At 61.0% G+C, this 461,373-nt stretch carries 368 protein-coding genes, 7 tRNA genes and 8 pseudogenes (2 of these 383 running past the window's edge); 167 read left to right on the forward strand and 216 right to left on the reverse strand.

The features are described 5' to 3' along the window. The 17 genes from FLM52_10745 to FLM52_10825 form a co-directional block, all read right to left on the reverse strand. Positions 1–1,345, reverse strand: the 5' portion of a protein-coding gene (locus FLM52_10745) for a glycosyl transferase family 1 (protein NVN56263.1). It extends 491 nt beyond the left edge of the window; 1,345 of the gene's 1,836 nt are visible here — the first part of the coding sequence; the start codon lies at positions 1,343–1,345; its stop codon lies off the left edge, out of view. 102 nt (positions 1,346–1,447) lie between these two features. Then, the gene (locus tag FLM52_10750) at positions 1,448–2,491 is read right to left on the reverse strand and encodes an HAD family hydrolase (protein ID NVN56264.1); all 1,044 of its coding nucleotides are present in this window, start codon (positions 2,489–2,491) and stop codon (positions 1,448–1,450) included. 72 nt (positions 2,492–2,563) lie between these two features. Further along, the gene (gene rfbC, locus FLM52_10755; GenBank protein ID NVN56265.1) at positions 2,564–3,112 is read right to left on the reverse strand and encodes a dTDP-4-dehydrorhamnose 3,5-epimerase; all 549 of its coding nucleotides are present in this window, start codon (positions 3,110–3,112) and stop codon (positions 2,564–2,566) included. Between the two features lie 362 nt (positions 3,113–3,474). Next, positions 3,475–4,365 (reverse strand): glucose-1-phosphate thymidylyltransferase RfbA, encoded by an 891-nt coding sequence (rfbA, locus tag FLM52_10760; protein ID NVN56266.1) that lies wholly within the window; start codon positions 4,363–4,365, stop codon positions 3,475–3,477. 108 nt (positions 4,366–4,473) lie between these two features. Beyond that, on the reverse strand, positions 4,474–5,349 hold the full coding sequence (gene rfbD / locus FLM52_10765; GenBank protein NVN56267.1) for a dTDP-4-dehydrorhamnose reductase: 876 nt from the start codon (positions 5,347–5,349) through the stop codon (positions 4,474–4,476). 20 nt (positions 5,350–5,369) lie between these two features. Further along, positions 5,370–6,443 carry a dTDP-glucose 4,6-dehydratase gene (gene rfbB, locus FLM52_10770; GenBank protein ID NVN56268.1) on the reverse strand — a complete coding sequence of 358 codons (1,074 nt, stop codon included), beginning with the start codon at positions 6,441–6,443 and terminating at the stop codon, positions 5,370–5,372. A 128-nt stretch (positions 6,444–6,571) separates the two neighbouring features. After that, entirely contained in the window at positions 6,572–9,325 is a 2,754-nt protein-coding gene (locus FLM52_10775; protein ID NVN56269.1) for a glycosyltransferase, read from the reverse strand. Positions 9,326–9,346: 21 nt separating this feature from the next. Next, a complete protein-coding gene (locus FLM52_10780) occupies positions 9,347–10,147 on the reverse strand; it encodes a sulfotransferase (protein ID NVN56270.1) in 801 nt (266 codons plus the stop codon). Positions 10,148–10,159: 12 nt separating this feature from the next. Then, positions 10,160–11,245 (reverse strand): chain-length determining protein, encoded by a 1,086-nt coding sequence (locus tag FLM52_10785; protein NVN56271.1) that lies wholly within the window; start codon positions 11,243–11,245, stop codon positions 10,160–10,162. A gap of 126 nt (positions 11,246–11,371) precedes the next feature. Next, entirely contained in the window at positions 11,372–12,280 is a 909-nt protein-coding gene (locus FLM52_10790; protein NVN56272.1) for an ATP-binding cassette domain-containing protein, read from the reverse strand. Further along, complete coding sequence (locus tag FLM52_10795; protein ID NVN56273.1) at positions 12,277–13,107, reverse strand: ABC transporter permease; 831 nt, start codon at positions 13,105–13,107, stop codon at positions 12,277–12,279. The genes FLM52_10790 and FLM52_10795 overlap by 4 nt, the downstream gene beginning before the upstream one ends. A 38-nt stretch (positions 13,108–13,145) precedes the next feature. After that, positions 13,146–14,861 carry a polysaccharide export protein gene (locus FLM52_10800; protein NVN56274.1) on the reverse strand — a complete coding sequence of 572 codons (1,716 nt, stop codon included), beginning with the start codon at positions 14,859–14,861 and terminating at the stop codon, positions 13,146–13,148. A 140-nt stretch (positions 14,862–15,001) separates the two neighbouring features. Then, positions 15,002–15,430 carry a hypothetical protein gene (locus FLM52_10805; GenBank protein ID NVN56275.1) on the reverse strand — a complete coding sequence of 143 codons (429 nt, stop codon included), beginning with the start codon at positions 15,428–15,430 and terminating at the stop codon, positions 15,002–15,004. Positions 15,431–15,492: 62 nt separating this feature from the next. Further along, entirely contained in the window at positions 15,493–17,403 is a 1,911-nt protein-coding gene (cysN, locus tag FLM52_10810; GenBank protein ID NVN56276.1) for a sulfate adenylyltransferase subunit CysN, read from the reverse strand. Between the two features lie 171 nt (positions 17,404–17,574). Beyond that, positions 17,575–18,516, reverse strand: coding sequence for a sulfate adenylyltransferase subunit CysD (cysD, locus tag FLM52_10815; GenBank protein NVN56277.1), 942 nt, complete (start codon positions 18,514–18,516; stop codon positions 17,575–17,577). 160 nt (positions 18,517–18,676) lie between these two features. Beyond that, positions 18,677–19,525, reverse strand: coding sequence for a 3'(2'),5'-bisphosphate nucleotidase CysQ (gene cysQ, locus FLM52_10820; GenBank protein NVN56278.1), 849 nt, complete (start codon positions 19,523–19,525; stop codon positions 18,677–18,679). Between the two features lie 90 nt (positions 19,526–19,615). Continuing rightward, positions 19,616–21,376, reverse strand: a complete 1,761-nt coding sequence (locus FLM52_10825) for a TRAP transporter large permease subunit (GenBank protein NVN56279.1) — start codon at positions 21,374–21,376, stop codon at positions 19,616–19,618. 407 nt (positions 21,377–21,783) lie between these two features. On the opposite strand from FLM52_10825, the gene FLM52_10830 reads away from it, so the two are divergent. From FLM52_10830 to FLM52_10860, 7 genes are all read left to right on the forward strand, one after another. Beyond that, positions 21,784–24,159 (forward strand): capsular polysaccharide biosynthesis protein, encoded by a 2,376-nt coding sequence (locus tag FLM52_10830; protein NVN56280.1) that lies wholly within the window; start codon positions 21,784–21,786, stop codon positions 24,157–24,159. A 282-nt stretch (positions 24,160–24,441) separates the two neighbouring features. Then, positions 24,442–25,656, forward strand: a complete 1,215-nt coding sequence (locus FLM52_10835) for a capsular biosynthesis protein (GenBank protein NVN56281.1) — start codon at positions 24,442–24,444, stop codon at positions 25,654–25,656. Between the two features lie 141 nt (positions 25,657–25,797). Further along, complete coding sequence (locus tag FLM52_10840; protein NVN56282.1) at positions 25,798–26,688, forward strand: SDR family NAD(P)-dependent oxidoreductase; 891 nt, start codon at positions 25,798–25,800, stop codon at positions 26,686–26,688. Between the two features lie 368 nt (positions 26,689–27,056). Further along, entirely contained in the window at positions 27,057–28,808 is a 1,752-nt protein-coding gene (locus tag FLM52_10845; protein NVN56283.1) for an LTA synthase family protein, read from the forward strand. Further along, entirely contained in the window at positions 28,805–36,949 is an 8,145-nt protein-coding gene (locus FLM52_10850) for an SDR family NAD(P)-dependent oxidoreductase (GenBank protein ID NVN56284.1), read from the forward strand. The genes FLM52_10845 and FLM52_10850 overlap by 4 nt, the downstream gene beginning before the upstream one ends. A gap of 268 nt (positions 36,950–37,217) precedes the next feature. Further along, positions 37,218–37,556, forward strand: coding sequence for a hypothetical protein (locus FLM52_10855; GenBank protein ID NVN56285.1), 339 nt, complete (start codon positions 37,218–37,220; stop codon positions 37,554–37,556). Between the two features lie 322 nt (positions 37,557–37,878). Further along, positions 37,879–39,216 (forward strand): aminotransferase class I/II-fold pyridoxal phosphate-dependent enzyme, encoded by a 1,338-nt coding sequence (locus FLM52_10860; GenBank protein NVN56286.1) that lies wholly within the window; start codon positions 37,879–37,881, stop codon positions 39,214–39,216. Positions 39,217–39,408: 192 nt separating this feature from the next. Here the strand turns inward: FLM52_10860 and FLM52_10865 are convergent, their stop codons facing one another. The 6 genes from FLM52_10865 to FLM52_10890 form a co-directional block, all read right to left on the reverse strand. Beyond that, the gene (locus tag FLM52_10865; protein NVN56287.1) at positions 39,409–40,059 is read right to left on the reverse strand and encodes a DsbA family oxidoreductase; all 651 of its coding nucleotides are present in this window, start codon (positions 40,057–40,059) and stop codon (positions 39,409–39,411) included. A 209-nt stretch (positions 40,060–40,268) separates the two neighbouring features. After that, positions 40,269–41,144, reverse strand: coding sequence for an O-antigen ligase family protein (locus FLM52_10870; GenBank protein ID NVN56288.1), 876 nt, complete (start codon positions 41,142–41,144; stop codon positions 40,269–40,271). Positions 41,145–41,856: 712 nt separating this feature from the next. After that, a complete protein-coding gene (locus tag FLM52_10875) occupies positions 41,857–43,023 on the reverse strand; it encodes a nucleotide sugar dehydrogenase (protein ID NVN56289.1) in 1,167 nt (388 codons plus the stop codon). A 268-nt stretch (positions 43,024–43,291) separates the two neighbouring features. Next, the gene (locus FLM52_10880) at positions 43,292–44,299 is read right to left on the reverse strand and encodes an NAD-dependent epimerase (GenBank protein ID NVN56290.1); all 1,008 of its coding nucleotides are present in this window, start codon (positions 44,297–44,299) and stop codon (positions 43,292–43,294) included. A 2-nt stretch (positions 44,300–44,301) separates the two neighbouring features. After that, entirely contained in the window at positions 44,302–45,423 is a 1,122-nt protein-coding gene (locus tag FLM52_10885) for a glycosyltransferase family 4 protein (protein ID NVN56291.1), read from the reverse strand. Positions 45,424–45,428: 5 nt separating this feature from the next. Continuing rightward, on the reverse strand, positions 45,429–46,496 hold the full coding sequence (locus FLM52_10890; protein ID NVN56292.1) for a glycosyltransferase: 1,068 nt from the start codon (positions 46,494–46,496) through the stop codon (positions 45,429–45,431). Positions 46,497–46,737: 241 nt separating this feature from the next. Between FLM52_10890 and FLM52_10895 the strand changes: the two are divergent. Continuing rightward, positions 46,738–47,874, forward strand: a pseudogene (locus FLM52_10895) (IS3 family transposase). A 1,090-nt stretch (positions 47,875–48,964) separates the two neighbouring features. On the opposite strand, the gene FLM52_10900 reads toward FLM52_10895, so the two are convergent. The 4 genes from FLM52_10900 to FLM52_10915 all read right to left on the reverse strand — a co-directional run bounded on the left by FLM52_10900 (position 48,965) and on the right by FLM52_10915 (position 52,560). Continuing rightward, complete coding sequence (locus FLM52_10900; protein ID NVN56293.1) at positions 48,965–49,399, reverse strand: glycosyltransferase; 435 nt, start codon at positions 49,397–49,399, stop codon at positions 48,965–48,967. Further along, positions 49,381–49,728: a glycosyltransferase gene (locus tag FLM52_10905; protein NVN56294.1), complete on the reverse strand. Its 348-nt coding sequence runs from the start codon at positions 49,726–49,728 to the stop codon at positions 49,381–49,383. The genes FLM52_10900 and FLM52_10905 overlap by 19 nt, the downstream gene beginning before the upstream one ends. A 320-nt stretch (positions 49,729–50,048) precedes the next feature. Beyond that, the gene (locus FLM52_10910) at positions 50,049–51,113 is read right to left on the reverse strand and encodes a hypothetical protein (GenBank protein ID NVN56295.1); all 1,065 of its coding nucleotides are present in this window, start codon (positions 51,111–51,113) and stop codon (positions 50,049–50,051) included. A gap of 145 nt (positions 51,114–51,258) precedes the next feature. Further along, a complete protein-coding gene (locus FLM52_10915; GenBank protein NVN56296.1) occupies positions 51,259–52,560 on the reverse strand; it encodes an oligosaccharide flippase family protein in 1,302 nt (433 codons plus the stop codon). Between the two features lie 120 nt (positions 52,561–52,680). Here FLM52_10915 and FLM52_10920 point away from each other — a divergent pair, with 120 nt between their 5' ends. Next, complete coding sequence (locus tag FLM52_10920; GenBank protein NVN56297.1) at positions 52,681–53,685, forward strand: IS30 family transposase; 1,005 nt, start codon at positions 52,681–52,683, stop codon at positions 53,683–53,685. A 117-nt stretch (positions 53,686–53,802) separates the two neighbouring features. Then, entirely contained in the window at positions 53,803–54,795 is a 993-nt protein-coding gene (locus tag FLM52_10925) for an IS30 family transposase (GenBank protein NVN56298.1), read from the forward strand. 129 nt (positions 54,796–54,924) lie between these two features. Here the strand turns inward: FLM52_10925 and FLM52_10930 are convergent, their stop codons facing one another. After that, positions 54,925–56,199 carry a sugar transferase gene (locus FLM52_10930; GenBank protein ID NVN56299.1) on the reverse strand — a complete coding sequence of 425 codons (1,275 nt, stop codon included), beginning with the start codon at positions 56,197–56,199 and terminating at the stop codon, positions 54,925–54,927. A gap of 101 nt (positions 56,200–56,300) precedes the next feature. Between FLM52_10930 and FLM52_10935 the strand changes: the two are divergent. Beyond that, positions 56,301–56,990: pseudogene (locus FLM52_10935) on the forward strand (transposase). 25 nt (positions 56,991–57,015) lie between these two features. Here FLM52_10935 and FLM52_10940 read toward each other — a convergent pair. Further along, positions 57,016–59,253, reverse strand: coding sequence for a polysaccharide biosynthesis tyrosine autokinase (locus FLM52_10940; GenBank protein ID NVN56300.1), 2,238 nt, complete (start codon positions 59,251–59,253; stop codon positions 57,016–57,018). Between the two features lie 869 nt (positions 59,254–60,122). Here FLM52_10940 and FLM52_10945 point away from each other — a divergent pair. Together FLM52_10945 and FLM52_10950 are read left to right on the forward strand one after the other, a co-directional pair. Next, positions 60,123–61,267 (forward strand): annotated as a pseudogene (locus FLM52_10945) (IS3 family transposase). Positions 61,268–62,837: 1,570 nt separating this feature from the next. Then, positions 62,838–63,973 (forward strand): IS3 family transposase gene (locus FLM52_10950; GenBank protein NVN56301.1). Its coding sequence is split into 2 segments (ribosomal slippage): positions 62,838–63,111 and positions 63,111–63,973, totalling 1,137 coding nucleotides; the frame shifts between segments, so codons are not numbered across the junction. Positions 63,974–64,037: 64 nt separating this feature from the next. Here FLM52_10950 and FLM52_10955 read toward each other — a convergent pair. Next, entirely contained in the window at positions 64,038–64,433 is a 396-nt protein-coding gene (locus tag FLM52_10955) for a transposase (GenBank protein NVN56302.1), read from the reverse strand. 452 nt (positions 64,434–64,885) lie between these two features. Continuing rightward, positions 64,886–66,616 (reverse strand): ubiquinone-dependent pyruvate dehydrogenase, encoded by a 1,731-nt coding sequence (locus FLM52_10960; protein ID NVN56303.1) that lies wholly within the window; start codon positions 66,614–66,616, stop codon positions 64,886–64,888. A gap of 256 nt (positions 66,617–66,872) precedes the next feature. Between FLM52_10960 and FLM52_10965 the strand changes: the two genes are divergently transcribed. Continuing rightward, the gene (locus tag FLM52_10965; protein NVN56304.1) at positions 66,873–67,952 is read left to right on the forward strand and encodes a nitronate monooxygenase; all 1,080 of its coding nucleotides are present in this window, start codon (positions 66,873–66,875) and stop codon (positions 67,950–67,952) included. Between the two features lie 9 nt (positions 67,953–67,961). On the opposite strand, the gene FLM52_10970 is transcribed toward FLM52_10965, so the two are convergent. Genes FLM52_10970 through nhaC form a run of 3 tightly spaced genes read right to left on the reverse strand, consistent with a single transcriptional unit; the run spans position 67,962 to position 71,000 of the window. Then, positions 67,962–68,678 carry a GntR family transcriptional regulator gene (locus tag FLM52_10970; protein ID NVN56305.1) on the reverse strand — a complete coding sequence of 239 codons (717 nt, stop codon included), beginning with the start codon at positions 68,676–68,678 and terminating at the stop codon, positions 67,962–67,964. Further along, positions 68,641–69,564, reverse strand: coding sequence for an aminotransferase class IV (locus FLM52_10975; GenBank protein ID NVN56306.1), 924 nt, complete (start codon positions 69,562–69,564; stop codon positions 68,641–68,643). The genes FLM52_10970 and FLM52_10975 overlap by 38 nt, the downstream gene beginning before the upstream one ends. Then, complete coding sequence (nhaC, locus tag FLM52_10980) at positions 69,561–71,000, reverse strand: Na+/H+ antiporter NhaC (GenBank protein NVN56307.1); 1,440 nt, start codon at positions 70,998–71,000, stop codon at positions 69,561–69,563. The genes FLM52_10975 and nhaC overlap by 4 nt, the downstream gene beginning before the upstream one ends. Positions 71,001–71,756: 756 nt before the next feature. On the opposite strand from nhaC, the gene FLM52_10985 reads away from it, so the two are divergent. From FLM52_10985 to FLM52_11000, 4 genes and pseudogenes are all read left to right on the forward strand, one after another. Further along, a complete protein-coding gene (locus tag FLM52_10985; protein ID NVN56308.1) occupies positions 71,757–73,367 on the forward strand; it encodes a BCCT family transporter in 1,611 nt (536 codons plus the stop codon). A 172-nt stretch (positions 73,368–73,539) separates the two neighbouring features. Next, positions 73,540–74,896: pseudogene (locus FLM52_10990) on the forward strand (FAD-binding oxidoreductase). A gap of 108 nt (positions 74,897–75,004) precedes the next feature. Next, entirely contained in the window at positions 75,005–75,409 is a 405-nt protein-coding gene (locus FLM52_10995; protein ID NVN56309.1) for a nuclear transport factor 2 family protein, read from the forward strand. Positions 75,410–75,621: 212 nt separating this feature from the next. Next, entirely contained in the window at positions 75,622–76,245 is a 624-nt protein-coding gene (locus FLM52_11000) for a helix-turn-helix domain-containing protein (protein ID NVN56310.1), read from the forward strand. Between the two features lie 112 nt (positions 76,246–76,357). On the opposite strand, the gene FLM52_11005 is transcribed toward FLM52_11000, so the two are convergent. Further along, on the reverse strand, positions 76,358–77,086 hold the full coding sequence (locus FLM52_11005) for a FadR family transcriptional regulator (GenBank protein NVN56311.1): 729 nt from the start codon (positions 77,084–77,086) through the stop codon (positions 76,358–76,360). 224 nt (positions 77,087–77,310) lie between these two features. Here FLM52_11005 and FLM52_11010 point away from each other — a divergent pair, with 224 nt between their 5' ends. The 12 genes from FLM52_11010 to FLM52_11065 all read left to right on the forward strand — a co-directional run bounded on the left by FLM52_11010 (position 77,311) and on the right by FLM52_11065 (position 91,019). Beyond that, complete coding sequence (locus FLM52_11010; protein NVN56312.1) at positions 77,311–78,339, forward strand: 4-hydroxythreonine-4-phosphate dehydrogenase PdxA; 1,029 nt, start codon at positions 77,311–77,313, stop codon at positions 78,337–78,339. A gap of 60 nt (positions 78,340–78,399) precedes the next feature. Further along, positions 78,400–79,572, forward strand: a complete 1,173-nt coding sequence (locus FLM52_11015) for an L-rhamnonate dehydratase (GenBank protein ID NVN56313.1) — start codon at positions 78,400–78,402, stop codon at positions 79,570–79,572. A gap of 10 nt (positions 79,573–79,582) precedes the next feature. After that, positions 79,583–80,596, forward strand: a complete 1,014-nt coding sequence (locus tag FLM52_11020; protein NVN56314.1) for an FAH family protein — start codon at positions 79,583–79,585, stop codon at positions 80,594–80,596. A gap of 167 nt (positions 80,597–80,763) precedes the next feature. Next, a complete protein-coding gene (locus FLM52_11025; protein ID NVN56315.1) occupies positions 80,764–81,762 on the forward strand; it encodes a TRAP transporter substrate-binding protein in 999 nt (332 codons plus the stop codon). A gap of 38 nt (positions 81,763–81,800) precedes the next feature. Next, positions 81,801–82,826, forward strand: coding sequence for an amidohydrolase family protein (locus FLM52_11030; GenBank protein NVN56316.1), 1,026 nt, complete (start codon positions 81,801–81,803; stop codon positions 82,824–82,826). Positions 82,827–82,831: 5 nt separating this feature from the next. Then, the gene (locus tag FLM52_11035) at positions 82,832–83,917 is read left to right on the forward strand and encodes a TRAP transporter substrate-binding protein (GenBank protein NVN56317.1); all 1,086 of its coding nucleotides are present in this window, start codon (positions 82,832–82,834) and stop codon (positions 83,915–83,917) included. Between the two features lie 94 nt (positions 83,918–84,011). Further along, a complete protein-coding gene (locus FLM52_11040; protein NVN56318.1) occupies positions 84,012–84,767 on the forward strand; it encodes a TRAP transporter small permease in 756 nt (251 codons plus the stop codon). Then, complete coding sequence (locus FLM52_11045; GenBank protein NVN56319.1) at positions 84,764–86,044, forward strand: TRAP transporter large permease subunit; 1,281 nt, start codon at positions 84,764–84,766, stop codon at positions 86,042–86,044. Before FLM52_11040 ends, FLM52_11045 begins: the two co-directional genes overlap by 4 nt. A gap of 130 nt (positions 86,045–86,174) precedes the next feature. Then, on the forward strand, positions 86,175–87,233 hold the full coding sequence (locus tag FLM52_11050) for a TRAP transporter substrate-binding protein (protein ID NVN56320.1): 1,059 nt from the start codon (positions 86,175–86,177) through the stop codon (positions 87,231–87,233). A gap of 101 nt (positions 87,234–87,334) precedes the next feature. Beyond that, positions 87,335–88,270 carry a YncE family protein gene (locus FLM52_11055; GenBank protein ID NVN56321.1) on the forward strand — a complete coding sequence of 312 codons (936 nt, stop codon included), beginning with the start codon at positions 87,335–87,337 and terminating at the stop codon, positions 88,268–88,270. Positions 88,271–88,313: 43 nt separating this feature from the next. After that, complete coding sequence (locus FLM52_11060; protein ID NVN56322.1) at positions 88,314–89,384, forward strand: amidohydrolase family protein; 1,071 nt, start codon at positions 88,314–88,316, stop codon at positions 89,382–89,384. Between the two features lie 42 nt (positions 89,385–89,426). After that, positions 89,427–91,019: an aldehyde dehydrogenase (NADP(+)) gene (locus FLM52_11065; GenBank protein ID NVN56323.1), complete on the forward strand. Its 1,593-nt coding sequence runs from the start codon at positions 89,427–89,429 to the stop codon at positions 91,017–91,019. Positions 91,020–91,406: 387 nt separating this feature from the next. Here the strand turns inward: FLM52_11065 and FLM52_11070 are convergent, their stop codons facing one another. Then, entirely contained in the window at positions 91,407–92,672 is a 1,266-nt protein-coding gene (locus tag FLM52_11070; protein NVN56324.1) for an O-antigen ligase family protein, read from the reverse strand. A gap of 407 nt (positions 92,673–93,079) precedes the next feature. Beyond that, positions 93,080–94,000, reverse strand: coding sequence for a LysR family transcriptional regulator (locus tag FLM52_11075; GenBank protein ID NVN56325.1), 921 nt, complete (start codon positions 93,998–94,000; stop codon positions 93,080–93,082). Between the two features lie 177 nt (positions 94,001–94,177). Between FLM52_11075 and FLM52_11080 the strand changes: the two genes are divergently transcribed. After that, positions 94,178–95,146: a DMT family transporter gene (locus tag FLM52_11080; protein NVN56326.1), complete on the forward strand. Its 969-nt coding sequence runs from the start codon at positions 94,178–94,180 to the stop codon at positions 95,144–95,146. Positions 95,147–95,307: 161 nt separating this feature from the next. On the opposite strand, the gene FLM52_11085 is transcribed toward FLM52_11080, so the two are convergent. The 6 genes from FLM52_11085 to FLM52_11110 form a co-directional block, all read right to left on the reverse strand. Next, entirely contained in the window at positions 95,308–96,591 is a 1,284-nt protein-coding gene (locus FLM52_11085; GenBank protein ID NVN56327.1) for a TRAP transporter large permease, read from the reverse strand. After that, positions 96,588–97,217 (reverse strand): TRAP transporter small permease, encoded by a 630-nt coding sequence (locus tag FLM52_11090; GenBank protein NVN56328.1) that lies wholly within the window; start codon positions 97,215–97,217, stop codon positions 96,588–96,590. Before FLM52_11090 ends, FLM52_11085 begins: the two co-directional genes overlap by 4 nt. A 3-nt stretch (positions 97,218–97,220) precedes the next feature. Continuing rightward, entirely contained in the window at positions 97,221–98,195 is a 975-nt protein-coding gene (locus tag FLM52_11095) for a TRAP transporter substrate-binding protein (GenBank protein ID NVN56329.1), read from the reverse strand. A 498-nt stretch (positions 98,196–98,693) separates the two neighbouring features. Then, positions 98,694–99,593 (reverse strand): GTP cyclohydrolase I FolE2, encoded by a 900-nt coding sequence (locus FLM52_11100; GenBank protein NVN56330.1) that lies wholly within the window; start codon positions 99,591–99,593, stop codon positions 98,694–98,696. Between the two features lie 139 nt (positions 99,594–99,732). After that, positions 99,733–100,161 (reverse strand): DUF4440 domain-containing protein, encoded by a 429-nt coding sequence (locus tag FLM52_11105; protein ID NVN56331.1) that lies wholly within the window; start codon positions 100,159–100,161, stop codon positions 99,733–99,735. An 80-nt stretch (positions 100,162–100,241) separates the two neighbouring features. Next, a complete protein-coding gene (locus FLM52_11110) occupies positions 100,242–101,228 on the reverse strand; it encodes a zinc transporter (GenBank protein ID NVN56332.1) in 987 nt (328 codons plus the stop codon). 126 nt (positions 101,229–101,354) lie between these two features. On the opposite strand from FLM52_11110, the gene FLM52_11115 reads away from it, so the two are divergent. Continuing rightward, positions 101,355–102,221 carry a metal ABC transporter ATP-binding protein gene (locus tag FLM52_11115; GenBank protein NVN56333.1) on the forward strand — a complete coding sequence of 289 codons (867 nt, stop codon included), beginning with the start codon at positions 101,355–101,357 and terminating at the stop codon, positions 102,219–102,221. An 11-nt stretch (positions 102,222–102,232) separates the two neighbouring features. Continuing rightward, the gene (locus tag FLM52_11120; GenBank protein ID NVN56334.1) at positions 102,233–103,063 is read left to right on the forward strand and encodes a hypothetical protein; all 831 of its coding nucleotides are present in this window, start codon (positions 102,233–102,235) and stop codon (positions 103,061–103,063) included. 45 nt (positions 103,064–103,108) lie between these two features. Here FLM52_11120 and FLM52_11125 read toward each other — a convergent pair whose 3' ends face one another. After that, positions 103,109–103,594, reverse strand: coding sequence for a MarR family transcriptional regulator (locus tag FLM52_11125; protein ID NVN56335.1), 486 nt, complete (start codon positions 103,592–103,594; stop codon positions 103,109–103,111). Positions 103,595–103,697: 103 nt separating this feature from the next. On the opposite strand from FLM52_11125, the gene FLM52_11130 reads away from it, so the two are divergent. Next, positions 103,698–104,597, forward strand: coding sequence for an EamA family transporter (locus tag FLM52_11130; GenBank protein NVN56336.1), 900 nt, complete (start codon positions 103,698–103,700; stop codon positions 104,595–104,597). A 151-nt stretch (positions 104,598–104,748) separates the two neighbouring features. Here the strand turns inward: FLM52_11130 and FLM52_11135 are convergent, their stop codons facing one another. Further along, the gene (locus FLM52_11135; GenBank protein NVN56337.1) at positions 104,749–105,981 is read right to left on the reverse strand and encodes a GTP-binding protein; all 1,233 of its coding nucleotides are present in this window, start codon (positions 105,979–105,981) and stop codon (positions 104,749–104,751) included. A 646-nt stretch (positions 105,982–106,627) separates the two neighbouring features. On the opposite strand from FLM52_11135, the gene FLM52_11140 reads away from it, so the two are divergent. From FLM52_11140 to FLM52_11155, 4 genes are all read left to right on the forward strand, one after another. Continuing rightward, positions 106,628–107,491, forward strand: a complete 864-nt coding sequence (locus tag FLM52_11140; GenBank protein ID NVN56338.1) for a tyrosine-type recombinase/integrase — start codon at positions 106,628–106,630, stop codon at positions 107,489–107,491. 115 nt (positions 107,492–107,606) lie between these two features. Beyond that, positions 107,607–108,422, forward strand: a complete 816-nt coding sequence (locus FLM52_11145; protein NVN56339.1) for a hypothetical protein — start codon at positions 107,607–107,609, stop codon at positions 108,420–108,422. After that, on the forward strand, positions 108,412–110,862 hold the full coding sequence (locus tag FLM52_11150) for a hypothetical protein (GenBank protein ID NVN56340.1): 2,451 nt from the start codon (positions 108,412–108,414) through the stop codon (positions 110,860–110,862). Before FLM52_11145 ends, FLM52_11150 begins: the two co-directional genes overlap by 11 nt. Before the next feature lie 107 nt (positions 110,863–110,969). Further along, positions 110,970–113,573: a hypothetical protein gene (locus FLM52_11155; GenBank protein NVN56341.1), complete on the forward strand. Its 2,604-nt coding sequence runs from the start codon at positions 110,970–110,972 to the stop codon at positions 113,571–113,573. Between the two features lie 84 nt (positions 113,574–113,657). Here FLM52_11155 and FLM52_11160 read toward each other — a convergent pair whose 3' ends face one another. Beyond that, complete coding sequence (locus tag FLM52_11160) at positions 113,658–117,179, reverse strand: DEAD/DEAH box helicase (GenBank protein ID NVN56342.1); 3,522 nt, start codon at positions 117,177–117,179, stop codon at positions 113,658–113,660. A gap of 256 nt (positions 117,180–117,435) precedes the next feature. Between FLM52_11160 and FLM52_11165 the strand changes: the two are divergent. From FLM52_11165 to FLM52_11185, 5 genes and pseudogenes are all read left to right on the forward strand, one after another. Continuing rightward, positions 117,436–118,295 (forward strand): annotated as a pseudogene (locus FLM52_11165) (PLP-dependent aminotransferase family protein). Positions 118,296–118,337: 42 nt separating this feature from the next. After that, entirely contained in the window at positions 118,338–118,550 is a 213-nt protein-coding gene (locus tag FLM52_11170) for a DUF2474 domain-containing protein (GenBank protein NVN56343.1), read from the forward strand. A 243-nt stretch (positions 118,551–118,793) separates the two neighbouring features. Next, positions 118,794–119,258, forward strand: a complete 465-nt coding sequence (locus FLM52_11175; GenBank protein ID NVN56344.1) for a hypothetical protein — start codon at positions 118,794–118,796, stop codon at positions 119,256–119,258. Continuing rightward, positions 119,255–120,268, forward strand: a complete 1,014-nt coding sequence (locus FLM52_11180; GenBank protein ID NVN56345.1) for a methylenetetrahydrofolate reductase — start codon at positions 119,255–119,257, stop codon at positions 120,266–120,268. Before FLM52_11175 ends, FLM52_11180 begins: the two co-directional genes overlap by 4 nt. A gap of 11 nt (positions 120,269–120,279) precedes the next feature. Continuing rightward, a pseudogene (locus FLM52_11185) lies at positions 120,280–120,405 on the forward strand (GNAT family N-acetyltransferase). Positions 120,406–120,470: 65 nt separating this feature from the next. Here FLM52_11185 and FLM52_11190 read toward each other — a convergent pair. Continuing rightward, on the reverse strand, positions 120,471–121,385 hold the full coding sequence (locus tag FLM52_11190) for a LysR family transcriptional regulator (protein ID NVN56346.1): 915 nt from the start codon (positions 121,383–121,385) through the stop codon (positions 120,471–120,473). A 552-nt stretch (positions 121,386–121,937) separates the two neighbouring features. On the opposite strand from FLM52_11190, the gene FLM52_11195 reads away from it, so the two are divergent. Next, on the forward strand, positions 121,938–124,064 hold the full coding sequence (locus FLM52_11195; protein ID NVN56347.1) for a BCCT family transporter: 2,127 nt from the start codon (positions 121,938–121,940) through the stop codon (positions 124,062–124,064). Between the two features lie 237 nt (positions 124,065–124,301). Here FLM52_11195 and FLM52_11200 read toward each other — a convergent pair whose 3' ends face one another. Continuing rightward, positions 124,302–125,231: a LysR family transcriptional regulator gene (locus FLM52_11200; GenBank protein ID NVN56348.1), complete on the reverse strand. Its 930-nt coding sequence runs from the start codon at positions 125,229–125,231 to the stop codon at positions 124,302–124,304. Between the two features lie 112 nt (positions 125,232–125,343). Between FLM52_11200 and FLM52_11205 the strand changes: the two genes are divergently transcribed. The 3 genes from FLM52_11205 (at position 125,344) to FLM52_11215 (ending at position 129,220) form a co-directional block, all read left to right on the forward strand. Then, positions 125,344–126,225 carry a hypothetical protein gene (locus tag FLM52_11205; GenBank protein ID NVN56349.1) on the forward strand — a complete coding sequence of 294 codons (882 nt, stop codon included), beginning with the start codon at positions 125,344–125,346 and terminating at the stop codon, positions 126,223–126,225. A gap of 127 nt (positions 126,226–126,352) precedes the next feature. Next, positions 126,353–127,636, forward strand: a complete 1,284-nt coding sequence (locus FLM52_11210) for an aminopeptidase P family protein (GenBank protein ID NVN56350.1) — start codon at positions 126,353–126,355, stop codon at positions 127,634–127,636. A 96-nt stretch (positions 127,637–127,732) separates the two neighbouring features. Continuing rightward, entirely contained in the window at positions 127,733–129,220 is a 1,488-nt protein-coding gene (locus tag FLM52_11215; GenBank protein ID NVN56351.1) for a CoA-acylating methylmalonate-semialdehyde dehydrogenase, read from the forward strand. A 148-nt stretch (positions 129,221–129,368) separates the two neighbouring features. Here FLM52_11215 and FLM52_11220 read toward each other — a convergent pair whose 3' ends face one another. From FLM52_11220 to FLM52_11240, 5 genes are all read right to left on the reverse strand, one after another. Beyond that, a complete protein-coding gene (locus FLM52_11220; protein NVN56352.1) occupies positions 129,369–130,211 on the reverse strand; it encodes an NAD+ synthetase in 843 nt (280 codons plus the stop codon). A gap of 259 nt (positions 130,212–130,470) precedes the next feature. Beyond that, positions 130,471–131,352: a glycine betaine ABC transporter substrate-binding protein gene (locus FLM52_11225; protein ID NVN56353.1), complete on the reverse strand. Its 882-nt coding sequence runs from the start codon at positions 131,350–131,352 to the stop codon at positions 130,471–130,473. A 102-nt stretch (positions 131,353–131,454) separates the two neighbouring features. After that, the gene (locus tag FLM52_11230; protein ID NVN56354.1) at positions 131,455–132,186 is read right to left on the reverse strand and encodes an ABC transporter permease; all 732 of its coding nucleotides are present in this window, start codon (positions 132,184–132,186) and stop codon (positions 131,455–131,457) included. 4 nt (positions 132,187–132,190) lie between these two features. Further along, positions 132,191–133,372 (reverse strand): betaine/proline/choline family ABC transporter ATP-binding protein, encoded by a 1,182-nt coding sequence (locus FLM52_11235; protein NVN56355.1) that lies wholly within the window; start codon positions 133,370–133,372, stop codon positions 132,191–132,193. Between the two features lie 45 nt (positions 133,373–133,417). Next, positions 133,418–134,086, reverse strand: a complete 669-nt coding sequence (locus tag FLM52_11240; GenBank protein NVN56356.1) for an ABC transporter permease — start codon at positions 134,084–134,086, stop codon at positions 133,418–133,420. A gap of 440 nt (positions 134,087–134,526) precedes the next feature. Between FLM52_11240 and FLM52_11245 the strand changes: the two genes are divergently transcribed. The 14 genes from FLM52_11245 to FLM52_11310 all read left to right on the forward strand — a co-directional run bounded on the left by FLM52_11245 (position 134,527) and on the right by FLM52_11310 (position 147,361). After that, entirely contained in the window at positions 134,527–135,552 is a 1,026-nt protein-coding gene (locus FLM52_11245; protein NVN56357.1) for an ABC transporter substrate-binding protein, read from the forward strand. Next, complete coding sequence (locus tag FLM52_11250; GenBank protein NVN56358.1) at positions 135,549–136,601, forward strand: iron ABC transporter permease; 1,053 nt, start codon at positions 135,549–135,551, stop codon at positions 136,599–136,601. Before FLM52_11245 ends, FLM52_11250 begins: the two co-directional genes overlap by 4 nt. 1 nt (position 136,602) lies before the next feature. Continuing rightward, complete coding sequence (locus FLM52_11255; GenBank protein ID NVN56359.1) at positions 136,603–137,454, forward strand: heme ABC transporter ATP-binding protein; 852 nt, start codon at positions 136,603–136,605, stop codon at positions 137,452–137,454. Continuing rightward, the gene (locus FLM52_11260; protein NVN56360.1) at positions 137,451–138,134 is read left to right on the forward strand and encodes a methyltransferase; all 684 of its coding nucleotides are present in this window, start codon (positions 137,451–137,453) and stop codon (positions 138,132–138,134) included. The genes FLM52_11255 and FLM52_11260 overlap by 4 nt, the downstream gene beginning before the upstream one ends. 102 nt (positions 138,135–138,236) lie before the next feature. Then, positions 138,237–140,231, forward strand: coding sequence for a TonB-dependent receptor (locus FLM52_11265; GenBank protein ID NVN56361.1), 1,995 nt, complete (start codon positions 138,237–138,239; stop codon positions 140,229–140,231). An 86-nt stretch (positions 140,232–140,317) separates the two neighbouring features. Then, positions 140,318–140,950: a PadR family transcriptional regulator gene (locus FLM52_11270; GenBank protein NVN56362.1), complete on the forward strand. Its 633-nt coding sequence runs from the start codon at positions 140,318–140,320 to the stop codon at positions 140,948–140,950. Between the two features lie 294 nt (positions 140,951–141,244). Beyond that, positions 141,245–141,523, forward strand: coding sequence for a ribbon-helix-helix protein, CopG family (locus FLM52_11275; GenBank protein NVN56363.1), 279 nt, complete (start codon positions 141,245–141,247; stop codon positions 141,521–141,523). Then, on the forward strand, positions 141,511–141,801 hold the full coding sequence (locus FLM52_11280) for a type II toxin-antitoxin system RelE/ParE family toxin (protein ID NVN56364.1): 291 nt from the start codon (positions 141,511–141,513) through the stop codon (positions 141,799–141,801). Before FLM52_11275 ends, FLM52_11280 begins: the two co-directional genes overlap by 13 nt. 880 nt (positions 141,802–142,681) lie before the next feature. Then, positions 142,682–143,851, forward strand: coding sequence for a DUF971 domain-containing protein (locus FLM52_11285; GenBank protein NVN56365.1), 1,170 nt, complete (start codon positions 142,682–142,684; stop codon positions 143,849–143,851). Next, positions 143,851–144,450 carry an HD domain-containing protein gene (locus FLM52_11290; GenBank protein ID NVN56366.1) on the forward strand — a complete coding sequence of 200 codons (600 nt, stop codon included), beginning with the start codon at positions 143,851–143,853 and terminating at the stop codon, positions 144,448–144,450. The genes FLM52_11285 and FLM52_11290 overlap by 1 nt, the downstream gene beginning before the upstream one ends. Positions 144,451–144,710: 260 nt before the next feature. Then, complete coding sequence (locus tag FLM52_11295; GenBank protein NVN56367.1) at positions 144,711–145,037, forward strand: gamma-glutamylcyclotransferase; 327 nt, start codon at positions 144,711–144,713, stop codon at positions 145,035–145,037. A 162-nt stretch (positions 145,038–145,199) separates the two neighbouring features. Then, positions 145,200–145,676: a GFA family protein gene (locus FLM52_11300; protein NVN56368.1), complete on the forward strand. Its 477-nt coding sequence runs from the start codon at positions 145,200–145,202 to the stop codon at positions 145,674–145,676. 196 nt (positions 145,677–145,872) lie between these two features. Then, positions 145,873–146,955 (forward strand): LysR family transcriptional regulator, encoded by a 1,083-nt coding sequence (locus FLM52_11305; protein NVN56369.1) that lies wholly within the window; start codon positions 145,873–145,875, stop codon positions 146,953–146,955. 76 nt (positions 146,956–147,031) lie between these two features. Further along, entirely contained in the window at positions 147,032–147,361 is a 330-nt protein-coding gene (locus FLM52_11310) for a gamma-glutamylcyclotransferase (protein ID NVN56370.1), read from the forward strand. 107 nt (positions 147,362–147,468) lie between these two features. On the opposite strand, the gene FLM52_11315 is transcribed toward FLM52_11310, so the two are convergent. Next, positions 147,469–148,344 (reverse strand): LysR family transcriptional regulator, encoded by an 876-nt coding sequence (locus tag FLM52_11315; GenBank protein NVN56371.1) that lies wholly within the window; start codon positions 148,342–148,344, stop codon positions 147,469–147,471. A gap of 242 nt (positions 148,345–148,586) precedes the next feature. Here FLM52_11315 and FLM52_11320 point away from each other — a divergent pair, with 242 nt between their 5' ends. Together FLM52_11320 and FLM52_11325 are read left to right on the forward strand one after the other, a co-directional pair. Then, positions 148,587–149,102, forward strand: coding sequence for a lactoylglutathione lyase family protein (locus FLM52_11320; GenBank protein ID NVN56372.1), 516 nt, complete (start codon positions 148,587–148,589; stop codon positions 149,100–149,102). Between the two features lie 826 nt (positions 149,103–149,928). Then, entirely contained in the window at positions 149,929–150,624 is a 696-nt protein-coding gene (locus FLM52_11325) for a haloacid dehalogenase type II (protein NVN56373.1), read from the forward strand. Between the two features lie 223 nt (positions 150,625–150,847). Here the strand turns inward: FLM52_11325 and FLM52_11330 are convergent, their stop codons facing one another. Further along, complete coding sequence (locus FLM52_11330; GenBank protein NVN56374.1) at positions 150,848–151,603, reverse strand: IclR family transcriptional regulator; 756 nt, start codon at positions 151,601–151,603, stop codon at positions 150,848–150,850. Positions 151,604–151,665: 62 nt separating this feature from the next. On the opposite strand from FLM52_11330, the gene FLM52_11335 reads away from it, so the two are divergent. Further along, complete coding sequence (locus FLM52_11335; protein NVN56375.1) at positions 151,666–153,303, forward strand: MFS transporter; 1,638 nt, start codon at positions 151,666–151,668, stop codon at positions 153,301–153,303. 87 nt (positions 153,304–153,390) lie between these two features. Then, entirely contained in the window at positions 153,391–154,422 is a 1,032-nt protein-coding gene (locus FLM52_11340) for an HlyD family secretion protein (protein NVN56376.1), read from the forward strand. A gap of 221 nt (positions 154,423–154,643) precedes the next feature. Here FLM52_11340 and FLM52_11345 read toward each other — a convergent pair whose 3' ends face one another. From FLM52_11345 to FLM52_11365, 5 genes are all read right to left on the reverse strand, one after another. Next, the gene (locus FLM52_11345) at positions 154,644–155,012 is read right to left on the reverse strand and encodes a hypothetical protein (GenBank protein ID NVN56377.1); all 369 of its coding nucleotides are present in this window, start codon (positions 155,010–155,012) and stop codon (positions 154,644–154,646) included. Beyond that, a complete protein-coding gene (locus tag FLM52_11350; protein NVN56378.1) occupies positions 155,009–155,407 on the reverse strand; it encodes a hypothetical protein in 399 nt (132 codons plus the stop codon). The genes FLM52_11345 and FLM52_11350 overlap by 4 nt, the downstream gene beginning before the upstream one ends. A 293-nt stretch (positions 155,408–155,700) precedes the next feature. After that, positions 155,701–156,921 (reverse strand): ABC transporter substrate-binding protein, encoded by a 1,221-nt coding sequence (locus tag FLM52_11355; protein ID NVN56379.1) that lies wholly within the window; start codon positions 156,919–156,921, stop codon positions 155,701–155,703. Beyond that, the gene (locus tag FLM52_11360) at positions 156,921–157,772 is read right to left on the reverse strand and encodes an ABC transporter ATP-binding protein (protein NVN56380.1); all 852 of its coding nucleotides are present in this window, start codon (positions 157,770–157,772) and stop codon (positions 156,921–156,923) included. Before FLM52_11360 ends, FLM52_11355 begins: the two co-directional genes overlap by 1 nt. Next, positions 157,769–158,851 carry an iron ABC transporter permease gene (locus FLM52_11365; GenBank protein NVN56381.1) on the reverse strand — a complete coding sequence of 361 codons (1,083 nt, stop codon included), beginning with the start codon at positions 158,849–158,851 and terminating at the stop codon, positions 157,769–157,771. The genes FLM52_11360 and FLM52_11365 overlap by 4 nt, the downstream gene beginning before the upstream one ends. 435 nt (positions 158,852–159,286) lie before the next feature. On the opposite strand from FLM52_11365, the gene FLM52_11370 reads away from it, so the two are divergent. Next, the gene (locus FLM52_11370; GenBank protein ID NVN56382.1) at positions 159,287–160,084 is read left to right on the forward strand and encodes a dienelactone hydrolase family protein; all 798 of its coding nucleotides are present in this window, start codon (positions 159,287–159,289) and stop codon (positions 160,082–160,084) included. A 111-nt stretch (positions 160,085–160,195) separates the two neighbouring features. Here the strand turns inward: FLM52_11370 and FLM52_11375 are convergent, their stop codons facing one another. Then, positions 160,196–161,281, reverse strand: a complete 1,086-nt coding sequence (locus tag FLM52_11375; GenBank protein NVN56383.1) for an endonuclease — start codon at positions 161,279–161,281, stop codon at positions 160,196–160,198. Between the two features lie 402 nt (positions 161,282–161,683). Between FLM52_11375 and thiM the strand changes: the two genes are divergently transcribed. Together thiM and thiE are read left to right on the forward strand one after the other, a co-directional pair. Continuing rightward, a complete protein-coding gene (gene thiM / locus FLM52_11380) occupies positions 161,684–162,535 on the forward strand; it encodes a hydroxyethylthiazole kinase (GenBank protein ID NVN56384.1) in 852 nt (283 codons plus the stop codon). Next, entirely contained in the window at positions 162,525–163,148 is a 624-nt protein-coding gene (gene thiE / locus FLM52_11385) for a thiamine phosphate synthase (GenBank protein NVN56385.1), read from the forward strand. Before thiM ends, thiE begins: the two co-directional genes overlap by 11 nt. Positions 163,149–163,272: 124 nt before the next feature. Here thiE and eat read toward each other — a convergent pair whose 3' ends face one another. The 4 genes from eat to FLM52_11405 all read right to left on the reverse strand — a co-directional run bounded on the left by eat (position 163,273) and on the right by FLM52_11405 (position 168,138). Further along, positions 163,273–164,691, reverse strand: coding sequence for an ethanolamine permease (eat, locus tag FLM52_11390; protein NVN56386.1), 1,419 nt, complete (start codon positions 164,689–164,691; stop codon positions 163,273–163,275). Between the two features lie 72 nt (positions 164,692–164,763). Next, entirely contained in the window at positions 164,764–165,624 is an 861-nt protein-coding gene (locus tag FLM52_11395) for an ethanolamine ammonia-lyase subunit EutC (GenBank protein NVN56387.1), read from the reverse strand. Next, a complete protein-coding gene (locus FLM52_11400) occupies positions 165,621–167,027 on the reverse strand; it encodes an ethanolamine ammonia-lyase subunit EutB (GenBank protein NVN56388.1) in 1,407 nt (468 codons plus the stop codon). Before FLM52_11400 ends, FLM52_11395 begins: the two co-directional genes overlap by 4 nt. A 178-nt stretch (positions 167,028–167,205) precedes the next feature. After that, on the reverse strand, positions 167,206–168,138 hold the full coding sequence (locus tag FLM52_11405; GenBank protein NVN56389.1) for a MurR/RpiR family transcriptional regulator: 933 nt from the start codon (positions 168,136–168,138) through the stop codon (positions 167,206–167,208). 166 nt (positions 168,139–168,304) lie between these two features. On the opposite strand from FLM52_11405, the gene FLM52_11410 reads away from it, so the two are divergent. Together FLM52_11410 and FLM52_11415 are read left to right on the forward strand one after the other, a co-directional pair. Then, a complete protein-coding gene (locus FLM52_11410; protein NVN56390.1) occupies positions 168,305–169,633 on the forward strand; it encodes an aspartate aminotransferase family protein in 1,329 nt (442 codons plus the stop codon). 65 nt (positions 169,634–169,698) lie between these two features. Further along, entirely contained in the window at positions 169,699–170,271 is a 573-nt protein-coding gene (locus FLM52_11415) for a carboxymuconolactone decarboxylase family protein (protein ID NVN56391.1), read from the forward strand. A gap of 267 nt (positions 170,272–170,538) precedes the next feature. Here the strand turns inward: FLM52_11415 and FLM52_11420 are convergent, their stop codons facing one another. After that, on the reverse strand, positions 170,539–171,018 hold the full coding sequence (locus FLM52_11420) for a hypothetical protein (GenBank protein ID NVN56392.1): 480 nt from the start codon (positions 171,016–171,018) through the stop codon (positions 170,539–170,541). 62 nt (positions 171,019–171,080) lie between these two features. On the opposite strand from FLM52_11420, the gene FLM52_11425 reads away from it, so the two are divergent. Both FLM52_11425 and FLM52_11430 read left to right on the forward strand, forming a co-directional pair. Continuing rightward, a complete protein-coding gene (locus FLM52_11425; GenBank protein NVN56393.1) occupies positions 171,081–171,308 on the forward strand; it encodes a hypothetical protein in 228 nt (75 codons plus the stop codon). Between the two features lie 217 nt (positions 171,309–171,525). After that, positions 171,526–172,446, forward strand: a complete 921-nt coding sequence (locus FLM52_11430; GenBank protein NVN56394.1) for a TSUP family transporter — start codon at positions 171,526–171,528, stop codon at positions 172,444–172,446. A gap of 126 nt (positions 172,447–172,572) precedes the next feature. On the opposite strand, the gene glmS is transcribed toward FLM52_11430, so the two are convergent. The 12 genes and pseudogenes from glmS to FLM52_11490 form a co-directional block, all read right to left on the reverse strand. Beyond that, on the reverse strand, positions 172,573–174,519 hold the full coding sequence (glmS, locus tag FLM52_11435) for a glutamine--fructose-6-phosphate transaminase (isomerizing) (GenBank protein ID NVN56395.1): 1,947 nt from the start codon (positions 174,517–174,519) through the stop codon (positions 172,573–172,575). A 193-nt stretch (positions 174,520–174,712) separates the two neighbouring features. Further along, positions 174,713–176,059, reverse strand: a complete 1,347-nt coding sequence (locus FLM52_11440; GenBank protein ID NVN56396.1) for a UDP-glucose/GDP-mannose dehydrogenase family protein — start codon at positions 176,057–176,059, stop codon at positions 174,713–174,715. A gap of 243 nt (positions 176,060–176,302) precedes the next feature. After that, entirely contained in the window at positions 176,303–177,253 is a 951-nt protein-coding gene (locus FLM52_11445) for a glycosyltransferase family 2 protein (GenBank protein ID NVN56397.1), read from the reverse strand. Then, complete coding sequence (locus FLM52_11450; GenBank protein ID NVN56398.1) at positions 177,237–178,094, reverse strand: glycosyltransferase family 2 protein; 858 nt, start codon at positions 178,092–178,094, stop codon at positions 177,237–177,239. The genes FLM52_11445 and FLM52_11450 overlap by 17 nt, the downstream gene beginning before the upstream one ends. Then, positions 177,985–179,682 (reverse strand): glycosyltransferase family 4 protein, encoded by a 1,698-nt coding sequence (locus FLM52_11455; GenBank protein NVN56399.1) that lies wholly within the window; start codon positions 179,680–179,682, stop codon positions 177,985–177,987. The genes FLM52_11450 and FLM52_11455 overlap by 110 nt, the downstream gene beginning before the upstream one ends. Next, on the reverse strand, positions 179,261–180,790 hold the full coding sequence (locus FLM52_11460; protein ID NVN56400.1) for a hypothetical protein: 1,530 nt from the start codon (positions 180,788–180,790) through the stop codon (positions 179,261–179,263). Before FLM52_11460 ends, FLM52_11455 begins: the two co-directional genes overlap by 422 nt. Positions 180,791–180,936: 146 nt before the next feature. Then, the gene (locus FLM52_11465) at positions 180,937–182,328 is read right to left on the reverse strand and encodes a hypothetical protein (protein ID NVN56401.1); all 1,392 of its coding nucleotides are present in this window, start codon (positions 182,326–182,328) and stop codon (positions 180,937–180,939) included. Continuing rightward, positions 182,325–183,392 (reverse strand): EpsG family protein, encoded by a 1,068-nt coding sequence (locus FLM52_11470; GenBank protein ID NVN56402.1) that lies wholly within the window; start codon positions 183,390–183,392, stop codon positions 182,325–182,327. The genes FLM52_11465 and FLM52_11470 overlap by 4 nt, the downstream gene beginning before the upstream one ends. Before the next feature lie 2 nt (positions 183,393–183,394). Further along, positions 183,395–184,630, reverse strand: coding sequence for a sugar transferase (locus FLM52_11475; GenBank protein NVN56403.1), 1,236 nt, complete (start codon positions 184,628–184,630; stop codon positions 183,395–183,397). Positions 184,631–184,888: 258 nt separating this feature from the next. Then, positions 184,889–187,252, reverse strand: coding sequence for an AAA family ATPase (locus tag FLM52_11480; protein ID NVN56404.1), 2,364 nt, complete (start codon positions 187,250–187,252; stop codon positions 184,889–184,891). A 73-nt stretch (positions 187,253–187,325) separates the two neighbouring features. Continuing rightward, entirely contained in the window at positions 187,326–188,525 is a 1,200-nt protein-coding gene (locus FLM52_11485) for a polysaccharide export protein Wza (GenBank protein NVN56405.1), read from the reverse strand. A gap of 1,523 nt (positions 188,526–190,048) precedes the next feature. After that, positions 190,049–190,444 (reverse strand): annotated as a pseudogene (locus FLM52_11490) (hypothetical protein). Here FLM52_11490 and FLM52_11495 point away from each other — a divergent pair. From FLM52_11495 to FLM52_11510, 4 genes are all read left to right on the forward strand, one after another. After that, on the forward strand, positions 190,421–191,209 hold the full coding sequence (locus FLM52_11495) for a YjbF family lipoprotein (GenBank protein ID NVN56406.1): 789 nt from the start codon (positions 190,421–190,423) through the stop codon (positions 191,207–191,209). The pseudogene FLM52_11490 and the gene FLM52_11495 sit on opposite strands and share 24 nt — an antisense overlap. Then, a complete protein-coding gene (locus FLM52_11500) occupies positions 191,203–192,114 on the forward strand; it encodes a hypothetical protein (GenBank protein NVN56407.1) in 912 nt (303 codons plus the stop codon). Before FLM52_11495 ends, FLM52_11500 begins: the two co-directional genes overlap by 7 nt. A 99-nt stretch (positions 192,115–192,213) precedes the next feature. Continuing rightward, positions 192,214–194,649, forward strand: a complete 2,436-nt coding sequence (locus tag FLM52_11505) for a YjbH domain-containing protein (protein ID NVN56408.1) — start codon at positions 192,214–192,216, stop codon at positions 194,647–194,649. A 79-nt stretch (positions 194,650–194,728) separates the two neighbouring features. Beyond that, positions 194,729–195,058 (forward strand): YkgJ family cysteine cluster protein, encoded by a 330-nt coding sequence (locus tag FLM52_11510; GenBank protein ID NVN56409.1) that lies wholly within the window; start codon positions 194,729–194,731, stop codon positions 195,056–195,058. A 59-nt stretch (positions 195,059–195,117) separates the two neighbouring features. Here FLM52_11510 and FLM52_11515 read toward each other — a convergent pair whose 3' ends face one another. Further along, the gene (locus FLM52_11515) at positions 195,118–196,713 is read right to left on the reverse strand and encodes an acetyl-CoA hydrolase/transferase family protein (GenBank protein NVN56410.1); all 1,596 of its coding nucleotides are present in this window, start codon (positions 196,711–196,713) and stop codon (positions 195,118–195,120) included. Positions 196,714–197,148: 435 nt separating this feature from the next. Next, positions 197,149–198,090, reverse strand: a complete 942-nt coding sequence (locus FLM52_11520) for a LysR family transcriptional regulator (GenBank protein ID NVN56411.1) — start codon at positions 198,088–198,090, stop codon at positions 197,149–197,151. Positions 198,091–198,397: 307 nt separating this feature from the next. Between FLM52_11520 and FLM52_11525 the strand changes: the two genes are divergently transcribed. Next, positions 198,398–198,697, forward strand: a complete 300-nt coding sequence (locus tag FLM52_11525) for a hypothetical protein (protein ID NVN56412.1) — start codon at positions 198,398–198,400, stop codon at positions 198,695–198,697. Between the two features lie 67 nt (positions 198,698–198,764). Beyond that, positions 198,765–200,126: an LOG family protein gene (locus FLM52_11530; GenBank protein NVN56413.1), complete on the forward strand. Its 1,362-nt coding sequence runs from the start codon at positions 198,765–198,767 to the stop codon at positions 200,124–200,126. Positions 200,127–200,280: 154 nt separating this feature from the next. Here FLM52_11530 and FLM52_11535 read toward each other — a convergent pair whose 3' ends face one another. From FLM52_11535 to FLM52_11545, 3 genes are all read right to left on the reverse strand, one after another. Continuing rightward, on the reverse strand, positions 200,281–200,697 hold the full coding sequence (locus FLM52_11535) for a hypothetical protein (protein ID NVN56414.1): 417 nt from the start codon (positions 200,695–200,697) through the stop codon (positions 200,281–200,283). Between the two features lie 88 nt (positions 200,698–200,785). Beyond that, positions 200,786–201,247, reverse strand: a complete 462-nt coding sequence (locus FLM52_11540; GenBank protein NVN56415.1) for a nitric oxide synthase — start codon at positions 201,245–201,247, stop codon at positions 200,786–200,788. A 352-nt stretch (positions 201,248–201,599) separates the two neighbouring features. Further along, positions 201,600–203,621, reverse strand: coding sequence for a TonB-dependent receptor (locus tag FLM52_11545; GenBank protein NVN56416.1), 2,022 nt, complete (start codon positions 203,619–203,621; stop codon positions 201,600–201,602). Positions 203,622–204,337: 716 nt separating this feature from the next. On the opposite strand from FLM52_11545, the gene FLM52_11550 reads away from it, so the two are divergent. Continuing rightward, positions 204,338–205,246: a LysR family transcriptional regulator gene (locus FLM52_11550; protein NVN56417.1), complete on the forward strand. Its 909-nt coding sequence runs from the start codon at positions 204,338–204,340 to the stop codon at positions 205,244–205,246. A 148-nt stretch (positions 205,247–205,394) separates the two neighbouring features. Next, entirely contained in the window at positions 205,395–205,826 is a 432-nt protein-coding gene (locus FLM52_11555; GenBank protein NVN56418.1) for a YjbQ family protein, read from the forward strand. Between the two features lie 59 nt (positions 205,827–205,885). On the opposite strand, the gene FLM52_11560 is transcribed toward FLM52_11555, so the two are convergent. After that, positions 205,886–208,432: a TIR domain-containing protein gene (locus FLM52_11560; protein NVN56419.1), complete on the reverse strand. Its 2,547-nt coding sequence runs from the start codon at positions 208,430–208,432 to the stop codon at positions 205,886–205,888. Positions 208,433–208,651: 219 nt separating this feature from the next. Here FLM52_11560 and FLM52_11565 point away from each other — a divergent pair. Next, positions 208,652–208,747: pseudogene (locus tag FLM52_11565) on the forward strand (YjbQ family protein). 57 nt (positions 208,748–208,804) lie between these two features. On the opposite strand, the gene FLM52_11570 reads toward FLM52_11565, so the two are convergent. The 3 genes from FLM52_11570 to FLM52_11580 form a co-directional block, all read right to left on the reverse strand. Beyond that, positions 208,805–209,278, reverse strand: a complete 474-nt coding sequence (locus FLM52_11570; GenBank protein NVN56420.1) for a phosphate-starvation-inducible protein PsiE — start codon at positions 209,276–209,278, stop codon at positions 208,805–208,807. A gap of 103 nt (positions 209,279–209,381) precedes the next feature. Then, positions 209,382–210,080: a DnaA regulatory inactivator Hda gene (gene hda / locus FLM52_11575; protein NVN56421.1), complete on the reverse strand. Its 699-nt coding sequence runs from the start codon at positions 210,078–210,080 to the stop codon at positions 209,382–209,384. Positions 210,081–210,120: 40 nt separating this feature from the next. Beyond that, a complete protein-coding gene (locus FLM52_11580) occupies positions 210,121–211,230 on the reverse strand; it encodes an AI-2E family transporter (protein ID NVN56422.1) in 1,110 nt (369 codons plus the stop codon). Positions 211,231–211,542: 312 nt separating this feature from the next. Here FLM52_11580 and purM point away from each other — a divergent pair, with 312 nt between their 5' ends. Together purM and purN are read left to right on the forward strand one after the other, a co-directional pair. Beyond that, positions 211,543–212,625 carry a phosphoribosylformylglycinamidine cyclo-ligase gene (purM, locus tag FLM52_11585; GenBank protein ID NVN56423.1) on the forward strand — a complete coding sequence of 361 codons (1,083 nt, stop codon included), beginning with the start codon at positions 211,543–211,545 and terminating at the stop codon, positions 212,623–212,625. Then, complete coding sequence (gene purN / locus FLM52_11590; protein NVN56424.1) at positions 212,622–213,398, forward strand: phosphoribosylglycinamide formyltransferase; 777 nt, start codon at positions 212,622–212,624, stop codon at positions 213,396–213,398. The genes purM and purN overlap by 4 nt, the downstream gene beginning before the upstream one ends. Before the next feature lie 154 nt (positions 213,399–213,552). On the opposite strand, the gene FLM52_11595 is transcribed toward purN, so the two are convergent. From FLM52_11595 to FLM52_11610, 4 genes are all read right to left on the reverse strand, one after another. After that, positions 213,553–215,544, reverse strand: a complete 1,992-nt coding sequence (locus tag FLM52_11595) for an autotransporter domain-containing protein (protein ID NVN56425.1) — start codon at positions 215,542–215,544, stop codon at positions 213,553–213,555. A 348-nt stretch (positions 215,545–215,892) separates the two neighbouring features. Beyond that, entirely contained in the window at positions 215,893–216,459 is a 567-nt protein-coding gene (locus tag FLM52_11600) for a dCTP deaminase (GenBank protein NVN56426.1), read from the reverse strand. Positions 216,460–216,584: 125 nt separating this feature from the next. Next, entirely contained in the window at positions 216,585–217,385 is an 801-nt protein-coding gene (gene apbC, locus FLM52_11605) for an iron-sulfur cluster carrier protein ApbC (protein NVN56427.1), read from the reverse strand. 255 nt (positions 217,386–217,640) lie between these two features. Beyond that, complete coding sequence (locus tag FLM52_11610; protein NVN56428.1) at positions 217,641–218,717, reverse strand: hypothetical protein; 1,077 nt, start codon at positions 218,715–218,717, stop codon at positions 217,641–217,643. A gap of 184 nt (positions 218,718–218,901) precedes the next feature. On the opposite strand from FLM52_11610, the gene FLM52_11615 reads away from it, so the two are divergent. Further along, on the forward strand, positions 218,902–219,579 hold the full coding sequence (locus FLM52_11615) for a cell wall hydrolase (GenBank protein ID NVN56429.1): 678 nt from the start codon (positions 218,902–218,904) through the stop codon (positions 219,577–219,579). A 138-nt stretch (positions 219,580–219,717) separates the two neighbouring features. Here the strand turns inward: FLM52_11615 and FLM52_11620 are convergent, their stop codons facing one another. Beyond that, the gene (locus FLM52_11620; protein ID NVN56430.1) at positions 219,718–220,236 is read right to left on the reverse strand and encodes a TerB family tellurite resistance protein; all 519 of its coding nucleotides are present in this window, start codon (positions 220,234–220,236) and stop codon (positions 219,718–219,720) included. 204 nt (positions 220,237–220,440) lie between these two features. Between FLM52_11620 and metG the strand changes: the two genes are divergently transcribed. After that, a complete protein-coding gene (gene metG, locus FLM52_11625) occupies positions 220,441–222,498 on the forward strand; it encodes a methionine--tRNA ligase (GenBank protein NVN56431.1) in 2,058 nt (685 codons plus the stop codon). A gap of 124 nt (positions 222,499–222,622) precedes the next feature. Here metG and FLM52_11630 read toward each other — a convergent pair whose 3' ends face one another. Continuing rightward, complete coding sequence (locus FLM52_11630) at positions 222,623–223,069, reverse strand: DUF3465 domain-containing protein (protein ID NVN56432.1); 447 nt, start codon at positions 223,067–223,069, stop codon at positions 222,623–222,625. Positions 223,070–223,466: 397 nt separating this feature from the next. Between FLM52_11630 and rsxA the strand changes: the two genes are divergently transcribed. The 9 genes from rsxA (at position 223,467) to FLM52_11675 (ending at position 233,859) form a co-directional block, all read left to right on the forward strand. After that, positions 223,467–224,048, forward strand: a complete 582-nt coding sequence (rsxA, locus tag FLM52_11635) for an electron transport complex subunit RsxA (protein NVN56433.1) — start codon at positions 223,467–223,469, stop codon at positions 224,046–224,048. Between the two features lies 1 nt (position 224,049). Beyond that, entirely contained in the window at positions 224,050–224,688 is a 639-nt protein-coding gene (gene rsxB / locus FLM52_11640) for an electron transport complex subunit RsxB (protein ID NVN56434.1), read from the forward strand. Between the two features lie 23 nt (positions 224,689–224,711). Further along, positions 224,712–227,705, forward strand: coding sequence for an electron transport complex subunit RsxC (gene rsxC, locus FLM52_11645; GenBank protein NVN56435.1), 2,994 nt, complete (start codon positions 224,712–224,714; stop codon positions 227,703–227,705). Positions 227,706–227,796: 91 nt separating this feature from the next. Further along, entirely contained in the window at positions 227,797–228,837 is a 1,041-nt protein-coding gene (gene rsxD / locus FLM52_11650; protein NVN56436.1) for an electron transport complex subunit RsxD, read from the forward strand. After that, positions 228,834–229,613, forward strand: a complete 780-nt coding sequence (rsxG, locus tag FLM52_11655) for an electron transport complex subunit RsxG (GenBank protein ID NVN56437.1) — start codon at positions 228,834–228,836, stop codon at positions 229,611–229,613. Before rsxD ends, rsxG begins: the two co-directional genes overlap by 4 nt. Then, positions 229,606–230,316 (forward strand): electron transport complex subunit E, encoded by a 711-nt coding sequence (locus FLM52_11660; GenBank protein NVN56438.1) that lies wholly within the window; start codon positions 229,606–229,608, stop codon positions 230,314–230,316. The genes rsxG and FLM52_11660 overlap by 8 nt, the downstream gene beginning before the upstream one ends. Before the next feature lie 91 nt (positions 230,317–230,407). Further along, a complete protein-coding gene (locus FLM52_11665) occupies positions 230,408–231,043 on the forward strand; it encodes an endonuclease III (protein NVN56439.1) in 636 nt (211 codons plus the stop codon). Positions 231,044–231,224: 181 nt separating this feature from the next. After that, positions 231,225–233,510, forward strand: a complete 2,286-nt coding sequence (locus FLM52_11670) for an EAL domain-containing protein (GenBank protein ID NVN56440.1) — start codon at positions 231,225–231,227, stop codon at positions 233,508–233,510. Between the two features lie 61 nt (positions 233,511–233,571). Continuing rightward, the gene (locus tag FLM52_11675) at positions 233,572–233,859 is read left to right on the forward strand and encodes a hypothetical protein (GenBank protein ID NVN56441.1); all 288 of its coding nucleotides are present in this window, start codon (positions 233,572–233,574) and stop codon (positions 233,857–233,859) included. A gap of 186 nt (positions 233,860–234,045) precedes the next feature. Here the strand turns inward: FLM52_11675 and pepN are convergent, their stop codons facing one another. The 6 genes from pepN to FLM52_11705 form a co-directional block, all read right to left on the reverse strand. Next, positions 234,046–236,697 carry an aminopeptidase N gene (pepN, locus tag FLM52_11680; GenBank protein ID NVN56442.1) on the reverse strand — a complete coding sequence of 884 codons (2,652 nt, stop codon included), beginning with the start codon at positions 236,695–236,697 and terminating at the stop codon, positions 234,046–234,048. Positions 236,698–236,796: 99 nt separating this feature from the next. Continuing rightward, positions 236,797–237,219: a DUF454 domain-containing protein gene (locus tag FLM52_11685; protein NVN56443.1), complete on the reverse strand. Its 423-nt coding sequence runs from the start codon at positions 237,217–237,219 to the stop codon at positions 236,797–236,799. A 229-nt stretch (positions 237,220–237,448) separates the two neighbouring features. Continuing rightward, positions 237,449–238,660, reverse strand: a complete 1,212-nt coding sequence (locus tag FLM52_11690; GenBank protein ID NVN56444.1) for a glycerate kinase — start codon at positions 238,658–238,660, stop codon at positions 237,449–237,451. Between the two features lie 160 nt (positions 238,661–238,820). Beyond that, positions 238,821–239,663: a GntR family transcriptional regulator gene (locus FLM52_11695; GenBank protein ID NVN56445.1), complete on the reverse strand. Its 843-nt coding sequence runs from the start codon at positions 239,661–239,663 to the stop codon at positions 238,821–238,823. 301 nt (positions 239,664–239,964) lie between these two features. Then, entirely contained in the window at positions 239,965–240,453 is a 489-nt protein-coding gene (locus tag FLM52_11700; protein ID NVN56446.1) for a YajQ family cyclic di-GMP-binding protein, read from the reverse strand. A 78-nt stretch (positions 240,454–240,531) separates the two neighbouring features. Continuing rightward, a complete protein-coding gene (locus FLM52_11705; GenBank protein ID NVN56447.1) occupies positions 240,532–241,173 on the reverse strand; it encodes a GNAT family N-acetyltransferase in 642 nt (213 codons plus the stop codon). 219 nt (positions 241,174–241,392) lie between these two features. Here FLM52_11705 and FLM52_11710 point away from each other — a divergent pair, with 219 nt between their 5' ends. After that, entirely contained in the window at positions 241,393–242,937 is a 1,545-nt protein-coding gene (locus FLM52_11710) for a RimK family protein (GenBank protein NVN56448.1), read from the forward strand. A gap of 151 nt (positions 242,938–243,088) precedes the next feature. Here FLM52_11710 and FLM52_11715 read toward each other — a convergent pair whose 3' ends face one another. From FLM52_11715 to FLM52_11735, 5 genes are all read right to left on the reverse strand, one after another. Next, entirely contained in the window at positions 243,089–243,946 is an 858-nt protein-coding gene (locus FLM52_11715) for a DUF2797 domain-containing protein (protein ID NVN56449.1), read from the reverse strand. 101 nt (positions 243,947–244,047) lie between these two features. Next, positions 244,048–244,323 (reverse strand): DUF1315 family protein, encoded by a 276-nt coding sequence (locus tag FLM52_11720; protein ID NVN56450.1) that lies wholly within the window; start codon positions 244,321–244,323, stop codon positions 244,048–244,050. Positions 244,324–244,424: 101 nt separating this feature from the next. Continuing rightward, positions 244,425–245,339, reverse strand: coding sequence for a rhomboid family intramembrane serine protease (locus FLM52_11725; protein NVN56451.1), 915 nt, complete (start codon positions 245,337–245,339; stop codon positions 244,425–244,427). 300 nt (positions 245,340–245,639) lie between these two features. Then, positions 245,640–246,716 (reverse strand): serine/threonine protein phosphatase, encoded by a 1,077-nt coding sequence (locus FLM52_11730; GenBank protein ID NVN56452.1) that lies wholly within the window; start codon positions 246,714–246,716, stop codon positions 245,640–245,642. Positions 246,717–246,732: 16 nt separating this feature from the next. Beyond that, a complete protein-coding gene (locus FLM52_11735; GenBank protein ID NVN56453.1) occupies positions 246,733–247,617 on the reverse strand; it encodes an NAD(+) kinase in 885 nt (294 codons plus the stop codon). A gap of 324 nt (positions 247,618–247,941) precedes the next feature. Between FLM52_11735 and FLM52_11740 the strand changes: the two genes are divergently transcribed. Beyond that, positions 247,942–248,520 carry a sigma-70 family RNA polymerase sigma factor gene (locus FLM52_11740; protein ID NVN56454.1) on the forward strand — a complete coding sequence of 193 codons (579 nt, stop codon included), beginning with the start codon at positions 247,942–247,944 and terminating at the stop codon, positions 248,518–248,520. Beyond that, entirely contained in the window at positions 248,517–249,341 is an 825-nt protein-coding gene (locus FLM52_11745; GenBank protein NVN56455.1) for an anti-sigma factor, read from the forward strand. The genes FLM52_11740 and FLM52_11745 overlap by 4 nt, the downstream gene beginning before the upstream one ends. 241 nt (positions 249,342–249,582) lie before the next feature. Here the strand turns inward: FLM52_11745 and FLM52_11750 are convergent, their stop codons facing one another. After that, positions 249,583–249,966 (reverse strand): H-NS histone, encoded by a 384-nt coding sequence (locus FLM52_11750; protein ID NVN56456.1) that lies wholly within the window; start codon positions 249,964–249,966, stop codon positions 249,583–249,585. Positions 249,967–250,406: 440 nt separating this feature from the next. Here FLM52_11750 and FLM52_11755 point away from each other — a divergent pair, with 440 nt between their 5' ends. Together FLM52_11755 and bioA are read left to right on the forward strand one after the other, a co-directional pair. Continuing rightward, entirely contained in the window at positions 250,407–250,604 is a 198-nt protein-coding gene (locus tag FLM52_11755; protein ID NVN56457.1) for a hypothetical protein, read from the forward strand. 90 nt (positions 250,605–250,694) lie between these two features. Then, positions 250,695–251,990 carry an adenosylmethionine--8-amino-7-oxononanoate transaminase gene (gene bioA / locus FLM52_11760; GenBank protein ID NVN56458.1) on the forward strand — a complete coding sequence of 432 codons (1,296 nt, stop codon included), beginning with the start codon at positions 250,695–250,697 and terminating at the stop codon, positions 251,988–251,990. A gap of 138 nt (positions 251,991–252,128) precedes the next feature. Here bioA and FLM52_11765 read toward each other — a convergent pair whose 3' ends face one another. Then, positions 252,129–252,746, reverse strand: a complete 618-nt coding sequence (locus tag FLM52_11765; GenBank protein NVN56459.1) for a hypothetical protein — start codon at positions 252,744–252,746, stop codon at positions 252,129–252,131. A 330-nt stretch (positions 252,747–253,076) separates the two neighbouring features. Here FLM52_11765 and FLM52_11770 point away from each other — a divergent pair, with 330 nt between their 5' ends. After that, the gene (locus FLM52_11770; protein NVN56460.1) at positions 253,077–254,423 is read left to right on the forward strand and encodes a Na+/H+ antiporter family protein; all 1,347 of its coding nucleotides are present in this window, start codon (positions 253,077–253,079) and stop codon (positions 254,421–254,423) included. A gap of 164 nt (positions 254,424–254,587) precedes the next feature. Next, the gene (gene dinB / locus FLM52_11775) at positions 254,588–255,646 is read left to right on the forward strand and encodes a DNA polymerase IV (protein NVN56461.1); all 1,059 of its coding nucleotides are present in this window, start codon (positions 254,588–254,590) and stop codon (positions 255,644–255,646) included. An 18-nt stretch (positions 255,647–255,664) separates the two neighbouring features. Here dinB and FLM52_11780 read toward each other — a convergent pair whose 3' ends face one another. From FLM52_11780 to purU, 4 genes are all read right to left on the reverse strand, one after another. Next, on the reverse strand, positions 255,665–256,810 hold the full coding sequence (locus FLM52_11780) for a biotin/lipoyl-binding protein (protein NVN56462.1): 1,146 nt from the start codon (positions 256,808–256,810) through the stop codon (positions 255,665–255,667). Continuing rightward, positions 256,810–258,129, reverse strand: a complete 1,320-nt coding sequence (locus FLM52_11785) for a glycosyltransferase (GenBank protein ID NVN56463.1) — start codon at positions 258,127–258,129, stop codon at positions 256,810–256,812. The genes FLM52_11780 and FLM52_11785 overlap by 1 nt, the downstream gene beginning before the upstream one ends. Before the next feature lie 32 nt (positions 258,130–258,161). Continuing rightward, entirely contained in the window at positions 258,162–259,685 is a 1,524-nt protein-coding gene (locus tag FLM52_11790; protein NVN56464.1) for a hypothetical protein, read from the reverse strand. A 495-nt stretch (positions 259,686–260,180) separates the two neighbouring features. Continuing rightward, positions 260,181–261,035, reverse strand: coding sequence for a formyltetrahydrofolate deformylase (purU, locus tag FLM52_11795; protein ID NVN56465.1), 855 nt, complete (start codon positions 261,033–261,035; stop codon positions 260,181–260,183). Positions 261,036–261,449: 414 nt separating this feature from the next. Here purU and FLM52_11800 point away from each other — a divergent pair, with 414 nt between their 5' ends. Then, positions 261,450–263,030 (forward strand): ribonuclease J, encoded by a 1,581-nt coding sequence (locus FLM52_11800; GenBank protein NVN56466.1) that lies wholly within the window; start codon positions 261,450–261,452, stop codon positions 263,028–263,030. Positions 263,031–263,239: 209 nt separating this feature from the next. Here FLM52_11800 and FLM52_11805 read toward each other — a convergent pair whose 3' ends face one another. The 10 genes from FLM52_11805 to FLM52_11850 all read right to left on the reverse strand — a co-directional run bounded on the left by FLM52_11805 (position 263,240) and on the right by FLM52_11850 (position 272,372). Continuing rightward, positions 263,240–263,524 carry a hypothetical protein gene (locus tag FLM52_11805; protein ID NVN56467.1) on the reverse strand — a complete coding sequence of 95 codons (285 nt, stop codon included), beginning with the start codon at positions 263,522–263,524 and terminating at the stop codon, positions 263,240–263,242. A gap of 240 nt (positions 263,525–263,764) precedes the next feature. Further along, positions 263,765–264,754: a GTP 3',8-cyclase MoaA gene (moaA, locus tag FLM52_11810; GenBank protein ID NVN56468.1), complete on the reverse strand. Its 990-nt coding sequence runs from the start codon at positions 264,752–264,754 to the stop codon at positions 263,765–263,767. Beyond that, on the reverse strand, positions 264,751–265,371 hold the full coding sequence (locus FLM52_11815; protein NVN56469.1) for a molybdenum cofactor biosynthesis protein MoaE: 621 nt from the start codon (positions 265,369–265,371) through the stop codon (positions 264,751–264,753). Before FLM52_11815 ends, moaA begins: the two co-directional genes overlap by 4 nt. Before the next feature lies 1 nt (position 265,372). Further along, a complete protein-coding gene (moaC, locus tag FLM52_11820) occupies positions 265,373–266,242 on the reverse strand; it encodes a cyclic pyranopterin monophosphate synthase MoaC (protein NVN56470.1) in 870 nt (289 codons plus the stop codon). A gap of 163 nt (positions 266,243–266,405) precedes the next feature. Beyond that, positions 266,406–267,833 carry a molybdopterin molybdenumtransferase MoeA gene (locus FLM52_11825; GenBank protein NVN56471.1) on the reverse strand — a complete coding sequence of 476 codons (1,428 nt, stop codon included), beginning with the start codon at positions 267,831–267,833 and terminating at the stop codon, positions 266,406–266,408. Continuing rightward, a complete protein-coding gene (gene mobB, locus FLM52_11830) occupies positions 267,830–268,429 on the reverse strand; it encodes a molybdopterin-guanine dinucleotide biosynthesis protein B (protein NVN56472.1) in 600 nt (199 codons plus the stop codon). The genes FLM52_11825 and mobB overlap by 4 nt, the downstream gene beginning before the upstream one ends. Positions 268,430–268,945: 516 nt before the next feature. After that, on the reverse strand, positions 268,946–269,662 hold the full coding sequence (locus FLM52_11835; protein NVN56473.1) for a molybdenum cofactor guanylyltransferase: 717 nt from the start codon (positions 269,660–269,662) through the stop codon (positions 268,946–268,948). Between the two features lie 154 nt (positions 269,663–269,816). Then, complete coding sequence (locus FLM52_11840) at positions 269,817–270,632, reverse strand: ATP-binding cassette domain-containing protein (protein ID NVN56474.1); 816 nt, start codon at positions 270,630–270,632, stop codon at positions 269,817–269,819. 115 nt (positions 270,633–270,747) lie between these two features. Further along, positions 270,748–271,452: an ABC transporter permease subunit gene (locus tag FLM52_11845; GenBank protein ID NVN56475.1), complete on the reverse strand. Its 705-nt coding sequence runs from the start codon at positions 271,450–271,452 to the stop codon at positions 270,748–270,750. Beyond that, positions 271,449–272,372: a tungsten ABC transporter substrate-binding protein gene (locus FLM52_11850; GenBank protein NVN56476.1), complete on the reverse strand. Its 924-nt coding sequence runs from the start codon at positions 272,370–272,372 to the stop codon at positions 271,449–271,451. Before FLM52_11850 ends, FLM52_11845 begins: the two co-directional genes overlap by 4 nt. A gap of 626 nt (positions 272,373–272,998) precedes the next feature. Between FLM52_11850 and FLM52_11855 the strand changes: the two genes are divergently transcribed. From FLM52_11855 to FLM52_11865, 3 genes are all read left to right on the forward strand, one after another. Then, a complete protein-coding gene (locus tag FLM52_11855) occupies positions 272,999–274,552 on the forward strand; it encodes a sigma-54-dependent Fis family transcriptional regulator (GenBank protein ID NVN56477.1) in 1,554 nt (517 codons plus the stop codon). Next, a complete protein-coding gene (locus tag FLM52_11860; protein ID NVN56478.1) occupies positions 274,549–276,813 on the forward strand; it encodes a HAMP domain-containing protein in 2,265 nt (754 codons plus the stop codon). Before FLM52_11855 ends, FLM52_11860 begins: the two co-directional genes overlap by 4 nt. Positions 276,814–276,899: 86 nt before the next feature. Beyond that, positions 276,900–277,601, forward strand: coding sequence for a helix-turn-helix domain-containing protein (locus FLM52_11865; protein ID NVN56479.1), 702 nt, complete (start codon positions 276,900–276,902; stop codon positions 277,599–277,601). A 15-nt stretch (positions 277,602–277,616) separates the two neighbouring features. Here the strand turns inward: FLM52_11865 and FLM52_11870 are convergent, their stop codons facing one another. The 3 genes from FLM52_11870 to FLM52_11880 form a co-directional block, all read right to left on the reverse strand. Then, on the reverse strand, positions 277,617–278,807 hold the full coding sequence (locus FLM52_11870; GenBank protein ID NVN56480.1) for a glycosyltransferase: 1,191 nt from the start codon (positions 278,805–278,807) through the stop codon (positions 277,617–277,619). Between the two features lie 229 nt (positions 278,808–279,036). After that, complete coding sequence (locus FLM52_11875; protein NVN56481.1) at positions 279,037–280,323, reverse strand: uracil-xanthine permease; 1,287 nt, start codon at positions 280,321–280,323, stop codon at positions 279,037–279,039. Positions 280,324–280,444: 121 nt separating this feature from the next. Then, a complete protein-coding gene (locus FLM52_11880; protein ID NVN56482.1) occupies positions 280,445–281,074 on the reverse strand; it encodes a uracil phosphoribosyltransferase in 630 nt (209 codons plus the stop codon). A 329-nt stretch (positions 281,075–281,403) separates the two neighbouring features. Between FLM52_11880 and FLM52_11885 the strand changes: the two genes are divergently transcribed. Further along, positions 281,404–282,336, forward strand: coding sequence for a glycosyltransferase family 8 protein (locus FLM52_11885; protein ID NVN56483.1), 933 nt, complete (start codon positions 281,404–281,406; stop codon positions 282,334–282,336). A gap of 276 nt (positions 282,337–282,612) precedes the next feature. After that, positions 282,613–283,431 (forward strand): sulfotransferase, encoded by an 819-nt coding sequence (locus tag FLM52_11890; protein ID NVN56484.1) that lies wholly within the window; start codon positions 282,613–282,615, stop codon positions 283,429–283,431. Between the two features lie 88 nt (positions 283,432–283,519). Here FLM52_11890 and FLM52_11895 read toward each other — a convergent pair whose 3' ends face one another. The 6 genes from FLM52_11895 to FLM52_11920 form a co-directional block, all read right to left on the reverse strand. Beyond that, positions 283,520–284,191 carry a hypothetical protein gene (locus FLM52_11895; protein NVN56485.1) on the reverse strand — a complete coding sequence of 224 codons (672 nt, stop codon included), beginning with the start codon at positions 284,189–284,191 and terminating at the stop codon, positions 283,520–283,522. A 38-nt stretch (positions 284,192–284,229) separates the two neighbouring features. Further along, a complete protein-coding gene (locus FLM52_11900; protein NVN56486.1) occupies positions 284,230–284,940 on the reverse strand; it encodes a uracil-DNA glycosylase in 711 nt (236 codons plus the stop codon). A gap of 1 nt (position 284,941) precedes the next feature. Further along, the gene (locus FLM52_11905) at positions 284,942–285,439 is read right to left on the reverse strand and encodes a xanthine phosphoribosyltransferase (GenBank protein NVN56487.1); all 498 of its coding nucleotides are present in this window, start codon (positions 285,437–285,439) and stop codon (positions 284,942–284,944) included. Between the two features lie 171 nt (positions 285,440–285,610). Then, positions 285,611–286,156: an adenine phosphoribosyltransferase gene (locus tag FLM52_11910; GenBank protein ID NVN56488.1), complete on the reverse strand. Its 546-nt coding sequence runs from the start codon at positions 286,154–286,156 to the stop codon at positions 285,611–285,613. Further along, complete coding sequence (locus tag FLM52_11915) at positions 286,156–287,457, reverse strand: NCS2 family permease (protein NVN56489.1); 1,302 nt, start codon at positions 287,455–287,457, stop codon at positions 286,156–286,158. The genes FLM52_11910 and FLM52_11915 overlap by 1 nt, the downstream gene beginning before the upstream one ends. Positions 287,458–287,757: 300 nt before the next feature. Beyond that, complete coding sequence (locus FLM52_11920) at positions 287,758–288,369, reverse strand: riboflavin synthase (protein NVN56490.1); 612 nt, start codon at positions 288,367–288,369, stop codon at positions 287,758–287,760. Between the two features lie 672 nt (positions 288,370–289,041). Here FLM52_11920 and FLM52_11925 point away from each other — a divergent pair. The 5 genes from FLM52_11925 to FLM52_11945 all read left to right on the forward strand — a co-directional run bounded on the left by FLM52_11925 (position 289,042) and on the right by FLM52_11945 (position 293,581). Continuing rightward, entirely contained in the window at positions 289,042–290,085 is a 1,044-nt protein-coding gene (locus FLM52_11925; GenBank protein NVN56491.1) for a methionine ABC transporter ATP-binding protein, read from the forward strand. Further along, complete coding sequence (locus FLM52_11930) at positions 290,066–290,719, forward strand: ABC transporter permease (GenBank protein ID NVN56492.1); 654 nt, start codon at positions 290,066–290,068, stop codon at positions 290,717–290,719. The genes FLM52_11925 and FLM52_11930 overlap by 20 nt, the downstream gene beginning before the upstream one ends. Positions 290,720–290,879: 160 nt before the next feature. Further along, positions 290,880–291,698 carry a MetQ/NlpA family ABC transporter substrate-binding protein gene (locus FLM52_11935; GenBank protein ID NVN56493.1) on the forward strand — a complete coding sequence of 273 codons (819 nt, stop codon included), beginning with the start codon at positions 290,880–290,882 and terminating at the stop codon, positions 291,696–291,698. Between the two features lie 202 nt (positions 291,699–291,900). Then, positions 291,901–292,389: a GAF domain-containing protein gene (locus FLM52_11940; GenBank protein NVN56494.1), complete on the forward strand. Its 489-nt coding sequence runs from the start codon at positions 291,901–291,903 to the stop codon at positions 292,387–292,389. A gap of 217 nt (positions 292,390–292,606) precedes the next feature. Next, positions 292,607–293,581, forward strand: coding sequence for an alpha/beta hydrolase (locus FLM52_11945; protein ID NVN56495.1), 975 nt, complete (start codon positions 292,607–292,609; stop codon positions 293,579–293,581). A gap of 103 nt (positions 293,582–293,684) precedes the next feature. Here FLM52_11945 and FLM52_11950 read toward each other — a convergent pair. The 6 genes from FLM52_11950 to glpK all read right to left on the reverse strand — a co-directional run bounded on the left by FLM52_11950 (position 293,685) and on the right by glpK (position 297,437). Continuing rightward, positions 293,685–293,761 (reverse strand) — tRNA-Val (locus tag FLM52_11950). A 50-nt stretch (positions 293,762–293,811) separates the two neighbouring features. Beyond that, positions 293,812–293,888, reverse strand: a tRNA-Val gene (locus FLM52_11955). 36 nt (positions 293,889–293,924) lie between these two features. After that, positions 293,925–294,001: transfer RNA gene (locus FLM52_11960), tRNA-Val, on the reverse strand. Between the two features lie 221 nt (positions 294,002–294,222). Then, positions 294,223–294,945, reverse strand: a complete 723-nt coding sequence (locus tag FLM52_11965) for an aquaporin family protein (GenBank protein ID NVN56496.1) — start codon at positions 294,943–294,945, stop codon at positions 294,223–294,225. 231 nt (positions 294,946–295,176) lie between these two features. Further along, positions 295,177–295,902 (reverse strand): aquaporin family protein, encoded by a 726-nt coding sequence (locus FLM52_11970; GenBank protein ID NVN56497.1) that lies wholly within the window; start codon positions 295,900–295,902, stop codon positions 295,177–295,179. A gap of 2 nt (positions 295,903–295,904) precedes the next feature. Continuing rightward, positions 295,905–297,437, reverse strand: coding sequence for a glycerol kinase GlpK (glpK, locus tag FLM52_11975; protein NVN56498.1), 1,533 nt, complete (start codon positions 297,435–297,437; stop codon positions 295,905–295,907). Positions 297,438–297,908: 471 nt separating this feature from the next. On the opposite strand from glpK, the gene FLM52_11980 reads away from it, so the two are divergent. After that, entirely contained in the window at positions 297,909–298,700 is a 792-nt protein-coding gene (locus FLM52_11980; GenBank protein ID NVN56499.1) for a DeoR/GlpR family transcriptional regulator, read from the forward strand. Between the two features lie 573 nt (positions 298,701–299,273). Then, entirely contained in the window at positions 299,274–300,776 is a 1,503-nt protein-coding gene (locus FLM52_11985; GenBank protein ID NVN56500.1) for a glycerol-3-phosphate dehydrogenase, read from the forward strand. A gap of 104 nt (positions 300,777–300,880) precedes the next feature. Here FLM52_11985 and FLM52_11990 read toward each other — a convergent pair whose 3' ends face one another. Further along, entirely contained in the window at positions 300,881–302,272 is a 1,392-nt protein-coding gene (locus FLM52_11990; GenBank protein ID NVN56501.1) for a class II fumarate hydratase, read from the reverse strand. 451 nt (positions 302,273–302,723) lie between these two features. Between FLM52_11990 and FLM52_11995 the strand changes: the two genes are divergently transcribed. Together FLM52_11995 and nadB are read left to right on the forward strand one after the other, a co-directional pair. Beyond that, positions 302,724–304,076, forward strand: coding sequence for an FUSC family protein (locus tag FLM52_11995; protein NVN56502.1), 1,353 nt, complete (start codon positions 302,724–302,726; stop codon positions 304,074–304,076). Then, on the forward strand, positions 304,073–305,779 hold the full coding sequence (gene nadB, locus FLM52_12000) for an L-aspartate oxidase (GenBank protein NVN56503.1): 1,707 nt from the start codon (positions 304,073–304,075) through the stop codon (positions 305,777–305,779). The genes FLM52_11995 and nadB overlap by 4 nt, the downstream gene beginning before the upstream one ends. A gap of 41 nt (positions 305,780–305,820) precedes the next feature. Here nadB and FLM52_12005 read toward each other — a convergent pair whose 3' ends face one another. After that, positions 305,821–306,615: a hypothetical protein gene (locus tag FLM52_12005; protein NVN56504.1), complete on the reverse strand. Its 795-nt coding sequence runs from the start codon at positions 306,613–306,615 to the stop codon at positions 305,821–305,823. Between the two features lie 58 nt (positions 306,616–306,673). Beyond that, on the reverse strand, positions 306,674–306,949 hold the full coding sequence (locus FLM52_12010) for a succinate dehydrogenase assembly factor 2 (protein NVN56505.1): 276 nt from the start codon (positions 306,947–306,949) through the stop codon (positions 306,674–306,676). 269 nt (positions 306,950–307,218) lie between these two features. Between FLM52_12010 and FLM52_12015 the strand changes: the two genes are divergently transcribed. The 3 genes from FLM52_12015 (at position 307,219) to lapB (ending at position 309,224) form a co-directional block, all read left to right on the forward strand. Next, positions 307,219–307,515 carry an integration host factor subunit beta gene (locus FLM52_12015; GenBank protein NVN56506.1) on the forward strand — a complete coding sequence of 99 codons (297 nt, stop codon included), beginning with the start codon at positions 307,219–307,221 and terminating at the stop codon, positions 307,513–307,515. Between the two features lie 224 nt (positions 307,516–307,739). Then, positions 307,740–308,045, forward strand: coding sequence for a LapA family protein (locus FLM52_12020; protein NVN56507.1), 306 nt, complete (start codon positions 307,740–307,742; stop codon positions 308,043–308,045). After that, the gene (gene lapB / locus FLM52_12025; GenBank protein NVN56508.1) at positions 308,046–309,224 is read left to right on the forward strand and encodes a lipopolysaccharide assembly protein LapB; all 1,179 of its coding nucleotides are present in this window, start codon (positions 308,046–308,048) and stop codon (positions 309,222–309,224) included. It begins immediately after the preceding gene. A 149-nt stretch (positions 309,225–309,373) separates the two neighbouring features. Here lapB and FLM52_12030 read toward each other — a convergent pair whose 3' ends face one another. Then, positions 309,374–310,831 (reverse strand): sodium-dependent transporter, encoded by a 1,458-nt coding sequence (locus FLM52_12030; protein NVN56509.1) that lies wholly within the window; start codon positions 310,829–310,831, stop codon positions 309,374–309,376. Between the two features lie 419 nt (positions 310,832–311,250). Here FLM52_12030 and FLM52_12035 point away from each other — a divergent pair, with 419 nt between their 5' ends. Both FLM52_12035 and FLM52_12040 read left to right on the forward strand, forming a co-directional pair. Continuing rightward, entirely contained in the window at positions 311,251–311,904 is a 654-nt protein-coding gene (locus FLM52_12035) for a TrkA family potassium uptake protein (protein ID NVN56510.1), read from the forward strand. Continuing rightward, positions 311,901–313,295 carry a Ktr system potassium transporter B gene (locus FLM52_12040; protein ID NVN56511.1) on the forward strand — a complete coding sequence of 465 codons (1,395 nt, stop codon included), beginning with the start codon at positions 311,901–311,903 and terminating at the stop codon, positions 313,293–313,295. The genes FLM52_12035 and FLM52_12040 overlap by 4 nt, the downstream gene beginning before the upstream one ends. A 145-nt stretch (positions 313,296–313,440) precedes the next feature. Here FLM52_12040 and ihfA read toward each other — a convergent pair whose 3' ends face one another. The 15 genes from ihfA to galE all read right to left on the reverse strand — a co-directional run bounded on the left by ihfA (position 313,441) and on the right by galE (position 330,697). Continuing rightward, the gene (gene ihfA / locus FLM52_12045; protein NVN56512.1) at positions 313,441–313,797 is read right to left on the reverse strand and encodes an integration host factor subunit alpha; all 357 of its coding nucleotides are present in this window, start codon (positions 313,795–313,797) and stop codon (positions 313,441–313,443) included. Positions 313,798–313,823: 26 nt separating this feature from the next. Next, positions 313,824–316,208 (reverse strand): phenylalanine--tRNA ligase subunit beta, encoded by a 2,385-nt coding sequence (gene pheT / locus FLM52_12050; GenBank protein ID NVN56513.1) that lies wholly within the window; start codon positions 316,206–316,208, stop codon positions 313,824–313,826. 56 nt (positions 316,209–316,264) lie between these two features. Then, positions 316,265–317,284 carry a phenylalanine--tRNA ligase subunit alpha gene (pheS, locus tag FLM52_12055; protein NVN56514.1) on the reverse strand — a complete coding sequence of 340 codons (1,020 nt, stop codon included), beginning with the start codon at positions 317,282–317,284 and terminating at the stop codon, positions 316,265–316,267. Positions 317,285–317,642: 358 nt separating this feature from the next. After that, positions 317,643–317,996, reverse strand: coding sequence for a 50S ribosomal protein L20 (gene rplT / locus FLM52_12060; protein NVN56515.1), 354 nt, complete (start codon positions 317,994–317,996; stop codon positions 317,643–317,645). Between the two features lie 45 nt (positions 317,997–318,041). Beyond that, positions 318,042–318,236: a 50S ribosomal protein L35 gene (rpmI, locus tag FLM52_12065; GenBank protein ID NVN56516.1), complete on the reverse strand. Its 195-nt coding sequence runs from the start codon at positions 318,234–318,236 to the stop codon at positions 318,042–318,044. Between the two features lie 100 nt (positions 318,237–318,336). Then, the gene (gene infC, locus FLM52_12070; protein NVN56517.1) at positions 318,337–318,876 is read right to left on the reverse strand and encodes a translation initiation factor IF-3; all 540 of its coding nucleotides are present in this window, start codon (positions 318,874–318,876) and stop codon (positions 318,337–318,339) included. Between the two features lie 34 nt (positions 318,877–318,910). Continuing rightward, positions 318,911–320,809, reverse strand: a complete 1,899-nt coding sequence (gene thrS / locus FLM52_12075) for a threonine--tRNA ligase (GenBank protein NVN56518.1) — start codon at positions 320,807–320,809, stop codon at positions 318,911–318,913. 337 nt (positions 320,810–321,146) lie between these two features. Then, positions 321,147–322,022: an OmpA family protein gene (locus FLM52_12080; protein ID NVN56519.1), complete on the reverse strand. Its 876-nt coding sequence runs from the start codon at positions 322,020–322,022 to the stop codon at positions 321,147–321,149. A gap of 276 nt (positions 322,023–322,298) precedes the next feature. Continuing rightward, entirely contained in the window at positions 322,299–323,453 is a 1,155-nt protein-coding gene (locus FLM52_12085) for an amidohydrolase (protein ID NVN56520.1), read from the reverse strand. Between the two features lie 20 nt (positions 323,454–323,473). Then, positions 323,474–323,986, reverse strand: a complete 513-nt coding sequence (locus FLM52_12090) for a DUF2489 domain-containing protein (GenBank protein NVN56521.1) — start codon at positions 323,984–323,986, stop codon at positions 323,474–323,476. Between the two features lie 246 nt (positions 323,987–324,232). Beyond that, entirely contained in the window at positions 324,233–325,366 is a 1,134-nt protein-coding gene (locus FLM52_12095) for a glycosyltransferase family 4 protein (protein ID NVN56522.1), read from the reverse strand. Then, positions 325,363–326,715, reverse strand: coding sequence for a UDP-glucose/GDP-mannose dehydrogenase family protein (locus tag FLM52_12100; protein NVN56523.1), 1,353 nt, complete (start codon positions 326,713–326,715; stop codon positions 325,363–325,365). Before FLM52_12100 ends, FLM52_12095 begins: the two co-directional genes overlap by 4 nt. 1 nt (position 326,716) lies before the next feature. Then, the gene (locus tag FLM52_12105; protein ID NVN56524.1) at positions 326,717–328,567 is read right to left on the reverse strand and encodes a sulfatase-like hydrolase/transferase; all 1,851 of its coding nucleotides are present in this window, start codon (positions 328,565–328,567) and stop codon (positions 326,717–326,719) included. A 79-nt stretch (positions 328,568–328,646) separates the two neighbouring features. Continuing rightward, positions 328,647–329,474: a 3'(2'),5'-bisphosphate nucleotidase CysQ gene (gene cysQ, locus FLM52_12110; protein ID NVN56525.1), complete on the reverse strand. Its 828-nt coding sequence runs from the start codon at positions 329,472–329,474 to the stop codon at positions 328,647–328,649. Positions 329,475–329,674: 200 nt separating this feature from the next. Next, entirely contained in the window at positions 329,675–330,697 is a 1,023-nt protein-coding gene (galE, locus tag FLM52_12115) for a UDP-glucose 4-epimerase GalE (protein NVN56526.1), read from the reverse strand. A 523-nt stretch (positions 330,698–331,220) separates the two neighbouring features. Between galE and FLM52_12120 the strand changes: the two genes are divergently transcribed. After that, entirely contained in the window at positions 331,221–332,717 is a 1,497-nt protein-coding gene (locus FLM52_12120; GenBank protein NVN56527.1) for a DASS family sodium-coupled anion symporter, read from the forward strand. 303 nt (positions 332,718–333,020) lie between these two features. Here FLM52_12120 and gltS read toward each other — a convergent pair whose 3' ends face one another. Both gltS and FLM52_12130 read right to left on the reverse strand, forming a co-directional pair. After that, positions 333,021–334,211: a sodium/glutamate symporter gene (gene gltS / locus FLM52_12125; protein NVN56528.1), complete on the reverse strand. Its 1,191-nt coding sequence runs from the start codon at positions 334,209–334,211 to the stop codon at positions 333,021–333,023. A 457-nt stretch (positions 334,212–334,668) separates the two neighbouring features. Further along, positions 334,669–336,393, reverse strand: coding sequence for a 2-isopropylmalate synthase (locus tag FLM52_12130; protein NVN56529.1), 1,725 nt, complete (start codon positions 336,391–336,393; stop codon positions 334,669–334,671). Positions 336,394–336,951: 558 nt separating this feature from the next. Between FLM52_12130 and FLM52_12135 the strand changes: the two genes are divergently transcribed. Further along, positions 336,952–337,440 (forward strand): Lrp/AsnC family transcriptional regulator, encoded by a 489-nt coding sequence (locus FLM52_12135; GenBank protein NVN56530.1) that lies wholly within the window; start codon positions 336,952–336,954, stop codon positions 337,438–337,440. A gap of 150 nt (positions 337,441–337,590) precedes the next feature. On the opposite strand, the gene hppD is transcribed toward FLM52_12135, so the two are convergent. Both hppD and FLM52_12145 read right to left on the reverse strand, forming a co-directional pair. Continuing rightward, positions 337,591–338,670, reverse strand: a complete 1,080-nt coding sequence (hppD, locus tag FLM52_12140) for a 4-hydroxyphenylpyruvate dioxygenase (protein ID NVN56531.1) — start codon at positions 338,668–338,670, stop codon at positions 337,591–337,593. A gap of 358 nt (positions 338,671–339,028) precedes the next feature. Beyond that, complete coding sequence (locus tag FLM52_12145) at positions 339,029–339,634, reverse strand: amino acid transporter (protein NVN56532.1); 606 nt, start codon at positions 339,632–339,634, stop codon at positions 339,029–339,031. 135 nt (positions 339,635–339,769) lie between these two features. On the opposite strand from FLM52_12145, the gene FLM52_12150 reads away from it, so the two are divergent. Beyond that, a complete protein-coding gene (locus tag FLM52_12150; GenBank protein ID NVN56533.1) occupies positions 339,770–340,708 on the forward strand; it encodes a LysR family transcriptional regulator ArgP in 939 nt (312 codons plus the stop codon). A gap of 54 nt (positions 340,709–340,762) precedes the next feature. On the opposite strand, the gene argE is transcribed toward FLM52_12150, so the two are convergent. Together argE and fdhA are read right to left on the reverse strand one after the other, a co-directional pair. Next, a complete protein-coding gene (argE, locus tag FLM52_12155; protein NVN56534.1) occupies positions 340,763–341,959 on the reverse strand; it encodes an acetylornithine deacetylase in 1,197 nt (398 codons plus the stop codon). A gap of 273 nt (positions 341,960–342,232) precedes the next feature. Next, positions 342,233–343,441 (reverse strand): formaldehyde dehydrogenase, glutathione-independent, encoded by a 1,209-nt coding sequence (gene fdhA, locus FLM52_12160; protein NVN56535.1) that lies wholly within the window; start codon positions 343,439–343,441, stop codon positions 342,233–342,235. A 416-nt stretch (positions 343,442–343,857) separates the two neighbouring features. Between fdhA and FLM52_12165 the strand changes: the two genes are divergently transcribed. Further along, positions 343,858–344,235 carry a hypothetical protein gene (locus tag FLM52_12165; protein ID NVN56536.1) on the forward strand — a complete coding sequence of 126 codons (378 nt, stop codon included), beginning with the start codon at positions 343,858–343,860 and terminating at the stop codon, positions 344,233–344,235. A 361-nt stretch (positions 344,236–344,596) separates the two neighbouring features. Then, the gene (locus FLM52_12170; protein ID NVN56537.1) at positions 344,597–344,782 is read left to right on the forward strand and encodes a hypothetical protein; all 186 of its coding nucleotides are present in this window, start codon (positions 344,597–344,599) and stop codon (positions 344,780–344,782) included. A gap of 7 nt (positions 344,783–344,789) precedes the next feature. Here FLM52_12170 and FLM52_12175 read toward each other — a convergent pair whose 3' ends face one another. Next, complete coding sequence (locus FLM52_12175; GenBank protein ID NVN56538.1) at positions 344,790–345,311, reverse strand: MarR family transcriptional regulator; 522 nt, start codon at positions 345,309–345,311, stop codon at positions 344,790–344,792. Positions 345,312–345,643: 332 nt separating this feature from the next. Further along, positions 345,644–347,197 (reverse strand): sigma-54-dependent transcriptional regulator, encoded by a 1,554-nt coding sequence (locus FLM52_12180; GenBank protein NVN56539.1) that lies wholly within the window; start codon positions 347,195–347,197, stop codon positions 345,644–345,646. Positions 347,198–347,578: 381 nt separating this feature from the next. On the opposite strand from FLM52_12180, the gene FLM52_12185 reads away from it, so the two are divergent. The 3 genes from FLM52_12185 (at position 347,579) to FLM52_12195 (ending at position 350,061) form a co-directional block, all read left to right on the forward strand. Continuing rightward, positions 347,579–348,460, forward strand: a complete 882-nt coding sequence (locus FLM52_12185) for a phenylalanine 4-monooxygenase (protein ID NVN56540.1) — start codon at positions 347,579–347,581, stop codon at positions 348,458–348,460. Between the two features lie 67 nt (positions 348,461–348,527). Next, positions 348,528–348,866, forward strand: coding sequence for a 4a-hydroxytetrahydrobiopterin dehydratase (locus FLM52_12190; protein NVN56541.1), 339 nt, complete (start codon positions 348,528–348,530; stop codon positions 348,864–348,866). Between the two features lies 1 nt (position 348,867). Then, positions 348,868–350,061 (forward strand): aspartate/tyrosine/aromatic aminotransferase, encoded by a 1,194-nt coding sequence (locus FLM52_12195; GenBank protein ID NVN56542.1) that lies wholly within the window; start codon positions 348,868–348,870, stop codon positions 350,059–350,061. Between the two features lie 141 nt (positions 350,062–350,202). On the opposite strand, the gene FLM52_12200 is transcribed toward FLM52_12195, so the two are convergent. From FLM52_12200 to FLM52_12215, 4 genes are all read right to left on the reverse strand, one after another. Then, the gene (locus tag FLM52_12200; GenBank protein NVN56543.1) at positions 350,203–351,492 is read right to left on the reverse strand and encodes a LysR family transcriptional regulator; all 1,290 of its coding nucleotides are present in this window, start codon (positions 351,490–351,492) and stop codon (positions 350,203–350,205) included. Between the two features lie 204 nt (positions 351,493–351,696). After that, complete coding sequence (locus FLM52_12205; protein ID NVN56544.1) at positions 351,697–352,080, reverse strand: RidA family protein; 384 nt, start codon at positions 352,078–352,080, stop codon at positions 351,697–351,699. A gap of 106 nt (positions 352,081–352,186) precedes the next feature. Then, positions 352,187–353,446, reverse strand: coding sequence for a D-amino acid dehydrogenase (locus FLM52_12210; GenBank protein ID NVN56545.1), 1,260 nt, complete (start codon positions 353,444–353,446; stop codon positions 352,187–352,189). Between the two features lie 407 nt (positions 353,447–353,853). Then, positions 353,854–355,185 (reverse strand): MATE family efflux transporter, encoded by a 1,332-nt coding sequence (locus tag FLM52_12215; protein ID NVN56546.1) that lies wholly within the window; start codon positions 355,183–355,185, stop codon positions 353,854–353,856. 448 nt (positions 355,186–355,633) lie between these two features. Here FLM52_12215 and FLM52_12220 point away from each other — a divergent pair, with 448 nt between their 5' ends. Then, positions 355,634–356,596, forward strand: coding sequence for a LysR family transcriptional regulator (locus tag FLM52_12220; GenBank protein ID NVN56547.1), 963 nt, complete (start codon positions 355,634–355,636; stop codon positions 356,594–356,596). Between the two features lie 160 nt (positions 356,597–356,756). Here the strand turns inward: FLM52_12220 and FLM52_12225 are convergent, their stop codons facing one another. After that, the gene (locus FLM52_12225) at positions 356,757–358,493 is read right to left on the reverse strand and encodes an EAL domain-containing protein (protein ID NVN56548.1); all 1,737 of its coding nucleotides are present in this window, start codon (positions 358,491–358,493) and stop codon (positions 356,757–356,759) included. 613 nt (positions 358,494–359,106) lie between these two features. On the opposite strand from FLM52_12225, the gene queC reads away from it, so the two are divergent. The 4 genes from queC to FLM52_12245 are packed head-to-tail and all read left to right on the forward strand — an operon-like array spanning position 359,107 to position 361,734. Beyond that, the gene (gene queC, locus FLM52_12230) at positions 359,107–359,850 is read left to right on the forward strand and encodes a 7-cyano-7-deazaguanine synthase QueC (protein NVN56549.1); all 744 of its coding nucleotides are present in this window, start codon (positions 359,107–359,109) and stop codon (positions 359,848–359,850) included. Further along, positions 359,850–360,542 (forward strand): 7-carboxy-7-deazaguanine synthase, encoded by a 693-nt coding sequence (queE, locus tag FLM52_12235; protein NVN56550.1) that lies wholly within the window; start codon positions 359,850–359,852, stop codon positions 360,540–360,542. The genes queC and queE overlap by 1 nt, the downstream gene beginning before the upstream one ends. Before the next feature lie 8 nt (positions 360,543–360,550). Further along, positions 360,551–361,450, forward strand: coding sequence for a 6-pyruvoyl tetrahydropterin synthase-related protein (locus tag FLM52_12240; protein NVN56551.1), 900 nt, complete (start codon positions 360,551–360,553; stop codon positions 361,448–361,450). Continuing rightward, a complete protein-coding gene (locus tag FLM52_12245) occupies positions 361,447–361,734 on the forward strand; it encodes a YkgJ family cysteine cluster protein (protein ID NVN56552.1) in 288 nt (95 codons plus the stop codon). The genes FLM52_12240 and FLM52_12245 overlap by 4 nt, the downstream gene beginning before the upstream one ends. Before the next feature lie 54 nt (positions 361,735–361,788). On the opposite strand, the gene FLM52_12250 is transcribed toward FLM52_12245, so the two are convergent. The 3 genes from FLM52_12250 to FLM52_12260 form a co-directional block, all read right to left on the reverse strand. Then, the gene (locus FLM52_12250; GenBank protein NVN56553.1) at positions 361,789–363,024 is read right to left on the reverse strand and encodes a GTP-binding protein; all 1,236 of its coding nucleotides are present in this window, start codon (positions 363,022–363,024) and stop codon (positions 361,789–361,791) included. A gap of 228 nt (positions 363,025–363,252) precedes the next feature. Continuing rightward, positions 363,253–364,404 carry an iron-containing alcohol dehydrogenase gene (locus tag FLM52_12255; protein ID NVN56554.1) on the reverse strand — a complete coding sequence of 384 codons (1,152 nt, stop codon included), beginning with the start codon at positions 364,402–364,404 and terminating at the stop codon, positions 363,253–363,255. A gap of 418 nt (positions 364,405–364,822) precedes the next feature. After that, on the reverse strand, positions 364,823–365,821 hold the full coding sequence (locus FLM52_12260) for an NADP-dependent oxidoreductase (GenBank protein ID NVN56555.1): 999 nt from the start codon (positions 365,819–365,821) through the stop codon (positions 364,823–364,825). 198 nt (positions 365,822–366,019) lie between these two features. Between FLM52_12260 and FLM52_12265 the strand changes: the two genes are divergently transcribed. Next, positions 366,020–367,042, forward strand: coding sequence for a LysR family transcriptional regulator (locus FLM52_12265; protein ID NVN56556.1), 1,023 nt, complete (start codon positions 366,020–366,022; stop codon positions 367,040–367,042). A 247-nt stretch (positions 367,043–367,289) separates the two neighbouring features. On the opposite strand, the gene FLM52_12270 is transcribed toward FLM52_12265, so the two are convergent. The 10 genes from FLM52_12270 to FLM52_12315 form a co-directional block, all read right to left on the reverse strand. Continuing rightward, positions 367,290–369,104: a peptidylprolyl isomerase gene (locus tag FLM52_12270; protein NVN56557.1), complete on the reverse strand. Its 1,815-nt coding sequence runs from the start codon at positions 369,102–369,104 to the stop codon at positions 367,290–367,292. Between the two features lie 277 nt (positions 369,105–369,381). Continuing rightward, the gene (locus FLM52_12275; GenBank protein ID NVN56558.1) at positions 369,382–369,654 is read right to left on the reverse strand and encodes an HU family DNA-binding protein; all 273 of its coding nucleotides are present in this window, start codon (positions 369,652–369,654) and stop codon (positions 369,382–369,384) included. 177 nt (positions 369,655–369,831) lie between these two features. After that, positions 369,832–372,240, reverse strand: coding sequence for an endopeptidase La (locus tag FLM52_12280; protein ID NVN56559.1), 2,409 nt, complete (start codon positions 372,238–372,240; stop codon positions 369,832–369,834). A 232-nt stretch (positions 372,241–372,472) separates the two neighbouring features. Next, a complete protein-coding gene (gene clpX, locus FLM52_12285; GenBank protein ID NVN56560.1) occupies positions 372,473–373,762 on the reverse strand; it encodes an ATP-dependent Clp protease ATP-binding subunit ClpX in 1,290 nt (429 codons plus the stop codon). A gap of 84 nt (positions 373,763–373,846) precedes the next feature. Further along, positions 373,847–374,467 carry an ATP-dependent Clp endopeptidase proteolytic subunit ClpP gene (clpP, locus tag FLM52_12290; GenBank protein NVN56561.1) on the reverse strand — a complete coding sequence of 207 codons (621 nt, stop codon included), beginning with the start codon at positions 374,465–374,467 and terminating at the stop codon, positions 373,847–373,849. Positions 374,468–374,589: 122 nt separating this feature from the next. After that, complete coding sequence (locus FLM52_12295) at positions 374,590–375,942, reverse strand: trigger factor (GenBank protein NVN56562.1); 1,353 nt, start codon at positions 375,940–375,942, stop codon at positions 374,590–374,592. Positions 375,943–376,257: 315 nt separating this feature from the next. Next, positions 376,258–376,332 (reverse strand) — tRNA-His (locus tag FLM52_12300). A gap of 68 nt (positions 376,333–376,400) precedes the next feature. Further along, a tRNA-His gene (locus tag FLM52_12305) sits at positions 376,401–376,475 on the reverse strand. Positions 376,476–376,568: 93 nt separating this feature from the next. After that, positions 376,569–376,645, reverse strand: a tRNA-Arg gene (locus FLM52_12310). An 86-nt stretch (positions 376,646–376,731) separates the two neighbouring features. Beyond that, a tRNA-Pro gene (locus tag FLM52_12315) sits at positions 376,732–376,808 on the reverse strand. Between the two features lie 587 nt (positions 376,809–377,395). Between FLM52_12315 and folD the strand changes: the two genes are divergently transcribed. Both folD and mtnN read left to right on the forward strand, forming a co-directional pair. Then, complete coding sequence (gene folD, locus FLM52_12320; GenBank protein ID NVN56563.1) at positions 377,396–378,265, forward strand: bifunctional methylenetetrahydrofolate dehydrogenase/methenyltetrahydrofolate cyclohydrolase FolD; 870 nt, start codon at positions 377,396–377,398, stop codon at positions 378,263–378,265. An 85-nt stretch (positions 378,266–378,350) separates the two neighbouring features. Next, on the forward strand, positions 378,351–379,061 hold the full coding sequence (gene mtnN / locus FLM52_12325) for a 5'-methylthioadenosine/S-adenosylhomocysteine nucleosidase (protein ID NVN56564.1): 711 nt from the start codon (positions 378,351–378,353) through the stop codon (positions 379,059–379,061). Positions 379,062–379,180: 119 nt separating this feature from the next. Here mtnN and FLM52_12330 read toward each other — a convergent pair whose 3' ends face one another. Then, positions 379,181–380,563 carry a cysteine--tRNA ligase gene (locus FLM52_12330; protein NVN56565.1) on the reverse strand — a complete coding sequence of 461 codons (1,383 nt, stop codon included), beginning with the start codon at positions 380,561–380,563 and terminating at the stop codon, positions 379,181–379,183. Between the two features lie 201 nt (positions 380,564–380,764). Continuing rightward, entirely contained in the window at positions 380,765–382,444 is a 1,680-nt protein-coding gene (locus FLM52_12335; protein ID NVN56566.1) for a glutamine--tRNA ligase/YqeY domain fusion protein, read from the reverse strand. Between the two features lie 238 nt (positions 382,445–382,682). Between FLM52_12335 and FLM52_12340 the strand changes: the two genes are divergently transcribed. Together FLM52_12340 and FLM52_12345 are read left to right on the forward strand one after the other, a co-directional pair. Continuing rightward, entirely contained in the window at positions 382,683–383,177 is a 495-nt protein-coding gene (locus FLM52_12340; protein ID NVN56567.1) for a peptidyl-prolyl cis-trans isomerase, read from the forward strand. Positions 383,178–383,329: 152 nt separating this feature from the next. Continuing rightward, a complete protein-coding gene (locus FLM52_12345) occupies positions 383,330–384,103 on the forward strand; it encodes a UDP-2,3-diacylglucosamine diphosphatase (GenBank protein NVN56568.1) in 774 nt (257 codons plus the stop codon). Positions 384,104–384,187: 84 nt separating this feature from the next. Here FLM52_12345 and FLM52_12350 read toward each other — a convergent pair whose 3' ends face one another. The 3 genes from FLM52_12350 to FLM52_12360 form a co-directional block, all read right to left on the reverse strand. Continuing rightward, a complete protein-coding gene (locus FLM52_12350; GenBank protein NVN56569.1) occupies positions 384,188–388,102 on the reverse strand; it encodes an AAA family ATPase in 3,915 nt (1,304 codons plus the stop codon). Between the two features lie 78 nt (positions 388,103–388,180). Then, entirely contained in the window at positions 388,181–388,891 is a 711-nt protein-coding gene (locus FLM52_12355) for a tRNA-(ms[2]io[6]A)-hydroxylase (protein ID NVN56570.1), read from the reverse strand. A 118-nt stretch (positions 388,892–389,009) separates the two neighbouring features. Further along, entirely contained in the window at positions 389,010–389,504 is a 495-nt protein-coding gene (locus FLM52_12360) for a DUF1289 domain-containing protein (protein NVN56571.1), read from the reverse strand. Positions 389,505–389,923: 419 nt separating this feature from the next. Here FLM52_12360 and acnB point away from each other — a divergent pair, with 419 nt between their 5' ends. Continuing rightward, the gene (gene acnB, locus FLM52_12365) at positions 389,924–392,527 is read left to right on the forward strand and encodes a bifunctional aconitate hydratase 2/2-methylisocitrate dehydratase (GenBank protein ID NVN56572.1); all 2,604 of its coding nucleotides are present in this window, start codon (positions 389,924–389,926) and stop codon (positions 392,525–392,527) included. A gap of 181 nt (positions 392,528–392,708) precedes the next feature. On the opposite strand, the gene FLM52_12370 is transcribed toward acnB, so the two are convergent. Next, entirely contained in the window at positions 392,709–393,329 is a 621-nt protein-coding gene (locus FLM52_12370; GenBank protein NVN56573.1) for a porin family protein, read from the reverse strand. 334 nt (positions 393,330–393,663) lie between these two features. On the opposite strand from FLM52_12370, the gene FLM52_12375 reads away from it, so the two are divergent. Then, positions 393,664–394,164 (forward strand): RraA family protein, encoded by a 501-nt coding sequence (locus tag FLM52_12375; GenBank protein NVN56574.1) that lies wholly within the window; start codon positions 393,664–393,666, stop codon positions 394,162–394,164. 89 nt (positions 394,165–394,253) lie between these two features. On the opposite strand, the gene FLM52_12380 is transcribed toward FLM52_12375, so the two are convergent. Further along, a complete protein-coding gene (locus FLM52_12380) occupies positions 394,254–395,486 on the reverse strand; it encodes a dicarboxylate/amino acid:cation symporter (protein ID NVN56575.1) in 1,233 nt (410 codons plus the stop codon). Positions 395,487–395,969: 483 nt separating this feature from the next. Then, the gene (gene ppsA, locus FLM52_12385) at positions 395,970–398,306 is read right to left on the reverse strand and encodes a phosphoenolpyruvate synthase (protein ID NVN56576.1); all 2,337 of its coding nucleotides are present in this window, start codon (positions 398,304–398,306) and stop codon (positions 395,970–395,972) included. A 446-nt stretch (positions 398,307–398,752) separates the two neighbouring features. Here ppsA and FLM52_12390 point away from each other — a divergent pair, with 446 nt between their 5' ends. Next, complete coding sequence (locus FLM52_12390) at positions 398,753–399,586, forward strand: kinase/pyrophosphorylase (GenBank protein ID NVN56577.1); 834 nt, start codon at positions 398,753–398,755, stop codon at positions 399,584–399,586. 81 nt (positions 399,587–399,667) lie between these two features. Next, positions 399,668–399,955: a pyrimidine/purine nucleoside phosphorylase gene (locus tag FLM52_12395; GenBank protein ID NVN56578.1), complete on the forward strand. Its 288-nt coding sequence runs from the start codon at positions 399,668–399,670 to the stop codon at positions 399,953–399,955. Between the two features lie 134 nt (positions 399,956–400,089). Here the strand turns inward: FLM52_12395 and FLM52_12400 are convergent, their stop codons facing one another. From FLM52_12400 to FLM52_12430, 7 genes are all read right to left on the reverse strand, one after another. Next, entirely contained in the window at positions 400,090–401,469 is a 1,380-nt protein-coding gene (locus FLM52_12400) for an MATE family efflux transporter (GenBank protein ID NVN56579.1), read from the reverse strand. Positions 401,470–401,589: 120 nt separating this feature from the next. After that, complete coding sequence (locus tag FLM52_12405) at positions 401,590–402,003, reverse strand: rhodanese-like domain-containing protein (GenBank protein ID NVN56580.1); 414 nt, start codon at positions 402,001–402,003, stop codon at positions 401,590–401,592. A gap of 63 nt (positions 402,004–402,066) precedes the next feature. Further along, the gene (mmsB, locus tag FLM52_12410) at positions 402,067–402,981 is read right to left on the reverse strand and encodes a 3-hydroxyisobutyrate dehydrogenase (protein ID NVN56581.1); all 915 of its coding nucleotides are present in this window, start codon (positions 402,979–402,981) and stop codon (positions 402,067–402,069) included. Positions 402,982–403,066: 85 nt separating this feature from the next. Then, positions 403,067–404,251 carry an enoyl-CoA hydratase/isomerase family protein gene (locus tag FLM52_12415; protein NVN56582.1) on the reverse strand — a complete coding sequence of 395 codons (1,185 nt, stop codon included), beginning with the start codon at positions 404,249–404,251 and terminating at the stop codon, positions 403,067–403,069. Then, positions 404,248–405,066, reverse strand: coding sequence for an enoyl-CoA hydratase (locus FLM52_12420; GenBank protein ID NVN56583.1), 819 nt, complete (start codon positions 405,064–405,066; stop codon positions 404,248–404,250). The genes FLM52_12415 and FLM52_12420 overlap by 4 nt, the downstream gene beginning before the upstream one ends. Before the next feature lie 52 nt (positions 405,067–405,118). Continuing rightward, a complete protein-coding gene (locus FLM52_12425; protein NVN56584.1) occupies positions 405,119–406,285 on the reverse strand; it encodes an acyl-CoA dehydrogenase in 1,167 nt (388 codons plus the stop codon). 105 nt (positions 406,286–406,390) lie between these two features. Then, positions 406,391–407,971 carry a CoA-acylating methylmalonate-semialdehyde dehydrogenase gene (locus FLM52_12430; protein NVN56585.1) on the reverse strand — a complete coding sequence of 527 codons (1,581 nt, stop codon included), beginning with the start codon at positions 407,969–407,971 and terminating at the stop codon, positions 406,391–406,393. A gap of 329 nt (positions 407,972–408,300) precedes the next feature. On the opposite strand from FLM52_12430, the gene FLM52_12435 reads away from it, so the two are divergent. From FLM52_12435 to FLM52_12445, 3 genes are all read left to right on the forward strand, one after another. Continuing rightward, a complete protein-coding gene (locus FLM52_12435) occupies positions 408,301–408,807 on the forward strand; it encodes a MerR family DNA-binding transcriptional regulator (protein NVN56586.1) in 507 nt (168 codons plus the stop codon). A 363-nt stretch (positions 408,808–409,170) separates the two neighbouring features. Next, complete coding sequence (locus FLM52_12440; protein NVN56587.1) at positions 409,171–410,868, forward strand: AMP-binding protein; 1,698 nt, start codon at positions 409,171–409,173, stop codon at positions 410,866–410,868. Next, positions 410,865–411,860 carry a class I SAM-dependent methyltransferase gene (locus FLM52_12445; GenBank protein ID NVN56588.1) on the forward strand — a complete coding sequence of 332 codons (996 nt, stop codon included), beginning with the start codon at positions 410,865–410,867 and terminating at the stop codon, positions 411,858–411,860. The genes FLM52_12440 and FLM52_12445 overlap by 4 nt, the downstream gene beginning before the upstream one ends. 439 nt (positions 411,861–412,299) lie before the next feature. On the opposite strand, the gene FLM52_12450 is transcribed toward FLM52_12445, so the two are convergent. From FLM52_12450 to FLM52_12460, 3 genes are read right to left on the reverse strand one after another with little or no spacing between them, the layout of a single operon-like run. Further along, positions 412,300–413,262: a biotin-dependent carboxyltransferase family protein gene (locus FLM52_12450; GenBank protein NVN56589.1), complete on the reverse strand. Its 963-nt coding sequence runs from the start codon at positions 413,260–413,262 to the stop codon at positions 412,300–412,302. Next, positions 413,259–414,005, reverse strand: a complete 747-nt coding sequence (locus FLM52_12455) for an allophanate hydrolase subunit 1 (GenBank protein ID NVN56590.1) — start codon at positions 414,003–414,005, stop codon at positions 413,259–413,261. The genes FLM52_12450 and FLM52_12455 overlap by 4 nt, the downstream gene beginning before the upstream one ends. Continuing rightward, positions 414,005–414,772 (reverse strand): LamB/YcsF family protein, encoded by a 768-nt coding sequence (locus FLM52_12460; protein ID NVN56591.1) that lies wholly within the window; start codon positions 414,770–414,772, stop codon positions 414,005–414,007. The genes FLM52_12455 and FLM52_12460 overlap by 1 nt, the downstream gene beginning before the upstream one ends. A 282-nt stretch (positions 414,773–415,054) precedes the next feature. Here FLM52_12460 and FLM52_12465 point away from each other — a divergent pair, with 282 nt between their 5' ends. The 5 genes from FLM52_12465 to FLM52_12485 all read left to right on the forward strand — a co-directional run bounded on the left by FLM52_12465 (position 415,055) and on the right by FLM52_12485 (position 419,907). Beyond that, a complete protein-coding gene (locus FLM52_12465) occupies positions 415,055–415,495 on the forward strand; it encodes a glyoxalase (protein ID NVN56592.1) in 441 nt (146 codons plus the stop codon). A gap of 132 nt (positions 415,496–415,627) precedes the next feature. After that, positions 415,628–416,539, forward strand: coding sequence for a LysR family transcriptional regulator (locus FLM52_12470; protein NVN56593.1), 912 nt, complete (start codon positions 415,628–415,630; stop codon positions 416,537–416,539). Between the two features lie 224 nt (positions 416,540–416,763). After that, positions 416,764–417,783: a TRAP transporter substrate-binding protein gene (locus FLM52_12475; protein NVN56594.1), complete on the forward strand. Its 1,020-nt coding sequence runs from the start codon at positions 416,764–416,766 to the stop codon at positions 417,781–417,783. Between the two features lie 260 nt (positions 417,784–418,043). Next, complete coding sequence (locus tag FLM52_12480; GenBank protein NVN56595.1) at positions 418,044–418,601, forward strand: TRAP transporter small permease; 558 nt, start codon at positions 418,044–418,046, stop codon at positions 418,599–418,601. 1 nt (position 418,602) lies between these two features. Further along, the gene (locus FLM52_12485; protein ID NVN56596.1) at positions 418,603–419,907 is read left to right on the forward strand and encodes a TRAP transporter large permease subunit; all 1,305 of its coding nucleotides are present in this window, start codon (positions 418,603–418,605) and stop codon (positions 419,905–419,907) included. Between the two features lie 773 nt (positions 419,908–420,680). Here FLM52_12485 and FLM52_12490 read toward each other — a convergent pair. Then, a complete protein-coding gene (locus FLM52_12490) occupies positions 420,681–422,195 on the reverse strand; it encodes an ABC transporter permease subunit (protein ID NVN56597.1) in 1,515 nt (504 codons plus the stop codon). A gap of 59 nt (positions 422,196–422,254) precedes the next feature. Continuing rightward, positions 422,255–422,995, reverse strand: coding sequence for an ATP-binding cassette domain-containing protein (locus FLM52_12495; GenBank protein NVN56598.1), 741 nt, complete (start codon positions 422,993–422,995; stop codon positions 422,255–422,257). A gap of 501 nt (positions 422,996–423,496) precedes the next feature. Between FLM52_12495 and FLM52_12500 the strand changes: the two genes are divergently transcribed. The 6 genes from FLM52_12500 (at position 423,497) to FLM52_12525 (ending at position 431,217) form a co-directional block, all read left to right on the forward strand. Then, positions 423,497–424,666, forward strand: coding sequence for an isovaleryl-CoA dehydrogenase (locus tag FLM52_12500; protein NVN56599.1), 1,170 nt, complete (start codon positions 423,497–423,499; stop codon positions 424,664–424,666). Between the two features lie 55 nt (positions 424,667–424,721). Beyond that, positions 424,722–426,329, forward strand: a complete 1,608-nt coding sequence (locus FLM52_12505) for a methylcrotonoyl-CoA carboxylase (GenBank protein ID NVN56600.1) — start codon at positions 424,722–424,724, stop codon at positions 426,327–426,329. 83 nt (positions 426,330–426,412) lie between these two features. Further along, positions 426,413–427,252: an enoyl-CoA hydratase/isomerase family protein gene (locus FLM52_12510; GenBank protein NVN56601.1), complete on the forward strand. Its 840-nt coding sequence runs from the start codon at positions 426,413–426,415 to the stop codon at positions 427,250–427,252. Between the two features lie 166 nt (positions 427,253–427,418). Beyond that, a complete protein-coding gene (locus FLM52_12515; GenBank protein ID NVN56602.1) occupies positions 427,419–429,686 on the forward strand; it encodes an acetyl/propionyl/methylcrotonyl-CoA carboxylase subunit alpha in 2,268 nt (755 codons plus the stop codon). Between the two features lie 5 nt (positions 429,687–429,691). After that, positions 429,692–430,648 (forward strand): hydroxymethylglutaryl-CoA lyase, encoded by a 957-nt coding sequence (locus FLM52_12520; GenBank protein NVN56603.1) that lies wholly within the window; start codon positions 429,692–429,694, stop codon positions 430,646–430,648. Between the two features lie 233 nt (positions 430,649–430,881). Beyond that, the gene (locus tag FLM52_12525) at positions 430,882–431,217 is read left to right on the forward strand and encodes an alkylphosphonate utilization protein (protein NVN56604.1); all 336 of its coding nucleotides are present in this window, start codon (positions 430,882–430,884) and stop codon (positions 431,215–431,217) included. Positions 431,218–431,424: 207 nt separating this feature from the next. Here FLM52_12525 and FLM52_12530 read toward each other — a convergent pair whose 3' ends face one another. Then, on the reverse strand, positions 431,425–431,793 hold the full coding sequence (locus FLM52_12530) for a hypothetical protein (protein NVN56605.1): 369 nt from the start codon (positions 431,791–431,793) through the stop codon (positions 431,425–431,427). Positions 431,794–432,274: 481 nt separating this feature from the next. On the opposite strand from FLM52_12530, the gene FLM52_12535 reads away from it, so the two are divergent. Continuing rightward, on the forward strand, positions 432,275–433,096 hold the full coding sequence (locus FLM52_12535) for an SDR family oxidoreductase (protein ID NVN56606.1): 822 nt from the start codon (positions 432,275–432,277) through the stop codon (positions 433,094–433,096). Between the two features lie 123 nt (positions 433,097–433,219). On the opposite strand, the gene trxC is transcribed toward FLM52_12535, so the two are convergent. The 3 genes from trxC to FLM52_12550 form a co-directional block, all read right to left on the reverse strand. After that, complete coding sequence (trxC, locus tag FLM52_12540; GenBank protein NVN56607.1) at positions 433,220–433,657, reverse strand: thioredoxin TrxC; 438 nt, start codon at positions 433,655–433,657, stop codon at positions 433,220–433,222. A 264-nt stretch (positions 433,658–433,921) separates the two neighbouring features. Further along, positions 433,922–434,899: a putative sulfate exporter family transporter gene (locus tag FLM52_12545; GenBank protein ID NVN56608.1), complete on the reverse strand. Its 978-nt coding sequence runs from the start codon at positions 434,897–434,899 to the stop codon at positions 433,922–433,924. A gap of 169 nt (positions 434,900–435,068) precedes the next feature. Continuing rightward, entirely contained in the window at positions 435,069–436,712 is a 1,644-nt protein-coding gene (locus tag FLM52_12550) for a choline dehydrogenase (GenBank protein ID NVN56609.1), read from the reverse strand. 688 nt (positions 436,713–437,400) lie between these two features. On the opposite strand from FLM52_12550, the gene FLM52_12555 reads away from it, so the two are divergent. The 4 genes from FLM52_12555 (at position 437,401) to FLM52_12570 (ending at position 441,363) form a co-directional block, all read left to right on the forward strand. Then, positions 437,401–438,564: a TRAP transporter substrate-binding protein DctP gene (locus FLM52_12555; protein NVN56610.1), complete on the forward strand. Its 1,164-nt coding sequence runs from the start codon at positions 437,401–437,403 to the stop codon at positions 438,562–438,564. Continuing rightward, on the forward strand, positions 438,564–439,145 hold the full coding sequence (locus tag FLM52_12560; protein ID NVN56611.1) for a TRAP transporter small permease: 582 nt from the start codon (positions 438,564–438,566) through the stop codon (positions 439,143–439,145). Before FLM52_12555 ends, FLM52_12560 begins: the two co-directional genes overlap by 1 nt. 10 nt (positions 439,146–439,155) lie before the next feature. Next, positions 439,156–440,433, forward strand: a complete 1,278-nt coding sequence (locus FLM52_12565) for a TRAP transporter large permease (protein NVN56612.1) — start codon at positions 439,156–439,158, stop codon at positions 440,431–440,433. Positions 440,434–440,604: 171 nt separating this feature from the next. Then, the gene (locus FLM52_12570) at positions 440,605–441,363 is read left to right on the forward strand and encodes an IclR family transcriptional regulator (GenBank protein ID NVN56613.1); all 759 of its coding nucleotides are present in this window, start codon (positions 440,605–440,607) and stop codon (positions 441,361–441,363) included. 165 nt (positions 441,364–441,528) lie between these two features. Here FLM52_12570 and FLM52_12575 read toward each other — a convergent pair whose 3' ends face one another. From FLM52_12575 to FLM52_12590, 4 genes are all read right to left on the reverse strand, one after another. Further along, positions 441,529–442,008, reverse strand: coding sequence for a universal stress protein (locus FLM52_12575; GenBank protein ID NVN56614.1), 480 nt, complete (start codon positions 442,006–442,008; stop codon positions 441,529–441,531). Between the two features lie 42 nt (positions 442,009–442,050). Next, on the reverse strand, positions 442,051–443,391 hold the full coding sequence (locus FLM52_12580; GenBank protein NVN56615.1) for a TRAP transporter large permease: 1,341 nt from the start codon (positions 443,389–443,391) through the stop codon (positions 442,051–442,053). Then, positions 443,391–443,969 carry a TRAP transporter small permease gene (locus FLM52_12585; GenBank protein ID NVN56616.1) on the reverse strand — a complete coding sequence of 193 codons (579 nt, stop codon included), beginning with the start codon at positions 443,967–443,969 and terminating at the stop codon, positions 443,391–443,393. Before FLM52_12585 ends, FLM52_12580 begins: the two co-directional genes overlap by 1 nt. A 161-nt stretch (positions 443,970–444,130) precedes the next feature. Next, complete coding sequence (locus tag FLM52_12590; GenBank protein NVN56617.1) at positions 444,131–445,057, reverse strand: TRAP transporter substrate-binding protein; 927 nt, start codon at positions 445,055–445,057, stop codon at positions 444,131–444,133. 634 nt (positions 445,058–445,691) lie between these two features. Here FLM52_12590 and FLM52_12595 point away from each other — a divergent pair. After that, positions 445,692–447,194 (forward strand): PLP-dependent aminotransferase family protein, encoded by a 1,503-nt coding sequence (locus FLM52_12595; GenBank protein ID NVN56618.1) that lies wholly within the window; start codon positions 445,692–445,694, stop codon positions 447,192–447,194. A gap of 134 nt (positions 447,195–447,328) precedes the next feature. Here FLM52_12595 and FLM52_12600 read toward each other — a convergent pair whose 3' ends face one another. From FLM52_12600 to thiO, 3 genes are all read right to left on the reverse strand, one after another. After that, positions 447,329–448,792, reverse strand: coding sequence for an FAD-binding oxidoreductase (locus FLM52_12600; protein ID NVN56619.1), 1,464 nt, complete (start codon positions 448,790–448,792; stop codon positions 447,329–447,331). A 116-nt stretch (positions 448,793–448,908) separates the two neighbouring features. Then, positions 448,909–449,295 carry a nuclear transport factor 2 family protein gene (locus tag FLM52_12605; GenBank protein ID NVN56620.1) on the reverse strand — a complete coding sequence of 129 codons (387 nt, stop codon included), beginning with the start codon at positions 449,293–449,295 and terminating at the stop codon, positions 448,909–448,911. Between the two features lie 240 nt (positions 449,296–449,535). Next, positions 449,536–450,675, reverse strand: a complete 1,140-nt coding sequence (gene thiO, locus FLM52_12610; protein NVN56621.1) for a glycine oxidase ThiO — start codon at positions 450,673–450,675, stop codon at positions 449,536–449,538. A 246-nt stretch (positions 450,676–450,921) separates the two neighbouring features. Here thiO and FLM52_12615 point away from each other — a divergent pair, with 246 nt between their 5' ends. Both FLM52_12615 and FLM52_12620 read left to right on the forward strand, forming a co-directional pair. Further along, the gene (locus FLM52_12615) at positions 450,922–451,935 is read left to right on the forward strand and encodes a cobaltochelatase subunit CobS (protein ID NVN56622.1); all 1,014 of its coding nucleotides are present in this window, start codon (positions 450,922–450,924) and stop codon (positions 451,933–451,935) included. Further along, positions 451,932–453,680, forward strand: coding sequence for a cobalt chelatase (locus tag FLM52_12620; protein NVN56623.1), 1,749 nt, complete (start codon positions 451,932–451,934; stop codon positions 453,678–453,680). The genes FLM52_12615 and FLM52_12620 overlap by 4 nt, the downstream gene beginning before the upstream one ends. On the opposite strand, the gene FLM52_12625 is transcribed toward FLM52_12620, so the two are convergent. The 4 genes from FLM52_12625 to xsc all read right to left on the reverse strand — a co-directional run bounded on the left by FLM52_12625 (position 453,668) and on the right by xsc (position 458,184). Then, entirely contained in the window at positions 453,668–454,564 is an 897-nt protein-coding gene (locus FLM52_12625) for a DUF4231 domain-containing protein (protein NVN56624.1), read from the reverse strand. The genes FLM52_12620 and FLM52_12625 overlap by 13 nt on opposite strands. Positions 454,565–454,575: 11 nt before the next feature. Then, positions 454,576–454,968: a TIR domain-containing protein gene (locus FLM52_12630; GenBank protein ID NVN56625.1), complete on the reverse strand. Its 393-nt coding sequence runs from the start codon at positions 454,966–454,968 to the stop codon at positions 454,576–454,578. A 265-nt stretch (positions 454,969–455,233) separates the two neighbouring features. Continuing rightward, positions 455,234–456,253: a phosphate acetyltransferase gene (gene pta / locus FLM52_12635; protein ID NVN56626.1), complete on the reverse strand. Its 1,020-nt coding sequence runs from the start codon at positions 456,251–456,253 to the stop codon at positions 455,234–455,236. 164 nt (positions 456,254–456,417) lie between these two features. Continuing rightward, positions 456,418–458,184, reverse strand: coding sequence for a sulfoacetaldehyde acetyltransferase (xsc, locus tag FLM52_12640; protein ID NVN56627.1), 1,767 nt, complete (start codon positions 458,182–458,184; stop codon positions 456,418–456,420). 353 nt (positions 458,185–458,537) lie between these two features. On the opposite strand from xsc, the gene FLM52_12645 reads away from it, so the two are divergent. Then, complete coding sequence (locus FLM52_12645) at positions 458,538–459,383, forward strand: IclR family transcriptional regulator (protein ID NVN56628.1); 846 nt, start codon at positions 458,538–458,540, stop codon at positions 459,381–459,383. Positions 459,384–459,504: 121 nt separating this feature from the next. Further along, positions 459,505–460,389 carry a DMT family transporter gene (locus FLM52_12650; protein NVN56629.1) on the forward strand — a complete coding sequence of 295 codons (885 nt, stop codon included), beginning with the start codon at positions 459,505–459,507 and terminating at the stop codon, positions 460,387–460,389. Positions 460,390–460,562: 173 nt separating this feature from the next. Here FLM52_12650 and FLM52_12655 read toward each other — a convergent pair whose 3' ends face one another. Further along, positions 460,563–461,373, reverse strand: partial view of a DAK2 domain-containing protein gene (locus FLM52_12655; GenBank protein NVN56630.1) — the final stretch only. 1,043 nt of this gene lie beyond the right edge of the window; only the last 811 of its 1,854 coding nucleotides appear in the window; its start codon lies off the right edge, out of view — the gene reads right to left on this strand; it ends in the stop codon at positions 460,563–460,565.

Below are 461,373 nucleotides of genomic sequence, written 5' to 3' on the forward strand. Positions count from 1 at the left end.
GCGCGACATCCTTGCTGACCTTGTACACATCCGCCAATTCGTCATAGATGGCGTCGATCCGGATATCACCCTGGAAGTTGGCACGCTTGCGCAGCGTAAACTCCGCCTCATTGCGCGTCTTCACGAAATCATGAGCTGAGGTGGCGATACCCTGCGCCACCAGCCACTTGCCCAACTTCAGCTTGGCATAATCCGGTACGGTGAATTCGCGACGCACCAGCGTATCGAAGACATCGAAGCTGATGATCTGATGTGCCTGGATGGCCGGAATGTGCTGCTCGATGGAGCCGTGATAACTCGCGGTGATGTAACTCTGGTCTACCGTAAACTCCCCACCCGACGGGTAATAGAAGAACTGACGGTAGCCCAAGTTTTCCGCCTGAGCGCCGAGAATACGTTCCAGCGCGTGCAGCTTGGAGCCATCGTTGGGCAGGGGTTCATCGGGGAAGTCTTCGTATTTCCAGCCCTTGCCGATGATGCCCTCAAGCGCCTGTGGGCGCGCCCAGAACATGCCGCCTGCGGGATAGCTCAGGAAGTCGCTAACATGATCGATCTCCAGCGCCTGCTGCCACTCGCGCATGAAGCCCTTGTTCATGGTCTGGTGATTCACCCAGCTGGGCATCATCCAGAATGTCGTCGGGTAATAGACACCGAGAGTCACGTCAGCAGCGAAGGCATTGAGCGCGCGCTTGACGACGGACTTGTCACTCAGCAGAAATTCAGTGAGGTAATCGGCCCATTGGGTCTGTTCCCGTCCTGAGTACAGTGACTTCTTGGAGTGCAGGTGACAGAAGAGGTCATACTGCGCAAGCACATCGCCATACTCGACCAGCAGCGGACCGAAGTTGCGCCCACGATTGGGCACGTGACGAATCTCGACACGTCTGACGCAGGCATGCTTCTCGAACGTCTTGCGTGCCAGGGATTCATTCACACCCTTGGCAAGCGTCAGCAGGACATCCACCTTGATTGGCATGTCATCCAGCGCATGGGCGAAACGCTCCAGAAAATCCTCGTAGAAGACATGCAGACAGACCGCCATCTTCAATTTGCTGGCTGCCTCGGTGAGCGTGGTATCCAGTGGCATGCGTGTCTGAGGAACCCAGCGTGGCGTCAAGGGCACATGCTGACGCCCTTCGCGCTTACCATTCTTCAGATAATGGAACAGCGGGCTCTGCTGGTCGTAGAACACATCCATGTACATGCGATGGTAGCTTTCTCCATCGAAGGCGGGCGACGGATGAATCGGTGCAAAGCGTGACTTGTGGAGATAATCCTTGAAGGCATGCGCCGGAGAGAGGAATTTCTGTCCATAACGCTGCTGATACCAGCTGGCATCGAACAGCCCTAGGGTTTCGGCTTGCTCGAACTCCCGCCGCTGCGCCTTGGTAAGAGATGCGGAGTTTCGTTTGGTAAAGACATTGAACGGTTTCATGACAGCTCTCGATCAGATGTTGAAAAGGGCCAACGGGTTCAAGATGCCATTCCCCGAAAAGTCATCGTCCACGAAGAACAGGTGCCACGCGCATTGCGGTATGGCCCCCTGTCGCGTCGCGAAGTTTTCATACATCTGCTCCACCTCTTCCGGCGTGAAGCTGACACCTGCCTTCAACCATTCCGCCACCTGATTGATCGCGCCATCGAAGACTTCCTGCATGTCCTGGAAGTGACGCTGCGTCGCCGCCTGACGGCCATAGCAGAATTCAAAGCCGCCTTCGCTGTCCTGACGCACATCCACCACCTGTCCATGCGGCGCCGTCATCAGCGATTCGAACAGCAACGAGCGATCAAGCATCTGATAACCGTCGCCCCAGCTAACTCCCTCACGGAAGACACCGGCGAGATTGGCTGTCGCCCCGCCCTGTAAGGACTTGCCTGGCTTGGTCGCCACATAGTAGAGACCGAAGGTCTCGCGCTGCATCATGCGGGTCAGCAACTTCTGGATCGTGCCCGAATAGCCCAGGTCCAGCATGAGCGGCGCAGGCCCGTCCGTCAGGCCCAATGCCTTCAGGTAGGCCATCACGCCCTGCCTTGTCGGTGCGACCAGCGCCTTCAAACGCTCAAGATGCGGTGTCAGCCATGTGACGACATGCTCCTGCTGTTCGGGGAGCTTGACGTGTGTCTGCAGCAGTTCGGCTGGCAATACGCTGAAGGCTTCATGCATCTGCAGACCAAAACGCTTGCGCATCAGGTCCAGCATACCCCCCTCGAAGTCATTGCCCAGCGCCAGTGGCCAGAGGAACTCCTCTCCGAGATTGGCTCTGAACAGCAAGGTACGAGATACCTTGAGATACTGCGGTGAATTGTCGAATGTCACCAGACTCTGCGCTTGAAGACGCGTCAACAGACGCTCGAAGCACCAGCCCTCGCGAGCCAGACATATCGGTACTCGTCCCGCACCTTGAGCTTCCACTGCTTTTGCATACACCAAGAAGGCCGGCCCCATGAAACTGGCGCCGAACTCCCTGAGTGCCTGACGAGTATTCTTCATCTTCTCACCCATCCATAAGCGTTCGAGCTGGAAATTTTCCTGACTGGCATGATGCCATTCAGGTCATTCAGGTCATTCAAAGACAGCGGCCGACTCGAAAGATTCACCGGCTTCATCCTTGCCCGAGAGCAGCGGCGCCTCGCCATTCACCAGCGGCCATTCTACCCCGACGCTGGCGTCATTCCATTTCAGCGAGTACTCATCCCCCGGGGCATAATAATCCGTGCACTTGTACTGGAATTCCGCGGATTCGCTGATGACATAGAAGCCATGTGCGAATCCCGGCGGCACCCACAGCATCTGCTGATTGTCTTCACTCAGATGGGCACCGACCCACTGACCGAACGTCGGGCTGCTCTTGCGCATGTCCACGGCAACATCGAAGACTTCCCCTTGGGTGACACGCACCAGCTTGCCCTGCGGCTGGTTCAGCTGGTAGTGCAGGCCACGCAGAATGCCCTGACTGGATTTGCTGTGGTTGTCCTGCACGAAGGTGTAATCACCGCAGTGCTCGACGAATTCGCTCTGACGGAAGGTTTCCATGAAGAAACCGCGCTGATCACCGAATTTCTTCGGCGTCAGCAGCACGACATCCGGGATGGCGAGTTTTTCAAAATTCATGCGGGAATTGCTCTTTGTCGGGGACAGAAATAGCGTTGGCAGCGAGGTGGCTCATTGCCTTTCTCATCCAGCCAGCTCTTTGCCAAGCCACATTTCGTCAAGCGGTCCTGCGGCACTGACGGCGTTGACTGACACGATACACCACAAAGATTACATACCTTACCGTCACATCACTGCTCGCCAGGGAAGCCATGGCCGCCTGCCATAAAAATTCCCGCAGTCGTCATCATGGTCGGGACGACTGCGGGAGCTTGACTACATTAGCATTGCGTTTAAACAATTCGTATCAAAGGCATGACACAGCTCATCATGAACTTTCATTGCAGGACATGTCATTGCAGGCTATGTCATCAATCGCCGTATCACTGATTGCCGCGGCGCTTGTCATCCAGACGCTTGAGCAGGTACTGACCGTAACCGGTCTTCTTGAGTGCCGTGCCCTGCTCCTCAAGCTGCTCGTCGGTGATCCAGCCATTGGCCCAGGAAATCTCTTCCAGGCACGCCACCTTCAAGCCCTGGCGATGCTCGATGGTCTGGACGTACTGGCCAGCTTCCAGCAGACTGTCGTGAGTGCCGGTATCCAGCCAGGCGAAGCCACGCCCCAGTCGCTCGACACGCAGGTCACCACGTTCCAGGTAGGCATTGTTGACGCTGGTAATTTCCAGCTCACCACGCTCGGACGGCTCGACGGCCTTGGCGATCTCGACCACATCGTTGTCATAGAAATACAGGCCAGTCACTGCATACGGAGACTTGGGCTTCAGCGGCTTCTCCTCGATGGACATCGCCTTGCCGGACTCATCGAACTCCACGACACCGAAGCGCTCCGGGTCCTGCACCAGGTAACCGAAGACGGTCGCGCCGCTCGGGTGATTCGCGGCACGCTTCAGCTGATCCGAGAAGTGCTGACCGTGGAAGATGTTGTCACCCAGCACCAGGCAGACCGGGTCACCGCCGATGAACTCCTCACCGATGATGAAGGCCTGGGCCAGGCCATCCGGACTCGGCTGTACGGCATACTCGAAACGCACACCATACTGCTCGCCGTTGCCCAGCAGCTTTTCATATTGCGGCAGATCTTCCGGAGTGGAGATGATCAGGATTTCGCGGATGCCGGCCAGCATCAGAACAGAGACCGGATAGAAGATCATCGGCTTGTCATAGATCGGCAGCAGCTGCTTGGAAACACCGCGAGTGATCGGATGCAGTCGTGTACCGGAACCACCGGCGAGGATGATGCCCTTACGCGCCATATCAAAATCCTTGTCGTATCGACGTGTAGCGTTTCATTCGAAGAAGATCAGGTGCTGCGGGATGCCACACACTGAAGATGACCTGCCAATGTGACAGAGACCGCTGGCTCAGCGATCCAGATGTTCCTTAAGCGTCAGCGCCAGCTGAGACTGCCAGTCAGGCAGCTCGAGACCAAGTGCCGACTCGAGTTTCCCCAGCGCAAGACGGGAATTCAGTGGGCGTGTCGCCGGTGTCGGGTATTCCGCTGTCGGGATGCCACCCAGCGTCTGTGGATCGATCGCCAGCGTTTCGCCCTGTGCGATAGCCAGACGGAAAATGGACTGGGCGAAACCATGCCAGCTGGTGGTGCCCTGCGGCGCCAGGTGATAAAGCCCAGAGTCGATCCGTTGGCGCAGTGCTTCACAGGTAAGCTGAGCAATCAGGCGCGCAGGAGTCGGCGCACCGATCTGATCATTGACGATATTCAGCGCATCGCGATCACGCCCCAGCTTGAGCATCGTCTTCATGAAGTTGTTGCCGCGAGCGGCATAGACCCAACTGGTGCGGAACACTAGGTGACGACAGCCACTGGCCAATACCGCTTCATCGCCGGCCAGCTTGCTCTCGCCATAGACGGAGAGGGGCGCCGTCGGGCTATCTTCACGCCACGGCTGATCTCCATCTCCCGGATAGACGTAGTCCGACGAGTAATGCACCAGGGTGGCGTCGAGTTCAGTGGCTTTCTCGGCCAACAGGGCAGGCAGCTCCGCGTTGAGACGCATGGCGCCCTCGCACTCCTCTTCTGCCTTGTCGACGGCCGTCCAGGCGGCGGCGTTGAGAATCAGCTGTGGTCGATAAGCGTCGATGAATGTCGCGACAGCATCGAGATCACTGACATCCAGTTCACTGCGGCGCGGTGCACTCACCTCACTAAAGGGCGCAAAGCTGCGTTGCAACTCGAACCCGACCTGACCGTTGCCCCCCAGAATGAGGATACGGCCCATGCGATGGGAAGTCGTCATCATCAGCTCCCGGTTCCCAGGCGCTCACCACGGTAGCTGCCATCCTGCACGCGCTGCCACCAGCTCTCATTAGCCAGATACCACTCGACTGTCTTGCGCAGGCCTGTCTCGAAGGTTTCCTGCGGCACCCAGCCCAGCTCGCGTTCGATCTTGGTGGCATCGATGGCATAGCGCACATCGTGGCCAGGGCGATCCGTCACGTAGCTGATCAGGTCTTCGTACTTGGCAATGCCAGCGGGCTTCTCGGGGACCAGCTCTTCCAGCAGTGTACACAGTGTCTTGACGACTTCGATGTTCTGCTTCTCGTTATGACCGCCGATGTTGTAGGTCTCGGCGATCTCGCCTTCGGTGGCAACCTTGATCAGCGCCCTAGCGTGATCTTCCACATACAACCAATCACGCACCTGCTTGCCATCGCCATACACCGGCAACGCCTTGCCTGCCAGCGCATTGAGAATCATCAGCGGGATGAGCTTCTCAGGGAAATGGTACGGGCCATAATTGTTGGAGCAATTGGTGACCAAGGTCGGCAGGCCATAGGTACGCTGCCAGGCACGCACGAGGTGATCCGAACTCGCCTTGCTGGCAGAGTACGGGGAACTGGGGGCGTAGGCAGTCGTCTCGGTGAAGAGATCTTCTGGCCCTTCGAGATCACCATACACCTCATCAGTGGAGATGTGATGGAAACGGAAACCGGCAGCCTTCTCGGCATCCGACTCCTTCAAGCCCTTCCAATACTGGCGTGCCGCTTCCAACAGCTGATAGGTACCAACGATGTTCGTCTCGATGAAATCCGCCGGGCCATCAATGGAGCGATCCACATGGCTCTCGGCCGCCAGGTGCATCACGATATCCGGCTGGAATTCAGCAAAGACCGCCTTCATCTTTTCGCCATCGCAGATATCAGCCTGCACGAAGTGATAGCGCTCGGAATCCGCGACTTCCGCTAGGGATTCGAGGTTACCGGCGTAGGTCAGCGCATCTACGTTGATGACGGTATGTTGTGTAGAGCGGATCAACTCACGGACGACTGCGGAACCAATGAAGCCAGCCCCCCCTGTTATCAGTGCTTTCATAGTATTCTCATGGCTCAAAAGATAGTTAGAGGGCTAAGAAAAATCGATGATTATATTGTCTATAAAGCAGAATAAGATAACACTGCTAATAATCAGAACTTAGCCCTCAAGATAAGACCTATTATTTATTATAAGTAGTCTTTATAGAAGTCTTCTTCTTCTATTGCTGAATATTGTGGATTCTTCTTAAGCTCACTCATAAACAAATTGAACTTATTAAAACCACGTCTATTTTCCTGCCTACCTGATATTTTATAATAATGCTTAATGGCAGTTAAATCTGAAGAACTACTAGCCAACTGAATATCTTGATTTAACTCCAAATACTCACTCACTTCTATCTCTAATATTTTATTAGCTAATTTATCTAAATGAGCCCTTCCCTGGCCAGCCAAAAATGCTGTTATATCTTTGATAAACATATCTATTGGCAAATGAATCGGGATAGTGAATAACACATCAATTAACTCAAACAAAGTATCATCAGAATACTTAGTATTTAAGCTAGATAAATATGAAACGACCTCTTTATGCAAAGCTGTAAAACTATGCGAAAACACTATGCTATTAACCATACAAGAAAGTGCCGAATCAAACCGTTGCAATCCGACTAATATTTTTACGTCGAAAAGTAATCCTTGGCTATCACCGGAGTCATTGAAATTATGATTGACATAATTAACAAGCTGAGAATCTGGTGCTTTATCATTTGAATCTAAAACATTCTTCCCATATTCAAATGCAGCCCTAGCGCAGTGATTTCCAAGATTTTCCGAGTATTCTATAAGATTGATGTATTCCTGTGCCGGAGTCATGCCGCCAGTATGTAATGGTATTAAATATGTGCTATAAGGACTTTGGGAATAAGACCATTGCAGCATATTAACTTGATGTTCAGCTGCTACTTTCCCGATTTGCAAGCCAATAGATCGTTTAGCTTCTAATAGATTTACATCTATATCTATTGCATCATATATTCTCCTAAAGTTTTTAGTAACTGAAGTACTAGAGATCATACTTGGCATACCTACCTCATACAAATAAAGCGGCTCTGGCAATACATAGTAGGAGGCATTATTCTGGAGTGCATTTAGGAAAAGCTCATAATCCTCATGGCCTACACCTTTTAACTCAGTATATGCGCCCGAGGTGGTAAGATATTTTTTCTTGATAAGAGCAGTTGCTGATCCTATGCAATTACTATAATAAGCTACTGATAGTGGGCCACCAACCGGGACATAGCTGATCTTTTCTTTAAATTCATCCGGATTTGATACACCCTCAGCTCTCCTCGAAATGTCCATAAATTGATTTAAACAGTTGGTAATGTCAGCATCAGTATGAACTGCAGACTTAACCAAGGTTGAAACCAAATTAGATTTAGCAATATCATCATCATCTAAAAAGCAAAGATACTCGCCGTTAGCATTTGCAATAACGGTATTTCTTGCAGCGCCTAAATAACCGTTTTCCCGATAGATCAGTCTCCCACCAATACGAGTAAGAATGTTTTCTATGTCGAGTAACTTCGACTTTGTTGCTTTGCTTTTTGAACCATCATCTACAACAATTATCTCAATATTTTTATAATCTTGTTTTACTATAGAGAGTATAGCATCAATGACTTTGTCGGGTCTTTCGTAATGAGTAATACCCACCGTTACCAGAGGCGTATGAGTTGAAACTTCAAAACTTTTGACATGTTCATCATGAAACTTCAACCATAATTCATCAATTTCTGATGGAGTCTGGGCCATTTGAGGCGTGTTAATGGGGTAGGAAACAATATTTTCTATAACCGCTGCTAGATCACTGGGCTCATCGCTGTTCCATAATAGGCGCTGATGGCAGTCCTCTACTAAAAGCTCTTTACCACCACCAAAACCAGAGGTAATAACTACTTTGTTTAGTATCAAAGACTCTAGAACAGTATAAGGTGAATTTTCGACTGAAGGTGTCACTACAATAGAAGATGAATTAGACACCAAATATTTAGCAGCCTCCTCTCTATGATAGCTTGTTATCACCTTAAAAGGAAATGTCCATTTTTGACTTGTATTAGCTAAAAATATACCTGAATGCTGACCTGCAATCCTTCCAAATTTTCCTAAGAATGTAACCGTTATATTTTTTTGAGTGAGAAAATCATTAAGAGATGAAATTGCAGAGCAAAATTCTTTGAATCCCTTACGGTCTTCATGTCTAGCAAACAAAACAATTTCATTGACGCTAGTTAAATCTTCACTCATCTGAGCGAATCTTTTCAATTGCTGTTGAAGAGACGAAGAGACATTTTTAATAACTCTAGTATCTGCCGGGAATACAAAGCCTTGTTCATCTTTTAGGTAATCAATCAAATATTGACTTGGAGAAACGACTGAATCTGATAATTCTACAGATTTTCTCTCCATAAAATCAATTTTCAATTGATCTTCATGCGTATATAAAGTTTTGTTTACATCTACCGTCCATCCCGTAGGCCCATGCATTTGCACAACTATTCTAGTACTTGAAAAAGCTAATGCTTGTTTTTTTGCAGATGCACAAAAATAAGCTAAACCTTTATAGTCATGAAAATGTAGACAATCATAGTTAGATAACTTTAGATGCTTGTATACTGCATAAGCCTTTTTTTCATAAATATGATCCCCCCAATAATGATCAGAATAATCAACAAAATCTAGCTTAATTCCCTTAGCATAGAATTTTTGTTTATAGATTTTCTTATCATCTTCATTGATTTCCTGTATAGGGCAATATAATACATCAACTGCAAAGTTATTTTTAGCTAAAAGCTCAGCTAACTCTAGGAATGCTGCTCCAATACCGCCAGAGCCATAAATCCCTGCAATTTCTTCAGTTACCAAACATACTGTCTTCATAGTCTTAATCCGCTTGACACATTAGTTTTTAAAGAAAAAAGATTGCTTACCTTCTGGAGAAGGAAACTCTCTCCCCTTTTCATTCCAAATATTTATAATATTCTCATAATCCAAGTAGGAATAATTAGGGCCTTTTGCTAAACTATAAGCTTCCTTTAGCTTGGCAACATCTGTTGGTACATATTTCTTATTTATAATTTTATCTAGGTCTTCAGGTGGCTCGATAGAAAGCTCTTGCAATAATTTGAGTATCTCTTTCTTAGGGTTATTCTTAATATCTTCGTAAAAAACAAAATAGATATTTTTTTTGTTGTAATTTAAAATATCGTAAAGTATTTTAATATCTTCCCATCCTCCTTCTTCCTTCCATCCTGAAAATACAACTCTTGATATTACAATCTCCCAAGGATTTCTTAGAACACATATATACTTAGAATTCGGAAACACTTCATTCATTACATGCCAATACCACGTAACAGGGAATGCAGAATTGTCGCCTTCCACTTTATATTGGTTCCAGGGTATAAACTTGGGAATGCCGGCTGGCTTGTGAAACCAATGTTTATGGTCATTATCATTAATTGGAAACAACTTATCAAACAATGCCCTTACTACACTACTTTTATAAACTTCTCTACTTGAATAATCGAGTATCGGGCTATTAAAAAAGCTTGCCTCAGCACCAATATAAGTCCCAAAAATTAAACCACCGGTTTCACCCGTAGCATAAACATCATCACAAGCCTTAAATACATTCTCCAAGAGAGTAGTGCCAGAGCGTCCTATCCCAACTAAAGTAATTGGCGATGATAAATTGGCCATATAGCCTCCTATTTAATCACGGTGATCTTTTACGATCATGACTAACATACTGAAAATGAAGCCGAGGAAAATCATGACCAGTCCGAAGATGGTCACGTTATAAAGACGTTCGGGCTGTTCAGGGTATTCCGGCAAGATCGGGCTTTGCAGAATGCTCACCTGCTTAAGCTTGCGAGCAGCTTCAATACGGGTGTTTTCCAATGCCGCCAGTGCATTGGAATAGGTCTGCTTGGCAAAGTCGGCGCGCAGTTGCAGTGTCTCGTACTGGCTGGACACACTATTGAGCGCATTGCCGGACTGACGTGCCAGGCGTTCCTTCTCCAGATCGATCTGCTTCTTGATGGCGTTGATCTCGCTTTCCACACGTACCATCTCGCTGGAACGCTGGCTCTGATAGCTTGCCAGGGCGCTCTTGCGTGCCTTGTAGGTGGCCAGCTGGGCTTCAAGTGAAGAGACAACAGTGTTCAGACTTTCCACTGTCTGGGTCGGGGAGACCAGGCCGTTTCTGTTCTGGTAATCCAGCAGGTCCTGCCGGGATTGTTCGAAGTTGTCTTCCAGCAGCGAAACCTGCTTGTCGAGGAATTCCACCTGGTCTTCCGCAAGACGCTGTCCCATCTCATTCATGTGTCGCTCGCCTTCATCAAGCAGCAGCTGGGCGAATTTCTGCGCAAATTCCGGAGTCCAGGCCTGTACCTCGACATTCAATACACCGGAGTACTCATCCATTTCCACCGAGATGCGCTTCAGATAATAGTTATGAAGTTCCTCAATCGGCGCGTCGGCATCGCCCAAGCGAGCAAAGACATCACCGTGCTGGCTGTAGTGAGACCGAAAATCGAGCTTTTCCTGTACCTTCTTGAGCATGTCCACGCTCATCAGGTATTCACGCAGCAGCAGCAAGTCACTGTCGGTCTGGCTACCAGAAAGAAGCGAGCCGAAGCTGACTTCGCTGGACGCGCTGACCTGTGGACTTTCCAGCACCACTGTCGCCTTGGAGACATAGCGGTCGTCCGCCCATACCAGCCAGTAGAAACCGACGAGCACGATGGACAGCAAGACAACGGCCCATTGTGGATAGCGTTTGATAAATGAGGTCATGCGTATTCCCGTTGAAGGCGCTCACCGAGTTCAGCGGCGGCAATGAAGTGAAAACGATGAGAGTAAATTCGAGAGTGCGAACAGATTGGCGACTATCAGCATGATGCGAAGCTGTAGCCAATAGAATCACTCACCTGACAAGGTGCCAGGCTTGCCAGCGGCGCTAGCTTGGCGAGATTCAATTTCCTCTCGCACTTCCCGCAGTGCTTCCCGTGCGGCACGCAGGGCATCACCGTAAGGTTTCTTTTCACGTGGTGGTAGGGTTTCTGCGGCCTCTCGTGCCAACTTGGCATCCTCCATCACGGCGCGCCGTTCCTTGCGCAGCTTCTGCAGTGCCTGCAGCGTCATCTTGTCGAGCTGAGGGCCATCGCTGTCCGCGTGATAGGCCTTGATGGCATCATGGACACTGTCATACCAATAGGCCCGTCCCTCTTTCAGGTAGATACCTGCCTGACACAGCTCCTTCAAGATGCCTTCTCCATGCGACACCATGATCAGACTGGCTTGTCCCACCTTGTCCTTGAAGGCCTTGGAGGCCTTGGCCTTGAAGGAGCGATCCCCCACCGCCGTCGCTTCATCCGAGAGGTAGACATCGAAATCGAAGGCTAACGATAGCCCGAAGTTGAGACGCGAACGCATGCCTGAGGAGTAGGTGCGAATCGGCTCATCGAATGCCGGGCCAATTTCCGCGAACTCCTGGACTCGTTCGATGATGCTGTTGATGTCGTACTCGGTGCCATGCATGCGCGCGACGAACTTGACGTTCTGGCGCCCGGTCATGCTGCTCTGCAGGCCTGCCGCCAGTCCTATCGGCCACGACACCTTGGAGTGGCGTATCACCCGGCCCTTCTGGGGGGTATCCATGCCGGCAATCAAGCGCAACAGGGTAGATTTCCCTGCGCCGTTGGCCCCCACCAACCCGACACTGACGCCTGTCGGAATGGTGAGATTGATATCCTTCAGCACCCAGTGATCATCACTCTGACTGTAGTGCGAGTGGTAATAGCGCTTTGAGAGGTTCTGAATTTCAATCATTGGCTTTTCAGACGCTCCTTGAATCGCACATGCATCAACAGCCCCAGCGCGAGGGAAGACAAGGTCCATGCCCAGAAGTAGGTCAGGCTGGTGCCGTGTACCACCTGATAACCGTCAAAGAAGCCGTGACGGATGTATTCCAGCCCATGCACCACCGGGTTAAGCATCAGGTACTCAAGAAGATAATGCGGTAGCTGGTTGATCGGCATGATAACGCCAGAAAGGATCAATAACGGCAAGGTAATCATACGAACAACTTTGGCGATTTCAGGCACCAAGGTACCCAGCACAGAAGCTGTCAATCCCAAGCCTAGTCCGAATAACCAGAGTGAAAGCCAACCACCAATAGCCTGGAATCCATTGTCCGGGCGAAAGTCTGTCCCTATCATCACCCCCCCGGTAATGAACAGTATGAAAATAAGTGTCCGTATCAAGCCATCTAGCGCATTACGCACTAAGACACCATCAATAGGATGCACCTGTCGATAGGCAAACAACGCCTTGTTGGCATTGATGGCGCCCAGGCCTTGAGTCATGCCTTCTCGGATGAGAAAAAAGCCCATCATGCCGACAATCATCCAAGGGATGAAAGGCGCATTGACGATCAAGCTATCGCCACTAATGAAGCTTCTTATGCCAATCATGATAAGCAATAAGGCTGCAGGCTCGGCAATCATCCAGAACCAGCCCATGCGATCGGTCATGGTGCGGCCGATGGCTTCGCGCATGAACATGGCGAACCAGACACTACGCGTCACGGCCCAGGCGGAGCGGGCCCGGGGCCCGCTCTTCTTGTCGCCAGATGGGCGTTCAGTTGGCGTGTTCATCTCACCGTTCATGTCATCGTTCATGTCACTGGCCATGATCAGAGGTCAATCGCAACTTTGGTGGCGACGGCGACCTGATAGAGAATCTGCGTGATGCTGGTGGCCAGCTGCAGATTCTTGGTCGGCGGTCCCGGCAGTACCAGAATCTGGTCACCCGAGCGCAGCTCGACTTCCTCGGCACGGCGTACGGCGCCGTTCTGGCGCACGACCAGAATCTGGTCTTCATCCGCGTGCTGGGTGAAGCCACCGGCACTGTTGATATAGTCCATCACCGTCATGCCCTGGGTGTAGACCATGGCCTGAGGCACCACGACTTCGCCGCTGATCAGCAGGGAGTCGCTGATTTCCGGGATAGTAATGACATCGCCGTCCTGAAGACGCACATCGGCGATGTTGCCGTCGTCACGTGCGACGACCAGTCGCCCGGTCGGCTCTTCCTTCTTGGCCTGCTCGACGAATTTCTCGATCATCGCGGCTTCCTGGACACGAAGCTCGGATTCTTCGGTGGTCGAGGAAGACGCGCCAAGATAGGTGGCCTGAAGACGCTTGAGACTGTCCTGCAGTGCCTGCGCCTGTTGTTCCTTGACGCTTTCACGACGAATGGAAACGCTCTGGTAGTCGGTCAGCCCTTTCGGCACGCCGACGGCGTTGAGCAACTCGCCCAGATGAGCATCCCGCGGCAATGCATAGCGTGAGGGGCCATAGAAGCTACCTTCCAGCTGCACGACGATGGTCTCGTCCCGCTGGTCGGCACTGAACAGCACTTCATCTCCTGCACGCACATCAGCGCCACGGAATTCCGCCACCGGCAGATAGCGCGAGATGGGGCCGTCCGAGCGCGAGCCGCGCAGCAGCACATGAGAGACACCCGATTTCAGACGCGCCAGGTTCATGACGTCTTCGCCGCTCAGGCGCGAGTCGGTGAGCTCATAGCGGTAATCACGCTCGACATCCCCGACCACGCTGATCGCCGGGCCCCGCTCCTCGACGACGACGGTATCGCCATCGCGGAATTGCGGGCGGGCAATCTCACCATTGATCAGGAAGTCATAGAGATCGACCGTATTGATGACGCGGCCATTGCGCTTGATCTTGATCTTGCGGTAGCTGCCGAGTGCCTGGTCGATGCCGCCGGCCTGATCGAGAAAATAGAGCATGGAATCATTCGGGGTACCGGCGTAGCGCCCCGGGTTCTTGACGTAACCGGTGACGAAGACGCCCACCGGCTGCACGCCCTGCAAGTTGGTGTAGACGCTGACGTTCTCGGGATACACCTCTTGAATGGCGCTGCGCACCTTGCCATCCAGCTGGGCATTGGTGGTGCCCTGCACCTTCACCGGACCGATACCCGGCAGGAAGATGTTGCCCTGCGCATCAACGGGCAGCACGGACTCCATCTCGACCCCACCCCAGACACGTAGGGTGATCTGGTCACCCGGCTTGATGGTGTAGCTACTGTTGAGGCCATCGGCCATCATGCCGCGGAAACCACCGGTAAAGAGGTTTTCGCCGAACGGCGGCAGAGAGTCCGGGTCGGTCTGCTGTTGAGACGTCAGCGGGCCATAGGTGCCACTGCGCCAGTCGGCACGCGCCTTGTCTTCCACGCTGTCAGTCTTCTGCGGAATGCTGGAAGCCTGGTCGCCACTGGACAGGATGGAGCCGCTGTCCAGCCCGACCGCCATGGCAGGGCTGGCGTTCAGGCACGCTACCGCCACCAGGCACCCGGCCCGGAGCAAGAATCTGGAAATTGTCATCGGGCTAGGCCCCTCGTAGTGCAGAAATGGTGCAGTGTTGATCAGGAATTTCTGTGCCGGTCACGCCAGCCTGTCCCTGTTGTCGTCGATTCACGCTGAGCCCGAGGCGGGCCTGTCAACGAGAAGGTGCCGCAAGCGCATCAGCGCGCCTCTTCCAGCAGGCCGGTCACCAGTCGCTGGGTCACCCAGGTGCCCTCGCCGGCCTTGCCGTCATTGCTGGTCCGGCAGGCCAGCTCCTTGCTCGGCAGGTCACGGTTGTTGGAGACCGTCAGCTCACGACAGATGCGCCCACTGGCTGCGAAGTAGCGCTCATGGGCGACCACTTCGACGTTGCTGCCCCAAGGGCTGGTCGGCACGGCGATCACACCACCGGGTGAGGCGCTGTCGAGAAACGATGAGACATCGGCCGGAAGAACCGCAGCACCGGTCAGATTGGCCAGATTAGTGCTGCCGGCACCGGTCGAGACCGGATAATCCGTGGCACACCCCGAGATGACGATGGCCAGTCCCGCGGCTGTCGCGAGGCGCGTGATGTTCGGCAGGCGCTGTTTGAATCGGGAGAAAGTCATATGAAAGTCCTGAAACGGCAAACGCCCCCGCCTTGCGGCGAGGGCTGATCGGCGTGAGTATCTCAGCCGATGACGTTGTAATGCTTGAGCTGATTGACCAGCTTGAGTGCGGTCTGCTCGAGGCTCAGTTCACCCGTGTTGATCTCGATTTCCGGGTTCTCCGGCGCTTCATACGGCGAGCTGATGCCGGTGAAGTCGCTGATCTCACCGGCGCGCGCCTTGCGGTACAGACCCTTGGGATCACGCTCTTCGCAGACGCTGATCGGCGTGTTGACGAAGACCTCGATGAACTCGTCAGTGCCGACCATGTCACGCACGGTCTGGCGATCGGCCTGGAACGGCGAGATGAAGCTGACCAGGGTGATCATGCCGGCATCGACCATCAGCTTGGCGACTTCGCCGACACGACGGATGTTCTCGGCGCGGTCGTCTTCGCTGAAGCCGAGATCACCACACAGGCCGTGACGTACGTTGTCGCCGTCCAGCAGGTAGGTGTTGTAGCCCATGGCGAACAGCTGACGTTCCAGCGCATTGGCGGCGGTGGACTTGCCGGCACCGGAAAGACCGGTGAACCAGATGATGCACGGCTTCTGCTTGTTGCGATCGGCGCGGCGCTGCTTGGTGACCGCCATGTCGTGCCACACGATGTTGCTGGCACTCAGGGTCTCCTTGACCATGCCCGCACCGATGGTGATGTTGGACAGGCGGTCGATGAACACGAAGCTGCCGGTATGCGGCGAGCGCTGGTAGCTATCCATGGCCAGCGGCTGGGTCAGTTCGACCTGCACGCGGGCGATGCCGTTGAGCGGGATGTTCTCCGCTTCGTTGCGCGCCATGGTGTTGACGTCGGTCTGGTGGATGATGCGACCGACGCGACCGATGACACTGGAAGTGCCGAGCTTGAGCTCGTATTCCTTGCCGACGACCAGCGGGTTCTCGTGCATCCACACCACGTCCGCGGTGAAGGCGGTGCACGGCTCCAGATCGGAATCTTCGGCGACGATCATGTCGCCACGCGAGATGTCGATCTCGTCGGTCAGGGTCAGCGTGACGGCCTGACCCGGCCAGGCGATGTCGAGATCGCCATCGAAGGTGACGATACGCTCGATGGTGGATGTCTTGCCGGACGGTAGCACCTTGATCTGCTGGCCCGGCGAGACGGTACCGGCGGCCAGGGTGCCACAGTAGCCACGGAAGTTGAGGTTCGGGCGGTTGACGTACTGTACCGGGAATCGCAGGTCGGTCAGGTTGCTGTCCTCAGTGACATCGACGCTCTCGAGGATGTCCATCAGCGGACGCGCCTCGTAGGCGGCATCGTCGTACCACGGGGTGTGCTCACTGATGGAGACGACATTGTCGCCTTCCAGCGCGGACAGCGGCACGAAGCGGATATCCGGGACTTCCAGGTCCTTGGCGAACTCCTTGTAGTCCGCGACGATCTCGTCGAAACGTTCCTGGGAGTAGTCGACGATATCCATCTTGTTGACCGCGACCACCAGGTGCTGAATGCCCAGCAGCGAGCAGATGTAGCTGTGACGACGGGTCTGGGTCTGCACGCCGTAGCGGGCATCGATCAGGATGATCGCCAGGCTTGCAGTGGAAGCCCCGGTCGCCATGTTACGGGTGTACTGCTCGTGCCCCGGGGTATCGGCGATGATGAACTTGCGCTTGTCGGTGGAGAAGTAGCGGTAGGCGACATCGATGGTGATGCCCTGCTCACGCTCGGACTGCAGGCCATCGACCAGCAGCGCCAGATCGACCTTGCCGGTGGTACCGCTCTTCTTGGAATCGCGGGTGATGGCGGCCAGCTGATCTTCATAGATCATCTTGGAGTCGTGAAGCAGGCGACCGATCAGGGTCGACTTGCCGTCATCCACGCTGCCGCAGGTGATGAAGCGCAGCAGGTCTTTCTGCTCGTGCTCCTTGAGATAGGCTTCGATATTTTCCGCGATCATCGTCGACTGGTGTGACACTGTCATTCTCCCTGAACGAGGCCTGTCCGGCGCGAGCGTCTTGTAGCGTGCGAGGCGCGACGCTTCCAGCGCTGAGGACATCCCTCGTCCTGTCAATTTGTAGAGTCCTGCATGCCTTGAGGCGCGTCATGGCCCTTGCAGGCCCGTTGAAGCAATTTCTGGGAATGAATCCTAGAAATACCCTTCGCGCTTCTTCTTCTCCATCGAGCCTGCCTGGTCGTGATCGATGGCACGCCCGGAGCGCTCGCTGGTACGCGTCAGCAGCATTTCCTGGATGATTTCCGGCAGGGTCGCGGCGGTGGATTCCACGGCGCCGGTCAGCGGGTAGCAGCCCAGGGTACGGAAACGCACGGACTTCATTTCCGGCACTTCGCCTTCTGCCAGCGGCAGACGGTCGTCATCGACCATGATGTCGAGGCCGTCACGCTTCACCACCGGACGCACGGCGGAGTAGTAAAGCGGCACGATCTTGATGGACTCAAGATAGATGTACTGCCAGATGTCCAGCTCGGTCCAGTTGGAGAGCGGGAAGACGCGGATGGACTCGCCCTTGTTGATCTTGGAGTTGTAGATGTTCCACAGCTCCGGACGCTGGTTCTTGGGGTCCCAGCGATGGTACTGGTCACGGAAGGAGTAGACGCGCTCCTTGGCCCGCGAGGCTTCCTCGTCACGACGTGCGCCACCGAAGGCGGCATCGAAGCCGTGCTTGTCGAGTGCCTGCTTCAGCGACTGGGTCTTCATGATGTCGGTGTACTTGGCGCTGCCATGGTCGAACGGGTTGATGTTCGCCGCGACGCCTTCCTGATTGATGTGCTCGATCAGTTCCATGCCGACTTCCGCGGCCATCTCGTCGCGGAACTTGATCATTTCCTGGAATTTCCAGGTGGTGTTGACGTGCATCAGCGGGAACGGCGGGACACCCGGCGCGAAAGCCTTGCGCGCCAAGTGCAGCATGACGGCGGAATCCTTGCCGATGGAGTACAGCATGACCGGATTGGCAAATTCCGCTGCCACTTCACGGATGATGTGAATGGATTCGGCCTCAAGCTGCTTGAGGTGGGTCTGACGTTCCGGTGTGATGCCGAGCTTGTCGGCCGTAGATGATGCAGTCATTACAGGTTCCTTGAGATCACTCTGCTAGTTGTCCTTATCCTCTCCGCACACACTGACACACCAAACTCGCTGCGAAGAGGACATAGTATCTTTGACACGAGACTGACATCTTCTTGCGTCAGTCCCGTGACGCTTGCCTACCCCCTGCCTTGCGCCTGGTTCACGCCCAGGGAGCGGCCGGCTTGGCACACACGATGAAATAGGGGTTGAGCACGCTGTCATGCTGGTTGTAGCGCAGTGCCTGGCGGGTCTCGGCATTCAGCACCTGGCCACCCGCGGCTTCGACCACCGCATGCGCGGCACCGGTATCCCACTCACAGGTCGGGCCGAGGCGCGGGTAGAGATCTGCCGCCCCTTCCGCCACCAGGCACAGCTTCAGTGAACTGCCCATGGCGACGATATCGCAGGCAGCGAAGTCGGCGACGAACGCCTTGAACTCTTCGGTCTGGTGAGAGCGACTACCGACGATGCGCCAGCTATCGGTGCTGCTCGGCACGTCACTGACGGCGATGGCCTGACGCTCACCCTCGCCAACCTGCTTCTCGGCGATGGCGGCCTGGCCCTCCCCCTGCTGGGCACCAACGTAGAGCGTCTCGATGGCCGGCGCGTAGACGACGCCCATGGTCGGCACGCCCTGCTCGATCAGCGCGATGTTGACGGTGAATTCGCCGTTGCGCTTGATGAATTCCTTGGTGCCATCCAGCGGGTCAACCAGCCAGTAACGCGTCCAGTCACTGCGCACGTCCCAGCTGATGTCCGCGTCTTCCTCGGACAGGATCGGTGTGGCGCCGAATTCGGCGTCGATGGCCTTCAGCCCATCGACGATGACGGCGTGCGCTGCGCGGTCCGCCGTGGTCAGCGGGGAATCATCCGACTTCATGTCGACCGTGAAGTCACCGCTCTCGTAGATCCCCATGATGGCAGCGCCCGCCTTGCGAGCAATGGCCTCCAACGCATTCAACATGGCACGTGTCGTGCTGTCGGTCGTGCTCACTGTCGTATCCGTCATGTGTCTTCCTGTCAGTGTGAATTCGCCAGCCAGGCTGGCGATGTAAAGGGTAAGGCTCGCCAACGGCTGCCAGACAAAGCAGAGCCTGGATCAGCCCGCGAATGGCCAGATCAGCGGAATCAGAGCGACCGAGGTAACACCGACGATGAGACTCATCGGCAAACCGACCTTCATATAATCGGACACCTTGTAGCCCCCCGGACCCATCACCATCAGGTTGGTCTGATAGCCCAGCGGGGTGAGAAAACTGGCCGAGGCCGCGAACATGATGGCGATCGCATAGGGCATCAATGAGACCCCCAGCTGCTCGCTGACTGCCATGGCGATCGGAAACATCAAAACGGCGGCGGCGTTGTTGGTGATGATCTCGGTAAATAGTGTCGTGGTGAGATAGACGAGTGCCAGCATCAAAAGCGGCGAGCCGCCGCCCAGCTGCATGAGCTGGTCCGCCACCATCTGGGCCGCACCACTGTCGGTCATCGCCTGCCCCAGCCCCAACGCAGCGGCAATGACGACCAGCACGCTGCCATCGATGCTGGCTCGCGCCTGCGAGGCCGGGAGGCAACCGGTGAAGACCATCAGAATGGCGGCCGCCACCGCCGCCTCGACCAGCTCGGCCATGCCCGCCAGGTGCGTGATGATCATCAGACTCATGATGGCAAGTGCAATGGGCGCCTTGGTCAGATTGGGCATGCCATTGCCATCCAGCGTACTGACCAGCAGGAATTCGCGGTTATAGCGATGCAGGCGCGTGAAGTCGGCAGCGGCTTCCAGCAACAGGGTGTCACCGGGGCGCAGCACGATGTCACCGACCTTGCTGTTGATGCGCTCACCATCACGTGACACGGCGAGAATCACGGATTGGTAGCGGGTACGAAAGCGCGCTTCACGCACGTTCATGCCGACGACGGGGGAGCTAGGGGCGATGACGGCCTCGACCATACGGCGTTGGTGGTGATCCAGGTCCAGGCCTGCGGCGTCGCTTTCCAGCCCGCGGAAAACACGCACTTCATGCGCCGTGTCCGCGACACCGACGAAGATGAGGCGATCACCAGACTGCAGGATGGTGTCTGGGCCGACCATGGACAGCAGCTTGCCGGAACGTTCTATCTCGGCCAGATAGCCGAATTGAAGACTGCGCAGCCCCGCCTCTTCGATGCTCTTGTCGTGCAGCGGCCCCTTGTCGGCCACTCGCATGGCCACCGAATACTCGCGACCATTGCCGAGCTGTTCAACCAGCCCCTTGCGCTGGGGCAGGAAACGCCAGCCGATCAGTACCATCCACAGGGTGCCGATGATCAGCACAGGCACGCCCAGTGCAGAGATATCAAAGATGCCGAGCCCGGGCAGATTGGCCTGGGACTGCAGCAGGCCGTCGACGACCAGATTGGTACTGGTACCGATCAAGGTGCAGGTGCCGCCGAGGATGGCGGCATAGCTCATGGGCATCAGCAGACGCGAAGGCGAGATCTTCATGCGCGCGCACCAGCCCTGAACCAAGCCAATGAAGAGTGCGACGACGGGGGTGTTGTTCAAGAAGGCGCTGAGCAGCGAGGTGATCGGCATCAGGCGTGCCAATGCTGAAGAAGGAGAGCTGGGGCGCCCGAGCAGACGCTCGAGCATCCAGCGCAGCGCCCCGGTTTCCTGCACGCCGGCGGCGACCACGAAGAGTGCGCCGATGGTCATAATGCCCGGGTTGGCGAAACCGGCCAGGAAGGTCGCCGGAGAAATGACGCCCAGCAGAATCAACGACACGGCAGCAGCCATCATCAGCCACTCCGCCGGCCAACGATTCCAGACAAGCCCTGCCAACACTCCTACCGTCACCGCCAGGGTGACAAAAGCATCCATGTGCTGCGCGATTTCCATCTACTAGCGTTCCCTTGGCGTCCTGCCGCTTCTTCTGGTCAAGCCCTGCGCTTCACGTTCATATGAAGCTCAAGCATTAATGAAAATGCATCGCAGAGCGTGGCACTTTAGCAGCAAAGCTATTACCGCTGAAGCATGCAGTGAAAAAGCTGACAAACAAAATAAAGCACAGGTTAATCATTTGCCTGCTACCAATATCGCGAGCAAAGACTTGATTGAATTCGTTCGTCACTTTGCGTACTTTCCCTATTTGCGGACTCTGAGTCAACGGTCTCACACGACAGTCTCACCAGGCGTGCTGAGCATCACGAGTAAGCAGTCACTTTTCTTATCTGGAACGGACACCCTGCATGCTGAAGGCGGCAATGAACCAAGGATGGGAGCTTCTCATGCGTGCTCTGCCCTGCGCCTCTCACGCTCGGTACGGATCAGCAGATGTCACGAATGACGCGAACTCTGGCGCATCGCTATGTTTTTCTTCAGGTATTTATCGCCAACCACTTCTTGCTTGCTTCATTCCCGAGTTGCTGCCACTGACAAGAGGGCGTACACCCTTTTCGTGTCAGAACAATGACAACTTGATCATCTTCAAGAAATTATCTTTCACTCCCAGACGCCGTACCCAGCCAGGTACGCTGAACGGAAAAAATGTAGCAAAAGAACGACATTCTGCAGCGAGCGCGACTAATACTTTGTCAGAGCTCGGTGCATCGAAAAAGATAAATGTCGCGCCAGAATTCGCAGGCCAGAAACCCTCGACAAACATCATCCGTGTCGTCGGTTGGGGGCATAAACCGACGGCGAAACGTGCGCGTCAATATGCGCTTGAACAGGGATTGCCCTACGTCGCATTGGAGGATGGTTTCCTGCGTTCTCTGACCCTGGCAAGCGCCGGTTACCCTGGCATGGCGATGGTGGTCGATCATCAGGGCATCTATTACGATGCGCGCCAACCGAGTGATCTCGAGCAACTGATCAATGAGGCGCCGACGCGCCAGGAAGAGGCGTTGCTGGCGCACGCGCGCGCGGCTCTCGAAAGCCTGCGCATGCATCGCTTGAGCAAGTACAACCATGCACCAGAGCGCAAGCTCCCTGCCCGAAAGCCTGGCATGCAGCGACTTCTGATCGTGGATCAGACCGCCGAGGATGCGTCTGTCGTGGGCGGCATGGCCAGCCCGGAGACTTTCCTTGCCATGTTGAGGGAAGCCTGCGCCATTGAGGGAGCCGAAGTGTGGGTCAAGGTGCATCCGGATGTGATCGCAGGCAAGAAGCGTGGCTATCTACTGGAAGAGGCGGGCAAGCTTGGCTGCACGCTGCTAAGTGACGACATCAACCCATGGTGCCTGTTCGAACAGGTTGATGGCGTCCATGTCGTGACCAGCCAGCTTGGGTTCGAGGCCCTGATGGCAGGCCTGCCGGTGACCTGCCACGGCATGCCGTTCTATGCCGGCTGGGGCCTGACGGATGATCGCCAGCAATGTCTGCGTAGAGGCCAGTCACGCACGCTTGAACAGGTGTTTGCCGCGGCCTATCTCGAATACAGCCGTTATGCCAATCCCTATACCCAGCAGTCCGCGACGCTCGAAGAGATCATTCAACTACTTGCAGACCAGAAGCGAATGGCTGCCAGGCTGGCAGGACACTGGATAGCGCCGGGGTACTCGCGCTGGAAGCGTAATTTCCTGCCCGGCTTCCTGGGGCCCTTGGCGCACTGCGACTTCGTCAAAAGCGATGCCATCGCACTGCAAAAGCTGCAAAAGAAAGCGGGTGTCACCTTCGCACATGATCCGCAAGCGATGTCGCAGCGCGAACAACAGGCCCCGCACCCTACCCGCGTACTGAGCTGGGCGAGCCGAACCACAGCAGAGCTGGAAGACTCGGTCATTGCACACGGGTGCGCTCTGTGGCGGATCGAGGACGGTTTCTTGCGCTCAGTCGGCCTGGGGGTGGATCTCACGCGGCCACTTTCGCTGATCCTCGACCCGCTCGGCATGCATTTTGATGCAAGTCGCTCAAGCATACTGGAGCAGTGGTTGATGCATCATGATTTCACCGCTGCCGAGTTAGGCCGCGCACGCCAATTACGCGAGCGCCTGATCACGTTGGGACTGAGCAAGTACAATTCGGAAGGTGATGAATTGCCGGACCTTCGCGCAATGGCCAAGGGCCGCGACGTGATATTGGTCGTCGGTCAGGTGGAGTCAGATGCCTCGATACGCCATGCGTGCACCGGGATACGCACCAATCAAGCTTTGCTTGAGGCGGCGCGAAAATTGCACCCTGAAAGCTACGTGATCTATAAGCCGCATCCCGACGTTGTCACAGGGGGGCGTAGTGGCGAGGTGGCGACTGAAGGCGGAACGTACGATCTCGAATTGACCACCGGCAATATCAGTCGGTTATTTGAGCAAGTGGATCATGTACACACCCTCTGCTCGCTCGCGGGCTTCGAAGCCCTGATACGAGATGTGCCCGTCACGACCCATGGCCTGCCCTTCTATGCTGGCTGGGGGCTGACCCATGACCTTGTCGAGTGTCCAAGACGAACTCGGCACTTGAGTGTGGATGCCCTGGTGGCGGGCGCTCTGATCGAGTATCCCGTGTATGTGGCCCCTGAGCACGGTCACTTATGCAATGCCGAGACAGTCGTCACGATCCTGGAACAACAACGTGACAAGCTTCGCAGAGGTACCTTGAAGCCAGCATTGCCTTGGAAAACCCGTCTTTATCGAGGCTATCGCGCCTTATTCATCGGGAAGCATTGAATCATGTTACATGGACGTCTGGCATTGCCTCTCACCACTTCAGCTTCCGCCCTCATGCCCGCGGACGCTCGCGCGCAAGAGAGCCTTGGGGAACAAGGCATCTCACCGGCAACTTCCGTGGCTAGCGCGATCGAAAAGCTGCGCCAGCTCAAGATGTCGGATGATGCCGTCCTGACACGCCCGCCAGCTCAGCCCGACGTCTCGCGTGGTGCTGAATTGCACACTCCGGGGCAGCCACCCTCTGCTCACACCCGACCGGGAGGCGGCCGCCGGCGCGTCTTCATGTTGCTGCAGGGGGTGTGCTCGCCATTCTTCCTGCACCTAGCGAAAAAGCTCAAACAGGATGGCCATGAAGTCATCAAGGTCAACTTCAACAGCGGCGACAGCTTCTACTGGCGCCACGACAAGGCGTATGCCTATCGCGGCAAGCTCGAGGACCTGGGCGACTGGATCGCCGAACTCTGGCGCAAGCATCACGTCACGGATCAGGTACTGTTCGGCGACCGACGTCCGGTACATCGTGATGCCGTGCTCAAGGCGGAATATCTCGGCATTCGTACCCACGTGTTCGAGGAGGGCTACTTCCGCCCCTACTGGGTGACGCTGGAGCGCGAAGGCGTCAATGGCCACTCCCTGCTGCCACGTGACCCCGACTGGTTCCGTGAGGCAGGCAAGCATCTCGAAGATGCCCCCACGCCACAGCGCTTCAAGGCGCCTTTCAGCGAGCGCGCGCGGCATGACATCACCTATCACCTGGCGGGCGCGGCCAATCCGCTGCTGTTCCCGCGCTACCGCCCGCACAGTATTCACGCCGTGCAGGAATACGCAGGCTATGCGACACGGCTGCCCTTGATGCGCTGGTACAAGCGACGTGACGCCAAGCGTATCGATCAGCTGATGGACAGTGGCGCGCCCTACTACATGCTGCCGCTGCAGCTGAATACCGATGCCCAGATACGCCACCACTCGCGCTTCGCCAACATGCAGGAAGTCATCCAGCGGGTGATGAAGAGCTTCGCCGTGAATGCGCCACGTGGTGCACGCCTGGTGATCAAGAACCACCCTCTCGACATGGGGCTGGTGGATTACCCGGGGCTGATTCGCTCATTGGAGCGCCGCTACGACCTGATCGGGCGTATCGTCTATCTGGAGAGCGGCAATCTGGAGAAGCTGCTGCAGCAGGCCAAGGGCATGATCACGGTCAACAGCACGACCGGTAACGTGGCGTTGCAGTATCGCTGTCCGACCTTCTGCATGGGTGACCCGATCTTCAATCTGCCGGGTCTGACCTTCCAGGGCTCGCTGCATGATTTTTGGACCCAGGGCCAGCGCCCTGACACCACGCTCTTCCGACATTTCCGCAATACGGTGATTCATACCGTGCAGCTCAATGGCGGCTTCTACTGCAAGCCGGGCATGCAACTGGCCGTGGTGGGCGCCTCCAAGATACTGTGTGCCGAACGCTCGCCGCTGGAGAACATGTTGAGCCGCTGCTGAAAATGCAAAAACACTGCTGGACCACGCAACACTGGTGAGATACGCCAATGATGGCAGCCTCTCTCACCCGACCATAACGAGAAACGCAAGGGAACTGCCGACCTTCGGTGTCGGGATTCAAGGAGACCAAAGATGACGGCCATGCCCCCCCAGCAGCCAGCGCCTACCGACGCTGAGCGCGCCACCGGCACTCACCGAGCGGATCATCAACCAGCAGAGCATCGACCTGCAGAGAGCGACGCCAGTGCGCAAGCCGCGCAGGATGCCAGCCGTCTGCGGCGCGTCCTGATCACCGGTGCCACGGGCGAAATCGGCGGCGCCCTGGCGCGCGCCTACGCCGAGACGGGCACCACGCTGATTCTCACCGGCCGCAAGCAGCGCAAGCTCGATGCGATCGCCAGCGACTGCCGCAAGCTGGGCGCCGAAGTGGAATGCACGGTACTCAACCTGTGTGATGAAGAAACCCTGTTCACCTGGTTAGATGAAGTCTGCGCGCGCGGCGTGCCGGACATCGCCATCGCCAATGCCGGCATGAATACCGATATCGGCCCCCAGGGCAACGGAGAGCGTTGGGAGGATTCACGCCGCCTGCTGCAGACCAACGTGATCGGCACGCTGGGCATGGCCCACCAACTGGCCATGGCGATGAAGCAGCGGGGCAGTGGTCAGCTGGTACTGCTCAGCTCATTGGCGGCCTGGCATGGCCTGGCATTGACGCCCAGCTACAGCGGCAGCAAGGCGGCGGTCAAGGCGTATGGCGAAGGCCTGCGTAGCTGGCTCAAACCCCATGGTGTAGGGGTCACCGTCGTCATGCCCGGCTATGTCACCTCACCGATGTGTGAGGCCATGCCAGGGCCCAAGCCCTTCGAGATGCCACCCGAGAAGGCCGCACGCCGCATTCTCAAGGGTGCAGCGCGCAACCGGGCGCGTATCAGCTTCCCCTTCCCGCTCAACTTCGGGTGCTGGTGGTTGAGTGTCCTGCCCGCCGGTATCTCACAGCGCCTGCTCGGGTGGTTCAATTACACTCATTGATTGGGGCTTGCGTCTTCATGAGCCATGAACCTGAGCGGTGAGTCTGAGTCATGAGCCGGCCGGCCATGAACAGTCGGCAATGGCTCAGCGTTTTTCCATTGTCATGACAATGAGTTAGCGTAATACCCCATTACCTGCCACTTGAGTACATCGTGCAGAATTGATGGGAAAGACAGTGACGGCAACGCCATAGCGACAGTTGAACACGCTAGAACGATCAGGATCTGGACACCAGAGCGCCTGAAAATACTGCGGCGAGGGGCCGGGTTACCGCTCCCCTCGTCGCCATGGATCTTGATTAGGGTCGAGTACTCGACCAGACACTACACAGCCCCTGCGACGGCAGAGGCTAACGAGGTCGGCATTACATGGAGTTTGTCATTGCGTTTGTGTCTTTCATGGCCGGGCCACTGCTGGTCGGCCTCGGGTTGACGCTGGGGCTTGAGCATCTGCTGCTGAAACAGATGACGACACCGCCAGCCGCATTCTGGCGTCGCCCCGTCAGCGCCAGGCTGGCACATGCCGGATACTGGTGCGCCAGCTGGTCACTGTGCACCTTGATCACCCAGCGGCCCTGGTTCTCGCTGATCGTCGTCAATGCGCTGTGGCTGGTGGTGCTGCAGGTCAGCCACACCAAGTACGTGTCGCTGCGTGAACCCTTCCTCAGCCAGGACTTCGAGTACTTCACCGACGCCATCAAGCACCCGCGCCTGTATATCCCCTTCTTCGGCATCGGGCTGACCATCGCCGCGACCACGGCAGGGGCGCTGGCGATCGGCCTGGGGCTCTGGCTCGAACCCGCACTGGGCTTCTCAGCCGCCTACTCAGGCAACGCCGCTGTGTGGCTGGTGCCGTTGATCAGCGTTCTGATCGGCGCGAGCGTCTTGACCTACGCCTTGGGAAATCGTCTGGCCAGCAAGGTGATTCTGGTACCCGAATTCGATCTTAGTGAGCTGGGCATGGTGGCCTACCTGCTGGCCTATGCGCGGCTGGCGCGTCGCCCGCTGACGCCACTGCGCAATCCGTTGGAGGAGGCACAGCGCGAACTCGACGCCACCTTGCGCGAACTCGATGACGAGGACGCCACCAAGGCATTGCCCCATGTGGTCAGCGTGCAGAGCGAGTCCTTCTTCGATGCCCGCCGCGTCTATCCCCGGGTACGTGACGACCTGCTGCCGAACCTGGACCGCTGCCACTTCACCGCCCTGGCCCAGGGGCTGCCGTGTGGTCGTCTGGCCGTGCCGGCGTGGGGCGCCAATACCGTGCGCACCGAGACCGCCTTTCTGACGGGCCTGACCGCCGAGGAGCTCGGCGTGCACCAGTTCAACCCTTATCATCAGCTGGCGCGTCGCGCCGTGCCCAATCTGGCCGCCAGCTACAAGGCAATGGGCTATCGCACTCTGTGCATCCACCCCTATCCCGGCAGCTTCTATCTGCGCAATCAGGTGCTGAAACAGCTCGGTTTCGATGAATTCCTCGACATCGCCCACTTCAGCGATGCCGACAAGAGCGGCCAGTACATCAGCGATGCCGCCGTAGCCGCCAAGGTGGAAGACTGTCTGCTGGAAGCCGGTGACACGCCGTTGTTCATCCAGGTGATCACCATGGAGAATCACGGCCCGCTGCACCTGGAAACCTTCGACAGCGCACGTCTGCCTGAGTGGTATGACGGAGACCTGCCGGAGAACTGTCAGGAACTGGGCATCTATCTGCGCCACCTGGTGAATGCCGATGCGATGATCGAACATCTCACCACCGCGCTGGCGCGACTGCCGCGCGGCGGGCTGCTGTGTTTCTATGGAGACCATGTGCCGATCATGCCCGAGGTCTATGCGACCCTGGGCGAGCCCAATGGCGTGACCGACAGTTTCATCTGGTCCAGCGCCCTGCCGGAGTCCGACGACACCGCCCGCCAGACCATGGCGGCCGTGCGCGACAAGGACCCGCAGCTGATGGAGTGGGTCCTCGACTGCGAAGGGCCTTTCAAGACTGACGAGCAATGCCGCAAGGGCGACCCGCGCGTCATCAATATCGATACATTAGGAAGTGCGCTGCTGAAGGCGACCGCGAAACATGCTCGCCACAGTGCCGTGACTCAGAAGTTCAGGAGCTTGTCATGACCCGACGCGTTGCCATCATCGGCGCAGCCAGCCGTTTCCCCGGCACCACTCAGGCCACCCTGTGGGACGACCTCCTGGCCGGCAAGGACATGGTGACCGAAGTCGCCGACGACCGCTGGAGCAAGGAATCTCTCTCGCACCCGGACAAGAAAGCCCCGGGCATGAGCTACAGCTTCGCCGCAGGCTCACTGGGCGACATCACCGGCTTCGACCCGGCCTTCTTCGGCATCAGCCCGCGCGAAGCCGCCAGCATGGACCCTCAGCAACGCATACTGCTGGAGATGAGCTGGGAAGCCATCGAGCACGCCGGCATCCCGGCCGAGAAGATGCGCGGCTCACGCTGTGGCGTCTTCATGGGCATCGCGAGCCTGGATTACTCCTATCGCATGGCGGATGACCTGAGCGCCATCGGCCCGAATACCGCCACCGGTAATACCTCCAGCGTGGCCTCGAATCGCCTGTCGTATGCCTTCGACCTGCACGGCCCGAGCCTGTCGCTGGATACCGCCTGCTCTTCCTCTCTGGTCGCCTTCCATCAGGCTTGCCAGTCGATCAGAAGCGGCGAGACCGACATGGCGCTGACCGGCGGCATCAGCCTGCACCTGCATCCGTACGGCTTCCTGATCTTCTCCAAGGCCACGATGCTGTCGAAGACCGGCCGCTGTCAGGTATTCGATGAGGCCGGCGACGGCTACGCGCGCTCCGAAGGCGGCGGCGTCTTCCTGCTCAAGGATCTCGACCAGGCAATCGCCGATGGCGATCGTATCCTCGCCGTGGTGGCCTCTTCCGTAGTCAATACCGACGGCTACAAGTCCGGCCTGACCGTGCCCAACCCGGCGGCGCAGATCCAGCTGATGGAACAGGCCTGCGAGCAGGCCGGCATTCAACCGGACGAGATCGACTACCTCGAGGCCCACGGCACCGGTACCGCGGTCGGTGACCCGCTGGAAACCCGCGCCATCGGTGCTGCCATCGGCCAGAAGCGCACCAGTCCGCTGCCGATCGGCTCGATCAAGAGCAACATGGGGCACCTCGAAACCGCCTCTGGCGTGGCCGGCCTGGCCAAGGCACTCGGCGTGATCGCGCACCGTGAAGTGCCCGCGACAATCAAGATCCAGCGCCTGAACCCTAAGATCCGCACCGACGAGTGGAATCTGGATATCGTCACCCGGCCGCGCAAACTCAAGGCGGAGGGTCGTCTGGTCGTCGGCGTCAACTCCTTCGGCTTCGGTGGCGCCAATGCCCACGTGCTGCTGGAAAGTGCTCCCGAACAGTCGGTAGCGCAACCGCACACTGAAGGTGAGGAGACGCCGCCGCTGCGCTTGAGCGCCCGTTCCCCACAGGCGCTCAAGCAATCCGCACTGGAGCTGGAAGAGCACCTGCGTGAGCTCGCCGCCCACGACATGGCGCCCAGCCTCTACGATCTCGCCTGGCAGCTGGCCGCCCGCCGCGAGCACCATGTGCATGGCGCCCTGCTCAGTGCCGACACCTACGCCACCCTGCTTGAGGATCTTGACGCCCTCGCCAGTGAAGGCGATCTCGGCGACCATCCGCGCATTACCCTCGCGGACCGTCTGCCGGCATTACCGAGCGCCAGTGACAATGATGCATCACCGCGTGCCACGACGAATGCCCCGACTTCCGTGCAGGAGCGCGGCCCGGTGTTCGTGTATTCCGGCAATGGCTGCCAGTGGGCCGGCATGGGCCGTGCCCTGCTGGAAGAATCCGCCAGCGTGCGCGCCTGCCTCGAGCGCCTCGACGCCGCCTTCCGCGACTTCAATGGCTTCGAGCTGCTCAAGGAGCTGGACGGCAGCCTGAGCGAGAAGGGCGAGAACCGCCTGGACGCCACCGAGATCGCCCAGCCGGCGCTGTTCGCGCTGCAGGTCGCGGTCACCGAATGGCTGATCGAGCGTGGTATCCGCCCGGCCGCCGTCACCGGACACAGTGTCGGCGAAGTCGCTGCCGCCTGGGCGAGTGGCGCGCTGACGCTCGAACAGGCCACCCGCGTCATCTTCCAGCGCAGCTATCACCAGGGGCGCACCCGTGGCACCGGCGCGATGATGGCCGTCGGTCTCGGCGAGTGCGAGATGCACGAATGGCTGGAGCAGCCGCAATGGGCGTCGCTGTCACTGGCTGGCATCAATGGCCCGCGCGGCACCACCCTGGCCGGCGAGCGTGAGCTGCTGGAAGCGCTGAGCAAGGAGCTCTCCGCCCAGGGCACCTTCGCACGGGTGCTGGGACTGGATTACGCCTTCCACAGCCCGGCGATGGACCCGATCAAGTCCGGCCTGCTTGAATCCCTCGACGGCCTGACGCCCCGCGCCACCCATACCCCGTTCATTTCTACCGTCACCGGCAGCGTCATTGCCGGCGAGCAGCTGGACGCACGCTACTGGTGGGAGAACATTCGTCAGCCGGTCATGTTCGAGGCCGCCGTCACCTCACTGGTCAACTGGCATTCCGAGACGGAAGAGAACGCTACCCTCGGCCGTCATCGCCTGCTGATCGAGATCGGCGCGCACCCGATCCTGCGCAGCTACCTGAACGACATCCTCAAGGCGCGCAGTGACGAGGCGCCCACCGGCCAGGTGCTCGCCAGTCTCGATCGTCGCCATGCCGGGGTAGATGCCCTGGAGCATCTGCGCGGTCGCGTGCTGCTCTCCGGCGCTGTCGACATCACCGGCCTGTTCCCGGTCGCCGGTCAGTTCGTCGAGCTGCCAAGCTACCCTTGGCAACGCATCCCGTGCTGGATCCAGACCACCAGCGAAAGCCAGCGTCTGCTGGATCGTCATTACGTGCATCCGCTGCTCGGCTATCGTCTCGTCCAGCAACGCCTGACCTGGGAAGCCCAGCTCGACACCCAGAAGGTCGCGTGGCTGGCCGATCATCAGGTCGGCGAGAGTGCCGTCTTCCCAGGGGCCGGCTATCTGGAGCAATGCCTGGCCGCCGCCCACGAATGGCAGGCCGCCAGCGCCGATGCGGACAGCCTGCCCGATTTACTGGATCTGGAAGACTTCGAGATTCGCGCCCCGCTGCTGCTCGATGACAGCACACTGCGCCTGACCCGCCTGTCACTGGACAGCGCCAATGGCACCATGCGTCTGGAGAGTCGTGAGACACGCGCGGAAGATGCCGACAAGTGGAATCTGCACGCCGTGGCGCGTGCCTTCACCGCCACGCGTGGACGCCTGCTTGAGCGAGCCGCCCCGGTCATGCCGAGTCGCGCCGCCGATTTCGGCCGCGATGAGCACGTGGCGGCTGCCGCACAACTCGGCCTGCATTACGGCCCGCACTTCCGCGCCGCCGAGCAGATCTGGGTCGATGCGGGCGCCGACCATCACGCACCAGGCACTGCGCGTCCGCAGGTGCTGGCCCGTTTCTCGCTGACCGAGGAAATGGCCAGCCAGGACGCCGACTTCCACCTGCACCCCGGCGTGCTCGACAGCGCCTTCCAGCTGTTCATTCCGCTGCTGGGCGTACTCAAGGGCCAGATGGCGGCCAGCAATGGCATGGCCTTCGTGCCGGTGCGTGTCGGTCGCCTGCAGGTGCGTGAGCAGGTACGCGCCTCACAGATCGTCACCGCGCGCGTCGTGCTGCGCTCGCGTGGCCCGCACTCCCTGTGCGCCGACTTCGAGCTGTTCGACGCCGAAGGCCGCGCCGTGGCAGTTGCCGAAGAGGCCCGCTTCCGCGCCGTACGCCTGGGACGTGACGGCACGGCACATCTGGATTACCTGGATATCGAACTGACTGCCGCACCGCATCCGCTGAGTCCGCGCCCTGCCGCCGCCCTGGCACTGGAGTCGCTGGTCGCCGAGGCGATGGCGCCTGAGCTTGTCTGCAGTGACGACACCACTCATCCGCTGGCAGACAGCCAGTGCTTCCGCGATGAGCTGGAGCCGCTGCTCGACAGCCTGATGCTCGCCAGCGTCCACGAGACCCTGCTGCGTCACGCCGCGCCGGGCGACCCGGAACTGGCTCATCTCGATCACGAGGCGCTGTCGCGCTGGCAGCGCCGTTGTCCGCTGTTCAGCCGTGCTCTGCTCGACTGGGCCGAGTCACAAGGTCTGACGGAAGCACTCGACAGCGGCGACTGGCAGATCAACTCGCTGGATCTGCCCGCCGCCAATGACATCTGGCAGCTGCTGGTACGCGACTACCCGGGCCAGTTCCCGTTGACGCATGCCGCCGGTCGCCTGCACCTGCACCTGGATGAATGGCTCAATCGCGGCATGCCCATGGGCGGGCAGTTAGAAGGCGCTCAGTCAGAAGGGACTCAGCTGGACGGCACCGCTGATGATGTGGTGGCAGACCGCGAGGCGCTGCTCTCGACGGACGCCAGTGCCGCGCTCGAATATCTGCGCCAGCCGCTGATCCCGACGCTGCTCAAGACGGCGGTCGGCAATGCCGGCTGGCAGTGGTTGAGCGCACAGCTCGATCAACGCATCAGCAGCGCGCTTGCTACTCTGCCTGCCGGCCAGCGTCTCGATGTGCTGGAGCTGGGTGCCGGCGGCCCCTGGCTGGGCCAGCGTCTCGCGACACTGCGCGAGGCGGATGCACGCAACGGTCGCTACGCAGCGCTGGATTACCGCTTCGTGGCCGCCAGTACCGGCGCCCTCAGTGAAGCCAACCGCCTGCAGGATGACCTGCCGCTGATCGACGTGATCACGGGCGAGGCCTTCCAGGACACCGCCGCGACTGGCAAGACTCAGCTCGCCATCGTGCATCTGGACTTCGAGGCACCGTCACAGGCGCGCGAGCTGCTGACGGCGCTGATCGCGAATCTGGCCCCCGGCGCGCAGCTGCTGCTGTGTGGCTGTGAACCGGCGGCCTGGGCCGGACCGATTCTGGCCCTCGATGATGGTGAGCAGCTGCGCAGTCATCCGGGCATTGCGCAATGGCAGCGCCTCTTGACCCAACTGGGTCTCGACATCGAGTCACCAGCGCCTGCCAGCGATAGCCTAGCCAACGATAATCAGGGTACTGAAACATCAGGCGCCTGGTGGCTGTCCGCGACGCTTGCCGCTCAGACACCGCTCGCGGCTCTTGCGAAAACCGCTGAAGGCCAGACGGCGGCAGGTGAATCAATCGAGAGTGAATCAGTGGAAGGCGAAGCAGTGGCAAGCCAGGCCGCCACGCTCTCCATCGCGTTGCTGGATAGCCCGCAGGCACCGGCGAATCAGGCACTGCTGACAAGCTTGAGCGACTCGCTGGCCGCGCGCGGTCATCAGGTCAGCCATCAGCGCCTGTCAGCCAGTCTGCCGGTGGATGCCTCCGCATTGATCGAGCAGCTTGGCGACGTTGATCATCTGATCGCGCTGCCCAGTGCTGCAGCGACAGGTGAGCAGAATGGTACGGACAGCACCAACGCCCTCCAGTGCGCACGCCAACAGTTACTGACACAGGTTGCCCAGGCCTTTGACAGCGCTCAGGAGCAGGATGACAGCCGTCTCGCCCCGACCCTGTGGGTGCTGACACATGACGTGGCGACGCTGTGGCAGACAGATGGCGCCCCCGCCGCGATGCCACCGGCGGATGCGGCCGGCTGGGGCTTTGCGCGCAGCCTGGCCAACGAGAGCCAGTCGCTGGCCATTCGCCTGCTGGATACGCCGACGCTTGAGCACGACGCCGCCAGCATGTCGGCCTTGATGGGAGCACTGGTGCAGGAACTCGAAGCGCCGGATCACGAGCAGGAAGTGGTGCTGGATGCCACTGGCGCACGCTTTGCGACACGCCTGCGTCAGGTGGCGGCGCCTCAGCAGGCCGCTGGCGCAGAGAATGCCCGCTTGCAGGCATCTGGAACCCAGCGCCACGGCGTCAGCCTCGGCTTCAGCCAGCCCGGCCAATTGCGCAATCTGGAATGGCAGCCACGCATATTGCCCGCCGTGGCAGCCGGCGAAGTCGAAGTGCGTGTCGAGGCAACCGGCCTCAACTTCCGCGATGTCATGTACACTCTCGGCCTGCTGTCGGATGAAGCCATCGAACACGGCTTCTCCGGCCCGAGCCTGGGACTCGAGTTCTCCGGCATCGTCACTCAGGCCGGCGCCAATGCCGAATTCACGATCGGTGAGCGCGTGGTCGGCTTCGGCCCGGCCAGCTTCTCCGATCGTCTGGTGATCGCCGACACCGCGCTGGCCCGTGTGCCTCAGGGCGTCAGCCTGGAAGCCGCGGCGACCATTCCAACCACCTTCTTCACCGTCTACTACGCGCTCAAGCATCTGGCGCGCTTGGAAGAAGGCGAGAAGGTGCTGATTCACGGTGCCGCCGGCGGCGTGGGCATCGCGGCGCTGCAGATCGCCGAGTGGCTGGGCGCCGAGGTGTTCGCGACCGTCGGTTCGCCCGCCAAGCGTGACTTCCTGGCGCTGATGGGCATCGACAACGTCTATGACTCGCGCAGCCATGGCTTCGCCGAGGATATCCTGGCCGATCTTGCTGCACGCCAGCAGCGCGACCCATCCGTCGATGCACGTGGCGTCGATGTGGTGCTCAATTCGCTGGCCGGTGAAGCCATCGCCCAGAACCTGCGCGTACTCAAGCCGTTCGGGCGTTTCTGTGAGCTGGGCAAGCGCGACTTCTACGAGAACACCCCGATGGGGCTGCGTCCGTTCCGCAACAACTTGAGCTACTTCGGCATCGACTCCGATCAGCTGATGAAGGAATGCCCGGGCCTGACCACGCGCCTGTTCCGCGAGATGATGGCGCTGTTCGAGGATGGCACCCTGGCGCCGCTGCCCTACACCACCTTCGATGCCAGCCAGGTGGTAGAAGCCTTCCGTTACATGCAGCAGGCCCGCCAGATCGGCAAGGTCGTCGTCACTCAGCATACTGCCGAACACGCCGCTGAGAAGACAGCTAGTGCAGTGCCCCATCAGCCCGATACGGTCGCGGCCGATCAAAAGACACTGACGATCGACTCGGCGGGCAGCTATCTGGTCACCGGCGGTCTGGGCGGCTTTGGCCTGCGCAGCGCCGAGTGGCTGGCCGCACAGGGCGCGCGTGAGCTGGTCCTGCTCGGACGCTCCGGCGCGGCCAGTGAAGAAGCGCAACAAGGCGTCGCGCGTCTCAAGGCCCAAGGCGTGAACGTGCATGCGCTGGCCTGTGATGTCGCCGACGAAGCCGCGTTATCCAAGGTGTTCGCACGCTTCGGCAAGTCCGCTGAAGATGATGGCATCGCCCCGCTCAAGGGCATCATTCATGCCGCCGCGGTGATCGATGACGCGCTGATTCGCCACCTCGATGCCGAACGCATCCAGCGCGTGATGACGCCGAAGCTGGAAGGTGCGCGTCTGCTGGATCGTTTGAGTGGTGAACATGCACTGGACTTCTTCGTGCTCTACTCCTCGGCCACCACCCTGTTCGGCAACCCGGGACAGAGCGTCTACGTGGCGGCCAACCACTGGCTGGAGGGCCTCGCCGCCAACCGTCGTGCCCGTGGCCTGCCCGCTACCTGCGCCCGCTGGGGGGCGATCGAGGATGCCGGCTTCCTGGCACGCAACGAGAAGACCCGCGAAGCACTCAAGAATCGTCTCGGCGGTGATGCGCTGATGGCAGACCACGCGCTGGCCTGTCTCGGCGAGATGATCAGTGCAGATCAGAACGCCCAGGCTCTCGGCCTGCCTGGCCGCTCACTGGGCGTGCTGGAACTGGACTGGGGCGCGCTTGCGCGCTTCCTGCCGACCGCCGCCACGCCACGCTTCGAGGAAATTTCCCGCCGCGCCGGTGAGGATGACAACAGCCAGGCGCAGCAGGATGATATCGCCGCCGCACTGGCAGGTTTGAGCGGTGAAGCGCTGCAGACCGCCATCGTCGAGATTCTCAAGGGCGAGCTGAGCAAGATTCTGTTGATCGACGCCAGCGCCATCGACGTCAACAAGAGCGTCTACGACATGGGCTTCGACTCGCTGATGGGGGTCGAGCTGATGACGGCAGTCGAGGCACGCCTGGGAATCAGCATTCCGGTGATGATGATCAGCGAAGCCGCCACCCTGTGGCGCCTCGCGGAGCGCCTGATGCACAAGATGGGCAACGCCGACGGCGAGGAAGCCGAAAGCAACTCCGAAGACCAGGCCATGGCACAGCTGGTGAAGCAGCATGGTGGAGACGCCATCACTCAAGGAGAAGACTCGGCCGTCGTAAGCAAATAAGCGTAAACGCATCAAGTCACGGGCGAGAGCGGGTAACACTACCGCTCTCGCCTTTTTTCTATCAGGGATCTGGGATGCAGATCATGCGGGATGGAACTTGCCATCGAATGAAACTAGTGAAACCATACTTTCGGCTGAATTTTAGCATAAGCTAAACCAAGGTTCGTTCAGCTGTCATCGCAGTACATGGAGCACTCGGTTGTTCACCAGGTAACGCCCAAGCCATGGCCGACTTGATGGCTTCTCATTGTTGATGGAGAAAATCCTCATGGACGAAATGACCATCCTGTCCGTCAATGTACATCGTGATCTCAACGATCATGCTCCCCTGTCGATCATGACCAGCGCCGAGGGTTTCACCCTACTGCTCGCCAAGACCGACAGCACGACCTATCTCGTGATCGCCCAGCATATGGGCCGCACAGTGTCGACGGTAGAGCTCGCCTCAGTACGCTATGCCGACTTTATCATCCAGCTAATTGATGAGCACATTCGACAACATCCGGGGCTAGAGTGTGAGGAGCTGGATATGCACATTCGGCTAAAAGCCAGGGACCATATCCCCCGCACCCCCTTGCCTGACGATTTCATGGCACCTGATGCGTGATTCTTTCCATGATGTTTCGGGGGATAGGCGGGAAGACCGAGCGGCTAACGCATTGAAAAGGCATGCGAGTCTCGATAAGGGGCATTATTGTGTGCGCAACGCCCCGTGCCGTCCCCCTCTTCGACCAGCATGATCTCAGTGCACTCACGAACTCGCACGCTTGCCTACAAGACGCCTCCTGAAAGCCTGAGAGATTCGTCCCCACACCTGCAAAGACTTGCCCTCTTGCGCGTGCACACTCATCATCGGGGAAAAGACTGCTTCTACTTCAAGGACTTCCTCTTTGGCATCTCGTCACTCCTCCGGCCCCAACCCCCGCGACATGAAACAACAGTTGTTGGACAAAGCGCGTGCCCGTCGCACCCAAGCTACCGCCGCCATGGCGGGCGAGGCTGACAATGATGTGTTTGCCCCCAGGACACCGACACTGGAGATCAGCGACGACTTCGTGCGCTTCGATCGCCAACCGGGCTATCAGCAGCTCAGCATGATGCAGCAGGCCGGCGCCGCCTTTGGCGTGCCGGAACCCTTCTTTCGCGTGCATGAAGGCTGCGCCGGTGCCACGACGCGTATCGAGGGGCGTGAGCTGGTCAACTTCGCCAGCTACAACTACCTCGACTACTCGCGCCATCCGGAAGTGGTCAAGGCCGCGTCTGACGCTGCCGCGCACTATGGCACCTCGGTATCGGCCTCACGCGCCGTCTCCGGCGAGCGACCGATCCACCAGCAGCTGGAAGCCGCCGTCGCGCGCACCTACGACGTCGAGGATGCGGTGGTCTTCGTCAGTGGCCACGCCACCAATGTCTCCACGCTGGGCTATCTGCTCGGCCCGAAGGACCTGATCCTGCATGACGAGTGGATCCACAACAGCTCGCTGGTCGGCGCCCAGCTGTCCGGCGCCCGCCGCATGCCGTTCGCGCACAATGACCCGGACGCGCTGGAAGCGCTGTTGCGTGCCCAGCGGGGCAAGTTCGAGCGCGTGCTGATCGTCACCGAAGGCCTCTACAGCATGGACGGCGACGTGCCGGACCTGCCGCGCCTGATCGCCCTCAAGCAGAAGTACCGCTGCTGGCTGATGGTCGACGAAGCGCACTCCTTCGGCGTGCTCGGCGAGCGCGGTCTCGGCCTGAGGGAGCATTACGACATCGCTGCGCGTGACGTCGATATCTGGATGGGCACGATGAGCAAGACGCTATCCGGCTGCGGCGGCTATATCGCCGGCTGCAAGGAATTGGTCAGCATGCTGCGCTACTTCGCGCCGGGCTTCCTCTACTCGGTGGGCATGCCAGCACAGGTCGCCGCCCCATCGCTGAAGATTCTCGAACTGCTCCAGGGCGATGATGCCAGGCAGCGCATCGCCCGGCTGCACGCCGTCTCCGGCTACTTCCTCAAGCGCGCCCGCGCCTTGGGACTCGATGTCGGCGACAGCCTGGGCGTTGCCGTCGTGCCGGTGATTCTGGGCAGCTCGCTGGTGGCCGCTCGCCTCTCCAACCAGCTATTCGAGGCAGGCTTCAACGTCCAGCCCATCCTGCACCCCGCCGTGCCGGAGAAGAGCGCGCGGCTGCGCTTCTTCCTCTCCTGCGAGCACACCGAAGCGCAGGTCGACGCCGTCCTCGACACGCTCATGCAGCAACTGAGCAATATCAAGGCGGGTCTTTGACCAGACTCATGAGCCAGAGGTGTGAACCAGAGTGACAAGTCAGCGCAGGAAGTCAGAATCGTGAGCCAAGGCTGATCGGGATTTCGCAGCCTTCGCTGCTGACATCCCACAACGAAAAACGCGGCCCTGCTTTTCAGCGGGGCCGCGTTTTTATCACGACAAGAATCAGTGGCGGAGCCAGATGTCAGTGGCTCAAGACTGCTCTGCCATCAGTTCGCTCAGCACCTGCTCGAACACTTCCTTGGGCTGAGCACCGCTCAGGGCACTGCGGCGGTTGAAGACGAAGGTCGGCACGCTGGAGATCCCCATCTGCTTCCAGTAGTTCTCATGCTGGACGACCTGCTCACGTGCCTCGGCGTCATCGAGTTGCGCGAGACTTTCCGTGGCATCCAGCCCGACCGCAGCCAGCGAGTCCGCCATCACGGCGCGGTCCGACATATCCTTCTGCAGTGCGAAGAAGTCCGCGAAGAACTGCATCATCAGGTCATGCTGCATGCCTTGCTCGGCGGCATACTCGAGCAGCACGTGCAGCTCGAAGGTATTGACCATGCGCATGTCGTCGAAGTAGTTGAAGACCAACCCTTCCTCCGCCGCCAGGTTGGCGAGGTTCTGGCGCGCCTCGACACTGCCCTTGGGCGTGGTGCCGTACTTGCGTTCAGAGTGCGCGCGCAGGTTCTCGCCATGGGCCGGCATGCCCGGGTTCAGCTCGAAGGGCTGCCATTCGATCTCGACCTTGTCTTCCAGACCCAGTGACTGAATGGCGCTCTCGAGGCGCTTGTAGCCAATGATGCACCACGGGCACACCACATCGGAGACGATGTCGATCTTGAGCTTGTCTTGCATATCCATTCTCCTGAGCGGCGAGGCAAGGCGCCTTACCGCTCGTCAATATTCGTGAGCGACTGCTCAAATTTGCGCATACTGTAGACCCCGTGCGTGCTCAGGTCAAAGCCTCTCCAGAGTGCCGAAGCGGCAGAGTGTCGAATCGCCAGAGCGCCAAGCGCTGAACGCTGTCGCCTCTTCAGGTCTGACATTCCATGCAAACATCCCGATCAGCCATACTTGGCTTGGGCTTTATCACAAGCGGCGGGCGGCGCTGCCTCAAGGCGACGCTCATGGGCGCGCAACGTGCCCCAGACGATCGCCAACCAGTAGGCGTAGATCATCACGCCGCTGGCCTGGGAGAACATCACCCAGGTCATGCCGAAATCGAGGAAGGTCAGCGGCAGCAGTACCCCGGCGACAGCCAGTGAGCGCAATGTCAGGTCGTCACAGTCCAGACGGCGATAGAAGAGGCGTAGCGGCACCAGATAGAGGGCCAGCAACGCAAGCAGCCCCAAGATCCCACGCTTGACCCACGCATCGAGAAACTCGTTATGGGGATGCGAATACTCCTGCACATGGCGACTCAGCTCGCCCTGCTCGATCATCGCATCACGCGCCTCGGTGTAGCCTGTCTCGCCTCTGCCTAGCCACGGCTGCTCGGCAATCATCAGCACGGCGCCCCGCCACATCTCGAGGCGCGCCCCCGCCGAGGTGCAGGCATTGCGGTCTTCCACGTACTTCGTGACATCCGAGACACCGGCTTCGACACGTTGCTGAACGCCGGTCGCCTGTGTCATCACCATCAAGGCGATCACCCCGGCACACATGAAGACGCCCAACCACAGCACACGCCGCGAGATCATCTCACCATAACTGCGATACAGCACCCAGGCGGCAAACGGGAAGCCGATCCAAGCGCCGCGCGTCCCCGACATCAAGGAGCCGATGATGCCGAACGCACCGCCAATCAGCAGCGCCAGCAACCAATAGCGCCGCCGAGCTCCCGCCTGACTCATTGCCCAGCCAAGGCCTGCCAGACACATCAGCCCCATCAACATGCAGATATCGCCGAAGTTGATGGTATTGGTGAAGCCCCCCCGCACGATGCACGCCCCACACCAGCTTCTGCCACATCGCCCAGCTGCCGGTCAGCACACTACCGAGGATCAGCCCGCTCCACATGGCCCCGTGCGATGGCGGGCACGACAACACCAGCAACAGCACGGGCACAGCCAACAACAAACGAATCGGCACGCCTGTCGTCTGCCACGCATCCCCCTGCAGCAAGATGCTCACCAGCAACAGGGCAGCGAGTCCTGCCACCACGCCAATCACTGCCAGGTCTTCCTTGTGGGCGGCCCCCAACAGCGCGCGCGGCTCTCGCAGCAAGCAATAGCCACTGATCAACACCAGCAACGCCGGTCCCAAGCTATAGCCAGAAGGCATCACCAGGCTGAGCAAGCCGAACAGGAAGACACTGCAGGAAACGGCGCGCGAGATCATAGGTGAAAAATACTGAGAAACACCGGATGAATCCGAGCGCGCAGCAGAAGCGAATGACGGCATACCTGGCCTTCCTGATTCAAAGATGACGATGTGAACGGTGATACGGGCAACTCAATCGAATACGGGAAAGCGCCATCGTGAGCTTGATGAGCGGGATAGCCTGACACAACTGCTCTCCTCCTTGGCATCAGGCGCGCAGCATGAAAGTCACCACCTGCTCCCTCTATCCCGTTCCCTGTGAGCCCATATGAAAACGCCGCATCACGAGGATGCGGCGTTTGAGTTTTGATCAAGAAACAGAACTCTGGATCAATCGTTGCCGAACAGATCGCGGGTGTAGACCTTGTCGACCACATCAGCGAGCTCTTCCGCCATGCGATTGCTCAGGATGACATCTGCTTCCTGCTTGAATGCCTCAAGATCACGCATGACGCGTGAACCGAAGAAGGTGTCTTCTTCCAGCACCGGCTCGTATACCACCACTTCCACGCCCTTGGCCTTGATGCGCTTCATCACACCCTGCATGGCACTGGCGCGGAAGTTGTCAGAACCGGACTTCATCACCAGGCGATATACCCCCACCACCTGCGGGTCGCGCTTGAGCACGGATTCCGCGATGAAATCCTTGCGCGTGGTGTTGGCATCGACGATGGCCTGGATCATGTTGTTGGGCACTTCCTGATAATTGGCCAACAACTGCTTGGTATCCTTCGGCAGACAGTAGCCCCCATACCCGAATGACGGGTTGTGGTAGTGCTGCCCGATGCGCGGGTCCAGCCCCACACCTTCGATGATCTGCTTGGCATCCAGGCCATGTGACTCGGCGTAGGTATCCAGCTCATTGAAGTAGGCAACGCGCATCGCCAGGTAGGTATTGGCGAACAGCTTGATGGCTTCCGCCTCGGTGCTGTCGGTGAAGAGCACATCAACACCCTGCTTGATCGCGCCTTCCTTGAGCAAACCAGCGAACACCTCGGCACGCTCGGAGCGCTCACCGACGATGATGCGAGACGGATGCAGGTTGTCGTACAGCGCCTTGCCTTCGCGCAGGAATTCCGGCGAGAACATCAGATTCTGTGTCTGGAAACGCTCACGCGCCTCAGCCGTATAGCCCACAGGTACTGTGGATTTGATCACCATCACCGCGTCAGGATTGATGTCGCGCACATCCTGAATCACCGCTTCAACACTCCTGGTATTGAAATAGTTGGTGGTCGCATCGTAATCCGTCGGCGTGGCGATAATCACGAAATCGGCATCGCGGTAGGCCACTTCCTTGTCGAGGGTAGCGCGGAAATTCAGATCTCCACGTGCCAGAAACTCATGGATCTCGTTATCGACGATAGGCGAGATACCACGGTTCAGGCCTTCCACCTTCTCCGGCACGATATCCAACGCGACGACTTCATGATGCTGAGAAAGCAGCATGGCGTTGGAAAGACCGACATAGCCGGTGCCTGCGATGGCAATTTTCATTTCAAATATTTCCTGTGTTTACCGTAACGAAAAGCTAAAAATACTGAAGACATCAGACTGCTGGCAGGCGCTGAAGTTCCTTGAGGGAAAGCCAAGTTGAATCACCGCCATCCTGCTTGAGCAATCTGATATCAACATCAGCACAGTCATGTACTGCCAAGAGCTATCAGTGAATCTCAACTGATATAACGATAGCCACTGAACAATACAAATGAAAACCTGACTATAAAGATGACATCTGGATTAGGTAACGAGCAGCGCAACCCTACTAGTTGGAAAAGTACTTGCGGTACCACTCCACAAAACGGCGAGCCCCTTCTTCTACCCCGACTTGCGGACGATAGCCAGTCGCGGCAAAGAAATCTTCAGTATCCGCCCAGGTCTGAGACACATCCCCTGGCTGCATATCCATATAGTTTTTCTTGGCCTCAATACCCGTGGCTTTCTCAACGGCACTGATGAAGTCCATCAGCTGAACCGGGCTACCATTACCGATATTGTAGAGAGCATAGGGTGCAGGACTTTCATCCGGAGCAAGGCCCTCCGCTGCCGATTTCTGACCAGCCTGCGGGACGACATCCTTGATGCGAATGATCCCCTCAACGATATCGTCAATGTAAGTGAAATCACGCGATAGATCGCCGTGGTTATACACATCGATGGACTTGCCTTCGAAAATGGCCTTGGTGAACTTGTACATAGCCATATCTGGGCGACCCCATGGGCCATATACGGTAAAGAAGCGTAGGCCAGTAGTCGGGATATCGTATAGATGTGAGTAAGTATGTGCCATCAATTCATTGGATTTCTTGCTCGCCGCATACAAGCTGACCGGGTGATCAACACCGTCCTTGGTAGAGAACGGAACCTTGGCATTCAATCCGTAAACAGAGCTGGAAGAGGCATAGACCAGATGCTCAATCCTGTGATGACGGCAGCCTTCCAGGATGTTCAAGAAACCCAGCATATTGGCATCCGCATAGGCATGCGGGTTTTCCAGCGAATAGCGTACCCCTGCTTGAGCGGCCAAATGAATGACATGAGAAATCTCGTTGTCAGCAAAGACTTTCTCTACTGCATCACGATCTGCAAGATCAAGCTTCAGAAACGTAAATTCAGAAGACTGCTGAATGCGCTCGAGGCGAGCCTCTTTCAGCGAGACATCGTAGTAATCATTGAGAGAATCAATACCAATGACATTTTTTCCTGCTTCCAGCAGTCGCTTGCTGACTTCTGCACCAATGAAGCCTGCAGCTCCAGTAACCAATACTGACATTATTATTTACTCTTCTTGGCAAGTATTTCTTCAGCAACATCAAGATAACGCTGAATCACGTATTGTTCGTCAAATTTCTCTTCAGCCAACTTCCTGGAGTTGGCCTGCATCTCTGCCAGCTTTTCATCTGAAAGATTGATGACCTTTTCCATGGCTTCTTTCAGAGCTTCTGTATCACGGGGAGGCACGAGGAAACCATTGACACCTTCGATGACAACATCACGACAACCAGGGGTGTCAGTAGTAATAATAACTTTTCCGGCAGCGGCAGCCTCTAATAGGCTACGTGGAGTTCCTTCTGGATAGTATGAGGGAAGAACTACGCAATCAACACTTTTTAAAAGGTTTGGCATATTTTTTACATGACCAAGAAAAGCTGCTCTGTCGATTGCAGTAAATTCAGCGATAATTTTTTTACATATAGAACGTTGTGAATTATCCTCAACTCCGGCTAACCTAAAGTAGCTTGAAGAATGATGTGGAGCTAATAGCTTAGATGATTCAACAAACTCTGCAATTCCTTTAGGATATATTAGTCTTGCAGCCATTAAAAAAGTAATACCGCTAGCTTTATAAGTTGGACAGAATTTTTTCAAATCTACGCCCGAACCAGGTAAAACTTCAGAGCAACACGGATCTGAATATCCTGAGTCAATATAACATTGATAATCTTCTTTATTCTGAAAGAAAACATGATTAGCTCGCTTATAAAAAAAACCAATAAGCTTACTGTATATTTTCCCAAGGACACCACCAAGCTGTGAAGCTTGGCCAACTCCAGAGACATTCGGTATACAAGGTATGCGTAATACCCAGCAACTAATCAAAGAATAAAGATTGGTTTTAGGATTAAACGAATATACGACGGCGGGCCGCTTTATGATTAATATAAAAAAAATAGATACTAATGAGCAAATCTCTTTAATAGCGTTTTTACTAGTGGGGTTTAAATATACATTAATAACTTGCGCGGACTCTGAGTAACTAGGAATCCCATTATCATCCTTAGGTGCTAAACAACTTACAGAAAATTTATCTGAAAAAGTTTTGATAGTAGAACTTCTGAAATTCTCTAAATACCAAGCACTATTACCTATAAAAAACACACGAGTCAACTTTGACATTAACTTTAACCTTTCGAGATATTTATAATTATATTATTCCATAGACTGGTAATATGACTCGTGCTGCAGTTAAATTTTATATATTGCTGCGCCAAAGAACCCATAGACTTCCTGGCATTGTCGTCCAAAGAATAGAGTTTTAACATAGAGTCTGCTATATGTTTATAGCTAAACCCATTCGAAACATAACCATTAGCACCATCCTGAATCATCTCTGGCGTAGCCCCAGCAGGAGTAACTACAGAGGGTAGACCGAAGTACATTGCCTCCATTAACGCATTAGGCATACCTTCTCTTAAAGATGGTAAAATAAAAGCGTCAGATTTTTCGAAAGTAGTTCTAACATCATAAGAGTGTCCTAAGAACACCAACTTATCTTCTAAGTTTAATTTAGCTGACAATTTTTTTAATTTATCTTCTTCTGGACCACTACCCAAGATATACAATTTCGTATTAGCTGTACCAGAATTACAAAATTCCTTAAAGGCATATAACAATTGTTCGAGATTTTTTTGTGGCGCTAATCTACCCACATAGCACCAATCAAAACTAGATTTGTCCTGCTTATGAGTTAATGCACAACCCAAATTATCTGGAAAAAAATAATTAGGAATAACATCAACAGACTTATTCAAACATTTCAAGCACAAACGTTCTTCAGCTTTTTGGGAATTAGATAATGTTTTGGTGTCAAGTAATGAGGTCAACCGAATAATGACATCTCTCCAATAACCACCATAACTTGTATTTCTATAAGATGTTATTACAGGTATCCGTAGAACTGTCCCAAGTATTCTTCCGATCAAGGTAGCATGATATAAAAAGCAGACAATTAAATCCGACTTATTTTTACGAAAGTACGAATACGTCTTTATTATTCCGGACAATGAAGAAGTAGAAGAAAGATTAACGACTTGAACTTCGGATGACAATAAACTCTCATATGCTTGTCCATTTTTAAGAGTTACTATTTTGACGTTATGTCCTAATTCAGCTAAATTATTAGCCACATAAATGAGCTGCCTTTCGGCCCCACCAGTGTGCATTACACCAATAAAGAAACTAATCTTCATATATAACCCTTTCCAGTTAGATGCTAGAGGATTTGTCTTATGTTATCACAAGGATATGATTATAAATAAAAATTATAGACATCATAGAGCAAATTATCTGGTTTATAGTGCAATAAAAAGTTTTTATATTCTATCAACATCAATATAGCCATATTAAATAAACTTAGCTTTCTATTGAAGTGGTCCCCGTAATGCGGACCAGGCGCTAAGCTCTGATCAGACCGACCAGGAGAGCTTGATCATGAGCAGGAAACGTCGACAGTACAGCGGTGAGTTCAAAGCCAAGGTAGCCCTCGCCGCCCTCAAGGGAGAACAGTCCACGTCGGAGATCGCGGCCCACTTCGAGATCCACCCCACCATGGTGAGTCAGTGGAAACGCGAACTGCTGGACAACGCCACCGGCGTCTTCGAGAGCAAGAGTTCCGGAAAAACCGCCCAGAAGACCCAGGAGGAGATCGATACACTCTACCGCGAGATCGGCAAGCTGACGGTGGAACGGGATTTTTTGTCACGCGGGCTCGGTCGTTGAGCCGGGCCCAGCGCGTGGCACTTGGTCGAGCCGCAGGCGCCCGACATCAGCCTCCGGCGTCAGTGCCAGCTACTCGGTATCAGTCGCTTCTCGATGTACTATCAGCGCAAGGCGCTACGGGCCTATGGATTCTGAGCTAATGCGTTCGATCGACGCGGAACATCTGCGCACACCGGTCTATGGCTCACGACGGATGTCAGCCTACCTCAATCGCCTGGGACACGGCAGTGAGCCGCAAGCGCGTTCAGCGACTGATGCGCGGGATGGGGCTGACAGGCTATTTATCCGAAGCCATGCACCAGTCGGCCAGGCACGGACATCGGATCTATCCTTACTTGCTGCGAGGGCGAGTCATCGACCGTCCCAATCAGGTATGGGCGACTGATATCACCTATATTCCTTTGGCGCGGGTTCATGTACCTGGTGGCCATCATGGACTGGCACAGCCGTCGCGTGTTGGCCTGGCGGGTCTCCAACACCCTGGATACAGACTTCTGTATCGATGCTTTGGAGGAAGCCCTGGCGTGCTATGGAAAGCCCGAGATATTCAATACAGATCAAGGCTGTCAGTTCACCAGCCAGTCGTTCACCGAAGTTCTGGAAGCCCATGATGTCCGGATCAGCATGGACGGCAAGGGACGCTATCAGGACAACATATTCGTGGAACGACTCTGGCGCAGTGTGAAGTATGAGTGCGTTTACCTGAAGGCTTTCGAGAGCGGCGCCCACTTGCGAAGGGATCTGAAGCGTTACTTCGCTTGGTACAACACGGAGCGGCCCCACCAAGGGCTAGACGATGCTACACCTGATGAAGTGTACTTCTCTCAACCACTGACCCAGGCGGCCTGACGCCGATGATGACCTGATCCGAGCTTAGACGACCCGTCAGGTGGTCCAATGGATGGGGTCCACTTCAGTATTGCTCAATTTATAATAGCCTAGAGATTAAGACCAATAATCTATACCTCTACCCCACCCAAAGCCTGGCTCACCTAATCTGTCTGTCCACTGAATAAAGAAGAGAACAGCTATCATGCTTATAAAAATTAAAAACCTACTATTCCTTAGCTTTAATCCAGAGAGCAGGACTATCAGTATTGCACTTTCAAATATCCTAGCTGATACAGGAAATAGCAAATAGGTTGAAGTATAAAATACTAGTATATATGTGGCTAAACTATTATTTTTATATATTCACTCCCTTGGGATAAGAAAATCAATAGACACATAGACCAAAATACAAGTCCTAATCCACTGGCATGAGTCATTTGTAATTCATAACGCTCACCTTGTCTAGCTCCTAATTTGCTAGCTAGCCATAAGCTTAAGATAGATAGCGAGACTGATATTATGAAAAACAAAATAACTTTTATCCCGTACGAAGCTCTGAAGTAGCGAAATGCTTCAGTTATGTATATAAAGAATACTATGAAAAAAAAGGAGGAGGTACAAATGGTGTAATTAGAATTAGATAGATAGACTTGTCTTTGTTAAAGCAAAAATAGAAATCCAAGAAAAGTGCTATAGCTAAACCTTGTCTAAGGTGAACTATGTTATTTTTTACAACTTGAGGCATTAGCAAAATACAATTAACAAGATAAAGTATTTTTTTTTCTGTTATCAAAACCACATATGAACTTAAAAAAGCAGAGAAAAATATGATGACTCTAAGGGTGTACCCCTGGTTTAAAAAGATGATAAAGATACATTAACTAGCAACCATATTGGTTCGTTTGTTAATAAGCTTAAGAAACCATTTGAGCATATAACCAAGAAGAATATATTATAAGAATTCTCAGCATAAAAAGATAATTCACCCTATCGTAAACGCATCTATAGGTAGACAGAAAAAATAAAAGCATACAATAAAGCAAATAATAAACTGGCTAATTTCCAAATATAATGAGAACCAACATTCATTTAAGTTACTGCCTCAGATTTATAATTTGAAAAAATCAATATATTGCTTTGAGATGTACTCTACTTCATATTGCATAGATCTTGAAATTAATTTTTGCCTGTCAATAGGCAGCGTATATACTTCAATTATAGCCTGGCTAAGTTGTTGTGGATTTTGTATATCGACTAATGGGCCATAGTTACCGTTATCCAATATTTCCACCGGGCCGCCTGCACATTTAGTAGATACAACTGGACAACCTACAGCCATAGCTTCTACAAGAACATTACCAAAACCTTCATATATAGACGACAATACAAATATATCATGCTTGAATATTAGTGATAAAGGCTCTTTATTTTCCTCTACAAAAGTTACTTTTTCCTCAATTTTTAAATGTTTAGCATATTCTTTTAACTCTGATTCTTGTTGACCTTTTCCTAAAATTGTTAAATTTATATCATGGGTATCCAATCCACAATACTAATTGCCTTTAAAAGAGTCTTAAAATCTTTCTGCTCATGCAAACGACCAATAGCCACTACTTTTATTACACTATCGGATTTTTTTATTTTATTTTTTAAGTAATATTTATCAGCGTCTTCTTTGAAAAAGACAGGGTTAGAAATTATAGTGGAACTACTATTATTAATTCCAACCTTATGCAAAGACATCAAAGTGTCTTTTGAGTTAGCAATTAAGCCGGTACATCTTCCATATATAAATTTAGCTAAATTTAACAAAACCTTATCGAAAAAGTACGCTTTTCTTGGTACTAATACGTTAGCCTCTCTTACGAACAATTTAGTTCCGGTATGCTTACCACCTGCTAATAACCAAGCTAACTACTGCTATATTTATATGTATTAGAGTCGATATCATTACATCAGGCTTATTCTCTTTATATATATTTAGTATTTTGTAAACACTAAGCGAAGCCTTAGTGTTTAAAATTAATTACTTTAATCCCTTTTTTTATTAATTCATCTAAAAACATACCTTTTTTTGAAATAGAACTACTTCTACTTGATATTTATCTAATTTGGTAGCAGCTATAGCAAGATTTAGTATTACTCTTTGAGCTCCACCAGCTCTCATATTCGACACAATAAAAGTAATTTTCTTACTTTGACACATTTATTACACTCACTTTGATTGTTGTAGAAATACTACATATACTCAAATCAGTTTTCTGTGAAGCATTAGTTAAATTTTTACGTACTTTATTAATAACTTCTACTAAACATTCTTTAATATAGATAGGGAATAGTTTTTGGTAATACCTTAATTTTGGTTTAGCCAATATAGCTAATCTTGAAACACTAATATGGCTATTAACTTTTTTGATTTTCCAGAATATCGGATCATCAATATAAAGTGACTTAACAGCTTTTAGGAGAGTATTTCTATTATAAGTATTATGAGAATTCTTAGCTTTCTTAGACCCGTGGCGAGTATCTTCCTTGAGTAAACTTAATGGTGATCTAAGTGCGGCCAAATGAAAACCATGGTAAGGTCTAAAATTAGTTAGTTTCTCTCGTATATTCTCGTTAAATGATTCATCCAATATTTTATATAGAACCCTTTCATCCACACCTACTTTATCGAACTCATCAAATTCAGTTTCTAACTTAGCACTATCATAAAAATAACAGTGCGACTTTATTTTACTGAAGTATATATCTGTTTCAAAAAAATGGAGCCCAGTCAACCGATCCTCTTTTCTTACAGCATTACTAAAAGGTAAACCTGTTAACTTCATAGAATCGATATGCTGCTGCGATAAAGCGGGCTTTTCAGGTACTATAAAAAAGTCTATATCTCCTATATAGACGTAATCAAATCCCTGGAAGTAATTCTCATTTATAAACCATCTTAGTGCGGGCTTGGCATGAGGATATTTCGATTTTGAAAGCACTTCGGTTGATGTTGGAAGATCGTCTGAATTTAATTCGATAATTTTAAAATTATTAGATATTTCAGCTTCTATTATTTCTAATGCTTGAAGTACATTATGAGATAGAGGATCATCTACAAAAACATAACAACTATAGTTAGGATAAGACTTTAAAACAGAGTATATATAAAAAGGTATAAATACTTCATAGCTTCCAAACACATAGCATGCTACGCACACTGATCGTTTATCATTTGAAGATGCATACAGAGGGGTTGATTCTTGAAACATAGTAGATTCTCTATTTAGTTTATAACTTCTTAAGAAAAATAGCCTAAAAAAGACTAATATTCTTGAAAATTAAAATTTATTCACTAGCGTATTCTGTTGAAGTTAAGATCAGCAAGTGTATACAAATCACTATTGACAATGATATTTAATTAGCATTTTTTCCCCTTTCTATACCATACGTATAATAAAGGACATGCACCATAAGCAAAATATTCATTACACTACTTACTATGCAATATATCGCTATAGCAAGAACAGCATCCTCAAATAAGTATATCCCAATAAACAGAGCTACTAATGTAGAAGCTAGATAAAAAACACGATACATTAAATATACTTTTTGTAACTTTAATGGCGCTATCGCTCTTGTGCAAGCTGCTGCACTAAAAGCAGTGAATAACCAGAGGCTAATCCACTGTGCGTATAAGCCAGAATCAGCCCATTCAATACCAAAGACAAAAGTAAATATTTCAGGCCCAGCTATCATTACAATTGTATATGGTAACAAGGATAACAAGCTTAGAGCTATAGTGAACTTAACTAAAAAATCAAACGGATTATCTAGTTTTTTTACCTTATCGGTAAACTTAGGGAAAAATACATCTCCAACTGCTTTAGTTAGCAAAAACCCAGGCACCGCTAAGACCGTTTTAGCCATTACATAATAACCTGCTGCAGCACTACTCAAGAAGCTAGCAAGTATTATGACAGGTAGATTTCTAACCATAGCACTTAAGAAAGATTCGGGCATTCTATAAATCGGAAAATCAGAATATTTTTTAGCTAGATCTAAAATTATAGGCTTTATCTGAGATGTTGGTCTTAAAAAAAATATCAAATTATTTTCATTAACAGGCTTTACCTGCATAACTATCTTTGTTAATATTCCTAAAAATGTTGCTGATATTAAAACCCACACTGTTGGACTAAGTAACCCAAATCCTATTTTAGTACCATTAACGACTAAACTAGAAATAAAGTTAGAACCACTTATGTAACCAAAGAAGTTTTCTTTTATTAATATATTTTCAGAAATTTGATTAAGCGTAATAAAAAAAATAAATAATGGTACAAAATATAGCCATGTTTCAATTTGTATATTCCACGGTGTAAACTGATCGATTAATGTTACTAGGCCTAAGGCAATAATAATAATTAGAGAAATTATTGCTCCAGACATTACCGATATCCAAACCATACCAGCAGCTTCTCTTCTATTATTAGCTAGTACAATTGCTACCGGATATGAAAAACCTGCTATAGGTGTTAATATTGCCAATATTGATTGAAAACTACCTAACATACCAATATCAGAGGGAGTAAATAGTCTACTTATAATAGGAATAGCAAGCATTGAGATTAATTGCGCACCGGAAGCTCCTACTAACATAGCTAATATATTCTTCACTATTTTGCTTCTGAACAACCCATCCTTGATATATCCCATAAAGTCTGTTCCATAAGCAAATACAACGGAATAAAGGCACTAAACCGATTGATAAATCTCTATACGCCGGCGGTCTCAATGACCAAGTGCAACACGTGACCCATCAGGTACGGTGTTGCCATGAACCACTGCTATCGCCATCTTTCTGCTGAAGACCGAGCCGCCATCATGACGATGAGAGCGACTCACTCGATCCGAGCTATCGCCCATCATCTGGGCCGTGCACCGAGTACCGTGTCGCGAGAAATTGCTCGCCACTCCATCAATGGCTACGATGCCAGCCTCGCAGGCTACCGGGCCCGCCTGACACGCCATCGGCCCCGTCGGCGTCCCAAGCTGCACCCCGACAGGGAGTTGTTTGAAGTCGTGGTCCATCTGCTGCGCAAGTACTGGTCACCGCAACAGATAGCCCGCACACTGAAGCGCATGTCTCCCAACGATTCATGTCGACAGGTCTCGCATGAGGCCATCTACAACGCGCTCTATGTGATGCCCCGCGGCAGCCTCAAAAAGGAACTTATCGCCTGCCTGCGACAAGGCAACGGCAAACGCCGGCCACGAAATCGTGCCACGGATCGGCGCAACCAGATTCCCGGTCTGGTTAGCATCCACGCGCGACCGCCTGAGGTCGAAGATCGTTTGATGCCTGGCCACTGGGAAGGCGATCTCATCATCGGTGCCAACAATCGCTCTGCCGTCGGTACGCTGGTGGAACGCACCACGCGATTGGTGATTCTGGCGAAAGTGGATGGCACCACCGCAGCGGCCGTTGGCTTCAGCGACAAGCTAAACGAGGTGCCGCGATCGCTGCGCTTGTCCATGACCTACGATCAAGGCAGAGAGATGGTGAGACATGCCGAGATTACCCAGAAGACCGGCACGGCGATCTACTTCGCTGACCCGCATAGCCCTTGGCAGCGAGGTTCAAACGAGAACACCAACGGGCTGTTGCGGCAGTATTTGCCAAAGGGCACGGATCTCTCCGTCTACAGCCAAGAAGAGCTCGACGAGATCGCCGACTCACTGAACACACGGCCTCGCCAGACACTGGACTGGCGAACCCCACTGAAAGTCTACGCCGAGATGCTCAAGAAATCCGTCGGCGGTCCGAGCACCCTTCAATAGCGTTGCGCTTGGAACCCTGGATTCATAGAATAACCGCAGCACTTTGGACCGCACGGTAGAGGCAGGAGGGCCAGCGCCGGTACCCTTCTCGGCTCACCGACCAAAGTGAAGCAGAGTATGGAATACCGACAGCTGACCCAGACCCAACGATATCAGATCCACGCCCGTTATGACTTGGGCATGAGCCAGCGCCAGATCGGCAGGGAGCTGAACCTCCACAGCAGCACGATCAGCCGTGAAATTCGCCGTAACGCCACCGCTAATGGCTATGATCCCGAGCAGGCTCAGATACTCAGTGATCATCGGCGCCGCACTGCTAACAAGTGGACAAAGCGCCTTCCAGGCATGATGGCCGCCGTTGCCGATCGGCTACGTGAGGAGTGGAGCCCACAGCAAATCAGTGGCTTCATGGCGCCCTTGGCTGGCGTTAGTGTCAGTCATCAATGGATCTACTCCTTGATCTGGGACGACAAGGCACGGGGTGGTGACCTTTGGCGGCATCTCCGTCAGCCTAAACGCCGCAATAAGCACCGCACGCACGCCAAGAGCGCCGGGTTGGGCAAGATCCCCAATCGAGTCGGTATCGAGCACCGCCCAGATGAGATTGATGACCGGCGCTTCATCGGCCACTGGGAGGGCGATACCGTGATACAGGGGCACAAGCAATCAGGCCTTGTCACGCTGGTCGAGCGTCGCAGTGGCTATTTACTGGCGGCACGATTGCCCAAGATCTCGGCCGAGTTGACACAAGCAGCCATGATCCGCTTGTTGAAGCCGCGTCGGGGAGCGGTCCAGACGATCACACTGGACAATGGATCGGAATTCGCTGGCCACGAAGCGGTGGCCAAGGCCGTGACGGCGGCGATGTACTTCTGCGATCCCTACTGCTCTGGACAGCGTGGGACCAACGAGAATACGAATGGCCTGATACGGCAGTACTTCCCCAAAGGAACGGATTTTCGTCAGGTCAGCAATGCAGAGCTACGCAAGGTGGTCGAAAAGCTGAATGACCGTCCTCGAAAGCGACTCGGCTACCGGACACCGGCGCAGGTGTTTCTAGGGGAATACTCAGGAGGGCTGGATACTGCAGGTGCTGCGCTTATTGCTTGAATTCAGGAACTTGAGACCGCCGTCATTAATCTTAAAACAAATCTATCTATAAGACTTTAACATACGTAGGTATCGCAATCATCAACTATTTAAAATCAACACAGAGTGCAATAAAAAATATAACGACGATTAACGACTACCTTTGCCAGTAAGAACAATGCGAACTGTACGCATTATTACTAGTATATCTAACCATAAAGAAAAATTCTTAATGTAGTAAAAATCGTATTCTAACTTCTCTACCATACCATCAATTTCAGCTGCATATCCCTGTTCAACTTGTGCCCAACCAGTAATTCCGGGTCGTACAACATGCCGATAATGAAAGAATGGCACATCTTTCTCATACCATTTTGTCAAACTCATTGATTCTGGACGCGGGCCTATCATGCTCATGTCGCCCTTTAATACGTTGAATAATTGAGGAAGTTCATCCAAGCGACATTTACGAATGAAGTGCCCAACACGGGTGATACGAGGATCATGGCCTTCTTGGGTGAAACCAGTGCCCTTCATGTCAGTATACATACTACGAAATTTGTAAACTGTGAAGGGACGACAATGGAATCCCATACGCTGCTGACAGAATAGCGCTTTACCAGGGCTATCCAGACGAATGGCAAGTGCAGTCAATAGCATGACGGGAGCCAGCAACGGAATAAGGATCAGGGCAGCGAAAATGTCCATGCCGCGCTTGATGACTTCATAGTCTTCACGCGGGGTGAGTGAACCAAACTCATTGGCATAGAGATGATCCAACAGTACCTTACCGGTAATCATTTCATGTGCCTGGGTGGCGTGATACACCGGAATACGGTGTATCGTGCAATCGGCAAGAAAACGCTGCCACTCTTCAGGGAGGTCAGCATGCAAGTCCGCGACTACTGCATCGATTCGCTTCATGCCTGCGAGAGTTGGTGATTCCATTTGATACCAATACACTGATTTGCTCTGATCACTGCACAATACTGATGCCTTGCCAAATGGCACTACTGCCATACGTTTGGTATTCACCTTACTGTCGATATAGTAGAAAGTACCACCAAAGATGATAGCCAATGCAAAGGAAATTCCCACCTGAAGGCGTGATACCTCAATGTCTAGCATACCACAGATGACAACAAGTAATGTATAGGATGCTGCAACTGTTGGAATCACATACGTGAAAGATCGTGTCCCTGGCAATTGACAAAGGCGATTTATTAGCTTTATTGATAATGAAAAGGAAGCTGCTGTCCCCAATATAGCATTCCACTGCGCAGATGTGGAAGTATTCCAAAAATCAATACCCCAACGGTACATGGCCGGTAAAATAACAACCAACAATACACCAAAACATGTTTGTAGCCTTTTGCTAGCTAATAATCGTTCATAATGTCGTGAATAGCGACGTTGATGCTCCATTGCAGTGCTCACCTCTTTCATGACATGTCCCTACGGTATTAGGTTTTGTACGAAAAGCCTTTTTGCTAATGTGGTCCATACACATCCAGTATAGGTGCGGTATGACAGGACGCTACGAAGTCTCTGATAGCCAATAGCAATTGATCGAAGACATTGTGTCATTGGACCAAGCGATGGGCAGGCCCAAGAAAGATGACAGGCAGATGCTGAACGGCATCTTTTGGGCCCTCTGCTCTGGCGCCAAGTGGCGCACCTTTCCGTTAATCATGGCCATTGGTGTACTGTCTACGCCGGGTTTCGACAGGGCGTGATGAGGTCATTTTTGAGACGGTCTTGTCGCGTCTCCAACTACGGCTTCACGAAGATAGGCTGATGGATCTGAAAACCTGGATGATCGGCTCAACTACTGTTCGTGCAGCACATGCCTCCGAGGGTGGAAGCAAACAAAGGGGTCTGCTGGGGAATCTCATCCGGCCACTAAAACATTGCCGCGACATCGTGGCAGACAAGGGCTATGACAGTGATGAGTTGCGCCGTTACTGAGATTGCGTTCGAATCAAGCCGATCATCGCTCACCAAGAGATGAAACGAAAACCGTGTCCAGGTCTCTCACACGGTTTCGATAAACCCATGTATCGTCTGGGTACATCGTAGAGCGCTCTTTCAGTTGGCTGAAAGAGTTCCGTCGCATTGAGACGTGATATGAGAAGTTGGCTCGCAGCTTTTATGCGATGGTATGCATAGCTTGCATACTCCGATGTCTACGAGCCGACTTTTCGTATAGAACCTAGATTATATCTAAAATTATAGATGACCTTAGATATTATAACAACTACTACTCTGCGAATAGATGTTAGCAGCCTTGCGTTCTACAGCATTTAAAACCCCGCCATTCACTGTTATTCCACAAACTTCTAGCCGCTTCAGCGAGGCCTCTATTTCCTTGGACGAATTTACCTCAAACCGTGATACCAAAAGTGTAGTACCCACAAGCTTACCAATGACGGCTGCATCAGTTACTTCTAGAATGGGTGGAGAATTTATGATTACTAGATCATAATTCTTACTAACTGTATCCAAAAACTCCTTGAACTTGTCTCTCATTAACAATTCCGAGGGATTTTGAGGGATATTACCGCGTGCTACATAGTAGAGTGGTTCATGTTTAGATACTGGCCTTATAACCTCTTCCAGCGCTTTTTGTCCTACAAGCAGGTTACTCAGACCGCATTCAGAGCTTTCATCAAAAATAGAATGTATATGGCCCTTACGCATATCTGCGTCTACTATCAATACTTTCTTGCCAGCTTGAGCACAGACTGCAGCCAAATTAACCGTAATAAAGCTCTTTCCAATACCTGAGCTAGGGCCTGCAACCATTAACGTATTAGAACTAGATTCGCGCATTGCGAAATGAAGACTGGTACGTAGTACTCGTAACGACTCTATAGCAAGGTCCGTAGGGGTACTCATGTACAATAGTTTATTATCAAACTTCTGAGCACGCTTATTCCATAAGGTTTTTTTGTTTCGATTTGATTGACTTTCTACGCCCGAAAACGGGATAGTAGCGTATACTGATAAACCCAGCATTTCCAGTTGGTCTGGCGATTCCACACTACTTCGAAAGCCGACACGTAATAGTATAATCCCTATGGAGAGCATCCCTCCGATTAGTATCGCAATAGTCAACAACATAGTTTTGCTTAACTTAACGTTCTGCGGAGAGACATCTACAACATCCATGATACTGATATCACCTATCATGCTAGCCTTGAAGACTTTTATCTCTTGCACTTTATTTAACAAATGTACGTAGTTTGCTCGAAGTACTGCCACATTGACTGAAAGGCGTAATGCTTCCTGGTCCGTGTCGCTCAGCTTTTCAACTCTGTCATTCAACTTTTTTAATTCACGTTCTCGCTGTGCTATTCTATCCAACAATGCGGCATATGTTGATTGACTTGGAATATAATATTTAGCGAGCTCGGTCCCCATTAACTCTAGCTGATTAACTTGAACTTCAATATTAATGATGCGATCTAAAAGGACTTTAGCCTCCAAAGAGAGTTCCTTCTCATCACTATGCGAGGCTCTCAAAGCCTTCAGACGCGATTCCGCTTTACCCAGCTGGATCCGTAATCTCGGCAACTGCTTCTCAAAATAACTGAGAGAGCTGGGAATTTCTTCACTTTGAAACTGAACGTTCTGTAAATAATATAGATCCCTTATCGCATCCAAGGTACGCTGTAGCTTGGGAGGATGCTCACCATTCAACGTTAATGACAGTATTCCTGTGTTGTCGCCGACCACTGTTACGGAAAGTGAATTGCGCAAATTGTCGACCACCTGCGCACGACTTGCATGAGTTAACACAAATTCTGCGCCCGGAGCCGCATGCAAGGAAGTTATACGCAATTGAATCTGACCATCGACAAAACTATTCAGTTGATTAATACTCCCTTTACCTAGCAGCTCCCCCTCCTTGAGCAGCTCATAATGTCCAGCATCAACAACACGTAGAGTAAAATTATCACCGATCATGGCCTCATCAATAGGCATTTCACTTATGGTAATGCTCTCGTTTGCCCAAGTACTCGCCCACCCTTGAGCAAAACTAGGCCGCTCCACTCCATGCCGCATGAGCAAGTTACCCAATACCGGTAAACGCTTTGGAGTGACATTGATGTCCAGATTGAGCAGGTCTATCACGCGGCTCAAGAGCACCCGGGATCTAATGTTCTCGATCGCAATTTCGGACTGAGAAAGCGGCTTCTGGACCAATTTTTGATTGTTGTTTGTTAGTGAATTGCTTGAAGTTTCACCCACAACTTGTATCTTGGCCTCTGCCTTGAAGGCTGGTATAGGCGTGAATATTGCGCTATAGATCAGCGCTAGAATGGCAAACAGAGCTGTGGTCGCAAATATCCATACCTTGTGGTCGATCAGGATGCCAAACAAACGCCCCAGATCAATAACATCCTCATCTGTGTCACGTCTGGCAGAATCTTGCACCCCGCTCGTGGTTTTATAATAATTTTGATTTTTATTCATATTACACCCTTCAAGTATATCTGCTCTTATGAGAGCTAGTAATAGTTGGTAATTAAGAAAGAGGTAGGCTTGCTTGCCCGCAGATTCTGAGTGCAACACCTGAGTTTATCTGTAAAGCATTACGCTCATATTATACTCAGAACTAGGTGTATGGGTCCCAGAAAGTAGTAGATGAGATGTTGATAGTATCGCTCAGGATCATCTTGCCAACGCTCAAGAATGAAACCAATGGGTATTTCCCCCTTGAGCGCTCGCAGAGCGCCGAGCATTGTTATAATGCCCAAAGATAGTCCTTTAGGTGGACACTAAGCTCTTCTAAGGTTGCATAATGGATGCTGCGGGAGTGGCTTCCTTGATCGTATTTTTTTATCCGTTCAACCTACCCGTTTGTCCAAGGATGGAAAGGACATATCAGGCGATGTTCGATGCCATGTCGATGGTAGACCACGCCGAACCAGTGTGGCTTGTTGGTTTCTGTTCCGCGTCGCTTAGCGAATTGCGCACAGTTGTCTGGCAGCACGGTGTGGGCCCGATACGGTAGCTGTTACAGCGTATCTTCGAGAAACTCAGCGGCCTGTTCCCGCTTGGCCTGCCGTTAAAGCCGGGCATGTACGAATTTGGAGGTACGATCGACCGCCACGAACAAATACGCCTTACCTTCATCGATACGGACTTCACAGATGTCTATATGTAGGTAACCGATCGGGTAATGTTTGAAGGATGGTTTGTCCCTCGTTTCAGGGATTGACGAGGTATCTGATTGATACCGTGATGCGCATACAGGCGAGCCAGGTGGTGTAGTGGCACAGTGAATCTGGCCACCTGACTTTGAGTGTATGATGGCTCACAGAGACAATCAGGTGCAGATGATGACGAAGAAGAGAACGTTTAGCCCAGAATTTCGCTTGGAAGCGGCCCAGCTCGTGGTCGACCAGGGCTACACGCTGAAGGCGGCGTGTGAGGCCATGGGGGTTGGCAAATCCACCATGGAGTATTGGGTTCGCAGGCTTCGCGCTGAGCGGGCAGGCAAGGCGCCGCTGAAAGGTGAGGCTCTGACGCCGGAACAGCGTGAGATCCAGGAACTGAAGCGCAAGCTGCGGCGAGTGGAAGAAGAGAAGGCAATATTAAAAAAGGCTACCGCTCTCTTGATGTCGGACTCCCTGAGCAATTCTCGATAATCGAGCGACTTGAAGAGAGCTACGCGGTGCAGCACTTGTGTCAGGTGTTTGGGGTGCATCGCAGTAGCTACCGGGCTTGGCGTAGTCGGGATAGAAGACCTTGTGAGACTGAGCAGAAGCTGCTGGATCAGGTTGTCGAGGCGCATACCGTCAGTAACGGCTCTGCCGGCGCTCGCAGCATTGCAAAAATGGTCACGCAGGCAGGAATACAGTTGAGTCGTTATCGGGCCAGCAGGCGGATGAAGCAGCTGGGGCTGATGAGTTCGCAGCCGCCGAGGCACGCCTACAAGAAGGCTGATCAGCCACACCTTGATATACCGAATGTTCTTGATCGGGAGTTCGATGTAAAGGAGCCTAATCAGGTATGGACCGGCGACATTACCTATAATATTTGGACAGGGGCACGCTGGGCTTATCTGGCAGTCGTCATCGATTTGTATGCTCGTAAACCCGTGGGGTGGGCATTGTCCCTATCGCCGAACACGGAGTTGGTAAAAAAGGCGCTGACCATGGCCTACGAATCGCGTGGAGAGCCACAGAATATCCTATTTCATTCGGACCAGGGGTGCCAGTACACCAGCCGGGCATTTCGGCAGATGCTCTGGCGCTACCGAATGACGCTGAGTCTCAGTCGCCGTGGCAATTGCTGGGACAATGCCCCAACAGAGCGCTTCTTCAGAAGCCTGAAAACGGAATGGATACCAGAGATCGGCTATCCCGATGTTGCTGCGGCGAAGCGATCTGTCACTGATTATATGATCGGCTACTACAGCAGGCTCAGGCCGCACAAGCATAACGATCGGTTACCACCGAACTTGGCAGAAAAGAACTACTGGAATGCTCAAAGCTCGGTGGCCAAAAAACACTTGACCACTACATGGTGCGCCGAAGGTGATCGCAGCAGTCTCCTCAAGATCTGTCAAAGAGGTAGAGTTTGGTTGCTTGCGCCCATGCGTTCATCTTCCACGGAATGGCGATAGCGCCATTTACGCACCGTTTTAGGATTAAGGTTATAGCGACGGCTCAACTCCGCGATCGAAGCTGACGATCGCTGCATGTCTTTTCGGATGGCGTGCATGGTCTTGGCGCGTTTTTTAAATACTTGAGCCTTTGATCCTCCTTTGATAAAGGTTCACACCATGGACCATTATCCCCTGGGCTAACCACCTAGCCCACACAGAAAGTGCTGCGGAAGCCAGACACGCTACCGCCCTGAGATATATGACGGCTCTTATCCCAAGGCCCTATCACGCCCTATCAGCACTGGCGTGACTGAGCTGCTCTCTCACAGAAACAGCCCTAATATGTAATATAATCTCACTTACTTAAAGGCTTTCTGAAATCAAAGTAAAAATCAGCATCTATAAAACTCAAAATATTTTCGCTTTCAATGGAGGATGGTACCACATGATGAGCCTCATTATAAAGGGGGTGACACGAGCAGCGCTTTCCAAGATAATCGAGACATAAGTTAGCTATAGCTCATAAAAATCCTAGCTTATAAGGTGCCACCTGAGTTGACTACACAACTGCACTCTACGTATGGGGCAGAGCAGGCAACTGAGTGCATACATACTTATCAAAGCATTGTACATCCCAATGCACTCCTCCAAAGCGTAACCCTTGGGTATCAATACCGATATGTTGCGAAAACCCAACTTGAAACATACCCCATCAGCAAATGCCGAGCACATCTTAAACTAAATTTTATTATTACGATCTCTGAGAGTTGATGTACTGCCTGCAATCTCCTACTTCAACTTTCACCTTAACAAAACATACATTGTCTTTAGTAATCAAACATCAAAACTAAGTTGGCTGCTGCAAGCAGCTAGGCCCCTTGACAATATGAATAGGCGATCGTCCTCTACAGATCTTGCTCTGAACGCCACATCCGCCTTTCAAGGACAGACGGACCAAGCTCCTCTCTGTTATGGATAGCTGAGGAGGGTGCCATGGGCGCGCAATGTAAAGCAAAATGTGCCGCGCTCCTCTTCCCGCCCATCGTGCTTCTTTCCCAGTATGAGTTAAGGAGACTATCAGTCTCCTCTCACGCTCGCACCCTGTAAACGAGCAATAAGGCAACGATTATGCACAATCCCTTTTGATTTGTCACTTATGCACCTGGTGATCGCATGGTGGCTTCGTGCTCACCAGCTCCATCCGCCTACTGACTCGATAACGACTCAACGATGTTCCAGTCTGCGTGCCCATTTTGGCAATGCGCAAGCGTCGGCAAACCATGGCTGACAACACATGTCTAGACAACCTGAAATTGCAGGCTTTTCTCCATCTCGCAAGGGTTTTTTACCGCAATTACGTCAGGCCCTGTAGCTGCTGTGAAGTGGTCCCCGGAATGCGGACCAGGCGCTAAGCTCTGATCAGACCGACCAGGAGAGCTTGATCATGAGCAGGAAACGTCGACAGTACAGCGGTGAGTTCAAAGCCAAGGTAGCCCTCGCCGCCCTCAAGGGAGAACAGTCCACGTCGGAGATCGCGGCCCACTTCGAGATCCACCCCACCATGGTGAGTCAGTGGAAACGCGAACTGCTGGACAACGCCACCGGCGTCTTCGAGAGCAAGAGTTCCGGAAAAACCGCCCAGAAGACCCAGGAGGAGATCGATACACTCTACCGCGAGATCGGCAAGCTGACGGTGGAACGGGATTTTTTGTCACGCGGGCTCGGTCGTTGAGCCGGGCCCAGCGCGTGGCACTGGTCGAGCCGCAGGCGCCCGACATCAGCCTCCGGCGTCAGTGCCAGCTACTCGGTATCAGTCGCTTCTCGATGTACTATCAGCGCAAGGCGCTACGGGCCTATGATCTGGAGCTAATGCGTCTGATCGACGCGGAACATCTGCGCACACCGGTCTATGGCTCACGACGGATGTCAGCCTACCTCAATCGCCTGGGACACGCAGTGAGCCGCAAGCGCGTTCAGCGACTAATGCGCGGGATGGGGCTACAGGCTATTTATCCGAAGCCATGCACCAGTCGGCCAGGCACGGGACATCGGATCTATCCTTACTTGCTGCGAGGGCGAGTCATCGACCGTCCCAATCAGGTATGGGCGACTGATATCACCTATATTCCTTTGGCGCGCGGGTTCATGTACCTGGTGGCCATCATGGACTGGCACAGCCGTCGCGTGTTGGCCTGGCGGGTCTCCAACACCCTGGATACAGACTTCTGTATCGATGCTTTGGAGGAAGCCCTGGCGTGCTATGGAAAGCCCGAGATATTCAATACAGATCAAGGCTGTCAGTTCACCAGCCAGTCGTTCACCGAAGTTCTGGAAGCCCATGATGTCCGGATCAGCATGGACGGCAAGGGACGCTATCAGGACAACATATTCGTGGAACGACTCTGGCGCAGTGTGAAGTATGAGTGCGTTTACCTGAAGGCTTTCGAGAGCGGCGCCCACTTGCGAAGGGATCTGAAGCGTTACTTCGCTTGGTACAACACGGAGCGGCCCCACCAAGGGCTAGACGATGCTACACCTGATGAAGTGTACTTCTCTCAACCACTGACCCAGGCGGCCTGACGCCGATGATGACCTGATCCGAGCTTAGACGACCCGTCAGGTGGTCCAATGGATGGGGTCCACTTCACTGCGGCCTACCCCAAATACTTGATACAAGTGCTGTGTATGGTCCCGGAAAATAGGATGGGATGTTGATAGAATCGCTCAAGATCGTCTTGCCAACGTTCGAGAATGAAACCAAAGGACGTTTCCCCTTGAGCGCTCGCAGCGATCGAGCACTGTTATAGCCCCAAAGATAGTCCTTTAGATGGGCGCTAAGCTCTCCTAAGGTCGCATAATGGAAGCTACGGGCGAGGGCTTCCTTGATCGTATGGTTTATCCGTTCAACCTGCCCGTTGGTCCACGGATGGATAGGACGTATCAGGCGATATTCGATGCCATGTCGATGGCAGACCACGTCGAACCGGTGCGGTTGTGGGACTCGAGCCTTGAGTCCTCCTCCGATATCGGTTGATACCATAGACCGTTACACCTCGGGACTGAACACCTAATATTTCCATCTCGTCCTTCACTCGTAGAAGCTTGCGCTTCAGCTCTTGGATCTCACGCTGCTCCGCTGTGAGAGCTTCACCTGCTGGCGGAGCTTTTCTTGTGCGCTCACCCTGAGGTCTTCGATCTCAATATTTCATGGTAGATATGCCAACCCCCATAGCCTCAATCGTAAGTTCAGCCTGTATGACATGACCAGCTATCGCGACATGGATGACTACTGGCGCGGCTTCGCTTCCCTGGTCTGGAAGTGAACGACGCCATGAGATGGTCTTTGCCGCGCGGCGGTCTACGTAAAGAGCTGACATACGTAATAGTGCGATAGCTGCACTCACAAGAAGGCCCCGATCCACAGGATCGGGGCCTTCTTTCGCATCAGCTTCGTACAGATAACTGAGCAGTTTACCGGCTCATGTTATTTGCTCAGCGCTTGGTGAAGTTGTTGCGCACCAGGTCGACCACATCATCCATGCGGCCATTGAGCACTGCCTTGGCGGAGTAGAGTGCGGTGGAGGCGACCTGGCCGGCCTCGATATGCGGCGGCATCACCAGTTCCATACGGTTGACCTTGACCTCGAGAATGCCGGGGCCTTCCTGAGCCAGCAGGCTCTGCACCGCCTCATCCAACTCGTGCTTCTCCTCGACGCGACGCCCCCACAGCCCCATGGATTGCGCCAGCAGCGAGAAGTCGGGGTTCTCAAGTTCGGTATAGCTATCCAGAATGCCATCCACCTTCTGCTCGAGCTCCACGAAGCCAAGTGTGCTGTTGTTGAAGATGACGATCTTGAGCGGGATCTTCTCCTGCTTGAGGGTCAGCAGGTCCCCCATCAGCATGGCAAGGCCGCCATCGCCACACATGGCGATCACTTGACGCTGCGGGTAGGCCTTCTGGATGCCGATGGCCTGAGGATAGGCGTTTGCCATGGTGCCATGCATCAGACTCGGCAGCGTGCGGCGCTTGCCGTTGGCCCGAATGTGGCGCAGGCACCACACCATGGGGCTACCGCCATCGGCAGTGAACACGGCGTCCTGGCTTGCATAACGGTCCAGCGACAGAGTCAGTTCCTGCGGGTGAATCAGGTGGTCATCATCAGATGTGACGGCGGCTTCATCGCGAGCCTCGAGATACTTCTTGCGGCAGCTGTCGAGCCAGCCACGATCATCACGCGGGTCCACCCTTGTCAGTAGCGCCGCGCAGGTGTCCTTGGCGCTGCCAACCACACCGAAGTCCACCGGATGACGCAGCCCAATCTTGCCGGGGTCGATATCGACCTGAATCACCGTCGCCTTGTCCGGATAGAACTGGGTCCAGGCGAAGCTGCAACCGAGCAGCAGCAAGGTGTCACAATCCGCGACGGCCTCGTAGCCGCCCTGCAGCCCGAATACGCCGGTCATGCCGACTTCGAGCTCGTTATCGGGCTCGATGAAGTCCTTGGCACGCGACGTCCAGGCTATTGGCGCCTTGAGTCGTCGTGCCAGCGCCAGCACTTCCTCCTGCGCATGCTGACAGCCGATGCCGGCATAGATCGAGACCTTGCCCGGCGCATTCAGCGCCTCGGCCACGGCGGCCAGCTCCTGCTCGCCGGGACGAATCACCGGCGTAAAGCGATGGGCACGCCACGGCAGCGAGCCCTTGGGCTTCTGGGTGAACAGATCCCCCGGGACGATCAGCACCGCGACCCCGCCTTCCGCCAGCGCCTTCTGCGCCGCGATGGCGACCATGCGGCGGGCATTCTCGGGGTTGGTCAGGTACTCGCAGAACACGCAGTACTGGGAATAGAGCGCCTTTTGATCGACATCCTGCGGGAAGCCGACGCCCATCTCGCTGGTATCGATCTGCGAGGCAATGAACACCACCGGCGCGCCATTGCGATGTGATTCGATCAGGCCATTCAGAAAGTGCGTGCTGCCCGGCCCACAGGTACCGGCACAGCAGGAAAGCTCGCCACTGATAAAGGACTCGCCCCCTGCCGCGAAACCGGCCACCTCCTCGTGCCGCACATGCACCCACTCCATCTCGGAGCGCCGAATGGCGTCGGTGAAGTGGTTGATGGTGTCACCCACGATGCCGTAGCAACGCTTGGCGCCGGCCTCAAGCAGTGAGTCGACGATGATCTCGGAGACGGATGCTGACGAAGATGTAGTTAGTGCCATGTAGGTGCTTTCCTTTTCCGGTGAACTTTCGGGTCAGGATGAGCAATGCATTCACTCATTCGAATAAACAGTGAACATGACCTTGGGTCCAAGCCGCGGATAACAATGGCCAGCCTCGAAACTCACGTTGGCACACCGCGTTGCGCCAAGCGTACGATGAGGCCATACACCCTGGAGGCTTGAGGAGAACACCATGCAGCAAGCAGCGGGAAGCAGTGGCTCAATCAGCCTCAACCCCGACAGCAAACGCACGTCCATGGGCGAGCTGCTGGGTGTCGAGCTGCCGATCATCCAGGCCCCGATGGCCGGGGTCACGACTCCACAGTTGGCGGCCGCTGTCTGCAATGCCGGTGGACTGGGCTCGCTGGGAGCAGGAGCCACTGATGCAGCAGGCGCACGCCGCATGATCCAAGAGTTGCAGTCACTGACCGACAAGCCCTTCAACATCAATGTCTTCGTGCATCAGGCCCCCGTTCATGACACAGAACGTCAAACGGAATGGCTCAAATGGCTGACCCCTCACTTCCAGGCCTTCGACACAGAGCCTCCTACCCAGCTCGATGCGCTCTATACCAGCTTTGCCGATGATCCTGACATGTTGGCGATGTTACTCGAGACTCGTCCGCCGATTGTCAGCTTCCACTTCGGACTCCCCTCTTCGCAGGCCATTGCTGCCTTGAAGACAGCGGGCATCTCGCTCTTCGCAACGGCGACCTGCCTTGAGGAAGCCATCGCCATTGAACGAGCTGGTCTGGACGCCATCGTGGCGCAAGGGTTTGAAGCCGGGGGACATCGCGGCATGTTCGATCCACAAGCCGCAGATGCCGAGCTGAGTACTGCCGCATTGACACGGCTGCTGGTACATGAGACGCACCTGCCGATCATCGCCGCGGGCGGCATCATGGATGGTGCGGGCATTGCCGCTGCTCTCGCATGTGGCGCCGTGGCGGCACAGCTCGGCACCGTCTTCATCGCCTGCCCGGAATCCAGCGCCGATGACGCCTATCGAGACGCACTCACCGGGCCAGCAGCGCATCACACGCGAATGACCTCGATCGTCTCGGGCCGTCCCGCGCGCATTCTCGCCAACCGATTCGCCAGCCTGATGGAGGAGCCTTCACGCCTCACCCCACCGGACTATCCTCTGAGCTACGCGGCAGGCAAGGCGCTCAACGCCGCAGCCAGATCAAAAGGGGAAACCGGTTTCGGGGCGCAATGGGCGGGGCAAGGGGCCCCGCTGGCCAGGGCAATGCCAGCAGGCCAACTTACACAAACGCTGGGAGAGGAATACCACAGGGCATGCCAGGCGATGACATGTCCGGCGATACGCTGTTGAGTCACCCGTTCACTCGACCAATTCCAGCACCTTGCTCATGCCCTGGTGCATATGCTCATCGATATGCGCGAGCATGTCCGGCAGCGAGTCACCGGTGGCAAGCGCCACATAGCGGTCATGGGCTTCACGCGATGGGCCGGGCCGCTGATGGGCCCGCTGGTGAAGCACGAAATAACACTGCAGGTGCGGTCGTATACGCTCCCAATCCGCCAACAGGAATTCATTGCCCGAGACCTCGTGGCACCAACCATGCAGATGCAGCTCGGCGATGATGGCGCCTTCACTGTCACGCCGCCCGATGGCGTCGCTCAAGGCGTGCTGACGCCGAATCAGCTCGTCAGTCATCTGCACGGTCTTGATCGGCCAGAGAATATTGAAGGCCATTCTCTCCAGCCCCGCGCGATAGGCGTACAACTGGGCGAGATGGGCATGATCGAAATGACGGACTCGCACACCCTTGTAGGGCTCACTGACCAGCAACCCCGTACTCAGCAGATGGCGCAAGGCCTCTCGTACCGGCACCCGGCTGACGCCGAGTGCCTTGGAGAGATAGGCTTCAGTGAGCTTCATGCCCGGGACAAGAGTGCCCGACGCGATGAGGTCCTGGATCTGCTCAGCCACGCCCGACCACAGGGTGTCAGGGCGATGCAGCTTGCTGAAATCGTTCATGCCTTGCGAATCCCTCTGGTCACTTGCTCTCCTCAAGATAGGCTTCATAGAAGGCATTCAACTGCCGATAGGCCGGCCCCATTTCCCCTATTCCGATCGTGCGACCATCAATGCACACGACGGGGGTCAGACCGCCTAAGGTACCGGTCACGAAGGCCTCTTCGGCACTATACACTTCAGCCAAAGTGAAGTCCTTTTCCCGCACCACCAGGCCGTTGCTGGCCGCCAGGTCAATCACTGCCTTGCGGGTCAGGCCATTGAAGTTGCAAAGGCCGGTGGAGGTCCAGACTTCACCCTTGCGCACGATGAAGAAGTTGGTGGAGTTGCAGCTGGCCACGAAGCCACGGCTATCCAGCATCAAGGCTTCATCCGCCCCGGCGTGCAATGCCTGAATCAATGCCTGGATGAAGTTGAGACGACTGTGGGAATTCAGGCGCAGGTCGAAGACATCCGGTGTGCTGCAGCGGAAGGTCGAGGTGAACAGCTTGATACCCTTCTGCTTGCGCTCGACATCGATCTTCTTGTATTCCGCCACGACGACGACCGTCGGGCCCTCGAGCACGAAGCGCGGGTCCTGGTTGGGCGTGCTCTTCAAGCCACGCGACACCATCAGACGGATATGAACACCATCGTGCATGTCATTGACGCGCAGCGTCTCGCGGATGATGCCGATCATGTCGGCGCGGCTCATGCCAAGGTCCAGATCGATCGAATTGGCGCCCTCGAACAGACGATCCATATGCGCATCAATCGCCAACAGCTTGCCATTGATCAGACGCATCCCTTCCCAGATGCCATCCCCGAGCACGAAGCCACTGTCAAAGATCGAAACCGTCGCTTCGTTGCGCTTCTTGAACTCGCCATTGACGTAGATGAGGACGTCATCGTTGCGCGGATCGGAGACATACGCCTGAGAACTGATAGTGGACATGGCCATGATCAAGCTTCCTGAGAAAGAGGTGAAGTTGTGACGGAATGTGCGGAATTCAGGGCGCGGCGCCCCTTCCAGAACGCGAGCCCGGTCATGGCGCTGATGAGACAGCCAGCCATGAAGGCGAAGTGATAGAACAGGTACGGGAGGTAATCGAGGGTCGCCACGCCGGTGGTGGCCGCCATGAAGACAGCACCGCTGGTCCAGGGAATCATCGGGCAGGACAAGGTGCCACCGGCCTCGCAATTGCGCGAGAGCACCCGTCGCTCGATATCCTGCTGCTCATAGAGATTGCGAGTCATGGCCGAGGCCGTGAACAACGAGACATAGGCGGCGCCACCGAAGACTGAGCCGAAGAATCCGCAGGTCACGGTGATGAGGGTAAGGCTGACGTCCCCCTTCACCATCCGCGACAGACGATTGCCCACCGAACGGATGACGCCGAGGCTTTCCATCAGCCCGCCGAGTCCGAGCGCGAAGATGACGATGACGACCACCGGCAACATGGACTGGATGCCGCCGCGGCTGAGAATCCCGCCGATCGTGGAGCCTTCCAAGGTCTGGGAATAGCCCTGATACAGCGACATGGCAGCTTCGAGAGGCGTTGCGCCCTGCACCCACCAGGCACACAGCACACCGAGGAAGGCCCCTATCGCGATCACCGGAATGGCGGGCTTGCGTGCCATCAGAAGACCGAGGGTGATCAACAACGGCAACAGCAACATCGGGCTGATCACGAATAGGGCATCCAGGTCACTCAACATCACCTGAGCGGACTGCATGGCTTGGGTTGATGCCGCGGAATCCATGCCCAACAGGTAGAAGCCGCCCAGTACGAGCACACCGGCAGGCAAGCCAACCCAGGCCATGGAGCGCACGTGATCGATCAGGGAGACATCACACAGAGAGGACGACAGGATGGTGGTGTCGGACAGCGGGGAGATGGCGTCACCGACATAGGCGCCAGAGATCACGGCCCCTGCCACATAGGGCAGCGGAATCTCGAACCCCGCACCGACGCCCATCATCGCGACGCCGACAGTCCCCACCGAGGCAAAGGAGGTACCTGTGACCAGGCTGGTCAAGGCGCAGGCCAGAAACGCGATGGGCAGGAAGGTACCCGGGTGGACGAGACTCAGGCCGTAATAGATGACGGTCGGCACGATGCCACCCGCGATCCAGGAGCCGACCACCGCGCCCACACAGGTAATGATCAGCACGCCTTCCATGCCACGCATGATGCCTTTCATCAGGCCCGCCTGCAGGCTGGGGTACGGCACCTTCAACATCCAGCCACACAGCATCAGCAGGAACCAGGCAGCGAACAACGCCAGTGCCACCGGCACCTTGAGCAGCAGGACGCTGGACATCAATAGACAGAATGCCAGGAAGATTCCCGACAGGGATGCCCCGTTCAACTCCGGGACGGAGGGGTTTTCAGTTGTCATGACTGCACCTTCTTAGAATTGTATACAGTACACACTAACTCTATACCGACCTTCCCGAGAGGCGCAAGCAACTTGTGTGAGCCCATAGACTCGAGCCCCTCATCAGGGAGTGATGAGGGGCTCGAAGCATGCTGACCTTGTTGATTCATGCCATTGGCTTACTCCTTGGCTGCCTTTCGCTTTCTTGCTCCATTCTCTACTGCCCCCTCTCTGCTCCTACCTCTACTCCCCTCTCGACTCCGCTCTCTATCCCCCTCCTGCCTCTGTTCTCTGGCCTGCCACCATCGGGTCAGGCTGCGCATCGGCGTTATTTCTTCTGTATTTCAAGATGTTAATGACGGCAGCCAAACGCTTTACATGTGAATGAAAAATACTTAAAAAATTTCACTTGAACGATTTTACTCGCCGTCTATTTTCATTTGTGACGCGAGAAGATTCATCGAGTGCTGTATCAGCTGCAGCGCATTCACTGACGATGGATGGGGACCTAGCCGGTTCGATGAAGGGCGACGTCCCAGCCCCCGCTCCCATGACAACAATAAAATCTGCTCTCGATATTCCTGTCGGCTTGTCAGGTGTCTGACGAGATCTGGCGTGGAGCATCAGGGCCCCTTCCTGGAGGCACCCCAGTGACAGCAACACGCAACCCCGCAGCGGCTGAGCGCGCTGTTAGCAACGGCGTTCCGCGCTCATCCGGTCTGCTTGGCGACTACGACAAGGGGCTGTTCTGGCCCGTCCTCAGCATATATCCTGATCATGATCTACGCCCTGGCGGCGCCGGAGCAGACCGGCGCGGCGCTGTCCGGCATACGTGACTTCCTGATCTTCAATTTCGGCTGGAGCTTCGTGCTCGGGGTCGCCGCGACGCTGATCTTCAGCTTCTATCTGTTGCTCAGCCCCTTCGGCAGCATCCGCCTGGGGCCGGATGATTCACGTCCTGAGTTCAGCTATGTGGCGTGGATCTCGATGATCTTTAGCTGCGGGCTGGGCATTGGCTTCGTGTTCTTCAGCGTCGCCGAGCCATTGACGCACCTCTACACCTCCTCGCATGTGCAGGACCTCAATCAGGTCGGCCAGCAGGCCGGGGTATCAACCGCGATCCGCAACACCCTGATGGACTGGGGCATGAATGGCTGGGCACTGTTTGCCGTGGCCGCCTGGGCCATCGCCTTTCCGGCCTATCGCCTCGGGCAGCCGCTGACGGTCGCCACCGGTCTATATGGTCTTCTGGGGGAGCGCTGCAACAGCAGTCTGTGGGGAAAGCTTGCCAACGGGCTTGGCGTGATCGGTACCATCGGCGGCAATGCCACCATGATCGGGCTGGGCGTCACCTCCATCAGCTATGCCTTGAAGGTGCTGTTCGGACTCGAGTTCGGCGCCTTCGGTCAGGCCATGGTGATGCTGGTGATCATCATCGCCTACGTGGCATCGGCGGCGACCGGCATCGGGCGCGGCATCAAGTACCTCAGCCTGCTCAACATGATCATGGCCGGCGCCATATTGCTGGCGCTGCTGGCCTTCGGTCACGCCCCGGCGCAGTACCTGCTGAACATGATCACCCAGCAGTTCGGTGACTACTTCGGCTCGGTATTCGTCAACCAGTTCTGGACCGACGCGGGCAGCTTCGAACAGCGTGAGTGGGTGGGCTGGTGGATGATCTTCTACTGGCTCTGGTACATCTCCTATATCCCCCTCTGCGGCGGTTTCATCGCGCGCATCTCCCGCGGCCGCACCCTGCGCGAATTCGTGTTCGGCGTGGTGGTGGTGCCGATGCTGCTGTCGATCGTGTGGTTCAGCATCTGGGGCGGCTCGGCCGGCTATGCCGAGGTCAATCAGATCGTACCGCTGTGGGAAAGCGTGCAGGGCAATCCGGAATCCGGCATCTACCTGTTGCTGCAGAGCATGCCCGGCGGCTGGTGGCTGTGCCTCGCGGTGCTGTTCAACATCATCGTCTTCGCCGTCACCACCTCGGATTCGGCCTCGTTCTTCTCGGCCATGCAGGTCTCCAATGGCAACGAGAACCCGAAGATCCTGATGCGCCTGCTGTGGGGCGTGATCATCGGCGTCACCGGCATCGTCTTCCAGCTCGCCGGTGGCTTCACCGCCATCAAGTGCCTGGCGATCGTGGTCGGCGCGCCCTTCTTCCTCGTCAGCATCGCTTACATGTTCTCGGTCTATCGCATGCTCAAGGCGACCCATGAACAGCCCGCGACGGCCATGCAGCCGGCCCCTCAGGTAAAGCCTCTGCCTGCCGAAGCCGTTGAGCCGGAAGCCCCAAGTGCTGTCTCACCCACCACGCCAGCTAGTACGCCCGCGCCGCCCTCCCTCCCGGGGTCGGGAAGCCAACCCATCCCGGGCGCGACCTAAACGGCATGACGGGCTCACGTCGACTCGAGCAGGCAAGTCACCCGAGCGCAACGCGCACGAACCAACACCGCCATTGATCGCCAATGACAATGATCACCAATGACAATGATCACCAATGACAACGATCACCAATGACAACGATCGCCAACAACAAGACGGATGGTGACCCACGATGACTGTCAAGCAGCCTTACAACCCTCACTACGACCCTCTCAAGGACAGCTCCCCAGGCGAAGGAGTGGATTATGCGCCGAGCTACTGGCGCTACCACGCAGGGCCGCCGCCAGAGAATGATGGCCCGGTCACTGACGACATGGAGGCCGACGTGGTGCTGATCGGTGCCGGCTTCACCGGCCTTGCCACGGCGATGTTCCTGGCGCGCGAGCATGGCATCAAGGCGGTGGTGCTGGAGGCCAATCAGATCGGCTGGGGCTGCACCAGCCGCAATGGCGGCCAGGGCCATCTGGCCTGGGGGCGCCTGAGTCGCAGCCAGTGGGTCAGGAAATGGGGCGTCGACATGGCGCGCCAGTTGCACGCCAATAGCCTGGAGGGTTTCGAGGTCTTCAAGTCCCTGACCCAGGACCCGGAGGTGGACTGCGAGCCTCAGCCACTGGGCAATCTGCTGATCGCCCACAGTCCGCAGGCCATGCAGCATCTCGAGGCCGAATCACGCCTGTGCAACAACATCCTCGGCTACCGGACCCGAACGCTGGACCGCGCGTCAGTGCATCGTGACTTCATGGGCGATCAGGAGAGTCACGGTGCGATGCTCGAGCCTGAAGGCATCGCGGTACAGCCGCTCAAGCTGGCCTACAGCTACGCGCGTATCGCGCGCCACCATGGCGCCAGAATCCACACCAGCAGCCCGGTGCAGCACTGGACAACCGAGAACGGCATCCACTATCTGCAGACGCCGGGTGGCACGGTGAAGGCGCGCGCGGTGGGCTATACCAGCCCCAATCTTCACTCGCTGACCGCCTATCGCAACATGCCGATCATGGCCAATTCGGTGTGGACGCGCACCCTGACCGACGATGAGATCGAGGCTTGTGGCCTGCGTTCGACCATCCTGACCACGGACACACGCAAGCTGCGTTATTACTATCGCCTACTACCCGAGAAACGCCTGCAGATCGGCACGCGTAGCGCCATCAGTGGCGCGGATGCGCAGAATGCCCGGCATCTGGATGTGGTGCATGAGGCCATCGCGCGCAAGTTCCCGGCGCTGGCCGGCATCGAGACGCCGTGGTTCTCGCATGGATGGATATCTCCCACGACATGATGCCGCGCATCGTGCAGCCGGACCCAAGCAGCAGATCTTCTACTCCCAGGGCTACAGCGGCAACGGCGTGTCGTTCTCGGCCTATGCCTCCAAGCAGCTGGCCGCGCTGATCGCCGGGCAGTCGTTGCCGGAGGCCCATCTGCCGATCTTCAACTCGCCGCTGCCCGCCCATCCACTCAGACCTATCCGGCGCATGGGCCAACACCTGCTCTACAAGTATTTCCAGGTGCTGGACAAGGTGAGCTGAGTAACGCCCCGCGCGAGTTCCGCCACTGATCGCCTCTATCACTTCTCAATACGCCGCGGCGCACTCCAATGCCGTCGCGACACCTCCCACTGACATGCCTCTTGCGGCATGCAAGCACCAGAGAGACGCACCATAAATCGTGAACAGATGACCGCAATGTTCGACGCCTTCAATCGCCACGCCATCGATGAGGTCATGGAGTACTTCGCCGACGATGTGGTCTTCGACACCGTGTCCGGCGATGAGGCGCACGGCACGCGTATCGTCGGTAAAGCCGCCGTGCGCGACGCCTTCGTGAATACCTGGACGACAATGCCCGATGTGCAGTGGGCCAAGGGCGAGTTCTTCTTCGCCGATCAGCGCGTCGTCTCCGAATGCACCTTCATGGCGACCCAGCCCGATGGCCAGCGTGTCGAAGCCGACAGCGTGGATCTCTTCACCATCGAGAAGGGCAAGATCACCCGCAAACAGGCCTTCCGCAAGCAGCGACCGGCCTTTACTCCAGCTGCCTGAGGGTAACGCGCAGCGCATACGCAAAAGGCCAGTCATCATGACTGGCCTTTTGCGTATCAACATCTATCTCGACACGACGATTTGATAACGACACAGGCTTATCTCTTGACGCCGCATGCTGATAATCTTGCTGATGAAAACCGCTGTATGCTTTTCATCCACATGAAACGCCACTCATTGACCGCCAGTTCCCATTGCCAAGAGGAAACCGGATGACCACGGACACAGACTCCTCACAGGCATCAACCGACAGCACACTAAGCAATGCAGAACAGGAAGACCGCCGTATCGGCAGGCAGCTGCGCGACCTGCGCAAGTCCCGCCAGCTGACCTTGAACCAACTGGCAGGCCAAGTCGGCAAATCCGTCGGCTACCTGAGCCAGGTGGAGCGTGGCGTCTCCTCGCTGCCCATCGGAGTGTTGCAGACGCTGAGTGACGCCCTAGACGTGCGCGTCAGCTGGTTCTTCCAGCCGGGCGGCAGTGACTCGGCGGCCGAGCAGGAAACTATCGTGCGCGCGGATCAGCGCCGCGCCATGAACCTTGGCACCATCGGTGCACGGGAAGAATTGCTCTCCCCTCGCCTGAGCGGTCAGCTCATCCTGATCATGACCCGCCTGCAGCCCGGTGGCAGCGGCGGCGAGACACCGCGTGAGCGGCGCGGTGAGGAAGCGGGCTATGTGGAAAGTGGCCAGCTGGAGCTGACCCTCGGCGAACAGATTTTCCTGCTCAACCCGGGCGACAGCTTCTCGCTCACCGGGGAAGAACCCCACTGGATTCGCAATCCCGGCGAGACCGAGACCCGCATCGTCTGGGTGATGACGGGCGTGGAGTACTGAGGCAGCGCGCTCAGGGGCTGCTTGTTCGCGCCATTTTATTTTCCTTCACTTATATACACCCCGCTGATGCATGTCCCTTCTGTTTCATGGCCCTCTTGGTTCATCTCCTCTCTCAATGGGGCATCTTGTCGCGCGTGGTGTAATAGACGCTATCGATATGCGAGAGCATGGCGCGTTCAGCAGCATCCGGGTCACCGGCACGTAGCGCCTCGACAATACGCACATGCTCTTCATAGCTGCGCTTGATCGAGCCGTGTTCGGCCATGACCTGGCGGCGAATGTTGAGCGCGTAGGTATAAAGCTCATCGGCATAGCGGATCAGGATCTCGTTGCGCGAGTATTCGGCGATGACGTGATGGAAGTTCTGATCCGAGAGCTGGAAGTTCACCGGCGAGTCGAAGTGCTGTGACTGGGCTTCCAGCAAGGCGTCCAGCTTCTTGAGCCCTGCTTCATCGATGTGCCGCGCAGCGCGGCGGGCGATGGCCGATTCCACCACGATCCGGCTCTCGAAGACGCTCTCGATATCCAGGTTGTTGAGCTCATCACCCTGTTGACGTGCGGGATGATTGCGGAAGCTGTCGATCACGGCCTCACTGGCACAGACGCGTGACTTGCTGCCGTGCGAGACATTCAAGAGGCCATAGCCCGTCAACAGCGCCAGCCCCCCGCGCACGGTCTCACGACTCACTTCAAACAACTGTGCCAGCTCACGCTCGCTGGGCAGCTCATCTCCATCGCGCAGCAGCCCCGTCAGGATCATCTCGATGAGCTTGTCGGCGAGAATTTCCTTCTTGGTCTGATTCTTCAGCGCTTTCTCGAAGGCGAAAGGCGTCTGCTTCATGCAGCCTCCACTGGTATATATTTCATACCAGCATAACCGACAACCGCATATCACGCATCCACAAACCGACCATGGTCGCAATTTTCGAGAAAACCTTGACCGATCAGCGTGGGCTCGGCTAATTTTTATCTCAACTGGTCCGGTAAACCAACCAGCAGACCATAAAGTGCGAATTGATTGAAGAAACCAACAACAACGCCAACTCTCACAAGGCTGGAATTCACATGTCAGCAACACGCCCTGTCATTGCCCTTACCCTTGGTGACCCCGCCGGTATCGGCCCGGAGCTGATCGCGCGCCTGGTCGCCGAACCCGAGCAATTCGCCGAGACCCACAGCGTGCTGGTCGGCGATCAGTGGCTGTGGGAGCAGGGCCAACGCCAGGCCGGTCTCTTCACCCAGCTGCCGCGCGTCGCAAGCTTCGCCGAGGCCCGCGAGCATGAAGGCCTGTCATTGATGCTGGTGGAAAGCGTGGCCCAGCAGGACGTGACGCTGGCCGAGGAAAGCGCCGCCTGTGGCGCCTCGACCCTCGCGGTGCTGTCTCGCTGCCTGGAAGCAGCCCAGAACGAGGAAGTCGACGCCATCTGCTTCGCGCCGCTCAACAAGCTGTCGATGAAGAAAGGTGGCCTCGGCCATGAGGACGAGCTGCACTTCTTCGCCGAGAAGCTCGGAGTCGAAGGCTATTTCTGCGAGTTCAACACCCTGGGGACGCTGTGGACCTCGCGCATCTCATCGCACATTCCGCTCAAGGACGCCGCCGAGTACGTCACCCAGGAGCGCATCATCGCCGCCAGCCAGCTGATTCATGACTCGCTGAAACTGGCCGGCTTTGAGCGTCCGCGCATCGCCGTCGCCGCCTTCAATCCCCACGGCGGCGAAGGTGGCACCTGTGGCCGCGAGGAAATCGACGTCATCGCGCCGGCCGTCGCGCGCTGCAATGAACAGGGCTACCCGGTCGAAGGCCCCTTCCCGGCCGACACCATATTTATCAAGGCGCGAGATGGCGAGTACGACGCCATCGTGACCATGTACCACGACCAGGGGCAGATCGCGATCAAGCTGCTGGGCTTCAAATCCGGCGTCACCGTCCAGGGCGGCCTGCCCATCCCCATCACCACGCCGGCCCACGGCACCGCCTTCGATATCGCAGGCCTTGGCAAGGCGGACGTCAACCCGACCCGCAATGCCTTCGCGATCGCCAAGCGCATGGGCACCAACCTGCGTGCACTGCGTCTCGAGACCGCTTTTGCCTGATGCCCTTGCGCCTCTCGCTCATGAACCTGAATCAACGCCATCCACAACAAGGATAATTCGATGAAGATCACCAACGTCAGAACCCGCGTCTTCGAATGGAAAGGCCACACCGTCCCTCCGACCGCCCACTTCTGCTCCAACGCCATGGACGAGCTGTGGGACAAGGGCGACTCGATGGGCACCTTCCGCTTCCACGGCTGGACAGTGGTGGAGATCGAGACCGACAACGGCCTGGTCGGGCTGGGCAACGTGGCGCTGGCGCCGCGCATCGCCAAGGCGATCATCGATCAATACCTCACGCCGCTGATCATCGGTCAGGACCCCTTCGACTACGAATACCTGTGGCAGCGCATGTACCGCTCCACCCACGCCTGGGGCCGCAAGGGCATCGGCATGGCCGCCATCTCCGGCGTCGATATCGCCATCTGGGACATCATGGGCAAGGCGGTCGGCAAGCCGGTCTTCAAGCTGCTGGGCGGGCGCACCAAGGAGAAGATCCCCTGCTACGCCTCCAAGCTCTACCGCACCGACCTCAAGGGCATGCAGGAAGAGGCCCAGTCCTATCTGGACCAAGGCTTCACCGCCATGAAGATGCGCTTCGGCTACGGTCCGCGTGATGGGGTCGAGGGCGTGCGTGCCAACCTGGATAGCGTGGCCGCCGTGCGCGAAGTCATCGGCGAGGATGTCGACCTGATGCTCGAGTGCTACATGGGCTGGAACCTGGACTACGCCAAGCGCATGTTGCCGAAGCTGGAACGCTTCCAGCCGCGCTGGCTGGAAGAGCCGGTGATCGCCGATGACATCGATGGCTACGCCGAACTCAATCAGCTGACCAGCATTCCCATCTCCGGCGGCGAGCACGAATTCACCCATTACGGCTTCCGCCAGCTGCTGGAAAAGCGCGCCGTCTCCGTCATCCAGTACGACACCAACCGGGTCGGTGGTATCACCGCCGCGCGCAAGATCAACGCCCTCGCCGAGTCCTTCAGCGTGCCGGTCATCCCGCACGCCGGCCAGATGCACAACTACCACCTGACCATGGCCTCACTGGCCTCCCCGATGAGCGAGTACTTCCCGGTGCATGATGTCGAGATCGGCAACGAGCTCTTCTACTACATCTTCAAGGGTGACCCGGAGCCGGTGAACGGCTTCATCGACCTCGACGAAGAGACCCCGGGGCTGGGCCTCGAGCTGAACAGCGACTACTTCGATCAGTTCAACATCATCGAGTGAGGAAGCCATCATGAGACTCGTCCAACTTCGCACCGCCAATGGCCCGCGGGTCGCCGTGGTCGAAAGCCGCGACCAGCTGCGCCTGCTCGACTTCCCCGGTGGCACCTATGAGCTGGCCTCCCGCGCCATCGAGCTGGGCATCGGGCTCAGCGCGCTGATCGAACAGCACTACTCGCACACCCTGGTCGACTACAAGCAGGCGATCGATCGCCGCGAACTGCTGCCGCCGGTCACCCACCCCGATCGCGCGCGCTGCACCGTCACCGGCACCGGCCTGACCCACCTGGGCAGCGCTGACACCCGCGATGCCATGCATGCCGCCGCCCAGGCACAGAGCGAGAATGACGCCAACGTCACCGACTCGATGCGCATGTTCCGCATGGGCCTCGAGGGCGGAAAGCCCGCCGCGGGTCAGGTCGGCGCGCAGCCGGAATGGTTCTACAAGGGTGACGGCAGCATCGTGGTCGCGCCGGAAACCGCGATCAGCGTGCCGGCCTTCGCCGAGGATGCCGGCGAGGAGCCCGAACTGGTCGGCCTGTACCTCAACGATGCCAATGGCCAGCCGCACCGCATCGGCTACGCCGTGGGCAACGAATTCTCCGACCACATCACCGAGCGCGCCAATTATCTGTGGCTGGCCCACTCCAAACTGCGCGCCTGCAGCTATGGACCTGAGCTGCTGATCGGCGAACTGCCCCAGCACCTGGAAGGCACCAGCCGCATCACCCGCGAAGGCCAGACCCTGTGGGAGAAACCCTTCCTGACCGGTGAGGCCAACATGGCCCACAGCCTGGCCAACCTGGAACACCACCATTTCAAGTACGCCCAGTTCCGCGCGCCCGGTGACCTGCATGTGCACTTCTTCGGCACTGCCACGCTGAGTTTCGCCGATCAGATCAAGGTGCAGGAAGGAGACCGCTTCGAGATCGAACTGCCGGCCTTCGGGCGCGCACTGCGCAACCCGGTCGCGTTCGAGTCCCACGACAACCAAGCGGAACAGCCATCCGCCATGGCGGTGCTGTAAACACTGCCGATCAGCACAAGAAGTAGAGCAAGGATCAGGGTCTTGAGAACCCCGCCATCACACGGCCCTGATCCCGGCAGCACCAGCAGTACCAATAGCACCAACAGCAGCACCAGCGTCAACACGCCGCCTAAGCATCACGACAATAACGAGAAAAGGGTTTCGCCATGACAACCTCACGCCACCACACCACCGCCACCCTCCTGTCCGCCGCCCTACTCAGCCTGGCGATGACAGGCACCGCCACTGCCGCTACCTCGCTGACCTTCGCGCATGCCCACCCGGTCACCGATTCGCAGCATCTGGCCGCCGAGCGCTTCGCCGAACGTCTCGCCGAGCGCAGCGCGGGAGAATTGACGGTCAAGATCTTCCCCAACGGCCAGCTGGGCAATGACCAGGCGATGATTTCCGGTGTCCGCAGCGGCACCATCGACCTGGAGCTCTCCGGCAATCCCTACTTCAGTGGTCTGGTCAGCGAACTCAACGTGCTGGACCTGCCCTTCCTGTTCGATACCCGCGAGCAGGCCTATCAGGTACTGGACGGCGAGGTCGGTCAGAACCTGCTGACTGCCATGCAGCCTCAACAGATCGAAGGCCTCGCCTTCTGGGAAATCGGCTTCCGCAACCTGACCAACTCGCGCCGCGCGGTAGAGACCGCCGAGGACATCAGCGGCCTGACGCTGCGCACCACCCCGAACCCGGCGCATATCGCCGCCTTCCAGGCCCTCGGTGCCAACCCGACTCCGATGCCCTTCGCGGAGCTTTATACCGCGCTGGAAACCCGCACCGTGGATGGCCAGGAGAATCCGGTCAGCCTGATTCGCTCCGCCAACCTGTATTCGGTGCAGGACCATCTGTCACTGACCGCGCACGCCTATACCGCCGCGCCCTTGATCATGAACAAGCAGACGTTCGACAGCCTCGCCCCCGAACTTCAGACGCTGATCAAGGAAGAAGCCCGCGAAGCGGCCCGCTATCAGCGCCAGCTCAATCATGACAATGAACAGGGCGATCTGGCCTTCCTCGAGGAACAGGGCATGCAGGTCGTGCGCGAACCCGATACCGCCAGCATGAGGGCCAAGGTCGCCGAGCCGGTGCGCGCCGAGTTCACCGCCAAGCACGGCAGCGAGCTGCTGGAACGCATCGACGCCGCTCTCGCCCACTGATCAGGCTCGCCTGACTTGCCACTGGAAGGAAGCTCGCCATGCTCTCTGACTCACTCCAATCCCCGGTGATGACTGCGTCTCTTGCCGAACTGGGCGAGCAACGCGAGCGCTATCTGGCCACGCAGCAGGATGAAGATCTGCCGATCATCGATGCCCACATGCATGTCTGGGACCCGACGCGCAATTACCACCCCTGGCTGTGCGATGAGCCGATGATTCCCTTCCGCTACGGCGACTATGCCGCGATTCGTCGCCCCTACCTGCCCGCCGAGCACCTCATGGCAGCGGGAAAGGCGCATCGCGTGATGGGCTGCGTCTACATGGAAGCGGAATGGGCGCGGGGCGATGCGCTCAAGGAAGTGCGCTGGGTCGAGGAGACTGCCCGCGAGACCGGCTGGCCGAATGCCATGATCGCCCAGGCCTGGCTGGATCAGGACGACATCGCCGAGCAACTCGCAACGCTGTGTGAGCCACGTTCCCCCCGTGGCAGCCTGGTCATGGGCATTCGACACAAGCCGGCCGCGCTGGAACGTCATGATCCGAGGCTTGCCACCCACACCATGCCCGGCTCGCTGCGCTGCCCGCGTTATCAGTACGGCGTCAGTGAAGTCGCGCGTCGCGGGCTGATCTTCGAGCTGCAGGTGCCCTGGTGGCACCTCGAGGAACTGTTGCCACTGCTGGGCCGCCACCCCGAGATGCCGGTGGTGATCAATCACGCCGGCGTGCCCGGTGATCGTCATCCCGACACCCTGCGTCAGTGGTCACGGGCCCTCGCCAAGGTCGCCGCCTGGCCCCAGGTGATGATCAAGTTCTCGGGGCTCGGCATCGTGGGTCAGCCCTGGCGGCTGGAAGACAACCGTGAGGTCTTTGCCATCGTGCTGCGCCATTTCGGGGTCCACCGCGTGATGTTCGCCAGCAACTTCCCGGTCGATGGGCTGGTGACCTCACTCGATACGCTGCTGCAGGCATTCAAGGACCTCAGCCGCTCCTTGAGTCCCGAACACCGCCTCAAGCTGTTCTGCGACAACGCCGTGCGCCGCTACCGCTTGAACGCTACCGCCTGACCGGAATGACGACGACCGCCACGACAGCGATTGCCACAACGACAGCCTCTATAACAACAACTTGCAAGGAATTCGCCATGCTTACCCGCCACGCCCTGTCCCATAAAGCTCTGATCAAGACAGTCTCCGCGCTGGGACTGATGCTGACCTTCGCGACCACTGCCCACGCCGAGATCACCGCGCGCATGGGCACCAGTCTGCCGGATGCCCACCCCCAGACGCTGGGGGCCAAGAAGTTCGCACAACTCATCGAGGAAAGATCCGACGGCGAGATCACCGTCAAGGTGTTCTCCAACGGCATTCTGGGCAACGACGTCAACATGACCTCGATGCTGCAGTCCGGGACCCTGGATTTCACCGTACCGTCCACCGCGACCCTCAGCAGTCTCAATCCTGACTTCAACATCGTCAGCCTGCCCTTCCAGTTCGATGACAGTACACATGCGGACGCGGTGCTGGATGGCGAGGCTGGCCGAGCCCTGCTCGCAAGCCTCGATGACAAGCAGCTAGTGGCACTCGAGTACTGGGAAAACGGCTTCCGTCACATGACCAACAGCCGCCGACCCATCGAGACGCTCGAGGACATCGAAGGCCTCAAGATTCGCACCATGCAGAATGCGCTCTATATCGACCTCTTCAATGGGCTGGGTGCCAACGCCGTGCCCATGTCGGTCAATGAGCTGTTTACCGCCATGGAGACCCGCACGGTGGATGGCCAGGAAAACCCCTACACCGTGATCGACGCCAAGCGCTTCTTCGAGGTCCAGAAGTATCTTTCGCGCACCGCGCATGCCTATGACGCCCTGGTGCTGGTCGCCTCGGCAGGCTTCATGCAGTCACTCGATGAGGCGCAGCGCCAGCTGGTCCGCGAGGCCGCCCGTGAAGCCACGCTCTATCAGCGCGAACAGAGCCGCGCCCTGAACGAGGAATTGCTGAGTGCCCTTGAGAAGAAGATGGCCGTCAACGTGGTCGCGGACAGTGAGCGCCAGCGCATGCGTGAGGCCCTGGCACCGGTGATCGAGCAGCACACCCAGGCGCTTGACGCAGACGTGGTGACGCAGTTCCAGACCGCCCTGGCCGACGCGCGCTGAACACTTTCATCAGCGCCTGTGTCATCAGCCCCTGACATCAGTCCCAGCCACCGACACGCGGCAGCGCCCTTTTCGCTGCAACCAGAGGGGCGCAATGACAGCGCTGCCGCACCGTCATCGAGATGCCTCCCTCGGGGATGACACCATGAACAAACTGACCCAAGAGATGCCGTTATCCATGTCGATCAAACCGCCCTCTGCCACGCACGCCGAGTCCCGCAAGGCCGCTGGCGCCGAGCAGAACAAGGCAGCTCCGCAGGACAAGACAACTGTGCAGGAAAAGACAGCCCCGCAGGACACGGCCGCCCACTCGAACATTGCCGTCGGCATCACGGCGCTGTTCAAGGGACTCGAGAAGACCCTGACCCTGCTGATGGTGCTGGCGCTGGTGGCGATGATCGTACTGGTGTTCGTCAATGTGGTGCTGCGCTACGGCTTCAACAGCGGCATCTCGATCAGTGTCGAACTGTCCCGCTTCCTGTTCGTGTGGGTCACCTTCATGGGTGCGGTCACGGCGCTGATCCGCCAGGAGCACCTAAGCGTCAATACCTTCGTCGACAAGCTGCCTGCGGCCATGCGCGCAGGGCTTGATCGGCTGGTGACCCTGGCGATGCTCGGCTGCTGCCTGATGCTGCTCAAGGGCAGCTATGCCCAGACGGTGCTCAACTGGAACAACCTCTCTCCCATCAGCGGCATTCCGGTCGGCGTCTTCTATCTCGCCGGCCTGATGGCAGGCGTGCTGATGTCGCTGATTCTGCTCTGGCGTCTGCTGACGCCGCTGGCACTGCATGCTGTCACGCCGCGCGTCGCGCCGAGCCACGCCTCTGATTCGCAAGGAGATACGCCATGACCATCGGGCTCTTCCTCGGCTCCCTGCTGGCCGCCATCGGCCTGAGCCTCCCCATCGCCTTCGCCCTGCTGGTCAGTGCCATCGTATTGATGCTGCATTTGGATCTGTTCAACTCGCAGATCCTGGCCCAGAACCTGGTCAATGGCGCCGATAGCTACACCCTGCTGGCCATTCCCTTCTTCCTCACCGCCGGCGAAGTGATGTCGCGCGGCGGGCTTTCCCAACGCATCGTCACACTGGCGATGTCACTGGTGGGCCACCGCAAGGGCGGGCTCGGCTTCGTCGCCATCTTCGCCGCCATCGTCATGGCCAGCCTGTCCGGTTCCGCCGTCGCCGATACCGCGGCGCTGGCCAGCATGCTGCTGCCGATGATGCGCAAGGCCGGCTACCCGCTGGGCCGCTCCTCCGGCCTGATGGCCGCCGGTGGGATCATCGCGCCGATCATTCCGCCCTCCATTCCGCTGATCATCATCGGGGTCGCCGGTGGCATCTCCATCGGCAAGCTGTTCCTCGCCGGCATCGTGCCGGGCCTGATCATGGGCGTGACCCTGGTAGTGATGTGGCTGTTCATGACCCGCAAGGAAGATCTGGTGGTCACGAAGAAGGCCAGCGGGCGTGAACGCCTCAAGGCACTCAAGGACAGCTTCTGGGCCATCATGCTGCCGGTCATCATCATCGGCGGCATCAAGAGCGGCATCTTCACCCCGACGGAGGCCGGTGTGGTCGCGGCGGTCTACGCCATCTTCGTCGCCACCGTGGTCTACCGCGAACTCGACCTCAGCCAGCTCTACGCCGTGCTCGCCCAGGCTGCCCGCAGCACCGCCATCGTGATGTTCCTGGTCGCTGCGGCGATGGTCGCCTCCTGGCTGATCAGCATCGCCCAGCTGCCGCTGATGGTGGCCGGCCTGCTGCAGCCGCTCGCCGATGATCCGCGCATCCTGATGCTAGCCATCATGGGTATCGTGCTGGTGGTCGGCATGGTGATGGACCTGACGCCGACCATTCTGGTGCTCACGCCAATCCTGATGCCCATCGTCAAGCTGGCCGGCATCGACCCGGTCTACTTCGGGATCATGTTCGTCCTCAACTGCGCCATCGGCCTGATCACCCCGCCGGTCGGCAACGTGCTCAACGTGATCACCAGCGTCGGCAACCTCAAGTTCGAGAAGGCGGTCAGTGGCGTCGCGCCCTTCGCCCTCGCCTATGTGGTGATTCTGCTGCTGTTCATTGCCTTCCCGCAGATCATCACCGCGCCGCTTTACTGGATGACCGACTGACCCCGTGGCAACCACAACCACGAAGCCACAAAGGAAGACTGAAAGAAGGCAAGACGCCAACGACACGCCACTTGCTTAGACAGTCGCCCACTAAGACAGCCGCCCACAAAGACAACAAGAGAGCCATTCAATGACACCCATGATCAAGACGACCCTCGCCAGCCTGCTGTTGATCGCCCCTCTGAGTGCTGCCCATGCCCAGATGACGCTCAAGCTGGCCCACGCCGCCCCGACCACCGATACCCAGCAGCAGGCGGCGGAGCGCTTCGCCGAGCTGGTCAAGGAAGGTACGGATGGCGAGATCACCGTCAACATCTTCGGCAATGGTGTGCTCGGGGGCGACCAGCAGATGATCGCCGGCGTGCGCAGCGGCACCATCGATATCGAGATGTCCGGCAACCCCAACTTCGCAGGTCTGCAGCCGGCGCTGGGCGCCTTCGATCTGCCCTACATCTTCCCGGACCGCAAGACGGCCTATCAGGTGCTAGACGGCAAGGTCGGCGACGATGCCCTGGCTCTGCTCAAGGAAGACAACCTCAAGGGCCTGGCCTTCTGGGAGGTCGGCTTCCGCGCGATGACCAACTCCAAACACCCGATCAAGACGCCCGCCGATGTCGACGGCCTGGTGATGCGCACCAACTCCAACAAGTCGCTGATCGAGGCCTTCTCGTTGCTGGGTGCGAATCCGGTGCCGATGCCGCTGGGCGAGCTCTACACCGCGATGGAAACCGGCACGGTCGACGCGCAGGACCACCCGATCAGCATCGTCTGGTCGGCGGGCTTCTATGAGGTCCAGGATTACCTGTCATTGACCAATCAGGCCTACACCTCACTGCTGATGGTGATGAACGACGACAAGTTCGAAAGCCTGTCACCAGAATATCAGCAGGTACTGGTAAGCGCGGCGCGGGAGGCCGGCGATTATCAGCGTGAACTGAACGCGAAGAACGAGCAGAAGATTCTCGCTGAACTGGCCGACAAGGGCATGAAGATCGAGACCGATGTCGATACCGCCGCCTTCCAGAAGGTCGTGCTGCCGACCTGGGACAGCTATATCGCCGCCAATGGTCGCGACTGGATCGATGCCATCCAGGGCGCCAGCCAGGCCAGCGCCGATGTCGATGTCGATGTCGATGACAAAGCCGAACCGCAAGGCACGCAGAAGACCACGGCCGCCGTGACGCAGTAACGCCCATCCGTTCTATCGCCTTGCTTATCTGTCACCCCAGCGAGGGCACAAGTCCTTGATAACCAGGCCCTGACGGCACCCTCGCTGATTGGAGAAATGTCATGTCCCGAGATGTTCTGCTGCTCAACCAGAAATGCGCACACACCCTGAGCCTGTTCGACGCCACCAGCGGCGAGGAACTCCACCACCTGCGCCTGCCGGATTACCCGCATGAGTTCGTGGTGGATTCCACCGGCCGCTACGCCTTCGTGGGTCACTACGGCATCCTCGGTGCCGACTGTATCGGCGACCAGGGCGGCTGCTCGGTATTCGTGGTCGATCTCGAGACCTTCACGCTGATCAATACGCTCAGCACCTGGCCTTACTATCGTATCCACGGTCTGGGCATCGATGACCAGGACCGCCTCTACGCCATGAGCGAAGGCCACAACACCCTGCTGCTGTTCAACACGCCCCTGACCCAGACCACGCCGGATCTGGCCGTGTCCTCTGGTGGCTACAAGACGCACCTGTTCGCGCTCACCAAGGCCGGCGACTGGGCCTACGGCATCAATCTGCTCAGCAATACCATCACCAAGTTCAAACCTCACGATGCCACCTTCACGCCCATCGCGATGATTCCGGGCCGCAAGCCCGAGGGCAACAGTCTGTCCGCCGATGGCCGCACCCTGTTCATCAGTAACCGCGATGACGACAGCATCGTGGCGGTGGATACCGAATCGATGACCGTGCGCGCCTCGGCGACCACCGGTCGAGATCCCAACCGCATCTACCGTGACCCCAAGGGGCGCCTGATCACCACCAATTACGGGGAAAGCTCGCTGTCATTGTTCGATGAGGCGCTGGCGCCGCTGGGCACCATCCAGCTTGAGGCGATTCCCATCGCGATGAGCTTCCACCCCGATGGCGAGAAAGCCTTCGTCTCGCTCAAGGGCGATCGCATCGCGGTGCTGGATCTGGAGAGCGGCCAGGTACGCAGAAGCTTCGCGACACGCGCCGAGCCGGACGTGTCCTGCCTGCTGGTGCGTGACCACTGAGTCAATCGGCACTTGATGCTTCCAACCAGAATACGAGCCAGTCATGACGGATACCACACTCAGGCACGAGCCTTCACACAGTCAGCCGCTGATCGATGCGCACCATCACTTCTGGGCCCTGGATGGCCAGGTGGCGTACCCCTGGCTGGAAGAGTCGCCGGTGGAGAACTTCTTTCTCGGCGATTACGCCACGATCCGCCGGCCCTTTATGGCCACGGACTTGAAGCGCCTGGTGCCTGAGGGCTTCCGGCTGGTGGGCAGTGTGCACTGTGAAGCCGAGGCCGCACGCTCGCAGGCACTGGAAGAGACGCGCTGGATCACCCGACAGCAGGCCACTCATGCACTACCCAGCGCGCATGTCGGCTGGGCCGCCTTCGGCACTGACGAGTGCGCCACTCAGCTGGACGCTCAGCGTGAATCGCCGCTGTTTCGCGGCGTGCGCGCCAAACCAGTCACCGCCGCCACGCCCCAGACCCGCCAGTCGGTGGTGGGCGCCAGCGGCAGTCTGCAGGACCCGCGCTGGTGCGAGGGACTGGCGCTGCTCACGGAGCATGACCTGAGCTGGGACCTGCGCGTGCCCGCCTGGCATCTTGAAGAGGCAGCCGCGACGCTTGCGGACTTCCCCGGCTTGCGCGTCATCCTCAACCACAGCGGGCTGCCGTGGGATCGCACGCCGCAAGGACTCGCCCAATGGCGCGCAGGCATGCGGGAGCTTGCCGATAACCCGAATGTCGCCGTCAAGCTGTCGGAATTGGGCACGCCCTGGCATGCCTGGGATGCCGACGCCAATCGAGAGCTGCTGTGTGAAGTGCTGGATATCTTCGGTGTCCAGCGCTGCCTGTTCGCCAGCAACTTTCCGGTCTCCGGCCTCAAGGTCAGCTATGGCGACTGGCTAGCGCTGGTGACTAGCGCCATTGAACAAACGACGAGCGCCGATCTGCGCCAGAACACCCTCGACAAGGTGCTCCACGACAACGCCATCCACTGGTATCGGCTACCGATTACCGCTATCGCATCGCCTACGGACGCTGCTGCTGTAACCAGCTCCACCGCAACCTCTATTACGACCTCTACTACGACCTTTACTGCAACCCACAAGACACCCACGGCCTGACTCAACCTGCCTCAGGGCTTCACTTATCAAGGAGAAGACATGATGTCACTCAACGGTCATCAGCTTATCGGACAACGCAGCTTCGCCGCTCAGGGCGAGGCGATCCACGCCATCAATCCGGCCACGGGTGAGCGTCTGGAGCCTGCCTATCCGGGTGCCAACGCGAGCACGGTGGAAGAGGCCTGCCAGCTGGCCAGTCAGGCCTTCGATGCCTATCGCGCTACATCGACCGACGCGAGAGCCATCTTCCTCGAGACCATCGCCGAGGAAATCAATGCACTGGGCGATACCCTGACCCAGCGCGCCATGCAGGAGACCGGCCTGCCCGAGGCACGCCTGAACGGTGAACGCGGCCGCACCTGCGGACAGCTCAAGCTGTTTGCCAAGGTACTGCGCCGCGGTGAGTGGCAGGATGTGCGCGTCGACCCTGCGCTGCCGGAGCGTGCGCCCCTGCCGCGTGCCGACCTGCGCCAGCGTCAGATCCCGCTGGGCCCAGTGGCCGTCTTCGGGGCCAGCAACTTCCCGTTGGCCTTCTCGGTGGCCGGTGGCGATACCGCTTCCGCGCTGGCCGCAGGCTGCCCGGTGGTGGTCAAGGGGCACTCGGCTCACCCGGGCACCTCGGAACTGGTCGGCCAGGCCGTGGCGCGCGCCGCCAAGCGTTGCGACATGCCGGAAGGTGTCTTCTCACTACTATTTGGCCCGGGCAATGAGGTCGGCCAGGCGCTGGTCAAGCATCCCGAGATCCAGGCGGTCGGCTTTACCGGATCGCGCAGTGGCGGCACCGCCCTGCTGGCTCTCGCTCAGGCGCGCCCACAGCCGATTCCGGTCTATGCCGAAATGAGCAGCATCAACCCGGTCATCCTGATGCCGGCCGCACTGGAAGCCCGCGGCGAAGCGCTGGGCAGCGCATTCGTCGGCTCGCTCAACATGGGCGCCGGTCAGTTCTGCACCAACCCGGGGCTGGTGCTGGCCGTCAAGGGCGAAGCACTGGAGCGCTTCAAGCAAGCCGCCATTCCCGCCATCAAGGCAAGTCCGGTGCAGACCATGCTGACGCCGGGCATCCACAAGGCTTATGCCGAGGGCGTGGCAAGCCTGTCCTCACAGCCCGGCATCACCTGCCTGGCCAGTGGCGAAAGCGACTCTCCCATCGCTAGCCCCTGCCAGACCCAGCTGTTCAGCACTCAGGCGAGTGACTTCCTGGCTAATGAGGCCATGCAGGCCGAAGTCTTCGGCTCCAGCTCATTGATCATCGAATGCGATGATCTCGCTCAGCTCAAGCAGGTCTGCAGCGCGCTGGAGGGCCAGCTGACCGCAACTCTGCACCTGAATGACGCCGATCACGATGCCGTACGTCAGCTGCTGCCGGTGCTGGAACGTCGCGCTGGACGCATCCTCGTCAATGGCTGGCCGACAGGGGTCGAAGTCTGTGACGCCATGGTCCACGGTGGCCCCTGGCCCGCCACCTCCGACAGTCGCACCACCTCAGTCGGCACCGCCGCGATTCACCGCTTCCTGCGCCCGGTCTGCTATCAGGACCTGCCGGATGCCCTGCTGCCACCGGAGCTCAAGCACGACGCGACCTCCGGCATCAGCCGACTGGTGGATGGAGTGCGGGAGGGGCGAGAAGCTCAATGAAGCACATCGACTGAACTTGGAGTACTTGCAGCAGCTTTCCTACCCAATGACCATCGAATAGATAAATGGAATGTGAGCGGCTGGAGGTGATAAGCCAGCCGCTCTTTCCGAGTGGCAACGCATAAGGGTGACTGTCTTCTATCCGTTACATGAGCTCCAAGCCAACTCGTACCAGCCGTAGCTATGCCAGCCTGAGACTCTATCAGAGCCTATCGTATTTCCCGTTACGGCGAGACAATAGCATCTGGAGTAGTGATACTCTTTCGCTCCAGAGGCCTTCCATAAAGAAAAAACCCCACGCAGTGAAATCTGCATGGGGCTTGAGTATTCATTGCTGTAGCGGTGCGTAATATTTGCAATATTCTGATATTTCAGGAACGTAGCAGGTTAGTGTTCAATCTGCTTCTGCTGCTCATGGCGCCAACGCCAGTAATGAGTTACCAGGCCGCCAACAACAATGTTGTGGATATACAACCCAGTCCACATAGACTCATAGGATTCAAACTGGTTGATGATCATCCAGAAAACGAAGAATATCATTCCAAAGAAAGCCATATCACTTGGCATGACTCCTGCGCGCCAAGCCAACCAGGTCGCACGACCGATCCATATCATTAATGCAGCTATGGCCAGCACACCCAATAGGCCATAGGCTACCCACGTCTCCATGAAGAAATTATGTAGATGGCCATATTTCTTCGCCACTTTTTCAGGAATCCAGGCTGTCTCGCGCATCACAAGACTTTTGCCTTTTGCTCCCCAGCCTGTCAGCGGGCGCTCAGCGATCCATTCGCTTGCCGCGATCCAGCTATTGACCCTGATACCAACGCTGGTATACGGGATTTGGGTCAACTCGCCCTTCAATACTTGGGTTATCACATCACTTTCTTTATTGACACGCTTTTCAAGAGAATCCCCCAAGCCTAGTCCAAACACTACCATCAACAAGGCTAATGCAGCCAAAAACATTGATAGGTATTTCAAGAATTGGCGGACACCACGACGCATTACGACAAAGCCACCCCAGACCGACAACCCTAAGCCAAGTGATACTATAGTACCAATCCAAACTGCCCGCGTTTGACCAACGACAATACCTGCCAGCGCGATAATCAGTGCCATCCCCCATAAGGTAATGCGCACCCCTTGGCGACTCCCCTGCTGGCAGATACGTTTAGAAAATGCTACTAGTCCCAATAACAAGGTACCAAAGAACATTGCGGAATGTTGCGCGTTACGTATACCAAAATCAGCTCTCTCACCGGATAGTCCTGTTATCCAGTTTTCATCATTCGGTGGCGCCAGAAAAAAGGTAGTCAATAAAAAGCCAGTTGCTGCTACACCCCAGAGAAGTAGCGTATTTCGCGTACTACCGCGTAGCCACCAAGCTACGCTGATGAATATGAACAACTTGGCGAGAAGCGCCAGTCGAGGAGATGAATCCATCCACTGCGGGTGGTGTGACAATCCCGCCCACCATGAAATCAACTGCACCGTTACGACTGCCCCAAGCAATAGCAGTACAGGAAGACGGAAACCTTTTCCCCAGATACAAAATGCGATCAAACCAGAAAACGCCAACAAGGTTTCTGCTGGCTTGGCGATATCGCCAGCGGGAATATTGAAAAACGTATACACCATCAATGACGCCACTCCGATGAGCAGCAACCATCCAGGACTTTTCCAACCTGCCCCTTCGTCCCACTTATTTGTAACCATCATGCTCGCTTGCCATCTCCAGACAGGATGAAAAACGATATATTACAACAAAAATATTGTTTTATCGCCTATATTCCAGATTCCCGATGCAGTGAGTTGACGAAATCTTGTGTTCCTTACAGGAAGCCTATCTCGAGGAATGAACTACCAGGCATGGGCTAGACATCAACCTCGGACCAATGCTTCTACCCTTGAAACATATACTTTAGTAAAACCTGAATATCACTTTGATCAGCGCTTCAGTGGTCACTCTCGGCATATATCCCTCCCTGCGCTCGGCTTACTTGAAAGCCCGGTGAGGTCCCGGGACCCTCTGAACCCATCACGTTCAGCCCTTCTGCTCAGACATTCTGCCCTGTCACACCGCCCTCCCCAGCCTTGGCGATCAGCCAATCCCGGAACAGTCGCGCGGAGGCCAAGAGCGGTCGATCGAGATCAAACACGAGATGCTCCGCGAGGCCGGTGATCGCGCGATGATCCGTGACACGAATCAGCTCGCCCTTGGCGATGGCGTCCGCCGCCATGAAGTCCCACGCCAGTCCGATGCCGGCACCTCGCTGGATGGCGGCGAAGGTCAGCGTCAGCTGATTGAAGGTGATGTCTGACTTGGGCGGGCGGTAGCGAATACCGAAATGGGCGAACCAGTGAGACCAGTCCATGCAGTTCCACGAGGAGTCCAGCTGAATCAGCGGGCGCTGGGCCAGCTCTTCCAGCGAAAGTCCCTGCTCCTTGATCACATCCGGGCGCGCCACCGGATAGATATCTTCGTGAATCAGCGGCGTAGCACTCAGCGCTGGCCATTCGCCGTCGCCATAGAGGATCGCGAGATCATGGTCCGGCACCATGCTGGCATCCATCTCGTTGCTGGCATGGATGTGCACGGTAATCTCGGGGTGCTCGGCGCTGAAGCTCAAAAGGCAAGGGAACAGCCAGTACTGGGAGACGGCATGCGTTGCCAGCACGCTGACGGTGTCAGGGTGCTGCAGTGCGCGCAGGCGCTGTCCGGCCATCTCGAGCCCTTGCAGCGCCGGGAAAATGTCCTTTTGGTAGAGCATTCCCGCCTTGGAAAGCGTGACACCACGCGCCTTGCGCACGAACAGCGGCGTGCCAAGTGACGCTTCCAGCGCGCGAATCTGCTTGCTGATGGCGCTCTGGGTCAGGCACAGCTCATCGGCGGCACGGGTGAAGCTTCCCAAGCGACTCACGGACTCGAAGGCTGCAAGTCCCTCCAGTGAGGGAAGATGGCGGAAACGTCCTGCCATGGTGGCTCCCTGTATTTGGAATTGTGTCTGTGTTCGTCATTGCGCTCGCGCGGATGGCTCTAGGCAGCTCTCTCGCCGCACATTCCTTGACGGAATGGCTGGATGCGGCAAAGTCGCTGCTTGATCACAAAGTAACGCATTAGAGTGGCCCCTTGATCAAGACAAGGGCGACTCATCATGAAGAAAGCAATAGTCCATGCTGGCATGGCAGGCGCCCTCTGGGGAGGCGTCATCGTGTTGCCATCACTGCTTGGTGACATCCATCCAGTGGTCATCAGCTGCGCGCGTTTTGGACTCTACGGACTGTTTGCCGCGGCGATAGCGTTACCCCATGCTCGCCGCCTGTCTGCTCGCCTCACTACGCGCGATACCCGCTTGCTGCTGGAGTTGGCGCTGACAGGCAATGTGGCATATTTCATCTTGCTGACGGCGGCCGTCCAATATGCCGGCGTGGCCATCGCGGCATTGATCAACGGGCTGGTGCCGGTGGCGGTGATGTTGATCGGGAGACGCCATATTCAGGCGAGCCGCCTGTCCGTGAGCCTGTCCCTGACGCTGATCGGGGTGGGAATCATCTGCATGAACGTGCCTGTTCTGCTTCGCTTCCTTCAAGGCGCGGGAGAGTGGCGAGACCTGATCGGCGTGCTGTGTGGCTCGCTCGGCGTGATGTCCTGGGCATGGTTCGCGTTGCGCAATGCCCAGCAACTCAAGGCCGGTCGTTTTTCCGCGCGAGAGTGGTCCACCCTGCAAGGCATCGCGACCGGGGTCGTGGCAGTGATGATTCTTGTGCTGGTCGCCGTCTTGCAGCCGCGAATATTGCCGCTGGAGCTCTCGTCTGAGCGCTGGCTGGCCTTCGCTGCCGCAGCCCTGTTCATGTCGGTCGGGGGCTCCTGGATCGCCAATGCCCTGTGGAATTCGTCGGCCCAGCGCCTGCCGGTGTCGGTAGGCGGACAGATGATCGTCTTCGAGACCTGCTGTGCGTTGCTCTACGGATATCTGCTTGCCTGGCAATGGCCGCAGAGCAACGAAATGCTGGGCATGCTGTTGATTCTCGGCGGTGTAATGTGGACGCTGCGCGCCGAGCAGCGTGTGTCCGGCCCTCGAAAGGCTGTGGGTGGCGTACCTGTTACGGGATCAGAGCAGTGAAATACCCCACCTGATGAGGCCTGGCCTGGCCGATGGTCATTCCCCGCACATTTCACTCGCCTATTTCAGACACGCCAAGGCCGCCTCAAAGGGCGGCCTTGGCGTGTCTGGCGGGCAGTCTCCACCACTGCCCTCTCAACCTTATCTCTCAGACATAGCTATCAACCATAGAAGTGCTCGACAAGACTCATGGGAATCGCCGGCACGTAGGTGACCAGCATCAGCACCAGGAAGAGCACGAAGATCATCGGAAGATTGACCTTGGTGGTTTCCCACATGTCCGTCTTGGCGATGGAGCATGAGGTGGCCAGTACCGAGGCCACGGGCGGCGTCTGCTGACCGATGGCCAGATTGAGGGTCAGGATCAGACCGAAGTGGATGGGGTCGATGCCGATCTGCTGGATCAATGGCATCACGATCGGTACCACCAGAATGATGGCAGCGGCACCATGCAGGAACATGCCGAGCAGGAGCAGCAGGATGTTGAGCAACGCCAGCACCGCCACCGGGTCCGTGGTGATCGCGGTGATCTCCTGGGCCAGCTGTTGCGGCAACTGCATCTCGGTCAGGAACAGCCCCAGCACCGCAGATGTGGCGACCAGCAGCATCACGACGGAGGTCTGGATCACGCCATCGATCACCGCGCGGTACAGCACCTGCAGGTTCAGCTCACGATAGACCAGCCCCCCGATCACCAGCGCCGCCAGCACGGCGATGCCCGCGCCTTCGGTGGCGGTCACGAAGCCACCGAAGATACCGCCCAGAATGATGACCGGCAGCGTCAGGGCCCAGAAGGCCTCGCGAAACGCCTTGCCGAGTGTCGACAGCGAGAAGGCAGCCTCACGCGGCATGTTGTACTTGCGGGCGTAGTAGTAGCAGAGCATCGCCAGCCCCAGACCACCCAGAATCCCCGGAATGATGCCGGCGACGAACAGCTTGACGATGGACGTGTCCGCGATGGCCCCGTAGAGAATCATCGACAGCGACGGCGGAATGATGATGGCAAGCGACGCCGAAGACGACGTGATCGCCGCCGAGAACTGCGGCGTGTACTTGCGCTTCTTCATCTCGGGAATCAGCACCGAACCCGTCGCGGCCACATCGGCCACCGCGGAGCCGGAAATCTCGGCGAAGAACAGCGATACCCCGACATTGACCATCGCCAGGCCACCGCGCACGAATCCGACCATGGCCGTGACGAGGTTGATCAGTCGCATGGAGATGCCCGAGGTATTCATCAGCGCGCCGGCCAGAATGAACAGCGGAATTGCGATCAGCGGGAACTTGGTGGCGCCATTGAAGAGCGTCAGTGGCACGTTCACCAGCGCGTCCACGCCCATGAAGATCACCACTCCGACGACCCCGACGGTGCCGATGGCGACCGCAATGGGCACGTTGATCAACACCAGTGCGAACAGCGCCGCGATAATGATCAGTAACGTCATGAACGGTGCTCCTTGAGGTCTTGCTCGGCCAGACGGATGGCTTCCGCGATCTCTTCCTCTTCACTGTTGACGCCTGCACACATCTTGCGCCAGGCATGAGGCAGACTCAGCAGTTCACACAGTATGAAGAGCGCCGCACTGATCGGAATCACCGACTGGGTGACGTCCAGACCGATGGCCGGCAAGGCGATGAGGGAGTCCCAGGCCAGCACGTCAAGCACCTGATAGCCGAACCAGCCCACCACGGCGAAGAACCCGATCACGATTAGCTCAGAGGTAATGAACAGTGCACTGCGCAGTGCGATGGGCGCCTTGGTGATCAGACCAGGGAAGCCCATATGGGATCGCTTCAGAGCCGCCAGGCCAGCGCCATAGAAGCTGAGCCAGGCCAGATTGATCGAGGCGACCTCGTCATACCAGGGCAAGGAGCCCCCGAAGGTACGCAAGGCCACCGCCGCCAACACGATCACCGTCAGCGAGAGCAGCAACCCGACGGTGAACACTTCCAGGCAGCGTTCCACCACCTTGTTGACTCTGTCCAGCAGGGTCACACCAGCCGTGGCCGTCAGTCCTTCCCCACTCTCGGTGGGGAAGGTTGCCTTGGCCGCATGGGAATGCGAGCTCATGACTTACTCCTTGGCCAGTGCCATGGCCCGGTCGACCATCGCCTGACCACCGTCGACCTTGTCGGAGAACGCCTGATAGACCGGCGCACTCGCGGTGACGAAGGCATCCCGATCCACCTCATTGACGGCCATGCCGCCCGCCTTCAGGCTCGCCAGCAGCTTGTCATCCAGTTCTGCCCCCTTGGCGAAGGCCCAGCTCTGGGTCTCGGCGGACACCTCGGCAATCGCGGCCTTCACGTCCTCGGGCATCTTGCCCCAGCCGGCCTGACTGCTGGTCAGCCAGATGGGCGAATAGACATGATTGGAGAGTGACAGGTACTTCTGGACCTCCTGGAACTTGGCGCCATCGATGTTGGACAGCGGGTTCTCCTGGCCATCGACCACCCCGGTCTGGAGTGCCACGAAGACCTCCGAGAAGGCCATCGGTGTCGGATTGGCACCCCACGCCGTGAACATGCCGGTACGCCATTCGCTCTGCGGGGTGCGCAGCTTCAGCCCGTCCAGGTCTTTCGGATCCACCACGGGATGTTCATTGTTGGTGATCTGGCGGAAGCCGTTCTCCCAGGTGGAGACCAGCTTGAGGCCCTTGGCCTTGGCATCCTCGGCCAGGTCCGTCATCACGATCTCGTCATCGATGCGCTTGAGATGCTCGCGATCCTTGACCATGAACGGCATGTCAAATAGTGCAAAGCTTGGCGAGACGGACGACATCACCGAGGAAATCGCGGCCAGATCGACCGTGCCGAGGCGCAGCTTCTGGATCAGCTGGCGCTCATCGCCCAGCTGGCCACTGTGGTAGTACTCGACCTGATGCTCATCCCCGAGTCGTGCCTGCAGGCTATCGGCGAAATGTTGCGCAGTCTGGCCCTGCAGACTGTTGGGGCTACCGCCGATGGCAAACACGATCTTCTCGGCATGCGCAGTGGTGGTACCCAAGGCGGCGGCTAACAGCGTGGCGGCAAGCATGGCTCGCTTCATTGTCGAATCCCTTTGATTGTTCTGTTGTGGGGTATGGACGTATCGGGGCTGGCTTGCCGCTTGATCGCTCCGGACCTGAGTCTGTGTTGGCGAGACTGACTCACGTGCGTGACGTTCATATTCCACTCCCTAAAGTGGACTGCAAACCATACCAGATGAAGCAAAACTTAGTCGCCCACTGCCGCACCGGTCAATCACACCGCAGCAGAAATAGACCTTTGTCTAGCGAAATACGCAACAATCCCCCTTCCCCGGCCTCATCTGGACTGGATGGCAAACCACATACCGACATCATCCGTCTGCTATCGTCAGCAGCGGTGTCTGGCGTTTTTTCAGCTCTGCAAAACCAAAAGCCCCGCCGATTTCCTCGGCGGAGCATGCATGTAGATCAGAGACGCCAACCTCTCGAAAAAGGGCAGAACGGGCGAATGAGGCTGGAGAACCCGGCTTGAGCGCCAGGCAAGAGTGCGGCTGGGCGTCACTCAGCCACGGCGTCACTCAGTCGCGGCGACCCCAGGCCACGGCGTCATGCGGGTGAAGGCTTTCGATATGCCGTACATGCACATGCGCCTCGCCGTCTGAGATCGCCAGGCCATTGATCAACCTGCGTGCGGCGTCTTCAACGAACATCAGATTCTGGCCATTGAGCGCCGCGAAGGCTTGCTCGTCGGCGCGTTTCACGGCCGTCTGGACCGGCGTGGCCACGGCCTGTTCGATGACATCGATCAGCGCGATCAGCCCCAGATCCTGCGCCGTGGGCTTCAGCTCGATCTGGACCTGCGCTTCGCTACGCTGACTGTGGGGCGTGGCCAGAGTGGCGTTATGGGTGAGCCACTCGGCGACCTGCTCAGGCGTCAGTGTGGTGTCATTGCGATGAGCCGCCAGGAATGCCTGCTCGATCAGCTGGCGCGACAGGGCCGCCGAGCACGGACAGGTGGAGGAATACCCCACCGTGACACTGGCCTGCAGCGTGAAGCTGTCCTCGCGCAGACTGGCCTCCAGCGTGACGGGGTAGGACTTCCAGCCAGAGAGTTGCGGTGTGACTAGTGCCGGACGCTTCACCAGCAGCGCGAATTCCAGCCTGACGCGGGTATTGCGCGAGGCGCAGTCGTGATGGCTTGCCACCATCGCGGCGAGCACGTCCTGCAGATTGCCCGGGGTCAGTGGCTCGCCCTCCGCCAGCCCATCCAGCAGGCGGTAAAGGCGCGACATGTGAATGCCCTTGGTATGCGGCATCGGCAGGTCGACCTGCGCATCCACGTGGGCATGCAATTCACGGCGATAATCGCCCTCCTCGATGAGTACAGGCAGATCAATCCCCTGCATGCCCACCCATTCCAGGGGACTCAAGGAGCGCGAGCGCTCGGTCAGGGAAACGTCGGGGAGTATTGCGGTCATTCGTCAGATATCCAAAGCGGCCCTCGTCAGTGACCGCCTCCCTCAGGATGCAGGAAGGCGGCACTGAGCTCAGCCGAAGTGTGGGGTGTATCAGGAGAGGTGAAGAGCAGAGCGCGGACGGCTCGTCGTCAGCGCAGAATCATCCCGCCAGTCGCGAGGAATGATGACCGGTGATCTTCCACTCACCGAGGATCTCCTCGAAGGTGAACAGAAAACGGGCCGGAATCGTGACCGTCTCGTCAGCGGCGCGATATTCGAAGGTGTAGTGCCCTCCAATCACGACGGTACCCAGCTTGCGACTGACTCGGGGTGAGTACTCTCCCAACTCGCAGGCCAGCGCTTCATTGGCGAGAAAGCCATCGAAGTAGGCCTGTCGTTGCTGGCGATTCTCACGCACATCATCGGCGACCGTCGGCACCAGGATCGCGTCCTCTGCATACAGCGAGAGAAGCGTCTCCTTCTCCCCGCGAGTGACGGCAATCGCCCAGCGCTCCAGCGTGCGCGTCGCGGCATTGATGCAGAACTCTGCGTCACGCTCACTCAGCGGTGGCGATGTCGGGTGGGGCATGCGGTGGCTCTCCCTTGAGGATGAGGCTCTTGAGGAAAGACGGGGGCCGACAGCGCCCCCGTCGATTTGTCACGGAGCGATCAGGCGTCGGCACACCGCAGGATGCCCTGTCCCAGGCGCTCGATCAGCTGCGGATACAGCGTCTCGCCCAGCGGCAGCCCCACACCCAGCGGCTCGAAGACGATGGAGGTCTTGACGCCAGTTCCCTCGAAGACGCTCTCGATCAACGCCGGGTTGTACTGTGGCTCTCGGAAGACGCACTGGATGTCGTCCTGCTTGACGCGCGCCTGGATCTCCTTTACGCGGGCCGGGCTGGGGGTGGAGGCATCGCCCAGCGAGATGGCACCAGACGCCGGCACGTCGAAGCGGTGCTCGAAGTACTGATAGGCATCATGGAAGACGATGTAGCGAGTGCCCTGCACCTGAGCCAGACGCGCTGACAGTGACTCGGTCAGCGCCTCGAGCTCCTGCTGCCCCACCTGGGCATTGCTGCGATAGGTCGCCGCGTGCTCCGGGTCCTGTGCTGCCAGTGACTCCGCAATGGCGCCCAGCCAGGTGTGAGCATTCACCGGGTCCAGCCAGCCATGGGGATTCTCGCCGTCATGACCATGCTCGTCGTGATCCGCATGGGCTTCGTGGCCACCATGCTCGTCGTGCTCTTCGCCATGCGCGGAAGAGGCTTCATCAGCGTGATGATGCGCCTCGAAGGTGGGGCCCGAACGATAGGTCAGGTGCAGGGTGCCCGGCACCTCCATCAACTCGACGGCATCGGCCTCCGCGGCCAGCGACGCACGCGCCTTGGCAAGCCAGGGCGTCAGCTCATCACTGACGAAGAACACCACATCCGCATCGGACAGTGCCCTGGCCTCGGAGGGACGCATGGAATAGCCATGCGGTGAAGCGCCTGACTGGATGACCAGATCGGGGCTGCCCAGCTCCCCCATGACACGTGCCACCAGTGAGTGCACCGGGGGGATGTCCACCGGGACCGATGGCACCTCGGCCACTGCCACGGCAGGTGCCAGCATCAGGGGCAGAGAGAGGGAAGGCAGTAACCGATGGCGCATGGCGGTTCTCCAATAGAGGCGATATCGCGGAAGGAAGATCGAAGGCTGCAGTGACCAGACTCAATATGTTATAACATAACATTAATGGTTACTGACCCGTCAACTCTTCAGCGCCAAGAGGTCCCCATGTCGCTGTTATCGATCAAGAATCTGTGTGTCACGCTCGGCAGGCATCGTATCCTCGATGCGATCGATCTCGAGGTTGAGCGCGGCGAAATCGTTACCCTGGTAGGCCCCAATGGCTCAGGCAAGTCCACGTTGCTTCGCAGCATCATCGGGGCGGTGTCCCCGACGAGCGGGCGGATATATCGTCAACAAGGCTGCAGAATTGGCTACGTCCCCCAGCGCCTGAGCCTGGACCCGACACTGCCGATGACGGTGGTGCGTTTCCTGAATCTGCCCCATCGCCATTCGCGCGCGGCGGTGGCAAATGCCCTGGCGCAGGCCGGCATCCCCGGCGTCGAGCAACAGCAGATCGCCGACCTCTCGGGGGGGCAATTCCAGCGTATTCTGCTGGCCCGTGCCCTGATGGATTCGCCCGATATATTGCTGCTCGATGAGGCAACCCAAGGGCTGGATCACCGTGGCATCGCGGACTTCTACCGTCAGATCGATCGCGTCCGCCACACCCTCGGCTGCGGGGTACTGATGGTCAGTCACGAGCTGCATGTGGTGATGCGCGCCTCCGACCGTGTCGTCTGCCTGCATGGCCACGTCTGCTGTCAGGGCACGCCTGAGCGTGTCATGGCCTCACCGGCCTACCAGGATCTGTTCGGGCTCGATACCGCTGATGCCCTGGCCTTCTATCGCCATGAGCATTCACACGATCACTCTGACTCTCGCACCCACTCGCCTGCTTACGCTGCGCCCACCTGTCGGCCCTCATCCGGACCTGCACCCGCGCCTGCAGCCAAGCCTGTGCTCAAGCAAACAGCGCAGCGCCGGGAACCAGCGCTCCAGCTCATTGCACCGAACGCAGAGGGATGTCACTGATGTTGGAGGGACTGATACTGGATGACTTCATGCTCCGCGCCGCCCTGGCCGGGATATTAGTGGCGCTTGCGGCAGCGCCGCTGGGCTGTTTCGTCGTCTGGCGACGCATGGCCTATTTCGGCGACGCCACGGCCCATGCCGCGATCCTCGGCGTGGCGCTGTCGCTCTTGATGTCCACCTCGATTCTGGCCGGCGTGCTCGTCGTCTCGCTGATCATGGCGACACTGGTCACGCTGCTCAGCGGACGCGGCTACGCCATGGACACCCTGCTTGGCGTGATGGCGCACTCCGCACTCGCCTTCGGCCTGGTGGCCGTCTCCTTCCTGCCCGGCGTACGCATTGACCTGATGGCCTATCTGTTCGGCGATATCCTGGCGGTCAGCAAGACAGACCTCGCAATCATCGCCGCAGGTGGCGTGTTGGTCATCGGCCTCATCTACTGGCGCTGGTCGGCGTTGCTCACTGCCACCCTGAATGAGGACCTGGCGCGTGCCAGCGGCATCAACCCGCGACGCGAGCAGCTGGTGCTGACACTGTCGCTGGCCGTGGTGGTCGCGGTTGCATTGAAGGTGGTCGGTGCGCTGTTGATCACCGCACTGCTGATCATCCCGGCGGCCACGGCGCGCCGCTTCTGTCACACCCCGGAGCTGATGGCGATCGCCGCCGCCATCATCGGCGGAGTCTCCACCACCGGCGGACTGCAGGCGGCTTACTGGCTGGATACGCCCACCGGCCCCACCATCGTGTGCCTCGCCACCCTGCTGTTTGCCCTGAGCACTGCAGCGGCACGCATCTCACGCCTTGTCTCTCAGAGGGGCAGCGAAGCGTCTGCTCGAGGGTGACCTGGTGCATGCCCGCACAGAGGCCCGATGGGTGCTGCACGATAGCTAGCGTTGTTCATCAGTCATCAGCTTGCGCAGCAGACAGGCAAGCTGATGTTGCTCATCGCTGTCCAGCGCACTCGCCATCCGGTGCTGATTCTCGACATGCGCTTCCAGAGTGGAGTCGATCAGATGACGCCCTGCTTCCGTCAGCGCGACGCGATTGCTGCGCCGATCCTCATCACTGGCCTGGCGCTGCAACAACCCTCGCTTCACCAGCTGATCTATCCGCGTGCTCATGGCACCGGAAGAGAGCATCAACGTCTGATACAGCTGAGTCGGGGTCAATGGCGCCTGTGAACGTCGTAGCGTCGCCAGGATGTCGAACTCGACAGTCGACAGGCCCTCCTTCTCGAATACCTGCTCCATCCTCGAGCCAAACACGCGACTTGCCCGGCTGATACGCCCGAATATGCCCATCGGCCGGCAATCCAGATCGGGGCGAGCCTTCTCCCACTGCGCAAGAATGCGATCCACAGCATCTGTCATCATGAAACCTCCCAGTTATCTTTCCAAAAAGATACTTTAATGACGACGGCTTTGCGAGTACTCTCACACATATCTTTTTAGAAAGATACTTTAAGGAGAGACAAATATGCCATCTTCACACCTGAAGGTTCTCGCCATGACCGCCACGGCCCCGGTCATATGGGGAAGTACTTACCTGGTGACACAGACCCTTCTCCCTGCCGACACCCCACTCACCGCAGCCACCATTCGCGCCCTTCCCGCGGGACTGCTGATTCTGCTCTGGACTCGACAGACCTTGTCGGGAGGGGGGTGGGTGAAGGCCATGGTGCTGGGCACTCTCAATATCGGACTCTTCTTTACCTGCCTGTTTGCCGCTGCCTACCGCATCCCCGGCAGCATGGCCGCCTTACTGCTGGCAAGTCAGTCGGTGTGGGTTCTACTGCTGAGCCGCTGGTGGCTGGGGACAGGCTTCAGCATGACAGCCGCAATGCAGTGTGGACTGGGCATGGTCGGAGTGGTGCTGCTGCTCAATCCCGGTCAAGGTGGGCTGGACATGACAGGGGTCGGGATCGCGCTGCTCGGTGCTGTCTCGATGGCCGCCGGCATCGTACTCAGCAAGCGCTGGCAACGTCCGCCCGACGTCAGTCAATTGAGCCTGACGGGCTGGCAATTGATCTTCGGCGGACTGCTGTTGCTGCCCCTGGCCGCCTGGTCGGAAGGTATTCCGACCAATCTCGAGCCGCAACATCTGCTGGGCTATGGCTACCTGATCCTGCCGGGTGGAGTGCTCGGCTATGGCCTCTGGTTTGCCGGCATCCAGCGATTGCCCGCCTTCTCCGCATCACTGCTGGGTATCTTCAGCCCGCTGACGGCAACGGTGCTGGGTTTTGTGTGGATGGGCGAGTCGTTCGGGCCCCTTCAATGGCTTGGCACTTTCTGCATCGCTTCTGCCCTGACATTTCCCCTCTGGGTATCGCTCAAGCGACGTAGCGCTCAGCCAAGCCGTCATGAGTTGACTCGATGACCCATCGGGGGAAACCCGACGTGCATGGGCAGCCGGCCTTTAACGGGAAGGCCATCTCTGCAAGTAACGTAGAAACAGAACACCCCACTGATTGCGGATCAGTGGGGTGTCTTGGCGAATGTCAGCAGATCAGGAACTCAGGTGCCGCTGCTCATTCCCAGGCGGGGAACGGGTCCGGCAGGTCACGCCAAGCTTCCTTGCCCGCCAGCAGCGTGGCGTCATCGAGCAGGCACTCGTCCAGCGCCTGGCGGATACGGGCTTCATCCAGGTTCTGACCGATGAATACCAGCTCCTGGCGCATGTCGCCGAACGGCTCCTGCCATTTTTCCCGGATCGACTCCAGATACTCGGGGTCTTCTGGCCATTCGACCTCCGGCACTGCCTTCCAGAACATGCCGCCGAACCCGTAGTGCGCGATGCCACCGGCCTGGTTCCACTGTCCGGCAAACTGCGGCCGCGTGGCCAGCCAGAAGAAGCCCTTGGAGCGCAGCAGCTTGCCGCCGAACCAGTCTCCGTGGAGCAGCTGGTGGAATTTCTCGGGATGGAACGGCACGCGCGCATGATAGGAGAAGCTCGAGATGCCATATTCCTCGGTCTCCGGCACGTGCTCGCCGCGCATCTCCTTCAGCCAGCCCGGTGCCTGTTGCGCGCGATCGAAGCTGAAGCGGCCAGTGTCCAGCACCTTGTTAAGCGGCACGGCGCCCTTCGTCATGGGCAGAATCTCGGCCTCTGGGTTGAGCGAGCGCAGCACCGCGCTCAGCTCGGCAAGCTTTGGGGCATCGAGCAAATCCGTCTTGCTGATCAACAGCACATCACAGAATTCGATCTGATCGACCAGCAGATCCGCGACATTGCGCTCATCGTCCTCACCGAGGCTTTCCCCCGCTTCCGCCAGCGACTGCGCCTCGCGATACTGGATGAGAAAGTTGGCGCCATCCACGACGGTAACCATGGTGTCGAGACGCGCGACACTGGAGAGGCACTGGCCGTCCTCGTCCTCGAAGGTGAAGGTTTCCGCCACCGGCAGCGGCTCGGAAATGCCGGTGGATTCGATCACCAGGCAATCGAAGCGCCCTTCCTCGGCCAGTCGCCGTACCTCGATGAGCAGGTCCTCACGTAGCGTGCAGCAGATGCAGCCATTGCTCATCTCGACCAGCTGCTCCTCGGCACGATTGAGCGCCACCTCGTTGTCCGCACCGGGCGCGCCACGCACCATGGCGGCATCGATGTTGACCTCGCTCATGTCATTGACGATCACCGCCACCCGGCGCCCTTCGCGGTTGGCGAGGATGTGATTGAGCAGCGTCGTCTTGCCAGCACCCAGAAAGCCGGACAGCACGGTCACTGGCAGGGGTTGAGACAGGGGCACTTGTGGGTAATTCATCAGGCGGTACCTCGATAGGATAGGGTCTTGGCCACGTCTCTTGCGCGTGAAGGCATCCTTGCCGGCGCAGGGTCTGGATCAGGGCTTGGGGCAGGGTCAGGTAAGCGCCTGGACGTGGGGACCTCTGGATTCTCGATCATCAAACATACCAAATGATACGTTATAACATAATTATGGTCAGCCACTTTTTGTCGCTGACGCCGAACGACGCATGTTTGACATCGAAAACCTCAATAGCTTCCGACAAGCTCTTCTTATGACATACAGACTGCAGGAGTGCGGCCGTCAGGCCGTTGCAGATTGCCTTCCCAGAAGCACGAAGCCCGATAGCGTAGGAGGGACTTGCGAACAACAGCGCAAGTCACAGGCGCCACAGCGTCGACGCCCCACACTATTGATCAATCGAGGTGCTTCATGACCATCCCATTGGCATACCGGTATTCACCCAGGCGTGAAAACGCCCCGTGCTGGGGTACGCCCTCTGGCTTCGATGGATTGACATCATCAGGAGGTGAGCATGTCGCTTGAAAAGGAACCGGGTCGTTTACCGAGCGAAGTCACACCATGGCTCGGCAAGGAGCAGAGCCATGAGCTGACAGACAACATGCAATTGTCACGCGCCGCGAGACGATTACTGGCTGACAGCATGGCAAAGAACACCATCCTGGCATTTCGATCAGATATCCGGGGCTTCATGAAAGCCGGCTACTCACTCCCCGCTACTGCCCAGCAAGTCGCCAATTATCTGGCGGAGATGCATACCAAAGGCCGCAAGCCTGCCACGATTTCCCGTCACGCCAGCTCGCTGGGCACCTGGCATGTTTACATGCAGCTGCCCTCTCCCACCCTGAGCCTGGAAGTGAAAGGCGTATTGAAGGGGATTCATCGCAAGAGTGATGGACGGCAACGTCAAGCGCCCGCATTGCGACTCCATCATTTGCGACAGCTGTTGAAGGCTCTGGACCTTGATGCTCCACGAGATCTACGTGATGCCAGCATGTTCTGTCTGTGCTTCTACGGGGCGTTTCGCGCAAGCGAGGTCGTCGCGCTCTACAGAGAGGATATCGAATGGCGTGATGGCGGTATCGTGATCACGTTGCGCCACAGCAAAACCAATCAAAGCGGACGGATCGAACAGAAGATGCTTCCCCGTAATCCTGCGGGGGGGCGTTGCTGCCCAGTGACGTTACTGGAGGCTTGGCTTGCATGGAGCGGCATTCGTCGAGGCGCACTGTACCGATCCATCGATCAGGCAGATCGAGTGGGGGCCGGCAGAATGCACCCCGTCACGTTCGGCAATCTACTCAAGAAGGCGTTACAGCGCGCCAACCTCACTGCAGAGAAGTTTACCACCCACAGCTTTCGTGCCGGCTTCATCACCGAAGCGCATCTCCGTGGCAAGAGCGACCAACAGATAAAGCGCATCAGCGGGCATCGTGACCAAAAAACCTTCGAACGCTACATCCGCATGGCGGATGACATGCATGACCCGGGCAATGACATCTTTTGATAGCTCGTACCCTGAAAGGCGCTGCCAAGGACGGCAGCACTTCCAGTGGGGCCGATGAGATGATATTTATCCTACTATAAGGATGAGATAATTAATAAGACGCAAGGGAGAGCTCATGACCGATACCTACACGCCCCTGCCTGAGGCTGAGTTTTCCCTCTCAGGCAAGATACGGAATCTTTCACGACGCTCTCTTGGCGATCTCATCTCCCTTCCGCCTCCACGCAAAGGCAAGGCCCCTTCATACAAGGGCCTGCTGCTCAGTCACCTACCCATCGTGCTTGTCGGTGCCCAGGGCCACACCGAGCTGCTCACCCATGGCATGCTCCTGCGACAACTCAGGGGGTCATCTCTCGAGAACTTCCAATCCCTCAAGGTGTTTGAGGTGGACCGTGAAGGTCTCACCCACGAGGAGCTGGAGGTGTTGCGCTATCTGTCAGAGGTGCTACCTCAGGAGCTTTTCAACACCTCACACGTGATGGAAGCCCGTGCATTCATCAAGCAGCTCAATGAGAAGCCTGGGCTGGAAGAGAAGTTGGCCCGTATCGTGTTCGGGTTATCGAAACCCACCCTGGATATCAAGAGTCTCATGATCCTGACCCAGGGCCGCTGGGCGAAGAGCACACTGCAACGTGCCCACAGTCCCAAAGGCCAGCGGAGTCTCGACGATGATCGCGGAGCTTCAGAGCCACTCTCCCCCGAGACAAACAAGGACAACGAGGCACAAAAAGCGGCGCCAACATCAGTGCCCCTCACTCCCCAGGCACCCAAGCCGACTCCACCCACTCGGTGGCAAGCAGCATCAGGCCCCGCTAAAGACACCACGAGGCCAGCCACCTCACCCACTCGCAGGTCCCATGTAGCACAAAGGGTTGACGACCTGTTGGGCGATCTATTGGACGAGGAAGGGAGTCCTCCTCATGATGGATGATACTCCCGAAAGCAAGACATGGCTCCCCGAAACCATCCTTCATCAGTGGGAAGAACAACTCGATGACGTGGTATTGTCGGCTTCGGAGGAAACGCGCTTATGGCCGTTTCTTCACTGTAATCTTCCCCCATGTAGTCGGGCGGATCTCTGGATATCCGCTCATATTCAGGCAGCGGATGACAATGATCCTGAATTGCTCGACCTCATCAACAAACTCCTGAGGAGACTCCCTCTTGCGCCGGGACCATTACAGGCGATTCGTCAGAGCCACCCACTGCATAGCCAGCTGACCTTTCCCGATAAATTCGCTCCCTCCATGGTGCGAGCCAATATCGCCAAAGAGGCAATACAGCTCGCGCGCCATGACACGCCCTCAACACACGCTTTCGAACTCTTGCCAGGCAATGGCGAGCCATCCCCCATCGAGCACAATCGCCGATTGATTCGTCTTGCCTTGCGCGACATGGCCGGCTACCACTCGGGGCCTTCAGTCGATTGCAATCTCTATTACCAGCATCTATCGACCCTCCATATCGCATTGAAGTACATGCTGCCACTTTGGCAGCACCCGATCGCGTGGCATCGTTCTGCCAATCTCTCGTTACTCAGCGCCTGTAAACATATCCCGTGGCTGAAAAACGGCAACCCAAGGCTGTATGACCAATTGCACCTGGCCCAGGAACTGCTCTCTGGTTACCTGCCCATCGGGGCTCGTCGCGCGCCCTACGCGAAGCGGCTCCCGCAACGCTCCGTCTTGTTTCAAGACTCATTCAAGCGCGACTTTTCATCGATTGCCTCCAGTCCTGAACTACCTGAGACACTCGGTACCGCACGACACTCGGACGACAACGAGGACGTTGACACCAGCCTCGAACCAGACGAGATCTCGCAGCCACAAGACGAAGAGGAAGCGCCCTTCCATCACAAGGGAGACACCCTGTTGACACCGCAAGATTGCAGGGTGATCGCGCGCAAACGTCAGCAAACTTCTATCGCACAGAGCCTGGGAAGTCTGTCGAATTTCGCCACGACTCAGGGGCAGATCCGAAGAATACTGACATTATCTCTGCCGCCTGATGCCAGACTGCTGGTGCAGCTTGTCCTTGCAACAGGTATTGCCCCCGAACGTCTCAGTCAGCTCCGTGTGACGGACGTCGAGCAGGAGGCATTGCTCCGCAATACGCCGGTGTCGCGGAATCAATCACTGCAGTGGGTCCCCGAAAGCAACACACTCTACGTCCCTGTCATTCATGCACCGTCAAAAAGCTCAGCCCTGCCTCTGCGCCTACCGGACGTCCTCGCGATATCCCTCAACCAATTGAGCGAAGCGACAACTCAGCCTCTGACCAAGAGTCTGGCACTGCTCAACCGTCAGCTGAGGCAACACATGGCAACGAACACTGGCACGACTCCCACGGCTCAGCGCGTGGCCAGAGCCGCACGTCATCACCTTCTCGGCATGGCGAAGACCGATATCGAAGCAGAGTGGCTTCACGGGGAACTCAGCCTGAAGACATCTGCACCTGCCGCTTACCGCAAAAAGTCCCTACGTGAACTGCAGCGTCTCATGAACACGTCTCTGACCTGGTGGGGGATCGCGACACCGATGAACACGACACTGCCTCCCAGGAATGCACACGCCATCACGGCCTTGGGCTCGAGCGTGACACTTTCGCTCCACACGGCCAAGGAGGCACTGAAGGGCTTGCATGATCTGGTCCAAAAGGGGCTTTCCGACTTTCCCATTGCTGCCCGTGGGATATCCCCTTCACCTGAGGACTGCTCGGCCTTGATCGGGCTCAACAGTGCGCTGTGCTGCTACGTACTCATGGGAGTCCAGCTGACGGCAGGACTTCGTCCACCAGGTGCCACTACGCAAATGTCTCGGCGTGGACGCCTGCTGTGGGTCGCTGACAAGGATTCAGGTCTCTACAGAGAAAGCCGGGTCATCCCGTTGCCTCTTCCGGTTTGCCAGAATCTCGATACCCTGCAGGCATGGCAGGCCTCCTGGCGGCAGCACTGGCCACGAAATGGCGGGACCTGGCTGTCATGGCCTGAAGACGAGCAGGCACTGGCCATGTGGTGGTCAAGACGCCAGGCCAGCCTCAATCTGACCGCAAAGCCTTGCCAGCAGACCCACATCCGAGGCTGGATCAGCACACATCATCAAGCGCCGTCACTGACAGCCGCGTCACGCAGTGCACTCGCTACCCTGCTGGCACTTCCCGATAACGCGCCACGTCATTTCGTCGCCCAGACACTCGATGGGCGAATGCAAGCGAACACGCTGGATATGCTGCTGGGCCATGTCAAACGCGGCCAGCAGCGTCACGCCCCCTATGCCAGCAACATCTGCCTACCGCCGGAGATGCAACGCCTCTTGGGGGAGTTGTCCGATGAGTTGCGAATCAAGGTGATACCTCTCAAGGATTTGCCATGAGTAGAGATGGGAAGTTTTACCTTGCACCTGCAAGGGAGGCGTCAGGAATCCGATCACTGGCCAAGCTCGACCCTGACTTGCACCTAAAGCTCATGAGCACCCACCACATGCAAGAGCTCTGGTCGCGCTGGGAGGAACGCCGACTTGATCGAGTCAAAGGCACGCAACGCCAGCAAAGCCTGCACCTGCTGTACTGGATCGAGCGTCACGCCAAGCGCCAACCGGCCAACGATATGCCGGCAGAGGCCGGAAGCATGATGCTGTCCCTCAACCATACGCAAGCCAAGGCAATGGTCACGGAACTGATTCGATGGAGAAAGGCGCATCATCGCCGGCCGATAAGCCCCCGTGAAGCTTACCGCGTCATCGGCCGCTTTCTGGAGGAAGTCAACCAAAGCCCGGGAGTCGTGGCGATGCTGCCACAGTGGCCCACACAGGCCCGGCGCAAAAGCGTGCTACCAATGGAGGCCAAAGCTCTGGACCGCGCGACCAGGGTCTTGCCGATCATCCGCGCGCTACGTCAACCCGGGACTGGCTTTGCACTGTTGCGCGCTGCCGTAGAGCTCGGTGTGCGTGCAGGGTTAGGCCAACAGGTGATTCTGGTCACATTGGCCTGCCTGACGCGTCGTCACTTCGAGAGCGATCGCAACGCCCCCAATGAGTGGGTCTGGATCCCCGCTCACGCGACACCGTCGCCGGTCATGTCGCCTCACATGACGGCCTACCGTCTGCCATTGGAGTCGACACTGACGACTGCGCTCAAGACATTGAGAGCCAGAAAGCCCACCACCGCCAGGGACGAGTGGTTATTGGCCGAGAGGCCAGAAGACCAGTCCCTCTCGATTCCCGAACGGATTCGCATCGTCAAGGGTCGCATGAGACAGGAGCTAGCCTCCCTGATCACCACACTGCCCATGACAATCGAGGAACGCCGGAGGCTTAAGCTGACCACCTTGCTGAGCGCATTGCCTCATGCCGCAGTCCTGGGGGGATTGCCCGGCTACTGGGTCAGCCAGTTCAGTCGCTATCCGATTCCCTACAGCAGCGCGCATGGGCTTTATGAGCCCCACTCCTACTTCGCTCGGCTCGAGGCTCCACCGGTCAGCACGGTCATGGCGGCTGATTCCGGCAACCATCAGCAGGAATCCGTGGCGAATGACGACGCGATGAGCGCCATGGATCTTTTCGCGACCAAGGCATCAGAAACGAACGCTTCCCCCCACTCAACCGTACTGACACAACCTCCGGGGCAGCGCTTGTTGCCCCAGGATTCCTGGCCGATCGACTGGCTTCCGTCGGCGAGACGCATCCTAAAGCAATGGATCGGGGTCATTTCCTCTGATCATCTTCGCAAGACAAGTGACGAAAGAGTCAAGAAGCGTCTGGAGGCGCTGCTGCTCGAGACAAGCAGACGCCTCACAAGACTCATGGGCATCCGCCATAGCTACCCGGTCATGGTGCTCTATTGGCTGCATGATCTGCGCGTGACTCGCATGCTGCGCGTCAGTTCGCTGCACACCTATCTTTCTCGCAGCTTGCCGATGGCGATGGCGGACTACACCTTGTCGATCGACATTCAGGAGTGGGACAACGACAGTGCCCAGGAAATGTGCTGGTGCGTGCCACGCGATATGGGATGGTCTGCCAGCACGACACACAGCTTTCTTGGCAATATGGGGCAGCTCATCCGCTTCATGCACAGCATGGGGGTATTGCTGGACGTGGAGCCGCCGATATCAGGCAATCACAAGACCCCCAGCGCCAAACGCATTCATTTCGCCACCCTGAGACAGATGGAAAAGGTACGTACCCATCTTCTCGCAGTCCCCGATGCAATGCCTGATGCCACCATGCAGTGGCTCAGCATCGCACTGGGCTTCCACGGGGGGATGCGCGCCAGCGAGGTCTGCGCCCTGACCCTACGGGACATTCGCATCGAATGTCCTCAAGGCACCTTTTCGCTCGAGCAGTGGTTGGAGGAGCAGTGGTTGGAGGACCACTGCCCGGACGAGCCCGCAAAGGCGCTACCTGATACGGGGTTCTCACCTCCCGCACCGCATGAGAGAGAGATCCTGCACGTGAAGTTGCGTGAACTGCTGAAGTCATTGCCGGAGATTGAGTGCCGCGTTTATATTCACGCCGGAAAGACGCCTTCAGCGCGGCGCGTACTTCCCCTGCACCTTCTGACATTCTTCGGCGATATCGAACTGTTGGCAGCATGGTGGGTATATCGACGGCGATGCTTCCCTTCGACAGCCCTCTCTGATATCGCGCTGTTCGGCCCAAGCGAGAGTTGTCAGGCATTCAATCATGCCGGTCTGATCGCTCCGGCAATCGACACCATGAGAAGTGTGCTGGGGAGTGCCATCGATTTTCACTCGTTGCGCCATGCAGCTGTCAGTTGGTGGTTGATCCGTCTTGAGGCAGCACAGAGCCGTGACATACTCGACGACTTGCAGGAGCATGGCTCCTGGGGACTGCAAAAAGCGCCCCTGAAACGCTTTCTGAAGGGAGTTCGAGGCTATGCCGGACAGGACAGTCAGGATCGCGGCATGTTGTTGTATCAACTTGCCGTCTGGATCGGCCACCGCACCCCGGAACAGACATTGACGCACTATGCCCATAGTCTGGAATACCTGCACCGGCAGGCCATGCGGCGCGCCAGTGAGTACACCCGGGCGATCACACCCTGGGTCGCCCCAATAACATGAGGTGCCATGGCCTGACTCAACGCCTCTCCAAGCCCCCCAACAGGCAGCCGCCTTGTCGTGCCCCAACGGGGGGCCGTATCGGGATCACACCGGAGCAAACAACAAGGCCAGATCCTCCTCATCAAACAGGGGGCCCTCCTCCTGACGCCCACTCCCCCCTTCCAGTACTGATGCGGCAAGATCCGCCTTGCGAGACTGCAGCTCCAGGATGCGCTCCTCAACAGTTCCTGCACAAACCAGCTTGTAGACAAACACCGGATTCTTCTGGCCCATCCGATGAGCACGCCCGGTGGCTTGGGCCTCTACGGCAGGATTCCACCAGGGATCGTAGTGGATGACCGTATCTGCCGTCGTGAGATTGAGCCCAGTCCCCCCTGCCTTTAGGCTGATCAGGAATACGGGTACCTCGCCACGCTGAAATTGCGCCACACGCTCGGTTCGCACTGCCCCGGGCGTCTGCCCTGTGAGAGTCAAGTGAGAAATCCTCTCCCGCTCCAGTGCTCCCCCGATCAATTCAAGCATTTCCGTAAATTGTGAGAAGATGAGGATACGCCGACCGTCCTCGACCAACGATGGCAACAGTTCACGTAACGCCTCCAGTTTGGCTGAGCGCTGCACCGTCGCCGCACTTTGATGTTTGACAAGCCGTGGGTCACAACACACCTGGCGTAATTTCAACAGGGCATCCAGCATCACGATGCCGGAGGCCGCCAGCCCACGTGTCTCGATCGCCTCCTTGACCCGTTGATGCTGTGTCAGTCGAAGACTCTCATAAAGCTCTCGCTGTGCACCGGTCAGCGTGACGTCTCGCTGAGACTCCGTCTTGTCCGGCAATTCATTGAGCACTTGCTGTTTGGTACGCCGGAGGATGAGTGGCGAGATACGCCGAGAGAGTCGCTGACTCACAGCGTCGTCAGCATGTTTCTCGATAGGGGTACGAAAATGCCGACCAAACCACTGCTGGCTTCCCAGGGCGCCTGGCGCAGCAACATCCAATTGCGCCCATAACTCACCCAGGTGGTTTTCCAATGGCGTTCCGGTCATCGCGATCATGCGATCTGCATTGAGCCTGCGTACGGTACGCGCCGTCTGACTGGCAGCATTCTTGATGGCTTGGGCCTCATCCAGTACCACGATACCGAAGTGCTGCTCGCACAGATGCTCGATATCTCGCACCAGGAGGGGGTATGTCGTGATGACGAGATCCACATTGGCGACAACAGTATCGATCTGCTCACGACGGCTGGCCTTGGCTCCCTGAAGCGCCAGCACGCTCAGTGTCGGTGCAAATCGAGCCGCTTCGGCGCACCAGTTACCGACGAGACTTGTCGGGGCCACCACCATGACAGGCCCGCGCAGCTCCCCTCGCGAACGCTCATCGAGCACGTGTGCAAGGATCTGAATGGTTTTTCCAAGCCCCATGTCATCGGCCAGAATACCCCCCGTATTCAACTCCGAGAGAAATCGTAACCAGGCCAGTCCTCGCGCCTGATAATCGCGCAACTCCCCCTGGAAACCGTCAGGGGCTGGCAATTTATCAGGAAGCTCACGCAATCGTTGGGCAAGGGCAACGGCATCCTCTCGCCCCACCCAGCGCTCATGATCTGCCAAGGGGGCCAGCTGATCGATGGAGGTCAAGGGCACACGCAGGGCGTTTGTGGGTGCCTCGCTATCGTGAAGCCAGTCCATCAAGGGAGCCAACCAGGCACGTAGCCTGGCAAGTGGAAGCACCAGCCGACGATTATCCGGCAGGTGTACGACCCAGTTTGCTCCCGCTTCCTCATCCTCCTGGGGCGTCAACGGGAAGTCTTCGCGCTGAATGAGTTGACGCAGAATGGGGAGCAGATTGAAGGATTCATTCTCCACCTCAACGCCCAACGCAAGATCGAACCAACCATTCTCGGCAGGCTCGAGCGCGCCATACCAGTTGTCTGGCGATAGATATTCAGGCTCTTGAGGGAAGTCATCACTGAACTCAACCGCACATCCCGCCTGACGTAATTGCAGGATCATGTCCCACCATTCCTCAGGAGCAGAAAGACAGGTCCTCCATTGCGCCGCATTTTCTGGCACCTGCCTATCTATCGGCAGCAGCAAGCTCCACGAGGGCAACTCCAACCCATCTGGTACATCGTGGTGCGCGGCGAGTTCTTCCAACGTGACCATGCCTGGCGGAATGGCGCGAATCAGCGCGATTTCCGCCTGTTGATCACGTGGTATCGTCAAACGCTGTCCATCGCGCAGCCCCTGGGCTACCTCTCCCTCCTCTGGGGGTATCTCGATACCGGCATAGCTCAGGGTCACGACACCAGCGCCCAACCGAATAGGAGTTTCGTTCCAGACATGGCGGCGCGTTGGCAGACGTGCCTGTGCGACACACATGGTGATCTTCAGCTTGGGTTTCACATCCTCGAGCGTTGTTTCCACGAGGGTTCTCGGAGAGGGGACCTGGGCTGCCAGCCCCGAGACATTCTGGAGACGAGAGGTCAACCACTCGCTCATTTCCGGCGGTAACGCGGGAACATGCTGGAGTTGGCGCCAAAGCTCAACATCCCCCTCCAGCGGGCCAACCTGCTTATTCTGAGGGTCAAGATAACAAAGCGACTTGCCGACACTGGCCACGATAGCCGCGGGAGACAAGACATCTTCAGGTATCGTGGACATCTGCAGCCGCTGCACACCCTGCTCATCCATCTGCCAGGTCGGGGCGATACGGCAGGTCGGCCCAATACCAAGCTGTGGACCCGTCTGCTTCTGATGGAAAAGCAAGGGGGAGGCATCGCTTTCCAGCAGGGACCAGAGTGCCTTCGCCTGGAATGCCTTGTTCAACGTCACCCCTTTGGATTGCCCGGGAAAGTACCATTGCGAATCTTTGCTGCCATGCAGTAACTGCTCGATGGCCTCCTCCTGCGCCGGCTGCCATCCCATTGCAGGGACAGGTGACAACTCCCCCGCGTGAGAGACTTCAACTTTTACTGGCGAGACCCAACGATCAAGCTGCGTCTTGCTCTTGGAGGGCCTCAACCACACCGGCTGCACCGTCAGCGCGGGAAGCCCCCTGTGGCCAGACTGCACATCAAGGAACAAACCGAGACGGTGGTTGGCACCTACCTGTGTGGCTGACGGCACCGCTGAAGCTTGACTATGGTGTTGCAGCCAGATCGTCCACTCGCGTTTCGCCGCCTGAAACGATGACGCCTGCTCCACTTCATCAGGCTCAAGCGTGTCGGGAATCTCCAGAGCTTTACCCAGAGGACCGGTACTCAGAAAGGTATCGATCAATGCGACTGCGTGCTTGCAGGTACTGCCCACCGGACAACTGCAAGCTGTTCGCATCTGGTGCCGAGTGCCCGCAGGAGTCAACATGATCATCGTGCGATAAGGGGTGCCCAGACTGCCCGCGACATCGCCAGAAAGCGTCAAACCACTCTTCTCATCCAACTCTACCTGCCACTGCTCATCCACTCGCTGCTGGCGCGCGTAACGCAGACCACGCTCCAAGGTGCCTGCATCAAACCCATCACGCCATCCATGCTGAAGGAGTGCGATATTCAAGGCGAACGATGCATTACTCAAACCAGTGGCTGCCACAACGGCACTCTCCATAGAAATATGACGATATTGGAGCAAATTACGCGACTACTAGTAAACCAGACGGATTCGCCGCCGTCGGGCAGGCTTAACAAGCCTCATGGTCCGGAGTAAATCTCCATTCATAGAGGCTTGCTCCGATAGCCAGAGAAGTGAGCGAACATCATGAGAATGAAGGTATCAGTCGCGATGCCACTTGAGACTCTCCGGTGCAGCGTCCTACCCCATTTCGGTATCCTTGCCCTTCCACAGCACACCAAGAAAGCTCCCCATGAAGCGTTATGAACGCTTTGCCGCCGAGATCTCCAACCTGATTCGTACCGGAACTCTCGCGCCGGGTGAGCGCGTGCCGTCGGTGCGCCAGGCCAGCAAGGCACATGGCATCAGCCCCTCTACCGTCTTTCAGGCGTATTACCTACTGGAGAATCAAGGCCTGATCTGTGCGCGGCCGCGCTCAGGGTATTTCGTGCGTGACAATGCCTCGCGGATACTCGATGAACCGCATGTCCCCTGCAGCAGCAAGCCCCTTCCGATGTCGCCGTCAGTGAACTGGTGTTCTCGGTGCTGGGCTCACTGCGCGACAACGACACCGTCCCCTTCGGCTCTGCCTTCCCGAGCCCGGAGCTCTTCCCCCTTGCACGGCTTGCGACCAGCATGACGCGCGGGCTGCGCCAGCTGTCATCGCATGCCGCGATCTCCGACATGACCACAGGCCATCCTGACCTGTGCCGACAGATCGCTCAGCGCTACATGGTCAACGGCATGCAGCTGCCGACAGAGGAGCTGGTAATCACCAATGGCGCGATGGAGGCGCTCAACCTTGGTTTGCAATGCGTCACCCAGCCCGGTGACCTGGTCGCCATCGAGTCGCCGGCCTTCTATGCCACGCTTCAGGTGCTTGAGCGGCTCAAGTTGCGCGCGGTGGAAATTCCGGTACATCCGCGCGACGGGATTGATCTCGAGGTGCTCGAGAACCGTCTGGAGACGCTGCCCATAAAGGCCTGCTGGTTCATGAGCCATCTGCAGAATCCGCTGGGGGCCAGCCTGAGCGATACACGCAAGGCCCAACTGTATGCGCTGCTCTGCCGTCATCAGCTGCCAATGCTGGAGGATGACGTCTACGCGGAGCTGTAGGTCCGTCACACCGATGGCTATCACTAAAGAGATGCTGACATGACATGCCCGACACGCGAGACACATTCAGCGCCACTGCATGCCCCCACAGTCAGACTCGACGACGAGCTATCCGAGACGCCCGCGCACCCGGCCAGTTGGCTCAACAAGCTCGGCTGGCTGGCGATGATCTGGGGAGGCAGTGTCAGCGCGCTGGGCCTCGTCTCTCTGGCGCTGCGCCGCTTCATGCAGGCCGCGGGCCTTGCGCCCTGAAAGCAGCCGGAGAAGGCATGACGTAGATATGCAGAGACGCCGGAGCAGAGAATGCTCCGGCGTCTTTCTTGGTATCAGCGGCTTTTGGCTCTAGCCCAAGCAAAGAGGCCTTTTCCGCTTATCATGCGCCATTCGATGGTGACGCTGTCGCCCACGGGATGTCGGCCCGGGTGGCGGCCGTGCGAAGATAGCGCTTTGAAACGCCCATGGCGTTACCCCGCCAATGTTTGACAGGAGGCATGCGTGTATTCGATTCGTCTGTGGGCCGCACGTCACGCGCGACTGCTGGAGCTCACCTATCAGGCCGTCGAGCCGGTGATCATCAAACTGCAGCCGCTGTGGAAGTCCGTCGGTTACGCACGCGCCGAGAAGCCCGTCGCCAGACTGGAGCAAGCCTGCAAGGGCTTGCTGTTTGATTGCCAGATGTGTGGCCAGTGCATTCTGAGTTCGACCGGCATGTCCTGCTCAATGAACTGCCCCAAGCACCTGCGCAACGGCCCCTGCGGCGGTGTCATGCAGAATGGCAACTGTGAAGTCGAACCGGACAAGCGTTGTGTCTGGGTGAAAGCTTGGGAAGGTAGCCAGCGGATGAAGGACAGCGATGCGATCCAGATCGTGCAGTTGCCGGTGGACCATCGCCTGCAGGGCACCTCATCCTGGCTGCGCGTGGCCCGGCAAGCCGCTGAGCGTCGAGAGAGCCTGACATGACCTCCAGACTCACTATCCCCGACAACACCCAACTGTCACCTGCCGAAGGCGTTGGCAACGTCGGTCGCCTCGAGCAGGTACTCAGGAGCGGGCAATTCGCCGTCACCGCCGAGCTGGCGCCGCCCGACTCGGCCGACCCGCAGGAGGTGCATGCACGCGCGCAGCTGTTTGCCGGTCATGTGGATGCCATGAACGCCACCGATGGCTCGGGCGCCAACTGCCACATGTCGAGCGTAGCGATGTGCGCCCTGCTGGCCCGCGAAGGCCATGAGACGGTGATGCAGATCTCGTGTCGTGACAGAAATCGCATCGCCATTCAGGGCGATGTGCTAGGAGCCGCGGCGCTGGGCATCCGCAATCTGCTGTGCCTGACCGGAGACGGCGTGCAGGTCGGGGATCACCCCGAGGCCAAGCCGGTGTTCGACCTCGACTCCCTGTCGCTGCTGGAAATTGTCGCCGGACTGCGTGACAAGCACACCTTCGCCAGCGGCCGGACACTGACCTCAGCGCCTCAGGTATTTCTGGGCGCCGCCGCCAACCCCTTCGCCCCGCCCTTCGCGTTTCGCCCTCATCGACTGGCCAAGAAGATTGCCGCCGGCGCCCAGTTCATCCAGACACAATACTGCTTCGACCTGCCACGCTTTCAGGCCTTCATGCATCGTGCCCGTGATCTGGGGCTGCTGGAGAAGTGCTTCATTCTGCCCGGCGTCGGCCCGCTGGCCTCGGCACGCACCGCCGAGTGGATGCGACGCCATGTTCCCGGCGTGCATATCCCGGATGACGTTCTCAAGCGCTTGAAGGGAGCCCGGGATCAGAAGGCGGAGGGCCGGGACATCTGCATCGAGATGATCCAGCAGCTGCGTGAGATCGAGGGCGTCAGCGGCGTGCATATCATGGCGCATCGCCAGGAAGCCTTCGTGCCCGAGATCATCCAGCGCGCGGGCATTCTTGGGTCGCGTAGGCCATACACGCCGCAAGCCCCGCTGGGCGCTACATCGCCCATTGGCTGATATGTTTCTGGGTCAAATCCATGAATCGATATCCCGCCATGCGCAAATTGCTTGTCTCGGCGGGCTATCAGATCTGCGCATATGAAGATGCTGGCATGCTTGAAACCAGCAAGATCGTATTCCAGAAAACGCTGTAGCCTTGCCGAGGGGGACGCGCTGCTAAAGGCTCAATCCTCAATAGCGCCTCTGGACACATCACTTCTCATGAGACCTCTGCTACCGGCGTTGTAAAACTCGCCTTGATCCAGTCCATCAGTGCCTGTTTGGCCGCAGAGTGCTCATCGGGATTTACGTCGATCAATACATACCCGCAATCAGTACTCAGCCCGAATTCCTCCAGCGCGATCAGGGTGCCCAATGCCAGCGCTTCTTCACACAGACCCTGCCAGCCAAGTGCGACCCCCTGGCCTGCGGCAGCGGCCTGCAAGAGCAATGGGTAATTGTTCAGTGTCAGTTCGCGTTGTCCACCATCCCCATGAATGCCCTGCGCAGCGAGATAGGTCGGCCAATCCATCCAGGCCTGGCCCTGTTCGGCTGTCAATGTAAGCAGCGGCAAATGGCTGAGCCGCTGAAGGTTCTCGATCGGACCGTGCCGCTCCAGAAATTCTGGACTGCAGACAGGAAAGACTCGCTCACGCAACAGGCGTGGCCGCGAGTCATCTCCTCCACAGAACAACAGTGCCACGTCGATATTCTGCACCGAGTGATCGAGCACGCCCTGATTGGTCATACAATGCACATCAATGCTTGGGTGAAGCCGACGAAACTCTGGCAGGTTAGGCATCAGCCACGCACTGGCAAAGGCAAAGTCAGTCAAGATATTGAGTGTCGGCGAAGGCGTCAGCTGTTGAATGTCATTGAGGCTCTTTTCAATGACCGCGAATCCCTCCTGCACACTACTGAATAATCGCTCGCCAGCTTCCGTCAGACGAACCCCACGGTGCACTCGTTTGAAAAGAGTCACCCCAAGGGCCTCCTCAAGCGCGCGGATCTGCTGACTGACAGCAGACTGGGTAGAACGCAACTCCTGAGCGGCGTGCGTGAAGGCACGATGACGTGCAGCCACCTCAAAAACGCGCAAAAGGTTGGGTGACACATGATGACCAATCTTTGCCATAAGCTCAGTTAATACCTTCTGATTAATAATGAGGCAGTTTACAGATTAACGAGGCTCATGGAGACTCGCGACTGCATAACATTTCATGATAGGAAGATCGCTGGTAAAGGCCATATTCCGGAGCGCTCCATAACCAATATTAATGCAGGGAGTACAGGGCTCGCCCTACCACTTCATACCCTGCACTCACGAGCGTATTACCTGCTGCCTAGCAATATGTGAGTCACGACGTCACATCCTGACTTCCCACAGGATCAGCGCCCCATGCAGGGCACCCGTCGTCCAGCCTCTTCTCGTTTTTTGCGCTGGGACACAGCGTCAAGGTCAACGAAAAGCTCGTGCCAGGTGCCTCGAGACTCATGATGTCTGTGCCAGATCAATGATCTGACTTGCCATGCCAGCTCATCTACCAGTGACACAACCTGTTATCCAGAAGATCAATATCACGACGGCGACCCAGCCTCCTGACGCACTACCGGGCTGAAACGACAACTCAATGGTTTCGCCATATCGACTCCCCCTCCCCAACATTCCAGGAGCTTGAGATTGAGCATGACACCCAAGGATGACGACCCTCTAGCCACGCGCGATGAACCGCAAACGGAGCCAAGCAATCACCTCAACCATGCGGTGTTTCGGTATTCGCTGATCGCCATCGTGCTGCTCGTGGCGTATGCCATAGGCTTCACGGAACAGGCCACTGCCTTCTTTGGTGATTGCCTCGATTGGATCGGGAATACCTTCGGCTGGTATTACATGCTGGCCGTCACGCTCTATGTCATCTTCGTGGTCGGTATCGGCCTGTCACGCTTCGGACGCATTCGACTGGGGCCTGACCACTCGCGCCCCGAGTTCTCGACACTCTCCTGGGCGGCCATGCTGTTCGCTGCAGGTATCGGCGGCGCAATCCTCTTTTTCGTGGTATCCGAGCCACTGTCGCACTTTCTGACACCTCCAGGGGGCTCAGGCACGACAGAAGAGATGCAACGCCGAGCCATCGTGCAGACCTTCATGCACTGGGGGATTTCCGGCTGGGGAGTCTTTGTGGTGATGGGAATGGCGCTTGCCTATTTCAGCTATCGTCACCGATTGCCGCTTGCCATTCGCTCGACCCTGTTCCCGCTGCTTGGCAACCGTATCTACGGCCCCATTGGCAATGCAGTAGACATCACAGGGGTGCTGGCTACCGTTTTCGGGATCGCCACGGCACTCGGGATAGGCGTAATGCAGATGAACTACGGCCTGAACTATCTGTTCGGTGTCGACGAAGGACTGATCTCCCAGATCCTGATCATCATCATGGTCATCGTACTGGGTACGATGTCCGTGGTATCAGGTGTCGAAAAAGGCATCCGCCGCCTGTCGGAACTGAACCTGCTACTGGTCGGAGGACTGGTGCTGTTCGTGCTACTACAGGGGCCCACGTTACACCTTCTCAATGCATTGGTAACGAATGTAGGGGACTATGCGACCGCTTATCTAGGGTTGAGCTTCGAAACCTATGCCTACGCCCCCGATAAACAATCATGGTTCAACAGCTGGACCGTCTTCTTCTGGGGCTTCTGGATTTCCTGGGCTCCGTTCGTGGGTCTGTTCCTGGCTCGTATCTCCCGCGGTCGCACCATCCGCCAGTTTGTAGCTGGTGCGCTATTCATTCCCTTATCCTTCGTCATGATCATGATGAGTGTTTTCGGCAACTCGGCCATCGAGATGGTGCAATCCGGCGCGGTGGAGCTGGGCGAGCAGGCGCTCAATACACCGCAGACCAGCATCTACACCTTCCTGGAACAACTGCCCGGTGTCGGCTTTACCGCGAGCCTGCTGACATTGTTGAGCATCGTGTTCTTCGTGACATCTGCCGATTCCGGAGCACTGGTGCTCGCCAACTTTACCTACGTGCTGCGTGACGTGAACCACGACGCCCCCATACGTCTACGCATTCTCTGGTCCGTCCTCATTGGCGTGATTACCATCGCCCTTCTGATGGCAGGCGGCCTCAAAACCCTGCAAAGCGTCGCCGTGATCACGGCTCTCCCCTTCTCTGCTGTCATCTTCATGGTCATGATCAGCATGTACCGCGCGCTGAACATTGAAAACGAGAAAGCCGATGCCCGTCAGTTGACTTCTGCCGTCAGTGGGGAAGACATCGATTGGCGGGAGAGGCTCTCGCGCACTCTGGATGGCACGACACGTCATGGTGCCGCCAGCATACTCAAGCACTCCGTACGTCCCGCCCTGCAACAGCTTGCCAGTGAGCTGCAATCACACGGTCATCAGGCCTCGGTCACGAACCGGGACAGTGATGAGGTAGAGAACGGATGTCCAACGCTGCAAGTTGATTTTCCCGGGGCGCCCAGTTTCCTGTACCAGGTACGTCCATGCCGCATGCGCACCCCAAGTTTCCTGCCGGCAGATGATGATTACTATCTACGGCTGGATGTCCACCTCGCCGAAGGTGGTATCGGACAGGACCTCAATGGCTTCACACGCAATCAGGTCATTCACGATGTCTTGAATGAATACCAACGACACCTGCAATTCCTCAATCAAGTCGATAAAAACCTTGATCTGGCCAATATCCCGGCCGGGCACATGATGCAGGAGCCAGTCGATGAGGTTAGCCCTCAAACGACACAGGAGGCTCAATCTGCCACCGAACCGCTGGCAGAGCGTTCCTGATACTCGCGATCTCCTGATACGTGTTTCGCTAATACTTCCCCACGTTTGAATACGACACGGGCCCCTGACCGGGGGCCCGTGTCGTTTTTTGTGCGCGTAGATCCCATGATCTGGTGCAACACATGCGGCAGCGTCGTCTTCTGCTGCGAGGTATCGCGCCCCCTCGTACCGTGAATCGAGAAGACTTACCACCAGGACAGCAATGACATTGACGGCCTTATCAATCCGGCCCCGACGTCACCCTTTGACGTCAGCTATCTCTTGGCCTTCCTCCAATGTCTTGTGATTGCTTGCCACTAACGCTCCGACCTCTTCCAGCTTGCCCTTGCCGGTCACGATGGCTTCCAGATGATCGCAGAAGTCACTCAGCGCATCGCTGACATGGCCCGGCGAGCGATGAAGCTCGATCTCGACATGGCCAAGCGACGGCAAGCCTTCGTCATCGCCGACGATACGACAGCCAGAGGGCACGCTGCGTGGAGTCTTGACGGTCAGTGCCAGTCCGGCTTTCACCGGCAGGTTGATGCCTGTCGGTGACTGGCTTGAGTAACGCACATCCCACTGCCGATCATCCCGTCCCAAGGCGGCGAAGGCATGCGCGCGGAAAATGCAGCCTTCCGGATTGAGCGCGAGCGGCAGTACCTCCCAGTCTGCAAGCGATTGGTCCTCGGCGACCACCCACACCATACGTTCACGCCCTAGAAGTCGTCCGGTATGCGTCGGGCCGTGGCGCACTACCAGCACGGCATCCAGCAACCCTTCCTGAAAGTCTCTCACCAGTGATGCGCTGATCTTGCACGTCATTTCCAGCCGCACGTCAGGGTGATCTGCGGCGAAGCGCGACAGCAATTCAGGCAAGTAGGTACTGGCCTGCTCCTCGGAGGTGCCTAGTCGGATGAGTTCATTCTTGCGATCAACCCCGAGCACCTGACGCGCTTCATCCTGCAGCTTGAGAATGTGTCGCGCATAGGGGAGCAACCGTCCTCCCGACGCAGTGAGTTCTACCCGACGGCTGGTGCGGGACAACAGCGCCCCGCCCATCTGATCCTCCAGCCGCTTGATCTGCAGGCTGACAGCGGACTGGGTGCGGTGCAGCACCTTGCCCGCGGCACTGAACCCTTCACATTCGGCCACCGTGACAAAGGCACGAAGCAGGTCGGTATCCATGATCTATGAGCCCTCGCAATGCATTTTATCTTGACCATTCATTTCTATTATCAAAACACGCCCTCTAACCTATTCCTACGTTATTTATTGATCAGGTAACAGGAGCTGGGGCATGCACGCAATCGAACAGCAGGCCAGTGAGTCCTCTCTCGATGGGCTGATAGACCTTGAACATTATCCCATCCACCGACTGACAGAAGCGCGGGGTCGCGAACTGATGCGCCAATGTCGCGAACAGCTCGCGCAGGACGGCTGCGTCGTGTTGGAAGGTTTTGTGCCGCAGGAGGCACTGGCACGACTGGAACAGGAAACGGAACGGCTTTCACCGCTGGCTCACTACAACCAGACCGTCACCAACCCCTACAACAGCGACGGCGATGACTCACTACCCGCATCGCATCCGCGCAATCGCTTCGATGACCGCACCAACGGATTCGTGGCGGGCGACCGCATCGGCGCGGACACCCTGATTCGTCAGGTCTACTCGCATCCCGATTTTCAGCACTTCATCGCCAGCGTCGTGGGCATGGACGACATTCACCAATATGCCGACCCGCTCGCAGACCTGGTCGTCAACGTGTTGCGCGATGGTTGCCAGCACCCTTGGCACTACGACACCAACGAATTCATCGTCACCATGATGACCCGCAAATCCGATGCGGGCGGCCGCTTCGAATACGCTCCCGGAATCCGCAGCCCCGAGGGCGAAAACTTCGAGGGCGTCGAGAAAGTGCTCGATGGCGACCGCTCGCGCCTGACCGCCATCGATCTGAAGCCGGGCGATCTGCAGATCTTCTTCGGCCGCTACTCCCTGCATCGTGTTACCCCGGTTCGCGGTGAGCGTGAGCGCCATACCGTGATATTCGCCTACGCCAAGGAGCCCGGCTTCATCGGTCGCCCTGAGCGCGCCCAGCGAATCTTCGGCCGTATGGCACCTATCCACGAGCGTCTGCTCAAGGAAGGTATGCAGCGCAGCGACAACCTGGCGGACTGACACGTCCTGGCCCTGCGCGTCCTGTCTTGTGCCGGAGCCTCTCCCCAGAGTCTTTGATAGCGCCTGTGCCAGCCCTTTGCCCAACGCTTTTCCTGACATTTCACCTGACCGTGAGCCGAGACTATCCATGAGCATCGTCGATTTTGAACGCCTGACTGACAGTGAACCCGCAAGCTTCCCGATCGTGCCATCCGCGCCGATGGCCAATGGCGACAGCATCGCTACGGCATTCGACCCTGTTAAGCTGCGTAGCGGCCGTCTGGCTCGCCTGCGCGCCATGATGGCGGAACAGGGCTACGCCGCCGTGGTACTGTTTGATCCCAACAATCAGCGTTACGCCACCGGCTCGCGCAACATGTTCGGCTACTTCCTGCGCAACTCCACTCGCTACATTTACGTGCCTCTCGAGGGACCAGTGATCCTGTTCGAGTACCCCGGCAGCGCCCACATCTCGACCTGGCTGGAAACCATCGATGAATCGCGCACCTCCAAGGTGGTGTGGTCCGCCGTCAACCAGCGCGACAATCTCTCTAGCGACCCGTTCGGTATCGAGATTGCCCAGTTGATCGAGGAACATGGTGGCGGCAATCGCAAGGTCGGGCTGGACCGCTGCACCCTGAATCTGGCGCGCTCGCTGGAAGCGCAGGGGCTGGAAGTCTTCGACTGCATGCAGGACACCCTGCACTGTCGTCGACTCAAGACGCCTGAGGAAATTGCCTGCCTGGCCCAGTCAATGGCAGGAAGCGAGGCCGCGGTTGCCGCCGTGGAAGCCGCCATCAAGCCCGGCGTCACAGAGAATGAGTTGTTCGCCATCATGTACGGCGATGTCATCCGCCAGGGTGGTGAGTTCATCGAGACCCGCCTGTTGTCGTCAGGGCCACGCACCAATCCGTGGTTCAACGAGGCCAGCGACCGCGTGATTCGCCCCGGCGAGCTGGTCGCGCTGGATACCGACACCATCGGCTGCCATGGCTACTACTCCGACTTCTCACGCACCTTCCATGTCGGCCCGGGCCGCCCGACCGCCTATCAGCAGAGTCTCTACCAGATGGCGCACGAGCAGGTGCACCACAACATGTCGATCCTCAAGCCCGGCATCAGCTATCGCGAGATCGCCGAAAGAGCCTGGAAGATTCCCGAGCGTTTTCTCGACCGCCGTTACCCCTCGATCATCCACGGCGTCGGCATGCATGGCGAGACACCACTGGTCGCGCACCACATGGACTTTGATCGCTTCTCCAAAGATGGCGTGCTGGAGCCCGGCATGGTCGTCTCGGTAGAGAGCTATATCGGCGAAGTCGGTGCGGCCGATGGCGTCAAGCTGGAGGAAGAGGTGCTGATCACCGAGACCGGCATCGAGAAGATCTCACGCTATCCCTTCGATGAGGCACTGCTGGGGCGTCAATTCTGAGCACTGGTCAATCCAGGCTCACAGCAACCTCAAAACAAGAGAGCGACTATCTCTGCCACCTTCTCCACGACTGAACACAAGGCTGAAAACTGACCGATGGATACCCTGACTCACCTGATTGGCGGTGACGCCATGACTGGCGAACGCACTCTGGAAGTGCTCAATCCAGCTACCGCACAAGCCGTCCGCCGTCTGCCGCTGGCCGATGCCGCCATCGTGCAAGACGCGATAACCGCCGCCAAGGATGCCTTGCCCGCCTGGCGCGCCATGCCGCCCGCCAAGCGCGCTCAGGTCATGTATCGCTTCAAGACATTGCTGGAACGGGATGCGCAGGAAATCTGCGCCCTGATCAGTGAAGAGCACGGCAAGGTGCTCGACGATGCCATGGGCGAACTCAAGCGCGGCATCGAGAACGTCGAATATGCCTGCGGTGTGCCTGAGCTTCTCAAGGGCGAGTATTCCCACAATGCCGGGCCGAGCATCGACACCTGGTCCAACCATCAACCACTAGGCATCGTGGCCGGTGTCACACCGTTCAACTTCCCGGCCATGGTGCCGCTCTGGATGTTCCCCATGGCGCTGGCCTGTGGCAATGCCTTCATCCTCAAGCCGTCGGAGCAGAGCCCGTCGGCGGCCAACAAGATGGCCCACCTGCTTCACGAAGCCGGACTGCCAGCGGGGCTCTTCAGCGTGGTGCATGGTGATCGTGAAGCCGTTGAGGCGCTGATCGCAGCTCCGGAGGTCAAGGCGATGAGCTTCGTGGGCTCTACACCCGTGGCGCGGAGCCTCTACGAGGGTGGCACCCGACAGGGCAAGCGGATCCAGGCGCTGGGGGGCGCCAAGAATCACGCCGTGGTATTGCCGGACGCCGATCTCGACAATGCCGCCAGCACCTTGATCGGGGCCGCCTTCGGCAGCGCAGGCGAGCGCTGCATGGCCATCTCGGTGGCCGTCTGCGTGGGGGATGACACCGCGGATGCCCTGATCGAACGCCTCGCGCCTCAGGCCCGCGCCCTGAGCATCGGCCCGGGCACTGAACCCGGTCACGACATGGGCGCCCTAATCAATGCCTCGCAGCGCGACAAGGTCGCCGGCTATATCGAGGCAGGCGCCAGCGCTGGCGCCCAGCTGATCGTGGATGGCCGCACTCACCCGCTGGTCGAGGGCTCGCCCGGCTTCTTCATGGGTGCCACGCTGTTCGATCGCGTCACGCCGGACATGAGCATCTATCGTGACGAGATCTTCGGCCCGGTACTCTGCGTGGTGCGCGTGGCAAGCTTCGAAGACGCCATCGCGCTGATCAATGACCACCAGTACGGCAACGGCACCTGCCTCTTCACCCGCGATGGCGAGGCCGGGCGTCGCTTCGCCGACCAGATCGAGGTCGGCATGGTCGGCATCAATGTGCCCTTGCCGGTACCGGTAGCCTTCCACAGCTTCGGCGGCTGGAAGGACTCGCTGTTCGGTGACCTGCACGCTTATGGCCCTGATGCCGTGCGCTTCTATACTCGGCGCAAGAGCGTGTCCCAGCGCTGGCCTGAGCGCAGTGCACAGGAAGCGGCTCAGTTCAGCTTCCCATCCTGATCCGCGACTGAAAGACGCCCGCGACGCAAACAAGACGCCCGTGCCAGAACTCTGGCACGGGCGTCTTGTTGTTCGACAGGCTCACCTGAACTGCTGCTAGTCTTGCTCAGCATTTGCTATTCAATACTTATCGCTCAGCATCTGGCGCTCAGCGATAACCCAGCATCAGGTCACGGACCAGCGGTGTGTCGGCGTCGCGATGTGTTGGCAGCTCGAAACGGGCCTTGGCGATCGCGGTACGCGAAAGCTCGGCATGTATCAGCATCTCGCGGTCTTCCGCCTGGGCCAGCGTTTCCCCGCGCGGGCCAAGAATTCGCGACCCGCCCCAGAAATGACTGCCGCCTTCCGGCCCGAAGCGATTGGCCATGATGACCGGCGTGCCGTAGGTCATGGCGTAGAACTGGAGGTTGATCGCCCAGTTCTGTTCGTTGGAGAAATCATCGCTGACGATGCCCGAGGCCGAATTGATCGGCGCACACAGCACGGTAGGACGCGCGAGCATGGCGGCGTGAACTAGTCCCGGATTCCACAGGTCGGCACAGATCAGTGAGGTGGCCGACCAGCCTTCGCGCACATCGTTCTTGGTCAGATCGCTGCCGTGGGTGAACAGCTTGCCCTCCTCCAGCCCACCGTAGGTCGGCAGATTCAGCTTGCGATGCACAGCTTGCAGCGCGCCGTGCTGCAGAATCGCCAGGGCGTTGTAGTACTCCCCAGGGCTGGCTTCTTCGACAAAGCCGACCACCAGCTGCATGTCGCCTGCGGCACGCGCGAGCATCAACAAACGCGGGTCATGCGGCGGAAAGGCCAGATCAATGACCCGGCTGCCCATGCCATAGCCCGTCAGCGACAGCTCCGGGAAGACCAGCAGGTCCAGATCAACATCTCGCGCCTGATGGATGATGTCGAGATGACGTTCCAGGTTGGCCTCAATATCGCCAAGGATAGCGTTGATCTGGGCCGCGCCAACGCGCAGGTGATCTTGATGGTGCATGGGCAAGTCTCGCAGTAAGAGGAAGAAAGGGAATGCCAAGTCAGCAGGAATGGAAAATGCCACGCAGAATGTCAGGCAAGGTTCGCGTGTTCAAGCAGACGGCCCCTCACTGAGCACCAGCCAGGCATCGGTACTGATCGACGTTTCAGCGAAGGATGCGACACGTCATCCAGAGACGACAAGACCGCCCTCAGGCGGTCTTGTCGTCTCTGGCGTAGCGCCTGAGCCCCACTATCGGACAATCAGGCGTCCCTCGTGATCACTTGAAACCGTTCTCACTCAGGAAGGTCTCGGCGACCTGCTCGATGGTCTTCTTCTCGACATCGACCTGGGCGTTAAGGCTCGCCATGGTGTCGTCATTGAGCTTGGCGGACAACGCATTCATCTGCGACTCGAGTTCCGGGTTGGCCTTGAGCGACTCCTCACGCACCACCGGCGTCAGGGCGTAGGCCGGGAAGTAGCCCTTGTCGTCCTTGAGCACCGTGAAATCGAAGGCCGGAATGCGTCCATCGGTGGCGAATACCAGGCCGACATCGACCTGACCATCCCGCAGTGCCTGATAGACCAGGCCGGAATCCATGCGCTTGACGTCGGCGCGCCCGACACGGAAGTCATAGGCCTTCTGCAGGGGACGCCAGCCATCATCACGCGCGTAGAATTCAGCGTTCAGCGCGAAGGACAGCCCCTCGTCGTCATTGACCGCCTGCGCGAGGTCAGACAGTGAAGCAATACCGCGCTTCTGGGCATCCGCCTCACGCATCGCCAGTGCGTAGGTGTTGTTGGCGGCAGACGGTTCCAGCCACACCAGCCCTTTCTCGCCATCCAGCTCCTTGACGCGGGCATAGGTGTCTTCCGGGCTCAGGCGCTCACTGACATCGTTGTAGTTGATCAGCGAGGTGCCGGTGTATTCCCAGTAGAGGTCGATCTGTCCATTTTCCTGCGCCTGACGCAGGACGGCGGAGCCCATGCCGGAGCGCTCTTCCACTTCATATCCGAGGCCTTCCAGATACTGACTCGTCATGCTGGCGAGGATCTGTTGTTCGGTGAAGTTCTTGCCACCCACCACAATCTCGTCAGCCTGCGCCGTGGAAAGTGATGCGGCCAGTGCCGCGCCGGTCAGCAGAGTCGTCAAGGTCTTCATGGTGTTCTCCTATCCCGTGAAAGTTCGGTTCAGCCGGTTGTTGTTGTCCAGATAGTGCAGTCTCTCACCACGCGCCGAGCGAAGCGACGCGTGGAGATTCGTTCATGCCCGTGCCGGATTGACGCCTCGCGGTACTACCAGAAATGCCACGAAAGCCACCAGCATATCCACCCCGATCGCCAGTAGCGCCGTGGGAATCGCACCCGACAACATCATGATGGGGTCATAGAGGTCGATCCCGGTGAAGATCAGCTCCCCAAGCCCACCGGCACCGATCAGGAACGCCAGCGGTACCGTGCCGACATTGATGGCCAGCGCAGTTCGGACTCCGGCAAACATCACATACAGCGCATTGGGTAACTCGACCCGCACCAGACGCTGGAGTGGCGACATGCCGATCCCGGCTGCCGCTTCCTTCAAGGCCGGAGACACGCCCTTGAGCCCCGTGTAGGTATTGCGGGTAATGGGCAGCAGAGTGGCGACGAACAACCCGAAGACTGCCGGTACGGTACCAATGCCCAGAAAGCTCATCGACAGGGCCAGTACCGCCAACGTCGGGATGGTGGTCCCCACATTGAGCACCTGCATGGCGGACTCAGCGAAACGCGCCATGCTGGGCCGCGACAACAGGATACCCAGCGGGACGGCGACCAGGATCGCCAATCCGCCAGACATCGCCGTCAACCAGAGGTGCTGTACCGCCAGGTACTGGATGTCCGGTATGTAGAAGAGGAACTCTTCGATCACGCCGCTGGACTGACTCCAGACGCCGGCCAGGAAGATCGCGACCACAGCCACCAGCCGCAGCAAGCCCGTGAAATTCAATGTCGGCATGGGCTTACTCCTTGTGCAGCGCGGTCGCGGACATCTCACCCTGCTGACCCGCCGCTTTCCCGCCGGCATGCGTTCGATAGCGCGAGCCCAGATGGTGGGTAATGGCGCGCTGAGTGATCTGACCGACGATTCGCCCATCGTCGTCGACGCACGGAATCCAGGTCATGTCATTGGCAAACATCAGCGAAGCTACCTTGCGCAGGTCATCCTCCAGGCTGACCACGACCGGCACGCTCTGGAAGTGATCACGGCAATGGCCCTTGGAGGTGCGAGCGATGGCGGCACTGATGATGCCGACCGGCTGGCGCTTGTCGTTCACCATCACGATGCTGTTCTGGTAGCCGTAGGCCTCGATGCGCTCGAGCGCCGTGGTCAGAGTGTCATCCGGCGTGACCATGCCAATTTCATCACTGGCCAGGTCGCGCACCTTGACCAGATTGAGGCGCTTCAAGGCACGATCTTCGCCCAGGAAGGATTCGACGAAGTCGTTCTTCGGCGCAGCCAGCAATTCATCGGGCGATGAATACTGTACCAGCTTGCCCCCGCGGAAGATGGCAATACGATCGCCCATCTTGATCGCTTCATCAATGTCGTGGCTCACGAACATGATGGTCTTCTTGAGGTCCTGCTGCATCTTGAGGAACTCATCCTGGATCACCGCGCGATTGATGGGGTCGATAGCACCGAAGGGTTCATCCATCAGCATCACGGGCGGGTCCGCCGCCAGGGCACGCGCAACGCCGATGCGCTGCTGCTGGCCACCGGACAGCTCACTCGGGTAGCGCTTGAGAAAGGCATCGGGCTCGAGGGCGATCATGCGCATCAGCTCACGGGCACGCTCGCGGTAGCGCGCCTTGTCCCAGCCCAGCAGCTTGGGCACCACCGTGATGTTTTCCTCGATGGTCATGTTCGGGAACAGGCCGATCTGCTGGATCACGTAGCCGATGTTGCGGCGCAGCTCCTGGGTATCGAGATTGGTGGTGTCTTCCCCGTTGATCAGTACTCGCCCCGAGGTCGGGCGAATGATGCGGTTGATCATCTTGAGGCTGGTGGTCTTGCCGCAGCCGGAGGGGCCAAGCAGGATGCAGATTTCACCGCTCGGGACCTTCATGCTGATCTGGTCGGCCGCTGTCACGGCGCCTTTCGGGGTATCGAAGACTTTTGTCAGGTTGTCAAGCTCAATCATCAAGAGTTCCTTGTCGTGTTGGCAGGTTTGCGCGCAGATGACGCGTCAAGCGGCGGCCGCTGTCGTGCGGTCCATGCCCTTGGGCGTCAGGCGCTTCTGCAGCGCCAACAATGCATAGTCGACGAGGATGGCCAGTACGCTGACCGCCACCGCCCCGACAATCAGTTGCCGAGGATCAGACTGGGAAATCCCTCGACTGATGAAGGTGCCAAGCCCCCCGGCACCGATATAGGCCGCAATCGCCATCACCCCGATATTCAGCACCACGGCGGTGCGCACACCGGCCATGATGATCGGCACGGCCAGGGGAATCTCCACCATCCACAGACGCTGATTCTGGCTCATGCCCACCCCTCTGGCGGCTTCGCGCAGCGCCGGGTCGACATTGTTGATCGCGGTATAGGTGTTGCGAATGATCGGCAGCTGCGAATACAGCAGTACGGCGATCACGGCCGGCAGATAGCCGATGCCCTGCCCGATCAACGACAGGATCGGAATCATGATGCCGAACAGCGCGATGGAGGGGATCGTCACGATGATCGAGGCGATATACAGCACGGTCTTGGCGGCTCGCTCGTTCTTGGTGATCGCGATACCGATGGGCACGCCCGTCAGGGTGGCGATGCCCACCGCCACCCCGACCAGCGAGATGTGCTCAAGCGTGCGTGTAGTCAAGAGCTCCAGATTGTCCAGAGCATACTGGATCAGTTCCAAGCGGGATCTCCTTGCTTCTATTGTGTCCTGTTCGGCACGGCAGGCTTGAGCCGGCGTCACGGGGGTCAGGGCAGGTATATCATCACGCGAAGTCGCTGAGATGCCGAAACGGAAACCTGCTTAGCTTAGCAAAGCGAGATAGCAGTTATTTATTGATTTGGATGAGAATGCAAAATGCCAGTTATCAATAACAGTGATCCTCCCTGCGCCACGCGCGCCCGAGAGCACGACTGACTCACTGACGACAGGTATCACTGATTCGCTCTGCAGGTTTGGGGCCAATTCGTCACCACTATCCGCCTTGTAATCGGCAATGGTAACAAGAAAGTCAAAACAATTTGTAAATCATCTATTTAGCATGTGCAGGCAGGCCCTGGGCGCAGCGGAACGACACACGATATTCCACTAATGCACACTGGAGAGTATGCCGGGCAGAGCTGATGGCAGTGAGCGTCGGCAATGCGAGCCGCAGTGAAACTGAGGGCTCGCCATTTCAGTCACATACCGCTAGACCATCAAACACTAATGATATAGATTATCATTCAAATTATCGTAAGATATTTAACTATCTGCGTCGCCACTCGGGGGATACCGCCACCATGCGCATTATCTTGAATACGGCACCAGTTCATCGATGGTGCCTGGCATTGACTCTGGCATCGGCACTGGCCATTCCTCACCTCTCTCACGCGGCTTCCCGCATTGCCGTGTTGGACCCCGGCCATGCAGAGATCATCGTCGCGCTCGGCGAAGAGGAAAGACTCGTTCTGGTACCGCAGGACCCCACTCTCGCCGAGGGGTTGCAGGGAGCGGAGCGCTTCCATCGTCAGCCTTCCATCGAGGGGCTGCTCGCCCATGACCCCGACCTGCTGGTTGGCGGCAATCCCCAACGGGACGCCAATATCATGGAGCAGGCAGAACGACTGAGCATCCCCCACGTGATGCTGGATCGCACCCTGCCCGCCGTCGAACGAGTGAATAGGCTCGCAGCGCTGATCGAGCAACCAGAGCGTGGCCAGGCCTTGATAACGCGTATACAAGCCGGCTATGCCAGCGCCGAGGCCTTGAGCGAGACAGGTGCCGCACCGCGCCTGCTGCATATCTCCAGCGCCGGAGCCGGTACAAGTGGCACCGTCACGGGAGCAGGCGCCGCCACCTCTGCCGATGCCCTGATCCGACGTGCTGGCGCCATCAATGTCGGTGCCGAGGCCGGACTTGACCGCTATCAGACCCTCAGTGCCGAAGGGGTGATGGCCATGGCACCCGACGCCGTACTGGTATCGGAGCTCGAGCTAGCGGCGCTCGGTGGCAAGCAAGGCGTCTGGACCAAGGTCCCGGGGCTTGCGCACACACCGGCGGCCCGTGAGCAGCGCCTGATCGTGTTGGATCACGCCGCCATCAAGTTCGATGGGGCCAGCAGCGGCCTTGCCACCCATTCTCTCGCCGAGGCGCTGTACGCCCCATGACGGATCTCACCTCAGGACTGGCCTTGCGGCGACCTGCTCTCACCCAACGCCTCTATCCGGGCCTGGCACTCGCGGCACTGGCGGGGCTGGGCATCAGCCTCACGACAGGCGTGATATCCCTGCCGCTCAATGAGGTGCTGTCTGCACTGACCGCCCCCTGGGCTGACGACGCCAACCACGCGCTTGCTCACGCCGTGCTGTGGGAGCTTCGTCTGCCGCGCGCCCTGATGGCCTTGCTGATCGGTGCCGCTCTGGCCGTGGCCGGCGCCGCCATGCAGGGACTCTTCGGCAACCCACTGGCGGACCCGGGCATCGTCGGCGTCAGCAGCGGCGCCTCTCTCGGGGCCGTGATGATCATCGTGTTGCGCATCGATACGCTGGGCGCCTGGACGCTACCCGTCGGTGCCTTCTGCAGTGGCTTCGTCACCACCTGGTTGATCTACCTGCTGGCCAGGCCCGCCAGCAACGGCGGTGACAATTCGCGCTTGCTGTTGATCGGGATCGCCATCAATGCCGTTGCCGGCGCATTGACCGGCTACCTCACCTATCTGGCCAGTGTCGAGCAGCTGGAAAGCCTGATGTTCTGGTCAATGGGATCATTGGCGCGTGTCTCCTGGCTGCCGGTCATGACCATCGCACCACTCACGCTGCTGGGTCTGCTGCTGTTGCGGCGTCAGGCCGTGCCACTGGACCTGCTCGCCCTCGGCGAACGCCAGGCCCGCCATGCCGGTGTCGATGTCAAACGTCTGCGACTCAAGCTCATTACCCTGACCGCGTTGCTGACAGCCGCCGCCGTCGCCTTCGCCGGCACCATCGGCTTCATCGGGCTGGTCGTTCCTCACCTCATGCGCACCCTGATTGGCCCCGGCCACCGCCATCTCTTGCCTTTGAGCGCTCTGGGCGGCGGAATTCTCTTGATGCTGGCCGACCTGGGGGCCCGCAGCCTGGACCCGCCCAACGAGATTCCCATCGGAATCCTGACCGCCACACTCGGTGGCCCCTTCTTCCTGTGGCTGGTCGCCAGACGACGCGGACCGGAGGCGAACTGACATGTTGAATCTGCATGAGGTATCACTGACGCTCAATGGCACCCAGCTGTTGGAAGACATCACGCTAGCCTGCCCAGCCGGCAGCCTGACGGCTCTGATCGGCCCCAATGGCGCAGGCAAATCGACCCTGCTGGGGCTGATGGCCGGTGATCGTCTCCCAAGCCAGGGCGAACTGAGACTGCAAGGCCGCTCCATCGCGGAGTACAGCATTCGCGACCTTGCCGCCAGGCGCGCCGTGATGCCACAGGACAACGTGCTGCGCTTCGCCTATCGAGTCGATGAAGTCGTCGCCATGGGACGCGCCCTGCGCGACCTCCCGCCGAACGAGGATGACGCCTGTATCGCGAAGGCCATGGCCGATGTGGAAATCCAGCATCTGGCCAGTCGCGATGCCATGACCCTGTCCGGCGGCGAACAGGCACGCACCACTTTTGCCCGAGTGCGTGTCCAGGAGGCGTCACTGCTGTTGCTCGATGAGCCGACCGCGGCGCTTGATCTTCGCCATCAGGAGCGCCTCCTGCAATTGGCCGTCCAGTGGGCTTCACGCGGTCACTGCGTGGTCGCCGTGATGCATGACCTGAATCTCGCAGCGGCTCATGCCGACCGACTGGTCCTGCTCGATCAAGGCCGACTGGTCGCGCAGGGCACACCCTGGCAGGTACTGGAACAACAGCGTCTGTCCCGCGTCTACCGCCAGCCCGTCTGCGTGATGTCACACCCTCACCGTCATTGCCCGGTGGTCGTCACCACCCACTACGCTCACGCCCCGCATGACGCTCTTGAACCCCATGAGCCTCTTGGGTTGCATGACTTTCCCAACCCCCAGGCATCTCCTGAAAAGGCCTCCTCATGACCGACACCCTGAATCGCGCCAACGTGATGCACACCCTCGAACGAGAACACGCCCTGGCACGCCACCAGGCGGAGACACGCCGCCAGGAACGCGAGGCCCGTGCAGCCAGCGGTGACAGTGGCGCCGCGGTGCGCCGCTCCCGGAAAGACTTCCGCGACGCCAATCACTTTCAACATGCCTACCTGTCCATCGACCCGGCCCAGGGCGCATTGCTGTACATGCTGGCGCGCGCCGCCAAGGCGCGTCACTTCGTCGAGTTCGGCAGCTCCTTCGGTATCTCCACCCTCTATCTGGCCGCGGCTGCCGAAGACAATGACGGCCAGGTGGTCGGCAGCGAGTACTACGCCAACAAGCGAGAGCACGCTTTGAACAACCTGCGTGATGCCGGCCTTGAGCATCGCGTCGACATCCGCCTCGGGAATGCGATGGAAACCCTCGCGGAGATAGGCAACAGCATCGACTTCCTGTTTCTCGATGGCGAAAAGTCGCTCTACCTCCCTGTACTGGCCCTGCTGAAACCCCGCCTGGCACCCGGCGCCTTCGTGGTCGCCGACAATCTGGATCACTTCGAAGGCGTCCCGGGGGATTTCCGTTACGAGATACAGAACACCGAGGGCTTCACATCACGCCTGATCCCCTTCGGCAAAGGCATGCTCAGCGTTTCACGCTATCAGGATTGACCCCCTGCGCAGTCCGAGCCGGCCCACAAGAAGGCCGGCCATCCAACACCGTACCCCGTGACTCCCTGAAACCAACAATGATCAAGGGACCCCACACTCATCATGAACCAGCCCCATACGCTCACCGTCAGCTCTCGTCGGCTTGCCGCCAGTTGCGCCTCACTGTGCTGTCTCGCTGGCAGCGTTCAGGCACAGGAGACCCTCGAATCGCTCGAGACCATGACTGTTACCTCGGCTTCCGCGTCCGGCTACGCCGTGGACCCCATGAATGCTCCCGCCAGCATTACGGTCGTCACTCGCGATCAGCTGGAGGGCAAGTCATACCGAGACATCAGCGAAGCGCTCCAGGATGTGCCTGGCGTCTACGTGGACGATGGTCCTTCCAGCAAGGGAGGCACAGGTGAGATCTCGATTCGCGGTCTGGATGCCAAGTACACCCTCATCCTGGTCGATGGCATCCCCCAGGGCTCCCAGCAGGCGTATTACAACGGCTATGGCTCAGGTGCCGAGTTCGGCTGGCTGCCCCCCATCTCGGCCATCGAACGTATTGAGGTAATTCGCGGCCCGATGTCGACCCTGTACGGCTCTGATGCATTGGGCGGGGTCATCAATGTCATTACCCGCCCCACCGCCCGTGACTGGAGCGGCTCACTGAATCTCGACACTCTGATCCAGGAAGACTCCGATTCCGGCAACCGTCAGAAAGCCCAGTTCCGCGTCAGCGGGCCCCTGATCGAGAACCGACTAGCCGCGACGATCACCGGCTCCACCCTGCAGCGTGATGAAGACCATCGCGAAGGTGGCTACAGCGACTATGAGCGCCACGACCTGAATGCCAAGCTGGACTGGACCCCCGACTCCGATAACCGGCTTTCGCTGGAAGTCGGCCGAGGGACCCAGGACACCCTGGCCGATGCCGAACGCACGGGTAGCGATCACGATCTGGAAACCGAACGCCAACACCAGACCCTGCGGCATACCCACGAATGGGGAAATGGGCTGACCACTCGCAGCTATCTGCAACGTGAAACGCTTGAGCAGGATGACAGTAGCTATCACTCCACCTACGAACGCGTGACGGCCAACAGTGCCACCGTGATGTCCTTCGGCGCTCACCTACTGACACTAGGTGCCCAGTACCGGGAGCAGAGCACGGAAAACCCGGGGCGTGGCTTCGGCGAGGAGAATCTCGAGCGCTGGGACATGGCATTGTTCGCCGAGGATGAGTGGTTCCTGACCGAGCGTTTCGCCCTGACGACCGGTGTGCGCTGGGTCGATGACGAGAATTACGGTGACGAGATCGTGCCGCGACTGTACGGCGTCTATACCGCCACACCGCAGCTGACCTTCAAGGGTGGCGTGAGTGCGGGTTACCGAACCCCGGATCTGAAGGAAGGTGATTCCAACTGGATAGAGGGTGGCGGCGGGCCTGGTTGCCCAGACTGCCGCAATGTCGGCAACTCCGACCTTGAGCCCGAAAAGAGCACCACCTATGAACTCGCTGCCCTATGGCAAGGCGATGACGGGCTGAGTGCAGGCGCGACGCTCTACCACACCGATTATCGGGACAAGATCGAATCCCCCGTGATCTGCGATACGCGCGAGGGGGATGCCAGCTGCCTGTATCAGGGCGATGACTACACCGCGATCTACCAATACATCAATGTCGACAAGGCCACTGTCAATGGGGTCGAACTGAACCTGGGAATGCCGTTGGGTGAAAGTGTCGACCTGCGCGCCACCTATAGCTTCACTGACAGCGAACAGCGCAGCGGCGACAATCAGGGATTGCCGCTCAATGATCAGCCTCGTCACCGTGCGACCCTGGGGCTGGACTGGCAAGCCTCTCCCCGAACGCGAGTCTGGTCCCAGGCTCGCTACAAGGGAGAGGCAGAGCAGGTGGCCGCCAGAAACGGGCTGAGCGATGCCTACCAGAGCTATACCCTGGTGGATGTCGGTGTCCGTCATCAATTGAATTCGACCGTCACACTCTATGGTGGCATCTACAACCTGTTCGACAAGACCATCGATCAGGATACCTATGGCACGGTGTTGGATGGCCGGCGCTTCAATACCGGGCTACAGGTACAATTCTGATGCTCGGGCACCAATGTGGCCCAAAGGCGTCTTACACCCTGTAGCACCGAGCAGCGGATGGCCCTGACTGCCATCCACTACTTCTCATGACAGCGCGCCGCGCACTCTTTTCTTCACCCAAAGGCGTCTCGATGCTCCCTCCGGTTGACTCTGATCACGGCTCTACTCAGCCACCCTCTGACGTACCCAATGCCTTGCCACTGGGAATGCCGGCGACACGCAAGCTGTCTGCCCATGACCTGGGCCTGGTGGCCATCGCCCTGCTCGACGCGGAGAAAAGCTTCGGCAGTCAGCTAGGGGATCGCATCGAGGCGCTCTCCAATGGCTTCTATCGCCCGAGCCCCGGCATGCTCTATCCGGTGCTCGGGCGTCTCGCCGAGCAGGGGCTGATCACGCAACAACGTGAAGGCCGCCGCAAGTACTACAGTCTGACCCCGGAAGGCAGCCGCTATCTGGCGACACAACGCACCAGTGCGCAACGCGTCATATCCCGACTGGACTCGGCAGGCCGCAAGCTCAACGCCCTTTTCGCTGACTTGCGTCACAACCTCGCGGACGACGCGCAGGCCATGCCGCTGGCACAGGAGCTGCTGACTGCGCGGATGGACATGAAGGCAGCCTTGCATGAAAGCCGCGGCGCCTCACCTGAAGCACAGCGACGTATCTTGAGACTGTTGCAGGAAACTACCGAGCGGATTCGTCAGGAAAGTCGCCAATAGCCCCGGGAGACACAAGAGCATCAGGCAGCTTGGCGTCGAGAGCCCAATTGTAGAGGGTTGTTGCGGTGACGCCTTCCTGTTCGGCCAATTCCGGGATGGTCATGCTCATAGGCGGCGCCATCTTCTTGAGGATGGCTTCCTTACGCTCTGTGGAATAACGCACGTTGATCACCTCTCACTCTGTTTAGGTGACAACTACGCTGGCAGATAGGGCCTGGAAGGCCTGGCCATCGACAGACCGGCAGACCTGACCTATGATAGTCACAGGTATTACCTATAACTACGGAGGTCATCATGGCAACACCAACATCCATCAAGCTCGATGACGATCTGAAAGGGCGGATCCAGCATCTGTCCGATATTCGTAGGCGCTCAGCGCACTGGCTCATGCGTGAAGCAATCGAACAGTACGTGGAGCGCGAGGAAAGGCGAGAAAGCTTCAGAAGGGACACGATCAAGGCTTGGGAGGATTACCAGGCTACCGGCTTGCACGCGACCGCTGGCGAAGTAGAGAAGTGGCTGGCCAGCTGGGGAACGGATGACGAGGTACTGGTTCCGACATGTCACAAGTGATCTTCGCCCCGGCAGCGATCAGGGACCTAGAGCGGCTGCGCGAGTTTCTGCGGCCCAAGAACTCCACAGCGGCGGAGCGGGCCGCTAAAGCCATTATCCAAGGCGTCCAGGCGCTCGGAGAACTGCCGCATATTGGCCGCCCCATTGAGGATATGCCTGAGGAGTTCCGGGACTGGCTGATAGACTTTGGTGATAGCGGCTACGTCGCACGATACCGCATTGATGGTGACACCGTTGTGGTGTTGGCCATCCGTCACCAGAAAGAAACCGGCTTCTAATTTCTCGTGCGCACGAACAAACACCCCCACCTGATTCAATCAATATCACGCCTTCAATGATCCTCATCAGGGTCATTTTTTGGGCTCTTCGACGCCAGGTGTGGAATTGGTGCCTTGGAATAATCCAGAGTATGGGCCCTCGAACAGACTGGCGACGACATATCGACCAGGTTGTGAGGCACTGGTACTCAGGCATGATGAACATACGTCTGGCAGGCATGAAGGGTCTCTTTCAGACTGTTAGATCTCGGGCTTGGGGCTACCGAACGAAAGCAATTTCATTGCGATGCCTTACCTGATTGACAGCTCCGAAGGGCGCTTGCTGGATGAGGACAAATCCACATGAAACGTCGAAGAGCCCGTTATAACCCCCATTTAAAATCATAAATAACGCAACAATAAACAATGCAATCCTGGCGATTTTATTTCCCTTAACGCACCTTGATGCCTTACACTAACTACCAAATTTCTCTACTCCAATCTCTTTCACCAACCCCCGAACGCGGAAATTTCCGGCTAGCCCCTTGGGTTTGGCCTCCCGATCACGCTGCCCTCATAACCTGTTGTTCAATAACAGAAAATCGGTAGCTTTTGCCGGATGGCAAGGAACGCCCACCCCTAGAATCGCTTACCATATGACAACAAAACTGCGTTTTTCGTTAATGGCTTTCTGTAAGCCTCTGTTTTTATTAAGCACATAAAATAAGCGGGATTATTTATCAATCTGACACCAGTACACTTCATGGGCCATTACCTCGGGCTCCATCCGCCCCATAAGAAAAATGCATGCCCTCCGATAACACTCACCCCCTACTTAGGTCCCATGCCTCGCTCCCATAATGGCCACGGTATACAACCGTGCTAATGGAGAGATGCCTGCATGCCCCTGACCAATGCCCTGTCCGACGCGCTGCCGCTGACCCTGAGCGAGTCGCCGCTGTCACTGAATCTGATCACCGCCGAAGGCCTGGAGCCGGTTAGCCCGCTGTGGCTGCGCGAGCGCACCCAGGACCCGGAGCAGCTCGATGAGGTGACCACTCAGCGCCTGTTCGATTCGCATGCCATCGACGTCAACCTCGAGCTGACCGCGGCGCGCCCAGTCGACGAGACGCACGTGGAATTCACCTTCAGTGACGGGCATTGCGAGGTGTATGACCTCACCATGCTGGCGCATGAACTACAGGGCATCACGCCGTTCCCCAAGCCCGAGAGCTGGGATGCGAGCATCGATCAGCAGGCGCAGCGCGTCGACTGGGAGAAGATGGGCAACAATGAGGACTTCCAGAAGGCATTGAAGGCCTATCTGCGCTTTGGCTACCTCATCGTGCAGAACGTGCCGACCGATCCGGAGCGCATTCTGGAAGTGGCCGGTCACTTCGGCTACGTCAAGGACACCAATTTCGGCAGCTACTTCGAGGTGTACTCGCGTCCGACGGGCAATGACCTGGCCTACCGCAGCGTGGCGCTCGGGCCGCACACCGACAACCCGTATCGTGATCCGGTGCCGGGCATCCAGATGCTGCACTGCCTGGTCAACGAGACCACCGGTGGCCTGTCCACGCTGGTCGACAGCCTTAATGCGCTCAAGCAGCTCAAGGCCGAGATGCCGGAAGGTTATGAACTGCTGCGCACCACGCCGGTCGGCTTCCGCTTCCTGGACGCCGGCACCGAGCTGACTACGCGTCGCTGCGTGATTCGCGAGAATTCCGATGGTGAGCCCATCGGCGTCAACTACAGCCCGCGTCTTGATCATCTGCCGCACATGTCGCTGGAGAACACTCGCCGCTACCATCAGGCCCGCCAGCGTCTGGGGCAGCTGTTCCAGGACCCAACCAACGAGATTCGCTTCCAGCTCGAATCCGGAGAGCTGATGATGTTCGACAACACCCGCGTGCTGCATGGCCGTACCGCGTTCGACACCAATGAGGGGCACCGCCACCTGCAGGGCTGCTACATGGACAGCGACGGCCCGCGTGAGCGCTTCGCCACCACCCTGATGCGTCAGCGTCAGCAGCAGGCACAACAAGAAAACCGTGAGGAAATGGCGTAATGGATCAGGTTTCATTCACCCAGATGAAGGATGGCACCGCCGAAGACTATGCGTTGCTCGAGCGTCTTGAAGATCAGTTCAATGAAGGGCTGGTGGAGCGTCTCAAGCTTGCCCTGCGCAAGCTCGATGATGGCCTGAGTGGCTACAAGGTCAGCCGTCTGGAGCATTCCCTGCAGTCAGCGGCACGCGCCGAGGCCGATGGCGCCGATGACGACCTGGTCGTTGCCACCCTGCTGCATGACCTCGGCGATGAGCTGGCACCTTACAATCACTCGCAGCTGGCCGCTGCCATCATTCGCCCGTACGTGCGTGCCGAAGTGACCTGGATCATCCATCACCACGGCCTGTTCCAGAAGTTCTACTACGGCCACTTCTACGGCGAGGACCGCAACGAGCGAGAGATCTACAAGGACCACCCCTGGTATCAGAAGTGCGTGGATTTCTGCGAGCGTTATGATCAGGCCGCCTTCGATCCCGACTACCCGACCCCGCCGCTGGAGCACTTCGAACCGGCACTGCGTCGCGTCTTCGCGCGCAAGCCCTTCGATCCGGACGTGATCGGCGAAGAGCCAGCCGGCGGTTTCGACAGCCGCGTCTGAGCATATGAAGGCGGGGGCGTGAAACGCGACTGACTCTCTTCTCCTGCACTCCCTCGCTTGACCCTTGCCCTCACTGGCTCGCCCAGTGGGGGCAATGTAGTTTGTGGGCGTAGCGTTGAGTGCGCCACATCAACAAGGGGTTGAACCTTGCCACTCAGCCTACATCATCACTGACTAACGTCAGCGTCAATGAAGGCGGTGCCGATACGGCCGTCTTTCCCTCGCGGATCACCCCCTTCCCCAACCCGACAGGTAGACGCATGGAACATCTCTTCATCTACGGTCCACTGGGCCCCGGCGGCCTCAATGAGCATGTCATCACCAATATCGATGGCGAATGGCGCTCGGCCTATCTACGCGGCCGACTGGAAAACACCGATCACGGCGATGAGCACAACTTCCCGGGGCTGGTCATCGACCACTCGGGCCAGGTGATACGCGGCCAGGTGTTCTCCTCGGCGCAATTGCCGGAGCATTGGGATGCTCTCGATGACTTCGAGGCCCCCATCTATCAGCGCACCATCACGACCGTCATTCTTGATGACAATCGTGAACTCGAGGCCTATGTCTACGCCCTGCCGCAGTAAGACTCACGTGCGGCGCGGATAGCGGATGGCTCGTGCAAGTGCTGGATGACCGTGTATAACTGCCCGCCGCCTTGCGCCCGGATGGCGTAACATTGTCCTTCGGGCGATGCATGGCCAGTCAGCGCCAGCGTCCTCTTTCATGCATCACAAGGGAGACCCCTCATGCAGCTTGTAGGTTCCTGCCACTGCAAGGCCGTCACATTCCAGCTCGAATCGCCGCACCCCTATCCGTATCAGCGCTGTTATTGCTCGATCTGTCGCAAGACGGCGGGCGGCGGTGGCTACGCGATCAACCTGGCGGGCGATGCCGACACCCTGAAGGTGGAAGGTCGGGACAATCTCTCCATCTATCACGCGGTGACCGACGGGGTAGAAAGTCCGGCGGAGCGCCACTTCTGCAAGCGCTGCGGCAGTGCGCTGTGGCTCTACGATGCCCGCTGGCCGGAGCTGATCCACCCTCAGGCGGGGGCGATCGACACCCCGCTGCCCGTACCGCCGGAGCATGTTCACATCATGCTCGACAGCAAGGCCAACTGGGTGGAAGTCGCGCACGAAGCGCGTGATGCTCATCATGCCGAGTATCCCGAAGAAAGCATTGCCGCCTGGCATGCGCGGATTGCCGAGCGCGACACCGACTGATATCGGCGGCGCGTCAATCAGGGCCAGCTACATCATCGTTCAGGATCCGGCGCGACCTTGATCAGAGTCAGGTGCGACCTCACGGCTTGATCCACCGGGGTGAGCGTTGATGTCATTCGCTGCCTCGCGTATAAGTGCCGCCTATACAGGGCGGCGCTCCTGTTCGTCTCCAGTAGTTGCTGGCTGATGCCTTCTCATGCCTGATCCAGGCAATCGCCCGAGCCATCAGCCAGGCCATCATCTAGGCCAAAACAGTACGACAGGAGCGCCGCGACAGCGCATCACAGTGAGGACTCTCGTGCCGGCCCGAAAGACAAGCTCCCCAGCGCCGCTGGAAAGCGCAAGCCCTCTGGATGGCCTGCCCTCCCTGCGCGGGCTGGTCGCCTTTGACGTGACGGTGCGTCTGGGGTCGATGACGGCCGCCGCCAGTGAGCTGGATACCACCCAGCCCACCATCTCCCAGCGCATCCGCGCGCTGGAGGAGCACCTGGGCCATCCGCTGTTCGATCGCCAGGGCGGCCGACTGATCCTCAACCACTACGGCGAGACCTTCCATGCCGAACTGGCAGGCGGGCTTGGCAAGGTATGCAGTGCCGTCACGGAAGCACGTCGCAAGGTGCACAAGCCGACGCCGCGCATCACCATCGCCGCGGGCGCCGGTTTCGCGCATGTCTGGCTGCGCCCGCGTCTGGAGCGGCTGGAACAGGACTTCCCCGACTGTCACTTCACGCTGCTGCCGATCGATCGCGATGAAGACCCGCAGATGCAGCAGGCCGACATCGCGATCCGCTTCGGCCCGCCGCTGACGGGCGATCATCGCGATACGCTGGTGGTCGCGGAGCGTGCCTTCCCGGTCTGCTCCCCGGACTACGCCCGGCGTCATGGGCTCGAGAAGGGGCTGGACGCCGAGGCGCTGTCGCGCATCACCCTGCTGCATCTGGACATGCGCGATACCCGCTGGCTGGACTGGGCCACCTGGTGTCGCCACGCGGGGCTGCCGGTGCCGCGCCTCGACAAGGCTTTCCCCTACAACAACTTTCCGCTGACGCTCAATGCCGCCGTCAATCATCAGGGCGTCGCGCTGGGCTGGAGCCACGTCATCCAGGACCTGCTCGACAACGGCTCGCTGATCGCCCTGACGCCGCATATCTCGCGGGACCGCCACGGCTATCGCATGAGTGTCCGCCACCCCAACAGTGCCGTGATCCAACCCATCACCCGCTGGCTGACACGCGAATTTTCCGGCCTCGAGATTCCGGGGCCCTCAAGGCAGCCGTGAGCGGCCGCAAGCCCTCGATACGTCCGGCGCGCGCCGCCGAGACAGACTTCTCCCCCGACGAACGACAGAGACTCCCATGCAGCATCTTTTCATCTACGGAACCCTCGGCCCGGGCGGCCCCAACGAACACGTCATGCTCGACATTGGCGGCAGCTGGACACCCGGCACCCTCAAGGGCCGCCTGGAGGCAGCTGGCTGGGGGGCTGAGATGGGCTTTCCTGGGCTGAGACTGGATGAGGCGGGCGACACCATCCGCGGTCACGTCTTCTCCTCCGACAACCTGGCCGATCACTGGCAGGCGCTGGATGATTTCGAAGGCAGCGAATACCTTCGCCAGCCGGCCACGATCACGCTGGAAGATGGCAGCACCCTGACGGCACAGGTCTATGCGCTGAGCCAGCCGTAAGCTACTCCATGAACTGTTTCATGAACTGCTCCACAAGCTGATCAGTGCGCCGATGCCTGAGCGTCGAGGTCTGTGCGCCGAGGTCTGAGCACTGATGCCTCGGCGCGCTACAGCGACACCTTCAGATACTCCAACACCCGTCTGGCGCGCGCCGAGAGCGGCCATTCCGCACGCGTGAGCAGCCACAGGGTATCGACCACCTCCGTACTGCCCTCAGGCGGTGGCACCACCCGGATGGCCTGATGATCAGGAAAGGCCTCACGGGCATGGCGCGGCACGACGCTGAAGCCCAGCCCGCGGGCGACCGGCTCCAGAATCAGGCTGATCTGGTTGGTGGAGCCACTACGCGGCAATGAGCTGATGCCCGGATTGCCCGGGAAGCGCCGACTCAACAGGCGCGAGGCCATGTCCTGACCATCCGGGTGATCGATGAAGCCCAATGTCTCGAGATCCCCCCAGTCATGGATCTCGCCCCCCGCCGGCACCACCAGCTCGAGGGGCTCACGCGCCCACTCCGTCACGCTCAGGCGCGGGTCATCGGGCTTGAGCGTGACGATCCCCAGCTCGAAGCGATTCTCCAGTACGGCCTCCACCACCTCGCGCGTCGGCGCGAAGCGATGGTGGACATTGAGGCCCGGCGACTCCTGCTGAAGCGCCAGCAAGCGCGGATAGATCGCCAGGCCAATGCTGCCCGGCGTGATCAGCCGAATGTCGCCATGACTGTCTTCATTGCCTGCCAGCCGCTGGGCCAGGCGCTGCTCGGCGGTTTCCATCTCACGCGCGAAATCCAGCAGTGCATGGCCGGCCGGCGTCAGCTCGATCTTGCGCGGATGACGAATCAACAGCGTGCCAAGTCGGGTTTCCAGCTGGCGCACATGCTGACTGACAGCGGCCTGGGTCAGATCGAGCCGCTCCGCGGTGCGCGTGAAGTTGCCGACACTCACCAGGGTGCGAAAGGTGCGTAGCCATTGGGGTTGCAGCATTCAAGCTCCTGGGGGCTGGAAGAATCAGGGGCAGAGTCAGGGGGCAGTATCAGGAAGTCAGCGTCGGAGGAGTAGCATCAGCAGAACTACGACGGAGAACTCCTACCGCCATAAGCAAGTCTTATCATTATCATAACACCTACGTAGTTTTCATTATTGCTCATGACGCCCAAGATGGCATCCAACGTCACGCAGGCAGCGACCGAACCATTTCCTTCACGACTCACATATCGAGGTGACTCATGAGCAACGAAAAGACCACACCGTATCCGCGCACCTTCTCCCACATCGGCCTGTCCGTCGGTGATGTGGAAGCTGCGGTCAAGTTCTACACCGAAGTGCTGGGCTGGTACGTGGTGATGGAGCCGACCACCATCACCGAAGATGACTCCGCCATCGGCGTGATGTGCAGCGATGTCTTCGGTCCGGGTTGGGGCAGCTTCCGTATCACACACCTGTCCACCGGCGACCGTATCGGCGTCGAGATCTTCGAATTCCCGAACCACGAGACGCCGGAAAACAACTTTGAGTACTGGAAGACCGGTATCTTCCACTTCTGTGTCCAGGACCCGGACGTAGAAGGTCTGGCCGAGCGTATCGTCGCCGCCGGCGGCAAGCAGCGCATGCCGGTACGCGAGTACTTCCCGGGCGAGAAACCGTTCCGCATGGTGTACATGGAAGACCCGTTCGGCAACATCCTCGAGGTCTACAGCCACAGCTATGAAATGACCTACGCCGCCGGTGCCTACCAGAACTGAGCACGGCCGCAGACGTCAGATACAACAAGGCCCCGCCATGGCGGGGCCTTGTTGTATCCGCTGCGTGTCTTGATGGCCTCGCGGCCTGACACCTTCTCCATGCCATGCCTTGGCCTGTCCTGCCGTTAGCCACGATGTGATATCTGTACAACTCTTGCCGGTACACATCGAAGCATGCAACGCCTCCAATACGCTCCTTGAGGTGGCGAGCCCCGGGCACTGCCGATCTGTCGGCACAGGCCTCCTGGGGGCTGTCTCGTCAGCCCCCCCCTTCATATCAGGCATGAAAAAACCCACCCTGGCGGGTGGGCTCTTGCGTGAAGCCATGGGCCAGCGCACCGCAGGATCATTCCGTCTCGCGGGCCGAATCACCCTGCTCGATACGGGTCAGTAGCCTGTCAAAGACGCCAGTCGCCAACAGCACAAAGGTGACGGCCAAGCCAAGCCCCATCCAGATAGCGATATTGCTCATTGTCCCTTACCCCTGCTGTTTTCTTGGTTTTTTCAGCCCTTCTGCGACGCAATATGGCGTAAATTCAATATTTGTACAACATTTGATCATGAAAATGTCGACCTCCGTCTGGCGCTGAAATTACCGGTGCCATTCCAGACCTCTGACCGGCGTCATCACGCTGCCAGCGGCCATGATTTGAGCAATCGCTCAACAAGGGGTAGTCTTGCGCCATGAAGCATGAAGAAGCGGCGTGGGCTTGCCTGCACTGATTCCTTGGCGCTGAGCCGTTGGTGCTGCCCCCCTGGCGCCACCCGTGCCTGCTACCTCGCTTCGCGCCTACTGCATTTCTGAAATATCACCCCAGGAGTCACCATGCCTGACACGACCTTTCCCGACGTACTGGTGTTCGACGTCAACGAGACACTGCTCGACATCACCACGCTCTCGCCGTTGTTCTCACGCGTGTTCGGTGATGAAAGCGTGTTGCGCGAATGGTTCGCACAGCTGGTGCTGTACTCGCAGACCATGACGCTCTCCGGGCGCTACACCCCCTTCGGTGCGCTCGGCGTGGGCGCCCTCAAGATGGTCGCTGACATCCATCAGGTCAGACTCGCGGATGGCGATATCGATGAGCTCAAGTCGCGCATGGCCGAGATGCCGGCCCATCCCGATGTCGCCCCGGCACTTGAGCGTCTCAAGCAGGCCGGATTCCGCCTGGTGACACTGACCAATTCCCCCGCAGGCGCCTCCCCGACACCGCTGGAAAAGGCCGGCATCAGCGATGCCTTCGAGCGGCATTTCAGCGTCGACAGCGTAGGGCAATTCAAGCCGGCGCCGGCCACCTATCGGTATGTCGCCGAGCAGCTCGAGGTCGAACTGGGCGACATGTGCATGATCGCCTGCCATGTGTGGGACACCATCGGAGCCCAGGCCGCCGGCATGCAGGGGGCTCTGCTGACACGTCCGCACAATGCCGTGCTACCCGCCGAGAATGTGCCGACCCCGGACTTCATCGCCGCGGAGCTGATGACCCTGGCGGACCAGCTGATCGCGGCCAGAGAGGCCTGAGCGAGCTTCGGCCTCTGAGCTCTCTTTATAAACTCTCTATCCAAACTCTCTATCCAAACTCAGTTTCTCAGCTCTGTCTCTGAATGCTGCCTAGTAAATAAACGCCGCTCGCCCATTCGGGTGAGCGGCGTTGCTGTGCCTGCCTTCCTGTTCGCTCTCTCCACCACCTCGTCGTTCGATCCGCCGCCGCACATGGCAGCCTTGCCGCCTTGGCGGGGCGCCCTCACTTGAGTGAACGAAAGGTCTTGAGCATCTCGTCACGCGTCGCCTGCAGCGCGGCCTGAATCTCCGCCCTGTGCTCGCTGATGCGCCATGAGGGGCCGACCACGGACACGGAGTAATGGCCCTGGCTGGTCTCCAGGCCGATTCCGATCGCACCGACCCCCTGCATATGCTCATCCTCATCATGGCCGATGCCGGTGCGACGCACCTCGGCCAGTTGCGTCAGCAGTGCCGGCATCGCGAGGGTGTTATGCGTGTAGGCCGTGAGATCCGTCCCCAGCAGGCGCTCCACCTGCTCATCCTCGAGATGCGAGAGCAGCACCTTGCCGCTGGCTGTCGCATGCAATGACAGGAAGTTGCCGGCCATCGGCGATACCCGCAGCGGCAGCGGCGACAACACCGAGTGCAGTATCAGCAGCTCGTTGCCGCTCAGACTGCAGAGCACCACCGTTTCCTCGGTGGTGACGCTCAACGCCTCCAGAAACGACTTGGCATGCGTGGTGATATCGAGCTGGCTATGACGCGCCAGCCGCATCAGCGCAGAGCCGAGCCGTATCCCGCCATGGCCGTGGATTTCCAGCAGGTCTTCCTGGGCCAGCGCATCGACCAGCCGCTTGACGGTCGAGCGCGGCAGATCGTTCCTGGCGGCGATCTCCCCCAGGCTCATGCCCTGCTCACTACCTTCCAGACTCTTGAGGATCGCCGCCACCCTGGCCACGACCTGCACGCCACTACCTTCTCTTGTGGACACGGACACAACTCCTTAACAAGCTAACTACTTGCCTAACAAAACCACTAAGTGGTACAGTGCACCGCATGATGATACACCCAAACGTGTCTAGCGCTTCACCTCAAAACGGGAACTCTACAGTGGCCGCTCCTCAACCCTTCAATCTACGACTCGCACTCGGTCTTGTGGGCATTCTGCTCGCATCACTGATGTCCGGTGTGGGAGAGCGCGTCACGCAGACCGTCCTGACGGATGTGGTCGGACACTTCGGCTTCTCCCACGATGAGGGCAGCTGGCTGACCACCCTCTACAGCGCGGCGCAAGTCTCGATGATGCTGCTCGCCGGCTGGCTGGCGGTCACCTTCAGCCTGCGCCGCTTCGCGATCGGTGCCTGCCTGTCATTGGCCCTGTTCTCGCTGCTGGTACCCCTGGCCGACAGCTTCCCGCTGATGGCGGGGCTGCGCGTGGCCCAGGGCCTGGCGTCCGGCAGCATCCTGCCGCTGTTGATGATGTCGGCGCTGCGCTTCCTGCCGTGGCACAGCAAGCTCTATGGCCTGTCGGCCTATGCGATGACGGCCACCTTCGGCCCTTATCTGTCGGCACCGCTGGCCGCTCTCTATGGCGACCTGGGCGACTGGAATCTGGTGTTCTGGGAAACCGCGCCGGTATGCCTTCTTGCCGCCGCGCTGGTCTCCTGGGGCCTGCCGCAGGACCCGCTCAAGCTGGAACGCTGCAAGCAGTTCGACTGGCTCGGTGCCTTGTTGGGCGTCACCGCCCTGTGCGCGCTGGTCGCCGGCATGACCCAGGGTGAGCGACTCGACTGGGGCAACTCGCCGTTGATCGTCGCCCTGCTGACCACGGGCGGGCTGGTCTTCGTGACCTTCCTGATCCATGAGTGGTTCCACCCGATGCCACTCTACAAGCTGCAGCTGCTGGCACGCCGCAACTTTGTCTTCGGCATCATCACCATATGTACCTTCATGTTCCTGACCCTGGCCGCCGGCACCATTCCCGCCGCCTTCCTGGGGGAAGTGCAAGGTTATCGCCCCATGCAGCTGTTCCCGGTCATGTTGACCATGGCCCTTCCACAGCTGCTGCTGGCACCGCTGGTGGCGACACTGATCAACCGCAAGAGCGTCGACAGCCGCTACGTGATGGCCACGGGCCTGGTGTTGATCCTGATCAGCTGCCTGCTGGGCTCGCAGCTCACCAGCGACTGGAATCGCGACAACTTCTATCTCATCGAGGTGCTCAACACCCTGGGCCAGCCGATGGTGGTGGTACCGCTGCTGATGAATGCCACCGGGGCGGTCAGCCCGCTGGAAGGGCCGTTCGCCACCGCGATGGTCAACTCGCTGCGCGGCCTGTTCACGGTGGTAGCCTCCACGGTCTACGGAAGCTTCCTCGTCACGCGTGAAGCCCTGCACACCATCCGCCTGGGCGAAGCACTCGGCCTGCAGGGCAATCAGCCCGCCGGACTCATCCAGGTCGACGCGGCAAGCGATATCACCACGCGCATCTCCGAGCAGGCCTCCGTGATGAGCTATGCGGATGCCTACCTCGCCATCATCCCCTTCGTGGTGGCGCTGCTGATACTGGTCATGGTGCTGCCGATCCGCGCCTGGCCGCCCCAACCGGCACCGGCAGCTCAATCACCAGACCGATCACCAGAGCCAGCACAGCGCTCTCAGTCTCAGCCCTCTCAAGCACAACCCTCCGGGGCATAGACACAGACACAGGCAGCGGCAACCAGCTAGCCAGGATTCAGCCACTCCCCCCCTTCTTCGACATAGACGACGAGATACGACACCGACATGAACAAGACACGTACCACCCTACTGTTGAGCGTTCTGGCGCTCCTGCTGGTCGCGACCTACGCGGGCCTCTACTGGAAGGGCCACGATGGCCGCGAAGCCACCAACAATGCCTATGTGCGCGCCGATAGCGTGATGGTGACCACACGCGTCGCGGGCCAGATCGACAAGGTGCTGGTGGAAGACAACGAAGTGGTCAAGGAAGGCCAGATCCTGGCCACGCTGGATGACCGCGATTACCAGGCCTCCCTGCACTCCACCCAGGCCGATCTCGCCGCCCAGCAGGCAGCGGTCGACGACCTGGATGCCAACATCGAGCGTCAGCACGCCGTCGTGCAGCAGTCCATCGCGGAAGTGAAGTCCACCCAGGCCTCGCTGCGTTATGCGCGCAATGATGCCAAGCGTTACCGCAGCCTGCGCATGACCAACGCCGCCTCCCAGCAGGACAAGGAAAAGGCCGATGAACAGCAGGGCATCTGGGAAGCCAATCTCGTGCAGGCCCAGGCGGCACAGCGCTCGGCAGAAAAGCAGATCGGCGTCCTTGAAGCCCAGCGCGTGGAAGTCCTGGCCGAGGTCGAACGCTCACGTGCAGCACTCGAGCAGGCGGAACTGAACACCGGCTATACCGTCATTCGTGCGCCGAAGGACGGCATCATCACCCAGCGCTCACTGCGTGTCGGTGCCTACGTGCAACCGGGTGATTCGCTGCTGGCCATCGTGCCGCACAAGGAAGCCTATGTCGTCGCCAACTATCTCGAGACCCAGATGGCCGAGATAGCGCCGGGCCAGCCGGTCGAGATGACGCTGGATAGCCTGCCGGGCAAGACCTTCACTGGCCATGTCGACAGCATCGCACCGGCCTCCAGCAGCGCCTTCTCGGCCGTGGCCAGCGAGAACGCCACCGGCAACTTCACCAAGATCACCCAGCGCATGCCGGTCAAGATCGTGTTCGACGCGAACCAGCCCGACTTCGACAAGGTACGCATCGGCATGTCCGTGATCGCCCATGTCACTACCCAGCCACAATCCTGATTCGACACGCGGCTCGGCAGGTGATTGCGCCGGCAACTCCCATGCCATGTCACTCTGGCACGTGCCATGGCCTCCTGAGCTGCCATACGATTGTCGCCGCACGAGGCCGGAGTCATCACCTGCGCCATCGGGTCTGAACCGAAAAGCCCCCGTGCGTCACTGACGCACGGGGGCTTTCTTCGTTGACCAGCACGACCTCAATCAGCACGCTCGCGCATTGCCTACGACTGACACAGCTGCCAGGCGTCGTGGTCGATATCGAGCATGGCGGCGATGGCGGCCGAGGCGATGACATGCGTCTGGCCACTGGCCTCGTCATGCACATTGAGACCGCCCTGCACCACCGTCACCTCGGCGCGCCCACGGGGAAGCTCGCGCGCCACCGCGTCTGCATCCACGGCGTCCGGCTCCTGGACCGCGATGGTGACCTCGACGCGCATCTGATGGTGATCGATGCCGAGTGACTGGAACATCACGATGGAGGAATGATGCAGGGCGTCATGCACCGCACGGCAGGCGGCCTTGGTGTAGTCCATGCCGTAGAGGTCATTGCCGGTGCCCATCTCGAGAATGATGCGTTGCTCGCTCATGACTGACCTCCTGCCGACTGCCCGGGCGTGGAAGAAGTGGACGCCGCACCGGCGGCCGCCATGTCGAATGACACGATGATGGCGACATTGGCGATCACGCTGATCCCGCTGCCATCCGGCTTGGCCACGTCCAGCCCGCCCTTGACCACGCGCACACTCGGCTGACCGTAGGGAAAGATGCCCAGCAGAGCGTCACAGTCGACCTTGTCGGGCTGCTGCACGCCGACCTCGACCTCGATCAGCATCGCCTCCTTGGCGAAGCCGAAGGCGTCCGCCACGTTGAGCGAGTTGTGCCACAGGGCATCGCGGATGCCACGTGCCGCCGCCTCGGTGTAGTTCTGGCTGCGAATGGAGGTGCCCATGCCGAACTGGGTCACCATGCGTGTCTTGGCCACATTCCCCCCTGGTTTGCTGTCACGCAGAAAGCGCACCGCACTCGGCGCACATCAACGCGGATACTTGAAGAGTCCGATCACCCAGCCTACCCCGCCCAGCAACAGCGCTCCTTGCCAATCGCCCTTGAACAGCGCGATCAGCGCCAGGACGATCGCCACCAGCTGCGCACTGCGCACCGGGCTGGGCGTCACTGGCGGCCTGGGGTCATCGGGCGCTGACATGTAGTCTCCCGTCGATGCCCGGATAGCGTCCTCGGGCGATGAAGGCGTTGCTCCATCGTTTCAGGAAAGTCTCAATCAGGGAATACGACTTCCGTGCGGTGGTTCTTGGGTAGCTGCCCCCAGAAGTGGCCACTGCCGCGCGACAGCGTCGGGTCGTTCATCAGCCAGGCAAAGGTGGCCATGGGGTCGAGGTCGGCAAAGGTCTCGGGGTGCAGCCAGCGCGCGATGGCCTCCAGCGCGACGATGGCATAGGGCCCCTGGTGGAAGCCATGCCACAGCGCCATCACCCGGCCCTGTTTGACGGCATCGAGTGACTGCCAGCCGGGCAGTGTCTGCACCATGCGCGCCAGGTCGTGCTGGATATCCTCCCCCGAGATGCCGATGCCGGCACGCAGGCCATCGCCCTTGGCCCACTGGCCGCCGGTATTGAGAATCGCCTCGGGCGGGTGTGCCAGCACCCACTCCTTGCTGAGGGTGGCACCGCTGACCGGCGCCAGTTCAGCGGCCAGATTGCGCCCGCCGGCCCGCGTGACCAGGTCCGCCACGCCGTTGTGCAGATTGGTACGACAGCAATCCACCTTCACGCCCGGTGCGATGTTGATCAGCACACGCGGCCGTTCGGCAATCGTCGCCAGACGTTCGTCAATCAGCGCCAGATGCGCCGCGATGGTGTCATCCACCTCGCGGGCACGCGCCTCGACGCCGAGCACCTCACCCAGCAGGCGCACGCTGACCGGAGCATCCTGCAGCGGATGATGATTGAACTCGACATACAGCCAGGGAGTGCCAACCTCATCCAGCAGCGCCGCCAGCGGCGAGCCTTCGATACGCGAACGCTGGGAGAGATCGAACAGCACCAGGTCCGGCGTCAACGCCAGCAGGGCCTCGCCCTCGAGGCTCGGCGTCGAGGCGCGACTCAGCGCTGGCAGCGTGGCAAGTTGCGGCCAGCGCGCTTCAAGACGCTCGGTCATCGCCGGGTCAAACACCGCCAGGGGGTAGGCCCAGCCGACGATACGCTCAAGCGGCGCATCCAATAGCGTCAGCAGCGCGTACAACTGGCGCGGCTGGGCCAGGAAGATGCGCTGCGGTGAGGACTCAAGCGTCACCTCGCGCCCGGCGAGATCCGTGACCTGACGCGGAAAGCTGGCCTGGGCCTGTTCAGTAGCGAAGGGCACCTTGGCGACCGGCTCGGCGGCATGGGCAAGGTTGCCCGGCGCGCTTGAGAAGGCGCCTGCAAAGACAGTGGCGAGTGCCAGCAGGCAGGCGCCTGCCAGTCTTGTGCGCCTCGCCATCATCGTCTGGCTCCGGCATCGCGCGTGATATGGCCGATATCGGCCTGGGCCGAGTCGGCGACGCGATCGGTGAGTACCACCGGATGGCCCTGCGAGCAGCTTTCGATCCGTGCCTCGATCCCGTAGGCCTCACGCAGATGATCGGCGGTGATCACCTCCCGCGGGGCCCCGGTGGCCAGCAGGCCGGAGGGCGCGAACAGGATGATCTGATCGCAGAAACGCAGCGCCAGATTGATGTCATGCAGCGCGATCAGGCAGATGGCCTGCTGCTCCTGCACCACACCGCGCACGCCTTCGATCAAGGCCAGCTGCCAGCGCAGGTCCAGCGCGCTGGTCGGCTCATCCAGCAACAGCAGTTGCGGCTGGCGCACCAGCGCCTGGGCGAGACCGACCATCTGACGCTGGCCACCGGAGAGCGTGTCCATGCGTCGGAAGGCCAGCGAATGCAGCGACAGGCGCGCGAAGACCTGCTCGACCAGCGAATCCGTGGCCTCGCGGCTCAACTCGGCACGCGCCGCGCGACAGGCGCTGGCCACGGCTTCATAGGCGACCAGACTGGTCGGCTGCGGCAGCGTCTGCGGCAGGTAGCCAACGTGACGCATGCGGTTCGCCCCGTGCAGCGACGACAGCGCAAGCTCGCCGAGGTGGATGTCGCCCTTGGCCGGACGCATGCCGGCAATCGCCTTGAGGAAGGTCGACTTGCCGACCGCATTCGGCCCGAGCACCCCGACCAGTGAGCCCGCCGGCAGCGGTGGCAGATCGAGTTGATCGAAGATCATGCGCCGCTGATAGCCGGTGGTCAGCTGCGAGATCTTCAAGGAGGCTTGCGAATCAAAGACGTGATGGCTCATCCCTGCCCCCTGCGCTGTCCGAGCAGCAAGGCGAGGAAACAGGGGATACCGATCAACGAGGTCACGATTCCCACCGGCAGCACAAGGCCGGACACCAGCGACTCACTGGCCGTGGCGGCCAGGGACAGCACCAGCGCCCCCGCCAGCGCACTGCCGGGCAGATAGAAGCGATGGTCTTCCCCCAGCGCCAGACGCGCCATGTGCGGCCCGACCAGACCGATGAAGCCGATGGTGCCGACAAAGGCCACCGCCACTGCCGCCAGCAGGCTGACACGCAACAGTGCCGTGCGGCGCAGGCGAGTGACCGGCACGCCGAAGCTGCGCGCATGGTCTTCCCCGGCACGCAGCGCTGTCAGCGCCCAGGCACGCCGCATGGCGAAGGGCAGGCAGACGACCAAGACGCTTGCGATGATCGCGACTCGCTCCCACGAGGCTTCCGACAGGCTGCCCATGGTCCAGAATACCAGCTGCTGCAGCGCATCGGGACTGGCCACGAACTGCACCAGCGCATTGACGGCGTTGAGCACGAAGACCAGCGCGATGCCGAACAGCACGATGACTTCGCGACTGGCGCCATACAGCGATGCCACGGCATCGATGGCCAGAATCGACAGCGCCGCGAACACGAAAGCCATCAGCGCGATGGTGTAGCTGGGCGGCAGCCCCGGCAAGGCGACATCCAGGATGATGACCAGCGAGGCACCAAGCGTCGCCGCGGCGCCCACGCCCAGTGTGAAGGGGCTGGCAAGGGCGTTGTTGAGCACGGTCTGCATCTCGGCGCCCGCAAGCCCCAGGGCTGCACCGACCAGCGCCGCCATCACTGCCGTCGGCAGACGAATCTGCCAGACGATGGCTTCATTGATCGGCCCGTGCGAACCGGGATTGATGAGTTCGCCCAGCAGATCAGACAGCGCGAGATCGGCAGGGCCGGTCATGATGTCGCCAAGAATGGCCAACAGCAGTGCCAGGCACAGCGCGGCGAGAATCACCACACGTTTCCAGGCGAAGCGCCGGTATTGCTGGGCGAGCGGAGGCGACGACTCAGGCGCTGAGGCCTGAGCGTGCGCGGGGGGAGACATCGGACTTTTTTCAATCACCAGCAAGGTCTGCCACTAGGAGGAGGAAGTGAACTTCCATGCATCAGGGCCCACCGCAGCCGCCAGGCAGCTCGGCTATCAGCATGAATCATGCGCAGATGATAATGATTGACGCCTGCAGTCACAATGCACACGGCCGCGACTGGTGACATGTGCGACCCGGCTCACGTCCATTCAACCCAGCCAGGCTGGTGCCGCCAGTCCTTCATACACCAGTCCTTCATACACCAGAGCTTCCCACACCCGCCCTACTCACGCCTGCCCTGCTCACGCACGCTTCGGCAAATACCTGACTCGGCAAATGTCAGGCTCACAAAATGACAGACTCGGTGAACAGGCCGGCAAAAACTTGGTAGCGTCATGACGGGTTGCCATGTTCAAGGCTCGCTCGCCCCTTCTCTTGCTCAGGAGTCTGACATGGCCCGCCTCACTGCAAAGGATTTTGCTCCCGAGTTGCTGGAGCTGTACGACGGATATGTGCATGGCAACATCACTCGCCGCCAGTTTCTGGATCGCGCGGCGGCCTTTGCCGTAGCGGGCATGACGGCCACCTCGATTCTGGCAAGCTTGAGCCCCGACTACGCGCTGGCTTCCCAGGTCGAGTTCACGGACCCCGACATCGTCGCCGAATACATCACCTACCCGTCCCCCGAGGGCCACGGCGAGGTGCGCGCCTATCTGGTGAAGCCCGCCAAGGCCGGCTATATCGCGCTGGCCCCGGACGGACTGAGCTCGGTGGGCGGCTATCCGGGCAATGACCCCAGGGGCAAGGAGCTGCAGGCACAGATCGACCCCGAAAAGCTGATGAATGACTTCTTCGCCGCCATCGATTACCTGATGAGCGAGGACCGCACCACCGGCAAGATCGGCATCACCGGCTTCTGCTACGGCGGGGGCGTCTCCAATGCCGCCGCCGTGGCCTATCCGGAGCTTGCCTGTGCCGTGCCCTTCTATGGCCGCCAGCCGCGCGCCGAGGAAGTCGCCGCCATCAAGCCCCCGCTGTTGCTGCACTATGCGGAGCACGATGAGCGCGTCAATGCCGGCTGGCCCGCCTATGAAGCCGCGCTTGAGGAGCACGACAAGGTCTATGAAGCCTACATCTACCCCGACACCCACCACGGCTTCCACAACGATTCGACGCCACGCTATGACGAACAGGCCGCCAGGCTCGCCTGGGACAGAACGCTTGAGTGGTTTGCCAAGTATCTGACCTGATCCGCTCGACGCAATCTGACTCCTCTCTGAACGACAAGGCCCGCACCCCATGCTTCATCCTTGGGGTGCGGGCCTTGTCATGAGCATGTCAGGACACCATCGGGCCGTCTTTCAGCTGCACAGCATGCCGCTGGCGACGATCTCGCTCAGCGTGCCCTTGCCGATGCCACTGATGCGGGTCAGTTGACCGCTGGAACTCCATGGACGCTGACGGATGATATCGGCGGCGCGTGCCGGCCCGATATTGGGCAGGCGATCCAGCTGATCGGCGTTGGCGGTGTTGAGGTCGATACAGGTCTGACTCGCCGAACTGGAGGCGTTGGATGCACGACTGGCCACCTCTGTGCCCGCCGCCTGCGGCTGGCCGCCGTCCAGTGGCAGCAACGCCAGTGTCTCGCCGGTCACCGACAGATAGATCGGGGCGTGATCGGAGACATCGGCACGCGCCGCCTCATGACTGATACCCAGATAGTCCGGGAAACGGAACACATCGCCGCTGGCGCTGGGCCATTCGCTCGGCACATACCAGATGTTGTCGTAGAGCGAGGCATAGCGGCCATCGGTCTTGGAGAGCGTCGTCGCGCCCTCGGTGATCAGCGGGCGCAGGCCGAGGGTACGCAGGTCTCCCCAGGCAGGCTCATCCGGCGCCATGTTGAAATCGCCCATGATGATCGCCGGGGTGCCGGGCGAGATTTCCTTCATCAGGTCGTAGATATCCGCCAGTGCACGGATTTCCGGCGCGCGATCCGCCTTGCTGTCGCCATAGACGATATGCACGTTGGCGGCGCTGAAGGCCCGCCCGCTGTCCTTCTCGACGAAGGTGGCCAGCAGTGGCTCACGCGAGAACACATCCTCGGGATCGAGATAGACGGTCGCCCCGCCCTGATAAGCGATCGTCTTGTCTCGATACAGATAGGCGTAGCGCTCGGTATAGGCACTGCGCCCTACCTCATGGCTGACCAGGCTGTCCCACTCATCACCGGTCAACGCCTCAAGCTGCTGCTCGAGCTCGCTGACGACCTCCTCCTTCATCACCTCCTGCAGACCGATCAGATCCATATGGCTCGCCACCGCCGCGACCTGCTCGAGATGCTTGCCGTTGTTCCAGCCGGCATGCTTCAGATTCCAGCTGGCGATCACCGCATCCGCCTGACTGCTGGCCGCAGCGCCCAGCACTACGGGCACTGTCAGCGCCATCACCACCCTTCTGGCGATGCGCTCAAGTCGAGAACCGCCAGACGGCTGCCGGCCGCGCGAGGGCTTGCTGCTGATGCTCGTACTGTTGCTGCCGTTGCTGGTGCTGCCAGCGATATTGGAGTGATTGTTGCTCGAATTGCTGACGCTACCGCGCTGACCTGTGCGTATCACTGCATGACCCTTGACTGATGACTCGTACAAAAAAGACCGTAAGAGACTGTATCTTATGGGCTTGTCGTCAAGGTTTATAGAACCACGATGTTATTTATTATCCTTTGCGCGACTCTTGATAGATAACAGAGAGCTCCCGCGTCACGTCAGCGCTGGACATTGCCACTTGACCTTTCAGCGCCCGCTTTTACTCTCGAGCGCTGATGCTTCCTTTCTCCAACACGAGATCCCATGACCCCATCGTCATCCCTTTCTCCCGGCAGCCTGCTGAATCAGCTGCGCCAGACCACCCCGCTGGTGCACAACATCACCAATCATGTCGCGATGACACCGACCGCCAACACCCTGCTGGCCATCGGTGCCTCACCGCTGATGGCGCATGCGCAGCAGGAAATCCAGGAGATCTCCGCCATCAGTGCGGCGCTGTCGATCAATATCGGCACGCTCTCACCCAGCTGGATCGAGGCCATGCAGCTGGCCGCGATGTGCGCCCACCGCGATGGCAAACCCTGGGTGCTGGACCCCGTCGGCATCGGCGCCTCGAGCCTGCGCCAGTATGCGTGCCGCGCGCTCTTGGAATATCGCCCCAGCGTGATTCGCGCCAATGCCTCCGAGGTACTGGCGCTGATCGGTGAGATGAGTCAGGGCCGCGGCGTCGACAGCGGCGATGACGGCGAGGATGCGCAGGAGCGTGCCAGTCGGGCCGCCGTCGCGCTGGCGCGCGCGCAGAATTGCGTGGTGGCGATGACCGGCCGTGTCGATATCGTCACCGATGGCAAGCGCCAAATCACGGTTCAAGGTGGCCATGCGCTGATGGGCCGCGTCACTGCCATGGGCTGCGCGCTGAGCAGCGTGGTCGCCGCCTTCCTCGCCGCCTCCCTCGCCACCTCCCTCGACGGACATGACGACGCCCTGCAGGCCACCGCCGCCGCGCTGGCCTGTTACGCCGAGGCCGGTGAGACGGCGGGTCAGTCAGCGCAAGGGCCGGGCAGCTTCGTGCCACGCTTCATGGATGCCCTGTATACTCTCGACGCCGATTCCACCCTGCTAGCCTCTCGTCTGGAGCTGACCGATGTCACTTGATCTGTCCCTTTACCTGGTCACCGACCCTGCGCTGTGCGCCGAGCGCGGCCTGGAAGCCACCGTGATGGCCGCCGTGCGCGGTGGCGTCAGTGTCGTGCAGCTGCGCGACAAGCACGCCAGCGACGCGGAGATGATCGCCCAGGCCATCCGCCTCAAGGCGCTGCTGGACGAGTACGAGGTGCCGCTGATCATCAATGACCGCATCGAGGTCGCGCTGGCCAGTGGCGCCGATGGCCTGCACATCGGTCAGAGCGATGGAGATCCGATCGAGGCGCGTCGCCGTCTCGGCGAGAACGCCTTGATCGGCCTGTCGGTCCAGACGCTTGAGCAGCTCAAGGCTGTCGATGTCGAACGCATCGACTACCTCGGCCTCGGCCCGGTGTATGCCACCCCGACCAAGCCGGATCATGCCGCACCGCTGGGCATCGAGGGGCTCACGCAGCTCGTGCGCTCAAGCCCGCTGCCGACGGTCGCCATCGGCGGCATCTCGCTGGCCAATGCCGGTGAAGTCATGACCAGCGGCACCGACGGCCTCGCCGTCGTCTCGGCGCTGTGCAGTGCCGAAGATCCCGCCGCGGCCGCCCAGCAATTCCTGGCGCAGTATCCTTTCTGATCGGATCTGAACTGAGCTGAATTGAGCGGATCCAAGCCCGCCAGTCACGACAACGCCCGCCATGGTCAGCCATGGCGGGCGTTGTCGTCTTTGCTACCTGAACTGATTGAACTGATTGAGCGGATCAGCTGGTCGCCAGGTCACTCTCGGCATTCGCCACCAGCGCGAACTCCTCCTCGGCGGTCTTCGCCACCAGCCGATGACGGCTGAAGATGGCGTAGTAGGCGATGCCCACCACGAACAGCACCAGGGTGTAATTGAAGGCACGCGGATCGAAGGCATAGACCCCGGTCAACGCGATCAGCGAGAGCACCAGCGCGATGGCGGACGTCACGATGCCGCCCGGTGTGCGATAGGGGCGTGCCAGCGCCGGCTGACGCAGGCGCAGCAGGATATGGCTGGCCGCCATCAGCGCGTAGGAGACTGTCGCCCCCACCACCGCCATGCCCAGGATCAGATCGCCCTCGCCGGTCAGCGAGACCAGGAACCCGAAGATGCCCGGCACCACCAGCGCCCAGGTCGGCGCCTTGCGCTTGCTGGTCAGCGACAGCGTCTTGGGCAGATACCCGGCCCGCGACAGCGCGAAGACCAGACGGCTGTAGCCATAGATGATCGAGAAGAACGACGCCACCAGCCCCGCCAGGGCAAGCACATTGACCAGTGTCGCCAGCCCCTCGCTGCCGGTGGCCTTGAGAGCATCCACCAGCGGCACGGCGCTGCTGCCGATTGCCTCGGCACCCGCAGCGCCGGCCAGCAGGAAGACGACCAGCACGGCGGTGAACATCAGAAACAGCATGGCGCCGATGATGCCACGCGGAACATCACGAGCCGGATTGCGCGATTCCTCTGCCGCCAGCGGCACCCCTTCCACGGCCAGGAACAGCCACATGCCGAAGGGCAGCGCCGCCCAGATGCCATACCAGCCATTGGGCATGAAATCGCTGGCACCCCAGGCATTCGTCGGCGCGATGTCGAACAGGCGACTGCTGTCAAAGTCACCGACCAGCGCGACGGCGGTGGCAATGATCGCGAACACCGCCAGGCCGCTGATCACCATCATCACCTTGAGCGCCTCGCCGACCCCCGCCAGGTGGATGCCGATGAACACCAGATAGAAGATGGCGTAGATGATCGGGCCATTGATGCCCAGCAACGACTCCACCGCGCTGCCGATGAAGATGACGATGGCCGCGGGTGCCAGCGCATATTCGATCAATACCGCAAGGCCGGTGAGATAGCCGCCGGCCGGGCCCATGGCCTGACGCGCGAAGCTGTAACCGCCGCCGGCGGCCGGAATGGCCGCCGACATTTCCGCCAGCGACAGCACCAGCGCCAGATACATGATGCCCATCAACAGTGCGGCGATCGCGAAGCCGCCCCAGCCCGCCTCGCCGATACCGAAATTCCAGCCGGCGAAATCACCGGAGATCACATAGGAGACCCCGAGTCCCGCCAGCAGGACCCAACCTGCCGTGCCCTTCTTCAACTGGCGTCTGGCCAGATAGTCCTGCTCATTCGTGTCGTGATGCGTGTCGCGAGTCATGGTGCCGCCTTGTTGCCGTCAAGCATTGTCATTGTTGGATCGGGAGTTTCCCGCTGCTGCGCTGCCGTCCTATCAGGACAGCAGGAAGTTCTGAATACCGGTGCCGCCTTCCAGCGCCGTCTCGCCGCTTCTGTCCTTGAGACCCACGCCGGTGAGGCCGAGCTTGCGTGCCTCACGCAGCAGGTAGTGCAGACGCTGGGCAGCCATGGCGAAGTCGAGCCCTGCCGGGCGCACGTTGGAGATGCAGTTGCGGCTGGCATCGCTCAGGCCGATGCGCGGCTGCCAGGTCAGATAGAGGCCGAGGCTGTCCGGAGAGCTGAGGCCGGGACGCTCGCCGACCATCACCAGCACTGCTCGGGCATTGAGCAACTCACCGACTTCATCGCCGATGGCGACCCGCCCCTGCTCCACCACGCTGATCGGTGCCAATGACCAGGCATCCGGCCCGTCTTCTGCCAGCGCCTCCAGCAGTGCCGCGATGAAGGGCCCAGCATTGTTCTGCACCGCCAGAGACGAGAGCCCATCGACGACCACGATGGCCAGATCGGCAGGCTGTGCGTCGAGGGCGGACAACTGCTGACGCGAATCCTCATCGAGGCGCCGGCCGTAATCGGGGCGTTGCAGGTAGGTGGTGCGATCCACGGCGCGACTGTGCAGTCGCTGGATCTGCGGAGCGTTCGCGAGCGCTGTGAGCTGATTGAGGTCCTCGATGAGTCGGGGAATCTCCAGCGGCAGGTGGACGGCGTCCTGGGCGCGGGCGTGCGCCAGCTGGAATTCCAACGAACGATTGGTTGGCAGGCTGATGCCGGCACGGCCAAGGCCGATGCGCGCATCCGTGAACTGGCCAAGCCGCTGCCAGGGATTGGGCGTGACGATGGCATCGGGTTCGAGGCTGCGCGGAACCGCGTCAGCAGAGGGCTGTTCAGGGTTCATGCGCCACCTCCTGTCACCTGACGCAGTGAATTGGCGAAGCGGTCGGGCATTTCGCTTGGCAGTGCCTGGGTGGCGACATCGGTGAAGATCTGCATCTCCTCGAGCCAGGCGGCGAATTCGGGCGCCGGGCCCAGGCCCAGCACCCGCCGTGCATAGAGAGCATCGTGGAAGGAGGTGGTCTGATAGTTGAGCATGATGTCATCCGAGCCGGGGATGCCCATGATGAAGTTGCAGCCCGCCACCCCGAGCAGCGTCAGCAGAGTATCCATGTCGTTCTGATCGGCATCGGCATGATTGGTGTAGCAGATGTCGCAGCCCATCGGCAGGCCCAGCAGCTTGCCGCAGAAGTGGTCCTCGAGGCCGGCACGGATGATCTCCTTGCCATTGAACAGATACTCGGGGCCGATGAAGCCGACCACGGTATTCACCAATAGCGGCGAGTACTTGCGCGCCACCGCATAGGCGCGCGCCTCGCAGGTCTGCTGGTCCAGGCCGTGATGGGCATCGGCGGACAGCGCACTGCCTTGGCCGGTCTCGAAATACATCACGTTGTCGCCCACCGTGCCGCGCTTGAGCGACAGCGCAGCCTGCTGTGCCTCCGCCAGCACGGAGAGCTCGACACCGAAGCTCTCGTTGGTGGCCTGGGTGCCGCCGATGGACTGAAAGACGAGATCCACCGGGGCGCCCTGCTCGATGCACTCGAGGGTATTGGTGACGTGGGTCAGCACGCAGGACTGGGTGGGAATCGAATACTTCTGGATCACCTCATCCATCAGACGCATCAGCTTGATGCTCTGGGCCACGTTGTCGGTGGCCGGATTGATGCCGATCACGGCGTCGCCGTTGCCGTAGAGCAGGCCATCGAGAATGCTGGCCGCGATGCCGGTGACGTCATCGGTGGGATGGTTGGGCTGCAGGCGGGTCGAGAGATGGCCGCTCTTGCCGATGGTATTGCGAAAGGCGGTGACCACCTCGCACTTCTTCGCGACCAGAATCAGGTCCTGATTGCGCATCAGCTTGCTGACCGCGGCGGCCATTTCGGGGGTGATGCCGGCGCGCACCTGCGCCAGCAGCGCGGGGGTCGCGAGGTCACTCAGCAGCCAGTTGCGGAAGTCGCCGACGGTGAGATGCGCGATCGGCAGGAACGCCACCGGATCATGCTCATCGATGATCAGGCGGGTGATGTCGTCCTGTTCGTAGGGAATCAGCACATCTTCGAGGAAAGTCTTGAGGGGCAACTCCGACAGACACAACTGAGCGACGACTCGCTCCTCGGCGGTTTCCGCGATCACGCCAGCAAGACGATCTCCGGAGCGGGCGGGCGTCGCCTTGGCCATCAGCTCGGCCAGATTGGCAAAACGATGGACCTGACTGCCCAGGGTGTAACGGTACTCGCGGCTCATGGGAAATTCCTTGCCCTGACGGATGTCATTTCATCTCAGTCGTTTTGCAGGAATCACGCCAATCTCTCTCCATGCCTCTTTGGTCCTGCATACGCCTTGAAGCCGCATTGCGTAGGCCTGCTCTCGCACCACCGTGGTGCATGACCGCGTTCACCTTCGGTGCAGTGAGTCGCGGGCATCAGCCACGTGCGCCCCCCAACTCCGTGATGATCGCCTCGCGCTGCTTGAGCGAGGCCACCCCGGCATCGCCCAGCTTGCTGGCCACCTCACTGAGCAGGCCTTCGGCGAGAAACATGAAAGCGCTCATGCTGTTGCTATAAAAAAGGCTGTGATTGGGCACATGGAAGCTGTAGCGCGCCAGCGGCTCCAGCGGAGAGCTGGCCGAATCGGTCAGCGCGATCACCTCGACACCACGCTTCACCGCCACCTCGGCGCAGGCCACCACGCTCGGGGTATAGGGGAAGCAACTGGCCACCACCAGCACATCACCCGCCGTCAGCTGAGCCAGCGCATCCGCCACGCCCTGACGACTGGCGTCCAGCGGTGCCACGTCCGAGCGCAGCATGCCCAGCCCATAGGCCATGAACAGTGCCAGGGAATTGAACTGTCGCATGCCGTGCAGGCGCACGCGCGGCGCCTCGGCCAGCAAGGTGGTCGCGGCCTCGAAGGCCGCGGCGTCCACCCTCTCCAGCATGCTGAGGATGTTGGCGCTCTCCTGACGCCCCAGCCGCGCAAGCTGGGCCATGGCGCTGCTATCGGCGTCTCGCGCCAGCAGCTGCGAGGCCTGCTGGCTGTAGAAATGCTCGCCATCCGTCACCGCCTGGCGAAAGACGTCCTGAAATCGGCTGAAGCCCTCGTAGCCCAGCCGCTGGGCCAGACGCGAGAAGGTCGAGGCGTTCACGCCGGTCAGCTCCGCCAGCTGGCTGATGGAAGACACCGCCGTGCGTTGCGGGGACTCGATCAGCACCGCCAGCACGCGCCGGGAACTCGCGCCGAGACGAATCTCCACCTCACGGCGATCGATCGCCGCCAGCAACTGCTTCAACCCCTCCAGGGTCTCCGGCGGCGAGCCAGGGGATGCGGGCCCGAGGGCTCGGGAGGATGGGGGCATGGGATACCTCTTTGGCAAGGGACAGGACAGATGGCGGCAACGGTAGCATCTCTGGCCGGTCGAGTCCGAAGGCACAAGCGGCTTTATGCAATCATTTATTGCATAAACTAAAAATGCATTCCATATTTGCACTCATTGTTCGCACCCCTGCCGCCACGGAGCCCGCATGAGCCACGTACTGCATCGCAACCTCAATCAGGAGTATCCCACCGCCGTGAAGGGCGATGGCCCCTACATCATCGATCGCGAGGGTCGCCGTTATCTGGATGCCAGCGGTGGTGCGGCCGTGTCATGCCTGGGGCACAGCGACGAGGCGGTGGCGCAGGCCATCAAGGATCAGGTCAGCCAACTGGCCTACGCGCACACCTCGTTTTTCACCAGTGACCCGATGGAGCAACTGGCCGACTTTCTCATCGAACGCGCCCCTGCAGGGCTCGACGCCGTCTACTTCGTCTCCGGCGGCTCGGAAGCGGTCGAGGCGGCGCTCAAGCTGGCCCGTCAGTATTTCGTCGAGATCGGCCAGCCCCAGCGCAAGCATCTGATCGCGCGGCGCCAGAGCTATCACGGCAATACGCTGGGTGCGCTGGCCACCGGCGGCAACGCCTGGCGCCGTCAGCAATTCGAGCCGCTGCTGATCAACGTCAGCCACGTCAGCCCCTGCTACGCCTATCGGGACCAGCAGCCCGACGAGACGCCCGAGGCGATGGGCATTCGTCTCGCCGCCGAGCTTGAGGAGGAAATCCTGCGCCTGGGCGCCGACAACGTGATGGCCTTCGTGGCCGAGCCGGTGGTCGGTGCCACCCTGGGCGCCGTCACGGCGGTGCCGGGTTACTTCAGACGCATCCGCGAGGTCTGTGATCGCTACGGCGTGCTGCTGATTCTCGACGAGGTGATGTGCGGCATGGGGCGTACCGGCAGCCTGTTCGCCGCCGAGCAGGAGGGCATCACGGCGGACCTGATCACCATCGCCAAGGGCCTGGGCGCCGGCTACCAGCCAATCGGCGCGACTCTGGTCAGCCAGCGCATCCGTGATGCCATCGCCAATGGCTCCGGTTTCTTCCAGCACGGCCATACCTACATCGGCCATGCCACCGCCTGTGCTGCGGCGCTGGCAGTTCAGCAGACCATCGAAACCCGCGACCTGCTCACGCGTGTCAACGTCCTCGGCGAGGGGCTCAAGGCGCGCCTGAACGAGCGCTTCGCGCAGCATCCCCATGTCGGCGACATCCGCGGTCGTGGCCTCTTCCAGGGGCTGGAACTGGTGGCGGACCGCGACAGCAAGCGCCCCTTCGATCCGGCCCTCAAGCTGCACGCCCGGCTCAAGAAGGCCGCCATGGCCGAAGGCCTGATGTGCTATCCGATGGGCGGCACTCTCGATGGCCGCCGGGGCGATCACATCCTGCTGGCGCCGCCGTTCATTCTGCAGGAGTCGCACCTGGACGAGCTCACCGCCAAGCTGGGGCGTGCCATCGATACCACCTTGGCCAGCCTGTGACGGCTCAGCTGAAGGCGTATTGCCTGCCCCACGATCTTTGAATGGTTTTGAATGGAGTGACTTTCATGGCGATCACATCGCGCCTGACCGAACTGGATGACGCCAGCATGAGCGCGGCTCAGCGCGAGGTGCTGGCCGAGATTCTCAGCGGCCCGCGCGGCAATCTGGACGGCCCCTTCCTGGCCTGGATCCACAGTCCCGAGCTTGCCGATCATGCCCAGCGCCTCGGCGCCTTCTGTCGCTACGCCACCGGCCTCGAGCTGCGCCTCAGCGAGCTGGCGATTCTCACCACGGCGGTGTGGTGGAAATCCCAGGCTGAATGGCAGATTCACGCGCCGATCGCCGAGCAGGCCGGCCTCGCGCCAGAGGTCATCACGGCGCTGCGCGAGGAGCGTGAACCCGCGTTTGAAAAAGACGATGAGCGGTTGGTCTATCGCATCACCTGCGCCCTCTACGCTGAGCGGCGTGTCGATGATGGACTTTACGGCGAGGCCGTCGCGATGTTCGGCGAAACCGTGGTGGTGGAGCTGGTCGGGGTGCTGGGGTATTACGCCCTGGTGGCCATGACGCTGAATGTCTTCGCCGTCCGGCGCGGTGATGACATCCCGCTACCCTTCGAGGAGCCGAGCCGAACTTGAAGCGCGTGTATTGAAGGGCCTGGATTGCGGCGCGAATACCCCGATGACGGCGCTTCGATATCGACGCCAGGATGACAACACCTCGATCACAACAAGATGACCACAAGGTGAGCACTCGATGAGTGATGACGAGCACACGGAAGTGGCGGTGATCGGCCCGTTGCCCAATGAGCTACGCGTGATCCATGCCCTTGGCCATCAGCATATCGGGGTGACATTGACAGGCGTGACTGGACAATAGCTCAGTGCTGGCACCTGAAGACAGGATCAGCGGTCAGCAATCGGGTGCGACGACTCAGCGTCCTGCTTGCTCGTCCGGCTGGCAGTGATTGCCTCAGTCGAGACGCGATGGATGATGCCGCAATCTTCACAGTGATAGAGCGGCGCCTTGCCGGCCAGTCGCTGCCACCATTGGCGTTTTACGCGATGTACGCTGGCGCCCCCGCATTGGGTGCAGAAACGATATCCACTCATGACGACATTCCGCTCTCTGTTGAGGATATTCACGGGCATCCTTCCCTTTGATAACGATCGATCGCGTTCCAGCGAGACGGCCTGTTCAGCGACACGCGGTGTGTCATTGCCAGAAGAAGCACTGTCCCGACCGATTGCGCTCCCCAGGCAGGCGCCTGTCACTCTCACTCGCGGGGCCATTGTGCGCGTTAAATCCAGCAGCAGTTCCTGATATTTGCCCAACCGTCGAGAACGATTTTCTTCATCTTTCTGACTAAAATCCAACAATGTCAAGATGTTAGCAACCCTCCTCACGAAGTAGCGAGTACTGACTTACGCAACTCGATATCCAGTGTGTGCTGCAGACAGCCCTGCATCTGCTGCTCGAGAGACTCGACATTGGCCGCTTCGCACAGCCAGCCAGTGACGCAGGGATTGACCAAGCTGCGGTGAAAGTTGCCCAGTTCCTGATTGCTGAACGGCTTGCGCGTCAGGGAGCCTCCGCGGATGGCGTGGCCACTGAGGACGAACAGGTGAGCGACCTCACCCTGAGCAGTGATTTCTCAAGGGATGACCGCTCGTGAGAAAGGCAGTGACAGAAAGCAGCAGCAAATGGTGACACTTCCTGCCCCGCCGTTGACCACAGACCAATAATCCCCCAGCCCTAACAAGCTGCGCTGTCGCCAAACGCCGAAATCATGAGCATTTATGCGCCAATCCTCCGGTAACTCATGCCAGATACTGACAATCAGGACTATTGAAATGTGCCCCGCCAATTGAGCCAATGCAATCAAAGCCATCATGCCCGCGGCCTTGTGTGACGCACATCAAGGTGAGTACTTTGCGCGAGTGTCATACTGCCGGGGCGCAATGCAGGCTATGATGGCAGGCGACGCGCATGCTGGAGCCGGCGCCGCTCCGCCCCTTCTATTCCCCCCCCCCCTTGCCCACGGAGACTTCATGGAGCCTTGGCAACTTGTCGCCATCATGATGAGCCTGGCACTCGCCAGCTATATCCAGACCCTGACCGGTTTCGCCTTCGGATTGATCGTGATGGGCCTGCTGGCGACCCTCAATGTACTGCCAATAGAGAGTGCTGCTCTGCTGTGCGCTCTGCTCAGCCTGTTCAACAACACCATGGCACTGCGCGGCCATTGGCGTGAAATCGACCTCACTCTGGCTCGGCGTCTGTTGATGACCAGCCTGCCGCTGCTGCCGGTCGGTTACTTTCTCGCCAGCTGGCTAGGTGAGGCACATACGCCCTTGCTGGGCATGCTGCTGGGCATCGTCATCCTGATCGCCTGCGTGGCACTGCTGGTCCAGCCCACGCCGCGCAGCACGCTATCCCCGCGCTGGCACTTTCACCTCGCCGGGGGGCTGTCCGGTCTGATGGGTGGACTGTTTGCGGCAAACGGCCCCCCGCTGGTCGTGATGCTCTATCGCCAACCGATGACCCTGATCGCGATCCGCTGCACCCTTTTCGGCGTATTTCTGCTCGGGGGACTGGTACGTATGGGGCTGTCCATCGCATCTCCCGGACGCGCTGGAGAACATCTCCAGGATCTGCTGATGATCGGGGCAGCCGGCATCTTCGTCGTGATCGGCTTTACTGAACTCGCTCGCCGCTATCCTCCGCCCCTGAGCGATACCCACCTGCGTCAGATGGCATACGCCATCCTGCTGATCGCCAGTGGCAACCTGATCCTCAAGGGCTTGATCTGATTCGCTAGCCGCCGCGCTGCCTGATTCCCCGCAAGAACGCCAAGCCACGGCAAAGCCAGTCAAACAAGAAAGGGACTGCCCATGGGCAGTCCCTTTCGTTTGCTTCATGGCCTCAAGCGCAGTCGATCACTCCACCGTGACACTCTTGGCCAGGTTGCGAGGCTGATCGACATCAGTGCCCTTGAGTACGGCGACGTGATAGGAGAGCAGCTGCAGCGGCACCGCGTAGACGATCGGCGCGAGGAAACGACACACGCCCGGCACGGTGACGACATGCACACCCTCACCGGCCTTGAGGCTGACTTCGGGGTCCGCAAACACGAACAGCTGGCCGCCACGGGCGCGAACTTCCTGCAGGTTGGACTTCAGCTTCTCCATCAGGTCATCCATCGGCGCGACCGCCACCACCGGCATGTCTTCGTCGATCAACGCCAGCGGACCGTGCTTGAGCTCACCGGCCGCGTAGGCTTCGGCGTGGATGTAGGAGATTTCCTTGAGCTTGAGCGCCCCTTCCATGGCGATGGGATACTGGCTGCCACGCCCTAGGAACAGGGTGTGGTGACGGTGCATGAACTTCTCCGCCAGCTGCGCGATTTCCCCATCCAGCGCCAGGGATTGCTCGATCACATGCGGCAGGTCCTTGAGGCGCATTAGCAGCTGACGGCTCAGCAGGTCATCCGTCTGACCATCGCCCTTGGCCTGACGCAGCGCCAGGGTGGTCAGCATCAGCGCTACCAGCTGGGTGGTGAAGGCCTTGGTGGAGGCGACCCCGATTTCCGGCCCGGCGTGAGTCAGCAATGACAGGTCGGATTCACGCACCAGCGAGCTGCCCGCCACGTTGCAGATGGCAAGGCTCGCCAGATAATGACCGGCCTGCGGGCCTTCACGGTTGAGCTTCTGGATGTCGCGCAGCGCCGCCAGCGTATCGGCGGTCTCGCCGGACTGGGACAGAGTCAGGAACAGCGTCCCCGGTGCCGCGACGCGCTCGCGATAACGGAATTCCGAGGCCACCTCGACCTGTGCCGGAATGCCCGCAACCTCTTCCAGCCAGTAACGCGCCACCATGCCGGCGTGATAGCTGGTACCACAGGCGATGATCTGTACCTGGCGCACATCGGCGAACAGCTGTGTCAGGCGCGCCACATCCACGCCCTGCTTGCCGCCCTCGTTGCCAGCGCTGGCGGCGAGGAAGGAATGACGCGAGACATCGAAGGCCTCCAGACGCACACCCTGCGGGTCCAGTCGCTCGGCCAGCGTGCGCGACAGTACACGCGGCTGCTCCATAATCTCCTTCATCATGAAGTGGCGATATTCGCCCTTGCCGGCAGCTTCGACGCTGTGCTCGTACCGCACCACTTCACGCGTGACCGGTGTCAGTTCATCGCGGTCGCCGGTACGTTCCAGCACCTGGATACCCGCCGGCGTGATGGCGACCATGTCGCCTTCATCGAGATAGATGAAGCGATCGGTCACCGGCAGCAGCGCCAGCGGGTCAGAGGCGATGAAGTGCTCATCGATCCCCACGCCGACCACCAGCGGGCTGCCCTGACGGGCGCCGACCAGCAGTTCGGGGTTGCGCTGCTCCATCACCGCCAGCGCGAAGGCGCCATCAAGACGCGCGGTGACCGCATTGACGGCTTCCGGCAGTGCCAGGCCGCTGCACAGTTCGCGGTCGACCAGGTGCGCGACCACCTCGGTGTCGGTCTCGGAAGTGAAGACATAACCGGCGCCTTCCAGCTCGCCGCGCAGCGCTTCGTGGTTCTCGATGATGCCGTTATGCACGACAGCGACCCGCTCACTGGAGAGATGCGGGTGCGCATTGTGCTGGGCAGGACGCCCGTGGGTCGCCCAGCGGGTGTGCGCCACGCCGATGGCGCCGGACAGCGGCGCCTCACGCAGCTCGTCTTCCAGCGCACGCACCTTGCCCACGGCACGCGCACGACGCAGTTCACCGGCAGGGTCGATGACCGCCACGCCGGCGGAGTCATACCCGCGGTATTCGAGGCGATGCAGCCCCTCGATCAGAATCTTGCTGATGTCACGCTGAGCCAGACCGGCAACGATGCCACACATGAGAAATTCCTCTACTGCGTGCCACCCTCATGGGGAGCGTGGCACGACTGAATGGATGTCTTTCAGGGACTGCGTACGCAGATCAGGTACGCGTGCTGAATCTTTCAGCGACGTTCAATGCCTGCTTGAGCCTTGATGCTTGAGCACTGACGTTTGAGCAATGACGCCCGGGCTGTGATGCCAGGCCGCAAGCTCAAGCCTGATTCAGCAGCAGGGTGTCACCACGACCGACCGCGTAGTACATCAGGCCAGCGGCCTTCATGGAGGCGGGCTCAAACAGGTTGCGGCCATCAACCACCACCGGGAAGCCGAGCTGGGCCTTCAGCCACTCGCCATCCAGGGTGCGGAATTCCTTCCACTCGGTGCACACCACCAGCGCATCGGCCCCCTTGACCGCCTGCTGACGGTCCGCGACCAGCACCAGCTCATCACGCTCGCCGTAGATGCGGCGGCACTCCTTCATGGCTTCCGGGTCATAGGCCTGCACGGTCGCGCCAGCGGCCCACAGCGCTTCCATCAGCGTGCGGCTCGGCGCGTCACGCATGTCATCGGTGTTGGGCTTGAAGGCCAGGCCCCAGACAGCGATGGTCTTGCCCTTGAGGTCGCCATCGAAGGCCCGCGACAGCTTGTCGAACAGCGTCACCTTCTGGCGCTTGTTGACGGATTCCACAGCGGTCAGCAGCTCGGCGTCATAACCGACCTGGCTTGCGGTACGCGCCAGCGCCTGGACGTCCTTCGGGAAGCAGGAGCCGCCATAGCCACAGCCCGGATAGATGAAGTGGTAGCCGATACGCGGGTCACTGCCGATGCCGCGGCGCACTTCCTCGATGTCCGCGCCCAGGCGCTCGGCCAGGTTGGAGATCTCGTTCATGAAGCTGATCTTGGTCGCCAGCATGGCGTTGGCGGCGTACTTGGTCAGCTCGGCGGCGCGCACATCCATGAACATCAGCTTTTCATGGTTGCGGTTGTAGGGCGCGTAGCATTCGCGCATACGCTCTCGCACCGCTTCGGAATCGGTGCCGACCACGATGCGCGCGCCACGCGTGAAGTCGTCCAGCGCCGCGCCTTCCTTGAGGAATTCCGGGTTGGAGCACACATCGAAATCGACGCTTGCACCACGGTCCTTGAGCACGTCCTTGACCCGCGCCTTGACGCGGTCCGCCGTGCCCACCGGCACGGTGGACTTGTCGATGATGACCTTGTAGTCATTCATGTGCTCGCCGATGGTGGTGGCGACGGACAGCACGTACTTGAGGTCGGCGCTGCCGTCTTCATCCGGCGGCGTGCCCACGGCGATGAACTGCAGCACGCCATGCTCGACGGCTTCACGCGCGTCGGTGGTGAAGCTCAGGCGACCGGCTTCCACGTTGCGCAGCAGCATGCCTTCCAGGCCCGGCTCATAGATGGGAATCTCACCCTGCTTGAGCCCCTCGATCTTGGCGGCGTCCACATCCATGCACACTACGTCGTGGCCGACGTCGGCCAGGCAGGTACCCGTGACCAGACCGACATAACCGCTTCCAAAAATCGTGATCTTCATTGATATCGTCCTTGTCTGCCATATGGCTCTAGCGTGTATTGAGAGCGACCCGAGGGGTCATATCGTGACGTTCAGGCTGAATAGCGCGCGAGGCTCCCCAACCCGTCGGCGTCAACGCCAACGGGGCTGTCCACGGGTATGTCAGCGAGTGGGCACGGGCTGTCTCAAGAGTGAAAGGCCGAGACAGCCGGGAAAATGTCAGCGCTGATGAAAAGCGCGCGATGTCAGCGAGGCACGCCGATGTCAGCGAAAATAGTGCCTCGCGAAGGTGCCGAGGTGGCCATGCCTGAACGCCACCGGCGCCTTGCGCAGGAAAAAGGCCAATGACAACGGCGAGAAACGACTGCCGGTGGCACGGGCAAACATGCGCCCCTTGGTGCGCGCCTTGGCCGGCGTGCTGTAGAAGTCGCTGCCGGAGGTGACCCCCGCATGGGCGACGATGCCCAGATTGGCACGCATCAGACGCGCGCCCTGACGACGCGCATCGCTCAGTACGATGAACTCCTCGCCGGAGGGCTGATCGGTGCCCAGACCGAACTGCTCATCGAAGCGTGCATGGAACTGGCAGAGGTCCAGCGCCATGTCGACCGAGCGCACGCGCGCTAGTGACATCAGGCTGTGGGCCTTGAAGGACACCGGCGGCGCGGGCCGATCCGGGTCCCGCTCATGCAGCGGGAAGGCCTTGACGTGGGGGAAGCTGATCGCGGCCGCTTCGGTGCAGGTGAAGGCTTCCATCACCAGCGCGACGGCCTGGGGATGCAGCTCGATGTCGTCATCCAGCACATAGGCGTAGCGCGTGGCACAGGCGGCCAGCGCCGTGTTGCGACTCTTCGACAGCCCCCGCCCGTCGATCGCCAGGTACTCGAAACGGCTATCGAAATTGGCCAGCGCGTACTCGCGGTATTGCTCGCGGCGCGCGGGGTCTGACAGCTGATGCACGATCAGGAAACGCGCTCCGGGCAGCGCATCATGACGCGGCACACGATAGAGGCCGTCATCCAGCGTCGAGATCAGGAAGGTCAACTCCGGCACCTGGCGACGCGCGCTGTCACCCACCTGGCGGGCTCCGACCAGCACGCGCGGGCGCGAGTCGAGGGTCGTCTGCGCACCAGTATCGGCGTGGCGGGAAGCCGCCGCGGACTCGGTGGAAGATGTCGCGGACGCAGCGACATCCTGTTCAACGATGTTTTGCATAACCGTTCACCGCGTAATGGACAAAGTTGCGACTGGCGCTGATCACATCCATCCCCAGCACCTCACGATACAGGCGCCACTGATAGGCGGCGGCCTTGAACTTGTTGGACGACACGCTGCCCTCGCGGCGCGTATAGCGCGCCAGCGGCTCGGGCATGCCCTGCGCCGGGCCCAGCTGATCGATGATGATCAGCCACAGCGCCAGGTCCTGACGCTTGCGGATCGTCGGCATGTAGAAGCGCCCGAAGCGCCCGGCGTCATAGATGGCAGTCAGGCAACCGATGGAGTTGGAGCGCAGCATGTCGTCGCGCGTCAGGCGCTCGGGCGGCGCGAAGTACGAGACATGCGCGCCCTGCTCATCGACCATCTCGTAGCCGGTATAGGAAAGCCCGACGCCGGTGTCCTGCATGAAGGCGATCTGACGCTCGATCTTCTCCGGCAGCCAGGCATCGTCGGCATCCAGAAAGGCGATGTAGCGGCCCCTGGCCTCGGCGATGGCACGGTTGCGTGCTCGGCCCGGACCACCGTTGGTGTCGGTTTCCAGCACGCGGATCTCGACGCCAGAGGTGTCCAGCGCCGCGAAATCATCTCGCAGGCGCGCCGCGGCACCGTCGGGTGAGGCATCGTCGCTGATCAGGATCTCGCGCACCGGCTCGCTCTGGGCCAGTACCGAGTCGACGGCGGCATGCAGGCGGCGGTCATAGCCGTAGTTGGGCATGATGACGGAGACATCAGCCATGGGCCTTCTCCTCAAGCGGCTGTCGCTGAACGCGACGCGAGTGTGTGTCTGGGCGCGTGTCTGCGGATGAGTCCTGATGCGCTTGCTCGGTAGTCGCCGCATCGCCGGGCGTCGGCGGCGCGAGACGCGAGATCAGACGCTGGTATTGCGGCAACACCGCGTGCGCGCTGTAGCGGTCAAAGCTCTGCCAGGCACCGTTCGAGAGGCGCAGCAGAAGCTCGTCATCGAACTCGAGGCGCGCCAGCTCGTGGGCAAGCTCCGCGATGATGGCGGCATCCCCGCTGCCATCCGGTTCCGCGCTGAGCATCCCGTCGCGGCCATGTTCGATCAGCGCCAGCGGGCCGGAACGCACCGGGCGCGACAGGCACGGCAGTCCCTCACGCTTGGCCTCGATCACGTTCATCGGCAGGCATTCGCGCTCCGAGGTCAGCAGCAGCAGGCGTGCACGCCGCAGCTCGTGGGAGACATCCCTGAGCGCGCCGGTGAACAGCACCTGAGTGCCGGCAGGCACCGTGCTGTCGTTGGCGCCCTGGAAGACACGCAGTCCCAGCTCGTGGCACAGCGCCAGCAGACGTTCACGCTCCGGGCCGTCACCGACCACCACCAGGCGACCGCGACGGTACCCGGAATTCGCGAAGGCACGAATCGCCAGATCGAGGCGCTTGATCGGTGCCAGACGCCCGACCATCACCACATCGACCTGATGTTCGCAGCCGCTGCGTGCCTCGTCTGCCCGCTGGTCATCCAGATAATTGGGAATCACCGTCGGCGCGAGGCCACGGCGACGCCAGCATTCGGCATCGACCTCATTGAGCACCTGCAGTACGTCGAGATGGCGATAGGCTAGCTGCTTGACGATGCGCTTGGCACGGCGGTCGTGGTGATAGGCGCTGTGCTCCTGGGCGATGATGCGCGTGCGTGGACGCGGACGCCCCTCGCCATCGACGCCACCGGTACCGCGTGCCGCCAGCTGCGCCGCCAGATGGAAGGCGAAATAACCACTGATCATCACCTCGATCCGCTCCTCCAGCATCAGGCGACGCAGATGCGTCACCCAATGGCGGAAGTTCTGGCGCGTGCCGGTGGCCGGCAGCCCGAGGGTGCGATACTCGACACCCTCCAGACGTCCCCAGTAAGGCTCGCCTTCGCGCACCGAGACCAGCGTGACCCGGTGGCTCACGCTCAGGTCCCGCGCCAGACCATGCATCACCTTCTCGACGCCGCCACAGGCGCTGATGTCCTGAATCAACAGAGCGACATGTGCCATATCAGGCTCCTCGCACGACAGGCTCGCTGTCATGAGCGGCAGTCGCGCTGTTGTTGTCGGCAGTTGCGCTGTCGTCACCGGCAGGCGCATCCGCCGCCATGGGAGCGGCCGCCTCGGCAGTGGCTGGTTCGGGTGCCACCGGGGCCGGGAAGGCAGCGTCATTGAGCTTAAGCTCACGCTGGCCCCAGACACCGGCGCGCCCCGGTGCACGGCACAGGAAGTCACGCGTGATGTCGGCGGTGATCGCCAGCTTCTCGGCGATGACGCGCTCGGCCAGCGCCGGGAAGGCCTTGTCGGCGACCAGCTGTTCGATATCGGCCACGATGCGTGCCGGGTCGAAGTTCTCGATGTCCTGCACGCTGTCGCCGAGACCGAAGTCACGCATGATGCCCGGCGCCTTGGGGCCACAGTAGGACAGCGCATAGACCGGCGTGCCGGACATCAGCGCGAAGATGACCGAGTGGAAGCGGGTGCCGACCAGGAACTGGGCATCGCGGTAGAGATCGACCAGCGCGTCCGGGCTCGGGTCGCCCTGCACCAGCTCGATACGCGTGGCGAGGTCTTCGCCGCCCGCCGTGGCCAAGGCCTTCTGCAGATGATCGAACACCAGCTGGGAGATGCGCTGGTCATTCTCGATATCGGTCGGGCCCAGCACGTGCGGTACCACCAGCAGGCGTTCGATGCCCAGGCGCTCGCGGGATTCCAGCAGTGAGCGCGACAGCACCTCGACACGCTCGGCGAAGGCTTGCTGATCCAGGCCCCACCAGTCGCGCAGGGTGATAACGGCGTACGGCGAGGCCACGCCATTCGGCGCCTTGACCGCAGCATGCTCGTCGCTGGCACGCGGGGCCATGGCGAAGGCCATGTCGGTACCCAGCAGCGCATGCGGCAGTTTCGGGTCGGCCTTCTGGGTCATGGCGTGGGTGATTTCCTCACGCGAGACCACCAGGCAATCGCTCAGGGTGCGCAGGAAGAAGCGCTCCTGGGCCGGGGTCTTGAACGGGCCGAAGGAGTGACCCAGCAGAAGCACGCGCTTGCCGGCCTTGCGGGCCAGCATCACCGGCGCCAGATAGCCGATCAGTGCCAGCCACGAGGACAGCGTCTTCTTGAAGCTGCCGTTGTGGAAGATATGACCGCCCTTCACCACCACCAGGTCCGCGGCGTCGATGATGTCGTTGCCACTCTTGCCCTGCTTGCCGAACATCATCTTGGCGCCCAGGCCGAGCAGCGAGGTCACGAAGCGCAGCTTGTCACGCATCGGCGGCATCAACGGCTGGCCGACGGTGACGCGTTCACGGTAGCGGCGACGGATATGGCGGAAGGGCCCGCGCTCGGTGGCGAACACCTGATCATCGATGGGCAGGATGTCGATGCGGTGGCCTTCGGCCTTGGCCACACCGGCGCCGGACACATCACTGCGGCCCTGTTCGGCATCGATCAACTGATCGAGAAAATCGATGGTGCCCATCAGGATGGCGGAGTCGCCCTTGTTGTCGTCATGCCATCCGTGCGTCATGCATATCTTGGCCATGCTGTTCGTCCTTCTGTCCGTAATGTCGCGATTCGCAACGCGCGATGCCTGAGGGCTGTGTCTGAATGCCCGGCATCGCCGTCATGTCATCAACCGGAAGTCACAGATGCTGACCTTCCGATTCCTGCTGCGCGCGTGAAGCCCGGTCAGGCTCTCGCCGCAGCGTTGTCTTCGTGTGCCTTGCCACCACGGGACAGTGATGGCTGGAAGAGGATCGCCATCGCCAGCATCACCACTTCGGCGGCGACCGGCACACACAGGAAAAGGCGGTAGAGATCGACGCCCAACAGGCTGCCGGTGTCACCGGACGCGTTGCCCAGCGAGTGATTGAGCGCCGCGATCGCAAGCCCGCCGCCGACCACCAGCGTGGCGCCGGTGCTCTGGCACAGCAGGCGCTTGCCGTTGAGGCGCAGCGCGGCCAGACGCGTGAAGGCGCAGGTGACGAAGGCGTGCACCAGATAGACCAGCGCGAAGGCGCGCAGCGTCAGGGTCAGGCGCGGGTAGGCGCCGCTCAGGAAGTGTTCCGCCAGCCACGGCGCGATCAGCGCCAGCCCTCCCGCCACCGGCAGCGCGAAGCCACTGGCGATGACCAGGTACTCCTTGAGGCGCGCATCACCGTGGGTGAGCTTGGGCAGGTAGTAGCGATACAGGCTGGTGGGGAAGACATAGAGTGCGAACACGATGGAGGTCACCACCGAGACACTGGCCACCTGAGCGGGCGCAAAGGCAAGCCCGGCCAGAATCACCCAGGCCTGCAGGTAGGCGAACGACATCAGGTTGTTGTAGAGAAAGCCGCGACCGCGCGCGAAATCGGCCTTGCTCGGCAGGCGGCGCTGGCCCGCACGCTCTTGGCCCACGCCCTCTTGGCCAGCCGCCGCGTCGACATCGGCCCGGGCATCCGCTGCCGCATCACGCGACAGCCACATGCCCAGCGCCATCACGATGACCAGCGCGATGGCGCTGACCGTCACGAAGGTCGGCACCGGCGCCAGGCCGAACATGCCGGCGGGGGTGGTCAGGTCAGCGCTGAACTCGGCGCCGATCACAAGCTCGACGCCCTGATGATAGAGCGCCGGGCCCGCGGCGCAGGCGACCGCGATCGCCACCGCCAGCGAGATCAGCACCGTCATCAGATTGACGCGCCCCAGACGCTCCTGACGCTGCAGGCGCGAGTTGATCATCTGCAGGCCGACCTGCTCCGCCGCGGCGCGCAGCGCACAGAAGGCGAAGATGAAGGCCGACAGGCCCAGCAGCGGCGCGATGCCGACGGCGAAGCCGATCGCCAGCAAGGCATACAGCGAGATACCGACGCCCATCCAGCGGCGCAGTGCCGCGCCGCTGGCACCATCGCGGGTGACCAGCAACACCTCATTGCCGCCCATACGCGCCAGTACGCCCAGCAGTACCGCGTAGTTGAGAGCCAGCGCGTATTCACCGAAGGCCTCCGGCGCCACGGCACGCGCCAGCAGCAGGCCCGCCGCGGAGGACAGGCCGCGCGCCATCAGATTGAACAGCGAGAAGATCAGCGCTTCGCTCATGACTGGCCTCCGTTGCCGACGACCAGGGCTTCATCGCTCAGGAAATAGAACTCGTAGTTGTTCAAGAAATCGTGGTCCTGATTGCCGGCCGCCACCTTCAGCGACATGAAGAACAGCGCCATCATCAGCGCACCGCTGATCAGGCTGGGCAACAGCTTGTCGCGGAAATGCTCGATCACGTCACAGATGACGAAGATGGCGAACGGCAGGAAATAATAGCTGGCACGTGCCACATGCTCACCGTAGGTGATGAACAGGGTGTAGAGCGCCACGCCGATGAACATCAGGTTGAAGGCCCAGGGGTCCAGTGACAGGCGGAAATGCTTCCACAGCACCAGAGTCCCCAGGCAGATCAACAGGTAGATGACGTAGAGCTTCTCGCCACCGCCGGAAAAATCCTCGAAATAATGCGCATAGAGGCCCAGCGCACTGAGAATGCTCTTGGCCAGCGGCCCGGACACGAAGCACAGTGGCAGCAGCCCCAGGTAGAGCCAGAACGGGTAGGCGCGGCGCAACAGCGGATAGATCACCAGCAGTGGCAGATACAGTGCCAGGGTGTAGTGGAAGCTGGTGCCGACGAGCATCAGCACCAGCGCGGGCAGCCGCATGCCGCGCTCCAGGCACGCCATCGCCAGCATGAACAGCGCAATCGCCACGTGCTGCTTCACGAACCCGAAGGCCGACAGATAGATCAGCGGCAGGCAGACGAAGAACAGCAGGCACCAGGCCAGATTGCGACGGCTCATCACCAGTGCCGAGACGAAGCACGACACGTAGAGGATGGCGGTGATGATGAAGAACAGCTGCGGCTCGCCCCAGGCCCGCGCCATGCGTGCCAGGGCAGCAGGTGCGGGCTCGAGAAAGCTCAGGTCGACCTGCCAGGTGGCCATCTGGCGGTACGAGAAGTAGTCGTACCCTGCGTCGTAACGCAATGCCATGAACGCCAGACACAGCCCACCGGCCAACCAGGCACCCACCATGCGGGTGCGCTCGTTGGCGGCCAGCGGCAGGATTGCCACCAGCAGGGCCATGAAGCCGACGTAATAGCCACTGACGGTCAGCATGCTCAGCGTGCCCCGAAGCCGGTCAGCATGGTCTTGATGGTACGGCCGACGATCAGCAGGTCGAGCCACACGGAGAAGCGCTTGATGTAGTAGAAGTCGTGCTCGAGCTTCTCGCGGGTCTCGTCGGCGTCAGAGGCATAGCCCTGAGTGACCTGCGCCCAGCCGGTGATGCCCGGGCGGACCACGTGACGGTAGTTGTAGAACGGAATCTGTTCGGCGAATTCATTCACGAACTTGACCTGCTCCGGACGCGGGCCGATCAGGCTCATCTCGCCCTTGAGCACGTTGATGAACTGCGGCAGCTCATCGATGCGGGTCTTGCGGATCACGCGACCGATACGGGTCACGCGCATGTCGTTGGCCTGGGCGAACTGGGCACCGGTCTTCTCGCTGTCGTGGCACATGCTGCGGAACTTGAACATGCGATACGGACGACCGCCCTGGCCGACACGCTCCTGGACGAAGAACACGCCGCCCGGGGAATCGAGGCGGATCAACACGGCAGTCACCAGGCAGATCGGCAGCACGAACGGTGCCACGGCGAGCACGGCCAGCATGTCGAACAGACGCTTGAACAGCTCATATTCACTGTTGGGGGCCAGCTGACCGAAACTGTTCTCACGCACCTGATCGAGCTCGACACGCCCGGTCAGCGACTCGCGGACTTCGCTGGCGTCATAGACCGGAATGCGATGCAGCACGCAGTTGGCCAGGAAACGCTGCCATTCTGCCGGCATCTCGGCTTCCAGGTCGGCAACCACACCGTTGTAGCGCTCTTCGCCCAGGTTCGGCGCACGCATCAGGTTCCAGCGTGCCCCACGGGTGGTGAACAGGCTGCGATAGTCACCGAAGGGCACCACGGCCAGCTTGCGGATGCGGGTGCGCTGCTCGGCCCAGAAGCCGATGGAGCAGATCAGCATCGCCGCCAGCCACGAGCTGCCGAGCACGATGCGGCTGAAGCGCAGATCCAGCGCGATCAGCACGCTCATCGCCAGCAGATAGCTGATGGTGATGGCCGGCAGCACGTAGGCGAAGGCCTTGGCGCCGGGGTAGCGCGACATGTGACGAATCGCCTGCAATGCGAGCAGGAAGCCGCCGCTGGCGGCGATGACACTGTGCATGCGCATCTCGCTGACCCACGGGCGCAGGCCATTGATCAGCAGCAGCGGGACACCCACTGCCAGAATCAGACCGACGATGGCCTGACACAGCGAGTTGAACATCAGTCGCTCGTACATGCGGGAGTGGCGCTGACGCCCTTCCAGCCCGGAGCTTGCATGGTTCGTCGTGGTATTCATATGCCGTTACCCCCTTGGCTTGCGTTCGTGTTGTGGTTCCGTTCATCACGCTCGGAGCCGCTGGTGTCGTCGCTCGACAGCGTGCTACCCGATGCTTCACCCGTACCGCCTCGGCTCTCGCCTCGACTGCCGATCCCCACTGCCAACGAGGCACGCAGTCTCAGACATCGGGTTCGCGGGCTCTAATGCAAGTGGCCGCTAACCCTTGGCGCCACTCTGGTACTGATAATCGTGATAGCTGTAGCCGTAGCTGTAGGTCGTGGTGGCCTTGCGCTCGACGGCATTGAGAATCGCGCCATCGACATGCACGCCACTGGAGGCGAAGCGCTCCAGCGCCGCTTCGATTTCCTTGGGCGAGTTATGCATGAAGCGCGTCACCATCACGCTGACCCCGCACTGCTTGCCGACGATGGCGGCATCGGTAACCGCCAGGATCGGCGGCGTATCGACGATGACCATGTCGAAGTTCGCACTGGCCCAGTCGAGGAAATCGCTGAAGCGTGACTGCAGCAGCAGCTCCGACGGGTTGGAGGGCGAGGTGCCGCGCGCCACGTAGCACAGGTTGCTCGGCGCGCCATTGGCGGCCGCCCCTTCGCCAAGCGCCGCAGCGGCGGCCTCGGACATCGCCAGACTCGGATCGGTGATGTGACGCACGATGCTGTCGCGGTCGGCCTTGCCGAGCAGGAAGTCGCTCAGGCCCGGCGCGGCGTCGCTGGGCGAGACGCCCGCCATGCTCTGATGGACATGACCACGGCGCATGTCGGCATCGATGACCAGCACCCGGTTGCCGGCCTGGGCACAGACGGCGGCCAGGTTGGCAGACACGAAGCTCTTGCCGATGCCCGGGCTCGGGCCACAGATCATCAGGCGATTGTCGGGGGCTTCCATCATCGCGAAGTGCAGGCTGGTGCGCAGGCCGCGCAGACCCTCGATGGAGAGATCCGCCGGGTTGCGGATCGCCAGCAGCCCCGGCGCGACGTTGTCATTGGCCGCTGTGGCGACGCCACGACCGGTGAAGCGCTTGAAGCCACGCGCCAGACGACGGTTGAGGCGTGCCTGCTCCTCGGAGAGCGGCAGGGTCGCGTGGACATTGAGCCCCAGGTCGGAAAGCTCCGACGGCGTCTCGATACCGCGATGCAGCATGGAGCGCAGCAGCACGAAGACCACCCCGAGCATGCCGCCCAGCAGGGTCGCGATCACCACGATCATCGCCTTGCGCGGGCTGATCGGATGCGGCTGAGCAACGGCCTCGTCCAGTATGCGGATATTGCCGATGGTGCTGGCCTGGGCGATGTTCATTTCCTGGGTCTTGTTGAGCAGCTGCACGTAGATCTGCTGATTGACCTCGACTTCACGCTCCAGACGCAGGATTTCCTGCTGGGTGTCCGGCAGATCACCGACCTGCTTCTCCAGCTCCTTGCGGGTCTGCTGCAGGTCCGCACGCTTCTTGCGCAGTGCCACGTAGTTGGGGTGACTGGGGTTGAACTTGCCGGACAGCTCCGCTTCTTCCAGCTGGGTCTCGTTGATCTGGTTGTCGATATTGACCAGTTGCTCGAGCACCGACTTGGTCTCGAGATCCAGATTCACGCTATCGCTCTTGCCGCGATAGGCATTGAGACGGTTCTCGGCCACTTCGAGACGCTCACGCACCGTCGGCACCTGCTTCTTGAGAAACTCGAGCGACTTCTCGGCTTCGGCGGACTGACGTTCGATGTTCTGCTGCTTGTAGGTATCGGTGATGCGCTGCAGGGTCTGCTGGGTGCGCAGCGGGTCTTCGCCGACCAACGCCAGACCCAGCACCCCGGTTTCCTTGCCCATCTCGGCCACCGCGAAGCGCGAACGCAGCGCATTGGTCGCTTCCAGGGTCGACTGATGCATCAACGTGAATTCAGCACCTCTGGCCGCGTCCAGTGCACTGACCTTGAGCGTCACCTCGCCCAGCGGGCCATCGAAACGTGAGGTATCGCCGACCACACCGGTGCCCAGCGCATCGCCGTCGTACTGCAATTCGTACTCACCGCCCTCTCCCAGCGACACGAGCGTCAGCGGCACGTCATCCCAGGCCGCCGGCACTTCGAGGCTTGCCACGTCGATCGACTCGCCGGCCCAGACCATGCTGGACCCGGCAAGCCAGCTCGGACGCGTGAATTCGTGGGTACGCAGGAAGGTGCCGATCAGCGGGTACTGATACGGCTTGACCACCAGATCCAGCTGTTCCTTCTTGACCGTCTCGCCCAGCACCAGCCGTGAGGTGATGATCTGGATCTCGGACTCGGACGGCGGCGCCTCGCCACGCAGCAGGCTGGAGACGTCACGCAGCGGATTCATGTTGCCGCCGCCCTCCTCGACCTGCACCAGCGCATCGGCCTTGTAGATCGGCGTGGCCAGCAGCGCGTAGAGCACTGCCAGCACGGTGAAGGTGCCGGTGATCAGCGCCAGCGTCAGACGGCTGTCATACAGCTGGCCCAGCATGCGGCCGAGATCGAGACTGGTGCGCGCGGGCACGCTTGACGACTCGCTGGCCGAGGCCTGACGCGTGGTGTGGGAATTGCGGTTCGACATCGTTGGGTCACTCTCCTGGTGTCCTGCCCGGCCACGGCGGTGCCGGGCAGGGACGCCTTGACGACCCCTCGCCTTACTGGCCGAGGGTATCGAGGTTGTCCTGGATTTCGGTGCTGTAGTAGATGGAGCTCACCGTCGGCAGCAGCTGGGTAATCACACGGTTCCAGCGCGAGACCGGTGCAGCGGTGACATAGACGACGTCCTGCGGCTTGAGGCCGAAGTCCGCACCCAGAATCAGCGCCGTGGAATTGCGTGCATCCAGCTGATAGACGGTGGCCAGCTTCTCGGGGTCTTCACGATCACGACGGATGACGAAGATGCCCGATGCATCGGCGGAGTTTTCCTTGATGCCGCCGGCACGCGCGATGGCATCGGTCAGCGAGATCGGGCTTCTGCCCAGCGGCAGGCTGATGGACTTGTCCACCTCGCCCATCACGAACACCTTCTGGGTACCGACGTCCGGCACGTAGAGGGTGTCGCCATCCTTGAGCAGGCGATCATCGCCCGCCTCGTCATTGGCGCCATTGCGCTCGGCCAGCAGCTCATAAAGGGAGATGGTGGTCTCTTCGCCATTGCGCTTGAGCACCACGTTGTGCCAATCGGCGTCGTCGGACAGGCCGCCCGCCGCCGCGATGGCGTCCAGCAGGCTCAGCGGCACATCGCTGATCGGTTGCACGCCGGGCGACTGGACCTCGCCGGTGACCCGCACCTTCTGACTGCGGAAGGCGGCGACCTTGACGTCAATCTGCGGCGCATTGAGGTAGGGCTGCAGCTTCTCGCCGAGATCACGGCGAATCTGGTCCAGTGTCATGCCACTGACCTTGACGCGGCCGACATAGGGATAGAACAGCGTGCCATCGGCATGCACGACGTTGCCGGCTTCCTGCGCACTGCGCTCGGAACCCGTCGGCAAGGTCAGCTCGGGATGGTCATAGACGATGATGGTCAGGATGTCGCCGGGGCCGACACGGTACTGATAGTCCGGTGCCAGACTGGCGCGCGTGCTGCTGTTGAGCTCCTGGGCCAGCGCCTTTTCAAGCTCACGACGCTGCCTGTCATCGCCACTGGACTGACGTGATTCGGCGTCTGCGCGCGCCTGGGCCTTGATCAGGCCAAAGGTGATCGGCTCCACATCGACGATGTCGTCCACCGGCGCAGCGCTGGTGTCGTAGTCGATGTTGCCACCAGGGGCGAAGACGCACCCGGCGAGCCCGGTGAGGGCGCCGATGCTCAAGCTGGCGCCCAGAAGTCGTGCTATCAGTGCATTTTTCATCTGAAGTCCGTTGAGTCGACAGGCGCGATGACCCGGCACCCCAGTGCCATGATCATCGCGCCTTCCCCCGCCGCACATGGCCGCCGGGATGGATTCGATAACGTCTTCAGTTCCTGCTGCGTCATGCGTGTCGCCGGCCTTGCCTGGCTGTCACGCGGCTGCCGAGGGTGGGCCCTCGTGCATTGGGTACCGGACCCTGGCGGTCTCGGCGTCTTGGGACTGGCAGCTGCGACCTCATTCACGCTGCGCCAGTGTGATCCGCAACGCTTACAGCGATATTTCCGCCACATGAATCATGCACATGGCTTGTCGTATCCCGCCGTCATCCCCAGTCAGAATGCAGGCGCATCGTTCAACATACTCAGAACACGACCCTGAACCGCAACCGACGATGCTCAGACGGTAGGTGTATTCAATCTACTTTCCACTTACGGTTCTGACACCACTCTCTGCATGGCGGCCTTCATGCCACTCTTGCTGTCATTTGGGCAATATCTTCAGCACCAATGCAGAGCAAACTTTCTGTAGTTTTTTTACCGAAATGCGGCACACCTCTTTCGACCACAGCCCACGACCTATGGAGCTGCCAGAGGATTTGCCGATGAATCAGTAACACCAATGCAGCGGCATCGCCCTGCATTGGATCACGCCATTCGTGGCGTTCTTGGCAAGGTGACCAAACCCTGTCTGCCGTGCATTTTACCTGATACACGCCTCCCGCCAATCAGCACCCTGTTACAAAAATCCAATAAAAACATTGATTTGTAGCGCCACAAGTACGCTCGATGTCGCCACTTCCACGAAAGACGCGTTGCCGATGACAGACACCTCAAACCCCGTTTCGTCGGCAATGCGACACACTCAACCACAGGATTCCAGTCGCCACGCGGACCCCGTCTGGCGTAGCGCCCAGTGGATCATCGACAGTCACGTCGCCAATCACCCACACCCCAATTACTCTTTTTTACACAAATAATTCTCAAGTCATCAACGCGAATAATACGCAAGGCTTCGCGCTAGACAGTTCACATATTCTCGCTAACATGAGCCTCGCTTTGCCGTGACTCATCGGCCATGTCTCCGTGCGGAGAAGGACTTCCTGCATCAACCGCTCGGCGGCTGATACCTGACAGGCCCGTCAGGCGCAGACAGCAAGGCGCAACGATGAATTTCGGCAAGTGCATGACCAGGGAATACGGTCATGACGGGAACACCTCAGGACGAGGTCGCGCCACGGAGGATGCCAGGGATGGCGTCAGGGACGGCGCTCTTCTCCTCTATCGATATCTTCAGCAGCAGGTTGGATGATCGCCAGCATCTGCTGGCAGCCTCGACGCCGATGCCTCAGTCCTTGAGTCATCCCATCGTGGTCTGACATCCCTCCCTGGTCGGCTGACCGCCGACAATGCTCATCAAGGAGAGTTATCCATGCGCAAGACACATCTGGGAGCCATCATCGGCCTGACAGGTGCCCTGCTTCTCGCTGGCAATGCCATCGCGGAAGAAGAAGCGCCTCAGGGTGCGACTGGCACCATCGGTACGACCGGCACGACTGGTACCACCGGCACGACTGGGACTACCGGCACCACCGGTACGACTGGCACCACCGGCACCACTGGTACGACTGGGACTACCGGCACCACTGGGACTACCGGCACCACCGGTACGACTGGCACCACCGGCACCACTGGGACTACCGGGACTACCGGCACTGTGCCGACAGGTAGCGCAGCCGGCACCGGCACTGCCAGCCAGAATGCCACCGGCAGCGTGACGCCGAGCGCCAGCAGCGGCAGCGTCGCTGCAGGTGCGGCCACCGGCACCGTCGGCGGCGGCACCGGCACCACCGGTACTACCGGGACAACCGGCACCACTGGTTCAACCGGGACTCGCTGATGAAGACGGCACGTGCGACGCAACGCTTCACGTTCTCAAGCCCTGCGCGGGGCACGGCGGCTACCTCGGTGGTCTCCCGTGCCCTGCGCAGCAGGTCGTTGGCGGCATTCGGCACCCTCGCGTGTCTGGTGTCGCTTTCCGGCTGTGCCCAGATCGTCTCGAGTTCGCTCGGTGACGTGATGGGCAAGGACGAGTTTGACGCCACACGTGCCAGCGAGCTGCCCTATGCCTCTCTCAAGCTTGAGCATGCCAACAGCACCGCGCTGGTGGTTCTGGCGACGCTTGAAGGCAATGGGCGCATCGCGCGTTTCGAGAGCCGCGACCGCGGCATCGTCGAATTGCGTGATGGCGTCCTGTCCGCCACCTCAGGCTTTGCGCGTGATGTGGCAGACAGGCGTGAGCAAAGTACTACCGGACGCGCTCTGGCGCGTCCGGCCTGGTTGATGGCCAGTGGCACGACCTATCAGGTCAGTGTCAGTGCGCTGTCCCCCTACCCGCGTCGGCTGGAACGTCAGGATGCCGCCTCCACCGGCAGCCAGCGCCAGGACGACGTCGCCGTGATGCAGGTACACGAGGCCATGGCGCGACTCGAATGCGAGGCCGCCGCCCCCTATTCGCTGCCGCTGGCAGAACTGCCACTGCAGCACTGCCGCGAGATTCTGAGCTGGGACGACGGCAGCACCACGCGCAATGACCTGTGGCGCGACGAGAATCGCGTCTGGGCGGCCGACATGACGGCCTGGCCCGATGGCCCGCGGTTCGGTTGGGAGGTCGCCAAGGCATGGTGATCCCCGTCTTCTCATCACTGGCCCGTCTGTCAGCACTGGCCCGTATGAACAGCGCCGCCCTCCTGCTGCCGCTCGCACTGAGCACACTACTGGCCGCGCCCCTGTCGAGCGCCGATGACACCCCGCTGCCGTTCAGCGCCGCGAGCACGCCGCTGGCCAGCCAGGTGCTGCAGTCGCAATGGGATGGCCTCGCGCCATCAAAAGCGCTGGATTGGCGCTACAGCTTCGTCAGCACGCCGCTGATTCGCCAGCAGATGGCCGCGCGAGCCAACCGCGTCAGCGCCGAGCTCGAACTGATCGCGGCGCGCTACGCCGTCGGCGCGAAGGACGACAGCCCTAAGGCGCGTTACGCCGAGGCATTGCAGGCCTGGCAGGCCTATGTCGAGCAGGGCCACGCGTCAGGTACCCACTCGCCAGATACTGACGCCGTGGTGGCACGCCTGCCCGGTCAGCTCGACCCGCGCCGCGACATGCGCGACGGCCCGCAGGCGATCCGCATCGCCCCGGGCATGGTGGTCGGCGCCTGTCAGGCGCCGCGCAGCGTGGTGATTCTGGATGCCACCGGCGTTCACGAGCGCAAGTGGACGCCGAATCTCAGTCTGGATGCGCTGATCGACGAGCGCGCCGCTGCCGGCGGCATCGGGCCAGCCGTCGAGGTCAGCCTGGTGACGCCGCAGGGCCAGGTGCTGACCCGCCCGGTGGCGAGCTGGAATCGTCTGACCAGCGGCGACGCCGACCTGCCCGTTGCCCCCGGCGCCAGCGTGGTGATCAGCACGCCGGGCATCGATACCGCCCAGCAGTGGGTAAACGAGGCGCTACCGGCCTGGCTTGCCAGCCGCCTGCCGGGCGATGCCTGCCAGAGCTGGCAGCTGGACGCCGCGAAGCTTCCGACGCCCCCGCGCTAGCCGGCGAGGCTGCCCCGGCGCAGCACACTGCACCTGACCGCGAACCCAATCCCTTATTCACGTACGTGAGCCCCTGGCTTGCGTGCATGCGAGACGCCCATGTCGAGTCCTTTTCGCCCTGCCAATCACGTTACGCACTCAAGCCCCGAGCAGCGCCCTGCCCTGGCACGCAATGGCTGGCTGGCACTCGGCATGGCGGGCGGATTGCTGGGCGCGCAGATCGCCCATGCAGCGACCGGCGAATCCCAGAGCGACTTCGGTGGCGTGGGTCTGATGCAGACGCCCACGGCGCGTTTTGCGCCCCAAGGCGAATTGAGCTTCACCTACAGCCGTACCCAGCCCTACAAGCGGTTCAGCGTCAACGCGGCGCCCTTCAACTGGATGGAGCTGGGCTTTCGCTATGTCTCGGTGGAAACCGTCAGCTATGGTGCGGCCGCCCCGGACCGCGACTACCTGGATAAATCCTTCGACACCAAGTTCCGCCTGCTGCAGGAAGGCCGCTATCAGCCCGAAGTCGCGGTGGGCCTGCGAGATCTGGGCGGTACGGGCCTGTTCAGCTCCGAGTATCTGGTCGCCAGCAAGCGCTACGGCGACTTCGATTTCAGCCTTGGCCTCGGCTGGGGCTATCTGGGCACGCGCGGTGACTTCAGCAATCCGCTGGCAGTGGTGAGAAGCAGCCTCGAGACGCGCAGTGACTCGACCAGCGATGACGGCGGCGACTTCCAGCTCGGCAGCATGTTCAGCGGCAGCCCGGCCGTCTTCGGCGGCATCGAATACCAGACGCCCTGGGACCCGCTGACCCTGATGCTGGAATACGAAGGCAACGACTATTCCGACGAGCCACTGACGGTGGAGATCGAGCAGGACTCACCGGTCAATCTGGGCGCGACCGTCAAGGTCAATGACAACCTGTCGCTGCATGGCGGCTGGGAGCGAGGCAATACCGCCATGTTGGGGCTGTCGCTGTCGACCAATCTGGCCGGGCTCGCCCAGGCCAAGGACGACGGCACGCCGGAAGCGGTCGCTCCCAGCACCCACAGTCGTTATCGCAACGACCAGACACCCGAGGCCTTCCGCGTGCGCTCGCTCAACGCGAACGCCTCAACCGGCACAGCGTCCTCCGCCCCCACCGCCAGCGCTACCCGACCGGCAGGCGTGGTGGCAGAGCCGTCAGCCCATGAAGAGCCTTCAGCTGATGCGAAAGGCCGCCTGCTGACACTCGACTCGTTCGGCGGCGCGCCCGCAGATCCCCCGCTCGAGCCGAGCGCGACTGACGCCCCGCAGGCAGACGATCTCCCGCGTCTTGCCGACGTGGACTGGGACGCGCTGGCCGATACCCTGCGTGCCCAGAGCGGCCTTGAGGTGTCACAGCTGCGGGTCGAGGGCGCTACCCTGATCGTCGAGGCCGAGGCGACGCGCTTCCGCGATGACCTGCAGGCCGAAGGCCGCGCCAACCGCGTGCTGCACAACCGCCTGCCCGCCGAGATCACCACCTTCCGCTATCGCCTGAGCAGCAATGGTCTGGCGCTGCGCGAAGATGAGCATCCGCGCCAGCCCTTCGTGGCCGCCGCCAATGACCGTCGCTTCGGCGCCGAATACGAGCACTCCATCACCGCCCATGCCGCCTCGCCTCATAGCTCCGACGAAGAGACACGCCAGGCGACAGGGGATGGCGTCAAACTGGCGCGCGAGCCGTTCGGCTTCAGCTGGGGCTTCTCGCCGAGCCTCAAGCAGAACTTCGGCGGCCCCGATGGCTACCTCTATCAGCTCAACCTGCAGCTGGACGCCCTGTGGCGTACCGACCGCAATGGCTGGTTCACCGGCGTGGCGACCTATCAGCTCGCCGACAACTTCGACAGCTACGAGTACATCGCCGATTCCGAGCTGCCGCGCGTGCGTACCTACATCGGGGAATACATCAAGGAAACCGACCTGGGCATCACCAGCCTGCAGTACAACCGCACCCATCAATTCGGGCGCGACTGGTACGCCCAGGCCTACGGCGGCATTCTCGAGATGATGTATGCCGGGGTCGGCGCCGAGCTGCTTTATCGCCCGATGAACAGCTCGCTGGCGCTGGGGCTGGACATCAACCGCGTCCGCCAGCGCGAGTTCGACCAGCAATTCGGCCTGCGTGACTACTCGGTCACCACCGGTCACGCCACCGCCTACTGGCAGTCCGGCTGGCACGATGTGCTGGTCAAGGGCTCGGTGGGGCGCTATCTGGCCGGCGATGTCGGCGCGACACTGGACCTGTCGCGCAGCTTCTCCAACGGGGTCAGCGTCGGCGCCTGGGCGACCCTGACCGATGCCGGCGATGACTACGGCGAGGGTAGCTTCGACAAGGGACTCTACGTCAGCATCCCGCTGGATGCCTTCTTCACCACCTCCAGCAAGGGCAGCACCGGCTTTGCCTGGGCACCGCTGACCCGTGATGGTGGCGCACGCCTCAACCGCCGCTATCAGCTGTATGACATGACGCGCGATCGTGATCCCGAGACTTACTGGAAAGGCATCGACAAGGTCTACAAGTAATCCGTGCGTGAGTGTGTTTCACTGCCGGCTGAAGCGTGCCGATATTGGCGCCTGACTCACTGTGGCTGACCCTGACCCGATGAATATTCCGATTACCAACGTCTCGCCGGCCACTGCCGGTGCTGCGACACCTGCCAATCACGAGATCGCCTGCAGCAATTGCCAGGCCTGTTGCTGCCGGCTTGAGGTCATTCTGCTCACTGATACCGGCGTGCCGGACTACCTGATCGACGAGGATGAATGGGGCGGCGAAGTCATGCGCCGTCTCGACGATGGCTGGTGTGCCGCCGTCGACCGCGAAACGCTGATGTGCACCATCTACGACCGGCGCCCGCAGCTGTGCCGCGATTACGAGATGGGTAGCCCCGAATGCGAAGACGAGCGCCTGGAAAACGGCCTAGATCAGTAGGCCGCCTGCCAGCGCTCGTCTTTATTGTCTGTCATTGCTGCCCGGCCTGATGTGCTGTCTCAGGCAGTGGCGTCCGGCACCGATGGGGCCGCTCCTTCAAGGCTCGGGCTTGTCTCGGGTAGCGTGCGCATGGCGCGCATATGCCCTTTCACCTCTACCTCGCGATGCCAGCTCAGCGCCTGCTCCAGACAATGTGGCGTGTGGCCGCCACGCTGGCACGCCTGTTCGAAGTAGGCGCGCAGCGCAGGGCGATAGCTCGGGTCCGAGCAGTTCTCGATCACCTGCACCGCCCGCTCGCGTGGCGCCAGACCGCGCAGGTCCGCCAGCCCATGCTCGGTGACCAGGATATCGACATCGTGCTCGGTGTGGTCCACGTGGCTGGCGAACGGCACCACGCTCGAGATATCACCGCCCTTGGCCAGTGACTTGGTGATGAACACCGACAGCTGGGCGTTGCGCGCGAAATCGCCGGAACCGCCGATACCATTCATCATCCGCGTGCCGCAGACGTGGGTGGAATTGACGTTGCCATAGATATCGAATTCCAGCGCCGTATTGACCGCGATCACGCCAAGGCGCCGCACGATACCGGGATGGTTGGAGAGCTCCTGCGGGCGCAGGATCAGGCGATCACGGTAGCGCTCGAGGTCCTTCCACAGCGTACGGCCACGCTCCTCGGTGACGGTGATGGAAGAGCCGGAGGCGAAATCGAGCTTGCCGGCATCCAGCAGGTCAAAGGTCGAATCCTGCAGCACCTCCGAGTACATGGTCAGGTGCTCGAAGGGCCCTTCCTTCAAGCCACTCATCACCGCGTTGGCCATGCTGCCGATGCCGGCCTGCAGCGGCAGCAGCGCCGGCGTCAGGCGCCCCAGCGCGACCTCCTGCTTGAGCAGTTCGACCAGATGGCCCGCCATGCGCTCGGTGCCGTCATCCGGGGGCGTGCAGGTCGAGGGGCTGTCACTGCCGCGGGTCAGCACGATGGCCGCGATTCTGGCGGGGTCGATGGGGATATATGGCGTGCCGATGCGCGAATCCGGCGCGACCACCGGAATCGGCTGCCGACTGGGGCGCATCTGCGGAATATAGATGTCGTGCAACCCTTCAAGCGCCGCCGGCGACTCGAGATTGAGCTCGATGATCACCTTGTCGGCGAGAATCGCATAGCTGGCCGAGTTGCCCACCGAGGTGGTCGGCACGATGCCGCCATAGGCGGTGATGGCGCTGGCCTCGATCACCGCGATGTCCATGTCGCTCAGCTGGTGGTTGCGCAGAAGCTCCACCGTCTCGGACAGGTGCTGATCCATGAACATCACTTCGCCGGCGTTGATGGCGCGGCGCAGCACCGGGTCGACCTGAAACGGCATGCGCCGCGCCAACATGTGGGCATCCGCCATCTGGCCGTCGAGGTCATTGCCCAGCGAGGCGCCGGTCATCAGCGTGATGGAGAACGGCTCGCGACGTGCTTTCTCGACCAGCGCCAGCGGCAGCGCCTTGGCCTCCCCCGCCCGCGTGAAACCGCTCATGCCCACCGTCATGCCATCGTGAATCAATTCGGCGGCCTGGCTGGCGCTCATCTGGCGCGACTGCCAGTCAGGCCAACGGCAGCGGCGCGCGATCTCGGCGTGCTGCTCCGGGGTCAGCTCGCCGACCTCCATACGCGCCAGCAGCGAGAAGACCTCGCTTGATGCAGCTGCTGCGACAGGCGCGGCTGATGCCTCGGAAGCAGTGGAGGCTGCGGAGGCTGACGGAGCATGAGGCGTGAAACTGGAGCGAGAACCGGATGAAGACACGACGGCAGAACCTCCTGAAGGGCAAGACACCACGAAATGAGCAAACAAGGCACTGGCAAGGCGCAGACCTAGCCAAGCCTGAAATAGCCAAGGCTGTAATAACCAGGCACTGGCTTTCAGCATCCCACGCAGTACGCCGCCCCCGCATCAGGCCTTGGTCGCAAGACGGTGGCAGCGGCTGGAACCCGGCGGTGCACAAAGGGCGACGCAACACTCGGCGCACATGACGGCGGTGAGACACGAAAAAGCCCGCTCATGAAGAGCGGGCTTTCGAAAGGCGCAGACAATGGACGCGAGGCATTACACCATACTGTCGAAGTCCATGTTGTCGAAGCTTTCCGGCGCATCGGCGTAGCCGTAGAGCGTATTGCGACGCTGCAGGCGGAATTCACCCAGCAGCTGCTCGTAGCGGCGCGGCACCTCGGCATTGTCACGCGTGACGATGTAGAGGTTCTCGTAGACGGCTTCGGTCAGCGGCATCTCGCGCACCTGACGTTGCCACGGCGAGGTCTCCAGCACCGTGCGCGAGACGACGGTGAAGCCCAGACCACGCGCCACGGCGTCCAGCACCATGCCGATATCGTTGGTGAAGCCCTGCTGCGGGAAGTGGCTCATGGAGCGGAATTCGCCGGCGAAGTTCTCACGCAGCAAGGCACTGGCATTGTTGACGCCATCGGCGTAATTCATGAAGCCCAGCGCCATCAGCTCGTTGAGACTGTTGCCGGCGAAGTCGGCGGGCACCACCAGGCACAGCGGCTCCTGATGCCACAGCTCGAAGTTCAGGTCGGGATGCTTGACCGGCTCGGTGACGATGCCCAGGTCGAAACGACCCGCCAGCACGTCCTGCACGATCTCGGAATTGAAGGCGAAGCTGTAGCTGACCGTCAGCCCCGGATGCTGCTGCTGATAGCCCAGCGTGAACGGATAGAACATCAGCCCGACGCTTGAGGGACTGGCCACGCGGCATTCGCCGCTGTCCGGGGAATCATCATCCAGCGAGTGCATGAACTGGGTGTGCTCGGCGAACAGCTTGATGGAGTAGTCATAGCAGCGACGCCCCGCTGCGGTCAGCGAGAACTTGCGTCCCTGGCGATTGAGCAGCGAGCGGCCCAGATACTGCTCCAGCTTGCGAATATGCTGGCTGACGCCGGGCTGGGTCATCTCCAGCTTGCGCGCGGTATGGGTAAAGCTGCCGGTCTCCACCAGTGTGATGAAGGTACGAAAATACTGGGCGTTGAACATGAAGGCACTGACCACTCACGAACGGGGGACGCGACTCGGCGCATCGTGTTGCCGGCGACGACCTGCATGACGCAACTGCCATGTCAGCACAGGTGCCACCGACCCGCAAAGCACATGATTCTACCAGAGCTGGCCGCCATGCGCAGCGCTGCGCCCCGCCACTCTCGCGTGTTAGCATCATGGACAATGCCAGCTGCCACCCTGGCTGCGTCTGCCGTGTTCAACGTCACGATGACGCGCCCGGGCCCGGCGCTTTACCCCTGTCCTGGCCAATCTTCTGACTGGCCCGAAACACGAGATGCTTTAGATGTCTGATGCTCTGGCTGCACGCGGCGAAGCCATTCACAAGGCGCTGCTCGCCATGGAAAGCGAGTGTGCCGAAAATGACCTGTTCCCGCTGGGGTACATGATTCCCCAGGTGGAACTGGTGCTGGAAAACGCCGATTACGATCCCGAGGATGTGGTCGCGGAAGACTTTGACGCCACCTTTGAAGAGTGGATGCAGCACGCCTTTGCCCAGGACAGCATGAGCGTGGACGACCGCGAGCGCATTGCTGAACTCTGGGCAGAAGCCCGGAAACGCGCCCAGACCACCGTGGGCGCCTGACACAAGGAAGACAGTCATGAATTCTGTCACCAGCGAAGCGACGACCTATTCACGTGATGCCAGCTCCATGCTGGTCTCGACCATCATCTCGCCGGAAGGCAGCCTGGAAGTGCTCTCCCAGGATGAGGTCAATCGCCTGCGCGACACCTCCTCCAACGGGTTGCACGACATCCTGCGCCGCTGTGCGCTGGCCGTGCTCAACTGCGGCAGCCAGACCGATGACAGCGTCGCGGTGCTCAATGCACACAAGAATTTCGAGATCGAGGTACTGCAGCAGGACCGCGGCATTCGCCTCAAGCTCGACAATGCCCCCGGCGATGCCTTCGTCGACGGCAAGATGATCCGCGGCATTCGCGAGCATCTCTCCAGCGTGTTGCGTGACATCGTCTATGTGGCCAACGAGATTCAGAACACCCCGCGTTTCGATCTCACGACCACCGAAGGCACCACCAATGCGGTGTTCCATATCCTGCGCAACGCCGGGGCGCTGAAGTCCTCGCGTGAGCCGAGTCTGGTCACCTGCTGGGGCGGGCACTCCATCAACCGTGAGGAATACGAGTACACCAAGGACGTGGGTTACCACCTCGGCCTGCGTGATCTCGATATCTGCACCGGGTGTGGCCCGGGCGCCATGAAGGGCCCGATGAAGGGCGCCAACGTCGCGCACGCCAAGCAGCGTCGCAAGGAAGGCCGCTATCTGGGCATCTCGGAGCCGGGCATCATCGCCGCCGAATCGCCCAATCCGATCGTCAATGAACTGATCATCATGCCGGACATCGAGAAGCGTCTTGAAGCCTTCGTGCGTACCGCACATGGCATCATCGTCTTCCCGGGCGGCGTGGGCACCGCCGAAGAGATTCTCTACCTGCTCGGCATTCTGCTGCACCCGGAAAACAGCGAGCTGCCGTTCCCGGTCATCTTCACCGGCCCGGCGTCCAGCGCCGAGTACTTCAAGCAGATCGACGAGTTCATCGCCTACACCCTGGGCGAGGAAGCGCGCTCGCGCTACCGCATCATCATCGACAATCCGGTCGAGGTGGCACGCACCATGCGCAGTGGCATCGACCAGGTGGCGGAATTCCGTCGCCAGCATCAGGATGCCTTCTACTACAACTGGCGCCTGCACATCGCGCCGCACTTCCAGCAGCCCTTCGCGCCGACCCACGCCAACATGTCGGGCCTGGCGCTGCACCGCAACCAGCCGGTGCACGAACTGGCGGCCAACCTGCGTCGTGCCTTCTCGGGCATCGTCGCCGGCAACGTCAAGAAGGAAGGCATCGAGGAGATCGAGCGCGACGGCCCCTTCCGCCTGACCGCCGAAACCGAGCTGATGGAGCGTCTCGACGCCCTGCTCACCTCCTTCGTCGCCCAGGGCCGCATGAAGCTGCCGGGCAGCGATTACGTGCCCTGCTACACCCTGTGCAAGTAAGTGGCCCGGTGATGGCACGCTGAGGCGTGTCGTCACCTCATCAGCCATCACAAGAGCGCCATCACAAGAACGCCCCGATCATCGCTGATCGGGGCGTTCTTGTTTATCGGGAAGATCTTGCTGACAGCATCTCATGAGCCTCAAGAACCGAGACTCAGCCTTCCTCACCACGACGGCGCTGCATCCACATGCTGATCACATGCGCCAGCAGGCCCAGCGTCAGACCATCGACCAGCACCTCCAGCCCACCTTCCTGCGGACGATTCAGCATCGGCGCGGCAAGGTTGAACGCCGTCATCGCCGCCAGCCCTACTACCAGCCAGACCAGCAGACGACGCATCATCATCGGCACCTTGGCCTTGGCGGTGTCTGACAGCTGGCGATAGATATAGATGCCCAGCGCGCTGACGGCGACGGCAAAGCCGACGATCAGCATCAGGCGCGTATTCTCGCCGCTGATCAGGAAACGCGGAATATTGGCGACCATTACCACCGCCAGGCCCGCCAGCACGGAGACGCGCTGCGGCGTCAGGTTGCGGGCACGCGGATGATCAGGATTCAGTTTCGGCATGTGAAGCAGTCTCGATGAAAGAACGGACAACAGAAGAAGCAGGCGGCGGGCCAGCCCACCGCCGCAGGATCAGGCCGTGGCCACGGCATCAAGCGCTAGCCGGGAGCGTCGGAATCCAGCTCTCGACCCACGGCAGCGCCGCGTCGTCGGCCATGAAGGTTTCCATGGCGTCGATCTCGAGGCGCTCGCCGTGACGCGTGGCGCCCAGGTCGGCCAGACGCTCATCCAGATGACGCCCCGCGCCACAGTAGGTCTCGCCGTAGGAGCTGTCGCCCAGGGCGATCAGCCCATAACGCAGCCAATCCAGCGCCGGAGACTCGGCAGACAGCGCATTGAGGAAGCCGGTCAGATTGCCCGGCACATCGCCACTGCCGGTGGTGGAGGTGACGAACAGCGCCAGATCAGGGCGGGCGTCAGTCAGGTCGGCCAGTGTCGGCTGGTCGAGCACCTCGACCGTGTAGCCGGCCTGCTCGAACAACGGTTGCACCTGCTCGGCCACATCCAGTGAACCGCCATACATCGTGCCGACAAAAATCTTCAGAAGCGCCATGCATCCTTCCTTATTCGAACGATCACCCGCCAGTGACGGGAACGTGAGTGCAGTGCGAAGAGTCGCGCAGACGCTCTCCGACATTTGGTCGCGATGGTAGCACAGCGCGCCTGCGAGACGCAGGCGGGCCTGGTGGGATGAATCGATAGCACAGCGCGCCTGCGAGACGCAGGCAGCAGAAGCTGACAGCCCTCCCTACACAGCGCCCCGCAAACGAAACAGCGCCACCGTGAAGAACACGATGGCGCTGCGAAGCCTTGCCAGTGAAGGATCCTGCGTTGCGAGCCTGGATCACGACCGCTGGCGATGACACCCTGTCAGGTGCGAACTTGCTGGCGCGAAGCCCTTCTGATCAGAAGCGGTAAGCCACTGACAGACGCACGTCACGCCCCGGGCTGGTGATGGCGCCCGGCATGATGCCGCGTGCACTGTTGGTTTCCAGGTAATAGGTGTTCTGGTCGCTATATTCCTTGTCGAACAGGTTGTAGATACCGGCCGTCAGGGTCAGGTCCTGCATGTCACGCGGCACCCAGCTGGCGTAGACATCGTGCGTGGCGTAACCGGCGCGCTCGCTCTGATCATCCGGCAGGTCGGTGAGGCGCTCGTAGGCGGTCACGGTCCAGCCGATCGTCATCTGCGGGTCAGCGAAGGTGTAGCGGTTGTCCAGGCTCCAGCGATCACCGGTCTGGTTGCCCAGGCCCATGTTGTCGACCACGGTCTCGCCCTGGTTGTCTTCCAGGTCCATGGTCAGGTAGCCCAGCGTCATGTCCCAGCCGCCGATGCCGTAGGTGGCCCGCGCCTCGACACCCTTGCTGGTGACGATACCTTCCATGTTGGTGATAGTGGTCACACCGCCCGAGCTCTCTTCGGTGATGTAGTTGTCGAAGTGGGTATCGAAGTAGGTGACTTCCAGGCCCGCGCGGTCACGCTGGGTGAGGAGGTCATTGCCCTTCCAGCGCGCGCCGACTTCGGTGCTGCGCGAGGTCTCGGCCTCAAGCCCCGGCTCAACCACCAGGCTCTCACCGGGACCGACACCACCATCGACCAGGATGGCTTCACGGCCCTTGTTGCCGCGTACCGCAGTGGAGTAGCCGGTGAACAGCTCGACGCCGCCGCCGACACGCCAGTTGAGGCTCGCGTTCGGGCTGACATCGGTATCATCCAGCGTCTCGCCATTGGCGTATTCGGTCTTGTAGTCATCGACACGCGCGCCGAAGGACAGGTCCACCGCGCCAAGCGTCATGCGGTGCTGGGCGTAGAACGCGAGGTTACGGGCCTTCTCGTCGAAGCCGCCGGTGCTGGATTCGTCGTAGACGTAATCGCTACCCAGCGTCAGACGGTTGTCCATGTCCTCGGGGCCGAAACGGAAGGTGTTGTTCAGATCGCCGCCATAGCTCTCGACATCGGCGTTCAGCTCGGCGCCGGTGGAAACCGTGGTGCGTTCCAGCTCGGTCTTGGTGTGGAAGACGTTGGTGTGCACATCCACCAGGCGCGAGCCCGGATCAAAGTCATAGTTGGCGGTATAGGTGTCACGGCTCAGGTCGGTATCGACCTTGGCATTGTTGAACTCCTGACACTCCATGTTGGGACGCACGCAGTAGATGCCGCTGTCCTCGTTGTGCTCGGCGCTGATGCGCAGGCTGTGAGCCCCCTGATCCAGCAGGCTGAACTTACCGAAGTAACTGCGCTGATGGCCGCCAGTGCCCTCTTCTTCATCACCGCCGCCAGTGCGGTAGTCATCGCTGTTGCGTGCGCTGGTCGAGAACAGCAGGCCCGCGTTCGGCGCGACTTCACCGTAGACGGACAGCGTGCCCTTGACGGCGTCTGCCGCGGACTCGGTGCTGCCCTTGACCATGCCGCCGAAGGTCTCACCCGGCTTGAGCAGATCCTGGGCATCCTTGGTAACGAACTTGATGCTGCCGCCCAGGGCGTTGGGGCCATTATCGGCGGCGCCCGGTCCGGCCTGGACTTCGGCACGCTTGAGCAGTTCCGGCTCGATGTTGAAGCTGGAGCTGTGGTGGAACAGGTAGCCGTTCTGGCTGGCACCATCAACACTGATGTTGAGGTTGGTGTCTTCCAGACCACGCACGTAGATCTTCTCGGACGAGGCGGTGGTGCCGCCGACGGTGACGGACGGCGTATCACGGAACACATCCTTGAGATCATGCGCCTGATGCAGGGCGATCTCTTCACTATCGATGACCGCCGTGGCGTTGAGGCGATCGTCCTCGATCTGCAGCGTGTCCATCTGCAGCGTCTCTGCATGGGCAGTACTGGCACACAGCAGCGCAATGGCTGCCACCAGCGGACGCGGAGTGAAAGCAGTGGCGCGGGAAGCGCTGGCTGCCACGCACGGAGTGAGGCGATCGGTCATGAGCGGAGGGTTCCCAAGAGTAATAATAATGATTCTTTTTTGCGAACGAGATGATGCACGCGTTTGCACATTTGCGTCATCAACACTCCCTGCAACGCCGCTCTGCAATTTCTGCAATCAATGCGCGTCACTTCTCGCCTCTTGCAGCGCCAGATTGTGGCTCTAACGCCAGAAACGCCCTGATTTGCACACTTTTTCACCCGTGCAGTCACCGGATTCACTTTTTTATCACCTGCCTGTCATCAGATACGGAACCATCGCCAGCCACTGACGTCTTAGCCGACATGGCTCGACAAATGCCTCTCCCACGCAAATTTCTCGCTTCACGACAGGGTTTCGTCTTGTGGAGATCGGATTTGCGCAATGTGTGCGTCTTTGGATGCAACACTACGGGCAGAGTGATATAGTTAGCGTGCTCAGATTAAGGGCGCTTGCTGTCACGCCGGACAGTGCCCTGTGATGGCCTCGGCCCTGAAGATATCTGCAGCAAATGCAAGACCTGTCGCCGCGCGCTGAGGTGCTCGGCTGGCAGTAGCGGTTGTTGATCGATGAGCGCGTCTTTGCCCGGGGGAAGCCCCCTGCGGCCTTAGGGGCACGGTCATCGACAGGCAATCCGTTGTGCAGCGACTGGCGCTGCAACGGGCCCGTTTGGCCCGTACAAGGTGGGTGTTTCCCTGACGGCACACCCCGACCCTCTGAACAACCGGACCTATTCGATGAGCGATATCGACGCCTATAACACCTTCCTGATGGTCGCGGACCTCGGCAGCCTGTCGCGCGCAGCAGAACGCCTGCGCCTGCCCAAGTCCACCGTCAGCCGTCGCCTCGACGCCCTTGAGGGCCGTTTCGGCACTCGCCTGGTCGAGCGTGGTCATCGTGGCATTCGCCTGTCAGAAGCCGGCGAGACCCTTTACCGTTACGCACGCTCGATGGCCAATCTCGATGATGAAGCGCATCGCGCCATCGAAGACCGCCAGTCAGACCTCACCGGTACCATCCGTATCCACGCCACGCCGTCGCTGGGTCGTCACTTCCTGGGTCACGCGCTGACCAGCTTCCTGTCGGAACACGAAGGCGTCGATATCAAGCTGAAGCTGTGGCACAACGGCCGCGAGATTCTCGAGAACCAGCCACACCTGGTGATCGGCTTCCCGCATCTGGCCGGCAGCACCCACGTCTTCCGCCCGTTGACCCACTGGCATCAGGCGGCCTACGCGGCCTCTCACGTCGAGAACCCGGAAGAACTGCCGTGGGGCGAGCTGGAACCGCTGGTGTCCGGCACCTCCCTCTCGCGTCACCCGGAAGACCCGCGCCCGAATCACATCCAGTCAGATGACCTCGAAGTCCTCACCGACTACGTGGCCGATGGCCTGATTCGCGCCGTGCTGCCGACCGACTGGGTCAACACGCTCAGCGAGCGCAACGGCCAGTCCTTCAAGCGTCTGGAATGCGACGAGATCCCGCCGGTCGAGATCGGCATGCTGCTGCCGCGTGGCCCGATCCCGACCCGCGTGCGCATGCTCGCCGACTGGCTCGCACGTGAAATCGGCAAGACAGAGCCGGAACGCGTCACCGCCAAGGCCGCCCGCCGCACCGTCAGCGAAGCCACCACTACTGCCGGTTGATGGCAGCATTGCGACGCTGGCTCTCACCCTCGTGGTGACATGAACCAGCGCGGCGCGCAGCAAAAAGGCCAGCCCTCAGGGGCTGGCCTTTTGCGTTCTGGCTTGTCATGTTTAGCATGTACTGAATCAACGACAGGCAGGGCTTCTCATGTGGCAACGCGACACTCTCACCCTCTCCGCCCGCAAGCGCGGTTTTCACCTTATCAGTGATGAGGTGGAGCAGGCATTGGCCGAAATGCCGCCGGTCAGTGTCGGCCTGCTGCATGTGCAGCTGCTGCATACCTCCGCCTCGCTGACCCTCAACGAGAATGCCGACCCTGACGTGCGCCACGATATGGACGCCTTCCTGCGCCGCCTGGTGCCCGGCAACCTACCTTACTTCCGCCACACGCTGGAAGGCGATGACGACATGCCCGCCCACGTACTCGCCAGCCTGCTCGGCACCCAACTCTCCCTGCCCGTCGAAGCCCGCTGCGGGGTCAACCGCCTAGCCCTCGGCACCTGGCAAGGTATCTGGCTTGGTGAACACCGTGACCACGGCGGCAGCCGCAGGCTGTGTTTGACGCTAAGTGGAGAATAGACTGACTATCCCCCTCTCACATTCAAACAACAATATAAATTCACATCAAAGTTAATACTTCAACTTATTCTTTTCCGCTTCATTTCTATTTGACTTTGCCCTCTAACAGAAATATTTAGCAAAGAAGACAATTTTTGCTTATCCTTAAAATTGACCGGAAACATATAAATATGACGCACAACAAGCTCTTTAACTATACGAACACAGACAGTATTGTCGCTTAATTTAGTCATACAGCTCTCAATACTATCAATATCAATCTTCTTGAAAAAATATAACTCTATAGACAACTTTAACAAGTGTAATGCCGGTGAGGGCTCTCGATCTTCAATCATTCTATATATTTGTATGGCTTCTTTCGAACCGACAGAAGTAGATATCTTTCTGACTACAGCATTAATAACCCCATAAGTTAAATGAAGATATGCATTTTCCGCAAACTTTTCAACCTGACTATTACTTAACTCAGGGTTTTCTTCTAAATGACTGGATATCACCTTAACAATTTCTTTCTTAGATGCATCTGAGATAACAATAAAATACTTCAAGAATCTTAACCCAGCATTGATTCCAGACTCTGCTAACAGGGTTAATGAATCCCTACGTAAAGATGCATGCCTATTCCTAATTATCTGGCCAGCAACCTCCATCCCCTTAAAAGTTTTATTGATATTTGCCAGAAGATCCGGTGACTCATCTTGGAATTCTTCATCAGATGTGCCTTCATGTTTATCGAGCTTTTCATTATACTCATCTCTTTCTCGCTGTATTTCACGTTGCTCAATAATCAACTCAGGTATTTGACGCATGAAGTCATCCATGAAGGCAAGCTGTCGTCTATCAAGAGTTGCCGAGAGATGCTCACTAAACAAGTTTGAAAGTACATCTTGTATCTTATTTATGACCCATGTTTCCTTTGTATGGTGAGTCACAAATATCAGTATATTTGCACAATCCTCGCGATGCATATTATCAAGCAGATAATCTACCTTAAGCTGAACTTCTTCATATTCAGAATACGCTTCAGAGATCTTCTTCCCCACAAAAAAATAATAGATATATGGATATTTAAAATCTATACTGAGACCTTTGTGGCACAATATAGAGTGCTTAACCAATTTTGGCATTACGACTTCTTGCTCTATATCCAAGTATAAATCACAATATTCGTCGAAAAATACCCTCAGCTGCTGACTATTAAGCCCGCCTTCATTAATAAAGATTTTCCAAGCAAGCTCAGTCAATACATTTAAGTATTTGTCGTATTCATTATCATGTATTTTAGCATTAGAAAATGCTTGGTAGATTAGCTGTTGATAGCAATGACCGTGTGATGAAAGCTCTAGACTCAGCTTAGAGTTGGCCTCAAACATCTGCAGAAGCATGAGTATGTAGATTGGTTTTGGCGGGACTATGTTTTTCTTTACTACAGAGTTAATAGCATCTTTCAGCTCGTCACATTTAGAGTATAGCTCTTCTTCTGTTATGGTCTCAATTACACCGAGTGATATCCAATTACGAATTAATTCTTCACGCTTTTTATTACCAAAAACCAGAATGTCAATTTTGTCAAAATCATCTAAGGCAGGGATCTCGTCTATAAGCAAAGAAAATGACGATTGAACTGTAAATATGCATTTGTCGAAAATATCACAGAGCTCAAGAATAAACTTGTCACGGAACTTTTTATTCAAATGAACCTTATCAAGATTATCAATAATAACAACCTTGCCAGGGGTTTCCAAATAGTTATCTAGAGTTATGCCCTCATATTGACGTGCCAACTCTTTAGCAATCAAACTTAGGACGCTCGAATCTTTAACTTCCTCACCATTAATTATCAATGGTATTTTTGAGCCAATCAGCAAGCTTTTATAGTAATACTTCAATAATGAAGTTTTCCCTTGTTGCTCATCTCCAGAAATGACAATGCGAGAGCAATCGTTTATAACATCCTCAGCACTTCCAAAAGACTTTAATTCTTTATTGTTTTCGTTTAACAACTCTACATCTGGCACTACATACACATCTGAGAGCTTGACTTTTTTAACATTACGGTGGGTAAGAGTGATTTCGGTATCTTCGATCCATTCATTTATACAAGGACTAACAACAAGGCCACCTTTATCACTTGAGATAAAAGCTTGCGACCTATTTGCCTTTGGAACAAATTCCTCAATATGTTTTCGTATACCAGAAACAACATTTAGCCAAGCTTCATCTAAATTACCCCATGTATCAACAGGCTTAGCATCTTTAGGCAAGCCTTGGAATTTAGCTATAGGGGAGCTTGACCAATCTGTAGAGCGGACAATTATTGGTATAAGTTGAGCCTGCCCAGCATCATGCATTTCAATAGCTTTGCTAGCTTCTATATCTATACAGTAGTCAGAACTCAAGAAAGATGAGCTGACAAGAAATAATATCAAGTCTGAATCTAAAAGATGGCTAGATATTTCCGCCGACCAATCGGACGCGGGAATAATTTTTCGGTCATGCCACTCTACTATATCTCCGTTCCTTACCAATCCTGATATATGCTCAACCAGCTCATCTTTAAACTTTTCATCTTTATGAGAGTAACTAATAAATACTTTTGACGGCATGTCTAATCCCTTTAACCTTAGAGTTGCTTTATCACAACAGCCAGCTTAAACCAAAAACGTTAAAATCCTTTAGAAAGATAGTAGCCCAACGCTTTTAGCATAATCCATAGAACAAATTTCAAGCATGAACACACTAACAATTTCTTGAATCTAAGGTCAGAGAAATAAAAAGTCCAGTCACAAATAGTCTTTCGCTTTCACCACAACTATATTGGCAACCGCCTCTCCCTCGGCACCTGGCAAGGCATCTGGCTTGGCGAACACCGCGACCACGGCGGTAGCCGCAGGTTGTGTCTGACGCTGAGTGGAGAATGAAAAAAGGCCGCGAGTGATCGCGGCCTTTTTGGTCTTCAGGGACTACTTAACACGGGCTTATCGCGTCGAGTCCTCGTCCCCTACCGTGCCACCCATCGGGTCGATGGCTTTGCTGGAGGGGTATTTGTAGGAGGCGAAGCGCACGGCGAGTACCGAGAGGGCGAGGAAGAAGATGCCGCCGCAGAGGTAGAGCAGGCCGATATCGGGGGCCTTGTGATGGGAGACATCGCCGATGAGGTAGCGCGTGAGCGCGGTGATGGCGATGTAGAGCAGAAAACGGATCGGCAGGTGATTGGTCTTGAAGTAGATACCGACCATCGCGCCGAGTTCGAGATAGATGAATAGCAGCAGGATGTCATCGACGCTGGCCGAGCCCTTGGCGAACATCTCGAAGAAGGCCGATACCGAGGCGATGGCAATCGCGCCGCCGATGGCGAACAGCCCGAGATAGTGAAAGCCTTCGACCAGCAAGTTGCCGATCGAGTTGGCTTGCTTGTGCATGCGCTCCCGATGCTTGTCCAGCCTGTTCATGCCGCGTGTCCTCAGACAGAGATGATGGGAAAGAGACTGCAATATCGGTGCCGCGGTCGTGATGAAGGCTAGTTTGGGCCATCAGGCCCGCGCAGGCGCTGCCCTACCAGCCGAGCGTTTGCTTGACGAAGGGAATGGTCAGTTTGCGCTGAGCGGAGAGCGAGGCGTTGTCGAGTTCGCTCATCGCCGCGAACAGGCCCGGCAGGCTGCGCGGCCCGCGATGCAGGATGTAGCGGGCGACTTCGTCGGGCAGTGCAAGGCCGTGATCACGGGCACGCAATTTGAGCGCTTCGAGGCGCTGGGCGTCATCCAGCCCCGAGAGATGGAAGGTGACGCCCCAGGAGAGGCGCGAGGCGAGATCCGGCAGGATGACAGGCAGCAGACGCGGCGCGCAGCTGGCACTGACCAGCAGATGCCGCCCGCCGTCACGCAGGCGGTTGTAGAGGTGGAACAGCGCCTCTTCCCAGCGCTGGCGACCGATCACCACATCCAGGTCATCGATGGCGACCAGGTCCATCTCATCCAGCCCTTCGAGCATGTGCGGCGGGAAGTGACCCAGCTCATTGAGCGGCAGATAGAAGGCACGCTTGCCCTGCTCGCCCGCCAGATGACAGGCCGCCTGCAACAGGTGGCTACGCCCACTCTGCTCGCCGCCCCACAGATAGACGAAGGGCTCCCCGCCGTCGGCAAGCTGCCCCTTGAGGGCCTCCGCCAGCGAGGTCGAGGTGAAGTGGTAGTTGTCGAAGGTCGCGGCGTCACGTACCCCGACGCCGAGTGCCATCTGTCCCTGAGTCATTGCCATCCGTCATGCTGATTGTTGTTGCCGTGATCTCGTCTCTCGATCACTGGGTATCCTCTGCCGCCGGCGGTGCTGGCTGATCTGCTGCTACCGCGGGGCGAGAATCACGCTGTTGGTCATATAAAGTACTGTTTTTATAGCGATCATGCAGATAACGCAAGAGCACCATGATCACGGCCGCCACCGGCAGGGCCAGCAGAATGCCGGTAAAGCCGAACAGCTGGCCGCCCGCCATCACCGCGAAGATGACCGCGACCGGATGCAGACCGATCTTGTCGCCCAACAGCAGCGGCTGCAACACCACGCCTTCCAGCAGCTGACCGAGCGCGAAGACCCCGCCGACCGCCAGCAGCGCCCACCACTCGCCGAACTGGAAGAAGGCCACCGTGGCCGCGATCAGGATACCCACGATGACGCCCAGGTAAGGCACGATGCTGGCAAGCCCCGCCACCAGGCCGATCAACAGCGCGAACTTGAGCCCGATGATCGCCAGGCCGATGGCGTAGACGATGCCCAGACTCAGCATCACCAGCAGCTGCCCGCGCAGGAAGGCGCCCAGCACCTCATCACAGTCATGCGCCAGACGCGTGGCGGTGGGCTCCATATGGCGCGGCAGCAGGCCCTGCAGTTTCTCCTTCATGCGGTCCCAGTCGAGCAGCAGATAGAAGGTGACGACGGGAATCAGCGCCAGATTGCCCAGCCAGATGGCCATCGCCAGCCCGGACTTGGAGACGGTACCCAGCAGTGCGGCGGCGAAGGTGCCGGTCTCTTTCCAGTTGCCCAGCAGCAGCGAGCGGACCTGATCGAAATCGGCACTGAAATCCAGCCCGGTGAACGCCTGGATTTCCGGCAGCACCGTCTCGCGTATCCAGTTGAAGACCACCGGCATGAAGCTGATCAACTGTGCCAGCTGGCGCCCGAGCAGCGGCACCAGAATCAGCATGGCGATCAACAGCACCAGTGAAAGCACGCTGAACACCAGCGTGACCGCCAGATGGCGCGACAGGCCCTTGTCTTCCAGCCAGTCGGCCAGCGGGTCACCCAGATAGGCGAGAATCATGCCGATGAAGAACGGCATCAGAATCGGTTCGAGCATCACCAACAGGCCGAGGAAGGCCACGCCTGCGGCCAGCAACCACCATTTACGCTGCATCTTCACTCCTTGAGACAAGCCGTGGGGCACTCGTGACGGCTGACTGCCGACGGCGCACGCATCACCCATTGTTGCCTGTCGCCGAGTCACCCACAAGACACGCGCCGCTCACGCGTCTGACATTGCCTCCCCCGGCGCCACCCAAGGTGCGACAAGGCCTGCCATGACTGGCGTGGCGGCCTTTTCACATTTTGATGCGGTTTTGTGAATCGGCACAGTGTCAGCTGCGGAGCGCAATGCTACAATAGCCGCCTTTCTTTTCCCGCGATCGATCGTGTCTCACCGCCCAGGCCGCACCGACAGGAACCTCACATGACGCAACGCCCCCAGGACTCCTCGCCCAGCAAGACTTCCTTGAGCTACAAGGATGCAGGTGTCGATATCGATGCAGGCAACGCCCTCGTCGAACGCATCAAGGGTGTCGCCAAGCGCACTCACCGCCCGGAAGTGATGGGTGGTCTGGGTGGCTTCGGCGCCCTGTGCGAACTGCCGGCAGGCTACTGCCAGCCCGTGCTGGTCACCGGCACCGATGGCGTGGGCACCAAGCTGCGCCTGGCCATGGACCTCAACCGTCACGACACCATCGGCATCGATCTGGTCGCCATGTGCGTCAATGACCTGGTGGTCGCCGGCGCCGAGCCGCTGCAGTTCCTCGATTACTACGCCACCGGCAAGCTCGATGTCGACATCGCCGCTGACGTTGTCACCGGTATCGGCGAAGGCTGCCTGCAGTCCGGCTGCGCGCTGGTCGGTGGCGAGACCGCTGAAATGCCGGGCATGTACGAAGGCAGCGACTACGACCTGGCCGGCTTCTGCGTCGGTGTGGTCGAGAAGTCCGAGATCCTCGACGGCAAGAAGGTCGGCGCAGGCGACGTGATTCTGGGTCTGGCCTCCTCCGGCCCGCACTCCAACGGCTACTCGCTGATCCGCAAGATTCTCGAAGTCGCCGATGCCTCCCTGCTCGAGCAGGAAATCGACGGCCAGCCGCTGGCTGACGCCCTGATGGCGCCGACGCGCATCTACGTCAAGCCGCTGCTGTCGCTGCTCAAGGAAAGCGGCCTGTCCGTGCACGCCATGTCCCACATCACCGGTGGCGGCCTGCTCGAGAACATCCCGCGCGTGCTGCCGGAAGACTGCACCGCCGAGATCGACGTCGCCAGCTGGAAGCGCCCGGCCGTCTTCGATTGGCTGCAGCAGCAGGGCAACGTCGAAGAGCACGAGATGCACCGCGTGCTGAACTGCGGTGTCGGCATGGTCGTGGTCGTCGCTGAATCCGATGCCACGGCCGCACGTGCTCACCTGGAAGCCCAGGGCGAGGCCGTCTTCACCCTCGGCACCATCCGCGCCCGCAACGGCATGGAAGAGCAGGTCCAGCTGGAGAATCTGTCCGCATGATCGAACCGACTACCAACGCCTCCAACGGTGACACTCTCGGCGGCTTCGGCAACGGTTTCGAGGCAGACGATGCGCCGGTTCGCCCGCGCGTCGTGGTACTGATTTCCGGCAGCGGCAGCAATCTGCAGGCGCTGCTGGAAGCACAGGAACACGACGAGCTGGGCGGCGACGTGGTCGCGGTCATCTCCAACAAGGCCGATGCCTACGGCCTGGTGCGTGCACGTGACGCCGGCGTCGATGCCGTGGTGCTGCCGCATGATGAGTACGAGAACCGCGAGCACTACGATGGCGCCCTGATCAAGGTGATCGAGCGTCATGAACCGGATCTCATCGTGCTGGCCGGTTTCATGCGCATCCTGTCGCCGATCTTCGTGCAGCGCTTCTTCGGCCGCCTGATCAACATCCATCCGTCGCTGCTGCCGGCCTGGCCGGGGCTGGATACCCACCGCAAGGTGCTGGAAGCCGGCGAGAAGGAGCACGGCGCCAGCGTGCACTTCGTCACCGAAGAGCTCGATGGTGGCCCGGTCGCGATCCAGGCCGTCGCCAACGTGCTGGACGGCGATGATGAGGCCAGCCTGAAGGAGCGCGTTCACACGCGTGAGCACCTGATCTACCCGATCGCAGTGCGCTGGTTCCTCGAAGGCCGCCTCAAGCTCGACGGCGATGTGGCCAAGCTGGACGGTCACCCCCTGCCGGTGGGCGGTCTGCGCCTTTCCCACGCCGATGTGGAAGAAGAGCTCAGCGATGAGCTGCCGGAAGGCGAAGAAGACTGATCAGTGACGCTACCTTGCTGGCAAGGCTGACTGAGCTGATAGCAAGTTGATAGCGCGCTGACAGCGAGCTGAAAACAGAAGACCCCGCGACATGCCGATGTCGCGGGGTCTTCTTTTTTCTACTGATTCACTTCTCTCTCGATGGCATTCGCTTTCAGAAGGTGTAACTCACCCCCACCTCCCCGCGCGCCGTCACCTCATCCCAGGTCTCGATGCCGGCGCCCAGATGCAGCATGGCATTGCGGCCCAGCTGCATGCGCCATCCACCGTCGACACGCAGGTAGTTGTCGCTGCCGCGATCCAAATCCTCGGCGCGGTAGGCATTGGTCGGCAGGCTCGCCAGTCGCACCTCGGCGCTGTCGGCGTCATCATCCAGACGCTTGCCGTAGGCCAGCTCACCGTAGAGGCCGAACCCCTCCGCGATGGCGCGGTCGACCATGAAGCCAGCCTCGACCCGGCGATCGCGCAGCGTCTGATCCGAGACGCTCAGGGCGTTGGCGGCGGAGCCGGATTCGGTGTAGCCATCGATGTCGGACTCGGTGTGGCGGTAGGCCACGAAGGGCGCGTTGTACCACAGCGAATCGGCAGCGGTGAGGCGATAATCGAGCCGCGCCTCGGCGCTGAAGCCATCGCCATCGGTCTCACCGGACAGGATGCGCGATGACTGGCCCAGTGCGACATGGCGGTCGAGGTCGTAATCGAAGTCGCCGTAGCTGGCCACCGCCTGGACGCCAAACCTGCCCAGCTGCTGACGCGCGAACAGGCTGAACACCTGGCCTTCCAGCTCAAGCTCACTGCCATCATCGACATCGAAGTCCGCATTGCGCTGACTGACGGCAATGCCGCCCCAGGCCTGACCGAGCGCGTTGTCCAGCGGCAGCATCACGCCGACACCCGCACCGCGCTGCTCGCTGTCAAAGCCCTGCTGGCCGCTGGAAGTCTCGCCATCGCCGGTGCCACCACTGGCCGAGCCGATGGCGAACACGCGCACGCCCTTGCCTTCGCCATCACTGGAGCGCTGCTTCTGCGCGCCGGGACGCAATTCATCGCCGAGGCTGCGCTGACTGGCATTGAGCGCCCCCGTGCCCAGCTGCGGTGCCAGCCCCAGTACCGAGGGCGCGGCGAGCATCGCATAGGCGTAGTCGGCCAGAATCTCCTGACCGGCGGTGGTCGGGTGAACACCATCATTGAACAGCAGCTTGTCGGGGTCTTCCGCAGCGCCGCCCAGCCCGTAGGGCGTGACGTTGCAGCTGTCCGAGAAACACACCTGGGTCAGCGGCACATCGCTGGCGAAGCCGAACTCGGCCGGTGATGCCAGCACCTCCTCGAGAATGCCGACGGTATCCAGGCGGATGATGTTGACCTCGCCATCCAGCGCCGCCAGTCGCGCGCCCAGCGCATCATTGAAGACGCCCACCAGCGCGGAGGTCCCCGCCGCCTGCGCCGCGCCCGCCGACTGGCCGGCCGGGGTGCTGCCGACATCCGGCAGGTTGGAGACCATGATGGTGGTGGCACCCGCCGCTGCCAACGCCTCCACCGCGGAGGCCAGATTGCCGGCGGAGGCGACCGCCGTGGCCGGCGAGGTGATCACGCCCTGCAGGAAGTCGTTGCCACCGCCGTTGACGTAATAGAGGGCATCCGGGTCGGCACTGCCGCCGGTGCTGACCAGATAGCCGTCCTCGACCCTGAGCACCGTACCGGCGCCCGGGCTGCCCGCGGGGATGACCACCTCGGAGCCATCTTCATCTGTCACCGAGGCCAGAATCTGCGCCGTGGTATAGCCGCCCACCGCGTAGTTGGTGCCGTCGCTGAAGCCGGCCAGCTGATAGATCACCGAGGTGGAAGGCTCTGCCGCCAGCCCCAGTTCCGTGGCCAGCAGCTGGGTCGAGACGCTGCCATAGGGCGAATTCTCATAATCCGGACCGCTGCGGTTGGTGAAACGCAGACTGTTGAGGCCACCCAGGGTGGTATCGGGGAACTGGCCGGCATCGCTCAGGCTGTCGCCGAAGAGATAGAGGTTGGAATAGGCCTGTGCGGGAGTCGCCAGCAAGGTGGTGCTGATGGCGAGAGCGAGACTCGTGAGAGTGAAACGTCGGGCCAGACCGCTGGCCGGAGGGAATACAGCGCGATGTGAACGCGATGGCATGGCGTGCCCCTTGCTTGTGGGAGGTATCCGTCCTGCAGCCACTCTGGGGGTGGCCTGCAGACAAGCATAGGCAACAAAACGAGTGATTGAATCACATGTTTCGTTCAACTTCCGGCTAAGACTCAGCGCCTTGCGAGCATGTCACGTTCTCGCGACCGCCATCGGCATCACGCATTCCACCGTCATCTCTCTCTTGTCATCGCCTCTTTCTTGCCACCGTCGCCACACGCCACAGGCAGACACAAAAAAAGCGCCTCCCGCAGGAGGCGCTCTTGGCTTGCCACACTATTGGCTTACCGCACGCAGGTCACTTGCGTAAATGCAGTAACCAGGAATGCAGCAAGAGCATCAGGTACGCGGCAGTGTCACGCCACGCTGGCCCTGATATTTGCCGCCGCGATCCTTGTAGCTGGTCTCGCAGACTTCATCGGACTCGAGGAACAGCATCTGTGCCACGCCTTCGTTGGCGTAGATACGCGCCGGCAGGTTGGTGGTGTTGGAGAACTCGAGGGTGACGTGGCCTTCCCACTCCGGCTCCAGCGGCGTCACGTTGACGATGATGCCGCAACGCGCGTAGGTGGACTTGCCCAGGCAGATGGTCAGCACGTTACGCGGAATGCGGAAGTACTCGATGGTACGGGCCAGCGCGAAGGAGTTGGGCGGAATCACGCAGGAGTCGCCCTTCACGTCCACGAAGCTCTTCTCGTCGAAGTGCTTGGGGTCCACCGTCGCCGAATGGATGTTGGTGAAGACCTTGAACTCATCCGAGCAGCGCACATCGTAGCCGTAGCTGGAGGTGCCGTAGGAAATCACACGGCGCTCATCGTGAAAGCGCACCTGATCGGGCTCAAAGGGGTCGATCATGTCGTGGCTTTCGGCCATGCGACGGATCCACTTGTCGGATTTGATGCTCATCGAGCGTACCTGACTGACTGATGGGGAGAGACGCGTGAGCGCCATGAAACGCGGGCCAGCATGATACCGGCCCGCTGCGTCGCTGGAAACCTCGGCACGCGCCACTTGCGCGTGGCGCGCCGGGCTCAGCTGAAGCTGATGCTCGGGCCTTCGTCCGCGCCGGCACTTTCCAGAGACTCGGCGACCTGACGCGCGACGGCGCGGAAGCTCGCGGCCACTTCACCGTCCGGCTCCGCGATCACGCTGGGACGACCGCCATCGGCATTCTCGCGAATGCTCAGGGTCAGCGGCAGCTGGCCCAGCAGACGAGTCTGGTACTCATCGGCGATACGCTCACCGCCGCCTGCACCGAAGACCGCTTCACTATGGCCACACTGGCTGCAGGTGTGAGTGCTCATGTTCTCGACCACCCCCAGCACCGGCACCTTGACCTTGCGGAACATCTCGATGCCCTTCTGGGCGTCCAGCAGTGCGATATCCTGCGGCGTGGTGACGATGACGGCGCCGGAGACCGGCACCTTCTGTGACAGGGTCAGCTGGATGTCACCGGTGCCCGGCGGCATGTCGATCAGCAGCACGTCAAGCTCGCCCCAGGCGGTCTGGTTGAGCAGCTGCTGGAAGGCGCCGGCGACCATCGGGCCACGCCAGACCATCGGGTCCTTCACGTCGACCAGATAGGCCATCGACATGGTCTTGATGCCGTGCGCCTCGATGGGGCTGAAGACCTGCTCACCGGCCATTTCCGGACGCTGACCACTCGGCACGCCGAACATCTGCGCCTGACTCGGGCCATAGATGTCGGCGTCCAGCAGACCGACCTTGAGCCCTTCCGCCGCCAAAGCCAGCGCCAGATTGGCGGTGACGGTAGACTTGCCGACGCCTCCCTTGCCGGAAGCGACCGCGACAATGTGCTTGATACCTTCCATACCTTGAAACTCCCGTGACGCCCTGCGCGGCGCGATGAATGTGGCGCGCAGGCGTCTGAACTGTCAGCGAAAAAGCCGTGGAACACGATGGGCACAGTATGCCTGCCACCGCTACACGGGCCAAGCCGATGAACCATGTCCAGATGGACAGTGCCCAGATAGACAATGCCCGGATGCATCAGTACCGATCAGCCATGACCCGGGCCGTGGACGCCATGCCCCGGGCCGTGGACGCCATGCCCTTGAGATCAGGAATCAGAAGCGCACGTCGACCGGCAGGAAGCGCCACTCGCCCGGCGCCATGCGGCCGAGTAGAATCGCGCCCAGACGCAGACGACGCACCTCGATGACCTTGAGGCCCTGCCCCTCGACCGCAGCGCGGATACCGCCCACCGGCACCCGCTTCATGGCGATGCGCAAACGGGTGTCGCTCTGCCAGCTGATGCTGACCTTGGGCTTGCGGCCGCGGATGTCAGCACACAGCGCGAAGCCGATACGCTTGAGGCCTTCGTCATCCAGCGTTCCTTCCACCTCGACGACGTACTCCTGCTCCAGCTGGTCCAGATCATCGCCCAGCTTGCGGATCACGCCACGGTTCTGTGACCACACGGCGAGACCGGATTCATCCTCGCCGAGCTCGGCCAGCGGCTGCTGGGACAGGAAATGCACCTTGAGCCAGTCGGCACCGCTGTTGTCGAGTGCACTGCGCGGCGCGCCGTCACGCAGGGTCAGAGGGTCCGGCAGCGGCGTGCCCGGCGGCTGATACCAGACCAGGGTCATCGGCGCGATGGGTTCCATGCTGGCCCCCTCGTCCACCGTGACGACCTGATCCGTAACCTTGAAGAACGGTGCCTCGATGACCTCACCCGCGACACGCACCACACCTTGCGCGATGAGATGCTCGGCCTCGCGGCGCGAGATGCCCTGCTGATGGGCCAGAAACTTGGAAAGACGGACGGGTTCGGTCATGGGGACTCTCGAGGCAGCGACGCAGGCAACAGGCAGAGCAGCAGCACGCAGAAGCGCAGATAGATGAAAAGAAGCGGGACGCCTGACAGGGTCATCAAGGCTGGCCCGCCATGATAACGGCATGCGCCAGGGATGGCACGGACGAGACGCACCGAAGATGCTAGGCTGCGGGGCCAGAAATCGGCGCGGCGCGCTTCGGCAGATCATCTGACGTGCCTCACCAAGTCCTGGGCTGCTCTCCGCCAGTTCATCTGTTCCACTACGCCTGGGCATGCGCCATCGCCACGCAACCGCGTGGTGACACTTGCGGAACCCTTTGCGCGGCAAAACGTCAGAGTTGCGTTGAAGCTCACTCTGAACCATACAGGGTCAGGGTCAGGCAAACTGATGCGCTTGCGCGTCAACTGTCGCTACCGAGGAAGCCGATGGCCAACGCTTGAGCCTCCGTCAGTGACACGCCAGCCGAAGGTGTACGATCAACCCGGCTTTACCCTGCGCGCCATCCCGCCTTGCTGCGCTTCCCAGGCCACGTTCACAGGTATCTTGCATGCGTTTATCTCCCACATCGCCCCGCCCGCTGACTCACACTTGGCGCTACGCCATCAGCAGCGCTCGCACGCTTCGTCATCTGGTACTGATCTTCGGCCTGACACTGGCCGCGGGCTGCTCCGCGCCGCACGCCTCGGACGCGCCTGCCGCACCGACCACCGCGGCCAAGGCAGCCGTCAAGGCCGAGCGGCTGGAACGCCTGCTGGTGCAAGGCGAAAGCGATGTGCCCGAGAGCCTGCTGCTCAGCAAGGCCGGCGCGCGCGCCATCGATCCCAACGGTCAGCGCCCGGTGGATGACCCGCTGACCTGCCTGGCGCGCGCCGCCTATTGGGAAGCCAAGGGCGAAGGCAGAAGCGGCATGCAGGGTATCGTCAATGTGGTGATCAACCGCGCCGCCGACCCGCGTTTCCCCGATAGCCTGTGCGGCGTGGTCAAGCAGGGTGGCGAAAGCGGCAGCTGCCAGTTCTCCTGGTGGTGTGACGGGCGCTCCGACCGCATTCGCGAACCCGCCGCCTACGCCGAGGCCCGCGACGTGGCCCGCCAGGCACTCAACCATCAGCTGGAAGACGTCACTGACGGCGCCCTCTACTTCCACGCCCGCTACGCCACGCCCTACTGGGCCAAGCGCTTCGTGCGCACCGCGCGCATCGGTCAACACCTGTTCTATCGCAACTGAGCGCGAGCCGCTGCTGCTGGATGACCACGGCAGAGAGCCAGCCGATACTTGCTCCAGACACCCTGCGATCAGAAGCCACAAACACGACGCCCCCGCTGCCATCGGCAACGGGGGCGTCTGCATGAGAGTGGGTGTCGCTTACTTGTCCGGCTGAGCCGCCAGCTTGGTGCGGATGAACTCGCTGTGACTGACATGCAGCAGGCCGGCAAGACGGCGGATGCGATGCTCCTCCTGCGGGTCCAGCTCGCCATCGGCCCAGGCCAGCTCCCAGAGCATGCCGATCAGCTCGCTGCGCTCCTCAAGGCTCATGTGCTCGTTGAGCTGCTTGACGAAGCGGTAGTGGTCCGTGGCCTGCTCGGCATCCTGCTCGGCTTGGGTCAGCAGGCTGGCAAGTTCCTCATCCCCCAGCGAGAAGCGCTCGGCCAGCTGGCGCGCCAGGGCTTCCCGCTCGCGCACATCGAGATGGTCATCGGCGCGCACCACCTCGAACATCAGGACGGCCATGGCGAGTTCCGGGCCGGGCTCCTCATTGGGGCGGGCGTTGCTGCCGGGCATCATCACCTGGCGGATGAGACGATTGATCTGACCGGCAACGGATAGCTGAGCTGGCATGCTGATCTCCAGGAACGGAAAATGTGATGTCCTTGAATTCTTCATGAGGGCAGCGGCACGGGTTGCAACCTCACAGTTGCGCACGGCCGCGTTGCCGGTGACGCGACGCGCCCTTCGCGCCGCCCGCGCCTTCGCGATATAGTAGCGCCCATCCCGACGGGGCGATGCGTTCGCCCCTTATCACGAGTCATCCCGGCGAGTGTCTGCGCACTGCGCAGCAGGCGCCCTTTACCGTCAAGACGAGGCCTCATGTCAGCGCGCAAGATTCTGGTTACCAGTGCCCTGCCCTATGCCAATGGGTCGATCCACCTGGGTCACCTGCTTGAGTACATCCAGACCGACATCTGGGTACGCTTCCAGAAAAGCCGTGGCCACGAATGCCATTACGTGTGCGCCGATGACGCCCACGGCACCGCCATCATGCTGCGTGCCGAGCAGGAAGGGGTCACCGCCGAGCAGCTGATCCAGCGTGTGAGTGACGAGCACCAGGCCGACTTCGCCAAGTTCGGCGTCGGCTTCGACAACTATCACTCCACCCACTCGCCGGAGAACCGCGCCCACAGCGAGCGCATCTATCTGGCGCTGCGCGATGCCGGTCATATCGCCACGCGCGATATCGAGCAGATGTTCGATCCGGTCAAGGGCCTGTTCCTCGCCGACCGCTTCATCAAGGGCACCTGCCCGAAGTGCAAGACCGAAGACCAGTACGGCGATAACTGTGAAGCCTGCGGCGCGGCCTACACCCCGGCCGAGCTGATCGATCCGGTCTCTGCCATCTCCGGTGCCACGCCGGAAATGCGCACTTCCACCCACTACTTCTTCAAGCTGCCGAACTTCGAGAACTTCCTCAAGGAATGGACGAAGAGTGGCCGCGTGCAGAGCCAGATCTCCAACAAGCTGCAGGAATGGTTCGAGGCGGGTCTGGCCGAGTGGGACATCTCCCGCGATGCGCCCTACTTCGGCTTCGAGATTCCCGACGCGCCGGGCAAGTACTTCTACGTGTGGCTGGACGCGCCGATCGGCTATCTCGCCAGCTTCCAGAACCTGTGCGAGAAGCAGGGCATCGACTTCGACAGCTACTGGAAAGCCGATTCCGACGCCGAGGTCTATCACTTCATCGGCAAGGACATCGTCTACTTCCACGCCCTGTTCTGGCCGGCGATGCTGGAAGGTGCCGGCATGCGCACCCCGACCGGCGTCAACTGCCACGGTTTCGTGACCGTCAACGGCGCCAAGATGTCCAAGTCGCGCGGCACCTTCATCAAGGCCGATACCTACGCGCAGTTCCTCAACCCGGAATACCTGCGCTACTACTTCGCCGCCAAGCTGACCTCCGGTGTCGATGATCTTGACCTCAACCTCGAGGACTTCACCGCCCGCGTGAATTCCGACCTGGTCGGCAAGGTGGTCAACATCGCCAGCCGCTGCGCCGGTTTCGTCAAGAAGTTCGGCGACGGCAAGCTGTCCGCGACCTGCGCCGAGCCGGAGCTGGTCGAGCGCTTCATCGCCGCTGGCGAAGGCATCGCGGCGGACTTCGAAGCGCGTGAATTCGCGCGCGCCATGCGCAAGGTGATGGAGCTGGCCGATGAAGCCAACACCTACATCGCCGACAAGGCGCCGTGGGCGATGGCCAAGGAAGGCGGCCGCGAGCAGGAAGTGCTCGACGTCTGCTCCGTGGGCACCAATCTTTTCCGCCAGCTGATGGTCTATCTGGCGCCGGTGATTCCGGAGCTGACCGACAAGGCACGCGACTTCCTGAACCTCGAGAGCCTCGACTGGGCCAGCCGTGAAAGCGTGCTGACCGATCATGCGATCAACAAGTTCAAGCCGCTGCTGACCCGTGTCGAGCCGGAGCGTATCGACAAGATGCTCGAAGCCTCACGCGAAGTGCTGGTCGAGGAGCAGAAGATCAAGGACGGCACCGCCAAGGCGGAAGCCGAAGCCGCTGCCGCACCGAGTCCGCTCGATGCCGACCCGATCGCCGAGGAGATCGACTTCGATACCTTCATGAAGACCGACCTGCGCGTGGCGAAGATCGTCAAGGCGGAGCACGTCGAGAAGGCGGCCAAGCTGCTCAAGCTGACGCTGGATATCGGTGGCGAGACGCGCACCGTGTTCTCCGGCATCAAGTCCGCCTACACGCCGGAAGCCCTGGAAGGTCGTCTGACCGTGATGGTCGCCAACCTGGCGCCGCGCAAGATGCGCTTCGGCGTGTCAGAGGGCATGGTGCTGGCTGCCGGTGACGACGAAGGCATCTACCTGCTGGAGCCGCACACCGGTGCCAAGCCGGGTCAGCGCGTCACTTGATACAGTGTTGATACAGTGATAATCCGCTGATTCAGCCTCACTGAAGCCCCTCAGCGCAACGCCCCGCCAGAGCCTCTCTGACGGGGCGTTGTCGTTCATGCGCCACATCCGGGCGGCGGAACGGCTACTCGTAACGGCGACCCGCGTGCTCCAGCCAGCCATCCACATGGCGGCCACCGGGATCATGGTGCGTCCAGTGGATCACGCCACCCTTGTCGGTCCATTCATATTCTCCATAGAAGCCGATGCGATCACCGACCTGAAGACTGTCGATGCGCGGCGCCAGATCGATGTTGTGCGCCACCAGAATGGTGGTGCCGCCCGCGATCCGAATCAGGAACTTCTGATGACGGCTGCCCTTGAGATCATCCCGGAGCAGACGTATCACCTCCCCCGTGCCACGTACCTGAACATCACTCTGCTGCGCACTGATGGCGCGCCTGAGTCGGCTTTCGTCCGCCGAGGAGGTGCCTTCCCCCTGCGTCGCCTCGGCCTGCGGCGACTGGAAGTCATTCCACAGCTGGGAAAGCGAGAAGTTGCCATTGCCCGTCAGCTGCGAGATGCCCGCCATCGCCACCACCAGAATGATGACCCATAACGGCCGACGGCCGCGTGTTCCTGTCCTGCGCATATCCCGCTCCTTGTGCCACCTCAGGGTGACGTGAAAGTCTCTGATCACGTCACAATCAATAAAAGTAATAAAGGAATTCTTCTTTATTACTTCAAGAACCAAGCAAAACGCGAAACAATGTCCGTCTCAAGCTGGCAACACTCCGCCTGGCTTGCCACGCTACAGGCTGTCGGCCAGCAGCATCTTGCGTATAATACCGCCGCGCTCGACGATCCCCTGCCCTGCAGCTTCCTGACAGCTTGCGGCAGCAACAGACCTGATCGCCTGCGAGTGCCGGCTCATGCATGCCGCGAGCACGGAAGCGCCTTCGAAACACCCTGACCGAGCGACGCCCCTGATGAGTGAATACCTTCTTATCCTGATCAGCACCATCCTGGTCAACAATTTCGTACTGGTGCAGTTCCTCGGCCTGTGCCCCTTCATGGGTGTCTCCAACAAGCTGGAGTCCGCGATGGGCATGTCGCTGGCCACCACCTTCGTGCTCACGCTGTCGTCGATGTGCGCCTACCTGACCTATCACTTCATCCTCGCGCCGCTGGGGCTCGAGTACCTGCGCACCATCGCCTTCATCATGGTGATCGCCGTGGTGGTGCAGTTCACCGAGATGGTGGTCAAGAAGACCAGCCCGTTGCTCTATCAGGTACTGGGCATCTTCCTGCCGCTGATCACCACCAACTGTGCGGTCCTCGGTGTGGCGTTGCTGACCCTGAACCGCAATTCCAGCTTCATGGAAGCCACGCTCTATGGCTTCGGCGCGGCCGTCGGCTTCTCGCTGGTGCTGGTACTGTTCGCCGCCATGCGCGAGCGCCTGGCCGTCGCCGATGTGCCGCGTCCCTTCCAGGGCCCGGCCATCGCGATGATCACCGCCAGCCTGATGTCGCTGGCCTTCCTCGGCTTCTCCGGACTGGTGCAGATCTGACATGCTCGAATTCTTCAACGACCACACGCTGGTCTCCGCCATCGTCGCACTGGTGGCCATGGCCGTCGTCTTCGGGGGCCTGCTCGGCTTTGCCGCCGTGGCCTTCAAGGTCGAGGGCGACCCCATCGTCGAGCAGATCGACCAGCTGCTGCCGCAGACCCAGTGCGGCCAGTGCGGCTATCCGGGCTGCAAGCCCTACGCCCAGGCCATCGCCGAAGGCGACGAGATCAACAAGTGCCCGCCGGGCGGCGAGAGCACCATCGCCTCGCTGGCCGACCTGCTGGGCCGCGAGGCCACGCCGCTGGATGGCGACAGCGACAACACGCCCAAGGTGGCGGTGATTCGCGAGGACGAGTGCATCGGCTGTACCAAGTGCATCCAGGCCTGCCCTGTCGATGCCATTCTGGGTGCCGCCAAGCACATGCACACCGTGATCGCCGACGAATGCACCGGCTGCGACCTGTGTGTCGAGCCCTGCCCGGTCGATTGCATCGACATGGTGCCGGTCGCCACTGACGTGCGCAGCTGGCACTGGCCGCAACCGGCGGGCCCGACCCGCGACAATGCCCGCTTCAGCGGCAATCTGATCGTGACCGATGCCGCCGACTCTACTGCCACATCTGCAAGGAATGTCGCCTGATGGTTCTGTCGTTACTCAAATCCATGGTGACTTCCTCACGCTCCGCTGCCACGGCGGAGGCTGGACACACACAGAAGGGTCAGGTCGCACCGCGCGTGTTCGACTTCCACGGCGGTATCCATCCGCCGGAGCACAAGGCGCTCTCCAACCGCTCCCCGTTGGTGGCCGCCCCGCTGCCCCGTGAAGTGGTGCTGCCGCTCAGCCAGCATATCGGCGCGCCCGCCCAGCCGCTGGTGGAGATCGGCCAGCGCGTCAAGACCGGCGAGCTGATCGCCCGCGCCCAGGGCATGATCTCCGCCCCGGTGCATGCCAGCATCACCGGCGTGGTCACCGCCATCGAGCCGCGCCAGATTCCCCATGTCTCGGGTCTGGAAGACCTGTGCATCGTGATCGAGCGCGAGGGTGAGATCGATGAATGGGCGCGCCTGGAAGCCTGGCGCGACTGGCGTCAGCAGGAAGCCCAGGACCTGATCCAGCGCCTGCAGGATGCCGGCGTGGTCGGCCAGGGCGGCGCCGGATTCCCCTCGGCGGTCAAGGCGCGGGTACGTGAACGCCACGCCATCGACACCCTGATCCTCAATGCGGCAGAGTGCGAGCCCTACATCACCGCCGATGACCTGACCATGCGCACGCATCCGGAAGCGCTGATCGAAGGGCTCGAGATTCTCGCCAGCCTGATCGGCCCCGAGTGCATCCTGATCGGCATCGAGGACAACAAGCCCGAGGCCGTCATCGCGCTGGAACAGGCGATTCGCGCCCGCCGCGCCGACAAGCGCCTGCCACCGCTGGATTCACGCCTCGAAGTCGCGGTGGTACCGACCAAGTATCCCTCCGGTGGCGAGAAGCAGCTGATCAAGCTGCTGACGGACCGCGAAGTGCCCAGCCGTGGCCTGCCCGCCGATGTCGGCGTGGTCGTGCACAACCCGGGTACCGTGCGCGCCGTGCAGCGCGCGGTGTGTTTCGGCGAGCCGATGATCTCGCGTGTCGTCACCCTGACCGGCGAGGCGCTGCAGCACCCGCACAATGTCGAGGCGCGCCTGGGCACTTCCATCGCAGACCTGCTGCGTCTGGCGGCGCCGGCGCCGACGGGCATCGCACGTCTGGTGATGGGCGGGCCGATGATGGGCTTCACGCTCGAGAGCGACGCCCTGCCGATCATCAAGACCACCAACTGCCTGCTGGCCTCCTCCCCCGAGTCACTGCCGGTACCGGCGGTCGAGCAGCCGTGCATCCGTTGCGGCATGTGCGAACAGGCCTGCCCGGCCGAGCTGTTGCCGCAGCAGCTCTACTGGTTCTCCAAGGCACGCGAGTTCGACAAGGCCGAGCTCTACAATCTGGCGGACTGCATCGAATGCGGCGCCTGCTCCTATGTCTGCCCCAGCCAGATTCCGCTGGTGCAGTATTACCGCTTCGCCAAGGGCGAGATTCGCAGCGCCCAGCATGAGGCGCGCAAGTCCGAACGCGCTCGTCACCGCTTTGAATTCAAGCAGGCGCGCATGGCGCGCGAGGAAGCCGAGAAGGAAGCCAAGCGCCAGCAACGCGCTCAAGCGGCCCAGAAGTCCGCCGCCGCTCGCGCCGATGCCAGCACCGCCGCAGACACGGCCTCGGCCTCCACAGCGACCGCTGCTGCCCAGCCGGCACCGGCCACCGACATCAAGGCCTTCAAGACGGCGCGCGCTGCGGCCAATATCGCCCTCAAGAAGGCCGAAAAAGCCCTCAAGGCAGCCCAGGATGGCGGTGAGAGCTCCGAGAGCGATATCGCCAAGCTCGAGGCCAACGTGACCGCAGCCAAGACCAAGCTCGCCAGCGCCAAGAGCGCCCTGAAGGCCGCCAGTGAGGCAAGCGAGTCAGCTGCCCCTGCGACCGCCGGCGCTTCGACAGGCGCTGCTGCTCCGGCAGCCGCAGCATCGGCTGTCGATCTCAAGGCACTCAAGACGGCGCGGGCCGCAGCCAATATCGCCGTCAAGAAGGCCGAGAAGGCCCTCAAGACCGCCCAGGACAGCGGTGAAGGCGATATCCCGGCCCTCGAGAGCAGCCTGGCAGAGGCCAAGACCCGACTGGCCAAGGCTGAAGCCGACCTCAAGGCTGCCAGCGAGTCAGCTGCCCCTGCACCGGCCAGCACTTCCTCGACAGGCGCGGCTGCCCCGGCAGCCGACCTCAAGGCGCTCAAGACGGCGCGTGCCGCCGCCAATATCGCGGTCAAGAAGGCCGAGAAGGCCCTCAAGACCGCCCAAGACAGCGGTGAGGGCGACATCGCGGCGCTGGAGGCCAGCGTCACCGAGGCCAAGTCCCGTTTGGACAAGGCTGAAGGTGATCTCAAGGCGGCGACCGACGCCGCTGGCGCTGATAAAGGCCCTGTGGCAAGCGCTGCGGCTGGCTCTGCTCAAACCACTGATACAGGTGCGGCTGGCTCTGCTCAAACCACTGATACATGTGCGGCTGGCTCTTCTGCCAACGCTACTACACCGGCAGCTGCGGCACCCAGCGCCGATATCAAGGCACTCAAGACGGCGCGCGCTGCGGCCAATATCGCGGTCAAGAAGGCCGAAAAGGCCCTGGCCCGCGCCAGCGAAAGTGGCGAAGGCGATATAGAGGATCTCCAGACCCTGCTGGCCACGGCCCAGGAAAACCTGCGCGCCGCCGAAGTGCGCCTCAACAGCGCGCAAGCTGGCAGCACTGACGCGACGCCTGCCGCCAAGGGCGCGGAAAAATTGGTTCCCGAGGTGCCCAAGCCCGCCGCGGGCTCTGTCGGGCGTGGCAGCATGGCCGGCAACGTGACGCTCTCGCAGGCCGAGATCGAGGCATCACGCGCCGAGAACCTCGCCAAGCGTCACAAGCAGGTCAGCATCGCGGTCAAGGCGGCCGAGGCGGCCCATCGCAAGGCGGAGGCGGCATTGAGCGAGGCGGATGACGAAAACCGTCAGCGCCTGACGACCAAGGTCGACCGCACACGCCGCAATCTGGAACACGCCCGCGAGTCATTGGCCGAGGTGCAGGCACTGGTGGACGCCCAATGAACGACCTGAGCCCAATTACCGCGCCAATGGCGACTCATCCTGAAGCACGCCTCTTGTCATTGCCCATTTACCGCAAGGATCTGACCGTCTCATGAGCCTGATGCATGCAAGCTCCCCCCATGCCCACGGGCCAACCGCTACCTCGCGCGTGATGGCCTGGGTGCTGGCCGCGACGCTGCCGGGTATCGCCGTGCTGTGCTGGCACTATGGCTGGGGTGTGCTGTTCAACCTCGTCTTCGCCTGTCTGGCGGGTGTCGGCCTCGAGGCGCTGCTGCTCAAACTGCGTGGCCGTCCGGTCAGCTTCTTTCTCAAGGACAATTCCGCGCTGGTGACCTGCGTGCTGCTGGCGGTGTCGTTGCCGCCACTGGCGCCCTGGTGGCTGGTGCTGACCGGCGTGATCGCGGCCATCGTGGTCGCCAAGCAGCTCTACGGTGGCCTGGGCCAGAATCCGTTCAACCCGGCGATGGTCGCCTATGCGCTGCTGCTGATCTCCTTCCCGGTCGAAATGTCGCGCTGGTCATCCCCCGATGGCTTCGCACTCGGCTTCGCTGACAGCCTGCAGCAGTTCTTCGGCGTGATCGCTACGCCAGATGCCCTGACCGGCGCCACGCCACTGGACGCCTTCCGCAACAAGGGTGAGCTTTCCAGCAGCGAGTTCTGGGCAGACCCGAGCCTGCTGCCCGCCGCCAACCTGCTGGCCTGGCAGCAGACGGCCATCGCCTGGGGCCTCGGCGGCCTGGTGCTGCTGGCGCGTCGCCTGATCACCTGGCATATCCCGGTGGCGATGCTGGGCAGCCTGGCAGTGATCTCCGCCATCTTCGCCTTCGTGGATGGCGAGCAGCACGCCAGCCCCCTGTTCCACCTGCTGTGCGGTGCGGCGATCTTCGGCGCCTTCTTCATCGCCACGGACCCGGTCACGGCGGCGACCTCCAACAAGGGCAAGCTCTATTACGGCGCCGGCATCGGCGTGCTGATCTACCTGATTCGCACCTTCGGCGCCTATCCAGACGCCATCGCCTTCGCGGTGCTGCTGATGAACTTCAGCGTGCCGTTCATCGATTACTACACCCAACCACGCAGCTATGGTCACAAGAAGGCCCGTCGCGGCATCAAGCTGGAGGACAAGGCATGAGCCTGACGCCTGATCAGCCCGAACAGCAAGCCCAGGCCGCGCAGGGCCTGAAGCACACCATCGCGCGGGCCGCGCTGGGTCTGGCGGTCTTCGCTGTCGTCACCGCCGGTGTGGTCGCCGTCACCCAGATGACCACTGCCGAGACCATCGCCGACAATGAGCGTGCCGCCCAGAGCGCGGCGTTGGCCGAGATCATCCCGCCGTCGCTGCACGACAATGACCTGCTCGACGCGGCCTTCGCCCTGCCGCCCTCCCGGGTGCTGGGTCTGGAGAGCGCCGATACCGGCTGGCGAGCCACCCGAAATGGCGAGACCGTCGCAGTGCTGCTGCCGGTGGTGACCGGCAAGGGTTACAGCGGCGATATCCGCCTGCTGGTCGGTATCCGTGCCGATGGCAGCGTGGCCGGTGTACGCGCCGTCAAGCACGCCGAGACCCCGGGGCTGGGCGACAAGATCGAAGCGCGCAAGTCCGACTGGATCCACGAATTCGATGACCAGACGCTCAGCTCGGTGGAGTGGAAGGTGCAGAAGGATGGCGGTGATTTCGACCAGTTCACCGGTGCGACCATCACCCCGCGCGCCGTGGTGGGTGCCGTTCGCCAGGCATTGATCTACTTCATGGCGCACCGCACGGCGCTGCTGGCCGGCGACAGCGAGACGCTGACCGCGACCCGCCGCGCTGCCAAGGCCCAACAGAGTACGCAAGCTCCCACCGCTGATGGCACGCTCACGCCATCAGCGCCTTCTGAACACGGCGGAGACGACCCTCATGAGTGATATCTCGCTTGGCAAGATCAGCCGCGACGGCCTGTGGGACAACAACCCGGCACTGGTACAGCTGCTGGGCCTGTGTCCGCTGCTGGCCGTCACCGCCAGCGTCGTCAACGCCATCGGGCTGGGGCTTGCCACGCTGCTGGTGTTGATCGGCTCCAACGTGGCGGTATCGCTGATCCGCAATCTGGTACCTTCTGCAGTGCGCCTGCCGGCCTTCGTGATGATCATCGCCTCCTTCGTGACCTGTGCGGAGCTTCTGATGAAGGCCTACACCTATGAGCTCTATCAGATTCTCGGCATCTTCATTCCGCTGATCGTCACCAACTGTGCGATTCTCGGGCGTGCCGATGCCTTCGCCGCCAAGCATCCCGTGCTGCCGGCGGCCACCGATGGCTTGATGATGGGGCTGGGGTTCATGGCCGTGCTGGTGCTGCTGGGTGGCATGCGTGAGCTGTTCGGCCAGGGCACGCTGTTTGCCGGCATGGAACTGCTCGTCGGGCCGATGGCCGCCGACTGGCAGCTGACGATATTCCCGGACTACTCCTTCCTGTTCCTGGTGCTGCCGCCGGGCGCCTTCTTCTGCATGGGGCTGATCATCGCGGGCAAGAAGACCATCGATGAGCGACTCGAGCAGCGCCGCAAGGCGGCCAACGCCGATGCGCCCAAGGTGTCGCGTCGTGTACGCGTGACCGGCACCATCTCCTGAGCCCCTCTCACACAGGCTGTCAGCCCGCTGGCTGACAGCCTGTGTCGACGACGCCCGCGCCCAAGCCCCTTTCCGCCGTACCCGAGATATCATGAACGCCCAGAAACGCCTCGAGATCTTCACCCGCCTGCGCAACGAGAACCCTGAGCCACGCACCGAGCTTGCCTGGTCAACGCCCTTCGAGCTTTTGATCGCGGTGCTGCTGTCGGCGCAGGCGACGGATGTGGGCGTCAACAAGGCCACGGCGAAGCTGTATCCGGTCGCCAATACGCCGGAGAGCATTCTCGCGCTGGGTGTCGAGGGTCTGAAGGAGTACATCAAGACGATCGGCCTGTTCAATACCAAGGCCGAGAACGTCATCAAGACCTGCCGCATGCTGATCGAACGGCATGGTGGTGAGGTGCCGCAGACCCGCGAGGCGCTGGAAGCGCTGCCCGGCGTGGGCCGCAAGACCGCCAACGTGGTGCTCAATACCGCCTTCGGCCAGCCGACCATGGCGGTGGATACGCACATCTTCCGCGTCTCCAACCGCACGCGCATCGCCCCGGGCAAGAACGTGCTGGAGGTCGAGCACAAGCTGATGCGCCATGTGCCCAAGGAGTTTCTGGTCGACGCCCACCACTGGCTGATCCTGCATGGCCGCTACACCTGTATCGCACGCAAGCCGCGCTGTGGCAGCTGTATCATCGAAGACCTCTGCGAGTACAAGGACAAGGTCGACCTGTAACGCCTCAAGGCACGAGGATTTGATGACCCCTTCATGACCAGGGGCTTGATGACTGAGGCTTTGTGAGCAACAGCTTGATGACTGGGACCTGATCACCAGGTACCTGGCACAAGCCCCGATCCTGCGTGGACTGCCTGTGTGGCCTGTCGTCGTGGGCCGCACGCATGATCGTTGATTGAGCATGAACCCCGACGCCCTGCCTATTCAACCGAGCGGCAACGTAGACTGGGAGCACAGACCGTCGCCTCAGGAACCTGCCATGACCGCACCTTCCGATGCCGAGGATCGCCGCCCTCCTCGCCCAGAAGGCTCCGACGATTCCCGCCAGCCTGATGACAGCTGCCTGCACTCGCGCCTGCAGGAGATGGCGTCACGTCTCGAGACACTTGAAGCCGAGAACCACCTGCTGCGCACCCTGGTCGACACCCACCCCGACATCCTGTTCATCAAGGATGCCAAGGGACTGTTCCGCTTCGCCAATCGCACCTTGACCGACTTCTACGGTACTACGCTCGAAGACATCATCGGGCGCGAGGATAGTCATTACACTGGCAATACCGAGCAGAGCCGCTTCTTCCGCCGCAGCGTGGAGCAGGTGCTCAGCAAGTTCGAGCGTGAGACGGTCTTCGAGGATGCCACCGACGGCACCACCGGCGAGGTCAACCATTTCCGCTCCATCAAGCTGCCCTTCCATGACATTCACGGCCAGCCGCTCGTCGCCGTTCTGGCACACAACATCACGGCAGAAGTCCGTGAGCATGAGCGCAAGACCCGCCAGATCGATCACATCTATGACACCTCGCTGGAAGGCTTCTGGGACTGGAATATCCTGACCAGTTCCGTGACGCACAATCGCCGCTGGTCACAGATTCTGGGCATCCCGGAGAGCGAGCTCAGCAACAGCCTGGAAGAATTCGCAAACCTGCTGCACCCCGAGGACAAGCCCGAGACGATGATCGCCCTCCAGGACTGCATGGCGGGCAAGACGGCCTATTATCACCGTCACCGCATGCTGACCCGCGGTGGCGACGTCATCTGGGTGATCGACAAGGGCGATGTCACCGAGCGGGACAGCGAAGGCAATCCGATGCGCATGATCGGCTCGATCACCGATATCACGCGTATCGTCGAATCAGAGGCCCTACTGCACCAGCACAGTCGCTTCGACTCGCTGACCAAGCTGGCCAACCGTGCCACGCTGATCGACAGCCTGCAGCAGGCCATCATCATCACCGATGCCCGTGACACCCACGGCGCACTCATCTTCATCGACCTGGACCACTTCAAGAAGATCAATGACCTGCTGGGGCATACCACCGGCGACCACCTGTTGATCGAGGTGGCCCATCGCCTGAGCTCCACGATGCGTGACAGCGATCTGGTGGCGCGCTTCGGTGGGGACGAGTTCGTCATCCTGGTACAGCCCTTGAGCCACGATCCACAGACTGCCTATCGCGAACTGGATGAGCTGATGGAGCGCCTGCGGCAGGTACTCAACCAACCCTATTCGCTCTCAGGCCCGCAGTCGCAGCCGCTGCAACATCACAGCTCGGCAAGCCTGGGCAGCATCATGTTCCATGATCGCGATCTGAGCGCCGAGGAGCTCATTCGGCGTGCGGATATCGCGATGTATCGCGCCAAGGAGGGCGGGCGCAACCAGACCGTCCGCTTTGACCCCAGCATGCGCGTGGAGCTGGAACGCGCCATACAGCTGGAAAATGACCTGCGCAGCGCCATCGATACCGAAGAGCTGTACCTGGAACTGCAGCCGCAATTCGATCGAGGGCTCAAGCTGGTCGGTGCCGAGTGCCTGTTGCGCTGGCGACACGCCAAGTTCGGCAATATCTCGCCCTATGAATTCATTCCGCTGGCCGAAAAGAGCCAGCTGATCGACAGCCTCGGCGACTGGGTGCTGAAGCAGGCCTGCAAGCTGCTGGAGGACTGGCAGAAGGGCACCGCCCTCGCCGGGCTCTATCTGTCGGTCAATGTCAGCGTCAAGCAGCTGGACTCCTCTCACTACGTCAGCAACGTCGCCAAGGCACTCAGCCAGCACACGCTGGACCCGCAATATCTGCAGCTGGAGCTGACCGAAAACGTCTTCGCCACCGATATGCCCGCCACGGTGGCACGCATGCACGAACTACGCTCGCTGGGCCTGCGTCTGTCACTGGATGATTTCGGCACCGGCTTCTCCTCCCTGACCTACATCAAGCACCTGCCCTTCGATGAGCTCAAGGTCGATCGCAGCTTCGTCAATGATCTCGAGAACGACGAGATCAACCGCCGCATGGTGGACTTCATGGTGCAGCTGGGGCGTGAGCTGGGCATGTGCGTAGTGGCAGAAGGCGTCGAGACCCCCAGGCAGCGCGATCTGTTACTGGAGATGGGCTGCGATGCCCTGCAGGGTTACCTGATGGACAAGCCGATGGCGATCGAGGCATTCACCGCCAGGTATCAGCTCGGATGACAGCGCATCCGCGTCTTTCATGGCACACTGGGGCCTCTTTTCTGTCTGGACATCATGCGTTATGGAAGACTTCTTCAACTGGATCGGCACCCAGCTCGGTGCCGCCATTCGCTTCATCGTCGAGGGCCTGGGCGGTTTCTTCGCCAACTTCGATGATGCCCTATCGGGATTCTTCAATGGCTTGACCGGCGAGCTGGGACTTGGCACATCGCTGTTCAGCCTGCTGGGCCTGGCGCTGGGGCTCTATCTGCTATTCAAGGGCATCACGACGCTGTTGAGAGGCTCCATCATCGGCGGACTATTGATGACCTTCATCGGCCTGACCTTCCTGGGCTGGATGATTGCCTGACGCGCAATGCCCCTGAAAGCGACGGTCCTGAAGCGATGACCGTGAAGGCGATGCCCTGGCGGGACTTGCGCCAGGCGCGTGACATGAAAAAGCCCCTGCCGATTGGCAGGGGCTTTTTCATGTCAGCGGCAGTCATCATTATGTGCGCGATGACTGCCGTCTGTCTCCAAGGGTCAGCTCAGAGGATCAGGCCAGTGCCTTCTCCACGACTTCATACAGGTTGTTCGAGAGCTTCTCGCCACGGATACGCTCAAGCTCTGCCTTCATCAAGTCCTGACGCTTGGCATCGAAACGCTTGTAGCGTGTCAGCGGCGTGATGATGCGCGCCGCGATTTCCGGATTCAGTCGATTGAGCTCGATGACCACATCCGCCAGCAGACGATAGCCTTCGCCATCGAGACGGTGGAAGTTGACGCGGTTCTGGCCGGCGAAGGCGCCGATCAAGGCACGCACCTTGTTGGGGTTGGTCAACGAGAATGCCGGATGCTCCATCAGGAAGCGCACGCGGTCCAGCACATCGGCCTGCGGACGCGTGACCTGAATAGAGAACCACTGGTCCATCACCAGCGGATCATGCGACCAACGCTCGGCGAAGGACTTGAGCGCCGGGTCACCCAGATCGGTGCGTGAGGAGTGCACCAGCATCGTCAGCGCGGCACGCACATCGGTCATGTTGTGGGCCGCCGCCAGCTGGGCCTGGGCCAGACGCACGCCCTCCTCGTCCTCGATGCTCATCAGATAGCTGAGCGCGGCATTCTTGAGGCTGCGACGCGCCATCTGCTCGAAGGTCGGCGCGTAGTCGCCCTGCTGCGCATTGGCGTGATAGAGCGCCACGAAATCGTCGCGCAGCGCACTGGCCAGCTGCGCCTTGGCGGTCTTGCGCGCCCAGTGGATGGCATCGACATCGACGACACTCTGCTGCTCGGCGATATAGGCCTCCGAAGGCAGCGTCAGCATCTCGGCCAGCACCGCACGATCGGAAGTGTCGCTCTGGAGAAGGAAGCGATAGGCGGCCAGCAGGCGCTCATCCAGCTGGGCCTCGTGCTCGCCACGCTGCCAGGCCGCCATCAGGTCTTCAAGCGCTGCCATGGCCAGACGCTGGCCGGCATCCCAGCGGTTGAAGCCATCGCTGTCGTGCTGCATCAGGAAGGCCAGCTGCTCACGGCTGTAGTCAAAGGCCAGCTTGACCGGCGCAGAGAAGCCACGCAGCAGCGACGGCACCGGCTCGGCATCGCCGGCAAGGCCGGTGAAGACGAAGGTCTGCTCGGCCTCGGTCAGCTCCAGTACGGTTTCCGTGCCCAGCGCTTCGCCATCGAGGGTCAGCGTGAGATCGCTGCCATCGGCGCCGACCAGCCCCATGCGCACCGGAATCACCAGCGGCAGCTTCTCCGCCTGCCCTGGCGTGGGCGGCGTGGACTGACGCAGCGTGAGGGAATAGGTGCCAGCCTGGGCATCGAAGGCGCCACTGGCGGCGATGTTCGGCGTTCCGGCCTGGGAGTACCAGCGCATGAACTGGCTGAAGTCGCGGCCGGAGGCTTCGCTCATCGCGCTGATGAAGTCCTCGATGGTGGCGGCGCTGCCATCGTTGCGCGCGAAGTAGAGATCACTGCCACGGCGGAAGGCCTCTCCCCCGAGCAGATTGGCAACCATGCGCACCACTTCGGAGCCCTTCTCGTAGATGGTCAGGGTGTAGAAGTTGGAAATCTCGATATAGGAGGCCGGGCGCACCGGGTGTGCGGTGGGGCCGGCATCTTCGGCGAACTGCGCGGTACGCAGCATGGCGACGTCTTCGATACGCTTGACCGGCGCCGAGTTCATGTCGGCGGAGAAGGTCTGGTCACGATAGACGGTGAAGCCTTCCTTCAGGGACAGCTGGAACCAGTCACGGCAGGTGACACGGTTGCCCGACCAGTTGTGGAAGTACTCATGCGCGACCACCCCTTCGACGCGCTGGAAGGCGGCGTCGGTGGTGGTATCGGGGTTGGCCAGCACGCAGGCGCTGTTGAAGATGTTGAGGCCCTTGTTCTCCATCGCGCCCATGTTGAAGTCGTTGACTGCGACGATCATGAAGATGTCGAGATCGTATTCTCGACCGTAGACTTCCTCATCCCACTTCATGGAGGCCTTGAGGGAGTTCATGGCGTGCTGGGTCTTGTCGAGATTTTCCGGCTCGACCCAGATTTCCAGAGCGACGTCACGGCCACTCATGGTGGTGAAGCTGTCGTCATGCTTGACCAGGTCACCCGCCACCAGCGCGAACAGATAGCACGGCTTGGGGTGCGGGTCCTGCCAGGTGACGAAGTGACGACCGCCCTCGCGCTCGCCACGCTCGATGGGATTGCCGTTGGAGAGCAGGATCGGGTAGCTGTCCTTGTCGGCGATGATGGTGGTGGTGAACACCGACATCACGTCCGGGCGGTCCGGGTAGTAGGTGATGCGACGGAAGCCTTCGGCCTCGCACTGGGTGCAGAACATGCCCGAGGACACATAAAGCCCCTCCAGCGCGGTATTCGCGGCCGGATCGATCACCACCACCGTCTCGAGCTCACAGCGGGCCGGCAGGCCGGCCAGCGTCAGGTGAGTCTCGTCGAGCTTGTATTCGTCGCGGCCAAGCGCTCGCCCATCGACACGCACGGATTCCAGCGTCAGATGCTCGCCATTGAGCACCAGCGGCGGCGTGGCATCACTGCCCACGGCGGCATCGGGATTGGCCTCGAGGGTCAGCACGGTCGTCACACGGGTCGCGGACGGTGCCAGATCAAACGTCAGGCGGATGTCCAGCACACGCCAGGCGGGTGCCTGATAATCGGCCAGATGAATCGCAGCAGGTTGTGACATCAAAGACTCCGCAATCAGCGCCGCGGGAGAGGGCTCCTCACGGCAGAAAGACAGCGGACAGCGAGGGAGCAGACACCTCACCTGCCCGCGATGAAGCGCTCATTCGCGCGGAAGGGATTCGCCACTGACGGCAAGGTTCGCCCCCTCGCCCTTGGGCTCCGGGCGCGTCGCCAACCAGAGTGCCAGCAGCGACAGGAAGACCAGCAGCGAGACCTTGACGGCCAGCACTGAGACGGTGAACAGGATGATCAGCATCGAGACGGCCAGCATGCTGACCGCCATGATGCGGGCGCGCAGCGGAATGGCGCGTTCGCGCTCCCAGGCCACCAGTGTCGGCCCGATCTGGGGATGTTCCCGGATGTAGCGCGCAAAGCGCGGTGAACCTCGGCTGGCACAGGCCAGCGCCAGCAGCATGAAGACGGTGGTGGGCAGCAGCGGCAGAAACATGCCAGCGAAGCCGATGCCGAAGAACAACCAGGCCAGGCCAAGCCAGCAGATACGCTTCATGCGCCGAAAGATCATCATGTCGAATCCTCACCACCTGCGGTCACACACCTTGTGCTTCCTGCTATCAGTCAAACGCCAAGTCGTGCATGGGAAAAGTACTTTCTGACTATCCGCCTGATAGCAACTGCGTGCATGGTAACGGGCTTGCCGATATCGCGAAAGGCCACGCCCCCGCCAGGGGGCGTGGACCGGTGTCTGCGCCGGATTCGACGCCGCAGTCGGGCTGCGCTCAGTCGGGCTGCGCTCAGTCGGGCTGCGCCAACTGCCAGAGACGCATGATGGCCTCGCAGCGGTCAGCCAGCAGCTCCGGGGTGCGCGCCAGCGCCTGCTCAAGCGGCATGGCACTGTCACACAGCGTGAAGACGGCACTGACCCCTTCATCATGGGCGGCTTGCCAGCCCTCGGCCAGTCGCCCCGCCAACACGATGGCGGGCACCCCGGCGACTCGCGCGGCTCGCGCCGCACCGATGGGGGTCTTGCCGCCCAGGCTCTGGCCATCCAGACCGCCTTCCCCGGTGATCAGCAGATCACAGCCCACCAGACGCTCGCTCACCTTGAGGCGCTCCATCACCAGCTCGATGCCCGGGCGCAATTCACCATGCAACCAGGCCGCCACCGCGAAGCCCATGCCGCCTGCAGCCCCTGCACCGGCCAGCTGTTGCTGATCCGCACCCAGCACTTCAGCGCTGAGGCGAGCGAAGTGGGCCAGTGCCGCATCCAGCTCCTCGACCACCGCGGCATCGGCGCCCTTCTGCGGGCCGAACACGGCGCTCGCGCCGCGCGGGCCACACAGGGGGTTGTCGACATCGACCGCGGCAGACACCTTGAGGTTGGCCAGGCGTGGGTCCAGCGCAGTGACGTCAAGGCTCGCCAGACGCGCGAGGGCCGCGCCTCCCGCGGGCAGCTCTTCCCCCTCAGCGTCGAGCAGACGCAGCCCGAGCGCGCGCAGCATGCCGCTGCCGCCATCGTTGGTGGCGCTGCCGCCCAGCGTGATGATCAACCGCTCGGCACCGGCGTCCAGCGCCGCCAGGATCAGCTCGCCCACGCCATGCGTATCGGCGACCCGCGCGTCGCGCTCATCAAGGCTGACCAGATGCAGGCCACTGGCTTCGGCCAGCTCGACGATGGCCGTGCGGCTACCCGGCTGCCAGCCCCACTGGGCGGTGACCTCACGTCCAAGCGGATCTCGCACCTGAGCGCTGCGCGCCTCGATGGGGTCTGCTTCACTGGCTGCCGCCAACAACGCCGCCAACGTGCCCTCACCGCCATCGCCCAGCGGGCAGAGGTCGATCTGTGCCTCGGGCAGTACCCGGCGAACACCACGCGCCATGGCGTCGGCGGCATCACTGGCTGCCAGAGCTTCCTTGAAGCTGTCAGGAGCAATCAACAGGCGCGGCGCACCGGCAGAATTTGAGGAACCAGAAGTAGCGGAGACAGCAGCAGCGGAGACAGTCATGCAGACATTCCTTGTCGAAGGTGAAGGAGCGAATGGGGTGACTCAGTGCAAGATATTCCCATGATACGCTGTCATTGGTGCCATGCGGGACCCTGAAACGCAAACTGCCACCCGTCGGTCTCCCGAGGGTGGCAGTGGCAGCTCAGGCTGACAGTGGCGCTTACTTGACCAGACGCGTCTCGGTGGGCGCCAGCGTGACCTTGCCTTCGCGCTTCAGGTGACCGATGGCGCGCTTGAAGTTGGCCTTGCTGGCACCGAAGGCTTCACTGATGGCTTCCGGCTCGCTCTTGTCGCCCAGCGGCAGCACGCCCTGACTGGCTTCCAGCGCGGCCAGAATGCGGTCCGCCAGCTGCTGATGGCCAGCCGGGCCCGGCGCCTGCGGCGTGAGATCGATATTGCCGTTGCCGTCATTCTTCAACACCCACAGACGCAGACGGTTGCCGATGCGCAGACGCGTGAAGATACGGTCGTGGTGCACCAGGCCCCAATGGGCGTTGTCGATGATGATCTTCATGCCCAGGTCGGTGCGCGCAGCGACCAGACCGGAGACTTCCTGGCCCACCGCGTAGGTGGCCGGGGTCTTGTCGAGCCAGCGATCCAGTCGCATCGAGGCGACCATGCGGTCACTGTGCTTGTCGAGACCGACGTGCACCATGGCGAACTGACCGGCCTTGAGCTCACGCTTGCGCTCGCCGTAGGGCAGCAGCAGATCCTTGCCCAGGCCATTGTCGAGGAAGGTGCCGATATCATTGACCTCGACCACCTTGAGCGCGGCGAATTCACCGACCATGGCACGCGGATAGCGCGTAGTGGCCAGCAGGCGGTCTTCATCATCGAGGCTGACGAAGACGTCGACTTCGTCACCGATGTCGGCCCCCGCCGGAATGAAAGGTGTCGGCAGCAGGATTTCCCCGCGATCTCCACCATCAAGGAAGACGCCGAAGCCGACCCGCTTGGTGATCGTCAGGGTGTTGCGCTGGCCGATAGCGAGCGGAGCAGACATATAACCTCTCTTTGCGCGTAGGCGGGTGCCGTAGCGGCCCGCATGGCGCAGATATCACGTACGAATAGGGTGAAACGCTTTGAAAGCGACGCGTCCGGTCGTCTCGAGTGATGCACCGAGCTGGACGAACGTAGCCCCAGCGACGAGACATGACGCTTTCAAAGCGAATCCGTTGATCCAGAAAACATGCGAGTCAGTGACTCTCACGACACCGCAAATGAGCGAGTCAAACGAAGACAGCACCGCACGCCGATAGCGAACGGTGCTGATAATGGCGACCGCCAGTCACTTGCGCGCTGGATCAGTCGCGGAAGTTGTTGAACTGCAGCGGCAGCTCGATACTCTCATCGCCCTTGAGCAGTGCCATGGCGCCCTGCAGGTCGTCACGCTTCTTGCCGGTGACGCGGACCTTCTCGCCCTGGATCTGCGCCTGGACCTTGAGCTTGGCATCCTTGAGCGCCTTGACGATCTTCTTGGCGGTCGGCTGGTCCAGTCCCTGACGCAGCACCAGCTGCTGACGGGCACGCACGCCAGCGGTGTCGGCGTCCTTCTCTTCCAGGCAGCGCACGTCGATGCCGCGCGCGATCAGACGGCCCTTGAGCAGTTCGACCATCTGACGCAACTGGAAATCGGCATCGGCTTCCAGATTGACGTTCTCTTCCTTCTCGAGTTCGAAGCTGGCAGTCACGCCCTTGAAATCGAAGCGCGTCGCGAGTTCGCGATTGGCCTGATCGACGGCATTCTGAACCTCGTGCTTGTCGAGTTCGGAGACAATATCGAATGACGGCATGGGAGCGATTCCTTTGAAGCCATGAAGAATAAACAGCGCATCCTAGCCCATGGGGGCCACGCGCGCCATGCCCCCGGCTCAGGCGGCGCCGGCATTCACCGTCGAGGGCGACCCCGGGTGCGCTTCACCGGCATCACCGGCCGCGAGTTTTTGAGCCACCGGCGCCGGCGAATCCAGCGTCAGTGCCTTGCGCATCTTCCAGGCGGCCGCCCCATCGGCATAGTAATCGCGCAGGCGACCACACTTCTCGAAGCCGTGACGCTCGTAGAGTGCGATCGCCGCGCCATTGCCGGTGTGCACCTCAAGATCGAACTGCGTACAGCCCTGGGCGACGGCCAGCTGCTCAAGCGATGTCAGCATGCGCTGGGCAAGGCCGCGGCCACGCGATTCCGGATGCAGGCAGAAGGAGTAGAGTCGCGCCCGGCGTGAATTGCTCCGAAACAGCACGGTACCGTAGCCGAGCACGCTGCGCAGCGGCGTGGCGTCATCACGCTCGACGCTTCCGGCTGGCCATAGCGCCGCCATGACATCGTCCACCGCCGGTACGGACGGAATGACATCGTCATCGGGCTGGATGATCACCAGGGTACGGGCATGGGCACGCAGAATCAGATGGGACAGCTGACGACGACTGAACCAGTCGCTGTCGAAACTGACTTCCTCGAGCTCTACCAGAGCATCGAGATCGGCCCGGATGGCCGGGCGCAGAATGGGGGTCATGGTGCAGGCTCTCCCGCCTGTCAGCGCCCTGACGCTGCTTGATGTTCAGCGTGTCGCGGGGCAGTAGCAATGCGCTGCATTCTGGGCATGCAGGCGCGTCTTGTCTTGGTCTCTTTGCATGAAATTATTTCACTTTCCAGCCTATTGCGATGACGGAGATTGTTTCTCATGATGCGCGCATTCGGCACCGCTTCGGTGCCCGCCTTGCGAGGCTTCGCAATGTCCCGCCTGCGTATCGTGGTTGACCGTGTGTCTGACTGGCGCGCCTTCTATCCCAGTGATGATGTCATCAGCGCCCATGACTTTCTTTCCGAACTCTCAAGCGATGCGCCAGCCCAGCGCGCCGACGATGCGCCGCAGCCCGCCACCCACGTCATCAATCTGTGCGGCGGGCTGGATTATCTGGGCATCGGCTATTATGTCTCGCTGCTGGCCCAGGCGCGCGGTCAGAAGGCGTTGCCGTCAGTGGAGACCCTCAATCAGCTGTCACGCAAGTCGCTGATCGACATGGAACTGGGCGGCATCCGCGTGCTGCTCGAGGAGCTGACACGCAAGGGCGCCCTGCCCGCCCCGCAAAACGTGACGCATGGGGCTGGCAAGCCGCCACGACTCGACCTGCTGCTGACCTTCGGCGAGAGCGCAGACCCCGCGCTTGCGCGTCTCGCACGCAAGCTGTTCGAGCGCCTGCCCTGCCCGCTGCTGGAGGTGCGTCTTGAAGGCCGAAGCGATCATTGGGTGCTCAAGCGGGTGCGCCCGCAATCCCTGAGCCACCTGGCAGCGGCGGATGAAGACCGCTTCGCCCAGGCGCTCAATCGCCATTCACGCAAGGTGTGGCGCACGCCCAAGGCCCGCCGCCATTACCGTTTCGATCTCGCCATGCTGGTCGACCCGGACGAGGCGCTGCCGCCGTCGAACCGCACCGCGCTCAAGCATTTCATCCGCGAAGGACGGCGCCTGGGCATCGATGTCAGCCTGATCACCCGGCGCGATGAAGGCCGTCTGGCCGAGTTCGATGGCCTGTTCATCCGCGAGACGACCAGTCTGGATCACCACACCTATCGCATGGCCAAGCGTGCCGAGCACGAAGGGCTGGTGGTGATCGATGACAGCCAGTCGATTCTGCGCTGCACCAACAAGGTCTTCCTGCATGAGCTTCTCAAGGCACGTGGTCTGAGTGCCCCGCAGGGTCGCCTGATCCATCGGGGCGAACTGCGCCAGCTGGCCGAACGCGGTCAGCACATGCGCTACCCGCTGGTGATGAAAGTGCCGGATGGTGCCTTCTCGCGCGGCATCGTCAAGATCGATGGCCCGGAGACACTGGTACGCGAAGCCGAGCGGCTGTTCCAGGATTCCGCCCTGCTGCTGTTGCAGGAGTGGCTACCGACCGAGTTCGACTGGCGCATCGGCGTGCTCGACGGCAAGCTGCTGTTCGCCAGCCGTTACTACATGGCGCGCGGCCATTGGCAGATCTACGACCACAGCGGCGCGCGTACCCGCTCCGGCGGCTTCGCGACGGTCGACCCGAGCGAGGTGCCAGCGGCCGTGATCAAGGCGGCCCTGAAGGCGACCCGCCTGATCGGCGACGGCCTCTACGGCGTCGACTTGAAGCAGCTGGAGGACCGCGTGGTGGTCATCGAGGTCAACGACAACCCGAATCTGGATGCCGGAGTCGAGGATGTGGTGCTGGGACGCGAGCTCTACCGGCGCGTGATGCAGGTCTTTCTGGCACGCATGCAGGCACGCCGTCAGCCCGTGCTGGGCTGACGTGGTCCTGGTCCGATCGCGAAGCGCCCTGACACGACACGGCGAAGCGTCCTGACACGACGTAGCGAAACGCCCTGAAACGACAATGCCCGCGCTCCTGTGAAGGAGCGCGGGCATTGTGCTGCGAGCGTCACGCAATCTCAGGCGTGGATCATGCCTCGCCGAGCTGGGCCTCGATCTCGTAGCCGGTGAACTTGCGCAGATTGATCACGCCGCTGTCGAGAATCAGATACTGCCCCTTGAGGCCTTCGAGCACGCCTTCCACTACCGGCGTCTTGTCAAAGTTGAACGAGGTGACCTTGGTCGGCGCGCTGCGCACCGGAAACTCGAAGGCCAGCGCCGTGGTGTCCAGCACCCGGATGGCACCCTCGCCGCAATGCGCCTGAAGCGCCGCCAGGCCCTCCGACATCTGCTCGAGCAGCGCATCACGTTCCGCTTCCAGATCCAGCTCGGCCACATCGCCCTTGAGCATCGCCCGCCAGTTGGTGCGGTCGTTCAGCGCCTGCTTGAACAGCACCTCGACCAGCCCCGACTGCAGGCGATTGGACACCTCGACGATGGGCAGCGCCTGGATGGCACCCTGATCGAACCAGCGTGTCGGCATCTGGGTCTTGCGCGTGATGCCGACCTTGAGGCCGGAGGAGTTGGCCAGATAGACGATATGCGGCTGGAAGCAGTGCTCCTCGCCCCACTGCGGATCACGGCAGGTACCTTCGGCGTAGTGGCAGGTCTCCGGCTTCATGATGCAGCCATCGCACTGCGGCAGCTTGCGAAAGCACGGATAGCAATGCCCCTGGGCGAAGCTCTTCTTGGTCTTGCGACCGCAATGGCTGCAGTGGATCTGACCGGAGAAACTCAGGCGCACCTTGTGGCCGATATAGGCATTCAGCGGCTGGGTGGTCTCCCCCAGCCGCAGGCCATAGCTGGCCGCCAGCGGCTCCCGCGTGACCGACAGCGAGTCAGGCGCAGTATCGATCGTCGGCACCTCGCCGGCGGGCACGATGGACATCTTGCGGAGGTTGCCACTCAGCGTGATGGGTGCCGCAGCCTGAGCACTGACTTCCTGAACCGTGCCAGAGGCCTCATCCGCGCTCAGGGCATCATCCAGCGTCAGTTGACCCACTTGATCTGCTCCAGCTCATCGCTTGCAGCGCTGTCATCATCACGCGGCCCACAGGTACCGTTGTCGATGAAGCCGACACGCGATTCGGCAGGCACGTTGTTGTGCGCTTCGTACTTGATGACGGCCTCCATGCACAGCTCGACCTGCTCCTGGGTCAGCACGCGGCCATCCGGCCATTTGCGCAGCTGCATGGACTGCTTGAGGCTCTCGTAGATGGCTGGCGTCATCTGCTCGACCATACCGTCGAAGGTCATGTCACTCATGATGGGGTCTCCTGAGACTGAGGCACGCGGAGCCAGAGCTTTCAAATGCCGGACCCGACGTGGGGAATGTGCACATTCTACCATCGTCAGCGCATCGACTGTCAGGGTGTGACACGGCGTGTCCGGCGTGGCAGCACGAGGCCGAGCGCGAGACCGGCGAGCAGCCCCCCGAGATGCGCCTCGTTGGCGATGGCACCCAACCCGATGGCGCTCGAGAGCGGCGTCATGCAAAGCACCAGATAGATCAACATGAAGATCATCAGCGAGCGCTGCATCTGATAGCCCAACGTGGGGCGGCGGCGTGCGGCGATGAAGACATAGCCGATCACGGCGAAGTCGATCCCCGACAACCCACCGAACAGCACGCTGCCGGTGGCGTATTGCGCCAGGTTGGCCGCCACGCCGCTCAGCACCACGACCAGCGCGAAGCGCCAACCGCCATCGATGGCCTCGATCTGTCGCCCGAACACCCACAGCCACAGCAGGTTGAACACCAGGTGCAGTACCCCGAAATGCATCAACGACGGCGACCAGAGCCGCCACCACTCCCCCGAAAGCGTCACGGACAGCGGCTCGGGCGCGATGTGCTGACTGCCGACAAGCTCGAAGGGCACGATGGCCAGCCATTCGAAGACCGCTGCCTGGCCCAACGCATACTGGAACAGTACCGTGATACAGCAGGCCAGACCGACCAGCCAGGTCAACGGCGTCTGGCGCATCAGGGTGATGAGGGACTGAGAGCTGGCGGTACCGCGCGTCGTGGTACCTGCGGAGGCGTCCCGCAGCGGTTCACCGCGCGACTGGCGCTCGAGCATCGCGATGACGCGCGGCAGTTGCTCGGGGTCGGCCAGCCACAGCTCCTGGCTGCCCTCGTGGCTCTCGGCATCGTCGCCAGACGCAGCCTCTGTCGGACGAGCCTGGCTCAGAGTGATCTGATGACCGATCTTCTCGGCCCACAGGGCTTCACGCAGGGGGCGGCTGTCGAAGGATTCAGGCAGCGTCAGAACCTTGAACATATATGCCTCTGAAAATGACATGCGACTGAACAGACTCAGTACACGTTGATAAACAAGGAGATGTCAGACCAGCCTGCGAAAATCTACCACAGCCTCGCAGGGGGCTGGCCTTTGTGACAGACATAAAAAAAGCCCGGTGGGGGGCACCGGACTGAGCAAGGATCATTCAAGGGAACACTTACTCAGAGTGCGCAATCGGGCTTTGGTTCACTGACATATGATTGTAAAAAACAATCGTCATTCATCACCAGCATTACTGACGCTATTGGGACGTACCAATGACCAAGCAAATGACCAGTGCTATTGACTGGCGCCATTGGCCAATGACGGGTTCGACAGGGTGTCGCGGGACAGCTCTTCCGGCACGGGGCGTCGGGAAGGCTCACGCGGTACCGGTACCCACACGAAGTTGGCGGCATCCAGCGTGGCTTCGCCACTGAAGCGATACGCCACCAGGCGCCCGAACTTGACCGCGCTGTAATCCAGGCAGGCGATGTTGGGAGCCGGCAGCGCCGGCAAGCCCTCACACCAGTAGTGCCCGAGGAACAGGGGCGGCTGCTCCGGCCCGTAGTAAGGTAGATTGGCCAGCTCCTGCTCGCTCAACCAGCGCGATTCCAGCTCGCCGGGAAGGTTGTCGGGCTGGAAGACCACATCGCCGTAGGTGCGGGGCTCACGTGCCCAGAAATGCGTGCGGAAGCTTCGGCGCGTGAAGCCATCGCCGGAATGGATCTCGACTCCTTCCGGCAAGCGCAGATTCGCGCCGCGCGTCATGCGGTCCAGCACGCGATAGGCGAAGCTGTCATGCTCGATGGACTCATGCAGGAAGTCTTCATCGATGCAGCCATCGGGATAGCGCTCCAGGAAGGAACGCACCAGAGGCTCATCCCAGCAGGCGTGCACCACGCGCAGCCCGCTCTGGCCGGGGGCCAGCGGCGGCAGCTCCAGACACAGCGGCATGCGCATGAACCAGCGCAGCGCCTCGTCCCACTCATCGGGATGATGCTGATATTGGTCAAGCGTCTCGCGGATGATGCGATTGTGACGTGAGGTATGCGAGCGCAGGAAATCACGATGCTCGCCGCCTGCACGCGGGCGTGCGCGCCGACAATACGCCAGGGCGTTGTATTCGTGATTGCCCATCACGATCAGCGCTTCGCCGGCATTGACCATGCTGCTGGCCAGCTGCACCGCCAGGCGGATGCGCGGACCACGATCAATGATATCGCCGAGGAAGATGACCTTGCGGGTCGGGTGGCGATAGACGCCATCGACGATGTGATAGCCGAGCGTCTCCAGCAACGTCGCCAGAGTGGCGCCGCAGCCGTGTACATCGCCGATGAGATCATAGCCATCCTGTGGCGCCACGAATGCTTGCATGGTGTCAGCCTTGAGGTCATTCGCCGAGGCGATTGCTCCAACCGAGCTTGGTGCGACAGATCTCGAAATAGTTGTGCTCCAGCGGATGAATCAGCGTCAGACGCTCACTCTTGCGCCGAATCTTGAGCACATCCCCGGGCTTGGCCACCACCTGGGTCTGGCCGTCGCAGCTGATATGCGGATAGGTCGAGTTGCTGGCACTGATATGCAGGATGATCTCGCTGGCCGCATCGATCACGATCGGACGACTGGAAAGGGTATGCGGGAACATCGGTACCAGGGTGATCGCCTCGAGACGCGGATGCACGATGGGGCCGCCACCGGACAGCGCATAGGCGGTCGAGCCGGTCGGCGTGGCGACGATCAAGCCATCCGAGCGCTGGGAATAGACGAACTGGCCATCGATGAACAGCTCGAATTCGATCATGCGCGCCGCCTTGCCGGGGTGCAGCACCACGTCATTGAGGCCATCGGCCGCCCCGATGCGCTCGCCATCACGATAGACCTCGGCCTCGAGCAGGAAGCGTTGCTCGCTGAGATAGTCGCCGCCCAGCACCTCGGCCACCTTCTCCTCGAGCTCATCGGGGCGAATGTCGGTCAGAAAGCCGAGTCGCCCACGATTGACGCCGAGCACGGGTGTGCCACTGCGGCACAACGCGCGCGCGGCGCCCAGCAGGCTGCCATCGCCGCCGACCACGATCACCAGCTCACACTGCTCGCCCATCTGACGGCGGCTGGCCACCTGCAGACCGTGGTCCAGCAGCAGCGCGGCAGTGCGTTCCTCGATCACCATGGCCAGGCCACGGGAATCCAGAAAGCGAATCAAGCGCTTGAGCGTATCCACCACCTGGGCACTGCCCAGTCGGCCGATCACGCCGATCGTATTGAATTGCTGCTTCATCACGCCTCCCAGGCTGTCATGCCGGCCATTATGCGGACTCACCGCGCGAGCAGCAATGCAGCCGCGCCGCGCCTTTCCCATTGGGTGCAAGGTGACTGGCTGGCGTCATGTCCAGGCACGTCTGAAAACCGGCCGCGAACATCCAAGACGGGAAGCGGGACGTTACCAGACTATCCTCCCGCAATTGACGCACCGCCATCCCGAGTGTCACGGGCGTTGATTCTTTCTCGAACGAAGGCCTCTATCATGCAACTTGCCATTCCCCGGCGGTGCACTTACCGTCAGCTGATCAATGGACCCCCCGCCAAAGGAGCCGGCCACCCCATGCCAGCACAGAAGCCGTCAGTCAGTCCGCCAGACGCGGAAAGCTTTGACCACGCCAGTGCGATAGAAGCCTGTGCACGCGGAGACGAGGCCGCGTTCCGCAGCCTCTATGATCTTGAATCGGGCCGCATGCTGGCGCTCGCCATGCGCCTGTTGAACAGCCGCGACCAGGCGGAAGATGCCGTCCATGACGCCTTCATCAAGCTGTGGTCCAACGCGGGTCAGTATCGACGTGAACTCGGCAATGGTCGCGCCTGGCTGTTTACCATCCTGCGCTATCGCGCCCTGGATCAACTGCGCGCCCAGGGGCGGACGCCACGCGGCGACAGCGATGCGCTCGACACCCTGGCCGATCTGCTCGCCAACCCGGAAACCGCAGCTGATGACAGCCAGACGACGCACCAGTTGAGCGACTGCCTGGGTGAGCTGGAAGTGCCGCGACGCGAGCCCATTCTGCTGGCCTTCTTCAAGGGACTGACACACGAACAGATCGCCGAGAAGCTGAGCGCACCGCTTGGCACCATCAAGGGACGCATCCGCGCCGGTCTCAAGCTACTGCAGGAGTGCCTGTCACGATGAATAGCCCCCTGATTCCCGAATCTCCCGAAGAACAGAACCTGCTGCTGGGTGAGCATGCCCTCGGGCTGCTGGACCCTGAACGCGAGGCCGAAGTGCGCGCCTGGATCGAGCGCGATGACAATGCCGCACGCATGGCCCTGCGCTGGCAGCAACATTGGCTGAGCGTGAGTGACCGCCTGCCGCCGGAGCCCCCTTCCGACTCATTATGGAAGCGCATCGACGCCAGCCTGGTGCGCCTCAAGCAGTCCTCTGCCACCCGCGATAACGCCGCTCGCCATGACGCAGAGCAGACAAGCGCCTCGACCAAGGCGCCCTGGCTACTGCGCTGGCTAGGCGGTGGTCTCGGACTGGGTCTGGGGGCAGGTCTCGCCCTGGCACTGGTCATGCAGATGGGGCCCTTCTCTCCCAGCGCGCCGCTGGAAGGCACCTCGCCGGAGGTGGCTACCCAGACACCTGACGGCGACGCGCAACGCATGGTCGCTATCCTGCAGACACTGGAAGATCCGGGCACGCCGACCTGGGTGGCCAATGTCACGTCCAGCGGTGGCCTGCAGCTGACACCGAAGGTCTCCATCGAGCGTCCGACGGATCGCGCCATCGAACTGTGGACCCTGACCGACCCGCAAGAAGGGCCCCGCTCACTGGGGCTGGTCGACCCGATTGCCGGCATCGAACTCAGCGCCGAGCAGATCGGCAGCATGAGTCCGGGCCAGCTGCTGGAGATGACACTGGAGCCAGAAGGCGGGTCGCCGACCGGCAAACCGACAGGCAAGATTCTCGCCATCGGTCGCCTGGTGGACCTCAATCAGCGTGATAGCTGATAGCCCCAATGACAGCCCTCGGGCATGACGACTGCCGTTAGTGGCGCTTTCTGACGCTGTAATTTCACAGTGAGTCTCACGGGAAAGCGCCCTATCGCTCTGCTCTAGGCCTTCTCAAGACCTGCTCAAAAGAGGGAGTCCGCCCTCTAGCGTCAGCCAAACGCCAGACATGAAAAAGCCCCGCGATTGCGGGGCTTTTTCATGTCTGGCAGCGTCAGCTAGCTGGCAATCAAGCCAGTGCTCAGCTTTCAGTGCGCTCGAGCCAGGATTCGACGGTTTCCGCACCGTGCTCTTCCTTCCACTCTTTCAGCTGCTTGTGGTTGCCACCACGCGTCTCGATGACTTCACCGGTGTGCGGGTTCTTGTAGACCTTCAGCTTGCGCTTGCGACGCACGCCACCGGTCTTGCTTTCCGGTGCGGCAGCAGCCGGCGCCTGGGACGCTTTCGGGTCCAGCAGGGTAATGACGTCACGAGTGGACTTGCCGTACTCGCCCATCAGCGCGTCCAGCTTGTCCTTGAATTCGAGTTCGTTCTTCAGACGGTCATCATTGCGCAGGCTTTCCAGCTGCTCTTGAAGTTTCTTGAGCTCTTGCTCTTTCTGCATGAAATCAGTCAACAGGGACATGAGTATCTCCAGGAGGTCGGGACAGACAGTTGAGTCACGAAAACACGATGCTGAGTGAGGCCCGGCGATATTCATCTGCCGTACATGTTTAACAGCGCGTTTTCATAAAGACTTGTGCAGGACACTCGGGACAGTTAAGCGCCCACACCAGATCAAGGGCGATTATAGACCGAGTCAACTGCAAGGTGAAGTCTTAAATAACATGTTTCCAAAGTATGCAATCTTTCCGATCAATGCAATAGCCAGAAAAAATTACTCACTGCCCAGGCACTTCATTATCCACTGTCACAACTGAAGGCAGATCTGACAAAAGCGTCTCTGCAACAACAGGAAGACGTCTTTGCCAGGACCTGATATCGGGTTCAAGGGCCCGCCATCACTGGATCTCCAATATTCACGACATATGCACAGTTCATGACAACAACCCACAAGGAAGTATTATGCAACCACTTGCCCGTTGGCGTGGCGGCGTCAGATTGCAGACTTTCGATGAAGGGCTGTCATTGCCTGCGCACCTCGAAAAGCATGCACCTGAACGAACAACAGAAGCCCATACTAAAGCAGGTAGCGAACTAATAGCGGTGAAAAATGCAACACTTTCTCCAGAAAGCGTCACTTCAAAAACACCGTCAACCTGATAGAATGGTCAAAGTTGACAAAGAATGCACTGTCACCACGCCATTCCACTCTCCCGCCACTCGCAGAGACACTCCATGCCATTCTCCCAGATGCCGACGCGCGATACGGACTCACTTACTCTCTGGCACCCTTATACCCAGATGCAGGACATGCCAGCGCCATTGGAGGTGGTCGGCGGCACGGGGGCCCGCATGACACTGGCGGGAGGTGAGACATTGCTGGATGCGACATGTTCCTGGTGGTGCATGATCCATGGCTATGGGCACCCGCGCCTCGTCGCGGCCATCCAGCAGCAAGCGGCAGAACTCTGCCATGTGATGCTGGGGGGTATTCGCCATCGACCGGCCAAGGAGCTTGCCGATGCGCTGGTGCGCGTCACCCCTGAAGGCCTGAATCATGTCTTCTTCTCGGATAGCGGATCGGTGGGCATGGAAGTCGCCATGAAGATGGCAGTGCAATATCAGCAACAGCGTAAAGACCGCGATGACACGCGGGGACGGACGCGCATGCTGTCATTGATGAAGGCCTATCACGGCGATACGGCGGGCTGCATGGCAGTGTGTGACCCCGAAGAAGGCATGCATTCCCTGTTCGCCGATTTCCTGCCCAGACATCATTTCGCACCAGCGCCGACTGCCGGTTTCAGCGCCAGTCGTGAAGAGGTAGCAGACGATATCAGCGCATTGCGCGCCTGTCTGGAAACACACCAGCATGAGATAGCGGCATTGCTGATGGAGCCTCTCTTGCAGGCGGCAGGTGGCCTCAACATGTACTCGCCCTACTATCTGGAGGCGGCGCGCGAATTATGTGATGAGTTCGGAATCGTATTGATCTTCGATGAAGTCGCGACCGGCTTCGGTCGGACCGGCAAGATGTTTGCCTGTGAACACGCCAATGTCTCTCCTGACATCATGGTGCTCTCCAAGGGACTGACGGGGGGATATCTGGGACATGCCGCCACCCTGGCCCAGAGTCATATCTTCCATGCATTTGATGGCGAAGATGCCAACAGCGCCTTCATGCACGGTCCGACCTTCATGGGCAATCCACTGGCCTGCCGGGTAGCACTGGAGAGTCTCGCGGTGTTCGAGGAAGAGAATTATCTGGGCAAGATTGCCGAGCTCAATCAAGTGTTGCGCGACACCCTGCTGAATTTCTCCCACCCCGCCATTCGCGATATACGCGTATTGGGTGCTACGGCGGTGATAGAAGTGCACGATGCCAGCAGTCTGGCAGGCGCTCAGGCCCATGCCCGTGAACTGGGTGTCTGGTTACGTCCCTTCGGGCGCTGGCTCTATACCATGCCGGCCTATATCACCTCGCCACAGGACTTGCGCCAGATCACCCAGGCGATGACCAGCTACTTCGAGACTCTGGAACACTGATGCACTGATTGCACTGACATACAACACGACTGCCCCTGGCGATGTTCATCAAAGGCCATTGCTATCAGCGACAAGCGCCATCAGGGGCAGTCACCCTCGAGACCCACCAGTCTCGAGAGCCATCACCATCAGAGGCATTCACCCCCACAGACGGGCTTCGAGCGCCTGATAATCCTCTGGCGAGAGCTGACCGCCCTTGACCAGCTTCTTGAGGAAGTGACGATAGCGACGCGCGACCTTGCGCCGTGCCAGCCAGGCGACGCTGGTTGCCAGCGGAATGAAGTCAGGATTCGAGATACCGTCGATCAGCCACAACCTGGGGGGCTGGTCGTCGCTGAACTGGACCACGATATTGCGATCATTGAGATCAGACGGAATCAACCAGCGTTTCTCGAGATAGCGATAGAGATTGGCCAGCTCGCTCACCAGCACCTCGGCGCTCAGGCGCTCGGGGGTCTCGAGATGCACCTCGCGCAGTCGGCGTGACGTGGAGCCGTCACTGTCGAGAATCAGATCGAAGACCAGCCCGAGTCCCTCGGCGGTGGCGACACTGCCGTGGTAGGCAGGCACATAGGACCAGTCGCGCATGCCACGTCTGACCAGGCCCTCGAAATAGCGTTGCTCGCGTTCATTCTGGCGGCTGCCCTTGTCAGGGTAACGCGGGACCTTGATGCAGCGATGGGGGTCGTTCGGGTCCTGATAGACACGCCGATCATTTCCCATGCCGATGACGCGGGCATTTTCCAGCTCCAGCATGCGCACTCCTGTTGAATAACGCCTGCGACTGCAGCCGCCGGGCAGCGTGGCATTCTACAAAAAGCCGTCATGGCACGCCAACTTGTGCCATTTGCCAGCGCCCACGTTCATCGGCCATTCAGCTTGCGTTGCCCTTCTGGTAAGATTATGCGCCGTTTTTGACGGCATTCAGGAGGAAGCCGCAGGAACACTGCGACAGCAAGGCATTCGTCACGAATGTACACGTCATGCGAGGCATTGCCCCGGGATCGGGTGGCCACGCACCCACAGTTCGCCCGCTCTGTCCGCAACACTCCCAAAGCTGGCACAACCCCACATAGAGGTACTCGCATGAATGCGGTAATTCTGGCCGTCCTGGTCATGGTCGGCCTGTCGTTGGCTCGCGTCTCGGTCGTCTTCGCGCTGGTCGCCGGCGCCCTGGTCGGCGGTCTGTTCAGCGGGCTGTCCCTGACCGACACGCTCGGCGCCTTCAATGACGGTGTCGGCGGCGGCGCCAAGGTCGCGCTGGCCTACGCCACTCTCGGTGCCTTCGCCGTCGCCCTGTCTCGCTCCGGTTTGCCGGACCTGCTCGCCGCACGCCTGATCGGCCTGCTCAATGGCGAAAGCACGCCGCGCCGCCAGACGGCCATCAAGTACGGCCTGCTGGGCAGCGTGACCTTGGTCGCGATTTCCTCCCAGAACCTGATTCCGGTTCACATCGCCTTCATCCCGATCCTGATTCCGCCGCTGCTGGTCGCCATGAACCGCCTGCGTCTGGATCGTCGTGCCGTGGCCTGTGCACTGACCTTCGGCCTGACCGCGCCCTACATGCTGCTGCCGGTCGGTTTCGGCTCCATCTTCCTCAACGACATCCTGCTGGCCAACATCAATGAGGCCGGTCAGTCGCTCGGTCTCGACGTGACGCGTGGCATGGTGCCGATGGCGATGGCGATTCCCGTCGGCGGCATGTTCCTCGGCCTGCTGACGGCGCTGTTCGTCTCCTACCGCAAGCCGCGTGACTACGCGACCCGCGAGATCAAGTCCAGCAACGTACCGCACCACACGCCCATGCACACGCCGTCCAAGAGCGGCCTGGTCATGGCAGGCATCGCCATCATCGCCGCCCTGGGCATTCAGCTGTATTCCGGCTCGATGATTCTCGGCGGCCTGGTCGGCTTCGCCATCCTCTCGCTGGGTGGTCTGTTCAAGTGGAACGAAGCGGATGACCTCTTCACCTCCGGCATGCGCATGATGGCACTGATCGGCTTCATCATGATCTCGGCGGCAGGTTTCGCTTCCGTGATGAAGGCCACCGGCGACATCCAGACCCTGGTCGACGCCTCCTTCCATATCATCGGAGACAACAAGCCGCTGGCCGCACTGGTCATGCTGATGGTCGGTCTGTTCATCACCCTCGGCATCGGCTCCAGTTTCTCGACCATTCCGATCATTGCCGCTATCTACGTGCCGCTGGCGCTGCAATTCGGCTTCTCGCCGCTGGCCACCGTCGCGCTGATCGGCACCGCCGCCGCGCTGGGGGATGCCGGCTCACCGGCTTCTGACTCGACCCTCGGCCCGACGGCCGGCCTGAATGTCGATCAGCAGCACGACCACATCTGGGACAGCGTGGTGCCGACCTTCCTCCACTACAACATCCCGCTGATCGTGTTCGGCTGGGTGGCCGCGATGACGCTGTAATCCGCTGAGCGACAGCCTCGCCCCCAAGCGAGATGCCAGACATGACAACGCCCGACAGAGAGGACTCTCCTTACTGTCGGGCGTTGTCGTTGGTGAGCCTGCTCAAGCGCAATGAATGGGCACCGCCACTGGACAGCCATCCAGTCTTTTAGCATGATGCGCGCATGCGCAAGATCCTCCACGCCGACTGCGATTGCTTCTATGCCGCCGTCGAGATGCTCCGCCATCCCGAGTGGCGCGAGGTGCCCATCGCCATCGGTGGCCGCACCGAGCAACGCGGTGTCATCGCCACCTGCAACTATCCCGCGCGTGCCTTCGGTGTACGCTCGGCGATGTCGACTGCCCGCGCGCTACGCCTGTGCCCACAGCTGATTCTGGTGCCACCGGACTTCGAGCGCTACCGCGCCGTCTCCGCCGAGATCCAGGCACTCTTCCATGAGCTGACGCCCCTGGTGGAGCCTCTCTCGCTGGATGAGGCCTATCTGGATGTCAGCGCCGTGACTGACTTTCAGGGCAGCGCCACCTGGATGGCGCGCTGGCTGAAGGAAGAGGCGCTCAAGCGCACCGGCATCACCCTCTCCCTTGGCGTGGCCGCCAACAAGTTTCTGGCCAAGATCGCCAGCGACTGGGAAAAGCCCGACGGCCTGACGGTGATCACGCCCGAGACCAGCGACGCCTTCATCCGCCAGCTGCCCGTCGGCAAGCTGCACGGAGTCGGCCCCGCGACGCTGGCGCGTCTGACACGCCTGGGCATCACCACCTGCGAAGACATGCGCGGCACACCGTTGACGACACTGGCCGAGCACTTCGGCAAGTTCGGCACCCGCCTGCACGAACTGGCGCACGGCATCGATGAGCGACCGGTGCGTGTCGAACGCGAACGCAAGTCGATCAGTGTCGAGCACACCTTCGATCACGACCTGCCTGACCTGCCGGCCTGTCTCGAACGCCTGCCCGCCCTGCTCGAACGCCTGACCAGCCGCCACGCCCGCCATGACCAGCCGGTGCTGGCCAAGCAGTTCGTCAAGATCCGCTTCAACGATTTCGAGAGCACCACGCTGGAAAGCCTGCTCCCCGCCTCGACCACCACACTGCCGAGCGCCAACAGCTTCGCCCTGCTGATGGAGCAAGCCTGGCAACGCGGCCATCGCCCTGTCCGACTGCTGGGTGTCGGCGTGCGCCTCAAGGCCCGCGAGGACGCCCAGCAGCTGGGATTGTTCTAGCTCCTTGATCGTTCGCGGTCATGCTTCCGCTTTCGCCTCGGGCGAAGAGCGCTCTGCCGCAGTGGTACCCGCTTCGTCTTCATCGCCCCAATCTCCCCAGAGCGCAGAGGGAGAGCGCAGACGAATCTCCAGCGGCAGGCCTTCCACATCATGCCGAACGTCGATGGCTTCGAGGGGGCGCAACCTGACTTCGAGCATTGCTTGATTGGCATCGAAGGGGCCCGCCAGCTGTGAGGGCAGCTTCTGGGTCAGCTCCGGCGGCGCCACGATACGCGCCAAGACACTGCGGCCATCCGCGAAATGCGCCTCGGCCACTCGCCCGACAGCCACCTTGCCGACATATTTCGGCGAGAAATAGGCATGCAGTTCCGGCGCATTGGCAGGCACCAGCACGCCCAAGGGTTCGCCAGCACTCACCTGCTGACCGGGCTGCACGTAGCTCTTGGCCAACAGGCCATCCTGAGCCGCCATCAAGGACATCGCCGCGATGCTGGCTTCGATACGCGCCAGCTGGCGAGTCAGATCCTGACGGCGCTGAACGACCGGGCCAGCCAGCTCGGAGCGCGTATTCTCGCGCAGCTGCAGCAGCAGGTTCTCACGCGCTCCCGACAGTTGATCCTGAGCACTGGCACGGGCCACGTGGATACTGGCGAGATCCGTCAGGGGGACCTCACCCTGGCGACGGAAGTCATCGAACTTGTCAGCCAGCCCGGACTGGAAGCGCAATGAGGCCTCGGCGTCATCGACCCGCTGGCGAGCGGTATCGACCAGCGACTCGCTCTCTTGCTGTGCGCCCTTGGCGGGCAGCGTGGCCAGAATCTCCTTGAGCGCGGTGCGATCGGCCTCCAGCTCACCATCCTCAAGCACGAACAGGGTGTTGCCCTGCTTGACGCGCTGGCCGGCACGCTGAGGTACATCAACGACACGCGCATCACGCGGACTGGTGATCACCAGCGGCTCGTGCGTCAGTACCGCCGGGGCCGACAGCAGCAAGCGGTCTCGCAGCGCATACCAGGAGAAAGCCACCACCGGCACCAGCACCAGGGCCATCAGCCCTATCCAGCGCCAGCGTCCTCCGCCCCGCCTGGCCTTGGCGTAAGGAACCTTCAGCCCGGACTGCTGGTCCGGGTGACGAGACTTTTCCGGGTCAAATCGAATATCCATCAGAAGCGTTTTCCTCGGCGCAGGACCCACCACGGGGCCATGCTGGTTTCTTCGTGGCTGCGACGCAGCATTTCATTGAGAATCGCGACCAGTGCCAACAGACGCATGCTCAGCTGGTAGAACGGAAGCAGCGGCAGCCAGACCATGTTCCTGAGAGCGACCGGAATATCGCGACTGACACAGCAAAGCCCGGCCAGCGCGTACCAGCTGCACAACAGCAGATAGATGAGATAGAGCAGCACGCTGATCGACACCGCATGCACTAGTGGCTGGGTGGCGTACCACCAGATGACATAGCCACCGATCAGGAAAGGCAGCGCCACGCTTTGCACCAATCCGTAGGTCATCGTGAACAGCGTACCGGGCCAGCCCATCAAACGCGGCCGCATGCCGCGCCAATGCTTGCGCAGGTAGATGAAATAGAGATCACCCTCCCAGCGCATGCGCTGACTCGCCAGACTGCGCAGAGTTTCCGGACCATCCGTGAAGCCGACGGCCTCGGGGATGAACGCAAGTCGCATATGCGGATGGCGACGCTGGTACTGCTTGAGACGCAAGGTAAGATCCAGGTCTTCCGCGGTATGGGTGTCCCAACCGCCGACCTGACGCACGATATCGGTGCGGAAGATGCCAAAGGCCCCCGAGATGTTGTTGATCAGGTTCCAGCGCGCCAGCCCGGTACGGCCATATTCGATCGACAGCAGGTATTCCAGGGATTGCAGGCGTGTCGCCAGCGAGACCTTGCGGTTGCGAATACGCAAGTTGCCGGCAGCTGCCAGCACATCGGGGTCTTCGAACACCACCACGCTGCGCGTGACCATGTCACTGGCGAAGCCGGTATCACCATCCAATGCATACACCAGCTCACCGGTGGCAAGCCCGAGCCCGGTATTGAGTGACGAGACCCGCCCGCCGCGCTGCCACTTGGGCACCACCCGCAGGGTACGGTTGGCATGCTGCCGAAAGGCACTGGCCTGGCGCCGGGCAGCTGCCAACGTCTCGTGATTGGCCGTGGCGCCATCGATCACCATGATCACCTCGACGTGGCCGGGATAATCCTGGTGCAACAAGGATTCGGCGCTGGCAGTCACCCCTTCGCCCTCGGAATAGCACAGCACCAGGCAGCTGACGGTGGGATAGCGCTCAGGCATGACCCTGTCATCATGGGCGCTGCCCCAGCCGCGATCGCGCAGATGGCCGACCATGCCAGTAATCACGATGGCGGCCAGCGGCAATTCGAAGAGAATCAACAAGGGCAGGATGGATACCGCCACCCACGGCGAGTGCAGCATCGAGCCACTGACCCAGTGCATTTCCATCAATACCTGCGAGACAAAGATATCCAGCTCTCTCATGCCTCGGCCTCGGATGGCATCTTGCCACTCGGTTGACCAGACGCCTGATCGTTCAGCAATTGCGCCAGCCAGTATGGCGCCTTGCCTGAGCAGCGCTCGCTGGGTAGCTCATGCATCTCGAGCGCGATATCCAGCCCCGCGTCGTCCTCTGCCAGGTCGGTCAGTGACTTGATGCGGCGCGCGATATCCGCAAAATGTTCGCGGGGGGTATGGGGCAGCAGGAAGAGCCAATGGCCGGCATCGTATTCACAGACCAGGTCGGTATCTCGCAGCAGGCTCGTCAGACGCTGGGCCATGGCGCTCAATGACGCTGCCGGCGATGAAGCCGGCAGCGGAGACGCCACCGAGCGAGAAGAAAGGGCACCGGAGGACATCACCATCAGCAGATGGCGGTGGGCATGACGACGGGCGAGAGGCACCAGCAGGTCCAGCATGTGATGCAGCTCGGCGCGTGAGACCTGCTGTCCCGCCATCTGCTCGGGCATGCCTTCCTTGCGCGGCAAGGCGACGACGCGACGCCCGGCCTCGCTGAGCGCCAGCGAGGCTACACGTTGCTGGATCAGCTCTCCGGGCTGCTGCAACTGGCCGCAATCCATGCACTGGACTTCCACCTCGCCTTCTACCAGCCATAGATCACATTTCCCGCAGGCCAGCGATTCCAGCGGTCGATCATAGTCGACCCCGATATGCCGCAGCCGGACATGACATGTCGGACAGACGAGTCGTTCGTCATGCGTGAAGTGATCCAGACGATCCACATGACCGCAGGTGAAACAGTGCAGCCCATCGAGCGCCACGAGATCCAGATGGCGGCAACGCGGGCAGACATCGATGTAGTTGAGGTGCACGCTGCGACACTGTCGGCAATGACGCGTACGTGTCATGAGCGTCACCTCGCGGGTCCAGCCACGCTGAACGAAAAGTGCAAGCAGATCATGCTGCTCGCTGGCAGTCATGCCCCATGCACTCAACAGAGGCCATTCACACCCGGCCATCAGTGCAGGTGACAGGGAGACCTGAAGGACATGGTCGGGGTAGAGGCGCCACCAACGCAGCAGCCGCTCGGCGCTCGCCGACAGCCCAGCCTCGTGTTGTTCAGCTGATGCCGAAGCCTCCAGGCGCTTCTCCACATCTGACAGGTCAAGCAGACGGCTGCCCGGCCATTGATTGGCCAGTGCCTCGATGGAAGAAGAGCTTGTCCCCGACACGATCACGGGCATCAGCGCACCTGGCACCGTGGCTCGGATATCGCTCAGCAGGCGCTCGGCCTCCTGCAGCGTCAGATTACCCGCCGGCTGAACCGCCAGATGGATGGCATCACACTGGCTGCCCGCAGAAACGTCAGTCGCAGGAAATCCAGTCGCATCGGCGTGCGAAGCGAGATATGGCGCTCGCTCCGCGAGCATCGCCAGCAGGTCCTGTGTCTCGACTGCCCACTCTTTCTCTTCGACCTGAAAATGCCCATCACTTGAGTGCTCACTACTTGCAGCCGCAGGACGGCCAACAACGGCTATGTACATCAGAAAATCCCGTGAGGTCAGTCTTCGCCCCACCACGCGCCCCCATACTTCAGCATGAGATATCACGGATGAAACACTGGTGCAGAATCAACCTCATGGGACTGACACCATGAAACGGAGTTCATGGCGAATTGCCAACCTCGGCCTTTTGAGCAGTGGCCTCATACCCTCATGTCGTCAAACACACATCCATCTAATGACAATGACTGAGAAAACTGACACAAAAGCTTGACTTAAATTGCATTTGACCTGATGGACTATTGAATCTCTCCTCGTTGAACCTCGCCCTCCGTCAATAGCCGCCAATGTACGGCCTCCCAGTCATTCCCTTGGCATGCGCGTCCTGACGATAGCGGCCTGCTCGACGTCTCCACTGGCAACCAGATGACCGTCAGGCATTTCCCGCAACCAAAAAAGCCGGCACCTGAGACAGGTACCGGCTTCATCGTCACGACCTCAGGTCGATGACAGACTCATGCGCTGAGCAAGCGGGGCTCAGGCGAAGACGATGGTCTTGTTGCCGTGGATCAGCACACGATCCTGCAGGTGCCAGCGCAGGCCGCGGGCCAGCACCTTCTGCTCGACATCACGACCGATGCGCACCAGTTCCTCGGCGGTATGGCAGTGTGTGACGCGATGGATGTCCTGCTCGATGATCGGGCCGGCATCCAGTTCTTCGGTCACGTAATGGCAGGTCGCCCCGATCAGCTTGACCCCGCGCCCGAAGGCCTGGTGATACGGCTTGGCACCCACGAAGGAAGGCAGGAAGCTGTGGTGGATGTTGATCAGGCGACCGGCATAGCGTTCACACAGGCTCGGTGGAATGATCTGCATGTAGCGCGCCAGCACGATGCAATCGGCCCGGGATTCTTCCACCAGACGCTCGACTTCGGCAAAGGCCGGAGCCTTGTCATTCTTGTCGACCGGCACGTGATGGAACGGAATGCCGTGCCATTCCACCAGCGAGCGCATGTCATCGTGATTGGAAATGACGCAGGGAATCTCGCAATCCAGATCACCGGAATGCCAGCGATGCAGCAGGTCCACCAGACAATGGGAGTCCTTGGAGACCATCAGCACGACACGCTTCTTGGCTGCGGTGTCATGCACGCGCCACTGCATGCCGAACTCTTCGCCGATCGGGGCGAAGCGCTTGCCGAGCTCAGCGGCGCTCAGGCCGATTGTTTCGGGGTTGATCTCATAGCGCATGAAGAAACGACCGGCGCCAAGATCAGAATGCTGATTGGCTTCGGTGATCCACCCGCCCTGCTCGGCGATGAAAGTGGAAACTCGGGCAACAATTCCGACCTGATCAGGGCAGGACACCACCAGGCGATAGGCGTGAGACATCGTAAGTTCAACCATTGTGATAGCGGGAATGATGTTCAGCCGGCGAAGCGCCGGCCTGCGCGAGGAATCATGACACCGCCCGTAAGCAGCCCCTCGGCAAAGGTGGACTATTGTAGCTGATCACGCGGCCTGAAACAGTGCTGTGCCCCGATTCTGTCCATATGGTCAATACGACATTGCGATCAGCGGCCATCACGCCGGCCCATCTCAAGGCATCACGCGGACGGCTGGGCCGCTCTCGAATCGACGCGACCGGACAACAGCGCCATTTGTGGCGCTTCGCGGGATTCCCGTATAGTTGAGCCACACTTTATAGATGGCATGACATCCATGTTGAAACCCCGCGTTCAAGTCCGTCAGAGACAACGTCCGCCGCTGCACCTGCTACCGCTGGGTGGCTGCGGCGAGATCGGCATGAATCTGACGCTGTATGGTTATCAGGATCACTGGATTGCCGTGGATTGCGGCATGATGATTCGCCAGGACCTGCCGGAAGGTCCGTTGCAGGTACCGGATATCGAGTCACTGGCAAGCCTGGGCATCAGCCCGCAGATGCTGGTGATCACCCATGGCCACGAAGACCACATCGGCGCAGTCGCCTGGCTGTGGCCGAAGTGGCGCTGCCCGATCATTGCCACGCCCTTGGCGGCTGGCCTGCTGCGCGCCAAGTTTGCCGAGCGCGAGCTGGAAACCTCCAGCCTGCAGATCATCGAGGTGGATGAAGGCTTCGAATCCGGCCCCTTCGCGCTGCGACTGTTGCCGCTGACCCACTCGATTCCGGAAAGCTGCTCATTGCTGATCGTCACGCCGGAATATCGCGTGATGCATACCGGCGACTGGAAGCTGGATCCGGAGCCCTTGATCGGCAAGCCTACCGATCCGGAGCGCTATCAGGCACTGGCGCCGGTCGATCTGGTCGTCGGCGACTCCACCAATGCGCCACTGGCAGGCCATTCGCGTAGTGAAGGCGAGGTTGCGCGCGCACTGGAGAAGACGCTGTCCGGCTGTCGCGGTCGCGTCGTCGTGACCTGCTTTGCCAGCAATCTGGCCCGCATACTGGCACTGGGGCGCGCCGCCGCACGCAATGGTCGTCGCATCACGCTGCTGGGTCGCTCGATGGAGCGCATGGTGCGCGTCGCCCGCGGTCTCGGCTATCTGGAGGACTTCCCGCCACTGGTACCGGTGAAGGACCTGGGCTATCTGCCCCCGGAAGAGGTCATGGTGATCGCCACCGGCAGTCAGGGCGAGCCGCGCGCCGCACTGTCACGCCTGGCCAATTCCCGGCATCCGGACTTCGAACTGGCTGCCGGCGACACCGTGATCTTCTCTTCCAAGGCGATTCCCGGCAATGAGCTGGCCATCGGCAAGCTGCACAATGCCCTGACACGACTCGGCGTCGGCATCATGGAAGAGAAGCAGTTCCCGGAGCTGCACGCCTCCGGCCACCCGGCACAGGAAGAATTGCGCACCTTCTATGGTTGGCTCAAGCCGGTACGTCTGCTGCCGGTGCATGGCGAATATCGCCACCAGCTCGCTCACACCCAGGTGGCACAGTCCCTGGGCATCGAGGCACCGCTGATTCCCGTCAATGGTGACGTGATTCGCCTCGATGCTCAGGGGCTGTCGGTGGAGAGACGCCTGACACTGCACGAACGCATCATCGAGCATGACAAGGTGCGTCCGCTGGACTCCATGGACCGCCGTGCCCGCGCGCGTCTCGGCCGGCATGGCAGCGTCTCGCTGGCGTTGCCCGTCACGCTGCAGGAAGCCGGCTGGGTTCGCATCGGCCGCTTGATGCTGGATATCAGCGGCACCTCAAGCCTGGATGAAGACAGCTTCGCCGAGTGGCTGGATGACACCCTCGCAGGCCTGGATGCCAGCAATGAACGTGAACTCAAGCAGCAACTCGATGGTCGCATCAATCGTTGGCTGCGCAACCACCTGCGCCATGAGCCGGTGCTCTTCCTGCATATCATGACCATGAATCAGGAGTGAGTATCGCGCCATCATTGAAGTGATGGCCGCCTTGAGCTCACTGCCCTGCACAAAGCAGCGCATGAAAAAGCCCGCCCGGGAAATACCGGGCGGGCTTTTCTGCTGCTGGGAGGCGCTCAGGGACTGGTGATGGCGAGATTGCCAACTTGCCGACTGGAAATCTCGTTCTCAAGCGCTTCAGCCACCTCCATGGCGTCAGGCCGAAGGTCTCAAACGGACTTGTTCTTCGGCGGACGGCCACGACGCTTGGGCTGATCACTGACCAGATCATCCACGGAAAGGCCTGCTTCGATCATCGCATCACGAATCTCGGCAAGCTTGCGCTCCTTGGCGATTTCTTCCTCGCGGCGCTGCTCGTCTTCTTCGGCTTTCTGCTCGATCACCTCATTGATGACCTCGGAGAGCTTGTGCAGTTGTTCCATGGACAGCTGACGCGCTGCTGCACGAGCAACATTCTTGTTACGGGCGATCTTTTCGAGAGAATCGGCTGTCATTTCGCTACCTCCACCATATGCACTGAGCTGGAATCCCTGCGAGTCATCGCATTGGATGTGATAATGCAGCAAAGTATAAGCGCTAAATATGAACTAACAAGCCTTGTCAAAAGCAAGGCAGTGTTTCCATAGGATAGACCAACAAAAACCCCGCTTGATAGCGGGGTTCTTGAGAGCGCCTGTGAGTTATCCGGGAAGGCTCGATCAACATGAGCGCCACGACTGATGACGAAAAAGGACTCAGCCTCCCGTCATGTTCATGAAGCGAACGATCTGGACATCACCGTCCGTCGTGAAGTGATGACGCTCGGGCTTGAGATGCATGGCATCGATGATCGCGGCCTTGAGCGGCTCGATATCCCCCGGGTAGCGACGCATGATGTCCCGCAGGTCAAGCGAGTGCTCATTGCCAAGACACAGCAACAGACGCCCCTCTACCGTGACGCGAACGCGGTTGCAGGTCGAGCAGAAGTTATGACTGTGTGGTGAGATGAATCCCACCCGTGATTCGCTGTCCGCCATGCGGAAATAGCGTGCCGGCCCCAGGCTGTCTTCAAGCGTGGGAATCAGCGGATAACGGGTCTCGATGCGCGCCTGGACATCATCACTGGAGCAGAAGGTCTCGTCACGACCGTGATCCGAGACCTGGCCCAGCGGCATCTCCTCGATGAAGCTGATGTCCAACCCTTCCTGACGCGCAAATTCGACCAGCGGCACCACTTCGTGATCATTGCGCCCTTTCAGCACCACCGCATTGAGCTTGATGCGGAAGCCTTCCTCGCGCGCAGCGCGGATACCGGCGATCACCTTGTTCAGGTCGCCGGTACGCGTCAGCGCCTTGAAGCGCTCCGGGTCCAGAGAATCAAGGCTGATATTCAGCCGTGACATGCCGGCGGCCTTCAACTGCGCGGCGTGCCTGGCAAGGCCCGCGCCGTTGGTGGTCATCGAGAAGTCCTTGAGCCCCTCGAGCGCGCCGATTTCATCGACCAGCTTGCCGATATCACGCCGCACCAGCGGTTCTCCTCCGGTCAGGCGAATCTTCTCGACCCCCAATTCCACGAAGGCGCGCGCCAGCAACGCGATCTCTTCGAGGCTCAACACCTCGTCGCGCGGCAGAAAGGTCATCTCTTCGCTCATGCAATAGACGCAGCGAAAGTCACAGCGGTCCGTCACTGACAGGCGAACATAGCGGATGCGACGACCGAAGTCATCGACCAGGGTTTCCATCATGACTCTCCCGAAAACTTGGGTGTTGCCAGCGCAGATTGTCGATCTTCGCGGCTGGCCTCGGCCAATGAGTCATCAGCCTTGCGTTGCTCGGCAAAGGGGGTTGCCGCTCCACCCTCTGCCGTCACCGCGGACTCGGGATGCCAGCGCTCGAGTGCCTCGCGATCACTCGAGCGTTCTCGCACCCAATAATCTCCTGTGGCGGTGTGCTCCTTTTTCCAGAAAGGCGCTCGCGACTTGAGGTGGTCCATCAGGAAGTCACAGCCCGCAAAGGCAGCCTGACGATGTGCACTGGCGACCAGCACCAGCACGATATTGTCGCCGGGCTCGAGCCGTCCGACACGATGAATGATACGCACCCCGGTGAGCGGGAAGCGCTCGCGCGCCTCTGTGATCAAGCGTTCGAGGCTGCGCTCCGTCATGCCGGGATAGTGTTCCAGCGTCAGCGCGACGACATCCGGACGCTGATTGAAATCACGCACCAGCCCCGTGAAGGACACCACGGCACCGATGTCGCCGCGCCCACGCGTCAGGGCATCCTGCTCGACACGCAGATCAAAATCGCTGGCCTGAATGTTGACCGAAAAGGCCTGCGTGGCTTCGTTTGCGACCTGGGTCATGTCAGCCCCCCGTCACCGGTGGGAAGAAGGCGACTTCATCACCGGCATTCAGCGGGTGGTCATCGCGCACCATGTCCTGATTGACAGCGCATAGCACGCGGGTGTCATTGAGCGCTTCAAGCTGCGGGTCACGCAGCGCCAGGGTGCGCTTGAGGCCCCCGACCGTCGCCTCCGACAGCGTCGTCAGGTTCAGCGCCAGGCTGTCGAGATCCAGCCGCTCCCGCAGTTCCGCCAGGAAGAGGACCCGCACGGTGGCATCATCGCGTGCCGCCGAAGCGGCCTGTCCCGCTGTCACTGTCACCTCGTTGGGCTCAGCTGTTGCAGCACGGCTTGATTCGGTCCGGCTTGATTCAGCACGGCTTGGCTCAGCGGGCGTCTGCTCGACAGCGGCAGCCTCCTCCGGACGCTGCCAGTCACCACTCTTGCCGCCGGTCTTGGTCTCGAGCTGGATATCGCCGATCACGATACCCTTGTCGACCGCCTTGCACATGTCATAGAGCGTCAAGGCCGCCACCGAGGCCGCCGTCAGTGCCTCCATCTCGACACCGGTACGCCCATTGAGGCGACACAGCACCTGAATTTCCACGCAGCTGTTGGCGCTGTCCAGCGTGAAGTCGACCGTCACCTTGGAGAGCATCAAGGCATGACAGAGCGGAATCAGCTCATGAGTACGCTTGGCCGCCTGGATACCGGCAATACGCGCCGTCGCCAGCACATCCCCTTTGGGCAGGCCACCTTCGGCGAGCAGGGCGAGCGTGGCAGGCAGCATGCTGATGCGTGCGCTGGCTCGCGCCTCGCGGCGGGTTTCCTGCTTGTCCGCAACATCCACCATATGGGCTTCGCCGCGTGCATTGAGATGAGTAAGGCTCATGAGCTGTCTCGTATCCGTATCGGGTGCGCCTGACTGGCGGCAATCTCAGAAATACCAATGCCTGAAGAAGCAGGCAGGCAAGCCCTGATGAACAGGACTGGCCAAGAAATTAGCAGACTATCTTTTCATGAATCAGCTGGCGTGACTACTGCGTGGGCATCGCCTAGACGATGCCGCGACTGCCCAGCCACTGCACCATGACCGGCTCACCGGCGTGGAGCGTGGCGCAGCCGGCGGGAATCTCGATCAGGCATTCGGCCAGCAACATCGAGGTCAGAATACCCGAGCCCTGCCGCCCCGTGGTCATCACCACCTGACGCCCCTGGTCATCCAGCACGATCTGGCCGCGATGATAGTCGACACGCTCGGCACGTGAGCGCAGCGTCTCGCCGGCGATCAGCTGCAGGCGCGGGGCTTGCCACTGCGCCAGTGTCGTCGCCGAGACATTCGCCTCACCCTTCGCCAACCGCTGCTGTCCCGACAACAGGCGTAGCGCGGGTAGCACGAACTGCAGGAAGGTGACCATGGTCGCCACCGGATTGCCCGGCAAGCCGAAGAACGGCACCTGACCAGATGACGTCTCGGCGTCGGCGGGAGTGGCACGCAACATGCCGAACGCCAGCGGGCGCCCGGGTCGCATGGCGATGCGCCACAACGCGAGCTCACCACAGGCAGCGAGAGCGCTGCGCACATGATCGGCCTCGCCCACCGACACGCCGCCGGAGGTGATGACCATGTCGGCACGCGTCGCGGCATCCCGCAGGGCAGCACTCACGCTCGCCTCGTCATCGCTCAGGATACCGAGATCCAGCACCTCGATGCCCTGATCGCGCAGCAGCGCCACGAGGCTGAAGCGATTGGCGTCATAGATACCACCGACCGGCAGTGTCTCGCCGGGAGCCGTGACCTCGTCACCGGTGGAGAAGATCGCCACCGTCAGCGGCCGATAGACGGCGACCTCGGCGAGCCCGAGCGACGCCAGCACGCCCACGGCGGCAGGCGTCAGCCACTGGCCCGGCGCCATCACCCGGTCGCCGCGCGCGATGTCCTCTCCGGCCTGACGCACATTCTGGCCACGGCGAATGCTGGTCACGCCTTCGATCACCACCCGCTCGACTGCGTCGCCCTCAGCTCGGCCCTCGCCCTGCGTGGAGCGATACTCGAGCTGTTCCTGCATGACGACAGTGTCGGCGCCTGCGGGCAGGGCCGCACCGGTCGTGATGCGCATGGCCTCCCCCGCGGCGAGCGCTCGGCCTGTCCAGGGATGGCCCGCCAGCGAGCTGCCGATCACGCTCAGCTCGCAGTGATCGCTCAATCCGCCGCGATCGCTCAGGGGCTCGCCGCTCGCCGCGTCTGGCAATGAAGCCCGTGCCAGTGCGATGCCGTCCATCGCTGCGTTGGTCTGCGCCGGGACATCCAGCGGCGAGATGACCGTCTCGGCGAGCACACGTCCGGGTGCCTGCGCTAAAGCGACACGCTCGCTGCGCGGCGTGCGCATCACGCCCGCCAGGCTCTCCCCCAACACGCTCAAGGCTTCATCGACACTCAGCATGCGCTCGCCGAAACGCGGATCGAAACACGACAGACTCATGCGCCCACCTCGCCACGCGGCTTGCCGCCTTCCAGACGCCAATGCACCGGCCAGGCGGCGATCCAGGCGGCCAGCGCCTGAGGATCGTCCAGGTCCAGCCGCTTGAGGTTCTGCGGCACATCATCACGAGGCGGCAGCTGCGCCGCCGGTGTCGCCAGCGCATGGATCCAGGGGTCCTCCAGGGCTCGCAGCGGCTTGCCCACGGCCTCGCGGTACAGCTCAAGCTTGGGCAACGGCCACTGCTTGAAGCCCTCGACCAGAATCAGGTCCACCTCCAGCCCCTCGAGCTGCGCCACCAGCTGCTCCAGATCGGCCTCCGCCTGGTCCGGCGTCTCCATCATCAGTGCAAAGCGCTTGGCGGACGCCACCAGCATCGGCACGGCACCCGCCGTTCGCAGACGATAACTGTCCTTGCCCGGCGTATCGACATCGAAGGCATGATGCGCATGCTTGATCACGGCGACGCGGAGGCCGCGCGCTCTCAGCTCGGGCAGCAGCTGTTCGAGCAGCGTGGTCTTGCCAGTGCCGCTCCAGGCTGCAATGCCCAGCAGCGGACACGCTGACGCCGCCAGACGTGCCTGCCAGGCGGGCGACATCCCGACCTCATGAGAAATATCACCACGTGGCGTGGGAGCATCATTGCGGGGGGAGGAATGTTCAGCACTGACAGCGGTATCGGCACGCTGGTCAGTCGTGGAGGAAGACTCAGGCATGAAGGTTCTCTTGGTGATTCCCGCGTATGGCGGCCTGTCGACGGGCTCACCGCAGCGCTGCCGCGCCCGCAAGGGAAAAGATGACGATGACAATGCGGGCTGAGCGGATGCCATGAAGGTGAACACGCACGGCGCTCATTTCAATGGGCAACGGCTCGATATGCGCAAGGATTCAATGGGGGCAACGACGCAGAGTGGCAAGACAGCCGCCAGAACCGCCAGACACTACACTTTTGAGGTGCAACGCCAAGGCCATCAATACCAGGCAGGCAAAGACAATAACCCGTCAGACTCCGGCAAAGACGCCCCCCGGCGATGACGACCTGCATCACAATGACACACCCTGGGCGTGCAAGCGGGAACGGATGACACGCAAAGGACGTCAGGAAAGAAGCGCGCTCAGCGCGAGCCGGCTTCCATCTCACGGCATTCATCCAGGGTATTGAGGTTGGCGAAGTCCTGCTCGCTGCCCGCTTGCACCTTGAGCCAGATATGCTGATCGAACCAGCGGTCGATCTTGCGCTCGCCAGCGGCCAGCGCCGCCTGCAGAGACGGCAGCAGGCCACGGTGCATGAGACATATCACCGGATGGTAACGGAACTCATCTGCCGCCACGGCCAGCAGCGCAGGCCCGGAATCGGCCGCATGACCGCCCTCGACACTGAAGCCTTCGAGCTGATCGCCGTTGGCATGATCGATCAGCGCCACGCTCAGCGTTTCGACCAGTTCATTGGGCAGATGCGGCACATCGCAGGCCACCATCATCACCCAGGGCGTCCGCGCTGCCGCCAGCGCACTGGCCATGCCCATCAAGGGGCCGTGGTAACCCTGCTCGCTGTCTTCGACAAGCGGATGCCCATAGGCAGCATACTCGGCGTGCGAGCGGTTGGCATTGATCAGAAGCTCGCCCACCTGAGGGGTCAGCCGCGCCAGCACATGCGCCACCAGCGGCACCTCATTGAGCGTGACCAGCCCCTTGTCGACGCCACCCATGCGCCGCGCCTGGCCACCGGCCAGCACCACCCCGGTGATATTGGCGGGCGAGAGCGAGGCCTTGAGCTGCTCGGCATCGCTCGGCAGTGGTGTAGCGTCAGAGGTGTGATTGAAGCTCGGCATGAAGGCGTATCCCGGTCGAGTGCGCAAAGGCGCAGGTAATGTCATGCAGCAGGGCCGCTGGCAGGGCATTCAGTGCAAGCGGCTGATGCACAAGGCCTTCTCAGCCCTGAAGCTTGAGGTGCTTGCACTGAAGGCTCAGCCCATTGAAGACGACTCAGCCCGCTGCGTGCTCAGTGTGCAGGCTGGCAGCGCTCAGCGTCCAGCGCGCACTCGAGCCCTGACTCAAGGCATTGTCCTGATGCGAGGACAGGATCACCGCACACCCCTGCTGGCACATCTGCTCCAGTCGAAGCGCCAACTGCTCGACAGCGGCCTGGTCCAGATTGGCGGCAGGCTCATCCAGCAACAGCACCGGCGGACGCGACAACCAGGCGCGCGCCAATGCCAGTCGCGCCCGCTCGCCACCCGACAGGGAGCGGGCCGGCTGACGAGCCTGATCGCTCAGCCCGCTCCAGCGCAACATCTCCTCGACCTGATCACGCTGCTGGCCGGCAGAGCCGCTGTCGGGTTGCCAGCGAGCCGCCAGCACCAGATTGCCGGCCACGCTGGTGTCGAACAGATACGGCTGCTGATGCAGGTAGCGCACCGGATGAGCGTCACGGGTCTGCCATTCAAGCTTGCCGCCAGTCGCTGGCTGCATGCCGGCCAGCACGCGCAGCAGCGTGGTCTTGCCACTGCCGTTGTCACCCTTGAGGTGCACCCAGCCGGACGCCGGGGACGGCGCCCAATCCAGCGTCGCCACATGCCATAACAGGCGCCCTTGCGCCTCGGCGCCCTCGCCGGAGACTTGCGCCGCAGGCGGCAAGCGATATTCGAGGTCGCGCACACGCAACAGAGGGGCAACGCTTGCGTCAGCATCGAGTACCTGGGCAGCAGACGACGAGGCTTGCGCGAAGCCAGTCCCCGCCACCGGGCAGGAGGAGTCGCCCGGGGGAACAGACGAGGACGAAGAACTAGGGGGGAACATCATGACTCCATACGACGATTCAGCCTGACACGATCAGTGCTGGTGTGCTTGTCTCAACTGGCAGGCAGGCGGCTTGCAGGCTCCGGGAGCAGAATGTGACTGGCGGCGGGGCCTGGGGTCAGGCCTGCACCGCCAGCTGACCGCGACCGCGCAACAGTCCCAGCATCAGATTGAGCGCCAGCGCCAACACCAGCAATACCATGCCCAGGGCGACCCCCTGGGCGTACTCGCCCTTGAGGGTTTCCAGCGCGATGGCCGTGGTGATATTGCGCGTGAAACCGGCAATGTTACCACCCACCATCATGGCGCAACCCACTTCCGCGATGATTCTACCAAACGCGGCCACCAACGCCGCCATCACGCCGAAACGGGCCTCCATCACCAGCCGCCACAACGCCGCACGGCGCGACGCCCCCAGCTGCAAGGCTGTCTCCCAGGCACGCTTGTCGACGCCCGCCAGCGCGGCATGCAGCATCACCACCAGAATCGGCAGGGCGAGCAGAATCTGCCCGATCACCATCGCCGGCTGGGTGAACAGCAGATGCCAATCGCCCAGCGGGCCAGCGCGCGACAGCAGGATGAACAGCAGCAGCCCCACCACCACGGTGGGGACGGCCATCAGGGTATTGATCAGCGAGATCAGCAGCCAGCGCCCCGGGAAGGCACAGCGAACCAGCACGAAGGCGATCAACAGTGCCGGTGGTACCGCGATCAGCATCGCCATCAGCGAGACACGAAACGACACGCCGATGATCTCCCACAGCGCGCCATCCATGCTCAGCAGGAGGCTCATGGCCTCCTGCGTGGTTTGCCACAAGCTCACGAACGCGGCTCAGCCTGTGCGTCCTGCGTCTTCACCGGCGTGCGCTCAGAGGCACGATCCGCTGTCTGGCGAGCATCGAAGCCAGTCTCGCCGTGGCTGGCATGGAACAGCGCCTTGCCCTTGAGACGGTAATCATCGATTGCCTGCTGCCCTTCGCTGGAGATCAGCCATTCGGCCAGCTCACGCGCACCACGAGTATTGAGCCCGTCATGATTGGCAGGATTGACCAGAATCACCTGATAGGGGTTGAAGAGACGCGCATCACCCTCGACCAGAATCTCGAGCTCGAGCTTGTCTTCCATCGCAAGCCAGGTGCCCCGATCGCTCAAGGTGTAATCCTGCAGCTCACTGGCCATGCTCAGCACCTTGCCCATGCCCTGGCCGACAGCCTTGTAGCCGGAGAAGTCCGGCGTGACGTCGGCACTCTGCCACAGAGCCAACTCCTTCTTGTGGGTGCCGGAATCATCGCCACGCGAGATGAAGCCTGCATTGGCACTGGCGATCTTGCCCAGTGCCGCGTCCACATCCTGCATGCCGGCTATGGCGGCCGGGTCGGCCTCGGGGCCGAGCAGCACGAAGTCGTTGTACATCACGCCATGCGGCTCGATGCCGTAGCCGGCATCGACGAACTTGCGCTCGGCGCCCGGGGCGTGGGTCATCACCAGATCCACATCGCCATCCTGGCCCATGCGCAACGCCTTGCCGGTACCGACCGCGATGACTTGGATGGTGACATCGTGGGCCTGTTCATACTCCGGCAGCAGGTGATCGAGCAGGCCTGAGTTGTAGGTGCTGGTCGTGGTGGCCAGACGGATGATGTCGTCGGCTGCCTGGGCCGGCAGAATGCTCAACGCACCGAATGACAGGCCTGCGAGAGTGGCCAGCAGGCGACGAGAAGACAAGGTATGGCGTTGCGGCATGGATGATGCTCCCTGAATATTTTTTCTGGCGTGACGGTCTTGATGACATCAACGTAAATGTTGACTCTGCAAACGACATGCCGAAAGCGCTGTGGTGACGAAACGGACGATCCAATAAAGGCTTTCAAAGTTATGGCAGACGGGGCTGATACATGGACTGGCATGCAAGACAGCCGGCGATGATACCGGAATCTTCTCCAGCAGGCTGAGTTGCCTGCTGACGTCCCTGTCGCCCCTCTCGCCTCTGCAGCCCCTGTCGCCCTGCTGACGTCGCTATCCTTGTCGCTAACCCTGGCGGGGCGGATGGCGATGCTGGGATAGCACTGCCGGAATGGCCGAAAAAATACTGACAACAAATCCAGGCATGACCACCACTGACCCACGATGACCCGATTGACGCGTCATCGCCGGGCCTTGCGTAGCGCAACGGGACAGCCTGCCAACCCTGCCCGCCAGCGCTGTGTGCTGACAAGGCCGCAAGGCGCTGCCTGTGGCAAGCGCAAGCAGAAACAGGCAGCAATGTGGCACCCAGCGCTAGATTACCAGAGAGCAGCACGCCACAATGCCTGCATGATAGAGATGATCTCCCCTGCGACCATTACTGCCCTGTTGACCCGAGGAACGCCATGACTGCCCACGCCCCCTCCACACCCCGTGAGACCCGGCGTAGCGGCAGCGACCCCCTCCCCACCGCCTCGGTGCTGATCGTCGATGACGAGCCCGGCATACGCCGCTATCTGGAGAAGGCACTGTCCTCGCGCTTTGCGCTGATCGAATGCGCCGAGAGTGTCGAGCAGGCCGAAGCCTTGCGCTCGCGTCTGCACTTCGACCTCATCCTGCTCGACATTCGCCTGCCGGGGCGTGATGGCCTGGATTGGGATGAAGCCCTTGCGCCCTCTTCGGTCAGCGATGTCATCTTCATGACGGCCTACGCCGATCTCGAGACCGCTGTGCGCGCACTGCGGGCCGGAGCCTGTGATTTCATCATCAAGCCGTTTCGTCTCGAACAGTTGCAGGCTGCGCTGGACCGCTGCCTTGAGCGCCGCCAACTGACGCGGGAAAACTTCCTGCTCCGTCGCGACAATGCCCGCCATCAGCAGGAAGAGGCCAGCCTCAAGGGCGAGAGCCCTGCCATGCAGGAACTAGGGCATATCATCGCGCGCGTTGCTCCCGCGCCCTCGCCGGTGCTGATTCTGGGAGAGTCCGGCACCGGCAAGGAGCTGGCGGCGCGTGACCTGCATCGCCTGTCCGGTCGGCGCGGCGCCTTCGTGCCGGTCAACTGCGGCGCCATCAGCCCGGAGCTTTTGGAGAGCGAGCTGTTCGGCCACCTCAAGGGGGCCTTCACCGGCGCCCATCGTGGCCGTGATGGCCTGTTCAGCTTCGCCGATGGCGGCACGCTGTTTCTGGATGAAATCGGCGAGATGCCGTTGGCGATGCAGGCCAAGCTGTTGCGAGTGCTGGAAACGCGCCGCGTGCGCCCCGTCGGTGGCGAGCAGGAACAGGCGGTGGACGTGCGCATCGTGGCCGCCACCCATCGCACACTGGAGACGGAGGTGGCCGCGGGCCGCTTCCGCGAAGACCTCTACTATCGCCTCAACGTGCTGAGCCTGACACTGCCGGCCCTGCGCGAGCGCCCGGAGGATATCCCGGCGTTGGCCCAGCACTTCTCGCGCCAGCTGTCGCGCGAGCTCAACCTCCCCGCCGTGCCCTGGCAGCATTCTGATCTCACTCGCCTGTGCCACTATTCCTGGCCCGGCAATGTGCGGGAACTCAAGAACGTCATCGAACGCGCCTTGCTGCTCGGCCGCCTGCCCGGCGATACCCTGCCGGTCGACAGTCAGGCCGAACAGGCACCAGGCCACTCGACATGGGACGACAGCGGAGACGCGACCACCTACGCCGAGGAAGAGGCCACCAGCAGCGGCTATCCGCTCGAGTGGTCATTGGATGCGGTGGAAAAGGCCCATCTGTGCGCAGTACTGGAGCGACATGCCAACAACAAGTCCGCCGCCGCTCGCCAGCTGGGCATCTCGCGCAAGACGCTGGATCGCAAACTGTCCACCTGGCGCGCCGAGCAGCAAAGCGGCGGGGACAGCGGCGCTGAGAGCAGCATCGAGAGCGATCAACCAGCCCCCGCCACTGCATCTACCACTCCCTACGGAGCCGACGGCAGCGCATGATCAAGCGCCTGCGCCATTACTTCGCCGGTTCGCTGCGGCGCAGGCTGCTACTGCTGACACTGGCGCCGCTGCTGGCGCTGATGCTGGCGTTGGTCGGCCTGACCGCCTACTGGACCACGGCCTATACCGACCGCCAGCTGTACATGAACGTGCGCAGCGATCTCGATGTCGCCAGCCGCACGCTGCAGAGCCAGCATCAGCGCCTGCGTGATGGCCTGGAGGCGATGCGTCGTAACCTGCGCCAGCTGGTGGCACCCGATGAGCAGACCGCGCAGCTGTTGCCACGCCTGGTGCCGCGCCTAAATACCATGCGCGACACTCTCAATGCCGACTGGCTGCGCTGGCTGCCCACCGAGCAGTTGCGCCAGACGCCCGGCGTCGCCGCGCTGATTCCGCAACTGACGCGCGGCGAAAGTCTGGATGGCCTCGACATGCTGTCCAGCGACTCGCTGGCGACACTGGATCCAGCGCTTGCCGAACGCGCGCGTCTTGCGCTGCGCCAGACGCCCTACGCACAACCCAGTGCCCGCCGCGAGGAAAGCCGCGGCATGCTGTTGCGGGCGCTGGTGCCCATCCTCGATGGCGAGAGCAAGCTGCTGGGCGTGCTGGATGCGGGCCGCCTGCTCAATCGCGATTCGCGTCTGGTCGATGAAATCCGCGATCTGCTCTATGGCCCCGGTACCCTGCCGGAAGATGGCACCGGCACCATCACCCTGTTTCTCGATGATGTCCGTATTGCCACCAATGTCACCGACGCCAGCGGCGAGCGTGCGCTGGGCACGCGCGCCTCGCTGGAGGTGAAGCGTCAGGTGATCGGCAATGGCGAGCGCTATATCAATCGTGCCTTCGTGGTTCGTGACTGGTTTGTGGCCGCTTATGCCCCGCTGGATTCTCTGGATGGCCAGCGGATCGGCATGATCTACGCAGGCTACCCACAGGCGCCCTACGCGCGTCTCTATCGCGAGACGCTGACGCATATCAGCCTGGTGCTGATCGCGGTCAGCCTGTTGGGCGTGCTGCTGGTGTGGAGCAGCATCGAGCGTCTGATGCAGCCGATCCGACAGATCCGCCGTGTGGTGCATGCGGTGCGGGACGCACCGGCGCAGGAAGGCCTGCGCATAGGCCCACTGTCCTCTCTGGGGCCGGCGCAGCGACACGGTGATGAGCTGGATGAACTGGCCGAGGAATTCGACGCCATGCTGGCGCGACTGGAAGCGCACCGCCATGAGATACAGCTCGCGGCCCAGACGCTGGAAGCCCAGGTAGAGGATCGCACCCGCGATCTGAGCGCCCAGACCGCCACGCTGCGCGAACGCAGTCAGGCACTGGAGGAGCACGTGCGTCTGCTGCGTGAAGCGCGCGCACGCCTGCTGACCCGCGAGAAACTGGCGGCACTGGGCGAACTGACGGCGGGTATCGGCCACGAGATCAACAACCCCGCCGCGGTGATTCTGGGTCATGTCGAGTTGATCGAGGTGATTCTCGGCGAACAGGCCGAGCCGGTACGCGAGGAAATCGCCACCATCATCCATCAGGTCGAACGCATTCGCGCGCTGGTCGACAACCTGCGTCAGTACGCGCGCGATCCGCTCGCCTCCAACGACATTGGCGACGACAACTCACTGACACCGTCGCTCGGTGCGCCTCACCTCAGCCAGATTCATCCCGACGAGGCCATCCACAGTGTCGAGGTACTGGTCAGGCATGCGCTGGATCATCATGGCCATCAATTGCAGCATGAGCTGGCGGCCACCCGTTTGATCGAGGCTGATCGCGCGCAACTGACCCAGGTGCTGGTCAACCTGCTGATCAACGCCATCGAGATGGCGCCTGCGCCGGATACGCTGTGCATCACCAGCCGTGATCATGATGCGACGCTGACCGGAATGGCAGCTGACGCGGATGCGCAAGAGCGCCCGGCTGCGGCTTCCGCGGCGCCATGCCCGATATCGGCCGACACCACGGTGGCTGGTGTCGAGATCCGCGTCATCGATCACGGCGCTGGCGTGCCCGAGCATCTGAAATCACGCATCTTCACGCCGTTCTTCACCACACGCGCCAATGGCTCGGGCATCGGCCTGTCGGTCTCATCGGGCTTGATCACCCAGCTGGGAGGCAGGCTATGGCTGGAAGATACGCCAGGTGGCGGCGCCACCTTCTGCCTGTGGCTGCCGTGCATCGCACGCCGGCATCACGAGGATGACCAAGGGCGCCATCTGCTCGAGACGCTCAGCGCCGGGGGCAGCAGTCGCTCGCCTTGAGCCACAGATGACCGAGGTTCACATCTGCCAACGACCTGCTCATGCATGCTAGCCTGCGCGAAGACTCACTCAATCAGGCACCGCTGATGTCGCACGATACTTCCCGCTATGTCCCTGCTCCCCACCCTGCCGACCAGACGGCACCGTCCTCTGAGGATGAGCAGAAGACCCCCCCTCGCACACTGGGCAAGCGGCTGCGTGAACTGCGCATGCGTCATGGTCTCTCTCAGCGCGAACTGGCCAAGCGCGCTCAGGTGACCAATTCGACCATCTCGCAGGTCGAGCAGGACGCGGTCAGCCCTTCCGTCAGCTCACTGAACAAGATTCTCGAGGTATTTCCGATCTCGCTGAGCGACTTCTTCAGCGATGAGGTGCCCGTCGAACCACCACGCATCCTGCGCGCCAGCGAGCATGAGCCGATTGCAGGCTGTGGGCCGGGCCTCGAGCTGAGACGCATTGCGCAGCCGCTGCAGTCAGCGCCACAGCCTCTGGTCGAGCTGGGCCGCCTGGCTCCGGAGTGCAGCGCCTATCTGCAGGCCGCGCATGACAGCCTGGTGCTGGTTACCCACGGGGCGCTGCATATCGCGTTGCCCGCCACGGCGGCCTGCCGGGAGGCAGAACTTGAATGCGGTGATGCGGCACGCCTGCAGGCCGGGGAGCGCTATCAACTGCACTGGCGCAAGCCTGAGGCGTCAAAAGCCGCCAGCGGTGAAGTCACCCACCATGGAACCTCCGATGTTACCGAGGCCCAAGACTGCCTGTGGCTATGCATCGCACAGGGCCGCTAGCCTCGTTCAGGATCGCTAGCCTTTCGCGGCGCGGGAGTGAGAGCGGCCCGCAGCATCAGGCGACTGCTCGCGCGCCTCATCCCAGGGCTCATTGGTGGCCGGCTCGGCCAGGAAACGCTCCACCATGGTGTGCGGACAGAAATCTGCCAGCCATGCCTCGCGAATCGGATAGCCCCCCTCTGCCAGCACCTCGTTCATGCGTCGCGCGAGACCTTCGGCGGAATGCGGCGCGATGGCATGTTCGAGTTCGCCCTTGAGGATCTCGCGTATTCCGCCACGACAATCCACTGACACAACCGGCGTGCCGCAGGCCAACGCCTCCATCAGCACGATCCCCATGCCCTCGACACGCGAGCTGAGCACGAACAGCTTGGCGGCCCGCATCCAGGCATAGGGATTGTCACGCTGACCGGCGAAGATCACCCGCTCGGCGATGCCAAGCCTTTCAGCCTGGGCTTCCAGGGCTTCACGGCAATTGCCCGCCCCCACGATCACCAGCGGCTCCTTCGGATTGGCCAGGGCATAAGCCTCGAGCAAGAGAGCATGATCTTTCTGCGGCACCAGACGCGCCACATTGAGAATGAAGGGCTCAGCGGGGATATCCGGCTCATCCATGGCGGCCTGCTCGCGAATCCGGGAGATCGGGCAGGCATTGACGATCGTCTCGATATGCGCCGGTGTCACCCCATGCTGGCGAGCAATGTCTCGTGCCCCTTGCGCCACATCCTCGGATACCGCCACCAGATGCTTGTCCTCCAGCAGGCAGCGGACAAACATGCGCTGCTTCCACTGCGGGCCGCTGAAGCTGACGCGATTTTCCAGCACGTAACGTGCACGAGGGTCCTTGAACCCCCACACCTGTTCGAAGGTTCCCAGGCCACGGAAGATGATGCGGTCAACCTTGCCGTGTTCCTGCTCGAATTCCTTTAGCCAAGCGGCAAATTCCTCGCCACCGGCCTTGCCGACCCACACGAAATTGGAGCGACGGATGACGGGATTGAGCACCAGCCGTGACGCCAGTATCGTCAGGGTGCCGCCGACGGAACGCTGGACGCGCTGCTGAATCGGCACGATGTGCTGTTGGACGCTGGCATCCTGCGGCTCCAGCACCTGATCACGACCGCGCCAGATGACCATATGTGTCTCGTGATCATTCGCGGCCAGACTGTCGGCAAGATTGACCGCCACTCGCTCCATGCCACCCATTTTCAGGCTTCTCACTACGACCAGGGTACGCAAGCATCACTCCTTCGAATGTCCGCCAGTACCGCTTTATGCCGCGCGCAAGACATGCGAAAACGATAGCTGGCGTCGGGTGGGAAAACGAAAAATGCAACCCCCGCGTGCCAGTCGCTCGGCACACGGGGGTTGCATTTATCTGAACCGTCATTCGCGGAAATGTTCCTGAGTCCTACCTCTCAGATGACAATGACAATCACTCTCCTTCTTTCGCCGGCGGCAGAATCAGATTGAGCACGATGCCCAGAATGGCGGCCAGACTCACGCCCTGCAGCGTGAATTGACCACCACCGATCTGCATGCCACCGATTCCGAATACCAGAATCAATGACGCGATCACCAGATTGCGCGGCGCGGTCAGTGACGCCCCCGCACGTACCAGGGTATTCATGCCGACCACCGCGATCGACCCGAACAGCAGGCACATGATGCCGCCCATCACCGGCGTGGGAATCGTCTGCAGCACGGCGCCGACCTTGCCGACGAAGGCCAGCGAGATCGCGACACAGGCTGCGACCGTCATCACCCGCGGATTGAAGTTACGCGTCAGCATCACCGCGCCGGTCACTTCGGAATAGGTGGTATTGGGCGGCCCCCCGAACAGTGACGCCGCCGAGGTCGCCAGGCCGTCACCGAGCAGCGTGCGATGCAGCCCCGGCTTCTTGAGGTAATCGCGGCGTGTCACCGAGCCGATCGCCACCATATCGCCGATGTGCTCGACGGCAGGCGCGATGGCGACGGGAATCATGAACAGGATGGCGGAAAACTCGAAGGTCGGCGCAGTGAAGCTTGGCAGTGCCAGCCACGCAGCCGCATGCACCGGCGAGAGATCGATCACTCCCACCAGCAGCCCCAGCACATATCCCGTCAGGATACCGCCGAGGATCGGCACCAGACGTAACATGCCACGTCCGAAGATCGACAGCACCAGCGTTACGCCAAGACTGGCCAATGACAATGTCAGCGCCAGGGCATGCGAGATGTTGTCGCTGAACTCGCCGGTGGCCATCTGCACCGCCGTCGGTGCCAGCGCCAGCCCGATGACCATGATCACCGGCCCGACCACGACAGCCGGCAGCAGGCGGTGCACGATGCCGACACCCTTGAGACGAATGCATTGTGCCAGCAGCACATAGACCAGCCCCGCGACGAACAAACCGCCCATGGTGGCAGGGATGCCGAAGTTGGCGACCGAGCTCTGGATGGGTGCAATGAAGGCAAACGATGAGGCGAGGAAGACCGGCACGCTGGCCTTGGTCACGCACTGGAAGACCAGGGTGCCGACACCGGCCGTGAACAGGGCGACGTTGGGATCAAGCCCGGTCAGCAGCGGGACCAGTACCAGTGCACCAAAGGCGACGAACAGCATCTGCGCGCCGGTGACGAGGGTCGTCAGCGAGAACCCTTCCTGTTCCGGCAAGGGCACATGGGCAGACGACGCATGGGGAGAGGAGGTATCAGAGGACGGTGATGAAGACGACATGGCAGCACTTCTTTTCACGGGCGGAGGAGTCAACCGCCTGATCCTGACTGCTCAGACAGGTCAGACAGATACAAAAACGCCCCGCGCAGATGCGCAGGGCGTTGTCATCTCTGGCGGGCGCTCAGCGCGTGCCGAAGATCTTGTCACCGGCATCGCCGAGACCCGGCACGATGTAACCGTTCTCGTCGAGACGGTCATCGACGGAGGCGGTGTAGATCTCGATGTCCGGGTAGGATTCCTGCACCTTGGCGATCCCCTCAGGCGCCGCGACCAGCACGATGACCTTGATCTGCTGGCAGCCCTTGGCCTTGAGCATGTCCAGCGTGGCGATCATGGAGCCGCCGGTCGCCAGCATCGGGTCGATCACGATGGCCAGACGCTCGTCGAGATCTGACACGAACTTCTCGAAATACGGCACCGGCTCCAGCGTCTCCTCATCACGGTACAGACCCACGACGCTGATGCGTGCCGGGGGAATCAGGTCCGTCACGCCATCCAGCATGCCCAGGCCGGCGCGCAGGATCGGGACGATGGTCACTTTCTTGCCCTTGATGGTCTGGACATCCAGCTCGTTGCCGCTCCAGGCATCAATGGTGGTAGTTTCCAGCTCCAGGTCCTGGGTTGCCTCATAGGTCAACAGCTTGGCGACCTCACTGGCCAGCTCACGGAAGCTCTTGGTGCTGATGCCTGCTGCACGCATCAGGCCAAGCTTGTGCTGGACCAGTGGATGATTGATGGCATGGACGCTCATGGAAATACCTCTTGGGACATAAGATGGTGCAAACGATACGCAGCACTACCCCCGCCGGCTCGGACGATAGCAGCGGGAGGCTGGTAAATTGAGCGCATTCTAGCGGAAGCAGGCTTACAAGTTAAGTACCACCACCCTGCCCTCCTTACCTTTAGCCGGAAGGGCCAAGCCTACGTCAGTAGCACAATCCTCGCGCTGAGCAGATTTCCAGAGTTGTTTTTTGTAACCGAACAGTAAATGCTCTAAGAGAAAACCTTACAGCATTGATTAGAAAGCACACAAACATTATCATATATAATTATCAAAAGTAATTTACACGAGAGAAATTGATGCTACCTATATTTATATCATGCGATGAAAATTATGCCGCACATCTAGCCACTACTATTATATCGGCAATCATCAATTGTAAAGAGCCTGAAAAGCTCAAATTTATCATTGGCGACGCTGGGCTTAAAGCAGAAACAAGATCAACATTGACATCCATGATAGAAAAACATGGATCTCATGTGGCATTTGTTTATCTAGACGATAGTAAATTTAGTGGCCTGAAAATAAAGCGCTACGGCAAGTCAATTTACTTCAGATTCTATCTTGATGAATTGCTTGATAATGAAGAACTAGTTCTATGCTTGGATTGTGACACTGTTGTCGTCGGCGATTTATTGGACATATACAGGGAAACCAGTGGGAAAAGCTTCACAATTGCTGCCGTGGAAAATATCGGTAGATCTCCATATAGTCGCCTTGGTTTGAAAAAAGGTGATTACTTCAACTGTGGATTAATGCTTATCAATATGAAGCAGTGGAAAGAAGAAAAAATAGGAAAGAGAGGGCTGGAGTTTTTATTAGCTCACCCTGAATTGTGTGCACACAATGAACAATGCGCAATCAACAAAGTCGCCCAAGGGGAATGGTATCGTCTTCCGTTGACTTGGAATGCTCAACGACCTGCCTATAAAATTTTAGAAAAGCGTATGACCGAGCAGCATAGAGATAAAAATGAATTTTTGAAATCAATTCAGGAACCGATCATGGTTCACTATATGGGGAAAAACAGTAAACCTTGGAATACGCACAGCTTGCATCCATTGAAGGTATTATATACTATTTATCGCCACAAAACTCCATGGCCGGTTAAAATCCAGAAAACGGCACTACACAAGAAATTAAAGTTTTATACATCACTACAGAAACTATTTATCTACAAAAAAAGAAAAAAAATGAGCAAAAACTTGATTGATGCACATAAAAAAGCTTAACCATGGTTGGCGCGAAACTAAAGCGCCAACCATAATAGCTAGAGCCTATCAAATATACCAATGCATAATCACAACAATATACTCAACACACACATTAGGATGTTGCTCATATCTCATACTTTAGCCCCTTTCCTCACTATCCTATCGACTAAAAACCACTCTATGCAAAAACCATGGAACTATACATAGAGCATTGTAATTCCATCATCCTGTAGGCATAGTCGTATATTCTCAACTAAAATACCGGTGACTAAATCATAGCACCAAACACTTAACATGAATGCAGGGCCGAAAAAGATGATCATAAAAAGCTTGGTAAAACATAAAGTCACACTAGGCAAGTACGCAGAGCATTATATAAAGAAAGGCTACAATGCATTGCCATCATATTTCTCGAAACCCCTAAAAACCGATACATCATTCACATTCATTGTCGGGTGCGGCCATAGTGGAACAACGCTAATGGCCGCCAAGCTGAGCAACCATACAGCTATACTCGGTATTGGTAGAGAGACTGGTGTATTATCACAGGGACGTCACTCCCTTTCATCCATCAAAGCCATACTACGTGAGTGGGATTATTTTGCCGAGTTTTATGGTCACAGTTGTATTCTGGAAAAAACACCAAAACATATTTATTCCTATGAACGCGTGCAAAAAGTATTAACAAAAAATAAGTTCATCGTCATGACTCGAAACCCTCTGGACACAATAGCCTCACTTTACAAGCGCTTTGGAGATATAGAATACTGTATTGAAAGATGGAACTACGACAATAGTAAAGCGCTTGAATTACGAAACAAAAACAATGTTTTATTTGTAAAATACGAAGAACTTACAGAAGACCCAGAAAAGACACTCAACACTACGCTTCATTTTCTAGGCTATGACTATGAAAGCAGCATACTGGAAACAGAAGATACAATATACAATAAAACCTCTCAAAAAAGAAACATGAAAGTGCGTGAAGAACAAGTAAGCCAAGCGATCAAACCAAACAGGGATGGATGGAAAAAAATACTCAACAAAGAACAATCTGCCTACATCATGTCAAGAGTGAGAGAAGTTTCAAGCACACTAGGATACTCAGTATAGCCTCAATCAACCGTTATACTTATCCCGGATTAGAGAAACCACAAGTCCACATCCGGGATAATAAAAGACAGGAAAGTTTACTGCACATTTACAGCCAACGCATACACAGAGTACGCCAGATATCTCTTTTTAGTGCGCCAGACTGTTTCGAGAAGTTATTATCCCAATAACGCCTATCTTTAACACTAGCCCCTCCTTTCCTTTTGACGCGATTCTCAAAGATATCGCTTTTCATCTCCTCTTCTGGTTGTTGAGCCGAAATCATCGGATAAACTGAATAAGACTTCACTGCATTACAATAATGCGTATCGATCGGAGTGCCATCAAACTGCTGCCTTACCAGATTCTTGCACCCTAGTCGTGAAAGTACATATGCATGTGTTCCTGTTAGTCGCGCACGTACAACATTAGGAAAGGGAATCAACCACATACGCCCCAACATGCCTCCGAGATATAAAATCTCAGGCTGCTTGAGTTTTAAAAAAGCATTAGCCCGTTGTATCACTTCATGTTTAAAGCTTAGTAACGTCGCATCATCTTCCAAGATTAAAACTCTTTCATAACCTCGCTCAATAGCCATGGCCGCACAGGCCTGGTGTGACTCATAGCAACCTCGCTCAGGATCTTCAGAGTCGCGTTCAGCAAGGTAGAACTCTATATCAAGGCCTAATGGCGCAAACTCTTCAAGCAGCATTTGGCGTCGATCTTTTCGCTCGACAAGACTGATACAGAAAACTCCATCGACATCCAATGTAGACATGGCCTGCTCCGTCCATGATGACGTTCTAGGAATGATACTTACTCACTGGAAGGCAACTGCCAGTCGATCGGCTTTTCCCCACGCGCTTCCAGCCAGGCGTTGGCTTGCGAGAAGTGGCGAGAGCCGAAGAAACCGCGGTGCGCTGCGAGGGGGGATGGGTGTGGCGCGTGGAGCACCAGGTGCTTCTGGGTGTCCACAGCGCGGGCCTTCTTCTGGGCATGACTGCCCCAGAGCAGGAAGACGACACCCTGGCAGTGCTGGTTGATCACGTCGATGGCGCGGTCGGTGAATTGCTCCCATCCCTGCTTCTGATGCGAGGCGGCCTTGCCCTGCTCGACGGTCAGCACGCTGTTGAGGAGCAAGACGCCCTGCTTCGCCCAACTCTCGAGGAAACCGTGATCGACGGGTTCGACGCCGACATCGGTGGCCAGTTCCTTGTAGATGTTCTTCAGCGAAGGCGGCGGGCGCACCCCGGGTCGTACCGAGAAGCACAGTCCGTGCGCCTGGCCCGGGCCGTGATACGGGTCCTGCCCGAGAATCACGACCTTGACGTTGGAGAGCGGCGTCAGCCAGAAGGCACGGAACCAGTCATCGGAATGCGGATAGATGACCTTGCCGGCATCTTTCTCGGCGCGCAGAAAGTTGCGCAGACGCTGCATGTAGTCAGCCTGAAACTCAGGGCCAAGATGCGCCTGCCAATCGGCAGGCAGCACCTCGGAGCGGCCACTCGCGGCAGTCTCCAACGGCATGTCAGCTATCGCTCTCTTGCTTCTTGAGCTGCTCGGCGATCGGCTCGACGTAGGCGATACCCATGTCCCACGGGAACTGGATCCAGCAGTTCTGCGGCACTTCGGTGATGAAGCCATCGACCAGCGGACGCCCTTCCGGCTTGGCATAGACGGTCACGAAGTGCGCCTTGGGCAGCATGTCACGGACCGCGCGTGCGGTATTGCCGGTGTCGACCAGGTCATCGACCAGCAGCCAGCCGTCACCATCGTGATTGACGCCCTTGACCACTTCCAGACCACCCTGCTCCATGTGGTCGTGATAGCTCTTGATGCACACGGTATCGATGTGGCGGATACCCAGCTCGCGGGCGATCAGGCCGGCCGGAATCAGGCCACCGCGGGTGATGGCGATGATGCCCTTGTAATCGCGACCGCTGAGGTCGTGACATAGCGCGCGCACATCACGGTGCAGCAGATCCCAGGAGACGATGAAGTGGTCGTGGTAGCGTTCGGAAGACATGTGGGTCACTCGCAATGACGAAACAGAAAGAAAGCATGGTGGCTGGCGCGCCACCGCACAAGGGGAAGATCCACCCAGCCACGCTGGAGCGCGGACAAGGGCCTCGGATTCGCTGCCCGCAGCAACGACGATGGCCCTGCCGAAAGACAGGGCCATCGCGTCAAGCCGGCATTACTCGGATTCGGTGAAGCTGCACGCCGCGAAGACGCTGTGGCCTTCTTCACGAATGCGCGCGGAGCCGCCGATTTCCGGCAGATCGATGATGGCTGCCGTCTCGACGACCACACCACCGGTGCGCTCGATCAGCTTGCAGGCCGCCAGCATGGTGCCGCCGGTGGCGATCAGGTCATCCATCACCAGGATGCGATCGCCTTCACGGAAGGCATCGGAGTGCAGCTCGACGGTGGACTCACCGTATTCCAGCGTGTAGGTCTCGCTGATGGTCTTGAACGGCAGCTTGCCCTTCTTGCGCACCGGCACGAAGCTGCAGCCCAGCTCGTAGGCCAACGGTGCGCCGATGATGAAGCCACGTGCATCGATGGCGGCGATGGCGTCGATTTCCATCTCCTGATAGCGGTGCACGAAGGAGTCGATCAGCTTGCGGAATGCGGCGGAATTCTGCAGTACCGGCGTGATGTCACGGAAGTTGACGCCTTCCTGGGGCCAGTCCGGCACGGTGCGGATGACAGACTTGATGTAGTCACTGTAGATGCTCATTAGAGGGCTCCGTCGAGGAACAGGTATTTGCAGGCGAACAGGATGGCGAGAATCACCAGCCCCGGGCTCAGATCACGATAACGGCCGGAGAACAGCTTGATCACGGCGTAGCTGATGAAGCCCAGCGCGATCCCGTTGGCAATCGAGTAGGTCAGCGGCATCACCAGGGTGGCGATCACCACCGGTGCCGCTTCAGTAATGTCGTTCCAGTCGATGCGTGCCAGGCCACCCGTCATCAAGCAGGCGACATACAGCAGCGCACCGGCAGTGGCGAAGGCCGGAATCGAGGTCGCCAGCGGCGACAGGAACAGACTGACGAGAAACAGGCCGGCAACGACCACGGCCGTCAGGCCGGTACGTCCGCCGGCGGCCACGCCGGTGGCAGATTCGATGTAGCTGGTCACGTTCGAGGTGCCCATGACAGAGCCGACCATGGTGGCACTGGAGTCGGCCATCAAGGCCCGTCCCAGGCGTGGCAGGTGGCCACGCTCATTGGTCAGGCCAGCCTGCTGGGAGACAGCGATCAGCGTGCCCGAGGTGTCGAACAGATCGACGAACAGGAAGGCGAAGATGATCGACACCATGCCCAGATTGAAGGCGCCGGCGATATCGAGCTCCGCCAATGTCGGCAGCATGCTCGGCGGCATCGAGGCAAAGCCGTGGAAGTCATTGTTGCCGGTCAGGGTCGCCAGCAGAGTCACGACAAGAATGCCGATCATCACCGCACCGATCACCTTGCGGTAGGACAGCGCGACGATCAAAAAGAACGAGAGCAATGCATACATGGCCGCCGGCGAAGACAGATCGCCCAGCGTGACCAGCGTGCCCGGGGCGTCGACGACGATGCCGCTGCCCTGCAGGGCGATGATCGCCATGAACAGGCCGATGCCTGCGGCGATGCCGGTCTTCAGCGAGGCGGGAATGGCATTGATGATCCACTCGCGAATCTTGAAGGCGGACAGCAGGAAAAAGCTCACCCCGGACAGGAATACCGCGCCCAGCGCGACCTGCCAGGGCACGCCCATCTGACCGGCGACCGTATAGGTGAAGAAGGCCGTCAGCCCCATGCCCGGCGCCAGCGCGATCGGGTAGTTGGCGTAGAGCCCCATGACCAGACAGCCGATGGCTGCCGCCAGACAGGTCGCGACGAACACGGCGCCGTGATCCATGCCGGTGGAGGCCAGCATCGAGGGGGCCACGAAGATGATATAGGCCATCGCGAGGAAGGAGGTAAATCCTGCGATGACTTCGGTACGCACATTGGTACCGTGCTCGGAGAGCTTGAAAAGACGTTCCAGCATTGAGGTAGCCCCTATCCTAGAGCAGTGCCTATCCGGCAAGGCGCAGTGGTCGATGATTGTCAGAATCAGCAGATCAAGACGAACTCGCTCGGACAGGTATGCCGCACAGGGCGTTGGATGACGCTTTTCCCCTGTTCAGCCTGCCTGAACCACGATGCCCCGCCGGCGGCAGGGCATCGAAAGGCGCAACATGGTACCCAAAGGTCTGCAGCGAATCGAGCATTCCCGGCATATTTCCTGACCAGTCAGACGAGTACTGGCATCCTGCCAGTGAGGTGATCCGCTGCAGACCTGCAAGCCTCATGCCAGACGGGAGGCCATGACCCGCTCGACGGTCTCGACAATGGCTTGCGTCTGCGGGTCGACTTCAAGGTTGACCTGATCCCCGACGGCACGGACTCCCATCAGGGTGCGCTCGAGCGTCTCGGGAATCAGATTGACGCAGAAGCGCGTACCCTGCACCTCGCCGATCGTCAGGCTGACACCGTCAAGACCCACATAGCCCTTGTCGAACAGAAAACGCATCAGCTCGGCCGGCGCCTGGAACCAGATACGACGATTGTCGGCAGTGGCTTCGATGGCATCGATGGTCACCATCGCCATCACGTGCCCGGACATCGAGTGCCCACCGATCTCGTCGCCAAAGCGTGCCGCTCGCTCCACGTTCACGACGCTGCCCACCTCGAGCTCGCCCAGATTGGTCAGACGCAGCGTCTCGCGCATCAGGTCAAAGCTGGCCAGTTGGCCCTCAAGCGCCGTCACGGTCAGACAGCAACCGTTATGGGCCACCGAGGCCCCCAGCTCCAGCCCCGCCTCCAGCCCCGCCGGCAACCGGACCTGATGCGTGCGAAAGTCAGTGCGTTCCTCAATGGCCACCACTTCCGCCATGCCTTGTACGATACCCGTGAACATGCGTGATCTTTCCTTGCACTGCTGCTTCTTGCTGTCGAGAAGCCGTGAATAAGGGACGGCATGCAGCAGCGAGATGACCGGCATGCCCAGCCGAAATCCTAGCATGGTGGACTTGCCGTCGACATGCTGGCGTTATCGACCGTTGGGCTGCGCGGCGTTGCCGCCCTCGCCACCCACCGCGGGCACGTGCAGCCGCCACCGCGAACACAGAGCAGCGATAGCAGGCCGCAACTCATACCCGACTGACCGTCAAGACAGGAAAGCCATTGATAGCCGTTGAAACCCTTGCCACGACCAGATGCTTGTAAGAAATGGCTTACAGAGCGTATCGCCAAATTACCATATCGAACGCCAGTTCGAATAAACGCCCGGCGCAAGACCAAAGTCGTTGACACCCCCAAGGTGACTGATAGAATGCGCCTCAAATCTGTTTGGCGCCGATTTGTACCCGGATTGCGGGCGCCCACCACGAGAGCTGGTCTCACGAGGTGCAAGTTCTGCTAAAAGGGTGTGTCCAGCGTTGATGGCCACCCGTCTTGGGTGGTCTTTTTTCTCCCCACTGGATCGCTCCCCTCTTCGCTGTCTGCCATGTGCGCAGACGTCGGCAGAACGCTCTGTCTTCTACAGACCTTCGCCCGCAATCCGGATGGTGCCTTAACCACTCGGACCCCCATGATCACACTCAAGAACGTCTCCAAGACTTACGGCAGTGGTGACAAGGCCGTGGTCGCGCTCAAGGATGCCAGCCTCACGGTTCCTCAGGGCGCCATTACCGGTGTCATCGGCCTGTCCGGTGCCGGCAAGTCGACCCTCATTCGCTGCGTCAACCTGCTCGAACGGCCCACCGCCGGTAGCGTCGTCGTCGATGGCCAGGAGCTGACCGAGCTCGACGAGTCCACCCTGCGCAGCGCTCGCCACCAGATCGGCATGATCTTCCAGCACTTCAATCTGCTCTCTTCACGCACGGTCTTCGCCAATGTGGCATTGCCACTGGAGCTGGCTGGCATCTCGAAAGACGAGATCAGCAAGCGCGTCGAGCCATTGCTGGAGCTGACCGGTCTGAGCGACAAGGCCGGCCAGTACCCTGCCCAGCTGTCTGGCGGCCAGAAGCAGCGTGTGGCCATCGCCCGTGCGCTGGCCAGCCGGCCCAAGGTGCTGCTGTGCGACGAGGCCACCTCGGCACTCGACCCCCAGACCACCACGTCCATTCTCGAGCTGCTCAAGGACATCAACACCAAGCTGGGGCTGACGATCCTGCTGATCACCCACGAGATGGAAGTGGTCAAGAGCATCTGCGATCAGGTCGCCTTGATCAGCGGCGGTGAACTGGTGGAAGTGGCCTCGGTGGGCGATTTCTTCACCGCGCCGCAGACCCGCCTGGGCCGCGAGTTCCTCAATGACTTCCTGGAGCTTGAGCCGCCGCGTGCGCTGGTCGAGCGCCTCGAAGCCACCGCGGGCCCGCACACCCACCCGGTGGTGCGCCTGGCCTTCAGCGGCGACGCCGTCTCCACGCCGCTGATCTCGCGCCTGGCGCGTGAATGCCAGGTGGATGTCAGCATCCTGCAGGCCAAGGTGGAATCCATCCAGGACCGCACCCTGGGCCTGATGATCGCCGAACTGATGGGCGACAGCACCCAGACCCGGCAAGCGCTCGACTATCTCGAATCCCACGACCTGAAAGTGGAGGTGCTCGGTCATGTCACCCGCACTGCTTGAACTCGTCCTGTCCTCCACCCTCGAGACCCTGTACATGGTCGCGGTGGCAGGTCTGATCTCCGCGGCACTCGGCATTCCACTGGGCGTGGCACTCTACACCTCGCGCCCCGGCCAGATTCTGGCGCGCCCGGCACTCAACAGCGTGCTGAGCATCATCACCAACATCGGCCGCTCGGTGCCGTTCATCATCCTGATGGTGGCGATCATCCCGCTGACGCGTCTGATCGCGGGCAGCTCGATCGGCACCAATGCCGCCATCGTGCCGCTGACCATCGCCTCGATTCCCTTCGTCGCCCGCCTGATCGAAGGCGCGCTGAATGAAGTCGGCCCGGGGCTGGTCGAGGCCGCACAGGCCATGGGCGCCACGCCGATGCAGATCATCACCAAGGTGCTGCTGCCGGAAGCACGCGGCGGCATCATCAATGGCCTGACCATCACCGTGGTGACGCTGATCAGCTATTCCGCCATGGCCGGCACCGTCGGTGGCGGTGGCCTGGGGGATCTTGGCATCCGCTACGGCTACAACCGCTTCGACCCGATGGTGATGCTGGTGACCGTGGTCATCCTCGTCGTCATGGTGCAGGGCTTCCAGAGCCTGGGCGACCATCTGGTGCGCAAGTCGAACCACAAGTAAGCATCGTTCCATGAGCGGTGACGAACCCACCAGTGGCGTTCGATCTACAAATCACATGGCTTTCGGTATCGTGACGACTCATCACAAGGAGCCGTCACTCATAACATCCCGCGGACCCCGCCGGTCACGTCGGATCACAAGGAGAACATCGATGCGCAACATGCTGAACACGCTTTCTTCCCCACTGCGCCTTGCCGGTGCTGCCACTCTGCTCGGCGCCACTCTGCTGGCAGGCTGCGGCAACGACGCGTCCGACGAGAACACCCTCAAGATGGGTACCGTCGCAGGCCCGGAAACCGAGGTGATGAAGGTCGCGGCCGAGATCGCCAAGGAAAAGTACGACCTGAACGTCGAGATCACCGAGTTCACTGACTACGTGTCTCCGAACGCCGCGCTGGCCGATGGCTCTCTGGACGCCAACGCCTACCAGCACCAGCCGTACATGGAATCCATGGTGCGTGAGCGTGGCTACGAGTTCGCCAGCGCCGGCAAGACCTTCGTGTACCCGATCGGCGCCTACTCCGAGAAGTACGCAGACATCAGCGAACTGCCGGACGGCGCGACCATCGCCCTGCCGAACGATCCGTCCAACGAAGGCCGCTCCCTGATCCTGATGCACGACCTGGGCATGATCGAGCTGACCGACAAGAGCAACCTCGAAGCGACCCCGATCGATGTCGCCAAGAACCCGCATGACTACCAGTTCAAGGAAATCGAGGCTGCCCAGCTGCCGCGCATCCTGCCGGACGTCGACCTGGCCTTCATCAACAACACCTTCGCCCAGCCGGCTGGCTTGAAGCCGGAAGACGCGCTGATCCGTGAAGGCGCCGAGTCCCCGTACGTCAACCTGATCGTCGTGCGTCAGGGCGATGAAGACAGCGAGAAGGTGCAGAAGCTGGTCAAGGCCTACCAGACGCCGGAAGTCGAAGCCAAGGCGGAAGAGCTGTTCAAGGGCGCGGCGGTACCGGGCTGGAAGTAAGCCTCACCCCACGTCATTGACAGACGCCTGAACGCGAAGCGCCGACCACTGGTCGGCGCTTTTGCATCTGACTGATGAACCACCCCATCACGTTCAGATACCGATGCGGTGCAAGGGCGCGCGCAGGACGTGCTTGAAACAGCCGACCCGCGACCGCATTCCTGCGCCATATCGCAATCTTACCTACCCCACAGGAGCCCCAATGGCCACTCGCCCTGACTACTCACTGCTGGCCCGCCAGCTGGACGCCATCCTCGACACTCGCGACTGGCTGACCAACGCCTCCCAGACGGCTGCCTTCATCAACATGACGGTGGAAGACCTCAACTGGGCAGGTTTCTATGTGCAACGTCAGCCGCAAATCCTGCACCTGGGGCCGTTCCAGGGTCAGCCGGCCTGCCATCCGATTCCCTTCACCAAGGGCGTATGTGGTGCCGCCGCCACTGAGCGCACCACCCAGCGTGTCGCTGACGTGCACGCCTTCCCGGGGCATATCGCCTGCGACGCCGCCTCACGCAGCGAGCTGGTAGTCCCGGTGATCATCGAGCAGGACGGTGAGCAGGTAGTGTGGGGTGTGCTGGACCTGGACAGCCCCAGCCCCGAGCGCTTCAGTGAGCAGGATCAGGCCGGCATCGAGCGCCTGGTCGAGGTCTTCATCGCCTCCAGCGACTTCGACAGCGTGCCTGCTTGAAGAAGAGCACCTGAAGAAGAGCGTCTGAAGACGACCGCTTCAGAAGGCCGTCCGCAAAAGACTGCCGACAGAAGCCTGTCTGACCTGCAGTTTCCTGCCCTGCCGCCCGCCGTGCTTACCCGCACCGCGGGCGGTCTGCGTTGTTGCCAGCCTGCCACTTGCGCAACTCTCGCCGAGGTGTAACGTGAAAGCTCCTCTGATCTGACAGGAGCAGAACATGCCAGCGACCGCACCTCCTCATGCAGAAGCCTCCCTCCAGAATCACGATGACGCCCACGCCGGGCTTGATCGGGTCATCACGCACCTTGAGCGCATCAAGGCCTTCACCGCACGCACCGGCAATGACCTCGGCGCCAAGCGCACCCTGCTTGAGGCTTACTTCGCCGCCGATGCCAGCATTCTCGACACTGGCGTGACACCGCGTCTCATGATGGTGCCGGGTGGCGAGGGAGAGCGTGTCTGTGAGGTATTGCCAGCACCCGATGACGTACCAGCCCGCCCGCGTCGCCTGCTGTATGTGCATGGTGGCAGCTGGATCGCAGGCTCACCTGCCGGTCATCGCCCGCTGGCCAGCCGTCTGGGCCGTGCGGCACGCGCCGAGACCTACACCCTGGATTATCGTCTCGCGCCAGAGGCCGCCTTCCCGGCCGGCCTGCAGGACGTGTTGGCCGCGTGGCGCTGGCTGTGTGACGAATACCCGCAGGACCACCTGCTGCTGGCCGGTGACAGCGCGGGCGGCAACCTCACACTGGCAGCCCTGAATGCACTCAAGAGTGCAGGCGAGCGGCTGCCGGATGCTGTAATCGCCTTCTCGCCCGCCACCGACCTCAGCTGGGGCAGCGCTTCGCTGTCGCGCAAGGCCGAGGTGGACCCGATCCTCGACCCCAACCGGCTGCCTTTCGTGAGCATGGCCTACGTGCAGGACGGTACCGACATGAGCGACCCGCGCATCTCGCCACTGGAGGGAAACCTGTTTGATCTGCCTCCGACACTGATCCAGTGCGGCGAAGCCGAGATTCTGCTCGATGACAGCCGTCGCTATGCCGCCCAGGCACAGGACTGCGGCTCGCCCGTCACCCTGAGCCTGTGGCCGGATATGCCACATGTCTTCGTCGGCTTCGCTCCGCTGCTGAGCGCTGCCAATGCCGCGCTCGATGAGGCACGTGAATTCCTCGATACTGCGCTTGGCTGAGCGGTGCCACTCTCGCCAGATATCACGCGCCGGTCACACGGCAAATTTTCATGACACGCACACGAAAACGCCCGACTCTGTGAGCCGGGCGTTTTCTGGAATCTGGTAGGACCAGGCGGATTTGAACCGCCGACCTCCACGATGTCAACGTGGCGCTCTAACCAACTGAGCTATGGTCCTGAAGTATGGCAGATGACCCGAGAACACTTGAAACATGCCGCGAAACGGCTTGGTAGGACCAGGCGGATTTGAACCGCCGACCTCCACGATGTCAACGTGGCGCTCTAACCAACTGAGCTATGGTCCTGTATCAAGTGGCCGATGTTGCCATCAATGCCGATGCTGGTAGGACCAGGCGGATTTGAACCGCCGACCTCCACGATGTCAACGTGGCGCTCTAACCAACTGAGCTATGGTCCTATGCCAGCATGCTGAAATGCGAAGCAGTGTGATGCGAAGTGCTTTGCCCTGTCAGCGAGGACGTATTCTACGCAACTCCCGTTTTGATGCAACCCCCTGATGATAAAAAATTTTCTCGACATTGCGCACTGCCGTGACAGGGCACGGATCACCCCCTCCATCGGAGTGAGGCGTCGACCCTGAAAGTCAGAAAGCTCGACTCGTCACCCTGTGCACTGGTGCTACAGCAAAACTCCCCGCAATCCGGCTGCCACCACGGCACCCAGCAAGGGGCCGGCGATCGGTACCCAGGCATAGCGCCAGCCCGAACTGCCCTTGCCGGCAATCGGCAACACCCAATGCGCGATACGCGGCGCCAGGTCGCGCGCCGGATTCATCGCGTTGCCGGTGGGCCCACCCAGTGACAGACCGATCGCCCAGACCAGCAGACCGATCAGATATGGCAGTGCCTGATCAGTGACCATGGAACTTTCGACCATGCTGCCGATGGCAAAGATGAGCACTACCGTCGCGATCGCTTCACTGATGACATTGACTGTCTTGTTGTTCACTGCCGGGTCAGTGCAGAAGACCGCACGCTTGCGCAGCGGATCTCGAGTCACCTTCCAATGCGGGTAATAAGCCGCCCATACCAGCACCGCCCCCATGAAGCAGCCCAGCAGCTCCGCCAGCATCATCCTGGCGACCTTGAGCTCACTGACATGGATGCCCAGCAGATATTTCGCCAGCGTCACCGCCGGATTGAGATCGCCGTAGGGCGACCCCGTCGAGGTAGACACCAGCACCCCGACCATCACGGCAAATCCCCAGCCGGCATTGATCATCAACCAGCTGGAACCCGCTCCCTTGGTGCCTCTGAGCATCGCATTGGCGACCACGCCACCTCCCAGCAGAATCATGAAGGTGGTGCCCAGAAACTCGCCTGTCATGACGTCAGTCCACATCCTGATGACCTCCGCCATTCATCCCCTGTAAGTCGCCTGCCGCCATCTCTCGCCCGCACGAACAGGCCCGCATAAACACGCCCCCTGAACGCGGACGTGAACATGACGTCACATGATGACCAGAAAGGACGCAGACCTGAAAGCACTTCGCCCCGTCGATGGACGGGGCGAAGTCAGGCTACAGTGCCACAGGTGCAGGAGACGGCTCCAGCAGATTGCGGCAAGGATTTGTTACAGCAGCAGCAGGTGCCACATGGAGGCCGCGATCAAGGCACCCGCCAGAGGCCCGGCGATCGGCACCCAGGCATAGCCCCAGCCGGATGCACCCTTGCCGTGGATCGGCAGCAGCGAGTGCGCGATACGTGGGCCCAGATCACGCGCCGGATTGATGGCATAGCCCGTCGCGCCACCCAGCGAGAGGCCGATGGCCCATACCAGCATCCCGACCAGATAGGGCAGCAGGCCGGCGCTGATGGTGCCGGAGCCGACGATGGCGCCGATACCGAAGATCAGCACCACGGTACCGATCACCTCGCTGAGCATGTTGCCCAGGCGACACTCGACTGCCGGATCCGTGCAGAACACCGCCCGCTTGAGGTCAGCATCACTGGTGCGTTTCCAGTGCGGCAGATAGGCCAGCCATACCATCACGGCACCGGCGAAACACCCGAGCATCTGCGCGATGATATGCTGCGCCACCTCCATGAGGGTGGCATGCACTCCGAGCAGGTACTTGGCCAGGGTCACCGCCGGATTGAGGTCTGCCTGGGGCGAGCCGGTCGAGACGGCCACGAACACGCCAATCATCACCGCAAAGCCCCAGCCGGTGGTGATCACGATCCAGCCGGAGCCATTGCCCTTGGTGTCAGACAGCACCACATTGGCGACCACGCCACCGCCAAACAGGATAAGGAACAGACAGCCGAGAAACTCGCCTGTCATGACATCGGTCCACATGCTCAGTGGCCTCCGTCGCTTTTCACTCTTTCCACCGCTTCCAGCCAGCCGGCGTAGAGGCGTTCGCGCTGCTCTTCCGGCATTTCCGGCGCGAAGGTACGCTCGCAGTGCCACAGCTCGCTGATCTCATCCAGGCTGTCATACCAACCGATATGCAGGCCCGCCAGATACGCGACGCCCAGCGCCGTGGTCTCCAGCACGCGCGGACGATCCACCTTCACGCCCAGCATGTCAGACAGGAACTGCATCACCCAGTTGTTGCTGACCATGCCGCCGTCCACGCGCAGATTCGCGCAGCTGATGGCCACGTCATCCAGCATGCACTCCTGCAGGTCACGCGTCTGATAGCACACTGACTGCAGGCCGGCCGCCACGATGTCGGTGATGCCGGTGCCACGGGTCAGCCCCAGAATCGCGCCACGCGCCTGCGGATCCCAGTGCGGTGCCCCCAGGCCAGTGAAGGCCGGCACCATGTAAACGCCGTGGTCGGCCTTGGCCGCACGCGCCAGCGGTTCGGTCTCGGAGGCATCGGAAAACAGCTTCAGGCCATCACGCAGCCACTGCACGGTCGCGCCCGCCACGAAGATGCTGCCTTCCATGGCATAGGTCGGCTTGCCATTGAGGCGATAGCCCACCGTGGTCAGCAGACGATTGCGGGACAGCTCCATCTTCTCGCCGGTGTTCATGATCATGAAGCAGCCGGTGCCGTAGGTGCTCTTGCTCATGCCGGGCGTGAAGCAGGCCTGGCCGACCAGCGCCGCCTGTTGATCGCCGGCAACGCCGCGAATCGGCATGGCCGCACCGAACAGCTGCGGATCGGTAGTGCCGAAATCATCACTGGAGTCCAGCACTTCCGGCAGCAAGGATTGTGGGATACCGAACAGCTCCAGCAGCTCACTGTCCCAGCACTGATCGACGATGTTGAACAGGCAGGTACGCGAGGCGTTGGTGGCATCGGTGACGTGGCGCTTGCCAGCGGTCAGTTTCCAGATCAGATAGCTGTCGACGGTGCCGAAGGCCAGCTCGCCCTTCTCGGCGCGTGCGCGAACGCCTTCGACATTCTCGAGAATCCAGCGCAGCTTGGTCGCGGAGAAATACGGGTCGATCAGCAGGCCGGTCTTCTGCTGGATCATGTCACCATGACCGGCATCGGAAAGCTCACGACAGTACTCGTGGGTGCGGCGGTCCTGCCAGACGATGGCGTTGTAGACCGGCACGCCGGTCTCGCGGTCCCAGACGATGGTGGTCTCACGCTGGTTGGTGATCCCGATGGCGGCCACCTGTTCGGCGCCGACATTGGTGTTGATCAGCGACTGACGCACGGTGCGCTTCACTGACCCCCAGATATCATCGACGTTGTGCTCGACCCAGCCGCTGTTCGGAAAGTGTTGAGCAAATTCTTCTTGTGCCAGTCCGGTCACCGCGCCTTCACGATCGAAGAGGATGGCGCGGGAGCTGGTGGTACCCTGGTCGATCGCGAGAATGCGCGTGGGTCCATCGACGCGAGAGTCTTTCTCTGGCTTGGGGCTAGACATTATGACTGTCCTTGGCTTCGAGGCTGCTTCTGAGAGTACACGTCAGCGGAGTCTGCGGTACTTCACTATATTGGCTCGGATATCATGTGAGAGCGGCAGGAGAAAGCGGGTTGGCTTTGTCCTCTTCACGCTTGGCAGGCGCAACGAGAACACTTCCTCTTGAACCATCACAACCGAACACTAAATGTTCGTCTTCGAATATCGCTGCAAACGTTAGCGCCAAATGCGCATTATCACAAACGTATTACCAATCAATATCATTGTACCTTGGTCTCATGCCCAATGCGCCGACATGGCCTGTTGCAGCTTCGCAACACCCTGACGCCATTCGTCAAATTGCACTGACGCCCCCCTGTTGGATTAGGATGTAACCTCACTGGACGACCCCACTCCCCAACGGCAATCGTGATGCGCGCTTCCTGACATGAAGTGAACTCACGATCCGCAAGCCGCTGACAACAAGAGAGCAGGATGATGCAGCCAAAGCGCCATCGCGCCATTGTCGAACTGATCACGCGTCAGGGATATGCCTCCATCGAGCAGCTGGCCAGTCACTTCGATGTCACGCCACAGACCATTCGTCGCGACCTCAATCAGCTGTCCGAGGCCGGTGCGCTCAAGCGCGTGCACGGGGGCGCGGGGCTTGAGTCCAGCACCGTCAGCACCGCCTACAGCACCCGCAAGACATTGAACCTGGGCGCCAAGCGGCGCATGGCGGCGGCCCTGGCCAGGCAGATCCCCGACCACGCCTCGCTGTTCATCAACATCGGCACCAGCAACGAGATGGTGGCCGAGGCGCTGTGTGATCACCGCGGGCTTGAGGTCATCACCAACAACCTGAACGTGGCGGCCATCCTCCAGCACAAGGAGGATTTCAACGTCATCGTGGCCGGCGGCATGGTGCGCTCCCGCGATGGCGGCATCATCGGCGAGGCCACCATCGACTTCATCAACCAGTTCAAGGTCGACTTCGGCATCATCGGTATCAGTGGCATCGATGAAGATGGCTCGCTGCTGGAATTCGACTATCAGGAAGTGCGTGTCGCCCAGGCGATCATCCACAACTCACGCCAGGTCTTCCTGATCGCAGATCACTCCAAGTTCCAGCGCAATGCGGTCGTGCGCCAGGGCAACCTGAGCCAGCTCGATGCGCTCTTCACCGACATCCAGCCGCCGGAGAGCATCCTGACCCTGATGCGCCAGCATGAGGTCGCGCTGCATGTCGCTGAAGATGAGTCGCCGAGCGAGACTGGCGACGCTTGAGCACCGGGACGCGCCATCCAACCGACCAGTCACCTCACCAACAAGCCAACACGACCAACTCGTCTCGCGATCACGGGGCCAGGCAACACGCCGACGAGCAGCCTGGCCCGGCTCTCATCATCATCTACCTCGCCCCTTCCCCATTCTCCTCGCCCGCTCTTGCACCAATGAGCCCTCGCAGATGACGACAGCCGCACTTCTGCTGTCTTACCGCTACCCAGTGACACCGCTTCGTCTCCGCATGACATGTCATGACGCTTGATCAGCCACTACGGGCATCGTCTGCGCTGCCCGCGCGGCAACATGACAGCCAGGCGCTTCATGAAAATGTCACGGCATGATCAGAGACTGAGAAAAAACACCGGCAAGACAACAGGTTGAATATCAGGCAATCCTCAGTTGCCAGACACTCGCCCAAATGATCACTTTCGAAAGCCATCGGCGCACAAGAATCCCCTTGATGTTCGACTTTTGCTAAGCTATGTTCACTTTCGAAAACCCATTATCGCGCACCTTGCCGGTGCAGACTCATTCGCCCCACCCGGTAGCGCCGGGCACGAGCAGGAGCAGCCCATGTCCCGCGACAACGATGCACTTCTTGACCTCTTCATCATCGGCGGCGGCATCAATGGCGCCGGTATCGCCAACGATGCCAGCGGCCGCGGCCTGAGCGTGGCCCTGTGCGAGCAGAACGACCTCGCCAGCGCGACCTCCTCCGCCAGCAGCAAGCTGATCCACGGCGGCCTGCGCTATCTGGAGCACTACGAATTCCGTCTGGTGCGCGAGGCTCTGCAGGAGCGCGAGGTGCTGCTCAAGAAGGCGCCGCATATCATCTGGCCACTGCGCTTCATCCTGCCGCACCAGCCGCATCTGCGTCCGGCGTGGATGATTCGCGCGGGCCTGTTCCTGTATGACCACATCGGCAAGCGCGAGACACTGCCAGCCTCCAAGGGTCTCAAGTTCGGCGAGCAGAGCCCGCTGGTCAGCGAGATCAATCAGGGCTTCGAATACTCGGATTGCTGGGTCGATGATGCTCGTCTGGTCATCACCAATGCGCTGCAGGCGCGCGAGCAAGGCGCCGAGATCATGACGGGCACCCGCTGTGTCGGCGCCCGTGATGTCGAAGGCCACTGGGAGCTGACGCTTGAAGATGTCAGCAGCGGCGAGACCTTCATCCGTCGCGCACGCACCCTGGTGAATGCCGCAGGCCCGTGGGTGGAGTCCTTCATCAAGGGTGCCACCGAACGCACGCCGCGCTATGGCATCCGCATGATCCAGGGCAGCCACCTGATCGTGCCGCGCATCAACACCGATGACCGCGCCTTCATCCTGCAGAACAAGGACAAGCGCATCGTCTTCGTGCTGCCCTATCAGGAAGACTTCAGCCTGATTGGCACCACCGACGTGCGCTACAAGGGCGACCCCTCCGAGGTGGCCTGCTCCAGCGATGAGACCGACTACATGCTCGAGGTGGTCAACCATCACTTCAAGCGCAAGCTCGGCCGCGAGGACGTGGTCTCGACCTTCTCCGGCGTACGCCCGCTGTGTGACGACGAGTCGGCAGACCCCTCCGCGATGACGCGTGATTACACTCTTCACCTGGATGACAGCGGCGCACCGATGCTGTCCATCTTCGGCGGCAAGATCACCACCTATCGCAAGCTGGCCGAATCGGCACTTGAAGACCTCAAGCCGCTGCTGCCGAGCATGGGCAAACCGTGGACCCACGAGAAGGCCCTGCCCGGGGGTGATATCGAGAGCCGCGCAGCCTTCACTCGCCAGCTGCAGCGCGACTACCCGTTCCTCGGCGAAGCACGCGCCCGACGCTTCGCCTCAAGCTACGGCAGCCTGTGCCTGCACTTCCTCGACGGCAAGCAGAGCGAGGCGGACCTGGGCGAGGACTTCGGCGCCGGCCTGAGCGCCGCCGAGATCGACTACCTGGTCGAGCACGAATGGGCGCGTGAGGTGCAGGATGTCGTCTGGCGCCGCACCAAGCTGACGCTGCGCCTGAGCGATGAGCAGAAGACGCGCATCGGCGACTATCTCAAGGAACGCCTGCTGGCACGCGCCGCCTGATGAAAACCGGCTGAGCCAGCAGCGAAAAAAGCCCGCCCCTCCGACAAGGAGGGGCGGGCTTTTCGTTCAGGGACAGGCGGCATTTTAGGTCATGTATTGACGGATTATTGGATACCGCCCGCCGTCAGCTTGGCCGGGTCGAGCAGACGCTCCAGCTCCTCGCGTGACAGCTCCGTCTCTTCCTCGGCCACATCCAGAATCGGACGCCCGGCCTGATAGGCCACCTTGGCCACTCGCGCCGCCTCGTTGTAACCGATCACCGGATTGAGCGCCGTGACCAGAATCGGGTTCTTGGCCAGCGGTGCCTCGATGTTGTCCTGGCGCACGTTGAAGGTGGCAATGGCCTTGTCCGCCAGCAGGCGGCTGACATTGGCACTCAAGGTGATCGAGGACAGCAGGCTGTTGGCGATCAGCGGCAGCATGACATTGAGCTGGAAATTGCCGCTTTGCCCGGCGATGCCGATGGTGGCGTCATTGCCCATCACCTGCGCCGCCACCTGAGCGGCCGCCTCGGGGATCACCGGATTGACCTTGCCCGGCATGATGGAGCTGCCCGGCTGCAGGGCCTCAAGCTCGATCTCGCCCAGCCCTGCCAGCGGGCCGGAATTCATCCAGCGCAGGTCGTTGCTGATCTTCATCATCGCCACGGCGTAGGTACGCAGCTGGCCGGAGAGCTCGACTGCCGTGTCCTGGGAGGACAGCGCCGCGAAGAAGCTCTCGGCGGGACGGAAGGCATGGCCGGTCTGGTGCGAGAGGCGGTCGGCAATGCGCTCGGCGAATTCCGGATGCGCGTTGATACCACTACCCACGGCAGTCCCGCCCTGGGCGAGGCGCTCCAAGCGCGGCAGCACCTGCTCGATGCGCTCGATGGCCTGCCCGACCTGCGCCTGCCAGGCACCCAGCTCCTGGCTCATGCGGATCGGCATTGCGTCCATCAGATGAGTGCGGCCGGTCTTGACGACGTCGTCCACCTCAGAGGCCTTGCGGGAGATCACCTCATGCAGATGGCGCAGCGCCGGCAACAGGGTGTCCGAGACAGCGATGACGGCGGACAGATGAATGGCTGTCGGGATCACATCATTGCTCGACTGCCCCATGTTGACGTGGTCGTTGGCGCCGACGGTCACGTCCTTGTCGCCCAGATGCTGATTGGCAAGTTGCGTCAGCACCTCGTTGACGTTCATGTTGGTCGAGGTGCCGGAACCGGTCTGGAAGACATCGACCGGGAATTGATCAGCATGTTCGCCGTCGATGACCTGGCGCGCCGCCTTGATGATCGCCTCGGCACGCACGTCATCCAGCAGCTCCAGGTCACGGTTGACCTCGGCCGCAGCCAGCTTGATGCGCGCCACGGCGCGAATGAAGGCAGCAGGCAACGGCTGGCCGCTGACGGGGAAGTTATCGACCGCTCGCTGAGTCTGGGCGCCATAGAGTGCGCTGGCCGGCACTTCGAGTTCACCCATGCTGTCGCGTTCACGGCGGGTCTGGCTGCTCATGCTTGTCTCCCTGTGCTGTTGCATATGACGTCGCACCTGGCTGGCGTCACTGATGGGCGGCTGGCAATCATTGATCAATGACCTGATCGCCAGCTTCAGTCCCCTGATGGTCACTTGGGGACGCACAGGATACCAATCAAGCCGCTTGATGGTAGTGATTATCAATAACAATTACACATTCATTGCCTGGCTCCGTCATCCCCCGCCCTGCAACCTTTCAGATGCACGCTTGCAAGATGGCGACTCACCAATCCGCTGTTACGCAAGACGAGGCCTCGGTTACACTGTGCGGCGCCTCTACCATGGCCATGGCTCCTTGACCACGCCTCATGAATCCTGTCGACGGAATGACCGCGAACCTGATGTCCACCTCTTCGCTGCTGAAACCCGCCCTGTGTGCGGTGTGCACCATCCCTCACTTCCTCGTGCCTGTCGGAGGGGAAATCGCGTCATGAAATGGTTCTCGCACAACCCTTACTTCACCTACCTGCACCGCCAGCGCCTGCATATCCTGCGTGTGACCGTCGCCCTGACGCTGTGCTTTTCCATCATCGAACTGTTCGGCCTGCCGCACAGTTCCTGGGCATTGGTCAGCACCGTGATGGTCATGGGCAACCTGCCCCACGTCGGCGGTGTCATCGACAAGGGCTGGCAACGTCTGGTCGGCACTCTGCTTGGCGGCCTGTGGGGCCTGATCCTGATTCTGGTCGCCGAGCCGCTGCCGGGCGTGGTGCCCTTCTGGAGCATCGCCGGCATCGCCCTGGCGCTGAATGCCACCTTCAGCAATCGCTATGGCTACAGCTCGCTGTTGTTCTGCGTCACGCTGCTGATGGTGATCGGTGATGGCAATCATGATATTGGCATCGGGCTGTGGCGTGTCTTCAATGTGGTGCTGGGTACCATGATCAGCATCGTGGTCAGCATGGTGCTGCTGCCCCAGAAGGCGACGGATGTCTTCCGCTTCCTGCTGGCCGACAACCTCGACAAGCTGGCACGCCTCTACCACGGCCATACCAAGGCCGAGCGTGAGGGTGTCAGTGAGGCACTCGCGCTGGTGCGTGCCACCTCGGCACAATTGGTCAAGCAGCGCGGGCTGGTCGATGCCGTCGCTCAGGAAGGCCGCATCAATCGTGCCGACATCGAGGAAATCCTGTCCTTCGAGCGCCGCATGATCTCGACCATCGAGCTGCTGCAGGAAACCCACTGGAACACCCGCGAGGGGCATGAATTCATCGAGGGACTGGATGGTCTGCGCGATGCCCAGCATCGTCTGGCCCGCGCCCTGGGGACCCTGGCTTTCCAGGTGCGCACCGGCCAGAGCATCGAACTGACGGTGACGCCCTTCGACCTGCAACGCTATGCCGATGTCCGCAATGTCGAGAGCCGCAAGGGCCGCGCGCTGTTCAGCCCATCGGGCTATCTGTGGCTCAATCGCGAGCTGGCCCGGCTGACCGAGGCACTGGGCAAGCGTCTGTCGCTGCTGGAACGGCTGCCGAGCCAACGCCTGCAACGCCGACTGCCGGGCCATGGCCTGATCAGTGATGCACGCCGCCTGTTCCTGCCGGAAGACCCGACGCCGGGGGATACGGCAGCCCCCACCAGGCGCGAGAACAGCGCTGGCAGGCAGCACACTCCGGCCAGCAAGGCGCCGGCCAGCAAGGCGCCGGCCAGCAAGGTGCCAGCCAGCAAAGCGACGGCGAGTAATGACAACAGCTGTGATGACACCGTCAGCGATGAGCCAGACCGCCGCGACAGGCGCCAGCCGGACTCGGCCGGCAATGAGACTGCCAGGAAAGACACATGAACTCAGTATCCGGAGTGACTCCCGCAAGCCAGCATGACGTGTTGATCGTCGGTGGCGGCGCGGCAGGTTTGACCCTGGCACTCAGCCTCGCCAATCGCCTGCTGCCCGGCCCGCGCACCCGCCGCGTCACGCTGTTGCGTCCAGCGCGTGAGGCACAGGGCGCCAGCCGCTGGGCGCAGGGCGGTATCGCGGCGGTGCTGGCGCCCGAGGACGATGTGGAGTCCCATGTCGCTGACACCCTGATTGCCGGCGATGGCCTGTGCAACGAGCGCGCGGTGCGCTTCACCGTCGGCCACTCGCGGGAGGCCATCGAATGGCTGATCGCGCTCGGCGTGCCCTTCACCCCGGCCGACGCCGACGCCAGCTACCCCTTCCACCTTACCCGCGAAGGGGGGCATGGCCGCCGCCGCATCATCCACGCCGCCGACGCCACCGGGCGAGCGCTGCTCGATACGCTCAGCGCCCACGTCGAAGCTCACCCGAACATCGAGATTCTCGAAGACCTGCTGGCCGTCGACATCGCGGTCAACGCTGGCCGCGCCAGTGGTCTGTGGGTGATGGACGGCACGGGCCAGCGCCAATGGCTGGCGGCCAATGACCTGGTACTGGCCACCGGCGGCGCCAGCGGGCTGTTCGCCCACGCCACCAGCCCGAGCGCCAGTGTCGGTGACGGCATGGCGATGGCGACCCGCGCCGGCGCCAGCCTGATGAACCTGGAGTTCCAGCAGTTTCATCCCACCTGCCTGTATGATCCCGATGGCACGCCCTTTTTGATCTCCGAGGCGGTGCGGGGCGAAGGGGGGCTGCTGCTGCGCCCGGATGGGCATCGCTTCATGGCCGATCATGATCCGCGCCTGGAGCTGGCGCCGCGTGATGTCGTGGCACGCGCCATCCTCACCGAGATGCGCACGCACGGTCTCGAGCATGTCTGTCTGGACATCAGCGCGCTGGGCGCCGAGGCGATCGAGCACCATTTCCCGACCATCGCCGAGCACTGCCTGGCGCGCGGGATCGATATTCGTCATGCTCCGATACCCGTCGTCCCTGCCGCCCACTACAGCTGCGGCGGCATCGCCACCGGGCTGGATGGCGAAAGCGACCTGCCGGGGCTCTGGGCCATCGGCGAAGTCGCCTGCACGGGCCTGCACGGCGCCAATCGCATGGCCAGCAACTCGCTGCTCGAATGCCTGGTGCAGGCGCGCGCCTGTGGTGAAGCACTTGGGCAACTCCACCGCGCCGACGAGCCACGCCTGACGAGCACGCTCGACTCGCTGATGCCGCAACACGCCGCCCTGCTCACACAGCTTGCCGACAATGGTCAGGTCTGGCGCTGCGTGATGCGTTTGAGCGCGGACGAGGCACGCACGCGCCTGCACAGCTTGCGCCAGCTGATGAGTCTGCAAGCGGGAATCGAGCGCAGCCAGCACGGCCTGAGGGAGGCGTTGGAGCAGATAACACAGTGGGTATCGCTTGAGACGGGACAGGCGGCGGAGAGCGAGCAGCACAGGCAAGCTTCAGCGCCGCGGGCAGGGCTCGATCATCTTGCGCTCTATCAGGCCTTGACGCTGGCACCGCTGCTGCTGCTCAGCGCCCATCAACGTCATGAGTCACGCGGCCTGCACTTCATTCGCGACTTCCCGATGCCGGCGTCGCGCGCCCGCGATAGCGTCATACGCCTCTCGGCCTTTGCGGCCGCGACCTGAGCGGCTCATGCGAAGGACCATGAAAAGGCCCATGAGCAGGCTCAGCGTGGATGAGCCCCTTGGGCTGCGACGCGCCGCAGGGTCTCCAATGGCGGCGGCTGACGCGGCAAGCCATGTGGCAAGGGTGGCCACAGCAGCCACAGGCGCAGCTGGTGAAGGTCTTCGCTGGAAGCACTATCCGGCCACAGCCATACCCGCTGGGTTTTCAGGGGCTGCTGGTCCGCGCCCTGCTGTCTCAAGCCCGGCTGACTCAACCCCGGCGGCCTCAAACCCTGGGCCCCCATCCCCGGTGGCCCAACACCCTGCGGCGAGATCTCGAGCCCGATCAGGCGCGGTGAGCACCATAGACAGCGCACATTGACGGGCTGCCAGCTGCGTGAGGCGCCATCGGCCCACCACCAGCAGAGCTGCATCTCCGGGTGACGACGGCGCGCATCTGAGACAGGCGGGGTGTCACTGGCTCCGGTCTCGGCTTCGCTTTCTGCTTCGGACTTGGCTTCAGCCTCGTGCTCCGGCACTGGCGCCTGGCCACCGCTGGCAAGCGTCGCATCGGCGCAGAGGCTGCCCCCCAGGGCCAGCCAGACTCGCGCCTCGGGGTCCTTGAGACGCCGCCGAGCCTGGCGCCACCACGCCACCAGCTCGCCAGCCTGCAACAGCCAGCCCAGCCCCATCACGGCCAGCAGCGCCATGATGCCATCTGGCAGCTGAGCGAGCCCCTCAAACGCACAATGCCCCGCCTCGAGAGGCAGGGCATTGCGAAGATATTGCCACTGACAGGTCCACCAGGTACTGACAATGAACTGGCCAGTCGCCAGCTCGGCAAGCCAGACCCACAAGGCGAGACTCGCCGCCAACAGCCCGACACGCAGGCTGGCGTGGGTCGCGAACGCCTGCCTAGAGGCCCTTGAACTGATCGCGCTCGCCATTCTCGGCATTGGCGATCACCATGTTGATCAGGCGCTGGTATTCGGCATTACCGCACGGGTCGCGCTTCATCAGCCACACGAAGAGATCCTGATCCTCTTCGGCCAGCAGCTGCACATAGAGCGCCTTGTCATCTTCGCTCAAGGCGTCGAAACGCTGCTCCAGAAACGGCAGCAGCAGCAGATCGAGCTCCCACATGCCGCGACGCGAATGCCAATGCAGCCGCTTGCGAATCACATCTTCCATTGCCTGAACCTCAGTCGTCACATCAATGCGCGCAGTATACCCGAGGGGGGCGTCAGCGGCATCCGTTGACCCGTTGCTCGGGCAGGAATTGGCAATCCGTGCCGTGATCGGCAATGATGTCCCTAGTGCGTTGTTTTCTCAGGATTTGCCCATTATGCTGAGGAGATAACAATCACAAGGATGCGTGTGCCTGTCCGGTGACAAGAGGTCGCCCGGCTGACGCATCACGAACGCCTTTCACGAGAAAGGTGCAGGCATGGAGAGATCCGATGACCAAGTCCGAGCTGATCGAACAGATAGCCATGCGACAGCCTGAGTTGTCGCTCAAGGATGTAGAGGCCGCGGTTCGCATCATCCTCGATGATGTGACAGACGCCCTAGCCCACGGCGGTCGCGTCGAGATTCGCGGTTTCGGCAGCTTCTCGCTGCACTACCGTGAGCCACGACTGGGGCGCAATCCCAAGACCGGCGAGCCTGTGGATCTGGATGGCAAGTTCGTCCCCCACTTCAAGCCCGGCAAGGAGCTGCGCGAGCAGGTCGATGCCAGTCGCGCCTTGGGGTATTGACCACAGTGATGATGACGATGCGACTGACTGACAGCGCTGACCGTAGATGAATACCCGGCGTGACGGGGCTGGCGGGTTCAGTGCCGGCCGAAACCCGCTCAAGCCCTGATGCCAGAGACGACAGCCACCCACCTCACGGCGTCGCCGCCAAGACTCGCGCGATGGGCAGTGATACACTCGCTCCCAGATGATTCACGACTGCATTTCATGACAAGGAAACCGTTATGCGTTGGCTAAAAGGTCTCGTTCTGGCCGTGATCCTGCTGATCGTCCTGCTGGTCGGTATTCTGTTTGCCGTTCACAACCAGCAAGCCGTGCCTCTCGACCTCATCTGGGTAGAGCTGCCTGCTGCGTCCCTTTCCATGTGGCTGCTGTTCTCGCTGGCCGTCGGCGTCGTGCTTGGCATGGTCGCGATGACCGGCATGTACCTGCGCCTGCGCACGCTGTTGACCCGTGCCCAGCGTCGCAACCAGCAGCAACGCAAGGAACTGGACCAACTGCGCATCCAGGAGATCAAGGAAGTGGCATAAATGCCTGATCTGATATTGCTGGGATTGCTGATGGCGGCCATCGCCATCGGATTCTGGCTGGGGCGGCGTGATCGTCGCCCCGATGAACAAGCACCGGCTCCTGCCACCCTGTCCCGCGACTACTTCGTCGGCCTCAATCATCTGCTCAACGAGCAGCCTGATCGTGCCATCGAAACCTTCGTTCAGGCCCTGGAAGTCAACAGCGACACCGTCGATACCCACATCGCGCTGGGCAATCTCTATCGCAGTCGCGGCGAAGTCGATCGTGCCGTCAAGATTCACCAGAACCTGCTGGCCCGCCCTGCCCTGGATAGCGAACAGAGTGAGCGTGTCCAGCTGGAACTGGCCCGCGACTTCATGCGCAGCGGTGTCTATGACCGCGCCGAGAAACTGCTGGAAACCCTCCTCAAGCAAGCACAGCACGACAGTCATCGGCGTGCCGGCCGCCGCCTGTTGATCGACCTCCTCGAGCGGGAGCGCGAGTGGGAGGCCGCACTCGAAGTCGCTCACGCCATTCTGCGTCAGGAAGGCGGCATCCGCCGCGCGGCGGCCCATTGGCACTGCGAACTGGCCGCGCTGGATATCGCCGAAGGCAGCCAGGCGATGGCCCGCAAGCGGCTAAAGCAGGCGCTTTCCACTGACGAGAAATGCGTACGCGCCAACTGGATGCTGGCCGAGATCGAATTCGATCATGCCAACTACAAACAGTGCATCCGCCTGCTGCAGCGCATTCCACGTCAGGACACCGGCTTCACCCCCATCATCCTCGAGCCACTGGGCAACGCCTTTCGCATGCTGGATGACGAGAGCGGCCTGGTGCGCCTGCTACATCAGGAAGTCGAGCGCGCGCCCTACACCACGACGGTCATCAGCCTTGCGCAATTGATCGAGCGCCGCGAGGGTGTTGAGGCCGCTGCCAGCTTCGCCAGCGAGCAGCTGCATCGTCACCCCAGCCTGCGTGGCGTCGACTACCTGCTCGATCTCTACCTGCTGGATGCCGACGAGCGCGAGACCGAGCGTTTCAATCTGCTCAAGCGCCATACCCAGCAGCTGATCCAGGCGCGTCCTCGCCATCGCTGTCATCGTTGCGGCTTCGAAGCCTCGATGCTGCTCTGGCAATGTCCGAAGTGCCGCCACTGGGGCACGGTCAAGCCGATCACCGGTCTGGAAGGCGAGTGACGGCGCCAGCTGGCACACAGATACCAGCAGATAGCCCACAGACACCAGAACGAAAAGCCCCCTGCAGCATGCTGCAGGGGGCTTTTTCATGCCGCTTTCATGGCTTCCGGGCTGGCGCTTTCGAGCTGACGCCATCGATCACATCAGCCCTATTCGGTGGCACGCTCGCGCAGGCGCGGCGAGAGCAGTTCGCCCACGAGACAGGCTGCCAGGATGACGGCCACGAAATACGGCCAGTCGCCGAATGACAGCTCTACGACACCCAGGGCATCGATGAAGATCGCCAGGATGCAGACCGGGCTGACATAGCGAATCATGAACAGCCACAGACGATAGCCGGCATCACTCAGATTCAGCTCATCACGCAGCATGCTGCTCTTGAAGACGAACCCGGCCAGCAGCGCCATGGCGATGCCACCGATCGGCATCATCCAGCGCGAGGTCAGGTAATCGAGCCAGTCGAAGAAGTGCTTGCCGGCCAGCGTCCAGTCCGCGCCGAGATTGAACGACAGCATCGCGAACATCGCCACCAGCCACAGCACGCTGCCAGCCAGCCACGAGGCCTTGGTGCGGCTCATGTTGCGGCTCTCGCTCAGCCAGGCGACGGTCGCCTCGATCATCGAGATGGCGGAGGTCAGGGCGGCGATCGAGAGCATGGCGAAGAACAGCACCCCGAACAGCTGCCCGAAGGGCATCTGATTGAAGGCCACCGGCAGGCTCATGAAGATCAGCCCCGGCCCGGAGGACGGGTTCATGCCATTGGCGAAGATGATCGGAAAGATCGCCAGGCCCGCCATCAGTGCCACCAGGGTATCGGCGATCGCCACCGTGAAGGTGGTACGGGCGATGGAGGTGCCCGACGGCAGGTAGGAGCCGTAGGTGAGGATGGCGCCGGAGGCCAGTGACAGGGTAAAGAAGGCATGTCCCAGCGCGGCCAGCACCCCTTCGCTGCTCAAGCGCGTGACATCGAAATCGAACAGGAAGTGGAAGCCTGCCGAGAAGTTGCCCGAGGTCAGGGCGTAGCCGATCATGATCAGCAGCATGATCACCATGCCCGGCATCATCCAGCGCACACTCTTCTCGACGCCTTCCTGCACCCCGCGCCCGACGATCAGCATCGTCACCACCGTCACCAGCGTGGCCCAGCCGCCCAGTGCCCAGGGATTGGCGTTGCCGGCCTCGAAGATGGCACCCAGCTCCGCGACGCTGTGTCCGGACAGCGCACCACTGGCCATCTTCCACAGGTAGCTGAACGACCACCCCGCGACCACGACATAGAACGACAGGATCATGAAGCCGGCCAGCATCGCGATCCAACCGAAGACCTTCCACAACGGACTGGCCCCCGCTTCACGTGCCAGATTGGCAATCGCCTCGATGGGGCTGCCGCGCCCCCGCCGCCCGAAGGAAATCTCCGCCATCATCACGGGTACGCCCACGGCGAGAATGCAGGCCAGATACACCAGCACAAAGGCACCCCCGCCATACTCACCGGTGATATAGGGAAACTTCCAGATATTGCCCAGCCCTACTGCGGAACCGGTAGCTGCAAGGATGAAGCCCCAGCGACTGATCCAGAGATTCTTGGGTTGCTGTCTTGCCGTCATGGAATACCTTACAAGTTATTGTTGTGAGCCAGTGGTGATCGACGCAACGCCTGGCCGTCTTGGGTGCTCACACAGTCCATTTTACTGATATGAAGCGTGTTCGTCCGCGATTCCCATCGAAAATCACCACGATTCCCTCAGAATTCCTCTGCAAAAACGCCATCACCACACGACGGCAATCACTCTACATTAGATACTCCAAATTGGTAACATTTGAAACGATATTGGCCACCCAGGGCTGGCAAGCCCCCCCCCCTGAGAGGCACGACGCCGCAAAAGGACCCGACATCACCGCATCACTGGAGTAGGCTCATTCAAGAGACGCCGGCCTGAGAGCGCTGGGCCTGAGAGTGCCTGGCTAGAAAGCGTCTGGACAAAGAGCAGCTGACCTCACCTGGCAGCGCAGACAAGGAGTCGTCATGCATCGTCAATTCGCGGTTATCGGACTGGGCTATTTCGGCAGCACCGTCGCGCGGGAACTCAGGCGCCATGACCATGAAGTGCTCGGCGTGGACGCCGATGAGAAGCGTCTCAATGCCGTGGCAGACCTGCTCAATCAGGCGGTGATCGCCGACCCTACCGATGAACACGCCTTGCAGGAGCTGGGGCTGGAGCAGTACGACGCCGTCTTGATCGACCTAAGCGACTCGATGGAGCAGAGTCTGATCTGCGCACTGCTGGCCAAGGAGCTCGGCGCGAAGGAGCTATGGGTCAAGGCCACCTCGGATGCCCATCACAAGCTGCTCAGTCGTCTGGGTGTCGATCACATCGTGCATCCGGAATACGATCTCGGCGTACGCGTGGCGGAAAGCCTCGCCTACCATGCCATGGTCGACTTCATCCATCTCGGCGATCACCAGTTCGTGGTCGAACTGGAGGTCAGCGCACGACTGGGCGATGACTGTCAGCGACTCGATCAGCTGCCCATCGATGGTGACATCAGCGTGATCGCGGTGCGCAAGGGCAGGACGCTCGATCGTCAACCCTCCGCCAGCACACGACTTTCTGCCGGTGACCACTTGGTGTTGATCGGCGAGCTGAGCGCGCTGCGCAAGCTGGGGTCTCACCTGTGAGGCAGCGCTATCGACGCTACCTCCGCCCACTGACCCGCAGCCCACGCGGCCCGATCATCCACCTATCGCCGCCGGAAATCCTGTTGGGCGGCTTTCTGGGCCTCGGCATGCTCGGCGCCTGTCTGCTGAAACTGCCCGGCATGCATCAGGAAGGCTTGAGCTGGCTGTCGGCACTGTTCACCGCGACATCCGCCGTCACGGTCACCGGCCTCTCCGTCACTCCGCTCAGCGAGTTCACCCTCGCGGGCCAGATCATCGTACTGATACTGATCCAGCTCGGAGGCCTGGGCTTCATGACCATTGCCGCCCTGTCGCTGGTGATGCTGGGCCAGCGCCTGCCGATGCATCAGACCAGCCTGCTGCGCGAGGCGCTCAATCGCAGCAGTTCACGCGAGATAGGCCGCCTGCTCAAGATCATCACCGCCTTTGCGCTGACGCTCGAGCTGGCAGGCGCTTCCTTGCTGGCGATGGACTGGGTGCCCGAGTACGGCTGGCAGGAGGGGCTCTGGCTGAGCCTCTTCCACTCGGTCTCGGCCTTCAACAATGCCGGCTTCACCCTGTGGCCGGACAGCCTGATGCGCGAGGCGGCCAATCCCCTGACCAGCGGCGTGATCGGAGTCCTGTTCATGACCGGTGGCATCGGTTTCGCCGTCATCGGCGAGCTGCGTGAGCGGCGACGCGAACATGGCTGGCGCGTGCTGCTGCAACCCTCGCGCTTTTCGGTGCAGACACGCCTGGTGATCGAAGCCAGCGTAGCCCTCAATCTGCTTAGCCTGGTGGTGATATTGGCCCTCGAGTGGCGCAACCCCGGCACGCTGGGCGCCATGGCCAGTCATGGCGAACGCCTGCTCGCCGCCGCCTTCATGGCCATCACACCGCGCACCGCCGGTTTCAGCGTCATCGATACCGCCGAGATGACGCAAGCCTCGACCCTGTGGGCCATGGCGCTGATGTTCATCGGCGGCGGCAGCGGCTCGACGGCCAGCGGCATCAAGCTGACCACCTTCGTGGTGCTGCTGCTGACCACCCGTGCCTTCCTGCGCCGCGAACCCTCTCCCACCCTGCATGGCCGCCGTATCGGCGATGACACCGTCTTCAAGGCGATCGCCGTGGCGCTGGCAGCGATGCTGCTGATCTTTGGCATGCTGTTCGGCCTGACCATCACCGACCCGGACCACGCCTTCCTGTCGCTGGCCTTCGAGACCGTCTCGGCCTTCGGCACCGTCGGCCTGAGCCACGGCCTGACGCCAGAGCTCTCGCCCGGTGGGCAATTGCTGATCATCGCGACCATGCTGCTGGGTCGCACCGGACCACTCGCCCTCGGCTACCTGCTGGCGACCCGCAGCCGCCCCGGCATCCGCTATGCGCGTACCGAGCTCTTGATCGGCTGATGTGCATGTGCACGGGCGATGGCGCACAGCTGATGGCACACCACAGACGACACCTCAGAACGACGAAAGCCCCGACGCAGACGTCGGGGCTTTCGTGAGCATGGTCACCCGCTCAGGGAGCGACGGGTGAGGTCAGGCAATGACCTCAGTGATCATCATCATGATCATCGTGGTCATCATGCTCTTCAAGACGCTGATGTGCGTGCGTCTCGCCATCGTACTCATCCACTCGGGCCTTGAGCTTCTGACCTGGGCGGAATGTCACCACGCGACGCGCGGAGATCGGAATCTCCTCGCCTGTCTTGGGATTGCGCCCCGGACGTTCGCGCTTGTCACGTAGATCGAAGTTGCCGAAACCGGACAGCTTCACCTGTTCATTTTCCCGCAGGCAACCGCGAATCTCGTCGAAGAACACCTCTACCATCGACTTGGCTTCGCGCTTGGACATGCCGAGTTCTGCGTGCAGATGCTCGGCAAGTTCCGCCTTGGTCAACGCTCCCATGTCCGCTCCCTCGTTCAAGTGGCGACTCATGCTCTCAGCGCCGCCCCGAAACGTGTGTGGCCATCGGTGACGATCGCATCGACTAACTGATTGATTTCCTCATCATTCAGCGTGCGCGAAGGATGCTGCCAGGTCAAGCCCAGGGCGAGCGACTTGTGACCATCGGCTACCCCCTGGCCCTGGTAGACGTCAAACAGGCGCAGGTCCGTCAGCCATTCACCGGCTTGCGAACGGATGGCGTCGAGCAGCGACTGCACGTGAATGCCCTCTTCGACCACGAAGGCCAGGTCACGACGCACTTCCGGATACCTGGAGAGCGGCGCGAAGCGCGGCAGACGGCCCGCACAGGCGGAAGCCAGCGTGATCTCGAACACGAAGACCTCGACCTTCAGGCCAAGCTCGGCGCGCGCCGCCGGGTGCAGGGCACCCATCCAGCCTGCCGGCTCGCCATTGAAGAACAGCTGAGCGCACTGGCCCGGGTGCAGTGCCGGATGCTCGGCGGCTTCGAAGCGCCAGGCTTCCAGATTGCCGCCCAGTGCCAGCAGTGCCTCGACATCGCCCTTGAGATCGAAGAAGTCGACCTTATCACGACCGCCATTCCAGCCTTCCGGCAGACGGGCGCCGGTGACCAGACCGCCGATCATCGGCGTCTGCTCGAGGGAGTCCAGCTCGCCGCGGAACACAAGCCCGGTCTCGAACAGGCGCACGCGCGACTGCTGACGATTGAGGTTGTGGCTTAGCGCCTTGACCAGCCCCGGCAGCAGCGAGCTGCGCATCACCGCCATGTCGCTGGAAATCGGGTTGGCCAGTGCCGGTGCCACCCCTTGCGGGTCCAGCGTCTTTTGCAGCTCAGGGGCAACGAAGCTGTAGCTGATCGCTTCCTGATAGCCCCGCGCCACCAGCTGACGACGCAGGCTGGTCAGCGGCTGGGTGGTCTCATTGGCCACGGCCGGCGCCAGACGCGCGTTCGGGCGGCTGACCGGCAGATTGTTGTAGCCGTGGATGCGCGCCAGCTCCTCGATCAGGTCAGCCTCGATGCTGACATCGAAACGCCAGCTCGGCACCGTCACCTGCCATTGGCTATCGCCATTCGCGGCGACCTGCATGCCCAGACGTTCGAGAATCTCGACGATCTCGTCATCCGGCAGCGCCATGCCCAGCGTGCGCTCGACACTGGCGCCGCTCAGGCTGACGACGGCGGCCTTGGGCAGCGCTGCGTCGCTGGCAACCTCGATGATCGGGCCCGGCTTGCCGCCGGTGATCTCGAGCAGCAGAGCCGTCGCGCGCTCGATGGCATCACGCTGCAGCTGCGCGTCCACACCACGTTCGAAACGATGCGAGCTGTCAGTGTGCAGGCCGTAGCTACGCGCCTTGCCAGCCACGGCAAGCGGTGCGAAGAAGGCCGACTCGAAGAAGATGTCGCGCGTCTCGGCATTCACGCCACTACCTTCGCCACCCATCACACCGGCGATGGCCAGCGGGCCCTTCTCGTCGGCGATGACCAGGGTGTCGTCCCGCAGCGCGACTTCCTGACCGTCGAGCAGCGTCAGCGGCTCTTCAGCGGCTGCCATGCGCACCTCGATGCCGCCGTTCAAGCGTGCCAGATCGAAGGCGTGCATCGGCTGGCCGAGTTCGAGCAGCACGTAGTTGGTGACATCGACGACGGGGTCGATGCTGCGGATGCCACTGCGACGCAGACGCTCCTCGAGCCACAGCGGCGAGGTCGCGGCGACATTGACGTCACGCACGACACGTCCCAGATAACGCGGGCATGCCTCTGGCGCGCTGACGGTGACCGGGAAGGTATCATCGATCAGGGCGGCGACCGGCTCGATGCCCGGCGCCGTGACGGCGAGACGGTTGAGCACGCCGACTTCTCGTGCCAGTCCCTTGACGCTCAGGCAGTCGCCGCGGTTCGGGGTCAGATCGACCTCGATGGCGTTGTCGTCAAGATTCAGGAAGTCACGGGCATCACGGCCCACCGGCGCGTCCGCAGCCAGCACCATGATGCCATCGGAGGCCTCGGCTTCCAGACCTAGCTCGGAGGCACCACAGATCATGCCGCGGGATTCGACACCACGCAGCTTGGCCTTGCGAATCTTGAAGTCGCCCGGCAGCTTCGCGCCGACCTGAGCGAAGAGCACCTTCTGGCCAGCGGCGACATTGGGCGCGCCACAGACGACCTGCACCAGTGCACCACTGCCATCATCCACCTGGCAGACATTGAGGCGATCGGCCTCCGGGTGCGGTTGCTTGTCCTTGACCTCGGCCACGACCACGCCGGTGAACTCACCGGCGACCGGTTCGATACCATCGACTTCCAGACCGGCCATGGTGACCTGATCGGCCAGCTGCTGTGTGCTCAGTTCCGGCGAGACCCACTCACGCAGCCACTGTTCGGAAAATTTCATCTTGCTGTCCTGTTCCGTTAGTTCACGCCCTCAAGGCGCGATACGTGAATGAGTGCCTAGCTGAACTGGCGAAGGAAACGCAGGTCGTTCTCGAAGAACAACCGCAGGTCGTTGACGCCGTAACGCAGCATCGCCAGACGCTCCACGCCCATGCCGAAGGCGAAGCCGCGGAAGCGCTCGCTATCGATACCGGAGTGACGGAAGACTTCCGGGTGCACCATGCCGCACCCCATCACCTCGAGCCAGCCAGTGTGTGAGCAGACACGACAGCCGTCACCGGCACACATCACGCACTGGATATCGACTTCAGCGGACGGTTCGGTGAACGGGAAATAGGACGGACGGAAGCGGACTTCCAGGTCATCACGCTCGAAGAAGGCATGCAGGAACTCTTCGACGGTGCCCTTGAGGTCTGCGAAGCTGACATTCTCGTCGACCAGCAGACCCTCGACCTGATGGAACATCGGGGTGTGGGTCAGATCGGAGTCGCAGCGATAGACGCGGCCCGGACAAACGATGCGCAGCGGCGGCTCACTGGCCTTCATGCTGCGCACCTGCACCGGCGAGGTGTGGGTGCGCAGAAGACGCGTGGCATCGAAATAGAAGGTGTCATGCATCGCGCGCGCCGGGTGATGCGACGGGATGTTCAGCGCTTCGAAGTTGTGATGGTCATCTTCGATTTCCGGCCCTTCCGCGACACCGTAACCGATGTGCGAGAAGAAGCTTTCGATACGCTCAAGCGTGCGGGTAACCGGGTGCAGGCCGCCCACCGGCTCACCACGGCCCGGCAGGGTCACATCGACGCGCTCGGCGGCAAGGCGTGCATTGAGCGCTGCCGTTTCCAGCGTATTGCGACGTGCGTCCAGCTCACCGCTCAGCAGCTGCTTGGCTTCGTTGATGGTCTCACCGGCCTTGGGGCGCTCTTCGGGGGACAGCTTGCCAAGGCCCTTGAGCAGTGCGGTGATCTCGCCCTTCTTGCCGAGAAAACGTACCCGTACCTCATCGAGGGTCTGGACGTCTTCGGCCGCCTGGATCGCGGTGCGTGCTTCGTCCACCAGGGTGGAAAGATGTTCCATCCGTTCAGCTCCGATCGCTTGAGTCACTGGCGCGGCAATGTCCGCCGCCAATGGAAGTCGCGCCGACCCGAAGGTCGGCAGGGAGAGCGCTCCGCCTGCGGTGAATCACACAGACGATCGCGCCCTTGCCAGAGACCGGCCCACAACGCGGCCAATCCCGTTCATGTCACTGCTGACCCACCGCCGGTTCTCTGACGGCAGGCCAAACAAAAACAGGGGAAGAGCGGCTGCTCTTCCCCTGTGACGTAACACGTCATCTCGATACCGCCTGAGTTGTCCAATGCAAGCATTCGACAGTCACGACCCGGTTTGCCTGCTTTGCGACTCGCCGGGTCTGGGCGATATCTGATCCGGTCACTTACTGAGCAGCCTTGGCCTTCTCGACGATGGCAGCAAAGGCAGCTTTTTCGTGAACCGCGATATCGGCGAGGACCTTGCGGTCGATCTCGATATTGGCCTTCTTCAGACCAGCGATGAAGCGGCTGTAGGACATGCCATTGATGCGGGCCGCAGCGTTGATACGCGCGATCCACAGGGCACGGAACTGACGCTTGCGGACACGACGGTCACGGTAAGCGTACTGGCCGGCCTTGATGACAGCCTGCTTGGCTACGCGGAAGACGCGTGAACGCGCTCCGTAGTAACCCTTGGCCTGCTTCATGATCTTCTTGTGACGGCGACGTGCGACGACGCCACGCTTGACGCGGGACATAGCGTACTCCTGATATTAAGAAAGTTGGACCGAGGTAAGGACGGCTTACAGGTTCGGCAGCATGCGCTGGATCAGCGCCTTGTCTGCAGCGTGAACCTGCTTCATGCCACGCAGCTGACGCTTACGCTTGGTCGACTTCTTGGTCAGGATGTGGCTACGGAAAGACTGCTTGTGCTTGAAGCCGTTGGCAGTCTTCTTGAAGCGCTTGGCAGCGCCGCGGTTGGTCTTGATCTTCGGCATGAGTATTAACTCCGCTCGGTTTCTTGAGAAAATCCAGGGCCGACAAAAAGAGCCACGCCCGCAGGCGTGACCCTGATGTGTCCGTTCTACTGCCTATGGATCACTTCTTTTTCGGCGCGAGAATCATGATCATCTGACGACCTTCCATCTTCGGGAAGGACTCGACGGTCACGAGTTCACCGAGGTCTGCGGCGATACGTTCCATCAGCTTGCGGCCGATGTCCTGATGCGCCATCTCACGACCACGGAAGCGCAAGGTAACCTTGCCCTTGTCTCCGCCTTCGATGAAGCGAGTCAGGTTGCGTAGCTTGACCTGATAATCGCCTTCATCGGTACCAGGACGGAATTTGACTTCCTTGACCTGGATCTGTTTCTGCTTCTTCTTCTGCAGATTCTTCTGTTTCTTCTCGTCGAAAAGAAACTTGCCGTAATCCATGATCTTGCAGACGATGGGATCGGCATTGGAAATCTGGACTAGGTCGAGCCCTGCCTCTTCGGCCTTGGCAAGCGCGTCTCTGGTTGACACTACGCCAACCTGCTCGCCATCTGCGTCGATGAGGCGGACTTCGTCCGCACGAATACGGTCATTGATGGGAGCCCGCTTTTCCTGGGGGCGTCCGCGCTGATTATTCCGCTTGATCGTTGCGTCTCCGTTTGGCTGAAATTCGTTACTGTCAGACCTGCTCTTCCTTCAGGCGTTCCATGAACTCTGAAACTTTCATGGTGCCGAGGTCTTCACCGGAACGGGTTCTGACAGCTACTGCATCAGCTTCCACTTCCTTGTCGCCAACGACGATGAGGTAAGGAACCTTCTGCAGAGTATGCTCACGGATTTTAAAGCCGATCTTCTCGTTCCTCAAGTCTGCTTTGACACGGATGTCATGTTTCTCGAGGCGGGAGACCAGATCCTTGGCATATTCTGCCTGGGAATCCGTGATGTTCATCACGACAACCTGCTCAGGGGCAAGCCAGAATGGCATCGCGCCTGCGTGGTGCTCGATCAGGATGCCGAGGAAGCGCTCGAAGGAGCCGAGAATCGCGCGGTGCAACATGACCGGCATGCGACGCTCTCCACTTTCATCGACAAACTGGGCACTGAGACGCTCAGGCAGATTGAAGTCGAGCTGTAGAGTACCACACTGCCAGACACGATTCAGACAATCTCGCAGAGAGAATTCAATCTTTGGTCCATAGAAGGCGCCCTCACCCGGCTGCAGCTCCCACGGCAGGCCAGTCGCATCCAGTGCTGCCTGCAGGCCAGCTTCGGCCTTGTCCCACGCTTCCGGCTCACCGATGAAGGATTCCGGACGAGTGGAGAGCTTCAGCTCGACGTCTTCGAAGCCGAACTGACGGTAGACTTCCAGCGTCAGACGGATGAAGTCCTCGGCCTCGGACTCGACCTGATCCTCGGTACAGAAGATGTGGGCGTCGTCCTGGGTGAAGCCACGCACGCGCATCAACCCATGCAGAGAGCCGGACGGCTCGTTGCGGTGGCAGGAGCCGAACTCGGCCAGACGCAGCGGCAGGTCACGGTAGCTCTTCAGGCCCTGATTGAAGACCTGGACGTGGCACGGGCAGTTCATCGGCTTGACCGCGTACTCACGCTTCTCGGACTCGGTGGTGAACATCAGCTCGTTGTAATGCCCCCAGTGCCCGGATTTCTTCCACAGCGAAAGATCGACCACTTGCGGGGTCTTGATCTCCTGGTAGCCATTGGCACGCTGGATACGGCGCATGTACTGCTCGAGCACCTGGTACATGGTCCAGCCATTCGGATGCCAGAACACCATGCCCGGCGCCTCTTCCTGCATATGGAAGAGGTCCAGCTTCTTGGCCAGCTTACGGTGATCGCGCTTCTCGGCTTCCTCGAGACGCTTGAGGTAGGCCTTGAGCTGCTTCTTGTCCGGCCAGGCGGTGCCATAGATGCGAGTCAGCATCGGCTTGGTGGAATCACCACGCCAGTAGGCACCGGCCAGCTTGAGCAGCTGGAAGTGCTTGAGGTGGCGGGTATTCGGCACGTGCGGGCCGCGGCACATGTCGGTATATTCTTCGTGGTGGTAAAGACGGATGGTGTCGCCTTCGCCGATGCCCTCGATGATCTCCTGCTTGTACGGCTCATCGCGCTTCTCGAAAGCGGCCATGGCCTGGTCACGCGAGACATATTCACGCACCACATCGTACTCGCTGTCGATCAGCTGCTTCATGCGCTTCTCGATGGCCTCGAGATCTTCCGGGGTGACCGAGCGGCCAAAGTCGATGTCGTAATAGAAACCGTCATCAATGACCGGGCCGATGGCCATCTTGGCCTCCGGGTAGAGCTGCTTGACGGCATGACCGATCAGGTGCGCGCAGGAGTGACGAATCACGTCCAGGCCTTCCGCATCACGCGCCGTGAGAATGGCGACGTTGGCGTCTTCGGTGATCATGTCAGCGGCATCGACCTCGACGCCATTGATCTTGCCGGCCACGCAGGCCTTGGCAAGACCGGGACCGATGGACTCGGCCAGCTGCATCACGGAAATCGGGGTATCGAAGGTACGCTGGCTGCCGTCAGGCAGAGTAACGATAGGCATGAAGAAATCCTTGCGTTCAGTGGTGGCCCTTACCAAGGGTCACGTGAAGCGAATTTGGCCGAACGCGAGGCGTCGGCTCGAAATGGGGGCAATGACGATCACACCCCTCACGCTACTGACCCCGGCCTACAATGCCTGGGGCGCCGCCCACTGCCCCATGATGATCGAGCGACCAGTCAGGGTGTGGACACATAACGCGGGAACATGAACGAGGCAAGACCTTAGCAGCCCATTCAAAAGTCGTAAAGATACGCTTGGCCACTGAAAGCCATGCACGACACGAACGCAGACGGGGCGCCCTGAGGCGCCCCGTCTGATTCAGCTTACCGCGTTCGGCTTACTTGACTTCAGCAAGCTCGACACGACGGTTTTCGGCACGGCCTTCAGCGGTATCGTTGCTGGCGACCGGCTGCTCTTCACCGTAACCCACAGTCTGGATACGGTTGGTGTCAACACCTTCGGAAGCCAGGTAGGCCTTCACGGAGTCAGCACGCTTCTGGGACAGCTGCTTGTTGTAGGAGTCAGAACCCACGGAGTCAGTGTGACCTTCGACGCGAACGCGGACATTCTCGTTGGAGACCAGCTTGGCCGCCACACCGTTCAGCACTTTCTCGGCGTTGGCAGTCAGCTTGGCGGAGTCGAACTCGAAGTTCACGTCACGCAGGACGAGGTCAGCGACACAGCCCAAGGCATTGACCTTGGCGCCGGCCGGGGTGTTCGGGCACTGGTCCTGGTAGTCCGGCACGCCGTCACCGTCGGAATCGAGCGGGCAGCCTTTCGCGTCAACAGTGACGCCGGCCGGAGTACCCGGGCACTGGTCCTTGTAGTCAGCAACGCCGTCACCGTCGGTGTCCAGCGGGCAGCCTTTCGCATCGACTGCGACGCCTGCCGGAGTTCCCGGGCATTCGTCACGGTCGTTCGGCACGCCGTCGCCATCGTCGTCCATGGACTTCGGTGCATCGTCTGCACACAGCAGTGCGCCAGCGGTCGCGCCGCCGACAGCACCCAGAGAAGCGCCGGTGTCTTCGTCGCTGTCGCCAGAGACGCCGTAACCAATCCCGCCACCGATCAGGCCACCGGCCAGACCGCAGACGAACGGCTGGCTGTACCAGGGCTTCTCAGCAGATGAAGACTGGGAAGCAGAGCTTGCGCAGCCAGACAGGCCAACAACCAATGCAGAACCCAGAACCAGGCCAGTCGTAGATCTTTTCATGTAAGACTCCTTCTTAACACAGCGCAATATGTAACGAGGGTGTTACGTTTCGACTCAGTATAAGAGCCGAACTCGTTACGATGAAAGGAATTTTATTCAAATCTTCCTTTATGAAGAAAGCACATGCAGGTGCGTCCTTCCAGCTCTGATCGGGTCTGTTCCCTTGAAAACGGTACCGATCCTCAGGCATACGTTGAAGGAAAACAGTGTTTTTTGCAACGTCGAAAAACTTTGACACTAACTGTATCAGAATGGCGACGCTGTAAAACCCCTGTTTTACCCTCTTCCAAGGTGCTGGCGCACCAGCCCCTCGAAGATCTCGACGCCGGGCGCCAACAGCGTATCAGGAAAATCGTAATCGGGATGGTGAAGCCCCGGCATTTCCTCACCTGCGCCAAATGTGAACATGGCAGCATGGCAGTCTCGTGCCAGCACGCCAAAGTCCTCGGACCAGCGATGTGCCTGAGGAAGTTCCACACAATCAAGCCCTTGCTGTCGCGCCACGCGGCGAATCATGTCGTTCGCCTCAGGCGAGTTCCAGGTCGCATCGAAGGTGTCACACCAGTCAACGTCGATACCCAGACGGTCTTCTTCCGCCTCGCTGCGCGCCAGTGACACGGCCGCTTCCGCCAGCGCCTTCATCATGTCATCGCTCTCGGTGCGCAGGGTGACCATCACCTCGGCATCGCCCGGTGAGGTACCGAACGCGACCTCGCCCAGGCGCGCATGAATCAGAGTCACCATCGCAAGTCCGGTTTCATCGGCAAATTGCAACGGCAGACGCGACAGGCCTTGCATGATGCGACACATGGCCATCGCCGGACTGCGACCGTTTTCCGGGTGGGCCGCATGCGCACAGAGCCCGGAAAGCCGCACGATCATGCCACGTGAAGCGCAGGTGAAGGCATGGTCGCGCACACTGACCTCCCCGAGAGGGCGCCCCGGCAAGTTATGACACGAGTAGAGATAATCCGGCTTGAGTGCGGCAAAGGCCTTGCTGCGCACGACGGCACGCGCCCCTTCGCCGGTTTCCTCGGCGGGCTGGAAAAGCAACACTACCTCGCCCCTGGCGACCGGAGACGCCGTCAGGCGCTGCGCCACGCCCAGCATCCAGCTCATGTGGCCGTCATGGCCGCACAGGTGACCGACATGCGGATGACAGGAGGACCAGTCGCCGCGCGGCGCCTCATCGATGGGCAGAGCATCCAGCTCACAGCGCAGCATGACGCGCGGTCCTGGTTCGGCGCCGCGGAAGATGGCGGCCAGGCCATGCCCGCCCAGCCCGCTGACCACCTCGGCGCCGGCCTCCTGCATCCAGCCGGCGATGCAGGCCGCCGTGGCGGCTTCCTGTCCGGAGAGTTCCGGTGAGCGGTGCAGCGCGTGACGCAGCTCGGCCAGCGGCGTGCGCAGCAAGGAAAGTGACGTGTTCATGCCTGGCTCTTGAAGACTCATCAGACGGCCTGCCCTAGATCTGCTGGCGAAGCGGGACGCTTGCGCCCCAGGTAATGCTGATGCCAGGACTCCATGTTGCTCAGCACGCGACTCGCCGCCAGCTGCAGCGGCTCCGCCAGCGCTTCCTCGACGGCAATGCGCTCCTTGTCTTCGGCCAGGCGCTCACGCGGCGACAACTCCTTGCGTGCTGAATGGGTATGCAGGTGTGAGACCCGCCCATGCAGGACACCGAAGACCGAGAGCACGTCATCTTCCGCCAGCGAGGTGTCGAGAATCTCGATCAGTACCTTGCAGCGCAGACCGCCTTCCACCACGTCGACCTGCCCGGCCTGCATGGCGCGTGCGATGGCTTCGAGGCTTTCCAGACAGTTCGCGCGGGCCTGAATGAGCTCTTGCTCGCGACGCGCCTCACGCACCTTGACCTCGCGGCGCAGCTTGAGGGCATAGAACGCCAATCCCGCGATGATGATGATCGCGATGACGGCCAGAATGATGCTGATAGTCAGGGACATGCCTTTCTCCTGCGGTAAACAAGCCATGAGTATAGGGACTGCACACGCGACACCCAAGGCGGGGCACTGCGACCGATGACCACATAGCCCGCCCTCGCCCACGCCTTGCGTCAACAAGAGGCCCCGCATCAGGGATACGGGGCCAGTCGTGTCGCTCTCTCTTGTACACCTTGCCCTATTGCACTCACGCTTCGTCCGGCACGCGAGTGGTCGAGCTGTCGGCACAGATTTTCATCTGTCCAGCCATCAGCGCCCCGCCATCAAGGCCTCGAAACTGGCCTTGAGCTTGAGATTCTGTGCCTGATGCGAGTAATTGCGTGCCAGGCTGGCCAGTGCAGTGCTCAGCGCCTGCGTGTCGCTCTCGAGCAGATGGCTGCAGCGCTCGGCCCACTGCTGTGGCGTGGACTCTGCCGCCATGACCAGCTCAGGATAGTCATCGAGCAGCTCGGCCGAGCCGACCCGCGCATTGAGCAGCACAGGTGCGCCACAGGCCATCGCCTCCAGCGCGACACGTCCGAATTCCTCGATATGGGCCGGCATCACGAACAGGTCCAGCGCGCCGTAGAGCGTCTCGACCTCCGGGATGGTCGAGCGCCAGAGCATACGCTCGGCGATGCCCGCCTCCCTGGCCTGCTGCTGGTAAGGCGCGGCATCATCCTTGCCTACCACCAGGAAGCGATAGCGGCCCGGTGAGGCCTGATCCATCAGCGCCGCCATCGCTACGAACCCTGCCACATTGCGCTTGGTGAAGTTGCCGGATGACACCAGACCGACCAGCAGCTCATCTTCGGCCACGCCCAACGCTTCACGCTGGGCGGTGCGCCCTGCGCGTGCACGCTCGACCGTGAATTGCACCGGGTCATAGCCCGGGTAGCTGATCTCGATCCGCTCAGGCGCGATACCATAGCGCGCTATCAGATCCTCGCCCATCATGCGCGAATTGACCGCGACCTGACGGAACTTGCCACCCTTGAGCACGTGATCATGAATCGCCGCCACTTCGTGGTCGCCAGGCAGCTCACGGCCATGGATGCACTGCGAGGCAAGGTGCACGCAATTGTGCAGATAGACGGTATCCGGGCTTTCGCAGTCACCATGACTGATCAGCAGGTCGGGCGCATGACGGCTGGCCCAGGCCTGAACACGGCGATTGAACCAGAAACGTCGATACGCCCCCTTGAATGGCCACCGCCACAGACGCACCAGCTCCGCGCCGTGTGAGCGAGCCAGTTCGGGCTTGCCGCGCTCGGCGAGAATCACCACGCGATAGCCCAGCGCGCGCAACGCATCCGCCTGCTCGAAGGCATTGCGGCTGGCACCGGTGTTCTTCTCGACCTGACGGATGGCGATCGCGGCCAGCTTGCCTGCACCAGTGCTCACGACGCCTCCTGCACACGGCGCATGGAGTCACCACGACCGACGGCGTAGTACATCAGGCCTGCGGCCTTCATGGCGGCGGGCTCGAACAGGTTGCGGCCATCGACCACCACCGGGAAGCCGAGCTGAGACTTCAGCCACTCGCCATCCAGGGTGCGGAATTCCTTCCACTCGGTGCAGATCACCAGCGCATCGGCGCCCTTGACCGCCTGCTGACGGTCCGCGACCAGTACCAGCTCATCGCGCTCGCCGTAGATGCGGCGACATTCCTTCATCGCTTCCGGGTCATAGGCCTGCACGGTCGCGCCAGCCGCCCACAGCGCTTCCATCAGCGTGCGGCTCGGCGCGTCACGCATGTCATCGGTGTTGGGCTTGAAGGCCAGGCCCCAGACAGCGATGGTCTTGCCCTTGAGGTCGCCATCGAAGGCCCGCGACAGCTTGTCGAACAGCGTCACCTTCTGGCGCTTGTTGACGGATTCCACAGCGGTCAGCAGCTCGGCGTCATAACCGACCTGGCTTGCGGTACGCGCCAGCGCCTGGACGTCCTTCGGGAAGCAGGAGCCGCCATAGCCACAGCCCGGATAGATGAAGTGGTAGCCGATACGCGGGTCACTGCCGATGCCGCGACGCACTTCCTCGATGTCCGCGCCGAGACGCTCGGCCAGGTTGGAGATCTCGTTCATGAAGCTGATCTTGGTCGCCAGCATGGCGTTGGCGGCGTACTTGGTCAGCTCGGCGGCGCGCACATCCATGAACATCAGCTTTTCATGATTGCGGTTGTAGGGCGCGTAGCATTCGCGCATGCGCTCACGCACCTTCTCGGAATCAGTGCCGACCACGATGCGCGCGCCACGCGTGAAGTCGTCCAGCGCGGCGCCTTCCTTGAGGAATTCCGGGTTGGAACAGACATCGAAATCGACACTCACACCGCGCTGGTCGAGCACGTCCTTGACCCGCGCCTTGACGCGGTCTGCCGTGCCCACCGGCACGGTGGACTTGTCGATGATGACCTTGTAGTCATTCATGTGCTCGCCGATGGTGGTGGCGACGGACAGCACGTACTTGAGGTCGGCGCTGCCGTCTTCGTCCGGCGGCGTCCCCACGGCGATGAACTGCAGCACGCCATGCTCGACGGCTTCACGCGCGTCAGTGGTGAAGTTGAGACGGCCAGCCTCGACATTGCGCAGCACCATGCTCTCCAGCCCCGGCTCGAAGATGGGGATCTCGCCCTGCTTGAGGCCATCGATCTTGGCTGCATCAACGTCCATGCAGATCACGTCATGGCCGACATCGGCCAGACAGGTGCCAGTCACCAGGCCTACGTAGCCTGTTCCGAAGACAGTGATTTTCATGTCAGTCCTTGAGAGTTTCTGAAGGTAATGAAGCAGGGGACAAGGTGAGCGCCGACGACTCCTCTGGCGGCGTCACGCGGGAATCCGGCTCTGGAGCTTGCCCATCGCGCTTCGCACCCAGCCCGGACGCGAACCCCGGACGTTCCAGCAGCTCGGTGGTCGCCTCGACGGCTTCCTCGAGCTCTTCGGCACCCGGCGCGAGAGGTCGGGAAAGAAAGTCCGACGGCAGGGCTTCATAGAAGTTAAGTCGTCCCAGCTGGTCCAGCACCGGATGACGCTCACGCGGCTGATAGCAGACCGCCCAGGGCGACAGGCACGGCTTGTCACCGGAGAAGCGGATACCCAGCCAGTCGCTGGCCAGATAGGGCAGGTCAAAACTGGCGAAAGGCGCATCGGCGTGCGACCGCAGGCGCGCCAGCTCACGTGCGGGATTAGGCGCTTGCGCTGTCTGCCACAGCCACAGCGGAATGCGGTACGGCGCCTGACTGGGGCGGTCACCGCCATGCACATAGGCGTCACTGAGCGGGTCATGCTCGAGGCCGTGGTCCGATAGATAGAGCACGCCAGCGGGCCGCCCTTCGAGGCGCTGGAAGACGCCCTCTATCACCTGATCCGTGAAGCGGATGCTGTCATCGTAGGCATCGGTCAGCGGCGAGCGGCTGTCCGGGGCCAGGAAATAGCGCAGTGAATCCGGGTACTGCAGACTGGCGGGAGGATGGCTGCCGTACAGATGCAGCACGATCAGCCGCGGCCCGGCAACATCACGCGCCAGCGCCTCATCAAGGGCATCCAGCAGGCCATCGTCATAGTCGGTCATGATGGTGCGCGCGATATCGGCACGCTGGGCGATGGCGGTGATCCAGGTACGCTCGGAGGTGATGTCGAGCCCTTGGCGCGACAGCCACTCGGTATGATAGCCGGCCTGATTGGCCAGCGAGATCAGATTGGCGTCCAGGTAGCGCGGCGAGAAGGTGCGCGGGTCGGTCAGGCTGGCCAGCATCGGCACCGCCAGCACGGTCTGCGGCGCCGGGGCGATGGCCTGATCGAAGACCACCAGCTCATCGCGGCGCGCATCGAGATTCGGCGTCGTGGCGCGGGAATAGCCATACAGCGACAGCTGATCGCGGCGCTGGGATTCGCCGATGATCAGGACGAAAACGGCGTCATCCGACACTTCGGGGCTGCGCGAGACGCCGCCGAAATCATAGTCATCCGCCATCAGCGCCTTGTAGCGTTCCTTCTCCCACCAGGCATGCGAGGTGGTGGCCAGATTCCAGCCCGGCGAGACCGACAGCGTCGTGATGACCAACGGCACGCTGGCCCGCCCCCACTGCCAGCTACCGGCCAGCAGCATCAGCATCCAGAGCACGAAGGCGATTCCGCTGTGCCCGCCCAGCCGGGCACGCGCCAACCCCGACCCGAAGCGATTGCCCAGTGACAGCGCCAGCAGGAAGAACCCCAGCGGCACGATCAGGGCCAGCGGGAACTTGAACAGCATCGCCATCGATTCGCTGCGACTGGTATCCAGCGAGCTGAGCGCAAAGGCCAGCCCATAGCGGGAATCGTAATAGACGGCGCTGACCACACTTGCGGAGAGATTGACACCCAGCGCCGCCATCAGCCCCAGCGCCGGCCAACGCCAGCGCGGACGATGCAGCGCCGCCAGCAGACACGGCCACAGCAACAGGTTGCCGAACAGGATCAGGCCGCCCTCGAGCAGGCCGTGATAGATCAACGGCACCAGGCTCGCCAACAGGGACAGCATGATGGCGGAGATCCCCCCGGCCCGCTTGCTCGCCTGATCACTGCGCGCAAACAGGCGACGGACGAGGCGCTGCAGCAGGCCCTTCATGCGCGTCCTCGCAACGGCATGAACGCTTCAGCCCTCACGCGGGCCAATGGATGCACGAGCCGTCGAGCCCCGGCCACCCTTAGACGTCCAGCGCCTGGCGCCAGCGACCATCCGCTTGGCCACAGGCGATGAAGAAGGGATTCACCAGCGTATCGCGGGCGTTATAGTCCAGACGACGCGGCTGTACAGGCAATGACTCGGCATCGAAGACCTGGCCGCCGGCCGCTTCCAGTACGGCCTGGGCCGCCGCGGTGTCCCATTCGCTGGTCGGCGCGTAGCGCGGATAGAGGTCCGCATTGCCTTCCGCGATGCGACAGAACTTGAGCGAGCTGCCACAGCTGACATTCTCCACCGGTGCCAGGCGCTCGATCAGCGCCGCCGTGCGCGCATCGAGATGCGACTTGCTGGCCACGACTCTCAATACCTCTGGCTCCGGACTGACCGCGATCTCGACACGCCCGGCGGCGTCTTCCCGGAAGGCCCCCACGCCGGCAAGCCCGCTCCAGGTCGTCGCCAGCACCGGCGCATCCACCACGCCCAGCACACTGCGCGACCCTTGGATCAGTGCCACGTTGACGGTGTATTCACCGCTGCCGGTGACGAATTCGCGCGTGCCATCCAGCGGGTCGACCAGCCAGAAGGTCTGCCAGTCACGCCGCGCCGCGATATCGGCCTTGTCGCTCTCCTCCGAGAGCACCGGAATCTGAGGCGTCAGGCGGGCCAGCCCCTCGACCAGCACACGATGCGCCGCCATATCCGCCGCCGTGACGGGACTGTCATCCGCCTTGGCGCGCGTGCCGAGCTCTCCCCCACGGGCAACGGCGAGTATCGCCTGCCCCGCTTCACGGCAAAGCTGTTCAATGGCCGTCAGCAGTTCAAGATCGAGGGTGGCATCAGACTGGGTCATGGGGGTCTCGCAGAGAATTCGAAGGAGTCGACACGGGCCCTTCGGCCCGCCGTCATCATACGCAAAAGCGGCCGCGGATGCTGCCCGCGACCGCTTCGAGAGGTCTTCACACAAGCGCCGTCAACTCAATCTCGGTCAACTCAAGCTCGGTCAACTCAAGCTCGGTCAATTTCGGCGCACTGACCATGCAGTATCAGTTGTCAGGCACTGCGATAGCCGTTGGGATTGCGCGACTGCCAGCGCCAGCTGTCGGCCATCATGCGGTCGAGACCCAGCTCGGCCTTCCACTTCAGCTCGTTGAAGGCCTTGTCCGGCTCTGCCCAGCATTCGGCGATATCACCGGCGCGACGCGGTGCGATGCGATACGGCACCGGACGACCGCTGGCCTTCTCGAACGCCTTGACCATGTCCAGCACGCTATAGCCGGTACCGGTGCCCAGGTTATAGGTGTGAACGCCATCCCGCGCATCACCGGCCAGGTAGTCCAGCGCCTTGAGGTGGCCATCGGCCAGGTCGACGACGTGGATGTAATCGCGCACCCCGGTGCCATCCGGCGTCGGGTAGTCATCCCCGAACACGGCCAGTTCCTCGAGGCGGCCCACGGCGACCTGGCTGATATACGGCACCAGGTTGTTGGGAATGCCGTTGGGGTCTTCACCGATGGTGCCGGACTCATGGGCGCCCACCGGATTGAAGTAGCGCAGCAGCGCGATACGCCAGCTGTCATCCGCGACAGCCAGGTCGCGCAGCACTTCCTCGACCATCAGCTTGGAGCGGCCATAGGGGTTGGTCGCGGAGGTCGGGAAGTCTTCGCGGATCGGCGTGGAAGCCGGATCGCCATACACGGTGGCGGAAGACGAGAACACGATACGCTTGACGCCGGCACGCGCCATGGCGTCACACAGCACCAGGGTGCCATTGACGTTGTTGTCGTAGTAGGCCAGCGGCTTGGCGACGCTCTCGCCGACCGCCTTGAGCCCGGCGAAATGGACCACGGCCTCGATATCGTGACGCTCGAACAGGCTGTCGAGCAGCGCCCCGTTGCGGATATCCCCTTCGACGAACGGCACTTCACGCCCGGCAAGTGTCGCCACACGCGCAAGAGAGGCTTCGCTGGCATTGGACAGGTTGTCCAGCACCAGCACCTGATGGCCGGCCTCCATGAGCGCCAATACCGTATGAGAGCCGATGTAGCCTGCACCACCCGTGACCAGAATCATCAATCATCTTCCTTGTGAAAGTAACGCGACAGCAGGCCACGCAGTTGTCCTGCGCTGGCCCTGTTCATGGCTGCTAACCCTACCTTCCAGCCCTTGCGCTCACAAGTCCACAGCCAACGACAGCGTCTGTCGCCAGACGGCAACCTGCCCCGTGCAAGATGGCGCCATACAGGGCCTGGCCCGAGGTGTGAACACCTCGAATCAAGCGTCGCGCTTGCGCGGCGTCAAGGTTTCACCGACCGGCGTTTCAAAACAGGCAATGAAGGCTATTGAGCCGCGCCGCAATGCTGAGACAATGGCCGCGCCTTGTCGCCTGAACGCCCGGCTGATCGACTCGCGAGCGACTTTCTGACAAGGCAGGCAACATGACACGCCGTGCACGTCACCCCGACCGGGGATATATGCGCGGCATGTAATGAATAACACCAACACGACAAATCGCCATCACCTACCATGACCCATACCAACAACACGATGACCACCATGATGAGGAAGCCAGTCGCCGACCGGCTTCTCTGGAGTCGACATGCCTGAGCAATCTCCCGATCACGTCGCTGATCAATCCACTACGCCGCCACAAGCGCCACTCGCGGCGCGCATCGGCCTTATACTCGGCCCCCTCCTGTTGCTGCTGACCTGGTTGACACCGGCACCGGGCGACATGCCGGACAGCGCCTGGCTCTGCGTCGGCCTGGCCCTGTTGATGGCCACCTGGTGGGCCACGGAGGCCCTGCCGATTCCGGTGACCTCGCTGCTGCCCATCGTGCTGGTGCCGGCGCTTGGCATCGACGACATCAAGAGCACCACCGCCGCCTATGCCAACCCGACCATCTACCTGTTCCTCGGTGGTTTCCTGCTCGGGATCGCCATGCAGCGCTGGGACCTGCATCGCCGCGTGGCCCTGCATACGCTGAAGCTTGCCGGTCACTCGCCGCGCCGCCAGATCGCCGGCTTCATGATCGCCACCGGCTTCATCAGCATGTGGGTGTCCAACACCGCCACCAGCATCATGATGCTGCCCATCGGCATGTCAGTGGTCAGCCTGATGTCGAGTGGTCAGGATGAGCGCGACAGCAATGACCCGGAACTGAAGCGCTACGCCGCCGCCCTGCTGCTGGGCATCGCCTATTCCGCCAGTCTCGGCGGTATCGCGACCCTGATCGGCACGCCGCCCAATGCCCTGCTGGCGGGCTACCTGTCCAGTGATCAAGGCATCGAGATCGGCTTCGCCCAGTGGATGCTCGTCGGCCTGCCGGTCGCCATCACGATGTGCGCCATCACCTGGTGGTGGCTGACGCGCACGCCCTTCTCCTTCAAGTCCGAGACGGCAGACAGCGGCGAGATGATCAGCCGCGAGCTCAAGGCACTGGGTGCCATGAGCAGCGCCGAGAAGCGTGTCGGCGTTGCCTTCCTGGTGGCTGCCCTGCTGTGGATGTTCCGCCCGCTGATCAACCAGATGGGCCTTGCCTGGCTGTCGGACACCGGCATCGCCATGGCCATCGGCGTGGGCCTGTTCGCCATTCCCTCCGGCACCTCACGCGGTCGTCGACTGCTGGTGTGGGAAGACGCGCGTGACCTGCCCTGGGGCGTGTTGCTGCTGTTCGGGGGTGGCCTGGCACTGGCGGGCGTGATCAAGAGCTCGGGCCTCGCCGAGTGGATCGCCGGCCAGCTGTCGATGTTCAGCGTGCTGCCACTCATCGGCCTGGTCGCCATCGTGGTACTGGTGATCATCTTCCTGACCGAGGTCACCTCCAATACCGCGACGGCTGCCGCCTTCCTGCCGCTTTTGGGAGCACTGGCGCTGTCGCTGGACATCGATCCGCTGCTGATCACCGTGCCGGCGGCCATCGCGGCCAGCTGTGCCTTCATGATGCCGGTGGCGACGCCGCCCAACGCCATCGTGTTCGCCACCGGCCACCTCAAGATCCAGACCATGATGCGCGCCGGCTTCTTCCTGAACCTGGCCGGTACCGTGGTCGTCACGCTGCTGGCCTATGGCCTGATCGTGGCACTGTGGGTGTAGAGGCAAGTGTTGACGCAGGATCTGGGGGAGCACGAGGAAGAGAACAAAGGTAAAAGCGAAGGTGAGAACAAGGGTTTAAGCACAAGCGCCTGACGAGATTCTCACCGCCCTTGAAGCCTGAGCCCTTGAAGACTGAGTCCTTGAAGACTGAGCCCTTGAAGACTGAGTCCTTGAAGACTGAGCCCTGGAAACCTGCAAGCCTCAGCCCCCCGAAACGACAACGCCGGACTCCAATGGAGTCCGGCGTTGTCGTTCATGCCAGGCAGATTCTGCGACTTCTCATCATGACACCTGCGGTCATGTTCAGAAGAAGCCGAGGAAGCCCTTGATGATCAGCGAGTTGGCGATATCGATTAGGAAACCACCCACCACCGGCACGATGATGAAGGCCAGACGCGACGGCCCGTGGTGCTGCGTGACCGCCTGCATGTTGGCGATCGCCGTCGGCGTGGCGCCCATGCCGAAACCACAGTTACCCGCAACCAGTACCGCTGCGTCGTAGTTCTTGCCCATCAGGCGGAAGGTGACCTGGGTGGTGTAGAGGAACACCAGTGCAACCTGTGCCAGCAGGATGGCCAGAATCGGCAGTGCCAGATTGGCCAGATCCCAGAGCTTGAGTGTCATCAACGCCAGCGCCAGGAAGATGGACAGGCTGATGTTGCCCAGCACATCCACGGCGTGGGTATTGAGGTGCTTGTCGCCGAAGGCGCGCACCACATTGCCGATGACGATACAGCTGAACAGCACCCACACGAAGGTCGGCAGCGAGAAGGCGGTGCCCGACGTGAGCGACTGCAGCTGCTTGCCACAGACGACCCCGAGCAGCAGCATGAAGAGTGTCTTCAGGGCATTGGCCGTATTCAGAGGGTGCTGGACTTCCGTCTCGTCATATTCGGAATCACTGACCTGGGCATTGAGGTCCTGCCCTTCGCGCTTCATGCGATTGATCAGGAAGCGTGCCGTCGGCCCGCCGATCAGGGAACCGAACACCAGCCCGAAGGTGGCACAGGCCATCGCGACTTCCATCGCGCCATTGATGCCATATTCGTCGGCGAAGACGTTGGCCCATGCTGCGCCGGTGCCGTGACCACCGGACATGGTGATGGAACCGCCGAGCAGACCCAGCACCGGATCAAGACCGAACAGACTGGCAACACCGACACCCAGCAGGTTCTGCAGGATGAGTAGACCGATGACCAGCGCGAGGAACAGCACCAGCTTGCTGCCGCCGGCACGAATCATGCGAACGTCTGCCGACAGGCCAACGGAGCCGAAGAACAGCAACATGAAGGGAGTCTGGAGGCCGCCGAAGAACTGGAACTCGTAACCCAGGCCGCGCAGGCCGGTGACGATGATGGTAGCGATGAGGCCGCCGACCACAGGCTCGGGGATATTGAATTCGCGCAGCACGCGCACGCGCTCGACGATCAGATGGCCAACGACGAGGACAAGCGCCGCCAGCAACAGGGTGGTGATAGCATCAAGTTGAATCATGCGATACCGATGAGTAGTTGTGGGTTGTTCTAGCGGACCTCCTGAACGAGAGGTGCACTGGCGATGCCCGATCAGAGCAGGGATGGGGACGCATCCATTATCTCTTCCATCAGGAGGTTTGCCTTTGCACCGCTTGGAATTGTTGTGTTCTCGAATCCGGTCTGCCACCAGATCGTTATCATTATGCGGGTGCAGCGATGATACGCAGGGTGGGCACCGGTGCAAGTCCGGATGTTGACTGAGCCGTCAACATAAGACAAAAGTCTATAGCGGCCTGGCGAGCATGACACGTATTTTCCACGCAAGCTTGCCCGCGTCAGCCCAGCAACGGCGGGCGTGAGCGCCAGCCGGGCAACTTCTGCCCTGCCACAAAACGCAGAGACCCCCGCTCTGGTGAGCGAGGGTCTCGAGAGAGGCAGAAAAGCCCCTGATCAGTCACGCATCAGGCGTGATGTCATCAGACAGCGACCGGGCCGGCTTCCTCGGCACGTTCCGCTTCGCTGCGTGCACTGCTTTCCAGGCCGCGATTGACCGCCGACAGCACGGCCTTGAGCGATGCGCTCACGGTATCGCCATCCTCGGCCATGCCGCAGACACGCTTGCCATCCAGATTGAGCATCACGAAGGCCACCGCGACGGCATCGCTGCCTTCGCCAAGGGCGTGCTCACCGTAGTCCACCACGCTGACGGTGGAACCGGTGTGACGCTGCCAGGCATCCATGAAGGCGGAGATGGCGCCGTTGCCTTCGCCGGCCAGCGCGATCTGCTCGCCCTTGTCATCGACCAGTGTCGCGGTGAGCTGCTCGGCTCCTTCGCGATCCAGACGATAGCCCTTGAGACTCAGCGGCGCTTCACGCTTGAAGCTGGCATCGAGAATCGCGCGGATCTGGTCGCTGGACAGCTCACCACTGACCTGCTCGCTGGCCTTCTGCACGTGCGGCGCGAGCTCGAGGCTCATCCAGCGCGGCAGGCTGATGCCATGATCGCGCTCGAGCAGGAAGGCCATGCCACCCTTGCCGGACTGACTGTTGACGCGGATCACCGCCTGGAAATCACGACCCAGATCCTGCGGGTCGATGGGCAGATAGGCGACCTGCCACGGCTCGCCAGGCTGCTGCTTCTTGAGGCACTTGCGGATGGCATCCTGATGGCTGCCGGAGAAGGCGGTGTAGACCAGCTCGCCGACCCACGGATGACGCGGGTGAACCGGCAGGTTGGTGCACTCGGTGTAGACCTGGATGATCTCGTCCGGGTTGGAGAGATCCAGCTCCGGATCGATGCCCTGGCTGTAGAGGTTCATCGCCAGGGTGATCAGGTCCATGTTGCCGGTGCGCTCACCGTTGCCCAGCAGGGTGCCTTCGATGCGGTCAGCCCCGGCCAGCAGGCCAAGTTCGGCGGCGGCGGCGGCGCCACCGCGGTCGTTGTGGGTGTGCAGCGAGATGATCGCACAGTCACGACGGCTCAGGTGCTTGATGAAGTACTCGACCTGGTCGGCGAAGTGATTGGGCGGGCCCACTTCCACCGTGGCCGGCAGATTGAGGATGCAGCGTTTTTCCGGCGTCGGCTGCCAGACATCCATCACCGCTTCACAGACCTCGACGGCGTAATCCATCTCGGTGGAGGTGAAACTCTCCGGCGAGTACTGGAACACCCAGTTGGTGTCCGGGTAGCGCTCGGCGTAGTCCTTGACCAGCTGAGCACCCTCGACGGCAATCGCCTTGACACCGTCACGGTCCATCTCGAACACCCGCTCACGCTGCACGGTGGAGGTGGAGTTGTAGACGTGAACGACGGCATCACGCGCGCCGACCAGCGATTCGAAGGTGCGCGCGATCAGGTGCTCACGCGCCTGCACCAGCACCTGGATGCTGACGCCTTCCGGGACCTGATCTTCCTCGATCAACCAGCGCACGAAGTCGAAATCGAGCTGACTGGCGGAGGGGAAACCGACTTCGATCTCCTTGAGGCCGATCTTGACCAGCAGCTTCCACATCAGCTTCTTCTGCTCGACCGTCATCGGCTCGAGCAGCGCCTGATTGCCATCACGCAGGTCGACACTCGCCCATAGCGGCGCCTGGGTCACGGTACGCGACGGCCACTGGCGGTCGGTCAGTGCAACAGGGGTCACGGGGCGATATTTGGTGTGGTCGAAGGCAGCACTTGGCGTGGATGCAGCAGTCATGGTCGTGTCCTTGGCGGTCTGGGTGCGAAAAACCGGCAATCGAGGCCCGATACGGGAGATCGATGGCACCTTTCGCACTCAACAGTGTCCCAATCGGGGCGCCTGAGTAAATGTGAGATGACGAAGGCGTGAAGGCCTTGCATCCGAAAGCTTGCCGTCAGCAGGGCAAGCAAGCAAGTCGGGGACAGCGTAACGTCACTGACCGCCGCAAGCTCCGGGACCGGATCACGGTCTCCAGCGCGGAGAGAAGGACGGTGGGATCACCACTAGAGCCCTTTCGGCAGCCTCGCTTCGATCAGAAGCCGACTGCAGTTCCGCGTTCACCGGTTGCAAGAGGCGTGTCGCCAGCGCCGGTGGCTCATCCTGCTCAGGTATGTCGTTCGCGTCGTGCGTCGTGTCATGCGACAGCCACGACCCGAGCGAGCATCTTCATCGCTGAGCAGTGATTACAGTATATGCCGCATATCAGAGCGGACGATTGCGAAAACCACATGACATCGCCATCTTAAAAGCAGATTATTTCACCATTCATACCTTCACCGCTAATGGATTGCGAAAATGAGCCAGAATACTCCTCTCCCGACACTGGACCGCTTCGACCGTCGCATTCTTGACGAGCTTCAGCACTCGGGTCGCATCAGCAATCAGGAACTCGCGGAGCGCATTGGCCTGTCCCCGTCGCCCTGCCTGCGCCGTGTCCGTGCGCTGGAAGAAAGCGGCATGATCACCGGCTATCGCGCCCAGATAGATGCCCGCAAGCTGGGACTCAGCCTGATGGCGTTGCTGCATATCTCGATGGACCGCCACACCCCGGAGCGCTTCACCAACTTCGAGGACACCATCGCCTCACTGCCCCAGGTGATGGAATGCCTGCTGATCACCGGCCAGGAAGCCGATTACCAGCTCAAGGTGGTGGTCAAGGACATGGATGACTATCACGACCTGCTGCTCAAGCAGATCACGCGCATCGAGGGGGTGACCGGCGTGCATTCAAGCTTCGTGCTGCGTCAGGTGATCGATCACCAGCGCGTCCCGACGACCTCCTGAGCCTGACTGCCTGAATCAAGACTTCAGCAACACGAAAGCCCCGTCGGCTATCACCGGCGGGGCTTTCGTGTTGCTGAAGATGCCAGCGTGATCACGCAATGATCAGAGCGTGCCGGCTAGCGAAATCACTTGGCGTGCCGATTGGGGAAATCACTCGCCACCGATGATGCCGCGGCGGATCTGGTCTTCCTCGATGGATTCGAACAGTGCCTTGAAGTTGCCCTCGCCGAAACCATCGTTGCCCTTGCGCTGGATTATCTCGAAGAAGATCGGCCCGATCACCGTCTCGGTGAAGATCTGCAACAGAATCCCCTCCCCGGGCGCGCCATCGACCAGCAGATTCAATGCCTTGAGGTCCTCGACATTCTCCTCGTGGTTGGGCACCCGCGCATCGACCTTCTCATAATAGGTGGCCGGCGTGGTCAGGAAGGTGACGCCATTGGCCTTGAGCGCCTTGACGGTGGCATGGATATCATCCGTCGCCATCGCCAGGTGCTGAATGCCCTCCCCATTGTAATCGCGGATGAATTCCGCGATTTGGGAGTCATCATCCGCTGACTCGTTGATGGGAATGTGCATCTTGCCGCAGGGTGCCGTCATCGCGCGCGAGAAGAGCCCGGTCATCTTGCCTTCGATATCGAAATATCGGATCTCGCGGAAGTTGGCGATACGCGAATAGAAGTCTGCCCATACATCCATCTGACCGCGCCCGACATTGTGGGTCAGGTGATCCAGCGTATGCAGGCCGACACTGTTGGCATTCTCGATTGCGCCATCAATGGCGACGAAGTCGGTATCGTAAATCGAGCGCTCGCGGTGATGGTCCACGAAGTACAGCACCGAACCGCCGATGCCTTGCACCGCGGGGATGCCCACCTCGCCCGGCCCGACCGGATGCTCGACGCTGCGCGCACCGTGCGCCAGGGCGTAACGATGCGCCTGCTCGGCATCCGCCACACGCCAGGCCATCGCACAGGCACTCGGGCCGTGGATCGCCGCGAATTCCGCCGCCGGGCTGTTCGGCTCGGCGTTGAGCACCACATTGATGCCGTGCTGCTGGAACAGGAACACCTGCTTGGAGCGATGGCGACGGGTCTCGGTAAATCCGAGCTGGTTGAACAACTTGCGCAGGGCATCGATGCCGGCCGCATCCGGAGCCGTGAATTCGACGAACTCGAAGCCGTCCGTGCCGATGGGATTGTGCTGTTCGATACGCGCCGGTGCGTTCATGAGAGGCTCCTGAGTCAGGCTGCCGACAGGGCAGGCAAGGTAGAGAAAAGGCGGGCAACATCCTTCACGACAGGTGAACGCGTCACACTGACCACCTGTCGTGTCCCGATTCCGTTATCGGAAATCTATGCCTTGCCTGCCGCCCTGCCCATGCGCCTTGCGCCTGCATTGGTGCCGCGCCCTGCCTCCCCTCACGCCAGACATGTAACGAATCTCTGCCATGGCGCTGACGGCCATCTCGACACTGCCCTCTCGGGGCGCTCCCGCTGCGGCGAGCGCCTGACACTGCGTCATGCTTTCTTTACACCTATCGGCGCGTCACGCCTGCTGTTGCCTCTTGCCCGTCTTGCGTTGGCTGCTAGAGCCAGGCACCGCTACCCAGCTGCCAGGCCACCCACAGCAGAATCGTGGCGATGAAGGCCTCGATGACCTGCCAGGCACGCGAACTGGTCAGACGTGGTGCCAGCCAACCGGCACATGCCACCAGGCCGAAGAACCAGCCGAAGGAGGCCAGGCTCGCCCCGACGATGAAGCTCTCCGGGGACGGCTGCTGCGCGCCGATCGCGCCCAGCATCACCAGCGTATCCAGATAGACCTGGGGATTGAGCAGCGTGACGGCCAAGGTCGCCGCCAGCACCTTGCCGAGATTGGCCTTGAGCGCGTTACTGGCCGTCAGCTGGCCGCCAGTGCGCATGCGCCCCAACGCCTTGAGTGCCTGCCAGAGCAGAAACGCTACCCCGCCCCAGCGGGCAATGCTCATCAACAGCGGCGACTGCTGCATCAGCGCGCCCAGCCCGAGCACGCCGGCGATGATCAGCACGCCATCGCACAGCGCGCAGAGCCCCGCCACCCACCATTGATGCTCGCGCTTGAGCCCCTGCCCCAAGACGAAGGCGTTCTGCGCCCCGATGGCGATGATCAAGCCTGCGCCTACCCCCGCCCCATTGAAGAATGACCACCACATATCGCCTGTCCTTTCGTCGTGTCGTTGCCGTGACTGACGGCGCCTGCCACGGCTGTCAGTGCTGAGGCAGGCAGAGTACGCTAGGATGAATCCATCAAGGAAATTGATTCAGGGAATGGATCATAAGGAATACTGATGCTGGACTATAAACTGCTGGAGGCGCTGGCGGCCGTCATCGATCAGGCGGGCTTTGAACGCGGGGCGAGAGCATTGGGGCTGACGCAGTCAGCGGTCTCGCAGCGCATCAAGCTGCTGGAAGCACGGCTGGGGCAGCCGGTACTGGTACGTACACCGCGACTGGGGCCGACACCGCTCGGGCGGCGCCTGCTCAATCATGTCCAGCAGGTACGCCTGCTGGAGCATGACCTGCTCGACCAGATTCCCGCCCTCGGCGAGAGCGAGCAGCGACTGCGCATCGCCATCAATGCCGATTCGCTGGCCACCTGGTGGCCGACCGTCACCGGCAGTTTCTGTCGCCAGCGCGACCTGTTGCTGGACATGCTGGTGGAGGATCAGGAAGTGGCGCTCAGGCGCATGCGCGACGGTGAAGTCGCGGGCTGCATCTGTGCCACGCCACGCCCGGTGCAGGGTGCGCGCTCCCATCCGCTGGGCAGCATGCGTTATCGGGCGCTGGCCAGCCCGGACTTCGTGCAGCGCCATATCGCGACACAAGGTCACGCCATCCCGCACATTCTGCCGGCCGAGACCCTGCGCAACATGCCCGCCATCGTCTATGGCCGTGATGACCGTCTGCAACACCGGCTGTTGTCGACCATGGGCTTCGATGAGCCCTTCCCACACCACCTCTGCCCGTCATCGGAAGGTTTCGTGCGTCTGGCCCTGAGCGGCATGGGCTACGGCATGATTCCCGAGCAGCAGGCGGCACATCTGCTGGCCAGTGATGAGCTGGTGGATATCGCGCCGAACCATGCCCTCGATGTACCGCTTTACTGGCATCACTGGCGCCACGGAGGCAGCACGCTGGACAAGCTCACCGACCACCTGTTGCGGGAATGCGCCACGGCATTGCGCCCGATGCCGGAGCAGGAGACACCCCGCCCCGGCATGCTGTGAGTGCACGCTTCAGCCGGGCATCAGGCCCGTCAGAAGGGACTCAATACAAGAGCCTCAGCCACCCTGTTGCTCACGCACCAGCTGGGACAGGAAGCGATCACAGGCCGTCAGCTGGCTGAGTTCGATGTACTCATTGGCCTGATGTGCGACCCCGATGGAGCCTGGCCCGCAGACCACCGTCGGCCAGCCTTCGCTCTGGAACTGACCCGCCTCGGTGGTGTACGCCACGGCCTCGCTGGCCCGCTCATCGCCCAGCAGACGCTGGCAGAGGCGAATGGCCGGGTCCCGATCGCCATGCCCGAGTGACGGCACCGTTTCCACCGTGCGCTCACTGCGGATCGCCACTTCTGGCGCCCGCTCACGATAGGGAGCGACCAGACGCTCGGCGTGGGCATCGATCTCCGCCAGCATCGCCTCGACATCCTCGCCCGGCAGGTGGCGCAGCTCCCAGTCGAAGATGCACTCCCCAGCAGTGATATTGACCGCCGTGCCGCCCTCGATGCGCCCGACATGCAGACTGGCGTGGGGCACATCGAAACGCTCGTCCAGATGGCCGCAATCGATGCGCGCCTGCATGCGGTCCTCGATGAAGGTCACCATGCGCGCCGCCAGATGAATGGCGCTCACCCCCTGATAGACCAGGCTGGAATGCGACGGCTTGCCGGTCACCGTGGTGCGCAGATCGGTAATGCCCTTATGGGCATCGACGATCGCCATCATGGTCGGCTCGCCCACCAGCACTGCCGCCGGACGCGGCAGGCGGTCACGCAGGCGCGCGATCATGCGCGGCGCCCCCAGACAGCCGATCTCCTCGTCATAGGAAAAGGCAAGAATCACCGGCTTTTTCAGCGTGCCCGCACGCTGGGCATTCACCAGCGCCGGCACCACCGCCATGCAGCAGGCGATGAAGCCCTTCATGTCGGAGGAACCACGCCCATGAAGGCGACCCTCGGCTTCACGCAGCGTGAAGGGATCACTGTCCCAGGCCTGCCCCTCCACCGGCACCACATCGGTGTGCCCGGAGAGCACCACACCGCCCTCGACTTCCGGCCCGATCACCGCCAGCAGATTGGCCTTGTCACCGCCATCATTGTGGATGACCTCGGCACTGACGCCGACCACTTCCAGGGCGTCGCGCAGGCAATGGATCAACGCCAGATTCGACTCGCGCGACACGGTATTGAAGCTGACCAGATGCGCCAGCCAGTCGCGGCTGTCGGGCCAGTCGGAGAAATCGGCGTGCTGCGGCATCAGGCTGGCGGTATTGGCGATGGGAGACGATGAAGCGGACATGGGCATTCCTGTGCAGATACATCAGAGCGGAGAGCACCACGCGCAGCGCGCTGGCCTCATATGCTCACCGGTATAGCGCAGCGCCTCTTCGACAACAAGGGCCTGGCTGCAACATCCGACTGGCAGGCACGCTTCAAAAAAGACGCCGCCGCCACACCCGATCAGAGGGCGCGGCGGCGGCGTCTGTGGCGACAGAACTCCGCTACTGTCGGGATTCAGGCCGTGATGGCGTCAGGCGGCACGGCCGTTGCGTACCATGGCGTGAGGGTCGATGACGAATTTCTTGGCAGCGCCGCCATCGAAGTCCGCATAGCCCTGCGGCGCTTCTTCCAGACTGATGACCTGCACATTGACCGCATCGGCGATGTTGACGCGCCCGAACAGGATCGCCTGCATCAGCGGGCGGTGATACTTCATCACCGGGCATTGGCCCGTGTGCAGCGAGTGGGACTTGGCCCAGCCCAGCCCGAAGCGCATCGACAGCGCCCCGACCTTGGCGGCCTCATCCTCGGCGCCCGGGTCTTCGGTGACGTAGAGACCGGGAATGCCGATCTGGCCGCCGGCACGCGTCAACGCCATCGCCGAGTTGAGCACCGTCGCTGGCTGCTCACGGCCGTGATCACACCCGCAGCCATGCGCCTCGAAACCGACGCAGTCGACGAAGCAATCCACCTCGCGCTCGCCGAGAATCACCTCGACCTTGTCTTCCATCGAGCCTTCCTGACGCAGATCGATGGTCTCGCAGCCGAAGCTCTCGGCCTGCTGCAAACGCTCGGGGATCATGTCGCCGACGATGACACAGGCCGCACCCAGCAGCTGGGCGGACACGGCCGCCGCCAGCCCGACCGGCCCGGCGCCCGCGATATACACAGTGGAGCCCGGCCCGACCCCCGCGGTCACGCAGCCGTGGAAGCCGGTGGGGAAGATATCGGACAGCAGCGTCAGGTCACGGATCTTCTCCATCGCCTGGTCGGCGTCCGGGAACTTGAGCAGGTTGAAGTCGGCATAGGGCACCATGACGTAATCTGTCTGACCGCCAGTCCAGCCGCCCATGTCGACATAGCCGTAGGCCGCGCCGGGACGCGCCGGATTGACGTTCAGACAGATCCCCGTCTTGCCTTCCTTGCAGTTGCGGCAGCGGCCGCAGGCAATGTTGAAGGGGACCGAGACGATGTCACCGACCTTGATGAATTCCACATCGCGCCCGGCCTCGACGACCAGACCGGTGATCTCGTGGCCCAGCACCAGGCCCTGCGGGGCCGTGGTACGGCCACGCACCATATGCTGATCACTGCCGCAGATATTGGTCGAGACGACCTTGAGAATGACCCCGTGTTCACACTTGCGATTTCCCAGCGCCAGGGTCGGATAGTCCAGTGATTCGACGCTCACCTTCCCCGCTCCCTGGTAGACAACTCCGCGATTGGCATTGGCTGACATGACGTGCTCCTGGCTGGCATGGGGTTTGGCACGTGGCCGGCCACAGGCAGACAAGCTGGCTTGCGCCGCCCGTCACTTTTCCAGCTCCGGCCACCAGCCCCCGGTCGGTGGCGTCCAACCGGTAGGGCTCATGCAGACTAGGTCAGTTGTCACAGGTTGGCTGTCCAGATGAGGCATCGACATGCCTGAATGAGACAGCTCACGACCAAAGTGTCATTTCGGTTGCCCGCAAGCCCGTTCGCCAGTGCCCCCGCGCCTCTGCTGTTGTTGGCCGGCGACAGCCAGCGTCGATGCATCTCGACACTTGAAGCGCACACTCATATCCCCCAGACTGATATCAGCGTCATCTTGACGACAGATCTTGGGACCCGAGACCGTTTTCACGACGGCTCTGAAAGACACTTCAAGGAGAGATCATGACCCTGACATCCAACGCCCTGCGCAATTCCTGCATGACCCTGGCCATCGTCGGTTCCGCCTTCATTGCCGGTTGCGGCAACACCAGCGTGATCGAGAAGCAGGACACGCGCTACGAAGTCAGCGCCGTCGATGAAGACCGCGATGATGCTATCGCTCAGGTCAAGGAACGCGCGCTCGAGGTGTGTGAAGAGCAGGACCGCGACAAGTACGATGTGCTCGACTCGCGCGTCTTCGGCCCGCACGACGCCACCGCCAAGGCCGCCGATGGCAATGACCAGCTGGAGGGAGGCACCGTCAATGAAGACACCGAAATGGCTGCTGCTACCCATGAAGGCGACGGCTACAAGGTCGTCTGGACCGTGCGCTGCCGCTGAGGCGCTCAGTCGTCAGGTAGCGTGACCTGACAGCGCGATCGAACGCGAAAGCGCAGCATCCGTCAAAAAGCCGCCCTCAGGGGCGGCTTTCTTGTGTTCCGACATCCGAAGAGCCCCCGGAAAGCCGACACTGCCAAGCCTGTGTTCCAAGTCCGCAACCATCGGTTGCCCCGGAAATCAGCCTATTGCGTCACCGCATTAGACGACTCTTGACTATGCTGAGACGACAGCTGCCCCGACGCCGCTCCTGATCGCCGCGTATACCTGGTGAAGAACGTTGTTACCAGACACCCGGCTGGCATACCTGGGGCGACTCGGATGCTGTACCTACAACTTCGGCACCGACTACGCCCCGACATTGATGGCGTGGCGTGCCAACCTCGACCAGCACTGGCATGAACTGGCCGATACCTACTCACCGCGCGACAAGCGCATGTTCGAGTACTATCTCGGCGCCTGCGCAGGTGCCTTCCATGCCCGTCAGCTGCAGCTGTGGCAGGCGGTGTTCCCCCATGGCACCGTAGGGCGCTACGACGCGCCACGCTGATCGGGTGCTACCCCTGGCGACTGCGCTGATATTCAGCCTGGGAGCGCGCGATGCTGGCACTGGCATTGTCTTCGAGCTGGAGCAAAGCTCGGGCGAAGGCATTGAGCGCTTCGTCATCGAAGCCGACGTACAGCTCGGCACGCACTCGCTCGATGCGCTCCGTCAACTGGGTCAGGCACTGGCGGCCTTGCTCGGTGAACCACAGGCAACGCGCCCGCTTGTCGGTCTCGTGCGGCACGCGCGCGATCAGCTGCTGAGCCTCGAGCTGGTTGAGGGTGCGTGTCAGCGACGGCATCTCGATGCCCAGCTCGCTGGCCAGCATCTGCTGGGTACAGCCCTCGCCGAGCTTTTCCAGATGGACCATGACCGTCCAGCGCGATTCCGTCATGTCCAGGCTACGCACCGCGCTGGTGATGGCGGTGCGCCACAGACGATGGACCCGGCCGACCTGGCCACCCAGCGAGGGCTTGATCTGCTCGTGAAACGGGATTTCCTGTGTCGAATCCGACCCCGGAGAAGGTGCGTTCATGTATCATCTCTCGACATGAAGGCTCTCATGACACTTCCCCTCATCGGTACTGAGCGGAAGACCCACGAGAGCCTTGATTGGTGCGGCGTCAGGGCGGCTGTTGCCGCCGATATCAGACGCCATATACATTAGCTTGCTAACAATATAAAAATCATACCCTTTATTAGCGAGCAAAACAATTCACCAATTCCGATATTCAAACACGCATTCAAGCGCCTCTCCGCTCCTGCCTTCTTGCCTGCCTTCTCCCCCTTCTTCTTCTCCTTATCCTGCTCGTCCGCTTTTCTCGCGCCCTGTTGTCCTGACTCTCCCGCCATCAACTGCACCGTGGGTCACTCCTGTGCGATGCCGTGACGCTTGAGCTTGTTGGCGATGGTGGTATGCGAGACCCCCAGACGCTTGGCCAGCAATCGGCTGGACGGATACTCGGGATAGAGATGCGCCAGGATGCGCCGTTCGACCTCGTCATGGATATCGCCCAGGCTGCCGGTCAGGTCGATGTTGTCCAGCCCCTCATCACGCGCCTCCCCAGTCAGGCGCAGATGCTGCGCCTCGATCACCTCGCCATCGCACAGCGATACGGCCTGAAACAGCACATTCTCCAGCTGACGCACGTTGCCCGGCCAGTGATAGCCCTGCAGGCGCGCCATGGCCTCGGGCGAGATATCCCGCACGCGAGCGCCGATCTGGCGCACTGCGCGCTCGAGAAAATGCCGCGCCAACTCCTCAAGTCCATCCAGACATTCCCTGAGCGGCGGAATCTGCACACTCAGCACATTGAGGCGATGGAAGAGATCGTGACGGAAGCGCCCTTCACTGCACAATGCCGGCAGGTCCTGTTGGGTGGCGCAGATCACGCGCACATCGAGGAAGGTTTCCTCATCGCTGCCGACACGCCGGAAACCGCCGTCCTGCAAAAAGCGCAGCAGCTTGACCTGCATGCGCGGGCTCATCTCGCCGACCTCATCCAGGAAGATGGTGCCGCCACTGGTCAGCTCCAGCAGGCCCAGCTTGCCCTCCGGCCTCGCGCCCTCGAAGGCACCCGGGGCGTAACCGAACAGCTCCGTTTCAGCCATCGACTCCGGCAGCCCCGCGCAATTGAGTGCCATGAAGGGTGCCTGGCCGCGGGGGCTGGCCAGGTGGCAGGCCCGCGCCAGCAGCTCCTTGCCGGTGCCGGTTTCGCCCTCGATCAAGAGCGGCGCATCCAGCGGCGCCATGCGGCGAGCTTCCTTGACCACCGCCGACAGCTGACGGCTCGCCTGGAATATCGCTTCGAAGCCGCGCACCTCGGTGCGCTGGATCTGATAGATACGCGAGCCCAGGCGGTCTGCACGATGCAGGGTGACCACGGCGCCCGCCAGCGAGGCGACATCCTCTTTTTCGGTATGCAGTGGCGCGATATCGGCGAGGAAGGTCTCCTCCCCCACCCGCAGGCGCAGGCCATTGACGCGGGCATTGTTACGCCGGATCAGTTCCGGCAGGTCGACATCCTGGACGTGACGCGTCAGCGCCAGTCCCGGCACCTCATCGATACGCACCCCGAGCAGCTTGCCCGCCGCGCGATTGGCCGCCACCACGCGCCCATCCATGTCGATGGACATCACCGGGTCTGACAGCGATGACAGCAGCGCATTGAGCTCCAGATGGCGTCGCTCGGTGGGCATCAGGCTGACGCGGCTGACCTTGAAGACCCCGGGAATCTCCTCGAGAGTCGGCTTCAGGGTGGAGAGCTGCATACGCAGCATGTTGGGCACATGCAGATAGATGGAGTTGTTGGCCTCTCCGCCGACCTCACCGCGCAGCACATTGAGGCCGTAATCGGCAAAGGGGGCCAGGATGTCGCGCAGAATCCCGATTCGATTCTGACAGGTCAGTTTGAGGCGCATGGCGTTCTCGGCATCGTTGTTGGAATTCTTGTCGAAATGATGTCACTGGCTTGACGTCGCCGACCGAGTGACAGCTGAGTGACGTTAACGTAAGCGTTATCAAAAACCTCGTAAAGCATTCCTTACAAAAGACGGCGACACAGAGGTGCATGAGCGCCCGAATGGCACAGGATACGCCCAGTCACCGCTCCCGTGTCAGAATTATGTGACAAGACACGTGCCAACGCGGACTCATCTGCCGCGCAAAGCCACGCCTGACCACTGGTCAACGCCACCCGACAAGGCCTAGCGTTGTCATCGACATGCGAGGACTGGCATGTACGCCATAATGACAACACGGCAGCCTGCTTGGCAGCGCCGCCAACTCGTTGGGGAGGTTGCATGAACGCACCGCAGGGTCGTCATTGGCCACAGACATCCCAGGAAGCTCAGCCCGGCTCGCAAACCAGGGCCAAGGGCACCCGCTACGTGGCCCATGAGCCGGATGCCCGGGGTCGGATCCATTACAGCGATCAGGAAAACGCCACCTGGCAGACACTGATGGCGCGCCAGATGGCCCTGGTCAAGGGACGCGTCTGTCGCGAGTACCATCAAGGGCTCGAGCGCCTTGCCCTGCCAGTGGACCGCATCCCCCAGCTTGGCGAGATCGATCGCGTCCTCGAGGCCACCACCGGCTGGCGAACCGCTCGCGTGCCGGCCTTGATCCCCTTCACGCGCTTCTTCGAGCTGCTCGCCGAGCGGCGCTTCCCGGTCGCCACCTTCATCCGCTCCCCGCAAGAACTCGACTACCTGCAGGAGCCGGACATCTTCCACGAGATCTTCGGCCACTGCCCGATGCTCACCCACCCCGCCTTTGCCGAATTCACCGCCACCTACGGACGCCTCGGTCTTGCCGCCAGCAAGGAAGAACGCGTCTATCTGGCCCGCCTCTACTGGATGACGGTGGAATTCGGCATGCTGCGCGAGACTCAACCCGATGGCAGTCGTGCGCTGCGCCTCTACGGCGGCGGCATCATCTCCTCGCCACGCGAGACCCGCTATGCCCTGGGCGAGCTTGCGGACAACCTCGAGCGGCCCGAGCATCTGCCCTTCGATGCCGTCGAGGCACTGCGCACTCCGTATCGCATCGATATCCTGCAGCCGCTCTACTATGTTCTTGAGTCACTGGAGGACCTGCATGAACTCGCCAGCCGCGACATCATGGCGCTGGTCCACGAAGCGATGGCCCTCGGCCTCAAGACGCCGCGCTTCGCACCACGTTGATCGCACCGGCCTCCTTGCGCTCCTTATCACCCGCCCCACCCTCTTTTCTCAAGCCGGAGATAGTGACATGACCGAACTCGCCAGACAGTCCTGTGAAGCCTGCAGCTTCGATGCGCCCAAGGTCAGCGATAGCGACATCGAGACGCTCAAGACCGCCATTCCCGAGTGGCAGTTGCTCAATCGCGATGGCATCATGCAACTGGAACGGTGCTTTACGTTCCGCAACTTCAAGCAGGCACTGGCATTCACCAATCGCGTAGGCGAGATTGCCGAGGAAGTCGGGCACCACCCGGCACTTCTCACCGAGTGGGGCAAGGTCACCGTGACCTGGTGGTCCCACGAGATGAAGGGTCTGCACAAGAACGATTTCATCATGGCCGCCAGAACCGACGAGGTAGCGAAATAAGATGTTCGAGCAGATTGCGCGTGTACCCGGGGATGCCATCCTCGGCCTGATCGAAGCCTTCAACAAGGACACCAACCCGCAGAAGGTCGACCTCGGCGTGGGTGTCTATCGCGATGCCAACGGCAATACGCCGGTCATGCGTGCGGTCAAGCAGGCCGAGAGCCGTCTGGTCGAGAATGAAGTCACCAAGACCTATATCGGCTCTCACGGTGACCCGCGCTTCGGCACGGTCGTGCTGCCGATGGTGCTGGGTGCCGAGTCGCCGGTGCTGGCCGCCAATCGCGCCAGCGCCACCCAGGCGCCCGGGGGTACCGGTGCCCTGCGTCTGGCCGCGGACTTCATCGCCAGCAACCTCAAGGGCCGTGATATCTGGCTGTCCACCCCGACCTGGCCGAACCACCTGGGCATCTTCGACGCCGCTGGCGTCACGCGCCACAGCTACCCCTACGTCGACGAGAACAACCGCCTCGACTTCGATGGCATGCTGGCGACGCTCAAGACCATCCCGGAAGGTGACGTGGTACTGCTGCACGCCTGCTGCCACAACCCGACCGGTTTCGATCTGAGCCGCGAGCAGTGGGACCAGGTGCTGGAAGTCGTCCAGGCACGCCAGCTGCTGCCGCTGATCGACTTCGCCTACCAGGGCTTCGGTGACGGCCTGGAAGAAGACGCCTACGGCGTGCGCCTGCTGGCCGAAAATGTCGATGAAGCCATCATCACCAGCTCCTGCTCCAAGAACTTCGGCATCTATTGCGAGCGCACCGGCTGCCTGATCCTGATCGCCAAGGACGAGGAGAGCATGCTCGACGTGCGCTCCCAGGCCGCGATCACCGCGCGCGAGAACTACTCCAACCCGCCGGCCCATGGCGGCGCGGTAGTCATCGACATCCTCGAGGACGACACCCTGCGCGGCGAGTGGCAAAGCGAGCTGACCGAGATGCGTGAGCGCATCAACGGCCTGCGTCGTGACTTCGTCGAGGCGCTCAAGCCGTATGGTCTGGATGAGCAGTTCGCCTTCATCGCCGAGCAGCGTGGCATGTTCTCCTACACCGGCCTTTCGCCGGAACAGGTCGATCGCCTGCGTGACGAGTTCGGCATCTACATGGTGCGCTCCGGGCGTGCCAACGTGGCCGGCTTCTCCACCGAGAACCTGCCCTACGTGGCCAAGGCCATCGCGACCGTCGTCAAGGGCTGAGCCCGAACGAGCGCTGTCGTGAAAGACAAGAAAACCCCGCCAATCGGCGGGGTTTTTTAATGGTCTGTTGACCGGCCCGGTGTTTGGCCTGACCTCTACTCTGAGGCAAGGCTTCCGCCAGGCGCCTGCGCCATCAGCCGATCAGCCTTCCTCGTCCGCCAGCGGCAAGCGGGCAAGACTCGCCGCCACCTCCTCTTCGAGCAGGCTGATCAGCAAGGCCTGTACCGCGTGCAGCGACTCCCCTTCCTCGGCCGTCGGCAACTGCCACTTGAGCTCCAGATAGCGCTCGCTGCGCATCGAGAGCGGCAGGCCGATCAGGTCGCCTCTGGCGTCCTCGAGCGCCTGCTGCGCCGACAGCGCATCAATGATGGTGGCGGCACTGCCAGCGCGTGCCAGACGCCCGGCGCTGGCCGGCGTAGCGACTTCCAGCAGACTCGCCGGCGTCACGCGCTCACGCTTGAGCAGCCCCCGGATCAAGCGCCCCTGACTGCTGGTTTCCGGCAGATCGACGAAGGGGCGTTCATTGAGGCGAGCAAGGGTCAGCGGCTTGTCCAGCAGCGGCCAGCGTGAGGGCCACAGCAACATCAAGGGCAGCTTCAGCGCGGGCGGTGCCTCGGCTTGCGCCTCTTCACCGCCCTCTTCGCTTGCAACGCTCCGGGGAGCGGTCCTTTCGGCATTGTGCGCATCATCCTCGACGTCAAACGCAAGCTCCGGCGTATCCCCCAACTCGGGCATGGCAGCCTTGGCGGCGGGCTTTGCCTCGTCATCATTGCCCTCGATGAGAGTCGTCTCCTCGCGCGCACGCTGACGCAGGCTGGCCTTGAGCTCGCGGGCGCGTGCCGCCGCGGTCTTGGCACGCTTGCCGCCCTGGGGCTCCGGCGGTGCTTCCAGGCTCACCGCCATCGCGACCCGGCCCTCGCGGATGGCGAGATCATGCTGGGACACCTCGAGCACTTCCAGGCTGGGTAGCCACTCACTCAAGGCTTCACTGGCCGCGATGCGTGTCAGCCAACCGGCACTGAAGGCCTCCAGACCGGGCGTGACCGCCAGCACGAGACGCGGACGCTTGCCGCTGCCCGGCCCGAAGGCCAGTCGCCTGAGCTCGGATTGAGCGCTGAACATCCGGGCGAGTGATGGCGTCAGGCGCTCGGCTTCCGGGGTCGGCACCAGCTTGCCACCCTCGCGCAGAAACAACGAATAACCCAGCGTCTGCTCGAGCTGTGCCAGGCCCCGCGAGACCACCGGCACGCTGATCCCCAGTTGCGCGGCACCGCCTTTCATCGAGCCACACTCGATCACCGCCCACAGCATTTCCAGCTGACGCAGTCGTATGCCGGGTTCACGGGTGCCTGTGTCTGACTGCGCCATGGTGTTGCTCCTTGAAGGGTTCGTCCGCGATGCTCCGAGAGTCAGCGCTGATCGCTGGCTCATTTAGCCTTACGCTAATCATGCTGGCGCCAAATGTCACGCTCAAGCTGTCTACAGCACGCTCAAGCTGTCTACAGGGCGTCACGGCCCCTGAAACGACACTCCCCCCGCTGATGAATCAGCGAGGGGAGCGAGAGACAAGGCATCGATTCACGCCAGTCGGTCGTTCAGACCAACCACTGGTTCAGACCGGCAATCGACGAGCGATCAGGAGAGTGCCAGTACACCTTCTGCTTCAAACAGCACGCCCTTGGGCAGCTCCTTGACGCCGACGGCCGCACGCGCCGGATACGGCTGGCTGAAGTACTGCTCCATCAGCGTGTTGACCACGACGAAGTTGCTGAGATCGGTCAGGAACAGATTGACCTTGACCAGTTGATCCAGGCTGCCACCGGAAGCTTCACACACCGCCTTGAGATTGCGGAACACCTGGTCTGCCTGGGCTTCAAAACCACCTTCCACCACTTCCATGGTCGCCGGGTCCAACGGGATCTGGCCAGACAGGAACACCAGATTACCCGTGCGCACCGCCTGGGAATACGGGCCGATGGCAGCAGGAGCGGACTCGGTGGCAATGATCTGCTTGGTCATGCGGGTTTCCTTTGCTTGGTGACGTGAAAACACTCAGTGAAAACGGTTCATGACGAGACATGGCCTGTCAGCGTGATGACAGGCCATCGAACGACGTTATTCGGAATCAGGCAGCGTAGCGACCAAGACTGAGGCCGTTGGGATCGATGGTGGGCTTGCGGCCATCCACCAGGTCCGCCAACAGACTCGCACTGCCGCAGCTCATGGTCCAGCCCAGGGTGCCGTGTCCGGTGTTCAACCACAGATTGTCGTACTTGGTGCCCCCGATGATCGGCGTGGAATCCGGCGTCATCGGACGCAGGCCGGCCCAGAATTCCGCTCGCGCATAGTCACCGGCTTCCGGGAAGACATCACGCACCACCATGTTGATGGTCGCACGGCGCTTCTCGAGCAGCGACAGATCGAACGAGGCCAGCTCGGCGGTGCCACCCACACGAATACGGTCATCGAAGCGTGTCAGCGCGACCTTGAAGGTCTCGTCCATCACGGTGGACTGTGGCGCAGCATCGGCATTGATGATCGGCACGGTCAGGCTGTAGCCCTTGACCGGATAGATAGGCAGATCCAGATCCAGATCACGCGCCAGGAACGGCGAGTAGCTGCCCAGGCACATCACGTAGCTATCTGCGGTCATCTCGCCACGGTCGGTGATGACCTTTTCGATGCGGCTGCCGCTGCGCTGGATGCGCTGAATGGTGGTATTGAAGACGAAATTGACGCCCAGGGTGTCGCGGCAGTAATCCGCCAGCCGGTTGGTGAACAGGTGACAATCGCCGGTCTGGTCATCCGGCAGGTGCAGGCCGGCGATGAACTTGCCCGGCACGCGAGTCAGTGCAGGCTCCACCGTGGCGCAGGCGTCGGCGTCCAGCAGCTGATGGCGCACGCCACAGCCCGCCAGCACCTTCATGTCGCTTTGTACGGCATCGACCTGGGCCTGGGTACGAAACAGCTGCAACAGCCCCTTCTGGCGGTCTTCGTAGCGCAGCCCGGTCTCTTCGCGCAGGGCGTTGATGCAGGCGCGGCTGTACTCGGCGACCCGCACCATGCGCTCCTTGTTGACGGCATAACGGTCGGCGTTGCAGTTGGCAAACATCTTGACCATGAACTTGGCCATCTGCGGGTCCATGCGCGGCTGGATCTTGAGCGGCGCATGCTCCTGGAACATCCACTTGACGGCTTTCTGCGGAATGCCCGGCGCCGCCCACGGCGAGGAGAAGCCGAAGGAGACCTGACCGGCGTTGCCGTAGCTAGTTTCCATCGCCGGACTGGCCTGACGGTCGACGACCGTGACCTCATGCCCCTGACGCGCCAGATAATAGGCACTGGTGACGCCGACGACGCCGCTACCGAGTACAAGAATCTTCATGTTGGCCTACCCCATGACTGCAAGCCGCGCCCCACGGCAAATGACAGGCGTATCCGCGCACTCGGCAGCGAATAAAGACGATGAAGGCCAACACCGGTCGACAAGACGACTCGCAGTGGCTTGGCCTGAATGCATCCAGTATAGAGGCGCAAACCACGGTTAATATTCTGTTATGAACCCCTACATCAGAAAATAAGCAGGTAAATTTTGTGCCATGGCAGTGATAAAAAACAAAAAAGCGGCCATTTTTGGAATGGCCGCTTTCGGTCTGCTCAACGGGACTGCTGACGGGGCTTCTGACAAGATCTACTGGCAGGGTCTCCAGCAGGGCCTTCTGGCGAGAATCTCATGAAAAGCGCCTGACATCTCAAGGGCGCTCGTACATGACGGCACGGGGGCCCGGGCGATCAGGTCATCGCGACATAGGCATGGCGACGCACTGTCTTGCCGCGCTCGCCCAGTGCCTGACGATAGACACGCCATGCCACCACACCCGCCAGCAGGTTGCCGATCGCCGAGCCGATCGCGACCCCGCGTAGCCCATCCAGATGTGCCCCTAGCCATACCGCCGGCAAGAAGCAGACGAAGAGCCGCACGAAGGACAGCGCCGTGGCACGCAGCGGCCACCCCAGCGCGTTGGCAGCCGACACGACCAGCATGCAGATGCCGAGGAAGGAGTAGCTGGGCAACATCCACGGCAGCAGGACCGCCAACGCCGCCGAGACCTCATCACTGCCCACCAGCACATAGGCCAGCGGAGTCGCCAGCACTGCCGCGATGATGCCCAGCACCAGCTGCCAGAGCATCACCACGCGAGCGGCCAGGTTCATCAGGCGGCGAATTTCCTGCCAACGGCCGGCACCATAACAACGCCCGAGCCACGGCGGCAGCGACATGGTCAGGGCCAGCACCACGATCAGCGAGAAGGTTTCCAGGCGTGAGGCGATCCCCCAGGCGGCCACCTCCGTCTGACCAAGCCCCGCGACGATGGCGGTGACCAGCATCGCGGAGAGCGCCGGCATCATCTGGCACAGAATCGCGGGTATCGCGATTCCCGCCAGCTGACGGCGCGAGGCCTGCCATTCGGCCCACAGGCCGCGATATTCCATCCAGTCGCGGCGCGAGAGCTTGAACGCCGTGATGGCAAGCCCGGCCCCGAAGGAGAGTACGGTCGCCCAGGCAGCCCCCGCCAGACCGAAGCCGGGCAGCGGCCCCGCGCCGAAGATCAGCAGCGGGTCCAGCACCAGATTGAAGACACTGGTCAGCAGCATCATCTCACCCGGCAGACGCGTATCGCCGTGGGCGCGGAACAGACTGTAGAGCACATAGGCCATGGCCCCCAGCCAGCTGGCGATCAGTGATGGGCCCCAGTAGACCTCGATCAGCTTCATCTCGGCGGCATTGGCACCCAGCAACTCGAAGGCCGGGCCCCTGATGACCCACAAGAGCAGCATCAGCAGTGCCATCAACACACCGGACCCCAGCAGCACCACACCGCCCAGGCGCCGTGCACGCGCCTCATCCTCGGCACCCAGGGTTCGCGAGACGATCGCGGCGATCGCGATGCCCATGCCGACCTGCACCCCGATGATCAGAAAGGTCAGCGGGAAGGTGAAGGATTGCGCGGCCAGTGGTGCGGTGCCCAGATGCGAGACGAAGGCGGCATCGACCAGGTTGAAGCCCAGCAGTCCCATGATACCGAGTGTCATCGGCAAGGTGCTGCGCCACAGGCGTGACATCAGCTCGCGCGTCGTCGGAGTTTCCGACGTTGGCGGGGTCGGTGCAGAGGCGTCGTTGGACATAGAAGAAGACATGAACTCACTCCCAGCATGTCGAGCATGACTGGTTGGATGAAAGTAAAGGCGTCGGAGCACTTGCGTGACGCTGGAAGGATGATTCTAGGGATTTCACCGGACCCCAGATAGGCTCAGTGGGACATGTCTTTGATGCATTGTCGGCAACAGGAAGAGCGAGAAACGCGTTGATGCGTGGTATTAGAGGAAACAGTGACCGTGATAAACTCATCCTGTCAGAGATTTCCGTCATCTGGATTCGTGAAGATGATCCATGCAATGTCACCGGTTATCGACTGCTACCGAAGATGGACCGTCGCTTTATATGCACTGACTGCCTCACGGATGGCTGGCAGAGTGTTCCCCTCCCCATGGCATCACGAGAGGTCAGACCGTGGATAAAGCATCCCGTTTGTTGCTGTTTCTCGATGTAGTAGAAGCACAGAGTTTTTCCAAGGCGGCTGACCATCGTCAGGTCAACCGCTCGGTGGTCTCCAAGCAGATCAGCCGTCTGGAAGAAGAACTGCAGATTCGTCTGTTCAATCGCTCGACTCGCTCACTGGCTCTGACGGATGCGGGGCGCGAGATCCATCAGCACGCACTGCGTCTGCGTGAAGTGCTGGAAGATACCGACGATGTGGCCGGCGCCTATCAGGATGGCCCGCGCGGCATCCTGAAGATCACCAGCCCGAGCCACTTCGGCCGCACCTACGTCGCCCAGGCCGTGCGTCTGTACATGGAGCGCTACCCGGATACCCAGGTGGAAGTGCGCCTGGAAGATCACCTGACCGACCTGATCGGCGGCGGTTATGACCTGGCCATTCGCATGTCGGAGCTGGAAGACTCCAACCTGATCGCGCGTCCGCTGGCGGCACACCGTCACCTGATCTGTGCCTCGCCGGCCTTCATCGAGCGTCACGGCATGCCCCAGACCCCCGCCGACCTGTCTGGCCTGCCGGCAGCGGTGTATTCCCGCGATGGCTTCATTCTCGATCGCCTGCGCGTCTGCACCGAGAGCGGTGTCGAGGAAAAGGTGGCACTGGATTCGCGTCTCAAGGTCAATGATGCCGACGTGCTGATCGGTGCCATCAAGTCGGGAGCCTGCTATGGCATGGTGTCCGCGATCAGCATCAAGGACGAGATCCTGGATGGAGAACTGGTGCCGCTGTTGACCAACGTGCCGATGAAGCCCTTGCCTTCGATCCACCTGGTCTACCCGCACCGCCAGTACCTGCCGCAGAAGACGCGTCGCTTCAGCGATTGCCTGCAGGAGGTCGTCGGCACTCCCCCCGTCTGGGAGCAGCGCATTCCGGGCTTCGAGAACATGTACGGCTACGGTAGCGGTTGCAGCGAATGAGACATCGCCACGACTCCCGAGTCTGAATGCAAGCCGTCCCCTCCCACGGCTACTGCCAGCCCCGAACGTCCAGCATGAAAACGCCCGCCATGCAGAATCACTGCGTGGCGGGCGTTTTCATTCAAGGCCCCTTCACTTACCCCCCCTCAGGACATGGCACTCAGGGGTAGGGATGGATTGACGGCTTGCGATTGAGCCACTCGACCAGCTCCGGCAGGCGCTTGGGCCGTGCATAACGGAAGCCCTGTACCAGGTGACAGCCCATCTCGACCAGCAGGCGCTCCTGCTCTGCGGTCTCGACGCCCTCCGCCAGCACCTCCATGCCCAGACTGTCGGCCAGCGAGATCGCATGGGAGACGATGGCGCGGTCACGGGCATCATGATCAAGACTACCGACGAAGCGCTGATCGACCTTGAGGCGGCAAGCACGCAGGTCGCGCACGTAGAGCAGTGACGCGAAGCCGGTGCCGAAGTCATCGATCGCCAGGCGCACACCGCGTTCGATCAGGCCGGTCAGTCGCTCCACGACGCGATCGAGATCCGGTACGCGTGAAGATTCGGTGATCTCAAGCTCCAGGCGTTCCGGGAGGAAGCCATGACGTGCCAGAGCCTCCGAGACGCGCTCGGGGAAGCCGGGGTCACGAAACTCCTGAGCCGAGACATTGATCGCCACTGACAGCGGCTTGCCGTTCGGCGTCACCAGATCACGCGTCGCCGAGAGGGCCGTGTCCATCACTCGCGCGCCGACGGTGCCGATCAAGCCGTACTGCTCCGCCAACGGGATGAAGCGTCCCGGCCCGATGGTGCCAAGCTCGGGGTGGTCCCAGCGCACCAGCACCTCGACGCCGACGGCCTCGCCACTGGCGAGGTCAAACTGGGGCTGGAAGGCGAGATCCAGCTCTTCAAGATGCTCGCGCAGGTCACTGGTCAGGCGATAGTCGTTGAGGTGCTGCATGTGCGCGCCGGGCGAGAACACATGCAGGGGACCGCAGACATCGATGTCGTCGTATCCCCCGTGCAACATGGCGAGTTCGGCCAGATGCATCAGGCGATGGGCACGCCGTGCGTGCTGCGGCGCCAGACTGATGCCGACCCGTGCCGTGACCGGCAGAGGCTTGCCATCCAGTCGCATCAGCATCACCAGGCGTTCGCACAGCTCGTTGGCACGCATGATCAGGCTGGCCTCATCCCCGGCGAAGAACAGCGCGAAGGCGTTGCCTAGGGGGCGGCAGACCAGGGCGTCGCGATACTGCAGGGACATGGCTTCTGCCACACGCTCCAGCAGCGGATCGATACGTTCGGCTCCATGCGCCGAGTTGATGATTTCCAGGTGGGTCAGCGACAGGTAGATGATGCCACCATCGATGCTTTCTTCCAGCAGCAGTTCATCGATCTGAGCATTGAAGCGATCGCGCGACAGCAGGTTGATGGGCTGCATACGGCGCAGGGCGATCAAGACCTTGTCATCCACCCCGGCCGCTCGGGCCTCCGCCAGCCCCGAGAACGGCGCCTTGAGGCGGACTCGCCGCTCGCTGACCGGCTCGAGACGCGGCCGCTCGGTGCCGAACAGCTCCTGCCAGCCACAGGTGTTGGCCACCAGACACTCGGCATCGAAGATCGCCATGCGCCACGGCAGATTGGCCTTCTGCACCAGCAGCCATTCTCCCAGCTCGCCGGTGATGCCCATCAACCAGAAGCCGGGCTGGCCGCTGATGCCACAAGGCTCCGGCTGCTTGGGCAGCGGGGATGGCAGCTCCGGCACTTTGTCTTCCTGGCGAGCGCGCGGCGACGTCCAGGCGAGCTGGCCGAAGCAATCATGAATCCACAACGGCTCTTCGATGGACGACAGCAATTTGATCAAGATATCGAGAGGCACGTTCACTCCACCTGCAGTCATAAGGAAAATGGCTTGATGCCCCGCAAGGGCCGCCTGTCGCCAGTGATGCTGGTCGTTGGCTGCGCAACGCGGGCAACACCACCGGGACACGACGCGTCATTCACGCTACCAGCTGTTCTCGCGCTTATCTGCTTACACCTGCTCTCATTGTCGCCGCTGGCTGCAGCATGGCCCGGCCGCATGGCTATGGCTAGTGCGGCAACGTCCAGGCGCACATGCAACTCTACCGCGCGCCATTGCGAGAGCCACTCCCGGAGCCATTTGGCAAGCCACTCAGCCGGCTCCTCAACCTGCTCCTTAGCCAGTCATCCCGAAGGGCGTGCCGTCAGGGCAAGCACCAGGTGGACAAGCGTGCAGCACGCAGTCGACTCTCTCTACGCTTCGCTAATACTCCGAGTCTATGCCAGCCTGTGGTGCGGGTACCAAGGCTATTTTCTCGCCGACTCAACGCTTGGCTGCCATGGCCACAGTAGAACCTGGCGACAGGCGGCGTATCCGCGATCCGCATCAGTGCGCGAGTGGCATCAAGGCGTGTGGAAGAGTAGGATAGGCGCCCGTTTCGCCCGGACCGGATCCCGGGCGCCGAATCCATCGGTCAAAGAAATTCTCCGTCATGACTCTCAATGTCCAGAATTCTGCTGTCTCCGCTTCCGCCCCCTCTGCAGAGCGTCCCCGCGCCGTCGTCATCTACTCCGGTGGCATGGACTCCTACACTGTTCTGCATCAAGCGCTGAAGGAAGGCTTCGAGGTACATGCCCTCTCCTTCCATTATGGCCAACGTCACTCGCGTGAGCTCGACGTCGCACGCCAGGTCTGCGAGTCGTTGGGCGTCGCCCACGAAGTCGTCGACATTCGCGCCATCCATGGCCTGATCGACAACTCCGCGCTGACCAACAGTGACCAGACGATGCCCAAGGCCGACTACGACGAGGCCTCCATGACCTCAACCGTGGTGCCCAACCGCAACATGATCCTGCTGTCCCTGGCCATCGCCAAGGCCGTCAACATCGAGGCCGAAGTCTGCTTCTATGGTGCCCACGGGGGCGATCACGTGCTCTACCCGGATTGCCGTCCGGAGTTCGTCGACAAGATGAACGCCGTCGCCGCAATCGCCAACTTCTCTCCGGTGGAGATTCGCGCGCCCTTCCTGCACGCGAGCAAGGACGAGATTCTGGCCGCGGGCATCGCCATGCAACTCGATTACGCCCAGACCTGGACCTGCTACGAAGGCCGCGAACTGGCCTGCGGGGAATGCGGCAGCTGCCGTGAACGTCTCGAGGCCTTCGCCGACCATGGGCTGAGCGATCCGCTCGGTTACGAAACGACCGACTCCGTCAAGGACGCAGGCATTCTCTGATGTATACGGTAAAGGAAGCGTTCTACACCCTGCAGGGCGAAGGTGCTCGCGCAGGGCGCGCCAGCGTGTTCTGCCGCTTTGCCGGCTGTAATCTGTGGAGTGGCCGCGAGCAGGACCGCGACACCTCGGTCTGTCGCTTCTGCGACACCGATTTCGTCGGCACCAACGGTCAGAATGGCGGCAAGTTCCGCACCGCAAACGCGCTAGCGGACTTTTTGGCCAGCCTGTGGCCGGAACACACCGGCATCGCCACGCCCTATGTGGTCTTCACCGGCGGTGAGCCGCTGTTGCAGCTCGACAGTGAACTGGTGGACGCGATGCACGCCCGCGGCTTCGAGATCGCGGTGGAGACCAACGGCACCATCGAGCCGCCTGCCGGCATCGACTGGCTGTGCGTGAGCCCTAAGGGCGCCAGTGAGCTGACCCTCACCGGCGGCGATGAGCTCAAGCTCGTCTACCCGCAGCCGGAAGCCCTGCCGGAGCGCTTCGTCAGTCTGGACTTCGCGCACTTCTATCTGCAGCCACTGGATACCGCCGCCCTGGATGCCCTGACCGCGCCTGCCGCGGCCCGCGAGCATTACCGCGAGGTACTGGCGTCCGACACGCCGATGAACCAGTGCGTCAGCTACTGCATGCGCAACCCCCAGTGGCAGCTCTCGCTGCAGACCCACAAGATCAGTGGTATCGATTGATGACCGCAATGACTCCCAAGACCCTGTTCGTCAGGGCCCTCACCGCGGTGGATGCCTCGGTGTGGAGCAATACCCGCGGCCTGCACGGCATCAGCCAGCATCTGGATCTGGAGCTGGACGGCGCCGTCGGCCATGACGGCATGCTGTTCGACTTCGGCGATGTCAAGCCGTGGGCCAAGCGCATGATCGATCAGGACGCCGATCACACCCTGATCGTGCCCAGCCAGGCCGAAGGCGTGAGCATCACGGACTGCCCGGAAGGACTGTGCCTGCGCTTCACCCAGCCCTATGCCATGGAAGTACGCGGCCCGCGTCAGGCCTTCTGCCTGCTGCCGGTGGCCGAGGTCACCAGCGAGGTGCTGGCCAACCACTTCGAGAAGCTGCTGACTCGCCGCCTGCCGCCGCGCGTCGAGGCGCTGCGCGTGCGTCTGCGCGACGAGACCATCGACGGCGCCGCCTACACCTACAGTCATGGTCTGCGTCATCATAGCGGCAACTGCCAGCGCATCGCGCATGGTCATCGCTCTCCGCTGGTCATCGAGCGCAATGGGGTGCGAGACACGGCGCTGGAAGCCGAGTGGGCTGGGAAGCTCAACGACCGCTATCTGGCCGAGGAAGGCGATCTGATCGATCGTCCGGGACGGGAGCTGGTATTCAGCTATGAAGCGCCGCAGGGCAGGTTCCGCATCCGTCTGCCGCGCAAGCAGGTCTGGCTACTGCCGACACCGACCACCATCGAGTGGATCGCCGACTGGCTGGCGCGTCAGATCGCCCTCGACAGCGGTGACAGCATTCGCGTCGAGGCCTATGAGGGCATCAACAAGGGCGCCATCGCGCGCCATACCCCGCAGACGGCGCGCGAGCCGCTCGTCCTCCCCGAGCACGAAGACACGACCGCCACCTCATGACACAGACTGCCGCCCCTTCTGCAGATGCTGCCACTCTCGGCTGTCGTGCCGGTTGCGGCGGCTGCTGCATCGCCCCTTCGATCTCGAGCCCGATTCCCGGCATGCCCGATGGCAAGCCAGCGGGGGTGCGTTGCGTGCAGCTGGATGACGACAACCTGTGCAAGCTGTTCGGCACACCGCAGCGCCCGGCGGTGTGCCGTGACTTCGATTTCGATCACGAGCTGTGTGGCGATTCCCGCGAAGAAGCCCTGCGCCTGATCGGCGAATGGGAGCGCCTGACGTAGCAGACAGCTCTTGAGAGGCATGGGCTGAAGCGCTCCACGAAGGAGCACCTCAGCTCACTCGCCGAAGAAGTTGAAAGGTCTGGCAGCGCCGTCGCTACGACAGGCCAGCAAGGCCGCATTCAGCTGGTGGGAGTCCTCAAGCGGCAACGCCGCCACCATCCCTTCCTGCTCCTCCCCCTGCTCCTGTCCATCCAGCGGTGCAATCAGCTCAAGCCGCGAATCCTCACGCCAACTGGACGGCGCAAGCTCGGCACGCCCCTTGGCGCGGTTATAGCTGCGCCAACCATCCTGGGTGTGAAAGACGCCCTTGATGCGCCACTCGCGCGGCAGGCCATCCAGCCACTGGGTCAGCTGATCGAGATCGAACACCTCGCTTGCGGCGATTCGCCAGCCCAGACTGGCATGCTCAAGCCCTTCGGCCTGCTCGATCACCGGTGCGCCGGACAGCGGCATCACGTCCGAGGCGGGCGATTCATCACCCACGGACGCCTCAAGTGCCTGACCCGCATTGGCGTATGCGGCACGATGCGCGGCCGGCATCGTCACATTCATCTGTTCCGCCAACGGCTCATCGACACTTCCGCTCGCGCCCTGTCCTGCCATCAACCAGTCAATGATCCGGGCTTCCTGACCGTTCATGCGTGCCTTGAGTGCATGGGTCTCGCCGTCGGCTCTGCCCAGCTCACCGACCCAGCGCTTGCGCGGCCACATCCCCGCCAGAAACTCATGCGCGGCCGCCAGCTGCTGATCGCTCGCCAGATCTCGCTTGCTGAGCACCACGCCGCCCGCCAGCGTCAGCTGGTCCCGGAAAGTGCCGTGTTCGCGCGTGCGGGGGTCGTCCAGTGCGCGCGGGTCCAGCAGGGTGATGACTTCCTCAAGCGCAAGCGCCGAGGCCAGCCCTTCACTGCGCAGCACATCGATCAGCCCCGCCGGATGCCCCAGCCCTGAGGGCTCGATGATCAGACGATCAGGGCGCGTCTGATGAATCAGGCTGACCAGCCCCGCCTGCAGCACGAAGGCCAGCTGACAGCACAGGCACCCGCCGGGCAGCCCCTTGACGCTGACATCCTCGCGCCAGGCAAACAGTGCCTGATCGATCCCCACCTGTCCGAACTCATTGACCAGGATCGCCCAGTGTTCATCCTCAGGCTTGGTCGCGACCAATGCCTGGATGAAACTGCTCTTGCCTGTTCCCAGGAAGCCGGTGATCAGATGCACTGGTATCCGCGTTTGGCGTGCAAAATCCGTCGGGGCGTCGCCGGTATCGGCGCCGCGTGAAGCCACAGACATGCTGAAATCTCCGCAAGATGAAGGGCGTGCAAAAGGTTATAGAGTAACAAAAACCGGCCGACGACGAAGTCTCGTCAAGCGAATCCGGCCTTCTGGCATGACGCGATCTGGCGGACGGCAAGCTGCAACAAGGGGGGGGGGGACAAGGAGGGAAATACGCAAAACCCCTCGCCACCAGGGGTGACGAGGGGTTTGAGGCTGACACTCGAGACTGACTGACGCGTGCGATCAGGCAGCGCGGGTCAGAATACGACGCGCCACGTCCGGCGTGATATCGCCGTGCTCACCGATGGCGGTGAAGCCGTGACGGGTCAGGTTGTCGACCAGCTGATCGATGCTGTCGGCACTGATACCAGCTTCGCTCAACGATACCGGCGCGCCCATGCGCGTGAAGAACTCACGGGTCTTGTCGATGGCAGCCCGCGCAACGCTCTCCTCATCGCCTTCCAGTGCCCAGACGCGACGACCGTATTGCGCCAGCTTGGCACGCTTGGCCTCGAACAGCTCTTCCCACAGCGCCGGCATCACGATGGTCAGGGTGCGACCATGATCGACACCGTGCAGTGCGGTAATCTCGTGACCGATCATGTGGGTGGCCCAGTCCTGCGGCACGCCACGCCCGATCAGGCCGTTGAGACCCAGGTTGGCGGCCCACATGATATTGGCGCGCACGGCCAGGTCATCCGGCTGGCTAAGCACCTTGGGGCCTTCCTCGATCAAGGTCAGCAACAGACCCTCGGAGAAGCGATCCTGCACCGGCGCGTTGACCGGGTAGGTCAAATACTGCTCGCTGACGTGCACGAATGCATCGACGACACCGTTGACGCTCTGGCGCTCCGGCAGGGTCAGGGTGGTAGCCGGGTCCAGCACCGCGAAACGCGGATAGGCCAGTTCGCTGAACATCGGCAGCTTGTCATGTGTCTCATAGTTGGTGACCACGGCGTTGCCATTGGACTCGGAGCCCGTAGCCGGCAGTGTCAGTACCACGCCCAGCGGCAGCGCCATCTCGGGGTGCTTGCCCTCGGCGAGAATTTCCCACGGATCACCGGCATGACAGGCGGCGAGCGCGAGAAACTTGCTGCCATCGGCGACGCTGCCACCTCCGACCGCCAGCAGATAGTCGATCTTCTCGCGCTTGATGATTTCCAGGGCTTCGAGCAGGGTGTGATAGCTCGGGTTCGGCTCGATGCCGCCGAAGCTCCACCACTGACGACCTTCCAGTGCGCCTTCGATCTGATCCATCACGCCGTTGCGCTTGATCGACCCGCCACCGTAGGTGACCAGCACGCGGGCATCCGCCGGAATCTCGTCACGCACCTTGGCGATCTGGCCGGCACCGAAGTGCACGCGGGTCGGGTTCTGATAGGTAAAGTCCTGCATGATGCTCTCCTCGCGGAGTCAGGGGCGACACGGCAACATGAGATGACAGAGCCGTGGTCAGGCGCCACCTGACACAGAGTGATATGTGGGCGAAGTGACAGAAAAGCGCGACGATGACGCCACCTGCCCACGAACGATGGTCTGCATTCTAGAGCAGCGACCAAGACTAAAGTAGAGCACAGGCCGCACGTCTTTGGTTCGTAAGAGTCACCAATCCTTACAACCAGTGATATTTAGCGACCAGTAATGCGTGATGGCAAATGTTTGGCCAACCACGCAAAAGGCCCGCCGCGGCGAGCCTTTCGTGACTGTCTGAGCAGCGCGCGTACGCGCGGTGTCAGGTGTTCGGGTCTCCAGTTCGGGTCTCCAGTTCGGATCTTCAGTAATGCTGGCTCAGTTCTAAGATCAAGTTCTAAGATCAGAGACGCACCAGCATCTTGCCCTTGTTGCCACCCGAGAACAGCTTGAGGAAGGCGTCCGGCGTCTGCTCGAGCCCTTCTTCCACCGTCTCTTCGTAGTCGATATCGCCCTTGGCGACCTGCGGCCCTACCTCTTCGAGGAAGCGGCTGTAGTTCTGCCAGTGATCAAAGACGATGAAGCCTTGCATGCGCGCGCGACGGATCAGGATCATCGAGATGTTCGAGGGGCCAGGCGCCACCTCGGTATCGTTGTAGCTGGAGATCATGCCGCAGACGGCGATACGAGCGCCGACATTCAGGTTGTTCAGCGCCGCCACTAGGCAATCACCGCCGACATTCTCGTAGTAGACATCGAAGCCGTCCGGGCAGGCTTCCTTGAGCGCCTTCGTCAGCTGCTCGGCATCCTTGCCCTTGTAGCTGACCGCCTTGACGCCCCGCGCTTCCAGCCAATCGAGCTTTTCCTGGCTGCCGGCGATGCCGACGACGGTGCCACCCTTGGCCTTGGCCAGCTGCACGGCGAGCGAGCCGACCGCACCGGAGGCCGCGCTGACCAGCACGTTATCGCCCTCTTTCATCTCGGCGATGATGTTGAGGCCGGTCCAGGCGGTCATGCCCGGCATGCCCAGCACGCCCAGGTAGGCCTGCTCCGGCACCTCGATGCTCGGCAGCGGTTCGACCTGGTCACCAGAGAGCTGCGCGATGTCACGCCAGCCACCCATGTGACGTACCTTGTCGCCGCGCTTGAAGCGAGAGTCACGTGACTCGATCACTTCACCGACGGCTGCGCCCTGCAGCGGCTCATTGAGCTCGAAGGGGTCGATATAGGTCTTCACGCCGCTCATGCGGCCACGCATGTAGGGATCCACGGACAGCCAGCTGTTGCGAATGCGCACCTCGCCTTCACCGAGCTCGCTCAGCTCCTCTTCGCGCAACTGGAACAGGTCGCGTTCCGGGGTGCCTTTCGGATAGTCGGTGATCGTGTAATAGCGTGTCTGCATGCGATGCTCCTTGCGAATGATCTGGTCAAACGACTTGTGATCAGAATCGTCATCAGGCCGCTGGCCCGAGGCCTCAACCCTGTGACGACTGGCCGCCGAAAGCGTTGCTCGGCGACGAAGTGCCCCCAGATTACGCGCGCTCCCGATATCACACCAATGACAGAAACTGAATCCCGGTATGCATGAGACTGATATCATATGCGGTTGAAACTGCACACTTTCATCCCAGCGACTGGGCCGCCTCGCTACCGGGAACCACTTGCCATGCACCTGGCTGAACTTGCCCGCCATGATCTCAATACGCTGGTTGCGCTGCATGCGCTGCTGGAAACCCGCAGCGTGTCGCGGGCCGCTGAGCGCCTCAACCTGAGCCAGCCTGCGGTGTCCCGCACCCTGGGCCGTCTGCGCGAGGCCTTCGATGACCCCCTGTTCGTACGCGCGCAACGCGGTCTGCGCCCCACCGCACGCGCAGAGGCCCTCAGGCAGCCCCTCGCCCGTCTGCTGCAGGAGCTGGGTGCCCTGCTGGCACCGCCCGAGTTCTCGCCTGGAGATAGCCAGCGTCGCTTTCAGCTGGCCACCACCGATTACGGTATGCACGCCTTCGTGGCGCCCCAGATCGCCCCACTGCACGCGCAGGCACCCGGCATCCGCCTGGATATCCAGGCCTATGGCGGCAATGTCGAACAGCAGCTGGAAGAAGGCGGGCCGGAGCTTGCGATGTGCGTGCCCACCGCCAGGGTGCCGGCCGGCGTGCATGGTCGCGAGATCGGGGATGATCAGTTCGTCTGCGTGATGCGCCAGGACCATCCGCTGGCAGCGAAGGAGACCTTGAGCCTGGAGGACTTCCTCGCCGCCAGTCACCAACTGATCAGCATGGGCGGTGATGAGCGAGGCGCGGTGGACCTCAAGCTGGCGGAACTGGGACTGAGTCGTCAGGTGGTCATGCGCCAGCCCCATTTTCTGGCCGCCTTCAGTGTCAGCTGTCACAGCGACCTGCTGCTGTGCGTGCCGGGCTGTCTGGCCATCAGCATGCTCGATCAGCTGCCGCTGGCCCTGCGTCCGCTACCCATCACCCTCAACCGCTTCTCCTACTGGCTGGTGTGGCACGAACGCCTGCATCATGACACTGGCCACCGCTGGCTGCGCCAGACGCTCTCCACAGGCATTCAGGTCCGTCACCGCGAACTCTCCCAGCAGCTGCGTCAGCGGCTGGGCTCGTGACTTGATACATGACGCGTGACCTGACACCAAGCTCGTGATCTGACGCCACACCCGCACGTAGCCTCGCGGCCTGAGCTTCGCTACCTGAGCCTGCGAGGCTTGAACCCAATGACCTGAACTCAATGGCTTGAACCCAACGGCTTGAACCCAACGGCTTGAACCAAAAAAAGACCGCCACCCCAAGGGGTGACGGTCTCATTGGCAGGCAACGCTGCCCACGCCAGTTGCCTGGCTCATTTGCGCTCGATCAGTTGCGCTCGATCTCGGCACGCTCGCGCAGGGATTCCTGCAGGCCCGTGACAGCGGCCTGAGCACGCAGACGTGTGGCCAGACGCGAGAGGAACTGGTCCATCTCGCTCGGCTCGGCCTCGCCGATCTCGGTCAGGGCGATCAGCGCGATGCCACCACTCAGCGACGCCTTGCCGTAGACCGGCTGGCCATCCTGCGGGTGCGCCAGCGTGAAGGCCTGCTTGACCAGGCTCTGCGGCAGCTGGGTGCTGGCCTGACGGCTGACGTCGTCAGCCTGCTGCCAGTCAATCCCTTCGAGTGATCCGCCCTGGCGCAGCGTCTCCAGACGCTTCTCGGCCAGTGCCTCGAGTGCCTTGGCAGTCTTGTCGGCCTTGGCTTCGCGCTGAACCTGCTGCTTGACCTCATCCAGTGCCAGCGTGGTGGCCGGGCGCTGCTCGAGGACGCGCAACACCAGACGGCGGCTGTCATCCAGTTCGATGACATCACTGTTGTAGCCCTCTTTCAGCACTTCGTCACCGAAGGCTGCCGCCATCACACCCGGCTCGGACAGCAGTTCGTCATCGTTTTCCTGCGCGACCCAGTCGGTCTTCTCAAGCGGCAGGTCAAGATCCTCGGCGACGCTGGCCAGATCATCCGCCGCGAAACTCTCGTCCTTCAGCTGTTGCGCCTTCTCGTTGAAGGTATCGCGGGAAGCGGCCTGACGGGCTTGCGTCAGCAGCTCGTCGCGCATGTCCTCGAAGGGCGCGATGTCCAGACCGGTCACCTTGATCAGGTGCAGGCTGTCGCCGGTATCGACGATATCCGACACCTGGCCTTCATCCAGCGCGAAGGCCGCGTCATCGAAGCCTTCGCCGAAGATACCGCGGGTGATCACGCCAAGCTCACCGCCATCCTCGGCCGTGGAGCTGTCTTCGGAGACCTCGGCCGCCACCTTGGCGAAGTCTTCGCCGTTGGCGAGTGCGTCACGTGCGCCCTCGAGCTTGGCACGTGCCGCCGCATCATCGTCACCCTTCTCGACCATGATGTGCGCGATCTCCCGCGGCGCGTCGGCACGCTTGGCCGCATATTCAGCCTTCAGCGTGTCTTCGCTGATATCGCCACCGCTGGCCAGCTCGTTCTGGTCCAACAGTACGTAGGCCAGCTTGACCTGTGCCGGACGACGGTAGTTGTCCTGGTGGTTGTCATACCAGGCCTTGAGCTCGTCTTCGCTGACCGTCACCGGCGCATCGAGGTCCGCGCTGCTCAGCGTGGCATAACGGAAGGTGCGCGTCTGACGCTGCAGCTGGCTGAGCTTCTCTTCTTCGCCCGGCAGCACGAAGGCACTGGCGGCAAAGCCGTCGGTCAACTGTTGGCGCAGGGTGTCGCTGCTCAGCTGCTGGCGGAAGGAGGTGGGCGAATAGCCGGCGCTGGCCAGACGATTGCGGAACAGGTCGGCATCAAAGCGTCCCTTGTCGTCCTGGAAGTCCGGAATGCTAACGATCAGTTGATCGAGCTGCGCATCGGACATGTGCAGGCCGCCTTCCTCGGCGTATTGATCCAGCAGGCGGGAATCGATCATCTGATTGATGATCTGATTGCGTGCTTCGCGCTCCTGTTCCGGCGCTACCTGGCCAGAACGGATGGCACGCTGGACTTCGGTTTCCACCGCCTGACGGCTGATGGTATCGCCATTGACCGTGGCCACGTCGTCACTGCTGGCAGTGAAGGCGCCAATGATCGACTCAACACCAAAGAAGGCAAAGGTGACGACAATGAAACCAACGATCGTCTTGGCCACCCAGCCATGCGACCGGTCTCGAATTCGTTGCAGCATGCAGGCCTCGAACTACAGGGATTGGAATGGCCACAAGGGCCGCGACTCAGTGACTGATGATTATACGCATGCCGCAGACAGATGCAGGTGACTTTGCACGACTGACTGACTCGCCAGGGTCATCAAACGCTTGCGCCCTGCCAACATGGCCGGGTTCAGCCACAAAAAAAGCGCATCGCCAGGCGATGCGCTTCGATGTTCTGGTGCCGGTTCGGCAGTCATCAGACCACTCCCGAACCGGTACCGCGCCACCGGGTGCCTGCGAAGCAGGCAGACCTCAGTTGACGGCGTCTTTCAGTGCCTTGCCAGCCTTGAAGCTCGGCACCTTGGCAGCACTGATCTCGATCGGAGCGCCAGTCTGCGGGTTACGGCCAGTACGTGCAGCACGCTCCTTGACAATAAAGGTGCCGAACCCGACCAATGCCACGGTCTCACCCTTCTTCAGGCTATCAGTGACGGTGTCGACCATCGCATCGAGTGCACGGCTAGCTGCTGCTTTCGGAATATCGGCAGATGCAGCAATGGCTTCGATCAGCTCGGATTTATTCACTCTTCACCCCTTGAATTTGCAAAAATTACCAGAAATCAGCGCGAAAATTACGGGTGCTAAACGCGATCGCGACGAAGCGGAGTTTATAGCAACGCCCTCAAACGACTGTCAAGCAACCTCACGCGCAAAACCGCACCACGCCGCCGTTTCGACAGCGGCATGGCCAAAAAAATCCCGTCAATGTGTACTGATCATTGTCTGACGACCACCGACATCGTCTGAACGAGAATCGTCCTTCTCAGCAGTCGACTTTTCTGCTAGAGCCACCTCAAGCACCTCGTCGATCCAGCGCACCGGCCGAATATCGAGTGCATCCTTGATGGTGTCCGGAACCTCCTTGAGGTCACGGCGATTTTCCTCGGGAATCAGCACAAGCTTTATACCACCGCGTCGCGCCGCCAGCAATTTCTCCTTGAGGCCACCGATCGGCATGACTTCGCCGCGCAGGTTGACCTCACCGGTCATTGCCACGTCACAGCGCACGGGGCGTCCACAGTAAGCGGATACCATCGCGGTGACCATGGCAGCGCCCGCACTGGGGCCGTCCTTGGGCGTGGCGCCTTCCGGCACGTGGATGTGCAAGTCTTCCTTCTCGAAGCGCTCAGCCTCGATACCGAAGGCCTCGGCACGCGCACGCACCACGGTGTGGGCCGCACTCACCGACTCCTTCATGACGTCGCCCAGTGACCCGGTCTTGCTGACACGGCCCTTGCCCGGCGTGACGACAGATTCGATGGTCAGCAGCTCACCGCCGACAGAGGTCCAGGCCAGGCCAGTGACACGGCCGATCTGGTCCTCGGCATCGGCGAGGCCGAAGCTGTACTTGCGGACACCCGCGTAGTGCTCGACCTGCTCGGCCTCAAGGTGCATGGAAGACAGTGCGCCCTCCTTTGCCTCGGCGACCACACGCTCGCGCACGATCTTGCGGCAGACCTTGGCGAGCTGGCGCTCAAGCTCACGCACACCGGCTTCACGCGTGTAGTAACGGATCAGCTCGAGCACGGAGGCTTCGCTGAAGGTCAGCTCGCCCGGCTTCAGGCCATTGGCCTTGAGCTGCTTGGGCGCCAGGTAGCGCATCGCGATGGCCAGCTTCTCGTCTTCGGTGTACCCCGGCAGACGGATGATTTCCATGCGATCGCGCAGCGGGCCCGGAATGTTCATCGAGTTGGACGTACAGATGAACAGGGTCTCGGACAGATCGTAATCCAGCTCGAGATAGTGATCGGCGAACTTGTCGTTCTGCTCTGGGTCCAGCACCTCAAGCAACGCCGAGGCCGGATCACCGCGGTGGTCCATGCCCAGCTTGTCGATCTCGTCGAGCAGCACCAGCGGATTCTTCACGCCCGTCTTGGCCATGCGCTGGATGATCTTGCCCGGCAGCGCCCCGATATAGGTGCGACGGTGACCGCGGATCTCGGACTCATCGCGCACGCCGCCCAGCGCCATACGGGTGTACTGGCGGTTGGTGGCACGTGCGATGGACTTGCCCAGCGAGGTCTTGCCGACACCCGGCGGACCGACCAGACACAGCACCGGCCCCTTGAGCTTCTTGACGCGCTTCTGCACGGCGAGATACTCGAGGATACGTTCCTTGACCTCATCCAGACCGTAGTGGTCCTCGTCCAGCACCTTGGCGGCATGGTTGATGTCGTGACGCACACGCGTGCGCTTCTTCCACGGCACGTCGCACAGCCAGTCCAGATAGGTGCGCACCACGGTCGCCTCGGCGGAAGTCGGCCCCATCATCTTGAGCTTGTTGAGCTCCTGAGTGGCCTTCTCCTCTGCCTCCTTCGGCATGCCGGCGTCCTTGATGCGACGCTCGTACTGCTCGACCTCGTTGGGCACGTCATCCAGCTCACCCATTTCCTTCTGGATGGCCTTCATCTGCTCATTGAGGTAGTACTCGCGCTGCGACTTCTCCATCTGCTCCTTGACGCGGGTGCGAATGCGCTTCTCGACCTGCAGCAGGTCGATCTCCGCTTCGATCAGCGTCATCAGGTGCTCGATGCGGTCACGCACCTTGTCCATCTCGAGCAGCGCCTGCTTGTCATTGATGCCAAGCGACAGGTGCGCGCTGATGGTGTCCACCAGACGGCTCGGGTCCTCGATGCCCTGCAGGCTGCCCAGCACTTCGTTGGGCACCTTCTTGGAGAGCTTCACATACTGCTCGAATTGATTGAGCAGTACGCGTACCAGGGTTTCCTGCTCCCGCTCGGACAGCGGCTGGCTGTCACGCAAGACGACATCGGCAATGCTGTGGCCGTCGTCGTGCAGGCGGATCGCCTGGATATCGGCGCGCGAGCTTCCCTCGATCAGCACCTTGACGGTGCCATCAGGAAGCTTGAGCAGCTGCATGATGTCGGCAACGGTGCCGATGGCGAACAGGTCTTCCGCCGTCGGGTCGTCCTGGCTGGCTTCACGCTGCGCCGCAAGCAGGATCTTCTTGTCGCCTTCCATGGCCACTTCGAGGGCCTGGATCGACTTTTCCCGGCCGACGAACAGCGGAATCACCATCTGGGGATAGACCACCACATCCCGCAGCGGCAGCAGCGGAAGTGTCAGGGTCTGATCTTCGTTCTGCTCCATGGCAGACGTTCCTCGGTATTCTGTGGGTGGGCCGCCTCACACGGCACTTTGATACTAGGACCATGGGGGCAAGGTCATGATTTTGCAATGATCCCGACACGCCTGGCGGTAACTCAACGCTGAATGAAGCCGTGCGTGCCCCGCGAATGCATCACAGTAAGGATGACTTGCGAGCGCAAACGCAACGGGGGGCCTTGCGGCCCCCCGTTGGTGCGACTCAGGCCCGGACGTTTCAGCCGTCCTTGCCGGCCACCTTGCCCTGACTCTCTTCGTTCTTGGAGTAGATCAGCAGCGGCTTGCTGTCGCCGGCAATCACCGACTCATCCACCACCACCTTGCTGACACTCTCCTCGGACGGGATGTCATACATGGTGTCGAGCAGCACGGACTCGAGGATCGAGCGCAGACCACGTGCGCCGGTACGACGCTCGATGGCCTTGCGAGCCACGGCACGCAGCGCATCTTCGCGCAGATCCAGCTCGACATCTTCCATCTCGAACAGGCGCGAGTACTGCTTGACCAGCGAGTTCTTCGGCTCGGTCAGAATCTGCACCAGGGCATCTTCGTCCAGCTCGGTCAGTGTCGCGATGACCGGCAGGCGGCCAACGAACTCGGGGATGAGACCGAACTTGACCAGATCACCCGGCTCGACGTCTGCCAGCACGCGCCCCACGGTCTTCTCGTCCTGCTTGCTCTTGACCTCGGCATTGAAGCCGATGCCGCCCTTCTCGGCGCGTTCGCGGATCACCTTGTCCAGGCCAGCGAAAGCACCGCCGACGATAAACAGGATGTTGCCGGTATTCACCTGCAGGAATTCCTGCTGAGGGTGCTTGCGACCGCCCTGCGGCGGCACCGAGGCAGTGGTGCCCTCGATCAGCTTGAGCAGTGCCTGCTGCACGCCTTCACCCGAGACATCACGCGTGATGGAGGGGTTGTCGGACTTGCGCGAGATCTTGTCGATCTCATCGATGTAGACAATGCCACGCTCGGCCTTCTCGACATCGTAATCGCATTTCTGCAGCAGCTTCTGGATGATGTTCTCGACGTCCTCACCGACATAGCCCGCTTCGGTCAAGGTGGTCGCATCCGCGATGGTGAACGGGACGTTCAACAGGCGCGCCAGCGTCTCGGCCAGCAGCGTCTTGCCGCTACCGGTCGGGCCGATGAGCAGGATGTTGGACTTGCCCAGTTCCACTTCATCCGCGGCCTTCTGACCGGCGCGCAGACGCTTGTAGTGGTTGTACACCGCCACGGACAGCACACGCTTGGCGCGGTCCTGGCCGATCACGTAATCGTCGAGAGTGGAACGAATCTCACGCGGCGCCGGCAGGCGATCATCATCACCTTCGGCGTCGGCTTCGAGGACCTCTTCGCGAATGATGTCATTGCACAGATCGACACATTCGTCGCAGATGTAGACGGAAGGTCCCGCGATCAGCTTGCGCACTTCATTCTGGTTCTTGCCACAGAAGGAGCAGTACAGCAGTTTGCCGTTCTCGTCCTTGCCTTTGCCGTCAGCCATTCGCGTACCTCTCAATGGCGGCGACTCCCCGGGGAGCCGCCGGAAATGCATGTTTGCCGACGTCAGGTCAGCCGTTTACGCGGATCACTCCACGTCGGGACGGCGTTCCAGCACGGCATCGATCAGGCCGTACTCCACTGCCTGATTCGCCGCCATGAAGTTGTCACGGTCGGTATCATTGGCAATGGTGTCGAAGTCCTGACCAGTGTGGTGCGCGAGAATGCGATTGAGCTTCTCACGGATGGTCAGGATTTCCTTGGTGTGAATCTCGATATCCGTGGCCTGACCCTGATAGCCGCCCAGCGGCTGGTGGATCATGACGCGGGAGTTCGGCAGCGCGTAGCGCTTGCCGGCGGCACCGCCTGCCAGCAGCAAGGCACCCATGCTGGCTGCCTGGCCGATGCACACGGTGGACACGTCGGGCTTGATGAACTGCATGGTGTCGTAGATCGCCATCCCTGCAGTCACGGAGCCACCCGGCGAGTTGATGTACAGATGGATGTCCTTGTCCGGGTTTTCAGACTCGAGGAACAACAGCTGAGCCACGACCAGATTGGCCATGTAATCCTCAACCGGACCCACAAGGAAGATCACCCGTTCCTTCAGCAGGCGGGAATAGATGTCATAGGCCCGTTCGCCGCGAGCATTCTGCTCGACAACCATCGGAACCAGACCGCCAGCATTCTTGATGTCGAAGTCGTTCATGGGGGCTTCCTTCATCCGATGACATTGATATCCATTGAGCATGCCACTTTACCCCGCCCACTGACCAGAGACCCGGCCGTAGCCGGGTCCTGGTCTAGCAAGCACTAGGGGTCAACCAAGCTTCAGGCTTGCTCACCTTCGGCTTCAGTAGCCTCTTCTTCTGCTTCTTCCTGCTGCTGTGCAGCCTGCAGGGCTTCCTGGTAGGACATGGCAACGTCCTTAACCTGAGCCTGTGCCAGCAGCTTGTCAACGGCCTTCTCTTCAAGCAGCACCGACTTGAGCTGATTGCGAGCCTGTTCGTTGGAACCATAGTACTCGGTGACCTGAGCCGGGTCCTGGTACTGCTGAGCCATTTCTTCAACGCGAGCATTCAGCTCTTCGTCGCTGACGTCCATCTCGTTGCTGCTGACGACTTCGCTGAGCAGCAGGCCAGTCTTGACGCGCTGGACCGCCTGATCCTGGAACAGCTCGCCCGGCAGCTGGGAGACGTCGAAGTCTTCGCCCAGACCGAACTGCTGTGCCGCCTGACGCTTCAGACCGTCGATTTCCTGGTCGGCCAGAGCCTGCGGCACGAGGATGTCGTTGGCCTTGGTCAGTTCGGCCAGCACCTGCTGCTTGACGCGATTCTCGATCGCGTTCTTCAACTCACGCTGCATGTTCTTCTTAACTTCCACCTTGAAGCTTTCGATATCGGCAGCTTCCAGGCCGAACTGGGCGATGAACTCTTCGTTCACTTCCGGCAGTTCCTGAGCCTTGACGGCGTGGACCTTGACCTTGAAGGTCGCTTCCTGACCGGCGAGGTGCTCGGCCTGGTAGTCAGCCGGGAAGGAAACCTTGATTTCCTTGTCGTCGCCGGCAGCAGCGCCGACCAGCTGCTCTTCGAAGCCCGGGATGAAGCTGTTGGAGCCCAGCACCAACTCGTGACCTTCTGCCTTGCCGCCTTCGAAGGCCTCTTCACCGAGGAAGCCTTCAAAGTCGATCTTGACCTGGTCGCCGTCAGCGGCAGCGCGCTCGACGTCGGTCCAGGAAGCGTTCTGCTTGCGCAGGGTCTCGATCATCTCTTCGACGTCGGCGTCGGTCACTTCAGCCTGCGGACGCTCGATTTCAGCGCCTTCGATCGGCTTCAGTTCGATTTCCGGGTAGATTTCCAGAGTCGCGACGAACTCCAGATCCTTGCCGGCTTCATCGACGGTCGCGTCGATCTTCGGCCAGCCAGCCGGGTTCAGTTCGTTTTCGGTGACGGCGGTCACGTAATGCTGGCGCATGATCTCGCCAACGATCTCGTTGCGCACGTCCTTGCCGTAACGCTGTTTCACCACTGCCATCGGCACGTGGCCCTTGCGGAAGCCGTTCAGACGAACGGTCTTGGCGGTTTCCAGAAGACGGGCGTTGACGGCCTGGTCGACTTCAGAAGCCGGCACCGTGATGGTGACCGTGCGCTCGATCGGAGAAGTCGTTGCGACAGAAGCTTGCATGAAAGTTCCTCTACCCACTGGTGGCGTTCGAATCATAAAGGCGAAGATTGTAGAAACCCCGCCACGCGCTGGCAAGCGCGGATATGACCCCTTCATATGGTGCCTTGGTCCAAGTTATTCAAGGACCCCGGCCATTTTCTGCTCCACCTACCCGCCAGACAGGCGCCTGGAGCGCCCGGCGACCCGGAATCGTCATGCATGGAGCAGTGCGAAAAAACCAAAAAAAAGGAGGAGAAAGCCATTGGCCTTCTCCCCCTTTTGCGGCATGCCGCCCGCCCAAGTGGGCCAGGCAGCATCCTGATATTCATCGAGACGTGGGGTGGATGATGGGGTTCGAACCCACGACCACCGGAGTCACAATCCGGGGCTCTACCACTGAGCTACACCCACCACTTCTGGAGATTGAACAGAAAGCCTGCCGTCTCCATCTCGTTGATACTGCTCAAGCTGACATGCAATGGGGTGGATGATGGGGTTCGAACCCACGACCACCGGAGTCACAATCCGGGGCTCTACCACTGAGCTACACCCACCACTGCATGAACATCTTCACATCGTCTGGTCGCAGTCATCAGGCTCAATGAAGAGCATTCCGACATCCACTTCGATGACAAACATCATCTCGATGGCACGCCCAGCAGGACTCGAACCTGCAACCTACGGCTTAGAAGGCCGTTGCTCTATCCGGTTGAGCTATAGGCGCAGAAATCAATGCTGCGAGTCAACCTCCGGACAAAGCCCTGAATACTGTTTCAGAAGACCTAAGCCTTGCGAGACGTTATATTCAAGTGGTCGGGATAGAGGGATTCGAACCCCCGACATCCTGCTCCCAAAGCAGGCGCGCTACCAGACTGCGCTATATCCCGAAACCGTCTTCAACCGACCGTCGAACCCCGTCGATGCGAGGCGTATTCTACCGAACTTTCGTCTGCGGTCAAGCCCTTACGTGAATTCTTTCCAAAAGAATCGTTTGCCCCTCGCGCTGTCATGCCAATGTCATGTCGCGAGCTTTCATCCATGAAGCCCCCCAACATCTCTGCTTGCTGATACAAGACGCCTTACCTGTCATCGCTTCTGCCACTGACACAGTGATGACTTGCGACGGCTGAGCGCCGCCGGTGGACTGACTATTGTCCCTACGCCTTCTGCTTCTCTGCCCTACAACCTCCCCTCTTTCTCCTTTCCTTGCTTCTACCTATGCCTCTACCTTTACCACTACCTTTGCTTGCGCCTCTATTGATGGAGCGTCAAGGCAACAATCGCATGGCATGCCCCCACTCTCGCCTGCCTCCTGGCGCCGTCATCTGACCTGTGGGCGACTGCGGAAGACCTGACGCCCATGACAGCTTTCGACCAAGGTCTTCATTCGGCGTTGACTGGAGGGCAAGGCATGCGAAAATTGGCCATCGTTGACCCTCCTGCATTTATCGCCCACGAGAAGGAATGATCGCTGATGTCAGCACAACTGATAGATGGCAAGGCCATTGCCGAACGCGTACGCCAACAGGTAGGCCGACAGGTCGATGCGCGTCGTGATGCCGGTGAACGTATTCCGGGGCTTGCCGTCGTGCTGGTCGGCGAAGACGCGGCGTCCGAGGTCTATGTCCGCAACAAGCACCGTGCCTGCGAGAAGGCTGGCATTCTCTCCACCCAGCACCGTCTGTCCGCTGACACCACTCAGCAGGAGCTGGAAGCCCTGGTCGACCAGCTGAATGACGACACCAGCATCGACGGCATCCTGGTGCAGCTGCCGCTGCCGGCGCATCTCGATTCACGCCCGATTCTCGAGCGCATCCGTACCGACAAGGACGTGGACGGCTTCCACCCCTACAACCTCGGTCGTCTAGCGCAGCGCCTGCCGGTAATGCGCCCCTGCACTCCCAAGGGCATCATGACGCTGCTGTCCGAGAGCGGCCTGCAGGTACGCGGCATGGACGCCACCATCGTGGGTGCCTCCAATATCGTCGGTCGTCCGATGTCACTGGAGCTGATGCTGGCCGGCTGCACCACCACTGTCTGTCACCGCTTCACCAAGGACCTGGAAAGCAAGGTCCGTCAGGCAGACCTCGTCGTGGTCGGCGTCGGCAAGCCGGGTCTGGTCAAGGGTGAGTGGATCAAGGAAGGCGCCATCGTCATCGATGTGGGCATCAACCGCCTCGACGATGGCTCGCTGGTCGGTGACGTGGAGTTCGCCCCGGCAGCGGAGCGTGCAGGCTGGATCACGCCGGTACCGGGCGGCGTCGGCCCGATGACAGTTGCCTCTCTGCTGGAGAACACCCTGTTCGCCGCCGAGTTGCACGATGCCCAGCTGGCCGGCAAGTAAGTACAAGCCCTCTCGCTGACACCTCCCCTGGCCACGGGGCATCGCGTGACAGGATGCCCCGCAGGCCCTGCTTCAGGATTTCATCATGTCCCTCAAGACACTTGGCATCATCGGCGCCATGGCCGAGGAAGTCGCCATCCTCGCCGAACTGCTGGAAGACAGCACCACGACTCGACATGCCGGCTCCACCTTCCACGTCGGCCAGCTGCACGGCCTCAAGGTCGTGCTGCTGCAGTCCGGCATCGGCAAGGTCAACGCCGCCGTGGGCGCCTGCCAGCTGATCGAGCGCTATCAGCCGGACGCCATCATCAACACCGGTTCCGCCGGTGGCTTCGCCTCCGATCTGGAGATCGGCGATGTGGTCATCTCCAGCGAAGTGCGTCACCACGACGTCGATGCCGTGGTGTTCGGCTACGAATATGGCCAGGTGCCACAGATGCCGGCCGCCTACCCGTCAGACCCGGCACTGGTGAAGATCGCGCGTGAGTGCGTCGAAGCCCAGGGCGAGATCAAGGCGCGTGAAGGCCTGATCTGCACCGGCGACATCTTCATGGCAGACCCGGAACTGGTCGCGCTGACTCGCTCACGCTTCCCGGACATGCTGGCCGCCGAGATGGAAGCCGCCGCCATCGCCCAGACCTGCTTCGTCTATGAGATGCCGTTCGTGGTCATCCGTGCGCTGTCTGACATCGCAGGCAAGGACAACAACAGCCAGTCCTTCGAGGAATTCCTGCACGTCGCCGCACGTCAGTCCTCGCGCATGGTCGAGGCCATGGTCAAGCGCCTCGCCAGCTGATCAGCCGCTGCCTGAGAGCGACCCCGCCCGACTGACCATAAAAAACCGCCGCCCCTATCGGGACGGCGGTTTTTTTCGCGGTGACATTTTCGCGGCGACAATGCGTCATGCCAACGGCATCAGCCTTCCAGCACCCAGGTTGTCCCCTCGCGGGAATCCTTGAGGATGATGCCCTGAGCGGCCAGCTCATCACGAATACGGTCAGCACCCGCGAAGTCCTTGGCCTTCTTGGCAGTAGCACGCGCCTCGATCTGCGCCTGGATCTCGTCTTCCGACAACGCCAATGCGGCAGTATCACCCTTGAGGAAGACCGCCGGGTCCTGCCCGAACAATCCCAGCAGGCCGCCCAGCGACGTCAGCTCGAAGGCCAGCGCCGGCGCCTGCTGCGGCGCCTCCTTCTTGGCACGGTTGAGCTCGCGGGCCAGCTCGAACAGCACCGACAGCGCACCAGCCGTATTGAAGTCGTCATCCATGGCTGCCACGAAGCGTGCCCGCCAGTCACCTGACACCTCACCCTGTTCGGGCGTGACGTTCTCCAGCGCATTGTAGAAGCGCTCCAGCGAACGACGCGCCTCATCCAGCGAGTTTGCCTCGTAGCTGATCGCGCTGCGGTAATGGCTGGCCACCAGCAGATAACGCACCACTTCCGGGTTGTGCTGCTCCAGCACATCACGAATCGTGAAGAAGTTGCCAAGCGACTTGGACATCTTGTCCTGCCCGACACGCACTGCGCCGGCGTGCATCCACACGTTGGCATACTGCTGACCAGTGGCAGCTTCGGACTGGGCGATCTCGTTCTCGTGATGCGGGAAGGTCAGGTCCGGCCCGCCACCATGGATATCGAAGGTGTTGCCCAGGCAGCAGGTCGACATCGCGGAGCACTCGATATGCCAGCCCGGACGGCCCGCCCCCCAGGGGGATGGCCAGCTGGCCTCGCCCGGTTTGGCGGCCTTCCACAGCACGAAGTCGAGCGGGTCTTCCTTGGCCTCTCCCACTTCCACGCGCGCGCCGGACTGCATGTCATCGAGCTGACGGTTGTTGAGCTTGCCGTAGCCTTCGAAACGACGCACACGGTAGTAGACGTCCCCATTGCTGGCCGCGTAGGCAAAGCCCTTGTCGATCAGCGTCTCGGTCATCGCGATGATATCGCCGATGTGCGCGGTCGCCCGTGGCTCGCGATCAGGCCGCAGGATACCCAGACGCCCCTCGTCTTCGTGCATCGCCTGGATCATACGCTCGGTCAGCGCCTCGAAGGCTTCGCCATTCTCGTCGGCACGCTTGAGGATCTTGTCGTCGATATCGGTGATGTTGCGCACATAGGTGACGTCATAGCCACGCGCACGCAGGTATCGCGTGATGATGTCGAAGGCCACCATCACACGCGCATGGCCGATGTGACAGAGGTCATAGACCGTCACGCCACAGACGTACATGCGCACCTTGTTGCCTTCCAATGGCACGAAGGGTGCCTTGGCCCGGCTCAGGGTACTGTAGATGGACAGTGTGCTCGCGGCATCTTCGAGTGAAATCATTCAGTCATCGCCCTTGGCTACTTTGCTGACAGCGCTCTGTCAGTCTTGCGAAATGGAGCTACCCGCAGGCCGATCATGCAACTTCGTCATCGAAGGTACAGGATCCGCCTGCGGGCCGTGAAGCGGGTAAAAGTCATGCCAGCAGACCTCCCGCAGGAGGCCTGGCTGCCATCAACCCTTCTTCTGGGCCTTGGCCCAACCGTCCTTCAGGCTGACGGTACGGTTGAAGACCAGCGCGCCATCGACGCAGTCATGGCGGTCGGCGACGAAGTAGCCGATACGCTCGAACTGGTAACGCGTTTCCGGCGCGGCATTGCGCAGGCTCGGCTCACCGAAGCCCTTGACGATGCTCAGCGAGTTCGGATTGAGGTGCTCAAGGAAGTCGACATCCTTGTCGCGGTCCGGCTCGGCTTCCAGGAACAGGTTCTCGTACTGACGCACCTCGACCGGTACCGCGTGCTCGGCACTGACCCAGTGGATGACACCCTTGACCTTGCGGCCTTCCGGGTTCTTGCCGAGGGTATCGAGGTCGACACTGCAACGCAGCTCGACGATCTCGCCGGCCTCATCCTTGATCACTTCATCACAGCGGATGACGTAACCGTTGCGCAGACGCACTTCCTTCTCGGGCGCGAGACGGAAGAACTTCTTCGGTGCATCTTCCATGAAGTCGTCGGCGTCGATCCACAGCTCACGGGTCAACGGAATCTGGCGCGTGCCCATGTCGTCACGCGCCGGATGGCCGGGCACCTCGAAGACTTCCTCATGGCCTTCCGGCAGATTGGTCAGCACCACCTTGAGCGGGTTGAGCACGCACATGGCACGCAGCGCGTTGTCTTCCAGGTCGGAACGGATGGCGTGGTGCAGCATGCCGATCTCGACCATACCACCATCCGCGCGGCTCACGCCGATCATGTCGCAGAACTTGCGAATGGAAGCGGCCGTGTAGCCACGACGACGCATGCCCGAGATGGTCGGCATGCGCGGGTCATCCCAGCCATCGACGACGCCTTCGTCCACCAGCAGCTTCAACTTGCGCTTGGAGGTGACGGTGTAATCCAGGTTCAGACGCGCGAACTCGATCTGACGCGGCGTGCTCGGCACCGGCAGATTGGCGAGGAACCACTCGTACAGCGGGCGGTGGTCTTCAAACTCCAGCGTACAGATGGAGTGCGTCACGCCTTCCAGTGCATCGGACTGACCGTGGGTGAAATCATAAGACGGATAGATCTTCCACTTGTCGCCGGTCTGGTGATGGCTGGCATGACGGATACGGTAGAGAATCGGGTCGCGCAGATTGATGTTGGGCGCCGCCATGTCGATGCGGGCACGCAGCACCTTCTCGCTCTCGCCGAACTCGCCCTTCTTCATGCGCTCGAGCAGATCGAGGTTTTCCTCGGGACTACGCTCACGGTAAGGGCTCGGGCGACCCGGCTCCTTCAGCGTGCCACGATATTCACGAATCTCGTCAGGCGACAGGTCATCGACATAGGCCTTGCCTTCACGCACCAGGTGCTGGGCCCAGGCATAGAGCTGGTCGAAATAATCGGAAGCGAAGCGCACCTTGCCGGCCCACTCGAAGCCCAACCATTCGACGTCTTCCTTGATGGCGTCGATATAGGCCTGCTCTTCCTTGGCCGGGTTGGTGTCATCGAAGCGCAGGTGACAATCGCCACCGAGCTGCTGCGCCAGACCGAAGTTCAGACAGATCGACTTGGCGTGCCCGATATGCAGGAAGCCGTTGGGCTCCGGCGGGAAACGCGTGACAACCTTATCGGCACGGCCGGCCTCGAGTTCTTCGCGGATCTGGTTAAGCACGAAGTTCGGAGCGCTCTGGGTCTCGGTACTCATGAAGTTTCGCTGCACCTCTGTGTGGTTCCTGGGCGTCGTATTGCGGGTCGTCATGTGGTTGAACGAACGTGCGCAAGGACAACAAGACGGATGATCGGGGCTGCATCCACGCGCCTGCCGCCCGCTCAGGCTTTCGTGTCTGGATGCAAAGCCGCTATTATAGCGCGACGCCCGCAGGCGATGCCATGAAGCCGCGCCTGCCTGACACTTGAGCAAGACAGATGACCGGGAAGCCCGCATGATCGTTCTTCACACCAACTACGGCGATATCACCCTCGAACTCAACCACGAGAAGGCCCCGAAGACCGCGGCCAACTTCGAGCAGTACGTGCGTGAAGGCCACTACAGCAATGTCCTTTTCCACCGCGTCATTCCGGGTTTCATGGTTCAGGGCGGTGGCTTTGACACCGACTTCAACCAGAAGCCGACCAATGGCGTGATCGAGAACGAAGCCGACAACGGCCTCAAGAACGACCGCGGCACCGTGGCCATGGCTCGCACCATGGACCCGCACTCCGCCAGCGCCCAGTTCTTCATCAACGTCAATGACAACGACTTCCTGAACTTCACCAGCAAGACCAGCCAGGGCTGGGGTTACTGCGTGTTCGGCAAGGTCGTCGAAGGCATGGACGTGGTCGAGAAGATCGAAGCAGTCAAGACCACCCGTCGCGACGGCCACGCCGACGTGCCGGCAGAAGACGTGATCATCACCAGCGCCGAAATCACCGAATAAGCGATTTCGCCTGATCACGCCGCAAGGCGTGCCTGCCGCCCGGCCTTGCCTCGTGATCGCGAGTGTCAGGCTGGGCGGTTTGCGTTATGAACCCCAACGGCAGTGCGCCCTTGCGATGCCCTGCTGACCGCCCACCTTCGCGGACCCCGACCATGAACACGACTGCCACCACCCTCTTCATCTCCGACCTGCACCTGCAACCCGACACGCCCGAGATCGCCCAGGGCTTTCTCGACTATCTGGCACGCCTGGCATCCTGCCAGCCTGCCGTCGAGCGTCTGTTCCTGCTGGGTGACATCTTCGAGGTCTGGGTCGGCGATGACTATCGCAACGACTTCACCGACAGCATGAGCGCTGCGCTCAAGCGCATCGCCGAACGCGGCACCGCGATCTTCTTCATGCACGGCAATCGCGACTTCCTGGTCGGTGAGACCTTCGCAGCCGAGGCCGGCGTGACACTGCTGCCCGACCCAAGCGTGATCGAGCTGGACGGCGAGCGCGTGCTGCTGATGCACGGCGACAGCATGTGCACCCGCGACGAGGCCTACATGAAGTTTCGTGCCATGACCCGCGACCCTCAGTGGCAGGCACAGATTCTGGCCATGCCGCTGGAACAGCGTCTGGCGCTGGCCCAGTCATTGCGCATGCAGTCCGGCGAGACCAACAGCGAGAAGGACGAGGCGATCATGGACGTCACGCCCGAGGAAGTGGTGCGCGAGATGCGTGAGCACGACGTGCGCACGCTGATCCATGGCCATACGCACCGCCCGGCGGTGCATGAACTCGAGATCGATGGCGAGCCGGCGCGCCGTATCGTGCTCGGCGACTGGCGCCCGACCCAGGCCTTCGACATCATCGCCCGTGGCCAGGGGCCAGAGCTGCGTGAATTTGCGCTGCCGCTGGTCGATGCGATCACTCACGGCTGATCGCTTGCACACACCAAAAAGCCCCGCTGCCGATCACGGCAGCGGGGCTTTTCTCTCACGTTCTTACAGCGCCAGACGCTTCGCTCAGGCCGGTGACGATGCCTTGCGGCGCGCACGTCCCTCGGCGATCTCCACCAGCTGATGCCAGCCCAGCACCGCGGGGGCATCGGCGCTCGGCAGCCCTTCCAGCAACACCTTCAGACGCTGACACCGCTCGGCATCATGGGCATCGACCAGACGCAGCCAGGTGGCAAGCCCCATGGCTTCATGGTGGGTGTTTTCCTGCTCGATGGAGTAGGACAGCCCCTGCTCGATCAGGGAGCGCACCTTCTCCATCGGCAGCCCCTGAGCACTGCGCAGGCTCGCGACCAGATAGCTGACCTCTGACAGGTAGAAGGAATTGCGCTCCTGGGCGACCAGCAGCACCTTCTCCATGTACTCCTCAGCGGCAGCATACTCGCCCAGCGCCATCACGGCGTCCATGTACCACAGATTGGGACGCTGATGACGCTCGCGACCGGTCAGTTCCGCGAACTCGTTCATGCTCGACTGCAGCATGGACAGGCCATTGCGGTCACCATTCATCGCCCGCGCCCAGCCCAGCACACCATGCGCGGCCATGTGCCAAAGGTGAAGGTCCGCTGAACGCGTCACTTCCAGGGCCCGCTCGGCACGCTGGGTCGCCAGATGGGTGTGGCCCAGCTGGCGATACAGGGAGGTGGAGAACATCAGTGCCATCGCCAGCGAACCGGGCTGACCGATCTGCTCGGCCATGCGAATCGCCGCCTCGGCCTGCTGCTCGGCCTTCACGTAGTCGCAGCGCAGACACGATGTCCAGCTCTGCAGACAGGAGGCCGCCACCTGCGGGTGATCGCTGAACGGCAGCCATTCGAGCACCATCGGATGGTTGACCGGATCGATCTCATCCAGGTGCTCGCCCGCCACACGCACGCGACCGGCCCAGAACTCGCAGTGGGCACGCGCATAATCGGCCAGGCGACGATAGCGATCATCGGAAAGCTCTTCCGCCAGCTCGCTGAGGCCCGAGGCCAGCGCGAAGGCATCGGCGTGGGCATGACGCTCGCTGCAGCCGACCCACAGACCCCATTTGACGATGAAGGCCTGTTCAAGGTCCGGCTCATCGTCCTCGACCAGCGCAGGACTGCTGAGCAGGTTGCGTGCCTGCACGAAGCTCTCGTGGGCAATGCGTGAGCCATGGCCCTCCAGCGCGAAGCCGGACTGACCGCGTACCGTCAGCAGGCTGACCTCGCGCTCTTCCTGTCCATCGACATGCTTGAGGCAAGCCAGGCCGTTGTCCGCCATCCTGAGCGCGGTGCGGTTGGCGCTGATCTTGAGCGCCTCGCGCGCCGAGAGCTCGAAGTAACGCGCGGCACGGCTGAAGTTCTGCGACTTGCGCAGGTGAACGGCGAAGTAGCCGGGGTGACGACTGATCCAGGCGGGATACTTGTCCTCGATGAGCGCGACCACCTGATGGTGAATCCGGCGTCGCACATCCCGCGGACATGACAGATAGGCCGCTTCCTGGATCAGCTGATGGGTAAACTGGTAGTCGAATTCACTGTCGCTGCCGCAGGCCTCGATGATCTCCAGACGCTGCATGTTCTCGATGGCGCGCTTGAGGCGGCCCTCTTCGAACTCACAGCTCTGGCGCACGAAGCTCAACTTGAAGACACGCCCCAATACCGCGGCGGCGTGAGCGACATCGCGCCCTTCTTCCAGCTGATCGATACGACTGGAGAGCAGGCCGATCAGGCCCTTGGGCAACTCGTCGAGCTGCACCGGGCGCCCTTCGCGGCGGTCCATGTCGAGACGACGGCAGATTTCCTGCAGGTAGAGCGGCACGCCATCGCAGCGCTCGATGAGCTGACTGCGCATGCGCGGACTCAGGTGCAGGCGATAGCGACGTGACAGGTGCGACAGCAGGCGCGAGACCTGCATCGGATCGAGGCGACCCAACGCGATGTACTGGTCCCAGTTGAGCTTGACTGCCAGGCTGTCGCGACCGTTGTGGCTTGCGGCCAGCATGAAGCCGATGTTGATCGGCAGACGCGCCTGCAGGCCAGCCAGTACCTTGAGCGACGGCTCGTCGAGCCACTGCAGATCATCGATCATCATCACCAGCGGGCGCAGGCTGGCTGACTTCTCGATCACCAGATGCAGCACACGCACGACGCGTTCGACCGTCTCACTGGACTGGATCAACACCTCGTCTTCCGTGGTGTCTTCCGCCGTGCCGAGCACCGCATGGAAAGAGCGACGCACTTCCTCGCTGATACCCTGCAGCGCCTCGGAGGACTCGAACAGCTGCTCGACGCTTTCGCGATCGATATTGCCGTCCAGACGCCAGCGAATCAGCGCCGTCACGACACTGTAGGGCTCCAGCTGCGAGAGGCGCGTGGTCGGCATCCAGCACAGCCCGACATCCTGGCTCTGCTCCAGCTGACGAAAATTGACCATCAGGGCCGACTTGCCCATGCCGGTGTTGCCACTGACCAGCACGCTCTGGCGCAGGCCGATGCTGGCGCGAGCCAGTGCATCGCGCAGACGACGCAGCTCGCCCTCGCGACCAATCAATGTCGGCAACGAGGATTCGCGAGTAGCGACGCTGCTGCCCAGCACCAGCGCGCGCAGACGCACGCGACCGTCAGCGGCCAACAGGCGCGAGGTCAAGCGGGGCTGCAGGTCCAGTGCCGGCGGCATGTGCTGGCTGGCTTCCTGGGAGATCACCAGCTCGCTGCCTTCGGCGGCGGTCATCAACTCGAGGGAATATTGCGTGACCTGACCCAGCGGATCGGCCAGCTGACGCTCCGGCAGGTAGATGACCTGACCGGAGTGCAGGCCCGCCGACAGCGAGAAGACCGGCGGCTTGCCTTCGCCGTCCCACAGCTTGGCGATCTCATCGGGGATCGCCTTGCTGCAATGTTCATAGAGCGCGACCAGCTCGGCGAGCTGATGCGCCGGGCCGTGGGTACCGAAACATGCCAGACCCACGCCCCCCGTGGCACCCGGCAGCCAGAAGCCCCCCAGGTGGTGGCACTGCTGCTCCAACCAGCGCAACAGCTCGATCTGCAGCGTCAGGCAGGCACGCGCCCAGACGCGGTCACGATGGCTGTCCTTGACGCTCAGGCGTATGGCCATGACCGACAGCTGACGGTGATCGATTTCCTCTTCGCGCAGCGGCGCGCTGTCCAGCGACAGGGTCCGTGAGATGGCGCCCTGCGGCGTCATGGAGCTCATGGTCTCGCTCTTGCCATCGGACCAGTAACGCGCCAGTTGCAGGAAGCCGGGGTCCGGCTGCTGGCCGGAGAGCGCCAGCTGCTGCAGGAAGGCATTGAACTGCTCATGGGCCGCGGCCGACTGACCGCCTTCGGCCAGCTGACGCACGAGACGCTCATGGAAGGGGCCGTAACCGGAGAAGCGGCTGACCAGCGTGCGCAGCACATCATCGGGCAGCGGTTCATCCGTGGCCAGCACCCGCTCGGCGAACTGGATGACGCGCTGACGCCACTCGCCACGCACCTTGATCATCCAGCGCTGGAAGTCAGGGCACTGGGTCAAGGCGAGCTCCTCGACCAGATCGCCACGATACAAGGTGAGAATCTCTCCCAGGGTGGCGACGGAGGGCGGTGCCAGCAGCAGGCCGTTGAGCTCGTCGAGATCAAGCTCCCAGTGCTCCGGCAGCGAGAGCGCGATAGTCTGACGCGACACCGTCAACAGATTGTCGGCCTCGTCGCCGAGACTCTGACGCAGACAGTGCAGGGCGTGGCGAAGGTTGGTCCGTCCGGAAGACAGCCCCTGATCCGGCCAGAGCAATTCCGCCAACCCGGCACGGGAGACGGCCTGATCATGCAGCAGCAGATGCAGAAGTAGCGCCTTGACCTTGTCGTAGCTGAACTGAGTCAGCGTGTCATCACCCAACGTCAGCTGGAAATGTCCCAGCAGTGCCAGTTGAGCTTGACCAGATGTTTCCTGCGTCATGTGTCATCCATTTCAAAGTCGCGAACGAAACGCCAGCCCTGCCACGGCGCCGGTGATCCCCTGTCCTTGATCCTTGCCTTAGTCTCTCGTGCCTTGATCCATCGCGTCCCGGCCCACCCTGACCGAGGCGCGCGCTGCCCGTCGTGCGCTCGGCTGACCACTGTGGAAGCGGAAGACAGCGTCGGGGGTTTCGATCAGCTCTCGTTCCACTTCACGTAGCACCGCGAGACGGGGGGCCAGTGGTTCATTGGTGTATTGCTCTGCCAACATGAGGTAATCCTCATAGTGACGTCCTTCTGACTTAACCAAAGTGCGATAGAACTTTGCAAGCTCTGGTTCCAGATACGGGATGAGGCGCGCGAAGCGCTCACATGACCTTGCCTCTATCAGGGCGCCGATCAGCAGGATGTCCACCAGGCGTTGCGGGTCTTCGTCCCTGACCTGCTGGCGCAAGGCTTCGGCATAGCGCGAGGCCTTGATATGCCGATAGGCGATGCCCCGCTTCTCCATCAGCCCGACCACCTGCTCGAAGTGCAGCAGCTCTTCGCGCGCCAACTGTGACATCTTGGTCAACAGCAGTGGCCGGTTCACGTAACGGTACATCAGGCTCATGGCGGTGGAGGCGGCTTTCTTCTCGCACTGCGCATGATCGATCAGCAACAGCTCCGGATTCTCAAGCGCCGCCTCGACCCAGCTCAGGGGCGTCCTGCAGGGCAGAAAGACCAGCAGTGACGCCGGCAGCAAGGCATCGGTATCTTCATCGCTTGGCTCCTGCGACGCTGCAATCATGTACGTCCCGGCCTCACTCTCGCCATACTGCCCAGCATGAACATCATCATGCTGCCTGCTCTGCTCAGGCGCAATCACATTGCGCTCGGTCACGTCGGTCATTGAATTCATTATCACGTCAGTCTTTTGTCTCGCTCGCTTGCGTCTGCTGCTGACTGACAGGAGACACCTCAACGACGGAGTTCATATCATTATCGGCACGCTTTGCCGCTTCCACCATGATTTCATCGTTTATATGAGCAAAAAGCTGTTCGGGCTCAAGTGCTCGCGCATGATCCAGTGGCGCGATGCCATACGCTGACAGGTCCTTGATGCGGGTACGCCCGACACGCAGCAGCTCAACGGCGCGTGACAGAGCCGACTGCTCGGCACGGAAACGGATGCGATGGCGGGTAAGCTGCTCGGCCAGCATGGCGTCATCGGCGACGCGCAGCCAGCGGGCGGCGACCTGACTGCGCAGCTCGTCCAGTGCCAGCATGCGCTGGGCGCGCTGGTCACTGTCATAGCCGAACCAGGCCAGGATCTCATGATCATGACGCTGGCAGCCGCGACAGACGCTATCGCCGACCGTAGTGGAGCAGACACCTACGCAAGGAGAAAGAATACGGCTCATGTTGCCCTCGGGGAGGCGGAAAGTGTGATTCGGGGTACCCCCCATCATACCGTGCGTACCCGAGAGCCGACAGCATCGCGCCGCGTGCGCTAAAAGGGCCCCTTGTCAGCGGCGTGCTGGGCGTCATCAGCGCGTCATCAGGGTTGCCGCATAGTGTTTTCTCAGCGTGACTTCCTGACAATCAGATGAAATATCAGGATGTTATGCCGCAATAGGCGACCAAAGTCTCAGCCCCCGCCACTGGGCGCTCCTTAACATTGTCGACAAAGTTGAGTAGACTCGCATTCGCCCCGTAGCGCCTGATTCGCTCGCAATAAGACGCTTGAATTACCCGCAAGAAGCCTCGAGGTGCCATGCCCTGCGTCTTCAAGACGACTGGCCCGCGCATTTCGACACGATTACAGATGAGGGTCTCCCACGTGCTTGAAGCCTACCGTCAACAGGTTGAAGAACGCGCCCAGCAGGGCATCCCGGCAAAGCCGCTGAATGCCGAACAGACCGCCGAACTGGTCGAACTGCTCAAGAACCCGCTGGCCGGTGAAGAAGAGTTCATCCTCGATCTGTTCACCAATCGCATTCCCCCGGGCGTTGATGAAGCCGCCTACGTCAAGGCTGGCTTCCTGACCGCCATCGTACGTGGCGAAGCCGCATCTCCGCTGATCGACAAGACACATGCCGTCAAGCTGCTTGGCACCATGCAGGGCGGTTACAACATCGCCACGCTGGTCGAGCTGCTGGACGATGAGAGCCTGGCCAAGGAAGCCGGCGAACAGCTCAAGCACACCCTGCTGATGTTCGACGCCTTCCACGATGTCGCAGAGCGCGCCAAGGCCGGCAACGCCGTCGCCCAGGCCGTGCTGCAGTCCTGGGCCGACGCCGAATGGTTCCTGTCCAAGCCGGCGCTGGCCGAGAAGATCTCGCTGGCCGTCTTCAAGGTGCCGGGCGAGACCAACACCGATGACCTGTCTCCGGCGCCTGACGCCTGGTCACGCCCGGACATCCCGCTGCACGCCAACGCGATGCTCAAGAACCCGCGTGAAGGCATCAGCCCGCAGGAAGATGGCGTCGTCGGCCCGCTGGCCCAGATCGAGGAAGTGAAGGCCAAGGGCTTCCCGGTCGCCTACGTCGGTGACGTGGTCGGTACCGGTTCTTCCCGCAAGTCCGCCACCAACTCCGTGCTGTGGTTCTTCGGCGACGACATCCCGTTCGTGCCCAACAAGCGCGCTGGCGGCTTCTGCATCGGCAACAAGATCGCCCCGATCTTCTTCAATACCATGGAAGATGCCGGTGCCCTGCCCATCGAGATGGACGTCGAAAAGATGGCCATGGGCGATGTCATCGACATCTACCCGTACGAAGGCAAGGTCTGCCGTCACGACACTGACGAAGTCGTCTCCACCTTCTCCCTCAAGACTCAGGTCCTGCTGGATGAAGTGCGTGCCGGCGGTCGTATTCCGCTGATCATCGGTCGCGGTCTGACCGACAAGGCGCGTACCGAGCTGGGTCTGGAAGCGTCTGACGTCTTCCGCCTGCCGGAGCAGCCCAAGGACACCGGCAAGGGCTTCACCCTCGCGCAGAAGATGGTCGGCAAGGCCTGCAACATGCCGGGCGTGCGTCCGGGCATGTACTGCGAGCCGAAGATGACCACCGTCGGCTCCCAGGACACCACTGGCCCGATGACCCGCGACGAGCTGAAGGACCTGGCATGCCTGGGCTTCCAGGCCGACCTAGTGATGCAGTCCTTCTGTCACACCGCCGCCTATCCGAAGCCGGTCGACGTCGAGACTCACCACACCCTGCCCGACTTCATCATGAACCGCGGCGGCGTCTCCCTGCGTCCGGGCGACGGCATCATCCACTCGTGGCTGAACCGCATGCTGCTGCCGGACACCGTCGGTACCGGTGGTGATTCCCACACCCGCTTCCCGATGGGTATCTCCTTCCCGGCGGGTTCTGGCCTGGTGGCCTTCGCCGCCGCCACTGGCGTGATGCCGCTGGATATGCCGGAATCCATCCTGGTGCGCTTCAAGGGCGAACGTCGTCCGGGCATCACCCTGCGTGACCTGGTCCACGCCATCCCGCTGTACGCCATCAAGCAGGGTCTGCTGACCGTCGACAAGGCCAACAAGAAGAACGCCTTCTCTGGCCGCATTCTGGAAATCGAGGGTCTGGAAGATCTGACGGCCGAACAGGCCTTCGAGCTGTCCGACGCCTCTGCCGAGCGTTCCGCCGCCGGTTGTACCATCACGCTGTCCGACGAGAGCGTGACCGAGTACCTGAAGTCCAACATCACCCTGCTCAAGTGGATGATCGCCAACGGTTACGGCGATGCCCGTACCATCGAGCGTCGTATCGCGGGCATGGAAGAGTGGCTGGCCAATCCGAGCCAGATGCGTGCCGACGAGAACGCGGAATACGCCGAGATCATCGAGATCGACCTCTCCGAGATCGACCAGCCGGTGCTGTGTGCGCCGAACGATCCCGACGATGCCCGTCTGCTGTCAGACGTCGCCGGTCAGAAGATCGACGAAGTCTTCATCGGCTCGTGCATGACCAACATCGGTCACTTCCGTGCTGCGGGCAAGCTGCTCGAGAAGCAGCCGGCCGGTAGCCTGAAGACCAAGCTGTGGCTGGCTCCGCCGACCAAGATGGACCAGCACCAGCTGACCGAAGAAGGCTACTACGGCATCTACGGCCGTGCCGGCGCACGCATGGAAATGCCGGGCTGCTCGCTGTGCATGGGTAATCAGGCACGTGTGGCTGCCAAGTCCACCGTGGTGTCCACCTCCACGCGCAACTTCCCGAACCGTCTGGGCGACGGCGCCAACGTCTTCCTGGCATCTGCCGAACTGGCGGCCATCGCGGCCGTGGTCGGTCGTCTGCCGACCGTCGAGGAATATCAGGGCTACATGGGCGAATTCGATGCCATGGCGGGCGAGATCTATCGCTACCTGAACTTCCATGAGATCGAAGAGTTCCAGAACGCCGCGTCCAACGTGATTCCGGTCACCCAGGAAGCCTGATCAGGCGGGGAGTCATGCCCCTGCATGGCTCCCCTCTGACAGCAGCATTGGCATCATGCAACTGGCGTCATGCCAGACAACGAAACGGGCCGCCCCTCAAGGGACGGCCCGTTTTTTCATGCCTGCGACAAGCTCATTTTTTCATGCCTGCGATAAGCTCAGTGGATGCAAGCGCCCTGCCTCAGAACTTGTAGCCGACCGAGGCGGTGAAGGCATCCACCTGATAATCGCTGTCGAAGTCATAGCGCTCGTACTCGGCACGGATCAGGAACGGGTCCAGATTGACCTGTGCGCCGGCGCCATAGACCGGATCAAAGCCGTCGTTGTCCTTCAGGTCGACGCTGGAATTGCCCAGATTGCCGTCGACATCGGTTTCCCACTTGGCCATCCCCGCCTTGGCGAACAGCGAGAAGTACTGACCGATGGGCAGGATACCCACCACGTTCACACCATAGGCCTTGGACTCGAGATCGGTATTGCTGAACTCATTGCCCTTTAGCTGGACGGTCCCCAAGTCGGTGTAGAAGGCCTCAGTGGCGAAGTACGGATTGTACTGATAGCCCACGAAGGCCTTGTAGACATTGTCGTCATCATCCACATCGAAGTCATCGCTGCCGGATTCGATGAAGTCACCGGCCTCATCGGAATCATCGTTCTCAAGGCTGGAGAAGCCGGTACCGGCACCGATGTAGAGACCTTCGCTGGTTTTGCCTGCTGCCTGAGCGTGGCCACTGAGCGCCAGAGCGAGAGCGGCGAAGGAAACGGTAGCCAACGGGGCGGCCAGAAGACGTGACTTGCTCATGTATTGCTCCTTGATCCAATGGGCGGCACAGGCAACAGCCGGCCGGACACTGACGGTAAAACGGCGCCTGTCATGGGTTGCAGAAGCATCGTCGTAGATATAGAACAGTGTTTCAAGAGTGGCGTTTTGACTACTTGTCACGTCGCCAGTCAGCAACATGTCCTCGTGTCCTTCCCGCCCCCTCCACTTGCGCGTGCCCGAGACCCACTTAGCCCTTCGCACAGGTGCAAAGCCCTGGCGCATCGGGCATTCTCGACGTTGTGGCATTGCAGCAATCGCCAGCGCTCCGTCCCTCAAGCGGCCTGCCGCGGCCGACCAGCACAAGGAATACGACATGACGCATCCCATCTCCACCCCCGACCTCTGCGATGAGTTCCCCGACGTGCAGGTGCTCGAGCCGCTGTTCATCAATTACGGCGGCGTCGAGTCCTTCGGTGGCGAAGTCGTGACCATCAAGTGCTTCGAGGACAACTCGCTGGTCAAGGAAGCCGTCGCGGAGCCCGGCGCAGGCCGCGTCCTGGTCGTCGATGCCGGCGGCTCGATGCGCTGCGCGATGCTGGGCGACATGCTCGCCGAACAGGCCGCCAAGAGTGGCTGGGCCGGCGTGATCATGTATGGCTGCATCCGCGATGTGGATGAGATCCACGCCACCAATCTCGGCGTGCAGGCACTGGGCTGCTATCCGCGCCCCAGCATCAAGCGCGGCGAAGGCCAGCGTGATATTCCGATCACCTTCGCGGGTGTCACCATCGCGCCTGGCGACTACCTCTATGCCGACAACAATGGCGTCATCACCGCCAAGGAAGCGCTGATCCGTACCCAGCCGACGCCCTGAGTCGCCGTCTCGCACCGCTGTGTGCGCCGCAATGAAAACGCCCCCGCAACCAGGCAGGTTGCGGGGGCGTTTCGCGTCAGAGTGAGGGCTCAGCGAGTGCTGGCGGGCTCAGCGGCCTGCGAACCAGCTTGAGCACTGGCCTGAGAGTCCGCAGCCGTATCATCGGCGCGCGCGAAGCGGTCCACCACGGCGGCGCAGGCAGCGTCACCAGTGATGTTGAGCGCGGTACGCGTCATGTCGAAGATACGATCCAGCGCGAACAGCAGCGGCAGGCCTTCGATGGGAATACCGGCCGCCAGCAGCACGGCGACCACCAGGAACGACGGCCCCGGTACACCGGCCTGCCCGATGGCCCCCAGAGTCGCGGTGAACACGATGGCGGCGTAGGCGGAGAATCCGAGATCGACATCGAAGACCTGGGCGAAGAACATCGCCACCAGCCCGTAATAGATGGCATTGCCGCTCATGTTGATGGTCGCGCCCAGCGGCAGCACGAAGGCAGAGGTGGCATTCTTGAGGCCCAACTCCTTCTCGCAGACTTCCATGGTGACCGGCAGGGTCGCCATGGAAGACGCCGTGGACAGCGCGACGGCCTGCGGCTTCTTCATCGCGGACATGAAGCGACCCAGCGGCACGTCAGAGCCGAACTTGACCACCAGTGGGTAGAACACGAAGCCGTAGATGAGGATGGCGCCCATATAGACGAGAAACAGCTTCATCACCAGCGTCAGTACATCGAAGCCGAAGGTGCCGACGGCGTCCGCCATCAGGCCGAAGACGCCGATCGGCGCGATCAGCATCACCACGTTGATCATCCACACGAAGGCTTCGATGACGGTGTTCAGGCCTTCGATCAGCGGCTTGCCCCGCTCACCGGTCTTGGACAGGCCAATGCCGAGGAACAGGCAGAACACCAGGATCTGCAGGATATTGGCATCGGTGAGTGCACCGAAGATATTGGTCGGCACCATGCCAAGAATGGTGTCCATCACGCCCGGCACGTTACCCTTGTCCGCATAGGCATTGGAGAACATGCCCTTGGCGCTTTCCAGGTCCACTCCGCTGCCCGGCTGGAAGACATGCCCCATCACCAGCGCCAGCATCACGGCCACGGCCGAGGTCAGCATGAAGAAGGCGAAGGTGGAGAGACCGATCTTGCCGGCGGAAGGGCTGTCACCCAGATTGGCGGCGCCCGACACGATGGAGACCGCGATCAGCGGCACGACCAGCATCTTGATCAGGTGAATGAACAGCTCGCCCAGTGGCGCGAACATCGAGGCGTCTTCGCCCATGTACGCCCCGACACCGGCACCCAGGATCATGGCGATGACGACCTGGACGCCGATGTTTTTCCATAAAGACTGTTTCACGTTACGACTACCTTGGATTGTGTCTGAAAGGTCGGTTGTTGCGTGCCACCGCGTTGCTGGCTACCGGTGAGGCCTGCCGTCATGGTCACCATGGACTCATGGTCGCCTTGGACTCATGGTTACCTTGGATTCATAGGCACCATGAATATTGTGGTCAGCAGGGTGGCTGGGATTATAAATGACTGCCTTTTTTACATAAGACAGAAGGATAATCCTTTAGTCGCGCAATCGAGATCATTTTGTTGCTATTTGTTACTAACTGACGTCTTTGGGCCGCATTCTCCCCCATTGGTCTAATGTTTGAGCTGACCAATCTTTCAGGTTTCAGGCCACGAAACGAAAAGCGCCCACCGCACGTCGAGTGCGATGGGCGCCCTGGGTGACAACGACTGTCTGCGCCTCAGCGCGTCAGGTCACCGTCGTGGGGAGTCTGGGTCATACCAGCTCCTTGTCCGCCAGCATGAACCAGGTTTCCAGCACGGAATCCGGGTTGAGGGAGACACTGTCGATGCCCTCTTCCATCAGCCACTTGGCAAGCTCCGGATGGTCTGACGGGCCCTGACCACAGATGCCGACATACTTGCCCTGCGCCTTGCAGGCACGAATCGCCATCGACATCAGCTGCTTGACCGCCGCATTCCGTTCATCGAACAGGTGGGCGACGATGCCGGAGTCACGGTCCAGCCCCAGGGTCAACTGGGTCAGGTCGTTGGAGCCGATGGAGAAGCCATCGAAGTGCTCGAGGAACTGGTCCGCCAGCAGCGCGTTGGTCGGCAGCTCGCACATCATGATGACACGCAGGCCGTTCTCGCCACGTACCAGACCATTCTCGCCCAGCAGCTTGATGACCTGCTCCGCCTCGCCGGTGGTGCGCACGAAGGGCACCATGATCTCGACGTTGGTCAGGCCCATCTCGTCACGTACGCGCTTGAGGGCACGGCACTCCAGATCGAAGCAGTCACGGAAGGTGTCGGAGACGTAGCGCGAGGCACCACGGAAGCCCAGCATCGGGTTCTCTTCGCCCGGCTCATACATCTTGCCGCCGATCAGATTCTCGTACTCGTTGGACTTGAAGTCCGACATGCGCACGATGACCTTCTGCGGGTGGAAGGCGGCCGCCAGGGTGGAGATACCCTCGACCAGCTTGTCGACGTAGAAGTCGACCGGGCTTGCGTAGCCGGCAGTGCGCGCATCAATGGTCTGCTGCAGGTCGATGGGCAGGGTGGCGTAGTCAAGCAGCGCCTTGGGGTGCACGCCGATCATGCGGTTGATGATGAACTCGAGACGCGCCAGGCCCACGCCGGCATTCGGCAGACGCGAGAAGCTGAAGGCGCGGTCCGGGTTGCCGACGTTCATCATGATCTTGAACGGAATCTCCGGCATCTCGTTGACGCTGGTGACGGTGCGATCGAAATTGAGGATACCGTCATAGACGTGACCGGTATCGCCTTCGGCGCAGGAGACCGTCACTTCGCGGCCTTCGGCAAGCACCGAGGTCGCGTCGCCACAGCCGACCACAGCCGGGATGCCCAGCTCACGCGCGATGATCGCCGCGTGGCAGGTACGTCCGCCACGGTTGGTGACGATGGCGGAGGCGCGCTTCATGACCGGCTCCCAGTCCGGATCGGTCATGTCGGTGACCAGCACGTCGCCGACCTGCACCTTGTCCATCTGCTCCGGGTTGTCGATCACGCGCACCGCACCCTGGCCGATACGCTGGCCGATGGCACGTCCGGTGACCAGAGTGCGGCCCTTCTCGCGCAGCTGGAAGCGCTCGAGGTTGCCGCCCTCTTCCTGGCTGACGACCGTTTCCGGGCGCGCCTGGACGATGTAGAGCTTGCCGTCGTCGCCATCACGCGCCCATTCGATGTCCATCGGACGCTGGTAGTGCTTCTCGATGATCATGGCCTGGCGCGCCAGTGCCTCGACATCGGCATCGCTGATGCAGAAACGGTGGCGGTCCGGCACCGGCACGTCGACGGTCTCGACGGAACGGCCCGCACTGGTGTCGTCGGTGTAGACCATCTTGATCAGCTTGGAGCCCAGGTTGCGGCGCAGTACCGCCGGGCGGCCAGCGGCCAACGTGGTCTTGTGGACGTAGAACTCGTCAGGATTGACCGCGCCCTGCACCACGGTCTCGCCCAGGCCCCAGGAGCCGGTGACGAAGACGGCGTCGCGGTAGCCGGATTCGGTATCCAGGGTGAACATCACGCCGGAAGCGGCCGTCTCGGAGCGCACCATCTTCTGTACGCCGGCAGACAGTGCGACCAGTGAGTGATCGAAGCCCTTGTGCACGCGGTAGGAAATGGCGCGGTCGTTGAACAGTGACGCGAACACCTCGTGAACCGCACGCTTGATGTTGTCGAAGCCTTCGATGTTGAGGAAGGTTTCCTGCTGACCGGCGAAGGAGGCATCCGGCAGGTCTTCCGCGGTGGCGGAAGAACGTACGGCGACCTTCAGGTTCGGGTGTCGGGTCTGAAGCTCGGCATAGGCACGTTCCATCTCGGCCTCGAAGGCCGGCGGCAGCGGCGTGTCGATGATCCACTGACGGATCTCGGCACCGACGCGCGCCAGTTCGACCACGTCGTCCACGTCGAGAGCATCGAGGGCAGCATTGATACGCTTGTCGAGGCCTTCGTGGGCCAGAAACTCGCGATAGGCAAAGGAGGTCGTTGCAAAGCCGCCGGGCACGGTGACACCGGCATCGGCCAGATTGGAGATCATCTCACCGAGCGAGGCGTTCTTGCCGCCAACGCGATCAACATCGTTCATGCCGAGCTGATCGAAATCGACGACGTATTCGGATGTGGCTTGCTGTGACAAGGGAACCCCCTGGTACCAATGGATGGAAACGAGTGACCGATGGAGGACGATGAACCGCCTTCCGTTCAGCAATGACGACACCCTAACAAGCTCTCTCTAGCATTAGCCATTGGTCTAACCGGCTAGTCAGTGGAGGAGGACTACAACCCTGAGCCTTTTTCAGACGTTCTGTCGCCATCGTCGGCGAAAATGTCGACAAGCCAGAAACGGCCGCTACAGGAATGTAGTCATGAGACGCTTTGGTGGAGAACGGGAACACGGGATTTCTCATATCGCGCCACTGGCCCTGTGCCGGATATTGCAAGCGCGACAGTGAACACCGACACTTGGGGTCTTCATGGGGCAACAGCCTGAGCGGGCTGGTGTCTTCGATTCGTTCTTCACGAGTGCCCGTCATGACCCGAACCGCCTTCTTCATTTCCGATGGCACCGGCATCACCGCCGAGACACTGGGACGCAGTCTGCTGGCCCAGTTCGAGAACACCGACATCCGCATGGTGACCAAGCCCTATATCGATTCGGCCGAAAAGGCGACGGCACTGGTCAAGGCCATCGAGAGCGCGCATGCCAACGACGGCGAGCGCCCGATCATCATCGACACCATCGTCGACCAGAACATTCGCGACATCATCTCCGAATCCTCAGGTTTCAAGGTCGACATCTTCTCGACCTTCCTCAAGCCGCTGGAAGAGGAACTGGACACCCACTCGTCCTACAGCGTCGGCAAGACCCACTCCATCGGGCAGGACGACGTCTACATGAATCGCATCGATTCGGTGCATTTCGCCCTCGACAACGATGATGGCGCGCGCACGCACCAATACGACAAGGCAGACGTCATCCTCATCGGCGTCTCACGCTGCGGCAAGACCCCGACCTCGCTGTATCTGGCGCTGCAATTTGGCATCCGCGCGGCCAACTACCCGCTGACCGAGGATGATCTGGACGAGTCCGGTACCCTCAAGATGCCCGCCTCACTGGCGCAATATCGTCACAAGCTGTTCGGGCTGACCATCGACCCGCGCCGTCTGGCCGCCATCCGTACCGAGCGTCGCCCCAACAGCCGCTACTGCTCGATCGACCAGTGTCTGCAGGAAGTCGAGCAGACCGAGGCACTCTTCCGCCGCTCCAAGGTGCCCTACATCGATACCACGCGGTTCTCGATCGAAGAGATCTCGACACGCATGATCGCCGAGACCGGCCTGGCGCGCCGCTTCTCACCGCGCTGACCTCGACGCCAGGTCATCACTAATCGAACAACACGACACACGTCGGCCACGACGACACCTACCCACGCAGGAATTCCTCCCATGTTCAACACCAACCACTACTTCGACGGCCAGGTGGCCTCCATCGCCTTCCAGAGCGCAGACCTTCCTGCCACGGTCGGCGTGATGGCCATCGGCGAATTCGTGTTTTCCACCAGCCAACGCGAGTACATGACCCTGATTAGCGGCGACATGCAGGTACTGCTGCCGGGCGCGGAAGAGTGGTATCAGCTCGCCGCCGGTGAAAGCTTCATCGTCGAAGCCAACCAGAGCTTCGAGGTGCGCACCACGGTCGAGTCCGCCTATCTGTGCAAGTACGAAGACGCTTAAGGCACTGGAAAACAACCGCCTGAGGCGCTGGTAACAAAAGCCCAAGGCACTGAAAGCCAGGCATGAAAAAGCCGCCGTGACCCGAGAGGGTACGGCGGCTTTTTCGTCACGACAGCAGCTTCTCGATACCAGGCTCAGGCCCGCTGTCTGAGTACCGAACGCAGCGCCAGATAACTGATGCCACCCATCAACAGGTAACTTGTCGCTACGCCGGCAAAGATGCCGATCACGCCATACAGAGCGCCGCCCAGCCAGGCCAGCGGCACCAGCAAGGCGAACAGGCGCACCAGCGAGAGTGTCATCGCGCGGCGCGGCTTGTGCAGCGCATTGAGGCTGGAGTTGGCGAGGATGATCACGCCCTGGGCACCGAGTGCGGCGGGAATCAGCCACAGATAGGTGCTGACCAAACCCGCGACCTCCTCACTCTCGGCGAAACGCGCCGCGATCCACTCACCGCCCAGCCCCAGCCCCAACCAGACGACCAGCTGCCAGACGAGAATGAAGGCCAGCACGCCGTGGATGGCGCGCCACACGCGCTTCTGCTGGCCAGCGCCATCGTTCTGGCTGATGAAGGGCGACAGCGTCATGGACAACGCCAGCACCAGAATCAGCGCCAGCGACTCGATGCGTGAACCGATACCGTAAGCCGCCACCGCCGCGTGGCCATGCTGACTGACGATACGCGTGACCAACGCGGTGGCAATCGGCGTCATCACGCTGGTCAGCGCGGCAGGCAAGCCGATCGCCCCGATCTCGCGCCATGATGTCACCAGCCGCGTCACGCTCAGGTGACGAAAATCGAGTCGCGCACGCAGCAGTGGCAAAGCCAGCAAGCCCAGCGTCATCGCCAGCCATGCCAGCACCGTGGCCAGCGCCGCACCCGCCACGCCCATGCCCTGCCAGCCGCCGATACCGAAGATCAGCAGCGGGTCGAGCAGCGCATTGAGCACCCCCGCCGCCGCCATCACCAGCGAAGGCACCAGCGTATTGCCCTCGGCGCGCAGCACGCTGCCCAGTACACGCGGCAGCAATACGAAGGGCGCGCCGAAATACCACACCTGCATGTAGTCGCGGATATGTGGCATCAGGGTGTCATCGGCTCCCAGCAGCCCGAACAGTGGCCCGATGCTGGCAAGCCCCAGCACCAGCATCACCAGCCCCAGCAGCAGCCCCAGCAGACTGGAATCCGTGGTGCGCGCCTTGACGGTCTCGAACTCGCCACGCCCCAGCCTGCGCCCCACCACGGCGGTGGTGCCAATGGACAGCCCGATGGCGATGCTGATCACGCCGAAGGTGACCGGGAAGGTCATGGTCACCGCCGCCAGCTCCGCGGTGCCCAGCTGGGCGATGAACCAGGCATCTACCAGGTTGAACAGCATCATGGTGACGATGCCGCCGATCACCGGCCCCGTCATGCGGGCCAGCGTCGAGGCAATCGGGTCACGCAGCAGGTCACGCGTACCACGTCGAGACGAGGCACGTTTGGGGGTGGCAGGGGTATCAGGGTCAGACATACAGGCTCCGGACAGAAAACGACCCCGACCGGCGAGGTGCCAGCGGGGTCGAACAGTGTAAAGCATCAGCGTGTCAGGTGAGGGGCAACGCCGGATCGCGCCGAGCCTCCCCGCGCGGCATCAGTTGCCCTGCATGAAGGGCGAGACGACCTCTCCGCTCGCCTCACGCCAGGCCGCGAAGCCGCCACCCAGATGGGCCACCGGCCCGAACCCCATGTCCTTGAGCGACTTGGTGGCCAGCGCCGAGCGCAGCCCGCCGGCACAGAACAGCACATAGCGCCCTTCGCGCGCGAAGTCGGCGCGGTGATAGGGCGAGGCCGGATCGACCCAGAACTCCAGCATGCCACGCGGCGCGTGGATGGCGCCGGGGATGCGCCCTTCCCGCTCCAGCTCACGCACATCGCGGATGTCCACCAGCGTCAGCGGCGTGCCGCCGGCACGGGCCTCTTCCAGCGCCTCGCGCAGCTCGCGGGGCGACAGGGTCTCGATCTCCGTCTCGGCGGCGGCCACCAGCTCACTGACCGGTCGAATCATGGGGTGCTCCTTGCAGATGATGTTGTCCTAGGGGTGCATGTCAGCGACTGGCGGCGTGACAGCTCACGCATCCGCCTCCCCACAGCGATAGAAGCGCTGGATGCTCGAGAAATCGAGACGTCCTGCGCCTTGGGCGGCATGCTGGACAAACAGATTACGCGCCTGGGAGCCCATTGGCACCGACGACTTCGAGCCCAGCGCCATCTCCCAGGCAAGGCCGAGGTCCTTGGTCATCAGATCGACCAGGAAACCGCCCTGATAGTCATTGGAGGCCGGTGCGGCTTCCATCACGCCAGGCCAGGGGTTGTAGACGTTGAGCGCCCAGTTGCCGCCGGATGACTGCTTCATCACCTCCGAGAGCACGGCCGGGTCCAGCCCGTTCTTGACCCCCAGCGCCAGCGCCTCGGCGGTGCCGCTCATCAGGATACCCAGCAGCATGTTGTTGCAGATCTTGGCGACCTGACCGCTGCCGGCCGGGCCGGCATGGAACAGATTCTTGCCCATCACTTCCAGCAGCGGCACGGCACGCGCATAGCCGTCGGCCTCGCCGCCGACGATGAAGCTCAGCGTGCCGGCACGCGCGCCACCGACCCCGCCGGACACCGGGGCGTCCATGAAGGTGATGCCACGCTCAGCGGCGTGGCGCGCGACCAGACGGGCGTCATCCGGCGCGATGGTTGAGGCGTCGATCACCAGTACCGAGGCGTCGAGTGTGGCCAGAAGCCCCCCCGCCCCGTCTTCCTTGTCACCCAGATAGAGCTTTCGTACGTGCTGACCGGCCGGCAGCATGCTGATCAACACCTCGACACCCTCGACGACCTCTCCGGGAGATGCCGCGCGGGTGGCACCCGCCTCGACCAGCTCGTTCATGGCCGACTCGACCAGGTCGAAGACCCTTACCGCATGGCCAGCCTTGACCAGATTGAGCGCCATGGGCCCGCCCATGTTGCCGAGTCCGATGAAACCGATGGATGTCATGGCAATGCTTCCTTGTGAACAGGTTCTTGTTGTCATTGGCGTACAGCAGCAAGTCTGCGCCTGCCGCCTTTGCTGAAAAGCGTGCTCAGAGGTCCATCAGCGGATGCTCATCCTCTTCCCATAGCGGTGCGAAGAAGCCATCGATGTATTCCTCGGAGACCTGGGCGATCGAGGCATAGGCCCACTGCGGCTGCTTGTCCTTGTCGATCAGCAGGGCGCGCACCCCTTCGGCAAGCTCGGTGCCCATGCAGCAGCGCACCGACAGGGTCAGCTCGTCGCGGAAGGCTTCCGCCAGCGAGGAGTGGCGATGGCGTGCCAGCATGCGAAATACCAGATGCGGTGAGCTGGGGCAGCCGGCCAGCAGACGCTCGCGGTTGGCGTACAGCCACGCATTGCAGTCACTGCGCGCCTGGGGGTCATCGAGGATCCGCTGGCAGGCCTTCAGCACTTCATGCCCGGCGACCAGCTGCTGGATGTGATCGAAGAGCGGCAGCACCTGCCCCGGCGGCGCCAGTTCACGGCGCTCGAACTCGCTCAGTACCTGGCTCAGATGTCGCGACGGATGACGGCCGAATTCCCCCTCGCACAGCGCCTGCTTGAGCGCCTCGCGCTGTTCATCGGGAATCAGGCGTGTCGCAAGCCCCAGATCCAGCGCATCGCGGGCATTCAGTTGCGCACCGGTCGCGCCGAGATATTCTCCGATGCCACGCGGCAGGCGATTGAGCAGCCAGCTGGCACCGACATCCGGATACAGACCGATGCTGACTTCCGGCATCGCCAGTCGTGAACTCTCGGTGACCACGCGCTCACAGCCGCCGGCGAACAGCCCCATGCCACCGCCCATCACGATGCCGCCACCCCACACCAGCAGCGGCTTGGGGAAGGTATGCAGGCGATGATCGAGCCGGTATTCGGCGGTGAAGTAGCGGGTGGCGAAGAAATCATCCAGCGCCTCGAGGGGGTCTGCGCCTTCGCTGGCAGGCGCCGTGGTCATCGCCTGATAGAGCGCCACGATATCGCCACCGGCACACAGCGCACGCTCGCCGGCACCTTCCAGCCACACCATGGCGATGCTGCTGTCCAGCTCCCAGGCATCCAGCTGCGCCTCGATGCGCTCGATCATGGCCAGCGACAGCGCATTCAGCGAACGCGGCGCGTTCAGGCGCATGATTCCCAGCTGCTTGCCGTCGCGGGCGCGACGCGTCTCGAACACCACGGGCGCCTCGACCTCGGTCGCGGCCCTGGCGGTGACACCTTCTATCTGGCTCATGAGCGCCCTCCTTCCTTCACCTCTTCCTGACGCGAGACCCACTGCGGGGCGCGCTTCTCGAGGAAGGCACTCACGCCTTCCTTCTGGTTGGGGTCATCGAACAGCTCGACGAACAGCTCGCGCTCCATGCGCAGGCCATCGCTCATGCCGCGATGGCGCGACGACATGATCAACGCCTTGCAACGTGCCACTGCGCTCGGACTCTGGTTGGCGACGCTCTCGGCGATCGCCAGTGCGCGCTCGAAGCTCCGGCCGGTCTCGACCACCTCTTCGGCCAGTCCGATGCGACCGGCGGTCTCGGCGTCTACCTGTTCCCCACACAGGATCATGCGCTTGGCCCAGCCTTCGCCGACCAGCCACGGCAGGTGCTGGGTGCCGCCCGCACACGGCAACAGCCCCACCTTGGCCTCCGGCAGCGCCAGCCTGGCCTGACGTTCGACGATACGCATGTCGCAGGCCAGCGCGCACTCGAGCCCGCCGCCCATCGCGTAGCCGTTGACGGCGGCGATCGTCACGCCCGGGAAGTGGGCCAGCCGTTCGAAGGCGAGCCCGAAGCGACGCGCCATGGTGGCGGCGACGCCCTTGTCGCCATCGGCGAAGGTCTTGAGATCGGCACCGGCAGAGAAGAACTTGTCGCCCTCACCGGTGATCACCACGGCACTTATGCTGCCATCGCCCTCCAGCTCATCGAGCAGCTGCTCCAGCTCGATCAAGGACGTTTCCGTCCAGGTGTTGGCCGGCGGGTTGTTGATGGTGACCCGGGCGATATGACGATCCTTCTCGAGAACGAGGCATGGCCCTTGACTGGATGACATCATGTAACTCCCTGAAAGATGGTAACCAATGACAAATGAAGTGGAGGTGGCGCTACGCCAGCGACTCGATCATGCCCGGGGTCAGAAGACGGCGCGCGATGATCAGACGCATGATCTCGTTGGTGCCTTCCAGAATCTGGTGCACACGGGTGTCACGCACCAGCCGCTCCAACGGGTACTCGCGGATATAACCGTAGCCGCCATGCAGCTGGAGTGCCTGATTGCAGACCTCGAAGCCCATGTCGGTGGCAAAGCGTTTGGCCATCGCACAGTGGGCGCTGGCCTCGGCGTCGCCCTCATCGAGCTTGAAGGCCGCCAGCCGCACCAGGGTGCGCGCCGCGGTCAGTTCGGTGGCCATGTCGGCCAGCGTGAACTGCAGCGCCTGGAACTGCGCCAGCTCGCGCCCGAACTGCTTGCGCTCGCCGAGATAATCGCGAGAAAGCTCCAGCGCCTTCTGGGCCGCACCCAATGAGCAGGTGGCGATGTTGATGCGTCCGCCATCCAGCGCCTTCATCGCGAAGCGGAAGCCCTCGCCCTCCTCGCCCAGACGATTGGCCGCCGCAACCCGCACGCGATCGAAGCTCACCAGCCGGGTCGGCTGGCTGTTCCAGCCCATCTTGTCTTCCTTCTTGCCGTAGCTGATGCCCTCGGCGTCAGCCGGCACCACGAAGGCCGAGATACCCGCCGCGCCGCTGTCCGGCTCGCCGGTGCGCGCCATCACCACCAGCACGTCCGTGGCGCCGGCTCCGGAGATGAACATCTTGGAGCCACTCAGATAGTAGTCATCGCCCTCACGCTCGGCGCGGGTGCGCAGGCTGGCAGCATCACTGCCGCTGCCCGGCTCGGTCAGGCAGTAGGAACCGAGCTTGTCGCCCGCCACCATCGCCGGCACCCACTGCTCGCGACAGCTCTCAGTGGCGAAACTGGCGATCATCCAGCCCACCATGTTGTGGATGGTGATGTAGGCGGTGGTCGAGATGCAGCCGGTCGCCAGCTGCTCGAGAATGATGGAGCTGTCGAGACGTGGCAGGCCGAGGCCGCCATGCTCCTCGGGGACGTAAAGCCCCATGAAGCCGGCCTCGCCCGCCTTGCGAAGAGTCTCGATGGGGAAGTGGGCCGTGGCGTCCCACTCGGCGGCATGCGGGGCAAGCTCGGCATCCGCGAAGGCACGCGCCCCCTCCTGGAGGGCACGCTGGTCATCGGTCAGCGAAAAGTTCATGCAGCTGCCTCCTGTTGTCCTTGTTCTGTCGACCCGGGTCTATCGCCCGGGCCTGTCAAAGCGGCTCAGCGCATCTGAGGAGCCATCAGCGCATTTGAAGAGCCCTCAGCGCATCTGGATCGAGAAGTTGGGCTGATTGCCCTCGGCCGGCGCATCGTCGAACCAGCGCGCGGTCACCGTCTTGGTCTCGGTATAGAAACGCACCGCCTGCTTGCCATAGGCATGCAGATCACCGAAGAAGCTGCCGCGCCAGCCGGTGAAGGAGAAGAACGGCAGCGGCACCGGAATCGGCACGTTGATGCCGACCTGACCGACCGCGATCTCGTTCTGGAAGCGCCGCGCGGCGCCGCCGGAGCGCGTGAAGATGGAGGTGCCGTTGCCGTAGGGGTTGTTGTTGATCAGCTTGATGGCCTCGGACAGGTCCGCCGCCTCCATGCAGCACAGCACCGGTCCGAAGATTTCCTCGCGATAGAGCACCATCTCCGGCGTCACCCTGGAGAACAGACACGGCCCCAGCCAGTTGCCGTCGGGATAGCCCGCCACCGAGACGCCGCGGCCATCCAGCAGCAGCTCGGCGCCTTCCTGCTCGCCCTGCTGGATCCAGCCGGTCACGCGCTCCAGCGCCTGCGGCGAGATCAGCGGCCCGTAGCTGGCGCCCTTGTCATCCCAGGCGCCCGGGCGCACCTCGGCCAGCGCATCGCGCACCCGCTCGATCAAGGCCTTCGAATCACCGACGAAGACCGCCACCGAGATCGCCATGCAACGCTGACCCGCCGCGCCGACACTGGCACCGACCAGCGCGTTGACGACCTGGTCCGCTGGGGCGTCCGGCATGATCACCATGTGATTCTTTGCCCCGGCGAAGCACTGGGCGCGCTTGAGGTTGTCGGTGGCGGTGCGATAGATGTGCTGCCCCACCGGTACCGAGCCGACGAAGCTGACGGTGCGCACCATCTCGTGGGCGAGAAGATGATTGACCTGATCCCGCCCGCCCTGCACCACGGTCAGGATACCCTCGGGTGCCCCCGCCTCCATGAACAGCTCCGCCAGCCGTAGCGTGGTCAGCGGCACCTGCTCGGAGGGCTTGAGCACGAAGGCATTGCCACAGGCGATGGACAGCGGGAACATCCACAGCGGTATCATGGCGGGGAAGTTGAACGGCGTGATGCCTAAGCAGACGCCCAGCGACTGGGTCACGGAATAGCTGTCGATGCCGGTGGCGACGTTCTCCACCGTCTCACCCATCAGCAGGCTGGGAATGTTGGCGGCGTGTTCGACCACCTCGATGCCGCGCCACACATCACCCTTGGCGTCCTCGAAGGTCTTGCCCAGCTCGTGGGAGATGATCTCGGCCAGCTCGTCATGATGCTGCTTGAGCAGATGCTGATAGCTGAGCATCAGACGGGCACGGGTCGGCACCGGCGTGTTGCGCCAGCGCTGGAAGGCCTGTTCGGCGTGGTCCAGCGCCTCATCCAGCTCACTCAGCGGTGACAGGGGCACGCGGGCGATCTCGCCGTTGGTGGCCGGGTTGGTGACGCTCAGGTGCTGATCGGCGCGACTTTCGACAAACTGACCATTGATCAGCTGTGGCAGCACCAGCGGCGCGCTGCCACCGGCGACCACGGCGCGCAGGCGTGACAGCAGATCCAGTGAACCGGTAGAGGGCGTGAGAGACGTCGAAGACATGGCGTGGCATTCCTGTGGCTGTTGTTATTGGGAGGAAGACAGTGTGTCAACAGAGCCGAAGTCGTCAGGCGAGCCGCCTTGCAGAGCTGAAGACGTTCTGCAGAACCAGGCCGCCCTGCAGAAAGCGGCAAGCCGAGACTGTGATCTGATTCAACCTAGCATCTGCTTGGTTGGCTGCAAATACTATTACCCTTTACGTTAACGTAAACAATGCTAGTCTGTAGAAAATTCACGGCCAGACGCCGCTGGCACCCACTGCGCCAAGGAGCATTTCCCTCTCCCTGGCGCGCACAGCATCCGGAGCGGCAGCGCCCATGACAGATACGATGATGACCCCGAGTCCTGACCCCAGATCCCGAGTAACGCCTGATGGCACGAGGCACGACGCCGGTACGGAGTCCCTGCTGAGCACGACCAGTACCAGCGATGCCATCCGTCCGACCCAGCGCACCTGGAGCATCGGCGAGCTGGCACGGCATTTCGACGTGACCACGCGCACCATCCGCTTCTACGAGCAGGAAGGACTGCTGCACCCGGAGCGACGCGGTCAGACACGCGTCTATCGCGACAAGGACCGCGTACGCCTCAAGCTGACCCTGCGCGGCAAGCGACTGGGCTTCTCGCTGGCCGAGATTCGTGAAGTGGTCGACCTCTACGACGCCGCCGACGGCGGTGGCGAGAAGCAGCTCACCCGCCTGCTTGGCATTCTGAGCGAAAAGCGTGAGGGCCTTGAGCGTCAGCTGCGCGATCTCACCGCCATGCAGCGCGAGCTGGATGACGTCGAGACACGTGCCCGCGAAGCCCTCGTCCGCCTGTCCGGCGACAGCGAAAGCTAGCACCCACTCGCGTCAGCAACAGTTATGTAACTGACAGCTATACAAGTGACAGCGACTAGACTGTCCATGGAAAACTGCCCATCAGGAGAACATTCACCCTTGGAGTGACCAGCGCCTCGCGAGTGCGGGCGACAGCAGACTGCCGGAGAGCAACGCGTCGCACGCTGAGCTCACGACAAGACGACAGCACGACCAGACGACAAAAACGAAAAGGACGAAAAGGACGAAAAGAACAACAACACAGCGTCACCGCCTCCCTGAGGCGGCTCCCCCTGACAAGCCTTGCCTCACCAATAACAACCAAGGACACAGGAAAGCACCATGTCACAGGACGCCATCGCCACACGCCAGCCTGCCAGCGAAATGACACGTGCAAGCCGGTCAGTCAGCTATCTCAGCACCACCTCCGACACGCCACTGATGGGAGAAACCATCGGGGATTGCCTTGATCGCATCTGCGCGCGCTGGCCCGAGCGCGATGCCCTGATCAGTCGCCATCAGGGGCTGCGCTACACCTGGGCCGAACTGCACGCAGAGGTCGAGCGCGTGGCGCGCGGCCTGCTGGCGATGGGCATCGAGCGCGGCGACCGCGTCGGCATCTGGGCGCCCAATCGCGCCGAATGGACACTGATCCAGTACGCCACCGCCAAGATCGGCGTCGTGCTGGTCAACCTCAACCCTAGCTACCGTGGCCATGAACTGGCCTACGCCCTCAAGCAATCCGGTGCGGCGACGCTGATCTTCCAGTCTCGCTTCAAGGCGTCCGACTATGTGGCGATCCTCGAGGAGCTGTTCCCTGAGGCCAAGGACGCCCGCGGCCGTGATGGCATTCACAATAGCGCGCTGCCAGACCTCAGGCGCCTGATCTGCTTCGAGGCCGAAGATGCCCTGCCCGGCATGCTCAACTGGCAGGATGTGCTCAGCGGAGCCGATAGCGTCTGCGTCGAGACACTCAGCGAGCTGCAGGCCAGTCTGACCTTCGATGACCCGATCAATATCCAGTACACCTCCGGCACCACCGGCGCCCCCAAGGGCGCGACCCTCTCGCATCACAACATCCTAAACAACGGCTTCTTCGTCGCCGAGCGCATGAATCTCAGCGAGCACGACACGCTGGTGATGCCGGTGCCGCTCTATCACTGCTTCGGCATGGTGATGGGCAACCTGGGTTGTCTGACCCACGGCGCCGCCATCGTCTATCCGGAAGCGGGCTTCGATCCGCTGGCCACCCTGCAGGCGGTCAGCGAGGAAGGCGCCACCGCGATGTTCGGCGTGCCGACGATGTTCATCGCCGAACTCGAACACCCGCGCTTCGCCGAATTCGACCTCACCAGCCTGCGCACCGGCACCATGGCCGGCTCCATCTGCCCCATCGAGGTGATGCGCCAGGTCATCGAACGCATGCACATGCGCGAGGTCACCATCGCCTACGGCATGACCGAGACCAGCCCGGTCAGCTTGCAGACCACGCGTGAGGCGCCACTGGACAAGCGCGTCTCCACCGTCGGCACCCTGCATCCGCATCTGGAGATCAAGATCATCGACCCTGACAGCGGGCGCGTGGTGCCAGTCGGCGAGAAGGGCGAGCTGTGCACGCGAGGTTACAGCGTGATGCTGGGCTACTGGAACAACCCGGAGGCCACCGCCAAGGCCATCGACGCCGGCCGCTGGATGCATACCGGCGACCTCGCGACGCTGGATGAAGACGGCTACGTGACGATCGTGGGACGTATCAAGGACATGATCATCCGCGGTGGCGAGAACATCTACCCGCGCGAGATCGAGGACTTCCTCTACACCCACCCTGCGGTGTCGGACGTGCAGGTGATCGGCGTGCCCGATGAGCGGTATGGCGAGGAAGTGATGGCATGGGTCAAGCTCAAGGAAGGCGAGCAGCTCGATGAACCGGCGCTCAAGGCGTTCTGCCAGGGACGTATTGCTCACTTCAAGGTGCCGCGCTACATCAAGTTCGTGGAGGAATTCCCGATGACCGTGACCGGCAAGATCCAGAAGTTCAAGATGCGCGAGGCCGCGACACAAGAGCTGGGGCTGGCCAGGTGAGTACGTCACGTGAGGGGGAGGATGACACTCCCGCCGCACGCCACCTGAGCAGCGCTCGTCAGCAGGTCGCTCACTATGCGGCGAGTCATCATCATGCGGCCCTCGACGAGGCACTCGAGACGCTGATCGATGCCCACCCGAGCGGTGAACTGCCGATCATGGCACTGGCCGGGCTGGACCAACTGCATCTGGGTGGCGTGACGGGCACCCGCGAGCTGCTGGCCCTCGCCCGGCTGGAACCCCAGTCCCAGGGGCTTTCGATGCTCGAACTCGGCGCAGGCCTCGGCGGGCTGGCGCGGCATATTGCCAGCCAGTCGCGTGACACGGGCGCGGACCACCACATCACCACACTGGATCTCTCGAGCAGTCTCTGCGAGCTGGCGATTGCCCTCAACCGGGCCACCGGACTGCGCGAGTCGATTCGCGTGCTGGAGGGCGATGCCTGCTACCCCGAGCTGCACCCAGCACTCTCGGGCCGCCGCTTTGATCGCCTCTTCAGCCAGCACCTGCTGGTGCATCTGAGTGACAAGGGCGGCACGCTCACGCAATGGCACGAGCGACTCGCCCAGGATGGCTACCTCATGCTGCACGAGCCGGTGCTCAGCGTGCAGGCGCAGGCGTTTGGCGAGCGTCCTGCCCTGCCACTGCCCTGGGCGCTGTCGCCGCGCGGCGATCAGCTGGCCAGCTGCGAGGAATTGCACGAGGCGATGGCCAGCAGTGGCTTCGAGGTCGATGCCCATGTCGAGCTGACCGATCAGGTGCTGAGCTGGCAGGCACGGCGCATGCACGAGAGCACCAGCGAGCAGCCCGGTGCCTACCGTGACGACGCGCCTGCGCCCTCGCCGGCCATGCTGGCCGCTCGTGGCCTGACGCCGGAGCTGGTCTTCGGCCCCAGCTTCACCCTGATGCAACGCAACCTGATGCAGGCATTGGAAGCTGGCTGGCTGGAGGTTCATCTGTGGCGTCTGCGCAAGCGTCCTGCCAGGCAGTGAAGGGCGCGCTGGATCAGCAGACCTCACCGCAGGGATGCGGCGAGGAAAAAATTAGGAAACAGCGCTCGCAAATGACTGGCATCCGCCTGCCTCAACCGTTATTCTTGCCAGTACAGTCCCGTTCGGGGGATAAGCCGTTCGTTACCCGTCAGCATGTGGGGTAATGTGCCCGACATGGTGACCGCATTGCTTCGTGTTTCATCGATACCCACGAGTCAGTGCAACGTTTCCCGATGCTCGCGCAACGTTTCTCCGGGAATCTGTTCATCAAGGGCGTGATCTGATCAATCACTCCCAACAGCATCAAAGATTCCCTCACGGGAAAACCGAAAGGGCCTCCACTTGGAGGCCCTTTTTTTGTCTGCACGCTTCGATTCAGTCGCTCAGGTCTGCACGTTCAGGTCTGCAGGCGTCGAGCTGAAAGCTTCGCTGCGGCGCATCACGACTGCCAGCCGGCCAGCACCTCGAGGTGATCACGACGCGCCTGACCCGGTGTCACGGCCGCCAGTCGCACCCGGGAGCCCGGCACACATTGTCCGAGCCGTGCGCAGGCCAGTGGCGTCAGCGCGCCAAGGCGCGGGTAGCCGCCGATCGTCTGGCGATCATTGAGCAATATGATGGGCTGGCCATCGGCCGGCACCTGCACGGCGCCCAGCGGAATGCCCTCGGACACCATGCCCGCCCCGTCACGCTCGAGGCGCGGGCCGGTCAGGCGCACCCCCATGCGGTCGGCGCGCCCATCCACCGCCCATTCGCTGTTGAAGGCGCGATAGAGGCTGTCGCCACTGAACTCGGCGATCTGCGCCCCCACGACCAGCGGCAATTCGAGCGCCTCGCCTTCCTCGGGGGCCAGCGACTGCTGCCATGCCTGTGCCGACGCCGGCAGCTCGCGCAGCGACAGCTCATTGCGGGCAGCCGTCAGCACATCACCGCTGGCCAGCGCCCGCCCTTCCCCATCCAGCCCGCCAAGGCCGTCGCGCACCGTACTGGCGGCACTGCCCAGCACCGGGGCGACATCCAGGCCACCGGGGAAGGCCAGATAGGCGCGCAGCCCGGCGACGGGACGCTCGAACTTGAGCTGCTGCCCCGCCGTCACTGCGAAGGCCCGGCCCGGCGTGAGCGGCTCGCCATCGAGGGTCGCGGCCAGGTCTGCGCCGCACAGCGCCAGGGTGCCAGCCTGTTCGATCTTGAGCAGCAAGCCGCCGCCCATGGTGATCTCGAGGCCCGGCGCATCATGGGCGTTGCCCAGCAGCCAGTTGGCCCAGCCCAGCGACACCCAGTCCGCCGCGCCACCCTGGGTCACGCCCAGGTGACGCACGCCCAGACGGCCAGCGTCCTGCACCAGTGCCAGGGCACCGCTGCGCTCGACGCGCAGCGTCGTCTTCGTCTTCACGTCGCTCATGCGCGCTCCTCCAGCGGGGTGACATCGCCGCCCAGGCGAACGAATTCCTCTCGGCTCACGGAGACAAAGCGCACGCGGTCACCGGGCATGAAACGACTGGACGGTTCACCGGCCTCGTTGCGCCCGAACAGGGTGATGGGCGTACGGCCCAGAATGTTCCAGCCACCGGGAGAGCGTGACGGGTAGATGGCGGCCTGACGGTCAGCGATACCGACGCTGCCGGGGGCGATCTTCTGGCGCGGCGTCTTGAGGCGCGGTGTGGTCAGCGCCTCTTCCAGCACGCCCATGAAGGCGAAACCGGGCGCGAAGCCGAGGGCGAACACGCAGTAGTCATGCGCCCCGTGACGCTCGATCAGCGCCTCGACACTGATGCCCAGCCGCGCGGCGATCGATGCCAGCTCCGGCCCGACACTGTCGTCATACCAGACGGGCACTTCATGCAGCTGGCCCTGCTGGCCACTGCCCGGCGCGAGATCCGCCAGCGCAGCCTGGATACGGGCACGCGCCTCGCCTTCTTCCAGCGCGGCCACATCGTAGTGCAGCAGCAGCGTGGTGTAGGACGGCACCAGATCGACCAGCGCCGCGCCGAAGGCTTCACGCAGCGCACTGTCGGCGGCCAGCACCCAGGCCATGTTGGATTCCTCGATGCGATCGAACAGCCGGATGATCAGCGAGTCCATGCCGACGGTCTCGAGGCGCAGCTGCGGTGACGTGCCACGGCCGTGGCTGTCAGCCCCCGCCATCAGGCACCCGCCAACGTATCGAAGGCTTCACGGATGGCGCGCACCGCGGCCACGGACTCGGCGTTGTCACCGTGCACGCACAGCGTATCGGCGGACAGCACCAGGTCACCGCCGCTGCTGTCGGTCAGCGCTTCACCACGTGCCAGCGTCACGGACTGGGCGATGATCACCTCGCTGTCATGATGCACGGCGCCCGGCTCACGGCGCGAGACCAGGTGGCCGCGTGAATCGTAGGCACGGTCGGCGAAGGCCTCGAACCACAGCGTGATGCCCATCTCGTCGGCCAGCGCCTGCATCGGCGCGGGGTTGGCGGTCGCCATCACCATCAGCGGCAGGCTGGCGTCATAGCGCACCACGGCCTGCATGACGGCGCGCAGCAGCGTCGGGTCGGCGGCCATGTCGTTGTAGAGCGCGCCATGCGGCTTCACGTACTGGACACGAGTGCCCTCGGCGCGACAGATGCCATCCAGCGCGCCAATCTGATAGAGCAGCATGTCCTCGACTTCGGCAGGCGAACACGCCATCGAGCGACGGCCGAAGCCTTGCAGGTCCGGGTAGGCCGGGTGCGCGCCGATGCGCACGTCATGCTTGACCGCCAGACGCACGGTGCGGCGCATGATGGTGGGGTCGGAGGCGTGGAAACCACAGGCGATGTTGGCGCAGTCGACGAAGGGCATGACCTCTTCATCCAGACCGATCTTCCAGTTGCCGAAGCTTTCGCCCATATCGCAGTTGAGCAGGGGGAGGGAGGGAGCAGAGCGGGACATAGCAAAACCTCACAGGTCAGATCTTGTGTGTTGTTATGCCTCCACTCTATGTAAGGGGCCGCCTTGGTATCCAATCGTATTTTATGATTCGTCATATCGGTGAAATCTTTCATCATCTTGCGCCATGAAAGCACCGGCCGTGTATCGCTTGCCCGACAGAGCGCGTCATGCTTGTGTCTTGGGCGAGCCGAGCGGTGATTTCAGGGCCTGTCACCCCGCCCACCGCTGGTCTGAAGTCATTCCTTGCTCAGCCGAATCCCCAACAACAACAGGAGTTTCACCATGGCCGTCAGCGATCCGTTCCACCTCGCCATCCAGGTCCGCGATATCGCCGAGGCACGCCGCTTCTATGGCGAGTTTCTGGGCTGCCCCGAGGGCCGCTCGTCCGACAGCTGGGTCGATTTCGATCTCTATGGCCACCAGTTCGTCTGCCACCTGAACCCGGCGCTGGCCGACCCGGCAAGCGCCGTCGCTCAGCACCGCAATCCGGTCGATGGCCATGGCGTGCCGGTGCCGCACTTCGGCGTGGTGCTGGAGATGGACGCCTGGCAGGCACTGGCGGACCGCCTCATCGCCGAGGGCGTCACCTTCGAGATCGAGCCCCATATCCGCTTCAAGGGCGAACCCGGCGAACAGGCAACGATGTTCTTCCTCGACCCCACCGGCAATGCGCTGGAATTCAAGGCCTTCAAGGACCGCGAGAGCCAGCTGTTTCGCAAATGACGTAAGCGACCCGCGCAAGCGAATGAGCCCACGCCCGGCCTGACGCGGGCCATGCCCCGTGATGAAAGCTGACGCCCCGCGCCGCATGCGGCAAGATGGGCGGTCTTCACGATTCATCACGGGGCATCTGCCATGTTCGACTTCAAGGAACTCGAGGCCTTCGTCTGGGTGGTCCGGCTTGGCTCGTTCCGCAAGGGCGCGACCAAGCTTCACCTGACCCAGCCCTCCATCTCGGACCGCATCAACCGCCTGGAAGCCACCGTCGGCGAATCCCTGCTGGAACGCGCCACCCGCCCCATCCAGCCCACCCTGCGCGGGCGAGAGTTCTTCGCCCACGCCGAGCGCCTGCTCAGTGGCCGCGACGAAGCCATGCGCCTGTTTCAGGAAGAAGGCGCCTTCTCAGGCACGCTGCGTCTGGGCGTGATCGAGACCATCGCCAACAGCTGGTTCCCCGCCTTCATGCGCCAGCTGGCCGAACGCTATCCCAAGCTGACGCTGGAAATGACCGTCGATATCTCGCCCTCTCTGCATCAGCGTCTGGCCGACAATGATCTCGACATGCTGTTCGCGATGGACAGCGCCGCCATGGGGCCCTACGCCACCCAGACTCCGCTGTGCACCTTCGAGATGGGCATGTTCGCCTCACCGGCCCTCGCCGAGCAGCTGGCCGAGGATGGCGAGCGCTTCGCCTCCACGCCATTCATCTCCTTCAGCAAGCAGGCGCGCCCCTATACCGAGCTGGTCAGCTATCTGTCGGACCGGGGCATCACCCAGCCCAAGGTGCACTGCACCAGCACCCTGATGACCATCCTGCGCATGAGCAGCGAAGGGCTCGGCATCGGCGTACTGCCGGTCGCTACGGTGGAGGATGTCATCAGCCACGGCGAACTGGTGCGCCTGCCACTGAAGACCCCGCTGCCCCCGATGATCTATGAAGCCATCTGGCGCAATGCCAACTACCCCGATTTCTGTGCCAGCGTGGCACGCCTCGGCTGCCAATGTGCCGAGACCTACTCGCAGCAACACGCGCATTCCACTCCCTGATCAGACCGCCTGTCATGCGCTGAGTCAGGGTTGATCGCGCCCCGCTCCGCATCAGGTCAGCATCAGACCAAGGTCTAACAATATCGCCAAAGGCTTTCATGCAACGACACTATGAAAGATTTCATCGATACTGCGAATCAGAATTAACGATTGGACGGGATGGCCCGTCGCTTGAAGAATGAAATTGTCTGCCGACAACATTCAATAATAATGAGGAACAAGACATGCGTAAGCCCAACGATTCCCTCACTCGCAAGACCCCGACAGTCAAGTCCTTCGCCTGGCTGGCGACAGTGGGTGCCCTGGCCTTCAGTGGCTCGGCACTCGCGGCACAGTGGAACCTCGCCACTCCGTATGGCGATGCCAGCTTCCACACCAAGAACACCAAGCAGTTCGCCGAGGAAGTCACCGAGGCCACCGATGGCGAGCTGACCGTGACCGTGCACAGCGGCGGTTCCCTGATCTCCCACGGCGAGATCAAGCCTTCCGTGCGTCGCGGCACCGTCCAGGCCGGTGAAATCTTCCTGTCGATTCTCTCCAACGAATCGCCGGTCTACGAGCTGGACACCCTGCCGGGTGTCGCCTCCAGCTACGAAGAAGCCTTCGCCCTCTGGCAGGCCTCCAAGCCGGACATCACCCAGCTGTTCGCCCAGGAAGGCCTGATGCCGCTGTACGCGGTCGCCTGGCCGGCCCAGGGCATCTACACCGACTTCGACCTGACCGACGTCTCCCAGCTCAAGGGCCTGCGTATCCGCGCGCCCAACATCAACACCCAGCGCTTCGTCGAGAACGTCGGCGGCAAGCCCACCGAGACCGAAGAAGCCGACATCCCCACCGCCTTCAGCACCGGTCGTGTCGATGCGATGATCACCTCCAGCTCCACCGGCAAGTCCATGTCGGCCTGGGATTACATCAAGCACTACAACGACGCCAAGCTGTGGCTGCCGAAGAATATCGTCTTCGTCAACAAGCGTGCCTTCGATCGCCTCGACGAGAGTACTCAGCAAGCCGTGCTCGATGCCGCCAAGGCCGCCGAGACCCGCGGCTGGGAAGCCAGCAAGGCCGATGCCGCCGAGAGCGCCAAGGTGCTGACCGAGAATGGCTTCACCATCACGGAGCCCGACGCCAAGCTGGCGGAAGACTTGAAGGCCGCCGGTGACAAGCTGTTCCAGGACTGGAAGTCGCGTGCCGGTGAAGAAGGCCAGCAGCTGCTCGAGCGCTACCGCGCAGACCTGGATGCCTGAGATCCGCTCGCAAGCCCGACTGCCCGGCGCTGAATGCTGGACATGTGGCCAAGCGCATCGACCGTGCACTGCCTGAGCAGCGTCTGAGCATTGCCTGAGCGCTGCAGATGTCCTGACTGACCCCAGCTGCAGCGTTGCTATCCCGCCACGCGGTACGCCACTCGAGACTCCGACACCTGCCGCCCGCCGGCAGGTGACCCACGGACAAGCCTGTGTGCAGCATCGCGTGGCCACCCTCACCTTCCCTGTGAGCGCCCGTCATGACCTATTTCTTCGACAGACTCTATCGCCTCGGCGCGTGGGGTGCGGCGGCCTGCATGCTGCTGATCTGCACCCTCGTCAGCCTGCAAGTCTTCCTGCGCCTGATCGACGCCATCATGGTGATGTTCGGCGCCGAGCGTCTCGGCTTCGAGATCTCCGGCGTGTCGGAAATGGCTGCCTTCCTGCTGGTCGGCGCCACCTTCCTGAGCCTCGCCTACACCTTCACGCATCACGCCCATATCCGCGTGACGCTGGTCATCAACCGCCTGCCGGCCGCCGTGCGCGTGTGGATCGAAAGCCTCGCGCTGCTGATCGCACTCGGCCTGAGCGTGTTGATCACCCATGAACTGGTACTGCTGGTCGGCGAGAGCCTCGAGTACCACGACATCTCCTCCGGCCTGCTGGCGCTGCCGCTGTGGATTCCGCAGAGCGTGCTGGTCGCCGGTACCGGCCTGCTGTGCCTGGCGATTCTCGAGACCCTGATCGCCACGCTGCGCACCGCCTTCACCGCGCCCTCAAGCTACGTGGCGCCCGAGCCCGAAGACGGAGCCGAATGACATGCTGACACTCATCCTCGTCACTCTGCTGGCCCTCGCCTTGCTGCTCGGCAGCGGCGTGTGGGTCGCCTTCTCGCTGATCGGCACCGGCTGGATCGTGCTGACCTTCTTCTCCACCTTCGAGACCGGCCCGATCCTGGCCTCCGATTTCTGGGGTGCCAGCTACGGCTGGGACCTGACCGCCCTGCCGATGTTCGTGTGGATGGGCGAGATCCTGTTTCGCTCGGGACTGGCCGACAACATGTTCCGCGCCCTGGCGCCGTGGCTCAATCGCCTGCCCGGCCGTCTGCTGCACTCCAACATCATCGGCAGCGGTCTGTTCGCCGCCGTGTGCGGCTCCTCCGCCGCTACCTGCGCCACCGTCGGCAAGATGACACTGCCGGAACTTGAGCGCCGCGGCTACGACAGCAATCTGGCCATCGGTACCCTCGCCAGTGCCTCGACCCTCGGCCTGCTGATTCCGCCGTCGATCATGATGATCGTCTATGGCGTGGTCACCGAGCAGTCCATCTCGCGTCTGTTCATCGCCGGTGTCCTGCCGGGCATGCTGCTGCTGGCCCTGTTCATGGGCTACCTGGCGATCTGGTCGAAGGTCGTCGGTGAGCCGCAGGGCCGTGCCGGCCATGACGAGCCGCACATGGGCTTCATGGCCAAGCTGCGCAACAGCGCCCAGCTGATTCCGCTGCTGGCCCTGATCGGCGGCATTCTCGGCAGCATCTACGGTGGTCTGGCGTCACCCACCGAAGCGGCCGCGGTCGGCGTGGTACTGTCGCTGATCATCGCGCGCCTCAACGGCCACATGACCGCCGCCACCTTCAAGGAATCGCTGTTCGCGGCGCTGCGCACCTCGTGCATGATCGCCTTCATCATCGCCGGTGCCTCCTTCCTGTCCTCCGCGATGAGCTTCACCCAGATTCCGATGCAGCTGGCCGAAGGCATCGCCACCCTGGGGCTGTCCCCGACCATGCTGCTGGTGGTGCTGACGCTATTCCTGCTGATTCTGGGCTGCTTCCTTGACGGTATCTCGCTGATCCTGCTGGTGACCTCCATCATCATGCCGGTCATCGAAGCCGCCGGTTTCGACCTGATCTGGTTCGGTATCTACCTGATCATCGTGGTCGAGATGTCGCAGATCACCCCGCCGGTCGGCTTCAACCTGTTCGTGATCCAGAGCCTGACCGGCAAGGACATCATCACCATCACCAAGGCGACACTGCCGTTCTTCCTGCTGATGATCTTCTCCATCGTGCTGATGCACGTCTTCCCGGAGATCGTGCTCTATCTTCCGCAGGCCATGAACAACTGATCAGGTGACACAATGCCATGGATGGCAGCTGGTAGCGCTTCCAGACTCGGGAACCGCAGCTGTCGGCACCTCTATCGGTCGCCCCTTGTCTCAGGGGCACCGAGCGTCACGGCAGACATACGGTGACGTGCTTGCAGACCTCCCCACGGGGAGGTCTTTTTTATGCCGCCTGCCTGGCACCTGCCGCTCGCCGCACGCCGCTTACAGAGCACCGCGACTGAAAGCATCGAGACGCAAAGCACCGTCCTCGCACACAGCCCAGCCCCATACAGCTCAGCTCAGATCGGCACACGGACACGGACACGCACACGAAAAAGCCGCCCCTTCCTTGCCGTGAGGCAGAAAGGGGCGGCTTTTTCGTCAACCGACAGGCGAGGCTAGATCAGGACAGATGATCTGCCGGGGCGCTGGCCGGGGTGTCGATCATCGTGTGACCTTTGCCACCGCCACCATGCCCACCATAGCCGTGGCCATGATCGAACAGACCACAACCACTCAGGGCCAGAGTCGCCGCGACCAGTGCAATCGGAAACAGATTTTTGATACGCATGAATCTCTCCTTCAAAGGGGGTAGAGGCTGCTGCACGTTCGAGCCGTCCAGGACTGCCCGGCGCTGTCTGCAAGCGCTGTCAGAAAGCCCTTACTTTCCCCTTCACATTACGCTGATCGACGACCAACGTTAAACCTTCGCAGCAGCCTTCCTTTTTTACTGCACGCCTTGTACAGGAGTTGCGACATGATTGTCGTGTAATGTACTCCGCCGTTTTTCCAGCTCAGCGAGCCTTCAGCCCGCGCATATGGGCAGGTATCACCAGACGCTCGAACAGCTCGAACAGCAGCTCGGCGCAGATGGCCAGCAATGCCGCGGGAATCGCCCCGTAAAGCACCAGATCATAGTCATTGAGCGAAAGCCCGGTGACGATCGGCTCACCCAGCCCCCCGGCGCCGATGAAGGCTGCCAGCGTCGCGGTACCGATGTTGATGATGGCGGCGGTCTTGATGCCGGTGAGCAGATTGGGCGTCGCCAGCGGCAGGATGACATGACGCAGCTGCTCACGACGCGTCAAGCCCATGCCACGTGCCACCTTGACCAGCAACGGGTCCACCGTCAGCAGCGCGGTGATCGCCGCACGGATGATCGGCAGCAAGGAGTAGACGAACAGCGCGATCACCGCCGGCACCACCCCGATGCCGAACAGCGGAATCATCAGTGCCAGCAGCGCGATGGAAGGGATGGTCTGCAGCAGGCCGGTGACGTAGAGCACCACCCGCGAGACCTTCGGATTGCGATAGACCAGCAAGGACAGCGGCAGGCCGACCAGGCAGGCCAGCAGCAGCGCCGACAGCGTCAACTGCAGATGCTCGATCAGATTGGTGCCCAGCTTGTCCCACTTGGCGCCGCTGACTTCGCGCTGCTCGGTGGTGATGCCCTGCTCCTGAATGAAGCGGCTGGCGACCTGGGCGAAGCTCTGCTCCTCGGTGGAGACCTCGGCATTCAGCGCCTGCATGCTGTCTTCATCGAGACTCCCCGCCAACTGGTTGAGCGCCGCAACGGCTTTCTCCGGCAAGGCGGCATTCACGAAGGGCACCGCCAGATATTCGGGGAAGTAGCCCTTGTCATCGTCGAGCAGCACGAAGTCGAAGCGTTGGATATCCCCCTCGGTGGAGTAGGCATCGGTGGCGTCGATCTTGCTCTCGCGCAGCGCCTGATAGGCGATGCCGTGCTCGATGCCACGCGGCACCTGGGAAAGCCCGTATTCCGCCGCCAGTCCCGGCCAGCCATCCGGACGCTTGATGAACTCATGCGACATCGCGACGGACAGCTCCGGGTGATCAGCCATATCGCCGATGGTACTGATGCCCAGCGACTCGGCCTGATCGCGGCGCATGCTGACGGCATAGGTATTGTTGAAGCCCAGCGGCTCGAGCACGCGCAGGCCCTGCTCGCGGCTCAGCTCATCAAGCGTCTCGAGCGGAGGCACGTCATCCAGCTTGAGAATGGCGTGGGCCAGGGTGCCGGTGTATTCGGGATAGACATCCAGCTCGCCTTCCGCCAGCCCCTGATAGGTGATGATGGTCTGGCCCAGCCCCAGACGGCGCTCGACCGTGAAGCCGGCGTCCTCCAGCACCTGTGCGAATATCTCGCCCAGCAGATGGCCTTCACGGTCAGCCTTGGAGCCGACCACGATCGGCTTGTCCTCGGGCCATGCCGCGGCTTGCTCTTCCGCGCTGGCAAGCGGGCTGCTCACCAGCGCCCCTAGACTGGCAAGCGCCAGGCCGGCGACCATCAGCGCACCGGACAGCCCGCGGCGCGAGCATTGCAGGACGGAAGTCGTCATCAGCGTCTTCATGCGCGTGCCTCCAGCAGTCGGGCCACGCGCTCATCCGCTGGCGCCGTGGTGATGGTGTCGGGACTGGCGGCCTGCAGCACCACGCCGGGCGCCATCACCACCATGTGATCAGCCAGGCTCAGCGCCTCGTTCATGTCGTGGGTGACCATCACCACGCTGCGCGGCTCCTCCTGCTGCATGCGCTGGAACTGGGCATGCACCTCGATGCGCGTGATCGGATCGACGGCCGAGAAGGCCTCATCGAGCAGCAGCAACGGTGGCTCCAGCATCATGGCGCGACACAGCCCGACGCGCTGGGCCTGACCACCGGAAATCTCGTGGGGATAGCGGGTCAACAGCGCCATGTCGAGATCCATCATCTGGAACAGACGCGCGATGCGTGACTTGACGCGCTCGTCGCTCCAGCCTTCGCGGTCAGCGAGAATGGCGACGTTGTCGCGCACGCTCAGATGGGGAAAGAGGCCGATCTGCTGGACGGCATAGCCGATGCGGCGACGCATGGCTGGCAGGTTGGCGTAATCGACGGCGGCGCCGAATACCTTCACCTCACCTTCATCCGGGCGGATCAGGCCGTTGATCAGCTGCAGCAGGGTCGATTTGCCACACCCGCTGGCACCGACCAGGGCGGTGATGCGATCACGCGGTAGTTCAAGATCAATGCCTTCAAACAGGCGCTGACCGGCAAAGCCCTTGTGCAGGCCGCTGAAGCGGACTGCCGGGGCGGTGTCATCACTCATCGAGTAGGTCCTTCTAGGCAGGTGAGCATGAGTCTTGAATGGCGGAAAGCGCTGGCGAGTCGGCGCACTTGCACACCAAAGAGTGCCGGTGACACCAGGCAGGTGACGGGAATGCTCCCCACTGACGCCCTCACGGCTTCCTCAATCAACAGTGACTACAGCGTCTCAGCTTATCAAGTCACCCCGGCGATGCCGGAGCAATTTCGTTTCTGAACTGACTTTCTCTCCCTGACGTCATTCAACTGCGTTACTCGACCTGGCGCTCCCCCTCGAGTCCCCTTCAGGCCCCCTGTTACAGGTCCTGCGACCTTGGTCAAAGCGCTGCATAATGACCTTTACGTTAACGTCAACTTTGACCTAGAGTAATCCCATCACACGCCAAGGCGGCCCATGGCGGGCGGACTTGATAAGCCGGTCGCGACAGACCGTTTGCCATCAGGTCATCACAGCCCCTGGTGGACCTTGCTCATCGCGCTTCACCGATCTACAGGATGCCAGATCATGCACAGCCTCTATTCACCGCTGGATTTCGGACTCGACGAGACACACACCCTGCTGCGTGAGCAGGTCAACGCCTTTGCCCGCGACGAGATCGCCCCGCGCGCCGCCGAGATCGATGCCAGCAATGCCTTCCCCGATGACCTGTGGCAGAAATTCGGCGACATGGGCCTGCTCGGCATCACCGTGCCCGACGAGGACGGCGGCAGCGGCATGGGCTACCTGGCGCACTGCATCGCGATGGAGGAGATCTCGCGTGCCAGCGCCTCGGTGGCACTCTCCTACGGCGCGCATTCCAACCTGTGCGTGAATCAGATCAAGCTCAACGGCACCGCCGAGCAGAAGACACGCTACCTGCCGAAGCTGATGAGCGGCGAGCATGTCGGCGCGCTGGCGATGTCCGAACCCGGCGCCGGCTCTGACGTGGTCTCGATGCAGCTCAAGGCCGAACTGCGCGGCGATCACTACGTGCTCAACGGCAACAAGATGTGGATCACCAACGGTCCGGATGCCCACACCCTGGTGGTCTATGCGAAGACCGACCCGGACGCCGGCTCGAAGGGCATCACCGCCTTCATCATCGAGCGTGACTTCCCCGGTTTCTCCACCGCCCAGAAGCTCGACAAGCTCGGCATGCGCGGCTCCAACACCTGCGAGCTGGTCTTCCAGGATTGCCAGGTGCCGGTGGAGAACGTGCTGGGTGAGGTCAATCGTGGCGTTAAGGTCCTGATGAGCGGCCTGGACTACGAGCGCACCGTACTGGCCGCCGGCCCCATCGGCATCATGCAGGCGTGCATGGATATCGTGGTGCCCTACCTGCACGAGCGTCGTCAGTTCGGCCAGGCCATCGGTGAATTCCAGCTGGTGCAGGGCAAGGTCGCCGACATGTACACCACGCTCAATGCCTGTCGCGCCTATCTTTATGCGGTCGCCAATGCCTGTGATCGCGGCCAGACCTCACGCAAGGACGCCGCGGGCGTGATTCTCTACTGCGCCGAGAAGGCCACCCAGATGGCACTGGATGCCATCCAGCTGCTCGGCGGCAACGGCTACATCAACGAGTACGCCACCGGGCGTCTGTTGCGCGACGCCAAGCTTTACGAGATCGGCGCCGGCACCAGCGAGATCCGCCGCATGCTGATCGGCCGTGAACTGTTCAACGAGAGCGCCTGATACGTCTCGTCATCCCCTACTCTTTTCGTACCTCTTCGCCGCTGGAGCTTGCCCGATGGCCATACTGACCTCCCTGATCAATCCGCGCAGTGACCAGTTCCGCACCAATGAAGCGGCGATGCAGGCCGAGGTCGATCGCCTGCACCAGCTGCTGGAGATCGTCGCGGCCGGTGGCGGTGACAAGGCGCGTGAGCGTCACGAGTCGCGCGGCAAGCTGTTCGTGCGCGAACGCATCGACCACCTGATCGATGAAGGCTCGCCCTTCCTCGAACTTTCTGCGCTGGCGGCCCACGACGTCTACGACAGTCCCGTCCCCGGCGCGGGCCTGGTCACCGGCATCGGCCGCGTCAGCGGTGTGGAGTGCGTCATCGTCGCCAACGACGCCACCGTCAAGGGCGGCACCTACTTCCCGATGACGGCCAAGAAGCATCTGCGCGCCCAGGAAATCGCCCGCAAGCATCGCCTGCCCTGCCTCTACCTAGTCGATTCCGGCGGCGCGCATCTGCCCCACCAGGACGAGGTCTTCCCGGACCGCGACCACTTCGGCCGCATCTTCTACAACCAGGCCACGCTGTCCGCCGAGGGTATCCCGCAGATCGCCGTGGTGATGGGGTCATGCACCGCAGGCGGCGCCTACGTGCCGGCGATGGCGGACGAATCCATCATCGTGCGCGAGCAAGGCACCATCTTCCTGGCGGGGCCGCCGCTGGTGAAGGCCGCCACCGGTGAGGACATCAGCGCCGAGGCGCTGGGCGGCGCCGAGGTCCATTGCAAGATCAGCGGCGTGGCCGACCATCTGGCCGACAATGACGCCCATGCCCTGCAGCTGGCTCGCCGCGCCGTGTCGCGCCTCAACTGGCAACGCAAGGGCCAGCTCGCCCTGCGTGAATCGCGTCCGCCACGCCTGGACCCGCAGGAGCTCTACGGCATCGTCGGCACCGATCTCAAGAAACCCTACGACGTGCGCGAAGTGATCGGCCGCCTGGTGGATGACTCGGACTTCGACGAATTCAAGCGCGAGTACGGCGAGACGCTGGTCACCGGCTTCGCGCATCTGCATGGCCATCCGGTCGGCATTCTCGCCAACAATGGCGTGCTGTTCTCGGAAAGCGCTCTCAAGGGCGCGCACTTCATCGAGCTATGCACCCAGCGCCGGATTCCGCTGATCTTTCTGCAGAACATCACCGGCTTCATGGTCGGCTCGCTCTACGAGCACGAAGGCATCGCCAAGCACGGCGCCAAGCTGGTGGCGGCGGTGGCCTGCGCCAGGGTGCCCAAGTTCACGGTGCTGATCGGTGGCAGTTTCGGCGCGGGCAACTACGGCATGTGCGGGCGCGCCTATGACCCCAATCTGCTGTTCATGTGGCCCAACTCACGCATCTCGGTGATGGGCGGCGAGCAGGCTGCCAACGTGCTGGCACAGGTCAAGCGCGACCAGCATGCCCGCGAGGGGCGCGAGTGGCCCGCCGAGGAAGAGGAGGCCTTCAAGGCGCCTGTGCGCGAGCAGTATGAGCGTCAGGGCCATCCGACCTACGCCAGTGCGCGCCTGTGGGATGACGGCGTGATCGACCCACTGCAGACCCGCGACATCCTGGGGCTGTCCCTGGCCGCGGCCATGAATGCCGAGATCGAGGAAAGTCGCTTCGGTGTGCTTCGCATGTAACCAGGCAAACACCGTGGCAATCCTTGTAGCCCGCACTGAATGCCATCAGTCATCTTTAAGCTAACAGAATGGAAGAAAGTGCGATGACAGAGCCTCGCCAATCAAGTCGCCTCGAGATAGATCAACACGGCGTCGCCCGCCTCACTCTGCTGCGCCCCGAGGTGCACAACGCCTTCGATGATCTGCTGATCGCAGAGCTGAACCAGCACCTGGAGAGCCTGCACACCAGGACGAGCCGCGACGAGGTGCGTGTGGTGGTACTGGCCTCCGAGGGCAAGAGCTTCTCGGCCGGCGCCGACCTCAAGTGGATGCAGCGCATGGTCGAATATTCGCTGGAGGATAACCTCGCCGACTCACGCGAGCTTGCGCGACTGATGCAGCTGCTCGATGGGCTGCCATGCCCCAGCGTGTGTCGTGTCCAGGGCGCCACCTTCGGCGGGGCCGTCGGTCTGGCGGCCTGCTGCGACATCGTGATTGCCGCCGAGCGTGCGCGCTTCTGTCTTTCCGAAGTGCGCATCGGCCTGGCGCCGGCGGCCATCAGCCCGTACGTGCAGCGCGCCATCGGCTCACGCCAGATGCGCCGTTATGCCCTCAGCGCCGAGGTGATCGACAGTGCCACCGCGCAGCGCATCGGCCTGGTCCACGAGACCTGCCCCGATGAGCTGCTGGAGGCGCGTGTCACGGAGATGGTTCAGACCCTGCTGGCCACCTCGCCTGCCGCCAGTCGCGCCACCAAGGCGCTGCTCAGCGAGGTGGCTCAGGCACCTGACAGTGCCGCGACCCGTGAACGCTGCTGCGAGGTGATCAGCCAGCTGCGCGTCAGCGAGCAGGGCCAGGCCGGCCTGGCCGCCTTCTTCGCCGGCACGCCGGCGCCCTGGGTGCCGACCGAGAACCAAACAACCGAGACGCCGAAATCCTCGTGATCACCAGAGGCCTGAAGCCGCTGACGGCATGTCGACGCTCTCGGCACTGGTCATCACTCTTGGTCATCAATCTCAGACATTCACCTCGGCCATGCCTGCCGGATTTTTTCATAAGAGCTTTTCTCTTCCTGATTTCCCTAGCCACCTTCGCCACAGGACGCTTGCCATGAACGCCAACCGCGAGACAGACCAGACCCTCCCCGCCGGTTGCGGCGAGATCCGCAAGCTGCTGGTCGCCAACCGGGGTGAGATCGCCGTACGCGTGATGCGCACCGCTCGCGCGATGGGCATCCAGACAGTGGCGGTCTACTCCGATGCCGACGCCGACGCCCTGCATGTGCGCGAGGCCGACGAGGCCGTGCGCCTTGGCCCCGCCAGCGCCCGCGAAAGCTATCTGGATATCGACAAGGTGATCGCTGCCGCGCGCAAAAGCGGTGCCGATGCCGTGCATCCCGGATATGGCTTCCTGTCCGAGAACGCCGCCTTCGTCAGCGCGCTGGCCGAGGCCGGCATCATCTTCGTCGGCCCGCCCCAGAGCGCGATCGCCGACATGGGCGACAAGTCCGCCGCCAAGATGCGCATGCAGGCGGCCAACGTGCCGCTGGTGCCCGGCTACCACGGTGAGGACCAGCAGGATGCGCTGCTGCAGGCCGAAGCGGACCGCATGGGCTATCCGGTGCTGATCAAGGCGTGTGCCGGTGGCGGCGGCAAGGGCATGCGCGTGGTCGAGAGCAGCGACGAATTCGCGGCGGCGCTGGCCAGCTGTCGGCGTGAGTCCCGCGCCGCCTTCGGCGATGAGCGCATGCTGATCGAGAAATACCTGACCCGGCCGCGCCACGTCGAAGTCCAGGTGTTCTGCGACAGCTACGGCAGTGGAGTCTATCTGTTCGAGCGCGATTGCAGTGTCCAGCGTCGCCACCAGAAGGTGCTGGAAGAAGCCCCCGCGCCGGGACTGACGCCGTCGCTGCGCCGTGAGATGGGCGAGGCCGCCGTGCGGGCAGCGCGCGAGATCGGCTATGTCGGTGCCGGCACCATCGAGTTTCTGCTCGACGCGCCGCAGCCGGGCAGCGAAAGCCACGGCGCCTTCTACTTCATGGAGATGAACACCCGCCTGCAGGTCGAGCACCCGGTCACCGAGATGATCACCGGCGAAGACCTCGTCGAATGGCAACTGCGCATCGCGCGGGGTGAACGCCTGCCGCGCCAGCAGGATGAGCTGACATTGACCGGCCACAGCTTCGAGGCGCGCCTCTACGCCGAAGACCCGGACAACGACTTCCTGCCCGCCACCGGTATGCTGGAACGCTTCCGGCTGGATCTGGCAGGGGGCGGACTGACCGCCCGGCAGGTACGTCTGGACAGCGGCGTCGCCGAGGGCGATGAAGTCTCGATGCATTACGACCCGATGCTGGCCAAGCTGATCAGCTACGGGCCGACTCGCGAACAGGCGCTCGAGATACTGCTGCGCGCGCTGGCAGCGCTGGAAGTGCGTGGCGTCACCACCAACCGCGCCTTCCTGTCCCGCCTGGCGGGCCATCCTGACTTCCGCGCCGCCGAGCTGGATACCCGCTTCATCGAGCGCCATCACGACAGCCTGTTCCCCAGCGCGACGCTGGATCATGACAGCCTCGCGGCCAGTGCCTTGCTGGCGCTCTCGCGCCTGAATGAGCAAGCCAATCACGCATCGCCAGCGAGTCGCACATCACATTCGCGCCAGCCCTGCGCCAGCCCATGGGAGCGCCGCGATGGCTGGCGCAATGGCCTGCCACACCAGGTGCGCCTGGCGCTGTGTCTGCCCGCTGACGCCGATACCGATGAGCGCAGCGACAAGGTGGCGCATATCATCGCGCGTCGCCCCGTAGCGTATGCCTCCATGGCGAATACGCACACGGCGGGTACCTCATCCGGGAGTGATTCGCACGGCGACTGGCAGCTTGAAGTGACCACTCACTGCGGCGAAGATAGACAGACCACACACCATCTCGGTCGGCTCACTCGCCTTGAAGGCAACGCCATCGCCGTGACGCTGGATGGCCATCGTCGTCGCTTCCAGGCAAGCCACGCGCCGGCCCGCGGCGGTGAAGTGCTGGTGCTGTCGTCAGCGCAGCACAGCCAGTCCGGCAGCACTCCACAGGGGGAATCACGCCTGCTGTGGCGGCGTGCCGATGCCGTGGACCACGCGCGCCACGAGACCCAGGCAACCCTGAATGCGCCGATGAATGGCACCGTGGTCGCGCAGCTGGTCGCGCCGGGCAGCCATGTCCCGCGGGGCACGCCCCTGATGGTGATGGAGGCGATGAAGATGGAGCACACCCTCAACGCCCCCGCCGATGGAGAGGTCGCCCAGTTCCACTTCTCGGCCGGTGACAGCGTGGTTCAGGGCGATGTGCTGCTCGAATTCACGGCCGCGCAGGTCGAGTCGGACAAGGAGTAGTCAGCATGCACTTTCCCCGCAAGGTACGCATCGTCGAGGTGGGGGCACGCGACGGACTGCAGAACGAGTCGGTGCCCGTCGCGACTGCCACCAAGCTTGAGTTGATCCGGCGTCTGAGCGACAGCGGTCTTGCGCATGTCGAGGCCGCCAGCTTCGTCTCGCCCAGGTGGGTGCCGCAGATGGCCGATCACCGCGAGATCATGCTGGCGCTGCGCGACAGTTCCGCCAAGTCAACAACCATCGAGTCAACAACCACCAAGTCAACAACCACCAGGTCAGCGACCACTTACTCCGCTCTCACACCCAACATGAAGGGGCTTGAGGCGGCGCTTGAGTGTGGTGTGCGCGAGGTGGCCGTGTTCGGCTCGGCCAGCGAGTCATTCTCGCAGCGCAACATCAACTGCTCGATCGCCGAGTCGCTTGCGCGCTTTGAGCCGGTGATGGAACACGCCCTCAAGGCCGGTGTGCGTGTGCGCGGCTATGTGTCCTGCGTGCTCGGCTGCCCCTATGAAGGCGAAATAGCCCCCGCCGAGGTGGCCGCCGTCGCTCGCGAGCTCAAGGCCATGGGCTGCTACGAGGTCTCGCTTGGCGACACCATCGGCGTCGGCACGCCGCTCAAGGCCAAGCACATGCTGGAGCAGGTCAGTCGCGAGGTGCCGATCACGCAGCTCGCCGCCCACTTCCACGACACCTACGGCCAGGCGCTCGCCAACCTCTACGCCGTGCTGGAAGAAGGCATCGCGGTGATCGACAGTTCGGTGGCGGGCCTGGGCGGCTGCCCCTACGCCAAGGGCGCCTCGGGCAATGTCGCCAGTGAAGACGTGCTCTATCTGCTTGAGGGCATGGGCATCGAGACGGGGGTGGATCTGGCAGCGCTGGCCCGCACCGGTGACTGGATCAGCCGTGAGCTTGGGCGGCCGAATGGTTCACGCGTCGGCCAGGCGCTGATGGCCAGTGACTGATGACCAAGGCTGAGGGCGATTGGATCGAGGCACTGCCAAGCGAGGGCGCAATGGCGCGCGCTGATTGCGACCAAGGGCCGCACTGGATGGTCGCTGTCATGGAATCGGTGTAGGCTTGCCGCCATTCGCGCACCGCTTGAGCCCGATGCGCGCCTTCCAACACCATGTCTCTGCCTGAATCTTCGCCCGCCTTCTGAGCAGGTGAAGCGCGAGACAGCTTTCAGGACACCGTGATGAGCGCCCTCCCGAACTGCCCGGCCTGCAATTCCGAATTCACCTACGACGACGGCATGCAGTACGTCTGCCCTGAATGTGCCCATGAGTGGTCCAAGGAAGCCGCCGTCGAGGAAGCCGGCCCGGTATTCCGCGATGCCAACGGCAACGAGCTGGTCGATGGCGACACCGTCACCGTCATCAAGGATCTGAAGATCAAGGGCACCTCCTCCGTCGTCAAGGTCGGCACCAAGGTCAAGAACATCCGCCTGGTGGATGGCGATCACGACATCGACTGCAAGATCGATGGCGTCGGCCCGATGAAGCTGAAGTCGATCTTCGTCAAGAAAGCCTGATTGGCCTGCTGCCTGACACGACGATGCCCCGCCTGCGCTCTGTGCGCGACGGGGCATCGTCGTTTGCGGACTGTCGTTTTCGGACTATCGTTTCCAGCACGTCATTTCCGGCTTGCCAAGGCGCCTTGCTCGGCCCGCTCTAGCTAGCACTGACCCGCTCCAATTCGCTCGAGCCCGCTTCAGCCCACTACCCCGGCAAGTGCTCACTCACTCCTCAGGCGACGTCTTGTCGAGCGGCGTGACCTTGGACAGGCGTATGCGGCGCTGACCGCCGACCTCGAATTCAAAGCGGCCACTCACCTGGACCTCGCGCCCGATATAGGCACCGATGCGCTCCGGTGGCAGCAGTTCCAGGCGCTGCTGGCTTTCGCCTTCCAGCCAGTAGCGGTTGGGCACGTCTTCGCTGCGCACCCTGCCCTGCACGGCCACCTGCTCGCCCTGCCAGGCCTCGGAGTGTTCCAGCAGCGTCGCCACGCTGGTAGGGCGCGGGCCATTGACGCCATCGCATCCCGCCCCGGCCATCAACATCACCGCCACGGCCACCATCGCCAGCCAGTGTTGCATCCCCTTGTTCATCTTCATTCCTCGCGCGACTGATACTTCATCGGGGGCTACCCGCTCGCTCATTCACTCGCTTGCGGCTTGAGGGGACTCGGGCAACGGCCCGGCAGTCGAGTTCCTCGCCCTCGCGTCGAATGGCGATCTCTCGTGGTCACCCAGACGCACCTGACGCCTGACATGGACTCATGCACAGTCTGACAGCTGCCACGCGAGGCGATAACTCCCTGACCAATAGAATCAGCCATCAGGATCAGTCCTCAACGCAGGCCGTGAGGCGCCGCGCCACCCGCCAGCCCCATCACGACTCTGAGGCCTGTCATGCTTAGGCATGGTCGCCGTGCGCGGTGTCTGCGGGCACCGCCCTTGTCTCGCGCGCCCGCCGCACCTATATCATTGCCCGCAGGGGCACACCGCGCCATCGACGAGACGTGAATGACGCGCTTCGTCACATCGCCCTGCACACAACGCCCTGCCGGCACCTCATCAGGAGAATCACATGAAGACAGCCAAGGTGGCCTATATCACCGGCGGTGCTCAAGGCATCGGCCGCGGCATCAGCGACTACCTGCTCGCCCACGGCTGGCGCGTGGCCGTGGCGGATATCGATGCCGAGGCAGGCCAGCAATATCGGGAGATGAAGAAGCGACAGGCGAGCGGGCTCGCAGAGGAGTCTGCAGCGCCGTCGGGCGAGCAGCCCGCAGAGGACATCGGCAAGCGCCTGCGTGTGTTCACACTCGATGTGCGTGACGAGAAATCCGTGGCCGCCAGCATCGCGGCTACCTGCGAGGCCTTCGGGCGGCTGGATGCGGTGATCAACAATGCCGCGATCGCTGATCCCTTCCAGGGCAAGCTTGAGGAGTTGTCACTCGAGCGCTGGCATCAGGTGCTGGATACCAGCCTGACCAGCAGCTTCCTGACCGCCAAGCATGCGGCGCGTCATCTGCGCGAGACTGGCGGCAGCATCGTCAATCTGGCCTCCAGCCGCGCCCTGCAGTCCGAGCCGCACAGCGAAGCCTACGCCGCCAGCAAGGGCGGCATCGTCGCCCTCACCCACGCCATGGCGATGAGCTTGGGGCCGGAGATTCGCGTCAATGCCATCAGCCCGGGCTGGATCGATGTAAGCCGCCTGCAGAAAAGCGGCGAGGCCGAATCACTGAGTGACCAAGACCACGCCCAGCATCCCGTCGGGCGCGTCGGCCATGTCGATGACATCGCTGCACTGGTGGCCTTCCTGATCTCGGACAAGGCCGGCTTCATCACCGGCCAGAATCATGTCGTCGATGGCGGCATGACGCGCAAGATGGTTTACGTCGACTGATACGACAAGGCCGACTGAGACAACAACGCCTGACGCGATTGCACGTCAGGCGTTGTCAGTGCTTGAGCTGCGTCCGGTTTTCCCTGAACGCTCAACTGCGGACTTGTCTCGCGCAGGCCGAGGTCACATTGCGTGCGGTGCCAGCCACTGCTTGAGCTGACCGGCCTGCATCACGCCGGATTCGCGCGCCAGCTCCTTGCCCTGCTTCATCACCAGCAGCGTCGGAATGCTGCGGATGCCGAAACGACCGGCCAGCGACTGCTGGGCTTCGGTGTCGATCTTGGCGAATCGCACACGGGTGCCCATCTGCGCGGCGACTTCATTGAAGATCGGCCCCATCATCTTGCACGGGCCACACCAGCTGGCCCAGAAGTCGATGACCACCGGCATTTCACTGCGCACCACCAGAGCCTCGAAGTTGTCGCTGGTCAGGTCCAGCGGCTCCTTGGGCAGCACGGCGGCGCTGCACTTGCCGCAGCTGGGGTTGTCATCCAGACGCGCGGTGGCCACACGATTGAGAGCGAGACATTGCGGACAGGCCAGCACGAGGGATTCAGACATGATCGGACTCCAGAGAAATGGGGATGCGGTACGCCATGTGGCGGTCAACCGTCAGACGCGAACCGATAAGCGCAGATCATACGACTCATGGGCCAGGAAGCAATTGAGCCACCTTATCGCCCTGATTGGCTGGCTGTATGACCCCGCCTGATCTGAACAAACGCCTGCCCTGAACGACCGCCTACCCTCAACCTGAAGGGCCCCGCCAGTCACGGCGGGGCCCTTCAGGTTGAACACACCCAGTTGAACACACCCAAGAGTCGGTCAGATGCTGGCCAGCCCGAACTTGATGCACAGTGTCACCAGCACCAGCAGGAAAAGCGTTTCCACCACCATCAGGATCACCGGCTTCCAACCGACCACCGCCAGCTTCTGGAACGACGTCTTTACGCCCAGCGCGGCAATCGCCGCCACCAGACACCAGCGCGACAGGTCGGTGAAGCCTTCCACGGCGACGCTCGGCACCCAGCCGAGGCTGTTGATCAGCACCAGTGCCACGAAGGCGATCAGGAAGGTGGGGAACATCGGCACCTTGCCGCCTTCATCGCCATTGGCCTGGCGCGCACTGCGGAACAGCAGCATGAAGACCATCACCGCCGGCACCAGCATCGCCACCCGCAGCAGCTTGACGAAGGTCGAGACGTCCCCGGTGTGCTCGGAAATGATGTAGCCCGCCCCCACCACCTGCGCCACATCGTGGATGGTGCCGCCGAGGAAGATGCCGGCCTCGGCATCATCCAGCCCCAGCAGTCTGACGATCAGCGGATAGGTGATCATCGCCACGGTCGAGAGTGTGGTCACCCCGACCACGGTCATGATGGTGTGGCGCTCGCTGGTGGCGTTGCGCGGCATCACCGCCGACAGTGCCAGTGCCGCCGAGGCGCCACAGATCGCCACCGAGCCACCGGTCAAGAGCCCCATGTCGCGGTCCAGCCCCATCACGCGGGCCAGCAGCGCGCCGAACAGGATGGTTGCCACCACCCCGAGCACCACCGTGATCACCGGGCCGAGGCCGAGACTCGCGACCTGCTCCAGGGTGATGCGCACCCCCAGCAGGGCCACGCCGAGGCGCAGCACCGTCTTGGAGGCGAACTCGATGCCCGCCTTGCACGGCCCCTCCTCGGAGAGAAAGTGCAGCGACATGCCGAACAGCAGCGCATAGAGCAGCGTCGGGCCGCCGTAATGATCGGCGATGAAGGTGGTCGCCAGCGCGATGATGATGCAGATCAACAGGCCCGACATGATGGTGCGCACACGCCCTTCCAGGGTCCGCCACAAGCTGGTGGGCGGGGTAGGTGTGTCGTGCAGTGATGAACTGTTGTCAGTGGCCACGCGAATTCCTCAAGCAAACCGGCAAGCGATGACGGGCAAGATGCTCCGCCGCGATGTGTCGTTCAGGCACGAAGGCCTGTCAGCTGGCCTGAGCCATGTCCACTCGGGCGGCCTTGATCATGTCGGCGGCCTTCTCGGCGATCATGATGGTCGGCGCATTGGTATTGCCCGACACGATCACCGGCATGATCGAGGCATCCACCACACGCAAGCCCTGAAGACCGTGGACACGCAGTTCGTCATCCACCACCGCCAGCGCATCGTGGCCCATCTTGCAGGTGCCCGCGGGGTGATAGATGGTCTGGCTGAACTGGCGCGCGGCCTCGAGCAGCTCCTCATCACTCTGATATTGCACGCCCGGCACATACTCCTCGCTGATCACCGAGGCCAGCGGCTCTGCCTGGGCGATGCGTCGCGCCACCTTGATGGCATCGACCACCACGCGGCGGTCTTCCTCGGCGCTGAGATAGTTGGGCTGGATGGAGGGATAGACACTGGCGTCGGCGCTGGTGATGCGCACCTGGCCGCGGCTGTGCGGACGCAGCTGACACACCGAGGACGTGAAGGCCGAGAACGGATGCACGCCATCGGCGGGCTTGTCGGCACTCAGCGGCTGCATGTGGAACTGGATATCCGGACGCGTCAGCCCCTCGCGGGATTGGGTGAAGGCACACACCTGACTGGCCGCCAGCGTCAGCGGGCCGGTACGCGTGAAGATGTACTGGGTACCGACCGCCAGCTTCTTGAGCGGATGACGCACTTCATCATTGAGAGTGCGGCACTGGGTCTTGAACACCAGGCGTACCTGCAGGTGATCCTGGAGGTTTTCGCCGACGCCCGGCAAGGCGTGCAGGCATTCGACGCCGACACTGGCCAGATGCTCGGGCTCACCGATACCGGAGCATTGCAGAATCTGCGGGCTGCCGATGGCGCCGCTGGACAGCAGCACCTCGCGCTCGGCGCGCGCCGTGTGGATCGTGCCCTTCACCTCGTATTCCACTCCCACTGCGCGCTTGCCTTCCAGCAACACACGGCGACAGTGCGCATGCTTGACCAGTGTCAGATTGCTGCGTGTGAGCGCCGGACGCAGGAAGGCCTTGGCCGTACTGCAACGCAGGCCCTTGTATGTCGTCTGCTGGAAATAGCCGACCCCTTCCTGGCGCTCACCATTGACGTCCTTGTTGAGCGGAATCCCCGCCTCCACCGCCGCCTCGATGAAGCGTTCGGCAATCTCACGCTTGAGGCGCAGGTCAGAGACATGCAGCGGCCCATCGGTACCGTGCCACTGGTTGGCACCCCGCGACTGACATTCCGACTTGCGGAAATACGGCAGCACCGATTTGAAGTCCCAGCCCTTGTTGCCTGCCGCCGCCCAGTCGTCGTAGTCCTCATGCTGGCCGCGGATATACAACAGGCCGTTGAGTGAACTGGACCCGCCCAGCACCTTGCCGCGCGGCCACTGCAGGCGACGGCCATTGATCCCCTCGTCAGGATCGGTGAGATAGCACCAGTCGGTCGCCGGATTGTGCATCGTCTTGAAATAGCCCACCGGCACATGGATCCACGGATTCCAGTCCGAGCCACCGGCTTCCAGCAGCAACACCTTGATGGATGGGTCTTCGGTTAGACGATTGGCTAGCACGCAACCGGCTGAACCCGCCCCGATCACGATGTAGTCATAGGCGGCTGATGCATCTGCATTGGCGTAACGTGTTGTTTTCATTATTTTATATACCGTATCGAGACATATTGTCTCATAATCATGGTATCAAAATTTGAATTCGTCAAATACGAAACGTATTGTCTCAATATCTTTGCCAAAGCTGAAAAAGTGCCCTACATTGAGATTTGAAACGCCGGTAACGGTACTTTTCGTCTCGTTATACGACCAACTATGTAAGACGAACTAACGAGAACAACACAGACCGCCATCAATGGCAGTCACCAGAGAGGCCAGAAGCAGGGCTCATGGGCTCTGCAGACATGTTTGGAGAGAGTTTGAGGAGACTCTGAAGAGACTTTGGGGTGTTTTGGAGAGGCTTTGAAGAAATAGCGGATATGTCTGACAAGCGCTCCAGCGCTCTCTGAAGAGACACGCTCTGAACAGGCACTGCGAAAACGCCTGACAAATAAAGACGGGCAAATCAGGACAGCAAATAAGGACGGATAAACAAGCACTTGGCTAAAGAAGTGATCAGCCGACTGCTTGCCAGACACGCAACGGAACAAAGAATCGCACCGCAAGAACCACAACAACGCCAGTATAGGGCCGGGGAAGACGACATCTCAGCCCAGCCGACAGACCAGTATCCCAACACAAAAGCAAACACAATACCGGGAGCACTACCATGCCATCGCCACTCAGCAAACTGTCACGCCGTGACTTCCTCGACATTTCGGGTCGCTTCGGCCTGACCTCGACCCTGCTGGCCGCCACCGGCCTCGGCGCAGGTCTCACCGCGTCCACGCTGGCGCGCGCCGCCGACCAGGAGCAGCAGCGCCGCTACAAGACAGCGCCCAAGTTCCAGCTACGATTCGGTGCTTCCGGCTTCAACGAGCGCAACCTAGACATCCAGAAATCCGGTCAGCTGTTCTTCGCACGTGATCTCGAGGAGCGCACCAACGGCGCGATTCGCGTCGAATTCATGGGCAGCAACGAGGTCTGCAACCAGCTGGACTGCGTCGGCAAGACCCAACAGGGCATCGTCGACATCTACTCGGCCTCCACCCAGAATTCCTCGGGCAGCGCGCCGTATCTGAACGTGCTCGATTTCGCCTATCTGTTCCCCACCGTCGCCTCGATGTTCCACTTTTTCTATCACAAGAAGAGTGAGCAGCTGCTGCGTGAACCGCTGCGCCAGCGCCACAACCTGCAGTTCCTGTTCACCCACTGTGACCTGCGCGGCATCATGCTCGGCCTCAAGTGGCAGGACAAACCGCTGGTCACCAGCATCGATGACCTCAAGGGCACCAAGAATCGCGTCACCGGCACCCAGATGGGGCGTATCGCGATGGAGCAGCTGGGCCTGAACCCGGTGCCGGTCGCCTGGGAAGAAACCCTCGATGGCCTGCGCCAGGGCCTGCTGGATGGCGCCGAGACCTGGATGAGCGCCGTAGCCTACGCCGGCATGGCACCGGTGGTGTCCCAGGCGGTCGACCTGCGCTTCTTCGCCGGCACCGAGCACACCGGCATGAGCCTGCCCAAGTTCGACAGCCTCGGCTCCGAACTGCAGGACCAGGTGATGGAGTCCGCCTACTGCGCGCAGATCTTCACTCAGGGCATGAACGAGGCCGGACGCTTCGAGATCGTCGGTGCCACCGAGCACCCTGCCGCCGGTACCGTCTTCGCCGAGAACAACGTGCGCGTGGCACCGCTGTCTGACGCCGAACGCTCACGCGCCGAACAGATGTGCTCGCCGGAATTCAATCCCGAGCCTTGGGAACAGTGGCGTGAACGCCTCAACAAGTGGTCCGGCGGTCTCGACATCTATCAGGAAATCCACACCATCGCGCGCGAGATTCCACGTGATGTCGCCGCCGTCAACGTCAAGCCGCAGCGCTGGTGGAGGGGGTAATGGGCGATACCACCATCTTCAGCCAATCGACGAAGCAACCTGCCATCAAGAAGGCCGCGCCCTGGGCGCGTCCCTTCCTGTGGCTGGATGCCCATCTGGAACAGGTCGTGATTCTGATCGCCTATTCCGGCATGGCCGGCATCATCTTCGTCGAAGTCATCCGCCGCTTCTTCTTCGGCCTGCAGGCGCCGTGGAGTACCAGCATTCCGGTGCTGCTGTTCCTATGGCTGACCTGGTTCGGCGCCTCGCTCAACGTCAAGAAACGCACTCACCTGAGCCTCAACGAGATCCGCATGAAGCTGCCGCGCGGCGGCCAGTTCGCCTGCCTGATTCTGGACGCCGTGCTGTGGATCGGCTTCGGGATGATGGTGATCTACTTCACCACCACCCAGGTGACGCTGGCCTACGACAACTACGCCATCGTGCCGGGCACCGACAACGTCATGCAGTGGTGGTTCTACCTCGCCACGCCGCTGGCATGGGTGATGATCATCTATCGCGTACTGCAGAACCTCTACGCCGACTGGGCGCGCTATCGCCGCGGCGATTCCTTCAACCTGCAACCGTCCATCATGGACTGAGGAGGTCAGCATGACAGACGGTATCTGGATCTCCCTGATCACGGCGGGCGTGACCGCCTTCTTCCTGCTCGGCGTGCCCATCTTCCTCGTCATCGGCCTGTGGGTGGTCGGCACCAGTCTGGTGATCGACTTCACGCTGGCCAATGTCGGCGTCACCCTCTTCCAGGGGCTGAGCTTCTTCGGCCTGCTGGCGTTGCCGCTGTTCATCCTCACGGGGGACCTGATCAACGCGGCGGGCATCGCCAAGCGGCTCTCAGACTTCGCCTACTCGACGCTGAGCTGGATGCGCGGCGGGATGGGCATGTCGACCCTCGGCGCCTGTGGGCTGTTCGCGGCGATTTCCGGCTCCAACGCCGGTACCACCGCCACCATCGGCTCGATCATGCAGCCCGAGATGGTCAAGAACGGTTATGACGAGCGCTTCGCCGCTGCCACGGCGGCTTCCGGCGGCACCGTGGGCATCATCATTCCGCCCAGCATCATCTTCATCGTCTACGGCTTCATGATGAACCTGTCGATCAGTGACCTGTTCATTGCCGGCATGGTGCCGGGCGCCCTGATGGTGGTCGCGATGATGGGGGCCTGCTATCTGGTGGCGCGCAAGAATGGCTGGGGCCAGCTGCAGCCCTTCAAGGCCGGGGTCAGTGCCAGGCTGGCGCGCAAGGCCTATCTGGGCTTCGCGACCATCGGCGTGGTGGTCTACGGCATCTACTCGGGCAAGTTCTCGCCGACCGAAGCCGCCGCCATCACCGTAGGCTTCACCATGATCGCGGGGCTGATGATCACTCGCGAGATCAGCCTCAAGAAGCTGCCGACCATCATGCTGCGCTCGGGTCAGATCGCCGGCATGCTGGCACCGCTGATCGCCATCTCGGTGGTCATGCAGCAGCTGCTGTCGGTGCTGGGTGCCGGTCAGGCGCTGAGCGAGATGCTCAGCGGCATCGACAACTACTACCTGACGCTGGGCACCTGCATGCTGATCATCCTGCTGGCGGGCATGATCCTGGAGAGTCTGCCGGTGACGATCATCCTGGCGCCGATTCTCGCGCCCATCGCCCAGCAGGCTGGGGTCGACCCGATCCACTTCTCGGTGATCTTCCTGGTCGGTGCCGCCATCGGCTTCGTCACGCCACCCTTCGGGCTCAACCTGTACGTGGCCAGCAGCATCACCGGCATCTCCTACGTCAGACTGGTGAAATACGTGATTCCCTATTTCATCGCGTTGATCGCCTGCTGGCTGGCCATCTGCCTGATGCCTTCCCTTTCCCTGTTCCTGGTAAACCTGTAACACTAGCCTCATCGACAGCCCCGCAAGGGGCTGTCTTCGTCTCAGCACGCAAGCCATCAGTAGATGTCGGCCTGCGTGATGAATCGATGCACTGACGCCTTGCCACCCTGCCCCTGTCGGCCGCGCTGATCGCCCACGACATGCCCCCGACAGTCAGGATGAGGACACTAGATGAGCAAAGACATCACGACGAATTCGACCCTCTTTCGGGCCCTGAGCCTGCTGGAAGACATCGTCACCACCCAGCATGCCGTCAGCGCCGCCGATCTCGAGAAGCGTTTCGACATTCCCAAGCCGACCATCCACCGCCTGCTCAAGCAGCTGGAAGAACAGCAGCTGATCAGTCGTGATCTGGATGGCCGTCACCTGCTGCCCGGCCCGCGCTTTCGCCGCATGTCGCTGGGGGCACTGGCCAATGAAGGCCTCAAGGTGCCGCGCCGCGTCCTGCTGGAACGGCTGGCCAGGGAAGTCGGCGAAACCTGCAACCTGACACTGCTCGATGGCCACGAGGTGATGTATTACGACCGCGTGGAAACCAACTGGCCGGTGCGCATCCAGCTGGCCCCCGGCTCACGCCTGCCGCTGCATTGCACCGCGAGTGGCAAGCTGTTTCTGGCGCTGATGCCGCTGCACCGTCGCCGCGCCCTGCTCGCCCATCTGGCGCTGGAGGCGCACACACCCTGCACCCTGACCTCGCGTGCCACGTTGGAAGAGGCGCTCGACACCGTGGTGCGCAATCAGCTGAGCACCGATGATGAAGAGTTCATCCAGGGCATGGTCGCCATCGCGGTGCCGGTCTTCGATGAGGTCGGCCAGATCCAGGCGACACTGGCGATCCACGCGCCGCGTCTGCGCCACTCCATCGAGTCCCTGCTGGAGTGGGCACCGCTGATGCGTCAGATCGCCACCGAGCTGGAAGGTACGCTGTGACTCAGGCACCTCAGTGACGCTGAGAAGGGAACATACCCCGAGCACAAGAGGGAGCATGATCAAAGCGAAAGATGGAGCATGATCAGAAAAAAGCTCGCCCCACAGACCGTCACTGTCTGTAGGGGCGAGCTTTTTCACGTGCCGCCCTGATGTGCCTCCCTCGGCTCAGGGCGTCGGCACCACCACCACCGGAATGCTGGCGCGCTTGATCACCCCCTTGGTGACCTTACCCGCATAGGAGGCCACGAAACCGCGCTTGTTGGTGGCCATGATGATCATGTCGCAGTCATGGCGCGTGGCGTAGCGGATGATCTCCGAGGCCGGATAGCCCTCCACCACATTCAGCCCGGCGATCACCGGGCGCGGATCGCCGTCGTCATGGGTGCTCCAGAAGTCCTCCAGCATCTTTTCCAGATTTTCCTGCGCCTGATCGAGCCGCTGCTGCATCAGGCCCTCCAGCGTCGGCTTGTGGCGGATGTTGACCTTGAGGGTGTTCATCACGTCATCCGAGAGTGACTTGACGGCGTGCAGCACGTGCAGCTCGGCGCCCGTCGCCCCCGCCAACCACACCGAGCGCGCCAGTACCCGCTCACAATCTCCGCGCAGACCTACACAACACAGAATTCGTTTGACTGCCGGCATCATCCTTCTCCTCGTTCATTGCAGGGCTAGCGTACGGATGGCGCTTCAGTACCCCATCACCCTGGGTAACCACAGCGAGATTTCAGGCACATAGGCGATCAGGAAGATGGCCGCCACCGAGCCCGCCGCGAACGGCAATGCCTTCAGGGAAATCTCTTCGATGGAGGCGCCGCCTATCCCCGAAGCCACGAAGAGGTTCTCTCCCAATGGCGGCGTCTGGAAGCCGATGGCCAGCGCGCAGACCACCACGATGCCGACGTGCACCGGGTCCATCCCCAGCATGTACATGATCGGCAGCAGCACCGGGGTGAGAATCATGATCGCGGCCAGCGTCTCCATGAACATGCCGACGAACAGCAGAAAGAAGATGATCATCGCCCAGATCAAATAGAGGTTATCGGTCATCGCCAGCATGCCCTCGGCGATATGGGCCGGCACGCGTTGCTCGACCAGCAGCCGCCCGAATACCGTCGCCGTGAACAGGATCAGCAGCACGCGACCGGTGATCCAGGTGGTGGTTTCCAGGGTGCGCAGCGTCGGCTTCCACTTGAGTTCCTTGTGCAGGAAGATGCCGACGATCAGGGTATAGACGATGGCGACGATGGCAGATTCGGTCGGCGTGAACAGACCGCTGTAGATGCCGCCCAGAATGATGAAGGGCGCCAGCATCGACCAGATGCCCTTCTTCAAGGTGGCGCGAATATGCGTCCACGACCAGCTGTTGGTCAGCCCGCGATAGCCGCGTTTCTTCGAGATCACGTAGTTGATCGTCAGCAGGAAACCGGCGATCACCACACCCGGCATGACGCCGGCGATGAACAGCTTCGGGATCGAAAGCGTCTGGAAATCACCATGCATGGCCACCGCTTCGGGCGGCGGCTGCAGGCCCATGCCGGAAATCCCGAAGATCACCATCGGGATCGACGGCGGAATCACCACCCCCAATCCACCGGATGAGGCCGTGATCGCCGAGGCGTAGCCACGGTCATAGCCGCGCTTGGCCATCGCCGGAATCATCAGCATGCCGACCGCCGCCGTGGTGGCAGGCCCTGAGCCGGAAATCGCGCCGAAAAACATGCAGGCAAATACCGTGGCGGCGGCCAGTCCGCCCGTCACCGGCCCAGCGAAGGCCTCGGCGATATCGACAAGACGCCGCGAGATGCCGGCGGCCTCCATCAGCGCCCCGGCCAGAATGAAGGCCGGCAAGGCCATCAGCGGGAAGGAGCCCACCGAGGTAAAGGCGATCTGCACGAACGCCATCGGGTTTTCATCGATGCTCAGATAGGTCGCCAGCGCCGCGACACCCAGCGAGACGGTGATCGGTGCGCCAAGCACCAGCAGCAGGAAGAAGACGCCAAACAGGATGTAGATGATGGTGGAATCGATCATGACTTGCCGCCCTCCTGTCTTTCACTGCCCTGTCTTTCACTGACCTGGCCATCATCACCCTGCTTCAATTCCTCCATTGCCTGGGATTCCGGGTCCACGATGTCTTCCTTGCGCACGAACTTGAGATAATTGGTCTGGATGATGCGCACCGTCATGGCGGTAAAGGCCAGCGGCAGAATCAGATAGAAGTACTTCATCGGCACACCCAATGTCTGTGACTTCCAGAAAAGATTCATCTTGTTGAACACGAAGTCGTAGCTGTAATAGATGAACACCGCATTGAAGGCGATCCAGATGATATCGGTCAGGACGCCGCAGACGGTTTCCACCCAGCGCGGCAGGAATCGAAACTGGAAGGTCACACGGTTATGCGCCGACATGCGTGTGGCATACACGGCGCCCAGATAGGCAAACCACACGAAGGCATAGGTCGCCAGCTCGTCTCCCCAGGGAATCGAGTAGCTGAAAAGGTTACGCAGCATGATCTGCGCGAAGAGAATGATGACGAACACTACCAGCAGAAACTGGCAGAGATAGTTCTCGATATTATCCAGGAACTTCAACAATACCCGCATGGATACAGATCCCCCGACATCACCAGCGATGACCACTTGACGCCACGTCTCCCCTGCCAGCGATCACATGTCGACGACATGCTCTTGGCATGCTCATGACAGGTGCCGGAAGGCAGGGGAATCCGGGCGGGCCTTGAAAGCCTCAGCCGTTCAGGAGGTCTTCAGGGCGCGGTGGACGGATCACGTCCGAGGGTCTCGAGCACTTCGACCAGCTTGTCGCGGCCGCCGATGCTGTCATAGAAGTCCGGCCAGATGCTGGAGGCCTTGGCGATCCATTCCTTCTCATCATTGGCGGGCTGGGTGATGGTCATGCCGTGCTCTTCCACCAGCGATTTCTTGATGGAATCCTCGGTGGCCAGCAGGTAGTCGTAACTATGGGACGTCGCCTCTTCACCAGCGGCCAGCACCAGCTTCTGCTGCTCTTCGCTGAGACTCTGGAAGGTGCCTTCGCCCATGATCAGCGGCTCCATCGAGAACACGTAACAGCTGTCGGTCACGTATTTCTGCACCTCATAGAACTTCATGGCATCGATGGTGATGTAGGGGTTGTCCTGGCCATCGACGACTCCCTGTTGCAGGGCGGTGAAGGTCTCGGACCACGCCAGCGGGTTGGGATTGACGCCCCAGGACTGATACGAAGAGATCATGATCTCGTTCTTGGGCACGCGGATGACCATGCCTTGCAGGTCGGCCGGTGAGGCGACCGCCTGCTTGGAGTTGGTCAGACGACGGCAGCCGGAATAGGCCCAGCCCAGAATGCGGATACCGGAATCACGCAGGGTGTTCTCGCGCAGCTCATCGCCGATCTTGCCTTGCGTCAGCGCCTTGGCATCGTCCGGGCCATGGATGACATACGGCAGGGTCAGCACGCCGACGGTCGGCGAGAAGGGCGTCAGGTTGTTGATCGCCACCACGGACAGGTCAACGAGGCCCATGCTGGCGTTGTTGACGGTATCCTGCTCGCTGCCCAGCTGGCCGTTGGGGAACAGGTCCACCTTGATGTCGCCGCCGGATTTCTCTTCCACCAGGCTTGCGAAGGTCTTGCCCAGTTCATACTGGGTGCCGCCTGCCGCATCGCCGAGGGCCATCTTCCAGGTCGCGGCATTGGCGCCCGCGGCCATGCCCAGACTCGCGGCAGTCACCGTGATGGCCAGCGTGGTCTTGAAGGCGCCGGTGCGAGTCATACCAGTGCGACCAAGGGAGCGGAGGTTTGAAAGGGTCTGTGTCGCGTCGATCATCTTGTCTGTCCCGTCGTTATTGTTGTTGCGGGCTCCTGACGGCTGCGCGTGATAGCGAGCGGGGTACTGCACCTCGTAACGTCAATGACTTCGCGTCTGCACCACTATCTTGCAGCGCCTCATGCCATTCACGATTGCCATCACCTGCTCATCTACAGCCCCAGGAAAGGGAGTGTGAAATCGCGTCGTGCTTGAACTGTGCTTTCGTTGTACCTGCCAGATCACTTTCCCCCCGTGCGCCATTCCTCGATAGAACCAGTCCGTCGACATCGATGGGACCAGCCCCGGCTGGCTATTGCTCTCCTTGCGGCGCTCTGCCTCAATGATGACAGGCCGGGTCTGGCGGCCGGATCGTCCACGCCGGCCCGCACCGCGCTTCCCGGCGCTGCCTACCAGCAAAAGGCATGAAAAATGCATATAAAACGAGAGCTTATGGTAAAAAGTCCTAGTAACGACACTCTCGCGACAACAATAGAGAACATGCATGAGTCATCCGCTGTTTCACCTTGATTCCTCGCGCAAGGAAAGCCTGCAATTCCAGATTCGTGAGCAGATCTCCCAGGCGATTCTCGAAGGCCATCTGCCACGTGATGTCGCGCTGCCCTCCAGCCGCAAGCTGGCCCGCGAGCTGAATGTCGCGCGCAATACCGTGATGCTGGCCTACGAGCAGCTGCTGGAAGATGGCTTTCTCATCGCGCGCGAGCGCAGCGGTTACTTCATCAATCCCGAGATTCTCAAGGGTCGCGCCGATACGCCGGTGCGTCTCAATGACATCGAGGCCGACAGCCTCGACTGGGATGAGCGGCTGGCCTTCAAGCCGTCCAGGCAGCGCACCATCGAGAAGCCCGGTGACTGGCACCAGTACGACTACCCCTTCCTCTATGGTCAGCTGGACCCGGAATTCTTTCCCACCCAGCACTGGCGCGAATGCAGCCGCGACTCGATGAGCGTGCCGTCGATCCGCAGCTGGTCGGTGGACCACCTCAACAATGACGACCCGCTGCTGATCGAGCAGATCCATCAGCGGCTGCTGCCGCGCCGCGGTGTCTGGGCAAGCCCGGAGGAGATTCTGATCACGGTAGGTACGCAGCAGGCGCTGTGGATCAGCTGCATGCTGCTGCTCAAGCAGGGCCAGCGCTTCGCGATGGAGAACCCCGGCTACGTCGACATGTACAACATCGCCAGCACCTTCACCGATGACATCCAGCTGCTGCCCATCGACGACAAGGGCATGCAGCCGGTGGAGTCACTCAAGGACTGCCGACTGGTGTATGTCACGCCCAGCCACCAGTCGCCGACCACCGTCACCCTGCCGCTGGAGCGTCGCCGCCAGCTGCTGGATATGGCCGAGACCGGCAACTTCCTGATCATCGAGGACGACTACGAGAGCGAGAGCAACTACGCCGACAACCCGACACCGGCGCTCAAGAGCCTCGATCGCCACAAGCGGGTCATCTATGTCGGCAGCCTGTCCAAGACCCTCGCTCCTGGCCTGCGTATCGGCTACATGGTCGCGCACCCCACGCTGATTCGAGAGGCCCGCGCCCTGCGCCGTCTGATGCTGCGCCATCCGCCGACCAACAATCAGCGCGCGGTGGGGCTGTTCATCGCGCGCGGCTATCACGACAGCCTGATCAATCAGATGCATCAGGTGATGCAGCGGCGCTTCCTGCTGATGCGCGACGCCATCCAGCGCCATCTGCCGATGATGAGCACGCCCGCGATCTACGGCGGCTCGTGCTTCTGGATGCAAGGCCCCGACACGCTCGATGCCCACCGCCTCGCTGCCCTCGCCCGTGAGCGCAGCATCCTGATCGAGGTCGGTGATCTGCACTTCTTCCACGATCGCGACAGCCATCGCCACTACTTCCGGCTTGGCTTCTCGGCGATTCCGGAAGCGCGCATCGAGACCGGCATTCTCAAGCTGGCCGAGCTGGTACCGCTGGCGATGGAGGCACCCGAAAGCGTCATCGACATGAGCGCCTGATTCTCGACAGGAGATTATGAAAAATGATTACCCTATAGCTAAAAAGAGACTCCCTGAATGACCAATAATACTTGGCAATCAGGGAGCCTCTTGTCTTTCGGGCAATCGCACTTGCAGACAATCGCACTTGCAGACTACTGCGCCTCATCCTTGAAGGCGTACCAGCGATACAGGCAGCGCTGGCCGGTGCGGCGGAACGGCGCGAACAGCGGCGACTCGACCTTGTTGAGCACATTGGGATACGGCAGGCGTGACTGGAAGATCGGCAGCACCAGATCGGCGGCGTCCTTGGCGATCCACTGTGCCAGACGCTTGCCCGCCTGGGCGGAGTACATCACGCCGTTGCCGCCATAGCCCATGGCGTAATAGATGCTCTGCTTCGGGTCCGGCTGATGGATGCGCGGCATCATGTCGTGACTGACATCCACCCAGCCCCACCAGGAATAATCGACCTCGATGCCCTGCAGCGCGGGGAACTTGCGATGCATGTCGGCGATCAGCAGCTGCTCGTATTGCGCCTTGGGCGCGTCACGGCCTGACACGGCACTGCGACTGCCGATCTGCAGGCGATTGTCCGGCAGCAGGCGATAGTAGTGGCGCAACACGCGGGTGTCGGTGAGTACCTGATGGGTATGGAAGCGGGTCGCCTCGATTTCCTGCGCCGTCAGCGGGCGCGTCACCAGCGAGTTGGAGAGCACCGGCATCAGCCGCTTGTCGAGCTCCGGATGCAGCTTGCCGGAGGTGTAACCGCCAGTGGCCATGCCCACCGAGCGCGCCTTGACCACACCACCCGGCGTCGTCAGATAGTGCACGCCATCGCGGGTCTCCCAGCTCTCCACCGGGCTTGCCGGGTGCACCTTGACGCCCAGGCGGCGCGCCTTGCGCAGATAGCCGAAGGCCAACTTGCCCGGGTGCACGCCGATGCCTTCCGGCTCGTGCATCGCACCGCAGGCCTCTTCATCGCCGACCCACTCGTTGCGCACCGTGGCGCCATCGATGATGCGGGCATCGTAGTTGAAGGTCTCGCGCAACAGGCGCGCTTCCTTCTCCAGCCCCGGCATCATGCGCTCGCGGTGAGCGATATACAGATGGCCGCCCGGCTGCGGATCGCAGTCGATGTCCTTGATCAACTCCTTGAAGTTCTCCATGCCCTCGATGCACTCGCGGTGCAGGCCGTGGGCGGCCTCGAGACCGTAACGCTCGATCCACTGCGAGCGCTTGAGGCGACCGGTGGCGCACTGCGCCTGACCGCCATTGCGGGTCGAACAGCCCCAGCTGACCCGATTGGCCTCCAGCACGGTGGCCTTGATGCCGTACTTCTCGGCCAGCACGATGGCAGCGGTCAGACCGGTGAAGCCGGAACCGACGATCACCACATCGGCGTCGATATCGCCCATCACCGGGCCATCGTCTGCCGGCGGCTCGCCGGCGGTGGCGACCCAGTAGGTCGGCGCGTAATCGCGCCCTTCGCCGGGGGTGGCGCTCACCATCGGGTCATAGGCCGGGTCATATGGCCGGGAGGCCTGAGTGGCCGGGCGCTGTGGTGACTCGCTGCCCACCTCATCTGGCCGGGCGCCATGCTGCACGATAGTTTCCATCTCGAACACCTCCTCTCACCCACGGGGCGCACGCCACGACCTGACGCCATGACGCGCTGCCCCCTGGGCAAAGACAGCTTCAGAAACCTCATCCCTGATCGATACGCCGCTGGCGCTCAGACGTTGACGGGCGGACGGTTCTTGCGGAAGGCGTTCTTGATCGCGATCTTGCCGTCACGCAGCGTGAAGGCGTCGATCATGCGCGCTTCGCTGCGCGCGCCATCGGCGGTGGTGCCGGTATAGGTGCTGATGACGAAGCCACGGTCGCCATCGGCGAAGATTTCCGCGTCGATCCACTGGGCATCCGGCGCGTTCTGCCAGGCGGCGGAAAGACCGGCACGCACGGCGTCCTGACCGGCGAAGGTCTTGCCTTCCAGCTCCGGGCCGGCGATGGCGAGGAATTCGCAGTCATCGGTCATCATCGACAGGCAGTCGTCGATGTCGTGACGGTTGAGGGCATCGCAGAAGGCAGTCAGCAGTTCGATGGTCGCTTGGTGAGTCATGGGTCGGGCTCCGCAGTCTTGTTGTTGGGCTTGTTGTTCGAGCGTGTCGTTTGAGCAAGGGCGACAGCAGGCGCTGTGCCATGACCCGAGACTACGCCGACACTCGCACCGCCCTTTAGCACCAGTTGGATGCCACCGATTGGGCCAGTTGGTACCAAGGGGGCTGCTTCGGCGCCAACTGGTCCCATCGCACCGCGCTGATGCCGTACCAAGGCCATCCGATCGCCGCCCTCGGACGATTCAGCCTGCGAGGGCCGTGGGCGCTGCCACGCCCGGTGGCGTGAAGGCCTCCGCTGACATGAAGCTCTCACGCCCGAGCAGGATGTCACTGAGCAGGCGCGTGGCGGCGGGCGCCAGCACCAGACCATTGCGGTAGTGGCCGGCATTCACGTAGAGGCCGTTCAGCCCCGGCACCGCGCCGATGAAGGGCGTGCCATCCGGCGTGCCCGGACGCAGACCTGCCCAGTGATGTTCCGGCGCCAGATCCCCCAGAGCAGGCAGGATGCTCGCGGCGCTGGCATGCAGTGACTCGCGCGCCTGCGTGGTAGTGGACTTGTCGAAGTCCTGATGCTCCAGGGTCGAGCCGATCAGAATTCGCCCATCGGCGCGCGGAATCACGTAGCGGCCATCGCACAGCACCACACGCGACAATAGCGGCGCATACACGCTGCAAAGCCCCGCCGCCACCGGATTGAACACCATCATCTGGCCCTTTACCGGGCGCACCGGCAACAGCACACCGGCGGCGGCGAGCAACTTGCCACTCCAGGCGCCGCCACACACCACGACGTTGTCTGCGCTGACGGTCTCATCAACAAGCCGTGCGCCCGTGACACGCGACGGCGAGGCAAACACCAGCTGCTGCACCTCGCAATCTTCACGCACCCGGATACGCGGGTGGGCCAGCAGACGCGCACGCAGTGCCTGGCCAAGGCGCGGATTGCGGATGCTGCCCAGTGTCGGCATCCACAAGGCTTCCTGATGGCCCGCGACCAGATTCGGTTCACGCGCGTAGAGCGCCTTACGCCCGATCACCTCCAGCGGCTTGTGCTGAGTGCGCGCCCAGTCCAGCGCCAGCGCCTCATCCTCGACCCGCAGGTAGATCAGACCCTTCTGGCGGTATTCGGGATCGATGCCGGTGGCGTCCTTGAGCGCCTCGGCAAGCCTGGGGTATTCGCCTTCTGACCAGCGTGACAGTGATGAGATAGCGCTCGAATAGCGCCACGGATACAGCGGCGAGACGATACCGCCACCGGCCCACGATGCCTCGCGCCCGCACTGGCCGCGCTCCAGCAGCGTGACCGTCTGGCCGGCCTCGGCCAGCTGCCACGCCATCATCATGCCGATCACGCCGCCACCAATGATCAGGGTATCGCTCATCTGCCTTGCTCCTGCGGGGGAATGAACAATCACAAATCTCATATTTCGATACGATTTGCATTATTTTTAGAAACAAAGCTATATTCAAGCCATTGCCGCCGTCCGCTTGCCACTGCATCCCCTGCAGCCAGTGCGGCCAGCCACCGACAAGAATGACGAGGGAGACACCCCGTGAGCGACGCCACCTTGACGCCTTCCAGCGATGCCCAACACCCTGCCGGCCCTGTCAGCGATGCCGAGCAGCCGCTGGCCGCTGGCCAGTTGCAGGCCACCGAACTGCGCAGCGTACGCGAGCTGTTCGATATCGACAGCGACCTCAAGGTGCCGGTATTTCTGCATCGCGACGCCCACGTGCCGGAAATCGACACGGCCTATCGCTTCAATCCCGATGTCACCCTCGCCATTCTCGCCGGCTTCACCAACAACCGCCGCGTGATGGTTCAGGGCCTGCACGGCACCGGCAAATCGACCCATATCGAGCAGATCGCCGCGCGCCTCAACTGGCCATGTCTGCGCGTCAATCTCGATGGCCATGTCAGCCGGCTGGATCTGGTCGGCAAGGACGCCATCGTGATTCGCGACGGCGTGCAGGTCACCGAATTCCAGGAAGGCATCGTGCCCTGGTCGCTGACCCGCCCCATCGCGCTGATCTTCGATGAGTACGATGCCGGCCGCCCAGACGTGATGTTCGTCATCCAGCGTATTCTGGAGCGCGACGGCCACTTCACGCTGCTCGATCAGAACCGCGTCATTCGTCCGCATCCGCAGTTCCGGCTGTTCGCCACCGCCAATACCGTCGGGCTTGGCAATCAGGACGGGCTCTATCACGGCACCCAGCTGCTCAACCATGCGCAGATCGACCGCTGGAACATCGTCGCCAAGCTGGATTACCTGCCGCGTGAGGAAGAGGTGAAGATCGTGCTGGCGCGTGTGCCCGCCAAGGACAACGAGCGTGGCCGCGCCCTGATTCGCGCGATGGTCGCGGTGGCCGACCTCACCCGCAAGGGCTTCGCCAATGGCGACCTGTCGAGCCTGATGTCGCCGCGTACCGTGATCACCTGGGCGGAGAACTGCGAGATCTTCCGCAACCCGGCGCTGGCCTTCCGCCTCTCCTACCTCAACAAGTGCGATGAGCATGAGCGACCGCTGGTCGCCGAGTTCTATCAGCGTTGTTTCGCCAAGGAACTGGAGGAATCCGCGGCGCTGATGGAGAGCGACCTGATGAATGAGCAGGACAGCGACAAGGGAGTCCAGGCATGAGTGCGGCCCAGCAGGTACGTCGTCGTCAGCAGTATCTCGAGGAGCTTGCGGCGGCGAGTCTCGGGGCACTCAGCGGCCAGGCCGGCTGGGCCTATCGTGGGCGGCGCCTGAGTCGGCATGCTCGGGCGCTACCATTGCGCACGCCGCATCTGCGGCTGGAAGAGAATGACTGTACGCTCGACCACTATCGCGCGGTCAGCGACGCCATCGCGCTGCGTCTGATCCACACCGACGAGGCGCTGCATCTGGCGGCGCGTCCGGCGCTGCCGGAAACCCGCCTGATCTATGACCTGCTGGAGCAGCTGCGCGTCGAGGCGCTGGTTGACCCAGACATGCCCGGCGTGAAGGAAAATCTGACGCGGCGCTTCACCGACTGGTGCCTGGCCTTCTATCACGCGGGCCTCACCGAGACGAGTAGCGGCATCCTGATCTACAGCGTCATCCAGTCGTGCTGGTCGCGCCTGATGGCCTGTGCGGTGATCCACGAGACGGAGGATTACATCGAGACGACGCGCGCCTCCTTCTATCAGGCGCTGGGCGCTGACATGGCGGGGCTGAGACGCACGCGCTTCGATCAGGCGGCCTATCAGCAGCACGCGCTGAACATCAGCCTGTGGCTGGAGCAGGAGCTGGCCGAATCGCTGGAGGAGCAGGACGGCGAGGAGGATGACGAGTCAGAGGCCAGTCAGCGCTTCGCGCTGTTTCTGGAAAACGAGGATGAGGAAGCAAGTCTGCTCGAGGAGCAGGCGGAATCGCAGCTGCCGAGTCATCGGCGTGGCGCGCCGGAGGAATTGCTGCCCTATCAGGTGTTCACCACGGCCTATGACCGCGAGCTGGAACCGGCCAGACGCATGCGCGCGGCCCTGCTCGACGAGTATCGTCAGGCGCTGGATACGCGTCTGGCAGAGCAGAAGATCAACGTACGCCGCCTGGCACGCCAGCTGGCACGCCATTTCAGCTCGCCGCAGCGTGAGGGCTGGCACTTCGGGGAGGAGGAAGGAATCATCGATGGGCGGCGGCTGAGTCAGGTGATTTCCTCACCGGCCGAGCGGCGGGTCTTCCAGCGCGAGCGCTGGGTGCCCGAGGCCAGTGCGCAGGTCAGTTTCCTGATCGACTGCTCCGGTTCGATGAAGGTGCATGGCGAGGCGGTGGCGATGCTGATCGAGATACTCACCCGCGCGCTCGACATGGCCGGTGTGCCCACCGAGGTGCTCGGCTTCACCACTGGCGCCTGGAATGGAGGCCGCGCCCTGAAGGACTGGCGGCGCGCCGGCAAGCCCGCGCGTCCGGGCCGCCTGAATGAAGTGCAGTATCTGATCTTCAAGCCCGCCTCACTGGCGTGGCGACGTGCGCGGCGCAACTTCGGCGCCCTGCTCAAGGCCGATCTCTACCGCGAAGGCGTGGATGGCGAAGCCGTGCAATGGGCCTGCTCACGGCTCGCCGACAACGCCCCTGCCGACGAAGGCGCACGCCGTCTGCTGGTCGTCATCTCCGATGGCAGCCCCTGTGACAGCGCCACCAACACCGCCAATGACGAGCAATACCTCGACAGCCACCTCAAGCAGGTCGTCGCGCAACAGACTCGCTCCGGCCGCCAGGCCATTCTCGGCCTCGGCGTCGGGCTGGACCTCAGCGCCTACTACCCCAACCAGCTGATCATCGACCTCGAACGCACCCTCGACAACGCCCTCGCCGATGAAATCGTCTATCACATGGCGCTGGCGTGTCGGCATCAGGGGATGTGAGGCGAGACAGTATCTTCAGTTTTAGCTATCCATTGTGTGTGCTCTCTTGAGAATGCATTCTCAGCATCTCGGACAAAGTCTGAAAAATCAGAATCAGTATTAGAGTACTGAAGCTTTGTTTTAATAATGCCAATTTCATTAGCTGTTAGTGCATATGCTGAACTTATTTCTCTAAATCTTTTTAATTGCATCCACACTGTTATTGAACTTGCAGCAACAACAAGCATGCTAACAGGCCATATATCCAAGAAGCTAGGTGCAACCACTTTGGTAATCATAAGAGAAATAATTATGGATTGCACAAAGATCAAGAGTCCAAAGAAGATACTTCCTTTACGTTTATTCTGCTTACTCTTCTTCTCATACCAGACTAATTGATCATCGATACGCTCTTGAAGATAAAAAGCTTTCCTATCAGCCAAATTTTGAGACCTTACTTGCATCATACTATTGGTAATTTGATCATTAGTACAACTTTGACCTGAAAGAATCTCTCCTATTTGATTATTAGACCTCAAGATTTCAACAAGCAAGTCCGTGAATTTCTTATTAGCGTCTGATATTGACGCAGCGTCTAGGAAAGGATCTGCCCGCATCATATATCGCCAAGTAGCCGTTTTAACTGACTCAGCTACAGCTCTTGCGCCATACCATTTTCGCTCATACCGCTTCACTGCTATAAGGATTGAAATACCTAGTGCAGCTAAAAAAGAAAAAATACTTACCAATGATAAAATCATGCTTTGCACAGGACATATTGCTACACCAGCGCCAAGCAGCAAAATAACAATATGATATAGATGAGTCTTTAAGTGTTTAGACTGCGATTGGTTAGATGCAGTGTCAGCAGCCCTATGTAACCCGGGATAGTCTTCAGCATTCATATCCCTAGCTCCTACATTGTAGCTAAACTTTGCAAATTTTCTTCACTCCAATCATGAACTCTAATACCATTATCTGAGAGACATTTCGGAATAGCTCCATAAACACCATTAATTCTAATAGCATATACAGGCTTACCTTTTTCGAAGGTCATTCTCACCTCATGAGGTACCCAATAGCTTCTATGCGTTTCATTACCTACAAAAACGATTGTTCTAGATGTACCACTAAGGCTTTTGGAAATTGCTTGCTTAATAACTGCCGAGTCTTCCGTTCTCCATCTTCTTAGCAAATCGCGAACTCTAAAACTCAAATTACTATACCTAGGATTAACTGCTCTTCCCTTGATAGTTAGAACAATCTCTCTATCAGCTTCCTTGAAGCTAAAAAATACCACATTAGACATTTTTCCACCCCTTACTATTAAGTAATTGCAATGATCACCCTTACCCTAATCTATATATTAAAGCTTAGTAATTAACACATTCATAGCAAGACCATAGAATATAGGACTAAAAGACGACACAACAAAGCATATATTTAAAGTCAACGAACATTGAACGATAAAAGAGTTCAAATCTAACATCACTAAAACTATCTAATAATCTACAGGCAGGCTTTCGCCTGCCCTATCCGCCGTGAGCGGCTAACAAAAGGAAAAGAAGGAGAAATCAGTCTTGCGGGGAGCGTTGCTGTGCCTGAACGACAGTGACCGCAATGACATTGAGGATGTCGGCGGTGGAGCAGCCGCGCGAGAGGTCGTTGGCGGGTTTGGCGAGACCCTGGAGCAGCGGGCCGATGGCTTCGGCGCCGCCGATGCGTTCGGCGAGCTTGTAGCCGATATTGCCGGCTTCCAGATTGGGGAATACCAGCACGTTGGAGGTGCCTTTGACGCGCGAGGTGGGCAGCTTGCGCTCGGCGATTTCCGCCACGATGGCGGCGTCGAGCTGTACGTCTTCATCGATGGCGATATCCGGGCGTTGCTCGCGTACCCGATGCGCGGCCTGCACTACCTTGTCCACCGAGGCGTGATGCGCGCTGCCATTGGTGGAGAACGACAGCATCGCCACCCGCGGATCTTCCCCGAGCAGAGCCTGGGCGCTGTCGGCAGCGGCCAGCGCGATCTGCGAAAGCTCCTCGGCGTCGGGGTCGATCACCAGCCCGCAGTCCGAGAAGATCATGCCGCCCTTCAGGTTGTGGAACGGCTTGCACAGCATCATCAGAAAGAAGCTGGAGACCAGCTTGCTGCCCGGCGCCAGCCCCAGCAGTTGAATGGCGGTGCGCACCACATCGGCCGTGGTGAGCACGGCGCCGGCCACCGAGCCATCCGCCAGCCCTTCGCGCACCAGCATGTTGGAAAACGTCAGTGGATCACGAATCTTCTCGGCGGCCAGCTCCGCCGTCATGCCCTTGGCCGCGCGATGCGCGTGCAGCGCTTCGGCAAGCCTGGCGGTGTGCTCGGAGGTGGCGGGGTCGATCAGCTCGAGCCTTGCCAGCGCCTGATCCTCAAGCCCGGCTTCTCTGGCGGTGGCGGCGATGACGGTCGGGTCGCCCACCAGCATCACCTGCGCCAGGCCCTGTTCCGCCGCGTTCACCGCCGCCTGCACCACCCGCATGTCCTGCCCTTCACAGAGCACGATACGGCGCGGGTCTGCCTTGGCCCGCGCCAGAATGTTGTTGAGTGCCTTCATGTCTGTCTCCTCGCTGCCCTTGCAGGCAGCCGACACATCCAAAAAGCCCCGGACATCTGAAATGGCCGGGGCAAGGGAGAGTTCCAGTCGTTGATGCGCGTCGCGCTATCGCTTGAACATCACGCTGCCATCCATGACCTGCACAGCGCGATCAGCGACGGGCGTTACACGTAATCCTGATACTTCTCGAGCAGACGCACCGGCTTCTTGAGGGCGTCGCGGCGGAACGGGTCGCCCAGTTCGCGAGTACACATCACCTCGATGACGCAGGTCTTGCCTTCGTTCATCTGCATGTCGACGGCCTTCTTGAGGGCCGGGCCCACGTCTTCCAGACGGTCGACGGTGATGCCTTCGGCCCCCATGGAGCGGGCGATCTCGGCGAAGCTCTGGTTGTCCAGCTCACCGGCGACGAAGCGACGGTTATAGAACTCGACCTGGTTCTTCTTCTCGGCGCCCCACTGACGGTTGTGGAAGACGACAGCCGTGACCGGAATATCGTGACGCACGGCGGTCATGATTTCCATCAGGCTCATGCCCCAGGCGCCGTCACCGGCGTAGGCGATGGCCGGACGTTCCGGCGCGGCAGTCTTGGCACCCATGATGGTCGGCAGCGCGTAGCCGCAGTTGCCGAAGCTCATCGGGGCGAAGAAGCTGCGCGGCTTGTCGAAGCGCAGATAGCTGTGGGCCACGGAGTTGATGTTGCCGATGTCGGTGGAGACCATGACATCTTCCGGCATGGCCTTTTCCAGCTCTCGCAGAACCTGACGCGGGTGCAGGTATTCGCCGCCGGAGAACGGCTTCTCATCCTTGGCTTCGTCGATGGCGTCAAGGCTGAAGGCATCTTTCTCGTGGGTCCACTCGTCAAGCTCGGCTTCCCAGGCGGCCTTCTCTTCGCGGATGGTGCTCAGACGCGAGTCCTTGGAGGCATCGCATTCCAGATTGCGGCCTGCCAGGCGCTCGGTCAGGGCGATGGCCGCTTCACGCGCGTCGCCGCAGATGCCGACGGAGATCTTCTTCACCAGACCCAGCATCTTGTGGTCGGCGTCGATCTGGATGATCTTCGCGTCCTTCGGCCAGTAGTCCATGCCGTGCTGCGGCAGGGTACCGAACGGCCCGAGGCGCGTGCCCAGCGCGATGACGACATCGGCCTGGGAGATCAGCTTCATGCCCGCCTTGGAGCCCTGATAACCGAGCGGACCACACCACAGCGGGTGGCTGGCCGGGAAGGAATCGTTGTGCTGGTAGCTGTTGACCACCGGCGCGCCGAGACGCTCTGCCAGTGCCTTGCACTCCTCGACGCCATCGGCCATCACCACACCGCCACCGGAAACGATGACCGGGAACTTGGCGCTGGCCAGCAGCTCGGCTGCCTCATCCAGACTCTTGCTGCCACCCGGGCCGCGATCGACACGTGCCGGCTTGGGAATCTCGCATTCGATCTCGCCGTAGAAGTAGTCACGCGGGATGTTGAGCTGGGTCGGGCCCATCTCGGACATGGCGCGATCGAAGCAGCGACCGGTGTATTCCGCCATGCGCGACGGGTGAGTCACGTGGCCCTGGTACTTGGTGAATTCCTGGAACATCGGCAGCTGCTTGCATTCCTGGAAGCCGCCCAGGCCGATGCCGGTGGTGCCGGCTTCCGGCGTGACGATGACCACCGGGCTGTGCGCCCAGTAAGCCGCCGCGATGCCGGTGACGCAGTTGGAGATGCCCGGGCCGTTCTGGCCGATGACCATGCCGTGACGGCCGGAGACACGAGCATAGCCGTCGGCCATGTGGGCAGCGCCCTGCTCATGCACCACCGGAATGAGGCGAATGCCGGCCGGCGCGAAGATGTCCATCGCATCCATGAAGGCGGAACCCATGATGCCGAACATGTCGGTGACGCCATTGGCGACCATGGTTTCCACGAAGGCCTCGGAAGGGGTCATCTTCTGCTTGCCCTGCACGACCTTGCGATTGTCTGCGCTGTCTTGAGTGCTCATGGCGTCTCCAACTCTAAATTTTATGTTTATTGATACATTTAGTTCCGATTACCGAAACATGTGACCAAAATTAGCCCTCACCGGCCGACCCGTCAAGCACGATTTCGAAAAATGATGAAAAACACACCTTTTTTAGAAACTTCTTCCGATGAATGGAGTACTGTTACAGTAGGCACAGCAACGCAAGGCACTGACGGGCCGCGCGTTTCCGCGCCATACTGCCCCGCGCATGACGGCTCGACACACGACCGCCCCGGCGCACGACCGTTCAGCGCTCGGATCGAAAGAGGAAAACGCCCATGAACAGTGCCACCCAACCCCACACGAGCCTGCCGCATGACCGCAAGGACAGCGACACCGCCAGGGAAGGCAGCAAGATAGAAGGCGATACACCTGCCCAGCGCCTGCTGGCACTGCTGGAGGTGATCGCCGCCAAGGACCAGTTCTTCACCCTGCAGGGACTGGTGGAAGAGACCGGCCTGCCCAAGCCGACGCTGCACCGCATGCTGCAGCAGCTGGAAGGCAGCGGCATGCTGCAGCGCGAGGCGGACAACCGCCATTACAGCAAGGGCAGCCGCCTGCGCCGTCTGGCGGAGAACCTGCTGCTCAACGACACCGTGCAGGGTGCCCGCCACGGCGTGCTCAACCGGCTGATGGAAGAGGTCGGCGAGAGCTGCAACATCACGGCGCTGTCCGGCAGCGAGGTGCTGTATCTGGACCGCGTCGAGACCCAGGCCCCGCTGCGCTTCTATCTGCACCCCGGTTCCCGGGTGCCGGTGCATTGCTCCGCCAGCGGCAAGCTGTTTCTGGCCCAGATGCCGCCCGCCCAGCGCCGTCGTCTGCTGACCGGCACGCCGCTGAACGCGATGACGCGCAATACCCTGACCGACATCGAATCCGTCGAGGCCGAGATCGAGCAGGTCCGCCAGCAGGGCTTCGCGCTGGATGACGAGGAATTCCTGCCCGGGCTGGTGTGCATCGCGGTGCTGGCGCCCAATCCCGATGGGCCCTCCAACATCGGCGTGGCCATCCAGGCGCCGGTGATGCGCCAGTCGCGCGAGGACATGCTCAAGCATCTGCCGGCACTCGAGCGCGCCGCGCGCGATATCGCCGCCATCCAGCGCGGTGCGATACCCTCCGCCTGAGGCCAGCGGGCTGGAGCTGGATCTGGGAAAGAAGAGCGACAGGCACAAGGTCGTGCTTCCCGTGACGCGCATGAGGGGCTAGCCTGTCGGACTGCCTTTTACACACCACGTCGAGAACACCATGTCCGCCAGCGATGCCTTGCGTCTTGTCCTGCTTTCCAGCCTGTGGGGCATGTCTTTCATCTTCATGCGCGTGGCTGCGCCGGAATTCGGCCCGACCACGCTGATACTGCTGCGCATGGGCATCGGTGCGCTGGCACTCGCCCCACTGCTGCTGGGCGCGGGCCGGTTGAAGATGCTGTGGGAACACAAGGGCCCGCTTGCGGTGCTGGGCCTGACCAGTCAGGCGCTGCCCTTCTGCCTGCTGGCGCTGGCCACCACCCAGCTGGAGGCCGGTTTCACCTCGCTGATCAATGCCACCACGCCGCTGTTCACCGCGCTGCTGGGGATGGCGCTGTTCGCCACGCCGATCCAGAAGCAGCAGTATCTCGGCCTGGCCGTGGCCTTCAGCGGTGTCTATGTGCTGTCGAGCGATCGCCTCGACTTCCAGCTCGGCGGCGATGGCTGGTTCATTCTCGCCGCCCTCGGCGCCACCTTCTGCTACGGCTTCGCCTCCAACTTCTCGCGTCAGCGCCTGAATCACCTGCCGGCGCCGGTGCTGGCCGCAGGCAGCTCGCTGATGTCTTCCCTGCTGTTGCTGATTCCGGGCCTGTGGATGTGGCCGACGACCAGCGTCAGCCTGGAGGCCTGGGGCAGCGCCATCGCGCTGGCGGTGCTCAGCACCAGCCTCGCCTTCCTGATCTTCTTCCGCCTGCTGGCCAGTGCCGGCGCCACCGCGACCACTTCGGTCACCTTCCTGGTGCCGGTCAGCGCGCTGCTGTGGGGCAACCTGCTGCTCGATGAGGTGATCGATGCGCGCATCCTCACCGGCATGGGCATCACTCTGCTGGGCACCGCCATCGCCACCCGTCTGATTCGGCTGCCGACACGTCGGAAAGTCGCCTGACCGCTTGCCGCGTGACGCTTGCCCCATGAACCAAAAGGCCCGCCCCTGAACACGAGGTTCATGGGCGGGCCTTTTTGCGTCATGCGGCTTTGGCTCTAGAGCTTTATGGGGCTGGAGAGCTCAGACACTCGTCATTCGGGTCAACCAGCTCAGCCGGTCAATCGAAGCTTCAATCAACCTGCCGCTTCCTCGGCGGCATCGGCCAGCGCTTCGAAGACGCGCGCCACGGCTTCCGCGCCCGGGTCGCTGTTGCCGACCAGATGGGCGGAAGGCACGTAGGCAGAGCGCCCGGCCCGCGCCTTGGCCATCTCGGCGGTGGCATCCGCGCCCTGACGGGCGGCGCGTGCCATCGCGGCCCAGTCGACACGGGCGCTCGGTGTCGTCTGCAGTGAAGACTGCAGTGCCTCCAGCGCCGGCAACAGCGCATCCAGCAGGCTGCGGTCGCCGCGTGAGGCGCCGCCGTAATGCTGCATGCGGGCGACGCCGTGACTCAGGGCATCGTGCCAGCGCTGGCTCATTGGCGCCTGGCCATGCGTGTCCGACGGCTCCTTCCAGCGGGTGGCGGCGGCGGTGAACAGCGTCGAGAGCAGCACACCACTGGAGCCGCCCATGCCGTGGGCCAGCTGCTTGCCGATGGTGGCCATCAGCTCGCCGGAATCACCACATGCCAGCTCGCAGTCTTCCAGCGCTTCGATCACCGCGCGCGCGCCACTGGCGAAGGTACTGCCGGTATCACCGTCGCCGCTGATGGCATCGAGTCGGTCGAGATCCGCCTCGCTGGCGAGCAGGACTTCCAATGCCGCGCGCAGGCGTTGCTCGACCTGCGGATCGCCCGGCAGGCCGGCACGCGATTTCACGCCACGGGCGGCACGCGCCTGGCAGTCGGCCCTGGCCTGGGCACGTCTGGCATCCGAGGTCTCGTCACTGGCGGTTCTGACGGCGTCCTGACTCGGCGTGAAGTGCGCCAGTGGCGTCACCGATTGC

Source organism: bacterium Scap17, from assembly GCA_013376735.1.
GTDB lineage: Bacteria > Pseudomonadota > Gammaproteobacteria > Pseudomonadales > Halomonadaceae > Cobetia.

Coding starts and splice junctions, on each gene's coding strand:
- FLM52_10750 (NVN56264.1), bottom strand. CDS start 2,491: ATGAAGAATACTCGTCAGGCACTCAGGGAGTTCGGCGCCAGTTTCATG.
- rfbC (NVN56265.1), bottom strand. CDS start 3,112: ATGAATTTTGAAAAACTCGCCATCCCGGATGTCGTGCTGCTGACGCCG.
- rfbA (NVN56266.1), bottom strand. CDS start 4,365: ATGGCGCGTAAGGGCATCATCCTCGCCGGTGGTTCCGGTACACGACTG.
- rfbD (NVN56267.1), bottom strand. CDS start 5,349: ATGGGCCGTATCCTCATTCTGGGGGGCAACGGTCAGGTCGGGTTCGAG.
- rfbB (NVN56268.1), bottom strand. CDS start 6,443: ATGAAAGCACTGATAACAGGGGGGGCTGGCTTCATTGGTTCCGCAGTC.
- FLM52_10775 (NVN56269.1), bottom strand. CDS start 9,325: ATGAAGACAGTATGTTTGGTAACTGAAGAAATTGCAGGGATTTATGGC.
- FLM52_10780 (NVN56270.1), bottom strand. CDS start 10,147: ATGGCCAATTTATCATCGCCAATTACTTTAGTTGGGATAGGACGCTCT.
- FLM52_10785 (NVN56271.1), bottom strand. CDS start 11,245: ATGACCTCATTTATCAAACGCTATCCACAATGGGCCGTTGTCTTGCTG.
- FLM52_10790 (NVN56272.1), bottom strand. CDS start 12,280: ATGATTGAAATTCAGAACCTCTCAAAGCGCTATTACCACTCGCACTAC.
- FLM52_10795 (NVN56273.1), bottom strand. CDS start 13,107: ATGAACACGCCAACTGAACGCCCATCTGGCGACAAGAAGAGCGGGCCC.
- FLM52_10800 (NVN56274.1), bottom strand. CDS start 14,861: ATGACAATTTCCAGATTCTTGCTCCGGGCCGGGTGCCTGGTGGCGGTA.
- FLM52_10805 (NVN56275.1), bottom strand. CDS start 15,430: ATGACTTTCTCCCGATTCAAACAGCGCCTGCCGAACATCACGCGCCTC.
- cysD (NVN56277.1), bottom strand. CDS start 18,516: ATGACTGCATCATCTACGGCCGACAAGCTCGGCATCACACCGGAACGT.
- cysQ (NVN56278.1), bottom strand. CDS start 19,525: ATGACGGATACGACAGTGAGCACGACCGACAGCACGACACGTGCCATG.
- FLM52_10825 (NVN56279.1), bottom strand. CDS start 21,376: ATGGATGCTTTTGTCACCCTGGCGGTGACGGTAGGAGTGTTGGCAGGG.
- FLM52_10830 (NVN56280.1), top strand. CDS start 21,784: ATGCGTGCTCTGCCCTGCGCCTCTCACGCTCGGTACGGATCAGCAGAT.
- FLM52_10835 (NVN56281.1), top strand. CDS start 24,442: ATGTTGCTGCAGGGGGTGTGCTCGCCATTCTTCCTGCACCTAGCGAAA.
- FLM52_10840 (NVN56282.1), top strand. CDS start 25,798: ATGCCCCCCCAGCAGCCAGCGCCTACCGACGCTGAGCGCGCCACCGGC.
- FLM52_10845 (NVN56283.1), top strand. CDS start 27,057: ATGGAGTTTGTCATTGCGTTTGTGTCTTTCATGGCCGGGCCACTGCTG.
- FLM52_10850 (NVN56284.1), top strand. CDS start 28,805: ATGACCCGACGCGTTGCCATCATCGGCGCAGCCAGCCGTTTCCCCGGC.
- FLM52_10855 (NVN56285.1), top strand. CDS start 37,218: ATGGACGAAATGACCATCCTGTCCGTCAATGTACATCGTGATCTCAAC.
- FLM52_10860 (NVN56286.1), top strand. CDS start 37,879: ATGAAACAACAGTTGTTGGACAAAGCGCGTGCCCGTCGCACCCAAGCT.
- FLM52_10865 (NVN56287.1), bottom strand. CDS start 40,059: ATGCAAGACAAGCTCAAGATCGACATCGTCTCCGATGTGGTGTGCCCG.
- FLM52_10875 (NVN56289.1), bottom strand. CDS start 43,023: ATGAAAATTGCCATCGCAGGCACCGGCTATGTCGGTCTTTCCAACGCC.
- FLM52_10880 (NVN56290.1), bottom strand. CDS start 44,299: ATGTCAGTATTGGTTACTGGAGCTGCAGGCTTCATTGGTGCAGAAGTC.
- FLM52_10885 (NVN56291.1), bottom strand. CDS start 45,423: ATGTCAAAGTTGACTCGTGTGTTTTTTATAGGTAATAGTGCTTGGTAT.
- FLM52_10890 (NVN56292.1), bottom strand. CDS start 46,496: ATGAAGATTAGTTTCTTTATTGGTGTAATGCACACTGGTGGGGCCGAA.
- FLM52_10910 (NVN56295.1), bottom strand. CDS start 51,113: ATGTTTCAAGAATCAACCCCTCTGTATGCATCTTCAAATGATAAACGA.
- FLM52_10915 (NVN56296.1), bottom strand. CDS start 52,560: ATGGGATATATCAAGGATGGGTTGTTCAGAAGCAAAATAGTGAAGAAT.
- FLM52_10920 (NVN56297.1), top strand. CDS start 52,681: ATGAACCACTGCTATCGCCATCTTTCTGCTGAAGACCGAGCCGCCATC.
- FLM52_10925 (NVN56298.1), top strand. CDS start 53,803: ATGGAATACCGACAGCTGACCCAGACCCAACGATATCAGATCCACGCC.
- FLM52_10930 (NVN56299.1), bottom strand. CDS start 56,199: ATGGAGCATCAACGTCGCTATTCACGACATTATGAACGATTATTAGCT.
- FLM52_10940 (NVN56300.1), bottom strand. CDS start 59,253: ATGAATAAAAATCAAAATTATTATAAAACCACGAGCGGGGTGCAAGAT.
- FLM52_10955 (NVN56302.1), bottom strand. CDS start 64,433: ATGGTATCAACCGATATCGGAGGAGGACTCAAGGCTCGAGTCCCACAA.
- FLM52_10960 (NVN56303.1), bottom strand. CDS start 66,616: ATGGCACTAACTACATCTTCGTCAGCATCCGTCTCCGAGATCATCGTC.
- FLM52_10965 (NVN56304.1), top strand. CDS start 66,873: ATGGGCGAGCTGCTGGGTGTCGAGCTGCCGATCATCCAGGCCCCGATG.
- FLM52_10970 (NVN56305.1), bottom strand. CDS start 68,678: ATGCCTTCTATGAAGCCTATCTTGAGGAGAGCAAGTGACCAGAGGGAT.
- nhaC (NVN56307.1), bottom strand. CDS start 71,000: ATGACAACTGAAAACCCCTCCGTCCCGGAGTTGAACGGGGCATCCCTG.
- FLM52_10985 (NVN56308.1), top strand. CDS start 71,757: ATGATCTACGCCCTGGCGGCGCCGGAGCAGACCGGCGCGGCGCTGTCC.
- FLM52_10995 (NVN56309.1), top strand. CDS start 75,005: ATGCAAGCACCAGAGAGACGCACCATAAATCGTGAACAGATGACCGCA.
- FLM52_11000 (NVN56310.1), top strand. CDS start 75,622: ATGACCACGGACACAGACTCCTCACAGGCATCAACCGACAGCACACTA.
- FLM52_11005 (NVN56311.1), bottom strand. CDS start 77,086: ATGAAGCAGACGCCTTTCGCCTTCGAGAAAGCGCTGAAGAATCAGACC.
- FLM52_11010 (NVN56312.1), top strand. CDS start 77,311: ATGTCAGCAACACGCCCTGTCATTGCCCTTACCCTTGGTGACCCCGCC.
- FLM52_11015 (NVN56313.1), top strand. CDS start 78,400: ATGAAGATCACCAACGTCAGAACCCGCGTCTTCGAATGGAAAGGCCAC.
- FLM52_11020 (NVN56314.1), top strand. CDS start 79,583: ATGAGACTCGTCCAACTTCGCACCGCCAATGGCCCGCGGGTCGCCGTG.
- FLM52_11025 (NVN56315.1), top strand. CDS start 80,764: ATGACAACCTCACGCCACCACACCACCGCCACCCTCCTGTCCGCCGCC.
- FLM52_11030 (NVN56316.1), top strand. CDS start 81,801: ATGCTCTCTGACTCACTCCAATCCCCGGTGATGACTGCGTCTCTTGCC.
- FLM52_11035 (NVN56317.1), top strand. CDS start 82,832: ATGACGACGACCGCCACGACAGCGATTGCCACAACGACAGCCTCTATA.
- FLM52_11040 (NVN56318.1), top strand. CDS start 84,012: ATGACAGCGCTGCCGCACCGTCATCGAGATGCCTCCCTCGGGGATGAC.
- FLM52_11045 (NVN56319.1), top strand. CDS start 84,764: ATGACCATCGGGCTCTTCCTCGGCTCCCTGCTGGCCGCCATCGGCCTG.
- FLM52_11050 (NVN56320.1), top strand. CDS start 86,175: ATGACACCCATGATCAAGACGACCCTCGCCAGCCTGCTGTTGATCGCC.
- FLM52_11055 (NVN56321.1), top strand. CDS start 87,335: ATGTCCCGAGATGTTCTGCTGCTCAACCAGAAATGCGCACACACCCTG.
- FLM52_11060 (NVN56322.1), top strand. CDS start 88,314: ATGACGGATACCACACTCAGGCACGAGCCTTCACACAGTCAGCCGCTG.
- FLM52_11065 (NVN56323.1), top strand. CDS start 89,427: ATGTCACTCAACGGTCATCAGCTTATCGGACAACGCAGCTTCGCCGCT.
- FLM52_11075 (NVN56325.1), bottom strand. CDS start 94,000: ATGGCAGGACGTTTCCGCCATCTTCCCTCACTGGAGGGACTTGCAGCC.
- FLM52_11080 (NVN56326.1), top strand. CDS start 94,178: ATGAAGAAAGCAATAGTCCATGCTGGCATGGCAGGCGCCCTCTGGGGA.
- FLM52_11085 (NVN56327.1), bottom strand. CDS start 96,591: ATGACGTTACTGATCATTATCGCGGCGCTGTTCGCACTGGTGTTGATC.
- FLM52_11090 (NVN56328.1), bottom strand. CDS start 97,217: ATGAGCTCGCATTCCCATGCGGCCAAGGCAACCTTCCCCACCGAGAGT.
- FLM52_11095 (NVN56329.1), bottom strand. CDS start 98,195: ATGAAGCGAGCCATGCTTGCCGCCACGCTGTTAGCCGCCGCCTTGGGT.
- FLM52_11100 (NVN56330.1), bottom strand. CDS start 99,593: ATGACCGCAATACTCCCCGACGTTTCCCTGACCGAGCGCTCGCGCTCC.
- FLM52_11105 (NVN56331.1), bottom strand. CDS start 100,161: ATGCCCCACCCGACATCGCCACCGCTGAGTGAGCGTGACGCAGAGTTC.
- FLM52_11110 (NVN56332.1), bottom strand. CDS start 101,228: ATGCGCCATCGGTTACTGCCTTCCCTCTCTCTGCCCCTGATGCTGGCA.
- FLM52_11115 (NVN56333.1), top strand. CDS start 101,355: ATGTCGCTGTTATCGATCAAGAATCTGTGTGTCACGCTCGGCAGGCAT.
- FLM52_11125 (NVN56335.1), bottom strand. CDS start 103,594: ATGATGACAGATGCTGTGGATCGCATTCTTGCGCAGTGGGAGAAGGCT.
- FLM52_11130 (NVN56336.1), top strand. CDS start 103,698: ATGCCATCTTCACACCTGAAGGTTCTCGCCATGACCGCCACGGCCCCG.
- FLM52_11135 (NVN56337.1), bottom strand. CDS start 105,981: ATGAATTACCCACAAGTGCCCCTGTCTCAACCCCTGCCAGTGACCGTG.
- FLM52_11140 (NVN56338.1), top strand. CDS start 106,628: ATGGCAAAGAACACCATCCTGGCATTTCGATCAGATATCCGGGGCTTC.
- FLM52_11145 (NVN56339.1), top strand. CDS start 107,607: ATGACCGATACCTACACGCCCCTGCCTGAGGCTGAGTTTTCCCTCTCA.
- FLM52_11150 (NVN56340.1), top strand. CDS start 108,412: ATGATGGATGATACTCCCGAAAGCAAGACATGGCTCCCCGAAACCATC.
- FLM52_11155 (NVN56341.1), top strand. CDS start 110,970: ATGCAAGAGCTCTGGTCGCGCTGGGAGGAACGCCGACTTGATCGAGTC.
- FLM52_11160 (NVN56342.1), bottom strand. CDS start 117,179: ATGGAGAGTGCCGTTGTGGCAGCCACTGGTTTGAGTAATGCATCGTTC.
- FLM52_11170 (NVN56343.1), top strand. CDS start 118,338: ATGACATGCCCGACACGCGAGACACATTCAGCGCCACTGCATGCCCCC.
- FLM52_11180 (NVN56345.1), top strand. CDS start 119,255: ATGACCTCCAGACTCACTATCCCCGACAACACCCAACTGTCACCTGCC.
- FLM52_11190 (NVN56346.1), bottom strand. CDS start 121,385: ATGGCAAAGATTGGTCATCATGTGTCACCCAACCTTTTGCGCGTTTTT.
- FLM52_11195 (NVN56347.1), top strand. CDS start 121,938: ATGACACCCAAGGATGACGACCCTCTAGCCACGCGCGATGAACCGCAA.
- FLM52_11200 (NVN56348.1), bottom strand. CDS start 125,231: ATGGATACCGACCTGCTTCGTGCCTTTGTCACGGTGGCCGAATGTGAA.
- FLM52_11205 (NVN56349.1), top strand. CDS start 125,344: ATGCACGCAATCGAACAGCAGGCCAGTGAGTCCTCTCTCGATGGGCTG.
- FLM52_11210 (NVN56350.1), top strand. CDS start 126,353: ATGAGCATCGTCGATTTTGAACGCCTGACTGACAGTGAACCCGCAAGC.
- FLM52_11215 (NVN56351.1), top strand. CDS start 127,733: ATGGATACCCTGACTCACCTGATTGGCGGTGACGCCATGACTGGCGAA.
- FLM52_11220 (NVN56352.1), bottom strand. CDS start 130,211: ATGCACCATCAAGATCACCTGCGCGTTGGCGCGGCCCAGATCAACGCT.
- FLM52_11225 (NVN56353.1), bottom strand. CDS start 131,352: ATGAAGACCTTGACGACTCTGCTGACCGGCGCGGCACTGGCCGCATCA.
- FLM52_11230 (NVN56354.1), bottom strand. CDS start 132,186: ATGCCGACATTGAATTTCACGGGCTTGCTGCGGCTGGTGGCTGTGGTC.
- FLM52_11235 (NVN56355.1), bottom strand. CDS start 133,372: ATGATTGAGCTTGACAACCTGACAAAAGTCTTCGATACCCCGAAAGGC.
- FLM52_11245 (NVN56357.1), top strand. CDS start 134,527: ATGGCAGTGAGCGTCGGCAATGCGAGCCGCAGTGAAACTGAGGGCTCG.
- FLM52_11250 (NVN56358.1), top strand. CDS start 135,549: ATGACGGATCTCACCTCAGGACTGGCCTTGCGGCGACCTGCTCTCACC.
- FLM52_11255 (NVN56359.1), top strand. CDS start 136,603: ATGTTGAATCTGCATGAGGTATCACTGACGCTCAATGGCACCCAGCTG.
- FLM52_11260 (NVN56360.1), top strand. CDS start 137,451: ATGACCGACACCCTGAATCGCGCCAACGTGATGCACACCCTCGAACGA.
- FLM52_11265 (NVN56361.1), top strand. CDS start 138,237: ATGAACCAGCCCCATACGCTCACCGTCAGCTCTCGTCGGCTTGCCGCC.
- FLM52_11270 (NVN56362.1), top strand. CDS start 140,318: ATGACAGCGCGCCGCGCACTCTTTTCTTCACCCAAAGGCGTCTCGATG.
- FLM52_11275 (NVN56363.1), top strand. CDS start 141,245: ATGGCAACACCAACATCCATCAAGCTCGATGACGATCTGAAAGGGCGG.
- FLM52_11280 (NVN56364.1), top strand. CDS start 141,511: ATGTCACAAGTGATCTTCGCCCCGGCAGCGATCAGGGACCTAGAGCGG.
- FLM52_11285 (NVN56365.1), top strand. CDS start 142,682: ATGCCCCTGACCAATGCCCTGTCCGACGCGCTGCCGCTGACCCTGAGC.
- FLM52_11290 (NVN56366.1), top strand. CDS start 143,851: ATGGATCAGGTTTCATTCACCCAGATGAAGGATGGCACCGCCGAAGAC.
- FLM52_11295 (NVN56367.1), top strand. CDS start 144,711: ATGGAACATCTCTTCATCTACGGTCCACTGGGCCCCGGCGGCCTCAAT.
- FLM52_11300 (NVN56368.1), top strand. CDS start 145,200: ATGCAGCTTGTAGGTTCCTGCCACTGCAAGGCCGTCACATTCCAGCTC.
- FLM52_11305 (NVN56369.1), top strand. CDS start 145,873: ATGCCTGATCCAGGCAATCGCCCGAGCCATCAGCCAGGCCATCATCTA.
- FLM52_11310 (NVN56370.1), top strand. CDS start 147,032: ATGCAGCATCTTTTCATCTACGGAACCCTCGGCCCGGGCGGCCCCAAC.
- FLM52_11315 (NVN56371.1), bottom strand. CDS start 148,344: ATGCTGCAACCCCAATGGCTACGCACCTTTCGCACCCTGGTGAGTGTC.
- FLM52_11320 (NVN56372.1), top strand. CDS start 148,587: ATGAGCAACGAAAAGACCACACCGTATCCGCGCACCTTCTCCCACATC.
- FLM52_11325 (NVN56373.1), top strand. CDS start 149,929: ATGCCTGACACGACCTTTCCCGACGTACTGGTGTTCGACGTCAACGAG.
- FLM52_11335 (NVN56375.1), top strand. CDS start 151,666: ATGATACACCCAAACGTGTCTAGCGCTTCACCTCAAAACGGGAACTCT.
- FLM52_11340 (NVN56376.1), top strand. CDS start 153,391: ATGAACAAGACACGTACCACCCTACTGTTGAGCGTTCTGGCGCTCCTG.
- FLM52_11345 (NVN56377.1), bottom strand. CDS start 155,012: ATGAGCGAGCAACGCATCATTCTCGAGATGGGCACCGGCAATGACCTC.
- FLM52_11355 (NVN56379.1), bottom strand. CDS start 156,921: ATGGCGAGGCGCACAAGACTGGCAGGCGCCTGCCTGCTGGCACTCGCC.
- FLM52_11360 (NVN56380.1), bottom strand. CDS start 157,772: ATGAGCCATCACGTCTTTGATTCGCAAGCCTCCTTGAAGATCTCGCAG.
- FLM52_11365 (NVN56381.1), bottom strand. CDS start 158,851: ATGTCTCCCCCCGCGCACGCTCAGGCCTCAGCGCCTGAGTCGTCGCCT.
- FLM52_11370 (NVN56382.1), top strand. CDS start 159,287: ATGGCCCGCCTCACTGCAAAGGATTTTGCTCCCGAGTTGCTGGAGCTG.
- FLM52_11375 (NVN56383.1), bottom strand. CDS start 161,281: ATGGCGCTGACAGTGCCCGTAGTGCTGGGCGCTGCGGCCAGCAGTCAG.
- thiM (NVN56384.1), top strand. CDS start 161,684: ATGACCCCATCGTCATCCCTTTCTCCCGGCAGCCTGCTGAATCAGCTG.
- thiE (NVN56385.1), top strand. CDS start 162,525: ATGTCACTTGATCTGTCCCTTTACCTGGTCACCGACCCTGCGCTGTGC.
- eat (NVN56386.1), bottom strand. CDS start 164,691: ATGACTCGCGACACGCATCACGACACGAATGAGCAGGACTATCTGGCC.
- FLM52_11395 (NVN56387.1), bottom strand. CDS start 165,624: ATGAACCCTGAACAGCCCTCTGCTGACGCGGTTCCGCGCAGCCTCGAA.
- FLM52_11400 (NVN56388.1), bottom strand. CDS start 167,027: ATGAGCCGCGAGTACCGTTACACCCTGGGCAGTCAGGTCCATCGTTTT.
- FLM52_11405 (NVN56389.1), bottom strand. CDS start 168,138: ATGCCCCCATCCTCCCGAGCCCTCGGGCCCGCATCCCCTGGCTCGCCG.
- FLM52_11410 (NVN56390.1), top strand. CDS start 168,305: ATGAGCCACGTACTGCATCGCAACCTCAATCAGGAGTATCCCACCGCC.
- FLM52_11415 (NVN56391.1), top strand. CDS start 169,699: ATGGCGATCACATCGCGCCTGACCGAACTGGATGACGCCAGCATGAGC.
- FLM52_11430 (NVN56394.1), top strand. CDS start 171,526: ATGCCCGCGGCCTTGTGTGACGCACATCAAGGTGAGTACTTTGCGCGA.
- glmS (NVN56395.1), bottom strand. CDS start 174,519: ATGTGTGGCATCGTTGCCGGTCTGGCTCAGCGTGACATCAGCAAGATT.
- FLM52_11440 (NVN56396.1), bottom strand. CDS start 176,059: ATGAAGATCACGATTTTTGGAAGCGGTTATGTCGGTCTGGTCACGGGT.
- FLM52_11445 (NVN56397.1), bottom strand. CDS start 177,253: ATGCAAAACATCGTTGAACAGGATGTCGCTGCGTCCGCGACATCTTCC.
- FLM52_11450 (NVN56398.1), bottom strand. CDS start 178,094: ATGCGGCGACTACCGAGCAAGCGCATCAGGACTCATCCGCAGACACGC.
- FLM52_11455 (NVN56399.1), bottom strand. CDS start 179,682: ATGCGCTGTCCTACTGTGGCCCCAAGGCGCCGGGCATCATGCGTGACT.
- FLM52_11460 (NVN56400.1), bottom strand. CDS start 180,790: ATGGCCAAGATATGCATGACGCACGGATGGCATGACGACAACAAGGGC.
- FLM52_11465 (NVN56401.1), bottom strand. CDS start 182,328: ATGAGCGAAGCGCTGATCTTCTCGCTGTTCAATCTGATGGCGCGCGGC.
- FLM52_11470 (NVN56402.1), bottom strand. CDS start 183,392: ATGCTGACCGTCAGTGGCTATTACGTCGGCTTCATGGCCCTGCTGGTG.
- FLM52_11475 (NVN56403.1), bottom strand. CDS start 184,630: ATGTACGAGCGACTGATGTTCAACTCGCTGTGTCAGGCCATCGTCGGT.
- FLM52_11480 (NVN56404.1), bottom strand. CDS start 187,252: ATGTCGAACCGCAATTCCCACACCACGCGTCAGGCCTCGGCCAGCGAG.
- FLM52_11485 (NVN56405.1), bottom strand. CDS start 188,525: ATGAAAAATGCACTGATAGCACGACTTCTGGGCGCCAGCTTGAGCATC.
- FLM52_11495 (NVN56406.1), top strand. CDS start 190,421: ATGAAGACGGCACGTGCGACGCAACGCTTCACGTTCTCAAGCCCTGCG.
- FLM52_11500 (NVN56407.1), top strand. CDS start 191,203: ATGGTGATCCCCGTCTTCTCATCACTGGCCCGTCTGTCAGCACTGGCC.
- FLM52_11505 (NVN56408.1), top strand. CDS start 192,214: ATGTCGAGTCCTTTTCGCCCTGCCAATCACGTTACGCACTCAAGCCCC.
- FLM52_11510 (NVN56409.1), top strand. CDS start 194,729: ATGAATATTCCGATTACCAACGTCTCGCCGGCCACTGCCGGTGCTGCG.
- FLM52_11515 (NVN56410.1), bottom strand. CDS start 196,713: ATGGAGGTCGGCGAGCTGACCCCGGAGCAGCACGCCGAGATCGCGCGC.
- FLM52_11520 (NVN56411.1), bottom strand. CDS start 198,090: ATGTTCAACGCCCAGTATTTTCGTACCTTCATCACACTGGTGGAGACC.
- FLM52_11525 (NVN56412.1), top strand. CDS start 198,398: ATGTCTGATGCTCTGGCTGCACGCGGCGAAGCCATTCACAAGGCGCTG.
- FLM52_11530 (NVN56413.1), top strand. CDS start 198,765: ATGCTGGTCTCGACCATCATCTCGCCGGAAGGCAGCCTGGAAGTGCTC.
- FLM52_11535 (NVN56414.1), bottom strand. CDS start 200,697: ATGCCGAAACTGAATCCTGATCATCCGCGTGCCCGCAACCTGACGCCG.
- FLM52_11540 (NVN56415.1), bottom strand. CDS start 201,247: ATGGCGCTTCTGAAGATTTTTGTCGGCACGATGTATGGCGGTTCACTG.
- FLM52_11545 (NVN56416.1), bottom strand. CDS start 203,621: ATGACCGATCGCCTCACTCCGTGCGTGGCAGCCAGCGCTTCCCGCGCC.
- FLM52_11550 (NVN56417.1), top strand. CDS start 204,338: ATGAGCGATATCGACGCCTATAACACCTTCCTGATGGTCGCGGACCTC.
- FLM52_11555 (NVN56418.1), top strand. CDS start 205,395: ATGTGGCAACGCGACACTCTCACCCTCTCCGCCCGCAAGCGCGGTTTT.
- FLM52_11560 (NVN56419.1), bottom strand. CDS start 208,432: ATGCCGTCAAAAGTATTTATTAGTTACTCTCATAAAGATGAAAAGTTT.
- FLM52_11570 (NVN56420.1), bottom strand. CDS start 209,278: ATGAACAGGCTGGACAAGCATCGGGAGCGCATGCACAAGCAAGCCAAC.
- hda (NVN56421.1), bottom strand. CDS start 210,080: ATGGCAATGACTCAGGGACAGATGGCACTCGGCGTCGGGGTACGTGAC.
- FLM52_11580 (NVN56422.1), bottom strand. CDS start 211,230: ATGCAGCGTAAATGGTGGTTGCTGGCCGCAGGCGTGGCCTTCCTCGGC.
- purM (NVN56423.1), top strand. CDS start 211,543: ATGACGCAACGCCCCCAGGACTCCTCGCCCAGCAAGACTTCCTTGAGC.
- purN (NVN56424.1), top strand. CDS start 212,622: ATGATCGAACCGACTACCAACGCCTCCAACGGTGACACTCTCGGCGGC.
- FLM52_11595 (NVN56425.1), bottom strand. CDS start 215,544: ATGCCATCGCGTTCACATCGCGCTGTATTCCCTCCGGCCAGCGGTCTG.
- FLM52_11600 (NVN56426.1), bottom strand. CDS start 216,459: ATGAGCATCAAATCCGACAAGTGGATCCGTCGCATGGCCGAAAGCCAC.
- apbC (NVN56427.1), bottom strand. CDS start 217,385: ATGGAAGGTATCAAGCACATTGTCGCGGTCGCTTCCGGCAAGGGAGGC.
- FLM52_11610 (NVN56428.1), bottom strand. CDS start 218,717: ATGGTTCAGAGTGAGCTTCAACGCAACTCTGACGTTTTGCCGCGCAAA.
- FLM52_11615 (NVN56429.1), top strand. CDS start 218,902: ATGCGTTTATCTCCCACATCGCCCCGCCCGCTGACTCACACTTGGCGC.
- FLM52_11620 (NVN56430.1), bottom strand. CDS start 220,236: ATGAAGAATTCAAGGACATCACATTTTCCGTTCCTGGAGATCAGCATG.
- metG (NVN56431.1), top strand. CDS start 220,441: ATGTCAGCGCGCAAGATTCTGGTTACCAGTGCCCTGCCCTATGCCAAT.
- FLM52_11630 (NVN56432.1), bottom strand. CDS start 223,069: ATGGCGGGCATCTCGCAGCTGACGGGCAATGGCAACTTCTCGCTTTCC.
- rsxA (NVN56433.1), top strand. CDS start 223,467: ATGAGTGAATACCTTCTTATCCTGATCAGCACCATCCTGGTCAACAAT.
- rsxB (NVN56434.1), top strand. CDS start 224,050: ATGCTCGAATTCTTCAACGACCACACGCTGGTCTCCGCCATCGTCGCA.
- rsxC (NVN56435.1), top strand. CDS start 224,712: ATGGTGACTTCCTCACGCTCCGCTGCCACGGCGGAGGCTGGACACACA.
- rsxD (NVN56436.1), top strand. CDS start 227,797: ATGAGCCTGATGCATGCAAGCTCCCCCCATGCCCACGGGCCAACCGCT.
- rsxG (NVN56437.1), top strand. CDS start 228,834: ATGAGCCTGACGCCTGATCAGCCCGAACAGCAAGCCCAGGCCGCGCAG.
- FLM52_11660 (NVN56438.1), top strand. CDS start 229,606: ATGAGTGATATCTCGCTTGGCAAGATCAGCCGCGACGGCCTGTGGGAC.
- FLM52_11665 (NVN56439.1), top strand. CDS start 230,408: ATGAACGCCCAGAAACGCCTCGAGATCTTCACCCGCCTGCGCAACGAG.
- FLM52_11670 (NVN56440.1), top strand. CDS start 231,225: ATGAACCCCGACGCCCTGCCTATTCAACCGAGCGGCAACGTAGACTGG.
- FLM52_11675 (NVN56441.1), top strand. CDS start 233,572: ATGGAAGACTTCTTCAACTGGATCGGCACCCAGCTCGGTGCCGCCATT.
- pepN (NVN56442.1), bottom strand. CDS start 236,697: ATGTCACAACCTGCTGCGATTCATCTGGCCGATTATCAGGCACCCGCC.
- FLM52_11685 (NVN56443.1), bottom strand. CDS start 237,219: ATGATCTTTCGGCGCATGAAGCGTATCTGCTGGCTTGGCCTGGCCTGG.
- FLM52_11690 (NVN56444.1), bottom strand. CDS start 238,660: ATGACTGTCTCCGCTGCTGCTGTCTCCGCTACTTCTGGTTCCTCAAAT.
- FLM52_11695 (NVN56445.1), bottom strand. CDS start 239,663: ATGTCTGCTCCGCTCGCTATCGGCCAGCGCAACACCCTGACGATCACC.
- FLM52_11700 (NVN56446.1), bottom strand. CDS start 240,453: ATGCCGTCATTCGATATTGTCTCCGAACTCGACAAGCACGAGGTTCAG.
- FLM52_11705 (NVN56447.1), bottom strand. CDS start 241,173: ATGACCCCCATTCTGCGCCCGGCCATCCGGGCCGATCTCGATGCTCTG.
- FLM52_11710 (NVN56448.1), top strand. CDS start 241,393: ATGTCCCGCCTGCGTATCGTGGTTGACCGTGTGTCTGACTGGCGCGCC.
- FLM52_11715 (NVN56449.1), bottom strand. CDS start 243,946: ATGTCCATCGTGCCCGCCGGCGAGGTGCCGACGATCGATACTGCGCCT.
- FLM52_11720 (NVN56450.1), bottom strand. CDS start 244,323: ATGAGTGACATGACCTTCGACGGTATGGTCGAGCAGATGACGCCAGCC.
- FLM52_11725 (NVN56451.1), bottom strand. CDS start 245,339: ATGTTCAAGGTTCTGACGCTGCCTGAATCCTTCGACAGCCGCCCCCTG.
- FLM52_11730 (NVN56452.1), bottom strand. CDS start 246,716: ATGCAAGCATTCGTGGCGCCACAGGATGGCTATGATCTCATCGGCGAT.
- FLM52_11735 (NVN56453.1), bottom strand. CDS start 247,617: ATGAAGCAGCAATTCAATACGATCGGCGTGATCGGCCGACTGGGCAGT.
- FLM52_11740 (NVN56454.1), top strand. CDS start 247,942: ATGCCAGCACAGAAGCCGTCAGTCAGTCCGCCAGACGCGGAAAGCTTT.
- FLM52_11745 (NVN56455.1), top strand. CDS start 248,517: ATGAATAGCCCCCTGATTCCCGAATCTCCCGAAGAACAGAACCTGCTG.
- FLM52_11750 (NVN56456.1), bottom strand. CDS start 249,966: ATGTCCCTGTTGACTGATTTCATGCAGAAAGAGCAAGAGCTCAAGAAA.
- FLM52_11755 (NVN56457.1), top strand. CDS start 250,407: ATGCAACCACTTGCCCGTTGGCGTGGCGGCGTCAGATTGCAGACTTTC.
- bioA (NVN56458.1), top strand. CDS start 250,695: ATGCCGACGCGCGATACGGACTCACTTACTCTCTGGCACCCTTATACC.
- FLM52_11765 (NVN56459.1), bottom strand. CDS start 252,746: ATGCTGGAGCTGGAAAATGCCCGCGTCATCGGCATGGGAAATGATCGG.
- FLM52_11770 (NVN56460.1), top strand. CDS start 253,077: ATGAATGCGGTAATTCTGGCCGTCCTGGTCATGGTCGGCCTGTCGTTG.
- dinB (NVN56461.1), top strand. CDS start 254,588: ATGCGCAAGATCCTCCACGCCGACTGCGATTGCTTCTATGCCGCCGTC.
- FLM52_11780 (NVN56462.1), bottom strand. CDS start 256,810: ATGGATATTCGATTTGACCCGGAAAAGTCTCGTCACCCGGACCAGCAG.
- FLM52_11785 (NVN56463.1), bottom strand. CDS start 258,129: ATGGAAATGCACTGGGTCAGTGGCTCGATGCTGCACTCGCCGTGGGTG.
- FLM52_11790 (NVN56464.1), bottom strand. CDS start 259,685: ATGTACATAGCCGTTGTTGGCCGTCCTGCGGCTGCAAGTAGTGAGCAC.
- purU (NVN56465.1), bottom strand. CDS start 261,035: ATGTCTCACGCCTATCGCCTGGTGGTGTCCTGCCCTGATCAGGTCGGA.
- FLM52_11800 (NVN56466.1), top strand. CDS start 261,450: ATGAATCTGACGCTGTATGGTTATCAGGATCACTGGATTGCCGTGGAT.
- FLM52_11805 (NVN56467.1), bottom strand. CDS start 263,524: ATGACAGCCGATTCTCTCGAAAAGATCGCCCGTAACAAGAATGTTGCT.
- moaA (NVN56468.1), bottom strand. CDS start 264,754: ATGATGGAAACCCTGGTCGATGACTTCGGTCGTCGCATCCGCTATGTT.
- FLM52_11815 (NVN56469.1), bottom strand. CDS start 265,371: ATGACCCAGGTCGCAAACGAAGCCACGCAGGCCTTTTCGGTCAACATT.
- moaC (NVN56470.1), bottom strand. CDS start 266,242: ATGAGCCTTACTCATCTCAATGCACGCGGCGAAGCCCATATGGTGGAT.
- FLM52_11825 (NVN56471.1), bottom strand. CDS start 267,833: ATGAGTCTGTCGTGTTTCGATCCGCGTTTCGGCGAGCGCATGCTGAGT.
- mobB (NVN56472.1), bottom strand. CDS start 268,429: ATGTCGCCCGCCTGGCAGGCACGTCTGGCGGCGTCAGCGTGTCCGCTG.
- FLM52_11835 (NVN56473.1), bottom strand. CDS start 269,662: ATGCCGAGCTTCAATCACACCTCTGACGCTACACCACTGCCGAGCGAT.
- FLM52_11840 (NVN56474.1), bottom strand. CDS start 270,632: ATGATGTTCCCCCCTAGTTCTTCGTCCTCGTCTGTTCCCCCGGGCGAC.
- FLM52_11850 (NVN56476.1), bottom strand. CDS start 272,372: ATGCCGCAACGCCATACCTTGTCTTCTCGTCGCCTGCTGGCCACTCTC.
- FLM52_11855 (NVN56477.1), top strand. CDS start 272,999: ATGACTGCCCACGCCCCCTCCACACCCCGTGAGACCCGGCGTAGCGGC.
- FLM52_11860 (NVN56478.1), top strand. CDS start 274,549: ATGATCAAGCGCCTGCGCCATTACTTCGCCGGTTCGCTGCGGCGCAGG.
- FLM52_11865 (NVN56479.1), top strand. CDS start 276,900: ATGTCGCACGATACTTCCCGCTATGTCCCTGCTCCCCACCCTGCCGAC.
- FLM52_11870 (NVN56480.1), bottom strand. CDS start 278,807: ATGGGTGGCATGGAGCGAGTGGCGGTCAATCTTGCCGACAGTCTGGCC.
- FLM52_11875 (NVN56481.1), bottom strand. CDS start 280,323: ATGTCGTCTTCATCACCGTCCTCTGATACCTCCTCTCCCCATGCGTCG.
- FLM52_11880 (NVN56482.1), bottom strand. CDS start 281,074: ATGAGCGTCCATGCCATCAATCATCCACTGGTCCAGCACAAGCTTGGC.
- FLM52_11885 (NVN56483.1), top strand. CDS start 281,404: ATGCTACCTATATTTATATCATGCGATGAAAATTATGCCGCACATCTA.
- FLM52_11890 (NVN56484.1), top strand. CDS start 282,613: ATGAATGCAGGGCCGAAAAAGATGATCATAAAAAGCTTGGTAAAACAT.
- FLM52_11895 (NVN56485.1), bottom strand. CDS start 284,191: ATGTCTACATTGGATGTCGATGGAGTTTTCTGTATCAGTCTTGTCGAG.
- FLM52_11900 (NVN56486.1), bottom strand. CDS start 284,940: ATGCCGTTGGAGACTGCCGCGAGTGGCCGCTCCGAGGTGCTGCCTGCC.
- FLM52_11905 (NVN56487.1), bottom strand. CDS start 285,439: ATGTCTTCCGAACGCTACCACGACCACTTCATCGTCTCCTGGGATCTG.
- FLM52_11910 (NVN56488.1), bottom strand. CDS start 286,156: ATGAGCATCTACAGTGACTACATCAAGTCTGTCATCCGCACCGTGCCG.
- FLM52_11915 (NVN56489.1), bottom strand. CDS start 287,457: ATGCTGGAACGTCTTTTCAAGCTCTCCGAGCACGGTACCAATGTGCGT.
- FLM52_11920 (NVN56490.1), bottom strand. CDS start 288,369: ATGTTCACGGGTATCGTACAAGGCATGGCGGAAGTGGTGGCCATTGAG.
- FLM52_11925 (NVN56491.1), top strand. CDS start 289,042: ATGATCACACTCAAGAACGTCTCCAAGACTTACGGCAGTGGTGACAAG.
- FLM52_11930 (NVN56492.1), top strand. CDS start 290,066: ATGTCACCCGCACTGCTTGAACTCGTCCTGTCCTCCACCCTCGAGACC.
- FLM52_11935 (NVN56493.1), top strand. CDS start 290,880: ATGCTGAACACGCTTTCTTCCCCACTGCGCCTTGCCGGTGCTGCCACT.
- FLM52_11940 (NVN56494.1), top strand. CDS start 291,901: ATGGCCACTCGCCCTGACTACTCACTGCTGGCCCGCCAGCTGGACGCC.
- FLM52_11945 (NVN56495.1), top strand. CDS start 292,607: ATGCCAGCGACCGCACCTCCTCATGCAGAAGCCTCCCTCCAGAATCAC.
- FLM52_11965 (NVN56496.1), bottom strand. CDS start 294,945: ATGTGGACTGACGTCATGACAGGCGAGTTTCTGGGCACCACCTTCATG.
- FLM52_11970 (NVN56497.1), bottom strand. CDS start 295,902: ATGTGGACCGATGTCATGACAGGCGAGTTTCTCGGCTGTCTGTTCCTT.
- glpK (NVN56498.1), bottom strand. CDS start 297,437: ATGTCTAGCCCCAAGCCAGAGAAAGACTCTCGCGTCGATGGACCCACG.
- FLM52_11980 (NVN56499.1), top strand. CDS start 297,909: ATGATGCAGCCAAAGCGCCATCGCGCCATTGTCGAACTGATCACGCGT.
- FLM52_11985 (NVN56500.1), top strand. CDS start 299,274: ATGTCCCGCGACAACGATGCACTTCTTGACCTCTTCATCATCGGCGGC.
- FLM52_11990 (NVN56501.1), bottom strand. CDS start 302,272: ATGAGCAGCCAGACCCGCCGTGAACGCGACAGCATGGGTGAACTCGAA.
- FLM52_11995 (NVN56502.1), top strand. CDS start 302,724: ATGAAATGGTTCTCGCACAACCCTTACTTCACCTACCTGCACCGCCAG.
- nadB (NVN56503.1), top strand. CDS start 304,073: ATGAACTCAGTATCCGGAGTGACTCCCGCAAGCCAGCATGACGTGTTG.
- FLM52_12010 (NVN56505.1), bottom strand. CDS start 306,949: ATGGAAGATGTGATTCGCAAGCGGCTGCATTGGCATTCGCGTCGCGGC.
- FLM52_12015 (NVN56506.1), top strand. CDS start 307,219: ATGACCAAGTCCGAGCTGATCGAACAGATAGCCATGCGACAGCCTGAG.
- FLM52_12020 (NVN56507.1), top strand. CDS start 307,740: ATGCGTTGGCTAAAAGGTCTCGTTCTGGCCGTGATCCTGCTGATCGTC.
- lapB (NVN56508.1), top strand. CDS start 308,046: ATGCCTGATCTGATATTGCTGGGATTGCTGATGGCGGCCATCGCCATC.
- FLM52_12030 (NVN56509.1), bottom strand. CDS start 310,831: ATGACGGCAAGACAGCAACCCAAGAATCTCTGGATCAGTCGCTGGGGC.
- FLM52_12035 (NVN56510.1), top strand. CDS start 311,251: ATGCATCGTCAATTCGCGGTTATCGGACTGGGCTATTTCGGCAGCACC.
- ihfA (NVN56512.1), bottom strand. CDS start 313,797: ATGGGAGCGTTGACCAAGGCGGAACTTGCCGAGCATCTGCACGCAGAA.
- pheT (NVN56513.1), bottom strand. CDS start 316,208: ATGAAATTTTCCGAACAGTGGCTGCGTGAGTGGGTCTCGCCGGAACTG.
- pheS (NVN56514.1), bottom strand. CDS start 317,284: ATGGAACATCTTTCCACCCTGGTGGACGAAGCACGCACCGCGATCCAG.
- rplT (NVN56515.1), bottom strand. CDS start 317,996: ATGTCCCGCGTCAAGCGTGGCGTCGTCGCACGTCGCCGTCACAAGAAG.
- rpmI (NVN56516.1), bottom strand. CDS start 318,236: ATGCCGAAGATCAAGACCAACCGCGGCGCTGCCAAGCGCTTCAAGAAG.
- thrS (NVN56518.1), bottom strand. CDS start 320,809: ATGCCTATCGTTACTCTGCCTGACGGCAGCCAGCGTACCTTCGATACC.
- FLM52_12080 (NVN56519.1), bottom strand. CDS start 322,022: ATGAAAAGATCTACGACTGGCCTGGTTCTGGGTTCTGCATTGGTTGTT.
- FLM52_12085 (NVN56520.1), bottom strand. CDS start 323,453: ATGAACACGTCACTTTCCTTGCTGCGCACGCCGCTGGCCGAGCTGCGT.
- FLM52_12090 (NVN56521.1), bottom strand. CDS start 323,986: ATGTCCCTGACTATCAGCATCATTCTGGCCGTCATCGCGATCATCATC.
- FLM52_12100 (NVN56523.1), bottom strand. CDS start 326,715: ATGAAAATCACTGTCTTCGGAACAGGCTACGTAGGCCTGGTGACTGGC.
- FLM52_12105 (NVN56524.1), bottom strand. CDS start 328,567: ATGAAGGGCCTGCTGCAGCGCCTCGTCCGTCGCCTGTTTGCGCGCAGT.
- cysQ (NVN56525.1), bottom strand. CDS start 329,474: ATGACCCAGTCTGATGCCACCCTCGATCTTGAACTGCTGACGGCCATT.
- FLM52_12120 (NVN56527.1), top strand. CDS start 331,221: ATGCCTGAGCAATCTCCCGATCACGTCGCTGATCAATCCACTACGCCG.
- gltS (NVN56528.1), bottom strand. CDS start 334,211: ATGATTCAACTTGATGCTATCACCACCCTGTTGCTGGCGGCGCTTGTC.
- FLM52_12130 (NVN56529.1), bottom strand. CDS start 336,393: ATGACTGCTGCATCCACGCCAAGTGCTGCCTTCGACCACACCAAATAT.
- FLM52_12135 (NVN56530.1), top strand. CDS start 336,952: ATGAGCCAGAATACTCCTCTCCCGACACTGGACCGCTTCGACCGTCGC.
- hppD (NVN56531.1), bottom strand. CDS start 338,670: ATGAACGCACCGGCGCGTATCGAACAGCACAATCCCATCGGCACGGAC.
- FLM52_12145 (NVN56532.1), bottom strand. CDS start 339,634: ATGTGGTGGTCATTCTTCAATGGGGCGGGGGTAGGCGCAGGCTTGATC.
- FLM52_12150 (NVN56533.1), top strand. CDS start 339,770: ATGCTGGACTATAAACTGCTGGAGGCGCTGGCGGCCGTCATCGATCAG.
- argE (NVN56534.1), bottom strand. CDS start 341,959: ATGCCGCAGCACGCCGATTTCTCCGACTGGCCCGACAGCCGCGACTGG.
- fdhA (NVN56535.1), bottom strand. CDS start 343,441: ATGTCAGCCAATGCCAATCGCGGAGTTGTCTACCAGGGAGCGGGGAAG.
- FLM52_12165 (NVN56536.1), top strand. CDS start 343,858: ATGACCCTGACATCCAACGCCCTGCGCAATTCCTGCATGACCCTGGCC.
- FLM52_12170 (NVN56537.1), top strand. CDS start 344,597: ATGGCGTGGCGTGCCAACCTCGACCAGCACTGGCATGAACTGGCCGAT.
- FLM52_12175 (NVN56538.1), bottom strand. CDS start 345,311: ATGAACGCACCTTCTCCGGGGTCGGATTCGACACAGGAAATCCCGTTT.
- FLM52_12180 (NVN56539.1), bottom strand. CDS start 347,197: ATGCGCCTCAAACTGACCTGTCAGAATCGAATCGGGATTCTGCGCGAC.
- FLM52_12185 (NVN56540.1), top strand. CDS start 347,579: ATGAACGCACCGCAGGGTCGTCATTGGCCACAGACATCCCAGGAAGCT.
- FLM52_12190 (NVN56541.1), top strand. CDS start 348,528: ATGACCGAACTCGCCAGACAGTCCTGTGAAGCCTGCAGCTTCGATGCG.
- FLM52_12195 (NVN56542.1), top strand. CDS start 348,868: ATGTTCGAGCAGATTGCGCGTGTACCCGGGGATGCCATCCTCGGCCTG.
- FLM52_12200 (NVN56543.1), bottom strand. CDS start 351,492: ATGAGCCAGCGATCAGCGCTGACTCTCGGAGCATCGCGGACGAACCCT.
- FLM52_12205 (NVN56544.1), bottom strand. CDS start 352,080: ATGACCAAGCAGATCATTGCCACCGAGTCCGCTCCTGCTGCCATCGGC.
- FLM52_12210 (NVN56545.1), bottom strand. CDS start 353,446: ATGAAGATTCTTGTACTCGGTAGCGGCGTCGTCGGCGTCACCAGTGCC.
- FLM52_12215 (NVN56546.1), bottom strand. CDS start 355,185: ATGTCACGCCTGTGGCGCAGCACCTTGCCGATGACACTCGGTATCATG.
- FLM52_12225 (NVN56548.1), bottom strand. CDS start 358,493: ATGACTGCAGGTGGAGTGAACGTGCCTCTCGATATCTTGATCAAATTG.
- queC (NVN56549.1), top strand. CDS start 359,107: ATGACTCTCAATGTCCAGAATTCTGCTGTCTCCGCTTCCGCCCCCTCT.
- queE (NVN56550.1), top strand. CDS start 359,850: ATGTATACGGTAAAGGAAGCGTTCTACACCCTGCAGGGCGAAGGTGCT.
- FLM52_12240 (NVN56551.1), top strand. CDS start 360,551: ATGACTCCCAAGACCCTGTTCGTCAGGGCCCTCACCGCGGTGGATGCC.
- FLM52_12245 (NVN56552.1), top strand. CDS start 361,447: ATGACACAGACTGCCGCCCCTTCTGCAGATGCTGCCACTCTCGGCTGT.
- FLM52_12250 (NVN56553.1), bottom strand. CDS start 363,024: ATGTCTGTGGCTTCACGCGGCGCCGATACCGGCGACGCCCCGACGGAT.
- FLM52_12255 (NVN56554.1), bottom strand. CDS start 364,404: ATGCAGGACTTTACCTATCAGAACCCGACCCGCGTGCACTTCGGTGCC.
- FLM52_12260 (NVN56555.1), bottom strand. CDS start 365,821: ATGCAGACACGCTATTACACGATCACCGACTATCCGAAAGGCACCCCG.
- FLM52_12265 (NVN56556.1), top strand. CDS start 366,020: ATGCGGTTGAAACTGCACACTTTCATCCCAGCGACTGGGCCGCCTCGC.
- FLM52_12270 (NVN56557.1), bottom strand. CDS start 369,104: ATGCTGCAACGAATTCGAGACCGGTCGCATGGCTGGGTGGCCAAGACG.
- FLM52_12280 (NVN56559.1), bottom strand. CDS start 372,240: ATGGAGCAGAACGAAGATCAGACCCTGACACTTCCGCTGCTGCCGCTG.
- clpX (NVN56560.1), bottom strand. CDS start 373,762: ATGGCTGACGGCAAAGGCAAGGACGAGAACGGCAAACTGCTGTACTGC.
- clpP (NVN56561.1), bottom strand. CDS start 374,467: ATGAACGACTTCGACATCAAGAATGCTGGCGGTCTGGTTCCGATGGTT.
- FLM52_12295 (NVN56562.1), bottom strand. CDS start 375,942: ATGCAAGCTTCTGTCGCAACGACTTCTCCGATCGAGCGCACGGTCACC.
- folD (NVN56563.1), top strand. CDS start 377,396: ATGTCAGCACAACTGATAGATGGCAAGGCCATTGCCGAACGCGTACGC.
- mtnN (NVN56564.1), top strand. CDS start 378,351: ATGTCCCTCAAGACACTTGGCATCATCGGCGCCATGGCCGAGGAAGTC.
- FLM52_12335 (NVN56566.1), bottom strand. CDS start 382,444: ATGAGTACCGAGACCCAGAGCGCTCCGAACTTCGTGCTTAACCAGATC.
- FLM52_12340 (NVN56567.1), top strand. CDS start 382,683: ATGATCGTTCTTCACACCAACTACGGCGATATCACCCTCGAACTCAAC.
- FLM52_12345 (NVN56568.1), top strand. CDS start 383,330: ATGAACACGACTGCCACCACCCTCTTCATCTCCGACCTGCACCTGCAA.
- FLM52_12350 (NVN56569.1), bottom strand. CDS start 388,102: ATGACGCAGGAAACATCTGGTCAAGCTCAACTGGCACTGCTGGGACAT.
- FLM52_12355 (NVN56570.1), bottom strand. CDS start 388,891: ATGATTGCAGCGTCGCAGGAGCCAAGCGATGAAGATACCGATGCCTTG.
- FLM52_12360 (NVN56571.1), bottom strand. CDS start 389,504: ATGAGCCGTATTCTTTCTCCTTGCGTAGGTGTCTGCTCCACTACGGTC.
- FLM52_12370 (NVN56573.1), bottom strand. CDS start 393,329: ATGAGCAAGTCACGTCTTCTGGCCGCCCCGTTGGCTACCGTTTCCTTC.
- FLM52_12375 (NVN56574.1), top strand. CDS start 393,664: ATGACGCATCCCATCTCCACCCCCGACCTCTGCGATGAGTTCCCCGAC.
- FLM52_12380 (NVN56575.1), bottom strand. CDS start 395,486: ATGATCCTGGGTGCCGGTGTCGGGGCGTACATGGGCGAAGACGCCTCG.
- ppsA (NVN56576.1), bottom strand. CDS start 398,306: ATGAACGATGTTGATCGCGTTGGCGGCAAGAACGCCTCGCTCGGTGAG.
- FLM52_12390 (NVN56577.1), top strand. CDS start 398,753: ATGACCCGAACCGCCTTCTTCATTTCCGATGGCACCGGCATCACCGCC.
- FLM52_12395 (NVN56578.1), top strand. CDS start 399,668: ATGTTCAACACCAACCACTACTTCGACGGCCAGGTGGCCTCCATCGCC.
- FLM52_12400 (NVN56579.1), bottom strand. CDS start 401,469: ATGTCTGACCCTGATACCCCTGCCACCCCCAAACGTGCCTCGTCTCGA.
- FLM52_12405 (NVN56580.1), bottom strand. CDS start 402,003: ATGATTCGACCGGTCAGTGAGCTGGTGGCCGCCGCCGAGACGGAGATC.
- mmsB (NVN56581.1), bottom strand. CDS start 402,981: ATGACATCCATCGGTTTCATCGGACTCGGCAACATGGGCGGGCCCATG.
- FLM52_12415 (NVN56582.1), bottom strand. CDS start 404,251: ATGAGCCAGATAGAAGGTGTCACCGCCAGGGCCGCGACCGAGGTCGAG.
- FLM52_12420 (NVN56583.1), bottom strand. CDS start 405,066: ATGTCATCCAGTCAAGGGCCATGCCTCGTTCTCGAGAAGGATCGTCAT.
- FLM52_12425 (NVN56584.1), bottom strand. CDS start 406,285: ATGAACTTTTCGCTGACCGATGACCAGCGTGCCCTCCAGGAGGGGGCG.
- FLM52_12430 (NVN56585.1), bottom strand. CDS start 407,971: ATGTCTTCGACGTCTCTCACGCCCTCTACCGGTTCACTGGATCTGCTG.
- FLM52_12435 (NVN56586.1), top strand. CDS start 408,301: ATGACCCCGAGTCCTGACCCCAGATCCCGAGTAACGCCTGATGGCACG.
- FLM52_12440 (NVN56587.1), top strand. CDS start 409,171: ATGACACGTGCAAGCCGGTCAGTCAGCTATCTCAGCACCACCTCCGAC.
- FLM52_12450 (NVN56589.1), bottom strand. CDS start 413,262: ATGAGCGACGTGAAGACGAAGACGACGCTGCGCGTCGAGCGCAGCGGT.
- FLM52_12455 (NVN56590.1), bottom strand. CDS start 414,005: ATGGCGGGGGCTGACAGCCACGGCCGTGGCACGTCACCGCAGCTGCGC.
- FLM52_12460 (NVN56591.1), bottom strand. CDS start 414,772: ATGTCCCGCTCTGCTCCCTCCCTCCCCCTGCTCAACTGCGATATGGGC.
- FLM52_12465 (NVN56592.1), top strand. CDS start 415,055: ATGGCCGTCAGCGATCCGTTCCACCTCGCCATCCAGGTCCGCGATATC.
- FLM52_12470 (NVN56593.1), top strand. CDS start 415,628: ATGTTCGACTTCAAGGAACTCGAGGCCTTCGTCTGGGTGGTCCGGCTT.
- FLM52_12475 (NVN56594.1), top strand. CDS start 416,764: ATGCGTAAGCCCAACGATTCCCTCACTCGCAAGACCCCGACAGTCAAG.
- FLM52_12480 (NVN56595.1), top strand. CDS start 418,044: ATGACCTATTTCTTCGACAGACTCTATCGCCTCGGCGCGTGGGGTGCG.
- FLM52_12485 (NVN56596.1), top strand. CDS start 418,603: ATGCTGACACTCATCCTCGTCACTCTGCTGGCCCTCGCCTTGCTGCTC.
- FLM52_12490 (NVN56597.1), bottom strand. CDS start 422,195: ATGGTCGCCGGCCTGGCGCTTGCCAGTCTAGGGGCGCTGGTGAGCAGC.
- FLM52_12495 (NVN56598.1), bottom strand. CDS start 422,995: ATGAGTGATGACACCGCCCCGGCAGTCCGCTTCAGCGGCCTGCACAAG.
- FLM52_12500 (NVN56599.1), top strand. CDS start 423,497: ATGCACAGCCTCTATTCACCGCTGGATTTCGGACTCGACGAGACACAC.
- FLM52_12505 (NVN56600.1), top strand. CDS start 424,722: ATGGCCATACTGACCTCCCTGATCAATCCGCGCAGTGACCAGTTCCGC.
- FLM52_12510 (NVN56601.1), top strand. CDS start 426,413: ATGACAGAGCCTCGCCAATCAAGTCGCCTCGAGATAGATCAACACGGC.
- FLM52_12515 (NVN56602.1), top strand. CDS start 427,419: ATGAACGCCAACCGCGAGACAGACCAGACCCTCCCCGCCGGTTGCGGC.
- FLM52_12520 (NVN56603.1), top strand. CDS start 429,692: ATGCACTTTCCCCGCAAGGTACGCATCGTCGAGGTGGGGGCACGCGAC.
- FLM52_12525 (NVN56604.1), top strand. CDS start 430,882: ATGAGCGCCCTCCCGAACTGCCCGGCCTGCAATTCCGAATTCACCTAC.
- FLM52_12530 (NVN56605.1), bottom strand. CDS start 431,793: ATGAACAAGGGGATGCAACACTGGCTGGCGATGGTGGCCGTGGCGGTG.
- FLM52_12535 (NVN56606.1), top strand. CDS start 432,275: ATGAAGACAGCCAAGGTGGCCTATATCACCGGCGGTGCTCAAGGCATC.
- trxC (NVN56607.1), bottom strand. CDS start 433,657: ATGTCTGAATCCCTCGTGCTGGCCTGTCCGCAATGTCTCGCTCTCAAT.
- FLM52_12545 (NVN56608.1), bottom strand. CDS start 434,899: ATGTCGGGCCTGTTGATCTGCATCATCATCGCGCTGGCGACCACCTTC.
- FLM52_12550 (NVN56609.1), bottom strand. CDS start 436,712: ATGAAAACAACACGTTACGCCAATGCAGATGCATCAGCCGCCTATGAC.
- FLM52_12560 (NVN56611.1), top strand. CDS start 438,564: ATGGGCGATACCACCATCTTCAGCCAATCGACGAAGCAACCTGCCATC.
- FLM52_12565 (NVN56612.1), top strand. CDS start 439,156: ATGACAGACGGTATCTGGATCTCCCTGATCACGGCGGGCGTGACCGCC.
- FLM52_12570 (NVN56613.1), top strand. CDS start 440,605: ATGAGCAAAGACATCACGACGAATTCGACCCTCTTTCGGGCCCTGAGC.
- FLM52_12575 (NVN56614.1), bottom strand. CDS start 442,008: ATGATGCCGGCAGTCAAACGAATTCTGTGTTGTGTAGGTCTGCGCGGA.
- FLM52_12585 (NVN56616.1), bottom strand. CDS start 443,969: ATGCGGGTATTGTTGAAGTTCCTGGATAATATCGAGAACTATCTCTGC.
- FLM52_12590 (NVN56617.1), bottom strand. CDS start 445,057: ATGGCCCTCGGCGATGCGGCAGGCGGCACCCAGTATGAACTGGGCAAG.
- FLM52_12595 (NVN56618.1), top strand. CDS start 445,692: ATGAGTCATCCGCTGTTTCACCTTGATTCCTCGCGCAAGGAAAGCCTG.
- FLM52_12600 (NVN56619.1), bottom strand. CDS start 448,792: ATGGAAACTATCGTGCAGCATGGCGCCCGGCCAGATGAGGTGGGCAGC.
- FLM52_12605 (NVN56620.1), bottom strand. CDS start 449,295: ATGACTCACCAAGCGACCATCGAACTGCTGACTGCCTTCTGCGATGCC.
- thiO (NVN56621.1), bottom strand. CDS start 450,675: ATGAGCGATACCCTGATCATTGGTGGCGGCGTGATCGGCATGATGATG.
- FLM52_12620 (NVN56623.1), top strand. CDS start 451,932: ATGAGTGCGGCCCAGCAGGTACGTCGTCGTCAGCAGTATCTCGAGGAG.
- FLM52_12625 (NVN56624.1), bottom strand. CDS start 454,564: ATGAATGCTGAAGACTATCCCGGGTTACATAGGGCTGCTGACACTGCA.
- FLM52_12630 (NVN56625.1), bottom strand. CDS start 454,968: ATGTCTAATGTGGTATTTTTTAGCTTCAAGGAAGCTGATAGAGAGATT.
- pta (NVN56626.1), bottom strand. CDS start 456,253: ATGAAGGCACTCAACAACATTCTGGCGCGGGCCAAGGCAGACCCGCGC.
- xsc (NVN56627.1), bottom strand. CDS start 458,184: ATGACCCCTTCCGAGGCCTTCGTGGAAACCATGGTCGCCAATGGCGTC.
- FLM52_12645 (NVN56628.1), top strand. CDS start 458,538: ATGAACAGTGCCACCCAACCCCACACGAGCCTGCCGCATGACCGCAAG.
- FLM52_12650 (NVN56629.1), top strand. CDS start 459,505: ATGTCCGCCAGCGATGCCTTGCGTCTTGTCCTGCTTTCCAGCCTGTGG.